Genomic DNA, 418,409 nt, shown 5'->3' with positions numbered 1-418,409 from the left:
TATTCGTGGGCCAGCGGGTGTGTGACGAATGGGAAAGCGTGTCGGGCCTTATCGGATTGGCCCGGCTGGGGACCCGTTCCAGGAAACAGCCCCCGCATCAGACCGTACCCCAAACCGACACAGGTGGACTGGTAGAGTATACCCAGGCGCTTGAGAGAATGGTGTTGAAGGAACTCGGCAAATTGCCCTCGTAACTTCGGAAGAAGAGGGCCCCGTCGCGGCGCAAGCCGGGGCGGGGGGCACAGACCAGGGGGTGGCGACTGTTTACTAAAAACACAGGGCTCTGCGAAGCCGTACAAGGCGACGTATAGGGTCTGACGCCTGCCCGGTGCCGGAAGGTTAAGAGGAGGGGTTCACGCTCCGAATTGAAGCCCCGGTAAACGGCGGCCGTAACTATAACGGTCCTAAGGTAGCGAAATTCCTTGTCGGGTAAGTTCCGACCTGCACGAATGGCGTAACGACTTCCCCGCTGTCTCCAACACCAACTCAGCGAAATTGAACTCTCCGTGAAGATGCGGAGTACCCGCGGTCAGACGGAAAGACCCCGTGCACCTTTACTACAGCTTTGCAGTGGTGCTAGGGATCTCATGTGTAGGATAGGTGGGAGGCTAGGAAGCCCGGGCGCCAGCTCGGGTGGAGCCATCCTTGAAATACCACCCTTGAGGTCTCTGGCATCTAACCGCGCTCCGTTGATCCGGAGCCGGGACCCTGCATGGCGGGTAGTTTGACTGGGGCGGTCGCCTCCCAAAGTGTAACGGAGGCGCGCGATGGTGGGCTCAGAGCGGTCGGAAATCGCTCGACGAGTGCAATGGCATAAGCCCGCCTGACTGCAAGACAGACAAGTCGAGCAGAGACGAAAGTCGGCCATAGTGATCCGGTGGTCCCACGTGGACGGGCCATCGCTCAACGGATAAAAGGTACGCCGGGGATAACAGGCTGATGACTCCCAAGAGTCCATATCGACGGAGTCGTTTGGCACCTCGATGTCGGCTCATCACATCCTGGGGCTGGAGCAGGTCCCAAGGGTTCGGCTGTTCGCCGATTAAAGTGGTACGTGAGCTGGGTTTAGAACGTCGTGAGACAGTTCGGTCCCTATCTGCCGTGGGTGTCGGAGTTTTGCGAGGATCTGTCCCTAGTACGAGAGGACCGGGATGGACATACCTCTGGTGCACCGGTTGTCACGCCAGTGGCATGGCCGGGTAGCTAAGTATGGACGGGATAACCGCTGAAAGCATCTAAGCGGGAAACCCACCTCAAAACCAGAACTCCCTTGAGAGCCGTGACAGACCATCACGTCGATAGGAGGCATGTGGACGGGCGGCAACGCCTGAAGCTGAGCCTTACTAATCGCTCGAAAGGCTTGATCCTTCCCAGCAGGCGGCCCGCGCGCAGCGGCAAGCCCTGGGCGCACGAGCCAACACCGCAAAGAACAAGAGCAAACGTCCTCAAACTTAACGAAACCCGCCCGTCCGGTCCGGATGGTTCGCGTGTGCCTTGGTGACCTGGTGGTCATGGCGAGGCTCCCAACACCCGATCCCATTCCGAACTCGGCCGTGAAACGCCTCAGCGCCGATGGTACTGCGTCTTAAGACGTGGGAGAGTAGGTCGCCGCCAGGTCACCACGGCACACGCCAAGCCATCAAGGACTTGGATGGATGGGTTTCAAACACGCTTGACAATCGTCGTCGCACTGCCGGTTCCCAGCAGCCCAACACCCGCGGGGTGGAGCAGCCCGGTAGCTCGTCAGGCTCATAACCTGAAGGTCGCAGGTTCAAATCCTGCCCCCGCAACCAAATTTCCGGCAAAAAAGCTCGTCAAGTCAATTGCTTGGCGGGTTTTTTCGTGTTTGCGGAAGATTTAATCCCAATTGAACACCTCGATAAAGCAGCGTTCTGTGGGGGCTGAGCTCTGGATTTTGGCTGAAAAGGCGGATTGTCGCCGAAGGCCGGGGGCGGCGGCCCCCGACCCGCCCTCGTTTCACCGCTCAGCGCGCCTGCGTATCCTTTTGGCGAGCCTTGGCCAGGGGCCAGGGCGGATCTTCGCCGTCACGGATCTGGCGCTTCCCCTCCCGGGTCAGCCGCTGCCGGGGCGCCTCCACGATGGAGGCGTCAATGATCTGGCCGCCCAGCGCGAAGTAGCCACGTTCCTTCAGAGCCGCGTCGAAGCGGGCGAACAGCCCCTCCATCGCTCCCGCCCTCACCAGCGCCTCGCGGAACAGCCAGATCGTCGTGTGCTCCGGAACCCGATCGCCCAACCCCAGCCCGAGGAACCGCATGAACGATAGCCGGTCGCGCACCTGATACTCGGTCTTTACAGTGCGAACGGACGCGGGAACCGGCCCAGCGGCGGCGGCTCTGCCACAGCCGGGCATTATTGCGGGTTCGGTGGTTGTCAGCGGGCCGTTACCCACCAATGTGAACGGCAGCCGGGCGGTTCCATGATCGCCCGCTTCCCACCCGGCATGCCCGCCGTTCGACACTCCATCAAGGAGGCGGCCCTAGAGGCCGAAATTATATGCGTCGTCACCGCCGCGCGAAGATCGTTGCCACGGTCGGTCCCGCCAGCAACACCCCCGAGATGCTGAAGCGGCTGTTCCTGGCCGGCGTCGATACCTTCCGCCTGAATTTCAGCCACGGGACGCACGAGGACCACGCCAAGGTCCACGCCGCCATCCGTGCCCTGGAGGCCGAGATGGGCCGTCCCATCGGCATTCTTCAGGACCTGCAAGGGCCGAAGATCCGCGTCGGCACCATCCGTGACGGCAAGATCACCGTCGCCGCCGGCGAATCGATCCGCTTCGTCCTGTCCGGCGCCGATGGCGACAAGGCCGCAATCCCACTGCCCCATCCGGAAATCTTCGCCGCGGTGATGCCGGGCCATAATCTGCTGATCGACGATGGGCGCGTGCGCGTCGCCGTGACCGGGCTGGGCGACGACTACATCGACGCCAAAGTGGTCATTGGAGGGACCATCTCCAACCGCAAGGGTGTCAACCTGCCCGACACCGTGCTGGAACTGTCGCCCCTGACCGCCAAGGACCGCGTCGACCTCGCCTTCGGGCTGGAGCTGGGCGTCGACTGGGTGGCGATGTCCTTCGTGCAGAAGCCCGCCGACCTGCTGGAGGCCCGCGGGCTGATCGGCGACCGCGCCGGGCTGATGTCGAAGATCGAGAAGCCGGCGGCGCTGGACCGCATCGACGACATCATCCGCCTGTCGGACTCGGTCATGGTCGCCCGCGGCGACCTGGGCGTCGAGATCCCGCACGAGGAGGTGCCGGGCCGCCAGAAGGAGCTGGTGCGTGCCTGCCGCCTCGCCGTCAAGCCGGTGATCGTGGCGACGCAGATGCTCGATTCCATGGTCAACGCGCCGACCCCGACGCGGGCCGAGGCGTCCGACGTGGCGACCGCCATCTATGACGGCGCCGACGCGGTGATGCTGTCGGCGGAATCGGCCAGCGGCGCCTTCCCGGTGGAGGCCGTGGAGATGATGGACCGCATCATCCGCAGCACGGAGCAGCACAAGCTCTACCGCTCGATCATCGACGCGTCCGACCCCGGCGAGGAGCAGACCGCGCCCCACGCGGTGGCCGCCGCCGCCGCCGATCTGGCCGAGGTGATCCACGCATCGACTATCGTCGCCTACACCTCCAGCGGCACCACAGCGGCGCGCATCGCCCGGCGCCGCCCGGCGGTGCCGATCCTGGCGATCACGCCGCACGCCGCGGTGTCGCGCCGCCTGTCCCTGCTCTGGGGCGCGCACAGCGTCCTGTCCGCCGACATCCACACCTACGAGGAGATGGTCGAGCGGGCGCTGGGCTTCGCCAAGGAGGAGGGCTTCGCCAAGCCCAACGACCAGATGGTCGTGGTGGCCGGCATTCCGTTCGCCAAGGCGGGGACCACCAACAACCTGCGCGTGGTGCAGGTCGAGGGGTAAGGGGCCGGCGGCAGCGGTGCCCCCTCCCTAACCCTCCCCTGCGAAGCGGGGAGGGCCGGGTGGGGGCGGGTCAGCGCTGTCTGTACGTCTCGCTGTCCATATGGACGAGCTGCGCCGCCGGGTAGCGCTCGCCCGCCGCGGCGCCGGGCGGCAGGGCTTCGGCCAGTTGCGCCAGATCCTCCGCCGACAGGGTGAGGTCCAGGGCGCCCAGCGCCTCGGCCAGACGGTCGCGGCGGCGGGCCCCGACCAGCGGGACGATGTCGCGGCCCTGAGCCGCCACCCAGGCGATGGCGACCTGGGCGACGGAACCGCCGATGCGTTGGGCGATCTCCCGCAGATGCTCCACCAGCGCCAGGTTCCGCTCCAGATTCTCGCCCTGGAAGCGCGGACTGCGGCTGCGGAAATCCTGGCCCGTCCGGTCCTTGCTCCAGTGGCCGCTGATCAGGCCGCGCGACAGCACGCCGTAGGCGGTGACGCCGATGCCAAGCTCCCGACAGGTGGGCAGAATGGCCTCCTCGATCCCGCGGGAGATCAGTGAATATTCAATCTGCAGGTCGCTGATCGGGTGCATCGCGGCGGCGCGGCGGATGGTTTCCGGGCCGACCTCCGACAGGCCAATGTGGCGGATGTAGCCGGCCTTCACCATGTCGGCCATGGCGCCCACCGTGTCCTCGATGGGGACGCTCGGGTCGAGCCGCGCCGGGCGGTAGATGTCGATGTGGTCCACGCCCAGTCGGCGCAGCGAGTAGGTCAGGAAGTTCTTCACCGCCGCCGGGCGGGAGTCGTAGCCGTTCCAGCCCATCTGCGGGTCACGCAGGGCGCCGAACTTCACGCTGATGAGCAGCTTGTCGCGGTCGCGACCGCGCAGGGCGTCGCGGATGAGCAGTTCGTTGTGCCCCATGCCGTAGAAGTCGCCGGTGTCGAGCAGCGTGATCCCGGCGTCGAGCGCCGCGTGGATCGTGGCGATGCTCTCCTCCTGGTCGGCCGGACCGTAGAAGTCCGACATGCCCATGCAGCCGAGGCCGATGACCGAGCTGACGGGGCCCGCGGCCCCGAGTGTGCGCTGTTCCATGTTCCTGATCCTCTCCGTCCGTCGCGGCGCCGTTTCAGCGCCGCCTTGCCCTGGATGATGATCCGGCGCCATTGATCCGATAAGATGGACAATCCCGAACGGGCTGTTCACTGCATCGAACAATCGGAACCTGGGAATGGACGACACCGACCTGCGCGACCTGCAAGCTTTCGCCGCCGTCGCCCGCCACCGCAGCTTCCGCCGCGCGGCGCTGGAGCAGCGCGTGTCCGTCTCCAGCCTCAGCCAGCGGATGCGGGAGTTGGAAGAGCATCTCGGCGTCCGCCTGCTGAACCGCACGACCCGCAGCGTCGCCCCGACCGAGGCCGGGGAGCAGCTTCTTCGCCGGCTGGAACCCGCGCTGGGCGAGGTGGCCGGCGCCCTGTCCGACCTGAGGGAGCGCCAGGGGCGTCCGGCGGGGCGGCTGCGCATCAACGCGCCGGCCCCGGCGGTGGATCTTGTGCTGGCCCCGATGGTCACGCCCTTCCTGACCCGCTTTCCAGATGTGGAACTGGAAATCACCGTGGACATCGCCCTGATCGACATCGTAGCGCAGGGCTACGATGCGGGCGTGCGGTACGAGGAACATCTGGCGCAGGACATGATCGCGGTGCCGCTCGGCCCGCCGCAGCGCTTCGTGCTGTGCGCGGCGCCGTCCGTGCTCGACCGTTTCGGGATGCCGGAACGGCCCGAGGACCTGCTGGGCAAGCCGAGCGTCTCCACCGTCTACGCCAGCGGCGCCCACCCGCCCTGGGAGTTCGAGAAGGACGGCCGCATCGTGCGCATCCAGCCCGGCGGCCCGTTCCACGCCGGGCACACCGGCATCCAGTTGCGGGCGGCGCTCGATGGGCTAGGGTTCCTGATGACCTTCGACGATTATTTGCGCGAACACATCGCCGCCGGTCGTCTCGTCGCCGTGCTTGAGGACTGGAGCCAGAGCTTTCCCGGCCCCTTCCTCTATTACCCCTCGCGCCGCCAGCCCCCGGCGTCGCTGCGCGCCTTTCTCGACTTCCTCAAGGACTGGCGCCGTCAGGCCGCCGCGCCGTGAGGCGTCAGATGGTGCAAAGGAAGCGGCGCTCCCCACCCTCCAGGACCAGCGCGGTCAGCCGGTTGGAAGCGTAGGCCCCGGTGTCGATGCCGATGCGGTTGGAGCGGATGTCCGGCTGCTCGACGATGGTGTGGCCGTGCACGACGAGCTTGCCGTGGTCGAGGTGGGAGGTCAGGAACTCCCGCCGGATCCACAGCAGGTCCTCATCCCGCTGGCGGTGCAGCGGCAGGCCGGGGCGGATGCCGGCATGGACGAACAGATAGTCGCCGATGGCGACGCTGGAGCGGAGCCCGGCCAGGAAGGCCCGGTGATGGGGCGGCAGGGCGGCGGCGAAGCGCTGGCGGGCTTCGTCCACATGCTCCGGCGGGGCGTCCTCGACGGGGGCCGGAACGCCGTAGCTGGCCAGCGTCGCCCGCCCGCCATACTCCAGCCAGTCCGGCCCGGCCTCCGGCTTCTCGATGAAGTCCATCATCGCGGCCTCGTGGTTGCCGCGCAGGTGGATGGCGCCGAAGCCGGGCAGCGGTTCCCGGCACAGCCGTTCGATGACCATCGCGGAATCCGGACCGCGGTCCACATAATCGCCGAGGAAGACCAGATACTTGACGAGGTCGGCACCGCTCGCCGCGTCGCGGTCGATCTGCGCCAGCAACTGGTCCAGCAGATCCAGGCGTCCGTGGATGTCGCCCACCGCGTAGACGCGCACGCCCCGCGGCACATGGCTCGCGACGGGCTCCGGGTCCGACCACAGTTTGCGCGCAAAGCCGAACACGCTCCGCTCTCCTCCGTCTTCGATGGGTGGGTCCTGCCTTGACAGGATGGGGATGACGGCGCGCGCTCTCAAGTCGGACAGCCGCTTGCCCGGGCCGCCTTCACCGAATTCATCCTCATGGGGCGAGTCGGACGGCAAAGAGTGGGTGCGGTCAAGCGGCCGGAATGGGTACCCCGGACGGCGTTCCTTGGCAGCGCCGTCAGGAGCCGGGCATCGCCCGGTCCAGGGCTTCCAGCAGGCCGCCCAACCGGAACTCCACGGTCCGCCGGTCGAGCCGCGGCCAGTGATAGACCTGTGTCGCGCTGCCGGCCTGCTTTTGGAACTCCAGCCGCAGGGGGCGGTCCGAGCGGATCAGCGGCATCAGACGCTCCATCGGGCCACAGGTCAGGCCGATGCGCCGCGGCTCCTTGATGGCGGCGAAGCGCCTCAACATTTCCGCCCCGGCGTCCTCGTCGGCGATGGCGCCCTCGGCCACCTGACTTAGGAAGCGGGTGAATTCGGGCGGCCCCGCCTCCGAAGCCGTGTTGGGCTGGCCTGCTTCATCGAGCGCATCGGCGAGCTCGGAAAGCTGCTGCGGTGTGTAGAAACGCTGCGGCGGGGCGCCGTCCACCGCCAGGGTGACCGGGCGGGCGAGCGCGATGGGCTCGTCGAACACGATGTAGAGGGAGGTGCAGGCCGCGTCGCGCACCGCGCTGATGCTCAGCTCGCCGAGGCCGCCGCGGTTGTCGGGGAAGGGCTGGACGGCGGACACGGTGCAGCGCCGCCCGGCACCCTCGCCAGCGCAGACGGTGTCGGAGACAATGTTGGAGACAGGGGCCTCCACGGCCAGGGCGGACGTGGCCGTTCCCAGCCCGGCCATCAACAGGAACAGCCCGATCCGGCGCGTCATCGGCAAATGAATCCTCCTCCGGCGCATGATCTGAACGGGGGAGGCTACCAGGGCCGGGCTTTCGTCCTGGTTAATGGGCCGGTTCGATGGGATGGTGCCGATGCCCGGCAACCCCACCTTGGTGCGGCGTTTTCGCCGGTCCGGACTCTGCTAGGATGTGGGAAAAGAGGGACAAGGGGGAGGGGCGCCATGGACGAGAGCCCGATCCGCGTGCGCCGGTTTCGCGAAATCCTGCTGTGGCCGGTGCAGTTGATGCCGCTGAAGGCGGGCGCGCAGGTCCAGAACCATTGGGAGTGGCTCGGTGGGCCGGGCTGTCCCTGGCAGGAGGTGGCGGACGAGTTCACTCAGGACCCCGGCGAATTCAGTGAGCGTCATTACAGCGAGTTCGTGTCCTTCCTGCCCTATGTGCAGCGCTTCCTCTATGGCGAGGGGGAATCGCGCGACCATCGGCCCGGCTATGGCGGTTCTCCGATCCGCGCCTTCCGGCGGCGCGACGTGGCGGCGCTGATGGTCACACTGCGGCGGGGGCAGGCGCCGCTGCGCTTCGCCATCGCCCATGTCGATCTGCATTTCTTCCACGACGTCGATGTGGCGATCCTCGTCGTCGAGCTGTTCGGCGAGGACATTCCGCTGGACCGCGTGCAGGACACGCTGTTCCGGCTGGGCCGCACCTATCCGCCCGCCTGGGAGCCGGACGGCAGCGCGGCGCAGTGCCCGCACCGCGTCGAATGGATCGGCGCCGACGGCGCCGTGCTGGCCGTCTCGGACTATGAGCGGAGGGCCGATTACCTGTCCTTCGTGTGCCGCCACCGGGCGCCGCGCATCGCCGCCCACTGGTTGTTCCTTCTGCGTCCCCTGGTCCACCACCATTCGGAGGAGACCGGGCTGCTCCGCTACCGCCAGCTCGAATATCAGCGGATGCCGGCCATGGCCTATCTGTCGCTGGACGAGCCGGAACGGCTGGAACGGGCGGATTGGGTGCGGCTGGGCTTCGCCACCTCGCCAGGGCTGGGACCCAGCGAGGTGATGCCCTTTGCCACCGCCTTCCTGGACGGGTTCGAGCAGCGCTACTGCTACGACCGCTACTGGGACCCGCGGGCGCCCGGCGCCTGGACGCGCAGCCGCATCCTGTGCTGCGGCCACTCGCTGGTCATGGTAGGGCCGGAGGGCGACGCCTTCTTCACCGACGCGGAAACCGGGCTGCTCGGCCAGTTCCGGCACCAGTATTTCCTGCTGGGGCTGGTCGTGCATTTCCACCGGGCGGCGCTGGTGATGCTGTCCGACCGGCTGGTGCTGGCGGTCAGCCAGCTCGACATCGGCACCGTGGATTCGGTGAAGCGGTTCAAGCGCGACATCCGGCAGGTGTTCGAGATCTTCCTGCGCTTCACCCACCGCTACTGGTTCCACGAGCTGTCGATCCAGGGGCCGCTGCGCGACCTGTTCCGCCTGTGGGCTGGGCATCTCGGCACCGACCGCCTCTACGCCGAGGTGCGGGACGAGGTTCAGGACATGTCGGACTATTTGGACAGCGATGGGCTGCGGCGGCAGGCCAACACGGTGCTGCGGCTGACCGTGGTCACGGTGGTCAGCACCATCGGCACGCTGGTCACCGGCTTCCTCGGCATGAATCTGCTCGCCATGGCCGACGACCCACTGCCGACGCGTGTTCTATTCTTTCTGTTCGTCCTGCTGGCGACGGTCGGTCTGATCGCCTTCAGTGTGATGCGCTCCAAGCGTCTGGCCGACTTCCTGGAAGCGCTGTCGGACGAACGGTTGCCGGGGCGGAGCAAGCTGGCGCTGCTGGCGAAGGTGTGGGAACGCCCGAGTCGCCGCGCCGGACCGCCTTTGTGAGCCGGGGAAAGTCAGTGGACGTGAACTTCGTAGAAAAGCCGGAAGGGTAGGGCGTTGCTTCCCCGAATGGAGATGACGGGCGCCAAAGAACAGGAGAGGGGCAGGAACCAGCCGGCCAAGCTCGCGTTCTTCTCAGCGAAAGCTCCACATTTGGGAGGACGTCATGAGCATCGGCACCATTCTGCTCATCATTTTGATTCTCGTTCTAATCGGCGCGGTTCCGGCCTGGCCGCACAGCCGCGGTTGGGGCTATGGCCCGAGCGGTATCCTCGGCGTGCTGCTGCTGGTCCTGATCGTGCTGCTGCTGATGGGCCGCATCTGACGGGCAAACCGTCCGGGCAACCCAACGCGCGGGCGCCGTTCCCGTTCCGCCACCGGCTTCCGGGCGTCACGCTCCGGGGCTGCGGCCGGGACGGGAACGGCGCCCGTTGCGCATGACGAACATCAGCCAGCCGATCGGCCCCAAAATCAGAACCATCACCACCCAGCCGGCCCGCGGGCCGAAGGGGCAGCGCGTGCCGGGCGGGGGACGCCACGGGCCGCCGCGCCGTGACAGCATCACGTGGAGGAGGGGCGCGCCGTAAAGGGCGAACAGGATCAACCAGGGTGCGAAGTCTTGTGCCATGGCGGCATGCTACCCCAGAACGGGTGGCCGCTCCCACCACGGAGCGTCGGTAACCGCGTCGTGGGCGCTTGTTCGATGATGTGTCCAAATGGTAATACCGCAACGCAGGAATGGACTTCATGCGTATGAGGCATGGTTGCGCCGCAACGTCGCGGGCGATTATCCTCAGCGGCGTCCGATATGCCGAAAGGCGGATATCATGGCGGTTGAGATCGAACGGCGCTTTCTGGTGCGGAGGGATATCCGTCCCCTGTGCCGAAATGGCCTGTCCATCGTCCAGGGCTATCTGCCCTCTGACGATGGCCGCACGGTGCGGGTCCGGGTGGCCGGGCCGGACGCCACGCTGACCGTCAAAGGCCCCCGTCGCGGCCTGTGCCGCGAGGAGGTCGAACACCGACTCCCCCTCGACCTCGCCCTGGGTCTGCTGCGTCACAGTTGTCGTGGCGGCCTGATCGAGAAGACCCGCCATCTCATCCATCACCATGGTCTCCGCTGGGAAGTCGACGTGTTCGGCGGCGAGAACGCCGGTCTGGTGATCGCCGAGGTCGAACTGTCCCATCCCGACCAAGTCGTTCCGCTTCCCGATTGGGTGGGCGCGGAGATCACGCACCGGGCGGCCTACAGCAACTCCGCCCTGTCGCGCAGCCCGATCCGCCACTGGGTCAGCGCGGCTTAACTTCCCTCCCGGAAAAAAAAGAAGCCCCGGTCCGAAGGGGGACCGAGGCCAAGGCTGCGTGGATGACTGTGTGCAGCGCAGCAATCCGCGTGCCAGATTGTGCAGACACTCCGGCGATGCGCCGAAAGGGGAACGCAGCCCGGCTCCGTCCTGTTGCAAAAGGGCCGTCCGGATGGGCGGCGGGCAACGGCGAACGGGAGTCTGGCACGATGGCTCAGTACGAGAACCGGTGGAAGGACGAGGCCCGCAACGTGGACGAGGACGACCGCCGCGCCGTCCGCGACCGCAACGAATTTGGGCGCAGCGCCTACGGCGCAGGCGGTTATCCCCGGAGTGATTACGAAAGCGGCGGTTCCGGCGGACGCGATCCCAGCCGCCGCTGGGGCAGCGACTGGGGTCACGCCGAGCGCGGATGGCATCGCGACGACCGCGGGTGGGATGACCGGGTGCGGGGTGAGCGCTATCGCGACGAGCCCATCGGCATGGCGCGGGAGCGCAACTTCTGGGAGCAGGCCGGTGACGAAGTCGCCTCCTGGTTCGGCAATGACGATGCCGAGCGCCGCCGCGAGGAGGACGAGCGGCGCGCCCAGTTCCGCGGCCGCGGCCCACGAGGCTACACCCGGTCGGACGAGCGAATCCGCGACGACTTGAACGACCGCCTGACCGAGGACCCCTACCTCGACGCCACCGACATCGCGGTGACCGTGTCGGGTGGCGAGGTCACGTTGGACGGCACGGTGGACGACCGCATGGCGAAGCGCCGCGCCGAGGATCTGGCCGACGCCATCTCCGGCGTCCGTCACGTCCAGAACAATCTGCGCCTTCGCGAGGCGGGCGGCACCATGGCCTTCTGATATGGCCTTCTGATCGGGTGCCGGCCTCCGAGGCGCTGACGAGACGCCCCCGCTCCACCCGGTGCGGGGGCTTTCGCGCGTGCGCTCAATGGGCGGCGGTGCTGCCGGCGTCTTCGGCCATGAAGGGGCTGTACTGCTTGTCCACCGACTGGATGTGCTCGATGAACCATTCCTTCAGGAGGAGGATCAGGTCGATGCGTAGCATCATCTCGTTGCTGTCGTCATCGTCCAGGGTCAGCTTGTGCACCTCGTCGATGAAATAGCGGTGCGCGGCCCGGTGGGCGTCGAGGCCGGGATAGCCCTGCTGCTCCATCAGCGCCTCCTCCCGCTCGAAATGCACGGTCGTGTATTCCTGCAAACCCCCCAGCAGCCCGGACAGGCTGTCACGGTCCTTCTCCGCGATCCCGGCCTTCAGCAGCCGGTTGAACATGTCGAGCAATTTTCGGTGGTCGTCGTCGAGATTTTCGACGCCGACGCTCATCGATTTATCCCAGGCAACATGTTGCATCGGATCAATCCTTTCAGAGGGCCGGGTCAGGCGAGTATAGGGGGGCGGAAATCTTGTATTGCGATGTTAAAACCGGCAACCGCGGCGGCACAAGCGGCAAAAAACCGCAGGCCGGAGGTTGCGCCGCACCCTGTTGATCTTGTGGGCCGGCAAAGGATGTGCTTCCCCGCGCGCCGTCCAGGCATTATGAAAATGCCAGGGATCTGCGGAGTTCGGGACGATGGCGCTGCTGGACGATATTCTGGAGAAGAAGCGGGTTCTGGACGACGCCCGGCCGATGCCGCTGACGGTGGTCCGCGATCTGGCCGACCGATTCGAGCGCGGCCTGACCACCGCCTGCCTCCTTGTCGAGGGGGGGGAACTGTCCTCCGAGGACATCCGCATGGTGTTGGACCGTGGCGCGGTGCTGCGCAGCCGACCGGCCGAGCCGCAGCGCCTCGCGCTCAACCATCGGGCCGCGCTGGAACTGATGGCCCGCCTGTCCTTCCAGGGCGGCGGGGTGGTGACGGAGCGCACCATCGCGGCCTTCCACGGCGTGCTCTATCAGGGGATCGACACGAACGCCGGGCGCTACCGGGACGGCGCGCTGAAGGACGACGCCGGGGCTTCGCCCGATCCGGCGAAGGTGCGGGTGTCGATGTCGGCGCTGTCCGGCTGGCTGCGCCGGACGGAAGCGGGGCCGGAGGCCGCCTTCGAGGCGCATCACCGGCTGATGAGCGTCCGCCCCTTCTTCCAGGGCAACGCGGCGACCGCGCTTCTGCTGTGCAATCTGATCCTCAACCGCGCCGGTTTCCCGCCGGTGGTGATCACGGACGAGGATCGCGAGATGTACGCCGCGATGGTCGAGCGCGCCTGGTCGCTCGGCGACAAGACGCCGTTCCGCGACCTGATGATGCGCCTGCTCGACCGCAGCCTGAATCTGTGCCTGCGCAGCGCCGCCCGCGCCCTTCGCGACTTCGAGCCGGCCGACGAGGATGAGCACGGCTTCGACGGCGACCATGACGAGGGCTATGGCCGGCGCCTCTGACGGGGTTTGACGGTCAGCCTCGGGCCGGCAGCAGCAGGCGCGACGGGCGGGCGCCGCCGCCGTGGATGAGCAGGGTGATCGGCTGCGCGTCCACCAGCCGGGTTTCGCCCGGCTCGGCTCCCGTTCCCGGATTGATGGGATAGGCCGGGAAGCAGGACCCGGCGAGGCTGAGGCGCAGCGCGCTTCCGGTGGGTAGGGTCGCGCAGAGCGCGCGCAGGACCACCGGCATGGGACGCTGCTCGCCGCCCGGTTCGACCCGCGCGTGACCCTGGCTGAGCGGCAGGACGCGGCCGTCGGGCAGCACGGCGGACAGGACGGCGCTGACGTCGAAGGACGGGGCGTCCGCCTCCACCCAGATTTCCAAAGCTGCGAGGCCGGACAGCGTCAGCGGCGCGGTGAGCGGCGCGGTGTCGTAGACCGCCACGTCGGGGCGGGCGTCTGCGGCGGCGCGGTCGCGTGGGCCGGCGTCGGGCACCGCGTGACCGCCCACGGTGGGCACTGGATCACGCGGATCGTGGACCAGCACGTCGAGGAACGCTTCGTCCGGAGCATCGTCGCGCAGAGCACCGCCGCGCCGCGTGGCGAGTCCGTCGCTCGACAGATGCAGCGGCTGTGCGGCGGGCGGCAGGGCCGGCAGGTCGCGCCAGCGGCGTTCCAGAACGTCGAACAGACGGATCGGCCCGCCGCGCTCCGCGCCGTTCATCTCCCCTTTCAGGAAGCGCTCGAACCAGCCGAGTTGCAGGGCGTCGAAGGACGGCACGTCGGACGGCTTCAGGCTGTCGAGCCCGGCATGGACCGCCACCCCGTGGCGATCCCAGGGGCCGACCAGCAGGCGGACGGTGCCGTCGCTGCCGGTGGACAGGGCCTCGTGCGCCGCCAGCGTGCCGGTCAGGCGCGGGTCGTACCAGCCGCCGATCTGCAGGATGGACACCTCTCCGAACCCGCCGTCGGACAGGGCGTGGCGGGGGGACAGTTCGTCCCAGCTTCCGCCAGGGCCGGGTGTGGTCAGCCAGTCGTCGTAATGGCAATGCCGTGCGTAATCTCGCAGCACCCGCGGGCGGGAGGGGATCTCGTCGTCCAGCGGCAGGCTGCGGATCGCCTCCAGGAGCGCGCGGTAGGCCGCGCCATCCTCCAGCCGGCGGGCGGACTCCGCCGCGCAGTGCAGCGCCCAACCCATCGCGTCGGCCAGCCGGAAGGCCCCGCCCTCCGTCGCCCAGTCGGTGAACACGTCCCAGCCGGCCAGCGCCGGGACCACCGCGCGCAACGCGGCGGGCCGCTCGGCCAGAGCCAGGAGCTGCGCCATGCCGGCGTAGCCGCTGCCGTACATGCCCACCGTCCCATTGGAACCGGGCAAGGAAGCCGCCCAGGCCACCGCGTCGGCGCCGTCCTCGCGCTCCGCCTCGAAGGGGCGGAATCGGCCCTCCGACGTGCCGCGACCGCGCACGTCCTGCACCACGACGACATAACCGCGGGCGGCGTACCAGCGCGGGTGCGCATAATGGCTGGTCATCGCCGTGCGCCGCCCGCAGGCCAGACGCAGCAGCAGGACCGGCCAGGGGCCGACCCCGTCGGGGCGGTAGAGGTCGGCGTCCAGCCGCACACTGTCGCGCGTCCGCATGGAAACGGTTTCGGGAGGCCGGACGGCCAGGAGGGGCGGCTGTTCGAGAATCACCGGGGCCATATGGGTCATGGGGCGCCCTGCCGAGCAACTGTGACCGGCAACTCTCGCAAGCGCTGTGCCATGACCGGTCCAAACCCTCTCCTTCCTGGGGAGAGGGCCGGGTGAGGGGGATTTACGCCCGGCAGGGCGGAGAAAAGCTCCTGTCCTGCGGCGGTGGCCGCCTTCGGCGCCCCCTCATCCTGACCTTCTCCCCAGGGGGGACAAGGACCTGTGTCGCGCTGCCTTCGCACAAACGATGGGCAGACGCCTTTCCGGAAGGCGCTTTTACGAATCGTAGCTCATCAGCGAGACGCTGGGCACGTCCAGCTTGTCGCGGCCGTTGAGGAAGGTCAGCTCGACCAGGAAGGCGGCGGCGCGGACGTCGGCGCCGACGCGGCGCAGCAGGCTGATCGCTGCGGCCATGGTGCCGCCGGTCGCCAGCAGATCGTCGAGGACGACCACGCGCTGGCCGGGCTTCACGGCGTCGGCCTGAACCTCGATGGTGTCGGTGCCGTATTCCAGGTCATAGGAATGGGCGACCTTGTCGCCGGGCAGCTTGCCGTGCTTGCGCACCATGATGAAGCCGGTGCCGAGCGCCAGGGCCAGCGGGGCGGCGATCAGGAAGCCGCGGGATTCGATGCCCACCAGCAGTTCCGGCTTGTGCGGGCGCAGCGCCTCGGCGAGCTGGTCCACCGCTTCCTTCCACGCCTCGGCGTGAGCCAGCAGCGGGGAGATGTCGTAGAAGAGGATGCCGGGCTTGGGGAAGTCGGCGATGCCGCGGATGTGGTTCTTCAAATCGATGGGGTTCGGCATGGTGAAAAGGTTCCTGTGCAACGGCGGCGCCATACTATCGGGGCGGCCGTCCGCGTGCAAACCACCGCTGTGCGGCTGTTTTTCCCCGGCTTGAGGTTGACCATCGGGGGGGCTTGCGGCCAAGTTCCTCTCCACAAGCATGAGCATTGCCGCATGGCGGCACCGGAAGGGAAGGGCAGGACGGGGCATGGCGCGCGAAAGGGCGTGGTTGGAATCGTCGCGCGCCGGCGACGGTGAGTGGCGGCTGACGGCTCTCGGCCATTGGGATTTGAAGGCCGCTGGCCCCCTGTCGGGCACGCTCGACCGCTTCGCGCTGGACGGCGGCGGGGCGGTCAGCCTCGACCTGTCGCGGCTGGACGCCATGGACACGGTGGGGGCCTATCTGCTGTCCGCCCTGTCCGACCGGCTGAAGGCGGCGGGCCACGGCGTCGATCTGGCCGCCATCCGCCCGGAGCACGCCGCCCTGTTCGACGCCGTGCGCGAGGTCGGTCCCCCGCCGGTCGAGCGGGCGGCGACGCACCACCCGATCCTCGACATGCTGGAGCGCACCGGTCGCACCGCCGTGGATGGGCTGCGCGAGGGGCGGGACCTGCTGTCCTTCCTCGGCCTCATCGCGATCACCTTCGGGCGGCTGATCGTCAATCCGCGGCGGCTGCGCTTCCGCTCGGTGATGTTCCACATCGAGCAGACCGGGCTGAACGCCCTGCCGATCCTCGGGCTGCTGTCCTTCCTGATCGGCGTGGTGCTGGCCTTCCAGGGGGCGGACCAGCTTCGCCGCTTCGGGGCGGAGCTGTTCGTGGTCAACCTGTTGGGTGTGTCCATCCTGCGCGAGATCGGCATCCTGATGACCGCCATCATCGTGGCGGGACGCTCCGGCTCCGCCTTCACCGCGCAGATCGGCACCATGAAGGTGAACCAGGAGGTGGACGCCATCAGCACGCTGGGGCTGGACGTGGTGGAGCTTCTGGTGGTGCCGCGCGCGCTGGCCCTGATGATCACCCTGCCGCTGCTGGCCTTCTACGCCGACATCATGGGGCTGTTCGGCGGTGCGGTGATGAGCTACGCGACGCTGGACATCACCTTTGGGCAGTTCATCCGCCAGCTTCACGGCGCCGTCACGCTGCCGCATTTCGTGGTTGGACTGGTGAAGGCGCCGGTCTTCGCGCTGGTGATCGCCATGGTCGGCTGTTACGAGGGGCTGAAGGTCTCCGGCAGCGCCGAGAGCGTCGGCACGCTGACCACCAAGTCGGTGGTGGAGTCCATCTTCCTGGTGATCGTCCTGGACGCGGTGTTCTCCGTCCTGTTCTCCTTTCTCAGGCTGTGAGGGACAGTGGCGCCGTTTGACGACAGACAACCGGATGCGCAGGACGCGGTGATCCGCGTGCGCGGGCTGGTCACGCGCTTCGGCCCGCAGGTGGTCCATGACGGGCTCGACCTCGACGTGCGGCGGGGGGAGGTGCTGGGCGTGGTCGGCGGGTCGGGCACCGGCAAGTCGGTCCTGCTCAAGGAAATCCTCGGGCTGATCCGCCCGGCGGACGGCCGGATCGAGCTTCTCGGCCGCGACACCGCCGACCTGCCGGAGGCGGAGCGGGTGGCGCTCCAGGCGCGCACCGGCGTGCTGTTCCAGAACGGCGCTCTGTTCAGCTCGATGACCGTGGCGCAGAACGTCATGGTTCCCTTGCGCGAGCACACCGACCTGTCGGCGGCGCTGGCGGCGGAGATCGCGCGGGTGAAGATCGCCATGTCCGGCCTGCCGGCCAACGCCGGGGCGAAGTTCCCGTCGGAGCTGTCGGGCGGCATGATCAAGCGCGCCGGGCTGGCCCGCGCGCTGGCCCTTGATCCCGACATCCTGTTCCTCGACGAGCCGACGGCCGGTCTGGACCCCATCGGCGCCGCCGCCTTCGACCAGCTGATCCGCAACCTCCAGCGCAGCCTGGGGCTGACCGTCTTCATGGTCACCCATGACCTGGACAGCCTGACCTCGATCTGCGACCGCATCGCCGTGCTGGTGGACAAGAAGATTCGCGTGGGCACGCTGGAGGAGCATCTCCGCGACCCGCATCCCTGGATTCACGACTATTTCCACGGACCGCGCGGCCGCGCCGCGCGCCATGCAGAAAGCTGACCGGACGCCATGGAAACCCGCACCAGCTACATCCTCGTGGGCAGCTTCGTGTTGGCCTTGCTCGCCGGCCTCTTCGTCTTCACGGTATGGGTCGCCAAGATCCAGCTGGAGGAGACGCGCCAGCCCTATTACATCTACTTCACCGGCTCGGTGACGGGTTTGCAGGAGGGCAGCCCGGTGCGCTACCGCGGCATTCCCGTGGGCACGGCGACCGACATCCGCCTGGACCCCAACGACGTCAGCCGCGTGCGCGTGCGGATCGAGGTGCAGGAAGGCACGCCGATCAAGACCGACTCCATCGCCTCGCTGGAGGTCCAGGGCATCACCGGCGGCGCCTATGTCCAGATTTCCGGCGGCACGGAGATGAGCGAGCTTCTGCGCACGGCGCATGACGGCGGCATCCCGGTGATCCCGTCGCGCCCGTCGTCGCTCACGGTCTTCGTCGACGCCGCCCCGCAGCTTTTGAACCGCGCATTGGACCTGACCAACCGGGTGGCGGACCTGCTGACACCGCAGAACCAGGCGGCCATCGCCGAGATCCTGGCCAACACCCGCGACCTGACCGGCGAGCTGGCCCGCGCCAGCCAGGGGCTGGACACGACGCTCGCCCAGGCCAACCGGACACTACAGGGCTTCGAGACGGTCGGGCCGCAGATCGGTGAAGCCATGGACCAGGCGCAGCGCACACTGGCCGCGGTGGAGAGCGGCACCAAGACCCTGACGGGCGACTTGCACACGCTGGCCGGATCGCTGAACAAGACCGCCACCCAGCTCAACGCCATGATCGGGGAGAACCGCGGGGCGATCCGCGACTTCACCGGCGGCGGGCTGTATGAGCTGACCTTGCTGATCTCGCAGTTGCGCGACCTGTCGGGGCAATTGTCCCGCGTCGTGACGCGGATCGAGAACGACCCGTCGAACTTCCTGTTCGGCGGAACCCGCCAGGGCGTGGAGGTGCGTGGACGATGATGAGCCGTTTAATGAAGGGGGTGGGGGCGGCGCTGCTGGCGGTCGGCCTGATGACCGGCTGCGCGGCGCTGAACCCCACCGCGCCCAGCCTCTACACGCTGACGCCGGGGACCGTGGCGGAGTCCGGGCTTCCGCCGGTGCGCTGGCAGTTGCTGGTGGAGCCTCCGGCGGCCAGCGCCGGGATTGACACGCCGCGTATTGCGGTCACCCGCTCCGCCACCGCGCTCGACTACTTCGCCGGGGTGTCCTGGGCCGACCGGGCGCCGAATATGGTGCAGGGGCTGATCGTCCAGTCCTTCGAGGACAGCCAGCGGATCGTCTCGGTCGGGCGCGATTCGGCGGGCTTGCGCTCCGACTTCCTGTTGAAGACCGAACTGCGCGACTTCCAGGCGGAATTCAGCGATGCCAGCGCCGCGGCGCCGGACCGGGTGCGGGTGCGGCTGTCGGCCAAGCTGGTCGCCATGCCCAACCGGACCATCGAGGCGGGCGAGACCTTCGATGCCGTGGTCCCGGTGCGCGGGTCGGATTTCACCGACGTGATCGCCGCCTTCAACACGGCGCTGGGCCAGGTGGAAGGCGCGCTGGTGGATTGGACCCTGCGGCGGGGCGAGGCGGTGTTCCGTGCGGATGCCGGCCATGGCCGTTCGGCGGGCGTCCGTTAAGGAAAGCGCTTGCTATGCGTACAAAGCCTCATACGTAATAGGGATCTGGGAAGGGCAGGGGCTGACGTGGCAGAGCATCCGATGATGGAGCTTTCGGAGCTTTCGCGCGACGAGTTGCAGGCGATGTTGGAGGCCGCGCGGGAGGTCCGGCTGTGCCAGCGCGTCCTCGCCAAGACCGGCGACACCGTGGTGGGGGAATTGCTGCGCGGGCACGGCACGCTCTACGAATGGCGCCACTACCCGCCGGGCGACGTCTATGACGCTGAGTATCACGCCCAGTACTATTATCATTGCCACCCCGAGGACGAGCGGCCCGACGGCGAGCACGGGCACTTCCACACCTTCCTGCGCCCGCTGGGCATGCCGCCGGGTATGGAGCCGCTGCCGCTGCGGGATTACGAGGAGCCGGACAACCCCAACGACGCGCTGTCCCATCTGGTGGGGATCGCCATGGACGTGGCGGGGCAGCCGGTGCGCCTGTTCACGACGAACCGCTGGGTAACGGGGGAGACGTGGTACGCGGCCGACGACGTGATCCGCATGCTCGACAGCTTCACCGTCGACCACGCGCGTCCGTCCTGGCCGGCGAACCGCTGGATCACCGCGATGATTCGGCTGTTCCGGCCGCAAATCATAAGCCTGCTGCACGAACGCGACCGGACGGTCGTCGCCTGGAGCGACCGCCATCCGGACGGCTGGGTCTACGAGGATCGGACGCTGGAGGTCACGTCGCAGATTCTGATCTCTGTGGAGGAGCAGATCGCGACGGTGGAGCACGCGCTGCGCGGCGTGCGGCGGCGGTCCTCCGTGCTGCCGGAGCCGCCGCGTTTCGTCACGCCGTAACGCACCGTGGGGAGGCTGCCGCCGGTCACACCGGCAGCAGCGCCTTGCCGGTGATGCCCGGAATTTGCCGGGCCTGGGCCATCACCGCCTTCTGAACCTTCTCGAAGGCGCGCACCTCCAACTGGCGCACGCGCTCGCGCGAGACGTGGAAGTGCTGGCTCAGCTCCTCCAGGGTCAGCGGCTCCTCGCGCAGGCGGCGGGCCACCAGGATCTGCCGCTCGCGGTCGTCCAGAACGCCCAGCCCCAGCTTGAGGAACTGCTGCCGGCGCTTGCGCTCCTGCGCGCCAGCCAGGATCGCCTCCTGGTCGGGCCCCTCGTCGGCCAGAAGGTCCAGCCATTCGCTGTCGCCGTCCTCGGCCAAGGTGGCGTTGAGCGAGCGGTCGGTGCCCAGCCGGCGGTTCATCTCGATCACGTCGGCCTTGGAAACGTCCAGCTCCGTCGCGATGCTCTCCACCGCTTCCGGAGACAGGTCGCCGCCGAATGTGCCGTTCTCGGCGTCCTGCAGCTGCGCCTTCAGCCGGCGCAGGCTGAAGAACAGCTTCTTCTGGGCCGCCGTGGTGCCGATCTTCACCAGCGACCAGTTGTGCAGCACATACTCCTGGATCGCCGCGCGGATCCACCAGGAGGCGTAGGTGGCGAAGCGGAAACCCTTGTCGGGGTCGAACTTCTGCGCCGCCTGCATGACGCCGACGTTGCCCTCGGCGATCAGGTCGGACAGCGGCAGGCCGTAGCCCTGATAGCCGCGGGCCATTTTGAAGACGAGCCGGAGGTGGCTGCCGATCAGCTTGTCGAGGGCGCGGCGGTCCTGCCGCTCCCGCCAGCGGATGGCGAGGTCGCGTTCCTGCTCGGGGGTGAGGTAGTCGTACTTGCGGGTTTCTTTTAGAAAGAGGGTGAGGGGTTCGCCAGAAACTGCCAGTTCCGTCAAAGAGCTTCTCCTGATTCCGGCATCCTCGGGAAACACCCTGCAATGGACCGATGCCCCCCGGCCCGGCTGGCCGGCGGGGCCATCGGAGCGGGGTGGGATCGGCTGTGGCCCAGGGCCGGCCGTGAATGTGTGGATGTCGGCAAGAGCTTAGAAATAAGAGGTCGCGGCGGCGGTTCAAGGGGTGGGGGGAAAGAAAGTATCCGCAGCCGGAAAATGGGAACTCCCCGGGACAGACCGCGTTGGGGGTCGGTTGGGCCGGCTGGAATCGGCCCTGTGAGCGCCAACGGAGGACCGCGGCCATGGACCTCGATCCGCTGCTTCTGTCACGAATCCAGTTCGCTTTCGTGATTTCTTTTCACATTCTTTTCCCATCTTTTACGGTGGGGCTCGCCTGCTGGATCGCGGTTCTGGAAGCGCGGTGGCTGATCACCGGCAAGGCGCTGTACCGCAGCCTGTCGGAATTCTGGACGCGGATCTTCGCCATCTCCTTCGGCATGGGCGTCGTCTCGGGAATCGTGATGACCTACCAGTTCGGCACGAACTGGAGCCGCTGGTCGGACATCGTCGGCAACGTGCTGGGGCCGCTGATCCAGTACGAGGTGGTGACCGCCTTCTTTCTGGAGGCCGCCTTCCTCGGCATCCTCCTGTTCGGACGGGACCGCGTGCCGCGGGGCATTCATTTCCTGGCGGCGGTGCTGGTGGCCACGGGGACGGTGCTGTCCTCATTCTGGATTTTGTCGGCTAACAGCTGGATGCACACCCCGGCAGGGGCGGAACTGCGCGACGGGCGGTTCTTCGTCACCGACTGGTGGGCGGTGGTTTTCAACCCCTCCTTCCCCTACCGGCTCGCCCACATGCTGACCGCGATGTTCCTGACCACCGGATTCGTGGTGGCGGGCATCAGCGCCTTCTACCTGCTGCGCAATCGTTTCCTGGAGCACGCGCGGGTCGGCCTCAGCATGTCGCTGGCGCTCATCACCATCCTGGCTCCCTTGCAAATCTTCCTCGGCGACCTGCACGGGCTGAACACGCTGGAGCATCAGCCGGCCAAGATCGCCGCGATGGAGGGCCATTGGGAGGGCGGGGCGCGGGCACCGCTGATCCTGTTCGCCATCCCCGACAACGAGGCGGAGACCAACCACGCCGAAATCGCCATTCCCGCCCTGTCGAGCCTGATCCTGACCCACGAGTGGGACGGGGTGGTCCCGGGCCTGAAGAATTTCCCGGTGGAGGACCGGCCCAACCCGGAGATCCTGTTCTGGACCTTCCGCATCATGGTGGCCATCGGCATGGTCATGCTGACGGTGGCGCTGATCCATCTGGTGCAGCGGGTGCGCGGGAGACTCTACAGTCCGAACTGGTTTCACAAGATTCTGGTCGGCTGCATGCCGCTGGGCTTCATCGCCATCCTGGCCGGTTGGTTCACCACCGAGATCGGGCGCCAGCCATGGGTGGTCTACGGTATGATCCGCACGGCGGATGCGGTGACTCCGGCGCTGACCGGCGGGGCGGTGCTGACCTCGCTGATCGTGTTCATGGTGGTCTACACGATCATCTACGGGGCCGGGACCTACTACCTGTTCCGCTTGCTGACCATCGGTCCGGCGCGGTTGATCGACGAGGATCTGGAGATTCCCGCGGTGGCGCAGGGCCACCAACCGAAGCGGCCCCTGTCGGTGCCCGGCGAATCCATCGAACCCGCGGAGTGACGTCCATGGAAGGCAGCCTGCTGACCCTCGCCTGGGTCGCCATCGTCGGTTTCGCCGTCTTCATGTATGTGCTGATGGACGGCTTCGACCTCGGCATCGGCATCCTCTACCCCTTCGCCCCCAGCGAGGAGGCGCGGGATGTGATGATGAACTCCGTGGCGCCGGTCTGGGACTTCAACGAGACGTGGCTGATCCTCGGCGGGGCGGGGCTGTTCGCGGCCTTTCCCATCGCCTACGCCGTCGTTCTGCCGGCCATGTATCTGCCGCTGCTGCTGATGCTGATCGCGCTGATCTTCCGCGGCGTCGCCTTCGAGTTCCGCTTCAAGGCGCGGAGCAGCCGCCATCTGTGGAACAAGGCCTTCTTCCTGGGCTCGCTGCTCGCCACCTTCGCGCAGGGGGTGGTTCTCGGCTCCTTCATCCAGGGGATCGAGGTGGAGGGGCGCAACTTCGCCGGGACCATGCTGGACTGGCTGACCCCCTTCAGCCTGTTCTGCGGCGTGGCGCTGATCGCCGGCTACGCGCTGCTGGGGAGCACATGGCTGATCTGGCGGACGATCGGCATCCTGCAGGACTGGTGCTTCCGCGTGGCGCGGCGGCTGCTCATCGTGGTGCTGGTTCTGGTCGCGGCGGTCAGCCTGTGGACGCCCTTCCTGGACGCCTCCATCGCCGCGCGCTGGTTCTCGGTGCCCAACATCCTGCTGCTGTCGCCGGTGCCGTTGATGGTCGGCTTCCTCGCCTTCGGCCTGTGGCGGGCGCTGGACGACGGGCGGGAGGTGCTTCCCTTCGCCTTCGCCATGGGGCTGTTCGCCCTGTCCTATCTGGGGCTGGCGATCAGCCTGTGGCCGGTGCTGATCCCGCCGGGGATCACCGTGTGGCAGGCGGCGGCCCCGCCGGAAACCCAGGTCTTCCTGCTGATCGGCATGGCCTTCCTGATTCCGACGATCCTGATCTACACCGCCTACAGCTACTGGGTTTTCCGCGGCAAGGTAACGGGCGCCATTGGTTATCATTGATGGCGGCGAACATTGAGAAACCGCCCAACGCTGGCGTACAACAGCCGACCATCTTCGACGGAGACCGCACCATGACCCCAGACACCGCCCCGGACATCAGCTTCGCCGAGGTGATGCTGCGCAAGGGCGCGGAGCTGCTGCAGGACACGCTTCCGCAGGACGCGGCGGAGGCGGCGGTCAACGTCATGGCGCGCCGTCTCGCCATCGCCGCGACGATGGACGCTCCGCTGGTCGTCCACGCCGAGGGCGGTGGGCGGCCCGAGATGTTCGAGGAGGCGATGCGGCTGGCTGGAGTCTCCGCCGGGGAGCGCGCCGCCGCCCTGGCCGAGGCCCGGCAGGCCGAGCGCGCCGTGGTGTTCGAGTTCGACGGCACCGGCCCGCTGACCGGCAACCGCGTGGTCGCCGCGGTGATTCGTCCGGAGGACCGGCCGGACCTTCTGGAGGCCTACATCGCCATCGGGCGCCTGCGCGATGGAACCGCTCAGGTGACCGTCGCCCCGGCGACCCTGCGCCTCGACGCCCGCGCGCTGGCGGAGACGCTGGCGCGGATCGGTCCGGCGGCGCAACACAGCCTCAACGCCGCCAACGCCGCCATGGCCCACGCGGCGAACATCACCGCTTTGCCGGGGCATGAGCTGGACAGCATGCCGGGCGCCCTGGTCGCGCTCTACTGGCATGCCTTCTGCCTGTCCTCGGCCCGCACGCGGCTGCGCCCCACCGGGCTGAACGCGCCGACCCTGCATTGAAGGCCGGGAGACGGCCCGTGAGGGTGCTGTTCCGCGCCGACGCCGGGGCCTCCATCGGGGCCGGGCACGTCATGCGCTGCCTCGCCGTGGCGGAGGCCGTGCAGGAGCTGGGCGGCGATGCGCTGTTCACGGTGGCGAGCCTGCCACCGGCTTTGGAGGAACGTCTGCGCGCTGCCGGTATGGCCGTTCACCGGATCGACGCGGCCCCCGGCAGCGTCGCCGACCTTGCCGCGACGCGCGCCATCGCGGCGCAAGCCGGCGCCGCCGCCGTCGTGCTGGACGGTTATGGATTCTCCGAAGGCTGGCGGGCCGGGCTGGACGAGACGGAGCTGCCCATCCTGGCCTTCGACGACGCCGGGACGGGGGAGCCGATTCACGCCGGGCTGATCGTCAACGCCGCGCCGGACGCCGCGTCGCTGCCCTACCGTAAGGGCAACCCCGACGCCCGGCTGCTGCTCGGCCCCGCTCACGCGCCGTTGCGGCGGGAGGTGCGGGAGGCCGCGGCAGCGGCCAAGCCACCGCTTGAGGAACGCTGCGGCCTACTGGTCACCTTCGGCGGCTCCGACCCGCTGGGGCTGACGGCTCCGGTGATCGAACGTCTCGCGCCGCGCCTGCCGCCCGGCGTCCGGCTGGATGTGGCGGTCGGCGGGGCGGTGCGTGACGCGGCGGCGGTAGAGGCCGCGGGGGGGCGTTTCAAAGACAGCGTGCGGCTGCACCGCGACACGCCGCGCATGGGGCTCCTGATGGCGCAGGCCGGGCTGGCCGTCTCGGCGGCGGGCACCACGACTGGGGAACTGGCGGCCGTCGGCACGCCCGCCGTCCTCGTCACCATTGCCGACAACCAGTTAGAGGCCGCCCGCCAGTCGGAGGCTCTGGGCTGGTGCGCCCTGGTGGCTGGGCAGACCGAAGGTGCTCCGGAGCGGATCGCTGACGTGGCTCTGGAGCTTTGGGCCGACCCGGCGCGGCGGAGGAGCATGGCGGGCAAGCTGGCGGGGATCGTCGATGGCCAGGGTGCCTTGCGCATCGCGCGGGCGCTGGCGGAGGCGATCAACCCGCGGTGAAGCCACCGTCCACGGGCAGCACCGTCCCGGTCACCCAGCGCCCGCTGTCGGCCAGCAGGTAGGCCACCGCGTCGGCCACGTCCTGCGGCGCGCCGTAGCCCAGCGGGTGGGCGGCAGCGAGCGCGGCGCTCTGCTCCGCCGGCAGCATGGCGAACTGCTTCTCCGCCTTGGTGCCCAGCACCACCGCCGGGGCGACCACATTGACGCGGATGCGCTTATCGGCCAATTCCAGCGCCAACGACTGCGCCACCGAGACCAGCGCCGCCTTGCTCGCGGCGTAGAGCGAGCGGCCCTTCTGGCCCTTCAGCCCGGCGACCGACCCGACATAGACGATCGCCCCGCCGCCCGGTGCGAAGACGCCCTTCTGGTGGAAGCCGCGCGCCAGCATCAGCGACGCCCCGACGTTCAGCGTGAAATAGCGGTCGAACTGCGCCCGGTTGACCTGCCGCAGCACGGAGTAGCCCTGCTCCGACGCGGAATGGACCAGACCGGCGAAGGGACCGCCCACTTCCGCCAACCCCTTCATCCAGCCGGGGATGGCGTCGAGGTCGGTCAGGTCGAAGGGGGCGACGCCGTGCCGCTCCGGCCCGTCCAGAAGGGCGCGGGTGGCCTCCAGCGCGTCGGCGCGTCGGCCGACCAGGGTGAGGGCCGCGCCCAGCCCGGCCAGCGTCCGACAAATCTCCCGACCGATGTCGCTGTCGGCGGAGGCTCCGGTCACCAGCAGGCGCCGTCCCGTGAGGTCGAGCGGGTTGCGCATGGTCCGGCGGCTCAGGGGGTCAGCAAGGGGAAGTCGTCGGGGATCTCCTGCACCGCCGGGGCGGGGATCGGCCCGACGTCGGCGACCACGGCGCCCCAGGACCAGCCGACGCCGAAACCGGCCAGCAGCATCTTGCGCGTGCCGGTGGACAGCGCCTCGCCCAGCCGGTGGCTGACCGCCAGCGGGATGGAGGCGGAACTGGTGTTGCCGAAGTCGTGCATGTCGACGAGGAATTTTTCCGGCGGGAACTTGGTCTTCTTGCGCAGATGCTCCAGCATGAAGGCGTTGGCCTGGTGCATCACGCAGAGGTCGATGTCCTCCACCCCGACGCCGGCGAACTCCAGCGTCTCGCGGATCAGCGGCGGCACGGCGCGCAGCGTGAAGGCGAACACCTCCGCCCCGTTCAGCGACAGGCGCGAGTCGGTGAACATCTGTTCCTGCTTGTCCGCCGGCCAGGGCTCGCGTCCCGGCACCAGCGAATTGCGGCGCCCGCCGGCCTTGACCCAGATGTTCTTGGCCCCGCCGCCATCGGTGCCGACGACGACGTGGATCGGCGGCGCCCCTTGGGTGACTTCCAAAGCCACGGCCCCGCCCGCGTCGCCGAACAGCGGCAGGGTGGAGCGGTCGCCCGGCACGAGGTGGCGCGAGCTGGTGTCGCCGCACAGAACGATGGCCCGTCGGCCCGTCGATCCGCCGAGCAGCCGCCCGGCCATCCACAACCCATAGACGAAGCCGGAACAGCCCAGATTCACGTCGAAGCAGGCCGCCCCCGTCGCCAGCCCCAGCCGCTTCTGCATGACGCAGGAGGTCGCCGGGACGTTGTAGTCGGGGTCCTGCGACACGAAGACCAGAACGTCGACGCTGGCCGGGTCCCAGCCGAGCTGGGCGAGCAGCCCTTCCGCCGCCGCCACGCACATGTCCGACGCGCAGATGTGCGGCGGGGCGATGCGCCGCTCGTACACGCCGGTGGTGGCGAACAGCTTTTCCGCTTCCTCCGCCGTGAAGAGGGAATGGTCCTCCAGGAAGGAATGGCGGTGCGGCGGCACGGCGGCCCGGAATCCCGCGATGCGCACGCCCTCGATGATGGCCTTCACCGGATGCTCCCTCCCTCCGCCGCCGCTGCGTCCGTCCTGGACTTGGGCGAATTCGGAGACTATTAACCGAAAGAACGCTAGGGTCGAATGATTAACGAACCGATAAATGGAATCAGCCATGGATGACCGGGGTCAGCAAAGCCGGCTTTCGTTCCCGCCCGACATGGTGATCCCGCCCCAGCGTTACTCCGGCGAGGCCAATCACGCCGAAGAGGCGGCACGAGTCTTCCGCCGCTGCTGGATGTTCGTTGGATTTACGGACGACCTGCGCAACGACAACGACTTCATCACCGCGGACATCGCCGGCACCTCGGTTTTGGTCCAGAACTTCGACGGCGAGCTGCGGGCCTACCACAATGTCTGCACGCACCGCTATTCGCTGATCCACCTGCGACCCTGCGGCAACGGCAAGCCGGTCTGTCCCTATCACGGCTGGGTCTTCAACCGCGACGGCGTTCCGGTCGGCATCCCCGGAAACCGCGAGCATTTCGGCCTGGACGACGCCGCGAAGAAGCGCCTCGCCCTGCGGCGTTTCGAGGTGGCGGTGCGGGGCCGCTTCGTCTTCGTCCGGCTGGAGCCGGCCGGGCCGGGGCTTGACGAGCAGTTGGGAGCGTACGGCGCCGTCCTCGACCATCTGTCGGCGCTGTTCACCGACCGCATCGACGAGGGCGTGCTGCCCTGGAACGCCAACTGGAAGGCGGCGCTGGAAACCGCCCTGGAGGTCTACCACGTCGACGCCACCCACCCGGAAACCTTCAAGAATTATGTCAAGAAGGTCTGGATCTGCTCCTACGAGGGCGAGCATTCGCGGGGCATCAGCCAGCTGTCCGACGGCTCGGCGCGCTGGTGGGACGGGGTGAGCCAGAAGATGGGGCTGCCGCGCAGCGACCGGCTGGAGAGCTACGACCACTATCTGATCTTCCCCAACCTCGCCATCGGCGTCTCCCACGGCGCGCTGATGAGTGTCCAGACCTACGACCCTGTCGGGCCGGACCGCTGCGACTTGCATTTCCGCCTGTTTGTGGGCGAGACCTCCAAGCCGCAGACCAAGGGCGGGGCTGCGCGCAAGGCGGTGGAGGCCAATGTCGCCGGCTTCAACCGCACCATCCTGGGTGAGGACCAGCGCGTCGCCGAAGCCACCCACAAGGGGCTGAAGCAGGTCCAGACCCCGGCCGTCCTCGGCGTCTGCGAGGAGCGCATCGCCGCCTTCCACCGGGCGTGGCTCGCCCGCATGGCGGCCGAATGAGCCGGGACATGACCGGGGACATGAGCCCGCTCGTCGATCTCGCCGGACGGCATGTCCTGGTCACCGGCGCCTCCGCCGGGATCGGGCGGGCGACCGCTTTGCTGGCCGCCAGGCTCGGCGCGAAGGTCACGCTCAATGGGCGCGACGCCGGGCGGCTCGATGAGACGCTGGCGCTTCTGCCGGGGGAGGGGCACCGGTCGGTGGCGTTCGACCTGTCGGACAGCGACGCCATCCCCGGCTGGGTCAAGGCGCAGGCGGAGGCCGGCGGCCCCATCGCCGGGCTGGCCCATTGCGCCGGGGTGCAGGTCGGCAAGCCGGTGCGCGGCGTCGACCGCGCCTTCTTCGACGGCATCCTCCACGCCAACCTGCTGAGCGCTCTGGCGCTGGCCCGCGGCCTGCGGCAGAAGGGCTGCCACGCCGAACCGGCGGCGCTGGTCCTGGTGTCCTCCGTCGCCGCGGAGATCGGGCAGCCGGGCAACGTGGTCTATTCGGCGGCCAAGGGCGGGCTGGTCTCGGCCACCCGCGGGCTGGCCATGGAGTTCCTGCGCGACGGCATCCGCGTCAACTGCGTCGCCCCGGCGATGGTCGAGACGGAGATGATGGAGCGCTTCCGCCGCACCACCACGGCGGAGCAGTTCGAGGCGATCCGAGCGGCCCATCCCATGGGCTTCGGTAAGCCGGAGGACGTGGCCTCGGCCATCGCCTTCCTGCTGTCGCCGGCCAGCGGTTGGATCAACGGGGTGATGCTGCCGGTGGACGGCGGCTATCTGGCGACGTGACGCCGCAGGCGTTTGAGGGTGAGGGTTCATGTTCCGCTTCCGCCGACCGACGACCGACGATGCCGAGATGCTGCTGCGCTGGCGAACCGAGCCGTCGATCACCCGCTTCATGTTCACCGATCTGGAGAACCCGGACGTCGACCGGCAGCGCGCGTGGCTGGCCGCAATGGACGCCCGCGCGGACTTCCGCCATTTCATCATCGAGCATGAGGGCCGCCCGGTCGGCTATCTTTCCTACTATGACATCGACCGGGTGCATCTGCGCTGCTCCTCCGGCTCGTATATCGTGGATGAGAAGGACAGGCGGCGGCTCGCAGGCTTCCTGCACTGCTTCATCATGGACTATTGCTTCTACGGTTTGGGGATGAACAAGCTCTTCAACTATTTCATGGAGGGCAACGACACGGTCATCCGCATCCAGAGGGTTGTAAAGGCGCGCGAGGTCGGGGTGCTGCGTCAACATGTCCAGAAATATGGCCGTTTCCATGACGTCCATGTGTTCGAAACGCTGCGCAGCGATTGGGAGGGGCACCCCCATATCTTCCCGCGCGAAACCACGCTGGCCGCCTTCGCGGAATAGGCCAGGCGGTTGGGGGCTTACGTTGGGCGGTCGGCCGGGAAAGTTCGCCGTCACCCCCACCGAATGTTTGACCAATCCACCGCCGACGCGGTATGCGGCGGGTGTGGGGGCGGCGCCGCGGCGCCGGGAGCATGAGGGGAAGCACGGTGCGGCCTGAGGAAGCCTTGACGGACATCGACGTCACGCTGCTTGCCGGTGGTCTCGGCTCGCGCATGCGGGGCGTCTCGGGCGACACGCCCAAGGTGCTTGCGCCCATCGCGGGCCGCGCCTTTCTCGGACATCTGCTGGATCATCTGGCGGCCTATGGCGCGCGCCGGGTGGTGCTGTGCCTGGGCCATCTGGCCGACCGGGTGACGGCGTGGCTGGCCCAGGGCGACACCAACCGCTCGCTGGACGTCGTCTGCCAGATCGAGCCGAGCCAGATGGGCTCCGCCGCGGCGCTCGCCTACATCCGCAAGGACCTGAAGGCCGGCACCGTCCTGGTGATGAGCGGCGACACCTTCCTGGACGCCGACCTGCGCGCCTTCGTCGCCTCGCACCGCCTGTCGGGGGCGGAAGCGTCGGTGCTGTGCGTGGAGGTGGAGGACGCCGCCCGCTTCGGCCGGGTGGAAGTCGGGCCGGACAGCCGCGTCCGCCAGTTCCTCGACAAGGCCCCGGGGCGCGGCGTCATCAACGCCGGAGTCTATCTCTTCTCTGCGGCCTTCCTTGACCGCATCGCGGCCTCCGGGGCCAGTTCGCTGACCCGCGACGTGCTGCACAAGATGCCGCCGGGAACCCTGCACGGCCACGTTGCCAAGGCGCGCTTCATCGACATGGGCACGCCGGAAAGTCTGGCGGTCGCCGCCAGCGTGATCGGCGGCCGCGAGACCTGAGCGGAGTGGGCGCTGTGGCGACGCTGGACGAGGCGCTGGCCATCGCGCTCGATCTTCACACCGCCGGGCGGACGGAAGAGGCGGAAACCCTCTACGGGCGCATCCTCGACGCGATTCCGGACGAGCCCAACGCCCTTCACCTCTACGGCCTTCTCTGCGCCCAGGGCGGGCGTCTGGAGCAGGCCGCCGAACTGCTGGGCCGGGCGGTGGCGCTGCGCCCCGGCCTTCCCGAATACCGCGCCAACCTCGCCATGCTGCATCAGGCCCGCGGCAACCCCGCCGCAGCGGCCGAGGAGTACCGCGCCGCCTTGTGCCTTTGTCCCGATTCGGCTGCGCTCGCTTTTCCGTTGGCCGGAGCGGCGCGGCAAGCGGGGCAGGGCGGGCTCGCCATGGCGGCCTATCGCCGCACGACCCTCCTCCAGCCCGACCTCGCCGAGCCGCTGGTCCAGGCCGGAATCCTGCTGCGCTACGAGGGACGGACGGGTGAGGCGATGACGGCCCTGCGCCGCGCCGTCCGGCTGCGTCCCGACCATGGGGAAGCGTGGCACCATCTCGGGGTGGCGCTTCAGCGCGTCCAGGACCCGGCGGCGCCGGCGGCGCTGACGCACGCAGCGGCGTTGTTGCCGGAGGACACGACGGTCCGGCTCAATCTTGGCCGCGCCCATTACGAGGCGGGACGTTGGGACGCCGCCGCCACGGCTCTGCGCGGTGCGCTGGCGCTCGACCCGGCGAGCGACGGCGCGCTGGAGCTTCTCGCCGCCGCCCGGCTCAGAACGGGCGGGGAGGCGGAGAGCATGGCGGCGCTGCGCCGCCTGCTGCGGCTGCGTCCGGACGCGGCGAACGGCTGGCACGCGCTGTCCTTGTCCGAACCCGGCTCTCTGGCGTCGCTTCACCGGGCGTTGGCCCTTCAGCCGGATCACCGCAGTGCGCTGAGCGGTCTGGCGAACCGGCTGCGCGACCGGCGGGAGATCGCCGCCTCGCTGCGCCTGCACGATCAGGCCGTCCGCCTCCAGCCGGCCAGCGCCGAGGCGCGCTGGAACCGCGCGCTGGCGCGGCTCCTCGCCGGCGACCTGACCGGCGGCTGGGAGGATTACGAGGCACGCTGGGGCGTGGCTGATTTCCCGACCAGGCCGCGCGGGCTGCCGCAGCCGCTGTGGAGCGGCGAAGCCATCGCCGGACAAACCATCCTGCTGCACGAGGAACAGGGCCGAGGCGACGCCATCCAGTTCGTCCGCTACGCCCCCCTGGTCGCCGCCCGCGGTGCCCGCGTGCTGCTGGAGGTCGGGGCCGATCTGGTTCCCCTGTTCCGCGGCCTGCCGGAGGTGGAGCGGGTGTTTGCGCGCGGCGAGGCTTTGCCCGCCTTCGACTGGCAGTGCCCGCTGCTCAGCCTGCCGCGGGCCTTTGCCACACGGCTGGAGACCGTTCCCGCCGCCGTCCCCTACCTGACCGCCGATCCGGCGCGCCACGCGGCGTGGCGGGAACGGCTGGCCGGCGACGGTCTCACGGTCGGGCTGGTCTGGGCCGGCAACCCGCAGTTCGCCGGTGACCGGGAGCGGTCGCCGGGCTTGGCGGCGATCTCCCCTCTGCTGGCGGTGCGGGGCTGCCGCTTCTTCGGCCTGCAACTCGGCCCCGGCCATGACGAGCTGGCGCGGCGGGCGATGCCGCCCTCCTTCACCGATCTGGCGCCGGAGATTCGCGACTTCGCCGACACCGCGGCGATCATGGCGTCGCTGGACCTCGTGGTGTCCTCCTGCACCGCGCCCGCTCATCTGGCCGGGGCGCTGGGCGTCCCCCTGTGGGTGCTGCTGTCCCACGCGCCGGACTGGCGCTGGCTGCTCGACCGCGCCGACAGCCCGTGGTACCCGACCGCCCGCCTGTTCCGCCAGCCCCGTCCCGGCGATTGGGCCACGGTGGCGGACGAAGTTGCGGCGGCTCTGGCCGAGCGCGCGGCGCGTTCTTGAAACCTTAACCACGCCGGGGCTATCAGGAGGCGGGGCGCAACACAGGCGCCGGTTGGGGGATCCGCATGTCCGACATCGCCGGGGAACAGGCTGCCACGCTGAAGGCCCTGCTGGCCGAGCGTCAGTTCAACGCCGACCGCCTCAACGCCCTGACGACCCACTGCGAGCGGATGCGCCGCGAACTGGATCGGGATGTCCGCCTGTCCATCGCCGAGGCGCTTCGCCGCGACCCGCCGACCGGGGAGACGGTGCTGCTCCACTCCGTGCTGTTCCAGTTGACCGGCGACCTCTACCACTACGAGCGAATTCTTCATTATTTGCTGCTGGGTGGGGAGCGGGTCGGGCCGCAGTTGATGCACTACACCTACTGGTGCATGGCGCGGCAGCTGTTCCTGGCGGCGTCGGCACCGGAGAAGCTGGGCGCCTTCGGACCCTGCGACCTGTTCCGCTTCTACGAGGATCTGGTTTGGGCGGTGGCGCGGCGCTGGGGCGTCGTTCCGCCGCGCCATGTGCCGCGCGCCGGGCCGATCCGACGGGTGGCCGTGCTGACCAACCAGTTCACCAACGACCAGCACCAGCCCTCGCGCGACTGCTTCGACTACGCCAGCCGGCTCCAGGACGATTTCGGACTCGATGTCGCCATCATCAATTGCAACACCATGCCGTTGCGGGCCGAGAGCCTGTTCGTGCCACCGATGGTCGCGGAGTTGGTCGCCGACTACGAGGGCGTCTTCGCCCTGAAGATGTTCGGCAAACAGGTGAAGATGGCGTCCTTCACCGACCGCACCTTTTCCAAGGACAAGCTGTCCACCATCGTCGGCGCCATCGACGGTTACGACCCCGACCTGCTGGTGACCTTCGGCGGGGCCAACGTGGTGGGCGACCTGTTCGCGGTGACCGATGCGCGGCCGGTGGTCTGCCTGCCCACCACCTCGGGCATGACCATCTCGCTGGCCCATCTGGTGCTGGGCTACGAGGAGGGGAACCACACCGACGCCATGCCGGCGCTGTACCGCGGCCCCTTCGCGCGGCGCTTCCGGCCTTTCACGCTGGGCTTTTCCCCGCCCCCCACGGCGGGTGTCGAGGGCGCTCCCGATCTGGGCGATGTAGCCTTCGTCTTCGCCGTGGTCGGCACCCGCCTGGACATCGAGGTGACCGCGGAATTCCTCGCGCTGGCCGATGCCATCCTCGACCGTTGCCCCGGCGCGGTGATCGTCTTCGCGGGAGAGGTTGAGCAGTTGCCGGCCCGGCTGAAGGCGACGCGCAATGGCGCGCGGATGCGCAGCCTGGGTCATCTCAAGGACATCCGCGCCTTCTACCGGCGCTGCCACGCCTACCTCAACCCGTCGCGCCAGGGCGGCGGCGGCAGCGCCGCCTACGCCATCGCGGAGGGGTTGCCGGTGGTCACGCTGGCCTGGGGCGACGTGGCGAGCGTGGCGGGAGCCGGCATTCCCGTTCCGGACGCCGCCGCCTACGTGGAGCGGGCCGCCGCCCTCGTCGCCGACCCGGCGCTGCGGGAGCGGCAGTCGGAGCTGTCGCGCATCCGTTTTCAGACCGTCGGCGACCGTCACCGCTGCGCCGAACGGCTGCTGGCCTATGGCGAGGAGGCGCGGGACCTTCTGCGGGCTGCGGCCAAGGCGGGCGCACAAAAGGAAGACCCGTCGTTCGCTTCCGTGGCAGAGTGAAACCCGACCATCACAGCGAGACCGCCCTCCGTGCCGCGCGACGTCATTATCAACAGCCGTCCCATTGGCCCCGGCCATCCGCCCTATCTGATCGCCGAGATGTCGGGCAACCACAAGGGCGACCTGAACCGGGCGCTCGCCCTGGTAGACGCCGCCAAGGAGGCCGGCGCCGACGCGGTGAAGCTGCAGACCTACACCGCCGACACCCTGACCATCGACCATGACGGGCCGGGCTTCCTGCTGGAGGGCGGGTTGTGGAAGGGCCGCACCCTGCACGACCTTTACCGCGAAGCCCATACCCCTTGGGAGTGGCACGGGCCACTGTTCGAGCGCGCCCGCGCCATCGGCCTGACCATTTTCAGCTCCCCCTTCGACGACACGGCAGTGGAGCTGCTGGAGCGGCTGGACGCCCCGGCCTTCAAGATCGCCTCCTTCGAGTTGAACGACCTGCCGCTGATCCGCCGGGCCGCCCGCTCGGGCAAGCCGCTGATCCTGTCCACCGGCCTCGCCACTCTGGGCGAGATCGCGGAGGCGGTGGAGGCGGCGGGCGACGCGCCGCTCGTGCTGCTCCATTGCGTCAGCGGCTACCCGACACCGCCCGAGGACTGCAACCTGCGCACCATCCCGCATCTGGCGCAGGCCTTCGGCGTCGACGCCGGCCTGTCCGACCACACCCACGGTGCAGCGGTGCCGGTCGCCGCGGCGGCGCTGGGCGCGGTGGTGATCGAGAAGCATTTCACCCTGTCCCGCGCCGACGGCGGGGTGGACAGCGCCTTCTCCCTGGAACCGGCGGAGTTCAAGGCGATGGCCGATTCCGTGCGCACCGCCTGGGCGGCGCTGGGCCGCGTCCATTACGGGGTGAAGCCGAGCGAGGCGGGCGGGCGGGACTACCGTCGCTCCCTCTACGTCACCGCCGACGTGGCGGCGGGCGAGGCGCTGAGCGCCGCCAGCGTCCGCTCCATCCGTCCCGGCTTCGGCCTGGAGCCGAAACATCTTCCCGCTGTGCTCGGCCGCCGCGCCGCCCGCGCGCTGACGCGCGGCGAGCCGCTGCGCTGGGAGATGCTGGCCTCGGAGGATGAATGAGCGCCGCCACGGCCAAGCCGCGCGTGGTCTGCATCTCGCAGGCCCGCATGACCTCGACCCGCCTGCCCGGCAAGGTGCTGATGGCGGCGGCGGGGCAGCCGCTGCTGGCGCATCATCTGGGCCGTTTGGCGCGCTGCCGGACGCTCGACGCGCTGGTGCTGGCGACCACGGTGAACGGCACCGACGACCCGGTGGCGGAACTGGCGGGATCGCTCGGCGTTCCGGTGTTCCGCGGCGACGAGCAGGACGTGCTCGGACGCTTCGCCGGGGCCGCCGCCATGGCCGGCGCCGACGTGGTGGTGCGGGTCACCGCCGATTGCCCGCTGATCGACCCGGCGCTGGTGGACCGCATGGTGACCGCCTTCCTGGAGTCGGCGCCGCCGCTGGACTATCTCAGCCTGGACGTCACCCGCTTCCCGCGCGGCCTGGACAGCGAGGTCCTCACCCGTGCCGCTCTGGACGAGGCCTCCGCCTCCGCCACCGACCCGGCGGAGCGCGAGCACGTCACCGCCCATATCTACCGCCGTCCGGAGCGTTTCCGCATCGGCATCCCCCTGGCGCCGGAAGACGGCAGCGTGCTGGACCAGCGCTGGTGCGTGGACGAGGCCGCCGACCTGGAACTGGTCCGCTGCCTGCTGGGCGCCTTGCTCCCCGAAAATCCCGGCTTCGGCTGGCAGGATTGTTGCAATCTGCTGCGCCAGAACCCTGAATGGGCCGACCTGAACGGCAGCGTGCGTCAGAACACGCTCCACTGAAACGGAGACACCACCATGGACCGCAAGGAATTCCTGCTCGCGCTCGACGAGATGCTGGAGCTGGACGCCGGCACCCTGACGGGCGCGGAAGAACTCGAATCGATCGACGCTTGGGACTCGCTGGCCGTCATCAGCTTCATCGCTTTGGTCGATGAGAGGCTCGGCCACGTCGTGGAAGGCGAGAAGCTCGTCAAGGCGAAGACGGTGGACGACCTGCTGGGTCTGGCCGGCATCGCCGTAACGGCCTGAATTTCCGGTGACCGGAAGGATTGAGCGCTCCCCAAGGCGCGGACGGGCGGACATCGAAGGCGGTCCGGCCTCCTATCTGTCGATGGGGCAGGGCGGCGTTCCGGCTCTGCTGCTGCACGGCTTCGCCGGGGATTCGCTGACTTGGCAGTTCAACGCCGCGGCGCTGGCCGCCGACCGCCGGGTCCTGGCGGTGGATCTGCCGGGGCACGGCGCCTCGACCCTGGAGGTCGGGGAGGGGCGGGTCGGCGCCTTCGCGCCCTGGTTGCTGCGCCTGCTGAATGCGCTGGAGATTCCGCGCGTTCACGCCGTCGGCCACTCCATGGGCGGATACGTCGCCCTGGAACTGGCGCGTCTGGCCCCGGATCGGGTGGCCAGCCTCTCGCTGGTCGCCAGCGCCGGCCTCGGCCCCGATTTCGATCTGGAGTTCCTGCGGCGTGTCGCCGCGCTGGAAACGGTGGAGGAGGGGCGGGACTGCGCCGCGCGCCTGTTCGCCCGTCCCTGGCTGCTGGCGGGCCGCGTCGGCGAAGTGATGCACGCCCAGGCCACCGATTCCCGCCGCCGCACCGCTCTGGAGCGGATCATCGCCGCCTCCTTCGCGGAGGCGCACCGGTCGCCCGACCCGGTGGACTGGACGGTCTTCCCCATGCCGATCCAGCTCCTGTGGGGGCGGGAGGACCGCATCATCCCGGTGCCGGCCGCCGACCGCCTGCCCCCCGACGCGCCGCTTCATCTCTTCGACAAGGCCGGGCACTTGCCGCATAGTGAGGCGGCGACCCCCGTCACGGCCACCCTCCGCGACTTCCTTTCCGCATGCGACCCCCGATGACCGACTCCATGTTCGCGCTGATCGCCGAAGAGCTTGCCCGCATCGCCGCCGAAAAGGGGGAGACCCTGCCGGCGCTCGGTCCGGGCACGCGTTTCCTCGGCGGGGAGCTGCCGATCGACTCCCTCGACCTCGCCACGCTGCTGGTGGTGCTGGAGCAGCGCACGGGTCAGGACCCCTTCCGCGCCGGCTTCGTCCAGTTCAACACGGTCGGGGAACTGGCGGCCCTCTACCGTCCGGCCCTCCACCGTCCGGACATGCCCGCCGGGTCCGCATGAGCCGGCCGCCACCCTCCTGGCTGCATCCCGGCGTCCGCCTGATCGAGGCGGGGCGAAGCGTCGGCTGGGTGGAGATCGCCGCGCAGGCCGATGCTTTCGAAGCGGCGTTCCGGGACTCGGGCGGGCGGGCGGTCCTGCCGCCGCAGGGCGTGCCGGCCCTCATTGCCGCCCTTGTCGCCGCCGAACGGGCCGGGGTGGAACTGCATCTGTCGCGCCGCACCTCCGCGGAGACGGACGGCAAGCCCCACGAGCCGGGCTTCGCGCTGTTGCTGGAGACCTCCGGCACCACCGGCACGCCGAAGCTGATACGCCACGACTTCCAGCGCCTGCGCGGACGCCTGCGCGGTGCCGCCGATCCGGACGCGTGTTGGCTGCTGGCCTATGAGCCGGCGGCCTTCGCCGGGCTTCAGGTCATCCTGACGGCACTGGCGGCGGGGGCGACGCTGGTGTCGGCGCCCGGCGCCGGTGCGGGGGAACTGGCGCGTCTCGCCGTGAGGCACGCGGTGACCCACATCAGCGCGACGCCCAGTTTCTGGCGCGCCTTCCTGCTGGCGCTCGACGGCGAGGCGCCGCCCCTGGCGGCCGTCACGCTGGGCGGGGAGGTGGCCGACCAGCCGCTGCTCGACCGTCTGGCGGAGTGTTTTCCGAACGCGAAGCTTCGTCATATCTACGCCTCGACGGAGGCCGGAGCGCTGTTCGCGGTGGGCGATGGACAGGCCGGGTTTCCCGCCGCTTGGCTGGATGGCGGCATCGACGGGGTGGGCCTGCGCCTGAGCGGCGGTGTGCTGGAGGTGAACAGCCCCCGCGCGATGCTCGGCTATGGGGATGGCTGGCTGTCCACCGGCGACGTCGTGGAGGTGCGCGGTGACCGCGCGCTGTTCGCCGGGCGGCTGGACGGTCGGATCAATGTCGGCGGGGTCAAGGTTTCGCCGGAGGTGGTGGAGCAGGTGCTGCTGGACGTGCCGGGCGTGAGGGACGCCTTGGTTCAGGCCGCGGCCAACCCGGTGACCGGCCACATCCTGACCGCCCTGGTGGTCCCGGCGCCAGGGGTGGAGGAGGCCGTGCTCCGCGCCGCGATCCGCACCGCCGTGGCCGACCTGCCGCCGGCGGCGCGTCCCCGTCTGGTGACCATGACCGGGAGCATCGCCCTGGGGGCGGCGGGCAAGAAGACGCGGAAGGGAACGGCATGAACGGCAAAAGGCACGTCATCGTCACCGGCGGCAGCCGCGGGCTGGGGCTGGGCATCGTCGAGGCGCTGCTGGCCGAGGGCTACCGCGTCTCCACCTGCAGCCGCGCGCCGAGCGAGGCGCTGGAGCGGCTGGCCGGGACGGATCTGTTCTGGCAACCCTGCCGCATCGGCGATGGGGAGGCGGTGCGCGCCTTCATGGACGCCGCCCTGGACTGGGGCGGCGCGTCGCCGCTCTGGGGGCTGGTCAACAACGCCGGCATCGCGCGCGAAGGCGTGCTGGCGACCTTCCCGGAGATCGACGTCGAGGAGGTCATCCAGGTCAACCTGACCGGCGCCATCCAGGTCGCCCGCGCTTTTCTTCGCGCCAAGCTGATGAAGCGGGGGCCGGGGCGGATCGTCAACATCTCGTCGATCATCGGACAGCGGGGCTACAATGGGCTGTCCGTCTATTCGGCGTCGAAGGCAGGGCTGGACGGGCTGACCCGCGCGCTGGCGCGCGAGGTCGGGCGGCTCCAGGTCACCGTCAACTCGGTCGCGCCCGGTTATCTCGCCACCGAGATGTCCGGCACGCTGGCCGACGGGCAGCGCGACCAGATCGTCCGGCGCACGCCGCTGGGCCGGCTGGGCGACGTGGCCGACGTGGTGCCGGTGGTCCGTTTCCTGCTGGGCGACGGGGCGGGTTTCGTGACCGGCCAGACCATCGTCGTGGACGGCGGCATCACCGGCTGACGGAAGGAGACCCCCATGGTGGCCAGCGTGATCGAGGGCGTCGCCCTGGCGGGAATCGTCGCCTGCGTTCCGGAACGGCGCGAGACGGTGGAGGATCTGGCCGCCCGCTTCGGTGAGGACGCCGCCCGCCGGATCGCCAAGGCCACCGGAATCGAGGCGCGCCACTTGGTGCCCCCCCACCAATGCACCTCCGACCTGGGGGAAGCGGCGGCGCGGCGCCTGCTGGACCGGCTGGGCTGGGCGGCGGACAGCGTCGATCTGCTGGTCATGGTCACCCAGACCCACGACCACATCCTGCCGGCCTCGGGCTATCTGCTCCACCATCGGCTGGGGCTGGGCAAGGGAGCGGCGGTGCTCGACCTGACGCTCGGCTGCTCGGGCTACGTGCATGGCCTGTGGACGGCTTCGGCGATGCTGAAGGCGGCGGGCGGGCGGCGCGCCCTGCTGGTCGCGGGCGACACAACATCGCGCGTGCTCGACCCCGACGACCGCGCCGTGGCGCCCTTGTTCGGCGACGCCGCCACGGCCACGGCGCTGGTCATGGAAGAGGGGGACGCGCCCATGGCCTTCGTACTGGGCAGCGACGGCGCCGGCGCCCCTTACCTTGCCGTTCTCGGCGGCGGCCTGCGGCGGCCCGGCGAGCCCGCCCACCTGTTCATGGACGGCACCCAGGTCTTCGCCTTCACGCTGCGCGAGGTGCCGGGCAACATCCGTTCCGTTTTGGAACGCGCCGGCTGGACGATGGGAACGGTGGACCGACTGGTCCTGCATCAGGCCAACGCCCAGATGATCCGCCACCTTGCGCAGAAGCTCGGCGCCACGCCCGATCAGACGGTGGTCGGGCTCGCCGGATTCGGCAACACCAGCTCCGCCTCCATTCCCCTGGCGCTGGCCTCCGAATTGGGGTCGGCGTTGTGCAACGGACCGTTGCGCCTCGTCCTGTCGGGGTTCGGCGTCGGCTGGTCCTGGGGGAGCGTGGCGCTGACCGTCGGTCCGCTCGCGGTTTGCGAGGTGATGCTGCTGCCTGCAAGCCCGGCAGAATCTGCCGGGTCGGAAGCGCAACCGGCAAAGGGTGCCGGTCGGGAGGCAATTCTTGCCGAGCCCTCGGTAAAAATTGCCGAGCCCTGATTTGCCCGGAGGCAGGAATTTCCTCGCCTGGGCGGCAAATTCGATCTGGCCCATTTATTGCCTACCGGTAGCCCGAGGGAATTAGTCCCTCTCCGTGCGCGCAGCGTCGTACGGATTGAAATCCTCCAAAAGGAGTGACTCCATGGCTACCAGCGACATCTCCCTCTCGTCGTCGATGCGCACGAACCTGCTGCAGCTGCAGGGCGTCCAGGACTCGATCGCGAAGAAGCAGAATATCCTCTCCACCGGCAACAAGATCAACTCGGCGCTCGACGGCCCGACGTCGTTCTTCGCCGCGAAGAACCTGACCCAGCGCGCCGGCGATCTGACCGCGCTGAAGGACACGATGGGTCAGGCCATCAGCACCATCAAGGCTGCCGACAAGGGCTTGTCCTCGATCGACGACATGATCGAGCAGGCGCGCGGCCTGACCACCGCCGCCTACTCCGCGCTCGGCACCGACGCCGGCTCCGTCGCCACCCGCAAGTCGCTCTCCAACCAGTTCAACGCGCTGAAGGAGCAGATCGACAAGCTGGCCGGTGACTCCGCCTACGGTGGCAAGAACCTGCTGGCGGGCAACGGCCTGCGGCTGGACTCCACCAGCGACTCGCGCCGCGCCGTCAACACCATCCAGGGCATCGAGAACGCCCGCATCACCAACGTGGTGGCGACCGACACCTACACGGTGCGCGTCAAGGGCGACGGCTCCATCGAGGGCGCGGCCGGCGAGATCAACAGCGCCGAAATGGCCCACGGCCTGGTCGGCCTGAAGCTGTCCGGCACGATGACCACGTCGGCGGGCAGCTTCTCCGACGTGCAGATCGAGGTCCGTGGCGCCTCGGGCCGCGAGCGGTCGTTCATCGTTTCGGACGGTAACGAGTCGCGCACGATCACTTACTTCGACAACAGCCAGACCATCGCCGCCAACACGACGAGGACGGCCTCGACGGGTACCGCGCAGGTCACCAATGTGACGCTGGGCGGCACGATCGAAGCCGGCGACAGCTTCACCATCACCGTCGAAGACCAGACCTTCACCTACACCGCCACCGCCGGCGACGTGGCGACGGGTCAGACCGCGCGCAACAACATCGCCAACCAGCTCAAGGCGTCGATCAACAGCGCGCTGGGCGCCAACGGCCGCCTCAGCGGCAAAGACGTCCAGACCGTCACGGTCGGCTCGACGGGCACGATCACGCTGTCCGGCGCGACGACGACCAACGCCGCCCGCGAGATGACGGTCAAGGCCACCGCCGAGAACGCCCTGACCAAGCGCATCTCCGAGAGCTTCGCGTCGGGCACCATCGTGTCCTTCACGGTCGACCGCAAGCTGCTGGAGCAGGCTGCCAACGGCGGCAACGGCATCTCGACGATCGAGAAGAAGGTCGACATCCAGATCTCGGTCAGCAACCTGAGCGGCGCCACGGTGACCCGCGACGGCATGTCCAAGCGCGGCGAGGGCAAGCTGTCGGACGGCGAGAACGCCTACGCGTTCGACACCGGCACGGTGCGCTTCAACGTCGATCAGAAGAGCATCAAGCAGGCGGCGGCGGCCAACTCCGCGGCCAACCTGGTCTCGGTGCAGGTGACCGACGCCAACACCTCCAACGATCTGACGGTGCAGCTCAACGAGCGCAACACCAACGCGATCACGGTGAAGGCCCAGAACCTGACCACCAGCGGCCAGGGCCTGCGTCTGGACTACGCGCAGAACGACTGGACCGACCGCGCCGACATCGACAAGGCGGTCGCCAGCATCGACTACGCGAAGCAGAACCTGCGGTCGTCTTCGCAGACGCTGTCGACCAACCTGAACGTCATCACGACCCGTGAGAACTTCACCAAGGAGTTCAGCGATGTGCTGACGGAAGGCGCGAGCAAGCTGACGCTGGCCGACCAGAACGAGGAAGGTGCGAACCTGCTGATGCTGCAGACCCGTCAGCAGCTCGGCACCATCGCCCTCTCGCTGGCCAACCAGTCGCAGCAGTCGATCCTGCGTCTGTTCTAAGCCTGAGAGTTCGGGTAGGATTACGCCCGGCGGGCGGCGGCGCAAGCCGCCGCCCGTTTCATTTGGTGCGGCGCTTTCCGGCAATCGCTTTCCGCTTCCGCGCGCCGCCGAGACAAGGACCGGGTCCGTTTCATGCCTCTGAAGTTCGTTCTCCGCCCCAATGAAAAGGTCATCATCAACGGTGCGGTCATCGGGGCCGGCGATCGTCCCGGCTCTTTCTTCCTCTACAACACCGCCAATTTCCTTCGTGGGCGAGAGGTGTTGAAGGAAGAGCAGATCGATTGCATCGAGAAGAAGCTCTATTTCGTCATTCAGCTCATCTATATCTTCCCGGAAGATGCGGTGCTCAATCTGCAACGCTTCGCCTCCATTCTGGCGGAGACGCGCGAAGCCCGGCCGGATTGCCGGGACGACCTCGATGAGATCGAACGGTTGGTCGAGGCGCGCAACCATTACCGCGCCCTGAAAATCTGCCGGAAGATGTTCAAGGGCGGGTCCGAGGCGTCACCCAACGCCGAAGGTGCGGCGGACAGCCCGGCGGTCGATCCGGCACCGTGATCGAAGCGGACCTGCAGGGTTGGGACGGCCGATCGGCGGACGACGTTCTGACCGACGCCATTGCACAGCATCGCGCGGGGAATCTGGACGAGGCACGGGCACTCTACGGCCGCATCCTGTCCGCCGACCCATCCCACACCGATGCCCGCCACTTGTCCGGCATCGCCGCCTATCAGGCCGGTCAGGCTGTGCAAGCCTCGGTGTGCTTCCGTGCGACCCTGGCCATCGATCCGTCCTTCGCCGCCGCCTACAACAGCCTGGGCAACGTCCTGGCCGACCGGAGCCGTCCGGACGATGCGGTCCGCGCCTATCGTCGCGCCATCGCGCTTCAGGGCGGCTATGCGGAGGCGTTCGGCAATCTCGGTCTGCTTCTGCAGGCGCAGGAACGGATCGACGACGCCATCGCCGCTTACGAGGCGGCGCTGCGCGCCGATCCCGGGCGCACCGCGACCCGCTTCGATCTGGCGGTGCTCCTTCGCCGCCGCGGTCGCCTGAACGAGGCCGCCTTGGCTTTCTACCGGGTGGTCCAGGCACAGCCGGACCATGCCGAGGCTTGGCGCAGCCTTGCGCTCGTGCTGCGCGTCCTGAACCATTCGGACGCGGAACTGTGCCTGCGCCGTGCCCTGTCCGATGATCCGACGGACCGCGAGGTGGCGCGGGATCTGGGGACACTTCTGAACGAGCGCGGAGACTTCGCCGAGGCGGCGGCGGTTCTGGCTCCGGCGGTGGATGCCGACACGGGCCGGGACGCGCGGCTGCTCTTCCATCTGGGCAGTGCGCTTCAGGGGGATGGACGGCTGGCGGAAGCGGTCGCCCGCTACCGAGAGGCGCTGCTCCAGGACCCGTTGCTGGCGGGGGCGTGGAACAATCTCGGCGTGGCGTTGCTCGATCTGGGGGACCACGCCGCCGCGGTGACGGTGCTGCGGACGTGCATCGCTTTGCGTCCCACCGATGCGGTGGCCTTCAACAACCTGGGCACCGGCCTTGACGGCGTGGAGCGGCCAGGGGAGGCCGCCGGTGTCTTCCGGCGGGCGCTGGTCATTCAGCCGGACTATGGCAAGGCGCTGAACAATCTCGGCAACTCCCACCGGGTCGCGCGCCGGGCGGAGGCGGCCGAGGCGCTGTACCGGCGGGCGCTGATCGTTCAGCCGGACTATCCCGACAGCTACACCAACCTCGGCAACGTCCTCAAGGACTGGGACGACTGGCAGGGCGCGCTGCGCCTGCACCGGCGTTCGGTGCGCCTGGCCCCGCGGAGCGCCATCGCATGGACCACAATGGGTCTTGCCCTGAACGTGCTGGGACGGAACGGAGAGGCGGAGGCCGCGCATCGGCGCGCCCTGTCCATCGACCCAGGGCATGCGGAAGCCTATGCCAACCTCGGCATGCTGCAATGGCAGTCGACGCGCGTTGCGGAGGCGGAGCGAACCCTACGCCGTGCCCTGCGCATCGACCCGACCCTTGCGGCGGCGCGGCTGAACTTCGCCCTGGTCAGCCTCGCGAGCGGCAATCTGTCGGAGGGCTGGGAGGCCTATCAGGACCGGTTCAAGGCCAAGGGGCATCCGGAGCGCACCATCGCGGCGCCGCTCTGGCGGGATGACGCGGCGACCGTCCGCCGCCTTCTGATCTGGCGCGAGCAGGGGGTGGGGGACGAGTTGATGTTCGCCTCCTGCTATCCCGTCCTGGCGGATCGGGTGGCGGCGGGCCGGATCGGTCAGGTTGTCCTGGAATGCGACCCTCGGCTGGTCAGCCTGTTCAGCCGCTCCTTTCCCTGGGCCACCGTCCGGGGGGAAGCCGCGGCTCCGGATGGAACGGAGACTTTGGTCTCTCCGGATGGCGACGCCCACATCGCCGCGGGCGCTCTCCCGCGTCTTCTGCGTCCGGACCTGGCGAGCTTCCCGCCCCGTCCTTGGCTGGTCCCCGACCCGGAACGCCTCGCCGTCTGGCGGGAGCGGTTGGCCACCCTGGGGCCGGGGTTGAAGATCGGCGTCGCCTGGCGCAGCCAGTTGATGACCACCGAACGAAAGGCCGCCTACATCACTCTGGAAGCGTTCGAGCCCCTGTTCGCGGTTCCCGGAGTGGTGCTCGTCAATCTTCAATATGGCGACTGCGAGGCGGAGGTCGCGGCGGCGGAGGCGCGTTTCGGCGTGACCGTCCACCGCTGGAACGACCTGAATCTCAAGGACGACTTCGAAGCGGCGGCGGCCCTGACCGCTTCGCTCGATCTGGTCATCGCGCCCGCCGTGTCCACCGGTGAACTGGCGGGGGCCCTGGGCGTACCGGCCTGGCGCATCGGCGCCCGCGACTGGACGCAGCTCGGCACCGGCGTCCGCCCCTGGTACCCGACGATGCGCCTGTTCCAGCCGCGTCCCGGCGAGACGCTGGACGCTGTCATGGCGCGGATCGCCGACACCCTGCGCGGTCTGGCGCGGCCGGTCGAGGGCGTGATAAGCCGCCCGCCCGCGGCGCCCGTGGATGTCGCTCCACTGGTCGCCAAGGCCGTCGCCGGCTACCGCGCCGGGGCGCTGAAGGAAGCGGAAGACCAGTGCCGGGCGGCGCTGGACTCCGTTCCGGACCATCCCGTGGCCCTCCATCTCCTGGGAATTCTGCGGCTTCGCCAAGGCGATGCCGGGGAGGCGGCGGTGGTGCTGGCTCATGCGGTGAAGGCCGATCCCGACAACGCCGCCGCCCATGCCGCGCTGGCCGATGCCTGCAAGGCGGCCGGCCGGCACGACTCCGCTCTGGCGGCGCAACGCAACGCCGTCCTGCTCCGTCCGGACGCGGCGGAGCATTGGCTCAACCGAACCGCCCTCCTGCGGGAGCGCGGCGCGGGTGACGAAGCGGAGGCCTGCGCGCGGCGCGCCCTGCGGATCCGCCCGTCGCTCGGTGTGGCGCACACCCATTTGGGGCATTTGCTCGCCGAGCGCGAGGACCGGGCCGCGGCGGAGTGGAGCCATCGGCGGGCGCTTGCCCTGACGCCGTCGGAGGTGGACGCGCTGGTGGGTCTCGGCGCGCTCCGCCTGAGGGCCGATCAGCCCGCCGAGGCGGAGCGGCTGCTGCGTCGCGCCACCGTGACCGCACCGGACGCCGCCATCGCCTGGAGCCACCGGGGCAGCGCGCTCGACCGGCTGGGGCGCGTCGAGAAGGCGTTCGCCTGCCACAGCCGGGCGGTCGACCGCGCGCCGGAGATGGCGGAGGCCCAGGCGAATCTCGCCATGCACTGGGCGCGGCGGCAGCGCCCGGCCGAGGCCATCGCCGCCTACCGCCAAGCCATCCGGATCAATCCGGCGCTGCCGACCGCTCATTACAACCTGTCGCTCCTGCTTCTGGAGCAGGGAGAGCTTCGCCCCGGATGGGCGGAGCATGACTGGCGCTTCGACACTCCCCAGTTCCGCGACCAGAAGCGACGCTTCGCCGCGCGGCCCTGGCGCGGCGAGAACATCGCCTCCGCCCGCCTGCTGGTCTGGCGGGAGCAGGGGGTGGGCGACGAGATTCTCTTCGCCTCCTGCTATCCCGATCTGCTGCGCCGCGCCGGGCATCTGGTGGTCGAATGCGACCACCGTCTGGTGTCGCTCTTCGCGCGCTCCCTCCCCGGAGCGACGGTCCGTCCGCCGACCGTGGAGCCGCGCGACGTGGACGTGCAGGTTGCCGCCGCGTCGCTGCCGCGGTTGCTGCGGTCCGACTGGAAGCGGTTTCCGGCCCAGCCCTGGCTGGTGCCTGAGCCCGGACGCCTGGACCGCTGGCGGGATCGGCTGGCCGCTCTGGGGCCGGGACTGAAGGTCGGTATCGCGTGGCGCAGCCAGATCATGGACGGGGAGCGGCGGGCCGCCTACGTCACGCTCGACGCCTTGGCGCCGCTGTTCGCCCTGCCGGGCGTGGTCTTCGTCAATCTGCAGTACGGGGATTGCGCGGCGGAGATCGCGGCGGCGGAGGCGCGCTTCGGCGTGACCATCCACCGCTGGGACGATCTGAATCTCAAGGACGATTTCGAGGGTGCCGCGGCCCTGACCGCCAATCTGGATCTCGTCCTCACGCCCGCCGTCTCCTCCGGCGAGCTGGCCGGCGCCCTGGGTGTGCCGGTGTGGCGGTTCGGGCACCGCGACTGGACGCAGCTCGGCACCGGCGTCCGTCCCTGGTTCCCGTCGATGCGACTCTTCCAGCCGCGCCCCGGCGAAGGGCTGGACGCCGTGATGGGCCGGATGGCGATCACGCTGCGCCGGCTCATGCCGGCGGACGACGAACCGCCACCCGGGGATGTCGCGATTGACCCGGACCTCCTGCTGGAAGCCGCCGCCGCCCATCATCGGGACGGGCGGCTGGCCGAGGCGGCTCCGCTGTACGAGCGTGTGCTGACGGCGCGCGCGGACCACCCGGTCGCGCTCCACCTGTCGGGATTGCTGGCGCACCAGTCCGGCGACTCCGCTGCGGGGGCGGGGCGCATCGCCCGTGCCCTGGACGCGCTGCCGGCCTACGGGGCCGCCCAGTCGAGCCTGGGGACCGTGCTGATGGCGCTTGGCCGTGCGCCGGAGGCGGTGCGCCGGTTCCGGCTGGCGCTCGCCCTGCAACCGGGCGCCGCGGCGGCACTGACCAACCTCGGCAACGCGCTGGAGGCGGTGCATGATTTGCGCGCCGCGGCGCAGGCCCACCGGCGGGCGACCTTGGCCGACCCCGCGCTGGCGGAGGCGCACGACAACTGGGGTGCGGTGCTGACCCGGCTTGGCGCCTTGGAGGCGGCCGAGGAGTGCCATCGCCATGCCCTGCGCCTAGCCCCGGAACGCGAGGACGGCTGGCTGAACCTTGGGGTGGCGCTCCGCCGGGCGGGACGGCCGGACGAGGCCCGGCGGACCCTGGTCCGCGCGCTCGCCCTGGCGCCGGCGCAAGGAGATGCGTTGGCCAATCTGGGGCGGCTGTTGCGCGACCGGGGCGAGACCGCAGCGGCGGAGCGCTGGTGCCGCCGCGCCCTGAGGGTGGAACCGGGGCACCCGGCGGCAGCCTTCAATCTCGGCCTGTTGGATCTTGCCCGCGGCAGACTGGAAGCGGGCTGGGCCGGCTATGACGCGCGCTTCCGTGCCCGTGAACTGTCCGGTGCCGCCCGTGCCGTCGCCGTCCCGGCCTGGGAGGGGGAGGACCCCGCCGGCCTGCGCCTTCTGGTCTGGGCGGAGCAGGGGATCGGTGACGAGATCCTGTTCGCCGGCTGCCTGGACGACTTGATCGCGCGGGCCGCCGCCGTGGTGGTGGAGTGTGACCGGCGGCTGGTGCCGCTGTTCGCGCGGTCCTTTCCCCGCGCGGAGTGGCGACCGGCCCCCGCGGATCCCGAGGCGCCCTGCGCCGGAATCGACCGCCATGTCGCCATGGGATCGTTGCCGCGCTGGCTGCGGCCCCGCTTCGACCGCTTTCCATCACGTCCGTCCTTCCTGACCGCCGACCCCGAGCGGGCCGCCCAATGGCGGGAGCGGGTGGACGCGCTCGGCCCCGGCCTGAAGGTGGGAATCGCGTGGCGCAGCGGGCTGATGACGGCGGAGCGCCGCGGAGCCTATGCCCCGCTGGACGCGTGGGGGCCGGTGTTCGCGCTGCCGGGGGCGGTCTTCGTCACTCTGCAATACGGCGACTGCGCCGCCGAGATCGCCGAGGCGGAGCACCGGTTCGGGGTGACCATCCACCGCTGGGGCGATCTCGACCTGAAGGACGACCTGGACGGCGTGGCGGCTTTGATGACGGCGCTCGACTTGGTCATCACGCCGGCAAGTTCGGTGGGGGAACTGGCGGGAGGGCTGGGCGTACCGGTCTGGCGGTTCGGGCCGCAGGGGGATTGGACAGCGCTCGGCACCGGGGCGCGGCCCTGGTTCCCGACCATGGCGCTGATCACCGCACCGCCGGGACAGCCGGCGTCCGGCGCATTGCCAATGATCGCACGCCGTTTGGCAGGGCTTCGCACTGCGCCCAGGCGCGACAGCGCGGACATTTGATAAAGAAAGCCGGGAGCGAACCGTCCGCCGCTCCCGACTTTTCGAATCGGATCGATCCGGAAGGGTGTTAATTCACCCTGTGACTGGTTCTGGCCAAGCGATCAATTTCTTCCTTGAGGTGGAGCTTCTCGAGCTTCATCCGCTTGATGGCACTATCGTCAGGCCACGAACGCTTCTCCTCGTCGAGGATGGCGCGGTCGAGACGCAGGTGCTTTTCCTGCAAGGAAGATAGGCGAGCATCAGTGTGCATGGGCTGCTCTCCGTCAGATCGAACCGGCTCCTGCCAAGTCCGGCAGGCCGGAAACCATAGTGTTCACCCATCCGTGCCGCCAAACAACCCCAAACTTTTGTCCTAGTACTCCAAAGACGGGGAGTGACCGCCCCTTACGATGGGGAGTAGGACAATCCGCCGCATAGGACTGCCTCTTGCCATTCGTTGCGGGATTATACCGAAAGATTGAGTTTTCTTGCCAGGTCATAACCTATTAGGGATAAGGCTCGGCGCCATCCGGGTCAGCATCCGGGCAATTCGGCGGATCATATCGGCGGAGGTCTCGCCAGGGAGCGGGGCGATCAGCCTTTGGGTGGGAAACCAGGGCCGCGCGCCGCTGCCCATCCAGGTCCAGTCCCGGCCACCCAGCCGCCAGACCGGTACCCCCAGGGCACCCGCCAGTTCTCCGGCGGCGGTGGCGGGCAGGATGACGAGGTCGAGCGCCGCCATCAGGGCCGCCACCCCCTCCAGGTCGTTCTTGAGGTCCAGGTCGTCCCAGCGATGGACACGCCGCGCACCGTCGGGCTCGATGGAGGCCAGTTCGGCGGCGCAGTCGCCGTACTGCAGGTTGACGACGCGGACACCCGGCACCTCCAGCAGCGGCAGCCAGTCGGTGATGCGGGTGTAGGCACCTTCGCGATGCGCCGTGATGATTTGGCTGCGCCAACTGATGCCCACCTTCAGGCCGGGGCCGAGCGCCTCCACCCGCTCCCGCCAGAGGGCAGCCCGCTCCGGATCGGGGGACAGGAAGGACGGGCGGGCCGGAAAGCGTTCCAGCCGGTCCCGCCGGATGGCGGGCAGGGAACCGGCGGCGATCTGAAGGTCGCAGTCCGGCGGGTCGAACCGCTCCCGCCCATCGGTGGTGAGGGACTCCGCCCGCACGACCGCCCAGGGGAAGGCGCGGGCGTAGAGGGACACCAGACGCGCATCGCATTCCAGGACCACGGTTCCGCCACTGTCTTTCAGGTCGCCGAAGACGGAGGCGAAGAGGATCTCGTCGCCCAGCCCCTGTTCCGGCCAGACCAGCAGGCGGCGCCCATGCAGAGACTCCCCATTCCAGACGGGCAGCGCGATGCGGCGCGCCCGTTGAAGCTGGCGGGCGGAGAAACGCCGCCCGTAGCCGGCCCAGCCGGTGACGAGGTCGCCGTCCGCCAGGGCCAGCAGCCCGACGTTCCAGGCGGCCAGTGCCAGCCCGGGGGCCACCCGCAGGGCACGGTCGAGGAAATGCCGGCAGAGGGCTGGCCGGTCCGCCATCTTGGCGAGGGTGCCCAGGTTGTTCAGGGTGTCGGCGGAGTCCGGCCGCAGGGTCAGCGCGCGCCGGTAATGGGCTGCTGCGTCGTCGAAGCGTCCTTCCACCTCGCAGGCGAAGCCCAGGTTGGTGTGGGCCGCCGGATTGGCCGGTGCGAGATGGATGGACCGGCGGTGCCAGCGCTTGGCCTCGGCCAGCCGCTCCGGCCCGTTCATGCTCAACCCCATATGGGTCATCGCCTCGGGGAAGTCCGGGCGCAGCGCGATCGCCCGGCGGAAACAGGCGAGGGCTTGGTCCGGGAGGTCCAGCGACTGCCGGACGAGGCCCAGATGGTTCCAGGCCGTGGGGAAATCCGGATCGGTCCGGAGCGCCGCCGCGATGTTGCGCTCCGCCTCCGCGTGCCGGCCGGCCTGATGCTGGGTCAGGCCGAGAAGATGGAGGGCGTCGCCGTGCTGTGGCGCCAGATCGAGGACCGCGCGATAGGCCGCCATGGCGTCGTCCAGCCGCCCCGCCCGGTGCAGGGCGATGGCGTGGTTCAGCAAGGCTTCCGGATCGGCGACGGGCGGCGGCGGCGAGCGGAGAATGTCTGCGCGGTCGGGAACAGGGGCCGGAGCGGGCCGCATCGCGGCAAGGACGCGCGCCATGCCTGCCAGCACCTCGTCGAAGGTTTCGCCCGGACGTGGCTGGAACAGGCGCATCGTCGGGAACCAGGGGCGGACGCCGGTGCCAAGCTGCGTCCAGTCGCGGTGCCCGAAGCGCCACACCGGCACGCCCAAGGCGCCGGCCAGCTCGCCCGCCGCCATCGCCGGGGTGATGACGAGATCGAGATTGGCGGTCAGGGCCGCCGCCGCTTCGAAATCGTCCTTCAGGTCCAGATCATCCCAACGGTGGATGGTCACGTCGAAGCGCGCCTCCGCCGCCGCGATCTCCGCCGCGCAGTCGTCATACTGCAGATTGACGAACACCACGCCCGGCAGGGCGAACAGCGGCGCCCACTGGTCCAGCGTGGTGTAGGCGCCCTTGTGCTCGGGCGTCGCCAGCTGGCTGCGCCATCCGATTCCGATCTTCAGACCCGGCCCCAGGGCATCCAGCCGGCCCCGCCACAGGGCGGTGCAGGCCGGATCGGGCTTCAGCCAGGGTGTGAACTGGTCGAAGGAGGCGAGCGTTCCCCGCAACAGGCCGGGCAGGCTGGCCGCCGGAATCTGAAGGTCGACATCGGGGGGAACCATGGTTTCCCGCCCTTTGGCGTCCAGCGTCTCCGCCCGCACCGTCGCGCGTGGGAAGGACCGGGCGAACAGGCCGACCAGCCGCGGATCGGTCTCGATGGTCACCGGCCCGCCGCCCCAGGCGATCACATCGCCATAGCAGGAGGCGAACAGGATCTCGTCCCCGATCCCCTGTTCCCGCCAGATCAGCAGTCGGCGCCGGCGCAGCCCTTCGCCGCGCCACCGCGGCGCGTCGATCCGCCGGTCGGGCAGAACCCGGCCGGCGGCGAAGCGCCGTTCGTAGCCTTCCCAGCCGCGCTCCAGCCGTCCGTGCAGAAGGGCGATGACGGCGAGGTTGTCACTGGCGCTGGCAAGGTTCGGATCGTGGGCCAGCGCCTCCTCGTAGCAGGCTTCCGCCTTGGTGAACTGCCCCTGCGCCCGAAGCGCGTTGCCGAGGTTGTGGATGGCTTCGACTGCGTGGGGGTTCCGGCTGAGCACCTTGCGGAAGCACCGCTCGGCCTGGGCGGGGCGCCCCAGCTTCAGAAGAACGCTGCCCAGATCGTTCAGCGTCACCGGGTTGCCGGGCGCGCGCTTCAGCGCCTCGCAGTAGGCGATCTCCGCGCCCTCGTAGGCGCCCTTGCGTTGCAGGGCTGTGCCGAGATTGTGGTGGGCCTTCGGGTCGTCGGGCCGCAGCCGCAGCGCGGCGCGGGCTTGGGCCAGCGCCTCGTCCAGCCGCCCGGCGGCGCTCAAGGCGTCGCTGAGGTTGGTATGGGCCTCGACCATCGCAGGGGCCAGCACCGCCGCGCGGGCGAAGGCCCGCAGGGCGTCGGCAAGGCGGTTTTGGGCGCGCAGCGCGTTGCCGAGGTTGTACCAGGCCTTGGCGTAGCCCGGCTCAAGCTCCACCGCCGCGGTGAAGGCCAGCGCCGCCAATCCCGGCAGCGCTTGCGCCTGGAAGGCGTTGCCCAGATTGTGGCGCGGCTGCGCCGACAGGGGATTCAGCGCGGCGGCCGTGCGATGCGCCTCCGCCGCGTCGGCGTGGCGGTTCAGCGCGGCGAGCGCGCTTCCCAGATTGTCGTGGTAGTCGGCGACGCCGCCGGTTTGCCGGATCGCCTCCTCGATCAGCCCGACGGCGGGGCCGGGATGCCCGGCCTGGAGCGCCAGCACGCCCAGCAGGTGCAGCGCGTCGGGGTGGCGCGGGTTGGTGGCCAGGACGGCGCGGTAGTCGCGCTCCGCGTCGGCCAGCCGTCCCGCCCGATGGTGGGCGACGGCGCGGCCGAGCCGGGCGGCGACGTCTTCGGGCGTCGTCGGCGAAGCCTGGTCTGGGGGCTGGTTCATGAGGTTCGCCTTTTCCGTCTGCCCGATCCGGCCCCGGGTTGCGGGGCCTTCCGCCGGTCTGTTGCCGCCGGTCTGTTGCCGGAAGGGAGTGCCATGTTCACCGGTTCCCGGTAAAGATGCTGTTAGTCCATGCCCCACCTAGGAGCCGTTCCGTGTCCGAGCCGAGCGATCCACCCCGTTCCCCATCGCCGCGTCCGGGCCTGCTCGCCCGTGGCGTGGGGAGGCTGGGTGGTTTGGCCGCTCAGGCGATGCGCCTCTATGCGGAGGCCAACGCCCTGGCCTCGGACGGGCTGGCCGCGGAGGCGGAAGCGGCCTACCGCCGCACGTTGGCGCTGAACCCGCGCTTCGCGGAGGCGCACAACAACCTGGGCAATGTCCTGCGCGCCCTGGACCGCGCGGAGGAGGCAGTGGCCGCCTACCGCGAGGCGTTGGCCTGCGGTCTCGACCATCCGCTGGTCCATTACAATCTGGCCTCCGCCCTGAAGGCGGCGGGCGACGCGGCGCCGGCGGAGCGGCATTTCCGCCGGGCGCTGGTCGAGGAGCCGGCCTATGCCGAGGCGTTCAACAACCTCGCAAACCTGTTGCGCGACGGCGACCGGCTGACCGAGTCCGCCACCGCCTACCGCCGCGCCCTGGCCTTGCGCCCCGCGTGGGACGAGGCGCACGACAACCTGTCCGGCGCCCTCTACCTGCTTCACGAGGAGGGGCGCCACGAGGAGGCGGCGCGGTTCGCCCGGCTGTGGCTGCGCGACCATCCCGACCATCCGGTAGCCCGCCACATCGGCGCCGCCGTCGCCGGGCTGGATGCCGGCGAACGGGCGTCCGACGCCTATGTCCGGCAGGTGTTCGACCTGTTCGCCGGGGAGTTCGACGACAAGCTTCTGGGTGAACTGGGCTACCGTGCGCCGATGTTGCTCGCGGAGGCGTTGACCGACGTGGGAACTGTGCAGGACTCAAGCCTGGACGTGCTGGACGCCGGCTGCGGCACCGGCCTGTGCGGCCCTTTCCTGCGCGGCCCCGCCCGGCGGCTGGTCGGGGTGGACCTCTCGCCCGGCATGCTGGAGCGCGCCGCCGCCCGCGGCCTGTACGACGCATTGGAAGAGGCGGAACTGGGCGCCTTCCTGTCGGAGCGCCCGGCGGCTTTCGACCTGATCGTGGCCGCCGACGTGCTGTGCTACTTCGGCGCGTTGAAAGGGGTGCTTGCACAGGCCGCCGCGGCGCTGCGGCCGGCGGGGCGGCTGGCCTTCACGGTGGAGCGGCTGGAGGAGGGCGGGGCGCCATGGCGGGTCAGCCCGCACGGCCGCTACGCCCATACGGAGGGCCATGTGCGGGACGGGCTGTGCGCGGCGGGGCTGACCATCCTGCGCCTTGCTCCGGACACCCTGCGCCATGAGAGCGGCGCGCCGGTGGCCGGGCTGGTGGTGCTGGCGGCGCGGCCCTGACGAGGCCGCTAGCCAGGCTCAGTCGAGCATCGGCAGGCCGGTCTCGATCCGCACCAGGGCGGCGAGCAGCGGGGCGCCGATGTCGCGGCGGACGAAGTTGCTCGCCCGGTCCGCGGCGTTGAGCGAGCCCTGGAAGCTCTTGCGCCAGCGGTCGTCGCCGTACATCACCTTCTCCGCCTTGGCCTTCTGGGCGAGCAGGCCGGGCCGGCGGCCGGCGGAATCGTCCACCAGACGGGTCAGCCGCTTCATCAGCTCGTTGGCGCTGGTCGGGTCGCCGCGCTTCAGCGCCGCCTCGATCAGCTCGGCCAGAGCCTCGCCGCGGATGTCGAGGTCCTGCACCTGCTCGGCGTAGGACAGCGCCACCGAGGCGTCGGAACGGCGGGCGATGCGGCCCAGCACCGCCGGGATCGTCCAGGGATTCTCGTCCTGCACGGTGCGCAGCAGGCCCAGCGCCAGATTGGTGTCGCCCAGCTCCGACGCGGCGACCGCCAGCTCCGGCGGGCAGCAGTCGGTCTTTGTCTCGCGGAACTTGGAGAACTGCGTCTCCACCGTGTTCAGGAACAGGGTGCGAGCCGCGCCCTCCTTGCCGGCGCGCAGCAGAGTCTGGGCGACCAGACCCAGCTCCCAGCTGCAGTTGCGGGCGGTGGCGTAGGCCTTGGCCTCCTCGGCGAGCTGCCCGGCCAGCGCCATGTCGCCGCGCCACGCCGCCGCCTTGGCGATGTCGGCGAGGTTGTAGATGCGGGTCGAGCATTCCGGGATCTGCCGGGTGATGTCGAGCGCGAGCTGGTTCTGCCCCATCAGGGCGAGCGCGCGGGCGACGAACAGGTCCTGGCCGGCCCCGTCGGACGCAGCACCACGGCGCACCGCACTGACGAAGGGCGCGATGATCTCCTTGGCCCGCGCGGTGTCGCCGATGGTGTTGTAGGCAACGGCCAGCGACAGCCAGTCCCAACGGGCGGCGGTGATCGGCGTCTCCACCGGGGGCAGCATTTCCGCCACCCGGTGCAGGAAGCACAGCGAGGTCATCGGCTCGTTGCAGACCAGCGAGCGGATGCGCGAACGGAACTCGAAGAAGTCGAAGTCGCCGACGAACTGGTTGGTGACGAGCTGGACGGCCAGCGCGCTGTCCGGATACTTGACGACGATTTCGTTCAGCAGCCGATCCGCCTCCTTCAGGAAGCGGCTCTCCTCGGCAATGTCGTAGGTGTTGTCCGCCTGCCGGATCATCTGCATCGCCTGGACGAACAGGCGGTTGGCTGGCGCTTGGTCGGGCAGCGGCTGCTGCGCCGCCGCCGGGGTGCCGGTTCCCCCCACCGCCACGGTGAACGCCGCCAGCGCCATGAACAGGCTCATGGCAGCGGAGGCGGCAAGACGGCGGGCGGGGGCGGGCAGGATGGCCATGGCGGTGCGGAGACCCTGGTGCGCTAGAGGACGCGGGCGTAGTTGACGACACGCTGGACGTTCGGCAGCGTGCGGGCGTGCTCGATCACGCGGTCGAGCTCGCCCTGGTGGGTGGCCAGACCCATGAGATAGACGACGCCGTTGACGGTATCGATGCTGAAATTCTGGCTATGAATTTGCGAATCGAAGGTAAGCTTCGTGCGCAGCTGCGTCGTGATCCAAGTGTCGCGGGCGCTGTCCATGATGCCCGAGTCGGTGTCCACCTGGATCTCGTTGATGACCTCCTTGACGCCCTCCACCTGCCAGCACAGGCGTACGGCGTCGAGGCGCATCTGGGCGTCGGCGGCGCGACCGGTCAGCAGCACGCGGCCTTGATCGACCGTCAGGCCGATGCGGCTGTGCATCTCCAGCGAGTGCTGGAACCACAGATGGTTGATGCGGGCCTTGATCTCGGTGTCCGAGGCGAAGCCGGACAGGCCCCGGTGTTCACTGGCCGCGACGACGGCGGTGCCCCCGGCGGCGCCCAGCACGACGGGTGCGCAGCCAGACGCAAGACCCGCGACAGCGGCCATCCCGACCAGCGCCCAAAGGCGGCCAAACCCCGACACGCTCTGCCTCCGATCCCCGGCCCGCCGAAAGAACGGGCGGGCGGAAAAAGTCATGCCGCAGGTGCGTTGGCAATGGGGAATCTTGGGGGTGTCAGGCTTCATCGTGGTTTTGTCCCAGGGTGATGCACGAATGTTTCACTCGCGGCGAGCGCGAAGGAATCCGGGCTAGGCGAAGGGGGCGCGCGTCACCAGCCCGGCGATTTCGCGCGCGAGAATGCGGGCGATCTTCTGCCGCGCCTTGGGGTCGCGCAGGATCGCCTCGTCCTTCGGATTCGACAGGAAGCCGGTCTCCAGCAGGACGGACGGAACGTCCGGCGCTTTGAGCACCGCGAAGTTGGCGGAGCGCATCGGGTTGTCGAGCAGCAGCATGTCCTTCCCCGCCCCCTTCACGATGGCATGCCGGGCCACCAGCGCCGCGTGTTTGGTGTGGCGCGCCGTCAGGTCGAGCAGGATCTCCTTCACGGCCTTTTTGGCGTCCTTCACGTCGACGCCGCCCAAGCGGTCCACGGCGTTCTCTTTGTGCGCCAGCGCCGCGGCGAAGGAGTCGGAGCTTTTTTCGGACAGGGTGTAGGCGGATAGGCCGCGCGCCTCACGGTTGGGTGCGCTGTCGGCGTGGATGGAGACGAACAGGTCGGCCCGCGCTGCGCGGGCGGCGTCCACCCGCTCGCCCAGCGCCAGGAAGCGGTCACCGTCGCGGGTCAGCGTCACCCCCAGCTTGTGCTGCCGTGATAGCAGGCGCCCGACCTCCTGCGCGATGTGCAAAGTGATCTCTTTTTCTTGGGTGCCACGGGCGCCGATGGCCCCCGGGTCGATGCCGCCATGGCCGGGGTCGAGCACCACCATGCGCGGGCGCGCCGCCGGGCGGGGCTTGGTCTGGGCACCCGCGGCATGCGGGAACAGCAAGGCGCCGGCCCCAGCGAGGGGGACGGTCAGCGCCAGCTGAAGAAGACGTCTGCGTTCCATTCGCCCCTGATTCCGCAAGGAGTTGGGGCCGCCGAAACCAAAAGTCCTGAGCGCGATCGGAAAGGCGGCGTCCGGCCCGAACAGGCCTGAGGTTGAGCCCAAGGTGTGAGCGTTAACCAATGGGGACGCGCAAAAGGGTTGTCAAGGCCGGGCGGGTTAGCTCCGCCAATTGTCGCGGCCAAGCCATCATGGAGGGCGTCGGCACCCTATGAAGATTCGACTCTTTCCAAGAATTCCTTGATGATGATGGCCGAAAGCGCTAAAATTTTAGAAATAAGCTCGGGAGGTGGCGATGTTGAGGAAAGCCTTGTTCAACATCATCCGGCAGGAGCAGCGCGAGGTCGAAGACGAACTCGAAAAGGAAGAGCGCCGCATGGCTCCCGACGTCGGTCGGGTGGTTGCGTTGCAGCGCGAAGTTACCGACCTGAGGCGCGAACTGGAACATTACCGCGACGTCTGATCGCACGAATACGAACGAATCCGTCCGCAAACCCCTTTCCTGCAGTGGCAGGAAAGGGGTTTTTTGTATTCGCACGTACTTCTCTGGGTCTATCGCGACGCAGAGTTTAATGTTGCAGCGCAACATAATTTTGCTTATTTCGTGAGCAGCGCAAAGATCGACTTTGAGATTTTGAACATAATTTAATCACGGCGCCGGTGAAATCGTGGAATCCGTTGATCCAAAGCAATGGACAACGTGGGGACGGAAGGCAGACTTCCGGAGTAGCCTGTTTGTCACAGGGGCGATTCATCCCATCCGGCCAAGCACATGAACGGACCGGAGCGGCGGGCGGCGGGATTGGGCGAGACCGACGATGAACCGCTGGCACGCCGGTTGCGGAGTGCCAGTCCGAACGCTCCCTGCTCCCTTGATGGAGGGCTGCCCGATGTCGGACGCTGTTTCGGACGCCATGGCCGAAGACGCCCAGAACGTCCCCGTTCATTCCCTCGTGCCCACCGTGCGCCGCCGCCGTGGCGGCCAACTGACCGCCGGCCTGTCGCTGGTGTCGCAACGCTACCTGCTGCTTCTGCGCTTCGCGGTCGTCAACGCCGCGGGCTTCACGCTTCTCGCCGCCGCCTTGGCGGAGGGGCTGATCGACCCCATCATCGCCACCGACAGCACGCATCTCTGCCTGCTGATCTTCCTGGTCTTCCTGGCCGGGCTGGGCCTGTCGGCACAGCGCATCCTGCGCACCAGCCGCGAACTGAACCGCGCCAAGGAATTCGACCCCTCCGTCCCGTCGCGCGCCGCGCGCTATCTGGCGGAGGTCCGCGGTCGGGATTCCGGGGCGCGGTCGATCGTCGCATCCTCCCTGAAGTTCAAGTTGTCGGCGCGCATCGGCACGGTGCGGCAGATTTCCTCGACACTGGTGATCCTCGGTCTGATCGGCACGGTCATCGGCTTCATCATGGCCCTGTCGGGCGTCGACCCGGAAAAGGCCGGCGACGTCGCCGCCATTGGCCCGATGGTGTCGAAGCTGATCGAGGGCATGGCGGTCGCGCTTTACACCACGCTGGTCGGCGGCGTCCTGAACATCTGGCTGAACATCAACATCGGCCTGCTGTCCGGCGCAACGGTGAACCTGATCACCGAGATCGTCGCCGTGGGGGAACGCCATGCAGGCCCTTGACCAGTTCGAGGACGACGCCGCCGGCACCGTCTTCCGCGACGTCATCACGTTGGCGCTCTGCGGTTTCGTGGCGGTGGTCATCCTGCTGCTTCCCCACATCCGGCCGGAGGCCAAGCAGGCCGACACGGCGGGCGTCGCGGCGCCCGGCAACGTGATGGTCGAGGCCCGCTGGCCCGACGAACTGGACGCCGACGTCGACCTGTGGGTGGAGGCGCCGGGCGACGTGCCGGTCGGCTACTCCAACAAGTCCGGCGTGATCTTCAACCTGCTGCGCGACGACCTCGGCCGCAACGCCGACCCGACGAAGCTGAACTACGAGGCCAGCTACAGCCGCGGCATCCCGCCCGGCGAGTACGCGGTGAACCTGCATCTCTACCGGAACAAGGCGACGGTCTTCCCGGTGCCGGTCACCGTGGTGGTCAGCGCCAAGCGGCCGGACGGCGACAACGCGCGCCAGCTTCTCGCCACCACCATCCAGCTGGACCGGGAGGGTCAGGAACTGACCGTCTTCCGCTTCAGGCTGACCGAGTCCGGCGAGCTGGTCGGCGACAGCGTGCACAGCCTCTACAAGCCCCTGCGCAGCGGGAGGAAATCATGACCCAACTGCTCGACTTCCAGGCCGCTGCGGTCGCGTTGGCCGCCACGCTCGCCACCATCGCCATCTGGGCGCCGCGCCGGCTGTGGGTGAAGGTGTCGGCGGTCGCCGTCTCCATCGGCTTCATGCCCGTCGCCTATGCCGGCATGGCCGATCTGCTGAGCAAGCCGAAGCCGGTCCGCATGGAATGGGCGCAGAGCGCCGCCGCCCAGGCCACCATTCTGGGAGCCCAGATCAAGGAGGGGCAGGGGATCTACCTGTGGCTCCAGCTGGAGGGCGGGGCCGAGCCGCGCTACTACAAGCTGGGCTGGGACCAGAAGCTCGCCGAACAGCTCCAGCAGGCGATGCGCGAGGCGGAGAGGAACCGATCCGGCATGGCCATGACACGGCCCTTCGAAAACACGCTGGATCCCGACAAGCCGAAATTCTACGCCCTGCCGCAGCCCCAGCTTCCCGAGAAGAACGGCGAGGAGGGCGGGCCGGGGCCGATGGTCTACCGCCACCCCGGCATGGACGCCTGACGCGCTGGACGCGACCGGATCGTGACGCTGGGGACGGGGCTTCTCATCCCAGCTTCACGTACCCCCGCTCGATCACCCGTTCCGCCGCTTCGAAGACCGCCTGCATCTCCTCGTAGGCGCGGCGGACGCGGGCCAGCTCCTCGATGGCGGCGGCGTCGGGGTGACGGTGGTCCGCCACCTTCAGCCCGGCGCGCAGATAGTCGGCCCGCAGCTCCGCCACCCGGACGGCCATCCGCAGGAAGGACGTCTGGTTGAGGTTGGGAAGCTCGCGTCCCATCACTTCGCAATTCGCCTCCAGCACCGCCGCTTCCATATTCTCCAGGAAGTGCATGATCCGGTGCCGCGACGTGTTTTCCGCCGCTTCCGGCGTCAGCAGCTTGTCAACCTTGCCCTTGGCGTACTCGCCGATGATCTTCCCGCCCATGCCCATGGCTCGCCTCCCGGTTCGGCCCAATGCCGGAACGACGCATTGTCGCATGGGAATCCTTACCAAATGCTGCCGGAAAGGCGTTCCGGTATTCCCACATTGCACGATGCATCCCGCGGACGATCGTGCTACGGAATCCGCCCTCGATTCCAGGTCGCAACGGTAGGCGCGCATGTCCGGCACCGCTTCTGAATACATCCTCACCGTCTCGTGCCCCGATGCCGTGGGCATCGTCTACGCCGTGTCGGGCTTCCTGGCCGAGCGGTCGTGCAACATCATCGACAGCGCGCAGTTCGGCGACCGCGGGACCAATCTGTTCTTCCTGCGCATTCATTTCTCGGCCGCCGCCGCGGGGCCGTCGCAGGCGGAGCTTCAGGCGGACTTCGCCGAGCAGGTGGCCGAACGCTTCGGCATGACCTGGAAGCTGCATGACGCCGGGCGCCGCCAGCGGGTGCTGATCATGGTCTCGAAGTTCGGGCATTGCCTGAACGACCTGCTGTACCGCTACCGCACCGGCTATCTGCCGATCGAGATCCCGGCCATCGTGTCCAATCACCGCGACTTCTACCAGCTCGCGGCGTGGCACAACATTCCCTTCCATCACCTTCCGGTGACCAACGACAGCAAAGCCCAGCAGGAGGCCCGTCTGCTGGAGATCGCGGAGCAGGAAAAGATCGATCTGGTCGTGCTCGCCCGCTACATGCAGGTGCTGTCCCCGGCCCTGTGCGAGCGGATGGCCGGGCGGGTCATCAACATCCACCATTCCTTCCTGCCCAGCTTCAAGGGCGCCAAGCCGTACCATCAGGCGCACGCCCGCGGCGTGAAGCTGATCGGCGCCACCGCCCACTACGTCACCTCAAACCTCGACGAGGGGCCGATCATCGAGCAGGAGGCGGAGCGCGTCGACCACACGATGACGCCCGACGACTTGGTGGCCATCGGGCGTGACATCGAGAACATCGTGCTGGCTCGGGCGGTCCGCTACCACGTCGAGCACCGCGTCCTGTTGAACGGCGGACGCACCGTCGTCTTCAAGTAAGACGGCTGGCCTTCTCCGACTCTCCGGGAACCTCAGTGCTTCATGGCGAGCGAGGCTTCCTCGGGGTGGGGGGTGAAGACGGCGCGGGTGATCGCCTGCTCGATCTGCTCGCGGGTGAAGGGCTTGGGGATCACCGGGCCCAGATGCTCCAGCCCCTGCTTGGCCAGTTCGTTGGGAAAGGCGGTGACGAAGATCACCGGCAGGAAGCGCTTGCGGCGAAGCTCCCGCGCCACCTCGATTCCGTTGTCTCCTTCGGCCAGACGGATGTCCATCAGCGCCAGCGTCGGCGCATGGCGGGAAGCCAGCGTCAGCGCCTCGTCCATGGTGGCGGCGTTGCCGCAGACGGTGTGGCCCATGCCGCGCACGGTCTCCGCCAGATCGAAGGCGATGATGGCGTCGTCCTCGACGATCAGGATCGTCGCCGTCAGCTTCGAGCGCACCCGCTCTCGGGCGAAGTTGAGCCGCTCCACCGCGTCTTCCGGGGCAATGCCCAGCACGGTGGCGGCGTCGGCGACCGGCAGATCCTCCAGGTTGACCAGCAGGTAGAGCCGACGATCCATCTCGTCCAGGCTGTGCAGCGCCGCCTCGACCGGATGGGCGCCGGGTGCACCAGCCCGGGCGCCGGAGCTGTCCTGCAACTGGTTCAGGTAGCGGTAGAGCGAACCGCGCGACGGGTCCACCACTGCCGACCCGCCCGGCCCGTCCAGGTACCATTCAAGCGTGCGCGTCACCAGGGCATCCCCCTGCGTCGATGTGCCGGTCAAGGCCCGCGCATAGCGTCGCAGATAAGGCAGATGTTCCATCAGGTGGCGGGTGTTTTGATCCATGACTTTTTCCCCGTACCTCCAGCCAGTGCGGACCGCCGAGGGGCGCTGGCTTGCCTGCCGCGTTTCCCGGACTTTGCCGAATGTTCCCGTCCGATCGCTTACAAAGTTAAGTTCATATGGCGCAGTTCGCGCCGTATCGGGAGTGACGACGAAAGGGTTATTCGGGATAGCTTGATCGGATTAAGTCCCGTCGCCGGACGGGCGGCGTCATACCTCGTTCGCTCGGGCGCAGGGGCTTTTCGGGCGGCCCGCCCCCGTTCCGTTCGCTGCACATGCGAGGGAAGCGGAACAATTGGCGATGACCGGTTGTTGGAACTGCCAATGGTGTGATTCCTCCCTGAACCGCCAGTCACTGCCGCCGCAGCGCCTGTCCCAGCGGGGACGCGCCGGCGGCGTTTTTTTGCACGGCATCGAAAAAAAGCGCGCTGGTGGGCTTGCGCCGGGATGAGTGCGATATTACTGACTGTCCCCGGCGTCGCGCACCGGTGGTGGAACGGCTTGGAAACCGTCCGGCACCGCCCGCCAGACCCGAGCCTGTCGAACCGCGTATGCCAGGGCCGCGCATGCCAGAGTCGCGTATGACCGAACCAGATTTCGACCCGGCAGGCTCTGATCGGCCCGATTCCGATCCGCCGGTGACCGATGGCATGGCGCCGGACGAACTGGCGGATTTCCATGTCTGGCGGCAGCGCGTGGTCGGCACCAACATTTCCGACAAGACCCTGCTGGCGACCGATTATCTCAATCACTTCAACGAAATCGTGATGCTGATCGAGATGATTCCGGACATGCCGGACATGCTGGAGGAATGCCTGATCTGGCAGCCCAAGAGCTACCAGGAGCATTTCCGCGACAGCGGCTTCTCGGACAAGGATCTGGCCATCGAGGCGTACGGCCACGTCCCGGCCAAGTTCAAGCGGCCGTTCGAGGACACCATCGCCCAGGCGCATCAGGTGGTCCGCCACACGCTGGAGCGCGTGTCCATCGACATCCAGGATGGGGCGACCGACAAGCTGCGGCTGGACTGCCAGACCTCCGTCGCGATGATCCACCGAATCATCCAGATCGCCAATGGCATCATCCACGGCACCGCCCACGTCATGGAGCAGGGCGAAATCGACCTGTATCTGAGCGCCGACTGAGCGGTCGAGCGCTTGAGGGTGAACGCGCCCGATCTCTGCGCAGATGATTATTGCTTGTGCACCAAGCATTCCTTCCTTGCATGGCTCAAAGGCCGAGCGTCCAACTACAGTAAGCCTTCGAACGAAGAGGAGGCGGCGCTGCGGCGAATGCCTCCCACCGGGAGTGGAGACAGACCGTGAAGGGACCCGCCATCGCAGCGGCCGAGGCATCGGCCGGGGCGCAGGGGGACGTGTCGGTCGATGTGGAGGCTGCGGCTGACCTTGCCGCCTCCCCGGAGATGCGCCTCTGGTTGCGTCTTTCGGCGTGCGCCGTTCTCATCGGCGCCCGATTGCGCAGCCGTTTGCGCGACGAGTTCAGCACCACCCAGCCGCGTTTCGATCTGTTGTGCCTGCTCGAACGTCAGCCGGAAGGGCTGACCATGGGCGAGTTGTCGAAGCGCATGATGGTCACCAACGGCAACGTCACCGGCATTGTAGAACGCCTGGCCACGGATGGGCTGGTCACGCGGGCCGCGGCGTCGAACGACCGGCGCATGCAGTTCGTCCGGATCACCCCCGAGGGCAGCGCCCTGGCGCAGGCCATCGCGGCGGCGCAACGCCGCTGGCTGGCCGAGCTGACGGCGGGAATGCCCCACGGCGACATGGTGCAGTTGATGGGGTTGTTGGGAAAGCTCAAGAACACGGTGCGTGGCGGAGGCGTCAGAGGATGATTCGGTCCGGTCATATCGACAGTTTCACGCGTGACCGGCTGCCACCGCCGGAGCAGATGCCCGACTTTTCCTACGACCGGCCCGAACTCACCTATCCCGAGCGTCTGAACGCCGCCGCGGCCCTGCTGGACGTCTGGCGGGAGCGCGGCTGGGACGAGCGCCCCTGCGTCATCGGAAACGGCGACGTGTGGAGCTATGGCCGCTTCCGCGACACGGTGGACCGCATCGCGCGCCTGCTGGCCGAGCGGTTCGGGATCGTTCCCGGCAACCGGGTTCTGGTGCGCGGGACCAACACCCCGATGCTGGCCGCCTGCTGGCTGGCGGTGCTGAAAGCCGGCGCGGTGGTGGTGCCGACCATGCCGCTGCTGCGCGCGACGGAGCTGGAAAGCATCATCGAGCGTGCCGCCGTCTCGCTGGCGTTGTGCGACGCGCGCTTCGCCAAGGATCTCAACGGGGCGGCGGAATCGATGGGCGGGGGAATGCCTGTCGTGACCTTCAACGGCGGCGACCTCGAAGGATGGCTGGAAGAGACCGAAGCCGGCTTCGCTGTGGTGGACACCGCCGCCGACGATGTGGCGCTGATCGCCTTCACCTCGGGCACCACCGGCAAGCCCAAGGCGACCGCGCATTTCCACCGCGACCTTCTGGCGGTGGCCGACCTGTCGCCGCAATCGCTGCTGAAGACCGGTGGCGACGACGTGTTCTGCGGCACGCCGTCGCTCGCCTTCGCCTATGGGCAGGGGGGAATGCTGCTGTTCCCGCTGCGGGTGGGGGCGTCGGTGGTGCTGCTGGACCGGGCCACGCCGGAACGGCTGCTGGAGGTGACCGCGAAGCACAAGGCGACGGTGATGTTCACCGTGCCCACCGTCTACCGCGCCATGACCGCGCGGATCGAGGAGGACCCGGCTCTGGCCGAGGGGCTGCGCACGCTGCGCGCCTGCGTCTCGGCGGGGGAGCCGCTGCCCGCCACCACGCTGGAGGGCTGGCAGGCGGTGACGGGGATGGAGATTCTCGACAGCTTCGGCACCACGGAGATGCTGAACGCCGTCCTGCATTCGCCCCCCGGTGCCGTGCGGCCCGGCGCCACCGGCATGGTTGTTCCGGGCTACGAGGCCCGCGTGGTCGACGACAGCCTGACCCCGTTGCCCCCCGGCCAGATCGGGCGGCTGGCCGTGCGCGGCCCGACAGGCTGCATCTACCTGGACGACCCGCGCCAGGAGAACTACGTGCAGGGCGGCTGGAACCTGACCGGTGACGCCTTCCGCATGGATGAGGACGGCTATTTCTGGTATCACGCGCGGACCGACGACCTGATCGTCTCCGCCGGCTATAAGATTTCCGGCCTGGAGGTGGAGGACGTTCTGCTCGGCCACGACGCGGTGGAGGAATGCGCGGTCATCGCGGCGCCCGATCCGCTGCGCGGCTCCATCCCCAAGGCCTTCATCGTCACCCGCGACGGCGTGCGGCCCAGCGACGATCTTGCGGAGCGGCTGCAATGCTACGTCAAGGACCGGATCGCCCCGTACAAGTACCCCCGCGCGGTGGAGTTTCTGGAGCAGTTGCCGCGGACGGAAACGGGCAAGATCCAGCGCTACAAGCTGCGGCAGAGGGAATGGGTCGAGAACGAGGATTGACCGGGGGAAGATTCACCAGGGACCGGGCGGCGCACGCGCCGCTGGTGCAGTTCCTGCTCTTCGCGGTGGTCGGCTGTGCCGCGGCGGTTGGCCACTACGGCGTTCTGATCGCCCTGTCGGAACTGGCGGCGGCTCCGCCGGTCCTGGCCTCGGCGGCGGGATTCCTCGTCGGCGGCGTCATCAGCTACCTGCTGAATTATGGCCATGTCTTTCGCAGCGAGCAGGAGCACCTGCCCACCGCCACGAAGTTCGTAGCCGTCGCGGCGGTGGGGCTGTGCGTGAACAGCGCCATCATGTGGGCCTTGGCGCAGCGGCTGGGCCTGCACTACCTGCTGGCCCAGCTCACCGCCACGGCGCTGGTGATGCTGTGGAGCTTCGGCGCGAACCGCTACTGGACCTTCAAGGCCGGATCGCCTGCCGCCTGAGCGCCTGTCGGCTCACCGTGAGAGCGAGCGACGAAGGAATGGCGGTGCGGCGTCGGGCCGATATTCTTCGCCAGACGATCGCCTTTCAGTCCGGCGGCGGACAGCCGGGCCTGCAACTCCGCCGGCGTATAGGTTGAAAAGCCGGCCTCGCGCCGGATGCGGCGGTAGTCGGACAGGGCCATGCGCCCCAGCCCCATCAGCGCCGCCATCAGGAAGCCGTGCCGGCGCGCCATGCTGAGCTGGCTGGCGATGTCGCGCAGCATCGGCGTGTCGGGCTCCACCACGTCGGCGATCAGGATGCGCCCACGGGTGCCGATCAGGTGGCGCCAGCGGTGAAGAACGCCCTCCAACTCCTCCCGCGGGATGTATTGCAGCACGGAGACGGCCAGCACCAGATCGACGCTGCCCGTCGGAAGGGTGGCGAGATCGTCGTCGTCGAGGACCCGGATACCCGGATGGCCGGACAGCCGCTCGCGCAGGCGTTGCCGCACCGCGGGGGCGGCGTCGTACAGCCAGACGTTCCGGCAGCGCTTGGCCATGGCCTCCGCCGCCAGCGCGTCGCCGCAGCCGAAATCCAGGACGGTCCCCCCCTCCGGAAGATGGGCGTCGAGGTCGTTCTGCAGGCAGGCGAAATGCGCTTCGAGGTTGCGCTGATTCGCGTAAATGGCGTTGGGGCGGTTCCAGAAATCGACCCAGCCGCTGGAGCCCTGGCCGCCCGGTGGTCCGGACGACGTCCCATTGTCGTGCATATCCCGCATCCCCTTTTGTGGGCCGCTTCTTACCGAGGGGATTTTGTTGTTCGTCTCTTCTCCAGGAAGAGCCCCCTCGATCCGGCCATGTCGTAATGATGGTAGGGGCGAACAATCGCGACGGTCAAGAATGACCGGCGGAACTATACCGCCGGGGGGCGGAGAAGCGGGAGGTTGTATCAGGGCGCCGGGAACTCGGCGAAGCGGGCGAGTCGGATGCTTCGCTCGCCAAGCAGGGCGGCGAAGGCCGGGCTTCTCAGATAGTCGTGCTCCACCTTGCGTTGGTCCACCAGCGGGTCGGCGCGGCGCAGGGCTTCGTCCGGGATGCCGGGATGGACCATCACCAGCAGCCTCCCGGCGGGACGGTCGAGAAAGCGCGCCATCAGATCGGGGAAAGGCTGGCGTCCGGAGAAGTCGTAGACACCGGCGAAGCGGTCGTTGGCGGGGATGCCGCGCGCCCGCGCCAGCCGCGCCAGCCCACCGCCGAGCCCGCGGATCAGCAAGGTCTTCGGCACCGCCACGCCGCGGCGCAGGACGGCACCCACCGGCTCCCCGCACAGGCGGACATAGGCGCCGGGCAGGGTGGCCAGGGCGTCGGCCACCGCCTCGCGCACGGTGGGAAGCTGGTGGACGTGCTGGTGGCCGTCGATGTAGGCGGGCGGTCCGCCCCAGGCCGCGGCGTAGGCGTCGAGCTGGCGGGCCAGCTCCTCCCGGATTTCCTTGGGATCGAGGCCGCCGCTGTAGGCCAGTTTCATCAACCGCCCCAGCGGCGGCAGCTTTCCGTCCGGGGCCAGCTTAGGCAGGGAACCCAGCGGCGGCTGGTCGGTCAGGGTGAAATGCAGCCCGACGTCGGCTTTGCCGGCCAGTTCCTTCAAGGGCGCCGCGCCCTCCGCCCAATAGGGGCACAGCGTCATGGCCGAGGTCGCCGTCAGGCGTCCGGCGGCGATGAGGTCGCGGATGGCCTCGTTGACGCCCGGCGACAAGCCGTAGTCATCGGCGCAGAGCAGGACCGGATGCGCGGAACGCGGGGCTGGTGTGGTGTCGGTGTCGGGCATGGCGATGTAAGGTGGGATGGAAAGCGGCGGGAAGCCGGGGAGGGGATGATGGAGTGGGACAGCCTGTGGTTCAACGGTCATGCGGCCACGATGGCTCCGGGAGGAGTCGTGCGGGACGTGGTGATCGCCGTGAAGGACGGGCGGATCGCCTGGATCGGCGCCGCCAAGGACCGCCCCGCCGGTCGCGCCGCCGAGGAGCATGACCTGGGCGGGCGCTGGGTCACGCCGGGGCTGATCGACTGCCACACCCATCTGGTCTTCGGCGGCAACCGCGCCCGCGAGTTCGAGATGCGGCTGGAGGGCGCGACCTACGAGGAGATATCGCGCGCCGGGGGGGGCATCGCCTCGACCGTCGCCGCCACCCGCGCCGCCGACGAGGACAGCCTGTTCGCCAGCGCCGCCGTGCGCCTGCAGCCGCTGCTGGCCGAGGGCGTGACGGTGGTGGAGGTGAAGTCCGGCTACGGCCTCGACCTCGCCACGGAGCGGCGGATGCTGCGCGCGGCGCGAGCGCTGGGTGAGCGCTTCCCCGTCACGGTGCGGACGACCGGGCTGGCCGCCCACGCGCTGCCTCCAGAGTTCGCCGGGCGGGCGGATGACTACATCGCGTTGGTCTGCGACGAGATCCTGCCCACCCTGGCCGCGGAGGGGCTGCTCGACGCGGTCGACGCCTTCTGCGAACGGATCGCCTTCTCGCCGGAGCAGACGGCGCGCGTGTTCGACACCGCGCGGCGGCTCGGCCTACCGGTGAAGCTGCACGCCGACCAGCTCTCGGACGGCGGCGGGGCCGCGCTGTCCGCGCGCTACAAGGCGCTGTCCGCCGACCATGTGGAGCACACCGGCGAGGAGGGCGCGCGGGCGATGGCCGCGGCGGGCACGGTGGCGGTGCTGCTGCCCGGCGCCTTCTACACGCTGCGCGAGACCAAGCTGCCGCCCATCGAGCTGTTCCGGCGCCATGGCGTGCCGATGGCGGTGTCCACCGACTGCAACCCCGGCACCTCGCCCGCCGTGTCGCTGCTGCTGATGCTGAACATGGCCTGCACCCTGTTCCGCCTGACCCCGCAGGAGGCGCTGGCCGGAGTCACCCGCAACGCCGCCCGGGCGCTGGGCATGGCCGCCACCCATGGCACGCTGGAGCCCGGCAAGGCCGCCGATCTGGCGGTGTGGGACGTCGGCGACCCAGCGGAGCTGTGCTACTGGCTGGGCGCCAACCCCTGCGCCGCGGTGGTGCGGGGCGGGCGGCTGGTGCGGGGCGGTCTGGAGTGACGTTGCCGACGTGATGGCGTACTCTGAACCCGTCTGGAGGGCGCGATGGGGAAGATCGTTCTTGAGGATGTTGAGGAAGGCACGCTGGACCGCCTGAAGGCGCTTGCGAGCAGCGCCGGGCGGACGCCGGAGGAGGAGGCGAAACTGCTGTTGGCAGGCGCCTTGGCGCGCGAAGCCGGCGAGCAGGCGCGCCGTCACGACCTGCTGGAGCGGATGCGGCGGACCGCGGCCATGACGCCGCCGGGATTTCACGTCGATATGACCGATCTCATTCGCGAGGACCGCGACCGGTGAAAGTCGTCGATGCCAACGTCGCCATGAGGTGGTCGATCCAGGACGGTTACACGTCCTTGGCTCAAGCTCTCGTCAGCGGTGGGGGAATGCTCGTCGCCCCCGATCTGGTGGTGCCGGAAGTGACGAACGCTTTGTGGAAGATGCGCCGGTCCGGCCTCATCAGCGAGGAGCAGGCGGACCGGGCGTTGGCGGAAATCCCGCAAGCTTACACGATGCTTGTGCCGATGTCGGGGTTGATCCGACGGGCCTTCTCCATTGCCGTGGCCCTCGATCATCCGGCCTACGACTGCTTTTATCTGGCGCTGGCCGAGGAACTCGGCGCGCCGCTCGTCACGCTGGACAAGCGCCTGCACTCCCGCACCCGCTCCACCCCTTGGGAAGCGTTGACCGTTGTGCTCGGCGGCGGCACTGTTCCCGTCTGAAAACAACAAACGCATCAAGCAAAATTCGAGAGGGACGAGTCACATGTCCGACACCAAGCCGCCGGCCGCGCAGCCGGCCAACCGCCGCGTCATCCGGGCGCCGCACGGCACGGAACTGTCCGCCAAGTCCTGGCTGACCGAGGCGCCGCTGCGCATGCTGATGAACAACCTCGACCCCGACGTCGCGGAGAACCCGGACGAGTTGGTGGTCTATGGCGGCATCGGACGGGCGGCGCGGAACTGGGATTGTTTCGACGCCATCGTGGCGTCGCTGAAGACCCTGAACGAGGACGAGACGCTGCTGGTCCAGTCGGGCAAGCCGGTCGGCGTCTTCCGCACTCACGCGGACGCGCCGCGTGTGCTGATCGCCAACTCCAACCTCGTGCCGCACTGGGCGACCTGGGACCATTTCCGGGAGCTGGATGCCAAGGGCCTGATGATGTACGGCCAGATGACCGCCGGGTCCTGGATCTACATCGGCAGCCAGGGCATCGTCCAGGGCACCTACGAAACTTTCGTGGAGGTCGGGCGGCGGCATTACGGCGGCGACCTGAAGGGCCGCTGGATTCTGACCGGCGGGCTGGGCGGCATGGGCGGCGCGCAGCCGCTGGCCGCGACCATGGCCGGGGCGTCCATGCTGGCCGTTGAATGCTCCGCCCGCAGCATCGAGCGGCGGCTTGAGACCAAGTATCTCGACCGCTCGGCCACCAGCCTCGACGAGGCGATGGCGATCCTGTGGGAGGCCCAGGCCGCCGGCAAGGCGGTGTCGGTCGGTCTGCTCGGCAACGCCGCGGAGGTGTTCCCGGAACTGGTGCGGCGTGCCAAGGCCGACCCGCGCTTCCGGCCCGACGCGGTGACCGACCAGACCAGCGCCCACGACCCGCTGAACGGCTATTTGCCCGCCGGCTGGACGATGGAGGAGGCCGAGACGAAGCGCCGCACCGACCCGGCGGCGGTGGTCGCGGCGGCCAAGGCGTCGATGGCGACCCATGTCCGCGCCATGCTGGACTTCCACGCCATGGGCGTGCCGACGCTGGACTACGGCAACAACATCCGTCAGGTCGCCAAGGACGAGGGGGTGGCCGACGCCTTCGCCTTCCCCGGCTTCGTGCCGGCCTACATCCGGCCGCTGTTCTGCCGCGGCATCGGTCCCTTCCGCTGGGCCGCCCTGTCCGGCGATCCGGAGGACATCTACCGCACCGACGCCAAGGTGAAGGAGTTGATCCCCGACAACCCGCACCTGCACAACTGGCTGGACATGGCGCGCGAGCGCATCCGCTTCCAAGGCCTGCCGGCGCGCATCTGCTGGGTGGGTCTGGGCGACCGGGCGCGGCTCGGCCTCGCCTTCAACGAGATGGTGGCCAAGGGCGAGCTGAAGGCCCCCATCGTCATCGGGCGCGACCATCTGGACAGCGGCTCCGTCGCCAGCCCGAACCGCGAGACGGAAGGAATGATCGACGGGTCGGACGCGGTGTCCGACTGGCCGCTGCTGAACGCGCTGCTGAACTGCGCCTCGGGGGCAACCTGGGTGTCGCTGCACCATGGCGGCGGCGTCGGCATGGGCTTCAGCCAGCATTCCGGCATGGTCATCGTCGCCGACGGGACGGACGCCGCGGCCAAGCGGCTGGAGCGTGTGCTGACCAACGATCCGGGCACCGGCGTGATGCGCCACGCCGACGCCGGCTACGACATCGCCAAGGACTGCGCGAAGGAGCAGGGGCTCACGCTTCCGATGATCCGCTGACGGGTTTGGCGGGGGCGGGCTTGCCGGGGGTGGCGCGCGGCGGCAGGGTCGCCAGCGCCACCCCCGGCAGCACCAGCAGGACGCCCAGCAGGTGGAACATTTGGAACTGCTCGCCCAGCAGCGCCCAGGCCGCCACCGCCGCCCACAGCGGCATGACGTAGAGCGAGGTGCCGGCCCGCGCCGGACCCATCAGGTTGATCGTCTTCTGGTAGGTCAGGAAGGCCAGGACGGAGGCGAACAGCGCCACGCCGGCGATGCGGATGGCGGCGTCCAGGCTCAGCGGGACGGGGCGCAGGGCCAGCGTCTCCCACGCGTAGAAGGGGGCGAGCACGACGACACCGGCCAGCGCGTTCGCCGCGAACACCGTCACCACCGGCAGCGAACTGCGGGTCTGGCGCAGCAGCACCGTGTAGACCGCCCAGGTCGCCGACCCCACCAGAATCAGCAGGTCGCCGGCGTTGAAGGACAGATGCAGCAGCGCCTGCGCGTCGCCGCGGGTCAGGATGACCAGCACGCCGGCCATGGCGACGGCGATTCCCGCGGCCTGCCGCGGCGTCACCTTCTCGCGCAGCCACAGTGCGGCGATCATCAGGATGATGACCGGGCTGGTCGCGTAGATGAGGGCGGCGTTGGTCGCGCTGGTGCGCTCCAGCCCCATGTAGACGACGGCGCCGCACACGCCCTGGGCCAGGGCCCCCAGCAGAAGGAAGCGCTTCCACGAGGCGCGCAGGACGTGGCGGTGCTGGATCAGGCCGGGCAGGGCCAGCGGCAGGATCATCAGGAAGGCCAGCACCCAGCGCCAGAAGGCCAGCCCGACCGGCGGCACGATGGCGGCCGCGGCCCGTCCGATCACCACGTTGGAGGCGAAGAAGGCCGAGGAGAGCAGATACAGGGCATAGGCTGTGAAGACGGCGTTGCGCGGCTGGCGGTCCATGGGGCGTCCGGAGCGTATCAGTGGGCGTCTTACGGAGCCTGCGGCCCCAGCAGCATCACCAGCTTGTAGTCGGATCGTCCGGCGGGGCACAACGTCACTTGTTCGTAGACCAGCGTCCCGTCCTGGGGATGGGTGAAGCCGCGGGTGCCGCCCTCCCGCTCCAGCACGCCCTGGTCTTCCCACAGGCGGGCGAAACGGGGGGAATCGGCGCGCAGGCCGTCGACAAGGGCGGCCACCTCCGTGTCCCCGGCGCGGCGGGCGGTGTCGGCGCGGAACTCGGCGAGCAGCCGGCGGGCGCGGTCCTCCCAGTCGGCGATGAAGCCCCGCGCGGTCGGGTCGAGGAAGACGTAGCGCAGCAGGTTCCGCTCCGCCCCGCCCAGCCAGCCGGAAAAGAGATGCGCCGCAGGGGCGTTCCAGCCGCGGGCGTTCCAGACGCGGTCGAGCAGATAGGCCGGCGCCGCCATCGACTCCAGAGCCGCGAGCAGCGGAGCCGGCGGCTGGTCCGATCCGTCCGTCGCGTCGGCGTTGGGATCGCGCTTGCGCGACAGTTCGAACAGATAGGCGCGCTCTGCCGCGGTCAGCCGCAGCGCGCCGGCGATGCGCCCCAGCGCCTGCGGGGAGACGGAGACCTCGCGCCCCTGTTCCAGCCAGGTGTACCAGGTCGGGCTGAGGCCGCAGAGCTGGGCGGCCTCCTCCCGCCGCAGGCCGGGCGTGCGGCGGCGGGCGGAGCCGGTCTGTGGGATGCCGGCCTCCACCGGGGTCAGCCGCTCCCGGTGGGCGCGCAGGAAGGCGCCCAGCCGGTGCCGGGCATCGTCGTCGGAACTCATGGTGGCAGCGCTTATACCAGGATAAGCGCTTGCCTTGTACCCGTTTGCCGGACGGCCGATGCTGGGCCATCGCAACGAACACGCCCCAACAAACACCAACGGGAACCGCCACCATGACCAACAGCCACCATGGCGTCGTCGCCGCACAATACGGCCAGCGCGCCGACGCCTATGTGACCAGCGCCGTCCACGCGTCGGGAGCCGACCTGGACCAGATCGAGGATGCGCTGCGCGGGAGGAACGCCGGCCGCGTGCTGGATCTCGGCTGCGGCGGCGGCCATGTCGCCTACCGCGCCGCCCCCCACGCCGGCGAGGTGGTGGCGGTGGACGTCACCGCCCCGATGCTGGAGGCGGTGGCCCACAACGCGGCGGAGCGCGGCCTGACCAACATCACCACCACCCAGGCCCCCGCCGAGCGTCTGCCCTTCCCGGACGGCCATTTCGACGTGGTGCTGAGCCGCTTCAGCGCCCATCACTGGCTGAACGCCGAGGCCGGGCTGCGCGAGGCGCGGCGGGTGCTGGCCCCCGGCGGGCGGGCGGTCTTCGTCGACATCGTGTCGCCGGGGCACCCGCTGCTGGACACCCATCTCCAGGCGGTGGAGCTGCTGCGCGACACCTCGCACGTCCGCAACTACAGTGCCGCGGAATGGATGGCCGCGCTGTCGCGCGCCGGCTTCGCGGTGACCGGCCTGACGCCGCGCCGCCTGCGCATGGAGTTCGCCGTCTGGACCGCCCGCACCTCCACCCCGGAGTTGCGCGCCCAGGCCATCCGCGCCCTCCAGGACCTCGCCTCCGACGAGGTGCGCCGCCACTTCGACATCCTGGAGGACGGCAGCTTTCTCCTGGACAGCCTGACCATCGAAGCGGAGGCTTGCTGACTATTGACGCAATGGCAGAGGGATAATGGCGATAGGGAGTGATTCCCTCTGCAAGATCACTGCTTGTTTCTGGAAAAATCCATTTCAGCCTGCATGTCGAAACGTTGCAACGCTTCTTTGGTTTTCTGTCCACCGCATGTTTCTTGAGCAAGAAATTCCGATACGGCTTTGTCAATCGCGGCGTAGTGCTCTGCCATCGTCTTATCAACGCGATCGCGGCCCCATTCCGGATTCATTTGTTTGAGGCGAAGGGCCGCATGAGTGGAGACGATCTGGTAGTTCTCTAAAAATTTTGTGAGTTTCGCTTTGTCGGGCTTCACACATTTGCTGGCAAGTGAATTGGAAACTGAGAACTGTTGCCATATTGTGAGGATGTCGGGGCCTTGAGCTTGAGCCATTGCCGGAGCGACCGACAGCAACATCCCGCAAGCCAGGGCGATCATGGGGCGCATGCTGTATCCACTGATGTGCATCATTGAACTTTTATAACCGGAAATTGATAGGGTTTATAGGCCTTCTCGGTTTCGGCTTCATCTGAATTCATATCCCTCACGATTGTAGGGAGTGCGGTGAAAGGGGCAGTCGGGTCTACGGATCGAAGCAAGGTGTTTCGGATCACAAACTTCCCAAGTACGATTGCCTCGCGAAACGTGAGCGGAGGTGTCGGGACATGACCGACATTCGTGTGCGTAAGGCTGGGCTTGCCGACGCGGGTGTGGTCACCGGGTTCGTGGCGGCGCTGCTGTCGGAACTGTCCGCCGGGCAGAACGACACGCCGCGCGCCGTGATGCTGGCCGTCGCCGAATCCCTGCTGGACGGCGCCGGCGATTCGTACACGGTTTTCCTGGCGGAGGACGCGGCGGGCCGCCCGCTCGGCGTCGCGACGCTGTCGGAGGGCGTCTGCATCTCCACGTTGGGCCGGTTCGGGACGATCCGTGAATTGTACGTGAAATCGGAGTCGCGCTCCGCCGGGGTGGGGCGGGTGCTGATCCGGGCCGTTCTGGACCACGGCCGCCGCCATCGCTGGTCGCGGGTGGAGGTGGGGGCGCCCTCCGCCACGGACTGGCCGGATTCCCTGCGATTCTATAAGCGCGAAGGCTTCACGGAGATCGGGCCGCGCCTGAAGTTCCGCTTGGCCTGACGCCTCCCGTGGAGCTTGCGTGATGCGGCTTGGTTGCGTGTTGACAGACGATTCGGCCACGCGCCAAATGAACCCGCATCACCGGCCGCCGAAAAGAACGGGCGGCCATTCGACCGAACACGGGAGGTTGTTAGGAATGAAGCGCATCCTGCTGGGTGCCGGGCTCGGCGTTGCCGCCACCTTGGCGCTTGCTGCGCCGGCCCAGGCCGCCAAGACCCTCGTCTATTGCTCCGAGGGCAGCCCTGAAAACTTCAACCCGATGGTCAACACGACCGGAACGAGCTTCGACGTCTCGCTGCCCGTGTACAACAACCTCGTGCAGTTCGAGTACGGCGGCACCAAGGTGGTCCCCGGCCTCGCCGAGAAGTGGGAGGTGTCGGAGGACGGGCTGACCTACACGTTCCACCTGCGCAAGGGCGTGAAGTGGCACAGCAACAACGACTTCAAGCCGACCCGCGACGCCAACGCGGACGACGTTCTGTGGTCGTTCAACCGTCAGTGGAAGAAGGATCACCCCTTCCACAAGGTGTCCGGCGGCGCCTATGACTACTTCAACGACATGGCGATGCCGGACCTGCTGAAGTCGATCGAGAAGGTCGACGATTACACGGTCAAGTTCACGCTGAACAAGGTCGAGGCGCCCTTCATCGCCAATCTGGCGATGCCCTTCGCGCCCATCCAGTCCGCCGAATACGCCGAGGCCTTGCAGAAGAAGAACCAGATCGACAAGATCGATCAGGCGCCGATCGGCACCGGTCCGTTCCAGTTCGTTGCCTACCAGAAGGACGCGGTCATCCGCTACAAGGCGTTCGAGCCCTATTGGGGCGGCAAGGCGCAGCTCGACAACCTCGTCTTCGCCATCACGCCCGACGCCGCCGTCCGCTACGCCAAGCTGAAGGCCGGCGAGTGCCACATCGTGCCGTACCCGAACCCGGCCGATCTGGACGCGATGAAGAAGGACACCGCCATCACCCTGATGGAGCAGGAAGGCCTGAACGTCGGCTATCTCGCCTTCAACGTCACCAAGAAGCCCTTCGACGACGTGCGCGTCCGCCGCGCGCTGAACATGGCCATCGACAAGAAGGCCGTGGTCGACGCGGTGTACCAGGGCGCCGGCGTCCCGGCGAAGAACCCGATCCCGCCGACCATGTGGTCGTACAACAAGGAGATCGAGGACTACCCGTACGATCCGGAGCGCGCCAAGAAGCTGCTGGCCGAGGCCGGCTTCCCGGACGGTTTCGAGACCGACCTGTGGGCCATGCCGGTGCAGCGCCCGTACAACCCCAACGCCAAGCGCATGGCCGAGATGATGCAGGCGGACCTCGCCAAGGTCGGCATCAAGGCCAAGGTCGTGCAGTACGAGTGGGGCGAGTACCGCAAGCGTCTCCAGGCCGGCGAGCACCAGATGGGCATGCTGGGCTGGACCGGCGACAACGGCGATCCCGACAACTTCCTGCATGTCCTGCTCGGCTGCGAGGCCGCGCGTGCCGGCGGGTCGAACATCGCCAAGTGGTGCTACAAGGAGTTCGACGACCTCGTCGTGCAGGCCAAGCGCACCACCGACATCGCCGCCCGCACCAAGCTGTACGAGCAGGCGCAGGTGATCTTCAAGGAAGAGGCCCCGTGGCTGACCGTCGCGCATTCGGTCGTGCACATGGCGCTGAGCAAGAATGTGGTCGATTACAAGATGGACCCGTTCGGCATCCATCGCTTCTACGGCGTCGATTTGAAACAATAAACTCAGCGTAGCAAGCGGCTTTACAAAGCGGTGGCCGGGGCATTAAACCCCCGGCTTCCCTTTGCGGATGCAGAGGTAAAAAGGGGGCCGCGGCCCCCTTGCTTTCGTTTCGAGCCCCCGGTGACGATCCGATGCTACGCTTCATCCTGACGCGGGTGAGCCTGGTGATTCCGACCTTTCTCGGCGTCACCTTCCTGACCTTCCTTCTGATCCGCCTTGTCCCCGGCGACCCCATCGAGGTGCGCGTCGGCGAGCGCGGGATCCCCCCCGAACGGCTTCTCGAACTGCGACACGAACTGGGGCTCGACCGGCCCCTGTGGCACCAGTTCCTCGACTACATCGGCGGCGTCCTCCAGGGCGACCTCGGCGTGTCGCTGGTGACGCGCAATTCGGTGTTCAGCGAATTCGTGACGCTGTTCCCGGCGACGCTGGAACTGGCAGCGCTGGCCATGCTGTTCGCCACGGTGGTCGGCCTGCCCGCGGGAATCATCGCGGCGGTGCGGCGCGGTTCGATCTTCGACCATGGCGTGATGGGCATCAGCCTGACCGGCTATTCCATGCCGATCTTCTGGTGGGGCCTGCTGCTGATCCTGTTCTTCTCGGTGGGGCTGGGCTGGACCCCGGTGTCCGGGCGGCTCGACCTGCTCTATTACGTGGAGCCGGTGACCGGCTTCATGCTGATCGACACGCTGATGGCCGGCGAATACGGCGCCTTCTGGTCGGCGCTGCATCACCTCATCCTGCCGATGATCGTTCTCGGCACCGTTCCGCTGGCCGTCGTGGCGCGCATGACGCGCTCCGCCATGCTGGAGGTGCTGGGCGAGGACTACATCCGCACCGCCAAGGCCAAGGGGTTGGCGGGCAAGCGGGTGATCGGCATGCACGCCCTGCGCAACGCGCTGATCCCCGTGGTCACCGTGATCGGCCTCCAGGTGGGCACGCTGCTGGGCGGCGCGATCCTGACCGAAACCATCTTCTCCTGGCCCGGCGTGGGCAAGTGGCTGATCGAGAGCATCAACCGCCGCGACTATCCGGCGCTCCAGGGCGGGGTGCTGCTGATCGCGACGACGGTGATGACCGTGAACCTGCTGGTGGACGTTCTCTATGGCGTCCTGAACCCGCGCATCCGCCATTCGCGGTGAGGTGAGCCATGACGACTCCTACGACGACGGGCGTTCCGGAGACTCTTCCGGCCGCTTCTCCGCCGGTTTCCCAGCCGCCGCACCCGCTGGTCGAGTTCTGGTACCATTTCCGGCAGAACAAGGGGGCCATGGCCGGCCTCGCCGTGATCCTGCTGATCGCCGTGGTCGCGCTGTTAGCCGAGCTGGTGGCGCCGCACGATCCCAACATCCAGTACCGCGACGCCATCCTGGTGCCGCCGGTCTGGCAGGAGGGCGGGCGCTGGGCCTTCCTCCTCGGCACCGACGACATCGGGCGCGACATGCTGTCGCGCCTGATCTTCGGCGCGCGGCTGTCGATGATGATCGGCCTGATCGTCGTCACGCTGTCGCTGGCGGTCGGGCTGGCGCTGGGCATGGTCGCCGGCTTCTTCGGCGGCGTCACCGACGCGCTGGTCATGCGCTTCATGGACATCCTGCTGTCGCTGCCCAGCCTTCTGCTGGCCGTGGTGGTGGCGGCGATCCTCGGGCCGGGGCTGGTCAACGCCATGCTGGCCGTGTCCATCGTGGTCATCCCGCACTACGCCCGCCTGACCCGCGCTGCCGTGATGGCGGAGACGAACAAGGATTACGTCGTCGCCTCCCGCGTGGCGGGGGCCGGGCCGCTGCGGCTGATGCTGGTGGTGATCCTGCCGAACTGCGTGGCGCCGCTGATCGTCCAGGCGACGCTCGGCTTCTCCACGGCGATCCTGGACGCCGCGGCGCTGGGCTTCCTCGGCCTCGGCGCGCAGCCGCCGACGCCGGAGTGGGGCACCATGCTGGCCTCCTCCCTCCAGTTCCTCCAGCGCGCCCCCTGGGTCGTCACCTGGCCCGGCGTGGCCATCCTGGTGACGGTGCTGGCCTTCAACCTGCTGGGCGACGGGCTGCGTGACGCGCTCGACCCCAAGCTGAAACGCTGATACCCATCATGCCTCTTCTCGACATCAAGAACCTGTCCGTCGAGTTCACCACGCGCGCCGGCACCTTCCGCGCCGTGGACGGGATCGACCTTACCGTGGACGAGGGCGAGGTGGTGGGCATCGTCGGCGAGTCCGGGTCCGGCAAGTCCGTGACCTCGCTCGCCGTGATGGGCCTGCTCGGCTCCAACGGCACGGTGGTCGCCGACCGCATGCAGTTCGGCGGCAAGGACCTGCTGGCGATGAGCCCGTCGCAGCGCCGGAAGATCACCGGCAAGGACGTGGCCATGGTCTTCCAGGAGCCGATGACCAGCCTGAACCCCTGCTTCACCGTCGGTTTCCAGATCATGGAGACGCTGAAGGTGCATGAGGGGCTGTCCGGCAAGGCGCTGCGCAACCGCGCCATCGAATTGCTGGAGCAGGTCGGCATCCCGGCCCCGGAAAGCCGCCTGTCGGCCTTCCCGCACCAGCTCTCCGGCGGCATGAACCAGCGCGTGATGATCGCCATCGCCATCGCCTGCAACCCGCGCCTGCTGGTCGCGGACGAGCCGACGACGGCGCTGGACGTGACCATCCAGAAGCAGATCCTCGACCTGCTCGTCCGCCTCCAGAAGGAGCGGGGCATGGCACTGATCCTCATCACCCACGACATGGGCGTGGTGGCGGAGACGGCGCAGCGGGTGGTCGTCATGTACGCCGGGCAGGTCGCCGAGACGCGTCCGGTGGACGCCCTGTTCAAGGCGCCGCGCCACCCCTACACCGGCGCGCTGCTCGACGCGCTGCCGGAGCGGGCGCTGGGCAAGCGCCGGCTGCCGACCATCCCCGGCGTGGTGCCGGGCATCGGCGACCGGCCGCAGGGTTGTCTGTTCAACCCGCGCTGCCGCTTCGCCACCGACCGCTGCCGCATCGAGCGGCCGGCCCTGTTCGACGTGGACGCCGGCAAGGCGCGCTGCTTCTATCCGCTGGCCGACGCTCCGGTCGGCGCCGGGGAGGTTCTGTGATGACCGACATCCTCACCGACGTCATGCCGGCCACCGGCCCGGTGGTCTTGGAAGCCATCCACCTGCGCAAGCACTATGCGGTGAAGCGCGGTGCCTTCAAGCCGGCGGCCACCGTCAAGGCGCTGGACGGCGTGTCCTTCCAGCTCGAAGCCGGGAAGACGCTGGCGGTGGTCGGCGAGTCCGGCTGCGGCAAGTCCACGCTGGCGCGCTCCGTCACGATGATCGAGCCGCCGTCCTCGGGCCAGCTTCTCTATGATGGGCGCGACGTGGTCGGGCGCACCGCGTCGGAGATGAAGGAGCTTCGGCGCACCGTCCAGATGGTGTTCCAGAACCCCTACGGATCGCTGAACCCGCGCAAGACCGTGGGGTCCATCCTGTCGGAGCCGCTGGTCATCAACACCCCGATGGGCAAGCAGGAGCGGCGGGAGCGGGCCGTCGCCATGATGGCGAAGGTCGGGCTGCGCCCCGATCAGGTCGACCGTTACCCGCATATGTTCTCCGGCGGCCAGCGCCAGCGCATCGCCATCGCGCGCGCGCTGATGCTGAACCCGCGGGTGGTGGTGGCGGACGAGCCGGTGTCGGCGCTCGACGTGTCGATCCAGGCGCAGGTGCTCAACCTGATGATGGACCTGCAGGAGGAGTTGAACCTCGCCTACCTGTTCATCTCCCACGATCTCAGCGTGGTGCGGCACATCGCCGACGCGGTCATGGTGATGTATCTGGGCCGTCCGGTGGAGCACGGGCCGAAGGACGTGGTCTACTCCCGCCCGCGTCACCCCTACACCCGCATCCTGATGGCCGCCACGCCGCGGGTGAACCCGGCGCTGCGGGCGGAGCGGGTGATCCCGAAGGGCGAGCTGCCCTCGCCGCTGAACCCGCCGCCGGGCTGCCCCTTCCACAAGCGCTGCCCTTACGCGACGGAGCGCTGCGCGACCGAGGTGCCGGCGCTGCGCCCCGTGGACGAGCGGCTGGTCGCCTGCCACTTCGCGGAAGAGATGGCCTGAGGTCCGGGAGCCGCGGCGTCTGCCGTCAGGCGCCGCGGCCCGTCTTTTCCTGAAGAGCGTCGATGCGTTTGGAGGCTTCGGCCTTCGTCAGATCCCCGTCGAAGCCTTCGCCGGCCTCCTCGCTGAGCGTCTTCAGGTAGGAGGCCTGCGCGCCGGTCATCGGCTCGTCCCCCGTTGTCCAGTCGTCCGGGTCCTTCTCGCGGTTCGAATGGTCGGCGCCCCCGGCGTCCACGGTTTTCGGATTGCGACCCGGATTCGGCGCGTCTCCGCTATGGGACTGCGGGCGATGATCACGGTCGTTGTCACGCTTCTCGTTCATGAAATGTTCCTTTCTGCTGGAAACGTCTGTCGAACAGCCGCATGCGGGATTGGTTCCCAACGTTGACTTCCGGGGGTTCGCCGACCGTTGAAGCGCCATACGGAAGACGTTACCCTTTCGCACGCTGGGGTTATCTTCGGCCGGTGAGGTGTGGTCCAGCGCGAAGGGACGGAACGAAATGCCGCTGATGATGTGGAACGAGAAGCTGAGTGTCGGGATCGCGCAGTTCGACGAGGAGCACAAGCAACTGGTCGCCCTGGTCAACGAGCTGTTCGACGCTGTCCAGGCGGGGCGCAGCAAGGAGGCGCTGGGCGGCATTCTCGACAGCCTCGTCGCCTACACCAAGTCCCACTTCACCCATGAGGAGGAGCATTTCGCCCGCCTCGGCTATCCGGACCGCGACGCCCACAAGGCGGAACACGACGCGCTGGCCAGTCAGGTGCTCGAGGTGCAGCGCAAGTACCACGCCGGCGTCACCGCCACGCTGAGCATGGAGGTGATGAACTTCCTGAAGAGCTGGCTCATCAAGCACATCCAGGGTACCGACAAGAAGTACGGCCCCTTCCTGAAGGAAAAGGGCGTGGCGTAAAGGGCCATTTCCGTAAGGACGATTGCCGGGACCGAACGCCCCGGGGCGCTCCCTTTTTCTCTCCCGCCACAGGGCTTTCGCCGTCCGTGACGCGCGTCAACCCGGCAGGTCCGTCGCCGGGGGTCGGGAACTCTTGGCCGGGGCCGGGGTTCATGAGGTGACGGATGACTCCAGTATGGCTCCGTCGTCGCGCAATTCCGGCGAAGGTGCGCCGATGAACCGATGGCCGACACGGAGCCGTCCCGCCACCAGCGCCCAAGCCAACGGTGCCGGCGCCCCTAGCGCATGCCGCCGCACATTCGTCTTCCGCTCTCCCGATCCCGCCATCACCGCCCGGCTTCCCGCGGCGCCGCCGTTACGCGCCATCGCCGTCTGAACATGACGATCCGGAGACACACGCAACCGTCACAGGGTCAAAACCATGGAAGAACAGTGGCTGCTCAAGGCGAAATTCGTCGCTTTCAATTTGACGATTTCGGCGTTCGTCTTCGTCCTCTATGCGCAGGGGTGGCTGGACCGGGTCCTGACCGGGCACATCGCCGTGGCGACCGCGATCATCGGGATCGTCTTCCTGGTCGGCTTGGTGATGTCGGCCTATCGGGTGTGGAAGATCGGCGGTGAGCTGGATCGGGCCAAGCTCGGCGGCGGGCGGCTGATGAAGGTCGAAAGCGAGCGAGCCCTGGAAATCCGCCTGTTCTCGCGGATCTCGCATCTTCAACACATCGCCAACGCGCTGGGCATGCTCGGCCTGATCGGCACCGCCTGGGGCTTCAGCCTGTTCGCCGCGAACATCACCCCGGACATGGTGGGCAACGCCGCGTCGGCCGGCGCCATGGTGACCACGCTGGCGAGCGGTCTGGGCGTGGCGATCTACGCCACGATGCTCGGCGGCGCCCTGTGCCTGTGGACCACCTGCAACCTCCAGCTCCTGCGCGGGGCGACGGCCTCGCTGTGCGCGCTGATCATGGACGAGGCCCACGCCCGCTCGCGGCTTGCTCCGCGGACGGGGACGCCGGACTTCGCCGCGCCGCAAGCGGCCCCCTACGGCGCCCTGGGCGGCGAGGCCACACCATGAACGATTTCCTGGGCGAGGACCAAACCGGTGTGCTCGTCGCGCGGGACCTGCTGACGCTGCTGCTGTGCGGTTTCGTGGCCTGCGCGGTCCTGGCGGTCCCCTTCATCAACGAGGCCAAGAAGACCGAGGCCAACCAGCAGAACGAGTCCTCCTCGTCCGCCGCCGCGGGCATGGAGCCGCCGGGAAACGTCATCATCGAGGCGCGCTGGGACGACAAGCTGCGCAGCGACGTCGATCTGTGGGTGCAGGCGCCGGGGGACGTGCCGGTCGGTTACTCGAACAAGTCGGGGCTGATCTTCAACCTGCTGCGCGACGATCTGGGAGCCTACGCCGATCCCACCGAGATCAATTTCGAAACCTCCTATTCGCGCGGCATTCCTCCGGGGGAATACACCGTCAACGTGCATATGTTCCGCAACCTGGAGAATGTGTTTCCCATCTGGGTCCGGGTGGTCGCCCGCGTCAAGGCGGAGCATGAATCGGGGGCCGCCACTGTAGCCGCAACGCGCGTCCGGCTGGACCACGAAGGGCAGGAGATCACCGCCTTCCGCTTCAACCTGAGCGAGCGAGGCGAGCTGGTGCCGGGGTCCTTGAACGCCGTGTTCAAGCCGCTGCGCTCGGCGAAAAATTGACCCGTCGGATCGAGAGTGCGCCATGGAAAGCCTGACCGTCATCTTCGGCTTCGTCGCCGTCGTCACCCTGCTGCTGGTCCTGTCGGCCCTGCGCTGGACGCGCAACCGGATGGCGCGCGTGGTGATCCTGCTGCTGTTCGCCCTGCTGCTGCCGGCGGCCTACGCCGCACCGGCGGCGCTGCTGGGCCGCGCGAAGCCGGTCACGCTGGAATGGATGGGGTCCAACGTCCGAGAGGCGAAGGTGCTGAGCGCCACGCTGGTGGAGAACGAAGCGATCTATCTCACCCTCCTCTGGGAGCAGGCGCCCAACCTCTACCGCCTGCCCTGGGACCGCCGCATGGCCGAGCAGTTGCAGGAGGCCCAGCGCGAGGCCCAGCGCAACGGCACCAACCCGATGATGCGGCTTCCCTTCGAACGGTCCTGGGATGACCGGGAACCGCGCTTCTACGCGCAGCCCCAGCCGAAGATGCCGGATAAGCCCTACGAGAACGCTCCGGGCAACGGCGGGCCGGGCGGCAATCCGGGAATCGAGTTCCAACATCCCGGCCAACCGACATGACGTCCAACCGACATGACATCCAACGGGCCGATTTCCATCATGTCCTCCGTGCAGGCCCCTTGAAGGCGGGGGGCGGGCTCGTCTACGGTTCCGCGATTCCGTCCGTCCGAGCAAAGAGAGTCCCATGCCGTCCTTCGACATCGTGTCCAAGACCGATATCCACGAAATCGACAACGCGCTGAACGGCATGCGCCGCGAGATCGAGACCCGCTTCGACTTCAAGGGCTCGCGCTGCACCGTGGAGCGCACCGAGAACGACATCACCCTGCTGGCCGACGACGCCCCCAAGCTCGACCAGATGCAGGAATTGCTGCGGGTCTACGTAACCCGGCGGAAGCTGGACGCCGGAGCCTTGGACTATTCCAAACCGCCGGAGCGGGCGGCGGGCGACGCGCTGCGCCAGGTCGTTACCGTCAAGCAGGGGATCGCCCAGGACCTTGGCAAGACCATCGTCAAGGCGATCAAGGACGCCAAGATGAAGGTCCAGGTCTCTATCCAGGGCGACGAACTGCGCGTCACCGGCAAGAAGCGCGACGACCTCCAGGACGCCATCGCCCTGGTGCGCGGGCTGAAGATCGAGCAGCCCCTGCAGTATGTGAACTTCCGGGACTGACGGACGGGAAGAGCACCGCAGGGCCATTCTTGCCGGATGGCCGGTCATTCTTGCCGGGCGGGGCGGAAATTTTTGCCGGGTGCGCAGGCGGCGAGAGGGTCTCGCCAGCCGGCCTTCCGCCTCTTCCGATGATGGCCCGTCCCTTGCTTGCCCTGCTCCGGTAGCCGAACGCCGCAGGGTCCACGCGCCATGTCGATACCGGCCAACGCCGACGCTTCCCAGTTGATGCGCATCCGGGCTGAAGAGCTTCTGGAGCGCAAAGGCACGGGTGCGCCCCGGCAGGCGGGGGAACTCGCCGGCCAGTTCGCCGCGATGCTGGAGCAGTTGAACGGCGTCGGCGGTGAGGATGGCGGGGCCGGCCTGATGGCGTCCTCCGCGGCGGGTCCGGTGACGGGAAGTTCCGCGATTGCCCACCGGCTGGGTGTTGGCGCCGTCAGCGTCTTCGCGCAGAGCGGAGCGGACGAGGCATCGGGTGGCCAGACCGCCGAGGGCCATACGCCCGACATGCGGGCGCCCAATGCCGAGGAGGCCATGCAGGTGGTGCAGAGCGCGCTCCAGGCCGAAAGCGCGCCGAACTTCCGCTGGTTGACCACGTTGCTGACTCAAGGCGTCCCCGACCGCATGACGTCGGGATCGGCCCGGTGATTGGCCCGGCGATGGAACGGCGGGGCGTTATCGAACGTCCAGCCGGCGCTCCAGCGTGACCACCGTCTTGCCCTCGCGGGCCAGCGTCACGATGCCCTTGTAGGGTCCCTTGGGCCATCCAGCCGCCGGGCGCTTCAGTCCCTGATAGGCGAACCAGACGGCCTTGTCCCCGGTGATGCCCTTGCTGTTGTCGAACAGGGTGCGGCCATCGCCGTCGAGGATGCGGATTCGCTGGGTGTCGCCGTCGCGGACGCCCATGATGTCCGACCACAGCACCAGCAGGGGCGCGTCCGGTGTCAGCACCTCCCCGGCGAATTCGCCGTGGCGGGCCGGCTCGGCCTCCGGAACGCGGCGGGTGGCGAAGCCGGCGCTGAGGCCGGCGGTCGGGCGGTAGGCCAGCGCCTTGGCCGTGGCGGCGTTCCACAGCGGCGTCATGGGCTGGCCGCAGGCGGTGAAGGGCTGCTGGCCGACGAAGGGGTCGACGACGGCGCCGTTGTGGCGCACGCCGAAATGCAGATGGGGAAACTCGGTCAGTCCCGACAGCCCGACGTCGCCGAGCCGTTGCCCGGCCTCCACCCGTTGGCCGGGGGTGACCGCGACGCTGCCGCGCTTCATGTGCAGGTAGGCGGTCTGCCAGCCGTCGCCATGGTCGATGACGACGGCGTTGCCGCCCCCGACCTTCATGACCGTGTCGCGCCCGATGACGTTCACGTTCACGTCCTCCATGCCGTCGCGCACGCGCAGGACGGTGCCTGCTGCGGCGGCCAGCACGGCGACGCCCTTGTCCATCGCGGTGTAGTCGGGAAGGCGGAAATCCGTGCCGTCATGGCCGTCGTAGCTCAGCCGGCCGCAGGCATGGTCGCGCCAGCCGGGACCGGCGTCCTCATCGACGTAGTTCTGGATGAAGCAGGTTTCCCCGATGCGGCACGCGAGCGGCAAACCGAAGGCCGGCGCTTCCGCCGCCGCAGCGCCGGCGAAACCCAGCGCGCTCGCGAAGAGGCTTGCGGACAGGATGGTGGCGAGCGCGGCGCGGATCATGCGGGCTTCCCAAGGAGGAGAGGCGGGTCTGCCGGGGCAGGGTGAGGCAAGCTCCGCCCCGATGCAACCGCAAGGAAGCCATACGCCGGCCGGACGAGATTTCCGGCCAAGCCCCTTCGGCAGGACTTCTCAGCCGCCGATCAGCACCGCCAGCACTTCGGAGGCCAGGACCGCGGGCTTGATCGGCTTGCGGACCATCCGGGCGACACCCAGTTTGCTCAGGGCCTGCATGGTCAGCTCTGGCGGCACCCGCTCGTCGATTCCGGACAGGACGATGATCCGCAGGTCCGGACGAAGGCTCTTGGCTGCCTGGATGACCTCAAATCCGTCATGGTCCGGCATGATGAGATCGGTGACCAGCAGGTCGAACTCATGGAAGGTCAATGACTCGATGGCCGCCCGCGCGTCGGTGCAGCCGGCCACGGTGTTGCCTTCCTTCTCCAGAATCTTGCTGATGATGCTGAGGGATACCGGATCGTCATCGACGACGAGGATATCGGCCATCGGAGTCTGCTGTCTCATGATTCGGTGTTTGGGGTTTTGCCGACCTGAGTAAGGCCCGGCTGGTTTACGCCCCGTTTATGAGCGGGGACGGCCATGCATCCCGGTCAAGGCACCCGGCACGCGCCCCCGTGCGGCGTTGACTTGGCGTTCCGCCTGCGTAAACTGTGGGTGCCTTCGCAGAGAGGGCGCCGGCCGCCCAGCACGGGGACCGGCGGATTGGGTCATATCGCTTTCAAGAGGATGTGACATGAGCACCGCATTGGCATTGACCACGCCGTTTCCCGGCGAGTCGCTGTCCCGTTACATCGAGCAGGTCCACCGCTTCCCCGTTCTGGGCGCGGAGGAGGAGTATGTGTTGGCCACCGCGTGGCGCCAGCATGGCGACATGGAGGCGGCCCGCAAGCTGGTGACCAGCCATCTCCGTCTGGTCATCAAGATCGCCACCGGCTTCCGCGGCTACGGCCTGCCGATGACCGACTTGGTCGGCGAGGGCAACATCGGCCTGATGACCGCTGTCCGCAAGTTCGAGCCGGACCGCGGCTTCCGCCTGTCCACCTACGCGATGTGGTGGATCAAGGCGTCCATCCAGGAATACATTCTGCGCTCCTGGAGCCTCGTGAAACTGGGCACCACCGGCGCCCAGAAGAAGCTCTTCTTCGGCCTGTCCCGCCTGAAGCGCAAGCTCGGCGAGTTTGGCAACGGCGACCTGAAGCCGGAAAGCGTGTCCCGGATCGCCCGGGAACTCGACGTGCCGGAGAGCGACGTGGTCGCGGTGAACCGCCGCTTCGTCCAGCCGGTCGCCTCGCTCAACGCGCCGCTCTCCGCCGGAGAGGGGACCGCGGAGATGCAGGACTTCCTGCCCGACGAGCGCCCGAACGCCGAAGACAGCCTGCTGGAGCGCGATGAGGCGATGCACCGCAGCGCCATGCTCCACGAAGCGATGACGGTGCTGAAGGACCGCGAGCGCGACATCCTGACCGCCCGCCGCCTCAACCCGTCGCCGAAGACGCTGGAGGATCTTGCCGCCGTTTACGGCGTCAGCCGCGAGCGCATCCGCCAGATCGAGGAGCGCGCTTTCCAGAAGCTGTCCCAGAGGGTGCGGGAACTCGCCGCAGCGGCATAAGGGGGAGGCTGTTGCCTCCCTCTCCTCCATGGTGTATGTCGAAAGGCGTATATCCCGGAAGGTTGGCTTTGGCTGCCGACGCCGTTTCTCCGGGTGAGGTAGGGCGGTGTTCTCCTTCCCAGGGTTGTGGTAGGGGGAGCGGTGGATGCAACAGATGTTGTGATTTCGCCGCAATTTGTTGGAAAATGCTCCGCGAGCCGTCATAATGACAACTCGGTTTCTGTGCACCCCTGGGTATCGGGCCTCGTGTCGAGCCTCCGGGGCGCCTTGGTGAGCGGGTACGGTTTTGTCCAACGTGTCTCCGGCAGAGCATCAGGGGCCTGACAGCCCGTCCGCACCGGCAATGCCGACGACATCGGCGTTCCTTGCGTCGCTGACCGAAAGCCTCATGCACCAGGCGTCCTTCGCGCTTGTCTACGCCGACGCCGGGCATCGTTGCCTGTTGGCGAACCCGCTCTTCGCCGCCGTGTTGGCAACGTCGCCCGAAGCCCTGGTGGAGCAATCCCTGGCCGAAATCGACCATCCACTGGCGCGCGCCGTCGTGCAGGCGCTGGACCGCTCCGGACAAACCGGGGAAGCCGCTCCGGTCGATTGCGAGGTCGAGCACGCGGACGGCGGGCGCGGCGTGCTGACCGGCTGCGTCCTGCCCCACCGCACCGGCGACGGCGGGCAAGGCTATCTTGGACTTTTCCAGGACGTGACCGACCCGGCCCGCATCGCCGATTTCGTCCTGCGCCGCGACCCCTTCGTGACCACCCTGCTCGACGCGGCGGTGGATGGCGTCGTGGTGGCGGACCGCAACGGCATCATCCGCACGGTCAACCGGTCTTGCCGCGACCTGTTCGGCTATGACGAGGAGGAACTGATCGGGCGGAACGTCTCCGTCCTGATGCCGCCGCCCTTCTCCCGCGATCACGACAAGTACATCGGCAGCTATCTGGAGACGGAACGCGCCAAGATCATCGGCATCGGGCGCGACGCGCTGGGCCGGCGCAAGGACGGCGCGGTGTTCCCGATCCATCTCAGCGTCGGCCAAGCCCGCTTGGCGCGCGATGTCGTGTTCGTCGGCATCATCCGCGACATCTCCGAACGGCTGGCGGCGGAGCAGAAAGCGACCTATCTCGCCCGGCACGACCCGCTGACCGGCGTCCTGACCCGCACCGCCTTCCTGGAGGAGTGCGAGGCGGTGCTCGCCGCGCCCTTTCCCGGCCAGGAAGGGGGCCTGTTCGCGCTCTACGCGCTCGACGTCGACCAGTTCAGCGACATCAACGAGGCGTTCGGCTTCCATGTCGGCGACGCCGCGCTGAAGGCGATGGTCAGCCGCGTGACGGAGGTGCTGCCTCAGCAGACCTACGTCTGCCGCATCGCCGCCGACGAGTTCGCCGCCCTGTCCCGCGTGGAGAGCGCGGAGCAGGCGGAGACCCTGGCCGATCTCCTGCATGACCGGCTGACCGCCTCCATCTACGCCGACCGCCATTGGGTGCGGCTGCGGCTGTCCATCGGCGCCGCCGTGCAGGACGCCGACATCCGCACGCTGGAGGAGCTGAACGCCAAGGCCAAGCTGGCGCTTCAGGCCGCCCAGCACAACGGCGGCAACACCGTCTGCTTCTACACGCCGGAGATGGCCGCGGCGGCGACCCGGCGCATGTTCCTGACCATGCATCTCGCCCACGCCATCGAGCGGAACGAGCTGCACATGGCCTACCAGCCCATCGTCGAGGCCCGCTCCGGCCGGATCGTGGGGGCGGAGGCGCTGCTGCGCTGGAACCAGCACACGCTGGGGCCGGTCTCCCCCGGCGAGTTCATCCCGGTCGCCGAGGAAAGCGGCCTGATCGTTCCCATCACCGACTGGGTGCTGAACGCCGTCGTCGAGCAGATGGCGGTGTGGGAACCGGCGGGCACCCTGCCCAACCAGATCTTCATCAACATCTCCGGCCCGCAATTCCTGCGCGGCAATCTCAGCGCCCGCCTCGAGGAGCTTCTGGGACTCCATCCGGAGCTGCGCGGGCGGTTGGGGCTGGAGATCACCGAACAGGCGGCGGTGCGCGATCTGAAGACCGCCGTGCAGACCCTGACGGAGTTGGAGGCCATCGACGTCCAGGTGGCCATCGACGATTTCGGGTCGGGATACTCGTCGCTCAGCTACGTGCAGCAGCTTCCGGTGTCGAAGCTGAAAATCGACCGCGCCTTCATGGAAGACATCCCGGACAACCTGAAAAACGGGGCGCTGGTCCGCGCCGCGGTCGGCATGGCGCACGGCCTCGGCCTCGTCACCGTCGCCGAAGGGGTCGAGACCGAGGAGCAGCGCGACTTCCTGGTGTCGGTGGGCTGCGACCTGCTCCAGGGCTACCTGTTCGGCCGCCCCGTCGCCCCCGACGCCTTCGCGGCGATGATCCGCGCCCAACAGCCCGCGATGGCCTGACCATCCGGAGGAAGAGGCTGGATGGGGATCACCCCTCCAGCCGTTCCGGTTCCTTTCCGGCCAAGGTGGGTGTCTCGATGGCGCGGGCGGGCAGGCGCTCGCGGCGGGTTTCCCGGCGCTGCCAGCGGCGGAAGGAGCGTTTCGACCACCAGGACAGGATCGTCTGCCAGAGCCGTTCCGGCCCCTGGAACAGCGGCACGCGGGGCTTGTCCATTGCCGACGGCTCCAGTGCCAGGCCGACCGACGTGATCTGCCCGTCCTGCATGTCGCGGACGATCAGTTCCACGCCGCCCATCCGCATCCGGTCGCCCAGCTCACAGGCGCCGCCGAACTCGTTGCGCAGCAGGTCGCGCAGGGAGCGCTGGGCGTTGGCGAGCGACAGGGGAAGGCCATACATCTCGGCGATCTGTTCCACCGTCGCGTCGGGATTCAGCGCCAGATCGCCGTAGAACGCACGGTCGTCCTGATCCAGTGGCCGGCTCTCGGCGAACAGCTTGTCGATCAGCGGCAGTTGGCTGGGCGGGGTGAACAGATAGACCATATCCCCGGCCTGGAGCGTCCGCGCCTTGTGCAGCGGCACTACGCGCCCATCGCGGATGACCAGGGACGGGCGGGCGAAGCGCGGCGTGCGCTGGCCGCGGGCGGCGGGGCTCTTGGGGTGGACGGTGTAGACGACCATCTCCTGGTCGGCCCCGCCGGGCAGTTCCAGTTCGAACCGTTCGACCGGGCCGCGCCGCGGCGGGACGATCAGCTTCAGCCAGCGTGCCATCGGGCCGATGGTCCAGCCCTGCACGGCCAGCGACACGATCACCACCAGAAAGGCCGTGTTGAAGATCACCTGACCGCCCGGCAGCTGACCCAGGATCGGCACCAGCGCCAACAGCATCGACACCGCGCCGCGCAGCCCGACCCACGCCATGAAGGTCTTCTCGTTGGCCGAGAAGCGGAACGGCAGCAAGCACAGCCACACCGCCAGTGGGCGCGCCAGCAGGATCAGCAGGACGGCCAGGGCCAGGGCGGGCAGGGCGATCACCCCGAAGTCGTGCGGGGTGGCGAACAGGCCCAGCATGACGAACATGACGATCTGGCTGAGCCAGGTCAGGCCCGAATGGAACTGGCGTAGGCCCAGCGCTCCGCGCAGCTTCACGTTGCCGGCGACGAGGCCGGCGGCATAGACGGCGAGGAAGCCGCTGCCTCCCAACTCGTTCGTGCCGGCGAACAGGAACAGGGCGAAGGCCAGGGTGACCACCGGGTTGAGGCCGGGGTCGAGGCGGGCCTTGTTGATGAAGGCGGCCAGTCCCGCTCCGCCCAGGACGCCCAGAACCGCCCCGCCGGCGATCTGCTTGACCAGGAAGCCAGCCAGTTCCAGCGGCGTCCCCCAGCCGTGCAGCGCCGCCTCCACCAGCATGGCGGTCAGCAGGATGGCCGTCGGGTCGTTGCTGCCGGACTCGATCTCCAGCGTCGAGCGCACGCGGTCGCGGATGGTGATGCCGCCGACCCGCAGCAGGAAGAACACCGCCGCCGCGTCGGTGGAACTGACCGCCGCGCCGACCAGGAAGGATTCGATCCAGGGCAGGCCCAGCAAAAAATGCGCGGCGACGCCGATGACCCCGGAGGTGATGGCGACCCCGAAGGTGGCGAGGCTGAGCGCCGGCCACGCGGCGGCGCGGTAGCTGGACAGCTTGGTGTCCAGGCCGCTTTCGAAGAGGATCACGGCGAGCGCGATGGAGCCGATCAGGAAAGCGCTGTCCGCGTCGTTGAAGCTGATCCCCCCGATGCCGTCGACCCCGGCGAACAGACCGACGCCCAGGAAGATCAGCAGCAGCGGGGTACCGATCCGCAGCGCCAGATAGCTGGTCAGGATGCTGACGATCAGCAGCGACGACCCGATCAGGATGATGGTGCTCGCTGTCTCCATAGTCCTCGCGCCGGGAAGGGAGTGGTGCCGCCTTTGCGGTCATCCAATTTTGGCAATTCTTGGGCGCGAGTGCAACGCAGCGGCCAAAATTTCCCAATGTTCCTAAAATAATACAGAAATGTCTCCCGCAATGCAGCATTGCGGCAGGCTACAATCCTTCCGGGTTAATGCAACGGGCGAGGGGCATTTCATGTTTCGTACACGGCGTATTCCGACATCACCCCTCGCAGCCCTGATCCTTGTCCTGTCCTCCGCCGCGGCGACGGCAGGGGCCTTGCCCGACCTGGACCGCACGGCGGCGGGCGGCGGTACCACGCCGATCCGGTTCGACAAGAAGGCCATCGATCTCGGCGGTTGGGGCGCTCTGGAGGTCGGCCAGACGGAAAGCGCGTCGCGCCGGATGGTGGCGACCACGCCGGTGCGCGACCAATGGTTCTCCGACCCGGTCTTCATGAACGACGGCGCGTTCGGCGGGCCGGACGCGCGGGCGACCTACTATTCGCCGCGCCTGCACGGCTTCAACATCGGTCTCGGCTACACGCCCGTCCGCACGGAGCTGGGAGCGGCCGATCCGCTCGCCCGGCATGTGGTGGAGGGTGTGGTGCGGCACGACGGCCGGCTGGGCAAGGCCCGCCTGCGCATTACCGCGGGGGCGGGCAAGGCCGCTGTCGCCAAGGACCGCGGCACGCCCCGCCGGTCCTGGGTGGTCGGCGGGCAGGTGACGCTGCCCGGCGTGACGGTCGGCGCCGGTTATCGCGAGCAGCTGCCCGACGACGGCGCGGCGCGCCGGACGCTCAACGCCGGCCTCTATCTGGAGCAGGGCACGCCGTTGCGGGGTTGGACGGTCATGGGGCGGCTGGCCCACAGCCAGGTCGGCGCCGAGGCCCCGCAGGAGGCCTGGTCCACGGGCCTGCGGTTCCGCATGTCGCCGAAGGTCAGCGTCACCGCCGATCTGGGCACCATGACCTACAGCGGAGACCCCTCCGACAGCACGATGCTGCGCGTCGGAACCCGCGTACTGTTCTGAAACGGTGCCCGAACGGGCCTGATATCCCTCTTTCGTCCTTATCCAAGGGTGGATTCCCGACGGAATCGCGGTGTCGTGGAAGCAAATCGCCATCTCGCCTGTTTATAGGGTCGAGAAGCACCACAAGGAGGGTTTGGACATGTCTCGTTTGCGCCTGATCGGAACCGCCATTGCGCTGTTGACGCTCGCGGCCTGTTCGACCGGCGGCGTGGTGGGCGGCACGGCTGGCGCCGCTGGCGGCTACGCGGTGGACGGCAAGCGTGGCGCCATCATCGGTGGCCTGGGCGGCGCCGCGCTGGGCACGGCGCTGGATCGCTGACCGGACGCGACGGACACGATCCGTTGCCGAGGACGACAAGCGCGTCGCGCCGACCGGGCGCGGCGCGCTTTCGCTTTTTCAGGACCGCCATTCCTTCCGTAGGATGGCGTATTGCATCGTGTTCTCGAAGATGGGGTTCCCGTCGCCGTCCATTTCGAAGGATATGAACTCCACGAACAGCCCTTCCTTCCTCATGCCGAGCCTTTCACACAGGCGCTGCGACGCGACGTTGGTTTCCTCGACATAGGCGTAGAGGCGGCGGGCCTGCTTCACCGTGAACAGATGCTCGAAGAGGGCGCGCGCGGCCTCCGCGGCGTATCCCGCCCCGGCAAAATCCGCGTTGAAGTTCCAGCCGACGGTGTAGGTGTCCGGCGGCTCGGACACCTGGAACAGGTCGCCGATCACCCGGCCGGTGCTTTGCAGGCACACGGCGATGTGCTCGTCGCTTTGGCTGCGCGTTTCCACCTCGGCGGCGGCCGCATCGAGGTCGTCCAACTTGAGCGAGAGGAAGCAGCTTGCCCGGGGATGACGCAGATAGGCGAGCAGGTCGGGCGCGTCCCCCTTCCGGAAGGGTCTCAGGATCAGGCGGTCGGTGGTGATGGGGTCCATGCGTCGTCTCGGCGGAAAGGGCCTGAACCGGAAGCCGGCAGATCATGAGCCGGTCATTTTTGCCGCCCGGCACATCCACGCCATCAGAAATCCCACTTATGCGATTGATTGCCAAGCATATTTAAGGTTGCACAAAACTTGCTTGTCGGTTCTCCAGCCCATCGGTCACGAGAAACCGTTATGCAAATCTCCAACTACATCAGCAACGTCTCGCGCGTTGTCGCCAAGTTCACGGCGCAGAACGAGAAGACCGAACCGGAGAAGGAGGCGAGCGGAGTCAGCGCCGCCGACGCCTTCCTCAAGGAGGCGCGGAAGACGCCGGCCCAACGCATCCGGGACCAGATTCTCGCCCGCATGAAGCTGGACGAGGAGTCCCTCGCGTCCATGCCGGCGGAGAAGCGCGCCGCGGTCGAGAAGCAGATCGCCGAGGAGCTGAAGCGCCAGTTGTCCGGCGAGAAGGATCGGCGCGGCGCGGCGGTCGACCTGACCGCCTGACTTCGCTCAGACCTGGGAGGAGAAGACCGGGGGCGCTCAGACCGGGGGCGCGTAACCGAACACCCTCAACGCGTCCTGAAGGTCGGGGAGGACGCGCTCGACCGCCGCCTCCCCCTCGCGGATGCAGTCGTCAGCCCGATCAAACTCAGACAGGCCGATGTGCCCCAGCCGTGGCGTGATGTGGACGTCCGGCGGCTCTCCCGCCAGCCGGGACCGCGCGATGCGGTCGGTGACGATGCCGAGCGAGGAGACCATGACGCCGAACAGGCTCGGCCCCTCGTAATCGCGCCGGAAGATGCGGCGGCTCAGCGCGCCGATGGGCACGCGGAAGCCGGCGCGGGATTTGGGCTCGTCATCCGGCCCTTGCTCCTCGTCGATCAGCTTGAGGAGGTCGAACCCCGCCGCGGTCGGCACGGCGGCGCCGGGACGCCGCGACTTTCCGATGATGTCGGCGGCCAAGTTGACGGCGATCACCATCTGGGCGCCCAGAGCCCGGCAGGCCGACACCGGCACCGGGTTGACCAGGGCGCCGTCGACCATCCAGCGCCCCTCGAACCGCACCGGGGGGAAGACTCCCGGCAGCGAGAAGGAGGCGCGCAGCGCGTCCACCAGCGGGCCGTTGCGCATCCACACCTCGTGCCCGGTGACCAGATCAGTGGCGATGGCGGCGAAAGGGCTGGGAAGCTCCTCGATTTGGATGTCGCCCAGATGGTGGCGCATCTCGGCGACCAGCCGGTCCCCGCCGATCAGGCCTCCCCCCTGGCGCAGCCGCAGGTCCAGATAGCCGACGATTTTCATCCGGGTCAGGCCGCGCGTCCACTCCTCCAGCGCGTCGAGCTTGCCGGCGAGATGGAGGCCACCGACCAGCGCTCCTACCGAACTGCCGCAGACGATGTCTGCTTCGATCCCGTAGCGCGCCAGCGCCCGCAGGACCCCGATGTGCGCCCAGCCGCGGGCCACCCCGGCGCCCAGCGCCAGACCGATACGCGGCCGGTGATGGTGCTGGCCGTAGCGATTGCCGGGACCCTGTCCATTTCCGCCGTCCGCCGCCATGGCGCCTCCTTTGCACAGAGTGGAGCGCGTTCCGGTCGGTATCGTGCCATCCGCCCGGTTAAGGAAGCTTGATCGGTTCCGCCCCGGTGGACAAGGCCCGCCGGACAAGGCCCCGTGAAGTAAGGCCCCGTGAAGTAAGGCCCGGTGGACAAGCACCGGGGCCATCGGCTAAGCCAACGCGATTGCGCTACAGGAAGACGTGCACGTGAGCAAGAAGAGCGGAGACCGGCTGCGCCTCGACGCGGCGACGGAGCGGCTGATGGGCCGCATGCTGCGGGAATGGGTGCGCCCCTACAGCGGCAAGCTGATGCTGTCCTTCCTGCTGATGGCCGTGGTGGCGGCGGCGACCGGCGCCTATCCGCTGCTGATCGACCAGGCTTATTCGATGTTCTCCGAGCAGGACCGGGGCATGCTGCTGGTCATCCCGCTGCTGATCATCGTGGTCACGGCGGTCAAGGCGCTGTCCATGTATTCCCAGACGGTGGTGACCACAGACATCGTGCAGCGGATCATCACCGACGTGCGCCTGTCGATGTTCGACCATCTGCTGCGGTCCGACACCGCCCAGCTTCACGCGGCCCCCACCGGAACGCTGACCTCCCGCTTCATCAGCGACGTCGACCTGATCCGCAACGCCCTGTCGCGGACCCTGACCGGGCTGGTGCGCGACATCCTGACGGTGATCGCGCTGGTCGGGTCGATGTTCTATCTCGACTGGGTCCTGTCGCTGATCGTCTTCCTGATCTACCCGATCGCCGCCATTCCCATCGTGAACATCGGCAAGCGGCTGCGCCGCGTGTCACGCGACACCCAGGCCCAGATGGGCGACATGACCGCTCTGCTGACGGAAAGCCTGGCCGGCGCCCGCATGGTCAAGACCTATTCGCTGGAGGATTACGAGCGCGCCCGAGCGGCCCGCGCCTTCGAGGACAATTTCGCCCTGACCATGAAGGCGACCCGCGCCCGCTCGCGCATCGATCCCATGATGGAGGTGCTGGGCGGTGCCGCGGTGGCCGGGGTGATCGCCTTCGCCGGCTACCGCATGGCGATGGGCGAGGGCTCGGTCGGCGCCTTCTCCGGCTTCGTCGGCGCGCTCCTGATGGCGGCGCAGCCGGTGCGCGCCATCGGCACGCTGAACGCCGTGCTTCAGGAAGGTCTGGCCGCCGCCCAGCGCATCTTCGAGCTGGTGGACGAGAAGCCGACCATCACCGAGCAGCCCGGCGCCAAGCCCCTTGCGGTGGAGCGCGCCGCCGTGTCCTTGCGCAACGTCCGCTTCGCCTACGAGGAGGGGACCGAGACGCTGAAGGGTATCGACCTGGAGGTTCCGGCGGGGGCGACGGTGGCTCTGGTCGGGCGCAGCGGGGCCGGCAAGTCCACCGTCTTCAACCTGATCCCGCGCCTCTACGACGCGACCGGCGGGCAGGTGCTGATCGACGGGCAGGACGTGCGGGCGGTGACGCTGAAGAGCCTGCGCGGCGTCATCTCGCTGGTCAGCCAGGACACGGTCTTGTTCAACGACACGGTGCGCGCCAACATCGCCTTCGGGCGGCTGGACGCCCCCTTCGACGACATCGTGGCCGCCGCGAAGGCGGCGGCCGCGCACGACTTCGTCGCCCGGCTGCCGGAGGGCTACGACACGGTGATCGGCGACCGCGGCGTGAAGCTGTCGGGCGGCGAGCGGCAGCGCCTCGCGCTCGCCCGCGCCTTCCTGAAGGACGCGCCGATCCTGCTGCTGGACGAGGCGACGAGCGCGCTGGACAGCGAGTCCGAGCGGCTGGTGCAGGGGGCGCTGGAACGGCTGACCCAGGGGCGAACGACGCTGGTCATCGCCCACCGGCTGGCCACTGTGCGCAACGCCGACCGGATCGTCGTGATGGAAGGTGGGCGCATTCTGGAGCAGGGCACCCACGACGCCCTGATCGCGCAGAACGGCACCTACGCCCGCCTGTGCAAGCTCCAGTTCGGCGAGGACGGCGAGGCGGCCCTGCTGGCCCCCTGATCCGGCAAACCGGAACCGGGCTCAGTCCGCCGCGGGCACCATCTCCACCACGGCGTTGCGCAGCTCGTGGGCGGCGATGGGTTTGTGCAGCAGAGTGTGGCCGCCCGCGCGGGCTTCCGCCAGCCGCTCCGGGGCGGTGTCGCCGGTGATGATCGTCGCCGGAACCGGCGTCCTGAGCCGTTCGCACACTGCCCGGATGGCGTCCAAGCCGGTCTTCCCATCGCGCAGGCGGTAATCGGCCAGAATCGCGCTTGGCCATTCCCCGCTTTCGACGTGCTGAACCGCGTCCTCGATGGAGCCCGCCGTCAGCACCCGATAGCCCCAGCCCTCCAGCATCGCCTGCAGACCGAGGCGGATCAGCGGTTCGTCGTCGATCACCAGGATCATGCCCCGCCCGTCGCTCGTCACCGGCCGGGCCTCCGCCGGCTTGGAGCGGGTGGCATGGCGGGCGATCAGCGGCACGTCGACGCAGAAGGCGGAGCCAGCTCCCGGCCGGGAGCGCAAATGAACCTTGTGGCCGAGCAGGCGGGCGAGGCGGCGCACCACCGCCAGACCGAGCCCCAGCCCCTTGCTCCGGTCCCGCTCCTGATTGCCGACCTGGAAGAACTCCTCGAAGATTTCCTCGTGCTTGTCGGACGGGATGCCGATGCCGGAGTCCATCACCTCGATGCGCAGGCGGTCCCCCCGGCGGCGGCAACCGATCAGCAAACCGCCGCGTTCGGTGTAGCGCAGCGCGTTTTCCACAAGGTTGCGCAGGATGCGCATCAGCAGCGCCGGATCGCTGCGGACCGTCAGGGCGCAGGGAACCACGCGCAGCCGAAGCCCCTTGGCCTCCGCCTGGGGGTGATACTCGGCGCCCAATTGCTCGATGATCGGGCCGATCGCCAGATCCTGCAATTGCGGAACGATCAGCCCGGCATCCAGCTTGGACACGTCGAGCAGGCTGTCGAGCAGCATGCGCAGTCCGTCCATGGCCTGCCCCATGGAGTCGAGCAGCTGGGACGCGGGGTGCCCGTCCAGACGTTCCTCCAGGGCGGATTGGAACAGCATCATCGCCTGGACAGGCTGCCGCAGGTCGTGGCTCGCGGCGGCGAGGAACTTGGATTTCGCGACGTTGGCGCGGTCGGCCTCGGCCTTGGAGGCACGCAGGGCGTTCTCGGTGCGGCGGCGTTCGGTGATGTTGCGGACGATGCCCGTGAAGTAGCGGCGCTCGCCGGCGGTCCATTCGGTGACCGCCAACTCGATCGGGAAGATCGAGCCGTCCTTGTGCCGTCCTTCGACCTCGCGCCCGACACCGATGATCCTCTTCTCGCCGGTCTGCCGATAGGCTTGCAGATAGCCGTCGTGGGCGGAGTGGTAGGGCTCCGGCATGAGGATGCGGATGTTCCGGCCGACCGCCTCGCCGGCCTCGTAACCGAAGATGCGCTCCGCCGCCGGGTTGAAGCTCTGGATCGTGCCGGTCTCGTCGATGACCAGCATGGCATCCACCGCGGTCTGCACGATGGCCCGGTGACGGGCCTCGCTTTCCGCGAGCGCCGCCTCGCGCCGCCGGATGAGGTCCGCGGCGTTGCTGATGGCGCGGCCCACCGCCTCGATCTCGGACACGCCACCGCCGGGCGGTGGAACGGGGTGGCCGGCGCCCAAGGCTTCCGCCGCTCCGGCCAGTTGGGAGACGGAGCGCGTGAGGCGCCGTCCGAGCAGAAGCGCCGCCGCGATCCCGATCAGCAAAAGGACAAGGCCGCCACCGGTGAACAGAAGGAGGGCATGACGCGCCGGGGACGCCACCAGGGTCGTTGGGACGCTCGTCGCAACCACCCAGCCGAAGTTCCGGGACCGGCTGTAGGCCTGGATCGCCTCTACATCTTCCAGGTTGACGGCGCGGTGGATTCCATCCGGCACCGCCTGCATGCCGGTCCACAGCGCGGCGGGAAGCCGTTTGCCGACGAACTGCTCGCTCAAGTGCGAGCGTGCGATGACGAAACCGTCCTGGTCGATCACCCCGGCCCGCCATCCCGCCGGAATGCGCTCCGGCGATACGATGGCCTGAAGCCGTTCCTGGGGAATGTTGAGGCTCAGCAGGTACCGGATCTGCCCATCGCGGATCACCGGAGCGGTCACCGCCAGAATTGGCGCCTGGCTCACGTCGCCTATGAAGAGGCCGGTGACCTGCGGCCTTGCCGTGTCGATCACCCTCTGGTCGGATTCGAGCACGGTGTTGTTCGGCAGATCGGTGCCCCAGGGCATCCGGGTGTTGACGTGCTGCTGGCCCTGCGGATCGCGGAGAACCACGTTGGTGCCCAGCCGGTCGCGCACGCCGGCGGCTTGCCGGTAGAAAGCGGCCAGATCGTCCGTCGTCAGGCTTTCCGATGTGGTCAGCACCTCGGCGGCGGCGATCTGGCGGCTCACCTCGCGTTCCACGTCCTCGGCCAGCAGGCGTGTCCGGTCGAGCACGAGCTGTTCCGTTTGCTGGGCTTGCGCATCGACGTTGCGGATCAGGAGGGACACCGAGAAGAGGACCAGCGGAACCGCAACCGCCATAACCAGAAGAATGAGCCAGCCCCGCACCCGTTGCGGTCGCATGTGCCAGGTCAGGCGCCGTGTCGGAAGCCGCGGCGTTTCCAGGTTGGGGGTCATCGAACCGGCCGGAGTTCAAACGCAACCTTGCGCCGGATCGCCTGAGGACGACAGACGATTCGATTGGTGGCCCGAACACGCCCGGACCGCGCCGGAGCCTGTGGCTGCTCTCCTGGGACCGGCAGAAGGGACGTCGCTTCGGCGGGGCGGTCGATCGAGGGAGTGTATCCGGTCCGAACGTACCGAGGCATTTCGCAGACCATTCCTGAGGCAACCGGTTGCGGGCATCTCTAAACCGGACTGTATCATACCGCGCAATAATTGGTTGATAATCCATCCATTCGCTCATGAAAGAGCATTTGGGGGCGGGCCGATCACAAGGGGTGCTTTCCCGGATTCGCCTTGACGCGCGTCCACGGAGGGCGATTGGCGCCAGGGACGATCCGGTCTATGGTGCGGCCTCATGGAACCTGCCCTCGACGACGCGATTCGCCTGCACAAATCCGGCAACCATGCGGGGGCGGAGCCTCTCTACCGCGACGTGCTGGAGCGTGAACCGGCAAATCGCGGTGCGCTGCAAATGCTGGCGATGCTACTGGTGCAGACCGGGCGCCCGGCAGAGGCCGTCGGTCACTTCCGGGCCATCCTGCGGCTGGAGTCCGGCAGCGTCGCCGGATACAGCAATCTCGCCGCCGCCCTGCGCCTGGCCGGTCAGGGGACGGACGCCATCGCCTGCCTGCATCGGGCGCTGTCTCTCGACCCCGCGCATGCGGGTTCCTGGTTCAATCTCGGCAACGGGTTGAAGCAGCAGGAGAAGGCGGCGGGTGCGGCGCGGAGTTACCGGCGGACCCTGGCGCTCGAACCCGGCCACGCCGGAGCGGCGGGCAATCTGAAGGCGTTGCGCGGTCAGTGGGGGACGCGTCTGGACGAGGCGGAGCGACTGGTCGTCGCGGGACGTCTCCCGGAGGCGGACGCCGACACCCGAACGACGGCGGCCGAGGCCCTGGTGGCGGTGGGGGATGCGGTAGCGGCGGAGGCGATGGCGCGCACGGTCCTGGAGCGGGATGAGCATCACCACCGCGCCAACCGGCTGCTGGGGCGCCTGCTGCTTGAGCGCAGCGGGGCGATGGGCGTTCAGGACGGCAAGCCCTTCGCGGTCGACCGGGTGTTGGTCGATGAGGCCATCGGTGCGCTGCGTCGGGCCGTTGCCGTCCGCCCGGACGACGACGAGGCCGATTGGCTGCACGTTGCCGCGGTGGCGACACTGGTGCAGGTGGGCATGGTGTCCGACACGGTGTTGCGCGACGGGGCAAGGGCTGCCTGGGTTCGCCTGCGGCACCACCCCAAGGACACGGTCGCGGCCTCGGTCGTCGGTTTCCACGCCTACCGCCGGGACCGGCTCGTCCTCGCCTCCTGGCTGAGCCGACGCTTCCGGCGGCGCTTCACCGCGGCGGAGGTCGCGCGGGAGCATGAGCTGGGCCTGTGGACCATGCTGCGCGCCGACGATGCCTTCCTCCGCAACCTGCCGCCGGTCGAGGCGGTGCTGGAGCGCATGGCGCCCCTGGAGTGCAGCAGCGAGCCGGCGGTCGGGCCGGCCGGCGAACCGTTGGTCTTCTTCTGCTGCGACGACGTCTATTTCCACCGCTTCGCCCCGACGCTGCTGGAGTCGTTGGCGGAGCGGATGCCGGGCGCCATGGTCGCCGTGCATGTGGTGTCGCCGTCACCGGAGACGGAACGGGCCATGGCCCGCTGGCGGACGGACGGACGGCTGAGGGTGGGATTCTCGCTGGACCGGCCGGACATGGCGGGGTGGACCGACATCAAGCGCGTCACCTACTACGCCTCCGCCCGTTTCCTCCGCGCCTTGCAGTGGCTGCGCCGGTTGGATCGCCCGCTGATGGTGGTCGACACCGACGCCTGGATCACCGGAGATTTGCGGGCTCTCCGGGCGGAGATGGCCGGATACGACGTCGGCCTCATGCTCGACGGCCGCCGCCGTGGTCCGTCACGGGAAATTCCGGTCGGGTTCGCCGTCTACGAGAACAGCCCCGGCGGCGACCGCTTCCTGTCGCTGCTCGGCTCCTACATCGGGCATTTCCTGTCGGGGGCGGAGGTCTACTGGATGCTGGACCAGATGGCCCACTACGCGGTGCTCGACTGGTTGAACCGGCATGAACCGGTCCGCGTGCGCCGCTTCGACTTCCTGAGCTTCCCCTATTGCCACTTCGTCGGGGCGAAGTGACGCGCCCCGCTCATTCCCGCGCTCATTCCCGCGCTCATTCCCGCCCGAGAACCCGGTCGACCACCGTGTCGGCCCATTCGCGGGAGCGGAAGCTGGCCTTGGCCTCCACCGGGTCGTAGACGCGCTCCACCCAGTCCCAGAAAGCGATCGGGCGCTTCTCGTTGTAGGCGGCGTACAGCTCGAAGAAATAGTCGAGGATGCCGGTCTTCGCCTGCTTGAAGTGGCCGTACTTCCAGTGGAGCTGCTTGGTCGCCCGCTCCAGCGGCACGCCTTCGTGGATGAAGAGGTAGAGCACCGACATGAAGCCGGCGCGGTCCGCCCCCGACTTGCAGTGCAGAAGCGCCGGATACTGCATGGTCGCGAACAGGTCGCGGGCTTTCAGCAGCGTCTCCTTCTTCGGCATGTCGCGGGAGTTGACCGGAAAGTCCACCAGCGTCAGCCCGGCCGCACGGCAGGCCTCGGCCTCCAGGATGTAGGAGGCGCAGTCGCGGCTGCCGCGCAGGTTCAGGATGGTCTTCACGCCGCGCCGTGCCGCTTCCCGGATGTGCGAGGGAGAAGGCTGGCTCGCCCGGTACATGTTGGGGGAGATGCGGTAGGTGTTCGAATAGACCAGCCGGAAACACGCATGGTCGATGAACACGCTTTCGACATGTCCGAGCGCCCGTTGCAGCGGGGAGATCATGCGCCCGCGCGCCCGCTTGATCCCGTCGGCCAGAGCGGTGGTCGTGTAACGGCGCAACATCTTCCTGGTGGTGGCCACGCAAGCAGTCTCCAAATCGACAAGGCCGCCAAGATAGGCACACTTTGCGTGGCGTCAAGGCTGCCGCGCCGCTGGGCAGGGCGGCGGTTTGGTCATCCGGCCCGCAGGACCCGCCCGTAGATATCGTATCGCGCGGCCAGCGACAGCACGATCTCCATGTAGAGGTTGATCAGGCCGTTGGCGTAGAAGGCCGGACAGCCGGTGTAATGGCGCTCGCCCGCCTGGGCGGTCGGCTCGATCAGGTCGGCGTTCAGGACGATCATGCCGCCCGGCGCCTCCGCGTCATAGACGAAGGCGGTCTGGTGGCGGGGCAGGGGGTGGATGGCCTGATGGTCGTCGGCCTCGATGTGGCCGGCTCCCATGAACTGGCACAGCATGCCGAGGCTGCCCATGGCGAGCGGCAGCACCTGCTTGAGGCTCCGGCGCGACAGGTCGTCGTACTCGGCCAGGGTCAGGCCGGGCTTCAGCATCGGCGCCGACTCGCACAGGTTCCAGCAGACGTGGAGCGCCGTGTGGCTGCCGGTCTTGGTGATCGACAGCATGTCGTAGCCGGATGGCGCGTGAAGCACCGACGCCTCCAGCGTGTTGGCGAGGACGAAGCCGGCCGCGGCGAGCGGGGTGATGGCGCCCTCCGCCCGGCAGCGCTCCTCCTCCAGCGTCACCTTGATCGCCCAATCCTTGATGATGGCGTCCAGCAGGTGGCACACGCTGTCGCGCAGGAAGCCGATCAGCGTCTCCGCCGGGGCGGCGTCCAGCCCGGCGGTGTCGGCGACGTCCAGCCCGTGCGGCGAGTCCGGCGGGTTGCACAGCAGCAGATGGCCGTCAGCGTCCAGCGGCATCCGGTTGGTGATGTGGTCGCGCAGGTCGTTGTAGAGGAAGGCCAGCAGCGTGTTGATCGCGACCTTCTCGTAATCCTCCTTGCGGGTGTCCGCATGGGCCGGGCAATGGCCGGCGAGGCGCTGAAGCTCCTCGGTAAAGAGGTAGTTCGGGTCCTCGGCGATGCGGTGCAGGATCGGCACGAGGCTGATCCGGGTCATCCCGGCCTCCTCATGCGCGGCGAAATAGGTCAGGGCGAAATCGTTGGAGCGGGCCATGATGGGGCGTCAATCTCGTGAATGAGGACGGTCAGCGGTCGCGAAGCCGGTCGTAGACGCCGTAGTCCATGGCGATGCTGGCCACGATGTCGAGATACAGTTTGATGAAGCCGGGCGTGTAGAAGGCCGGGCAACCGGTGTAGTGCCGCTCCTCGGGCTTGGCGAAGCGGGTGATCGGTTCCGGGTTCAGGCAGATCAGCCCGGCCTCGTCGAGGACGAAGGCCGTCTGGTCCTTGGGCAGCAGATGAATGGCGAGGCCGTCGTGGGGTTCGATCCCCGACGCCTCCATGTAATGGACCAGCATGCCCAGGCTGGCCATCGACAGCGGAACCACCTGCTTCAGGCTGCGCCGGACGAGGTCGTCGTAGGCCGCCGCCTCCTGCTTCGGTACCAACAGGGGGGCGGCCTCCACCATGGCCCAGCAGATGTGGATGGCGGTGTGGCTGCCGGTCTTGGTGATCGACAGCATGTCGTAGCCGGCCCGCTGGTAAAGCGGCGAATCCTCCAGCGTCGTGCGCAGGATGAAGGTGGCGGCGGCGGCGGCGGAGATCTCGCCCGTTCCCTGGGCGCGGTAGTGCTCCTCCTCCGTCAGCAGATCGGCCGCCCAGCCGGTGATGAGGCCGTCGAGCAGATGGCAGGTGGCGTCACGCAGGACCGAGGCCATCACGTCGAGCGGGGCCGCCGCCATCGCCGCGCGATCGGCCGGATCGATGCCGTGTGGGGAGCGCGGCGGAATCGGCAGCATCACCTGCCCGCGCTCGTCCAGCGGCAGCTTGGACGCCACATGGTCGCGCAGCCGTTCGAACAGGTAGGCGAGCAGCGTGTTGACCGTCACCTTGTCCGCGTCGTCGGCGTTTGGGGCGGCGTGCATGGGGCACTGGCCGCCGCCGCGGCGCAACTCCTCGCTGAACAGGAAGGCCGGGTCCTTTTGGATGGTCTGGAGGATGTGGGCGATCGAAACGCGCTCCAGCCCGGCATCGGCGTGAGCCTTGATGAAGCTGCTGGCGAAATCGTTGGAACGGGACATCGTGGCCTTGCCGGAACGGAGTAATCCCGTTCAGCCTAGGGCGAGTGGTGGGGCCGTTGCAACGGCAACCTCTGTGACCGGTTGCCGCTTCTCCGTTGAAATTTGCGGTTTTAGCCCTCGGGAACCAGCCAGTCGACCGTGCAGCCGCCGCCGGTGGAGGGCAGGGCGGCGTGCAGCGCCGGCAGCATAGCGCGCAGCGTGTCGTCCAGCGTCCAGGGCGGGTTGACGATCAGCAGCCCGGACCCGTTCAGCCGCAGATGCGTGTCCTCCGGGTGCCAGGTCAGCTCGACGGTCAGGATCTTGCGGATGCCGGTGTTCTCCACCGCCTCCTGGAAGCGCCAAACGGCAGCACGTTCCTTGATCGGGTACCACAGGGCGTAGACGCCGGTGGACCAGCGCTTGTGCGCCGCCTTCAGCCCTTCGGCCATGCGGGCGAACTCGTCCGGCTGCTCGAAGGGCGGGTCGATCAGGGTGAGTCCGCGCTTCTCCCGCGGCGGCAGATGGGCCTTCAGCGCCTGATAGGCGTCCGTCTTGAAGGCCGAGACCTGACGGTCCCCGGCGAATTCCGCCTTCAGGGTCTGCCAGTCGTCGGGGTGAAGCTCGTTGAGGAGCAGCCGGTCCTGCTCGCGCAGCAGCGCCCGGGCCAGCCGCGGCGATCCGGGGTACCAGCGCAGCCGCCCGTCCGGGTTCAGCGCGTTCACCGCGTCCAGATAGGGCCGCAGCGCCGGGTGCGGCGCCGGCTGGCCGAACAGCCGTCCGATTCCCTCCTGGAACTCCAGCGTCTTACGCGCCGGTTCGGAGTCCAGATCGTAGCGCCCGATGCCGGCGTGGGCGTCGAGCACGCAGAAGGGCGCCGGCTTGGCGCGCAGATGATCGATGATCAGCGCCAGAACGGCGTGCTTCATCACATCGGCGGGGTTGCCAGCGTGGAAAATGTGACGGTAGTTCATGGGGCAGGGATTTAGCCCATCGGGGCGTTCCGCGCCATCCCTTGCGAACGGGCTTCCGCGAAGCCGGGATCAGTCCAGCGAGGCGACCTGCTGGGCGTTGCGGAAGGTGCGGCGGGTGCTCGGTGCAATGCTGGTGGGCTCGGAGTCGCCACAGCGGGCGGATTCCAGCAGCTTGGCGCTCTTCGGGTCCAACTCGTTCAGGTGTTGCCAGATCTTGCAGACGTAGTTCTGGGCCTGACGGGTGGAGCCGCCGTTGTAACGGGCGACGGCGGTCTTCCAGCTTCCCTGCTCGCCATGAAGGCGAAGGAGCAGGCGGCCGGCGTAGTTGACGTTCTCGCGGGGATCGACGATCCGCTCCACCGGCTGGAACTCGCCGCGGTGGGTGCCCAGCGAGATCTGCATGCAGCCGACATAGACGTTCTGGCGAAGCTGGCCGCGCTTGTCGCGGAGGTGGCGGGCGGCGTCGTTGGCGTTGCGGGCGTAGACCGGACGGCCCTCCACGCTCATCGCGAAGGGGGTCGGGGCGCCGTCCTGGCCGCTTTCCACCAGGGCGATGGCGACGAGAAGGCCGGAGGGGATGTTGAACTTGCGCTCGGCCTCCACGGCGTGGGAGACGCAGCTGCTGTCCTGGGCGGCGGCGGGCTTGGCGAGGAGGACCGGAGAGGCGGCTAAGCCCAGTGCAAGAGCGATCCAGCCGCCATACGTGCGTCGCACGCGCTGAGTTCGATCCTGCATATCCTCGGTCCCCTCTTCGTTGCCGGGTTCATCCGGCTTCGTTTTGGCCCCCCGCGCGGGGCCGCCATTACCGGTCACCGAGTCGCTTACGGTGACCGCCTCCTACCCGAAAGTTCAGCGCCCACCATCGGGCGCCGAAGCCACACTTCCAAAAATTTTATACAGCGTCAATCTATTTGCTGCCCGGTAATACCACGCCTTTCGATCGAACGATGTCACAAGGCGGCAGGAAAAACCCACTCCGGGCCTTGGTCTTAGCCATCAAGGCACTGATTCCGAAGCGCTTTGAAAAACCGAAAGAGGTGGATTGTGCGAAAGGCGTACAAAACCATCCAATCGGCCTAATGCGACGGTTTGAAGCTCGATTCGCCGCCGAACGACCTCCTTCGGATGCCTCTTGCGCGCGCGCGCAAGCTGGTGCAGGAGTTCGTGTCTTCTTCCGCTTTCCGGAGTCTCCCGGAGCGGGGACGGCGACAGCGCATCTCCCATAGCGAAGTGATCGTGGATCGCGATTCGACGGCTCAAGCCGACCGGGAGGGGGCAAGCCCCCTCGTCCAGCCCGGAGACGTTCCGGGCATTTTGTTCCAGACTGGCTATGACCGACTCTACGCCGCCGACGCGGCGGGGGCGGCGCGTGCCTTCCGGCTCGCCTGCGCTGCCGATCCGGGGTCGGGCGAGGCCTGGGGCGCCTTGGCCGACAGCACGCGGGACGCGGGCGAGGCCGCCGGAGCGCTGGCCGCCTGCGGGCGGGCGGTGGCGCTCGACCCCGGCGTGTGGCCCTGGCGGATCGCCCTGGCCGACGCGCTGCGCGCCGCGGGCCGGTTCGAGGAGGCCGTGACCACCGGACAGGTGTTGACGGCGGAACGGCCGGATTCCGCCGCGGCCCGGCTCGGTCTCGCCCGCGCCCTGGCGGCGGCGGGCCGGCGGGACGCCGCGCTGGAGGAGTACCGCGAGGCCGTGGCCCTGCGCCCCGGCGACCGCGAGGCGGCGCTGGAACTGGCGGCCCTGCTGGTCGAGTCCGGCGACGCGCTGGGCGCGCTCGAACTGCTGCAGCCCTTGTCCCGCCGGGACCCGGAGGACGCGGACCTCCACGCCGCCATCGGGCGGGCCTGGATCGCCCTGCAGGAGCCGACGAAGGCCCTGACCGCGCTGCGCCGTGCCGAAGGACTCGACTCGGACGGCCGACTCGGCTGCGCGGCGCTGATCGCCACGCTGGAAGGCGGCGCGGGGGAGGACCTGTCGGCGGCCTATGTGCGCGCTCTGTTCGATCGTTACGCCGACCGCTTCGACCAGGATCTGGTGGACAAGCTGGGCTACTCCGCGCCGGCCCTGCTGCGCGAGGCGGTGGACCGGCTGGGGCCGGCATCCGAACATGGGGCGTCTGGGGTGCGCGTTCTGGACCTCGGCTGCGGCACCGGGCTGGCGGGCGTGGCGTTCCGTCCGCTGGCCGGGCATCTCGCCGGGGTCGATCTCGCTCCGCGCATGGTCGAGAAGGCCCGCGCTCGCGCATTGTATGATGAGTTGTCGGTCGGCGACGTGGTCGCGGCGGTGGAGGCGGCATCCGGCGCCTGGGACCTGCTGGTCGCCGCCGACGTGCTGGTCTATCTCGGCAACCTGACCGCGCTGTTCGAGGGGGCCGCCAAGGCTCTGCGCCCGGCGGGCCGCTTCGCCGCGACGGTGGAGCGTCTGGATGGCGAGGCGGCGACCTCCGGCTACGCGCTCGGCCCGTCGCGGCGCTACGCCCACAGCGAAGCCTATCTGCGGGCGATGGCGGCGGCGGCGGGCCTGACGGTGCTCCTGATGGAGCCTTGCTCCCCCCGCCGGGAAAAGGGCGTGGGCGTGCCGGGTCTTCTCTTTATAGTGGAGAAGCCGGCGGCCTGACGAAAACGGCTTTTCGGGATGGGGGCGTCCGTCACGCCTCCGCCCGGAAGGGCTGCAGGCTGAGCAGGGCGCAGTCCCAATAGGGACGCGGACCGAAACGCTCGGCCAGGAAATCGACGAAGACGCGGACTTTCGGCGACAGGTGGCGGTTCTGCGGGTAGACCGCGAAGACGTTCGATTCCGCCATGTAATAGTCCAGCAGCAGGCACTGGAGCTGCCCCTTGGACAACGCCTCGCCGCACAGGAAGGTGGGCAGAACGATGATACCGACGCCGGCGATGGCGGACTCGCGCAGCAGGTCGCCGTTGTTGGTGCGCAGCGACCCCGACACGCGGACCGACCGCATGGCGTCACCGACGCGGAACTGCCACTGCTCGGCGGTCGGGATGTTGGTGTAGATCAGGCAGTTGTGGTTGGACAGCTCATCCGGCGTCTGAGGTATCCCGTGCTTCTCCAGATAGGCCGGGCTGGCGCAGACCACTTGGCGGTTGGGGGCCAGGCGCTTGGCGATCAGCGAGCTGTCGCGCAGCCGCCCGATGCGCACCGCCAGATCGTAGCCCTCGTCGATCAGGTCGACGTAGCGGTCGTTCAGGTCCATCTCGATCTCGATGGACGGGTAGCGTTCGAGGAACTCGGCGACCGCCTTGGCCAGATGCAGCAGCCCGAAGGACACCGGCGCGTTGACCTTCAACCGCCCGCGCGGGGCGGCGTGGAGGTCGGCGACGGCCTGCTCCGCCTCCTCCAGATCGGCGATGATGCGGGTGCAGCGCTCATAATAGGCCTGCCCGACCTCGGTCAGGCTGAGCTTGCGCGTGGTGCGGTTCAGCAGCCGCGCCCCCAGCCGGTTCTCCAGCTCCGCGATTCGCCGGGAAACCACGGACTTGGACAGGTTCAGGCGCTCCGCCGCGGTGGTGAAGCTCTTGGTGTCCACGACCTTGATAAAGGCCATCATGTCGTCGAGGCGATCCATCCCATTGTTCTACACTCGGGAACAATGAAGTTCCAGCGCCCTGGATTTGCTGGAGCGCGGCAACGCGCTATCTCTTTGGGACGCCGCAGCCTCCAGCGCGGCCGCAACGACAGAGGGGAGACGAGACATGGCGAAGGTTCTGGTGCTCTACTACAGCAGCTACGGCCACATCTCCACCATGGCGCAGGCGATGGCCGAAGGCGCCCGCTCGGTTCCGGGAACCGAGGTGACGGTGAAGCGCGTGCCGGAGCTGGTCCCCGAGGAGGTGCGGCAGAAGGCGCACTTCAAGGAAGAGCCGAACATTCCCATCGCCGACCCGAACGAACTGGCCAACTACGACGCCATCATCCTGGGCGTGCCGACGCGCTACGGCAACATGCCGGGCCAGATGAAGAATTTCCTCGACCAGACGGGCGGCCTGTGGGCGAAGGGCGCGCTGGTCGGCAAGGTGGGCGCCGCCTTCTCCTCCTCCGCCACCCAGCACGGTGGGCAGGAGAGCACGATCCTCACCACCCACACCGTGCTTCTGCATCTCGGCATGGTGATCGTCGGTCTGCCCTACAGCTTCCAGGGCCAGATGGGCGTGGACGAGGTGATGGGCAACAGCCCCTACGGCGCCAGCACCATCGCGGGCGGCGACGGCTCCCGCCAGCCGAGCGCGGTCGAGTTGGACGGCGCCCGCTACCAGGGACGTCACGTCGCGGAGATCACCAAGAAGCTGCACGGTTGAGGGTGGAGTGCGCCTCTTCCGCCGTCCGAGCGGGAGAGGCGGCACCGGACAGAGGGGAGTTCAGGGCATGGGCCTGTTGATCGACGGCCGCTGGCACGACCAGTGGTACGACACCAAGAACAGCGGCGGCGCCTTCGTCCGTCCGGAAACCCAGTTCCGCAACTGGGTGCGGGCCGACGGCTCGACCCCGTTCCAGGCGGAGGCCGGGCGCTATCACCTGTTCGTGTCGCTGGCCTGCCCCTGGGCGCACCGCACGCTGATCCTGCGCAAGCTGAAGGGGCTGGAGGACGCCATCGGAGTCACCGTGGTAGATCCCCTGATGCGGGAAGAGGGCTGGACCTTCCCCGATCCCGATCCGATCACCGGCTCCACCCGCCTGCACGAGGTCTACACCACGGCCGATCCCACCTACTCGGGGCGCGTCACCGTCCCGGTGCTGTGGGACAAGAAGACCGGAACCATCGTCAGCAACGAGTCTGCGGAGATCGTCCGCATGCTGAACCGGGAATTCGATGCCTTCGGCGACGCCTCGCTGGACTTCTACCCGGCGGAGTTGGCGGAGGAGATCGACCGGCTCAACGCCTTCGTCTACGACCGCGTCAACAACGGCGTCTACAAGGCCGGCTTCGCGACCAGCCAGGAGAAGTACGAGCAGGCGTTCGACGCCCTCTTCGCGGCGCTCGACGAGTTGGACGTGCGGCTGGCCGGACAGCGTTATCTGCTGGGGAACCGGCAGACCGAGGCCGACTGGCGCCTGTTCACCACGCTGGTGCGCTTCGACGCCGTCTATGTCGGCCACTTCAAGTGCAACCTGCGCCGCATCGCCGATTATCCGAACCTGTCCGGCTATCTGCGCGACCTTTATCAGGTGCCCGGCGTGGCGGAGACGGTCGACTTCCACCACATCAAGCGGCACTATTACGCCAGCCACACCATGATCAACCCGACCGGCATCGTGCCGAAGGGGCCGGCGCTGGATCTCGACGCGCCGCACGGCCGTGACTCGGTCGGATGACGGGGTGGGGTGACTGGGCCTCAGGGCTTGTAGCAGCGCGCCATGTCCTGGTTCTGGCCGATCATCTCGCACTGGAAGCTGTTGGAGAATTTGAAGCGGAACGGCCCAGTTTTGCGCACGCTGACCAGGGTCTGTCCGCCGGGGTTCTTGAAGGCCACCCAGGCCGAGGAATCGAAATGGGTGGTGATCCCGTTGCTCAGCCGCACGCGGCCCTGGTTGTCCTTGATGACCTGCACGCCGGTGTTGAAGGCCATGACGCCCTTCGGTGATTCGGACGCAACGGCGAGGCCGTTCGTGCAGTTCACCCCCTCCGGCTGCACCGCGACACACTCATAAGGGCGCGGCTGCGACGCGGTGAGCACCATGGCGTAGATCGCCACTTCCAGAACGTTCATGGGCATGCGGAATCTCCCGGCAATCCGCACAAGGGTGCAGCAATGCACCGTGTACAGAATAATTCCGCCGTGGTTACGAAAAGTATAATGTCGCGGTCAAGGTTCTACCCTTTCGCGGACAGCGCTTTTTCCAGCTTCTCACGCAGGCCGAACGTGGTCAGCGGCTTCACCAGATAGCCGGTGGCGCCGGAGCGCAGGGCCGACAGGACGACGTCGGAGCGGTCGTGCTTGGTCAACATGATGACCGGCGCCCGCCCGTCCAAGGCCTCCAGAAAGGCCAGACCGCCCATCGGCGCCATGTCCACGTCGCAGAAGATCGCGTCGAAATCGACCCGGTTGCAGCGGGCCAGCGCCTCCGCCCCGTCGGCCGCCTCGATCACCGTGCCGACGCCCAACTGCTTCAGCAGCCGCACCGAGACGCTGCGGGTCACCACCTCGTCCTCGACGACCAGCACCGCGCAGGAATTGAACGACACGGCCACCCTCGCGCTTCGCCCCATGGGTACCCCTAAGGGTTACGCCCGCATGATATATCAGCGCGAAAGAAACTCAAATGCGTGCGATCAAGATTTTCACGTCGGCCAGGGCGCGGTCGAGGGCCGCCGCGTCCCGCCGCACCACCGCCGCGTCGCCGCGCTGGGCCGCCTCCTCCACCGAGCCGAAGAGGTCGGCGACCCGCCCGGCCCCGGCGGTGCGGGCGGCGCCGGCGGCCGAATGGGCGGCCAGCCGGACACCATCCAGGTCGCCGAGCGCCAATCGCTCTTTCAGGACGCGCGACAACTCGTCCGCGTTATCCAGGAACAGGGCGTAAAGCATGGTGACGGTGGGGCCGGGGCCGCCGAAGTTGCGCAGCATCGGCTCCACGTCGAGGATGTTCCGGTCGCATGGGGCGATATTGAACGTCGGCGGTTCGGACGGGACAGACGGGGGCTGGGGCACGGCTGCGGCTCCCGGCAGGACACGGTATGGCCGTACAGTGCGTGTGGCAATTCAACCCGGTCAAGCCGCGGGTGGCGCGGCGAATGGACGCTTCGGCGCCGCAGCATCCGGTCGCGGAACCGGGGGACGCGCCGCCTGTTCCCCAACGTCGTCAATGATCGCCGGAATGTCCAAGCGATGGCCGCCGCACCCGAGGAACAGCGTCTGGATACCCTGATCGTCGGCGGCGGACCCGCCGGGCTGACCGCGGCGATCTATCTGGCGCGCTACCGCCGCCGCTTTCTGGTCGTGGATTCCGGGGCCAGCCGGGCCTCCTGGATTCCGCTGTCCCACAACCATGCGGGCTTTCCGGACGGGGTGACCGGCGACGAGCTGTTGGCCCGCATGCGCGCCCAGGCGGAGCGCTACGGCGCCCGGATCGTGCCGGGAACGGTGACGGCGGTGGAGCGGGGCGACGATGGTTACCGCGTGCGGACGGAGGACGGGCGGCTGTTCCGGGCCCGCACCGTGCTGGCCGCGACCGGCGTGATCGACCGCGAGCCGCAATTGCCCAACCTGTATCAAGCGGTGCAGCGGGGGCTGGTCCGCCATTGCCCGATCTGCGACGGGTTCGAGGTGACCGGCCACCGCATCGGCGTCATCGGGCACGGCACCGGGGCTCTGGGAGAAGCGCTGTTCCTGCGCACCTATTCCCGCGACATCACCGTGCTGACGCTGGGCGAACCGATGAATCTGGAGGAGGCGGAGGAGCGCCGCATGGCCGAGGCCGGGCTGCGCGCCGTCGAGGACCCGGTGGTGGAAATCCACACCGAAGGCGGGCGGATTGCCGCCCTGACCACGGCAGCCGGCGAGCGGCTGACCTTCGACACGCTGTACTCCGCCCTGGGCTGCCATCCGCGGATTGAGCCGGTGAAGGGGCTGGGCGTGCGCATCGGCCCGGACGGCCGGCTGGTCACCGACGACCACCAGCAGACGGGTATCGAAGGGCTCTACGCCGCGGGTGACATCGTGGAGGGCCTGAACCAGATTTCGGTCGCCATGGGGCAGGCCGCGATCGCCGCCACCGCCGTCCATCGCCGACTCCTGGCGGAAGACGGAGACCTCTGAGGACCGATGCTTCCCCGGCGGGTGGCCAGCGGTGCCGGGCAAAATGTCGCATTTGACATTAATAAGTGGTAATACCAAACCAATGGCTTGAGCTATGCTCTTGCTTTGATGGAGCTTCCAGGAAAGGCATAAAGGGTTATGCCTTTTGGGCTCGGCCGGACGTTTACACCTGATTAACAATTTGAGCCGTAGGACTTTCGCTATTGCGAAAGGCGGTCCGTGCGGCTGGGTGTGGCCCGGTGCACAGCGGGACGAGCGAGACGGCGGCATGATGACGCCATCAACCAACCCGCCGATCAACCCGGGCAGCCTGCCAGAACGAACGGAACCTGCTCCATGGCCCAATCCGTGACCCGCGCGCTTCAAGCCATCAAACGCCACAACGCCAAGCCGGACCAGATCGACCACGCAATCCTCAGCGCCATCAACGTGACGCTGTGCATGCAGTCCGGCGGCAACGACCGGGTCGCGGAAGGCTTCAACCAGGACATCGCGCTGAGCGGACGGGCCTTCGGCGTCCGGAGCTGACCTACCCCTCCTTTTCCTCCCGCTTCCGCAGCTCGTCCTGCAGGAGATAGCGGGCCTCCGGCGGCAGATCGCCGATGGCTTCGGCCAACACACGCAGGCGACGCCGCAGCCCATAGACGGTGTCCAGCAGCGACAGCACGACCGGCATCGCCTCGTCGTCGAGCGCCAGATCCTCCCGCAGATCGCAGATCATCTCCAGCCGGGCCACGTCGGCCGCGCTGAAAACGAAACCGGTCCCCTCGTGACGCGGCCGCAGCCAGTGCCGCTCCACCCACACCGTCAGCTGGGCGGAGGAGACGCGCCGGCAGGTGGCCAGCACCTCCTCGGTCCGCCACCCCACGCCGTCCGGTTTCCTGTCATCCTGGCCCATTTTATGCGGCCTCCATGTCCCGTCTCGGATTGTGGTCGGACTTCCAATCCCGGACGAACGCCTCGAGCGCCGGGTCGGGTGCGTCGGGCAGGGCAATGCGCAGTGTCACATACTGGTCGCCCCGCACCCCGGTCGCTCCGGGAAGACCCTTGCCCTTCAACCGCAGCCGCGTGCCGTTGTTCGCCCCCTTCGGAACGGTCAGCATCACCGGCCCGTCGATGGTCGGCACGCGCACCTTGCCGCCAAGCACCGCCTCGGCCAGCGTCACCGGCAGGTCGAGTTGGATGTCGTCGCCGTCGCGCCGGAACCACGGGTGGGGCGTGACCTTGACGGTCACCAGCGCGTCGCCGGGCGGACCGCCGTTGCTGCCGGGCAGGCCCTGGCCCTTCAGGCGGATGGTGCCGCCATCCTCCAGTCCGGCGGGCAGGTCGATGTCCAGCGTCTTCCCATCCGGCATGGTGACGCGGCGCTTGCCGCCCTTGGCCGCCGCCAGGAAATCGACCGTCAGCGCCATGCTCAGGTTACCGCCCTTCATCGGCATGGCGCCGCCGCGGGCAAAGCCGCGCCCGCCGAACAGATCGGAGAAGATGTGTTCCAGATCGTCCGACGCGAATCCTTCCGCATGGGCGTAGCGGGCGCCCGCCGGGCCTTCCGCGAAGTCGCGGTAATACTGGCGCTGCGGCCGTTCCTGGCCGGAGGCGTCGATCTCCCCGCGGTCGAAGCGGGCGCGCTTGTCGGCATCCGACAGCAGACTGTAGGCGGCGCTGATGTCCTTGAAGCGCTGCTCGGCCTCCGCCTTGCCGGGGTTTAGGTCGGGATGGTGCTTCTTGGCCAGCTTCCGGTAGGCCTTGCGGATTTCGTCGTCCGAAGCGGTGGGGGATACGCCCAGAATCTCGTAAGGATTGCTCATGGCGATGACCGTGATTGGAAAGCGGGGGTCAGCGGCTAAGGGGTGAGCACGTTCGACGTGTATGTGTTCGACGCTCCCCCGCAAATCAAGAGGGGTGCCCTTCCGTCCGGCGCAGAGCGCCTGTGCTTGCGGCCGGGATGACGACGGGGCGGCGCGCGCCAATATGAGGCGGGCCGGACTTGGTTCCGGTTGAACGGTTCCAAAAGGAGATGGTCAGGGAGGAAGCCCCCGTCATGCCGCACACGCACCGGTCCTTCATGCCCACGGATCAGGCGGCCGCCGACCTGCGGCGGCGCCACAAGATCGCGAATGTGCTCCAGTCCCTCCTCCTGCTCGGCGGCATGGTGCTGCTGCTGGCTCTGTGCGGGATGATCCTGGCCGGGGTGGAAGGGGTGCTGTGGGCGCTTCTCGGTGGCGCGATCAGCCTGCTGTTCAGCCCGCGCCTGTCGCCGCGCATGGTGCTCGGCATGTTCGGCGCCCGCCGCCTGACCTATGTGGAGGCTCCGGTCCTGTTCGATGCGCTGGCCGCCATCGCCCGGCGGGCGGAGCTGCCTGCGGTGCCGGAGCTGTGGTACGTCGCCAGCCCGGCGCTGAACGCCTTCGCCGTGGGCAGCCGCCGCCGGTCGGCCATCGCGGTCACCGACGGGCTGCTGCGCGCGCTCAGCCTGCGCGAACTGGCCGGCGTGCTGGCCCACGAGGTCAGCCACGTGCGCAACAACGACCTGACCGTGATGGGGCTGGCCGACACGGTGACCAGCCTGACCCGGCTGATGTCGGTCTTCGGCATGGCCCTGCTGATTCTCAACCTGCCCCTGCTGATGATGCGGCAGGAGGCGGTTCCCTGGCTGCTGGTGCTGCTGCTTATCGCCGCACCCTGGATCGGCGTGCTTCTGCAACTCGCCCTGTCGCGCACCCGGGAGTTCGACGCCGACCTCGACGCCGCCCACCTGACCGGTGACCCGGAGGGCGTCGCCTCGGCGCTCGCCCGGATCGAACGGCTTCAGCACAGCCCGTGGGAGGGGCTGCGCTTTCCCGGCCGCCGTCGGGCGCAGAACATCCCATCCCTGCTGCGCACCCACCCGGACACCGAGGAGCGGGTGCGCCGCCTGATGGCGCTGCGCACCCCGCCGCCGGTCCTGCCGGGGCTCGACGCCCACCCCCTTCATGCCCGGCCGCACCTCGCCATGCCGGCGGCGGTGCGGCGCCCGCGCTACCGGATCGGCGGCTACTGGTACTGAAGGTTACAAGGCCGGCGTCCGCCTCTCCTGGACTCACGCTGCCCGGCTGGGTAGAACCGACGGGCGCGGTCGGGCAATTTTCCCAAATCCCAGGCTTGTCCAGGGATAGCGGAGCGCCCGTGGCGGTCGGTTGGCTACAAAAGGCGGGTCCCCTCCATGACCTTTCAAGGGCGTTTGGTCCTCCTGATCTCCGGGCTGGTGACGCTGGCGGTGGCGCTGGTCACGATTTTGCTGGCCTGGACGACCCATTCGGCGATCCAGACGCGGGTGGAAGCGGACGGCCGTGGCGCGGCGACCCTGCTGGCCCGCAGCGCCACGCTGGCGCGCGAGGTCCCGCGCGACATGGAAGCGCTTCTGGGCGACCGGCTGCTGTCGGAGGCGACGCTCGCCGCCCATCTCGTCGCGGTGATGGAGGCGGGCAAGGCGCCGATCAAGGCGGTGACCGACCGGCTGAAGACCGTGGCGGACGGCGGCGGCCCGGACGAGATCTGGGTGACCGACAACCGGGGCCGCGCCTACCTGCACAACATTCCCGGCCCCGACATCACCTTCGGCCCCGACGCGCGGGCGCAGCCGCGCCAGGCGCCCTACTACGGCCTGCTGAACCGCGCGCCGGAGAAGGTGGTGACCGACGCCGTCACCGAAGGCGGCAAGCTGATGAAGTTCGCCGGTGTGGCCGGCGTCGACAAGCCGCGCATCGTCCAGGTCGGCGCCGATGTGCGCCGGCTGGGCGACATCGCCCGCAAGGCCGGAGTGGACGGGGTGATGGCCTCCCTGCTGGCCGGCGGCACGGTGGAGGGCGCGTGGCTGCTGGAGCGCGACGGGCGTCTCGCCGTGCACGCCACCGGTCCCAGCGCCGGGCCGCTGTCGGAGCGGGCGGTGGAGGCGGCGAAGGCCGCAGCGGCGACCGGCGAGACCGGCCTTCTGCGCGAGGGCGACCGGCTGACCGCCTTTGCCCCGGTGCCGGCGGTTGCCGGGCAGGGGGCGGGCATCGCGGTGGTCCGCCTGCCGGCGGAGGACTTGGCCTCGGTGGTCGGGCGCCATGTGAAGATCGGCGTTCTGGTCGGGCTGCTCGTCCTGGCGGCGGGCGTCTACGGCGCCGTCCGCTTCGCGCGCAGCCAGATGGCCCCGATCGAGCGGCTGGGCGAGGCCGTCGCCGCGGTGGAGGCCGGGCGATTCAACCCCTTCACCCTGAATGAGGCGATGGAGCGCAACGACGAGATGGGCCGTCTCGCCCGCGTCTTCCGCAGCATGGCGCTGGAGGCGTCCTACCGCGAGGAGACGCTGGACGCCCAACTCCTGATGCGCACGGCCGAGTTGGAGACCCGCACCGAGAAGCTGGCCGCCGCCGAACACCTGATCGAGGAGGAGCAGCGCGCCGCCCGCGACGTGCAGGCGAATCTGCTGCCGCAGCAGCTTCCCGCCGGGCGCGACAGCCAGTTCTTCGGCCTTCTGGTCCCCGGCCCGGCGGTCAGCGGCGACTTCTACGACGTGATCGAGCTGGACGAGCGCCATTGCCTGCTGGTGGTGGCCGGGGTGTCCGGCTGGGGTGTGCCGGCGGCCTTCCTGATGCTGCTGGTGCGCGGCGCGATCCGCGAGGCGGCGGCCCGGCCCGGCATGACCCCGGCCGCTATCCTGGCGGCGGCCAACGACCGGCTGTGCGGGCAGAGCCCGTTCGACGGCTTCGCCACTGCCTTCGTCGCCCTCTACGACCGCGAGACCGGGATGCTCAGCCATTCCAGCGCCGGCAACCGCGCGCCCTGCCGCATCCGCGCGGACGGCAGCGTTCTGACCCTGGCCGACGCGGGCGGCCCGGCGCTGGGCGTGCGCAAGGGCATCCCCTACGGCGAGGCGGTGACCCGGCTGGAGCAGGAGGACACGCTGTTCCTGTGCACCGAGGGCGTACTGCGGGCGGTGAACGCCCAGCGCGAGCCGTTCGGGGAGGAGCGTCTGGCCGCCGTCCTGCACCAGGGCCGCGGCCTGTCGGCGCGCGACCGCTCCGAACTGCTGCTGCGCGCAGTGGAGGCCCATGTCAGCCCGGGCGGGCAAACCGGCGACATCGTCTGTCTGACGGTGCGCCGCCTGCTGCCCGCGCCCGAACTGGCGCCGGAGTCCGAAGCGGCTGTGTGACGCCCTTCGGCGATGTCCGTCGCCGATGGCCGGCAGCAAAAACGTTCCCTCTGATCGGGGTGATCCGGCTGGCCCGCCGGGTCATCCGTGCGACCACGGCGCGGAGCCGCGCGGCACCCCCATCTCCAGTCCTGGGTTCCGCCGTTCAGCTTCGGTTCAGTCGCCCCCGGACAGGATCGGCAGGACTTGCCTGTTTCTGCCGATGAGGGGACTTCCGATGTCCAACGCTTACTCCGAGGCCGCCGCCCGGCCGCCCGTCAAGACCCGCCCCGTCAAGACCCGCTACGACGGTGTGATGCTGTTCCTGCACTGGAGCGTCGCCCTGCTGATCCTGGTGGCCTTCGCCATCGCCCAGGGGCGCGGGCTGGTGCCCCGCGGGCCGGAGCGGACCGCCCTGATGGATGTCCATCGCTCGCTCGGCGTACTGGTGCTGGCGCTGGTGGCGCTGCGCATGGTCTGGCGCGCCGTCAGCCCGCCGCCGCCGATGCCCGCCGACACCGCGCCGCTGCTCCTGCTGGCGGCCAAGGCGGGGCATCTGGCGCTCTACGCCCTGATGATCGCCGTGCCGCTGGCCGGCGTGACGATGACCCAGGCCCATGGCCATCCCGTCACCTTTTTCGGCCTGTTCACCCTGCCGACGCTGGTGGGGGAAAACCATGCCTTTGGCGACATCCTGGAGAAGCTGCATGAGCTTCTCGGCACCGCCATCATCGTGCTGGCCGGTCTGCACGCGGTGGCGGCCCTGGTCCACCAGTATGTGCTGAAGGACGGAACGCTGAGCCGCATGCTTCCCTGGGGAAACCGCTGAGCTGAGAAAAGGGCGGGCGGCGCCGGCACCGGAGTGCCGATGGGCGCCGCCCGCCGAGTGGCGAGGTCCTGCCTCCTCCATGGATGGACCCAAGCTCGGGTCCCCCATGGTCTGATGAACCCGCCCAAGCGGCATCTCTTCCCGACGCAATGGCGGTACCGCCCCCCGCTTTGACGCACCACCCCTGTTTTCCGGCTGTCCAGCGGGGGAGGTGAGGCGGTGAAGGGTAAGGCAATTCGTATGGCAGCGGGGGCTGCGTTGCTGGCGTCGGCGCCCGCCGGGGCGGTACCGTTCGACCGGGTGTTCGTCTTCGGCGACAGCTTGTCCGACACCGGCCGCGTCTATGAGCTGACGCGCGGCGGCATTCCGCAGAGCCCGCCCTATTACGACGGGCGTTTCTCCAATGGCCCCGTCTGGGTCGAGCGGCTGGCCCCACTGATCGGCAGCCAGCCCGACCAGAAGACCAACTTCGCCTATGGCGGCGCGGAGACCGGCACCCTGTCGCAGACCGGCGTTCCCGGCATCCAGGGGCAGGTCGGGCAGTTCCTGTTCAGCCGCCCGAGCGGCACCGGCGGCGGGCTGTTCGCGGTGTGGGCAGGCGGCAACGACTACTTCAACCGCGTCTCGGCCGGGGCGGACCCGTCGGGCCTCGTCACCCAGACGGTCGGCAACATCGTCACCACGGTGGAGCGTCTGGCGGCGCTCGGGGGGAAGACCTTCCTGGTCCCGAACCTGCCGGACCTCGGCACCGTCCCGGACACCCGCAACTCCGACCGCGCCGCCCTGCTGAACACCGTCACCGCCTCCCACAACACATTGCTGTCGCAGGCGATGGCCGATGTGGAGAAGCGGCTGGGCGTCACCGTCGTGGTGGCCGACGTCAACGCGCTGTACCGCGCGGTGGCGGCCAACCCAACGGCCTACGGCTTCACCAACACCGTCACGCCCTGCGTGTCGGACAACGCGCCGACCGGCGCCTGCGGGACCGAGGCGCAGGCCGACCAGACCGTCTATTGGGACGAGATCCACCCGACCCGCGCCGCCCATCTGTTGATCGCGCAATACATGCAGGGCGCCCTGCTCGCCCTGAACGACGCGGCGGAGACAGTGGCGATGCAGCCGGAGCTGGCCTTCGAAGCGACGCGAAGCTGGCACCGCGCGCTGCTCGGCTCCATCGCCGGACCCGCCGCGACGCGGGTGGAGGCGCCGCTCGGCTCCGGCGAACTGAGGGCGTTCCTGATCGGCGACGCCGCCTGGGGCCGTCTCGGCGGTACGGCGGAGCGCCAGGGCTTCCGCTTCAACACCCAGTCGGGCGGCGTCGGCGCCGAACTTCCGGTCGGGCCGGCCTCGCGCGTCGGGCTGTCGGTCGGCGGGTCGCGCGGCCGCGCCAGGCTGGACGAGGGGGCGGGCACGCTGGACATGACCAGCACCATCATCGGCCTGCACGCGGTGACCGAGGCGCGGGGCTTCCTGCTGGCCGTGGCGGGCAGCGTCTCCTTCGACCGCTACGGCGACATCGACCGGAACACCGGCTTCGCGCCGTTCCCCAACGCCTCGGCGGAGACGGATGGGCGGACCTACGCCCTGTCGGTCGCCGGGGGCTACACGGCGCAGCTCGGGCCGGCGGCGCTGGGACCGCGGCTGGGCCTGCGTTACATCCACACGCGCATCGACGGCTATCAGGAGAGCGGCGCCGGCCTGCTGTCGCTCGGCGTCGAGCGGCAGAGCGCCGAATCGCTGGAGAGCAGCGTCGGGGCCGAAGCCTCCACCGTCGTGGAGATCGGGCGGACGGTGCTTCAGCCCAGCCTGGGCATCGCCTGGGAGCACCAGTTTGCCGAGGACGCGCGCACCGTCACCATCCGCCTGCCCGGCGGTGCCGCCAACAGCGTGAGCCCGAGCGGCGACGGCCGCGACTCCCTGGTGATCGGCGCCGGCCTGTCGGCCCAGCTCTGGCAGGCGGTCAGCGCCTCGGTGGGTTACCGCGGCGAACTGTCCGGGGCAGACGGCCACAACCACGCCTTCACCGCCCGCTTGCGCATGAGCTTCTGAGGAAACGCCTATTCCATCCTTCCGGAAGGCTTTTTCCTGCTGGCGTTGCGGCGCCGCAAGAGGAACAATCGGTGCCGGCGCGTCGCCTCCGGGCACGCCCGCCCGAACAAGAACAACGGGAGGGAGTTTTATGGCCTACAAGCACATCCTCGTGCATCTCGATTCCGGCCCGCAGGTGGAAACCCGTCTCGACGCGGCCATCGCGCTGGCGAAGACCAGCGGCGCCTTCCTGCGCGGCCTGTTCGCCCAGCCGGACCGCAGCGCCACCAGCGTCATCGCCCGCCGCTCCAGCGACCATCTGGAGCAGGCAGCCGCCCGCAGCGAGGCGATGTTCCGCGACAAGCTCCAGGCGTCGGGCCTGCAGGGCCAGTGGCACGGCCTGACCCATGGCGAGCACAACCACGTCATCCGCGAGGTCATCATCTGGTCGCGCTTCGCCGACCTGACGGTGCTCGGCCAGTTCGACCGCAGCGCCCCCGCCGACGGCGTGGCGCCGGAGGAACTGAACGAGCAGGTAGTGCTGAATTCGGGCCGCCCGGTGCTGGTGCTGCCCTTTGCCGGAACCTTCCCGGTGATCGGCAAGCGCGTCGCCGTCGCCTGGAACGCCGAGCGCGAGGCCGCCCGTGCCCTGTCCGACGCCATGCCCTTCCTCCAGGCGGCCGACGAGGTCACTGTCATCACCGTTCTGACCCAGGCCGCCCCGCCGGCCGGGACGGAGCCGCAGCGCATCGGCCTGCTCGACCATCTGGCGCTGCACGGCGTGACGGCCGACCAGACGCATTTTACGGTGACCGACATCGGCGCCATGGACGCGCTTCTGGCCCGCAGCATCGACTCCGGGGCCGATCTGCTGGTGATGGGCGCGCACGGCCATTACGGCTTCCCCTTCCTGCACCGCGGCGGCGGGACGCGCCATGTCCTGCGCACCTGCCCGGTGCCGCTGCTGCTCTCCCACTGACGCCGTCCGGTTGACGCAAACAGGCGGCGGGCTTTCCTCCGCCGTGCCGGGCGGCCATGTAGAGGCTTCCCGGCACCGGCTGGAGAGCGTGCATGTCCTGGCTCCGCGTCTTCCTGATCGCCTGTCCCATCATCGTCCTGGCGGCGCTGTTCGCCGCCTGGGCGGCGACGGGCTTCGACCTATTCGGCCTCAGCCTGCCGGGCCTGCTCGCCCTGGTCGGCGGCGCCGTGCTGACCAGCGCCGTCGCCATCGGGCTGATGGCCCTGGTTTTTCTCAGCAACCGCAGCGGCCACGACGAGGCGGCGGGCCGCCCCGATCCCACGGACGAGCCGGACCGGTTCTAAAGCCCCGAACCCGAAAGGGGCCATCGGCCCTTTCTTCCGTCTGATGTCCGCATGGTCGGCGGAACGCCTGCGACTCCCCACCGTTGCTGAAGGGACGAAGGAGCCCCGGTTCTTGCGGCCGGACGGGCCATGCCTGCGGCCGGGGCGGGAAGGAGGGGAACGCCGCGATGGACGAACACCGCATCCGCCACCGTGCCTACGAGATCTGGGAGCAGGAGGGGCGCCCCGAAGGCCGCCGCGCCGAACACTGGGAACGGGCCTGCCGTGAACTCCAGGAGGAGGACGAGCGGGCGAAGGAGAAGGATTCCGAACCGCGGGACCTTGCCCAAGCCTCCGCGGATACCGGCGCCGGCATCTGACGTCCATCACAGCCATTCCTCCAAGGAGACGCCATGCCGCCCCGCCGTGACCCCGCTTCCTTCATGTGGTCGGAGGCTGTCGAACTGCTGGACCGTGCCGAGCGGCTGCACCGCCAGTTCTTCCGCCCGGCCCCGCCCGGCCCGCGCCGCGCCTGCTGGACCCCGCCCATCGACGTCTACGAGACGGAGGACGCGGTGACCATCGTCGTCGCCCTTCCCGGCGTCGGTGCGGAACAGCTTCACGTCGCCGTCGAGGACGGCGTTCTGGTGGTTGCCGGGGAGCGGACCCTGCCGCTGGGCTGCGACGGGATCATCCACCGCCTCGAGATTCCCCACGGCCGCTTCGAGCGGCGGATCGAGCTGCCCGCCGGGGCCTTCCGCATGGGACGGCGCGAGCTGTCGGCGGGCTGCCTCGTGCTGACGCTCGACAAGATGGGATGAAGGACGTTCGAATGACTGATGAGCACGCTGCCGAAGCGACGCCGGCTCCCCAGACGCCATCCGCCTCGTCGCCGGCCTCCGGGTTGCCGGAGGATGTGATCCCGGTCATCCCCGTCCGGAACCTCGTGCAGTTTCCGGGGGTGGTGCTGCCGGTGACGGTGGGGCGGGCGCGCTCGGTCGCCGCGGCGCAGGAGGCGGCCCGCACCGAGCGGCCGGTCGGCATCCTGCTCCAGCGCGACGAGGCGGTGGAGGACCCGACCGGCGCCGACATGCACCGCGTCGGCACGACCGCCAGCATCCTGCGCTACGTCACCACGCCCGACGGCTCGCACCATCTGGTGTGCCAGGGGCAGCAGCGCTTCCGCATCGTCGAATGGGTGCCGGGCCATCCCTTCATGGCCGCCCGCGTCGAGATGGTCGAGGAAAGCGACACCGCCACGCCGGAGGTCATGGCCCGCTTCCTGAACCTGCGCAACGAGGCGGTGGAGGCGCTGCAACTGCTGCCCCAGGCCCCGCAGGAGCTTCTGGCCGCCGTGCAGGCCATCGAAAGCCCCGGCGAACTCGCCGACATGACCGCCAGCTACATGGACCTGAAGCCCGCCGAGAAGCAGGAGGTGCTGGAGACCGTCGACCTGCCGGAGCGGCTCGACAAGGTCGGCGGCCTGCTGGCCCGGCGGATCGAGGTGCTGCGGCTGTCCCGCGACCTCCGCGAGCGCACCCGCGAGGCGATGGACGAGCGGCAGCGTGAATACCTGCTGCGCGAGCAACTCCGCGCCATCCAGAAGGAGCTGGGCGAGGCCGACGAGGGGCGTCAGGCCGAGATCGGCGAGCTTCAGGACGCCATCGCCAAGGCCGGCATGCCGCCTGACGTGCGGGAGCACGCCGAGAAGGAACTGCGCCGCCTGGAGCGCATGCCGGAGGCGGCGGCGGAATACTCGATGGTCCGCAGCTACCTGGACTGGCTGATCGAGATGCCGTGGGACCGCCGGTCGGAATCCCGCATCGACATCGCCGAGGCCCGCCGCATCCTCGACGAGGACCATTACGGGCTGGAGAAGGTCAAACGCCGCATTCTGGAATTCCTGGCGGTGCGCAAGCTGAACCCGGAGGGGCGCAGCCCCATCCTGTGCTTCGTCGGCCCGCCGGGGGTGGGCAAGACCTCGCTCGGCCAGAGCATCGCGCGGGCGACCGGGCGGGCCTTCGCCCGCGTCTCGCTGGGCGGCGTCCATGACGAGAGCGAGATCCGCGGCCACCGCCGCACCTATGTCGGCGCGCTTCCCGGCAACATCGTCCAGGCCATCCGCAAGGCCGGGACGCGCGATTGCGTGCTGATGCTGGACGAGATGGACAAGCTGGGGCAGGGCTTCCACGGCGACCCGTCGGCCGCCCTGCTGGAGGTGCTGGACCCGGAGCAGAACGCGACCTTCCGCGACCATTACCTGGGCGTGCCCTTCGACCTGTCGAAGGTGATGTTCATCGCCACCGCCAACATGCTGGACACCATTCCCGGGCCGCTCCGCGACCGCATGGAGGTGATCGAGCTGTCCGGCTATACCGAGGACGAGAAGCTGGAGATCGCCAAGCGCTACCTGCTGGCCCGCCAGCTCACCGCCAACGGGCTGACGGCGGACCAGCTGGTGATCCCCGACGACACGCTGCGGGCGATCATCCGGGACCACACGCGGGAGGCCGGTAACCGCCAACTGGAACGGCTGATCGGTGCGGTCGGGCGCTACGCCGCCGTCCGCATCGCCGAGGGGGAGGTCGAGCGGATGCGGGTCGAGCCGGCGGACCTCACGGCGATCCTCGGACCACCGCGATTCGAGAACGACGTGGCGATGCGCACCAGCGTGCCCGGCGTGGCGACCGGACTCGCCTGGACCCCGGTTGGCGGCGACATCCTGTTCATCGAGGCCAGCCGCTTTTCCGGCTCGGGCCGCCTGATCCTGACCGGGCAACTCGGCGAGGTGATGAAGGAGAGCGCGCAGGCCGCTCTCAGCCTCGTCAAGTCGCGAGTGAGGGATCTCGGCCTCGACCCGGAGGGGCTGGACCGCTTCGACATCCACATCCACGTCCCGGCCGGCGCCATCCCGAAGGACGGGCCGTCCGCCGGGGTGGCGATCTTCACGGCCCTGGTGTCGCTGCTGTCCGGTCGCTGCATCCGTTCCGACACGGCGATGACCGGGGAAATCAGCCTGCGCGGTCTGGTGCTGCCGGTCGGCGGCATCCGTGAGAAGGTGGTGGCCGCCGAGCGCGCGGGGCTGAAGACGGTGATGCTGCCCGCCCGCAACCGCAAGGATTTCGACGACATTCCGGCGGCGGTGCGCGAGCGGCTGAGCTTCGTCTGGCTGGAGCGGGTGGACGACGCCGTCCGCGCGGCCCTGGTGTCGGAGCCCTCCGCGGAGGCGGCGGAGCGCAAGGCCGGGTAGCGTTCTCCGCAGGGGCCGGGACCCTTGCGCACCGGGGGTGCGGTGCGCCACATCAATGGCGCGCCCGCACGGAGCGCGCACAGGAGACGATCATGACGCCCGAGGAACGCACCCTCCTTTCCGATCTGTTCACGCATCTGCGCGAGGTGGAGAACCAGCCCCGCGATCCGGAGGCGGAACGCTTCATCCAGCAGATGCTCCAGGGCCAGCCCGCCGCCGCCTATTACATGGCACAATCGGTCCTGGTGCAGCAGCAGGCGCTGACCGCCGCCCAGCAGCGCATCGAGGATCTGGAGCGGCAGGTGAGGGAGGCGCAGGCCCGCGCCCAGCAGACCCAACCGCAGCCGTCAGGCGGCAGCTTCCTGTCCAACGCACTCGGGCTGGGGCGCAGCCCATGGGCTGGCGGGGGCAACCGCCCGGCGGAGCAGCGGCCCGCTCAAGTTCCTCCGTCTCCACAGGGGCCGGCTTACAACCCGATGCAGCCGCCCGGGGCGCCGTCGCGCAGCCCGTGGGGGGCCGCTCCGCAGGCGGGCGGGCAACCCGGTTACGGGCAGCCCGGCTATCCGCCTCAGCCCGGTTACGCACCGCAGCCCGGCTTCGGCCCGCAGGGATACGCGCCGCGCGGCGGCGGGTTCCTGAGCGGTGCCGCCCAGACCGCGGCGGGCGTGGCCGGCGGCATGCTGGCGGCCAGCGCCATCTCCTCGATGCTCAGCCATTCGCCGGGTCCGTTCGGCGAGGCCGCAGCGGCGGCGGGCCAGACGGCCAGCCATGGCGAGACGATCATCAACAATTACTACGGCGACTCCGCCGACCCGGGCGCGGACCAGGGCTTCCCGCCGGAGGACAACAACCTCCAGAACGTCGACTATCAGACCGACGATCCCTCGTTCGATGACGGCGGCGGCGATGGCGGTGGAGACGACAGCTGGATCTGACCTTATCCAGTCCTTGCCTTATCCAATCTTTGGCGAAGGCGTGCCAACCTTTGGAAAAGGTCCGGTGCGCCTTCGTGCCGCCATCACAGTTAATATAAATTAAACAGTTAGGTCCCTACGGTGCGTCGGGCAAGGAAGGCCGTGCTCCCCCGATCCCCACGCAGACCCGAGGCCCATGACGACGCTCGTTCAGCCCCAGCCGACCGAAGACGCCGAGCGCAACGACGCGGAGCGCAAAGCCTCCGCCACCCAGATGTACCATGAGGTGGCGCGGATCATCGAACGGATGCACCGCCGGTTCCTCGACGTTCTGCGAATCGAGCTGTCCCGCATCGGCATCGACGACATCAGCCCGGTGCAGGTCATGATGCTGCTGAACATCTCCAATGGAGAGATCAGCGTGCGCGACCTGATCGAGCGCGGCTACTATCTCGGCTCCAACGCCTCCTACAATCTGAAGCAGTTGGTGGATAGCGGTTATGTGGACCGCTCCGCCTCGCCGCGCGACAAGCGCGCCGCCCGGCTGAAGCTGTCGGCCCGAGGGCTGGAGCTGTGCGAGCGGCTGCGCCACATGGCGTCCGTCCACTCGGACGGCCTGATCCGCAGCGACGGTGACAGCCAGGACTTCGAGGTCACCTACCGCACGCTGCGCCGTCTGGAGCGCAAATGGACGGACGTTATCCGCTCTGACGAAACGGAAATCCTCTAACGCGCATTGACCTCCCTCAGTGTGCGCGGCGGTACGCCGTGCCACGGTAAGGCTGCTGGGCTTTATGGGGAAAGTGGGATGAGGTTCGCCGTCGGCACGCAGGATTACCGCAGCATCGCCACCCATGGCGGCCGCACCCGCCGTTTCCTGGTCTTCGAGGCCGAGGCGGGCGGCACACCCGTCGAGGTCGAGCGGATCGAACTGGCCGAGGACGAGGTGCTCCACCTCGCCGGCGACGGGCGCCCGCACCCCATCGACGCGGTGCGGGTGGTGATCACTGGCTCCTCCGGCGAGGGCTTCATCAAGCACATGAAGCGCCGCGGGATCGAGCCGGTGACCACGCTGGAGACCGATCCGGTGCAGGCAATCAGCGACTGGTTCGCAGGGACCATCAAGACGGCTCCGCCGCCCGAGCATCCCCACGAGCATCACGACCACGGTCCCGAGGACGCCCCGCAGGACCGCCACGGGGAGCCAGCCTGAGTCGTCACACTGGGAAGGACACGCTGGCAGTGGTGCCGGCGGCGTCGCTTTCCGTGTTCAGAGTGTCGCCGAGCTGGGCAGCCAGCGCCTCGGCCAGCATAAGCCCGTCCTCCGCCGTCGTGTCGAATCCGGCGGGCAGGGCGCGCCCATTGTCCTCGACGATCAGGCGGGCGCGCCCGTTGTTCTCCTGCGTCACCGACACGCGGATCCAGCCTTGCTCCGGAAAAGCGTGGTGCAGGCTGTTGGTGATCAGCTCCGCCGTGATCAGGCCCAGCGGCATGGCCTCGTACAGGCCGATCTGGATGGGGTCGCTCTTCACCTCGATGGGCACGTTGGCGAGGCCGCCGGGCGTCCCGTGCTTCACCGCGTCGGCGAGGGATTCGATGTAGCGGCCCAGATTCACATGGGTGCCGGTGCCCGACTCGTGGAGCTGGCGGTAGAGAATGGCCAGCGCTTCGATGCGCACCAGCGTCTGCTCGTAGGCGGCTCGGGCGTCCGGGTCGCGGATGCGGCCCGTCTGCAGTTTGAGCAGGCTGATGACGAGCTGAAGGCTGTTCTTGGCCCGGTGCTGAAGCTCGCGCAGTTCGGCCTCCAACTCGCGGATGCGCTCCGCGATTGGGTCCTCCGGCGCTCCCGAACCGGTGGCGGGGCGATCAGCAGGCAGGGCGACCGGCTGGGACCGGAGGGGATTGGGCATCACGCGATTCTCGGCTGAAGCTTGGCAATGTTTTCCTTAGGTACAGAACAATTTATGCGCTTGAACCCACTCCCGAGTTGGTTCTGAGGAAGTAACCCTCTGCGCATATCCAATTCGTTCGTCCACGTTCGGACGGAGAGGCAGGGCTTATGATCCCGGCGGACAAAGGGTCGGAGTCGCGGGCAGGCGGGGCAAGCCGGAAAATGCGTTTCCCCGGCCGCCCCGTCGTGGCATGAGTGCCGCCATGCGTTTGAGAACCCTTGCGATTCCCTTTTGCGCCCTGTTGGCCGTGGCCGGCGGTTGCGCCGCGGTGGCCGGAAACGGCCGACCGGCCGAGTCCTCCGTTCCGATTGCGCTCGACCCGGACCGCCCGGCTCTTGCGGAGGTTGGCGCTCTGCGATTTCGTGGCGCCCTCCGTCTCCCCGATGGGGCGGGGGTGGGGGGCTTGTCGGGCCTCTGGGTCAGCGACTCGGGCGACCGTTTCGCCGCCGTCTCCGACAATGGCAAGAGCGTCACGGGGCGGCTGTCCTACGACGCCCAGGGGCGTCTGGCGGGCGCCGGACACTACGATGTCCGTCCCCTGATCTTCGATAAGAGCCCGGACTACCGCGGCCGGCTCAATGATTCGGAAGACCTCGTCCGTCTGCCGGGCGGCGGCTGGCTGGTGCCGTTCGAGCGCAATCACCGCATCCTCCGTTACGATGGCGCCAACCGGCCGGAGGGAACCCCGCGGAAGCTTCCGGTGCCGCCCGGTCTGGAAAACGCCCCCGCGAACGGCGGGGTCGAGGCGCTGGCCGCGCTGCCGGACGGCCGCATCCTGGCCATCGAGGAGGGCGACGACGACGGCGTCCGCGAACGCCACGCCTGGATCGCTTCCGCCGCATTGAAAACGCGGGGAGACTGGCAGCCGCTGACCTACCGCGCCGCGCCGCGCTTCCGCCCCACTGCTGCGGCACCGCTGCCGGACGGTGGGGTGCTGGTGCTGGAGCGGCGGGTGTCCCTGCTGGGCGGCTGGGCGGCGCGCATCGTCCATGTGCCGGCGGACTCTCTGCGCGGTGGCGCGACGATGGATGGGGTGGAACTGGCGCGCCTGGAGCCGCCGCTGCTGACCGACAATTTCGAAGGATTGGCGGTGCGGCCCGGTGAGGAGGGCGACCTGCTTGTCTACATCGTTTCCGACGACAACCGCAGCCCGCTCCAGCGGACCTATCTGATGATGTTCCAGCTTCCGGCCGGCGCTCTGAAAGTCACCGTCGCGGGGCGCTGACCGGAAAGCGCCCCCGCGGTGAGCGGCGTCGCTCAGAAGTTGGCGTAGGGGCCGCCCTGGCCGGGCATGTCCGGCACACCCGGAGCGCCCGGACTCCCCATCGACTCGCGGTGATGGTGGACTCGGGCGATGCTGGGGGCGAGGTCCTGAAGCTCGATGAAGTTGTCGGCCTGACGGCGCAACTCGTCGGCGACCATCGGCGGCTGGGAGCGCACGGTGCTGATGACGCTGACCCGCACACCCTTGCGCTGCACCGCCTCGACCAGCCGGCGGAAATCGCCGTCGCCGGAAAACAGCAGGATGTGGTCGACGCGCTCGGCCATCTCCATCACGTCGATGGCCAACTCTATGTCCATGTTGCCCTTGATCTTGCGCCGGCCTGAGGCGTCCGTGAACTCTTTGGTCGGCTTGGTCACCATGGTGTAGCCATTGTAGTCCAGCCAATCGACCAGCGGCCGGATCGGCGAATATTCCTGATCCTCCACCAACGCGGTGTAGTAGAAGGCGCGCACCAGTCGCCCTTCGGAGGCGAAGCCGTCGCGAAGACGCTTATAGTCGATATCGAAGCCCAGGGACCGGGCAGCCGCGTACAAATTGGCGCCGTCGATGAACATCGCCAGACGCTCTTCCTTATAAAAGAGCTTCGTAACATCTTTCGGCAAAGTCGTATTCCGATCCAATTCCGTAATCCTTCCACGATGGATTGAATTATATGTCAGGCATACGCGAAATTGCGATTCACCAGATAAGTAAAGTAGGAGGTCGTCTACGCGCGAGCAAGGGGGAGCGCGGGCAGGGTCGCGCCGCGGGCGGGGTACGGCGGCCGCACCCGACAGGGCTCGAAGCGCTTGCGCAGGCGCGAACGCATCAATATATTCGGATGCCTTCGCAGATCCCGGAGTTGGTTTGGTATGGCTCGCGTTACCGTCGAAGATTGCGTCCTCAAGGTTCCGAACCGGTTTGAACTGGTCATGATGGCGGCCCAGCGCGCGCGAGAGGTCGCGTCCGGTGCCCCGCTGTCGATCGATCGCGACAACGACAAGAATCCGGTCGTTGCCCTGCGCGAGATCGCCGATGAGACGGTGATGCTGGATCATCTGAAGAACGCCCTGATCAAGGGCCACCAGAAGCATGTCGAGCCGGACGAGCCCGAGGAGGAGATCGTCGAGCTGATGGCCGGCGAGCACGACTGGGCCGCCCGCGGCGACACGTCGCTGGAGGATGAGGACGGGATGAGCGAGGCGGAGGAGGTCGGCGAAGGCGACGACCTGCTGTCCGACATGGAGAGCGACCCGGCGGCGGCCTTCGGCGAGACCGAGGACGACGTCGTCGGCCGCGATGCCGACGGGGATCTCTGACGCTGACCGACAGCGACCGGCTGTGGGGGCCGACGGCCCCCCTTTCCGTCGACCAACCAATCGTTTGCGAAACTTCATGGCGCACGCTGCGCCGGGTCGGGTGCCATGATCCGGCAATATGAGCTTGTCGAACGCGTCAAGGCGTACGACCCCTCGGCGGACGAGGAGTTGCTCAACCGCGCCTACGTCTTCTCCATGAAGGCGCACGGCTCGCAGACCCGCGCCTCGGGCGATCCCTATTTCCTCCACCCGCTGGAAGTCGCAGGCATCCTGACCCAGCTCAAGCTGGACGCCGGGACCATCGCGACGGCGCTGCTGCACGACACGGTCGAAGACACGGTCGCCACGCTGGAGGACATCGAGAAGCATTTCGGCAAGGAGATCGCCCGTCTGGTCGACGGCGTGACCAAGCTGTCGCGCCTGGAACTGCACAGCGAGCAGGCCAAGCAGGCCGAGAATTTCCGCAAGCTGGTGCTGGCGATGTCGGAGGACATCCGCGTCCTCCTGGTCAAGCTGGCCGACCGGCTGCACAACATGCGCACGCTGTTCCATCTGAAGAACCCGGACAAGCGCAAGCGCATCGCCCGCGAAACGATCGAGATCTACGCTCCCCTAGCCGAGCGGATCGGCATGCATCAGGTCAAGGACGAGCTGGAGGATCTCTCCTTCGCGGAATTGAATCCGGACGCCCGCGACAGCATCCTGGCCCAGCTTTCCCGCCTGCGGACCGAGGGCGAGAACCGCGTCCAGCGGATCATCCAGGAACTCCGTGGCACGCTGGCCGAGGAGGGGCTGCCCAACGCCGGGGTCACCGGGCGCGAGAAGACCGCCTATTCGATCTGGCGCAAGCTGCAGCGCAAGAATGTCAGCTTCGAGCAGCTGTCGGACATCATGGCCTTCCGGATCATGGTGGACACGGTGCCGGAATGCTATCAGGCGCTGGGCGTCATCCACGCCCACTACCCGGTCGTTCCGGGGCGCTTCAAGGATTACATCTCGACGCCCAAGCCCAACGGCTACCGCTCGCTCCACACCGGGGTGATCGGCCCGGAGCGCAACCGGATCGAGGTGCAGATCCGCACCAGCGACATGCACGAGATCTGCGAACTCGGCGTCGCCGCCCACTGGGCCTACAAGCAGGGCGAGCCGCGCACCCAGCAGGGGCGTGAGTACCGCTGGCTGCGCGAGCTTCTGGACATCTTGGAGCACGCCCAGAAGCCCGAGGAGTTCCTGGAACACACCAAGCTGGAGCTGTTCCAGGACCAAGTCTTCTGCTTCACGCCCAAGGGCGACCTGATCGCGCTGCCGCGCGGCGCCACCCCGGTGGACTTCGCCTACGCCGTCCACTCGGAGGTCGGCGACCATTGCGTCGGCGCCAAGATCAACGCGCGGATGCTGCCGCTGCGCACGCAGCTGCAGAACGGCGATCAGGTCGACATCATCACGTCCAAGGCCCAGACCCCGGTTCCGGGCTGGGAACGTTTCGTCGTCACCGGCAAGGCGCGGGCGCGCATCCGCAAGTTCCTGCGCACCCAACAGCGCACCCAGTACATCGAACTGGGCCGCGCCATCCTGCAGCGCCAGTTCAAGTCGGAAGGTTACGAGTTCTCGGAAAAGGCGTTGGAAGGCGTCATCAAGATCTTCCAGCAGCCAAGCGCCGACGATCTGATGGCCAGCGTCGGGTCGGGTCTGCATTCGGGCCGCGAGGTCTTCCACGCCGTCTTCCCCGGCCACAAGCCGCATGTGGCGACACCCAAGGAAGGCGACGACAAGAACGCCATCACGGTGCCGAAGCCCAAGCCGAAGGCGAAGGGCAACAACGCGCCGCTGCCGATCCGCGGCCTGATCCCCGGCATGGCGGTCCATTACGCCCGCTGCTGCCACCCGCTGCCGGGCGACCGCATCGTCGGCATCGTGACCACCGGCAAGGGCGTGACCATCCACACCATCGACTGCGAGACGCTGGAGAGCTTCCACGAGTCGCCGGAACGCTGGATCGACGTCGCCTGGGACATTGGGCCGGACAGCCCGGAGGAGCATGTCGGGCGCATCTCGCTGGTGGTCAACAACGAGCCGGGCTCACTTGGCACGCTGTCCACGGTCATCGGCAAGAACGGCGGCAACATCACGAACCTGAAGATCACCAGCCGCAACACCGACTTCTTCGAGCTGCTGATCGACATCGACGTGAAGGATGCCAAGCATCTGACCAACATCATGGCGGCCCTGCGCGCCACCCCCGCCATCAACGCGGTGGAGCGCGCCCGCGGGCGGTGAGCGAGCCCGCGCGGCTGTGCCCGCCCAGAGCGCCCATCAGGAGCGAGGGAAGCATGTCCAGCCCGACCATCTTCAGCCGCCTGATCGCTGGGGAGCTGCCCTGCGCCGTGGTGTACGAGGATGCGGAGACCTTCGCCTTCATGGACGCCGGGCAGGTCAATCCCGGCCATGTGCTGGTGGCGCTGAAGCGCCCGGCCCCGACCATCCTGGACGTGACGGAGGACGAGGCGGCCGCCCTGTTCCGCACCGTCCACAAGGTCGCCCACGCCGTCCAGGCGGCCTTTTCGCCGGAGGGGATCACGCTTCTCCAGACGAACAGGCCGGCGGGCTGGCAGACGGTGCCGCACATCCATGTGCATGTGGTGCCGCGCTATGAAAACGACGGCGCCGATCTGGTCTGGCCGCGCCACGACCCGCCCATCGAGGAGCTGAAGGCGCTCGCCGCGCGGATCGCCGCGCATCACGTCGTCGAATGACGGCGTGACGCGACGCGACGCCACCGCTATATAGCAGGGAGAACCGGTACCCGCCGGATGCAGGATGCGGGACCGGCGCGACACCGGAGTTTCGAGCCTATGCCCCGCCCTCTGCGCCTCGGCGTGAACATCGACCATGTGGCGACCGTCCGCAACGCGCGGGGCGGGCGTTACCCCGATCCCGTGCGTGCGGCAAAGCTCGCCGCCGAGGCCGGGGCCGACGGCATCACCGCCCACCTGCGCGAGGATCGCCGCCACATCGTCGATTCCGACATCGAGCGGCTGATGGCGGAGATCCGGCTGCCGCTGAACCTGGAGATGGCGGCGACGGACGAGATGCTCGGCATCGCGCTGCGCCACAAGCCGCACGCCTGCTGCCTCGTCCCGGAGAAGCGCACCGAGGTCACCACCGAAGGCGGGCTGGACGTCGCCGGGCAGATGGACAACCTGAAGCGCTACGTCGGTGATCTCGGCGCTGCGGGCATCCGCGTCTCGCTGTTCATCGACCCGGAGCCGGCGCAGCTCGACGCCGCGAAGGCGCTGGGCGCGCCCGTGGTGGAACTGCACACCGGCGCCTATTGCGACGCGCCCGCCGGGGCGGAACGCACGGCGGAGCTGGAGCGCATCGTCCGGGCGGCGGCCCACGCCGAAGCCATCGGCCTGGAATGCCATGCCGGCCACGGACTGAATTACGAGACGGTCGGGGCGGTCGCCGCCATCCAGACCATCGTTGAGTTGAACATCGGCCATTTCCTGATCGGCGAAGCGATCTTCGTCGGGTTGGGCAACACGCTCCAGCGCATGCGCGCCGTGATGAAGGACGCCCGTGCGGCTGTCGGTACCGGTGGGGCTGGGGGCGTCTCATGATCCTCGGCATCGGGAACGACCTGATCGACATCCGCCGGATCGAGCAGTCGCTGGACCGTTTCGGCGACCGTTTCATCGCCCGCATCTTCACCGACGTGGAGCGCGCCAAGTCGGAGCGCCGCGCTGGGGCCGCCGGCAAGCACAGCGCGCGGGCCGCCACCTACGCCAAGCGCTTCGCCGCCAAGGAGGCCTGCTCCAAGGCGCTGGGCACCGGCTTCCGCGACGGCGTGTTCTGGCGCGACATGGGGGTGGTGAACCTGCCCTCCGGCCAGCCGACCATGCGCCTGACCGGCGGCGCACTGGAACGGCTGCAGGCGATCACCCCGCCGGGTATGCAGGCGCGCATCCACGTGACGCTGACCGACGAGTACCCCATGGCGGAGGCCTTCGTCATCATCAGCGCCGAACCGGCCGACACCTCCACCGACACGTCCATCACCACCTCCACGGCACCCCCCGCATGACCATGAACAGAGAGACCGCCTTGACCGGCAAATCCAAAGAGACAGGCGGCTTTGCCGAGACGGTGAAGACGGTCTTCTACGCGGTCATCATTGCCTTCGGCGTGCGGACCTTCGCCTTCGAGCCCTTCAACATCCCGTCCGGGTCGATGATCCCGACGCTGCTGATCGGCGACTACCTGTTCGTGTCCAAGTTCTCCTACGGATACAGCAAGTACACGGTCGGCTTCGGGTTGCCGCTGTTCGAGGGCCGCATCATGGGCCACGCGCCGGAGCGCGGCGACGTCGCCGTGTTCAAGCTGCCGCGCGACAACAAGACCGACTACATCAAGCGCGTCATCGGCCTGCCGGGCGACACCGTCCAGGTGACCGGCGGCGTTCTGCACATCAACGGCCAGCCGGTGAAGCGCGAGCGCATCGAGGACTATGTGTCCCGCGACGCGCTGGGGCGCGAGGTCCGCATTGCCCAGTATGTGGAGACCCTGCCGGGCGGGCGCAGCCACCGCATCATCGAGGAGTCGGACAACGGTCCGCTCGACAACACCCCGGCCTTCAAGGTGCCGGCGAACCATCTGTTCATGATGGGCGACAACCGCGACAACTCGCTGGACAGCCGCGTCCCGTCGCAGGTGGGGTATGTCCCGATGGAAAATCTGGTCGGGCGCGCCGAATTCCTGTTCTTCTCTCTGGAGGACGGAACCCGCTTCTTCGAGGTGTGGCGCTGGCCGGCGGACCTGCGGTTCAGCCGCCTGTTCAACGCCGTGAAGTGAGCCCCGCACAGCACCGGGGCGCGGAGACCGATTATTGTGAGCCCTGAAGAACGGGGGACCCCCATGGCGTCCGACGCGGACGTGAGCGCCGATTCCGCCGACCTTGCGGAACTGGCCGCGGCCATCGGCCACCGCTTTGCCGACCCGCAACGGCTGGCCGACGCGGTCACCCATCCCAGCCTGATGGGGCTGGAGCGCAACGTCCGCGGCGGACGGCCCGAGCAGGGGCCGGGCCTCGCCTACGAGCGCCTGGAGTTCCTGGGTGACCGGGTGCTCGGCCTCGTCATCGCGGAATGGCTGCTGGAACGTTTCCCCAACGAACGCGAGGGCGCGCTCGCCAAGCGGCACGTCTCGCTGGTCCGTCGGGAGGCGCTGAGCCGCGTCGCCGACGCGCTCCGGCTGGGGCGCTACCTGCGCCTGTCACCGTCGGAAGCTCAGGGCGGCGGCCGCAGCAACCGCACCATCCTGGCCGACGCCTGCGAGGCGGTGATCGGGGCGCTCTATCTGGACGGCGGCATGGACAAGGCGCGGGACTTCATCCGCTCCGCCTGGGCCGGGCAGATCGACCGCGCGGAGCCGCCGCCGCTGGACTCCAAGACGGCGTTGCAGGAATGGGCGCAAGGCAATGGGCGGCCCCTTCCCACCTATGAACTGATCGAGCAGAGCGGCCCGGCGCACGAGCCGGTGTTCCGCATCGCGGTCCGGCTGAAGGGCATGGAGCCGGTGACGGCCACAGGCCCGTCCAAGCGGGTCGCCGAACGGAAAGCGGCCAGCGCCTTGCTGCGCCAATTGGGAGTGCAGGTCGATGACTGACGGCCGCGACAAGTTTGAAAACGACGATTTCGACGATAAGGACGAGGGCGTGAGCGAGAGCGTGGACGCTGATCTTGAAGAGGGCGGCCCGGAAGAGGGCGCCGAAGAGGCTGCCTATGTGCCCGAAAACCCCCGCTGCGGCTTTGTCGCCCTGGTCGGCGCGCCGAACGCCGGCAAGTCGACCCTGCTGAACGCCATGGTCGGCTCCAAGGTGTCGATCGTCAGCTCCAAGGTGCAGACCACCCGCACGCGCGTGCTCGGCATCACCATCGCCGGCGACAGCCAGATCATCTTCGTGGACACGCCGGGCATCTTCAAGCCGAAGCGCCGTCTGGACCGCGCCATGGTGGCGGCGGCCTGGCAGGGGGCGGAGGACGCCGATCTGGTCGGCCTGCTGTTCGACGTGTCGCGCCGTGGGATCGACCAGGACACCCAGGGCATCATCACCCGCTTGAAGGAGCAGGGCCGCAAGGCGATCCTGATCCTGAACAAGATCGACCTCGTCCCGCGCGAGAAGCTGCTCGGCCTCGCCGACAGCTTCAACCAGGAAGGCATCTTTACCGATATCTTCATGCTGTCCGCCTCGACGGGCGACGGCGTCGAGCATCTGCGCGGCTTCCTGGCCGCCCGCATGCCGGAAGGCCCCTGGCACTACCCGGAGGACCAGATCTCGGACATGCCGATGCGCCTTCTGGCGGCGGAGATCACCCGCGAGAAGCTGTTCCAGCAGCTTCACCAGGAACTCCCCTACGCGGCGACGGTCGAGACCGAGCAGTGGGAGGAGTTCGAGAACGGGTCGGTCAAGATCTCCCAGGTCGTGTATGTCCAGCGCGACAGCCAGAAGGCCATCGTGCTCGGCAAGCAGGGCACCCGGATCAAGGCGCTGGGGCAGGCCGCCCGCACCGAGCTTGAGGAGATGCTGGAACAGCGCGTCCACCTGATGCTGTTCGTCAAGGTGCGCGAGGACTGGGAGAACGATCCGGAGCGCTACGAGGCCTGGAACCTCGACTTCGGCGCGTCCTAAAGCACCGGTCTGGGTATAGGCGTGGGCGGACGGTCCCCCATATAGAGGGGCAATCGTCCCCTATACGGACCGGCTGACCGTGCGCCTGCCCATCTTCAACGACTTGTACGACGCCGGCTCGCGCCTGTTGGGGCGAGCCGGCGATCTCGTTTCCGGCGGCATTCTGGAGCAGGACGTCCGTCTCGGCGTCACCGGGCTGCGGCGAGCCGGCAAGACCGTCTTCGTCACATCGCTGGTCGACAACCTGCTGAAGGCCGGGCGGCTTCCCTTCCTCGACGTGGTGTCCTCCGGCCGCTTCCAGGCCTCGCGCCTGCGCCCGCAGCCCGACGCCCAGGTTCCTCGTTTCGAGGTTGAGCAGCGGCTGGCCGAGCTTACCGGGCCGGCGCCCCACTGGCCGACCGAGACGCGGGGCATCAGCCAACTCCGCCTGTCCATGCGCTACCGCCCGAACGCGATGCTGAAGCGTACGGTGCAGCCGGTCGCCACGCTGAATCTCGACATCGTGGACTATCCCGGCGAATGGCTGCTCGACCTGCCGCTGCTCCACCAGTCCTTCGCGGAATGGAGCGCGCTCACCCTGGAGTTGGCCGGGCGTGCGCCGCGCGACGAGCTGTCGGTGTCCTGGCGCGGCTGGCTCGCCACCATCGACACGGCGGCCCCGGCGGAGGAGGAGCAGGCGCGGCGCGGCGCGGCGCTGTTCACCGACTACCTGCACGCCTGCCGCCGCTCCGACAATCTGCTGAGCCTGATCCAGCCGGGGCGCTTCGTCGAGCCGGGCGACATGGCGAACGCGCCGCTGCTGACCTTCTGCCCGTTGCCGGGTGACCGCCCTCGCACCCGCGGCAGCCTGTGGGCGCTGATGGAGGATCGCTACGAGGCGTACAAATCCAAGGTGGTCCGCCGCTTCTTCGCCGAGCATTTCGCACGGCTCGACCGCCAGATCGTCCTCATCGACGTGCTGGGCGCGCTGAATTCCGGTCCTGCGGGCATGGCGGACATGAAGCGCGCCCTGGAACTGAGTCTGGAGCCCTTCCGCCACGGGTCCAGCAGTTGGCTGGACTGGCTGTTGGGCCGGAAGATCGACCGCGTGCTGTTTGCCGCGACCAAGGCCGACCATGTCGCCTCGCACCAGCACAACAGCCTGCGCCATCTGCTGGACCGGCTGGTGTCCGACGCCCGCGCCGGCATCCGCTTCGAAGGGGCGCAGGTGGAGACCATGGCCATCGCCGCCCTGAAATCCACCGAGACGGTGGTGACCGAGCATGAGGGACGGCAGTTGCGCTGCGTGCGCGGTGTGCCGCTCGGCCGCGACCGCCCGACCGTGCTGTTCCCCGGCGAGATCCCCGAGGACGCCGACTTCCCGCCGGGGCAGGAGCGGCCCTACAACTTCATGGCCTTCCAGCCGCCCGCTGACCTCTCCCGCGAGGCGCGCGGCCTGCCGCACATCCGGCTGGATCAGGCCATGCAGTTCCTGCTGGGGGATTATCTGGAATGAGCGAGCGCACCAGCGACCGCCACTGGGTCCCGCCGATGGAACTGGACCCCACCCGCGCCGCCGCCGTCCCCGCGGCGGAGGAGGAGGCGATCATCGCCGGCCCCCTGGCCGGTTCGGCGGCGGAGCGCCTTCCCGCGCTGCTGGCGGAGGACCGGCCGCGCAGCCGGCTCGGCCGCTGGTTGGCCGGCTCGGTCGCCGCGCTGGTGCTGATCGCGCTGGGCTTCGACACCTGGGACCTGTTCAACCGCGCCTTCGCCACCAGCGCCGCGCTGGGCGTCCTGGTGGCCGCCGCCGTGACGGTGGCCGGCGGGGCGGCGCTGGCGATGCTGCTGCGCGAACTGCGCGCGCTGCGCCGCCTGCGCAAGATCGAGGAGTTGCGCGGCGAGGCCGGGCGCCTGTCCACCGAGATCGTGACGAAGGCCGGGGAGCCGGGCCACGCCGAGCGCTTTGCCGGGTCGCTGACCCGCCTCTATGACGGTCGTGCCGATCTGGCGTCCTCGCTGGAGCGGGTGCGCGACCATGTGACGGACGCCCACGACGACGCGGAGATCCTGCGCCTGCTCGACCGCGAGGTGATGGGGCCGCTGGACCGCCGCGCCTATCAGACCGTCCTGCGCGCCTCCCGTGACACGGCGGTGGCGACGGCGCTCAGCCCGGCGGCGGTCGTCGACCTTGCCGTGGTGCTGTGGCGGAACCTGAAGCTGGTGCGGGAGATCGCGGCGCTCTACGGCGCGCGGCCCGGCTATGTCGGGTCGCTGCGACTGTTGCGGCGGATGCTCGCCAACCTCGCGGTGGCCGGGGTGGCGGAAAGCGCCCACCACGTTGCCGTCGAGGCGCTGGGCGGCTCCATCGCCGCGGCCATCTCCACCCGCATGGGGCAGGGGGTGATCAACGGTCTGCTGACCGCGCGGGTCGGGCTGACCGCGATGCATCTGTGCCGCCCCATCGCCTTCGGGCCGGACAACCGCCCCAGCATGGGCCAGATCCGCAAGGAACTGCTGTCCCTGCCGAAGCAGGTTCTGTAGCCGCTCACACCGTAGGGAAGGGCAGGCCGTGCCGGGGATGGGCGCGGTCGTGGATCAGGGCGCGGTCGCGGATCATCGGCCAGACGATGCGGCGCAGGAAGCGATGGTCCTGCGCCCGGTCGGCCTCTGCGGCGGCGTGGCGCTCGGCCAGCGGCAACAGGTCGGGCAGCAGTCCGGCGACGCCGCCCCAGTGACCACCTGACATCACCTCCGTGTGCAGAACCCCGTCGCGCAGGACGTGGAAGGGCCGGTCGGAGGCGACCCAGGCATCGACGGCGGCCCTTCCGTCGGTGGATGGCAGCGTGTCCCAATCGCGGCAGAGGAAGCGCGCCACGGTGGGGTCGTCGGCGGCGGTCAGGCGCCAATAGGGTCCGGCGGTCGGCGCGTCTGAGGCCAATGCCACGAGGTCCGCCCCCGCCGCGGCCAGCGCGGCCATCCGGTCGGCGGCAAGGGTACCGTCGTGATGAACCCGGCAGATCCAACCCGGATAGAGCGCCACGGTCTGCCGCAAAATCTCCGCCGGGTCGTGGATATTGGCGGGTTGGCCGCTCCACAGGCTGAAGGCGATGACGTTGTGCCGCCGCGCTTCGGCCCCGCGTGGCCGAGCGGGCAACGGGGGCAGGGCAGGTGCCGTGTCGATGGCCGTCCGGTCCTTCAGTTCCAGCGCTTGGTCGCCCCAGGCGGCGGCCTCGTCCTCCCGACCGAGGAATGCGAGGGCGACGACCAACCGGTCGATGGCGTCGAGATGACGTGGATCCAGGCGCGCGGCCCGTTCCAGCGCACGGGCGGAGTCCTCAAGCCGGTGCACGACACCCAGCGCAATCCCCAGATTGAAGGCGGCGGACGGAAAATCCGGCGTGATGGCCAGGGCGTTGCGGTAGGCGAAGGTGGAGTCCTCCCGCAGCCCCATCGCGAACAGCGCGTTGCCGTAGAGAAAGGCGACGTCGGCGTCCAGCGGCAGCAGTTCCGCGGCCCGGGCCAGCGGGCGGAGGGACTCGGTGCCGCGCCCCTGCTCCACCAGCAGGCGCCCCTCCTCGTGCCGCAGCGCGCCCAAGCGTTCCACCGCGATGGCCAGGGTGGGGACGGAGGCGACGGCGCGCTCCAGGGCGGTGATGGCCCCGGCGGAGCGGCCCAGGCTGCGCAGGGCGTTCGCCATGTCGGTCCAGGCTTCCGCGAAATCGGGCTGGAGGGCGACGGCACGCCGGTAATCCTCCACCGCCGCCTCTGGTTGTCCCGAGGAGCGGCGGATGTTGCCGCTGTTGGCGTGCATGTCCGCCGCTTCGGGTCGCTGGGCGATGGCGCGGGCGATGAGTTGCAGGCCAAGCGCCTGCTCCCCCACCTGACCAGCCAGAACGCCAAGGAAATGCAAGGCGTCCGGCTGATCCGGGTCCACATCCAGGATGCGGTTGTAGAGCTGCTGGGCCTCGGCCAGCCGGCCGGCCAGATGGTGGTCCAGGGCGAGCGTCAGCGCTTCCGCGATCATAGCCATGCATACAGGCTTAAGCACCCTGGCGCCCCTCCGCAAGCGTCATGGCTGTGAGAAGGGTGGGCGACGGTTCCTATGGTCCTGGAATGCGAAGCTTTCGTACCGGAAACAGCCTATGGGACTTCGTCCTTTGGCATAGCCGGAAAAAAGGTGAACGAACCCTTTACAATGCACGAGTGCGGCTGCAGTATATGATCTGGATTGTCCAATCATCGGTGTAATGTCATGAACGTGGCCATCGCCACCGCAACGGCTGCAAGGCCGTTGGCCTTCATGACGGCCCGCAACAGCGACGCTGTTGAAACCGGGGCCGACACCGGGACTCCGCCCGCAAAGGACCCCGTGACCGGGCAGTCCGAACCCCTCTCCGCCCGCTACACGAAGACCGCCTACCGTTACGATGCCGACGCGTCGCGGCTGGTTCTGCTGTTCCGCAGCCCGGAAGACGGCGCGACCCTCGACCAGATACCGACCGAGGCGGCTCTGCGGCAGTACCGTGAAGCGCAGAAGGACCGGAAAAGCGGCAAGGCGTCGCTTGAGCTTCTGGTTGGCGGCTCGGAAGGGCAGGACCAGCCGAACGGCGCCGGACAGAGCGGGACCTCCGCCAACGGTTCCCCTGTGCACCGATGGGCCTCGGGTCAGTCCGGGGCCGGCGGGGGGCGTTCCGGCCCGTCACAGGGGACTTCCGCGCACATGTCGCCGGTGGTAGCCTCGACACCGATGGTGGCCCACGCGGCGGCCGCTCCCCCGGCGGGGACCGGTTCCGTCAACGTGGTCATCTGACCGACGCCGCGCGGACCGTACGGCGTCGGGCCGCCTGTTTCCTTTGAAGGCATCCTCCGATGGCTCTCGACATTTCCTCCTCCACCCTGGGTGCCGCGGTCGGCTTGCGGCAGGCGCAGGGACAGATGGACTTCGGCGTGAAGACGCTGAACCAGACCGCGCAACAGCAGGATCAGGCGATCGCCACATTGCTTCAGGGCGGTTCGGATGGGTCCTCGTCTGGCGGAAACGTCACGGCCACGCGCGGGCAGAATCTGAACATCGTCGTGTAAGCGGCTGATTTGACGGGCTTGATCGCTCAAGCCAAGCCGCGGCCATAAAAAAAGCCCCTCTCGCTGGAGAGGGGCTTCGTGCGTTCCGCAGGACCGCTTACTTCAGCTCGTCGAAGGTCTCGATGATGTGGCTGACGATGCCGTATTCGCGGGCCTCGTCGGCCAGCATCCAATAGTTCCGGTCGGTGTCCTTGGAAACCTTCTCCACCGGCTGGCCGGTTTCGCGCGCGATGATGCGGTTCAGACGCTCACGCATGCGGATGATTTCCTTCGCCTCGATGGCGATGTCCGTCGCCCGGCCACCGGTGCCGCCCAGCGGCTGGTGGATCAGGAAGCGGGTGTTCGGCAGGCAGTAGCGGTCTTCCTTATTCGCGGCCAGGAAGATGTGGCAGCCGGCGCTGGCGACCCAGCCGGTGCCCAGCATCTTCACGCGCGGCTTCACGAAGCGGATCATGTCGTGAATGGTGTCGCCCGCCTCGACGTGGCCGCCGGGGGAGTTTACCACGACCGTGATGTCGTCGTTGCTCTCGTGGGCCAGAGCCAGCAGCTGGGCCGAGACGGCCTGCGCCAGCTTCATGTCGATCTGCCCGAAGATCAGCACCGTGCGCGCCTTGAACAGGTTCGACTGCACGGCAGCGAACGGCGGCGGGGCGCTTTCCTTCGACTTCTCGTCCGGCTCCTGCTCGGGTTCGTCGTCGAAGCGGGTGTATCCGTCTTGCGCCATCGTTTTTGAACTCCCTGAGGTCGGCGTGTCTACCGGGGGGCTTTGGCTTGCGGGGGCCTGGGATGTCGGATGGGGACCGAACCACGCCACTCGTTTCTCCACATAGCCCGTATCGGTTCCTTGTTCAACGGGCCGCGACGCCAAATCCCACCCCAGCGCCGTCATAGTCGCGCTCAGGCTAGCCGCATCGGTGCGGATCGCCGCTTGCCGACCATCGCGAAGGAGAGGCACACTGCCCCTTGCACAATCGGAGGGCGGTGCATGGAAGGGGGCATTGGGGGCGGCGTCTCGGTCATCATTCCGGCCTACCGGGCGCAGGGCACCATCGCCCGCGCCGTGTCCAGCCTGTTGGCGCAGAGCTTTCCCCACTGGGAAGCGGTGGTGGTCAGCGACGACGGCGCCGACTACCGCGCCCTTCTGGCGGCCGCCGGCATCGCCGACTCGCGCCTGACCTTCGCGGGAACCGGCCGCGTCGGATCCGGCGCCCCGGCGGCGCGCAACGCCGGGCTGCGGTGTGCGCACCTGCCACTGATCGCCCCGCTGGACGCCGACGACCGGTTCGAGCCGGACCGGCTGGCGCGGCTGGCCCCGCTGGCGGCGGCGCAGGGGGCGGCGGCGGACAATGTGGCGGTGGTGCGCGACGGCGACGGCTCGCCGCTCTCCACCCTGTTCCCATCCGCTACCGGGACCACCACGCTGGACGCGGCGGTCTTTCTGAGAACCTCCGTCCCAATGTTCTTCGTGGTCCGTCGCGACCTCGTCCCCGGCTGGGAGGAGGGCGTCGATTTCTGCGACGACGTGGTCTTCAACATCCAGGTCCTCGACCGGCTGGGTCGCCTGCCGCTGGTGCTGGAGCCGCTCTATGAGTACCGGCAGCGGGAGGGGTCAATCACCTGCTCCGCCGACAGCGGCACGCGGGCTGACCTCTGCTACCGCCATGTTCTCGACCGATTGGACGGCGACGGGCTGCGGATCGCCGACGCTACGCTGCGCCACCGCTTCGCCGCCGCCCTGGGCGCCAAGCGCGCCCTGAACGCCGCCTACATGGCCGCGCAGGCTGCCGGACGCTGCGCCAATTTTCAGGAGTTCCTGGCTTTGCGGGAAAACTCCCTGCCGGGATAGTCGCCGATCACGCTCAGATGAGTCACCACCGTGCCATCCGGCCAGAATTGATGAAGAGCGAGCGCGGACGGCTCCTCCGTCCAGCGGTAGGGCGGCTCCGGTGCCAGATCCAGCGCGATCTGGTAGGCCACGGACGGGGCGACGTAGCCATGCGCCCCGTTCCACGCGACCGCGGTCTGGCGGTGGGTGTGGCCGCACAGGACGGCCCGGACGTTGGGGCGGCTCCTCACCAGCCGCCCCAACTCCTCCGCACCCTCCAGGCAGCGCAGCGTGTCCAGGAAGGCCAACCCGGTATCGAAGGGCGGGTGGTGCAGCGCCAGCGCCGTCGGCCGCTCCGGCTGCTCGGATAGACGCTGCGCCAGCCAGGACAGCCGGTCGGCGCACAGGCCCCCCACCGCCGAACCGGGGACGACCGAATCGAGCATCAGGATGCGGACCGGAAATTCTTCCACCGCGTGGTGAAGGAAGGGACCGGCCATGGGCATCCAGCCCGTGCCGGCGAAAGTCCGGCGCAGTTCCTCGCGGTCGTCGTGATTGCCTGGCAGCACGCGCAAAGGAATGGAGAGCGGTTCCAGCAGGGCGAACAGCGCCTCGTACTCGCCGGGCTTCGGCCCGTTGACGAGGTCGCCGGTGATGAGGACGAGGTCCGGGCGCGGCACCAGAGCGTTCAAGTGGGCCACCGCGGCGGCGAGGCGGGCGTTCGTGTCGTAGGCGGTGGTCGGGATGGTGCCGGGGGCTGTCACATGCAGGTCGGACATCTGGGCGATCAGCATCGGGCACCCCTTGGAACGCGAGGGTCGGAGGACCAAGGATTGTCACATCGCCGATTTCCCCGACGTGTTCAAGAGTCCAACCGGAGCAAAACTTCCTTTACGCTTCCATGACAGGCTGAGTCATCGGCCGAACGACAGTCCTGCCGCCACTGCATCGGATCGGGGAATGAGCGCGTCCACCTCCGCCTGTCTGCTCGCACGATTGCTGGCGTCCGGGAAGTTCTGGTTGAAGCGCGCCCGCATCGAATCCCCGGACCTCGGCGAGGGAGCCCCGCCACCCGGCGCGGATGGCGCCCTGCTGGCCGATCTTCGCATCGAAGGCGATCGGATTCGTGCGGTTCTACCGGCGGGCGAGGCACCCTGCTGCGCGCCCGGCCTTTGCCTCGATGGCGGACCGGTGCGTCCGCGCGGCGGCTGCACGGCGGTCGGGCCCGGTCAACCCGCTGATTTGACGGTGATTCTTCCCGATGGCGCGCGGTTGGAGATGGAGAAGGGCCGGGTTGTGGAACCCGAGCCGCCGCCCTTGCGCGCCTGAACCCTTGCAACCGTCTCGACTCCGGAACTGAACTGAACGATATAGTTCAGTTTACCGCCCGCCCCTCACAGCGGCCCGGTTGACACGAAACGCCCCGCGCGCCCGCCCGGCGGGCCAGCGGGCCTGTGCGGGTTCCGTATCCATGCGCCACACGCTTCGCATCGTCGCCCTTCTGGTTCTGGTCGCTCTCGGCGGCGGCGCCTACTGGTACTTCGTCAAGCAGGGCGGAACCATTAACACGCTGCTCGCCGGCAAGGTTCCGTCCCCCGGCGGCGCGTCGTCCGGCGCTCCTGCGCCGGGCGGGGCACCGCCGATGCCGGTGGAGGCTTCGCCGGTCAAGGTCGGCACCGTGTCGCGTCAGGTCACCGCGGTCGGCTCCTTGCTGTCCAGCGAATCGGTGGTCATCCGGCCCGAGGTGGCGGGCAAGGTCTCCGAGATCGCCTTCCTGGAAGGGCAGGCGGTGAAGAAGGGGGCGGTGCTGATCCGGCTCGACGACTCCATCGCTCGCGCCACGCTGGCGCAGGCGCAGGCGAGCATCGCCTTCTCCCGCGCCGAGCTGGCCCGCGCCGACGAGCTGTACCGCCAGCGCACAGGCCCCGCCCGCAACCGCGAGCAGGCGCTCGCCAAGCTCCAGTCCGACGAGGCGGCGGTTCAGCTCGCCAAGGCGCAGCTGGAGAAGCTGACCCTGACCGCGCCCTTCGACGGCGTGCTGGGCCTGCGCAAGGTCTCGGTGGGCGACGTGGTGGCGGCGGGCAAGGACATCGTGAACCTGGAGGCCATCGAGATCCTGAAGCTCGATTTCCGGGTGCCGGAGCTGTATCTGCCGACCGTCCGCACCGGCCAGACCCTGAAGGTCGCCGTGGACTCCTTCGGCGGGCGAACCTTCGACGGCACGGTCTACGCCATCGATCCGCTGGTCGACGTGAACGGCCGCGCCGTGGTGATCCGCGCCCGCGTTCCCAACAGCGACGGCGCGCTGCGCCCCGGCCTGTTCGCTCGGGTGGCCCTGACTCTGGACCAGACTCCCAACGCCGTGCTGGTGCCGGAGCAGGCGGTGAGCGCCTTCGGCAACAAGCAGTTCGTCTTCAAGGTGGTAGAGGGCAAGGCGGTGCAGACCACGGTTACGCTGGGCGAGCGCCGCAACGCCGAGGTGGAGATCACCGCCGGCCTGCAGCCCGGCGACGTGGTGGTGACCGCCGGCCAACTGAAGATCCGCGACGGTGCCCCGGTGATGGTCGTGAACAACAAGCCGGCGGGGAGCTGAGCCGATGGTCCTCTCCGACATCTCCATCCGCCGGCCCGTCCTGGCGACGGTCATGAGCCTCGCGCTCATGCTGATCGGCATCGTGTCGTACCAGCGCCTGTCGGTGCGCGAGTACCCGAAGATCGACGAGCCCGTCGTCACGGTCGAGACCACCTACAAGGGCGCGTCGGCCGAGATCATCGAAAGCCAGGTCACCCAGATCCTGGAGGACTCGCTGTCGGGCATCGAGGGCATCGATGTGATGTCTTCGATCAGCCGCGCGGAGAAGAGCCAGATCACCCTGCGCTTCCGGCTGGACCGCAATGTGGACACGGCGGCCAGCGACGTGCGCGACCGCGTGGGCCGCGTGCGCGCCCAGCTTCCCAACGAGATCGACGAGCCGGTCATCGCGAAGGTGGAGGCCGACGCGCAGCCGATCATCTATCTGGCCTTCTCCTCCGACCGCCATTCGCCGCTGGACGTGACGGACTTCGCCGATCGCTACGTCAAGGACCGCTTGCAGAACCTGCCCGGCGTCGCCCAGGTGCGAATCTTCGGTGAGCGGCGCTTCGCCATGCGGCTGTGGCTCGACCCGCAGCGCATGGCCGCCTATCGCGTCACCCCGCAGGACGTCGAGAACGCGCTGCGCAAGCAGAACGTCGAGATTCCGGCGGGCCGTGTCGAGAGCAAGGCGCGGGAGTTCACCGTCGTCTCCGAAACCGACCTGCGCACGCCGGAGGAGTTCGACCGCATCATCCTGCGCGACGACGGCGGCTATCTGGTCCGGCTGAAGGATGTCGGCCGGGCCGAGCTGGGGGCGCGGGACGAGCGGGTCAGCGCCCGCTTCAACGGGCGTGGCGCCGTCGCCATCGGCGTGGTGAAGCAGTCCACCGCCAACCCGCTGGACGTGTCCAAGGCGGTGAACGAAGCGCTGCCGAAGATCCGCGCCGCCCTGCCCGACGGCATGGGGGTGGATGTCGGCTATGACAGCTCCGTCTTCATCGCGAAGTCCATCGATGCGGTGTTCAGCACGATCTTCGAGGCCATCGTCCTGGTCGTTCTGGTCATCTTCGTGTTCCTGCGCAGCTTCCGCGCCACGCTGGTGCCGCTGGTCACCATCCCGGTGTCGCTGATCGGCGGCTTCGCACTGATGTACGCCTTCGGCTTCTCGGTCAACACGCTGACTCTGCTGTCCATGGTGCTGGCCATCGGCCTCGTCGTGGACGACGCCATCGTGATGCTGGAGAACATCTACCGCCACATCGAGGAAGGCGTGCCGCCCTTCCAGGCGGCCTTGCAGGGATCGAAGGAGATCGGCTTCGCGGTCATCGCGATGACCATCACGCTGGCCGCGGTCTACGCGCCAATCGGCTTCATGACCGGCCGCACCGGCCGCCTCTTCTCGGAGTTCGCGCTGACGCTGGCGGGGGCTGTGATTGTCTCGGGCTTCGTCGCCCTGACGCTGTCGCCGATGATGTGCTCCAAGCTGCTGAAGCACCAGACCAAGCACAACGCGCTCTACAACGCCATCGAGCGGCTGCTGAACGGGCTGACCAACGGCTACCGGGCGCTGCTCCGCCTGTCGCTGAAGGCGCGCCCGCTGGTGCTGCTGGTCGGCGCGGTGGTGGCGGGGCTCAGCTACACGCTGTTCACCGGGCTGAAGTCGGAGCTGGCGCCGGTCGAGGACCGCGGCACCATCGTCGGCATCGCCATCGCACCGGAGGGCTCGACGCTCGACTATACGGAAAGCTACGCCAAGCGGATGGAGGACCTGTTCCGCCAGATCCCCATCGTCGAGAAGTTCTTCGTCGTGGTCGGCTTCCCGGTGGTCAACCAGGGCATCTCCTTCGTCCGCCTGATCGACTGGGACGAGCGCGATGTGAAGCAGCAGGCGATCACCGCCCAGCTCTTCCCGAAGATGTTCGGCATCCCCGGCATCCTGGCCTTCGTCACCAACCCGCCGTCGCTGGGCCAGAGCCCGGTGGACAAGCCGGTCAACTTCGTCATCCAAAGCTCGCTGCCCTACGACGAGCTTCAGAAAATGGTGGACGGGCTGATGGCGGAGGCGCGGAAGTTCCCCGGCCTGACCAATCTCGACACCGACCTGAAGCTGAACAAGCCGGAACTGCGCATCACCATCGACCGCGACAAGGCCGCCGACCTCGGCGTGGACGTGGAGACCGTGGGCCGCACGCTGGAAACCCTGCTCGGCGGGCGGCAGGTCACCCGCTTCAAGAAGGAGGGCAAGCAGTACGACGTGGTGGTCCAGGTCGGCGACGTCGACCGCCGCAACCCGGACGACATCGCCTCCATTTACGTCCGCGGCACGCCGACCATGGCGGCGGAAGCCGGCGTCGCCACCAACACCGGGGCGATGATCTCGCTCGCCAACCTCGTCCACATCGAGGAGCGGGTGGCGCCCAAGGAGCTGAACCACTTCAACAAGCTGCGCTCCGTCACCATCACCGCCACCCTGGCGCCGGGCACCTCGCTGGGCGAGGCGCTGGGCTATCTCCAGGATGCTGCGAACCGGGTGCTGCCGGCCACCGCCCAGACCGACTATGCGGGGCAGAGCCGCGAGTTCCGGGAATCGGCGACGGGCCTCTACTTCGTCTTCATCCTGGCGCTGGCCTTCATCTATCTGGTGCTGGCGGCGCAGTTCGAGAGCTTCATCGACCCCTTCGTGATCATGCTGACGGTTCCGCTGTCGATGACCGGCGCGCTGGCCGCGCTGCACTTCGCGGGCGGGACGATGAACGTCTACAGCCAGATCGGGTTGGTGACGCTCGTCGGCCTGATCACCAAGCACGGCATCCTGATCGTGGAATTCGCCAACCAGCTCCAGCGCGAGGGGGTGGACATCCGCAAGGCGGTCGAGGAAGCCGCCGTGCTGCGTCTGCGCCCGATCCTGATGACCACGGGTGCCATGGTGCTGGGCGCCGTGCCGCTCGCCAACGCCCATGGGGCCGGCGCGGAGAGCCGGCAGGCCATCGGCGCGGTGATCGTCGGCGGCATGCTGCTGGGCACCTTCCTGACGCTGTTCGTGGTGCCGACCGTCTACAGCTACATCGCGAAGAAGAAGCCCTTCCCGGCGGTGGACGGCTCCGCCAGCCACCCCACGGGCGCGCAGCCGCAGCCGGCGGAGTGATCGTCGGTCATTGATTTGGGACGGACGGTGAAAAAGAATGCGGGGCGCCCGGATCAGGGCGCCCCGTTGTCCTCCAGCGGCTCGACATCGACGCTGACGGACAGCGTGTGGCCGGCGGCGCCCATCAGGACGCCGCGGGCGGGGCTGACGTCGTCGTAATCGCGGCCCCAGGCGATGGTGATGAAGTCCTGGTCGGCGCGGCGCGCGTTGGTCGGGCAGACGTCGATCCAGCCGGCCTCGGCGCCGCACCAGACGGACGCCCAGGCGTGGCTGACGTCGGCGCCCACCAGGCGCGGCCGGCCCGGCGGGGGCAGCGTACGCAGATAGCCGGAGACGTAGCGGGCCGGCAGACCCATGGCGCGCACGCAGCCGACCACGATGTGGGCGAAATCCTGGCAGACGCCACGCCGGTGCCGCATCACCTCGGCCATCGGGGTGGCGATCGTCGTCGCGGCGGGGTCGAAGGTGAAGTCGTCGTGGATGCGCCGCATCAGGTCCAACGCGGCTTCCGCCGCCGGGCGGCCGGGCGTGAAGGACTGCGCGGCGTAGTCGTGCAGCGTCGGGCTGGCCGCCACCAGCGTGCTGTCGAAACGGTACTGGACGACCTCCGCACCGTCCTCCGGGCCGGTCAGGCCGCCCAACGAATCGCGCACATGTTCCCAGGATGGGGTAAACGCGGCGTCCAGCGTCGGGGGCGGGCCGACCTCCACCTCGCTCTCCGCGGTGACGACCAGTTGCCGGTGCGGTTCCTGCATCGCGACGTAAGTGACGGTGTTGCCGAAATAGTCGGTGTGGGACGACTGCACCGCCGGCGCCGGCAGGATGGTCAGCGCGCTCTGGTGGACGCGCTGGCGCGGGTGCGGGCGGGCCGTCAGGTGCAGCAGATGGTGCGACACCGACACGTCCTCGCCATAGTCGTAGCGGGTCGTGTGGCGCACGCGGAAGCGAACGCCGAAACGGTCACCGGAGTGCTCGTCAGCGGGGGCCGCGCCGGCCATGGTCGGGGAGAGGTCAGGCCGGTCGGGCAAAGGCATGGCTGAAATAGGCGTGGGTCAGGAGGTTGGATATCTCAGGCAAAGACAGGGCGAGCGAGTCCAGCAGCGTGTGCAGGGCCGTGCCCGAGTCCAGAGCCTCCGGCGCGCGCAGCGAGGCGCGGGCGGCGCCGAGGATCGAGCGGGCCGAGGCGGCCGTGTCGCCCGGCACGGCCTGCGAACCGCTGGGCAGGGCCGCCACATGGCGCTCCAGCGCCGCCAATTGGAAATCCAGGGCGCGCGGGTTCGAATCGTCGGCCAGCAGCAACTCAAGCACCGGGCGGCGGCGCACGCTGGTCAGATAGCGGGACCGGTAGGTCATCACGCTCTCCCCCAGTTCCAGCAGCACGCTCAGCGTCGCCACCTGCACCGGCTCGTCCTGGCGGTCGAGCGTGTGGACCGGGATGCCGCGCATCACCGAGATGATGTGGAGCGCCCGCTCCATGCGGCGCCCGATGTCGAGGAAGCGCCAACCCTGGCCGCGCGTCATGCTTTCCTGCTCCAGCCCGGCGATGGCGGCGAGGCTGGTCATCAGGTCGTCCAGCCGCAACAGCATGGCGGCGGCGTCGAGCTTGTGCGCCGGCGGCTGGCTCTGCCGCTCCAGCATCGTCACCACCCGCCACATGTCGAGCGACAGGCGGTCGCGCACCGAATAGGCGGTGCGGTGCACCCGCTGCACCTGGGCGCGCAGGCTGTTGGGATGGTCCGGATCGACGACCGAGCTGTAAAGCGCCGCCCGCAACGCCCGCCCGCCGCCGAGCGCCGTGACGCGCGTCAGGTCCCAGGGGATCATGCCCTCCCAGGCCATCAGATGGAGCAGCGGGCGGAGTTGGAGCGACGCGCCCGGCACGTTGCCGTCGGTCAGGCGGGAATGGGTGGAACGGAGCAGGCGCACCGTGCCCTCCGACCGCTCCGCGTAGCGGCCCAGCCAGTAGAGACTGTCGGCCACCCGGCTGGGCAGGTCGGCAGAGGCCGCCTTGGGCACCGGCTGCGGCTCCTGGGCAGGCTGCGGGCGCGGCGTCGCCGGTGTGGTCTCGGCCCGGCGCCCGGACAGGATCCAGGTGTCCTTGCTGCCGCCGCCCCGCTGCATGGAGACGACCAGCTTCCCGGATTCGGTGGACACGCGGGTCAGGCCGCCGGGCATGACGGTGTAGCTGCCGTCCGGGCGGGCGCAGAGGAAGACACGCAGCACCAGCGGGCGCGGCTGCAGCCGCCCGCCCTGCCAGACCGGTGCCGTGGACAGGGCCAGCCGTTCCTGCGCGACGTAGCACCAGGGGCGGGCCTTGATGCGCTCCACCAGGGCGGCGCGCTCCCCCGCCGACAGGTCGGCGCCAAAGATCGGCTCGAAGGACAGGGACGGGAAAGCCGGCTTCACCACCAGCCCGTCCAGATGCTCGATGACGTAGGCGCGCTCGTCGTCGTTGCCGCACCACCAGACGGCGACGCCGGGCATCTTCAGCTCCTCGCCCAGCAGATGGCGGCAGAGCATGGGCAGCGACGACTTGACCGCCATGGATTCCATGAAGCCGGAGCCGAGCGCGTTCGCCACCACGACGTTGCCGGCACGCACCGCCTCGATCAGACCCGCCACACCCAGCGAACTGTCGGCGCGCAGCTCCAGCGGGTCGGCGAAGTCGGCGTCCAGGCGGCGCAGGATGACGTCCACCGGCTCCAGCCCCGACAGGGTCTTCAGATAGACCTGACGGTCGCGCACGGTCAGGTCGGCCCCCTCCACCAGCGTGATGCCGAGGTAGCGGGCGAGATAGACGTGCTCGAAATAGGTTTCGTTGTAGGGGCCGGGCGTCAGAAGGACGATCCGCGGCTGGTCGCGGCGCGGGCTCAGCGACAGCAGCGTTTCCTTGTACGCCTCGAAGAAGGGCGACAAATGCTCCACCTGGCAGTGGCGGAAGCTGTCCGGCAGGACCTTCGCCAGCACAGCCCGGTTCTCCAGCGCGTAGCCGCTGCCGCTCGGCGCCTGGGTGCGGTCGGACAGCACCCACCAGCGCCCGTCCGGCGCGCGGGCAAGGTCCGCCGCGTAGAAATGCAGGTGGATGTCGTTCGGCACTGGAATGCCGTGCACGGCGCGGCGGAATCCGGGGTCGGCGTGGATGACCGCCGGGGACAGCCGCCCGCTGCGCGTCAGGGTCTGCGGCCCGTAGATGTCGGCCAGCACCGCGTTCAGCAGCGTGGCGCGCTGGATCAGTCCCGATTCGACCGCCTTCCATTCGTGGGAGGGGATCAGCAGCGGCACCATGTCGAGCGGCCAGGGCCGCTCCATCCCCTTGGGGTCGCCGTAGATGTTGTAGGTGACACCGTTCTGGTGCAGCAGGCGCCGCGCCTCTTCCCACCGCTCGGCCATCAGTTCCGGGTCGAGGGGGCCCAGCGTGCCCATGAAGGTCTGCCAGTGCGGGCGCAGACGGCCCTGGCCGGTGACCATCTCGTCATAGACCTCGCCGCGGCCATAGCCCATGGCGTCGGCCTCGCCGAACAGCGACCCCTGGAGGAACGGCACCGGACGCAGCCCCGGTGGAGGGGGCGCGCTGGGGTCAAGAAAGGGCGAATCACGGTCGGCCAAGGTTCGGATCGTACGTTCACGGCGGTGCAATGCGCAGCAAGTGTGAACGCCCGCTCCCGCCGATGCAAGCGGCGCATCGGCGCCCCCCGGCCGAAAGGCGTATTCCGGCCGGGGGGCTGAGGACCGATCAGCCTCGCCGCAGGTCCAGAGTCATCGGGAACTGAGGGTTGCGCTCCTCCGCCGGTGTCTCCATCGGGCCGGGGGTGTGGCCGAAGGGGAAGAAGCGGGCGAGGCGCCGCCCCTCCGCCTCGTTGGCGTTGACCGGGAAGGTGTCGTAGTTGCGCCCGCCCGGATGCATGACGTGGTAGGTGCAGCCGCCGATGGAGCGGCCCGCCCACAGGTCCAGGATGTCGAAGACCAGCGGCGTGTGCACCGGGATGGTCGGGTGCAGGCAGGAGGGCGGCTGCCACGCCCGGTACCGCACGCCGGCCACGAACTCGCCTTCCGTCCCGGTGGGGATCAGCGGCACGCGGCGGCCGTTGCAGGTGATGGCGTAGCGCGCGTCGGTCAGGCCGGTGACCCGCACCTGCACCCGCTCGACCGAGCTGTCGACGTAGCGCACGGTGCCGCCGCCGCCCGGCTCCTCACCCAGGACGTTCCAGGGCTCCAGTGCCATGCGCAGTTCCAGCGAGATGCCGCGCTGGTTGACGTGGCCGTAGACCGGGAAGCGGAAGTTCATGTGCGGATCGAACCAGCGCTCCTCGATGGGATAGCCGTGGTCGCGCAGGTCGGCGATGACGTCCGCCAGATCCTGCTGCACGAAGTGGGGCAGCATGAAGCGGTCGTGCAGTTCCGTCCCCCAGCGCACCAGCTTGCCCTTGTAGGGCGCCTTCCAGAAGCGCGCGACCAGGGCGCGCAGCAGAAGCTGCTGGGTCAGGCTCATCTCCGCGTGGGGCGGCATCTCGAAGGCGCGGAACTCGACCAGCCCGAGCCGCCCGGTGGAGCTGTCCGGGGAATAGAGCTTGTCGATGCAGAACTCCGCCCGGTGGGTGTTGCCCTGTACGTCGGTCAGCAGGTTGCGCAGCACGCGGTCGACCATCCAGGGCGGGCAATCGCCCGTCGCGGCGGCCTTGTCGATCTGGTTGAAGGCGATCTCCAGCTCGTAGAGTGCGTCGTCGCGGGCCTCGTCCACGCGCGGCGCCTGGCTGGTCGGGCCAATGAACAGGCCGGAGAAGGCATAGGAGAGCGACGGGTGGTTCTGCCAGAAGGTGATCAGGCTGCGCAGCATGTCGGGCCGCCGCAGGAAGGGGCTGTCCGCCGCGGTGGCGCCGCCCATCACCACATGGTTGCCGCCGCCGGTGCCGCAGTGGCGCCCGTCGATCATGAACTTCTCCGCACCCAGCCGCGACTGGCGGGCGTCCTCGTAAAGTTCCAGCGTGTTGCGGACCAGCTCGTCCCAACTGTGGGAGGGGTGGATGTTCACCTCGATCACGCCGGGGTCGGGCGTGACGGCCAGCGAGTTCAGGCGCGGGTCCTTCGGCGGCTGGTAACCCTCGATCACCACCGGCATGTCCAGTTCGAGCGCCGTCGCCTCGATCTCCGCCAGCATCGCCAGATAGTCCTCCAGCGTGTTCATCGGCGGCAGAAAGAGGTGAATGCGCCCGTTGCGCGCCTCGCAGGTCAGGGCGGTGCGGACCACCCACCAGGCGGACTTGCCGTGCTCCGGCATCTCGCTGCGCACTTCGGCCATGGCGCGCTGGACGCGCTCGTTCCGTCGGGAGGCGTCCTGTCGTTCGGCCTCCTCGCGAAGGGCGTGCTGGCGCAGCGGCACCCGGTTCGGCGGCAGCGGCGCCCGCTCCTCGAAGGGATCGGTCTCCCAGGAGTAGGGATAGTCCTGCGGCGACACCCAGGGCAGCGAGCCGAGCGGCAGGCGGAAGCCGACCGGGCTGTCGCCCGGCATCAGCAGCAGCCGCTCCTGGCGCAGCGGCCACGCGCTGGACAGCCACACCGGCCCCTGCTGGGTCACCTTGCGGTTGATCGGCAGGGCGAAGCCGACCGGCTCGTTCAGGCCGCGGGTGAAGACGTGGGCGAGGCGAGCGCGCTCCTCCTTGTCCTCCAGCTTGCTGTCCAGCGGATCGACGTTGACCGGCAGCAGCGATTCGCGGCGCAGGTAGTGCCAGGGGTCCTCATAGGCCGCCAGCACCAGCGCCGGGTCGAGCCCCAGCTTCTTCGCCAGCGTGACCAGGAAGGCGCCGGCATCCTCCGCCGTGTGCCCGTAGTCGGTGTCCTCGCGGGCCAGCAGGTCGCTGTTCGCCCACAGCGCCTCGCCGTCGCGGCGCCAGTAGACGGTCATCGCCCAGCGCGGCAGCGATTCGCCGGGATACCATTTGCCCTGGCCAAAATGCAGCAGCCCACCCGGCGCGAAGCGGTTGGCCAGCCGGTGCACGAGGTCGGCGGCCATCTTGCGCTTGTTGGGGCCGAGCGCCGTGGTATTCCACTCCGCCCCGTCCATGTCGTCGATGGAGACGAAGGTCGGCTCGCCGCCCATGGTCAGGCGCACGTCGCCGGCGGTCAGCTCCTCGTCGATGCGGTGGCCCAGCGCCTCGATCCCCGCCCACTGCCGGGGGGTGTAGGGCTTGGTGACGCGCGGCGCCTCATAGATGCGGGTGACCGACATCTCGTGCCCGAACTCCACCTCGCACTCGTCGATGAGGCCGGAGATGGGGGCGGCGGACGAGGCGTCCGGCGTGCAGGCCAGCGGAATGTGTCCCTCGCCCGCCAGCAGGCCGGAGGTGGGGTCGAGGCCGACCCATCCGGCGCCGGGCAGGAAGACCTCGGTCCAGGCGTGCAGGTCGGTGAAGTCCTCTTCGGGGCCGGACGGGCCGTCGAGCGCCTTCTGGTCGGCGGTGAGCTGGATCAGGTAGCCGGAGACGAAACGCGCGGCCAGACCGAGGTTGCGCAGGATCTGCACCAGCAGCCACGCCGAATCGCGGCAGGACCCGGTGCGCTTGCCCAGCGTCTCCTCGCAGGTCTGGATGCCGGGCTCCAGGCGGATGACGTAGCCGATGTCCGTCTGAAGGCGCTGGTTGATGCCCACCAGGAAGTTGATGGACGCCGCCGGTTCCCGCGAAATGCCGGTCAGGTAATCGGCCAGCAGCGGCCCCGGCTCCTCCACCTCCAGATAGGGGCGCAGCTCGCGCTCCAGCCAGGGTTCGTAGGCGAAGGGGATGGTCTGGGCCTTCTCCTCCAGGAAGAAGTCGAAGGGGTTGATCGCCGCGATCTCCGCGACGAGATCGACCTCGATCACGAATTCGCGGGTCTTCTCCGGGAAGACGAAGCGGGCCTGATAGTTGGACTGGGGGTCCTGCTGCCAGTTCAGGAAATGATGCTTCGGGGTGACGCGCAGCGAATAGCTGAGGATCGGGGTGCGGCAGTGGGGAGCCGGGCGGAGCCGGACGATCTGTGGCCCCAGATTGACCAAACGGTCGTAACGGTAGACGGTCTTGTGGTTGAGAGCGACGTGGATCGCCATGTAGTTCCACCCGTTGTCTGCGCTGGCCGGTCCCCTGCGGCTCTCCGCCGCGCGGGCGAGGGCATAGTACCATTGAAGAGTTCGTGCAGACCAGAGCGCCTTCGCAATCGCGGCACGAACTGGTTGCACAAAAAACAAGCAGATGCATATTGGACCGGTTGCGCCTTTCTTCACCGCTCCACCCGCTTTATAAAGACCCAATTCCTGTCCGCCGGCCCCGTTCGCCGGACGGGAGCGACCCAGGCAGAGTGTGAATCGGAAATGGCGACGCTGGCTGGCCTGTCCTTGGGTGGCGGTGCATCTGCGGGCGATGGAGCGCCCGGCGGTGCCACGCGCGGAGTCGTCACCGGCAAATACTTCAACTTCAACCCGTTGCCGCCTCCGGCGGATATGCTCGGCAATCCATTGGTCGTCGCCAATTTGCCGACCCATAAGGCGCCGAAGGAGACGTGGCGCAGTCGGTGGCAGCGCCGGCTGGCGCGTTTCCACATCGGCAAGCAATCCGCGCAGGCGAAGCGGCGCTGGAAGATCCAGGACACCATTTCCTCTGTGATCGCCTCGGTGTCGCCGTCGGCGACCATGCTTGGGGAGCGGCGGGGACCGGAGAAGCGCCCGGCGTCGAGCGTTCCGGTCATCGTGGTCCGGCACCCCTATCATCTCCGCCATGTCTTCGAGATGATCCTGCAGTCTCCCGACGACCTCGCGGCGGAGCGGCGCTTCCTCGAACTGCTGATGGGACGCGTTCTGCGCAAGTATGGGGAGCAACTCACCCAGATCCGCGGCTCCGCCTTCTCCTTCGAAAACGAGGCGCGGGAGTATTTCTTCGCGGGATTTAAGCTGGAACGGCAGATCAAGAAATACACGAGCCCTGAAGAACGCTTTGCGGCGCTGCAGTCGATCTACGTCAATTATTTTCATGGGCGAAACTATTATCTCTACGCCCTGCTGCGTCGGGAAAAAATGGCGCCCGACAACAAGCTGTTCATGCTGAATTCCCGTGCCGTCTATTTCATGGCGCGGATCGGTTGGAACGGGGACCTGCTGGACAAGCCCAATCCGCGCTCCCTGCCCAGCCGCGAGGACATCTTTTTCCTCGTTCAGCGTGACAAGACGGTCCTGACGCGCTATCGCAGCGACCAGGATTTCCAGCGGCAGGTCAAAGCCGTCCTGGAAGCGTTTCCGGCGTAAGGGATGTGTGCGATGCGGGCAGCGATTCTTCTGGCGGGCATGCTGATGGCCGGCACGGCCGTGGCGGCGGACACCAGCGGAGAGGCCGCCAAGCCTGCGGACTGCGCCGGGGAGACTCCGGTCGCGCTCCTGCTGTGCCGTGATCCATCGCTGGCGGGGGCCGCCGACAAGCTCGATTCGGCGCTGCGTGCGCTGGCCGACGAGGCCGGGAAGGCTGGCGAGGAGGCGGTCGCCGCCGGCCAGCGCGCCTGGGTCCAGCGGCGGGACGCTGCCTGCCCGGTCGCGGAGGCCGATCTCGCCGACCCGAAGAAGAACAAGGACCGCGCCGCCTGTCTGACACGCCAGATGGCCGACCGCACCAAAGCGCTCGAATCGGAACTGGCCGCCCGCCGTGCCCCGCTGGCCGACGAGCCGCTGACCGTCACCGCCGCCGCCCCGCAACGCCCGGCTCAGCCTATCGGCCAAGGCCAGGCCAAGCCGGTCTCGGCGAAGCGCACGGTGGATGTGCCGGCCCTGACCGGCCGCTGGGCCAAGGCCGATCCGGCCACCCGGACACCGATCGACGATTGCCGGACCTCCTACCTGGAGATCACCAGCGACGGGGCCTTCAGCCTGCACGATCCGCGCATTGCCGCTTTTCCGCTGGAAGGCCCGCTGGCGCCCGGCGAGGGCGATCTGACGGAAGGTTTGTCCTTCGGCGGGGAAGAGGGTCTGCCGGAAGGTGTTCTGCGCCTGGACGCCGCCGAGGCGCCGCGGCTGGACCGATTGTTCCTGACGCTGGACCAACCGGCCTTCGGCGCCACCTTCGTCCGCTGCCGCTGACGCCGCGGACCGGCTCTCAACGGGCGAGCGTTTAACGGGCCAGCGTTTCCAGGCGCAAGCGCATGGTGCCGCTCAGTTCCTCACCCGGTTCGAGACGGTGCAGGCCGGTGTCCGGTTGCTCCGGATGGTTGACCGCGTCGGTCATGTGGGACACCGGCTCGACGCAGAGATAATCCTCGCCCGGCGGGGCATAGACGATGAGATGGCCGAACGGTCCTTCGGTCTCGATCGACAATCGACGGTTGAGCGTCGGCCAATCCAGCGCCGCCGCCCCGTCCCAGCCGGTGAAGCCGTTGTCGAGAACGGTCCGGTCCATGACGATCCCGTCCGTGAAGGCCCAGCGGGGCGGCACCGCGGCGCGCTCCACCGGAAGGATGGTCGGCCCGTTCAGCCAGACGCCGTCGACCCGAGCGGTCAGGCGGGTGCCCGGTGGCTTCGGGAAATAGGGGTGCAGCCCGATCCCGGCGGGCATCGGCGTGTCGTCCTCGTTGACGAGGGAGAGGGTCAGGCTGGCCCCGTCCTCCTCCAGCACCACGGTCTGCGTCGCGCGGTAGCGCCAGGGCCAGGCGTCGGCAGGGTGCCGGAAAACCATGCGCACGGCGGATTCGGCGGCCTCCTCGACCGTCCAGGCGGCGCGCCAGCCATGGCCGTGGATGACATGCGGGTTGCCGTCTCCGTCGAGCGGAAGCCGCACCTGTCGCCCGTCGAAGCTGAATTGCCCCCCGCCGATCCGGTTGGAAAAGGGCACAAGCGGGAAGCAACCCATGTCGTTGGCCGAGCCGTGGCGCAACGCCCAATCGGTGGCCGGGCGCAGGAGGTCGATCGTTCCGTCCGCGCCGTGCCAGGCGAGGCGGGCAACGACGCCGCCGTGCCGTGGGCACAGCGTGCATTCCAGGGAGCCGTTCGCAGCGCTGCGATGCAGCGTGAGGGTGTGGGCGCCGATTCCCTGGTCCAACTCGACCTGCTCCATCCGGATCTCCTGCCGGCGGTGGTTGGGCGCCGGTATCGGTTCGGGTATCGCACAGCCCGCAGGGGAAGGGAAGGGCGGGGCTGCGCGCAAAAGTGTGCCACGGTCCAAGCCCGATGGCCCCTTGCAACACCTCTGCGCAAACATCCTCTGCCGCGGTGCAACCACACCGTTCGGTCATTTCGGCCGACGTATACCGGCTGTTTACCGGACCGCGCAGATTATGACCGACTGTCCAGGCCATTCGCCGCCACGCCGATCCTGCCCATAGGCTGCCCGTGTCAATGCCCGCCTCAAGGACGCCCGCCTCCGCAGGGGCACCCGGCCCCGCCGGCACGCTCGACGAGGCGGTGCTGTGCCAGACGCTTGCCGATCACCATGGCGGGCCGGCGCGGATGGTCATCGGCATCGCGCTGCGTCCGCATCTCGACAGCCTCGTGCTGACCCCGACGGAGCTGATCCACAGCAGCCGGCATCTGAAGGCGCTGCAGGCCAAGGCCACGCTGATGGAGTCCGCCCTGGGCCGGGTCGCCACGGTGCAGGCCCGCCTTCCCGGCCAGGATGCCAAGGCGCGCCGCCGTGCGCTGGACAACGCGCTATCCGAAACCGTGGCGAAGGCCCGCGCCACCCAACTCGCCTTCACCGGGGCGGGGCAGGGGCGTGCCCTCATCGATTCCATCCTGCGCAGCGCACCGGGAAAATCGCTGACCGGCGATGCGGGATTCGATCTGCGCGCAGCGATTTGCCTGGAGCTTGAGGAACGTCGGACCTGGGCGTCGAAGCTCGACGCTCTGATCCAGCTGTTTCCGGCGGAGCGGCAGGACGCCCTGTCCACCGCGCTGGACGAGGTGATCGGCGACGTGCTGGCCTCGCCCGCCGCGACGCAGGAACTGTTCGGAAACACGCCGGCCGGTGGCTCACCGCTGGTGAGGCTGTGCGACCTTCTGTTCGGACGCGTGCCGATGGAGGCGTTCGGACCGAACCGGCTGGGCGTTCTCAACGGCCTGTTCCGCCAGGGGCGCTTGCCCGCCGCCCGCGACATGGTTCTGGAGCGCATCCGGCGCCAGCTTCGCGCGCCGCAAACGCTCGGGCGCGGCACGGCGGAACAGGAAGCCGACCTGCTGCGCGCGCTGATGGGGCATCTGCTGACCCCGTCAGGGCTGACCGGCGGCTCGGCCATGGCCGACGCGCTGACCGTCCGCTACTCCCGCCGGTTGGAGCAGGGTGGTGCGAGCGCCTATCGGCGGTCCATCGTGGGGCTCAGCGAAACGCAGCCGGACCTGATCTGCCGAATCCATTATCTGGCCGCCGTCTCCACGGTGCCGGCCGCGGAGCGGCACATGGGTGAGATCGTGGACGCGCTGGACGCCGCGCTGAAGAACGAGCTGCTGGTGGAGAACATGGTGCTCCAGACGCCCGACACGGCGCTGGTGCGGCAGGCCCTGACCGGCGCGGTGGAGGCCATTCGCGGTTCGGCGCTGCCGGAGCACGATCGGGAACGGATCGCCGCCCGCGCGGATTCGGTGGTCGATGACTTCGCCCGGCGGGGCCGGCTCGTCCAGCGGCTGCGCCAGATCGAACCGCTGCCGCGCCGCCGGATCATTCGCCTCGCGGAACTTGCCTGTTCCGGTCTGATCGGCGACGGCGGGGCGCTTTCCGTCCTGCGCCAGCACATTCTGGAGACGGCCCGCCAGCCGCAGTTCCAGGCCGAACTGGCCGGCGCCCAGAGCGACGACATCGCCCAGGCGGAGGTCCGCCGCCTGTACGAACTGCTCGACCGTCTGAGTCAGATGCAACTGCCGCCGGCCAAGCCGTCGTCCCTGCGCGACCAGCCGGCGGCGCGGTCGGCCTTCGAGCCTTGCGGGGCGACGGCGCTGCCCACCGTCGTGGCTCCGCCGGTCCGCAGCATCGCCCTTCCGGTGAGCGTCGCTGCGGTAACAATGGAGGCACCGTTGGTCGGCGCCACCGCGTCGAGCCTGTGCCCGGCCTGCTTCGTGCCGAAGGCCCCGCGCGAGGTGTGCCGGGATTGCGGCTATCCGGTCCGCGTGCCGAACCGAAACGGGGTCCATCTGCTTCCGGGAACGCGGCTGCTGGGGCGCTATCTGGTGGGCCGCGTCCTGGGGCAGGGGGGCTTCGGCGCCACCTATCTCGGCTGGGACGAACGGCTTCAGATCAAGGTCGCGGTGAAGGAATTCTACCCCGCCAATCTGGTGTCCCGCGTCGCCGGATCGCCGGGGATCGCCCCCTTCTCGGACGAGCACGCGGCGAGCTTCTCCACCGGGCTGGCGAAGTTCCTGGAGGAGGCGCGGATGCTCGCCCGCCTGCGGGAGGTCAAGGAGATCGTCAGCGTCCAGGACTTCTTCGAGGAGAACGAGACCGCCTATCTCGTCATGGAGCTTCTCGATGGGCGGACCCTGAAGCGGCATGTCTCCGAGAATGGCGGACGGATCGCGGCGCGCCCGACGCTGACCCTGCTGTCGCCGATCATCAAGGCGCTGCACGCCGTGCACGAGCAGGGCCTGATCCACCGCGACATCAGCCCCGACAATATTTTCCTGACGAGCGGAGGGGAGCGCAAACTGCTGGATTTCGGCGCCGCACGCCACGCCGCGGGCAAGAGCGCCGATCTGACGGTGATCCTGAAGCCGGGTTACGCGCCGCCCGAACAGTACGCCCCGGACGGAAAGCAGGGGCCTTGGACGGATGTCTACGCGCTGTGCGCCACCGTCTACTATGCGCTGACCGGAAAGACACCGCCCGATGCCACCAGCCGCTTCATGAATGACCGGGTGCCCCGTCTGGCCGAAGGCGGCGCCACGGTGCCGTCCGGGTTCGAGAAGGTGTTGCTGAGCGGCCTCTCGATGCGCTGGCAGGACCGGCCCCGCAGCATGCGGGATCTCCTGGTGGCGCTGACCGGGGCGATCAACGGGCCGTGACGACCCGGAGGATTGGGGCGGGAAACGGGGCGGCGCGCGGTTTCACCGCCCCAATCACCTGAACAGGACCGCCGCAATCGGCGATCCCTTCCCCGGCGCCGTTACTTGGCGTCGGCGGCAACCTGCATCTTGACGATCTTGTCCGGGTCGCTGACCTGACCGTTGCGGGACTGGCTGCCCTTCTTGATCTTGTCGACGAACTCCATGCCTTCGACGACCTTGCCCCAGACGGTGTACTGCTTGTCCAGGAACGAGGCCGGGGCGAAGCAGATGAAGAACTGGCTGTCGGCGCTGTCCGGGTCCGGCGTGCGGGCCATCGACAGCGTGCCGCGGACGTGCGGCTCGTTGCTGAACTCAGCCTTCAGCTTCTTGCCGGAGCCGCCGGTGCCGGTGCCGGTCGGATCGCCGGTCTGGGCCATGAAGCCGTCGATCACGCGGTGGAAGACGACGCCGTTGTAGAAGCCCTGACGGGTCAGCTCCTTGATGCGGGCGACGTGGTTCGGTGCCAGGTCGGGGCGCAGTTCGATGACCACGCGGCCGTCCTTGAGGTCGAGGTAGAGGGTGTTTTCCGGATCCAAGGCCTTGGCCTCCCCCTGAGCGAAGATGAATGTGGCGAACAGTGCCGCCATGAGAATGCGCGTCCACCGCAACATGCGAAACACTCCGATGTGCCGATTCCGCGGACGCGACCATAGGGGAAACCGGCGCCGATGCAAAGACGCCCTGCGGGGCTGCCTTCATCGGTGCCTTTCCGATCCGTTTCCGCCGCCGGCTCATGATTGTCCCAACGCTGCACGGTCGCGCCCCGGCCGTGATGGACGATAGACTGTCTTTCGGGTGTTCATACCCGAAAGAGACCGATGGCAATCTGGACGGCAGGGGTGGGGCGTGCGGCAGCAAAGCGTGCGGCGGTTGAGACGATGGCTGGTGCTGGTGAAGCTGGTGCTGATCGGTGGCGCGGTCGCCCTCGCCGTCCAGCACCGGACCGATCTGGCCGCCACCGCCGCCACGCAGGCGCTGCGCCGCGCCGGCTTCCCGGACGCCGCCGTGACGGTGACCGACCTGTCGGTGGAGCAGACCAGCGCCGTGGTCCGCCTGGACCGGCAGGGCACGGTCGCTGGAACGCTCACCATCCGCCATCCGACGGACGTCCTTCTGGAGGGGCGAATCGAACGGCTGGATCTTGCGGATGTCCGCCTGAGGCTGGAGGTGGCCAAGGACGGTGTCCTGCGCATCGCCGGCTATCCATTGACCGGCACCAGCGGGGCGGGAGGCAACGGCGGCGCGGCGGGCGGCGGAAACGTCGTGATTCCCATCGACACCATCCAGCTCGCCGACTCCGCGGTGACGCTGGCGACACCGCGGGGTACAGCCGGCGGGACGCTGCGCCTGACCATGACACGCGACGGCGCGACCCACCGCGGGCAGGCGACGCTGACCGCCCCGGCCAAAGGGCTACCGGTCCTCACCCATTGGACAGGCGCCGGCACGATCGCCGAAACGGTGGGCACCCTGACCGCCAAGGCCCGACTCACCTGGGACGGCGCGGCGCTGAAAGCCCAGGGCGACCTGCTGCTCGCCGACCTCGCCGGGCAGTTCGGGCCGGTCGCCGCCAGCGGGATCAACGGGGTTCTGTCCTTTCCCAGCCTGCTTCCCCCGGTGGTCGCGCCCGGTCAGACGCTGGCGGTGAAGCTGCTCGACGTCGGGTTGCCGCTGACCGATGGCACCCTCCGCTTCGGCTATGGGGCTAAGGGCCGGCTGAGCGTGGAGCGGGCCGAGTGGAATTGGGCCGGCGGCGTGCTGCGGGCGGACCCGTTCGCCATCGACCCGGCAGCGCCGCGCGGAACGGTGACGCTGCGGGCGGAGCGAGTCCATCTCGGCCCCATGCTGGCGATGGTCGCGGTGGACGGGCTGGAGGCCAGCGGAACGGTCAGCGGGCGCCTGCCGGTGCGCATCGGAGCGGACTCCGTCCATCTGGACGGTGGGCTGCTGGAGGCCGACGGTCCCGGCACGCTGCGCTACGATCCCGAGAATCCGCCCGGCTTCCTGATGGGGGAGGAGGGCAGCCCGACCGCCCTGCTGATGGGGGCGCTGACCGATTTCCGCTATGACACGCTGAGCGCCACCGTAGAGGGGCAGGCTGGCGGAGAGCTGGCGGTCGGCATCGCCATCCGTGGGTCCAATCCGGCATTCTACGATGGCTATCCGGTCGCGCTTAACCTTAAGGTGAGCGGCGCGCTCGACCGGATCCTGCGGCAGAGCCTGGACACCTACCGCATTCCCGAGACGGTGCGTGATCGCATGACGGAGTTCCAACGAAAGAATCCATGAGACACACCGTTCGAAGCCGGCGCGTCCTGACCGCCGCACTGATCGCCGGGTTGGGGGCCGGAATGGGCGCCTGCACCCCGACCGTCAAGGTCGAGGCGCCCGACAAGCCCATCGAGATCAACCTGAACATCCGGATCGAACAGGAAGTCCGGGTGAAGGTCGAACGCGACCTGGAAAAGGCCATCGCGGACGATCCGGCCCTGTTCGGACTGCCTTCGGACAGCGGCGCGAAGGGAGGGAGAAAGCCATGAAGCGCATGTTTGCCGCCGCCGGGCTGGTCCTGGCGCTTGCCCTGTCGGTTCCTGCGATGGCGCCGGCCCAGGACGCCCTGGGCGCCGCCAAGGCCGCCGGGCAGATCGGCGAGCGGCCGGACGGGTTGGTCGGGGCAGTCCCCGGCGCGCCGGCTGCCGCGGCTCAACTCGCCGAGCAGGTCAACGCCCAGCGCATCGCCCGCTACCGCGAGATCGCGGGAAGCAACGGCACCTCGGTGGATCAGGTCCAGGCCCTGGCCGGAAAGCAGCTGATCGAGCGGACTCCTGCCGGCCAGTATGTGCTGTCGGGCGGACGCTGGGTCCGCAAGTAAGCCACCGGCGCCCATGACCGCCGACCTCAGCGCCCGGATCGGGGCCTGCCGCTCGGCTCTGGCCGCCGCACCGGGCGATTCCGCGGCGCTGGCCGGGCTGTTCGGTGCGCTCGACGCGCTGGGCGAGCCGGGCACGCCGGAGGAGGCGGTGGCCCGCTCCGCATACGGCGAGGCGCTGCGGCGGCAGGGGCGGGCGGCGGAGGCCGAGGCGCACCACCGCGCCGCCCTGTCGTGGCTGCCGGATTTCGGCGGCAACCATTTCAACCTTGGCCTGACGCTCCAGGCGTTGGGCCGCACCGCGGAGGCGGCGGACGCCTATGGCGAGGCCGCGCGGCTGATGCCGTGCTTCGCCCCGGCCCCCTGCAACCAGGGTGCCCTGCTCCGTGCGTTGGGCCACCGCAAGGCGGCGGAGACGGCGTTGCGCCGGGCCGTGTCGCTCGACCCCGCTCTGGTTCCCGGTTGGCTCAACCTCGGCACGGTGGTGCAGGAGCGCGGTCAGCCGGAGGCCGCCGCCCATTGCTACCGCAACGCCTTGGCGCTTCGCCCCGATCTGGCTGAGGCCCATGCGAATCTTGGTTTGGTGGTGAAGGAGGCCGGGCACCTCGCGGACAGCCTGCCGTCTTTCGAACGTGCCTTGGCGCTCGGCCTGCCCGACGCGGGCGGCGTGCTCGCCCAACTCGTTCAGCAGATGCGGCATCTCTGCCGTTGGAACGGGCTGGCGGAGCGCTCCGCGCAACTGGCCGCTCTGGTGCGCGGCGGCGCGACGCGGCAGGTCCACCCCTGGATCTTCCTAGGCGAAGGCGCCGGCCCGGGGGCGGAGTTGGCCTGCGCCCGCCGCTACGCGGAGTGGCGGGCGCAGGGCATCGCCGCCATGCCGGTGCGCCGCGACGCCGGAGCACGCGGTCGCCTGCGCGTCGGCTATTTGTCCGCCGACTTTCACGAGCACGCCACCGCGGCCCTCATTGCTGAATTGATCGAGTGCCACGACCGGGAGCGGGTCGAGATCGTCGGCTGCAGCTATGGCCCGGACGACGGCGGACCGATGCGGCGTCGGCTGACCGCCGCCTTCGACCGCTTCGTCGACCTTGCCGCCTGTTCCCACGCCGACGCGGCGGCGCGCATCCGGGCGGACGGCGTGGACATCCTGGTTGACCTCAAGGGCTACACCCAGCACGCCCGGCCGGAGATCGCCGCCCATCGTCCCGCCCCCGTGCAGGCGCAATGGCTGGGCTATCCGGGAACGATGGGCGCCGGATTCATCGATTACGTGATCGGCGACCCTCTGGTCACGCCGTTCGATCACCAGCCCTTCTACGCGGAGCGGATCGTTCAGCTTCCGGCCTGCTACCAGCCCAACGACCGAAGGCGGCCGATCGGTCCGACTCCGTCGCGAGCGGCCTGCGGCCTGCCGGAGCGGGGCGTCGTCTTCTGCTGCCTCAACGCCGCCTACAAGATCACGCCGGCCCTGTTCGACCTGTGGTGCCGGCTGCTGCGCGCTGTGCCGGACAGCGTGCTGTGGCTGCTTGACAGCCATCCGGAGGCGAGCGCGAATCTGCGGCGGGAGGCGATGCGCCGCGGCGTGGCGGCGGACCGGCTGGTCTTCGCGCCCCGGCGTCCCCCGGCGGAGCATCTGGCGCGCTACCGTCTGGCCGACCTGTTCCTGGACACCACGCCGGTCGGAGCCCATACCACGGCCAGCGACGCGCTGTGGGCCGGCCTTCCGATGCTGACGGTGGCGGGGGAAGGATTCGCGTCCCGTGTCGGGACGAGCCTGCTGCGTGCCGTCGGCCTGCCCGAGCTGGTCACCCGTTCGCTTGCTGATTATGAAGCCGCAGCCGTGCGATTGGCCGGCGATCCGGACGGCATCGCCCGGCTGAAGGCGCGTCTCATGGCAGAGAGGGAGCGTGCGCCGCTGTTCGACACCGACCGCTTGGCCCGTGCCCTGGAGCGTGCCTACGCGACCATGTGGGACATCCACATGGCCGGCAAGGCGCCGCGACCGTTTGCCGTCCGGGACGAGGATTAAGGGAAGGGGCAGCGGTCGGCGGTCACCTCCACGAAGGAGCGGGCGCCGGGGGCGAAGGTGAAACGGTACTCGGTGTTGTCGATCACCACCGTCTGGTGCAAGGGCAGAACGCCCTTGGCAACCGTCTCCTTGCCGCCCATCCCGGCGATCTTGATGGTCACCGGCTGCGACGGATCAAACCAGCTTTCGGCGTTGCCCTGTGCGTTGCGCGACGACTGGCCCTCGCCGCTGACCGTCACAGCGCCGTTGTTGAAGCTGGTGCTGCGGTTGCCCGACTTGAGGAGGGGGGTGGCCAAGGCGAATCGCTTGGTTTCCGCCGGCTGGCAGTTGCGCACCGCCTGGACCTGGGCGATGACGAAGGCGAGGCGGTTGGGGTCCATGCCGCCCTTCAAGCGCTCCGACACCAGGCCGGCCAGCCGGGCGAGGTCACCCGAGGGCACCTCGCGCTGGAGCCGGGCCTCCAACTCCGCCGCGCGGGCCTCCGCCGTTCGGGCGGCGTGCTGCATCTGGCTGGCGAGCAGTTCCAGTTCCGCCTTCTGGCGCGACAGGGTGGAGATCTCCTCCCGCAACGTCACGTCGCGGCCCTTCAACTGCTCGATGCCCATCTGGTAGGCGAACAGACCGACACCGAGGAGAACGGCGGCGAACAGACCGAACTTCGCGAACCCCGCCCAGAAGCGGCGGCGATAACGGCGTTCGTAGTCGTAGCGTCCCAAGGCCATGTGCAGCAAACCCGAGCGGAAGAGGAGGGTGCTATGGCTACCCAGATCGGCCGTCCGATGCAACCCCTTGACCTTGGCAGGAAAAGCCCTTTCAGGTCAGTTGCTGGCTCCGGACGGGCCGAGGAACCCGGCGCTGATGCCCGGTGTGCGGAACTCGCCCACATTCTTGAACACGAAGCGGAAGAAGATGGTGTTTCCTTCCTCCTCGCCGTTCTGGATGGTGGTGTAGTCGCGCTGGGCGATGGTCTCGAAGATCAGGCATTCGTCCTGATAGCGGAGCACGGCGGCGCTGGAGCGCGGCCCCGCATCGGGGCGGAACGCCTGGGAATGGGACACGCTGGCCGACCAGTGTTGCGAGAACTGCGACGCCAGGGTGAGGCTGGCCTGTTCGACCTCGTTCCGTTCCACGACGTAGGGGTTTTCCGTCTGGTCGACGTAGGTGTAGGTGCTGTAGAGGCGCAGCAGGGGCACGCCGGCCGATGCGTTGACCGAATGGCGGCGCGGCTTCAGCGTGTCGTGGTCGATGCGGAAGCCGTAGTTCAGGTCCAGCCAGTCGGCCGGACGCAGGTCGAGGCGACCGACGTAGTCCGACGACTTCTTGTCGAGTCCCGAACCGCCGCGGAAGTTCTCGGTGTCGTCGGCACGGAAGCTCTGGCCGACGAACAGGCTCGCCGAGCCCGTCTTGTAGCCCTGGAACGTCGTGCGCAGGCCATAGGTGGCGCGGAGGCCGCCGTCCAGACGATCGATGCCCGTGAAGCGGTTGGGCATCAGCAGGTTGACCTCGTCGAACTCGACGTCGAGGCTGTCCTCGTTCGGGAAAGCAGGATCGTTGTCGACGTTCGGTGAGGCGCTGATCTGCCCGATGGGCTCGATGGTCTGGAAGTTGCTCTCGCCGTAGCGGACGAAGGGGTAACGGACCGTCGTCGTGGCCTGCGGGAAGAAGCGCAGGCGCTGCACGCTGTCGTTGCCGGTTCCGCCGGCCGGATCGTTCGGATCAAACCGCTGGGCGGTGTAGCCGGCCAGCAGGACGCTGCCTTCGACCGTGGTGATGAAACCCAGGTTGGAATAGATGTCGCGCTGCCAGCCGGGCTGTACGGCCAACCGCTGGGTGTCGGGACCGCCGCTGCCCGGCCGGGCGATCGCCAGAAGACTGCTGTCCAGCGACCAGCGCCCGCCCATCAGGCTGCCCGGTTCGCCCAGCGCGTTGTAGCGCGCCTCGGGAAGCACGTACGGTTCCTGCACCGGGTTGCCCCAACGCAGATCCTGGAAGCCGTAGGCGTTGACCGCGGCGTAGTTGCGGCCGTTGAAGCCTTCGACGAAGGCCCGGCTGGTCAGCACCTCGTCACGGATGTTGAAGTAGCGGCGCAGATACAGCTCGTCGCTGGCCCGCTTCAGGTTGAAGCCCCAGCGCCATGTCTCGTCGATGTCGAAGAGTCCGCTGGCGAAGGCATGGCCGCGCCACCGCCGGTCGTCGGCGCCCTTCAGCGTGCCGTTGGGAATCTCACCCTGGGTTCCCGACACGTCGAGCTGCAACCGTCCGTTCTCGAAGCGCTTGCGGTACTGGCCGCCCAGGAACAGGCCCTGTTCGGAATAGCCGCCGACGTCGAAGGTCGCATCCTGATCCGGCGCGATGTCCCAGTAGTAGTGGGCGATGGCGCCGAAGCCGAGATTGGAGTTGTTGCGAAAGCTCGGCGTCAGGAAGCCGGAGCGCCGGTCCACCGTCGGGTCTGGGTGGGAGAGATAAGGGGTGTAGAAGAACGGGACGCCGAACATCTCCATGAAGGCGTCGCGGTAGCGGACTTCGTGATCCTCGTTGTCCTGGACCACGCGGGCGGCACGGATCTGCCAGACCGGGGCGCGGGTCGGATCGGTCTTGCAGAGTTCGCAGGGGCTGTAGACCGCCCGGTTCAGGCGGATCAGCCGCCCGCCGCGCCGCTCGCCCTCGTTGCCGGCCATGCGGCTGTTGTCGGTCATCAGCACGCGGACGTTCTCGACGAACGCGTCGCGCATGTCGTCGGTCAGTTCCGCGTAATTGGAGAACAGGATGTCGCCCGACGGCTCGACCAGGCGCACGTTGCCGGAAGCGATGACCACCTTGGTCTTCTGGTTGTAGGTGATCGTGTCGGCATGGACGGTCCGCGGGCCCTGCGACAGCTCGACGTTTCCCGACGCCGTCACGAGGCTGTTCGCCTCGTCGAAGGTGACCGTGTCCGCACCCAGAAGGACCGGTGGGTCCTGCGGCTTGCCGTTGGACGCTTCCGCAGCCGGACCTGACGCCGGAACGACGACCTCGAGCCGTCCTCCCTGGTCCGCCCCGACCGGCGGGGCGCCGTTCGCCTGCGGCGCCGGAGCGGGAGGCTGCTGGGCGTCGGCCAGATCGGCCAGGACGATGCCGCAGGCGGCCATCAGGGCGACGATGCCGGATCGCAGGACCAGCGACCGGCGGTCCAACGGGCGATGCATCTTCGGGCTGGTGGCGCGGGCGCGCCGGGCATGTCGGGACGGGAGCTGGGACATGCCGAACGTTTGAGGTAACCAACCGGCCAAGTCAACGGTTTCGCGGCGCGTCTCGCGAATTGTCCAACGTCTGTTGCCGTAAGGCGGAGTCATGAAAAAGGGGACCGTCCGCGACAGGCGGATGTCCCCTTTTTTTCTGCCCGTTCCGCGCCTCTGAGAGGCGGTTTCCGCACCCGTCGAACGCCTAGGCGAAGGCCTTGTAGGCGATGAGGGTGAAGGTGTCGCGCACCCCGGTCAGGGTCTGGATGTTTTCGGTCACGAATCGGCCGATGTCCAGATCCTGGGGCAGGTAGCACTTCATCAGCAGATCGTACTGGCCGGAGATGGAGTGCACCTCCGACACCTGCTCGATGTCCTGAACGGCCTGGTCGGCCACCTGATAGGCTTTGCCCAGCTCGCACTTGACCATGACGAAGATGGTCTGCATGGCGCTCAGCCCTCCTGCGAGGATTGCTCGGTGGACTCGACCGGGGCCGGGCGCCGTGCGGAGCGCAGCATGAAGGCCGGCATGTGGTCGCCGAAGCCGATCACCGGAGTGTCGTCCTCATCCTCGTCGCGGCGGCGGCGGCGGTCGCGGTCACGATCGCGGCGCGGCTCCTGGCGGCGGCTCTCGGCTGCGGCCAGCGATTCGCGCGGCTGGCGGTCCTCGCGCACCCGTTCCTCACGCACCGGGCGCTCGTCGCGGATGGGCCGCTCCTCACGCGGTTGCCGCTCCTCGCGGGGCGCCCGCTCTTGGGGCGCCCGTTCCTCGCGGTCGGGGCGTTCGGCGCGCGGCGCGCGGTCGCCGCGCTCCTTGTCCTTGCCTCGGCCACGGCTGCGGCCACGGCGCGCCTCGTCCTCGCTGAGGAACTCGGCCGAGTCGAGGCCGTCAATGGCGATCAACGGAATCTCCCGCTTGATGAGACGGCCGATGGCCGAAACCTGCTTGCCGTCCAGCGGGCTGGCCAGCGTGAAGGCGCGGCCCGAGCGGCCCGCCCGGCCGGTGCGTCCGATGCGGTGGACATAGTCTTCCGCGCTGATCGGCACGTCGAAGTTGAAGACGTGGCTGAGGCCCTGCACGTCCAGGCCGCGCGCCGCCACGTCGGAACAGACGAGCAGCGTGATCTCGCCCTTCTTGAAGGCGTCCAGCGTCTCCATCCGCTTCGACTGCACCATGTCGCCGTGGAGCGCGCCGGCATTGAAGCCGTGGCTCTCCAGCGACTTCTGCAGGATGGCGACGTCGCGCTTGCGGTTGCAGAAGATGAAGGCGTTCTTGACGTCCTCGGTGCGCAGCAGGTGACGCAGCGCCTTGCGCTTGTCCTCCTCGTGCACCAGGACCATGGCCTGGGTCACCGTCTCCGACGGCGAGGCCGGCGGGGCGACGGTCACTTCCTTCGGGTTCGACAGGAAGGCGTCGGCAAGGCGGCGGATTTCCGGCGGCATGGTGGCGGAGAAGAACAGCGTCTGGCGCAGCTTGGGCAGCTTGCTGACGATCCGCTCGATGTCCGGGATGAAGCCCATGTCAAGCATCCGGTCCGCTTCGTCGATGACGAAGACCTTGATGTCGTTGAGCATGATGTTGCCGCGCTCGAACAGGTCGATCAGACGGCCCGGCGTCGCGATCAGCACGTCCACACCGCGGTCCAGCCGCTTCACCTGTTCGGTGAAGGTCTCGCCGCCAATCAGGAGCGCCATGCTGAGCTTGTGGTGCTTGCCGTAGGTCTCGAAGCTTTCGGCGACCTGCGCCGCCAGCTCCCGGGTCGGCTCGAGGATGAGCGACCGCGGCATGCGAGCACGCGCCCGGCCCGACGCCAGGATGCTGATCATCGGCAAGGTGAAGCTGGCCGTCTTCCCGGTGCCGGTTTGCGCGCAGCCGAGCACGTCGCGGCCTTGCAGGACCCAGGGAATGGCCTGTTCCTGAATTGGCGTCGGCTGGGTGTAACCCTTGTCCTCGATTGCCCGCAGGACGTCAGGTCCAAGCCCAAGTTCCGAAAAGAGCATCCAACCTGTTTCTGTCTGGAGTGCGAAAATCGTGCCGATACGGCCCGACGAGTAGATGGTGCGGCAGAATATGAAGTCAAAGGGCGCTGTCAATAGACCTTGTGATGAAATCGCGCATCGCGCGGGTCCGGAAGGGCCGCTTGGCGTCCCGCGTCCGCTCGGCTAGGCTGTGAAAAAAAACGCGGAAACCGCGGAAATCCGGGGTCCAGATTGGTCGAAGGGCGGGTTTCAGCCGGTTCTTCCGCCCTGACCGGACAAAGAAAAAAGGCAGCCATCCGATGCTACTGTCCTCCGAACGTTCCGTCCTGGTGGTGGTCGATATCCAGGAAAAACTGATGCCGGCCATCGCCGAGTCCGAGCGGGTCGAGCGCAACGCCGCCACGTTGCTGAAGGGTGCGGCGCTGCTCGGCGTGCCGGCCTTCGCCACCGAACAGTACCCCAGGGGCCTCGGCCCGACCGCCGCCTCCCTGCGTGCCCTGCTGCCGCCGGACGGGGTGGTGGAGAAAATCGCCTTCTCCGCCGCGCGGGAGCCGGCCTTTCTGGAGCGGCTGGAGCGGATCGGCCGCCGGCAGATCGTGCTGGCAGGGTCCGAGGCCCACGTCTGTGTCATGCAGACGGCGCTGTCGCTGGTCGAATTGGGGTTCGAGGTGGTGCTGGTGGCCGACGCCGTGTCGTCGCGCACACCAGCCAACGCGGAGCTTGGCATCGCCCGCATGCGCGCCGCCGGGGCGACCATTGTCAGCACGGAAATGGTTCTGTTCGAGTGGATGGAGCGGTCGGACATCCCGGCCTTCAAGGCGGTGCTCGACCTGATCCGCTGATCGGATGAAACAAAGTCAGAGCGAGAAAGGAAGAGGGATGAGCAACCGGATTCCCCTGATTCTGCTGCCCGGCATGCCGCTGGACGCCGCGCTGTGGGAGCACCAGACCGGCCATCTGGCCGATGTGGCGGAGACGGCCGTCGGCGACCTGACCGGCCAGGACTCCATGGCCGCCCTTGCCGCCGCGGTGCTGGCGCAGGCGCCGACGCGATTCGCGCTCGCCGGCTTGTCGATGGGCGGTTACGTCGCCTTCGAGATTCTGCGGCAGGCGCCGGAGCGGGTGGTGAAACTCGCCCTGCTCGACACCAGCGCTCGCCCGGACACGCCGGAACAGACGGCCACGCGCCAGGATGCCGTTCGTCTGGTGGGGCAGGGGCGGCTGCGGCAGGTGGTGGCTGCCGGCATGCCACGCCTGGTTCATCCCGACCGCAGCGCGGACCCCGCCCTGGTCGACTCGGTGCAGGCCCAGGCCCAGCGGGTCGGGGCGGACGGCTACGTCCGCCAGCAGACCGCCATCATGAACCGCCCGGACAGCCGGCCCGGCCTGGGCGCCATCGCCTGTCCGACACTGGTGCTGTGCGGGCGGCAGGATGCCATCACGCCCCCAACGCTGCATGAGGAAATCGCCGAGGGCATCCCCGGCGCCCACCTCGCCCTGATCGAGGATTGCGGTCATCTGTCGGCCATGGAACAGCCGCAGGCGGTCACCGCCCTGCTGCGCCAGTGGCTTCTCTACGCCTGAGCGGCTCCCCGCCTCAGCAGTCAGGACCCCCGCTGCAACCGTCCAGGTCGGCGCGGCGGGCGGGAAAAAGGGCGAAGGTCATGTCGCTGATCAGCGACCGGAAGTCCGGGTCGTTCGGCCCTTGGGGCCGGTCAAGCCAGCCGGTGGCCGAGGACAGGGCTCCGCCGCCCCGGCAGAAGGCGCCCTGGACGACGATGGGGCCGCCGGGCGGGCTGGTGCGCAGGGGCTGGCCGCTGCACAGGTACGAATTCAGCGTCGTCTCGGCGGGGTTGAAGGCCAGGACGACGCGGTAGTCAGGCCGTGCCGTCTGGTTCGGCGCGGTGGTGAAGTTGGTGCGCACGCCGGAGATGCGGTTCTGCATGTTGGCGGTCACCAGCGGCCCGAAGGTCTGTGGGTCCATGCCGAAGGGATTGCCGTGGATCACCACGCGCAGGTCGCGGTTGGAGGCGGCGTAGGACACTTCGCTCAGCGTGTAGGCGGGGACGGGCAGGTCGGCCACCACGCGTTCGTTGGTGCAGGCCGCCGCCATCGCGCAGAGGGCAAGAAGGCTGGCACGGGAGAGGAGGGTCATGGCTCGCCTGGGCTGCTGAATGGACATGGGCGATCAATCATGGGATGCCGCCCCGCCACCGGCAAGCCCGCGCTTCCGGAAGAGCCGCCGCTCAGCCGACCGCGCATCCCGGCGGCGTTCAACATCACACGTCGATGTCGTCGACCCGGACGAACTTCGCGTTCTCCTGGATGAACTGGAAGCGCAGCTCCGGACGGCGTCCCATCAACTCCTCAACGCGGGTCTTGGTGGCCTTCACGTCCTCCGCCTGCTCGGGGTCGGCGCTGTTCGGCACGACGACACGCAGCAGAGTCCGCTTGGCCGGGTCCATGGTCGTCTCGCGGAGCTGGGCCGGCATCATCTCACCCAAGCCCTTGAACCGGCTGATCTCCACCTTCTTGCCCTTGAAGGTCTTGTTCATGAGTTGGTCCTTGTGCGCGTCGTCGCGGGCGTAGACCGACTTGGCGCCGTGGCTGATGCGGTAGAGCGGCGGCAGGGCGAGGTACAGGTGCCCGTTCTGGATCAGGCCGCCCATCTCCCGGTAGAAGAAGGTCATCAGCAGCGAGGCGATGTGCGCGCCGTCCACGTCGGCATCGGTCATGATGATGACCCGCTCGTAGCGCAGCTTGTCGCTGGAGAAATCCTTGCCCACCCCGCAGCCGAGCGCCTGGGTGAGGTCGTTCAGCTCCTGGTTCGCCTTCATCTTGTCGGAGGAGGCCGAGGCGACGTTCAGGATCTTGCCGCGCAGCGGCAGGATGGCCTGGGTCTCGCGGTTGCGCGCCTGCTTGGCGGAGCCGCCCGCCGAATCGCCCTCGACCAGGAAGATCTCCGTCCCCTCCGGCGAGTTGCGGGAGCAGTCGGCCAGTTTGCCGGGCAGACGCAGGCGCCGGGTCGCGGACTTCCGTCCCAACTCCTTGGACTGCTTGCGCTTGGCGCGCTCCTCCGCCTTCTCGATCAGCCGTTCCAGAAGGGCCTTGGAGGAGGACGGGTCGCCCGATAGCCAGTGGTCGAAGTGATCCTTGATCGCCGCCTCGACCAGCCGGTGGGCTTCCGCCGTCACCAGCTTCTCCTTGGTCTGGCCCTGGAAATGCGGTTCGCGGATGAAGACCGACAGCAGGATGCAGGCGTCGCCCATCACGTCGTCCGCGGTGACCTGGGCGGCGCGCTTGTTGTTGGTCAGCTCGCCGTAGCCCTTCAGGCCGCGGGTCAGTGCGGCGCGCAGGCCGGCCTCGTGCGTGCCGCCCTGCGGGGTGGGCACCGTGTTGCAGTAGGTGTGCGAGAAGCCCTCGTCATCCTCCGGCCAGGCGATGGCCCATTCCACGCGCCCCTGCTGGTTCGGGAAGTCCAGCGCGCCCGAGAAGGGCAGGCGGGTCAGCGTCCGGCGTTCCTTCAGGGCGGCGTTCAGGTAGTCGAGCAGGCCGCCGGGGAAATGCAGCGTCTCCTGCGCCGGAGTGGTGCTGTCGGGCGACAGCAGCGACGGGTCACAGCTCCAGCGGATCTCCACGCCCCGGTACAGGTAGGCCTTGGAGCGCGCCAGCCGGTAAAGCCGGTGCGGCTCGAAATGGGCGGCCTCGCCGAAGATCTCGGGGTCGGCGTGGAAGCGGATGGTCGTGCCGCGGCGATTGGCCGCGCCCTGGCGGGCCAACGGCCCCTGGGGCAGGCCGCGGCTGTAATGCTGCACGTAGAGCTGGCGGTCGCGCGCCACCTCGACCGCCAGCCGGTCAGACAGGGCGTTGACCACCGACAGGCCGACGCCGTGCAGGCCGCCTGAGGTCTGGTAGACCTTGTTGGAGAATTTACCGCCCGAGTGCAGGGTGGTGAGGATGACCTCCAGCGCCGACTTGCCGGGGTATTTGGGGTGGTCGTCGATCGGGATGCCGCGCCCGTTGTCGCGCACCACCACTGTGCCGTCGACGGTCAGCTCCAGGTCGATGCGGCTGGCGTGGCCGGCCACCGCCTCGTCCATGGCGTTGTCCAGAACCTCGGCCACCAGATGGTGCAGCGCCCGGTCGTCGGTGCCGCCGATGTACATGCCGGGGCGCCGGCGGACGGGCTCAAGCCCCTCCAGAACCTCGATATCCTGGGCGGAATAGGTCTCGGCCTTGCGCGCCGTGTTCTCGAAAAGATCGCTCATGGCCCCAGTTATAGGAATTTCGTCAGGGCTGCGCAAGCGCATGCGGTGGCTCCTATATACTCCTCGCACCATATTTTGTGATGCGCTTTTTCGACCCCAGAACGAACCAGGGCGGAGTCACGATGAGCGACGGCACTCCCACCGATCAAATCCAAGCCCAACCTGACATGGAGGGCGGACCGGCACTGCGCACCATCGCCATGCCGGCGGACACCAACCCCAACGGCGACATCTTCGGCGGCTGGCTGCTGTCCCAGATGGATCTGGCCGGCGGCGTCGCCGCACTGCGCCGGGCGGGCGGTCGCGTGGCGACGGTGGGGATCGAGGCGATGACCTTCCACAAGCCGGTCTATGTCGGCGACGAGGTGAGCTGCTTCGCCCATGTGATCAAGGTGGGCCGCACCTCCATCCGCGTGCGCGTCGAGACCTGGGTGCGCCGCCAGCGCAGCGCCGGGGAGGCGATCAAGGTGACGGAGGGCGTCTTCACCTACGTCGCCATCGGCGAGGACCGCCGCCCGCGCGAGGTTCCTCCGGAATGACGCGGAATCCGCCTTCTTTCGAAGGTTGCGCACTGTGCCTCTCTCTTTTGAGGGTGTAGGGCGCCTATTACTCGGCGGCGCAAAGAGCATGGCGCGGTGAATTCTTTCGGATTGCTTCTTTTCCGTTTGACCGAAGGAATCGCGTATGATTCCATCATACCGCCATGACCATGCTCCAGAACCTCACCGACTCGCTGAAACGCGCCGCGAAAAGCGCCCTTCGCCAGGCCATCGGGCCGGCCATCGGCTCCTGCGTCGTCGCCTACTTCGTCTACTACGCCGTCCAGGGGGACCGCGGGCTGCTCGCCATGAACCACCTGAAGGCGGAGATCGCCACGGCGGAATCCGTCCTGGATCAGGTGAAGGCCGAGCGCGAGCGAATGGACCGCCGCGCGCAACTGATGCGCAGCGACCACCTGGACCGCGACATGCTGGACGAGCGTGCGCGCACGATGTTGAACCTTTCAGGCCCCCGCGACGTCATAATCGCACTCCCTCCGGCGCAGGTCGAAGGTGATGCTAGCGCTGAGAAGTAGGTCATATCAGTGAATTAACCGAAAGCCGGTTAACGCCGAATTTCGCGTTTAAAAACAGATATTTGCGTCTCGTGCGCTTGTCGTGTACTGTGCGCCCCGCATCCGCTTCCGGTGCGAGGGGGATGCACCCTCATAAGTGGGATGTACCCTCGCAACGTGCTGCAGCCCTGGCTGTTCGCTTGCCGTCGCTGCATAAACCCTGGGGAGGAAACATGGCCGCGTCACGACGCCGTCCGAAGGCGCAGACTGACTCCGCTTCGAAGCAGGCCGCTTCGACCGAGGACCTGATCAAGTACTATCGCGAGATGCTTCTGATCCGCCGCTTCGAGGAGAAGGCGGGCCAGCTCTACGGCATGGGCCTCATCGGCGGTTTCTGCCACCTCTACATCGGCCAGGAAGCCGTTGTGGTCGGCATCCAGGCCGCGCTTAAGGACAACGACGACGTCATCACCAGCTACCGTGACCATGGCCACATGCTGGCCTGCGGCATGGACCCCAAGGGCGTGATGGCCGAGCTGACCGGCCGCCGTGGAGGCTACTCCAAGGGCAAGGGCGGCTCGATGCACATGTTCAGCCGCGAGAAGAACTTCTACGGCGGCCACGGCATCGTCGGCGCGCAGGTCCCGCTGGGCACCGGTCTCGCCTTCTCGCACAAGTACAACAAGGATGACGGCCTGTCCGCGGTCTATTGCGGCGACGGCGCCATCAACCAGGGTCAGGTTTACGAGAGCTTCAACATGGCGGCGCTGTGGAAGCTGCCGGTGCTCTACGTGATCGAGAACAACAAGTACGCCATGGGCACCTCGCAGGAGCGCGCCTCGGCGGGCGAACTGCACCAGCGCGGCGCGGCCTACGGCATTCCCGGCCATCAGGTCAACGGCATGGACGTCCTCGAGGTCCGCGAGGCCGCCGACAAGTGGGTGGAGTACATCCGCGCCGGCAACGGCCCGGTCATCCTCGAGATGAAGACCTACCGCTACCGCGGCCACTCGATGTCCGACCCGGCCAAGTACCGGACCAAGGAGGAGGTCGAGAAGATGCGGAGCGAGTCCGATCCGATCGACAACCTGAAGCGCGTCCTGCTGGAAGGCGCTTACGTGACCGAGGACCAGCTCAAAGAAATCGACCGCGAGGTCAAGGCCGTGGTGACCGAGGCTGCCGAATTCGCGCAGCAGAGCCCCGAGCCCGATCCGGCGGAGCTGTGGACGGACGTCCTGGTCGAAGCCTGACGACAACGATAAGCAGGAGCGGCGCCGAGGGCCGGAGGCTTCGCCTCCCGGTGAACCCGCGCCGCCGGAGGTTGAGGAATGCCGATCGAAGTGCTGATGCCGGCGCTGTCGCCCACCATGACCGAGGGCAAGCTGGCGAAATGGGTCAAAAAAGAAGGTGACGAGGTCAAGTCCGGCGACGTGCTCGCCGAGATCGAGACCGACAAGGCGACCATGGAGGTCGAGGCGGTCGACGAAGGCCGCATCGGCAAAATCCTGGTCGCCGAGGGCACCGAGAACGTCGCCGTGAACACCCCCATCGCCGTGATCCTCGGCGAGGGCGAGAGCGTCACCGACGCCGTGTCCGGCTCCCCGACGCCGGCCCCGAAGGTCGCTGCCGAGCCGGTGGTGAAGGACACGGGCGCGCACGCCCCGGCCACCCTGCCGGTCGGTCCGGCCAGCGGCCCGGCCGCCGCGCCGCCCGCGTCGGACGAGGACAAGTTCTTCGACAAGACGGTGAAGAAGACCGTCCGCGAAGCGCTGCGCGACGCCATGGCCGAAGAGATGCGCCGCGACCCGACCGTCTTCCTGATGGGCGAGGAAGTCGCGCAGTACCAGGGCGCCTACAAGGTGTCGCAGGGCCTGCTCCAGGAGTTCGGCGCCGACCGCGTCATCGACACGCCGATCACCGAGATCGGCTTCGCCGGCCTGGGCGTCGGTGCGGCCTTCCGCGGCCTGCGCCCGATCGTCGAGTTCATGACCTTCAACTTCGCGATGCAGGCCATCGACCACATCGTGAACTCGGCGGCCAAGACGCTGTACATGTCCGGCGGCCAGATGGGCTGCCCGATCGTGTTCCGCGGCCCGAACGGCGCCGCCGCCCGTGTCGCCGCGCAGCACAGCCAGGACTTCACCCCCTGGTACGCCAGCGTGCCCGGCCTGAAGGTCGTCGCCCCCTACAGCGCGTCGGACTTCAAGGGCCTGATGAAGTCGGCGATCCGCGATCCGAACCCGGTCATCTTCCTCGAGAACGAGATCCTCTACGGCCAGTCCTTCGAGGTGCCGGAGAGCGAGGACTTCATCGTTCCGATCGGCCGCGCCAAGATCCGCCGCGCCGGCACGGACGTGACGATCACCGCCCACTCGCTGATGGTCAGCTACGCGCTCGCCGCCGCCGACCTCCTGGAGAAGGACGGGATCAGCGCCGAGGTCATCGACCTGCGCACGATTCGTCCGCTCGACACCGAGACCATCGTCAACTCGGTCAAGAAGACCAACCGCCTCATCACCGTCGAGGAGGCTTGGCCGACCTGCGGCATCGGCGCCGAGCTGTCGGCCCTGATGATGGAGCAGGCCTTCGACTATCTGGACGCCCCGGTGATCCGCGTGACCGGCCTCGACGTGCCGATGCCCTACGCGGCGAACCTGGAAAAGCTCGTCCTTCCTTCGCCCGACCGCATCGCGGAAGCGGCGAAGAAGGCCTGCTACCGCAAGTAAGGAGGGCGAGCGAATGACCATCCAGATTCTCATGCCCGCCCTCTCTCCGACCATGACCGAGGGCAACCTCGCCAAGTGGCTGAAGAAGGAAGGCGACGCGGTGAAGTCCGGCGACGTGATCGCCGAGATCGAAACCGACAAGGCCACCATGGAAGTCGAGGCGGCGGACGAAGGCCGTCTCGGCAAGATCCTCGTGCAGGCCGGCACGCAGGGCGTCGCGGTGAACACCCCGATCGCCGTGCTGCTGGAAGAGGGCGAGGACGACAGCGCGCTCGCCAAGGCCGCTGCCCCGGCTCCGCAGGCCGCGGCCGCTCCGGCTCCCGCCGCCCATGGCGGTGGCCGCGTGTTCGCCAGCCCGCTGGCCCGCCGTCTGGCCGAGCAGGCCGGTCTCGACCTGAAGGCCGTCAAGGGCTCCGGCCCGAACGGCCGCATCGTCAAGGCTGACATCGAGGCCGCCAAGGCCGGCGGCACCGCCAAGGCTGCCGCTCCGCAGGCCGCCGCCCAGGCTCCCGCCGCCGCCCCGGCGGCTGCTCCGGCCGCCGCCGCTCCGGCCCCGAAGGCCGCGGGCATCGACGCCAAGGACCTCTCGGACAAGCTGGGCATGCGCTACAAGGCGCAGCCGAACAGCTCCATGCGCAAGACGATCTCCCGTCGTCTGACCGAGGTGCAGCAGACGGTGCCGGATTACTTCCTGGCCATCGACTGCGAGCTGGACGCGCTGCTGAAGGTCCGCGCCGACCTGAACGCCCGCTCCAAGGACTACAAGCTGTCGGTCAACGACTTCATCATCCGCGCCGCCGCGCTGACGCTGAAGAAGTTCCCGAACATCAACGCCGCCTGGTCGGAGGAGGCCATCCTCCGTTACGACCACGTCGACATCTCGGTCGCCGTGGCCACCCCGACCGGCCTGATCACGCCCATCGTCAAGAAGGCGGAGACCAAGGGGCTGGCCGAGATCTCCAACGAGATGAAGGGTCTGGCGGAGCGCGCCCGCGACGGCAAGCTGAAGCCGGAAGAGTACCAGGGCGGCACCTTCTCGATCTCCAACCTCGGCATGTACGGCATCCGGGAGTTCGCGGCGATCATCAACCCGCCGCAGGCCTGCATCATGGCGGTCGGCGCCGGTGAGCAGCGTCCGGTCGTGAAGAACGGCGCTCTCGCCATTGCCACCGTGATGACCGTCTCGGTCACTGTGGATCACCGCGTCGCCGACGGCGCGCAGGGTGCGGAATTCCTCGCGGCTTTCAAGAAGCTGATCGAGGACCCGCTGAGCATGCTGCTGTAAGGGGGCGCCGACCATGGCTGACATGAACTACGACCTCATCGTCATCGGCGGCGGTCCGGGCGGCTATGTGGCGGCGATCCGCGCCGCCCAGCTCGGCCTCTCCACCGCGGTGGTGGAGCGTGAGAACCTCGGCGGCATCTGCCTCAACTGGGGCTGCATCCCGACCAAGGCGCTCCTGCGCTCGGCCGAGGTGCTGCGCAACGCCAAGCACGCCGCGGAGTACGGGCTGGTCATTCAGAACCCGTCCTTCGACCTGGACAAGGTCGTTCAGCGGTCCCGCAAGGTGGCGGGGCAGCTCAACGGCGGCGTCAAGCACCTGCTGAAGAAGAATAAGGTCGCCGTCATCGAGGGCGAGGCCAAGCTGCTCGGCAAGGGGCAGGTGGCCGTGTCCAAGGGCGGTGCGGCGGTCGGCACCTTCGGGGCGAAGAACATCATCATCGCCACGGGCGCCCGCGCCCGCACCCTTCCGGGTCTGGAGGACGATGGCAACCTCGTCTGGACCTACCGCAAGGCGATGACCCCGAACACGACGCCGAAGTCGCTGCTGGTCATCGGCTCCGGCGCCATCGGCATCGAGTTCGCCAGCTTCTACAACGAGCTGGGCGCCAAGGTGACGGTGGTCGAGGTGATGGACCGCATCCTGCCGGTCGAGGACGAGGAAATCTCGGCCTTCGCCCGCAAGCAGTTCGAAAAGCAGGGCATGCGCATCATCACCAACGGCAAGGCCGGCAACCTGCGCAAGGGCGCCGACAGCGTGACGGTGGCGGTGGAAGCCAACGGCAAGACCGAGGACATCACGGTCGACCGCGTGATCCTCGCCGTCGGCATCTCGCCGAACACGGAGAATCTGGGCCTGGAGAACACCAAGGTCCAGACCGACCGCGGCCACATCAAGACCAACGCCAACTGCCAGACCGACGAGCCGGGCGTCTACGCCATCGGCGACGTGACGGGGGCTCCCTGGCTCGCCCACAAGGCCAGCCACGAGGGCGTCATCGCCGTCGAGCACATCGCCGGCAAGCACCCGCACGCGCTGGACGTCCGCAACATCCCGGGCTGCACCTACTCGCACCCGCAGATCGCGTCGGTCGGTCTGACCGAGAAGAAGGCGAAGGAGGCGGGCTACGAGGTCCGCGTCGGCCGCTTCCCCTTCATCGGCAACGGCAAGGCCATCGCTCTAGGCGAGGCGGACGGCATGGTGAAGACCGTGTTCGATGCCAAGACCGGCGAGCTGCTGGGTGCCCACATGGTCGGCGCCGAGGTGACGGAGCTGATCCAGGGCTACACGGTCGCCAAGACCATGGAGACCACCGAGCAGGAGCTGATGCAGACGGTGTTCCCGCATCCGACCCTGTCGGAGATGATGCACGAGTCGGTTCTTGATGCCTACGGCCGGGCCATCCACTTCTAAGTGGCCTGTCTGATCGACTGAGTGGGGTCTGATCGACGGTCGTTTCCTCCCTCGCCCCCCGGGGCGGGGGAGGGACGATTCGGGCGCCGTCATCCTTTTGGCGGTGTTGTTTCGTTGCGGCTGATAATCAGACTTGACCGGTCGGTCATTCCGGCCTATCCGGCGGGACCGTGTCCGCCGGCCTTGCGCCGTTCCCTTGCGCCGTGGCGGCGCGTTACCGTTCAGCATCGGCGCTGCCGCCGGGCAGCCCGTGGGAGCACTTCAGACCATGACCGTGGCCGATCACCCCGAGAAGCTTCGCCATCCCGAAAAGGCCCACAAGCCCGACAACCCGATCCAGCGCAAACCGGGCTGGATTCGCGTCAAGGCGCCGACCAGCCAGGAATACAACGAGACGCGCAACCTGATGCGCGGGCTCAAGCTCAACACCGTGTGCGAAGAGGCGGCCTGCCCGAACATCGGGGAGTGCTGGAAGCACAAGCACGCGACCTTCATGATCCTCGGGTCCGTCTGCACCCGCGGCTGCGCTTTCTGCAACGTCGGCACCGGCCGCCCCGACCAGCTCGACCCGCACGAGCCGGACAACGTGGGTGAGGCGGTGGCCCAGCTGAAGCTGAGCCACGTCGTCGTCACCTCGGTGGACCGCGACGACCTGGAGGACGGCGGGGCGGAGCATTTCGCCCGGACCATCCGCGCCATCCGCGCCGCGTCGCCCGACACGACCATCGAGATCCTGACCCCCGACTTCCAGAAGAAGAAGGGGGCCGTGGAGGTGGTGGTCGAGGCGAAGCCCGACGTCTTCAACCACAATCTGGAAACGGCGCCGCGCCTCTACCCGACGATTCGTCCGGGCGCGCGCTATTTCACCTCGCTGCAGCTGCTGGCGCGGGTGAAGGAGCTGGACCCGTCGATGTTCACCAAGTCCGGCGTGATGGTCGGGTTGGGCGAGACGCGCGAGGAGGTCGGGCAGGTGATGGACGATCTGCGCGCCGCCGATGTTGACTTCATGACGATCGGCCAGTACCTCCAGCCGACGCCCAAGCACGCGGCGGTGGACCGGTTCGTGACTCCGGAAGAATTCCAGAGCTATGCAACACTTGGCCGCGGCAAGGGTTTCCTGATGGTGGCCTCGACGCCGCTGACCCGCTCCAGCTATCACGCCGGGGCGGACTTCGCGAAGCTGCGGGAGGCTCGCCTCCGCAAGCTCGCGGCAACGGCGGGCTGAAGGGCGGCGGGCTGAGAGGCGGCCGAAAGAGAAACGGAGCGGGTATGCCGACGCACGCGGAAAAGAAGGTTCTTCCCTACACGCCGGAGCAGATGTACCGGCTGGTCGCCGATGTGGAGAAGTACCCGGAATTCCTGCCCTGGTGCCTCGCCGCCCGCATCCGCCGCCGCGAAGGCGACGTGATGTTCGCGGACCTCGTCATCGGCTTCAAGATGGTCCGCGAACGCTTCACCTCGCGGGTGGAACTGGACGAGGCGAACCGCCGCATCAACGTCCAGTACACCGAGGGGCCATTCCAGTATCTGAACAATCACTGGATCTTCACCCCGCACGAGGGCGGAGTCTGCGTGGATTTCTACGTGGATTTCGAGTTCCGCTCGAAGATGCTGCAGAAGATCATGGGCGTGCTGTTCAACGAGGCGGTGCGCCGGATGGTGCAGGCCTTCGAAACCCGCGCCAACCAGCTCTATGGCAACGGCGCCACCCGGCCCGCGGCGGCGCGAACCGCCTGAGGCCGCTCCTCCGTCAGCGAATCGCGGTTTCCGGGCGGGCCGTGCGCAGCCGCTCCAGCGCGGTCTGCACGGTCGCGAGGCGCACCGCCTCGCGGTCGCCGGGAAAGGTGTATTCCTTGTGCTTGGCGGCGCCGCGCCGGACCGCCGTGGCGATGTAGACGCGCCCGACCGGCTTTTCCGGTGTCCCGCCGCCGGGTCCGGCAACTCCGGTAACCGCCACCGTCACGTCGGCCTTCGATTTCGCCAGGGCGCCCACTGCCATGGCCACCGCCACCTCCGCGCTGACCGCGCCGTGGGCGTAGATCAGGCTGGGCGGCACGCCGAGCATCTCCGACTTGGCGACGTTGGAGTAGGTGACGAAGCCGCGATCCACCACCTTGGACGACCCCGCGATGTCGGTCAGCGCGCCCGCGATCAGACCGCCCGTGCAGGATTCGGCGGTCGCCAGGCTGTAGCCGGCCAATTCGTATTCCGCGAGCAGCTTGGCCGCGAGTTCGCGGATGTGATCGGGAAACATGCGGGTCCCTTTCGTCGTCGTGCCAAAACCAGCCCCTCTCTCCTTCTGGGGGAGGGCTACGGAAAGCTCATGCTATCCCGGCAGACGGACCGTCGCCATCGCCTGCGCCGCGATGCCTTCGCCGCGCCCGGTGAAGCCGAGCCGCTCGGTCGTCGTCGCCTTCACGCTGACCCGGTCCACCGGCATGCCCAGAATTTCGGCAACGCGCGCGGTCATCGCCTCGCGGTGCGGGCCGACCTTCGGGCGCTCGCAGATGATCGTCACGTCGACATGGGCGATCCGCCCGCCGCGCGCCGTCACCAACTCCGCCGCGTGTTTCAGGAACAGCGCGCTGTCGGCACCGCGCCATTGCGGGTCGCTGGGCGGGAAATGGCTGCCGATGTCCCCGGCGCACAGCGCGCCCAGGATGGCGTCGGTCAGCGCGTGCAGCCCGACGTCGGCGTCGGAATGGCCGTCCAGCCGGTGCGTGTGCGGAACCCGCACGCCGCAAAGCGTGACGTGATCGCCCTCGGCGAAGCGGTGCACGTCGAAGCCCGATCCGGTGCGAATGTCGGACAGGGCGGAGTCGAGCGCGCGGGTGGCGCGGGTCAGGTCGTCGGGGGTGGTCACCTTGAAATTCTCCTGCCTGGCGGGCACCAGCGCGACCGGGAGCCCGGCGCGTTCGGCGACCGCCGCATCGTCGGTCAACTCCAGCCCGGCGGCGTCGCGATGCGCGGCCAGGATCTCGGGAAAGCGGAAGCCCTGCGGGGTCTGGGCGCGCCACAGGCCGCTGCGGTCCACCGTGCCGGCCACAAGCTCCCCGTCCGGACCGCCATTGCCGCGCTTCAGCGTGTCGGCGACCGGAACGGCGGCCAGCGCCGCGGGGTGGGTGTCGAGCGCCGCGATCACCGCGTCGATGGTGCCGGCGTCGATCAGCGGGCGGGCCGCGTCGTGGATCAGCACGAGGCCCGGCGCCGAGTCGGCCAACGCCTCCAGCCCGTTGCGCACCGAATCCTGGCGGGATGCCCCGCCGGCCACCGGTTCGGGCAGGTCCAGCCCCGCGACGGCCGCATCGTAGAGGTCGCGAAAGGCGGGATTGATGACGACGCGCACCGCGCTCACCTTGGGGTGGCGCCGGAAGGCCTCGACTGTGCGGCGCAGAACCGGCTGGCCGGCCAGATCGAGATATTGCTTGGGCCGCTCGGCGCCGAACCGCTGTCCAGTCCCGGCGGCGACGATCAGCGCGACGCAGGAAGACGCGTTAATGGAAGACATGGGGCGTTTCCCTGCCGTTTGGGCTATGGTATCCGCGCTTGACGGGCCGTCCGCGTGACGCTTACGTCATGGCGGCCGGACGCAGCGGAGCCTAGCCGCTCACCGGCGTTCCGCCAAGAGCTTCAGAGACTTGTCCAACAGCCACTTTGGGTCCAACAGCGACTTTGGGTTTCCGCAGAGGGAAGGGCACGGGTCCGCCGCATGTCGCAGAACATCGTCTACAGCCTGACCGCGCTGATGGCTCTGCTGCCGGCGTCCATCTACCCGTACCACCGGATCGCGGGGCAGGGGGCGGATGGCCGCTCCGCCTATTTCTGGGGCGCCCTGGCGCTGGGGTTCGCCGGACCGGCGGCCTGGGCGCTGACCCAGGTGGCGGGACGCTGGCACACCGGCCTGTCCACCGCGCTGTGGATCACCATCGCCGCCTGCATGCTGCTGTTCATGGCGATGAGCGCACTGACCCGGTCGGCGTGGCGGCTCTCGCCGCTGCTGCTGCCCTATCTGCTGACCGTCGGCGCCTTCGCGACGCTGGCCCAGCAGGCGCCGGCGCCGGTGCTGCGCGGCGGGGCGCCGGGCATCTGGATCGACCTGCACATCGCTGTATCGGTCATCACCTACGCGCTGCTGACCATGGCCGCCGTGGCGTCGCTCGCCGCCTTCCTTCAGGAGCGGGCGCTGAAGTCGAAACGCCCGACGCCGCTGACCCGGTTCCTGCCCCCGGTGACGGAAAGCGAGCGGATGCAGCTCCACCTCCTCGGCGCCTCGGAGGCGGTTCTGGGGGCCGGTCTCGCCACGGGAATGGCGGTGCTCTATTACGAAACCGGCGCGCTGCTGCGCGCCGACCACAAGACGCTTCTGTCCGTCGCCAGCTTCGTCGTCATCGGTGGGTTGCTGCTCGCCCACGCCCGCACCGGCGTGCGCGGGCGGATGGCCGCGCGTCTCGTGCTGATCGCCTATCTGCTGCTGACTCTCGCCTATCCGGGCGTCAAGTTCGTCACCGACGTCCTGCTCGGCTAACCCCCACGCATGACAGCCAGCGCGGCGTTCGTGGGATGTGCACTTGCAACATGCCGAAACGCTGTGCTACCGTGCACAAATTCTCATCATATCGCTAATGTGCCCATGATGTGGGCAGGTGAACATGGCCATTCAAATCGGCACCATCTCGCTTGAGGGTCCGGTGATCCTCGCTCCTATGTCCGGCGTCACCGACCTGCCGTTCCGGCGGCTGGTGAAGCAGTCGGGCTGCGGACTGGTCGTTTCAGAGATGGTCGCAAGTCAGGCGATGATCCGCGAGAACCGCCAAACGCTGCGCATGGTCGAGTGCGAGCCGGAGCAGTTCCCCATGGCGGTCCAACTCGCCGGCTGCGAGCCCGACGTGATGGCCGAGGCGGCGAAGCTGAACGAAGACCGCGGGGCGGCCATCATCGACATCAACTTCGGCTGCCCGGTGAAGAAGGTGGTCAACGGCCACGCCGGCTCCTCCCTGATGCGCGACGAGGCGCTCGCCGCCCGCATCCTGGAGGCCACGGCGAAGGCGGTCTCGATCCCGGTGACGCTGAAGATGCGCAAGGGCTGGGACGACAACAGCCTGAACGCGCCTCGTCTCGCCCGCATCGCGGAGGAGTGCGGGATCAAGCTGGTCACCGTTCACGGTCGCACCCGCGAGCAGTTCTACAACGGCACCGCCGACTGGTCCTTCATCCGCTCCGTGAAGGAGGCGGTGTCGATTCCGGTTGTGGTCAACGGCGACATCACCTCCTTCGACGCCGTGGACCGCGCGCTCGCCGAGTCCGGCGCCGACGGGGTGATGATCGGGCGCGGCGCCTACGGGCGCCCCTGGTTCCCCGCCCAGGTGATGCATTACATCCGCACCGGCGAGCGGTTGCCCGACCCGCCGCTCCACGAGCAGCTCGACGCGCTGCTGGAGCATTACGACGCCATGCTGACCCATTACGGCGTTGAAGGCGGGCTGCGCGTCGCCCGCAAGCACATCTCCTGGTACTCAACGGGCCTGCGCGACTCCGCCGAATTCCGCTCGGAGGTCAACCGCATGTCCGATCCCGAACGAGTGCGAGGCTTCATCCGCGACTTCTACGCCCCGGCGATCGAAAGGATGGCTGCCTGATGGCCCGTGCATCTGCCGCTGCTCCATTGCCCCGCCGCCCGGCGCGGCCCCGTGCGCCCTCCGGTTCCTACCGACCCGTCCGCTCCTGCATCGATCCGTCCATCATGCTGAACGCGCTCCCCGACCCGGTTCTGGTCGTCGACGGTTCCGGCGACATCCGCTACGTCAATCTGGAGGCGCAGGAGTTCTTCGGCCTGTCCGCCGCCATGATGGAAGGCATGCCCCTGGCGGAGCTGCTGCCGCCCAACAGCCCGGTCAGCCAATTGATCGAGCAGGTCCAGCAGGGCCGCCACCGCGCCTCGCAGGAGGGCGTCGTCATCGACACGCCGCGCATCGGTCCGCACCATGTCACCGTGCGGGTCACCGCGCTGGGCGAGCCCGCCGACCATGTGCTGCTGACGGTCAACGAACGCACGCTGGCCCGCAAGATCGACAATTCCCTGACCCACCGCAACGCCGCCCGCTCGGTCACCGCCATGGCGTCGATGCTCGGGCATGAGGTCAAGAATCCGCTGTCGGGCATCCGCGGGGCGGCGCAGCTCTTGGAAGAGAACTGCAGCGAGTCCGACCGGGTGCTCACCCGGCTGATCTGCGACGAGGCCGACCGCATCGTCGCCCTGGTCAACCGGATGGAGGTCTTCTCGGACCAGCGCCCGCTGGAGCGCGATGCAGTGAACATCCACACCGTTCTGGAGCATGTCCGCAAGGTGGCCCAGAGCGGCTTCGCGCGGAACATCCGTTTCATCGAGCGCTACGACCCATCCCTGCCGCCAGTTTATGGCAACCGCGACCAGCTCATCCAGATTTTCCTCAACCTGATTAAAAATGCAGCAGAAGCTGCACCGGAATCGGGCGGCGAGATCATGCTCAGCACATCTTATCAGCACGGCGTCCGCATGGCCCTGCCCGGCGGCGACACCCGCCTGCACCTGCCGTTGCTGGTGTCCGTTCAGGATAATGGGGACGGCATACCCGACGATCTGCGCTCCAACCTCTTCGATGCGTTCATTACGACCAAGGTCAATGGGACTGGCCTGGGGCTTGCATTGGTAGCCAAAATCGTCGGCGACCACGGCGGCGTCATCGAATTTGACAGCCAGCCGCGCCGCACCGTCTTCAAGGTCTCGCTACCCATGTTCGATGAAGCGCAGATGAGCGGCGATCCTGCACCGGCCAGAGGCATCCGAGGGGCCATCGGATGAGTGCAGCCACGATCCTGGTTGCGGACGACGACCGCGCCATCCGCACCGTTCTGACCCAGGCCCTCGCCCGTCTCGGGCACGAGGTGCGCACCACCGGCAATGCCTCCACGCTCTGGCGCTGGGTGGCGGACGGGCAGGGCGACCTCATCATCACTGACGTGGTGATGCCCGACGAGAACGGGCTGGACCTGATCCCGCGGATCAAGAAGATCCGACCCGATTTGCGCATCATCGTGATGAGCGCGCAGAACACGCTTATTACCGCCGTGAAGGCGGCGGAGCGCGGCGCCTTCGAGTACCTGCCCAAGCCCTTCGACCTGAAGGAGCTGGTCTCGGTCGTCGAGCGGGCGCTGAACTCCAACACGCCGCCGGCGGCGCTGCCCGCCGACGCCGGCGAGGCGGACGAGCAGCTTCCCCTGATCGGCCGCTCGCCGGCCATGCAGGAGATCTACCGCGTCCTTGCCCGTTTGATGGGCACCGACCTGACGGTGACCATCACCGGCGAGTCGGGCACCGGCAAGGAACTGGTGGCCCGCGCGCTGCACGATTACGGCAAGCGGCGCAACGGCCCCTTCGTCGCCATCAACATGGCGGCCATCCCGCGCGAACTGATCGAGTCCGAGCTGTTCGGTCACGAGAAGGGCGCCTTCACCGGAGCCACCAACCGGTCGACCGGCCGCTTCGAGCAGGCGCAGGGCGGCACCCTGTTTCTCGATGAGATCGGCGACATGCCGCTGGAGGCGCAGACCCGCCTGCTGCGCGTGCTGCAGGAAGGCGAGTACACCACCGTCGGCGGACGTACACCAATCAAGACGGACGTACGCATCGTCGCCGCGACCCACCGTGACCTGCGCACCCTGATCCGCCAGGGCCTGTTCCGCGAGGATCTGTTCTATCGTCTGTGCGTCGTTCCCATCCGTCTGCCGCCGCTGCGCGAGCGTACGGAGGACGTGCCGCTCCTGGTTCGCCACTTCCTGAACCAATGCTCGGCCCAAGGGCTGCCGGTGAAGAGCATCGACCAGCCCGCCATGGACCGGTTGAAGCGCTACCGCTGGCCCGGCAACGTCCGCGAGCTGGAGAACCTCGTCCGCCGCCTCGCCGCGCTCTATTCGCAGGAGGTCATTGGGCTCGACGTGGTGGAGGCGGAGCTTGCCGACACCACGCCCGCCGCCCAGCCGGTGGAGGAACCGCAAGGCGAGGGACTGTCCGCCGCCGTGGAGCGCCACCTCAAGGATTATTTCGCCGCGCACAAGGACGGGATGCCGTCAAACGGCCTCTATGACCGGGTGCTGCGCGAGGTCGAACGTCCCCTGATCTCGCTCAGCCTCTCGGCGACGCGGGGCAACCAGATCAAGGCGGCGCAACTGCTCGGACTCAATCGCAACACGCTGCGCAAGAAGATCCGCGATCTCGACATCCAGGTGGTGCGCGGGTTGAAGTGATCCGGCGCCCGGCGGATTGGCCGGGCGTCGCCGCAATCCCACAGCGTGGTGTTTTTGCGACAGACTTCCGGCACCTCTGCCGTTCGCAATGCTCCTTAGGGACTGTGCGAAAGGCAGAGGGGTTGCCGCTTGGCAGGACGGCAACAGCTCGTGTATCATTCTGGCAACAGACTGGTTGCCGGAATTCATGTCGTCCACACCCCCTGAAACCGCCACGCCGCTTTGGCAGCAGTTCCTTCGCTGGGCAATCCGGGTCGGGTTGGCGAAGCGGCTTGCCTTCGCGCTGTCCCTGGCGGCCCTGGTGGCGGGCTTCGCGACCTATACGGCGCTGACGGAGAGCGCGCCCTTCGGGGAAACCAACCCGCGGACCGTCACGTGGCTGCTGACCCTCGATCTGGCGCTTCTGCTGCTGCTCGGCGTGCTGATCGCACGGCGCATTGTCTATCTGTGGATCGGGCGGCGGCGCGGCCTCGCCGGGTCGCAGATGCATGTGCGTCTGGTCGCGGTGTTCAGCCTTCTCGCCGTCGCGCCAGCCATCATCATGGCCATCTTCTCCACGGTCTTCTTCTATGTCGGCGTGCAGTCCTGGTTCAGCGAGCGGGTGCGCACGGCGGTGAACGAATCGCTGGCGGTCGCCAGCGCCTATCTCCACGAGCACCAGCAGAACATCCGCGCCGATGCGCTCGCCATGGCGAACGACCTGAACCAGGAGGCGGCGCGCCTCGCCAGCGATCCCGAGCGGTTCGAGCAGGTGGTCGCCACCCAGGCGATGCTGCGCGCCCTGTCGGAGGCCATCGTCTTCAACGGCACGACCGGCGCCATCGTCGCGCGCTCCGGCTACACCTTCGCGCTGGAGTTCGACCCGATCCCCGACGACAAGCTCGCCACCGCCCGCCGCGGCGAGGTGGCGATGATCGTCAGCGAGAACGATGACCGCGTGCGCGCGCTGGTCCGGCTCGACCGCTTCGCCGACACCTATCTCTATGTCGGCCGCATGGTCGAGCCGCGCGTGCTCTCGCACATGGCCTCGGCGGAAGGGGCGGTGCGGGAGTTCGGGGCGCTGGAAAGCCAGCGTGGCAGCCTGCAGATCACCTTCACCTTGATCTTCCTGGTCGTGGCCATGCTGCTTCTGCTGGCGGCGGTCTGGGCGGGGCTGATCTTCGCGACGCGGCTGGCGCGGCCGATCAGCGCCCTGATCGGTGCCGCGGAGCGGGTGCGCGCCGGCGACCTGACCGTCCGGGTGACCGAGCCGCCCGCCGAGGACGAGCTTGGCCTGCTGTCGCGCGCCTTCAACCGCATGACGACGGAGATCGAAAGCCAGCGGCACGAACTTCTCTCCGCCAACCGCCTGATCGACGAGCGCCGCCGCTTCACCGAGACCGTGCTGGGCGGCGTGTCGGCGGGCGTGATCGGGTTGGATGCGGAGGGTCGCATCACCCTTCCCAACTTCTCGGCTGCGCGCCTTCTCGGCGTCGAGGACGCGGAAAGCCTGATTGGGATGAAGCTGGCCGAGCTGTCGCCGGAGATGGGAGAGCTTCTGGACCATGCGCCGGGCCGCCCCGGCCGGGTGGTGCAGGACCAGATCCAGATCCGCCGTCCCGGCACGACGCCGCTGACGCTGCTCGTCCGCATCTCCACCGAAGGGCGGGGCAGTGGGGAGATCCGCGGCTATGTGGTGACGTTCGACGACATCACCGAACTGGTCTCCGCCCAGCGCAAGGCGGCCTGGGCCGACGTCGCCCGCCGCATCGCCCACGAGATCAAGAATCCGCTGACGCCGATCCAGCTCTCCGCCGAGCGGCTGCGTCGCAAGTACTTGAAGGAGATCACCACCGACACCGAGGTCTTCACCATGTGCACGGACACCATCGTCCGTCAGGTGGACGACATCCGGCGGATGGTGGACGAATTTTCAGCCTTCGCACGCATGCCGCAGCCGGTGATGAAGCCCTGCAACCTCAACGACCTCGTCCGGCAGGCGGTGTTCCTGCAATCCAGCGCGCACGCCGGCAAGATCAAGTTCGACATGGCGCTTCCCCAGGGGCCGCTCACCGTGCCCTGCGACAGCCGCCAGATCAGCCAGGCGCTGACCAACCTGCTGCAGAACGCCGCGGACGCCATCGAAGGGCGCCCACCGCCGGCCGAAGGCGCGGAGCTGCCGCCCGGCCATGTCGCCATCCGGGTCGAGGCCGATGCCGAGCGCATCGCCATGATCATCGAGGACAACGGCAAGGGCCTGCCGACCGAGGAACGCGACCGGCTGACCGAGCCCTACGTGACGACGCGCGCGAAAGGCACGGGACTGGGGCTGGCAATCGTCAAGAAGATCATGGAGGACCACGGCGGCGTGCTGACCCTGGAGGACCGCGAAGGCGGCGGGGCGCGCGTCGGGCTGGTCATCCCCAACACGTCCAACAGCTCCGGCACGGCCGCGGGCGATGCCCCCGGCGGCGTTGGCACGCCGGCGGAGACCGGTGAAGAGAAGAGGCACGCAGCCCATGGCGCATGACATTCTGATCGTCGACGACGAAGCGGACATCCGGATGCTGATCGCCGGCATCCTGAACGACGAAGGCATGAAGACGCGTGAAGCCGCCGACGCCGATCAGGCGTTCGCCCAGGTCTCCGCCCGCCGGCCGAGCCTCGTGGTGTTGGACATCTGGCTCCAGGGCAGCCGGCTGGACGGGCTTCAAATCCTCGAACAGCTGATGCGCGACCACCGGAACCTGCCGGTCATCATGATCTCCGGCCATGGCAACATCGAGACCGCCGTCTCGGCGATCAAGATCGGCGCCTACGACTTTATCGAGAAGCCCTTCAAGGCCGACCGGCTGCTGCTGATGGTGGACCGCGCCATCGAAGCGGCCCGGCTGAAGCGCGAGAACGAGGAGCTGAAGCTGCGCGCCGGCGGCGAGGTGGAACTGATCGGCCGGTCCACCGCCGTCAACCACGTCCGCCAGAGCATCGAGAAGGTGTCGCCCACCGGCAGCCGCGTTCTCGTCACCGGCCCCGCCGGCTCCGGCAAGGAGGTGGTGGCCCGGTTGATCCACGCGCGGTCGCGCCGGGCCGGCGGCCCCTTCGTCGGGCTGAACTGCGCCACCATGCGTCCCGACCGGCTGGAGATGGAGCTGTTCGGCACGGAAGCCGGTGTGGACGGCGGCGGGCGCAAGATCGGCACCTTCGAACAGGCGCACGGCGGCACGCTGCTGCTCGACGAGGTGGCCGACATGCCGCTGGAAACCCAGGGCAAGATCGTCCGCGCCCTGCAGGAGCAGGTGTTCGAGCGGGTCGGTGGCGGCCAGCGGGTCGAGGTGGACGTGCGCGTCATTGCGACCTCCAACCGCGACCTCCAGGCGGAAATCGACCAGGGCCGCTTCCGCCAGGACCTGTTCTATCGTCTTGCCGTCGTGCCGATCCGCGTGCCCTCGCTTGCCGAGCGGCGCGAGGACATCCCGCTGCTGGCCCGCCACTTCATGCAGCGCTCGGCGGAGGCCGCCGGCCTGCCGGCCCGCGACTTCGGCGAGGACGCTATGGCCGCGCTGCAGGCCTACGACTGGCCGGGCAACGTGCGGCAGTTGCGCAACGTGGTGGATTGGCTGCTCATCATGGCACAGGGCGATCCCAAGGAGCCGATCCGCGCCGACCAGCTGCCGCCGGAAATCGGTGCCATCACCCCCACCGTCCTGAAATGGGACAAGGGTGGCGAGATCATGGGCCTGCCGCTCCGCGAGGCGCGCGAGGTATTCGAGCGCGAGTATCTGTTGGCCCAGGTGACGCGCTTCGGCGGCAACATCTCCCGCACCGCGTCCTTCGTGGGGATGGAGCGTTCCGCCTTGCACCGGAAGCTGAAATCGCTCGGCGTGCACGGCAGCGAGAAGGGCAAGCTGTTCGTCGAGTAGGCTTGCCCAGCATCGTCAAGCACAAGGAACCGCCCTTTCTCCTAAAGCAGGTATTCCGAGCATGTCCCGAACGCGGGCGGCTTGGGAACCTGCTTTTATTTTGTCTGAGGGCGGTGCTTGCCGACTTGTGTCGTTGGTGTGCGTCCTCTGAAATTGCGTTGCGGTAATTCCATTATTTTGATTGGCCTTGATTAATTATTTTCTTGTTTTAAGTGAATCATTAAATACAATCGTATTTATATTTTCTGTGAAATTTCGAATAACATTTTTGGTGTTGATCGAAGTTCATTGCCTAAATATTCATTGATTTGTGAGTGCGCTTAACAACAAACAGTATTTTTTTATGAGGAGGAATCGCAATATGGCGACCACTGCTGTCTTGACGGTCAATTATACCGACAACCAACTTGTCGCTTATTTGAACGGCGCTCAAGTTTACAACCGCATTGGTGGCGGCGAATCGATCAATGAACAGGTCGTGCTGACCGGCAACCTGCAGGCCGGCGTGAATCAGCTTCTGCTGATCGGTGTGAATTTCAACGGGCCGGCCCATTTCCAGGGATCGGTCAACATCGATGGCCGGTCGCAGGACTTCAACTTCGACACCCGCAAGGACGGTGCTCCGGAAGGAGTCGTCACGCAGTTCTATTACACGATCGACAACAGCTGACGCCAAAGCCGGGAAAACGGGTCTCCGTTTCGCGATGATTGCCGGGGGAGGGGTGATGGGGCAGGGCGCATCCGTCGCATCCGTCACCCCTCTTCCTGTCCACGCTCGCATGTTGGCCCGTATTTCCCTTCGCAAACATAGAGTTGGTGCGCTCTGCCGCAAAATGATAAGGTCCCTGTCCTAAGTGCCTGGAAAATGGGCGGGGAAGGGTGCAAAGGCCGTGAAGGTCATCGTTTGCGGAGCCGGGCAGGTCGGCTCGAACATCGCGCGCTATCTGGCGTCCGAGGGCAACAACGTCACGGTGATCGACCATTCGCCGGAACTCATCCAGCGAATCAGCGATACGCTCGACGTGCAGGCCATGGTCGGCCACGCTTCACACCCCGACGTTCTGGAGGCGGCGGGGGCGGGCGAGACTGACATGATCATCGCGGTCACCCAGATTGATGAGATCAACATGGTCGCCTGCGAGGTCGCGCACGCCCTGTTCAAGGTGCCGACCAAGATCGCCCGCGTCCGCAACCAGAGCTATCTGAAGCCGATCTGGGCGGACCTGTTCAGCCGCGACCACATGCCGATCGACGTCATCATCTCCCCGGAGATCGCGGTGGCGCGCGCCATCGCCCGCCGGCTCCAGGTGCCGGGCGCCTTCGACATGATCCCGCTGGCGGACGGCAAGGTCCGCGTCGTCGGCGTGCTGTGCACGGAAACCTGCCCGGTGCTGCACACGCCGCTGCGCCAGTTGACCGGCCTGTTCCCCGACCTTGGGCTGGAGGTGGTGGCGATCATCCGCAACGACCGGTCCTTCATCCCCGGCGGCGACGACCAGATGCTGCCCGGCGACGAGGTCTATTTCGCCTGCGACAACCGCCACCTGAACCGCGCCATGGCCGCCTTCGGTCATGAAGAGGTGGAGGCCCGCCGCATCATCATCCTGGGTGGCGGCAACATTGGGCTGTGCCTGGCGGAGGAGTTGGAGGCCAAGTACCCCCACGTCACCGCCCGCATCATCGAGATGAACCGCAGCCGCGCCCAGTTCGTGGCGCAGCGCCTGTCGCGCACCATGGTGCTGCACGGCGACGGGTTGGACCCGGAAATCCTGGAGGAGGCCAACGTCCGCGCCACCGAGACGGTGGTCGCCGTGACCAACGACGACGAGGGCAACATCCTCTCCTCGCTGCTCGCCAAGCGGCATGGGGCGAAGCGCGCCATCACGCTGATCAACAAGGCGTCCTACACCTCGCTGGTGTCGCCGCTGGGGATCGACGCGGTGGTCAGCCCGCGCGCCATCACCGTGTCGAACATCCTCCAGCACGTCCGTCGCGGCCGCATCCGCGCGGTGCACAGCCTGCGCGACGGCTTTGCCGAGGTCATCGAGGCGGAGGCGCTGGAAACCTCAGCGGTGGTGAACACGCCGCTGCGGGAGGTGAAGCTGCCCTCCGGGGTCATCGTCGGAGCGATCGTGCGCGGCGACGAGGTCATCATCCCGCGCCCGGCCACGGTGATCCGCCCGAAGGACCGCGTCATCATCCTCGCCACCGCCGGTCAGGTGAAGAAGGTGGAGAAGATGTTCGCCGTCCGGCTTGAATTCTTCTGATCGTCTCCCGTATCGTTTTTGGCACCAACAAAAAGAACCTCCATGGCTCGATGGGCATACGTCAACGGCCGTTACCTGCCGCACCGGCAGGCGGCGGTTCATGTGGAAGATCGCGGTTTCCAGTTCGCCGACGGCGTCTATGAGGTGGTGACCCTCCTCGATGGGCGCTTCGCGGACCTGGACGGCCATATGGAGCGTCTGGGCCGCAGCCTGTCGGAACTGCGCATGGACTGGCCGGCGGCGCCGCGCGTCGTGACGATGATCGCCCGCGAGCTGGTGCGGCGGAACGGTGTCCGCAACGGTTCGCTCTACATCCAGGTCACCCGCGGTGTCGCCCCGCGCGACTTCAAGTTCCCGGTGGACATCCCCGCGACGCTGGTGATGACCGTCAAGCGGGTCACCGCCTTCGCCAAGCCGGAGCAGCTCGAGAAGGGCGTGTCCGTTGTCACGGTGCCCGACATCCGCTGGGGCCGGCGGGACATCAAGACGGTCGGCCTCCTCGCGCCGGTGCTGGCCAAGCAGCAGGCCGCCCAATCGGGCGCTTACGAGGCGTGGCTGATCGACCCGGACGGCACGGTGACGGAGGGGTCCTCTTCCAACGCCTGGATCGTCACGCAGGACGGCGTGCTGGTGACCCGCGCCCCGTCGCAGAAGATCCTCAACGGCATCACCCGCCTGTCGCTTCTGCGGCTGGCCGGCGAGCGCGGCATTCCGGTGGAGGAGCGCAGCTTCACGGTGGAGGAGGCGCTCGCCGCCCGCGAAGCCTTCGTGTCCTCCGCCGGCACCTTCGCGCTTCCGGTGACCCGCATCGACGGGAAGCCGGTGGGCGAGGGCCGGCCGGGGCCGGTCACGCGCACGCTGCGTCAGGCTTATCTCGATTACGTGGCCGCCGGGGTGCCGTCATGAGTGACGCCGCCGCCGTCATCGACCGCCTGCCTGTGCTGCCGCGCGCCGTCCTCTACGACTGGGACAACACGCTGGTCGACAATTGGGGCACGGTGCGCGCCGCGCTGAACCACGCGCTGGTCACCTTCGGCCATCCGGCCTGGACCGAGGATGAGGCGCGGGAGCGCATCAAGCAGTCGCTGCGCGACAGCTTCCCCCGCATCTTCGGGGAGCGCTGGACCGACGCGCGCGACCTTTTCTACGCCTATTTCGAGGCGCATCACCTGGAGCATCTCCGGCCCCTGCCGGGTGCGGAATCCCTGCTGCGCGGCTTCGCCGAGCGCGGAATCTATCAGGCGGTGGTCTCGAACAAGACCGGCCGCTTCCTGCGGGCGGAAGCCGACGCGCTGGGCTGGACCGGCTATTTCGGCCGTCTGGTCGGCGCCCAGGACGCCGAATTCGACAAGCCGCACGGCGCACCGGTGATGATGGCGCTGGAACCGGCGAACATTCCGCCGGGTCCGGACGTCTGGTTCGTAGGGGACGCCGACATCGACATGGAATGTGCCCATGGCGCGGGAATGGTCCCGGTGCTAATAGGGGCAGGCGAGGGCAGCGGCTTCACCCGCTTCCCTCCGGCCCACCGGTACGACACCTGCCATGCATTGTGCGGCTTGGTGGGCAACGGTGGTGACACCATATCGGATGACCAGTAGTCGAGACGGTTGCGACCAGCCATACCTTATCGCTGCAGGGGGCGGGCTTCTAACAAGGGGCCCCAAAAAACACTGAAGAAGGGGGCGACATAAAATGTCTGAAAAAAGCCAAAATGTGCAGGACGTGTTCCTCAACCACGTCCGCAAGAACAAGACTCCCGTAACCGTGTTCCTTGTGAACGGTGTTAAACTTCAGGGAATCATCACCTGGTTCGACAACTTCTCGGTTCTGCTGCGGCGCGATGCGCATTCGCAGCTCGTCTACAAGCACGCCATCTCCACCGTGATGCCCGCGCATCCGATCCAACTCTTCGAGCCGCCCAAGGAAGGTGAAAACGTCTGATTTTTCGACCAATGGCAATGGCCGGACGCCTGATGCCTCCGGCCGCGCCATCGTGGTCCACCCCGTCCTCCGTAATGAGGCGGACGGGGTCCTGCGCCATCCCGAATCCTGCCTGGACGAGGCGGTGGGCCTTGCCCGCGCCATCGATCTGGAGGTCGTGCACGCCGAATGCGCGCGGGTGAACCGCCCGCAGCCTTCGATCCTTCTCGGGTCGGGGACGGTGGAGCATTTTGCCCAGATCGTGGAGGAGACGGAGGCATCCCTCGTCATCCTCGACCACGCGCTGTCGCCGGTGCAGCAGCGCAATCTGGAGAAGGCCCTCAAGGTCAAGGTCATCGACCGCACCGGCCTGATCCTGGAGATCTTCGGCGCCCGCGCCCGCACGCGCGAAGGCATGCTCCAGGTCGAACTGGCGGCCCTGACCTACCAGAAGTCGCGCCTCGTCCGCTCCTGGACCCACCTGGAACGCCAGCGCGGCGGCTTCGGCTTCCTCGGCGGCCCCGGTGAATCCCAGCTTGAGATGGACCGCCGGTTGATCGGCGACCGAATCGTCAAGATCAAGAAGGAGTTGGAGGAGGTCCGCCGCACCCGCGGTCTGCACCGCAAGGCCCGCGCCAAGGTGCCGTACCCCGTGGTGGCTCTGGTCGGCTACACCAACGCCGGCAAGTCGACGCTGTTCAACCGGCTGGCCAACGCCGACGTCTTCGCCAAGGACCTGCTGTTCGCCACGCTGGACCCGACGATGCGTCAGGTGACCCTGCCGTCCGGGCGCAAGGTGATCCTGTCGGACACGGTGGGCTTCATCTCCGACCTGCCGCACGGCCTCGTCGCCGCCTTCCGCGCCACGCTGGAGGAGGTCGACGCCGCCGACATCATCCTGCATGTCCGCGACGTCTCCCACCAGGACAGCGAGGCCCAGAAGGCCGACGTGCACGAGGTCATGAGCGATATGGGCATCGACCCGGACGCCGACGACCGCGTGATCGAAGTGCTGAACAAGATCGATGCGCTGGACAAGGAGTCCCGCGAGGCGATCCTGGCCCAGACGGCCCGCAACCCGCGCGCCGTCGCGGTGTCCGCCCTGTCGGGGGCGGGGATCGCCGATCTCGACCGGCTGCTCGACCAGCGGATGAATGCCCACCGCCATGTGGTGGACCTGTCCGTCGCGTTGGGGGACGGGGCGGCGCTCGCGTGGCTCTATGAAAAAGGTGAGGTGCTGGAGCGGCGGGACGATGAGGTCCAGGCCCACATCCAGGTGGCCATCGACCCGGCGGATCTGGCCCGTTTCGAGAAGCGGTTCGTGCACGGCTGATCTTTCGCCATAAAGGAATCGGGCGCGTCATAATTCGTTCGTGCACGTGCGACGACATGACGCGCCCGATTTCAGCCCCGTCCTACGACGTCCGAGGTGTAGCCTTTTCCCAACGCGCCCCCGATATTTGAGCCGGGGAGCCGATGGGTTATCCCCGGGAGGAGGCCCGCCTATGCGTTTGCAGACCGATCCAACACACTTTTCGATCACCGCCTTCCTGGCCGATCAGGTGACCCTGGTCGCCCGGCAGGAGCAATTGTCGCCCGGTGCCGCGGTGCTGCGCATCCAGGAACTGTCGCGCGACAACGCCGGTCGCGCCCGTCTTCTGGAAATCATCAGTGACGCTTGGCGCAAGGAAACCAACCCGGCGGAAAGCAGCAAGATCGCCGCCCTGCGGTCCGAACTGGCCGCCTGGGCGCTGCACGCCACCCCGAGCGACAGCCTGCCGCGCTCCTGAGGGAGGCGGGGGGTGCCGGGACAAGGATTTGTCCGTGGCTATGCAGCGGGCAGGGCGCCATAATGGACGCTCGGCCCGCCTTCTTTTTCCGGATTCCCTTGCGCGTCCCGATCGCACTCCTGTCCTTGGCGTTTCTGGCCTTCGCGGGCACCGCCGCAGCCGTCGAACGGGTGTTGCCACCGGGATTCGTGGAGGAGCCGCCGGTCGCTCCGGAAGATCCCCTGCCGCCGGAGCCTGCGGAGTTTCCTCCCGCCCCCTTCAGCCCGCTGGTCGTGGCTCCGGACCCGAAGGAACTGCTGAAGGCCTGCAAGGAAGCCACCTTCACCGACGGTTTCCGCCTGTGGCGTCCGCCCCCGCCGACGCCCAAGGAGGAGGCGCGGGAAGCGCGCGACGTGCCGCAGGCCCCGCCCGATCCGAACGCGCCGCGCAAGCCGCCGGAACCCGGCCCCTTGACCGGCACGCCGCCCGCCCCGAACCCCGCGGCCGATCAGGCCACCTATGACGCGCTGGTCAAAGCGTTGAAAGACAGTGGCCTGGACGGCAAAGTCATGCTGCCGGAACCGCCGAAGGATGGCGGAACGGTTCTGAGACTCGATCCCCGATCCAACAAAGCGGTACCGAAACCGTGACGAATTTTCCGATTCCTGACGTCGACCGCGTCTCCGCGATCATCCGCGAGGTCGCGGAGAGCGAGATACTTCCCTATTTCCGCGATCTGGCGAGCGCCGGCATCCGCGAGAAGACCGGGCCGGCCGATCTCGTGACCCTGGCCGACGAGGCGGGCGAACGCGCCCTGACGCCGCGCCTGCTGGACCTGCTTCCCGGCAGCACGGTGGTGGGGGAGGAAGCCGTCTCCGAGGACAAGTCCCTGCTCGACCGCATCCATGGCGACGCGCCGGTCTGGATCATCGACCCGATCGACGGCACGCTGAACTTCGCGAACGGGCGCCCGCTCTTCGCCGTGATCATCGCCTTGGCCTGCCGCGGCGAGACGCTGGCCGGCTGGATCTACGACCCGTGCGACGGGCGCATCGCCACGGCGGTGAAAGGGCAGGGCGCCTACCTGAACGGCAAGCGCGTCACGGTCGCCCCGGCGGTCCCCCTGACCGAGATGACCGGAGCGCTGTCGACGCGATTCTGCGCCGAGGATCTCGGGCGCCAGTTGGATGAGCGCGGCCGCTCCCTGGGTCCCCGCGTCTGCCTGTCCAGCGCCGCGCAGGAGTATCTGCGCTTGCTCGACGGCCGGGCGCATTTCTCGATGTACCATCGCCTGATGCCGTGGGATCACGCGGCGGGCGTTCTGCTCCACGCGGAGGCCGGCGGCTACAGCGCGCTGTTCAACGGATCGCCCTATCGTCCGACCGTCCTCAACGGTGGGGTGATGCTGACCCCCGACCGTGCGAGTTGGGAGGCGATGCACCGGCATCTGTTCGGCTAAGGCGGGGGCGCACCGGACTACCGCACACGTCCTGCGGTGGGGACCGGATTCGGCGGGAACTCCGCGGGCACGGCGGCCTTATAGTGCCAGGATGCCGGAAACGGCTGCCGTGAGCCTTGCGGAGCGCCCGAACATGAAGGCCATTGCCTTGAAGCGCGTGCTGTTGGTGGCGTCATTGCTGGCGCCCGCGGCTTGCGCGGAGCGGATCGCCGATTGTCAGCGCGCTGGCGGGACGGCGCTGGACGCCGGTGCGGTGCGATGTTCCATAGACGCCGATACCGCGGATGTCGCTTTGGAGCATGAAGAAGTTCGCGCAATCGACGCCGAGCCGGTGCTCAGCGTGGCGCCGCCGCAGCGCCGGAAGGCGCGGCCCGTCACGCATGCGCATTCCATGGAGTGAAATGGCCCGCGGTCTCGCGGAACCCGCCATCGCCAGCATGTGTTGGACCAACGCAACAACGGCGGGTGATCCATGCAAACGGCCAACATCCACGATCCCTTGAGCATCGAGAGCGTCTATCCACGAAGCGCCTTCGACAACGATGCGCGGCAGAACGCGCGGGACAAGGAGGCGGTGGAGCATGGCGTGATGATCCTGTCGATGCCGGACGCCGACGGGAATTTCTCGCTGAAGCCCTCCCAACGTCATGTCGGAGAGCCGGACACGACAACCCATTCGATTTTTCTGTCGCCGACGCTGGAAAGCTCTGAGTATGGAGCGCTCATTCCAAGCGACAGCGGCTATGACGGGGCGATTGAACCGTCGGAGGCTCCTAAGACCTCCGGCGATCCTTACCGGTCCTTCGTAGAATCGCTGATTCAGGCCGCCCGTGACGCGGATTTCCCACCGCCGCCGCCCGCCGAAAGCCTGAAGGGATTTCGCGGAGGCTGAAGCATCGAAAAATGGAGGGCGGCCAAACGCCCCCTCCTCACCTCTCCGACCATATTTTCCATAACCCCACTTATGTGATTTTAGTGGCTGACGGAGCCTGCCTTCTTTTCTCACGGCAATGGGTCGGATAAGGTCGCTGTCCCGTCCCCCCATCCCGCTGCCGAAGAAGACCTTCCCATGGCCCGCAACATCGACCGCCTGATCGACGTCATGGCCCGCCTGCGCGACCCCAACGGCGGATGCCCGTGGGATCTGGAGCAGACCTACGCCACCATTGCGCCGCACACGATCGAGGAAGCCTACGAGGTGGCCGACGCCATCGAGAAAGGCGACATGCCGGCGCTGCGCGAGGAGTTGGGCGACCTGCTCTTCCAGGTGGTCTATTACAGCCAGATGGCCCGCGAGGAGAATCTGTTCGACTTCGACGAGGTCGCCGGCATCATCGCCGACAAGATGATCCGCCGCCACCCGCACGTCTTCGGCGCCGAAGAGGTCAAGGGCGCCGACATGCAGACCTCGCGCTGGGAGGATCACAAGGCCGCTGAACGCGCCGCCAAAGCCGCTGAGGAAGGCCGCGCCCCGTCCGCCCTGGAAGGCGTCATCGCCGGCCTGCCCGCCCTCACCCGCGCCCTGAAGCTGCAGAATCGCGCCGCGCGCGTCGGCTTCGACTGGACCGACGCGCGGGACATCCTCGACAAGATCGAGGAGGAGGTCCGCGAACTGCGGCATGAGATGGACAGCGGCTCCGCTCCGGACCGGGTGGCCGACGAACTGGGCGATCTGCTCTTCGCGCTGGTCAACCTCGCCCGCCGCCTGAAGGTCGAGCCGGAATCGGCGCTGCGCGGCACCAACGCCAAGTTCGAACGCCGTTTCCACCGCATCGAGGCGCTGCTATCCGAGCAGGGCCGCACGCCCAAGGAGGCGACTCTGGACGAGATGGAGGTTTTCTGGCAGCAGGCCAAGCGCGAGGAACGCGGGGAGTCCTGAGAACCGCCGTCACTTCGCCGCGCTGGTCTCCAGCAAGGCCAGCAGGCCGGCCAACAGATCGGTCGGCCGCGGCGGGCAGCCGGGAATGCGCAGGTCCACCGGCAGCACCTCCTCCACCGGGCCGACGCAGGCGTAGCCACCGGCGAACAGCCCGCCGCTGACGGCGCAGTCGCCGCAGGCCACCAGCCATTTCGGGCTGGGCGTGGCGTCCCAGGTGCGGATCAGCGCATCGCGCATGTTGCGGGCGACCGGGCCGGTGACCAGCAGGACGTCGGCGTGCCGCGGCGAGGCGACGAAGCGGATGCCGAACCGCTCCAGATCGTAGATCGGGTTGTTCAGCGCGTGGATCTCCAGCTCGCAGCCGTTGCAGGACCCCGCATCGACCTCGCGGATCGACAGGCTGCGGCCCAGCCGGGCCTTGGCGGCCTTGTCCAGCTTTCCGGCAAGCTCGGCCAGGGCCGGATCGGCGGGGGCCGGAGCGGCCTCGGTGATTGGGCCGCCGGTCAGGGAGGTCAGGATGTGCTTCAGCATCGGCGGCCTCCTTACAGGTCGTGTCCCGCGTAGGAACAGTTGAACGACTTGTTGCACAGCGGGAAGTCGGCGACGATGTTGCCGCCGATGGCCGCCTCCAGCAACGGCCACTGGAACCAGGACGGGTCGCGCGGGTGGCAGCGGGTGACGACGCCCTCCCCGTCCAGCCGCACCCAGGTCAGGATCTCGCCGCGGAAGGACTCCACCAGGGCCATGCCTTCCCCGCCCCGGCCAGCCTCCAGAGGGACCGACGGGTGGTCGAGGCCGCGCGAGATCGCCGGCAGGCGGGCGACGATCTGCTCGATCAGCGACAGGGACTGCTCCACCTCGCGGATGCGGACCCAGACGCGGGCGTTCACGTCGCCCTCGGTCAGCACCGGCACCTCGAAAGCGAGTTCGTCGTAGGGCGCATAACCGGGGCTCCGGCGGGCATCTTGGTCGCGGCCGGAAGCCCGCCCGACATGACCGCCGGCGCCGAAGCGGGTGACCAGCTCCGCGGACACGAACCCGGTGGTGACCGTGCGGTCCTGCAAGGACGCCTTACCGTCATAGACGGCGACCAGCGGCGGGAAGCGTTTGCGCAGCTCCGCCACCAATTCCAGCAGCAGGCCCGCGCCGCGCTCCGGCAGGTCGGTGGCGACGCCTCCGGGGATCACCCGGTCCATCATCAGCCGGTGCCCGAAGCAGGCGTCCGCCGTGCGCAGCACCCGCTCCCGCAACTGGCTGGTCTGGGCCAGCATGAAGGCGAAGGCGGCGTCGTTGCAGATGGCCCCGATGTCGCCCAAATGGTTGGCGATCCGCTCCAATTCGGCCATCAGGGCGCGCAGCCACACCGCCCGCGCCGGCACCTCGACGCCGAGCGCCGCCTCCACCGCGCGGGCGAAGGCGAGGCTGTGCGCCACCGTCGCGTCGCCGGAGATGCGGGCGGCCAGCCTCGCCGCCTCCGCCACCGGCCTGCCCTGCATCAGCCCTTCCACCCCACGGTGGACGTAGCCGAGCCGCTCCTCCAGCCGGACGACGGTCTCGCCGTTGGCGGTGAAGCGGAAATGGCCGGGCTCGATGATGCCGGCGTGGACGGGACCGACCGGAATCTGGTGCAGCCCGTCGCCCTCCACCGGCAGGAAGGTGTAGGGGCCGGGATTGGGAACCGGGGCCGCTGGCTGCTCCGACAGGGGCCGTCGCACCCCCCAGGCATCGTGGTCCAGCCAGGGGCGCGGGTCGGTCGTGCGCTCCGCCACCAGACCGTAGAGGTCGTGGGCGGCGCGCTCCAGCCGGTTGGCGGCGGGGCGCACGGCGCTCAGGCTCGGGAAACGGCCTTGCGGGCAGTCGAGGCTGACCACCGCGACGTCGCCGGAGAAATCCTCGCGGAAGGCGGCGTGGACCGCCTTGGACTCCCCCCACAGGCCGAGCAGGCTCCAGCCGTTGCCCGCCAGTTCCTCGATCAGGCGCAGCCAGCCGTCGCGACCCAGGCGATAGCGCGGCCAGGGCCGGTGTCCCTCGACCGGCGTGCCGATGCGGTTCAACAGGCCGAACAGCGGTTCTTCCCCGTACATGCCGCCTCCCCTACCCCAGCAGAGCCGCGACGGTCTGGAACCACGCGACCAGCGGCCCCGGCAACCAGACACCCGCCACCAGAACCAGCGCCAGATGCGCGTAGAGCGGAACCAGCGTTCCCTTCAGCGGCACCGTCGCCACCGGAACGCCGCTGCCCTCCACCGTACCGGGCACGCCGAAGCACAGTTGCTGGACCCGCAGCACCAGCGCCCCGAAGGCGACCAGGATGCCCAGAACCAGCGGCAGGGCCAGCAGCGGTTCCCGCGCGAAGGTGCTGGTGACCAGCAGGAATTCGCTCATGAACACGCCGAAGGGCGGCAGACCGGCGATGGCCACCACCCCGGCCAGCAGGCCCCAGCCGAGCGCCGGATGGCTGACCGTCAGGCCGGTAATCCGCTCGATCCGCTGCGTGCCCGTCACCTGAACGGCGTGGCCGACCGCGTAGAAGATGGCCGATTTGGTCAGGCTGTGCATCGCCATGTGCAGCAGCCCCGCGAAGTTGGCGAGCGGCCCGCCCATGCCGAAGGCGAAGGTGATGATGCCCATATGCTCGATGGAGCTGTAGGCGAAAAAGCGCTTCACGTCACGCCGCCGGTAGAGCATCAGCCCGGCCAGCAGCAGCGAGGCCAGCCCCATGGCGATCATCAGCGGCCCCGGCGCGATGGCCTGCCCGTTCGCCGCCAGCAGCATCTTGAAGCGCAGCACGGCGTAGAGCGCCACGTTGAGCAGCAGGCCCGACAGCACCGCGGAAATCGGCGTCGGCCCCTCCGCATGGGCGTCGGGCAGCCAGGCGTGCAGCGGCGCCAGCCCGACCTTGGTGCCGTAGCCGATCAGAAGGAAGACGAAGGCGAGATTGAGGATCGCCGGGCTGATCTTGGCGACGTGACCCATCAGTTCTGTCCAGGTCATCGCCGCCATGCCCGGCCCCATCACCGGCTGGGCGGCCATGTACATCAGGATGGTGCCGAACAGGGCGAGCGCGATGCCGACGCCGCACAGGATGAAGTACTTCCACGCCGCCTCGATGCTGGCGGCGGTGCGGTACAGGCTGACCATCAGGACGGTGGTCAGCGTCGCCCCCTCCACCGCCACCCACATGACGCCCAGGTTGTTGGCCGACAGGGCCAGCAGCATGGTGAACATGAAGGCTTGATACATGGCGTGGTAGAAGCGCAGCTTGCGCTCGTCCAGCTTTCCCACCGCGATCTCGTGGGCGATGTAGCCAGCGGAAAAGACGCTGGTGGTCAGGCCGACGAAGGCGGTGAGCGCGATCAGGTAGATGTTGAAGGCGTCGACCACGAACAGCGCCCCGCTCGACGGCTCCAGCCCGAACAAGACCAGAGACGCCAGCAGCGTGACGGCGGAGAAGCCGATGTTCAGCCGTGCGCCCAGCCGGTGGCCAGGAACCAGGGCGAGGACGGCGGCGCCGATCAGCGGGGTGGCGACGATGACGGCGACGGCGCTCAATCGCTTTCCCCCCGGAAGCTCTCGATCTTCTGCATGTCGAGCGTGTCGAAGCGCTCGCGGATGTGGAACAGGAAGATGCCGAAGATGATGAAGGCCACCATGACGGAGAAGGCCACCGACATCTCGACCACCAGCGGCATGCCGGCGACCCCGACCGCCGCCAGGATCAGCCCGTTCTCGATCGACATGAAGCCGACCACTTGGCTGACCGCGTTGCGCCGGGAGATCATCATCAGCAGGCCGAGCAGGACGACCGACAGCGACAGCGCCAGATTCTCGCGGGTCAGGGCGGTGGCGTCGGCGGTCACCGGCAGAACCAGCAGGATCGACAGCGTGACCAGGGACACGCCCGCCACCATGGTCAGCCCGATCCCCAGCGCCGGCTCGATGGTGCGGTGGATCTTCATCTTCACGACGATGCGGTGCAGCGCCACCGGGATCAGGATGGCCTTGAGGACCAGCGTCAGGAGGGCGGTGATGTAGAGGTGCGGCTCCCCGTGGGAATAGGCCTGCCACGCCGCCGTCGCGGTCAGGGCGAGCGCCTGCATGGTGAAGACGTTGAGCAGGGAGAACAGCCGCCGCTGATAGAGCAGAGCGAAGCTCATCAGCAGGACGACAGCCCCCAGCATGTGCGCGGCGTCATAAGCCAGGTCGCTCACCTCACACCCCCCGCGACACGTAGAGGAAAATCGCGCCGAGCAGGCTCAGCAGCAGAGCGCCGCCGAGGAATTCGCCGACCCGGAAGACGCGCATCTTGGCGATGGAGGTCTCGAACAGCGCCAGCAGCGTTCCACCAACAGCCAACTTCGCCACGAAGACCAGCATCCCCCCCAGTGCCGCGGCCATGCCGGACCCGGCGGTCGCCATGCCCCAGGGCGCGAAGACGCAGGCAATCAGCGCCATGTAGAGCAGCAGCTTGAGCATGCTCGCCGCCTCGACCAAGGCGAGATGGCGGCCGGAATATTCCAGCACCATGGCCTCGTGCACCATGGTCAGTTCCAGATGCGTGGCCGGGTTGTCGATGGGGATGCGCGCGTTCTCGGCGATCGCCACCATGACCAGCGCGATCAGCGCAAGCGCCAGCGAGATTCGCAGCCCGACCGCGCCGGACAACATGAAATCGGCGATCTCGGCGAGCGAGGTGCTGCGGACCAGGATCGCCACCGAGAAGACGATCATCAGCATCGCCGGCTCCGCAAGCGCCGCGATCATCATCTCGCGCGACGAGCCGATGCCGCCGAAGCTCGTCCCCGTGTCCATCCCGGCGAGCGCCAGGAAGAAGCGGGCGGAGCCGAGCAAGGCGATCAGCGCAATCAGGTCCGCGGTCGGGGCGAGCGCCAGTTGCGTGGTGAAGACCGGCACCAGCCCCGCCGCCAGCCAGATCGCCGTGAACATCATGTAGGGCACGGAGCGGAACAGCCAGGACGCGTTGCGGGCCAGCACCACCTCCTTGCGCAGAAGCCGCAGCAGGTCGCGGTAGGGCTGGAGCACGGACGGCCCCCGTCGCCCGACCAGCCGCGCCTTCACCAGCCGCACCCAGCCGGTCAGCAGCGGCGCCAGGGCCAGCACCAGCAGCATCTGCAGGATTTGATAGAGGGTGGCAAGCAGCAGCGTCATCGTTGCGTCACCGCCACCATCACCAGCAGCACGACCAGCGCCAGGAACATCAGGGTCAGGTAGCGGCGGATGGTCAGGAACTGCAACCGGTTGGCCTTCTCGGCCAGCCAGCCCACCACGCGGGACAGCGGCTCGACCACCACGACCCAGGCCGGATCGGTCCAGGTCACCGACAGGCGGGCGGGGCGCGTGTCGCCCGGTGCCGGCATGTCCACATGATCGCGGGCGCGGAACACCGTGCTGCCGAAGGCGCGGCGGATCGGCTGGCCGAAGCTGGAGGCCGTGTATTGGGTGACCGCCGCCGGGTCCGGCCCGTCGAAGCCGCAGCCCCAGGGAATCGACCAGCGCACCCGGTCGCTCGCCTTGCGGTGGATGCCCAGCACCAGCACGACCGACAGCAGCGCGATCACCACCAGCATGATCAGGCCGTTGTACGAGTTGCCGATGGCCGAGGTCGGGGCCAGCCAGAACCAGGGCTGGTAGGCGCGCCCGTCGAACGGCCCGGCCTCCACCAGCAGGCGCAGCGCCGGCTCGAACAGGCGGAGCAGCGGGGTCGGCAGGACGCCGAGAACCACGCACAACACCGCCGGCACCGCCATGCCCAGCCGCATCGCCCGCCCGACCTCCACCGCCTCGCCCGCGGCGCGCGACCGCGGCCGTCCCAGGAAGGCGATGCCGTAGAGCCGCACGAAGCAGGCGCCGGCGAGCGCGGTGGCAAGCGCCAGGGCGGCGCCGACCACGGCGATCTCGATCTTCAGCGACCATTCCGACAAAGCCGGGGCGTTCAGGATGGCCTGGAACAGCAGCCATTCCCCGACGAAGCCGTTCAGCGGCGGCAGCGCCGAGATCGCCGCGGCGCCGATCAGGGCGAGGACGGCGGTGGTCGGCATCCGATGGATCAGCCCGCCCAGCCGGTTGAGGTCGCGCGACCCCGTGGCGGTCAGCATGGCGCCCGCCGCGAAGAACAGCAGGCTCTTGAACAGGGAATGGTTGACCACATGGAGCAGCGCTGCCGCCAGGGCCAGCGCCGCGATCACCGGCGTGTGGGCGGCCTTGAAGACCAGCGCCAGCCCCAGCGCGATGACGATGGCCCCGATGTTCTCCACCGTCGAATAAGCGAGCAACCGCTTCACGTCGTCCTGCATCAGCGCGTAGAGCACACCCATCACGGCGGTCAGCGCGCCGAATCCCATGGTCACGCCGCCCCACCACCACTCCGGCTCGCCCAGCAGGTCGAACAGCACGCGGATCATCGCGTAGACGGCAACCTTGGTCATCACGCCGGACATCAGGGCCGACACGTGGCTGGGTGCCGCCGGATGGGCCAGCGGCAGCCAGACATGCAGCGGCACCAGCCCGGCCTTCGACCCTGCCCCCAGCAGGATCAGCACCACGACCAGCGCCGCAGCCCCCGCCGCCGGCGCGTGGGCGCGCATGGCGGCGAAGCTGTAGTCGCCGTGCGCCGTCGCCAGGACCCCGAAGGCCAGCAGCAGGCAGGTCGTCCCGAAGCTCGCCATGACGATGTAGAGGCGCGCGGCCTTGGGCGTGTCCGGCTCCCGATGGGTGGACAGCACGAGCAGCCAGGAGGCCAGCGACATGAACTCCCAGGACAGCAGGAAGGTGAAGGCGTCGGCTGCGATCAGCACCATGTTCATGCCCGCCAGGAACAGCGGGTAGAGCGGCAAGACCGGGCCATCCTGAGAGCCGCCCTGGGAAGAGCCGTGGGAGTCGTGGTGCGCCCGCTCGTACCCCCAGCCGAACAGGCTGGCGGTGATGCCGCCCAGATTGACGACGATCAGGAAGACCGCGGACAGCGCGTCGGTGCGCAGATGGGCCTGGATCCAGGGCAGCCCGACCGGCAGCACCAGCGCCGCGTCTGGCCCGCCCCCGGCCAGCCGGAGCGCCGCCCACAGCGCGATCAGCGCGCAGGCCGCCGCCGTTCCGCCATAGACCACCGTGGACGCCTGCGGCAGCCGCTTCGCCGCGGCGCCGACGACAGCCACCGCGAACAGGAAGGCGATTGCCGAAACGACCAGTCCCAAGGCAGCGAATCCGTTTGGATTAGACCCACAATCAGTAAGGATGTTTCTCCCGATGAACGCAAGGGGAAAAACTCTGTCGCATTCATCTCGCGGATGCGCGTGCTTTGGGCGCCACGCGCACAGAAAAAAGGCGGCTCCCCAATTCGGGAGCCGCCGGAGTCTGTTCGGGAGGAAACGCAACCAAGTTGCAGGGGAAGATATGCGCCCGTTAAGGTTAACGACGCGTGAATCGTGCGAGGTTTTTCTTTAACTATACTTTTTCGCAAGAATCGGACTCCGGATTCGCGCGTCCACTCCGAACCGGTCTCCCCGGCCTCTCCCAGATCGGCACTGGCCGGGAAGGCCCCCTTCGCGTTATAGGAGGCACCCTTCCCTTTCACCAGTCACCGGTCCTCCATGCCGTCCACGTCCATCAGCCAACGCATCGCCGACGAGCTTTCGGTTCGTGAATCCCAGGTCGCCTCGGCCGTCAAGCTGCTCGACGAGGGATCGACCGTCCCCTTCATCGCCCGTTACCGCAAGGAGGCCACGGGCGGGCTCGACGACACGCAGTTGCGCACGCTGGAGGAACGGCTGTCCTACCTGCGCGAGCTTGAAGACCGGCGCGCGGCGATCCTGTCCTCCGTCCGCGAGCAGGACAAGCTGACGCCGGAGCTGGAGCTGCAGATCCGTCAGGCCGACACCAAGACGCGCCTGGAAGACCTCTACCTGCCCTACAAGCCAAAGCGCCGCACCAAGGCGCAGATCGCCCGCGAGGCGGGGCTGGAGCCGCTGGCCGATCGGCTTCTCGCCGATCCGTCGCTCCAGCCGGACGCCGAAGCCGCCAGCTTCGTCAGCGCCGAAAAGGGGGTGGCCGACGTCAAGGCGGCGCTGGACGGCGCCCGCCATATCCTGGTCGAGCGTTTCGGCGAGGACGCCGAACTGGTCGGCCGGTTGCGCGCCACCATGGCCGACAAGGGCGTGGTGACCTCCAAGGTGATCGAGGAGAAGCGGGCCGAAGGCGCCAAGTTCTCCGATTACTTCGAGTTCGACGAGCCATGGGCGAGGGTGCCTTCGCACCGCGCGCTGGCGCTGTTCCGCGGCCGGACCCAGGGCGTGCTGGACATCCGTCTGGACCTGCCGGTCGAAGAGGGACAGCCCCACCCGGCGGAGCGCACCATCGCCGCCCATACCGGCATCCGCGACCAGGGCCGGCCGGCCGACAAGTGGCTGTCCGACGTGGTGCGCTGGACCTGGAAGCTGAAGATCGGCCCGCATGTCGAGACCGACCTGATGGGCGACCTGCGCGAGCGCGCCGAGGACGAGGCTATCCGCGTCTTTGCCCGCAACCTGCACGACCTGCTGCTGGCCGCCCCGGCCGGCCCGCGCACGACCATCGGCCTTGACCCCGGCATCCGCACCGGCGTGAAGGTCGCCGTGGTCGACGCCACGGGCAAGCTGGTCGACACCGCCACCGTCTACCCGCACCAGCCGAGGAACGACTGGGACGGCGCCATCGCCGCCATCGCGGCCCTGGCGGTGCGTCACAAGGCGGAGCTGATCTCCATCGGCAACGGCACGGCCAGCCGCGAGACCGACAAGCTGGTCGCCGACCTGTTCAAGCGCCACCCGGAGCTGAAGCTCACCAAGCTGGTGGTCAGCGAAGCCGGCGCGTCGGTCTATTCCGCGTCCGAGACCGCGGCGGCGGAGTTCCCGAAGCTGGACGTCAGCCTGCGCGGCGCCGTCTCCATCGCCCGCCGCCTCCAGGACCCGCTGGCCGAACTGGTGAAGATCGAGCCGAAGTCCATCGGCGTCGGCCAGTACCAGCACGACGTGTCCGGCGGCAAGCTCGCCCGCTCGCTCGACGCGGTGGTGGAGGATTGCGTGAACGCGGTCGGCGTCGACCTGAACACGGCGTCCGTTCCGCTGCTGACCCGCGTGTCCGGCCTGAACGAGACCATCGCCCGCAACATCGTGGAGCACCGCGACCGCAACGGCGCCTTCCGCTCGCGCAAGCAACTGCTCGACGTGGCGCGCCTCGGCCCGAAGACCTTCGAGCAGGCCGCCGGCTTCCTGCGCATCCGCGAGGGTGACAACCCGCTGGACACCTCCGCCGTCCACCCCGAAGCCTACCCGCTGGTCGAGCGCATTCTGAAGAAGACCGGCAAGGATCTCGGCAGCGTCATCGGCGACGCCCGCTTCCTGCGCGGGCTGAACGCCGAGGATTTCACCGACGAGCGGTTCGGCGTGCCGACCATTGAGGACATCCTGAAGGAACTTGAGAAGCCGGGCCGCGACCCGCGCCCAGAATTCAAGACCGCCACCTTCCAGGAGGGCGTCGAGGAGCTGAAGGACCTTCAGACCGGCATGGTTCTGGAAGGTGTGGTGACCAACGTCACCGCCTTCGGCGCCTTCGTGGACATCGGCGTGCACCAGGATGGGCTGGTCCACATCTCGCAGCTGTCCACCAGCTTCGTGAAGGACCCGCACACCGTCGTGAAGGCCGGCGACATTGTGAAGGTCAAGGTGATGGAGGTCGACATCCCGCGCAAGCGCATCGGCCTGACCATGCGCCTGACCGACGCTGCCCCGCGCCCGGAGCGGGGCCAGGGCCGGGAAGACCGTCCGCGGGGCGACGACAAGCGCCGGGACGACCGCCGCGGCCCGCCGCCCGGCAAGGGCGGCTCCGCTCCGAAGCCGGCCCCCAAACCGGCGAAAGCGCCCGAGCCCATCAACAATGCCTTCGCCGAAGCCTTCGCGCGGGCACAGGCCGGAAAGAAGCGGTAAGGCTCAGCAAGCGTGTGGGCGGGTGCCGGACACAGTCCGGTACTCTCCCCATGGACGGTTCGTGCACCAAAGGCTAGTGTGCACCGACGCCAACCGCAAAGGCGCCCATGTTCTCTTCGGCAACCCGAATCGTCGGACTGTACGCGGTCCTCGCCACCGCCTGGGTGGTGGGGTCCGACCGCCTTTTGGACGCTGCCGGTCTGGGCGAGGTGGTGCTGATCCAGAACGTCAAGGGCACCGCCTTCGTCCTGTTCACCGCCCTGGCGCTGTGGGGTTTCCTGCGCCAGGAGTTCCAGCGCCGCACCCGGTCGGAGGACGCCTTACGCTCCACGCTGGAGCGGCTGGCCCAGTCGGAGGCCGATCTCCGCTCGGTCATCGAAAAGCTGCCGGACGCCTTTTTCCGCACGGATCTCGACGGTCGGGTCAGCATGGCCTCCCCCCAGTTCGCGCGGGAGTTCGGCCTGACTCCGGAGACGGTGATCGGCACCCGCATCGCCGACCATTACGTGGAAGAGGACGGGCGCGCCAAGTTCCTGGCGGCGTTGGAGGAGGCGGGCGGCGAGGTCCGCGACCACCGCATGCCGATGCGGCGGCAGGACGGCACCACCTTCTGGATTTCCGCCAACGCCTACATCCGCCGCGATCCGGCCGGGCGTCCCATCGGGGTGGAAGGGATTGCCCGCAACACCACCGCCCAGCACCATCTGGAGGAGCGGCTGCGCTACCTGGCCGGGCACGACGCGCTGACGGGCTTGTGCAACCGCATCCGCTTCGAGGACCGGCTGGAGCACGCCATCGCCCGTGCCAAGCGCGAGGACAAGAGCTTCGCCCTGCTCTTCCTCGACCTTGACGGGTTCAAGAAGGTCAACGACACCCACGGTCACCAGAAGGGCGACGAGGTGTTGGTAACCACCGCCCAGCGCCTGTCCGGCGCACTGCGCAACAGCGACACCACCGCCCGCATCGGCGGCGACGAATTCGCCGTGCTGCTGGAAGGGGACATCTCCGTCGAGAACGCCCGGGCCGTGGCGGAAAAAGTCATCGACTCCATCGACCGGCCCCTGCCCGGCCTTGACCTGTCGGTGTCGGCCAGCGTGGGCATGGCCTTCTATCCGTCGGACGGCGCCGACGCCGGTGTTCTCCTGCGCTGCGCCGATCAGGCCATGTACCGGGCCAAGCGCCTGGGCAAGAACCGGCTGGAACTGGGCACCGCCTGAGCGACGGCGAGCGTCAGGGCGGCTTTGCCGCCTCCATCACCAACCGAATGCCCAGTGCACCGATAACAGAGGCCGCCAGCCGGTCGATCCATGCCTTGGACCGCAGATAGGCGGCGCGGGGGCGGCCGGAGGAGAAAGCCACGGCGACGATGGCGTACCAACCCGTCTCGACCAAAAACACCGCGGGCGGCAGGGCCAGCAGAACCCAGGCCGGCGGCGAAGCCGGCAGAAGGGCCGCGAAGATGCTGGCGTAGACGATGGCGGTCTTCGGGTTGCTGATCTGCGTCGCCAGACCGATCCCGAAGGAGCGCAAGGTGCCGTGGGAATTGGCGGCCCCATCCGGAACGCGGATGGGCTCCGCCGCCCCCCGCCAGATCCGCACCGCCAGATGGACGAGGTAAAGGCCGCCTGCGACCTTCAGCACCAGATAGAGCCATCCGACCTGGATCAGCAGGGCGTGCAGACCGAGGAGGGCCAAGGTGGCGAAGACCACGCCGCCGATGCCCATACCAAAGGCGGCGGCAAGCCCGGCGCGACGCGACACGGCGATGGAGGTGCGGGCCACCAGGACGAAGCTGGGGCCGGGGCTGATGGCGCCGATGACCAGAGTGCCGAGAACACTCAACAGGGAAAGAACGGCCCCATCCATGGCTGCGGCTCCGCTGTTCGGGAAAGCCGCAGTTTATGGATGGCGACCGGGCTCGTCAGCCGACAAAATGATCGCAGGCGCCCTGCCCGCTCACTCCGCGGCCATCAGAAAGCTCGTACCGTGGTGGGCGCGCGGGGGCATGTCGGGGAGGCCGATCGTCCGCCCGACCTCCTCGGTCGTCGGCTGGCGCCGGTAGGTCTCCACATAGCGGTCGAGCGCGGCGAGGCACTCGGCGATCGAACCGGAACCGACCGCCCGGCAATCCTCGAAGGCGTGCGGGTCGGGGCGGAACCAGTGGGTGATGTAGCCGTCCTCGGTCCCGTTCAGGGTCAGGGTCAGGGCGAAGCGTCCTTCATGCCCGATGCGGGCGTGGGCCGCGCGCAGCCGGGACTGGACCTCTTCGATGGTCATGGCGCGTGCATCCTTCTTAAACATCAGGCGGCCTTTCGATCACGCGGCGTTGCGGAGCAGCCGGTCTTCCAGGCTGCGCGCCCATTCGGCGTCGCGGGCCAGCGATTCGACCAGCAGGCGGGCCGGGCCGGCGGAGTCCGCCGGGGTGTCGGGGCGGAGCAGCCCGGCCAGCCGCAGAGCCAGCGATTCCGCCTCCGCCTCGACCCAGCGGGCATACTGCTTGCGGCGTTCCGCCTCGTTCCAGTACCAGCGCGGAAGCTGGGGGTAGCTGCGCTCCATCTCGCCTTCCCAGGCGCTCATGCGGAACAAACCGCTTGGGGAACGTTCAGTGGTGCTGCTTGCGGGTGTCATACAGGGCTTCTCCCTTCCACGCCGCAGGAGTGGCGTGGCTCAGGCGGCCTCCAGATCGCCGCCCTCGTCGTCGTCTTGCTTCAGGATTTCCGCCTTCTTCTGGGCGAACAGGCTGGTGATGCGGTGCTGGGCCGTGCGGTCCACCGTGCCAATCTCGCGCAGGCGGGTGCCGGCGCCTGTGCGCCACAGCTCCTCCAGGTCGTCCAGGTCCAGACAGGCGCCGAGCCGCTTGCGGATCTCCTCCTCGAAGGCGGCGATGGCGGCCGGCTGCAGGTCCGGGTTGGACTTGGCGGCGTAGAAGGCCTCGGCCTCCTCCCGGTACTTGCTGTCGTCGAACTGGCCCATATGGACGTCGGCGGCGAGGCCGAGCTGGACCAGGCATTTGCCCACCGCGTCGGTCATCGACATCTTGAAGCACTCGTCGTCGGGCGCCTCAATGCCGTTGCGGCGGCGGACCATCTCCGTGCCGCCCCACTGCGGCCCGGTCCAGCATTTCTCCCCCGTCTCCGGGTCGAGGTACCAGACGCGGGCGCAGATGAAGATCATGCGCTCGGCGATGGTCCAATCCATCTGCTCATAGCCCCAGCCTTTGCCGACCGGGCCGAACACCTCGGTCATCATCATCAGGCGCCAGGTCGGGTCGATCTGTGTGCCGCGGAAGCCGCCGGAGCGTGTGAATGGCTTGGTCGCCTTCGGGTCGGTCCGCTTCAGCCGGTTCCACAAATGCATGGGGTCCGGGGCGGCGGAGCCCACGGTGGCGGTCTGGGAACCCGCGATCTTCGGAGCGGCCGTGCTGACGGTCTTCTCGGTTTCGGCAACGGTGTCGGTCTTGCTCATGCGTCCCATGGTCGTCGGGTTCCCCTTTTGGTCAGTAGCGTTCGTCTCTCCCCTCACCCCAGCCGCCGCTGAGCACAGCGTCCAAGCTCGGGTCAGGGGACGGATCGGCCGTGGCGGGCTGCCACGCTTCGGCGGTGTCGAGCGCCCGCCGGGGCGGCGCCCCGTAGCGCAGCGACAGGCGTCCCTCGCGGTCGCGGGCGAGGTACAGGCCGCGGCCCGGTTCCTCCCCCGCCACAAAGGCGATGCGCGCGTCGGCGGGCATCAGCGCCTTCAGAGCGGTCTCCGCCTCGCGGACGGCGAGGGCGGCGGCACGGTGGTCGACCAGTTCCGCGGCCAGGGCGGCGAAGCGGTTGTGCCGGGCCATGTCCACCACCCGGCGGGTCTCGTAGGCCGGGGCGTCAGCGGGCAACGGGTCGCCGGGTTCCACGTCGTTGGCGACGTGCCACCAGAAGGCGTCCAGCGTCTCCATCAGCCGCCCGCAATCCGCATCCCGTCGCGGCACGCGGACGACCGCGTGGCCGGTGGGGCGCAGAATGGACAGCATCGCCCGGTCCAGCCCGGTGACCATCAGTTGGTGCTGGACCTGCCAGTGGTAGCGCTGGGCCAATTCCGCATCCGTCTGGAAACCTCCGGTGAATTTCGCCTCCACCAGCGTGTCCGGCGCACCGGCATCCGTGTCGCCCTCCCAGGTCAGGAAATCCGGGTGGGCGACCATCCAGTCATGCTCCGGATGGACCCAGGTCCGTTCCGCCGGCACGCAGGGAAGGCCGGTGGCCTTCTCCACGAAGCGCGGATGAAGATGTTCGGTCGCGATGCCGATCTGCACCGCGGCGACGAGGTCCAGGTCGGCCGGTGCCGAACGCCCGGTCTTCTCGCGCCACAGGCTCAGCCAGTCCCCCGCCATGATGCGGGTGGCGTCGGAAGACCCGATACGCCCTGCCCGGGCGGCGCGCTGCGCGTCCGTAATCGCCATTCCCCTGCCGGCCCCCAGCCGTTTCTCTGCGTCTCTGGCTTCGAGTCGATGCGTCTTCGCAGCGCCATCGCCGTTAACCATAAAGCGTATCGTGAATATGGGCTGCGAACACGCAGGATTCAAGAACAAAAAGAGAACCTGCGGCTTGGCCGTAGGATCGAATCTTCGAACCTTTTCAAAAAACTAAGTAGAATGCGGCGCAGCCGCGGTCTCGCTGTGACCGAATCGGGCGACTCGGCACAGATGGTTATGGATTCGTGGCATCAAAGGGGGTTGTGGAAAAGAATCTCACCGCCGGAATCGGAGGCTTTTCTTCCAGATTCCCGCCAAATACGCGCGATCAGGCGCGCAGGCAACGCGTGATGTGAACCGCGACGCCCGCGACGTTTGCGCGCTCAATGGGCGTCGGTTGGCAACCGGGGTCGGTGCTGACCGGCAGCAGATGGGGTGGAAAAAAGCGGTAGCCGCACACCGTTCCGTCGCCCACCGTAACCACCACGTCGCCGGCCTGCGGGGCCAGCACATCCAGCGGTTCCAGCACCACGCAGTCGTCCGGCAGGACGCCGGCGGCGTTCAGGCTGGAAGAGGCGATGGTCAGCGCGAAGGCGCGGCGCGACGCCGGACGGTCTACGGCAATGCCCCGCGCCCCGCCCGTCAAGGCCGCGGCGATGAAGGCTTCCCCGGCCCTCCGCCCCAATTCCAGAAAGTCCCGCACCTGCTCGACCGACAGCAACGGCACCCGTGCCACGGCCTGGTAGGCGGCATCATCGAGGAAGCGTGGCTCGGAGCCGGCGACGCGAGCCAAGCGGCCCAGGGTTTCAGCGCTGGGAACGCTGCCCCGCGCCGGGTCGCGCAGGAAGCGGGTGATGTTGGTCGGCGTGACCTCGGCCAGCCGCGCCCAGGCCCCGGCGCTCCAGCCCTGGGCCTCCATCACGCCGGTCATCCAGCGCAGGATCGCCCGCCGTGTGTCGTCCATGCCGCCGTCCTCCCCGCCGAAAGAGCGCCCTTATAAGAGAGAACGTTGGAGGAACGCGCAAGGTTTCTTCGCTTATGTCGCAATTTCGCCGAGGATGCGCTGCGATTTCGCAGTATCGCATCGGACTCCCCTCTCCTCCGGCTGCGCCCTTTCCCCACCCATTGCGCCGTGCCGTGCGCGCCGCCATCTGGAGGGCGCGAAACCACATCCGGAGGAACCGATGATCGTCACCAGCACGGACACCGTCGAAGGCCGTCCCGTCACCCAATATCTCGGCATGGTCGCGGGCGAGGCGATCCTGGGCGTGAACATGTTCCGCGACCTGTTCTCCGGCATCCGCGACATCGTCGGCGGCCGGGCCGGCGGTTACCAGAACGCGCTGCGCGACGCCCGCGAGGCCGCCTTCGCCGATCTCCAGGACGCCGCGCGGGCGCTGGGCGCCGACGCCATCGTCGGCGTGGACATCGATTACGAGGTGCTGGGCAAGGAGAACGGCATGCTGATGGTCTCCATCAACGGAACCGCCGTCCGGCTGGGCTGAGTTCCCCCAACCGTTTAGGCCGATTGCCCGCCTGGACGGGCGGGTGCACCCCCTTACACTCCCTCCCCGCATCGATAGGGACCTGAGAAACGGGAGGGACGACATGCGTTCTCTGGCGAAACGGCTCGGCGGCCTGGTTCTGGCCGCCGGCTTCTTCTGCGCGACGCCGGTCCTGGCCTTCGAGGGCCTCGTGGAGAAGAAGGTGTTCGAGATGCCGTCCTACACCACGGTGGGAGGCGGCACGATCAAGAACGTCCGGATCGGCTGGGAAAGCTACGGCAAGTTGAACGACGCCAAGGACAACGTCATCCTCGTCACCCATTTCTTCAGCGGCAACAGCCACGCCGCCGGGAAGTACAAAATGGAGGACCCGGCCCCTGGCTATTGGGACTCCATCATCGGGCCGGGCAAGCCGCTGGACACCGACAAATACTTCATCATCAGTTCCGACACGCTGGTGAACCTGTCGCCGAAGGATCCGAGTGTCATCACCACCGGCCCGGCCAGCGTCAATCCCGACACCGGCAAGCCCTACGGCATGAGTTTCCCGGTCGTCACCATCCGCGATTTTGTCAATGTACAGAAAGCGTTGCTGGACAGTCTTAATGTAAAATCCCTGCACGCGGTGATGGGCGGATCCATGGGGTCGCTCCAGGCGCTGGAATGGGGGGCTTCCCATCCGGAGATGGTCAAGCGCGTGGTCGCGGTGATCGGCGGGGCCGAGGCCGATCCCTTCCTGATCGGCTGGCTGAACCTGTGGGCCGCCCCCATCCGCGTCGATCCGAACTGGCAGGGCGGCGATTACTACGGCAAGGCGGAGCCCAAGGCAGGGCTGACCGAAGCGCTGAAACTGGTGACCCTGCACGCCCGCCATTGGAAATGGGCCGATGCCACCTTCGGCCGCGGCTGGGCGGAGGAAGGCAAGGACCCCGCCGCCAGCATGAACAACCAGTACGCCATCGAAGCGTGGCTGGACAAGGCGGCGGCGGCCCGCGCCGCGGTCAGCGACGCCAACCACTTCCTGTATCTGGTGAAGGCCAACCAGACCTTCCTGGTGGGCGGCGGCGGGGCGCTGGACGAAGGGCTGGCGAAGATCAAGGCGCCGGTGTTGCTGATCCCCTCCGCCGACGATCTCGTCTTCCCGCCGGAGCGCGCCATGCGTCCTCTGAAGGAGCGGCTCGAAAAGCAGGGCGTCGCAGTCACCTACACTGACGCGATCACCACCAGCCTCGGCCACCTCGACGGCATCGCCAACATCGCGAAGGCCGGCGACACCATATCGGCGTTCATGGCGAAGTAGCGGACTCCGTGGCTCCGCTTGGCGAGAATCGCCGGGCGGGGCCTTCTTCAGCCTTTCCTCAGGGGCCGACGTAATGCGGCATCAGCTTGGCCTGATCGCCGACATAGACGTTGCACCGGCTGTCCTGGCCGTCGAAAAAATACACCTGACCGGTCTTCCGCTTGTTCTGCGGGTCCGACAGGTTCGCTCCACCGGAGAAGGCGACGCCGTAACGCTTGTCCGGCGTCCGCGCCCAGTAGAAGCCGTCCATCTCCTGGCCGAAGGCACCGCGCTGGCACAGGCCCGACAAGGCGGCGTCGTAGCGTGTGAGTCCGTCCAGCCCCTTCGGCAGGTTGTAGACCGCCTGGCTGCGCACAGAGCGCGTGCGGGGCGGAATGACCTCCGGGGGAAGGAATGAACGATTCAAGGCGCGCAGATGGCCGGGATCGCTCCGCTCGACCCGCATCGGGTCCGCCGCCGCGGACCCAGCCAGCAGCACGACCAACAGCGAAACGGCAGCGATGACCTTCATGGGCTGGGTGGTGGAAGGGCCAAGGACGGTAGGACTATAGCACGGACTGCGCGCCGGTGAGGAGCGGTCGCCGACCGAAGAGCCGATTCAAGCTGATAAAACCGTTTTTTCTCATATGATTGAGAGCGATTCCTCGTCCTTTCTACCAATAAGAGGGGACACTCCTGCTCTTAAAATTATACCTTATAAAATTCCCTTAGAAGTTTGTTTTGAAACGGATTTTATATCCGTTCTCCCTTGCCGTCCAAATAACGGGTGATCGTCGCCAGGAAGTCCTTCGGTTGGATCGGCTTGGGTACATGCCCGTCGAACCCGGCACTGGAAAAGCGCAGCATGTCCGTGGGTGTGGACAGATTGGTGACGGCAACGACCAGCGTGCGCGCCAACGCCCGGTCGGCGCGGATCATCCGCACCAGCTCGACGCCGGACAGGCCGGGCATCACCACGTCCATGATCACCAGATCGGGTTTCAACGCGCGCATCAAGTCGAGCACGGCCCGCGGATCGTCCGTCTCCGCCACACGGTGACCGCCCTCCTCCAGGCAACGGACCAACAGCTTGCGCATCAGCGCGTTGTCATCAACGACGAGGATGGTCCGCGCCCGCTCCAACGAATGGACACCCATGGAAACCGTCCCGCTCGTCAGGGCGTCTTGCCAGTGCCGGCGGACGAGGCGTCCGACAGCCACCAGGCGTCGAAGGAGATCGAATAGGGCGGCACGGTGTCAGGGCGCTTCAGCCGGTTCCAATAGGCGACGCGGTAGACGCCGGAGTACCAGTGCGGCACCACGTAATGGCTCCACAGCAGCACCCGGTCCAGGGCCGACACCGCAGCCTTCAGATCCTCCTGGCTGTTGGCGCGGACGATCTCGCCGATCAGATGATCGACCGCCTCGCTCCGCACCCCGGCCATGTTCTGGCTTCCCGGACGGTCGGCGAAGGCCGATCCCCAATAGCCGGTCTGCTCGTTCCCCGGCGACAGGGACTGCGGCCAGACATGGACCACCATGTCGAAATCGAAGTCGCGCGTGCGGTTCTCGTACTGGGTGGTGTCCACGGTGCGGATGCCGGCCCGGATGCCAAGTCGCTTCAGATTTTCGATGAAGGGCAGCGTGACCCGCTCGAAGGTCGGGCTGTCCAGAAGGATTTCGAAGTCCAGCGGCTTGCCGGTCGCCACGTCGACCCGCACCCCGTTGCGCACGTCGGTCCCCGCTTCATCGAGCAGCCGCTTGGCCTCCAGCAGATTGCGGCGCAGGCCGTTCTGGCCCTCCGTGCTGGGCGGGTGGTAGGTCTTCTCGAAGACCTCGGCGGGGATTTTCCCGCGCAGCGGCTCCAGAATCGCCAGTTCGCGGCCTTGGGGCAGGTCCCTGGACTGGAGCGGCGAGTTCTCGAAATAGCTCTCCGTCCGCTTGTAGGCGCCGTAGAACAGGGTCTGGTTCGTCCATTCGAAGTCGAAGGCGTAGGCGATGGCCTGGCGCACCTTGGGGTTCGCAAAGACCGGGCGACGCGTGTTGAAGACGAAGCCCTGCATGCCCGCCGGCACCTCGTTGGCGATCTCCTCCTTCACCACCTTGCCGTCGCGCACCGCGTCGAAGTCGTAGCCGGTGGCCCAGGTCTTGGCGACGTTCTCCTGGCGGAAGTCGTACAGCCCGCCGCGGAAGGCCTGCAGGGCGACGCTGGCGTCCCGGTAATACTCGTAGGCCATGCTGCCGAAATTGTTCCGACCGACATTCACCGGCAGGTCCCGGCCCCAATAGTCGGCAACCCGCTCATAGGTGATGCCGCGGCCCGGATCGAAGGACGCGATGCGGTAGGGACCGCTGCCCAGCGGCGGGTCCAGCGTGGTCGACTGGAAGTCCTTGCCCTCCCAATAATGCTTCGGCAGCACCGGCAACTGCCCGACGATCATCGGCAGCTCGCGGTTGTCGCCCGGCTTGAAGGTGAAGCGGACTCGGCGCTCCCCCTCCGACTCGACCTTGTCCACGGCGCCGTAATAGCTGCGGTAGAAGGGATGGCTTTCCGTCAGGATGGTGAAGGAGAACACCACGTCGTCGGCGGTGACCGGCTTCCCATCGTGCCACCGCGCGCCGGAGCGCAGGTTGAAGGTGATGGAGGAGCGGTCCTCCGGCATCTCCACGCTTTCGGCGAGCAGGCCGTATTCGGTGAAGGGCTCGTCCGCTGAGCCGGTCATCAGCGTGTCGTAGATCAGCGCCGCGCCCGCCGCCGGCACCCCGCGCAGCGTGAAGGGATTCAGCGTGTCGAAGGAGCCGATGGCCTGGAGGGTCACCTTGCCGCCCTTCGGGGCGTCCGGGTTGACGTAATCGAAATGCCGGAAATCCGGCCCGTATTTCGGCTCGCCATACAGCGCCATGCCGTGCCGCGCCATGCCGTGCTGCGGCTGCGCGCCCGCCGGTCCGGCCACAGCGGTGGCGATCAGCCCGATCAACAGTCCAGCGGCCACACGGCGCATACCCGATCCTCCCATCCTTCGCTCCGGCGCGCTCGGCCCCGGTTCCGCTCTGATAACATGTGGGAGGGATGAGGCGGTGCGAAACCCCCTTCCCCACACCGCGGCATCGCGCCCCGTGATTTGCTCTGGTGTCCCGGCGGGCTTGCGGTCATGGTTTTCGGCAACCCGCGCGGCCAAGCGCGACCAGCATGGAGGGTTCTTCGACCGTGTCCGCCGAATTCACCGTCTACGGCAATCTCAACTCGCAGCCTGCCACCCGCGTCGTCCTGTTCCTGTCGATGGCCGGCGTGCCCTACGCCTACCGCCATGTCGACCTGCGCGGCGGCCAACAGAAGTCCGCGGACTATCTCGCCATCAACCGCTTCGGCCGGGTTCCGACCCTGGTCCACGGCGACCTCAGCATTTCCGAATCGGGCGTCATCCTCACCTATCTGGCGGAGAAGACCGGCCGGTTCGGTGGACGGGACGAGGCGGAGCGGATCAGGCTGGCGGAGTGGCTGTCCTGGCTGGCCGACGTGCTGCTGCCGGTCCAGCGCGCCCGCGCGGTGCGCAAGTTCAACGGCGACGCCAACGCCCTGCCCTGGATCGACGCCGCGGCGGCTGGCGGGCTCGCCCAGTTCGACCGCCATCTGGCGGGGCGGACCTTCATCGAGGGCGAGCGGCTCAGCATCGCCGACATCTTCGCCTTTCCGTGGATCGACCTCGTGGAAGAGTCGAGCATCGACATCGCCACCTACCCCAACGTCCAGGCGTGGCACGCCCGCATGCTCGCCCAGCCCGGCGCCAAGCGCCAGATGGCGCTGATGCCGCAGCAGGACGTCGGCTGATTCCAAAAAGAAAAGCCCCCACCCGCGGCGCGGATGGGGGCCTTCTCAGACGAAATGTCTTACTTCTTGGTGCCGGCGGACGCGACGAAGCTGTCGTAGGGCAGTTCGGCGACGCGGAACCAGAGCTGGGTCTCGTCGAGGAACGGCTTCCAGCTCTCGTAGATCGTCTTGAAGTTCGGGTTGGTCTTCGCCAGCTCGTCGTAATACTCGAAGGCGATTTTGTGCGCCTGCTCCATCAGGTCGCGCGGATAGGCGCGCAGGATGGTGCCCTTGGCGACCAAACGCTTCAGAGCCTTGGCGTTCTCCGAATCGTAACGGGCGATCATGTAGGTGTTCGCCTCGGCGCAGGCGGCCGTCAGGATCGACTGGTAGGACTTGGGGAGCTTTTCCCACTCCTGCAGGTTGACGTAGAGCGAGACGTTCGGCCCGCCTTCCCACCAGCCCGGATAGTAGTAGTACTTGGCGACCTGATGGAAGCCCAGCCGCTCGTCGTCGTAGGGGCCGACGAACTCGGTCGCGTCGATGGTGCCCTTTTCCAGCGCCGGATAGACGTCCGCGCCGGCGATCTGGGTCGGGGTGGCGCCCATCTTCGACATGATCTGGCCGGTGATGCCGGCGATGCGGATCTTCAGGCCCTGGAAGTCCGCGGCGGTCTTGATCTCCTTGCGGTACCAGCCGCCCATCTGGGCGCCGGTGTTGCCCGCCGGGAACTGGATGACGTTGTGGTTCTTCATGAAGGCGCGCATCAGGTCGAGACCGCCGGCCTGGAACCAGGCGGTGGTCTGGCGCGCGTTCGGGCCGAACGGAATGGCCGTGTCGAAGGCGAAGGTCGGGTCCTTGCCGACGTAGTAGTAGCCGCAGGTGTGGCCGCACTGGACCGAGCCGTTCTGCACGGCGTCGAGCACCTGGAGGCCGGGCACCAGCTCACCACCCGGGAACGCGCGGATCTGGAACTTGCCGTCCGTGCTCTCGGCGACGCGGCGGGCGATCAGTTCCGAAGCGCCGAACAGGATGTCGGTGCTCTTCGGGAAGCTCGACGCCAGGCGCCACTGGATTTCCGGCTGCGACTGCGCAATGGCCGGCGCGGCCACGCCGGCCACCGCCAGCCCCGCACCCGCGGCCGCAGCACCCGCACCCGCCGACTTCAGAAACGCACGTCTTTTCACGATTCTTCTCCCGTGGACTCCGCCTTCCCTTTTCGTTTCAAGCGGCCCGTCGGACCACTTGTTGCGAGGGAATTTTCACAACTGTAACAAAGCAGCGTTTTCGTTCCGATTCATCGCACAAATGCGCATGACAGGTCTACCCTGGTCCTACGGATTAGGCGACCGCCTCAGCCGCGCCGTCCCAGGAAGGCCGAGAGCGGCGGCAGGACCAGCGTCCGCCCGTCCGCGGTGACCTCGGGAACCGGCGCACCCGGCGGACGCGGCAGGTCCAGGGCGACCATCGGCGGCTTGCGTTTCAGCGCGTATTCGGCCGGGTGATCGGACAGGTTGAAGACGCCTAGCAACTCCTCGCCCTCCGCCGCGCGTTCGAAAGCCAGGACGCTGCCGGCCTCCTCCACCGCCGCCACGCCCCCCCGCATCAGCGCCGGATGGAGGCGGCGCAGGCGCAGGGCGTCCCGCCAGACGTCGAGCGGACTGCCGGGGCGCCGCTCCTGCGCGTCGACCGCCAGGGCATGGTGGGATTCCGCCACCGGCAACCACGTCTCGACCGCGCTGGAGAAACCGGCGTTGGCGGCGCCGGACCGCCAGGGCATCGGCGTGCGGCTGCCGTCGCGCCCCTGGAAGTCGGGCCAATAGGCGATGCCGAAGGGGTCGCGCAGGTCTTCCGCCTCCAGCACCGCGTTGGGCAGCGCCAGCTCCTCCCCCTGGTAGAGGCAGACGGTGCCGGGCAGCGTGGCGAACAAGGTGGCGAGCAGGGCGTTGAAGCGCTCCGGATCGGCGCCGGGCGGCAGCCAGCGGCTGGCGGCGCGCTCGACGTCGTGGTTGGAGAAACTCCAGCAAATGGCTTCCGGCTGCGGCGTACCGGTCAGCGCCCCGGCGAAGTTCTGTGCGGTGAATGGCTGCTTGGCCAGCGACAGGGTGTAGGCGGCGTGCAGCCCCTGCGGCCCGCAATAGGCGGCGATGCGCCGCGCCGCGCCCGGCTGGCTCGACAGCTCACCCAGCAGCACCCGGTTGGGATAGCGGTCCACGACGGCGCGCAGCCGGGCCAGCACGGTGTGAATGGCCGGGTGCATCATGTCGTAGAGATGCTGTTGCAGGGCGAACAGCTTGGCCGGCGGCTCCGCCCCGTTCCAGGCCGCCGCGGGGTTGGAGCGGAGCTGCGGATCGTGGGCGAAGAAGTCCACCGCGTCGATGCGGAATCCGTCCACCCCGCGCTCCAGCCAGAAGGCCGCGGTGTCGCCGATCGCCTGGAGCACCGCCTCGTCGTGCAGGTTCAGGGCGGGCTGGCTGGACAGGAAATGGTGCAGGTAATACTGGCGCCGCCGCGGCTCCCACGTCCAGGCGGGGCCGCCGAACACCGACAGCCAGTTGTTGGGCGGCGTGCCGTCGGGGCGCGGGTCGGCCCAGACGTACCAATCCGCGAAGTCCCCACCACGCGACCGGCGGCTGTCGCTGAACCAGGGGTGCGCGTCCGAGGTGTGGCCGCAGACCAGATCCAGGATGACCTTCAGCCCGTGGGCATGCGCCGCCTCGATGATGCGGTCCACCGTCTCCAGCCGGCCCATGCGCGGATCGACCGCCCGGTGGTCGGTGATGTCGTAGCCGAAGTCCTTCTGCGGCGACGGGTAGAAGGGGCTGATCCACACCCCCTGCACGCCGAGCGACGCCACATGGCCGATGCCCTCCAGCACGCCGTCCAGATCGCCCCAGCCGTCACCGTTCCGGTCGAGGAAGCTGAGGGGATAGATCTGGTACAGCGCGGCACCGCGCAGCCACGAAGACGCCTGGGACATGAGGACCCTCCACACGAGACTCGCGCAAAGGGTCAGCCCATAGCCCTAACGATCGGTTACCGAGCCGGTTTTGGTCACGGCTTCCGACCGTCCGGCGATGGCGTCAGGCGCAGCCAGGGCGCCCAGGCCTGCCGCATGGCGTCGCTCCACATCCGCATCGGCATCATCCACAGGGCCAGCATCGGATTGGCGTTGGCGAGGGACGGGTTGAGCAGCGGGTTGGCCGAGGCCAGGAGCGCCGGCCCCATCATCCCGCGCAGCGCGTCGAAGGACGGCGTGGCGGTGATCTGGATGGCGATCGTCTCGGCCCCGCGCTCCGGATCGTCCCGGTGCAGGATCTGGATGTCCAGGTTCGGCAGGGCCGCGGTCAGCTTGGTCTCTTCCATCGTCATCTTCCCTTCGGTGCCGGCGGGCATCACGGCCGAAGCCATGGTCGCCGAACGGCGGGACCGCCGCAACCATGCAACCAAAACGCGGCGCCGATGTTTCCCGCAGGCAGCCGATGGGCTGGCAAGCGATGGGGATTGCAGCATGGACGGACTGACGGTCACCGATCCCCGCACCGACGCGGAAGAGGCCGCGGCCTGCGCCGGGCTGAGCTATGTCTGCGACGACGAGCCGGGCATTCGGCGGCGGCGCGCCGGCAAGGGCTTCTCCTACCGCTGGCCTGACGGCATGCGGGTGACCGAGGAGGACACGCTGGAGCGCATCCGGAAGCTGGCGATTCCCCCGGCCTACCGCGGCGTCTGGATCTGCCCGGACCCCGACGGCCACCTCCAGGCCACGGGCCGCGACACGCGCGGGCGCAAGCAGTACCGCTACCACCCGCGCTGGACCGAGATGCGCGAGGGCACGAAGTTCGGGCGGATGCTCGACTTCTGCCGCGCCCTGCCGGCCATCCGCCGTCAGGTGGACGGCGACCTCGCCCGCCGCGGCCTGCCGCGGGAAAAGGTGCTGGCAGCCGTGGTCCGGCTGCTGGAAACCACGCTGATCCGCGTCGGCAACGAAAGCTACGCACGCGAGAACAGCAGCTACGGCCTGACCACCCTTCGCGACGACCACGCCGACATCGAGGGGTCGGAAATCCGCTTCACCTTCAAGGGCAAATCCGGGAAGGAATGGAACGTCGCGCTGAAGGACCGCCGCCTCGCCCGCGTCGTCAGCGCCTGCCGCGACGTGCCGGGAGACGAGCTGTTCCAGTATGTCGACCGCGACGGGCAGCGCCACGCGGTGAGTTCCGGCGACGTGAACGAGTATCTGCGCGCCGCCACGGGCCAGGACTTCACCGCCAAGGACTTCCGCACTTGGGCCGGCACCGTTCTGGCCGCCATGGCGTTGCGCGAGTTCGAGACGTTCGACAACGCCGCCAAGGCCAAGCGCAACGTCACCCACGCCATCGAGCAGGTGGCCGCCCGCCTCGGCAACACCGCCAGCGTCTGCCGCAAGAGCTACGTCCATCCCGAGATTCTGGACGCTTATCTGGAGGGCAACCTGCTGGACTCCCTGACCCGCGAGGTGGAGACCGAGCTGCGCGAGGAGCTTCCCGAGTTGGAGGCCGAGGAGGCCGCCGTGCTGGCCTTCCTGCGCGGCCGGCTGGAGCGCGAACGCCGTTCCCGCGCCAGTGAGAGCCGGCGGCGGCGCGCCGCGTAGGGCCTATGCCTCCGGCTGGTCCTGGGAAGACAGGCCGTCGCCCCAGTCCAGCCGGCGCGCGGCCTTGAAGGCGGCGCCGTCGCGCTTGCCGAGAATCCGTTCGGTCCGGGTGCCGTCCCGGCCGCACAGCTTGAAGCCGATGCGTCCGTTCCCCGCGCTCCAGGGCGGCGCGATGATGCGGGCGTCGGGGCGGCGGATGCCGGGCTGGCGGGAGGCGGTGATGTAGACGAACTTCTCGTCCTCCCACGGCACCTCCGCCCCCTTGGCCATGCGGTGCAGGCGGGACCGGGCGACCCGGCGGGAGAAATGGCACCAGTCCGGTGCCGCCAACGGGCAGGCAGCGCTGTGCACGCAGGGCGCCACCAGATGAGCGCCGGCAGCGACCAGCCGCTCCCGCGCCCGGAGGATCCGCGCCCAGCCGGCGGGCGTGCCGGGCTCGACGATCAGCAGCGTTCCGGCGGTGAGCGACCACAGCCGGTCGACCAGCCGGTCGCGTGCCGGCTCCGCCAACTCGTCCAGAACGTAGGCCAGAGTCACCAGATCGCGCGGCTCCAGGTTCGGCAGGTCACCCGTGGCGTCGCCGGCCCGCCATGCGATGCGGGTGGGTGCCGCCGTCCGCGACAGCGTTTCGCCAACCGCGCGGATGGCCGGGCTGCCCTCGATCAGCAGGGCGTCGTCCAGGCTGGCCCAGCAATCGGACGCCGCCCACAGCGCCGTCCCCGGCCCGGCTCCGACGTCCAGTGCAGTCACCGGCGCGAAGTCGGGAAGCGCCTCGGCCACCGCCGCCATGCTGGAGCGGACGGCGGCGAAGGTGGCCGGCAGGCGGGTGGCGAGATAGGCCCGCGCCGCCAGCTCGTCCGATAGGTGAAAATGCCCGTCCCGCACCTCCGCCCGGTAGCGTTGGGAAAGGCGGTCCGCCGCGCGCTTCAGATCGGACAGGGCGATGCCGTCGAGCGCGCGGTCCACCGCGTGGCGGAGCGAGGGGGGGAGTTCCATGGGTCCGGAAGGGGCAGGCGTGGTTTCGTTCCGCCTGTTAGCACGCCGCGCGGGCGTTCGGAAACGGACAATGCGCGGACAAGCATCACGCGCGTTGCGCTCATAAGGAGAATAAGATAATCAATATTCTTCCATAGGTTAGATGCGCGCGAAGGGGGCTTTGTGAAAAGAAATGCCATGGTGCTCGTGACCTGTGTCACGATGCTTGCCGCTTGCCAGACCACCTACGCACAAAAGCCCATCCGCATGGCTCCCGCGGCCATGCAGTATTTTGCCGACTGGGCCGCCATCCCCCACGCCAAGGCCTTTGCGGTCAGTGAGAATGGCCGCGCCGTCGGAATCGTCTATTGCCCGGAATTCGGCGGCTGCGCGGAGCCTTCGGAATCCACCGCCATCAGCATCTGCGAGGCCAATTCGAAGGGCGTTCCCTGCCTGATCTACGGCGTCGATGGAAAGCCCGTTCTCGACGATCCCAAGCTGCAAGCGTATCTGGAAACTCACAAGGGCGACCGCTCGAAGATCCGATGACCGGAGCGCCGGAAAGCGCTCCGGTCTGAAGAACCAGCGTCAGGCCCGCACCTGCCGCAGGAAGTCGTCGACTGCGCCGTTCAGCGTGCCGGCCAGCTCCGACAGGCGGTCGGCCGCTCCCATCATGGCGTCGGCGGAGCGCCCGGTGTCCACCGCCACGCGGCTGACGTCGCCGATGTTGGACGACACGTCGGTGTTCATGCACTCGACGATGCGCACGTTGTGGGTGATTTCCGAGGTGGCTTGGCGCTGCTGCTCGACCGCCGCGGCGATGCCGGACACGCTCTCTCCGATCACGCCAATGGTGGAGCCGATGCGGGCGATGGCGTCCACCACCCCCGTGGTCGATTGCTGGATGCCATGGACCAACGTGGCGATCTCCTCCGTCGAGGAGGCGGTCTGGGAGGCGAGCGCCTTCACCTCGGTCGCGACGACGGCGAAGCCCTTGCCGGCGTCGCCGGCCCGCGCCGCCTCGATGCTGGCGTTGAGCGCCAGGAGGTTGGTCTGCTGGGCGATGGCGGTGATGATGGCGACCACCTCGCCGATCTTCTGGGCGGAATCCGTCAGGCCCTTGGTCAGGCCGTCGGCGCGCTGGGATTCGGCGACGGCGTCCTCCGCCACGCTGCGCGACTGGGCGATCTGCCGCCCGATCCCGTCGATGGAGGCGGAGAGCTGCTCGCTGGCCGAGGCCACGGCGCCGACGTTGCTGGTCGCCGTGCCGGCGGCGTCCGCGGCGGCGCGGGTGCGTTGCGCGGTGTCCGACGCCATCCCGGCCACGGCGCGGGCGGAGCCGGTGACCTCCGCCGCTGCCACGGACAGCGAGCCGGCCACCGCCTGCACGGTGCGCTCCAGCCCGTCCGCCAGTTCCGTCATCAGGGCGCGGCGCTCCTCCTCGGCGCGCCGCTCCTGGTCGCGCCGGGTCTCCTCCGCCCGCTGGCGGGCGTCCAGGGCCTCGCGGAAGGCCTCGACCGCGCCGTGGATGTCGGCGATCTCGCGCAGCGGCGAGGGGCGCAGGGGCACCGCACCCTCCCCGCGGGTCAGCGCCTGGAGCGCCCGGCTGGCGTCGCGCACCGGCTGCATGATGAAGCGGTAGCCCAGCAGCATGTTCACGCCGCCGACCAGCCCAATCAGCACGAAGGCCCCCAGCGCGATCAGCGTCAGCCGGTCGAGCACCGCGGTCAGCGCCGCAGCGCCCTCCTGGCTGCGCGTGGTCACCGCGTCGGAGGCGGCGTTCATCCCCTGCACCAGCCCATCGACCAGCGTCCGGACCTCCTGGTTGTGGGCGTGGGCGTCGGTGGTCAGGCGCAGCGTTTCGGTGCGCTGCGCGAAGGCCTCGTCGAGTGCGGCGAAGGACGCGATGTCATCGGCGACGCTCTCGAACTCATCGGCGGACGGCAGATGTCGCCGCAGCTCCATGGCCTTGACCATGTGTTCGCGGAACTGGCGCAGGTCGTTGCCGACGGCCGGCGGGTAGAGTTGGGACGGCAGGCGGGTCAGCAGGAACTTGGCGTCGCGGATCGTCGAAAAGAGCGTGGCGAGCGCCTGCTCGTCCGTTGGTTGCGTCGTCGCCCGCATCGCCGCGGACAGTCCGCGGGCGATGTCGCCCGACAGGCTTTCGGCGCGGCTGATGTTGAAGCCGAACTTCCTGTCCAGCGCCTCGACCTTGGCACCGATGGCCGCAGCCTCACGGCTGGCCGCGACCGCCTTGGCGACCGTCTGCGCGATTTCCGGCGCGGCGTTGGCCGACATCTGCGCGGCGTGGGCGTCCAGACCGGACAGCGCGTCGCTACGCGTCGCCTCGTCCCCGCTGGCGATCACCGCCTCGCCCAGCTTGGCGAGCCGCTCCGCCTCCAGCGCGATCCTCTGGTTTTCGGCCACCCGCTGCGCCAGCTCGGCGTTGCCGTCGGCGATGCGCGTCGCCTCCATGGCGGTCATGCCGCCGAACACAGCCAATACGGCCACCACGACGCCCGCAATCAGGCAATCCACCAAAACGACTTGAAAGGTCGAGCGTTTTGCCCGTTCACCTGCACCGGATACCATCTCCACACCTCATCCGCAGCGTTCCCCCGAACTCTTCGTTCTTCCGGATGGGCTGCGCAGGGCAGCTCCTCCGGGGCTTTATTGTTTGAGTACCTATATGCTCGGGGATGTGGGTGTGAGGCTATTGTGGAAAACCGAAGACGGCGCCCGACCGTCCGGTGGGCGCCGCCTCTGGTTGTTGCCGATTCTGTGAAACGGGAGCGGACGAGGCCATTACAGGCCGGCGCCTTCCCCTCCGGCCAGGGCGACGCAGACGCGGTCCCGGCCCTCCAGGCTGCCGCAACCGCCGCTGCGCTGGGACACGAAGCGGATGACCACCCGTTCCCCCTTGCCGACCGCGTGGGGCGGCAGCATCGCCTCGGCGACCAGGGTTTCCACCGTCCGGGACGGCGTCCGTCCGGAGCGGCCAGTGGTCGGCGCATCCCGGTCGGTCGCGGCGACGAATTCCGCAGGCGGGCGGGCCTCGCCGCGACCCATGGGCTCCACCACGAGCGGAGCCGGGCGGGGTTCCAGAGCGGCCACGGCGACCGGCGCCGGGGTGACCGGGGTTTGCGGCACCGGCGCCACCGGTTCCGGGACCACCGCGGCGACGGCGACCGGGGTCGCTGGCTTGACGGACGGCTTGGCGGCCAAAGCCGCAGGCTGCGTCGCGGGGGCGCTCGCCGGAACGATGGCGACCTCGATCGCGCTGGCGCCCGCCGCCTGCGACGGCTCGCGCGGCGCCACGCCGCGCAGGTTCGGCGTCAAGGCCGCGATGTACATCCGGGTTTCCCGCGGCAGCCGCTGCTTGCCGGCGAGGTGCGAGGCGTAGCAGGCCGGGCCGCAATTGTAGGCCGCGAGGAAGCCCGGCGCGCCGAACAGGTCGTACATCTCGCGCAGATAGGCGGTGCCGGCCAGGATGTTGTCGCGCGGGTCCGACGGATCGGGGCCCAACCCGTATTGCGTGCGCATCATGTCGTAGGTGCCGGGCATCACCTGCATCAACCCGATGGCGCCGGCATGGCTGGTGATGGTGCGCCCGTTCACGATGGAGCGCCCGCCGCTCTCGCGCATCATCACGGCCCTGATCCACTTCTCCGGAACGTCGAACCGTTCCGACGCCTCGCGCATGTGGGGGACCCAGCGGCCGAGCGGGTCCTTCGGATCAATCGGGACTTCGGCCACCTCCGGGGCCTTGACGGCAAGCTCCGCCGTTTCCGGAGCGTTCGAGGCGCAACCCGCCAAGCCGAGGGCGAGAATCAGGGCGGCACCGGCGGTGCGAGCCGCGGTGAAGTCACGATAAGCCACGAGGAGGGGTCCGTGCTGATTGCACAAAGATCGAAAGCGTTACCCTCTCTTTGCGATGTAATGGTGTCGGCTGTCAAGCAACAAGGCGGGTGTAATGTCCTGATTCCACGGCCTTTCCCTTTTTCATAGCCCATTGGAATGGTTTTCAGGCAAATGCTGTTCATCCGTATTGGCCCTTTTTCTGCCCCATTTGGCACTGCTGCCGTCTTTGCGAATGCAGGCGAGAGACCCATTCCTGTCACGCCCAAAACTTGCGGTCCGATCGCCGCAGCCCTCTCAACCGCTTGACTTTTCAGAGGCCATTCCATATTGAATGAACGTTCATTTATAGCCGCTCACCGATGCCCGACAGCTCTCCCCTTCCCCCTCCCGCCGGTCCCGGCGCAAGGAGGCCCGCCCCGCCGAGGTGATCGAGGCGGCGCGCGACCTGTTCATCTCGCGCGGATTTGCCGCAACCAAGCTGGAGCATGTCGCCCGCCGGGCCGGTGTCAGCGTCGGGCTGCCTTACCTCTATTTCGAGAACAAGGAAGGGCTGTTCAAAGCGGTCGTCCGGCAGTCCATCCTGCCGCAGTTCCAGATGGGCGAAGACCTTTTGGACAGCTTCACCGGCAGCAGTGAGGAGTTCCTGCGCATCCTGACCCGCGGTTTCTGGGAGATGGAGCAGAGTCCCAACGCCGGACTGTCGAAGCTGGTCATCGCCGAAGCGCAGAACTTCCCCGACCTCGCCCGCTTCTACATGGAGGAGGTCGTCTTGCGCGGCCGCCGCTTCTTCGCGCGCATCCTGCGCCGCGGCATTGAGCGCGGGGAGTTCCGACCGGTGGATGTGGAGCAAATGGCCCGCGTCATCGCCGCCCCGCTCAGCATGCTGTCGCTGTGGAACCACTCGCTGCGCCCCTTCGAGCCGGACCCCGCCGCGGCCTCCGCCGAATCCTACCTCGACGCCTACCTCGACCTCGTCCTCAACGGGCTGAGGGCCGAACCCAAGGACCGCATCCCATGATCGACGCCGCCCGTTCCGATGGTCCCGCCGCCAAGCCGCGGCGCCGGCTGCTGCTGCCCCTGCTGGTCGCCGGGGCGCTGGCCGCGGGCGGCGTCGCCTGGAAGGTGACGAGCAGCCGCGACGCGGTGTCGCCTGCCGCGGCCAGCCTGCCCCCGGCGGAGCGGGCGGTGGAGCTGTCGCCCGTCGAGCTGACCCGCATGGCCCCGCGCCGTCTGACCGAGTTGGTGCGGCTCAGCGGCTCCGTGAAGCCGATGGAGCAATCCATGGTGAAGTCGGAGGTCGCCGCCCGGCTGGTCGAGGTGCCGGTGCGCGAGGGGCAGGCCGTCCGGAAGGGCGAGGTGCTGGCCCGCTTCGACACGGTGGAGCTTCAGGCCAAGCTGGATGAGAAGCTGAGCAATCTGGAGGGCGCCAAGGCGCAGCTCGTCCTGGCGGACAAGACTCGCGCGAAGAATCTGGCGCTGCGTCAGAAGGACATCGTCTCGGAAACCAACATGGATCAGGCGCAGAGCACCTTCCGCTTCCAGCAGGCCACCGTCGCAGCGCTGGAGGCCCAGGTGGACCTCGCCCGCAAGGCGCTGCGCGACGCGGTGGTGGTGAGCCCGATTGACGGCACGGTGGCCGAGCGGGCGGTCAATCCCGGCGAGACGCTGGCGGTCAACGCCAAGATGTTCTCCGTCGTCGATCTCAGCCGCGTCGAGGTCGAGGCGGCGGTGCCCGCCGACGACGTGGCCCGGCTGAAGCCCGGCCAGACCGTGCGGCTGCGCGTGGAGGGCTTCGGCGAGCGCGACTTCGTCGGCCGGATCGCCCGCATCAACCCGATGGCCCGCGCCGGCACCCGCGCCATCCCCGTATACATCGTCCTCGACAACGCCGACGGAGCCTTGCGCGGCGGCATGTTCGCCGCGGGCGACGCGGTGGTCGACGAGGTGGAGGGCGCCTTCGCCCTGCCCCCGGCGGCCGTCCGCCATGACCAGGACGGTGACTTCGTGCTGGTCGTCTCCGGGGACCGGGTGGAGCGCCGCAAGGTCGAGGTGCTGGGCGCCTGGGCGCGCGGCGATCTCGTGCAGGTGCGCGGGCTGGCCGACGGCGATCTGGCGGTGACCGCCCCCCTGCCCGGCCTGACCGCCGGGCGGGCCGTCAAGGTCATGGGTTCGTAAAGGAACGCGCCGCGCCATGCCGATCACCCGCATCAGCGTCGACAACCCCGTCTTCGCCACCATGATGATGGTGGCGCTGATGGTGCTGGGCCTGTTCTCCTACAACCGGCTGGGCGTCGACCAGTTTCCCGACGTGGACTTCCCTCTGGTCGTCATCTCCACCGAGTACCCCGGCGCCAGCCCGGAATCGGTCGAGACCGACGTCACCCGTCCCGTCGAGGACGCGGTCAACACCATCGCCGGCATCAAGACCCTGACCTCCCGCTCCTACGAGAGTCAGTCGGTGGTGATCGCCGAGTTCGACCTGAAGACCGCCTCCACCCAGGCGTTGCAGGAAGTGCGCGAGAAGGTGTCGGCCCTGCGCCCCAAGTTCCGCGACGAGGTGAAGGACCCGCAGATCACCCGCTTCAACCCGGACGACCAGCCCATCCTCTCCCTCGCGGTGAAGTCGGATATCCGCAGCTTGCGCGACCTGACCACCATGGCCGACCAGATCGTGCTGAAGCGCCTTCAGAACGTGCGCGGCGTTGGACGGGCGACCATCGCCGGCGGGGTCAAGCGGCAGGTCCAGGTGCGGCTGCGCCCCGAACGGCTGGAGGCGCTGGGCGTCGGCGTCGACCAGGTCCTCAAGGCGATCCGCGACGAGAACCAGGACATTCCCGCCGGCACCGTCTCCGGCAACGGGGCGGAGCGCGTCGTCCAGGTCGATGGTCGCGTCATCAACCCGCGGGAGCTGCTCGACATCATCGTCGCGCGTCGCGGCGGCGAGCCGGTGCGGCTGCGCCAGGTCGCCGAGGTGCTGGACGGCCAGGAGGAGCAGGACTCCGTCGCACTGTTCAATGGGCAGCCGGCGTTGGCCGTCGACGTGGTGAAGATCCAGGGCTCCAACACGGTGGAGGTGGCGCGCGGACTCTACAAGGCGCTGGACGAGCTGCGCCGCGACGGCTCCCTGCCCTCCGACGTCGCCCTGGAGGTGGTGCGCGACACCTCGCGCGGGATCACCAACTCGCTGAGCAACGTCCAGCGCACGCTGGTCGAGGGTGGCGTGCTGACCATCGCCATCGTGATGATCTTCCTGGGGTCCTGGCGCAGCACGGTGATCACCGCGCTGACCCTGCCGGTGGCGGTGATGGGCACCTTCGGCGTGTTGGCGGCCTTCGGCTTCACCCTGAACACGATGACGCTGATGGCGCTGTCGCTGGCCATCGGCATCCTGATCGACGACGCCATCGTGGTGCGCGAGAACATCATGCGCCACCTCGGCAAGGGCCAGGGGCACCGGCAGGCGGCGCTGGACGGCACCAAGGAGATCGGGCTGGCCGTCCTGGCGACCACGCTGACCATCGTGGCGGTGTTCCTGCCCGTCGCCTTCATGGGCGGCATCATCGGGCGCTTCTTCCTGCAATTCGGCATCACCGTGTCGGCGGCGGTGCTGATCTCGCTGTTCGTGTCCTTCACGCTGGACCCCATGCTGTCCAGTCTGTGGTACGACCCGGCAGCCCACGGGCGGCACGGGCGCGGCGTCTTCGGGCGCTTCGCGGCGGGCTTCCAGGGCGCCTTCGACGCGCTGGCGCGGGTCTATGGCCGGGCGCTGCGCTGGGCGCTGCGCTGGCGCTGGCTGGTGCTGCTGATGGCGCTGGCGATCTTCGTCGGCAGCTTCTTCCTGGTGCCGCGCATCGGCGTGGAGTTCGTGCCCGCTGCCGACCTCGGGGAATCCATCGTCGATGTGGAGACGCCGGTCGGGTCGTCGCTCGACTACACGGCGGCCAAGCTGCGACAGGTCGAGGCGGCGATCCGCGAGTTTCCGGAGGTCGCCTACACCTACTCCACGGTGAACACGGGCGCGTCGGTCGGCAAGAACCGGGGCAGCGTCTATGTCCGGCTGAAGCCGATCGACCAGCGCACGCGCACCCCGAACACCCTGGCCCCGCCGCTGCGCGAACGGCTGTCGGCGATTCCCGGCGTCCAGATCGGCATCGGCATTCCCGGCGTCGGCGGCGTGCAGAAGCAGATCCAGGTGTCCGTCCAGGGCCGCGACATCGCGGAGCTGGACCGCATCGGCAAGCAGGTGACCGCCGCCATGGCCGGCATCCGCGGCTTCGTGGACGTGGATGTCAGCCTGAAGGCCGCCAAGCCGACCCTGTCGGTGCGGCTGGAGCGCGATCTGGCGAGCGACCTCGGCGTCGGCACGGCGCAGGTGGCGAACACGTTGCGTCCGCTCTTCGCCGGCGACAAGGTGTCCACCTGGAAGGCGCCGGACGGCGAGACCTACGACGTGCTGGTGCGTCTGCCGGAAAGCGACCGGGTGGGCCGCGCCGACCTCGACCGTATCTACCTGACCGGCTCCAACGACGCCGAGGGGGCGCCGCGCATGGTGCCGCTGTCGCAGGTCAGCCGGGTCGAGACAACGCTCGGCGCCTCGCAGATCAACCGCCGCGACCTGTCGCGCGAGGTGAACGTCCAGGCCAACGTCCAGGGCCGCCCGGCGGGCGACGCCGGCAAGGAGCTCCAGGCGGCCATCGCGGAGATCAAGCTGCCCCCCGGCTACCGCATCGTCTTCGGCGGCTCGACCAAGGACATCGCCGAGACGTCGGCCTACGCCACGCAGGCGCTGCTGCTGGCGGTGATCCTGATCTACCTGATCCTGGCCTCGCAGTTCGGCAGCTTCCTGCAGCCCATCGCCATCATGATGTCGCTGCCGCTGTCGCTGGTCGGGGTGTTCCTGGGGCTTCTCGTCGCCGGGTCCACCCTGAACATCTTCAGCGCCATCGGCTTCATCATGCTGATGGGGCTGGTGACCAAGAACGCCATCCTGCTGGTCGACTTCGCCAACCAGGCCCGCGCCCGCGGGGTGGACCTGCGCGACGCGGTGGTGGAGGCCGGCATCATCCGCCTGCGCCCCATCGTCATGACCACCATGGCGATGATCTTCGGCATGATCCCGCTGGCGCTCGGCATCGGCGAGGGCGCTCAGCAGCGCGCCCCCATGGCCCACGCGGTGATCGGCGGCCTCATCAGCTCCACCCTGCTCACCCTGCTGGTGGTTCCGGTGATCCTCACGTACCTCGACGCGCTGTCCCGGCGCTTCAAGCGCTGGTTCGCCCACAAGGACCCGGACGCTGTGGCGCACGGCACGGCTGCGGAGTAAGTCACCTCAGGTGCTCCAGCATCAGGAACAGCCCGAGCGCCAGCAGGCCGAGGAAGAAGCAGCGCCGGAACACCTCCGCTCGCACCCGCCGGCGGAGGCTCTGGCCGAGCGCCATCCCGGCCAGGGCCGGCAGCAGGGACGCCAGTGATCCCCAGGCCAGCGTGCCGTCGAACAGCCCGTGCTGCGCCAGCCCGGCGGCCAAAGCCAGCGTGGACACCGTGAAGGACAGGCCGAGCGCCTGGATCAGCCGGTCGCGCTCCAGCTCCAGCGCCTGGAGGTAGGGCACGGCGGGGATGACGAAGACGCCGGTTGCCGCCGTCACCACACCGGTCGCCACGCCGACCAGCGGCGACAGCCAGGATTCCGCCGCGGGCGGAACCCGCAGCGGCAGCTTCACCAGCCCGGCCACCGCGTAGAGCGCCAAGGCCCCGCCCAGCGCCGCCGCGGCCTGCCCCGACGAGGCGCCGGCCAGCAGCCCCGCCCCGGCCCAGGTGCCCAGCGTGATCCCCAGCATCATCGGCCAGAATCGCTCGACGGTGGCGCCGAGGCCGGGGCCGAAGGCCAGTTGCCAAAGATTCGTCACCAGCGAAGGCACGATGAGGATCACCGCCGCCTCGGCGGGCGGCATCACGAGGCCGAGCAGACCCATGGCGACGGTGGGCAGGCCCAGGCCGATCATGCCCTTGACGAACCCGGCCAGCAGGAAGGTCAGGGCCATGGCGGCAACGATGAGGAGGGGAAGGTCGGTCATGCCCACCACTTGAGGCCGGGCCATAGTTTCCGGCAATGTGGATCTCCCGCAATCAGCCTTCGGATCAGACGAAGGCTAAGGCCCCGCCGGAGACCCCGCCCATGCGCTTCGACCTGACCGACCTGCGCCTGTTCCTGAACGTGGCGGAGGCGGAAAGCATCACCCACGGCGCGGAGCGCACGCACCTCGCCCTCGCCTCGGCGAGCGCGCGAATCCGCGGCATGGAGGAGACGCTCGGTGTGCCGCTGCTGGAGCGTGAGCGGCGCGGCGTCAGCCCGACTCCAGCCGGACAGGCGCTCGTCCACCACGCCCGCCTTCTTCTCCAGCAAGTTGAGCGGATGAGGGGCGAGTTGGGCGACTACGCCAAGGGGTTGAAGGGGCATGTACGGCTGCTGTCCAACACCGCCGCCCTGGCCGAATTCCTGCCCGAGGCTCTGGCGCCTTTCCTCGCCGCCCACCCCAACATCGACATCGACTTGGAGGAAAGGCCCAGCCACGAGATCGTGCGGGCGGTGGCGGAGGGTCTGGCCGACGGCGGGGTGGTATCCGATCATGCCGACCTGTCGGGGCTGGAGGTCTTTCCCTTCCGCACCGACCGCATGGTGCTGGTCACGCCGCATGGCCACCCGCTGGCCAACCGCCGCAGAGTCGCCTTGCGCGAGGTTCTGGAGGAGGATTTCGTCGGGCTGGCGGCGCGCAACGCCCTTCAGCAGCACATCAACGAGCACGCCATCCGCGCCGGGCACCCGTTGAAGTTGCGTGTGCGCGTGCGCGGCTTTGACGGGATCTGCCGGATGGTCGAGCAGGGGGTGGGGCTCGGCATCGTCCCGGAAGCCTCGGCGAAGCGCTGCCGCCGCTTCACGAAGATCCGCGCGGTGCGCCTCACCGATCCATGGGCGGTGCGCTCGCTGGTCGTCTGCGTGCGCAGCCTCGACGCGCTCCCCAGCCACAGCCGCGAGTTGGTGACGCGGCTGGCCGGCGGCGGCACCTAGCCATTGCCCCTCATTCCGCGCCCGGGACCGGGTGCGGCGCCTCCGGGGCGGCGCCGTGACGGCGCTTCCACAGACGGGAGACCGCGTTTCCGGCGTCCTCCATGTAGAGGAACAGCACCGGCGTGATGTAGAGCGTCAGGATCTGCGACACGCACAGGCCGCCGACCACCGCGAGCCCCAGGGGCTGGCGAAGCTCCGCGGCGGCGCCGTGGGCGACGGCGATGGGCAGGGTGCCCATGATCGCCGCCATCGTCGTCATCATGATCGGGCGGAAGCGCAGCAGGCAGGCCTGCTCGATCGCCGCGCGCGCGGTCATGCCCTGGTTGCGCTGCGCGTCGATGGCGAAGTCGATCATCATGATCGCGTTCTTCTTCACGATTCCGATCAGCATCAGGATGCCGATGATCGCGATGACGCTCAGCTCCTGCCCGAACACCATCAGCGTCGCCAGCGCCCCGATGGCCGCGGACGGCAGGCCGGACAGGATGGTCAGCGGGTGGATGAAGCTCTCGTACAGCACGCCGAGCACGATGTAGATCACCAGCACCGCGGCGAGCAGAAGCAGCCCCTGGCTCTTCTGCGCGTCCTCGAAGACCTGGGCGGTGCCGGCGAAGCCGGTGGTGATGCCCGGCGGCAGGGCCATCTCCATCTCCGCCTGCCGGACGGCGTTCACCGCCTCGCCCAGCGAATGGCCGGGCGCCACGTTGAAGGACAGGGTGACGGCGGGCAACTGGCCCTGATGGTTGACCGTCAGCGGCCCGGCGGTGCGCTGCACGCTGGCGAAGGCGTCCAGCGGCACCAGCTTGCCGGAGCCCGACCGCACATAGATGCGCGACAGCGCGTTGTCGTCCTGCTGGTACTTCGGCGCCAGCTCGATCAGCACCTGATAGTCGTTGGTCGGCGTGTAGATGGTCGAGACCTGCCGCTGGCCAAAGGCGCTGTAGAGGGTGGAGCGCACCTGATCGACCCCGATTCCCAACGTTGCCGCCTTCTCGCGGTCCACATGCACATAGGCCTGCGGGCTGTTGAGCTGGAGGTCGCTGGTCACGTCCTGCAGGATCGGGATGTCGTGCATCGCCCGCTCCAGCCGTCCCGACCAGGCGTACAGCTCCTCCGTGTTCAGGCCCTGGATGGTGTACTGGAACTCGTTCTTGGACGAACGGCCGCCGATGCGCAGATTCTGCACCGGCTGCATGTAGACCGCCATGCCGGGGATGCCGGCGAGCTGGCGGCGGAGCTGCTGGATGACCTCGCCCGCCGGCGGCCGATCGGCGCGCGGCTTCAGGACGACGAACATGCGTCCGGTGTTGACCGAATTGCCGCCGATGGCGACGGACGAGGTCATGTTGGCAACCGCCGGATGGGACTGGATGATCCGCGCCACCTCCTGCTGCCGCTCGGCCATGGCCGGGAAGGAGATGTCGGGGGCGGCCTCGGTCGAGACGGTGATCTGGCCGATGTCCTCGGTCGGGAAGAAGCCCTTGGGGATCGCCTGGAACAGCAGGGCGGAGCCGACCACCGTCGCGATCATGACGAGTCCCATGACCGGGCGGTGCCTCAACGCCATTCGCAGGGTCACGGCGTAGCCGCGGTGCAGCGCGCTGAACCCGCCCTCCAGGACGCGGCCGAACCAGCCCTCTTTGGCGCCGTGCGGCTCGTGGGTCAGCATGCGCGCGCACATCATCGGCGTCAGCGTCAGCGCGACGAAGGCCGAGGCGCTGATCGCCATGGTCACCACCAGCGCGAACTCGTGGAAGACGCGCCCGACCACCCCACCCATCAGCAGGATCGGGATGAAGACGGCCACCAGCGACACGGTGATGGAGATGATGGTGAAGCCGATCTCCCGCGAGCCCTTGAGCGCCGCCTCGAAGGGCTGCATCCCCTCTTCGACGTAACGGACAATGTTCTCCATCATCACGATGGCGTCGTCGACGACGAGACCGACCGCCAGCGTCAGCGCCATCAGCGAGATGTTGTCGATGGAGAAGCCCATCAGATGCATCCCGCCCGCCGTCGCGATCAGCGAGATCGGAACCGTCAGCGCCGGGATCATCGTCGCCGTCAGGCGGCGCAGGAACAGGAAGATGACCAGCACGACCAGCGCGATGGTCAGGCCCAGCGTGAACTGCACGTCCTCCACCGCCTCGCGGATCGAGGTGGAGCGGTCGTTCACCACCTCGACCTTTGCGCTGGGCGGAAGCTGCGCGCGGAAGCTGGGCAGCAGGTTGCGCACCCGGTCCACCACGTCCACCGTGTTGGCGTCGGGCTGGCGCTGCACGGCCATGACGATGGCGCGGGTGCCGTTGTGCCAGCTCGCCGTGCGGGCGTTCTCGACGCTGTCCAGAACGTTCGCCACGTCGCCCAGCCGGACCGGGGCGCCGTTGCGGTAGGCGACGATCAGGCCGCGGAAGGCGTCGGCGTCGGGAAGCTGCGGGTTGGCGGCGAGGACGAGCTGCTGCCGGGCGCCGGACAGCGTGCCGACCGGGGTGTTGGCGTTGGCGGCGGCCAGCGCCTTCTGAAGCTCGTCGATGCCGATGCCGCGCACGGCCAGCGCGTTGGGGTCCACCTGGACGCGCACGGCGTATTTCTGGGCGCCGTAGATCTGCACCTGGGCGACGCCCGGCAGGGTGGCGACCTTGGGCTGGACCGCGGTTTCGGCGAAGTCGTTCAGCGCCGACAGCGTCAGCGTCGGCGACGAGAGGGCCAGCATCAGCACCGGCTGGTCGGCCGGGTTCACCTTGCGGTAGCTGGGTGCGGTGGTCATCTCCGCTGGCAGGCGGCGCTGGGTGCGGGCGATGGCCGCCTGCACGTCCTGCGCGGCGGCGTCGATGTCGCGTTCCAGAACGAACTGGATGGTGATCGAGGTGTTGCCGAGGCTCGACGTCGAAGTGATCGTGTCGATGCCGGCGATGGTCGAGAATTCGCGCTCCAGCGGGCTGGCGACCGAGGCCGCCATGGTTTCCGGGCTGGCGCCGGGCAGCGTGGCGGAGACGTTGATGACCGGGAAATCCACCCGCGGCAGCGCCGCGACGGGCAGTTGCCGGTAGGCGGCTAGGCCCCCCAGAACCAGCGCCGCCGTCAGCAGGATGGTCATCACCGGACGGCGGATGCACAGCTCCGAGAGGGTCATGACGCGCCTCCGGTGAGCGGAGCCTTGCCGTTGGCGCCCTCCTTGCCGCCGTTCCTGGCGGCGGCGACCTTGGCGCCGGGATACAGGCGGGACTGGCCGTCGATCACCACGCGCTCACCGGCCTGCACCCCGTCGGAGATGACCGCGATGCCCTCCTGGCTGCGCGCCACGGTGACGTTGCGGATCTCCACCGTGTCGTCGGGCTTGACCACATAGACGAAACGGCCCTGCTGGCCGGTCTGCACGGCTTCCTGTGGAAGCGTAAGGGCCTGAGGCTCGACGCGCAGGGTTAGGACCACATCCACGAACTGGCCGGGCCACAGCCGGGTGTCGGCGTTGGTGAACTGGCCCTTTACCAGGATCGTGCCGGTCTGCTGGTCGACCTGACTGTCCACGAAATTCAGGGCGCCCTCGGCGGGCGGGACGGCGGCGCCGGGGATGCCGGCGGTGACCGCCAGCGTGCTTGTCTCCATCGCCGCGCGGATGGTCGGCAGGTGGCGTTCCGGCACGTTGAAGGCGACGGTGATCGGGCGGAGCTGGGTCAGCGTGACCAGCGGCGTGGCGTCCGCCGCCCGCACCATCGTGCCGGGCTTGGCGTTCACCGCGCCGGTGCGCCCGTCCATGGGAGCGGCGATGCGGGTGAAGCTGAGCGAGACCTTGGCCGCCTCGATGGCCGCCTGCCCGGCCTTCACCGTGGCCTCCAGCGCATCGGCGGCGGCGACCGCGGCGTCGTACTGCTGGCGGGCGACGGTGTTGGAGCGGACGAGCTGCTCGTAACGCTTCACGTCGCCACGCGCCTTGTCGAGATTGGCACGGTCGCGTTCCAGATTGGCCTGCGCCTGACGGAGCTGCGCCTCCAGCGCGCGGGAGTCGAGGGTGAACAGCAGGTCGCCCGCCTTCACCTCCTGCCCCTCGGTGAAATGGACCGTCTCGACCACCGAATCGACACGCGCCTTGATCGCGATGGCGGCCACCGGCTGGACCGAACCGATGGTGCCCAGCCGCTCCGGCACCGCGCGCTTCTCGACCGTCTGGATGACCACCGGAAGGGCGCGCGGTCCCGCCGGAGCGGCGGCCTTCGCCGTCTGCGCGTCGGCCCCGCCCGCCCGGTGCGTGTACCAGTAGCCACCGCCAATCAGCGCGGCCAGCAGGAGCGCAAACAGCGCTATGCGTTTCGTCACATCGAACTCCCGGTGGGGCTGCCCGGTCCAGCCGGAGCGCGCCATCCCGCCATAAGGCAATGCGGCCCATTATCGCAGGAGAGGCTTTGCAGGTTAATGTCCATCCTACAGCCATTTGGTAACAGACTGTAACAACGGCTATGGGATGCGGGGCGATTCGGCGATGCTGGACCTGAAGAACCTGGAAGCCTTCGTGTGGATCGCCCGTTTGGGCGGCTTCCGCGCGGCGGCGGGGCGGCTGAACACCACCCAGCCGGCCATCTCCGCCCGCATCGCCCAACTGGAAAAGGAGCTGGGCGTCCAGCTGTTCAACCGCGGCACGCGGCGGGTCACGCTGACGCTGAAGGGCATGGAACTGCTCGACCACGCCGAGCGGATGCTGACGCTCCAAGCCGAGCTGGTCCACGCGGTCGCCGAATCGACGACCCTGCGTGGCCTGATCCGGCTCGGCGTGGCGGAGACCATCGTGCACACGTGGCTGAGCCGCCTGATCGAGCGACTGCACAACCGCTTCCCCTTGGTCAGCCTGGAGATCGAGGTCGACACCTCCATCCACCTGCGCAACGGGCTGCTGGCCCACGACCTCGACATCGCCTTCATGCTGGGGCCGGTGGCCGAACCGGACATGCGCAACGAGGCGCTGAGCAGCTACCCCATGGCCTGGGTGGCCAGCCCCTCGCTCGACCTCCCCGCCGGGCGGCTGGGTCTGGCCGATCTGGCGCGCTACCCGGTCATCACCTTTTCCCGGCAGACCAAGCCGTCGGTGGCCATCCAGCAGATGTTCAAGCGGCCCGGTCTGCCGCCGCTGCGCTTCTACGGCAACAGCTCGCTGGCCAGCATCGTGCGGATGACCCTGGACGGCATCGGCATCAGCGCCATTCCGCCCGCGGTGATCGAGCGCGAACTGGCGGAAGGGCTGCTGCGGCTGATTCCGGCGGAGGACCCGCTGCCCGACCTCGACTTCACCATCTGCCACCCGGTGGACAGCGACAACCCGCTGGTGCCCATCGTGGCGGACATGGCGCTGGAAATCGTGCGGGCGCAACGGCACGGGGCGCCGACTGATAAACGCCGTTTATCGCAAACGATCCAAAATGAAAATTTGACGGATCGGACGGATGCGTGAACCTTTAGGACACAACAGTTCGGTCACCGAGGTTTTGCCCGCCATGCAGTCCGTGACCCCAAGCACCCCGTTTCCGCCCGGCACCGCATCCGCCGCCCTGCTGGCGCGTCTGGCGATCCGCCGGGGAGAGCATCGCGGGCCGACCGCCGGACTGGCGCCGGGCCATGTGCAAGCGAACCTCGCCATCGTTCCCGCCGAGGTGGCCCCCGCCTTCGAACGGTTCTGCCGCGCCAACCCGGTGCCCTGCCCGCTGCTCGCCGTGTCGAAGCCGGGCGACCACTGCTTCACGGAGCTTGGAACGGACCTCGACCTGCGCACCGACTTTCCGCGCTATCGCATCTATCGCCACGGCCTGCTGGCGGAGGAGCCGGAGGATCTGCTGTCCGTCTGGCGCGACGATCTGGTCGCCTTCGCCATCGGCTGCTCCTTCTCCTTCGAGGAGGCGCTGCTCGCCGCCGGCCTGCCCGTCCGCCACATCGAGCGCGGCTGCAACGTGCCGATGTACGTGACCGACCGGGACTGCGTGGCGGTCCCGCCCTTCGCCGGGCGCATGGTGGTGTCGATGCGCCCGATGACGCCCGCGCAGGCCGAACGCGCCGCCGCGGTGACCGGGCGCTACGCCGCCGTCCACGGCGCGCCGGTCCACATCGGCGATCCGGAGGCGCTGGGCATCCGCGATTTGTCGCAGCCGGAGTTCGGCGACGCCGTCCCGCTCGCCCCCGGCGAGGTCCCCGTCTTCTGGGCCTGCGGGGTCACCCCCCAGGTGGCGCTCGCCGCCGCCCGCCTGCCCTTCGCCATCGCCCACAGCCCCGGCCACATGCTGGTCACCGACCGGCTGAACGCCGAACTGGAGGGCGTGTCCCCTTCGGTCGCGCAACTCTTCAGACAAGAACAGGGAGCTTCATGACATGACCGCGATCAGCCTGCGTACCCGCCTCGCCGCCGCCGCCTTCGGCATCGGCCTCTGCGCCACCCCGGTCGCGGCCTTCGCCGAGACCTGGGACATGCCGACCCCCTATCCCGACACGAACCTGCACACCATCACGGTGCGCCAGTTCGCCGAGGATGTGAAGGCGGCGACCAACGGCAAGATCCAGATCACCGTCCATTCCAACGGCTCGCTGGTGAAGCATCCGGAGATCAAGCGCGCCGTTCAGTCCGGGCAGGCCCAGATCGGCGAGGTTCTCATCAGCTCCTGGGCGAACGAGGACCCGCTCTACGGTCTCGATTCCGTGCCCTTCCTGGCGACCGACTTCGCCGCCTCCAAGAAGCTCTACGAGGCGTCGAAGCCCTATCTGGAGAAGAAGCTGGAGCGTCAGCGCCTGAAGCTCCTCTACTCGATTCCGTGGCCGCCGCAGGGCCTCTATGTGAAGCAGGAGATCGCCTCCGTCGCCGACCTGAAGGGGCAGAAGTTCCGCGCCTACAACCCGGCGACCACCCGCATCGCCGAGCTGGCCGGCGCCGTGCCGACCAAGATCGAGGCCGCCGAAGTGTCCCAGGCCTTCGGCACCGGCATCGTCACCGCCATGATGACCTCCGCCGCCACCGGCGTTGACACCAAGGCGTGGGACTTCGTGAACGTCTACTACGATGTGCAGGCCTGGCTGCCGCGCAACATGGTGTTCGTCAGCACCGAGGTCTGGAAGGGCCTGGACGACGCCGCGAGGAAGGCCGTCGAGCAGGCGGCCGCCAAGGCCGAGGCCACCGGCTGGACCGAGTGGGAGAAGAAGACGGCGGAGCTGAACCAGACCCTGTCCGGCAACGGCATGAAGGTGCTGACTCCGTCCCCGGCGATCAAGGACGGCTTCGCCGCCATCGGCAAGACGATGACCGACGAGTGGACCAAGGCCGCCGGCGCCGACGGCGAGGCGATCATTTCGGCGTTCCGGAAGTAAGCGGCAGCGCTTGCCCCCCACCCTAACCCTCCCCGCTGGGCGGGGGGGGATTCAAACTCCCTCCCCTGCGAAGCGGGGAGGGTTGGGGAGGGGGCAACACGCCCACAATAAAACACCCCCGCCCGCTCTACCCGGAGGTGGTCGCGCCATGCGCACCGCATTGACCTTCCTTTACCGCGCCGCCGAGATCCTGGGTGCGGTGTTCCTGGTGCTGATCGCCGTGCTGATCGTGTCCCAGGTCTTCGCCCGGCTGGCCAGCCGCATGGTGCCGGGAGCCGACGAGCTGGCCGGCTACTGCATGGCCGCCTCCTTCTTCCTGATGCTGGGACCGGCGCTGCGCCGCGGCGCGCACATCCGCGTCGGCGTGCTGGTCGACCGGCTGCGCGGCGGCCCCCGCCGTGTCGTGGAACTGGTCTGCCTCGGCTTCGGCACGGCGCTGAGCGGCTATTTCGCGTGGTACTGGCTGCGCATGACCTACGATTCCTACGATTTCGGCGATCTGGGACAGGGCGTTCTGCCCATCCCGCTGTGGATTCCGCAGGCCGCCATGGGCGTCGGGCTGGTGATCCTGGTGATTGCCTTCCTCGATGACCTGCTGGCGGTGATCCGGGGGCGCGAGGCGTCCTACCAAAGCGCCGGCATGCAGAGCGAGGGCTGACCCATGGACCAGACGACCGCTTCCATTGTCGTCGTGGTGACGATGCTCCTGATGCTGGGGACCGGCATCTGGGTGGCCCTGGCGCTGGCCGGCGTCGGCTTCGTCGCCATGGCGCTGTTCACCACCCGCCCCGTCGGCATGGTCATGGCGACCAACATCTGGGGCGCCAGCACGAGCTGGACCCTGACCGCCCTGCCGCTGTTCATCTGGATGGGCGAGATCCTGTTCCGAACGCGCATTTCGTCGGACATGTTCAAGGGGTTGGCGCCATGGACGGGCTGGCTGCCGGGACGGCTGATGCACGTCAACATCGTCGGCTGCACGATCTTCGCCGCCGTCTCGGGCTCCTCGGCCGCGACCGCCGCGACCATCGGGCGGATGACCATCCCGGAGCTGACCCGGCGCGGCTACGACCCGATGATGATCGTCGGCTCGCTGGCCGGCGCAGGAACGTTGGGCCTGCTGATCCCGCCCTCGATCATCATGATCGTCTATGGCGTGGCGGCGGACGTGTCGATCGCCCGGCTGTTCATCGCCGGCGTCATTCCTGGGATCGTGCTGACCGGCCTGTTCATGCTCTATGTGGGCGGCTGGTCGCTGCTGAATCCCGACCGCGTGCCGCCGCGGGAGGCGCGCCAGAGCTTCGCGGAGAAGATCCGCGATACCGGGTCGCTGATCCCGGTCATGCTGCTGATCGTCGGGGTGCTCGGCTCCATCTACGCGGGCATCGCCACGCCGACGGAGGCCGCGGGCATCGGCGTCCTGGGATCGCTGCTGCTGGCGCTGGTCACCGGCACGATGAGCTGGGCGACCTTCCGCGACAGCGTGATGGGGGCGGCGCACACCTCCTGCATGATCGGCTTCATCCTGGCGGGCGCGGCCTTCCTGACCGTCGCCATGGGCTACACCGGCATTCCGCGCCTGCTGGCGGAGTGGATCACCTCCATGCAGCTCTCCACCGCGGCGCTGCTGGTCGTGCTGACACTGTTCTTCATCGTCATGGGCTGCTTCCTCGACGGCATTTCGATGGTCGTGCTGACCACCTCGGTCATCCTGCCGATGGTGCAGAACGCCGGGATCGACCTGCTGTGGTTCGGCATCTACATCATCATCGTGGTGGAAATGGCGCAGATCACCCCGCCGGTGGGCTTCAACCTGTTCGTCCTGCAATCCATGACGGGCAAGAGCATCTTCACCATCGGCAAGGCCAGCCTGCCCTTCTTCGTGATGATGATCCTGATGGTGGCGCTGCTCTGGATCTTCCCGGGCATGGTGACGTGGCTGCCCTCGCTGATGATCGGGTGAGGAGCGGCATCATGGACGTCCGTTTCACCACGGCGGGCGACACCGCCTTCAACGTGGAGTTCGGCGAGGGCATCGACCGCCCGACCAACGCCCGCGTCATGGCTCTGCACGCCCGCCTGAAGGCCGCCGCACCGCCGGGTCTGGTGGAGACGGTACCGACCTTCCGCTCGCTCCAGGTCGTCTATGACCCGGCGGTCACCAGCCGTCGGGAGGTCCAGGCCGCCGTCGAGGCAGAACTGACCCACGCCGGTGGAGCGCCGGTCGAAGGCACCCTGTGGCGCCTGCCCGTCTGCTACGATCCCGATTTGGGGCCGGATCTTTTGGAACTGTCCTCTTCGCTCGGCCTGTCTGCGGATCGGCTGATCGACCTCCACGGGTCGACGGAGTATTTCGTCTACATGCTGGGCTTCATGCCAGGCTTCGCCTACATGGGCGACCTGCCGGCGGAGATAGAGAGGCCGCGGCGCAGCGAGCCGCGGGTCCGCGTGCCGGCGGGCTCCGTCGCCACCGCCGGGCGGCTGACCACCGTCTATCCGTGGGAGAGCCCCGGCGGCTGGCACCTGATCGGGCGCTGCCCGGTGCCGCTCTACGACGGCGCCCGTCCCTCTCCGGTCCTGCTCGCCGCCGGCGACCGTGTGCGGTTCGAGGCGGTGGACCGCGCCCGCTTCGACACCCTGTCCGCCGCCGCCGCCGCTGGGCACTTCGATCCCGACACACTGAGGGCCGCATCATGAGCGCCCCCTGTCTTACGGTTGTCCGACCAGGGCTGTTCGCCACCATCCAGGACCTCGGCCGCTTCGGCCATCAGGAACTCGGCATGCCGGTGGCTGGCGCGCTCGACCCCATCGCCCTGCGTCTCGCCAACGCGCTGGTCGGCAATCCGCTGGGCACGGCGGGGGTGGAGATCGCCCTGCTCGGCCCCGCCCTGAAAGTAGAAGCCGATGGCGTGCGCGTCGCCGTCGTCGGCCCCATGGCGCTGAGCCTGGAGCGCGAGGGGCAATCGCCCCAGCCGCTGGAACCCCACCGCAGCCACACGCTGGTACGCGGTGACGTGCTGAAGCTGGGTGTGGTCACCGGGGCGGCCGTCGCCTATCTGGCGGTGGCCGGCGGCTTCGCGCTGGAACCGTTCCTGGGCAGCCTGTCCACTTACGTGCGCGCCGGCATCGGGCCGCTCGGCGGCAAGCCGCTGGGCGACGGGACGCGCCTGCCGCTCAACCGCAACGACGCCCCACCGGGCGCCGACGTGGAGCTGCCGGAGCCGCCGGACTATGGCGGCGGGCCGGTGCGGGTGGTGCTCGGCCCGCAGGAGGACCGTTTCACGGCGGAGGCGGTGGAGACCTTCCTGTCGGCCACTTACAGCGTCGGCAAGGACGCCGACCGCATGGGCCTGCGGCTCGACGGCCCGACGCTTGCCCACACCGGTTCCGCGGACATCCCGTCGGACGGGCTGGTCACCGGCTCCATCCAGGTGCCCGGCAACGGCCAGCCGATCCTTCTGCTGAACGACCACCAGACGGCGGGCGGCTACGCCAAGATCGCCACGGTGATCTCCGCCGACCTGCCCCGCGTCGGCCGGCTGAGCCCCGGCGGCGCCCTGAGCTTCCGGGCCGTCACGGTGGAGGAGGCAGAGGCCATCCGGCGGCGCCAGGAACAGACCCTCGGCGGCTGGGTCCGCGCCATCCGCCCGGTGCGCCCGGCGGGCGGTGTTGATCTGGAGGCGCTCTACGCGGAAAACCTCGTGTCCGGGGTCGTCGACATCGTCAACGGCAACGGTGACATCCTGAACCAAGAACAGATGTGCGGGAGGGCACCATGACCATCACCGTGAACCTGAACGCCGACCTGGGCGAGGGCTTCGGCGCCTACGACATCGGCGACGACGACTCCATGCTCGGCATCGTCGCCTCCGCCAACATCGCCTGCGGCTTCCACGCCGGCGACCCGCTGGTGATGGCGCGGACCGTCCGGAACGCGGTGGCGAAGGGTGTCAGCCTGGGCGCCCACCCCTCCTACCCCGACCTCCAGGGCTTCGGACGCCGTCCCCTGAGGATGTCGGCGGCGGAGGTCGAGGCTATGGTCGCCTATCAGATCGGGGCGCTGATGGGCATCGCCGCCACTGCCGGCGGGACGGTCACCCATGTGAAGGCGCACGGCGCGCTGAACAACATGGCGGCGGTGGACGAGGGGCTGGCCCTGGCGATCGGGCGGGCGATCAAGGGTGTCGATCCCTCACTGATCTACCTCGCCACCGCCGGTTCGGAGATGGCGCGGGCCGGGCGGACGCTGGGCCTGCCCACGGCGGAGGAGGTCTTCGCCGACCGCGCCTACGACGACAACGGCAACCTCGTGCCGCGCGGCCAGCCCGGCGCGATGATCCACGACCCGGACGTGGCGGCCGCCAACGTCCTGCGCATGCTGGAGGAGGGGGTGATCCTATCGGTCACCGGCACGCGCATTCCCTGCACCGTCCATTCCGTCTGCGTCCACGGCGACGAGCCGAGCGCCGTCGCCATGGCGGGCAACCTGCGCCGCACCCTGGAGGCCAAGGGGGTCCGCATCGTCCCCCTGCCGGAACTGCGCGACCGTTTCTAACGGTCGGCGATCATGCGGGCCGCAGCTTCGCTGCCTGTGCAAGGCTGGCGAGCGTGTCCAGGATGACCTGCGGGCTGACCGGCTTGCGCAGCACCACCAACGGCTGCCAGCGGTCGGACGTCAGGTCGTCCTCCCCCGCCTCCATCGACAGGAAGCCGGTCATCACCAGGATCGGCAGGCCGGCGGCCTTGATCCGCAGCTCGCGGATCAGGGCGCGGCCGTCCATCCGCGGCATGCGCAGATCGGTGATGACAAGGTCGGCGGGGTCGGCGCTGTAGCGCTCCAGCCCCTCCTGCCCGTCCTGGGCCAGGGTCACGCGGTACCCCTTGCGGGACAGGAAATCCTCCAGCGCCATGGCGGCCAAGGCTTCATCCTCGGCCACCAGAACATGCAACGGAGCGGTGACGGGGTCAGGCATGAGCGCGCTCCACGTCCTGAACGGAGGGATGGGACACCGGCACGGTGATGGTGAAGCGGACGCCGCGGCTTCCGTTCTCGTGGGTCACGTTCGCCGCGTCGATCCGTCCGCCCATGGAATCGATGATGCCATAGCCGATGGACAGGCCGAGGCCCGACCCCTTTCCAACCTCCTTGGTCGTGAAGAAGGGGTCGAATATCCGCGGCAGGACGTCCGGATCGATGCCGCCGCCGTCATCGGTGATGGTGATGACGGCCCGCCCGGCGGTCATGTCGCAACGCATGTTCACCGCGATCCGCCCGGCGGCGGGTGACCCGTCGGGGTCGGCGCGCCATTCCAGGATGGCGTCGCGCGCGTTGGACAGCAGATTGACCAGCACCTGCTCCAGTTGCAGGGGACGGCCGCGCGTGACGCAGTCGATGGCCGGGACGTCGCTCACGACCTCGATGTTCTCCAAGGCGAACTGGTTGGACACCAGTTCGACGGCGGAGCGGACGCTGGCCGCGGGGTCGAAGCGCTGGGTGGCGCCGTCGCGGCGGCTGAAGGTGCGCATATGGTCGATGATGCGGCCCATGCGCTCCGCCTGTTCCGACATGATGGTCAGCACCTTGTCCAGGCGCGCGGTGTCGGTGTCGCCGTCGCGCAGGCGGGACAGGGCGTTCTCGGCCCAGATCCGGATGATGTTCAGGGGCTGGCTCATCTCATGGGCCATGCCGGCAGCGAGCGTGCCCAGCGTCGCCAGCTTGGAGGTCTGGACCAGTTCCTCCTGAAGCCTCTTGCGGTCGGTGATGTCGCGGGAGCTGCCCAGAATCTGGACCACCTGCCCTCCCTCGCCGCGCACCGGCACCAGGACGGTGTGCCACGTGCGCCGCCCGACTGGAAGGTCCAGCGTCTCCTCATAATCGATCGGGCCGCCCGCGGCGACGCAGGCGCTGTAGCGTTCGATCACCGCCGCGGCGGTCTCCGGCGGTACGGCCTCGCGGACCAGCCGGCCGCGGATGGTCTCCGGGTCGATTCCCGTCCCCCGCGCATGGGCGGGGTTCAGCGTGTCGAAGGCGAAGTCACCGTCCGGCAGCACCGTGACGACGAACAGCCCCTCCGCCAGATTGTTGAAGAAGCTGGCGTAGCGCAACTCGGCCTGACGCCGGATCTCGATCTCGCGCTGAAGGGCTCCGTTGGCGTCGGCAAGCTGGGTGGCGCTGGGCAAAGCGAGAGCCTTGGGCATCTGCACCCACAAGGCGACGGCGGTCAGCACCGACACCATTGCGGTCAGCGCCTTGACGATGCCTTCCACGGCATAGTCGGGATACCACAAGGTCCACAGGCTGAAGAAATGCGTCGTGCCACAGGCCAGGATGAAGGCGGCGAACAGCCAGACGATCCAGGTGAAGGCCACGTCGCGGCGCCTCACGACGAAGTAAAGCAGCGCCACCGGAATCGAATAATAGGAAAGGCCGGTCAACACATCGGACACGATGTGCAGGGTCAGGATTTCCGGACGCCAGAACAGGCACACGCCGTGAGGCAAGTACGCGCTGGTGTCGAAGAAGGCTTCCACGCCACCGAACATGCCGCCCCTCTTTTATTCGGTCACCGTCCGCGGTCCAGCCGGGTCCGGAAACGCCACCGTTTCTCTGATCTTGCCCCGAAACCTTGAAGCACAACGCTTTGCGGCACCATGCCGCGGAGGCTGCGTCAGCAAACGCTACTCGAATCAGACAGGAGGAGCAACACGCGGAACGCGATCCCGGCGAATGGCCAGCGCGTTCCGCATGGCTCTGGATGAACGTTACGCGGCGGTGTGCACCTTGCGGTTTTGCTCGCGTGTCTTCAGGAAGCGCAGGGCCGGAAAATCCTCCTGCGTGCGGTTCAGGTGCCAAGCGTTGCGGGCCAGGAAGACCAGCGCCCCGTCATGGTCCTCCGCCGCCGCCGAGCGGTTGAGGTCGAGGAACTTCTTGAGCTGGTCCTCGTCGTCCGTCTCGATCCAGCGGGCGGCGTCCACCCCCGCCCCCTCGAAGCGGGCGGCGAGGCCGTATTCCGCCTCGATGCGGGCCGCCAGCACCTCGAACTGGAGCTGGCCGACCACGCCGACCACCCAATCCGCCCCGGTCAGCGGCTTGAACACCTGGGAGGCACCCTCCTCCGCGAAATGCTCCAGCGCTTTGCGCAGATGCTTCACGCGCATCGGGTCTTCCAGGCGGACACGCTGCAGCAGTTCCGGCGCGAAGCTCGGCACGCCGGTGAAGCGCAGATCCTCGCCCTCGGTCAGCGTGTCGCCAATGCGCAAGGACCCGTGGTTGGGGATGCCCATGATGTCGCCGGGCCACGCCTCTTCCGCCAGCTCGCGGTCGCGGGCCAGGAACAGCACGGCGTTGTTCACCGCCATCAGCTTGCCCGACCGGACATGCTTCAGCTTCGCCCCGCGCTTGAACTTGCCGGAGCAGATGCGCACGAAAGCGATGCGGTCGCGGTGGTTGGGGTCCATGTTGGCCTGGACCTTGAACACGAAGCCGCTGAACTTGCCCTCGTCCGGCTGAACCGAGCGCTGCTCCGCCGGCTGCGGGCGCGGCGGCGGGGCGTTCTCGGCCAAGCCCTGGAGAAGCTCGCGCACGCCGAAGTTGTTGATCGCCGAGCCGAAATAAATCGGCGTCAGATGGCCGGCGCGATAGGCTTCCAGGTCGAAGGGCGGCATCAGCCCGCGGGCCATCTCCACCTCCTCGCGCAGCTTTGCCACTGCGTGGTCCGGCAGAAGCTCATCGAGGCGCGGATCGTCGAGGCCGTTGCACTCGATGCCGTCGTCGATCTCGTCGCCCTTGGTGCGGTCCATCAGGATCAGACGGTCGCGGATCAGGTCGTAGCAGCCCAGGAAGTCGCGGCCCATGCCGATGGGCCAGCTCGCCGGGGTGACCTCCAGCGCCAGCGAGCTTTCGATCTCGGAAATGAGGTCGAAGGGGTCGCGGGCCTCGCGGTCCATCTTGTTGCAGAAGGTGATGATCGGCACGTCGCGCAGGCGGCAGACCTCGAACAGCTTCAAGGTCTGGCTTTCGATGCCCTTCGCGCCGTCGATCACCATGACGGCGCTGTCCACCGCGGTCAGCGTCCGGTAGGTGTCCTCCGAGAAGTCCTCGTGGCCCGGCGTGTCCAGCAGGTTGAAGGTGCGCCCTTCGTAATCGAAGGTCATGACGGAGGCGGTCACGGAGATGCCGCGCTCGCGCTCCACCTTCATCCAGTCCGACTTGGCGCGGCGCTGCTCGCCGCGGGCCTTCACGGCGCCGGCCATCTGGATGGCGCCGCCGAACAGCAGCAGCTTTTCGGTGAGGGTGGTCTTGCCGGCGTCGGGATGCGCGATGATCGCGAAGGTTCGACGCCGGGAAACAGCGTCCAGAAGCTCGGACATGCGCGTTCCCGTAACTCAGCGGTGCAGACAACGGCGAAGAGGGCCGGGAGGCGGAACGCCCCACGGCCCTCTTCGTTCGGACGTATAGATAGCAGCGAAGACCGGCCCGTTCCAGCCTTCATCCCTGCCGCCAGACGGACGGAGGCCAGACGGACGCAGGGATGAAGGGTTCCGAGGCCTTACAGGCTCAGCTCGGCGATCTGCACGGCGTTCAACGCCGCACCCTTCAGGAGCTGGTCGCCGCAGACGAACAGGTCGAGGCCGTGGTCGCCGAAGATCAGGCTGGTGCGGATGCGGCCGACCTCGACGTCGAACTGGCCGGTGGCGTTCAGCGGCATCGGGTAGACGCCGTCCGCCGGCACGTCCTTCACCACCACGCCCGGCGCGTCGGCCAGAACGGCGCGGGCGGCGTCCGGGGTGACCGGGGACAGCGTCTCGACCGTGATCGCCTCGGAGTGGGCGCGGTAGGTCGGGATGCGCACCGCGGTGCAGCTGACCGGCAGGTCCGGGATTTCCAGGATCTTCCGGGTCTCCCAGGTCACCTTCATCTCCTCCTTCGTGTAGCCGTTCTCCTGGAAGGCGTCGATCTGGGGGATCAGGTTGAAGGGGATCGGGTGGCGGAACACGCTGTTGACGACCGGCTTGCCGTCGAGCTGGTTGCGGGTCTGCTCCTCAAGCTCGGCCATGCCCTCCGCACCGGCGCCGCTGGTCGCCTGATAGGTGGAGACGATGACGCGCTTCAGGCCGAAGGCCTTGTGCAGCGGACCGAGCGCCACGACGGCGATGGCGGTCGTGCAGTTGGGATTCGCGATCAGCTTGGCATCGCCCATGGCGTGGGCGTTGATCTCGGGCACGATCAGCGGGACGTTGTCGTCGTAACGGAAGGCCGAAGAGTTGTCGATCACCAGCGCGCCGCCCGCGGCGATGGCCGGCGCGTGCTCCTTGGCGAAATCACCGGACACGGCGAGCAGGACGATGTCGTAACCCTTCACCTTCTCGACGTCGAACGCCACGAGGGTCTTCTCGCCGAACGGGGTCTCGACCGTGCGGCCGGCGCTGCGCTCCGACGCGAACAGGCCAAGTTCCGCGACCGGGAACGAACGGCGGTGAAGAACATCGACCATCTCGCGGCCGACGGCGCCCGTGGCACCAACGATGGCGACGCGGCGGGGAGAAGGAGAAGAGGTGCTCATGGGTGTGGTCCGTCCTTTGGTCTTGCCCGGATCGAGCGTGGACGGCGGCCCCAGATGCACCAAGGCCCCGTCCGTGTCCGGCGGGGCCTTCGTGGTGGGTGAAGCGTCTTACTCGATCAACGCACGCCACCGTCCGACGGCCCGCCGGAGCGGGTCGTTTTGGTAGTGGTGATGGTGATGGCGAGCGAGCGATTCATAACTCGCTAGATAAACGAAAGGCGCGGGGCTTGTAAAGCGCCCGCGCCTTCGCAGCACAATTTTTGTCCGGCTCCGGACAGGGCCGCGTCAGGTCTCGCTTTCGGCGGGATGCTCCGGCTTCACGGGATGCACGTCCCAGATCTCCGTCGCGTACTCCATGATGGTGCGGTCGGAGGAGAACCAGCCCATGTTGGCCGTGTTCAGGATGGCCTTGCGCGTCCATTCCTCCTGGTCGCGGTAGAGGTCCATGGCCGCCTGCTGCGCCTGGCAGTAGTCGGAGAAGTCCGCCGTCACCAGGAAATGGTCGCCGCCGTCGGTCAGCGCCTGGAGGATCGGGTGGTAGCGGTGGGGATCGTCCGGCGAGAAGACGCCGGTGGAGATCATGTCCAGCGCCCGCTTCAGGCTGGGGTTCGACGCGATGACGTCGCGCGGGTTGAAGCCGCCGCTGGCCCGCAGGTCGTTCACCTCCTCCGCGGTCAGACCGAAGATGAAGATGTTGTCGTCGCCCACATGCTCGCGGATCTCGACGTTGGCGCCGTCCAGCGTGCCGATGGTAAGCGCGCCGTTCAGGGCCAGCTTCATGTTGCCGGTGCCCGACGCCTCCATGCCCGCGGTGGAGATCTGCTCCGACAGGTCGGCCGCCGGCATGATGATTTCCGCCGCCGTCACGTTATAGTTCGGCAGCAGGACGATCTTCAGGTTGTCGTGGACCGACGGGTCATGGTTCACCACCTTCGCCACATCGTTGATGAGCTTGATGATGAGCTTGGCCATGTGATAGCTCGGCGCCGCCTTGCCGGCGAAGATCTTGGTCACCGGCACCCAGGAGACGGTCGGGTTGTCGCGCATCTCGTTGTACAGCGCGATCGCCTGGAGGATGTTCAGGAGCTGGCGCTTGTACTCGTGCATGCGCTTGACCTGCACGTCGAACAGGCTGTCGACCTGCACGTCCACCCCGGTCTGGCGCGCGATGTAGGCGGCCAGCCGCTTCTTGTTCTTGCGCTTGGCGCGGCGGAACTCCTCGCGGAAGACCAGATCGTCGGCCTTCTCGGCCAGCGCCTTGATCTGGCTGAGGTCCTTGATCCAGCCGTTGCCGATGCGGCTGGTGATCAGCGCGGCCAGCGGCTGGTTCGCCTGATGCAGCCAGCGGCGGGGCGTGATGCCGTTGGTCTTGTTGTTGATGCGCTCCGGGAACTCCGCGTGGAAGTCGGCGAAGACGGTCTGCTTCATCAGCTCGGTGTGCAGGGCCGAGACGCCGTTGACCTTGTGCGAGCCGAGGAAGGCCAGATTGCCCATGCGCACCCGGCGGTCGCCGCGCTCGTCGATCAGCGACAGGCGGGACAGCCGGCCGTTGTCGCCCGCCGCCCGCGCCTTGGAGCGGTTGAGGAACTTGGCGTTGATTTCGTAGATGATCTGCATGTGGCGCGGCAGCACGCGCTCCATCATGCGCACCGGCCACGCCTCCAGCGCCTCGGGCAGCAGCGTGTGGTTGGTGTAGGAGAAGGTCGCGCGGGTGATGTCCCACGCCTTGTCCCAGGTCACGCCGTGCTGGTCCACCAGCAGCCGCATCAGCTCGGCGATGCCGATGGCCGGGTGCGTGTCGTTGAGCTGGATCGCCGCCTTGTCGGGGAGGCTGTCGAAATTGGAATGGTGCTGCAGATAGCGGCGCAGGATGTCCTGCAGCGAGGCGGAGGTGAAGAAGTACTCCTGCTTCAGCCGCAGTTCCTTGCCGCCCTCCGTCGCGTCGTTCGGGTAGAGGACGCGGCTCAGATTCTCGGTCAGCACCTTCTGCTCGACCGCCTTCATGTAGGCGCCGTCGTTGAAGTGGCCGAAGTTGAAGTCGCGGGTGGCGCGGGCCGACCACAGGCGCAGCGTGTTGATCGTGTCGCCGCCGTAGCCGACCACCGGCGTGTCGTAGGCCATGGCCAGCACGCGCTCGGCGTCGACCCAGCGGTAGGCGCGCTCGCCCACCGAATCCCGGAACTCCTCGACGCGGCCATAGAACTGGACGGGGTACAGCACCTCCGGGCGCGGGAACTCCCACGGGTTGCCGAACTGCAGCCACTGCTCCGGATACTCGACCTGCCAGCCATGCTCAAAACGCTGCTCGAACAGGCCGAACTCGTAGCGGATGCCGTAGCCGTAGCCGGGCAGCGCTTCCGACGCCATGCTGTCGAGGAAACAGGCGGCCAGACGGCCGAGGCCGCCGTTGCCGAGCGCGGCGTCCGGCTCAGCCTCCACCACGTCGTCAAGGTTCAGACCGATGCGGTCGAGCGCCTGACGGCACTGGTCGGTGATGCCGAGGTTGGCGAGGCTGTTGGTCAGCAGGCGGCCGATCAGGAATTCCAGCGAGAGGTAGTAAACGCGCTTGGCGTCCTGCTGGTAATAGGTCCGCGTCGTGTCCATCCAGCGGTCCACGAGGCGGTCGCGCACGGCCAGCGCCACGGTGTGGAACCAGTCGCGCCGGGTCGCCGCCCGCGCGTCCTTGCCGACGGAATAAACCAGCCACTCCAGAAACGAGCGCTTCAGCCCGTCGACATCCAGACTGCGGCGTTCGATCTCGCGGGACTTATACCGAGCGTCCATGTCTTGACTTTCTTCTTTCCAGGGCCAACTGGAGCGGCGGTTATTTAGCCGGTCTTCCATCGGCGGCAGTTTCCGGGGTCCATGGTTAAGCAACGTTTAAGTCGCTGCGGCCAACCAGTCGAAACGGCTAGGCCGTTCGTCCAGAGCAACAGCCGGGGCTTGCCCTTGTGCCAGACGCGCTGTGTCAAAACGAAGGCCACCTCCGCAGCGCGCCCATACCGGTAATCGCTGCGAAGCCCCGCTGGAGGGAGTAAGATGGCGTCCGTGTCAGCCTCTTTGAACCTCCCGATGCTCGACAATACCGAATCTGCGGACTCCCGCCAGGAGCTGCCCGGCGACGCCACCATCCTGCTCCGTCAGGCCCAGCCGGCGGACATCCCCGCGCTGCTGGCCATCGAAGAGCGGTGCTTCGCCACCGACCGCCTGACCCGACGTAGTTTTCAATATTTGCTCACGAAAGCCAAGGCCACTGGCCTTGTGGAAGTCCACAGCGGCACGGTTGTCGGCTACGCCCTGGTGTCCTTCCATTCCGGCACCTCGCTCGCCCGGCTCTACTCCTTCGCCGTCGACCCCGGCCACCGCGGCCAGGGCGTCGCCAAGCGGCTGCTCGCCGCGGCGGAGCAGGCGGCCCGCTCGCGGGACTGCATCTACCTGCGGCTGGAGGTGCGCCGCGACAACGCCGCGGCCATCGATCTCTACAAGAAGGCCGGCTACCGCGAGTTCGGCGTCTACACCGACTATTATGAAGACCATATGGAGGCGCTGCGGCTTGAGAAGCGCCTCGGCCACAGCGGCCCCAGCGCGCCGCTGGGCGGGCCTCTGGTCCCCTACTACCAGCAGACCCTGGACTTCACCTGCGGCCCGTCGGCCCTGATGATGGCGATGAAGGCGCTGAAGCCCGCGGAGATCGAACTGGGGCGGAAACTCGAAATCCGCTTGTGGCGGGAATCGACCACGGTCTTCATGACCTCCGGCCATGGCGGCTGCGGCCCGTTCGGGCTGGCGCTGGCGGCGGCGCGGCGCGGCTTCGCGGTGGACATCCACATCAAGGACAACGCCACCCCCTTCCTGGACAGCGTGCGCAGCGACGAAAAGAAGGAGGTCATGCGCATCGTGCACGAGGACTTCCTCGACGAGTTGGAAGGCAGCGGCGCCACCGTCCGCCACAACACCCTGACCGCCCAGGACATGGCCGACGCGGTGGCGGGCGGGGCCATCCCCATCGTGCTCATCAGCTCCTACCGGATCTATCACGAAAAATTTCCGCATTGGGTCGTCGTGACCGGTGCCGACGACCGCTTTCTCTATGTTCATGATCCGCTTGTGTACGATCGTCACCACGCTCACATCGACCGGATGAACATGCCGATCCCGAAAGCCGATTTCGAGCGCATGGCCCGCTACGGAAAGGCCCAGCTGAAGGCCGCCCTTCTCCTTCGCCCCCAGCCCTCTGATCGGGCCTCCGATGGGGTCGCCGACTGATGCCCGCGCATCTCCTGGTCGTCGACCGCCGGGCGGACGTGAAATGGGCGAAGGACGGGCTGCCGGTGATCAGCGCCCGCGACTACATCGCCCACCCGGAGCAGGCGCCGCGCGGCGCGCGGGTGCTAAACCTTTCGCGCAGCTACCGCTATCTGGGCACCGGCTACTATGTCTCGCTGCTGGCGGAGGCGCGCGGCGAGCGGGTGATCCCCTCCGTCCGGACCATCCTGGACCTGTCGCAGAAGACCTTCTACCGCGCCCAACTGGCCGAGGTGGAGGAGGCGCTGCGCAAGGCGATCAAGCGGATGGACCACCCTCCGGAAGCGTCCTTCAACCTCACCCTCTTCTTCGGCCACGCCGACGACGCCCGGTTCCAGGACATCGCCCGGACGATCTTCGACCTGTTCCGCTGTCCCCTGCTGAAGGTTCAGGTGCGGCTGAAGGAGGGCTGGACCGTCCATGCCCTGGAGCCGCTGTCTCTGGCCGACCTTCGGCCCGACCAGGAGCCGCTGTTCCAGGCGGCGCTCGACGCCTACACCCGCACCTCCTGGCGGGAGCCGGCGGCGAAGGCGCCACCGCGCTACACGCTGGCCATCCTGCACAACCCGAAGGAGGAGCTTCCCCCCTCCAGCCCGCGCGCGCTCCAGAAATTCGTCAAGGCCGGGGAAAGCCTGGGCATCGCGGTCGAGCTGATCGAGAAGAAGGACTACGCCCGCCTCGCCGAGTTCGACGCGCTGTTCATCCGCGAGACGACGAATCTCGACCACCATACCTACCGCTTCGCCAAGAAGGCGGCGACGGAAGGCATGCCGGTGATCGACGATCCGAACTCGATCCTGAAATGCACCAACAAGGTCTATCTGGCCGAGTTGTTGCGCGCCAACCGCATCCCGGCGCCGAAGACGGTGATCTTCGACAAGCGCGGGCTGGCGACGCTGGATCAGGAGATCCCCTACCCCATCGTCCTGAAGATTCCGGACGGCTCCTTCTCCCGCGGCGTCTTCAAGGTGCAGACCCGCAGCGAGTTGGATGCGACTGCCGAAGGCCTGTTCGAGCAGTCTGACGTGATCCTGGCCCAGGAGTTCATGTACACGGAGTTCGACTGGCGCGTTGGCGTGCTGAACCGGCAGCCGATCTATGTCTGCCAGTATCTGATGGCGAAGAAGCACTGGCAGATCGTCAAGCACGGCGGCAACGGCCGCGCCGAACAGGGCTCCGCACGCACGCTGGCCGTCGAGGAGGCGCCGCGCGAGGTCATCGAGACCGCCGTGAAGGCGGCGGGACTGATCGGCGACGGGCTCTACGGCGTAGACGTGAAGCAGAACGAGCGCGGCGTCTTCGTCATCGAGATCAACGACAACCCCAGCATCGACCTCGGCGTCGAGGACGCCAAGCTGAAGGACGGTCTGTACCGCCTCATCATGGGCGAATTCCTGCGCCGCCTGGAATCGCGGCCGCGCAAGCCCGGCTCCGGAGTCTGAGATCCCCCTTTGGGCAGTTCCGCCATCCGTTTGGATGCCCCCCACATTCCGATCAGTTCTCCTCCTAAGATGTTTTCGGCTGTGGCCGCCGGGGAACAAGCCTCTTCCCACCGCGTTATGAAATCAACGTCACCACGAACGGGAGCAACACCGAAGCGCATCAACGCTTTGGAGTTGCCCAGGCTGGAGAGCGGGAGACCGTTGATGACGACGAACTGCTCATTGTGCTGCGCCGGACCGACACCCGGACACTGCTAGGCAGCACCACCGCATTCTAAACCACCGACACGAATCGCAACAACCGGCGCGGCCACAGGACCGGCGCCGGAAGGGACCACGCGTCGAAAATGGGCGCGTCGAAAAAGGGATCGTCTCCCACCGAAGCCTCGGGAGTCTGAATCCCGCGAACTGAAATCTCGGGACGGGGGCGCCGTCACCACGGACCGGCAGCCCCGCCGAATGAAGAGAAGCTGGAGGAAGAGCAACAATGGCGTATTGTTTCGAATCCGAACTGATCCGTTGCATGCCGAACCTGCAGCGTTATGCCTGCAAGTTGACGCGCGACGTCAGCGCCGCCGAGGATCTCACCCAGGACTGTCTTGCCCGCGCTCTGTCCCGCCAGCATCGCTTCGAGCCCGGCACCAACATGCAGGCTTGGCTGACCACGATGCTGAAGAACCTGCATTTCAACAACCTCCAACGTGAAAAGCACGTCACCAAGGTCGAACTGTGGGACGGCGCCATGTCGGTCGAGGCCTCGCAGATCGCACGGCTGGTCTTCCGCGACGTGGACCGCGCCTTCGGCGCCCTGACCCCCAGCCAGCGCAAGGTCGTGAAGCTGGTCGCCATCGAAGGCCGCCCCTATCAGGAGGCCGCGGAGAAGCTGAACGTCTCCATCGGCACCATCCGGTCCCGCCTGTGCCGGGCTCGCGAGCGGCTGAACAACCTGATGGCCGCCTAGGACGCGGCAGGGAATGCGCCGCGGGGTATGGCAACCGTACAACAGGTTGATTCTTCCATCGCATCGGACAGTCCGGCGCCGGAACAACCAACGGGAGCGGCTGTTACATCCCGCGTGCGAAACGAGTATGGCTGCAGCGGAGTGGCCGAACATCCACGGGGAACGATCGGATACGCTGCGCCAACCATTTGGCGGTATCGGCATCCTCTCCATAAGAAGAGGTAAGTCACCACTCCCGACGCCGTGCCCGCCGCACTATATTGAACTCTGCGTCGCGGATCGTTTCCGTCTCGGGGGGATGGCCTCCGGAGACGTTCCGGGATCAAAAGATATGAAGCGTGTGACGATGAACCATATCAACGCATATCTTGACGGTGCCTTGGACGATAAGGAGCGTCAGGAGTTCGAGCAGTCCGTAGAGGACGACGCCGACGCGAAGGCCGTGGTGACCTTCCACAGGAGCCATGTGGATGAGCTTCACCGCCTTTACGATCCCGTGCTGGAAGAACCGGTACCGGCGCGCATGCTCGAACTGCTGAGGCAGCGCCGCAAGGACTAGCCCCCCGATTCCCGTGTTCCATCGTCACATGAGGGGCGACCGGACGACCCGGCCGCCCGCTTTTTTTGCCCGCACCCTGGCCTTCCACCACCGCGGCGCGTTCTCCCGCATTTCCACGCGGCTTCCCCCTTCGGATCAACGCTTGCCCCTTTTACAGACCTGCGGCTTTTCCCATAAACAGGAGCCGCGGAAACGGAAGCTGGGCCATGGGCGCCCGGACCGGCGGGAACGAAGAGGATAGACAGCGTCCATGGCGCGCGGCAGGCCGGCACCGAACATCATTCTGGGTCCCGTCCTTTATTTCCGGGGAGAGCAAGGCGACCGCTGGTGGCTGTCCGCCCTCTTCGTGCTGGACGGCGACGCCGAACCCTATGATTTACGGGTGGACGGCGTAACCCTGCCCGTGCCGCCCCGCCACCTCGCTCAGTGGGGCAACCGGCATGTCTGGCGTTTCGATTTCGCCATACCGCGCGGCACCCGCGATGTCGAGGCCGCCTATGGTTTCACCGATGGGGCGTCGCCGGGGGACATCTGGGCGGTGACCGTGCCGGGACGCGCCTCGTCGCCGCGGATCGCCTATGTCTCCTGCAACGGGGCGGAGGACGAGGAGAAGATCACCGGGCTGGACGCACCGCGCAACGCCCTGTGGGGTGATCTGCGCCGCCGTCACGAGGGCGAGCGCTTTCACCTGCTGCTGCAAGGTGGCGATCAGCTCTACGCCGACGCGGTGTGGCGCAAGCCGCCGCTGCTCAGCGCCTGGAAGAAGCGGACCGACGCCGCCCGCTTGGACGAGCCCTTTACCCCCGCCATGGCGGAGGAGGCGACGGACTTCTACTTCGACCTTTATCTGCGGGTCTGGGGCCAGCCGGAAACCGCGGCGGTGACCGCCCGAATTCCCTCGGTGATGATGTGGGATGACCACGACATCTTCGACGGCTGGGGCTCCCACCCGGATGAGGAGATGATGTCCCCGGCTTGGCGCGGCGTCTACGCGGCCGCCCGCCGCCACTTCTCGCTGTTCCAACTGGCCGCCATGGAGGGCGCCCAGCCGGAATGCGTGTGGGGGGCACCTTTGGACTCCTTCAGCCAGGGGTTCCGGCTCGGCGATGTCGGCGTTCTGGCACTGGACATGCGCAGCGACCGCACCCCCCGCCGCGTTCTGTCGGACCGGGTGTGGGACGCCCTGCCGGAGTGGCTGGAACGCTTCAAGGGATGCCGGCACCTGATCCTGATGTCCAGCGTGCCGCTGCTCTACCTCGACACCGGCGTGATGGAGCGGGCGGTCGGCCTGTCGCCCGTCCGCGTCGGAATCGAGGACGATTTGCGCGACCAGTGGCGCAGCCCGGCCCACGCCGAGGAATGGCTGCGCCTGATCGGCCTTCTGGCGGAATTCTCGCGGCGCACCGGGTGCCGGGTGACCTCCGTGTCGGGCGAAATCCACGCGGGCGCGCGGGCCGTGCTGCGCGGCGGCGGCGTGGAAATCTGGCAGCTCATCGCGTCGGGGGTCGTCCACCCGCCGCCCGCCAAAGCCACCGCCTTCGCCCTGGAATGGCTGGCCGGCCGCAAGGAAACCCTGCCCAACGGCTATGTTTTCGAAATGCCGGCTTTTCCCGAATCGGGCAAACGCATCATCCGACAGCGCAATTGGCTGTCGCTAATCTTCGACGGCAAGGGCCAGATCCACGCCCGCTGGTCGGCCGAAGGCCAGCCGAACCGCTACACCCAGGTGATCTGAATCCAGGCGATCGGACCGGAGGAGCCCGCCGGCTCACTCCGACTGCGGCGACCGGCGGCGGTTGCGCAGATTGAGCGCGTTGAGGAAGCTGGTGGCCTGCGCCGGCGTGGCCGGGCCGCCGGCCCCCGGCGCCTTGGCCGAGGTCGCCAGGAAACCACCGACGCGCGCGCGCAGCTCGACCGAATCGTGGGCCGCCTGATCGGCGGTCTCCGCCACCTGACGGCGCACGTCGGCGTCGAGCGTGTTGAAGGCGCGGGTGGCGAATTCGAAGGCCGGCTGGGACTTGGTGGCGATCACCTGCCGCAGCGCCTTGGAAACCAGAACCGTGTCCAGCCCGCCGGGGCCGTCCACCCCGTCCAGGACATCGGCCAGGATGCCGATGGCCTGCAGGGTCTGGTTGTCATCGAGCGAGATGGGCTCCAGGCCGTCCATGACACTCACTTCCGATGTGGTTTGCCGAAGCGTGATTGAACCAGCGGACGCCGCCGGATCTTTTGCCGGTGCGGGAAAGCATAGTCGGAGCGCTCCGCCGAGGCAATGCGCACGGCGTCAGGCCGCGCGCTTGGCGCTGCGGTTGACCAGGGCGACCCCGGCGACCGCCAGCGCCATGCCGGAAAGGGCCAGCAGCCCCAGGCGCTCCCCGAACATCGCCCAGGCGATCACCGCCGTCACCGGCGGGACCAGATAGAACAGGCTCGCCACGCGCGCCGCCGCACCGTGCCGGATCAACAGGAACAGCAGGAAAATCGCTCCCACCGACAGCACGAAGCTGAGCCACAGCAGGGCGAAGACGAATTCGCCGGTCCAGTCGATGTGCATGGTCTCGAACAGCGGGGCCAGCACCGCCAGCACCGCCGCGGTCGCGGCGTACTGGATGGCGGCACCGCTGCGCAGGTCCATCGCCGTGCCGTGGCGCTTCTGATAGAGCGTGCCGAAGGTGATGCCCAGCAGGGCGGCCAGCGCCAGCCCGATGCCCAGCGCGTCGGTCGAGTCGAAGTGGAGCTTCTCGCCCACCACCAGCCCGACTCCGGCCAGCCCCATCAGGAACCCCACCCATTGCCGTCCGCTCACCCGCTCGCCCAGCAGCGGGCCGGAGAGTGCGGCGGTCAGCAACGGCTGGATGCCGACGATCAGCGCGGTCACACCCGCCGGCATGCCCTTCGCGATGGCGCAGAACACCCCGGTCAGATAGACGCCGTGCACCAGAAGCCCGGCCAGCGCGATGCGTCCGGCCTCGGCCCAGCTCTTCGGCCAGGGCGCTCCGGTGACCAGGGCGACGACGCCGAGGACTACGGCCACCAAGCCTAGCCGCACCAGCAGGAAGGTCAGCGGTTCCGCGTAGGGAAGGCCGTATTTGGCGCCGATGAACCCGGTGCTCCACAGCAGGACGAAGACGCCCGGCATCAGGCGCACCCAATCGGGCCGCCCGCCCGCGGCGGCGGTGGTCGCTTGCACGGTCATCGCTTTTCCTCGACTCCTATCCCCGCGCCTGCGCGCCTTCCGCGGTTGGAACCTCGGCCGCCAAGGACGGGGCGTCCGGGGCGGGCGCGACGCCGGACAGGTCCGGCTTGGGCGCTTCCACCGCACGCGCTTCCGCCACGGGCGTCACGGCCTCCTCCAAAGGCTTGGGCGGCGGGTTGCGCCGCGCCTCGGCCACCGACTGGAGATGGGCGCGCAGGCTTGCGTCCTTCTTCACCAGCCGATGGAAGTCTCTCACATCCAGGACCAGCAGTTGGCAATAGCCCATCGCACGCACATCGGCGTTGCGCCGCTGGCGGGTCAGCAGGGCCATCTCGCCGAACACCTCCCCGGTGCCGAGCTGGACCGGCTCGTCCAGACCCGGAACCAGCACCTCGACGGCGCCGGACGCGATGAAGAACATGGCGTCGCCGCGCTCGCCCCGCCGGACGATGGTCTCACCGGGCAGGACCAGCCGTGGCTTCAGCAGGGTGGCAATGCCCCGCAGACGGTCGCCCTCCAGCCCCTCAAACAGCGGCACCCGCCCGACGAGGTCCATCAGATCGAGCCGCAGATCAAGCTTCGGCAGGGCGTCGAGCGCGCGGCGGCGGTCGTCCAGATCGCGTTGCAGATCGCTTAGGATTTCCTGGCTGATGATCGATTCGGCGAAGAGCGCCCGGTAATCCGCCTCCTCCAGCCTCAGGGCGGCGCGGCTGACGTAGCGGCTCTGCAGGATCAGCGCGTAGTCGGGATACTGCAGCTTCAGCGCCGCCAGGGCCTGCTCGACCATGGCGAGGCGGACGGTCAGGATCCCTTCCAATTCGCAGGCGACGTCGGTGCCCAGCACTTGGCCGACCTTGTCGTTGATGAACTCGAGAAGTTCGCGCTGCACGGTGCGCACGCCGAGAAGAATCTCGAACCGGAAGGCGAGCCGGCGGGCCAGCGGCGCGTGGATGCCCAGCCGCCGGTGCAGCAGGCTGGCGACCCGCATCCAGGGCGTGAAGGAGATGAAGGGCTCCTCGAAGGCACGGTAACCGGCGCGCCCCTGGGTCTTCACTGCGTCGAGCAGGCGTCCGGTGCGGCGGTTCAGCAGCTCCGCCACCCCGCGCGACAGGATGCCTTCGCGGAAATGCTCGTAATACAGCTCCTCCTCGCGGTTCACCAGGATGACGAGGCCGATGGTCACGCGGTCCTCGTTGTTCAGCGGCGCTTCGGTCGACCGCTCCCGGACGATGGCATCGAGCCGGTCGCTGTATTGCGACACAATGGACCCGACAGCCTGCTCGTCAACCTCGTAGCGGTGGGCAAGCCCCTCCACCCGCTCACGCACGCCGGTCAGCGACAAAGCCAGCGCGCGGTTGCGCATGGCGTGCTCGACCGGCGACAGCTTGTTCAGGCCCAGCAGGTTGATGACGGCGCGCAGCGTCGTGCCGTTGATGAACAGCGTGTAGAAGACGAAGCCGGTGACCAGCACCGCGACGAAACCTTGGACCCGGTCGGGCACACGCCCGTTTTCGGTGACGGCCAGGGCCAGCGTCAGCGACACCGCGCCGCGCAGGCCGCCCCACAGCATCACCGCTTTGTAGGCGTGACTGACGCGCTGGGCCAGACCGGCGCCGGACAGCAGCGGCAGCAGACCGAACAGCACCAGCGCGCGGGACACCGTGGCCGCACCGACGACGACCAGCACCAGCCCGACATCGCTCCAGCCGATGCCGCCGAGCAGGCGCGGCACCAGCAGCGCCGTCATCAGGAAGATCAGCGAGTTCGCCCAGAAGCCGAGCTGCTTCCAAACATGCTCCAGCGCCCCCCATGTGGCCGGGGAGATGCGCGTGCGCCCGACCGAGCCGACGACCAGCGCCGCCGTGACCACCGCCACGACCCCCGACGCGCCGACATAATGCTCCGCCAGCACATAGCTGAGATAGGCGAGCGCCACGGTCAGCGTGATCTCGGCCATCGGCTGGTCACGCACCGGCTCGACGATCATGCAGACCACGCGCCCGCACACATAACCGGTCAGCACGCCGCCGGCGAAGTCGCGCAGGAACTCCATCACCGCTTCGGTCGCCCCGCCATGGGCGTTGCGGGTCAGCATGCCGAGCAGCAGCGTGAACAGCGCGATGGCCGCGGCGTCGTTCAGCAGGCTTTCGCCCTCGACCAGCATGGTCAGGCGGCGTGGCGCGCCGAGGTCGCGGAAGATGCTGACGACCGCTGCCGGGTCGGTGGTGGCGACGATCGCCCCCAGCAGCAGGCAGGCCACCAGCCCCATCGAGGTGAAGAGGGTCAGCGCATAGCCGACGGCGAAGGTGCAGACGAACACCGCCACAACGGCCATCAGCAGGATCGGCCACACGTCGTCGAGCAGCCGCCGCACGTCCACCGCCAAGGCCGTTTCGAACAGCAGCACCGGCAGGAAGACGTAAATCAGCACCTCGGACGAGATGTCCATCTCGGCCAGGGAATTCAGGAAGTCATGAAAGGGACCCGTGCCGCCCTGGCCGGCAAAAGTCTGGATCACCAGTCCCAGTGCCACGCCCACGGCGGCCAGCAGCACCGTGTAGGGCACCCGCAGCCGGGCCGCCAGTGGCGGGAGCAGGCTGACCAGCGCCAGAAGGCCGGATACCGCGAGGACATAGATGACGATGACGTGCATGGGGCTGCCTTGCCCTTTGGGGGGCCTTGGGGAGTCGCGGCGCACGGTATCGCCCGATTGGGGCGGGAGCAAGGTCAGGATAAGGGACAAAGCTGTTCCGTACGTGTGACCGGACGTACGGTCCGGCCACACCCGTACGGATGGGAACGTACAGGGCTTGCACCCCGTCAGGCCACCGCCCCCGTCAGGCCACCGCCCCCGTCAGGCCACCGACAGCGTCACCGTCATGCGGAAGCCGCCGGTGGAGCGGTTTTCGGCGCGGACCTTGCCGCCGAAGGCCTCGATGTTCCGCCGCACGATCCACAAGCCGATGCCGAAATGGGTCGCCTCGGCCTGGTTCTGGGCCGCAGCGTCCTCCGGCATACCCCGTCCCGGCTCGCGCTGGGAGAAGTAGCGTTCGAAGATGCGCGGCAGGTTCGCGGGATCGACGCCCGGCCCCTCGTCCTCGACCACCAGCTCCGCCCAGGCGCCGTTGCGCGACAGGCGCACGCTGACGGTGCCGTCCGGTGGGGAGAAGCTGACGGCGTTCTCCACCAGATTCTCGATGACGGTCTCCAGGATGTCCTCGCTGGCCCGCACGACCACCCCGGACTCGATCCGCGAGCGCATGTGGAGCTGCCGTTCGGCGAGCAGGCTGGTGTAACCGCCGGCCATGCGCTCCACCAGATCGGACAGGTCCACCCGGCGGCGCGGCGGGACCAGCAGATCGGCGGCGGCCTCGTCCATACGCCGCCCGAAGGAGACCAGCCCGTCGAGCTTGTCGACCGACTTCTCGATCATGGTCAGGGCGCGCTGGCTGCGGTTGTCCTCGGCGGACAGCGAGCGGCGCAGCGGCTCCACCGACTGGCGGATGACCGCGATGGGCGTCTTGTAGGCGTGGGCGTTGTCCTCCGCCGCGCGGCGCAGCGACCGCGCGCTTTCGCGCAGGGTGTCGACCAGCCGGTCGAAGTCCTCGGCCACCCCGGACAATTCCGGCACGGTGTTGCGGTTGGTGAAGGACCCCTGCCCGCTCTCGCCGATGCCGCCCGACACGATGTCGCGCGCCAAGTCGCCGAAGCGGTGCAGGTTGCGCCAGACCCCCAACAGCACCGCCATCACCAGCGCCGCCATGACGATGTAGATCATCGCCGCGGCCTGGACGACCGGCGTGCTCCAGTAGGGGCGTCCCAGGGAGGATTCCAGATAGCCGCCGGCGGTGTGGCTGGTCACCAGCGCCCAGCAGCCGAAGGCCGTGTTGATCGGCGTGACAGAGGTCAGAATCTCGTAGCCGCCGGAGGCGCGCGGCAGGCGCAGCGCCAACGGTTCGTTTCCGGCGCAGGAAGCGCCCAGCCGGTCCAGCACCCCCTGTTCGAGGAGCTGGTGCCGCTCGGCGTCCAGATCGTCGGTGGGCACCGACGGGGCGGCGGCGACGTAATAGAAGCCGTCGCTGCCCATCAGGTTGTTGCCGGCCAGGGCGCGCGGCCGGACCAGCAGCTTCAGCCGCGTGTTCCCGTCGGCGAAGCGGCGCAGGATGGGGCCGAGCTGCGGCAGGGCCGCGCGGTTGGCGCGGGACAGGTCCGGCTCCAGCGCGCGGGCGATCAGCTCGCCCTGCCGTTGCGCGCTTTGCAGCAGCAGGGTCTGCGTCGTGGTGTCGGCCCGCTGGAACTGATCGTAGATCAGCACCGGCACCGCCAGGAAGACGATGGTCAGCAGCGCCAGCCGGCTGGCCAGCGAGTGCCACAGCCACCGCAACCGGCCGCCGGGGAAACCCGCCATGGAGAAGCCTCCCTTGGTGAGTTCCGCCCCGTCCCGCGCGCCGTCCGGCCCGTGGGCCTCAATCGGCAGCAGCGCCATCGACCATCACATCCGCGTCGTCATCCCGCGTGCGGCCCGTGCCGCCGGTGCCGTTGCCCCAGCGGTAGCCGAAGCCCGGATAGTTCTCGATGCAATCGAACTCGGCGTCCACCACGCGGAACTTCTGGCGGATGCGCTTGATGAAGGCGCGGACGTTGGCGCGGTAGCCCGACGGGCCGTAGCCGGCCAGGAAGCCCTTGCCATGCACAAGGTCGTAGATCTCGCGGTAGGACACGTCCTCTTCCGGGCGGGTCGCCATCAGCTTGACGATGTTGAACTCGGTCAGCGTCAGGTCGATGCGCTTGCCGTTCCACAGGGCGCGGCTGTTGTCCAGGCGCAGGTCGAGGTTGCCCAGCGCGTAGACGGATTCCTTCGGCCCCTCGGCCTCCTCGGGCGTGCCCTTGGAGCCATCCACGATGAGGCGCATGCGCTTCAACAGGATGGACAGGCTACGCGACTTCTCCACGAAGTCGAGTGCGCCGCCGGCCAGGGCGGCCTCTTCGTAAATCTGATCCGACAGCACGGTGAGGAAGATCACCGGCAGGTCGATGCCGCGGGAGCGCATCTGGCGGAGGACGTCGATGCCGTCCATCTTCGGCATGCGCCAGTCCAGCAGGACGATGTCCACCGAACCGCCCTCGGCGAAGAAGTCGAGCGCGGGTTCGCCACGGTCGAACGTGATGACCTCATACCCCTCGTCGGCGAGGTTGAGGCTGAGGGATTCGCGGAACAGGTCGTCGTCGTCGACCAGCGCCACGCGGGCGACGGCGGCCTCAGTCATTGCGGACATCCCAGCCTTGGGCAAGGAGTTGAGCGAAGCATCGTTTATCGACATCTGGGACATTTTCGCTGCTCTTCATATCGTAGGAAAGGGCACGGAAGTCCTGGGAGGACGTCATGTCCATGAAGAAGAAGACTTTGAGCGAGCAATCGCCCTTAGCGTAATGCCACACCTTTGCAGGTGGCGCCTCTTCCGTTGCGGCAGGGGTGCCCAGGAGACGCCGGGTCTGGACTTGGTCCAGGCCGACGAGCGTTTCGGGGGACAGGGTGGCGGGCGGGCTGGCGCCGCCGAACGGTACGGGGGGCAGCCCCGCCACCTCTGTCCCAGCCATGGCGATGACCTCGGCGGCGGGACCGGTCCCCGGACCGCTCACCGCCGGCGTGGCCGCCTGATCCTTCCCCGCAGTCTTGACGCGCGGAGGAGCAGGCTTCGTCTTCGGCACCGGAACGGCCATGGCGGTCGGTCCGGCGGTCTGCGTTTCGGGAGGAACCGTGGTGCCGGGGCACCCGGCCAGCAGAAGAACCGCCAGCACAAGGCCCGCCTTCCGCCGCCGGCACCCCACTCCGGCTTTGGTTCCAGCCACTTCGCATATGGTACCCGTCATCGTCATCGTCGGGCCTTTCAAGCAACGTGGTTGAATTCGCGGGCGGTGTTGCTGGCCCCATGCCTGCACTTGCCGCCTCCGTGAGATCAAGGTCAGTCCAGTCTGGTTAATGTGGCGTTAAACCCCTGTTTGATACCCCCTTTTTGCGCACATTTGCGGCCAATTTTTGTTCCTACTCCTATCGATAGGTCGGATTTCGAACTAATTTGCCTATTTGTGGGCTAGGTGGCTGGGCGTCAATCGCCTCAAATACCCATACTTCCCTTTGGCTTATCCTGTGACGGGAAAAGCGCGAGGAGGCCTTGCGCACGGCGCGTGGCACCATGCGCCCATGGGCGCGAAAACCGGCGGTTGGGAAGGGAGAAGGAAAGGGCGAAAAAGAGCCCCAAAAACAATCGGCGGCGGAGCCACCCGGGTATGGCCCCACCGCCGGTCAGCCGGACGGGCAACAATATCGGTAAGATGAGAACGCCGCGATGGCGTCTCACAGGATGTTGCCGCTTGAACTCCAGCCTTCTATCCGACCGTCGTTACCGCCGGTCGGCACTGTGCGTACAATGCTTTTCGAGCATCAACCTTCACGCCGACCATCCTGCGCCGGACCGAGGCCGTCGTCAAGACCGCGTGGACTGCGAAATGGGCTGGATTACCCAGATGGCGATACTGCCGAAGGTGATCGCCCAACGCGCACGAAGGGGGTGCCCTGAGCTTTCGGTGCACCGATGCTCTTACGCGAGCAGATTGACCGAACCAGACAGGGCGGGCATTCCCAGATCCGTCCCACCGAGCGCCGCGAGGCTGTCCGCCGAAGGCATGGTTGCGGCCTCTCCAGCGGCACCGTCCGGCTCGCCGGAATCGCCGTCCGTGCCGTCCGGGTTGGTCATGGCCTCCACAAAATCCTTCAGTGTCGTGCCGGACCCGAAGGCCGCTTGACGCAGTTCGTTGACGTTGTCCTGCGCCTCCTCCACGACCTTGTCGTAATCCTTGAAGGACTCCCGCCGCGCCTTGCGCCGCTCTTCGGCCTGATCCAACTCGTTGGCGGCCTTTGCTTCGGCGATGATCGACTTCGCCTCGGCGAGGACGGACTCCACCCGACGCCCGAATTCGTCGGCCTCACGGTAGCGCGACATCTTCAGATCGTTGTCGGCCATCATCCGCTGGATGTAGTTGCGGATCCGCTCGCCCGACGGGGTGTTGGGGGTGGCGTTCAGGCTGGGCGCCACGTCCTTCATCAGCTGCTCGAGGTCGGTCCCCTGCCCGTCCTCGGCATCCTCGTCGGTTTTCCCTTCGGCCCGGTCCTTTTTCTTTTCTTCTTCCGTTTTCTCGGCCGCCGTTTTCTCGGTGCCCGCCGTTCCAGTGGAGGATTTGCCGTCCGATGGCGGCTTGCCATCCGGAGCAACGCCCTGGGCCGTGGCCTGCCCGGCCAGACCGGCGGCTTCCGCGGCGACGGTCTCGGCGGCACGCGCCTCTCCGTCTTCCGCCGCCTCTTCGCCGGCCGCCATATCCTCAGCCGTGCTTGTGCCGTCGGCGGCCGCAGCGTCCGTCGGCAGCGCCGGGGCTGGCGGCGTGTCCTGCGGCGCCCCTTCGGTCAAGGCGCCTTCAGCCGTCGCGCCGTCGCCGCGGATGGTCACCGAGACATCGACGGCGATTTCCGTCTGAACCATGGTGATGGAGGTGCGGGTGGTCGTCCGCTCGATGGTGATGCCACCGATGGACGGCGCCCCCGCCCCGCCGGGAAGTCCCATCTCCGCAGCGGCGGCCACGCCGGCGCCATACTCCTTCGCCGCCCGTCCGGCCTGCTTGGCAAGGATCGCAGCCTCCCGCGCCAGCTGCACCAGCTTTTCCCGGTCGCCCCGGCTGTGGCGCATCATCATCTTCAGTTCTTCGATCTTGCGCTCGACCTCTTCCAGCCGTTGCGCGGCGACGGCCTTCGGCCCGCCGACGCGCTTGGCTTCCTCCAGCGCGTTGACCACGGCGGTGAAATTCTTCTGCTGCTCCGGAGTCATGGTGAAGGGCAGCTTTGCTTGGTCGGCCTTCTCGGTCAGGACCTGCTTGGCGTCCTTTCCCTCCATGGCCTCCAGCGCGCGCTCCCAGTCCTTTTTGGCCTTCTGGAGCTGGAAAAGGCTGTTCTGGCCGTTGCTCAGAGCGGAAAAAATGCCGTTCACGGCCGCCTCCTCCGGTTCATTGGAACCTTCGCGAATTCGCGGAGAAGTTTAGCACACTTTCGCAGGCCGTCCAATTCCGACAGCGCCAATGGAATCGGCGCCGGCAACCCCGCGTTGCCGCGCAGGAACGCAATACACACCCCGGAACTCCAATGCCCATGAGTGTGTTTGATTCCCGACATCGGACGCCGCAAAGCGCGGCGAATTGCCGCAGGCTGCGGACCGGAACACATCCGCAGCCGACCCCGAGGAGGAAAACAGATGGCAGACCGCGATACGTTGGGCACCGGCGAACCGAACCGCAAGACGCCGGACCCGATGGCGAACAGTGGATTCGGCAACGATCGTTCGCAGAACCGGAGTCCCTCGGACGACGTGAACCGGATGGCCGGCGAAGCAGCCGATGCCGGCCGCGACACCATCGGCGCCGCGCAGGGTCGCATCCGCTCGCTTCTGGAGACGCAGACGGACCGCGCCGCCGACCAGTTGGGCAGCGTCGCCAACGCGCTGCACAAGGCTGCGGAACAGCTGAACGAGGAGAACAACGGAACCGCCGCCCATTACGCCGGACAGGCCGCCGACCGGGTGGAGCGGGTTGCCGACATGCTGCGCAACTCAACCGTGGACGACATGGTCGGCCAGGTGGAGCGTTTCGCGCGCCGTCAGCCGGAGGTCTTCGTCGGTGCCGCCTTCGCCGTCGGCTTCCTGTTCGCCCGCTTCGTCAAAAGCTCCGGAGAACGGCGATTTCGCGGCGCGTCGTCGTCGCGTCTGACCGGTGGGTACGCCCGGCACGACCGTGGATACGGCGGTCGTGACCAGGACCATCACGACTACCGTGACTTCGGGCTGCGCGGCGCCGACCGCGCTGGACAGGAGGCTCTGCGCACCGACCATGACCTCGCCGGCCATCGCCGCGCCGGACCCGGCGGCATCGGCGGCTCGGCCTCTGCGGAAGGCCCCGGCGCGGCACGGCCGAGGTCCGGTCTGTCGTCCGGCTTCGCCTCCTCCGGCATGGCGTCGACCGGCATGACGTCGGCGACAGCCATAAACTCGGCCGGCGGCGGGATCGGCCGTAACCAGGAGAGTCCGCGTCCGCTGAACACCGCCACCGCGGCGACCACCGCCGCCCGCACCCGCGACGCCGCCGAAATGGTCGCCGGCTCCGCGCCCGGCACCACATCCAATGCCACTCAGGGCAGCACCAGCGAGTCCAAGCCGGTGTCCGGCAACAACCCGATCCAGGGGATCAAACCATGAGCGCTGCGGAGGACCGTTCCTACGATCCGCGGCAAGACCGACCCATCGCCGGCCTGTTCGCCGATCTGGCGCGGGAGACCACCAACCTCGCCCGCACCGAGATCGAGTTGGCCAAGGCCGAGCTGACCGAGAAGGCCGGACAGGCGGCGGGCGGCGCAGCCTATGTCGTCGCCGGCGGCCTGATCGCCTTCGCCGGCGTCCTGGTCCTGCTGGCCGCGGCGGTGCTGGCTCTGTCGAAGGTGGTCGAGCCCTGGCTGGCCGCCGTCATTGTCGGGGTCGTCGTGTTGGTCATCGGCGGCGTGCTGGCGATGATCGGCAAGAAGCGGCTCAGTCCGGAGAATCTCCAGCCGCAACGCACCATTGAGACGCTGCGTGACGACAAACGCTGGGCCCGCTCCCAGCTCGCCCGATGAGCGGCCCATGAGCGACGGACCGAAGAACGGCGGTGAGAAGGGGCGCGGAACGCCCCGCGACTACGACGCGATGCAACGGGAGATCCGCGAACGCCAGGCCCGGATCGGCGACACGATCCAGGTCCTGAAGCGAAAGACCGCGCGGCTCGCTCCCCGTCACCTGATGGAGCAGACCATGAACCGGATGCACACCACCACCGGCGGCTACGGCGAACGCGCCCAGGACCGCTATTACGAACCGATCCGCAACCAGTCCCACCAACGGTCCCATTCGGTCGGCGAGACCATGCGCAGCAACCCGATCCCGCTCGCCATGATCGGCATCGGGCTGGGCTGGCTGGCCCTCACCGCCTCCGGCTACGACCGGCGCATCGCACGCAGCGGAGCGATGCACAACGTCCGCGACCGCGCCGGAAGCGCCGCGCAATACGCTCGCGACACCTTCTACAGCGCCGGCGGCAGCGTGCGCGATGCGGCCAGCCACGCCTACGAGCGGGCCAGCGACGCGGCAAGCCATGTCTACGAACGGGCGAGCGGCGTCGTGGACGAGGCAGGCGACCGTGTGCGCGGCCTGACCGATCAAGCCCGTGACCGGGCGCAAGACATGCGCCGGGACATGAGCAGCCGCGTGGACAGTCACATCGGCAACCATGGCAACCATGGCGGCGCCAGCCATTTCCGGGCTTCGGACCGGCTGCACAGCGCGACCGGACGTTTCTGGGAGATGGTGGACGACCATCCGGTGGTGGCCGGCATGATGGGCGTCGCGCTCGGCGCCGCGCTCGGCGCCAGCATCCCGTCCTCCCGCTATGAGGACCGCTGGGTCGGGGACTACGCCGACGAGGCGACGAGCCGCGCCAAGGAGATGGCCCTCGACGCCATGGACCGCGGCACCCGCGCCGCCCGCGCGGCGGTCGAAGCCGCCAAGGAAGAGGTCGGCGACGCGGTGAGCGCGGCCAGCGACGCGGCCCGGGAGGAGGCGCGCAAGCCGGGCTGATCCGGTTTCGCTCATGGCTCCCCCGTCGGCTCCCTTCGGGTTCCACGCTGACTGCACCGGCCCCGCGGCCTCCACCGCGGGGCCGGTCTTTCTTTGTCCGACCGCAGTGCATGGGTTTCCCGTGGGTGGAGAGCATCCGCGACAGTTCGCCGCAGCGTGCGCCGGGCGCAGGCCTGCCATCCTTATACCCGAGTGTTTTTCCCGGTTATCCCGCTCCGGTTCCGCTTGACAAAGGTCCTATGATGGCCACTTAATCAGGATCAATTTAGTCCTGTATCGGGGTGGTCATGATCCGGCTGAGCAAGCTGACCGACTACGCCATCGTCGTGATGAGCGAAATGGCGCGCCATGTGGGCACGGTTCACACCGTCTCCCATCTGGCGGAGCGCACGGGCGTGCCCTCCCCCACGGTCGCCAAGCTCATGAAGACGCTGACCCCGGCGGGCCTTACGACCTCGCACCGCGGCGCCGCCGGTGGTTATGCGCTCAGCCGCACCGCTGACGCAATCTCTATCGCCGAGATCATCACGGCGCTCGACGGCCCGATCGCGCTCACCGCCTGCGTGGAGGGCGGCGACAGCCAGTGCGGCGTGCAGCGCCTGTGCCCGATGCGCGGCGGCTGGGAAAAGGTCAACAGCGCCATTCGCAGCGCGCTCGAACAGGTGACCCTGGCCGACATGATGGGACCGCCCGCCTGGGCGGAGGGTCCACCCGGCCCGCTCGACAGCATTGGAGCCGGCCCCAGCCCGGCACGGCGCGCCGCCGTCTGACGTTTCGGCGCCTTCATCGGACAACGCTTTCAGGGAACGAGAGACAAGCATGGCCGCCACGACCGAAACCGTCGAACAGGTCCGCGCCGTCACGGAGCAGAAGTACAAGTACGGCTTCACGACGGACATCGAATCGGATGTCGCGCCCAAGGGCCTGAACGAGGACATCGTCCGCTTCATCTCCGCCAAGAAAGAGGAGCCGGAATGGCTTCTCGAATGGCGCCTGAAGGCGTTCCGCGTCTGGCAGGAGATGGAGGAGCCGCGCCACTGGGCGAAGCTGTCCTTCCCGCCGATCGACTATCAGGACGCGCACTACTACGCCGCGCCCAAGATGAAGGACCGCCCGAAGTCGCTGGACGAGGTCGATCCCGAACTGCTGAAGACCTACGAGAAGCTGGGCATCCCGCTACGCGAGCAGGAGATCCTGGCCGGCGTCGAGGGGGCCGAGGGCAAGAGCCCGGCCATCGCCGTGGACGCCGTGTTCGACAGCGTGTCGGTCGCCACCACCTTCAAGGCCAAGCTTGAGGAGATGGGGATCATCTTCTGCGCGATCTCCGAGGCCGTGCACAAGTGTCCGGAGCTGGTCCAGAAGTACCTCGGCTCGGTCGTGCCCTACACCGACAACTTCTACGCGACGCTGAACTGCGCGGTCTTCACCGACGGCAGCTTCGTCTACATCCCGAAGGGCGTGCGCTGCCCGATGGAGCTGTCCACCTACTTCCGCATCAACCAAGCCAACACCGGCCAGTTCGAGCGGACGCTGATCATCGCCGACGAGGGCAGCTACGTCAGCTATCTGGAAGGCTGCACGGCGCCCCAGCGCGACGAGAACCAGCTTCACGCCGCGGTGGTCGAGCTGGTCGCGCTGGATGACGCGCAGATCAAGTACTCGACGGTCCAGAACTGGTATCCGGGCAACGCGGAAGGCGTCGGCGGCATCTACAACTTCGTGACGAAGCGCGGCGCCTGCCGCGGCCGCAACTCCAAGATCTCCTGGACCCAGGTGGAAACCGGTTCCGCCATCACCTGGAAGTACCCGAGCTGCATCCTGCAGGGCGACAATTCGGTGGGCGAGTTCTATTCGGTCGCCATCACCAACAACTTCCAGCAGGCCGACACCGGCACCAAGATGATCCACATCGGCAAGAACACCCGCTCGACCATCGTGTCGAAGGGCATCTCCGCCGGGCGGGCGCAGCAGACCTACCGCGGGCTGGTCAAGATCCTGCCGAAGGCGGAGGGTGCGCGCAACCACACCCAGTGCGACAGCCTGCTGATCGGCGACCAGTGCGGCGCCCACACGGTGCCCTACATCGAGAACCGCAACCGCACCGCCCGCGTCGAGCACGAGGCGACGACCGCCAAGATCAGCGAGGACCAGCTCTTCTACTGCCGCCAGCGTGGCTTGTCGGAAGAGGACGCCGTGTCGCTGATCGTCAACGGCTTCTGCAAGGAAGTGCTGAAGGAGCTGCCCATGGAGTTCGCCGTGGAAGCCCAGAAGCTCGTCGGCATCAGCCTCGAAGGCAGCGTCGGTTGACCGCCCACCGCATCGCGAAGGAAGAAGAAACGATGATCGAGATCAAGAACCTGCACGCCACGGTGGACGGCAAGGAAATCCTCAAGGGCATCGACCTGACGATCAACCCAGGCGAGGTGCACGCCATCATGGGGCCGAACGGCTCGGGCAAGAGCACGCTCAGCTACGTGCTGGCCGGCCGCGACGGCTATGAGATCACCGAGGGCTCGGTGAGCTTCTTCGGCAAGGACCTTCTGGAGATGGAGCCGGAGGAGCGCGCCGCCGCCGGCCTGTTCCTGGCCTTCCAGTACCCGGTCGAAATCCCCGGCGTCGCCAACACCACCTTCCTGAAGTCCGCCCTGAACGCCATCCGCAAGCAGCGCGGCGAGCCGGAGCTGGACGCCATGCAGTTCCTGAAGCTGGTGCGCGAGAAGACCAAGGCGCTGAGCATGACCGACGAGATGCTGAAGCGCGCGGTCAACGTCGGCTTCTCGGGCGGCGAGAAGAAGCGCAACGAGACGCTCCAGATGGCCGTCCTCCAGCCGAAGTTCGCCATCCTCGACGAGACGGACAGCGGCCTGGACATCGACGCGCTGAAGATCGTGGCCGAGGGCGTGAACGCGCTCCGCTCGCCGGAGCGGTCGATGCTGGTCATCACCCACTACCAGCGCCTGCTCGACTACATCGTGCCGGACCATGTGCATGTGCTGGCCTTCGGCAAGATCCAGCGCTCCGGCGGCAAGGAGCTGGCGCTGGAGCTGGAGAAGAACGGCTACGCCGAGTTCGGCGTGAACGAGGCGGCCTGACCATGGCGACGACAACCCTCACGAAGGCGCCGCGGGGCTACGACCCGGCGGCGGCCAAGCCCTTCCTGGAACAGCTCGATCGGGTCAAGGACGGCCTGCCCGGCGCCGGCCTGTCCTGGCTGAACGACCTGCGCAGCCAGGGCCATGACCGCTTCGCCGCGCTCGGCCTGCCGACCGTCAAGAACGAGTCCTGGCGCTACACCAACCTGCGCGCGCTCGACAAGCTGGCCTTCCAGCCGGCGGCCGTGACCAGCGAGGCTGCCCGCTTCGACGTGCTGCCGACCGTGCGCACGGACGGCGCAACCGGCCCGCGGCTGGTCTTCGTGGACGGGCGCTTCCGGGCGGAGCTGTCCTCGACCGCTGGTCTGCCGGCGGGGGTCGAGCTGCTGAACCTCGCCGACGCCCTGACTCGCAAGCCGGATCTGGTCGCCGAGCATCTGGGCCGCATCGCCGCCCCCGACGATCAGCCGCTGGTCGCGCTGAACACCGCCTTCCTGGCGGACGGCCCGGTCCTGCATGTGCCGCGCGGCGTCACGGTGGAGGAGACCATCGAGCTGGTCTTCGTGTCGGTCGGTTCCGAGGCGCAGCCGACCGCCTTCCACCCGCGCGGCCTGATCGTCGCGGAGGCGGAGTCCCGCGCCGTGATCGTCGAGCATCACGTGGGCCTGGGTTCCTGCACCACCCTGTCGAACGGCGTGACCGAGGTCTTCGTCGGCGCGGGTGCGTCGGTCCACCACTACAAGGTCCAGCGCGAGCATACGGAGTCCTTCCACCTGTCGCACACCGCGGCGAAGGTGGCGGGCAAGGGCGTCTACGACAACTTCATCCTGACCATCGGCGCCAAGCTGTCGCGCAACGAGGTGAACAGCGTCCTGGATGGCGAGGAAGGCGACACGCATGTCAGCGGCGCCTACATGGTGCGCGGCGGCCAGCATGTCGACACCACGACCTTCATCGACCACGCCAAGCCCTGCTGCACCAGCCGCGAGGTCTACAAGGGCGTGATCGACGACCAGGCCCGCGCCGTCTTCCAGGGCAAGATCATCGTGCGCCCCAACGCCCAGAAGACCGACGGCTACCAGCAGAACCGCGCGCTCCTGCTCTCCGACACCGCCGAGATCGACGCCAAGCCGGAGCTGGAGATCTACGCCGACGACGTGAAGTGCAGCCACGGCGCCACGGTGGGCGAACTGGACGACGACCAGCTCTTCTACCTGCGCGCCCGCGGCATCGACAAGGCGGCCGCCCGCGGCCTGCTGATCGGCGCCTTCCTGTCCGAAGCGCTGGAGGAGATCGCCGAGGAGAGCGTCCGCGACGCCTTCCAAAGCTACGTCGCCGACTGGCAGAACGCGCGCTGAGGAGGGACCCGGATATGGACACCCAGATCACCCTCCCCACTTTCGACGTGGAGCGCGTCCGCGCCGACTTCCCCATCCTGTCGCGCACCGTGCACGAGCGGAAGGGCAAGCCCGGCAAGCCGCTCGTCTATCTGGACAGCGCCGCCTCCGCGCAGAAGCCGCGGCAGGTCATCGATGCCATGACCCGTTTCCTGGAGGAGGATTATTCCAACATCCACCGGGGCGTCCATTTCCTGTCGCAGACCGCGACCGACCAGTTCGAGGAGGCCCGCCGCAAGGTTGCCCGCTTCCTGAACGCCCCGTCGGAGCGCAACATCGTCTTCACCCGCAGCGCGACCGAGGCCGTCAACCTCGTCGCCCACAGCTATGGCCGGACCTTCCTGTCGGAAGGCGACGAGATCATCGTCTCGGTCATGGAGCACCACGCCAACATCGTGCCGTGGCAGCTCCTCCAGATGGACAAGGGCATCCGCATCCGCGTCGTCCCGGTGGACGAGCACGGCGTGCTGGACCTGAACGCCTACGAGGACCTGCTGTCCGACCGCACGAAGCTGGTGGCGATGACCCACTGCTCCAACGTGCTGGGCACGGTGACGCCGGCCAAGATCATTGCCCGCATGGCGCATGAGCGCGGCGTGCCGGTGCTGTTCGACGGCAGCCAGGCCGCCGTGCACGGCGTGGTGGATGTCCAGGACATCGATGCCGACTTCTACATCATGACCGGCCACAAGCTCTACGGCCCGACCGGGACCGGCGTGCTGTACGGCAAGTACGACCTGCTGAAGAAGATGCCCCCCTACCAGGGCGGCGGCGACATGATCGAGAGCGTCAGCTTCGAAGGCACCACCTTCAAGGCCCCGCCGGCCCGCTTCGAGGCCGGCACCCCGGCGATCACCGAGGTCATCGGGCTGGGTGTGGCGCTGGACTACATGGAAAAGCTGGGCCGCGAGGCCATCGCGGCGCATGAGCACGACCTGCTCCAGTACGCCACGCAGCAGCTTTCCCAGGTCGACGGCCTGCGCGTCTACGGCACCGCGCCGGGCAAGGGCCCGATCATCTCCTTCACGCTGGAGGGCGTGCACCCGCACGACCTCGGCACCATCGTGGACCAGTACGGCGTCGCCGTGCGGGTCGGCCGCCACTGCGCGGAGCCGTTGATGGAGCGTTTCGGCGTCGGCGCCACGGCGCGGGCCAGCTTCGCCCTTTACAACACGCGGGCGGAAGCCGACGCTCTGGTCGAATCGGTGATCGCGGTGAAGGAGTTCTTCGGAGCATGATGGACGAACTGCGCGAGCTGTACCAGGAAGTGATTCTGGACCACGGCAAGAACCCCAGGAATTTCCGGCATCCCGACGATGCCAACCGGGAGGCCAAGGGCGAGAACCCCATGTGCGGTGATCGCTTCATGGTCTACCTGAAGCTGAAGGATGGGGTGGTGGAGGATGTGGCCTTCCAGGGCCGCGGCTGCGCCATCTCCACCGCCAGCGCGTCCATGATGACCGAGGTGGTCAAGGGCAAGACCGAGGCGGAAGCCAAGGCCCTGTTCGAGACCTTCCACGACCTGTGCACCAAGGACGACCACGACCACGGCGACCACGGTCCGGTGGACGAGGACGCCATGGAACGGCTGATGGTGCTGTCCGGCGTCCGTCAGTTCCCGGTGCGCGTGAAATGCGCCACCCTCGCCTGGCACGCGATGAACGCGGCCATCGAAGGCGAGGACAAGGCGAGCAGCGAGTAAGTTGCAGGAAACGGTGAAACGCGATGCCCGATGACGCGATCTCCAAGGAAGCCGACGCCGCGGAGGCCAAGCCGATGAACCAGACCGAAGCGGACATGGCTGCGGCCAAGGCCGCCTACGACCCGCGCGCCGCGCTGAGCGAGGCGGTGATCTCGGCGCTGAAGAGCTGCTACGACCCGGAAATCCCCGTGGACATCTGGGAGCTGGGGTTGATCTACCGCGTCGACATCGGCCCGAACAACGAGGTCGAGATCGACATGACCCTGACCAGCCCCATGTGCCCGGTGGCCGGCGAACTGCCGATGCAGGTGCAGCAGGCGGTTGCGTCCGTCGAGGACGTCACCACATGCAAGGTTGAGCTGGTTTGGGAACCACCCTGGCGCCAGGACATGATGTCCGAGGTCGCGCGGGTCCAACTGGATATGTTCTAAGGAGGCGAAGATCCCCCATGGCTACGGCTTCTACGGCTTCTCTTCCCAAGGCCCTTTCCATCACCGACGCCGCCGCCGAGCGTGTGCGGCTGTTGATGGCGAAGGCGACCGACGATTACATCGGCCTGCGCATCGGCGTGAAGGCCAAGGGCTGCTCCGGCCTCAGCTATGACGTGCAGTACGCCAAGGAAAAGATGAAGTTCGACGAGGTGGTGGAGGACAAGGGGGTCACCGTCCTGATCGACCCCGCCGCCGTCATGTTCCTGATCGGCAGCGAGATGGACTACGTCGACGACAAGTTCCAGACCGGCTTCGTCTTCAAGAACCCGAACGAGAAGGGCCGCTGCGGCTGCGGCGAGAGCTTCCACGTTTGACGGGCACCCGCCTCTCCCGTTTCCGACGGGAGAGGCGTTGAACGCTGGGCATCCGGAACGGGATGCGTCGGTTAGGCTTTGTCGATGATGCGCATCGACGCGATGATGCGGTCCACCTCCGGAGCGTATTTCGGACGGTAGTGCAACCGTGCCCCTTGATGGGCGACCATGTACAGCCTGCCGTTCTTCTGAACCAAGACCGCCACACCATCACGATCCAGCTCATCCTCTCCTGAGAAGGAGAAATCGAGGCGAATCCCCTCACCTCCGGCGACCGTCTGCGGCTTCAGCGAGCGGACTGTGAAGACCTTCGCCTTGAAGGTCTTGGTGAAGGCCGATTCGAACAGGCTGCTCAGGTCTTCGGTCGGCATCCCCGCCCGGTAGGCCGGCGGCTTTTCATTGCTTCCGGTGATGTTGAACAGGGGCTTTCCATCCTCGATCCCTGCGGCGAGGATCAGCAGGTCCAACTGTTCGCCATCGACCGTCCAGAAATCCAGGTTTCCCGTATCCGCCGATCCCAAGGCCGTGATCCGGTTCCACTCGATGCCCGGTTCGACGGTCATGCCGCTGCGGACGGTCACCTTTTCCGTCGATGGGACAAGCGCGTAGTGCACGCAGCCGGACAGCGCCACCAAGGCGCACAGCACGGCCATGGTGTGGGCCAGGGTGCGGATTGCAAACTGCGGCATAGGATCAACTCTCCAGGGCGATGTAGCTTTGAATGAGGTCGCGGTCCGTCGCCCTCGGTGCGAGCGACAAGTAACGCTGGAAGGCTTCCGCCGACGGTCCCCGTTCCCCCTGCTGGCGCAGGACGAGGCCGAAACCGCGCCAGGCTTCGGGCGGGGCGTCCGGGGCGGCAAGAGACCGTTCGTACCAGCCCCGCGCACGGCCCAAGTCCCCGTTCTCGGCGCGGAGACGGTGGACCTCGCCGTAGAAATGCATGATGTCCGCATCGGGCGGAATGTCGGAACAGAGCTGATCGAGCAGAACCAGCGTCCGCGCAAACTGACGCATCCGCAATTCATCCTCGAACAACGTCCGGCGCAGGCCCCGCAAGGTTTTGCGGTAAGGTTCGGCCCCCTCGGTCTGCCCCGGCTGAGCCAAGCCGGACGCCTTCGCCTTCAGGATCGCCTGCCGCTCCTCCGGCTCCGGATGCGACGCGAAGAAGACGTTGCGCTCGGCCTCCTCCGCCATCGCCTTCTTCTCGGCGACCAGCTGTTCCCAGACGCGGGCGGCTTCTCCCGGCGCGTAACCGGCCTTCGCCATGAGCTGGATGCCGATGTCGTCGGCCTCCCGCTCCTGGTCGCGGGAGTAGGAGAATATGCTGGCGAGCAAAGCCATCTGGGTCAGGCTTCCCACCGCGGGGATGCCGGCCAGGGCCAGACCGAGGCTCAGGAATGCCCCGAAATCCGCCTTGGCCCGCGCGTCGCGCCATTTCTGCAACGAATGCTTCCGCAGGTAATGCCCGATTTCGTGACCCAGAATGGCGGCCAGCTGCGCCTCGTTGCGGGTGCGCAGAAGAAGGCCGGAATAGACCTGCATCATCCCGTTCGGCGCCATCGATGCGTTGAACACCGGCGTGCGCACGACATAGACCCGGATGTCGGCGCAATGGTCCGCGGTCATGCGGCACACGATGTCGCGCAGATAGGCGTTCACGGCCTCGTCGCGCACCAGAGCGCGGGACCGCTTCAGCTCGCTCTCCGTCCGGTCCATCACCTGCCAGAGCCCGCCCTCGTCCGTCGCCGCGGACGGCCGGTAACCGGGTGTGGCGTTGCTCTCCCCCGTCCCGGTGGTCGTGCAGCCGGTCAGCGCCAAGGCCGAGCAGCAGCCACAGCCCGCAAGAAAGCTCCGGCGGTGCATTGTCTGGCGATGCATGGCGGTCACTTCGGGAAGTCCGCCAGCAGCACCTTGGCGGTTTCGCGCGCCGGTTCCACCGTGCGCAGGTCGCCGGCGCCCCGCATCAGCCGGTTGAACCAGACGATGTCCCCGGTTTCGAGATCCACCAGCGACGCGAAGCCGACCTGTGTGCCCCCCTGCACACCGACGCCCAGCACCGCCGCCGCGACCATCAAGGCGACCCGTCCGCCGCTCGCGTAACTGTCGCGCACCCAGACGAACAGCGCATAATCGGCACCGGTTGCCTCTTTCAGAGTCCTCGCGGTGGTTCCCAGGGTCCAGTCGAACTTGCCGCGCTTGGTCGGCAGTTTCTTGATGTCGAAAAAGTGGTGGATCATGGCCGACGTGCCGACCTTCTCATGCAGCCGTTGCAACTGATGCAGAGTGTCCACGACCTCAGGATTGGCCTTGCTGTCGTCGAAAGCGGCGATGCTCAGCCCCAAATCGGCCTGTTGCTCATCGAAAGCCACGGCCAGATGACGGCGCGCCGCCTCGGTCCATTCAGCTTTCGGTTCTTTCATTCCGGCGGCCGACAGCTCGCTGAGCTCAACATCCAGAGGCATCAGCACAATCCGAGTGCTGTTGCCTGGGCGCTTGATCGTCTCGACATGCTTTACGCTGGATTGGCAGGCGGACAGCAGAACCACCGACAGAAGAACAGCGAGAACTCTACCGAACACGGAAAGCGCGGGAAACGATCGACCGTACACGCCAAAGCTCCATCATACTGGGATAATCAAACCGTTCGGGATAACCCTTTCAGTTCTATGTATCATTAAGGGCAAAATCAACAGATACCGCCACCTGCAGTCACTGCCTGCATGTCGGGATGGGCAGGGCACGATGGATGCGCCTTGCCCCTGTCCAACAGCGTCCCGCGTCCCCACTCTCCATGCTAGAGTCCGTCCCCGCGACGCCGACACGGCCAAAACAAGGTTAGAGAAAAGCCCCATGGACAAAGGCACGCCCAAGGCCATCCGCCTGCAGGACTACCGCCCGCCCGCGCACCTGATCGACACGGTCGATCTGTTCTTCGACCTCGGCGAGGAGGTGACTACGGTCCGCGCGCAGCTCGGGCTGCGGCGCAACCCGGCGCGCGACGATGCGTCGGCGCTGCCGCTGACGCTGGACGGGCAGCGGCTGGAACTGGTGTCCGTGGCACTGAATGGACAGCCGCTGGGCGATGCCGACTACACCGTCACGCCGGACCATCTGACCGTCCACAGCGTGCCGGAAACCTTCACGCTGGAAACCGTCGTCCGCATCAAGCCACAGGAGAACACGGCGCTGGAAGGGCTCTACAAATCCTCCGGCAACTTCTGCAGCCAGTGCGAGGCGGAGGGCTTCCGCAAGATTACCTATTTCGCCGACCGGCCCGACGTGATGGCCCGCTACACCACCACGATCACCGCGGACAAGGCGCGCTACCCGGTGCTGCTGTCCAACGGCAATCTCATGGAATCCGGCGACCTGCCCGATGGGCGCCACCGCGCGGTGTGGGAGGACCCCTACCCCAAGCCCTGCTACCTGTTCGCCCTGGTCGCCGGCACGCTGGTGCATCAGGAGGACCGCTTCCGCACCGCGTCCGGCCGCGACGTCACCCTGCGCATCTATGTCGAGCCGGGGAACGAGGACAAGGTCGAGCACGCCATGCGCTCGCTCATCAAGTCGATGCGCTGGGACGAGGAAGTGTTCGGTCTGGAGTACGACCTCGACATCTTCAACATCGTCGCGGTCGGCGACTTCAACATGGGGGCGATGGAGAACAAGTCGCTCAACGTCTTCAACACCAAATACATCCTGGCGAAGCCGGAAACCGCCACCGATCAGGATTTCCTGGGCATTGAGGCCGTGGTGGCGCACGAGTATTTCCACAACTGGACCGGCAACCGCGTCACCTGCCGCGACTGGTTCCAACTCTCGCTGAAGGAAGGGCTGACCGTTTTCCGCGACCAGGAGTTCTCCAGCGACATGAATTCGCGGGCGGTCAAGCGCATCGCCGACGTGCAGCGCCTGCGCACCGTGCAGTTCCCGGAGGATTCCGGCGCCATGGCGCACCCTGTGCGCCCGGACAGCTATGTGGAGATCAACAACTTCTACACCCCCACCGTCTACGACAAGGGGTCGGAAGTCATCCGCATGTACCACACGCTGCTGGGGCCGCAGGGCTTCCGCAAGGGCATGGACCTGTATTTCCAGCGCCATGACGGGCAGGCGGTCACCTGCGACGATTTCGCGGCGGCGATGTCCGACGCAACCGGCGTGGACCTGACCCAGTTCAAGCGCTGGTACCGGCAGGCCGGCACGCCGGAGCTGGACGTCGCCGGCGCCTATGACGGCGCATCGAAGACCTACCGGCTGACCGTCAAGCAGACCGTGCCGCCCACCCCCGGCCAGCCGGTGAAGGAGCCGATGCACATCCCGCTGGTCATGGGGTTGCTCGGTCCGGACGGGGCGGACCTGCCGCTGCGCCTGACCGGCGAGGCCGAGGCCGCCGGCACCAGCCGCACCCTGCACATCACCGAGGCCGAGCAGACTTTCACGTTCGTCGACGTGCCAGCCCGCCCGGTGCCGTCGCTGCTGCGCGGCTTCTCCGCCCCGGTGAAGCTGCGGGCCGACCTGACGGACGGCGACCTGACCTTCCTGATGGCCAACGACAGCGACGCCTTCAACCGCTGGGAGGCCGGGCAGACGCTGGCGACCCGGCTGCTGCTCTCCCTCGTCGCCGACCGTCAGGCCGGGCGGGAGCTGGCGCTGCCGCAGAGCTTCATCGACGCGGTGGGCGCCGTCCTGAAGGACGCCGACCGGGACCCGGCCTTCGCCGCTCAGGCCCTGGTGCTGCCGACCGAGAGCTACCTCGGCACCCAGATGGAGGTGATCGACCCCGACGCCATCCACGCCGTGCGCGAGTTCGCCCGCCGCCGGCTGGCCGAAGCGCTGCGACCGGGCTGGCTCGACACGCACCGCCGCAACGCGGGCAACGAGCCCTTCTCGGTGGACGCGGCGGCGATCGGGCGGCGCGCGCTGAAGAATCTGTGCCTCGCCTACCTGATGGCGCTGGAGGATGAGGAGGCGCTGGGCCTCTGCCTCGGCCAGTATCGCGGCGCCCAGGCGATGACCGACGTGATGGCGGCGCTGCAGTTCCTCAGCAATTCCAACGCGCCGGAGCGGGACGAGGCCATCGCCGCTTTCTACGAGCGCTGGAAGGGGGAGGCGCTGGTGGTCGACAAGTGGTTCGGTGTGCAGGCGACCTCGCACCGGCCCGATGCCCTGGAGCGGGTGACGGAACTGCTCGCCCATCCTGCCTTCGAGATCCGCAACCCGAACAAGGTCTACGCCCTGATCGGCGGCTTCGCGGGCGGCAACCCAGTGCGCTTCCATGACACCAGCGGGGCGGGCTACCGCTTCCTGGCCGATCAGGTCCTGCGGCTCGACCCGATGAACCCGCAGGTGGCGGCGCGCATGGTCGGTCCCTTCTCGCGCCTGCGCCGCTACGATGCGCCGCGCCGCGCCCTGATGAAAGCCGAGTTGGAGCGCATCGTCGCCACGCCGAGCCTGTCGCCCGACGTCTTCGAGGTGGCGAGCAAGAGCCTGGAGGCGGCCGGCTGATCGGAAGAGGCCTAAAAAGGAAAGGGCCGGAGGGTTTCCCCTCCGGCCCGTCCGTACCCCCGCGCCGAAACGCGGGCGTTTTTACTTCTGCTCGGCCAGGAAGGCGACTAGGTCGTCCACCTTGCCGGCGTCCTTGATGCCGGCGAAGGCCATCGTGCCACCCGGAACGACTTCCTTCGGGGCGGTGATGTAGGCCTTCAGGTTGTCCGGGGTCCAGGTCAGACCGCCGGCGGCCTTCTCCTGCATCGGCTTGGAGTACTTGAAGCCGTCGATGGCGGCGGCCGGGCGGCCAACGACGCCGAACAGCGACGGGCCGACCTTGTTCTTGCCCTGCTCGGCCGTGTGGCAGGCCATGCACTGCTTGAAGACGTCCTTACCGGCGGCGGCGTCAGCGGCCTGCGCGGCGCCCGCGCCCATGGCAATGCCGGCGATCAGGGCGGCGCCCAGGATATGCTTGTTCATTGGTCAGATTCCCCCTTCCGGATGAGGCCGGCGTTCTGGTGCCGGCAGGTTCGGGCGCAGCATACACATTCTGTGGTTAAGGCCAACCCCCCAACGTGTCGCGCCCACAGCACAAACACCAAATACGGGTTATTTCATCCATGCCAGAAGAAGGACAAGAACGGCCACCACGACCAGCGCCGCCCAAGGCACATAAAAGCCGCCACGCCCCGGGCGGCGGGAAGGGGAATGGGGATTTCCGGGGCGGGGCGGCCACGGCTGGCGTTATCGGTCGTGGGGCGGCCGCACTCGTCGCCGCGGGCTGCGCGACCGTCTGAGCGACCGGATCGGCGACCGGTTCGGGCTGCGGTCCGCCGACCACAGCTGTGAAGCGGTTGAAGAAATCATCCGCCATCTTGCGCGCCGTGGCGTCCACCAGACGTGAACCGATCTGCGCGAGCTTGCCGCCGACCGTGGCGTGAGCCGCGTAGGACAGAACCGTCGCCGCCTCGCCATCCGGTTCCAAGGAAACCTTGGCGCCGCCCTTGCCGAAACCGGCGGCCCCGCCCGAGCCTTCGCCGGTGATGGTGTAGCCGTTGGGCGGGTCGAGATCCGACAGCGTCACCTTGCCGGAGAACTTGGCGCTGACCGGCCCCACCTTGGCGACCACTTTCGCGGTGAATTCCGTGTCGGACGTCTTCTGCACCTCCTCGCAGCCGGGAATGCATTGGCGCAGGATGTCCGGATCGTTCAGCGCCGCCCAAACCTTGGCGCGCGGGGCCGCGATGCGCTGGCTGCCGCTCATGTCCATGACGTGGTCCTCCCCTGCTTTTTTTACAGCCAAGCCATAGCCGGACGATACGGCAAGGCCGTAACCGGCGACAGTCCCCCTTTCAGCCAGGAAGGGACGTCTCAGCGCGGGGCGGGCGGCACGCAATTCTGGACGATCGGCGTGCAGGCGGACAGCGAGGCGTTGCCCGGGTAGGACACCTGCTCCACGACCCCGTCCGGCCCCAGGACGAAAGTGGCCTCGCACATGCCGGGAGAGGAAGAACCGATCGGGAGCCCGAATCCCAGCCCGACGCCGACACCGCTGGAACCGCCGCCTCCGAAGCCTCCGACGCCGATGCTGCTGCCGCCGAGCGGGCTGATCGCCACTCCGGGGTCGGAGACGTAGGTGTAGTATTCCCGCCCACCGGCCTGGGCCTGCCGCGCCGGAACCCCGGCGCAGGCGAGCAGCCGTTCCTTCGGCATGCCGACCAGTTCGGTCTGGGCGCGCCGGGCGATCTGCGGGTCCGGCCCCGTGGCGCAGGAGGCCAGGAGCGCCCCGGCCAATCCCAGAAGCGTTGCCGTCCCGACATGCCGAACCGCCATGACCGTTCCCCTCCGATGCAGCATCGCACGACTGGCACAACCCCGCCCGCTGCTTGCGGTTCCCGGAGAAAGCCGGCTACCTAAACCGGAGCGTGCTCCACGCCGGCCCTTTTCACCAGACGAAAGGTCGGTTCTGGATGTGACAGCGGTGCCGTCCGACGCTTTGACGGTTGATGGAACGGAGGATCATGGTATGACTGACGAGGGTTTGGTTTCGACTAGCGACGGTTCTGCGATGACCACGGTCTTCCTTGCGCTCGGCAGCAATCTGGGCGACCGCGCCGCCAATCTGGCGACCGCGCAACGCCGGCTCTCTCCGCAGCTCCAGGTCACACTGGCCTCGCCCGTCTATGAAACCGCCCCCATGTACGTGACCGACCAGCCGTCCTTCCTGAATATGGTGCTGCGCACGCAGACGGCGCTCGGCCCGTGGGAACTTCTCCGCCACGTCAAGGACATCGAGGCGGAGATGGGCCGCGACCTGAAAGGCGGCCTTCGCTTCGGGCCGCGCCCCATCGACATCGACATTCTGCTCTATGGCGAGTTGGTGATGTACGCGCCGGAACTGGAGATTCCCCATCCCCGCATCGCCGAGCGCGCCTTCGTCCTGGCCCCGCTGGCCGACATTGCGGGCGACCTTCAACACCCGGCCATCGCACGCAGCTTCAATGATCTTCTGGCCGCCGTACCGGGGCGCGACACGGTGGTCCGCACCGGCACGGAGCTTCCGGTGGCAGTCTGACCTTTTTGACGGTCTGACCTTGTTGACGGTCTGACCTTGCCGAATGGGCGGGCGCCTGCGCTATAGTGGGCGTGGCGCAGCGACGAGGCGGCCGCCCCGGACGGGGCATCGACCAGGGCCGCCGCCCGCCAGGAGATGTCTTTTTTGGCCAACGATTCCGTTTCCCGACACACCGGCTCCGGCTCTCCCGGCGCAGGGGCGACCTACACCATCCTGCTGCGCGATTTCACCGCCACCGTGTCGCTCGCCGGGCGCTCCGGACGCCACACCGTTCACATCAGTCTGGAGTTGAAGGTCAGTCATCCCGGTCTCGACTTTCCCGACGACATAACCGCGGTCATGTCCTACGAGGACATTGTGGAGGACCTGCGCCGTCTGTGCGCCGAGGACATGGTGCCCGGGCCCGACTATCTGGCCGACCGCACCGCCGCACTGTGCATGGCCCAGCCGAAGGTCCGCCATGTGCGCGTCGACGTGGAACTGCCGTCCTTGCTACCCGACACGGCCGGGGCCGGCGTCACGATCATGCGGAACCGCGACGCGGAACACTGAGCTCATTCACCTCCACCAATGCGGTAACCCTTTTACCGATATAGGCATCGGTTCGGTGTTCAGGCATGAACACTCAGCGGCTTTCTACCCTTGCGCAAACCGCGATAGAATATTTCGCGATGCAGCATTGTTGCGAAATACCGTATCTTAAGTACAATAGAACCACGCCGCCTCAAGGCCGGCCGGAATGCACAGGGAGGGTAACATGGACCATTTGACGGCTCCGACCCTGTCGGAAATCCTGGACGAGCCCATCATCGTCGCCCTGATGAATCGGGACGGCATGACCGCCGAGACGCTGCGGCAGCTTCTCGAACAGGTCGGGCGCAATTTGCGCGACCGCGAGGACCGGTTGGCCGCCTGAGCGGACGGCGTCCGGCGGCGGGTCCGGACCAGACGGACCGCCGCCGGAAACAGCTGGTATTCCGCGGGCTGGTGTTCAGCAGGTTGATTTTCAGCGGACAGACACGACGCGGAAGGGGCGCTGCTCTCCATCATGCTCGGTGATGGAGATGTACTCCCCCTCGACCAGAGTGTGGCGGTCGAAGCGGAAGATCGGTTCGTCGTCGTCGCTGTCTTCGGCGTCGTAGTCGAACAGCCATCCCTTGCCCCGATGAATAAGGTGGCCGGTCTGCTCGTCCTCCCCGCGCCAGAAGCGGCGGACCGTGCAGGAAGCCCTCTGGCTGCGCCATTCCTCGAGATCCAGATGGCCGTCCGCGGTCAGTGGGGCGATGAACTCATAGCCATGCTCCGCGCTGCCTTCCGGATGGTCGGCGGTGCGGGCCAGCTCAAGGCGGATTGTCTTCAAGGGCACGGTCGTTCGTCCTTCGCAGGCGGCCTTTGCAGGCGATGGAACAAGGCGCACGTCGCGGAAGCCCGACGGTTGGGGGAGCGCGCCAAGCGCACTCCCCGCCGTCCCCCCGACGCGATCCCGCCAATGCCAACCAAACAGGGGGCCGGTTGTTCCGCGCCTCCCCACGACCACCCGCACCGTCACGGTACGGGTGGGGCGTTTCCTTCCTGACGTCCTCCCGTCCTGCCGCCCTCTTGAGATGTGGCGTCGCCTTACAGGGCCGGGTGCTGGTGCACGAAGCCGTCCAGAACGACCGTCAACTGGCGGGCGTGGACGGTCTGCCCATGGCTGCGGGCCCGGTCGATGTCTTCGCGGATGATGCGGGCGATCCGGCGGATGCCTTCGGCGTCGTGGGCAAGACAGCAGCCCAGTTCCACCGCCAGGATTTCCGGCAGATGCTCATGCTCCGCAATGGCGTCGATTTCCTCTTCGGTCAGATCGCTGAGCGCGATGCAATCGTCGATCGTCAACATGGCGCGTTCCTTCCCGATTGCCGGGCCTTGCCCGGACCGGAGTCCGGGTGGCCCTTGTGGTTGAAAACCATCGGCGTGGAGGGCGCCCGTCGTTGCTTGCGGCGCCGCGCGTCGGATCGGAGAAGCCCGGCCTTTTAAAAGAGAGGCCCCGTCGTCAGTGGGCCATCAGCACGGGCAGGCCGGCGTGATTCAGCACATAGCGGGTCACGCCACCCAGGATCATTTCCCGCATCCGGCTGTGTCCGTATCCCCCCATCACGAGGAGGTCGGACCCAAGTTCCGCGGCCTTGTTGATGATGGCTTGGCCGACGGGTTCCGATCCCGGCTTCAATATGGTTACCTGAACGTTAACGCCGTGCCAAGCGAGATATTGGGCGATGCGACGCCCTGCCGCAGCCTGGGTGTGGGACGTCTCGGCGGTCAGCACATGGACGGTGTCGGCACCGGTCAGGAAGGGCATCGCCCCGGTCAGGGCGCGCACCGATTCGGGGCTGCCGTTCCAGGCGAGCGCCACCGTGCGCCCGATCTCGTCCGGCAGGGTGGCTGGCGCCAGCAGCAGCGGACGGGCCGCCCCCAGCAGGGCGCTTTCCACCGTGGCATAAGCCTGGGTGTTGCTGTCCAGCGTGGTGTGGGCGAAGACCAGCAGGTCGGCCAGCCGCCCCTCGCGCGGCACCACCTCCTCGACGCGGCCCGTTTCCTCCCGCCACTGGGCGGTCGGCGCCTCGACGCCGGTCGGGATGTCGCGCAGTTCGATGTCCGCGGCGCGAATCACATCGTCGAAGGTGCGGCGGGCGGTGTGGAGGTGGGTCTTCGACTCCCCTTCGGCGGCGCGCATGATCTCCTCGACCATCGCGCCGGACATGCCCTCGCCCAGCATGGGCACGGCGTCGCGCGGGTCCAGCGACACGAACAGGGCATCGACATGGGCGTCGAATTCGCGCGCGATCTTCAGAGCGGCGTTCAAAGCCACCGTGTCGCCGTCGAGTCCGGCCAACGGCACAAGGATCGTCTTGAGTGACATGATCTCCCCCCGGGCCGTTTCCGCCGGCCCATCTTCTGGACGGTGCCTGTCGGAACGACGGCTGGATGCACCGTTTCCAGCGCCGCGCCGCCCATATATTAGACCATGGGGAACCGGCGGCGCCCGTTCCACCTGGAATTACACCAGTCGCTCCAGCACGGCCGCAAGCGTTTCCCCCGCATCCCTGCCAGCATTCGTACGCAGCCACTCAAGCGGGTCCAGATCATAGACGTCCTGCCGCTTGGCGACTTCCGCCGTCGCGTCCGAGGCGTCGCTAAGGCGGGCGGCGATGCGGGCGACCCGCGTGTCCAAGGGCGCGTCCAGCCAAATCCCGTCGAATCGCACGCCGGTTTCGGCGGCAAGACGGGCCGCAGCGGAACGCTCCTCCGGTCGGGCGTGGACGGCGTCCAGCACCACGGCGTGGCCAGCGGCGAGCACGGCCCGCGCCCGTTCCAGAAGCCCGGCATAGACCCGCCCGGTTACTGCCGGCGTGTAGGCGTCGGCGGGGAGCCGCTCCGTCTCCCCGACCCCGAAGAGACGCTTGCGCAGCGCGTCGGAGCGCAGGACCACCGCGCCCGGCGACGCCCCCAGCGACGGCGCAAGGGCGCGGGCCAGCCGGGTTTTGCCGCTGCCGGACAGGCCGCCGATGGCGACCAGCCGCGGCGGCGGCGGCTCCAGCGCCGCGACGGCCTGCTCCAGATAGGCCAACGCCTCCCCTTCCGAGCTGCGCTCCGCATCTTCGCCGGGGTGGAGCGCCGCCGTGGTGGCGGCGATCTTGGCGCGGATGGCCGCCCGTGCCGACAGGAACAGGGGCAGCAGCGCCAAACCGCCATAATCCTCCGTCGCGTCCAGGCTGCGGTTGAGGAAGGCGTTGCCGAGCGGGCGCAGCCCCCGCCGCTCCAGATCCATCAGCAGAAAGGCGAGATCGTAGGCGACGTCGATGACCGCCAAGCGCTCGTCGAACTCGATGCCGTCGAACAGGACCGGCCTTCCCTCCAGCAGCACGATGTTCCGCAAATGCAGGTCGCCATGGCAGTGCCGGACGAAGCCACGCCGACGCCGCTCCTCCAACTGCGGGGTCAGGCGCTCCAGCGCGTCCCTGGACCTGCGGGCCAGCGTCTCGACGCCATCCGGGGGAAACAGCGACGGGCTGGCGCGCAGTTCTGCGATGTTGCCGTCCACCACCTCCCGCATCGCCACGGCGCCGCCGCCCTCCGGGCGCGGTTCGGCGGCCTCGTGAAAAGCGGTCACGGCGTCGGCCAGCCCGCGAATCAATCCGTCGTCGAGACCGCCCCGCTCCGCCACGCGGTCCAGCAGGGCGTCCTGCGGAAAGCGGCGCATCGCGACCAGCCAGTCCAGCGCCGTCCCCCCCGCCGCGTCCTCGCCGCCGAAGGCGAGCGTGCCGTCCGCCCGCCGCACCACCGACTCCAGGCCAAGGTAAAGGGATGGCGCGGTTCGCCGGTTCAGCCGCAACTCCTCCAGGCAAGCCGCGCGGCGGCGTTCGGCCGTCGAATAGTCGAGATAGGGGTAGCGGACCGCACGCTTGAGCTTGTAGGCCCGGTCCCCGGCCAGGAAGACGATGGCGGCGTGGGTTTCGACGCGTTCCACCGCCGCCCCGCCATGACTCGCCGGATCGGCGAGGAAGGCGGCCGCCGATGGCGTCGGGTCCTGTGCCGGATCGGAAGCGGCGTGCTGCATGACGGCAGTCTAGCACGCTCCCGTGCCAGCCGATGAGCCCCGCCAACCGCCTAGGCCCTCACAAACAGGGCAGCCCTCCCACCATTGACGCGGGAGGCGGCGCGCACGACATCTGGGAGTAGCACCGTTACGCGCTTGCGCGGGGGTGCGGTGCAACGCGTAATGCCACAACCGCGCCGGGATCGGACGCGGTAGGCTGGAGCAGCCGGAGTAGGACGGTCAACGATCGATCGGGAGCAGGCCGCCGTGCGTCATGGGACCTCGTGCCTCTGTCTGTTGGTTGCCGTGGCGGGCCTTGCGCTCTCCGCTCCCGCAGGCGCGCAGACCCTGTCCATGCCCGACGACCGGATCGGCAACTGGAAGATCGGCGGCCTCGCCTACAGTGTCGGTGAAACGCCGGACACCAAGGTGTCCGACCTGCACAACAAGATCCGCATCGGCTCCTCCCTCCTGCCCAAGCTCGACGGTTACGCGGAAGTGCGTCCCTGGGTGTCGCTCGGTCCCAGCACGCCGGACGGCAGCCTCCATGGAATGGGGGGCATCCTGATCGACGTTCCGTTGGGGGGGTCCTCCTTCGTCTTCACGCCCAGCGTCGGCGCGGGAACCCTGCCGGTCACGCCACGCGATCCGGCGGCCTCGGGCAGCGTGGTCGAGTTCCGGTCCCAGCTCGAACTCGGCTATCAGTTCGAGAACAAGGCCCGTTTCAGCCTGGGCTACAGCCGCATCGACACCAGCGGTCCCACCGCGGATTCCGCCACGCCGACCAACAACGTGTTCGGCCTCTATTACCGCATGCCGTTCGGAGCCTTCACCGGACGCTGAGAATCCGCCGGTTCTTTTGCGGCGCAGCATGACCATCCGCGAATCACTTCGATTTTCTGCTGACGCGGAGGCTGCGCAAAGGGTTTGGCAATACTCGCCTTAACCACTTGTTAATGACGGCTGGTTCTATTGACCTCGGGGACCAACGCCGGGGATTCGATCATGGCCAAGCGCAAGACCGCCACCGCAAAGACCGCCGACGCCGCTCCGTCGCTCGAAGCCGCCGAAGCGCTCGCCACCGACACCGGGGCGGAAATCGTCCTGAAAACCAATTTCGCGGCCATCGAGCAGGACGCGGTCGCGCTGTTGCACGCCGCCAGCCTTCTCGTCGAAGCCGACACGCCGGAAAAGGCGAATCACGCCCTCGACCACAATCTCCGCCTCTGGGTCGCCATCAAGACGGTGCTCCAGAACGAAGAGAACACCCTGGATTCCGAGGTCAAGGCGAACCTGCGCAACCTCGCGCAGTACGTCACCGTCACCACCATGGAAGCCACACAGGGCTCCATCGAGGCGCGCAAGCTGGTGTCGCTGTCGCGGATCAACATGCACATCGCCGAGGGGCTGCTGCACGGCCAGAAGAGCCGCATGGTGCAGGAGCGTGCCTATGAGATCTGGGAGCGCGAAGGCCGCCCGGACGGGCGCGAGATGGACCATTGGCTGCGGGCCGAGGGCGAAATCGCCGAGCTGCTGAGCAACCGCTGACGGCACGCGCATCGATCGGACCGGCGTCGCGCCGCAATCCGGCCATTCCGTCAGGACATGACCACCCGTGTCGCGGCAACGTGACGCGGGTGGTTGCAGTTGATAGCATCCGGGCGTGACCGCGCCCCCTCTCCCCGCCCCCGCCCGTCCCGCGACGCCCCGCCACATCCGCGTGGAGAACATCCCGCTCGGCATCGTCATGATGCTCGGGTCGGTGCTCCTGTTCTCCGTGATGAATGTGCTGGTGAAGCTGCTCTCGGAGACGTATCCCGTCATCGAGGTGACCTTCTTCCGCAACGCCATGGCGTTGATCCCGGTTGCGGTGGTCATCTCGTTGCAGGGCGGGTGGATCAGCAATCTGCGCACCGAACGGCCGATGGGTCATGTCTGGCGCTCGGTCGTCGGACTGACGGCGATGTCGCTGACCTTCTGGTCCTTCAACCTGTTGCCGCTGGGCGACGCGGTGGCTCTGAACTTCTCGGCCCCGCTGTTCCTCACCGCCCTGTCGGTGCCGCTGCTCGGCGAAAAGGTCGGCATCCACCGGTGGAGCGCGGTGCTGGTCGGCTTCGTCGGTGTTCTCATCATGGTCCAGCCGTCGGGCGAGATGCTGACGCACCTGGGCGCGCTGGTCGCCCTTGGCGCCGCCTTCTGCCAGTCCTTCGCGATGGTGGCGATTCGCCAGCTCAGCAAGACCGAGCGCGCCAACACCATCGTCTTCTACTTCACGGCTATCACCACCCTGATCCTGGCGCTGGTCATGCCCTTCGTGTGGGTCACCCCGCGCAGCCTGACCGATTTCGCCCTGCTGTCGGCCACCGGCGTCCTGGGCGGCGGCGCCCAGCTTTTCCTGACTCGGGCCTATTCGCTGGCCCCGGCGGCCGTGGTGGCGCCCTTCAACTACGCCGCGCTGCTGTGGGCCGTGCTGTTCGGCTGGCTGCTGTGGAACGAGATGCCGACCCTGCACATGGTGTCGGGGGCCGCCGTGGTGGCGGTCAGCGGACTCTACATCCTGCACCGCGAGACCCGACGCCGCCTTCCCCCAAGCCCGCCCGCGATGGGCGGCGGCGGCGACTGACCGCCGCAGCCTATTCAGCTCACTCCGCCGGCCTCACTCCGCCGGTTGCAGGGAACGCTCCATGGCCCCGGCGAGCTGGCGCGGGGTCACCGGCTTGTGCATCAGGCCGAAGCCGTGGCGCACCGCGTCGCGCTGGCACTCCGGACCGGTTTCCCCGGTCACGATGATCGCCGGGATCTCGGCGTCGAACAGCCGACGGATGTCGAGGATGGCGTCGGTGCCGACCTTGCCTTCGCGCAGGCGGTAGTCGGCGATGATGATGTCGGGCTTGCGACTGACCGAGCGCAGCTTGTCCACCGCCTGCTCCCCCGACCCGGCGATCAGCACCTCGTACCCCCATTCACGCAGGATGGCCTGAAGGCCCAGCAGCACGATGGCATCGTCGTCAACGACCATGGCCAGCCGCTCATCGCCGCTCGCCGACGCGGCAAGCGCGGCCCCCATCGGCTCCACGGGCTTCGAGGTCTCGCCCAGCGGCACCTCGATGGTGAAGACCGACCCCGCGCCGGGCGTGGAGCGAACGGTCACCGGATGGTCCAGAAGCTGCCCGATGCGCTGAACGATGGCGAGGCCCAGCCCAAGCCCCTGGCTGCGGTCGCGCTCCGGGTTGCCGACCTGATGGAACTCCTCGAAGATTCGGGGCAGATGCTCGCCCGATATGCCGATGCCGGTGTCGGCGACCATTATCCGCATCCGTCCACCGGCGACCGTGCAGGTGATGGCGATGCTGCCCTGCTCCGTGTAGCGGATGGCGTTTTCCACGAGGTTGCGGATCATCCGGCCCAACAGCACGCGGTCGGAACGGATGTTGAGCGGACATCCCTCCATCGTCCAGTCGAGCCCCTTGCCGCGTGCCACCGGGGCGTAGCCCGCCGCGATGTGGTCGAGCAGGAGCGCCACCGGAAAATCCTCCAGCGTCGGCTTGACCACCCCGGCGTCCAGGCGCGACACGTCGAGCAGGCTGTCCAGCAACCCCTTCAGCGCGTCCAGCCCACTTTCCAGATGGCGCAACGCCTTCATCCCCTTCTCGCCCTGGACATGGCCGTGCAGCGCGCCGGAGAAGAGGAACAGCGACTGCATCGGCTGGCGGAGGTCGTGGCTGGCGGAGGCGAGGAACTTGGACTTCGACAGGGCGGCCCGCTCCGCCTCCTCCTTGGCGCGGCGCAGGGCGTCCTCGGTCTCCAGACGGTCGGTCACGTCGGTGTTCGTGCCGAACCACAGCACGATGGCGCCGTCGGAATCGCGCACCGGCAACGCCCGCGACAGGAACCAGCGGAAGGCGCCGTCCCGTCCGGCCATGGGAAAGGTGTCTTCCCAGGCTTCCCCCGTCCGGAAGGACCGCTGAAGACTGGCCGTCACGCGTTCGGCGTGGTCGGCGGGAAGGATTCCATCCCACAGCGGACCCGAGGCGGCATCCGCATTCTCGACGCCCGTGTAATCACACCAGCGCTGGTTGTACCAGAAGATGCGCCCGTCCGGGCGGGCCATCCAGGCGAGTTGCGGGATGGAGTCGGCCAGCGTGCGGAACCGAAGTCCGACCTGCTCCGCCTCCTCCTTAGCGGCCTGCATGGCGTCGCGTGCCTCGAAGATGTCGGTGATGTCGGTGGAGGTGCCGAACCAGCGCTCCTCCCCGGTTTCCGGGTCGGTGATCGGCAGGGCACGCTTCTTGAACCAGCGGTAGGTGCCGGCGGCGCTGCGGATGCGCGCCTCGGTGTCGAAAATCGTCCGCTGTTCGACCGCCTGCATCCAGACCATGAGAAGGCGCTTTCCGTCGTCGGGATGAACGGCCTCCGACCAGCCGAAACCCTGTGCCTCCTCCTGTCGCTGACCGGTGTAGGACAGCCATTGCTGGCTGAGGAAGTCGCAGCTGCCATCCGCCCGGCAGGTCCAGACCATCTGCGGCAGCGCTTCCAGGAGCGTGCGGTAGCGGTGCTCGCTGGCGCGCAGAGCCGCCTCGGCGGCACGGTGAGCCGACACGTCGCGGAAGTAGATGGACAGGCCGCCGCCAACCTGCGGGTAGACGTTGAACATGGTCCAGCGCTGGAAGATGCCGGACAGCGCCTCGAACTCGCGCGGCTGCTGGTCGGCCATGGCGGCCTCGAAACTGCGGATGATGGTGTTGCCCGCGACTTCGGGAAACAGGTCCAGCAGGCATCGGCCGACGAGGTCGTCGCGCGGACGCTCGAACATTTCCTGGGCGCGCTTGTTCACGTAGGTGATCCGCCAATCGCGGTCGATGGCGTAGAAGGCGTCGCCGATGCTCTCCAGGATCTGGTTCGCCTGCTCCACCGCGCGTTCCAGCGCCCGCTCGGCGAGAAGGCGCTTGCTGATGTCCTGGAAATAGATAGCCAACCCGGCGGACGATGGGAAAACCCGCAGGAAGAGCCAGACGCCGAGCGGCGCGAAGTAAGCCTCGAACTCGTCGGGATGGCGATCCCTCATGGCGACGTGCAGGCGGTCCCACAGCACCGTTCCCATGGCGTCGGGAAAGGCCTCCCACAGCCGCTGTCCGGTCAGGTCGCTGCTGCCGCCCATCAGGCCACGCGCGCGCCCGTTCATGTAGACGATGCGCCAGGATCGGTCGACCTCGTAGACGCCGTCCGTCGTGCTTTCCAAAATGGCGTGGGATCGCCGGTCGGCTTCCGCCGCGGCTTCCGCCACCCGCGCGCGCCGCTCCGCCTCCTCCTGCCGGTCATGGGAGCGGGCAAGGGCCCAGGCGACCAGCGCCGCCACCGCCAGCGCGCCCAGCCCGCCGCCGGCGACCGCGTAGACCGTGCGCCGCGCCGCCGCCTGGATCGGCTCGGCCGGCGTGCCGAGGGCCAGGAGCCAGCCGGGCGCCGCCACGGAGCCGGCCTTCGCCGACAGGACCTCCTGCCCCTGCTGGGTACGGGACAGGAAAAACTCGTCGCCGGTCTTCAGCGCCTGGGCAAGAGACTCGTGCGCCGGCTTTCCGACCGCCGGGTCGAAGGCCGTTTCGGACCTCGTCCGGGCGATGAAGCGCCCATCGCGGTCGAGAAGCGCGACGATCCAATCCGGCGTCGCCACCTGATCGACCAGGACCTGACGCAGGGACCACGCCCGCACATAGGCGGTCAGGACCAGCCGCACCTCGCCCACGCCCCAAACCGGCACACTGACCGCGAAGACCGGCTCCACCTTGCCGGCGGGGTCGGTTATGATGCCGCTGATCCAGACCTCTCCCGACCGGAACACACGGTCCGTCTGGGCCGATCGGGCCGCATGATCGATGGCGTCGGCTTCCGGCTCCTGTGGCCGGTGGAGCAGGTTGACCTCACCCTGGCGGTCGCGCACCTCCAGGGCGACCCAATCCGGACGCTGGCGCAACGCACGTTCCGACCGCTCTCTCCAAACGGCGCGGTCGCCGATGTCCAGCGAACGGGCCGAGGACATGATTTCGAGCGCGCTGCGCGTCATGAGGACGCGCCCGTCCACCGTCCGCACCGCCGCGTCGGTGGCATGGCGGATCAGTTCCTCGACCGACCGCTCCTGCTGGCGGTCGACCAGCATGATCGCGGCCACCGCAAAGGCGACGAGCGGAAGAAGCGCCAGCAGCGCCACAAAAGGGAGACGAAGGCGCATACCCGGTTTTCACAAACTGTTGAGGGCACCCACTATAGACAGACACTCAGGCGACTCCCACAGAATCCGCCCGTCTATCACTATTTTCAGCATGAACCGCTTGAAATTCTTGAAACCATCAAATGAAGTTTGGGTACACTACAAAAGGTGGTAATGTGCAGCGCACAGGACGGCAAGCTGGCACAGCCTTGAATTGTCGATGACCAAATATCGATGGCCGGCCTGCGGGAATTCGATTTGCCGCGCAGACAGGCGCGCGGCACAGTGGCGCAATGCCTGAATCCATGCCCCATTCCGCTTCCGCCGGCCGGAGCGGCGACATTCGCTTCGGTGAATTCGTCGCGCTCATGGCCCTTTTGATGGCGCTGACGGCGCTGTCCATCGACATCATGCTGGTCGCCTTGCCGGACATCGCCAGCTCCTTCGGGGTGGTGCGGGAGAACGACCGGCAGTTCGTCATCACCGCCTACATGCTGGGCTTCGCGGTCGGGCAACCCTTCCATGGGCCGCTGTCCGACCGGTTCGGGCGCAAGCCGGTGCTGGCGGCCGGTCTGGTGATCTTCGCCATCGGGTCGTTGGGCGCGGTCTTCGCTCCCAGCTTCACGGCGCTGCTGGCCGCCCGCGCGTTGCAGGGCTTCGGCGCCGCCGCCCCGCGCGTCGTCGCCATCGCCATCGTGCGCGACCGCTTTGTCGGGCGCGACATGGCGCGGGTGATGTCCTTTGTCATGATGATCTTCATCATCGTGCCGATCATCGCCCCGGCGCTGGGCGAGGGAATCCTGCATCTCGGCACGTGGCCGTGGGTGTTCGGCGCGCTGTTCCTGGCGGCCGTGGCCGCCTTCGCCTGGTCGATGCTGCGGCTGGCGGAAACCCGCGCGGCGGAGGACCGGATGCCGCTGTCCCCCGCGGCGCTCGGCCACGCCTTCCACAAGGTGATGACGACGCGCGCGACGGTCGGCTACACCGCGGCCATGGGTCTGCTGTTCGGCGGACTGCTGAGTTACGTCGGCAGCGCCCAGCAGATTTTCGTGGATGTCTATGGGCTGGGGGCCATGTTCCCGGTGGCCTTCGGCGCCATCGCCGGCGTGATGGCCCTGGCCTCGTTGGTCAACGCGCGGCTGGTCGGGCGGGTCGGCATGCACCGGGTGTCGCACGTCGCCCTGATCGGCTACACGCTGACCGGCGTCGCCATGGCGCTGCTCGGCTTTCCCGAGCATCCGCCGCTGCTCGGCCTCGGCCTGTTCATGGCGGCGATCTTCTTCTGCTTCGGTCTGATCGCCCCGAACTTCAACGCGATGGCGATGGAGCCGCTGGGCCATGTGGCGGGCATGGGGTCGTCCTTCGTCGGCTTCTTCAGCACCGGCATGGCGGCGGTGGTCGGCTGGATCGTCGGCCAGTCCTTCGACGGCACCGTGCGCCCGCTGACCATCGGCTTCACCGTGCTGGGCGTGCTGGCGTTGCTGACGGTTTTGCTGACCGAGCGTGGAACGCTGATGCGCTCCACCCACGCCGCCGCGCCGCAACCGGGGGACTGAAAGCGCAGAAGCGCATAGGAGGGGAAGTGTCTCCGCCCTTGCCGGCGGTGTGCCCGATTCGGCATAACGTGCGCGACGCCTGGAAGCGGGCGCCGAGCGGGCACCGGCCCATCACGTGCGGGAGGGGACTGTGTTCCGCAAATTCGTCTATCTGCTGGCCCTGGCGCGCGAGCAGCATTTCGGCCGGGCGGCGGAGGCCTGCCACGTCTCCCAGCCGACGCTGTCCAACGCCATCCGCCAGCTCGAGGACGAGCTGCGCGTGCCCATCGTCGAGCGCGGGCAGAAATTTTCCGGCTTCACGCCGGAGGGGCTGAAGGTGCTCGAATACGCCCGCCGCATCGTCGCGGAGCGGGACGGGCTCTATCAGGAGCTGACGGCGCTGGGCCAGGGCCTGTCCGGCCATCTGCGCATCGGCGCCATCCCGACCGCCCTGCCCGCCGTCCCCCATGTGCTGGCCCGCTTCGCCGAACGTTACCCGCAGATCCGCTCCAGCGTGCGCTCGCTCAGCTCGCGGGACATCCAGCGCGACCTCGACGGGTTCGAGCTGGACGCCGCCGTCACCTATCTCGACAACGAGCCGCTGAGCAACGTCCGCACCGTTCCGCTGTTCTCGGAGCGCTACTTCCTGCTGGCGCAGCGCCGTCAGGTCCGGGAGGGCACCACCAGCATCCGCTGGGCGGACGCGGCGAAGCTGCCGTTGTGCCTGCTCACCCCGGACATGCAGAACCGGCGCATCGCCGACACCGCTTTCCGCATGGCCGACCGGACGGTGGTTCCGCTGATGGAGACGAACTCCATCGTCACCATCTACACCATCGTGCGCAGCGGTCTGGCCGCCAGCGTGGTGCCGAGCCAGCTCCTCACCCTGGTCGCGCTCCACCCCGATCTGGTGGCTCTGCCGCTGACCGAGCCGGACCTCACCTACGCTGTCGGACTCGTCTACGCCGACCGCGAACCGCCCGCCCCGCTCGCCAAGGCGCTGGCCGCCGTTGCCGCGGAACCGGGCCTCGCCGAGCGCGTGCGCGCCTTGACCGACGAGGCGCTATCCCCCTGGGGTCTCTAAAAAGGGCTATGATCTCAATAGCATAACCGTTCTGCTCGTGTGGTGATAGCCAAACCCTATCACCGCATCAGAAAATCAAATTTGCGCGCCTCCCCCAATGTCCGTAACGCTGACGGACAAGACACCAACGAAGCGCCGCCGATCCAGGCGGGCGCGGGGGAGGAGACCATGAACGCCCGATCTCCATGGAGCGAGGACCGCGCCACGGCGGTGATCGCCGCCAACCGTCACCTGCGCGGGGCCTTGCTGCCGATGCTGCACGCTCTGCAGGAAGAATTCGGCTGCATCGACGAGGAGGCCATCCCGCTGCTGGCGCGTGAGCTGAACCTGTCGCGCGCTGACGTGCACGGGGTGGTGTCCTTCTACCACGAATTCCGCCGCAGCCGTCCGGGCCGCCACACGATCAAGGTCTGCCGGGCCGAGGCCTGCCAGTCGATGAACGCCGACGGGCTGATCGACCACATCCGCCGCCGCCTGAAGGTGGACTTCCACGAGACCACCGCCGACGACGCCTTCTCGCTGGAGCCGGTCTTCTGCCTGGGCAACTGCGCCCTGGCCCCCGCCGTGATGGTGGACGAGACGCTGCACGGCCGGGTCAGCCCGGCCCGCTTCGACGCCATCACCGCCTCCACCCTGGCCACGGAGGCCGCGCGATGAGCGAGCCCCTGCACACGGTGTACGTGCCACGCGACGCCGCCGCTCTGTCGGTGGGCGCCGACGAGACCGCCGCCGCCATCCGCGCCGAGGCCACCAAGCGTGGCATCCCGCTGCGCATCGTCCGCAACGGCTCCCGCGGCATGCTGTGGCTGGAGACTCTGGTCGAGGTGGAGACGCCCGAGGGCCGCGTCGCCTACGGCCCGGTGATAGCCGAGGACGTGGCCGGCCTGTTCGACGCCGGCTTCCTCGAAGGCGCCGACCACGCGCTGGCCCACGGCCTGACCGAAAAGATCCCCTACTTCGCCAAGCAGGAGCGGCTGACCTTCGCCCGCTGCGGCATCATCGACCCGCTGTCGGTCGAGGATTACCGGCTGCACGGCGGCTTCCGCGGGCTGGAGCGGGCGCTCGCCATGACTCCCGCGGAGATCGTCACCGAGGTCACCGAATCCGGCCTGCGCGGCCGCGGCGGCGCCGGCTTCCCCACCGGCATCAAGTGGAACACGGTGCTGAACGCCAAGGCGGACCAGAAGTACATCTGCTGCAACGCCGACGAGGGCGACAGCGGCACCTTCGCCGACCGCATGATCATGGAGGGCGACCCCTTCTGCCTGATCGAGGGCATGACCATCGCCGCCATCGCGGTGGGCGCCACCGAGGGCTATATCTACATCCGCTCCGAGTACCCGCACGCCGTCGCGACCATGCGCGAGGCGATCCGGCTGGCCTATGACGAGAAGTGGCTGGGCGACGAGATCCACGGCACCGCCCACCGCTTCCACCTCGACGTCCGCGTCGGGGCCGGCGCCTACATCTGCGGCGAGGAGACCTCCATGCTGGAAAGCCTGGAGGGCAAGCGCGGCACGGTCCGGGCCAAGCCGCCGCTGCCGGCGCTGGAGGGCCTCTTCGGCAAGCCGACCGTCGTCAACAACGTGCTGTCGCTGACCTCGGTCCCGATCATCCTGGACAAGGGCGCCAACCACTACCGCGACTTCGGCGTCGGCCGGTCGCGCGGCACGCTGGCCTTCCAGCTCGCCGGCAACATCAAGCACGGCGGCATCGTCGAGAAGGCCTTCGGCGTCACCCTGCACGAACTGCTCTACGAGTTCGGCGGCGGCACCATCACCGGCCGTCCGATCCGCGCGGTGCAGGCCGGCGGCCCGCTCGGCGCCTATCTGCCGCCCTCACTGTTCGAGCTGCCGAAGGATTACGAGGCCTTCGCGGCGGTAGAGGCAATGGTCGGCCACGGCGGCATCGTCGTCTTCGACGACAGCGTGGACATGGCCAAACAGGCCCGCTTCGCCATGGAGTTCTGCGCCGCCGAATCCTGCGGCAAGTGTACCCCCTGCCGCATCGGCGCGGTGCGCGGCGTCGAGGTGATGGACCACATCATCGCCGGCGAGAAGGTTGCGGCGAACATCACGCTGCTCAACGACCTGTGCGAGGTCATGACCGACGGCTCGCTCTGCGCCATGGGCGGCATGACGCCGATCCCGGTGCGCAGCGCCCTGAAGCACTTCCCCGAGGATTTCACCCGCAGCCCCGCGGCTGTCGCGGCCGAGTGAGCGGAAAGGACCAGACCCCATGTCCATCCAAGACATCGATTACGGCACCCCGGCCCGCGAGTCCGCCACCATGGTGACGCTGGACATCGACGGCCGCACGGTGACCGTGCCGGAAGGCACCTCGGTGATGCGCGCGGCGATGGAAGCCGGCATCACCGTGCCGAAGCTGTGCGCCACCGACATGCTGGACGCCTATGGCTCCTGCCGCCTGTGCATGGTGGAGATCGAGGGACGGCGCGGCACGCCGGCCTCCTGCACCACGCCGGTCGCCCCGGGCATGAAGGTGCACACCCAGAACGAGCGTCTGGGCCGGCTGCGCCGCGGCGTGATGGAGCTGTACATCTCCGACCACCCGCTGGACTGCCTGACCTGCCCGACCAACGGCAATTGCGAGCTTCAGGACATGGCCGGCGCGGTCGGCCTGCGCAACGTCCGCTACGGCTACGAGGGTGAGAACCACCGCGCCGCCGTGAAGGACGAGAGCAACCCCTACTTCACCTTCGACCCGTCCAAGTGCATCGTCTGCTCGCGCTGCGTGCGGGCCTGCGGCGAGGTCCAGGGCACCTTCGCCCTGACCATCGACGGGCGCGGCTTCGACAGCAAGGTGTCGCCGGGCGCGCTCGAACAGTTCATGGACAGCGAGTGCGTGTCCTGCGGCGCCTGCGTCCAGGCCTGCCCGACCGCCACCCTGACCGAGAAGTCGCTGATCGAGTTGGGCCAGCCGGAGCACAGCGTCATCACCACCTGCGCCTATTGCGGCGTCGGCTGCTCCTTCAAGGCGGAGATGAAGGGCACCACCGTGGTCCGCATGGTCCCCCACAAGGACGGCGGCGCCAACGAGGGCCATTCCTGCGTCAAGGGCCGCTTCGCCTGGGGCTACGCCACCCACGCCGACCGCCAGACGCAGCCGATGATCCGCGAGAGCATCGACGATCCGTGGCGCGTCGTGTCCTGGGAGGAGGCGATCACCTACGCCGCCACCCGTCTGCGCGCGGTCCAACAGAAGTATGGCCGCGGCTCCATCGGCGGCATCACCTCGTCCCGTTGCACGAACGAGGAGGTGTATGTCGTCCAGAAGATGATCCGCGCCGCCTTCGGCAACAACAACGTCGACACCTGCGCCCGTGTCTGCCACTCCCCGACCGGCTACGGCCTGAAGCAGACCTTCGGCACCTCCGCCGGCACGCAGGACTTCAAGAGCGTCGACAAGTCCGACGTGATCCTGGTCATCGGCGCCAACCCGACGGACGGCCACCCGGTCTTCGGCTCGCGCATGAAGAAGCGGCTGCGCCAGGGCGCCAAGCTGATCGTCATCGACCCGCGCCGCATCGACCTCGTGCGCAGCCCGCACGTCTCGGCCACGCACCACCTCCAGCTCCGTCCCGGCACCAACGTCGCCGCGATGAACGCGCTGGCCCATGTGATCGTGACCGAGGAGCTGGTCGACCGCAATTTCGTGGCCGAGCGGTGCGACCCGATGGAGTTCGCCCGTTGGGAAGCCTTCGTCCGCGATCCGCGCCACTCCCCGGAGAACACCGAGCAGTACACCGGCATCCCGGCGGCGGAGATGCGCGCGGCGGCCCGGCTCTACGCCACCGGCGGCAACGCGGCCATCTATTACGGCCTGGGCGTGACCGAGCACAGCCAGGGCTCGACCGCCGTGATGGGCATGGCGAATCTCGCCATGGCGACCGGCAACATCGGGCGTGACGGCGTCGGCGTGAACCCGCTGCGCGGCCAGAACAACGTCCAGGGCTCCTGCGACATGGGCTCCTTCCCGCACGAGCTGACCGGCTACCGCCACGTCTCCGACGACGTGGTCCGCCAGCAGTTCGAGGAGGTGTGGAACGCCGCGCTCGACCCCGAGCCGGGCCTGCGCATCCCCAACATGTTCGACTCCGCGGTGGACGGCACCTTCATGGGCCTGTTCGTCCAGGGCGAGGACATCGCCCAGTCCGACCCGAACACCCAGCATGTGTTCGCCGCCCTGCGGGCCATGGAGATCGTCGTGGTGCAGGACCTGTTCCTGAACGAGACCGCGGCCTTCGCCCACGTCTTCCTGCCCGGCACCTCCTTCCTGGAGAAGGACGGCACCTTCACCAACGCCGAGCGCCGCATCAACCGCGTCCGCCCGGTGATGCCATCCAAGACCGGCAAACAGGAATGGGAGGTCGTCTGCGATCTGGCCACCGCCATGGGCTATCCCATGTACTACCGGACCAGCGCGCAGATCATGGACGAGATCGCCCGCCTGACCCCGAGCTTCTCTGGCGTCAGCTTCGCGAAGCTGGACCGGGTGGGCAGCGTGCAATGGCCGTGCACCGACGAGGACTCGGTCGGCACGCCGATCATGCACGCCGACGGCTTCGTCCGCGAGGGCAAGGCGTCCCGGGGCCGCTTCATGATCACCGAGTATGTGCCGACGGAAGAGCGGGCCTCCCGCTTCTACCCGCTGATCCTGACGACGGGCCGCATCCTCAGCCATTACAACGTCGGCGCCCAGACCCGCCGCACCGCCAACGTGGCGTGGCATCCGGAAGACATCCTTGAGGTCCACGCCCACGACGCCGAGGAGCGGGGCATCCGCGACGGCGATCTGGTCTCCATCGCCAGTCGCGTCGGCGCCACCACGCTGCGGGCGCGCATCTCCGACCGGATGCCGCAGGGGGTGGTCTACACCACCTTCCACCACCCGGTGACGGGCGCCAACGTGGTCACCACCGAGAATTCGGATTGGGCCACCAACTGCCCCGAATACAAGGTAACCGCGGTGCAGGTGACGCTGAGCAACCACCCGTCCGACTGGCAGATCCGCCGCGGCGATCTGGTGGAAGTGGCGGCGGAGTAAAGCGGCAACGCGCAGCGGAGGACCGGCCATGCTCACCCACGCCCATTCCCTGCCGGCCAGCGGCACCGGCTTTCCGGAAACCGCCGATCAGGCGGCGAATCAGGCAAACGTGACGTGGCTGGTCGCCGAGGAGACTCCGGTGGCGTTCGAATACAACGGACGCTCCCACGCCGTGATGATGGCGACGCCCGCCGATCTGGAGGACTTCGCGCTGGGCTTCAGCCTGTGCGAGGAAATCGTCGGCAGCGCCGCCGACATCGACCGCATTGCCGTCCGCCCGGTGGAGGACGGCATCGTCCTGTCCATCGAGGCCGACCCGTTGCGTCTTCTGCGCGGCTCGCTCCGCCGCCGTTCCATGGAGGGGCGGAGCGGCTGCGGCCTGTGCGGGATTGACAGCCTCGCCAACGCGGTCCGCGAGCCGCCGCGGGTGACGGCGGGCTTCACCCCGTCGGTGGAGGCGGTGGCCGCCGCGTTCACCGCCCTGCCCGACCATCAGCCGATGAACCGCGCCAACAAGTCCCTGCACGCCGCGGCCTGGGCCGGGCCGGAGGGGCGCATCGTGATGGCGCGGGAAGACGTCGGGCGGCACAACGCCCTCGACAAGCTGGCCGGCGCGCTGGCCCGTGCGGGGATCGACCCGTCCGACGGCTTCGCGGTGATGAGCAGCCGTTGCAGCTTCGAGCTGGTCCAGAAGGCCGCGACCATCGGCATCCCCATGCTCGCCACCATTTCCGCCCCCACGGCACTGGCGCTGAAGCTCGCCCGCGCCGCCGGCATGACGCTGGCCGCCCGTGCGCGCGGCAACGGCGTCATGCTGTTCCGTTGACGAAGAAAGCCAAATTTCCGGGAGCCGACCCATGGACACCACACGCGAACTCGTCCGTATGGCGAATCAGATCGCCAGCTATTTTCAGTCCTACCCGCAGGACGAGGCGGTGGCCGAGACCGCCGGCCACATCCGCGCCTTCTGGGAGCCGCGCATGCGCCAGCGCCTGCTGGAGCACAGCAGCGCGGGCGGCGAAGGCCTGCACGAGATCGTCACCCAGGCGGTCGAGCGGTTGAAGGGGCCGACCGTGGGGAGCGCGTAGTTCGGTGACGTTCTTGCCACCTTCCCGGCGCTCCTCCGCTCTCGGCGGACCGAAGGTCCGCCTGCCGCGTCAGCACAAACCTCTGGTTTGTGCGAGAGCTTCGGGGGAGAGGGGGGGTAGTTCCCTCTCCTGCGAAGCGGGGGAGGGAGGGGCCCGCGGCGCGAGCCGCGGGAAGGGTGGGGGCAACCGCTCCCTTTTCTTACTTCTTGACCATGTAGACGCTGTCGTAGCTCTCGTTCACGCCGATGGCGGTCGTGACGGCGTTCTTGAAGCGCTTGTCCACGAAGGTCGGGAACTCCATCTCCAGCAGCCAAGCGACGGGCACGTCCTCGACCAGGATCTTCTGGGCGGCGGAGTAGAGCTGCTGGCGCTCATCGTCCTTGTTGGTCTGGGCGGCCTTGGCGAACAGCTGGTCCACCTCGGGGTTGGAGTAGCCCATGGTGTTGGAGAACATCACGCCCTTGCGGATGTTTTCCGAGACGTAGGTGCGCGTCACGCCGAGCGCCGGGTCGCCATACTGGTAAACGAAGTTGAAGCTCAGGTCGTAGTCCCAGTTGGACACCCGGTTGACCCAGCCGGCGGCGTCGGTGGTCTCCAGCGTCACGTCGACGCCAACGCGCTTCATCGCCTGCTTCACATACTCGCCGAGGCGGGTCCAGGTCTCGCCGTAGGGCATGACGAGCAGGCGGACCTTGGCGCGCGTGCCGTCGGCGCCCTTCTTGTAGCCGGCCTCCTCAAGCAGCGCCTCGGCCTTCTTCGGGTCGAAGTCGTACTTCTTGACGTTGGCTTCGTGGAAGCGGGTGACCGAGTTCACCGGGCCGGTCGCCGGACGGCCGAGGCCGAACCAGATCTTGTCGCGGATGAACTTGCGGTCGATGGCGTGCATCATCGCCTGCCGGAAGCGCTTGTCGTCCAGCGGCTTGTTGCGCGTGTTGATCTCGATCCAGGACAGCGGGGCGAAGAACTCGTAGCCCTTGGTCGTCATCTCGACGTTGGGCAGGCCCTTCAGGCGCGGGACGTCGAAGGTCTCGATGTCGTTGAACTGGGTCTGCTGGACGGTGCCCTGCTCCACGGCGACGGCGCGCGAGGCGGCGTCGGGGATCACGCGGAAATAGATGTCGTCCAAGTAGGGCTTGCCGGCCTTCCAATACTCGTCGTTGCGGACGAGATGGATGTAGGAGCCCTTGTTCCACTCCTTGAACTTGAAGGGGCCGGTGCCGATCGGGGTGGCGTTGGCCGGGTTGGCCTTGAAGTCGGTGCCTTCATAGATGTGCTTCGGCATCATCGGGGCGGACGACACCTCGAAGGCCTGGAGGAACGGGCCGAACGGCTCCTTCAGCGTGAACTGGACGGTGTAATCGTCCAACGCCTCGATCTTCTCGCACTTGGAGAAGGTGGCGCGGGCGCGCGGGTGGGTCTCCATCAGGAACTTGGAGGTGGAGAACACCACGTCGTGGGCGGTGAAGGGCTTGCCGTCGTGCCACTTGGCGTTCTTCACCAGCTTGAAGGTGTAGACCTTGCCGTCGGGCGAGACTTCCCAGCTTTCCGCCAGTTCCGGCTGCGGCTTCAGGTCGAAGCCGAAGGTCAGCAGGCCCTGGTAGATCTTGCCGGCGACCGTCTGCGTCGGACCCTGCTGGTTCAGGCCCAGCACCAGGATCGGCGGTTCCGGCTGGACGATGATGTTCATCGTGCCGCCGCGCTCCTGCGCCACGGCGACGCCGGGTACGGTCAGCGCCAGCGGCGCCGCCAGGGCTGCGGCCAGCGCCGCGGCGGTCAGGGTTTGGCGAAAGTGACGCAAACGATTGCTCATGTCTGAAGCCCCCTTATTGTTGATTCTCGTCACACGACCGTTATGGATCAATGGATTCCAGGCCGCACCAGTCGGCCATGAACAGGGCCAGCACGGCGGTCACCTTCGCCATGCTGTCGAGCGAGACGGACTCGTCGATGCCGTGGATGCGCTCCGCCTCCGGGCCGTAGCAGGTGGCCGGCGTGTCGCCGTACAGGACGAAGTTGCGGACGTCGGTGGTGCAGGTCTGGGCCAGCTTCGGTGCCGGGGTGCCGAAGATCGACCGGTGCGCGGCGTCCAGGGCCTCCAGCATCGGGTGATCGGGGTCCAGCGTGCAGCCCTCCGCCTGGAAGCCGCGGAAGACGACGCGGGCGTCGATCCCCTTGAGGCCGGAGTCGCCGCGGCAGGCCTCGGCCACCGCGCTCTCGATCTCGGCGCTGACCTCGGCGGCGGCGCGGCCCGGCGGGAAGCCGAAGCGCAGCTCCATCCGGCAGCGGGTGGGGACGGAGGACGCCCATTCGCCGCCGTCGATGTGCCCGACATTCAGGTTGTAGGGATGGTGATGGTGCGCATAGGCGGGATGCCGTCCGTCCGGGTGGTTCCAGGCCGACTCCAGCGCCTTCAGATGCTTCAGCACCCGGAAGGCCGCCTCGATGGCGTTCAGCCCGGCGCCGGTGTCCAGCACATGGGCGGGGCGGCCCGTCACCTCCAGCTCGCAGCGGATGACGCCGACCTGGGCGATCTGGAGCGTGTGGTTGAAGGGCTCCGGGATCACCGCGGCGTCGGCCTTGTAGCCGCGGGCGACGCAGGCGAGCGCGCCGTTGCCGGTGCATTCCTCCTCGACCACCGACTGGAGATAGACCGGTGCGGCGGGCTGGACGCCCAGGCTTTGCAGCGCCTTGAAGGCCATCACATAGGCGGCGATGCCGGCCTTCATGTCGCCGGCGCCGCGGCCGTAGAGGCGGCCGTCGCGGACCACCGGCTCGAAGGGCGGGGCGGACCACATCTCCTCCGGCCCGGTCGGCACCACGTCGATGTGGCCGTTCAGGATCAGCGACTTGCCGGTCGCCCGCCGGGGCTTGTGGACGCCGACGACGTTCTCGCGGCCTTCATAGGAGATCAGGGAGGGGGACCAGCCGGGCTGGGCCTTCAGCGCCTCCTCGTCGATGGCGAAGCGGTCCACCTCCAGGCCCATGTCCCGGAATATCCGTTCCATCAGATCCTGCGCCGGGCCTTCCTGCCCCAGCAGGCTGGGGCTCCGGACCAGATCGGACAGCAGGCTCACTCCGTCCTCGCGCAGCTTCGCCACCGCGCCCAGGATCGCATCCCGGTCCACGGCTGCAATGCTCCGCCCACCCTCGCGGGATGCGGGCATGACGACTCCGTTCTTACCACTCCGCCGCGCAGTCGTCCTTATCAGTCGGCAAATCTCCGGAAAGAAACTGTGGCGATTTCGACTTTTGGACTAGGACCACCGGATTTGCCCGATTGGGCCAAGCCGGGGATCGACCGCTGACGACCGGCGTATTACAATTCAGCTTCTCATCCTCCGCCAAATCGATAATCCTCATTGCCGACATAAGCAGGATTTATGGCGATGGGTTTTCCCCCGATGACGGCGCGCGACCTGGAGCGGCTCGGCCACCAGCTGGACTGGAACCTGCTGCGCACCTTCATGGTGATCGTGCAGGAGCAGGGGCTGACCCGCGCGGCGCAGCGCCTGGGGCTGACCCAACCGGCGGTGTCCCAGGCCCTGAAGCGGCTGGAGGACCAGATCGGCCGCTCGCTGATCGAGCGCGGGCAGGGCCGTTTCCGGGTGACCGAGGCGGGCGAGATCATCTACGCCGAGGTGCTGGAGATCTACGGCAACATCTCCCGCTTCGCCGTCCTGATGCGCGACATCCGCGAGGAGATTTCCGGCCACATCCGTATCCTGCTGGCCAGCCGAATCCAGTCGCTGCTGTTCGACGCCTTGCTGGAGCGCTTCCACGCCACCCATCCCCAGGTGACCTTCCGGCTGGACGTGATGGCGAGCGCCGACGTCCACATGGCGATCCAGCAGAAGACGGGCTCGCTCGGCCTCTGCCTGATGCGGGAGCCGCCGCCGCTGGTCGAGCACGCGTTGTTCGCCCGCCAGATCTACCGCCTCTATTGCGGGCCGCGGCACCATCTGTTCGGCCGCACCGGCCTGACGCTGAGCGATCTGCGCAGCGAGGGCTTCGTCTCCTTCACCTCCGACCAGATCGGCGGGGTGCTGTCGCCGCTGGCCGTCTTCCGCGCGCAGGAGGGGATCGAGAGCCGGATCGTCGGCGCCTCGGTCAATCTGGACGAGGTACGTCGCATGATCTCCGTCGGGCTGGGGATCGGGCCGCTGCCGCGCCATGTGGCGGAGCGTGACGTGCGCGACGGGCTGCTCTGGCCCCTGCCGCCGGAGGAGGGGGTGGCGCCGGTGGACATCCATCTGCTGTGGAACCCCGCCTCCAAGATGAACCGGGCGGAGCGCGCCTTCATCGAGCATTGCCGCGCCGCCATCGCCGGCATCCCGCTCGACCTGCGTTTCGATCCGGTGGCGGTGAGCGAGTGGATCGACCGCCAGTTCGGCGGCGACTGATCCTTCCGCGTTTTTGCTGTCCCGTTTCCGATGCCCTAAGGGGTGTGCGCCGTCATCCAGCGGATGACGCGGCGCTGCGTTTGCGCGCCGGCAAGAGGCCGCAAGCAAAAATTCCCATTCTCTTCTCAGCTCTTTGATAAGCGGAAGATTCCTTTTTGCAAAACAGAGACTTCTTGGAGTCTTCACAAAGGATCCCGGGAATCTCACAAAAATGCCCCGCCAGGAACATTCCTCGAATTGGTAGTAGACGCATATGCCAAAGGGCGAAACCGCCAAAAAACTCATACCAGTAGATAACACCTCAAGAGAGCATTGACATATGGCTAACCTGTACGGACCGAAGACGCTGACGGCCCCCGCTGGTGCGATCGTCATAGCACCCGGCGCCAACATCCAATCCATCGTCAATGGCGCTCCCGCTGGCGCGACCTTCTGGTTGCAGCCGGGCGAGTACCGTCTCCAGTCGATCACGCCCAAGGACAACCAGACCTTCATCGGCGCCGAAGGCGCCGTGCTGAACGGGTCGAAGCTGCTGACCGGCTTCACCCAGGACAGCGCCGGGCGCTGGGTGGTCGGCGGGCAGACCCAGCAGGGCGAGCGCCGCGCGACGGATGAGGCGACGCCCGGCGCGATGCGCGCCGGCTATCCGGAAACCGTCTATGTCGACGACAAGCCGCTGACGCCGGTGGACGCGCTGTCGAAGCTGAAGGCGGGAACCTTCTACTTCGATTACAACGCCGACAAGATCTATCTGGGCGACAACCCGGCGGGGCACAAGGTGGAGGCCGGGACCACCGCCCGCGCCTTCGGCGGCACCGCGGACGGCGTGACGGTCAAGAACCTGGTCATCGAGAAATACACCCCGCCGGCGCAGGAAGGCGCCATCCAGGGCGACGTCAACTGGACCATCCAGGACAACGAACTGCGGCTGAACTACGCGGTCGGCGCCACGGCGCAGGACGGCAGCAAGTTCATCGGCAACTACGTCCACGACAACGGCGAGATGGGGCTGGGCGGCGCCGGGGCCAAGATCCTGGTCGAAGGCAACGAGATCGCCCGCAACGGCGCCTGGTCGGGCATCGACGTGTTCTGGGAGGGCGGCGGCACCAAGTTCGCCTACACCACCGATCTGGTGGTCCGCGGCAACTACTCCCACGACAACACCGGCTTCGGCCTGTGGACCGACATCGACAATGTCGGGACGCTGTACGAGAACAACGTCCTCGTGAACAACAGCGGCGGCGGCATCACCCACGAGATCAGCTACGACGCGATCATCCGCAACAACGTGATGGTCGGCAACGGCGCCAAGCCGCAGGCCGAGGGCTGGCTGTGGGGCGGGTCGATCCAGATCCAGAACTCGCAGAACGTCGAGGCCTACGGCAACAAGATCGACATCACCGGGGTCAAGGGCGCCAACGGCATCGTGATGATCCAGCAGGACCGCGGCGCCGGGGAACTCGGGACCTGGACCACGACCAACAACAAGGTCCACGACAACATCATCGTCTCCAAGGACGGCAACGGCCAGTCGGGCGGCGTCGCCGATTACAACGAAGCCGGCATGCTCAACGGCGGCAACGTGTGGGACAACAACACCTACTACATGCCGGACGGCGACCGCTGGCGCTGGGGCGACTTCCCGGAAGGCGACAGCTGGTCCGCCTACATGAACGCGACCACGCAGGACGAGCATTCGACCCTGTCCCAGGCCTACCCCTCGACCGCCGGCTGGACGACGGTCACGCCCACCACCCCGACCAACCCGCCGGCCCCCACCCCGCCCCCGGCCCCAACCGACACCACGCCCCCACGGTCAAGGTGACCATCGCCGACAGCAGCGTGACCAAGGGTGAGAAGCCGCTCGTCACCTTCGACTTCAGCGAAGATGTGAAGGGCTTCGCGCTGGCCGACACCACGGTGAAGGGCGGCACGTTGAGCGGCTTCAAGACGGTGGACGCCTCCACCTACACCGCCGTCTTCACGCCCTCGACCAACACGAAGATCACCGACGCCAACGTGGCGGTGAAGGTGGGCAGCTACACCGATCTCGCCGGCAACGCGGGCAAGGCGGGCGCCTCCACCGGCTTCGCGGTGGACACCACGACGACCACACCGACCGTCCCGACGACGCCGACGGCCAGCGTCACGACGATCAAGGTCAACGCCTCCGGCGCCGCCGCGGGCGGGGTGAACGCGCATTTCAAAGTGCTGGTGGACGGCAAGGCCATCGGCGACGCCACGGTCGGCACGGCGGCGAAGGACTACAGCTTCACCACCGCGTTGACCGCCGGGCAGCCGCACAAGGTGCAGATCCAGTACGACAACGACGGCTTCGTCAACGGGCAGGACCGCAACCTGTTCGTCAACAAGATCACCATCAACGGCGCCGCCCACAACCCGACCGACGGCATCGTCACCTATGACAAGGGCGCGCTGGACGGCAAGGACGTGGTCAAGGGCCAATCGTCGATGTGGTGGGGCGGCACGCTGGTGGTCGACGCCCCGGCCAAGGAGTTCCCCGCAGGCGGCACGCTGCCGCAGAGCGGTCCCAGCACCACGACGATCACCGTCAACGCCTCCGGCGCGGCGGCCGGCGGGGTGAACGCCCATTTCAACCTGCTGGTGGACGGCCAGAAGGTCGGGGAGGGTGTGGCCGGCACCTCGGCCAAGGACTACAGCTTCACCACCAGCCTGAGCGCCGATCAGGCGCACAAGGTGCAGATCCAGTACGACAACGACGCCGTGGTGAACGGACAGGACCGCTCGCTGATCGTCAACAAGGTCACGATCAACGGCAAGTCCGTCTCCGCCACCGACAGCATCGTCACCTACGACAAGGGCGCGCTGGACGGCAAGGATGTGGTCAAGGGCCAGTCCGGCCTGTGGTGGAACGGCACGCTGGTGGTTGACGCCGACAAGAGCTTCTTCCCCTCGGCCACCCCGGTCGGCGAGGCCACGGCGCTGGCGCTCGACGCCGGAACGGACAGCGTGTGGAGCCACGTCGCGGCCCAGCAGGCGGCGGCCGCTCCGGTTGCCGTGGCCGACGCGGTGGCGGTGGCGAACAGCGTGTACGGGGCCATGCCGGTCGATGCCGGCTATGATCCGCTGTTCGACCACATCGACCCGTCGCTGCTGAGCCACGCGGCGTAACGCGGCTTCGGCCGTCTGGTAAAAGGGGGGGGGCGGTCCATCGACGCTGGACCGCTCCCTTTTTTGTCGTGGCCGCGAGGCCTGGCCCGCCATATGGCCATGTGCGTGCTGGACGGCGATTCCGGCCGGTATCCGTCTCCGAGACCATCTCTGGAGGCATGGCATGAGCGACCGTCCAATGACGTCGCTGATCCAACGCTGTGAATAGCCCGTCTCCTCGGAGACAAACTTTGCTGAGCGCTCCGGGGGCAGCAGCCAGATCATCTGCAGATGCGAACGCTGCGCCCCATCCTTCTCGTCCCGATAGAGCCGATACAGTTCCGCCTCATCGAGATGACGGACCAAATGAACCTTGCTTCCCATGCCTTCCAACATGTGATCGGCCTCGCCTCATTGGGGTCATTCACTTGCCGTTGGTATTACACATTGCCCCGACGAGTCTCTGATGGGTAAGCGCATCACCATCATTCAATCTAGCTACGTGTCCTAGAAAGGTCGCTTTGATATCATCTGCTCGATAGACGGATTTTCCCTGTTCGACGGCGTGTCGTTTGTCCAGTGCGGCTGGCGCAACCGTATCAAGACGGCGCGGGGTGTCCCTTTCGCCGCGCTCGCTTCCCGACTCAGGGTGTTCTACGGCGAGTTCGAGCGCGAGGTGATGCTGATGAGCGACATGAAGATTGCCTTCAACCGCCCCAAGTTAGCCGGCAACGAGTTGGAATACATCCGCCAGTCCCTGGAGCAGGCGCACCTTTCCGGAGACGGAGCGTTCACCAAACGCTGTCGTGCGTGGCTGGAACGGCGGCTTGGGGCACCGCAGGCCTTGCTGACCCATTCCTGCACGGCAGCGCTGGAGATGGCCGCCCTTCTGACCAACGTCGGTCCGGGGGATGAGGTCATCATGCCCTCCTACACCTTCGTGTCGACCGCGAACGCCTTCGTGCTGCGCGGAGCGGTGCCTGTCTTCGTGGACATTCGGCCGGATACGCTGAACATCGACGAGCGCCTGATCGAGGCGGCGATCACGCCCCGCACCCGCGCCATCTGCGTGGTGCATTACGCCGGCGTCGCCTGCGAAATGGACGCGATCTGCGCCATCGCCGCCCGGCATGGTCTGGCGGTGATCGAGGATGCCGCGCAGGCGCTGATGTCCGCGTACCGCGGCCGTCCGCTCGGCACCTTCGGCGCCTTGTCGGCCTTTTCCTTCCACGAAACCAAGAACCTGATCTCCGGCGAGGGCGGCGCCCTGGTCGTCAACGATCCGGATTTGATCACCCGCGCCGAAATCATCCGCGAGAAGGGCACGGACCGCGCGCGCTTCATCCGTGGCGAGGTCAACAAGTACAGCTGGGTGGACGTCGGTTCGTCCTATCTTCCCTCCGACATTCTGGCGGCGTTTCTTCTCGCTCAATTCGAGAATGCCGAGCGGCTGGACGAGGAGCGGCATGCCTTGTGGAACGCCTACCACGAGGCTCTGGCACCGCTGGAGGAGCGCGGCCTGTTGCGCCGTCCACTGATCCCGGCCGAGTGTCGGCACAATGCACATCTGTATTATGTCCTGGCGCGCACAGCCCGTGAGCGCAATGCGTTGGTCGCCCACCTCCGAACGAACGGCATTCAGGCGCCGTTTCATTATGTGCCGCTGCACACCGCGCCGGCAGGACGGCGTTTCTCCCGCGCCGCAGGGGAATTGCCCGTTACGACCGATCTCTCCGAAAGGCTGCTGCGTCTTCCGATGTGGTACGGGTTGGGTGCCGGGGCCGAGCAAGTCATCGAAGCCGTGCAGGACTTTTTCCGCACGGCCTGCTCGAGGGCGGCGACGACGACAGGCTATGCCGCCTCAAGGGCGTTGGCGCGTAATCTGGCTTGGATGCGAAGCACATCCGGCGAGGTTCCACCACCGCCACCGGAGGGCGCCACCGGCATGACCCTCTCGATCAATGCGAACGCATTGAATCGAGAGGGTTCCACGGTTGGAAAATGATGGAACCGATCATTTTCCAACCCTATCAATCGTCCCGGCCTTGACCTTTTCCCATACTTGCTCTTATGCCGGCGCCGGCGTGTAGAGGTCCGGCGTGATTCGGCAGCTCGCAAAATCCTGGGCGCGTACGTGGGCGGCGCGGCTCATGGCGCGCAGGCGGGCGCGGTCGTGGTCCAGGGTCACGATGGCGTCGGCCAGACCGTCGATCACCTCCGCCGCGGCGCGCCCGTGGCAGGGAACGGCGAAGCCGCAGGAGGAATCGATCATGATCCCGGACCCGCCGAGATCGAGGCAGATCACCGGCTGCGCGTTGGCCAATGCCTCCATGATGACGTTGGCGGCGGAGTCGTGCAGGCTGGGGAACAGAAGCGCGTCGGAGCTTCGCAGCACTTCCATATAGTCGGGATGGGACAGCCACTCGATGAAATCGACATGGTCGGCGATGCCCAGCCGGTCGGCGAGAGTCTTCCACTCCTCCGACTGCGGACCGCTGCCGATCATCTGAAGGCGTGCCCGCGCCCCCTTCTCCAGTGCCCTGGCCAGCGCCGCCAGCGCGTAGTAGCCACCCTTCCAGTAGAGGAAGCGGCCCGAGAAGCGCAGCTTCAGAGGCGCTCCGGTATCGCCGCCGGTTTGGGCTTTCATCGGCACGAAGCGGTCGGGCGGGAGGGAGCAGCCGAAATGCTGGCGCGCCTTGTGGCGGTCCCCGGCGGGCAGGACGTGGCGGCTCTCATGGGTCTTCACATAAATCAGGTTGTAGCGCCGGTAAGTCAGGCGGAGGAAGGGGTCGATGCGCGTCATGGCGATGGTGACGTCGCGGACCAGCTCCGTCGCGATGGCCTTCCAGCCCAGCGGGCGGATCAGCGGCCAGGGCGCCCGCTCCCCGCCGCCGACCGGGCCGATCACCGACAGGGGCGCCAGTCCACCGCAGAAGGCGGGAAAACGGATTCCGCCGATGGTTACGTTATGGATAATGTCGAAGGGCTGCCGGCGCACCAGCTCCTTCACCACCGCCCGGCAGCGCCATTGCCACGCGATGTAGGACAGCTGGAACCGCGTCTTGCTGTCGTGGTGCGCCATGGTGTCGGGGCGGTCGATGAACACGAAGTCGTCCGGTTCGAAGGCGGTTTCGCCGCGCGCGATCTTGCCCAGGATCTTCGGGCGCAGGCGCCCCTGTGTGACCACCGTCACCCGGCAGCCCGACCGCTTCAGCCCCTCGCCCCAATTCCAGCCGTTGGCGGATTCCGACCCGCTGTCCGGCTCGAAGGCGAAGGCCACCAGCAGAATCGACTTTCCGGAATTGGCGGATTCGCCGGTGAACGGCACGCTCATCGTTCATCCTCCCTCATGAATGCGGCAGCGGGGACCGGTTTTCGAGTTCGTTGCGGTAAATCAGGCCGGCGGCGATGCCGACGCCGAACAGGACCCAGAACCAAATGCCCAGCATCGGCCCCTCCAGGGTCACGTCGAAGGAGGCGTTGATGACGATGGACAGCCAGTAGCAGAAGAGAAAGACGAACAGCCGTGCCCAGGCGCGGTCGCCGTTGCGGCGGGCCAGCAGGAAGGCGCGCATCATGAAGACCGACCAGCTTCCCAGCAGCGCCGCCCACAGGACGAAGCCGGGCACCCCGGCGCGGGCGAGGATCGTCATGTGGGCGTTGTGCGGGCTGCGCAGCACCTGCCCGTCCTCGGCATCGACCACCTGGAACCCGTCGTCGTCGGCCAGATTGATGCCGAAGCCCTTGCCGTCCCAGAAATGGTCGCCCTGCACGGTGTAGCCGATGATCTTGTCCCACCACATGATGCGCCATTGCTTGGTGCCGTCGAGCGTGGCGGTGTCGGTAGTCCCCAGGATGCTCATCGCGTTGGTGACGAGTTGGTCGACCGACAGCTTCCGCGACGAGACCTCGATCTCCAGGTTCAGCACCAGCGCTACGATGACGGTGACCGCGGCGATGCCCAGCAGCGGGGCGAGCTGCCGGCTGCGCGGCACCAGGGCCAGCGCGATGGCCAGCGGCACAACGATGGCGAGCATCCCGCCGCGGCTGTGGGCGGCGACCAGGGCCATGCCGAACACCAGCATCGCCAGTTGCAGCGGGTTCAGGCGGCGGAAGCCCAGCAGCACGAACAGGGCGACGCCCGCGAAATGCACGCCGACCTCGCCGGGGCGCAGGCTGATGAAGGGGACTCCGTAGCGCGGCCAGGTGGGGATCTGCGCGTGCAGAAGCTGGAACAGCGGGTAGACGACCGGCATGACCGTGACGAAGAACACCGCGAAGCCGCCATAGGCCAGCACGAGGCGGCGCAGCCGTTCCGGCTCGTCGTACAGCAGGGCGATGACGACGAAGGCGAGCAGCCCGTACATCACGATCACGCTGTCGCGCAGCGCGTCGAAGCTGTAGGTGCCGAAATAGGGCAGCGTGCGCGCCAGCACCCAGACGATCAGGATCGCCAGCAGCGTTCCCGGCAGGCTGGACACCGTGGCGAAGACTCCGCCGGTGCGCAGCATGACCAGCAGGCCGGAGAGCAGCAGCACCTCCCCGATGAACAGCGGCGGCGCCCCGATGTAGGCGAAGCCGCGCCCGGCCAGGGAATAGCCCAGCAGGACGACCATCAGGAAGGTGAGGTAATGGTCCGCGGCGCGGGTCCCGCTGCGCTTCGGCGTGGCGAGGACGGCGCTCATGACGGGCGACCGTAGGCGGCGGCGCGCAGCCGGGCGGCGATCCGACCCCAATCGCCGATCGCCACCACCATGCGGTGGGCGTTGGCCGCCATGCTCTGCCAGGCGCCGGGTCCGGTCCGCTCGGCCCGCGCCAGCGCGTCGGCCACCGCCTCCGCCGTCAGGGCCGACACGCCGAAGCCGGCGCCGTGGCCCTCCACATAGGGGACGAGGCCGGTCTCCCGCGTCACGATCAGCGGCAGGCCGGACAGGGCGGCCTCCAGGCAACCGGTCGGCATCACGTCGTAGCGCGAGGTCAGCGTGAAATAGTGCCAGCCCGCCATCATCGCCGCCTTCTCCGCCCCGAAGACCGGGCCGTGGATGCGGATGAGGGTGCCGAGGCCGTGGGCGTTCGCCCGCCGTTCCAACTCGGCGCGGGCGGGGCCGGACCCGGCCAGTTCCAGCACCCCGCGCCCGCCGGCGCGGCGGTAGGCGGCGAAGCCGTCGATCAGCAGGTCCACGCCCTTGTGGTCGATCTCGTAGCGCGCGCAATAGCCGAAGGTCAGCCGGTCGCCGTCCGGTGCTGCGCGCGGAACGGCGGCGGGAAGGCCGCCGCGCCGCGCCGACCAGGCGGTGTTGGGCAGCAGGCGGACGGCGGCGGCGGGGGCCACCCGGCGGACGATGGCGGCCTCCTCCTCCGTGATGGCGTGGACGAAGCGGGCGCGGGCGAAGGCCGGGCCGTCGAAGACGCGCAGCCACGCGGCGGGCAGACGGCGGCGCACCCGGCCCGCGATGTCGTAGACGTGGGAGCACTGGCCGTGCAGCGTCACGCCATAGGCGACGCCGCGCCGGTGCAGCCCGCGGGCGAGCGCCGCGAACAGCGGCTTCACCGCACCATGGATGTGCACCACCGTGTCCGGCCCGGCGCCGTCGAGCAGGCGGTCAAGCGTCGCGTCCGCGATGGTCAGCGACCGCCCGGACAGCCGTGGCCCGCCGAGGGGGAAGCGCTGTGCCGGGCAGTCCGCCGGGATGCCGGTCAGGGCGTCCGGATCGTCGGAGAACAGACACAGCCGCGCGTCGTCGCCCATGGCGCGCTGCTCGGCGATCAGACTCCGCACCACATTGTGCAGTCCGTTCGCCGAAGAGGGGTGGGCGATGGCCGGCTGGATCACGACATGCCGGAGGTCGAGCGGGCGCAGCGGGGCCTCTTCCACCGCGAACGCGGCGCTGCCGTCAGCGGGCGACATGGGCGGTCCTCGTCTTGGAGAGGTAGTAGTGTGCGGCGCCGACGCGCAGCAGGCTGGAGAACAGCAGGGCCATGCACACCCCGGCGACGCCGTACATCGCCGCCAGCGGGCCGACCACCGCGAACACCGCCAGCGTCCCGGTGACGTTCACCACCAGAGCGAACTGGCTGCGCTGCACGCCGTAGAAGTAGGAGCAGACCATCTCCGCCAGATAGCCGGCCAGCGCCCCGATGGAGAGCAGGCGCAGCGGCCAGTCCTGGTCGGCGTAGGGCGACATGGCGCCGTAGACGACGTTCAGCATCTGGTGCGGAATCAGCAGGCCGAGGCTGTAATAGACCAGCAGCGGCGCCGCCCCGATGACGACGTAGCCGCGGATCGCCAGCCACGCCTGCTCATCCGGATGGAGCCCGCCGGTGCTTGTGGACAGGGTGCTGCGGCCGCGCGCGGCGATCTGCGGGACGAGGTTGCCCATTCCGATGATGATCGGGTTGGCGATGTTCACCAGATTGACCACGGCCTGGAACGCCGCGGTCGACGCCATGCCGTCCATTGCCGCCATCAGCCAGACGAGGCTCTGCACCCGCAGCATCAGGAACAGATTGTTGGCGAGCGCCCAGTGCCCGATCGACCAGAAGCGGCGGACGACCGCCGGCAGGTCCGACAGGCCGCCGAAGCGCGGGCGCAGGATCGCGAAATGGACGACCGCCCCGGCCAGCGCCGGACCGGTCATGGCGACGAACACCCGTTCCAGCGTCAGGTGGCCGCCCAGCGCCATCAGGTTCAGCACGGCGATCTGGCCCAGATAGGTGACGCTGTCGCCCCACAAAGCCTTGTCATGCTTCAGCCCGGACATCAGCCCGCGCCGCCCGATCTCCTGCACCTGCCAGACGATGAAGTAGAGCACGGCGGGGCCGACCAGTTCCGGCATGCCAAGCCCGTACCCGACCAGCGCCAGGATGCCGGACAGCGGCAGGATCGATCCGGCGGTCATCAGGACGGCGCGGCCCGCCAGGGTCCGGCGTTCGGCGGGCTCCAGCACTGCGCCCTCCACCGACAGCGGATACTGGATCAGGCTGACGTTGACGACCTGGAGCGCCAGCAGCACCGAGAGGAAGAAGACGAAGGTCCCGTATTCCTCCGACGAGAAGTTGCGGGCGAGCTGGATGTTGATGGCGAACATGCCCAGGCTGACCACGCCCTGGTCGGCGAGGGTCCAGAAACTGCGGACGAGCGACGCCGGGATCATTGTCATGCGCTGCCGACCCGCGTTGTCTCGGTGGAGGCGGGCAGGGGATGCCGGTCCTCATTGGCGGGCCGTGGGGCAGCGGGGGCGGTGCGCGGCACGTCGCGGAAGGCCCAGCGCAGATAGTCCGCGGTCAGCGCCATGCCGTCCTCGAAGGTGAAGCGCGGCGCGTAGCCGAGCAGGCGGCGCGCCTTGGTCAGGTCGATGAGCGCCTTGGCCTGATAGAGCGCCAGCTTCTGCGCGTCGGGCAGCCAGAGCTGGTTGCGGCTGGCCTTCTTCTTCAGGAAATAATGCACCATCACGAGATGGCGCAGCCGCGGCGGCAGGCTGTCGAACCCGCCCTGGAGGACCCGGCGGGCTGGGCGCCAGCGCACGATGATCTGGATGATCTTTTTGGGGTCCTGAAGCACCATGGCAATGTCGCGCCGCAGGCTCTTCATCTCCTTGCGGATGGCCTCGGCGGGCTGGAAGCGCAGGCTGTCCACGCCCAGAGCCTCCTGGAAGCACCCGAAGACGGCGGCCCAGGGCGGGGCGTCGGGGCCGGAGATCACGAAGCGCTCCCCAATGGCCTGCGGGCTGCGGGTCGCCGCGATCATCGCGTCCACCAGATCGTCGATGTAGACGGCGTTGCACAAACCGCTCTCCTGCGGCAGCACCACCGTGCCGCTCAGCAGCATCTCGGCGGGTGCGTTCGTCCAGGGCTTGCAGAAGGGGCCGTAGACGATGGAGGGCTGGAGCACCACACCCGGCAGGCCGCGCTTGCGCGCCGCGTCGAGCACCATCGCCTCCAGGTCGAGCTTGTTCTGGACGTAGCTCCAGGCCCGGTCGCCGTCGCGCGTCTCCTCCGACAGCGGACCGTCGGGCAGCGGTTCGTAGACGGAGAAGGTGCTGAGATGGACGAAGCTTTCCACCCCGTTGGCGAGGCTGGCGTCGATCAGCGCGGTCATCCCGTCGATGTTCTGGCGGCGCGACCGCACGTCGTAGGCGCAGTGGAAGACCCAGTCGGCCCCCGCCACCGCCTTGCCGATCGCCTCGCGGTCCAGCAGGTCGGCGCGGATGATCTCCACCGGGAAGCGGGCCAGACGCACCGCCTGCGCGATGTCGCGCACGATGCAGCGAACCTTGGCGCCATGCTCCAGGCACAGCCGCTCGACCAGCCGCCCGCCGATGAATCCGGCGGCGCCCGTCACCACCACGGTCGGGCCGTCCGTGCGGGGAGCGGCGGCGGGTGCCGGACCGTCGACCCAGGGCAGGGCCAGCGGCTGACGGCTGGCGTAGCAGCGTTCGATCAAGGCGGTGGAGGGCAGGGCGTCGCGCCCGCCGACGGCGGCAGGGCGTCCGTTGCGGATGGCGTCGGCGAAGTCCTTCAGCTCCGCCTGGAACAGGTCGCCGAAGATCTGCGGCGGGATGTGGTTGGCCGAGAAGCCGTCATGGACGAAATCGAGGATCTGCGGCACGTCCGACGCGATCTGGTTCTCATAGAGATGGACCTCGACGCTGCCCTTGCTGCCGTAGACACGGATGGTGTTGCGCAGGGCGCGGGTGCGGCTCAGCTCCAGCGATCCGGTGGCGCCGGACGCCATGGTCAGGGACAGCCGGCAGTCGGATTCCAGCCCACCGTGGCTGTCGTCGCTGTAGTCGACCTCCGCCGCCTCGCCGAACCACCACAGCAGCAGGTCCAGCGTGTGCGACCCGGTGTCGAGCAGAACGCCACCGCCCGCCCCGTCGCGGCGCAGCATCGATGGGGAACTGATGCCCCAGTTGTAGACGAAGCCCTCCCGCGCCTCGAAGCGCAGGATGCGGCCGAGCTGGCCGGAGTCCACCAGCGCCTTCAGCCAGCGGACGCCGTTGACGTAGCGGCGCATCAGCCCGACCGCGAGCACGCGCCGGCGCTCCTCCGCGGTTTGCACCATGCGCTCGGCGTCGGCCAGCGTGACCGCCAGCGGCTTTTCCATGAAGACGTGCTTCCCGGCCTCCAGCAGGCTCTGGCCGACCGGCGCGTGGAGCATCGGCGGGGCGGCCACCAGCGCCGCGTCGAACCGGTCCGCCGCCTCCCGCCAGTCGGCCACGGCGACGGGCGCGCGGTTGCGGCCCAGCAGGGCCTGCACCGCCTCCAGCCGCTCCGGCGAGGGATCGACGAGCACGCTCGGCCGCCAGCCCAGGCGGAGCAGCGCCGGCAACAGGTGATGGCTCACGATGCTGCCGCAGCCGATGATGGCGAGCCGCGGAAACTCGGCGTTGGTCATGGAATCCTCGCTTTTGGGATTGCCTTCGCGGGGGCGCCGATCGTCGGCGCGTCAATGCCGCGCGGGCGCGTGCAGAGCGTAGTAGTAGGCGTCGTCTTTATGGCCGTACTTGACGTGCTTGGACGCGACGACCCGTGACAGCACGACGCCGCCGACCGCGCTGTCGACCGATTTCAGCTTGTTGAAGCCGGCCATCACGGTGTCCAGCGGTGTGTGCTGCCAGCGGACGACGTAGATCACGCTGTCGGCCAGGAAGGACAGGGCCAGCGCGTCGGAGAACAGCATCACCGGGGCTGAGTCGATCACCACGACATCGTAATTGTGGCGCGCCCATGCGATCAGGTCGCTCATCGCCTGGGAGCTGATGCGGTCATGCGCGTCGGGGGTGCCGACGGTGTTGCCCAGGACGCCGAGGTTGGTGGTTTCCTGATGGATCAGGTCGTCGATGCCGACGCGGCCGTCCAGCAGGTCGGCGACGCTGCCCTGCGGCTGGTAGCCCAGCAGCTTCGCGATGGAGGGGCGGCGGAAATCCGCGTCGATCAGCAGCGTGTTCAGCCCCAGCCCGGCCAGCGACCGCGCCAGATTGGCCGCCAGCACCGACTTACCCTCCTTGGGGATGGAGGAGGTGACGAGCAGCACCTTGGGCGGCGTCCCCCGCTTGCGCGGCATGCAGGCCATGGTGCGCACCGTCTGGATCGCCTCGCGGAAGGCCCCGATCTCGCGAGCGCGGCGGCTATCGGGGTGGAGAGGCAGGTTCCAGGCCGCCTCGTTGCGGGGAAGCGACGGGACCATGCCGAGGCAGGGCACGCCGGTCGCCCGCTCCACTTGGCTCGGTGTGCGCAGGCCGGAGCTGAGCCGCTCCAGCAGCAGCACCAGCGCGACCGCCAGCGCCGTTGACCCGACCAGCCCGACGCCCAGCGACATGCGCAGCTGCGGGAAGGCCGGGCGGATCGGCGGCAGGGCCGGGGCGCTGAGATGCGCATCCAGCGCGCCGGTGTTCTTCAGCGCCATCGTCTGTTCGTAGCGTTCGGCGAGGCTGCGGTAGAGCGTGCGGTGCGCGTCGGCGGCGCGTTCCAGATCGCGGAGCTGGATGCCGGTCGCCTCGATGCCCTTCTGCTGCTCCTGCAGGTCGGCGATGCTCTTCAGCAGTGTGGCCTCGCGGATGCGCGCGACCTCCAGATCGGCGTCCAGGCCCTTCTGGATCTTGCCCACCTCGTCGCGGATGCGGGCCTTCAACTCGCCGATGCCGCGGCGGAGATTCACGATGTCCTGATGCTTGTCGCCGTAGACCTGCTGAAGCTCGGCCAGCCGGCGCTCCAGCATCGCTTCCGCCTCGCGCAGCTTTTGGATCAGCGGGGAGGCCAGCACCTCCGGGATCGCCGCGGCGTTGTTGGTGGCGGTCTGGTCGCGAGCCTGGCGCACGCGGGCCTCAGCCGCCGCCTTCTGCGCCTGCGCGGCGGTCAGCTGGGTGGCGATTTCGTTCATCTGCTGCTGGACCATGTTGCGCCCGTCCGGCGGCAACTCCAGCAGGCTGTTCTCCTTGCGGAAGCTGCGGATGGCCTCCTCGGCGCCTCGCACCGCCTCGCGCGCCTCGATGAGCCGCCCGCCGAGCCACTGGTTGACCCGCTCGGTCATGCTGCGGTTCATTTCCGTCCGGTAGTCCAGATAGGCTTGGCCGAAGGCATTGGCGATGGCGGCGGCCTTGGCGGGATCGACCGATGACGCCTCGATGATGATGGTGAAGGAACGGTCGTCGTTGCGCGCCTCGATCCGGCGCAGCAGCGTGTCGATGGTCAGCAGGCGGGCCTGATCCGGGTCGCGGGCGATGGGGCTTTCATCGGCGCGGAACAGCGCGGTCGCCTCTTGCACGATCCGGCGCAGCACGTCGTTGCCTTCCGGCGGCAGCGCACCGACACCGGCCTTGGTGACTCGCTTCAGCCAATGATCGTCCGCGCCGTCCGGCGCCTTGAGCGTCGGGTTGAATTCGGGATCGTTGATCAGGCCCAGCTTTTCCACCACCCGTTCCGCCAGGGCGCGCGAGCCGACGATGGACACCTCGCTGCGCACCGCCGGCGCCTCGGGTGTCAGGTTGGACACCACCGACTTGAATTCCGCCAGCTCGACCCGCCGGGAATCGAGTTGCACCATTGCGGTGGCCCGGTACATCGGCTTCAGCGACTGCATGACGTAGGTGATGGTCGCCGTTCCCAGCAGGATGACGGTGAGCAGCAGCAGCTTGCGCCGCCACAGCACGGCCAGCGTGGCGAAGACGGTCGCCTCCTGCCGGCTGCGGACGTCGGAGGATTCCCCGGCGCCTGATTGCAGGAGACTGTCCGGAAGGACGCTGGTGTGCGCTTCGTGGCCTGGAAGCGTTCCGCCTTTGCCGATCGAAGAAGTCACGTCGTCGCCCCTTTCGTCTTGCTGGCTGGCGGTCCGGCCCGGGATGGGCATGGCGGGTGGTTGCAAAAGGCCGCACTGCGGCCTTTTGTTTTCCTTGAAGATAACCAAAAATTCGGACGCCTTTTAAAGACCAGGTCCGAATGGATGGGCCAAATAGACAGTGATGTTCCGCTGCTGCAACCGTTACCGGACAGACTCCGATTATCGTGAATAGGGCCACGCAACAATTGAAAAAAAGAAGGGCCATCCGTCGCTGTGCTTACGACGACGACCGTCATAAATAATCATATCCGATACCCCGTCCGCGCGTTTGACGGTCAACTCCGCGCCGGTCACAGTTTGCCGGGTGAAGCGGAGCCGGTTCAGGCTTCAAAACGTCGCTCAATTCCAGACATGGCCGTGCATTCCCACGTAAGGGGTTGAGTATTGCTCCGTATCGTGTGGCGAAATGCTGCGACTCGTCGTCGGATTTTAAAATAATCGTGGAAGCGGTTTGACGCGATATCTCCGCGTGCGGCCGTTGCCTGGTCGAATTCCCCCGGTTAACTCCATGGAGAGGCTCAATGACGTCCACGACTGAGCGCGTTCTTGTGACAGGTGGCGCCGGGTTCATCGGATCGCACCTGTGTGAGCGTCTTCTGGCCGCCGGGAAAGAGGTCCTGTGCGTCGACAATTATTTCACGGGATCGCGTTCGAATATTGCGCATCTGCTGGACAACCCGAAGTTCGAGGCGGTGCGCCACGACATCACCTTTCCCCTCTATGTCGAGGTCGACAAGATCTACAACCTCGCCTGCCCGGCCTCGCCGGTGCATTACCAGTTCGATCCGGTGCAGACGACCAAGACGTCGGTGCACGGCGCCATCAACATGCTGGGGCTGGCCAAGCGAGTGAAGGCGACGATCCTACAGGCCTCGACCAGCGAGGTCTACGGCGACCCCTTCGTCCACCCGCAGCGCGAGGACTATTGGGGCAACGTCAATCCCATCGGGCCGCGCGCCTGCTACGACGAGGGCAAGCGCTGCGCCGAGACGCTGTTCTTCGACTACAACCGGCAGCACAAGGTTCCGATCAAGGTCGCGCGCATCTTCAACACCTACGGGCCGCGCATGAATCCGAACGACGGGCGCGTGGTGTCGAACTTCATCGTCCAGGCGCTCAAGGGCGATCCGATCACGATCTATGGCGACGGGTCGCAGACGCGGTCCTTCTGCTACGTTGACGATCTGGTCGAGGGGCTGCACCGGCTGATGGAGACGGACGGGACAGTGACCGGCCCGATCAACCTCGGCAACCCCGGCGAGTTCACCATTCTGGAGCTGGCGGAGACCGTCATCCGGATGACTGGATCGCGCTCCCGGGTCGAGCGGCACCCGCTGCCCCAGGACGATCCGCGGCAGCGCAAGCCGGACATCACCAAGGCCCACGCCTACCTGAAATGGATGCCGCACGTGCCGCTCGAAGAGGGGCTGGAGCGCACCATCGCCTATTTCGCCAAGACCTATTTCTGAGCGCGGCGACGCAGCCGGCAGCGCCGCCGCATCGCTGGGGTGCGGCGGCAGGGAATGGGCCAACAGGGAACGGCGGATGTTCGAACTCCCTTCACGAGACAGCTCGGCGAAGCCGGACTACGGCGCACGCGTGGGGATGGCCATTCAGGGCCCGCGCCCGAACTCCGTCTCGCCGGTCGCCGCGGCGGCCTCCGCCCCCGCACTGCTGTGTGGGCTGGTGGCCGCGGACGCGCTGGTGGTCGTTGGGACGGGGCTGGCGGCGGAGGGCATCGCCGCCCGTGTGCTGCGGGCCGCTCCCGCCGATCCGGCCATGTTCACAGACGCCGTTCATGCTTTCGCGGGCGTTTTCAACGCCGCGGTCGGCCCGCTGGCCGTGCTGTCGCTGATGTGCTTCTACAGCGCGGGCTGCTACCGCAACCTACGTCCCAAGGCGGTGCGGCGGACCATCGGTTCGCACGCAGGGCCGCTGTTCGGGGCCTGGACGGCGGCCTTCCTGGTGCTCGTCCTCATGCTCGGCGTGACGGGGGATCTGCGGCGGCTGGACACGGCGGCGGCGGGGACGTTGTGGCTGTGGTACGGGCTCGGCCTGTTCGGGCTGACCGCGCTGCGCAGCCTGTTCCTCCGGCTGGCGCGCGACTGGAATCTGGCCGGCGGTTTGCGGCAGCGGACCCTGCTGGTCGGAACCAACGATCTGGCTCTCGAATGGTTGGACCGGCTCCAGCGCACGGAGGGCGCGGGCTATCAGGTGGTCGGCGCGGTGTCCACCGCGGCGGACCGGCCGTCATCCGTGAACGCTCCACCCCTGGCCACCGCCCGGTTGGCCGGGGTGCCGGTGCTGGGAGGCGTGACCGGGCTGGTCGAACAGGTGCGCAAGAACCGCATCGACCTCGTGGTGGTGGCCCTGCCCTGGAGCGCCGAGGCCGAGATCACCGACATCCTGGAACGGCTGCGCGTCCTCGCGGTGGATGTCCGCCTGCTGCCGCACCGGCTGATCGCCTGCACCGCGGGCCTGTCGGTCGATGCGACGGCGGGCGTTCCGCTGCTCGGCGTCATCCATCACCCGCTGGCCGGCTGGCGCGGGGTTCTGAAGCGGTCGGAGGACCTGCTGATCGGCGGTGCGGCGCTGGCGGTGCTGGCGCCCGTTCTGCTGCTGGCCGCGGTAGCGATCAAGCTGGAAAGCCCAGGCCCGGTTCTGTTCCGCCAGAAGCGTTTCGGCTTCAACAACGAGGAATTCGAGATCTGGAAGTTCCGCACGATGCACACCGACCGCGGCGACCAGTCGGGCGCGCAGCGGACCGTGCGCAACGATCCGCGGGTGACGCGCGTCGGGCGCTTCCTGCGCCGCACCAGCATCGACGAGCTTCCGCAGCTCTTCAACGTGCTGCGCGGCGACATGTCCATCGTCGGGCCGCGGCCCCATCCCGTCGCGATGAAGGCCGGGGACGTGCTGTACCACGAGGCGGTGGAGAACTACGCCTGCCGCCACCGCGTCCGTCCCGGAATCACCGGATGGGCGCAGGTGAACGGGCTGCGCGGCGAGATCGACAACCTCCACACCGCCGCCCGCCGCGTCGAACACGACCTCTACTACGTCGACAACTGGTCCCTGGGGCTGGACGCCGAGATCATGGTGCGCACCGCCCTCCTCCTTTTCTGGGACCGCAACGCCTACTGACCAAAAAACCAATGAATGGCCGCAAAGGAGTTTGACGCCATGTCCGTCGCCCTTGTCACCGGTTCCTGCGGATTGATCGGGTCGGAGAGTTGCCTGCATTTCGGTGCGCTGGGAATGGACGTCGTCGGCATCGACAACGACATGCGGCGCACCTTCTTCGGCGACGAGGCCTCGACCGCGTGGCAACGCCAGACTCTGGAACAGACGCTGCGCCAGCGCTACCGCCACCACGCCATCGACATCCGCGACGCCGCGGCCATCGACGCGCTGTTCGAGCGGCATGGGTCCGCCATCTCGCTGATCATCCACACGGCGGCCCAGCCCTCGCACGACTGGGCGGCGCGCGACCCGCAGATGGATTTCTCGGTGAACGCCAACGGCACGCTGAACCTGCTGGAGGCGGCGCGGCGGCATTGCCCGGACGCCGTGTTCATCTTCACCTCGACCAACAAGGTCTACGGCGACACGCCGAACCGCCTGCCGCTGATCGAGACGGAGACCCGCTATGAGATCGACCCGTCCCACCGCTACGCCGGCGGCATCGCCGAGGACATGTCGATCGACGCCACCCTGCACAGCCTGTTCGGCGCCTCCAAGGTCGCCGCCGATGTTCTGGTCCAGGAGTACGGCCGCTATTTCGGGATGAAGACGGTGTGCTTCCGCGGCGGCTGCCTGACCGGGCCGAACCATTCGCCGACGCAGCTTCACGGCTTCCTGGCCTATCTGATGCGCTGCGCCGTCACCGGCGCCCGCTACGACGTGATCGGCTACAAGGGCAAGCAGGTCCGCGACAACATCCACAGCAACGACCTGATCGCCGCCTTCCAGGCGTTCTACGACGCGCCGCGCGGCGCCGAGGTCTACAACATCGGCGGCGGACGGGCGAGCAACTGCTCCATCCTGGAGGCGGTGGCGCTGTGCGAGGAGATCACCGGGCGCCCGATGGATCTGGCCTTCAAGGAGGCCAACCGCATCGGCGACCACATCTGGTGGGTCAGCTCGCTCGACCGGTTCCGCTCCCACTACCCGTCCTGGGACATCCGGCACGATGTGCGCAACATCCTCACCGACATTCACGACAGCAATCGGCGCCGCTGGCGCGTGGAGGCCGTGGCATGATCGACCATGGGAAAAAGGAAGTGCTCGGCGTCTACGTCAACGCCGTCGATTACGAGGCCGGCGTGGGCGCCATCATCGACGCGGCGGAGCAGCAGAAGCCCTTCGCGGTCAGCGCGCTGGCCGTTCACGGGGTGATGACCGGGGCGCTCGACCCCGAGCACCGCTACCGCCTGAACGCCATCGACCTCGTGACGCCGGACGGCCAGCCGGTGCGCTGGGCGCTGAACCGCCTGCACGGCGCCGCCCTGCCGGACCGCGTCTACGGCCCGAACCTGATGCTGCGCACCTGCGCGGCGGCGGCGGCGAAGGGACTTCCCATCTATCTCTACGGCGCCACGGCGGGTCTGCTCGACACGCTGACCACCGCGCTGATGGAGCGCTTCCCCGGTCTGATCATCGCCGGCGCCCGCCCATCCGCCTTCCGCACCCTCAGCGCAGAGGAGCGCGCGGCGGTCGACCGCGAGATCATCGAGTCCGGTGCCCGCATCGTCTTCGTCGGGCTGGGCTGCCCGCGCCAGGAAACCTGGGTCTACGAGCACAAGGCCGCGCTGTCGATGCCGCTGATCGCGGTGGGCGCGGCCTTCGACTTTATCGCCGGGAAACAGCCTCAGGCGCCGATGTGGATGCAGAATTCCGGCCTGGAATGGCTGTTCCGGCTGTCCACCGAACCGCGGCGGCTGTGGCGGCGCTACGTCATGCTGAATCCGGCCTTCCTGTTCCTGCTGGCCTGCCAAGCGGTGCAGATGCCTCTGGTCCGCAGCGGCCAGGCACGCCGTCCGAAAGGAGAGCTTCGATTTGGTTAGACGGTGATGGTTGTTTGGTAGTTGCCAAATAAAAGAGCCGTTATTAAAAATGAAAATCCTTCCGATGCTGTGATTGTGCGGTGCCGTTTTTAAAATGAAACGGCCTTGCATCGGCGGATTTTCCTGAACGACCTGGGGACAGCGCCGTGAACCGCGACCGATGCGGTCCGCGCCTCCATGACAGTCGAGGATTCCTGCGATGAGCCTGAAGATCCTGTCGGCGATCGTCGTGCCGCCTCATCTGGCGGTCAGCGGCGCCAGCAAGGCGGCGGAGAAGCTGAGCGTCGCGCTGCAGGCGCATGACCGCATCGACATCGCGAACATGGGCATGGCGAGCCGGGTCCCGATGGACCTGAGCAAGCCGGGCGAACGGATTGAGGTACGGACCTCCAGCCCCTTGGTCGGGCTCGACTCTCTCCTGCCCAACCGGGCGAAGACCCTGTTCTACCAGTCGAGCATCCCGGCGCTGATCCGTCACGGCTCCTACGATCTGGTGCACATCCACAACCCGATCCCGGCGCTGGAGATGATGCGGGTGGCCCGCGCCTGCGTGGCGAAGGGCGTGCCCTACGTGGTGTCCACCCACGGCTTCGTGGAGATCGGCAACCCGGCGGCTTTTCGGCGCATGGACGCGGCGCGGCGGCTGGCCTGGGACCTGCTGATCGACCGCCCCGTCCGCTACGTCGTCCGCAACGCCGCGGCGATCTGCGCGATCTCGCCGGTCGACCTGCCGATCGTCCGCGGCTTCGGCTTCCCGGGGGACGACATCGCCGTCATTCCCTATGGCGTCGATCGCCCGAGCGACTGGGGCGCCCCGACCCCGGCGGACCAGGACATCCACCGGAGGTTCGGCATCCCGGAGCGGGAGGAGGACGGCGGCCCCGTCACCGCCTTCTTCCTGGCCAACCACACGGCCAACAAGGGGCTGGGCGTGCTGCTCGACGCCTTCATGGGGCTGTCGATGCCGTTCCGCCTGATCGTCGGCGGCGAGAAGCGGGACTTCGTCGATTATGAGGCGTACCAGCGCCGCTGCGGGCCGGGCCAGACCATCCACCTCACCGGAAATCTGGCCGAGGCGGAGGTCGCCGCCATGTTCCGCCGCTCCGACCTGTTCGTCTTCCCGACCCTGGCCGACACCTTCCCCAACGTGATCCTGGAGGCGATGGCTTTCGGTGTTCCGGTTGTGACGACCCGGGTCGGCGGCATCCCCCATCAGGTCGACGACGGCTGCGCTGTGATCGTCGAGCCGGGCGACCCGCAGGCCCTGCGCGCCGCCGTCGAGCAATTGGCCGCGGACCCCGAACGGCGGGCGCGGATGGGCCGCCACGGCCGCCTGCGCGCCACCCAGCGCTTCGACTGGGCCGCCGCCGCCGCCGACACCCATCGGCTCTACGAGGCGGTGGTCCGCCGCCCGGCGGGCGCCGCCATCCTCAAGGCCGCCTGAACCCCTGCCCAACACCCCCTGCCCAACCGGTAAAAGCCGCAGCAATGGAGAAGACACCTATGGAAGGCAAGACGCTCGTGACCGGCGGGGCCGGCTTCGTCGGCTGCAATCTGGTCAAGAACCTGCTGGATGACGGGCGCGACGTCGTCGTCCTGGACGCCCTGCTGCGGCCGGGCAGCGAGCGGAACGCGGCGTGGCTGCAAACCCTCAACGCCGGCTCCCGCCTGACCTTCATGAAGGCCGACGTGCGCGACTTCGCCGCCGTCAAATCCTGCATGGCCGGGGCGGAGGAGGTCTACCACCTCGCCGGGCAGGTCGCGGTGACCTCGTCGCTGGACGACCCGCGCACCGACTTCGACATCAACGCGCTCGGCACCTTCAACGTGCTGGAGGCGGCGCGCCGCATGAAGACTCCGCCGAAGGTGGTCTTCACCTCGACCAACAAGGTCTATGGCGGGCTGGAGCATGTGGCGGTGGAGCAGACCGGCAGCCGCTACCGCTTCGTCGACCGCCCGCTCGGCGTCTCGGAGGCGGAGCCGCTGGACTTCCATTCACCCTACGGCTGCTCCAAGGGGGCGGCGGACCAGTATGTGCGCGACTACGCCCGCATCTACGACCTGCCGACCGTCGTCTTCCGGATGAGCTGCATCTACGGCCCGCGCCAGTTCGGCAACGAGGACCAGGGCTGGGTCGCCCATTTCATCATCTCGGCGCTGAGCGGGCGGCCCATCCACATCTACGGCGACGGCATGCAGGTGCGCGACGTGCTGTTCGTCGAGGATCTCGTGCGCGCCTTCCGCCTCGCCACCGAGAAGATCGAGGTCAGCCGCGGCCAGGTCTTCAACATCGGCGGTGGGCCGGAGAACACCATCTCGGTCTGGCGCGAGTTCGGGGAGATGCTGTCCACCCTGCGCGGCGCGCCGGTGGAGGCCGACTTCTCCGATTGGCGGCCCGGCGACCAGCCCTGCTACGTCAGCGACATCCGCAAGGCCGAGCAGGTCCTCGGCTGGCGCCCGCAGGTGGACCGCGACACCGGCATCCGCCGCCTGTGGGACTGGGCGGAACGTTATCTCGCTCAGAACGGCCTGCCGACGGACCAGACCCAGTTGGAACCGGGCCGCATCGCCCTCAGCGCGTAATCCCATTCCTGTGCGGTGGAGGAACCAATGGACGTTCTTGTAACGGGCGGGGCCGGATTCATCGGCTCCCACATCACGCACCGCCTCGTGTCGCTCGGCCACCGGGTGACGGTGATCGACAACGAGTCCACCGGGCTGCGCTCCAACGTGCCGGCGGAGGTCCGCTACATCCGCGGCGACGTCACCAACCCCGCCGATCTCGACAAGGCGTTCGAGGAGGTGCCCGACGCGGTGATCCACATCGCCGGGCAGGTGTCGATCATCCGCGCCTTCAGCAACCCGGTCGGCGACCTGCGCACCAACGTGGAGGGGACGGTGAACGTCCTTCAGCAGTGCGTGGAGCGCGGGGTGAAGCGCCTTCTCTACGCCAGTTCGATGAGCGCCTACGGCAACGCCGAGGTGGTGCCGACGCCGGAGGACACGCCCTGCTCCCCGGTGTCCTACTACGGGGTGACGAAATACGCGGGGGAGCGCTACGTGCATCTGACCGCGGCGCGGCCCGACCTGCCGGGCGGTCTGGCCGTCACCTCCTTCCGCATGTACAACGTCTACGGACCGCGGCAGGCGGTGGACAACCCCTATCAGGGGGTGCTGGGCATCTTCCTGGGCAACATCATCCGCGGCGAGCCGATCCGCATCTACGGCGACGGCGAGCAGACCCGCGATTTCGTCTTCATCGACGACGTGGTGGACGCCTGGGTCGGCGCGCTCGACAACCCGGCCAGCCACGGGAAGATCTTCAACCTCGGCAGCGGGCGGCAGACCAGCATCAGCGAACTGGCCGACCTTGCGCTGGGAGCGCTCGGCCGGACGCGGGCGGACCATCCCGTGCTCTACCACCCCGAACGTCCGGGTGAGCAGCGCAGCGTGCAGGCGGACGTGACCTACGCCGGGTCGGTGCTCGGCTGGACGCCGCGCACGCGGTTGGAGCAGGGGCTGGCGGAAACCGTGCGCTGGGCGCTGGGCGAGAGCGGGCAAGCGAACGGCATGGCGGAGCGCGCCGTGGCCTGACGGCCAACTTTCGAGCCGGCCAGGGATGGCTTCGGCAACGCCATCAAGCAACAGGAGTGGAATGATGCGGATCGCTGTTGTGGGGACCGGCTATGTCGGTCTCGTGTCCGGCGCCTGCTTTGCCGAATTCGGCATCGACGTGTGCTGTGTGGACAAGGACGAAACGAAAATCCGGCGCCTGAGGGGGGGCGAGATTCCCATCTACGAGCCCGGTCTCGACGTCCTCGTGGCGCGCAACATGGCGGCGGACCGTCTGTCCTTCACCTCCGACCTCGCGGTCGCCATGGAGGGGGCGGACGTGGTGCTGATCGCGGTCGGCACCCCCTCCCGTCCCGGCGACGGCGGGGCCGACCTGACCTACGTCCACGCCGCGGCGGCGGAGATCGCGCGGACCATGTCCCGCTACACGGTCATCGTGACCAAATCGACCGTTCCGGTCGGCACCGGGCGCCAGATCGCCGCGCTGGTGCGCGACATCAACCCGCGCGCCGAGTTCGACGTGGTGTCCAACCCGGAATTCCTGCGCGAAGGCTCGGCCATCGGGGATTTCATGCAGCCCGACCGCGTGGTGATCGGCGCCGACTCCGACCGTGCGCGGGCGGTGATGGACGCCCTCTACCAGCCGCTGATCCGCGCCGGGACGCCCTTCGTGCGCACCGGCATCGAGACGGCGGAGTTGACGAAATACTCGGCCAACGCCTTCCTGGCCTTCAAGATCACCTTCATCAACGAGGTGGCCGACCTGTGCGAGCGGGTGGGGGCCGATGTGCAGGACGTGGCAGCGGGCATGGGGCTGGACGGGCGCATCGGGCGTCCCTTCCTGAACGCCGGGCCGGGCTTCGGCGGCTCCTGCTTCCCCAAGGACACCGAGGCGCTGGTGCGCACCGGGCGGCAGCACGGTGCGCCGGTGCGGCTGATCGAAACGGTGGTGGACGTGAACCGGGCGCGCAAGCGGCTGATGGCCGGGCGGATCCTCCAGGCCTGTGGTCCGGACGCGGCGGGCAAGCGGATCGCCGTGCTGGGCATCACCTTCAAGCCCGACACCAACGACATGCGCGAGGCGGCGAGCCTGGAAATCATCCCGTTGCTTCAGGAGGCCGGCGTCACGGTCCATGCCTACGACCCCGCCGGCATGGAGGAGGGGCGCCACCTGCTGCCCGGCGTGGTCTGGCATGACGACGCCTACGCCCCGCTCGTCGAGGCCGACTGCGTCGCCATCCTGACGGAATGGAACGAGTTCCGCGCGCTCGACCTGGGCCGCGTCCGCAGCCTGATGCGTCGCCCGGTGATGGTCGATCTGCGCAACGTCTATGCCCCGGCGGCCATGGCGGCGGCGGGTTTCCACTATTGCTCCGTCGGGCGGCGCGATGTCTGGCCCGAGAGCCTGCGGCCCGACGCGGCGAAGCGGCGCAAGGCGGCGGAGGCCATGCTCCTCAGCAATGGTTTCGCGGCGGACTCCTGTGTCCTTCCCTTCTCCGGGCAGCTTGCTGCAGCCGCCTCCGACCTGGCTGATTGACGCGGGCGCGACGCCCGCCGACTCCGGTCACGCACCGGCGCCTTGAACGGGCCGTCCCCGCCCCGGCGGCGGCGGCCCCGCGCGGGGGCCGGCTGGGATCTCCCGATTCCGAAAGACACAGCCATGATTGGCTTGGACGCGCTGGCCGGCATCCGTCGAGAGTTCATGCCCCGTGCGCCCTCCGGCGCGCGGGGCGGCGCCGTTCCTCCGCAACCGGACGGGCGAACCGGCGGGCGGACACCGATCGCCGTGTTGCTGATCGACGACCGCTCCCTATTCGGCGAAAGCCTCGCCGCCGCCATCAACGCCTTCGCTCCGGACGTGGCGGTCAGCCACCGGCGCAGCGCCGCGGCGCTGGCCGACCTTCCCGCCGTCCTGCGCGGCGCCGACGTGGTTCTGGTGAGCATCGGGCGCGCCGATCCGGCCAAGGGCGGCGTCGGCCAGCTTCTGGATGCGCTGTCGGGAGGCGGGTCCCATCCCCCCGTGGCTGTTCTGGCCGACCGGCCCGGCGCGGCGGTGACCGCGGCGGCGGCGCGTCTCGGTCTGCGCGGGGTGCTGAGCGGACGGATGCCGCTGGCCGAGGTGATCGCCGCCCTGCGGCTGATCCACGGCGGCGGTACGGTCAGTCCCGATCCCGGCGCCGATCCTGGCTGAGCGCTTGCGGAACAGCAGGCTCGGCGGGTTGCCACGCCTTGCGCACGGCCTCGGCGCGGTTGGAGGCGCCTAGCGCCCGCAGGATTCCGCGCACATGAACCTTTGCCGTGTTCTCGCTGATCCCCAACTCCTGCGCGATGACGCGGTTCGATTTCCCCTCGCGCAGCCGTTGCAGAACGCCACGCTGACGCGCGGTCAGCGCCGCTCCGCCGGGCGGTGCGGGCGGTTCGTCCGCCGCCGCCTCGCAATGCTGCATCAGGCGGTGGAGGAAGGGGGAGGGGAAGAAGGTGCCGCCGCTCGCGACCAGACGAAGAGCCTCCTGTGCGACGGCGAGGCCGACGCTGGTCGGCAGACACCCCCGCACGCCCAGTCGGCTGGCTTCCAACGGCAGGTCCGCCTCTTCCCCGTCGGACAGGACGACCAGCGGCGTGCCGCCGAAGGCGCCGGCAACGTTGCGCAACGTCGCCAGGACGCTGCCGTTCGGCGGAGTCAGGCTGACGACGTTGCACAGCACGACGGCGGTTGGCGTTCCGGCGGCAAGCATCGCCTTCGCCTCGCCCAGCGATGCCGCGGTCCGCATTTGCAGGCTCGGGTCACGCAGGCTGAGGCCAGTGGACAGGCTTTCACGGGTCAACGGCGTTTCGTCCAGAAGAAGGGCCGCTATGGCCCGGCGCCCGTTCATCGGACCTGGGCCGCGCGCGGCGGCGCGGGGCGATGAAACCGCCTTCCCGCTCGATCCCATGAAGCCTATCTCCCGACCCCGTTTCCCTGGCCTTATGCTGCGCTGCACCCAAGCGCTCGTCAACGTCAATCCCGCGCAGAAATAACTACGTCGGACTTTGTCTTTACCTCCTATTTGAAGTATTTTCGTTTGAATCCTGTGTCTTCAGGAGAGGTTTCGATGATCGCCCTCCGGAAGCGCACCGTCTTGTCCTTGTGGCCTTTCCATTGGTCAGAGGGCGCTGTTCCCCGACTTGTGCCATTCGGGCCTGTTCTTTTGGTCGCAAAGCAGAAGGAGGCGGATGGCGGCTTCCCTCGTCCCGGCTGCGGGATAGGGTTGCATAAGCACGCCACGCCGCTCCCATCCTCACAAAGGCGTACGCGCCCTGCGAGGAGAAGCGTCATGGGCGCCGGAATAGGTACGGAATAAAACGTCGACCGGTCACAACCCTGCATCGAAGTGCGTATTTACCGGACCGGATGTTCTGGTAACGTTGAAAGCATCAAATGCAAACCGCGCAAGCATTCCTGATGATCTTCCAACACAAACAATCCATCTGGTCGGCAGGGAAAGGCGCTGAAAATGAAGAAAGTGAAATCTTTCCGAGTATCCGCGAGCGGACGCGCTCACCCGAAAATTGAAACCCTTTTGCCGATGAGGGCGGGCTGAGGCCTCCACACCGGTTTGAGGGGTGCGAAAAATGGCGTTTAACCAAAAGGGGGAGCGGATGACGACGGACATCAAGCAGCAATCGGGGATCGCTCCAGGGATCGCCCCAGGGATTTCGGTGGTCCTGGCGGACCCGAACAGCCTCACTCGGGATTGCTTTTCGCTTGGCCTCGGCACGCTGTGCCAGGACATGACCGTGCGATCGGTGGCCTCGCTGAAGGACGCCGCGGGAGTCCTGGCGCGGGACGGACGGACAGAGGTCGTGTTGTGCAACATCGGTGCGCAGATGGGCCTGAACGACGGTCTGTGCGCGGCCATCCGCGACGCGGTGTCGGCCTGCCTGCCGGTGCCGCTGGTGCTCATTTCGGACCGCGACGACGGCGGGATGATCCTGGAAAGCCTGCGCCTCGGCGTACGCGGCTACATCGTGCCCAACCTCGGGCTGGGAGTCATGCTGGAGGCGATCCGGCTGGTCGCCGCGGGGGGAACCTTCGTGCCGGCCACCTCCCTGCAATCGCTGATCGCGCCGGTGCCGGGCGGCATCGCCGTTCCGCAGACCCCGCCGCCGGGCGCTTCCCTGCCGGCGACGGACCGGATCGGCGGGCTGACGCCGCGGGAAATGGCCGTGCTGACCTGCATGCGGGAGGGCAAGTCGAACAAGCTGATCGCCTACATGCTGGGCATGTGCGAGAACACCGCCAAGGCCCATGTGCGCAACGTGCTGAAGAAGCTGGGCGCCACCAACCGGACGGAGGCCGCCTTCATGGCGCACGCCCATCTGTCCCGCGGCACGGTCCTGGAATCGAACCAGCCCTGATCGGTCGGTCCCGTGATGGAACGGTGCGGGATCCCGCCGCGCCGTTCTTTTGTGTTGCGCTCAGTTGTCTTCGCGCATGACGCGGCAGACCGCTTCCGTCCGGTTGGTGGCGCCGAGCCGCCGCAGGATGTTCCGGACATGCACTTTCACGGTGCTTTCCCGCATTCCCAACTCATGGGCGATGACCTTGTTCGGCTTGCCTTCCTGAAGGCATTCCAGGACGGCGAGTTGACGCGGGGTCAGTTGCGTCAGATGGGGCTTGCCGTTGGCCGCGGGCTCCGGGACGGATAAGGCGGCGTGAAGCATCGGGTCCGTCAACCCGGCTTGGTCGATGATCAACCGGTGCAGGATGGGTGCCGGAACGAAGATGCCACCCGCCGCGACCAGACGGATCGCCTCCAGCGCCATGGTCAAGCCGACGGTGGTGGAAATGTAGCCGTGCGCACCCTGGCGGATGGCCTCCAGCGCCGTCGAGGTCTCGTCGGAATCCGATAGCATGATGAGCGGGATGCCGTCCAGGACGGCGAGCAGTTCGGCCAGCCTCGGCCGGAAATCCGGATCGGAAGCGAGCCGCCCGCTGAAATTGGCCAGAGCCACATCCGGCGCTCCGTCCCGCCGCACCACGCTTTCCAGGTCGGCCAGCGACGCCGCCGTCAGCACCCGCACTCCCCGTCCGCACAGGTTGAGGCTGGTGGACAGGCTTTCCCGCGTCAGCGGCGTTTCGTCGTGCAGGATGGCGGTGACGCTCTGGTCCTCCCCCAGCGGCCGCGCTCCTCCGGACATCCGGTAATAGGACCCGAACGAGCCGGAGTCGTTCATCGGGGCGGCGGTCAGGCGCGTGGCGGCCAGGATGTGGTTGGATGCGAAGGATGTGACCGATGGGGCGCGGCGGAAGGCGTTGGGCAGGCGCGTTCCGTCTTTGCACGGCAACATACAAAATCTCCCTCAGCCACACGCCATGGACACGCCGCCGCAGGGAACCGCCCAGGATCGTCGCCAACGTCGCCGCCGACATCACCGGCGCGAAGACTTTGGCCCTATTCGATCAATGGAAACGGATCAAGCGCGGAGGCGTTGCTGCAAGAGGCCTGGACGACCGCTTCGATCCAATAACATCGCAGCCGCGTTTGACCGTCAATCGCAAACAAGATCATAATACTGTGCGCGGATATCCGCAAAGTACCTCCAAATTAGTAACTTTTTCAAAACTGTAACAGTGGCAGGGAAACCTACGCGTGATGACTTGATTAGATCTTTCTCTTTATGGAAGAGTTGGGGGAAGGAAAGATCATCGAACATTGTCCGTAGGGGCCGTGGAAGGGCAGCTCAGCGGCGTTTTCTGTGGAATGCCGGCGTTGACGATACCGCCCACTTCCTGACCTTGGGCACGGATGGCGTTCCAGTCGGCCTCCGCGTCGTTCCAGAACCAGATTCGCTCCTTCAGGTCTGCCAGATGGTAGCGGTTGGCGTAAAGCCGGTTCCCGGCGGCGACCACGGCGTTGTCGGCGTCCACGTCGGTGACGGCGCCGACCCGCGCGTCGGCGTTGCGGATGACGATGCGGTTGTCGAAGATCTCGTTGCCGACGGCGGGGGTGTAGGGGGCGCGGTCCTGGGACACCACCGTCACCGCGTTGCCGTAGCCGTTCGGCACGTCGATGTCGTTGCCGTAGACCCTCACGCCCCGCGCGCTGGAGATCAGGATCTGGGCGCCCCAGAACCAGCCCTGGCCGCGCTGCCCGTTGTCGGCGACCCGGTTGTTGCGGATCACCCCGTCGTAGCTGATCTCGTAGGTGATGCCGTTGTCGGCGTTGCCGAAGACCAGATTGTCCTCGATCACCAACCGGTGCACATCGATGTCGGCCCAGATTCCGGCGCCCACATTGTCGTGGACGCAATTGCCACGGATGAGTCCGCCGCCGCCGGATTCGGTGATCTTGCCGCCGCCGCCCTCCCAATGGAAATCGACGCCGGCATAGCCGTTGCGGGCGATCTCGTTGCCGGCGATCAGAAAGTCTGTTCCCGATCCGGAAAAGCCGGCGTGGCCATTGTCGAGGATGCGGTTGTCGAGGATGCGGCTGCCGTTGCCGGCGTTGACTCCGACGCCGTGGTTCAGGCGCAGGACGCTGTTGCGGACGGTCCAGCCTGGGCCGAATTCCGCGTCCACGGCGGCGGCCTGGATGGGGGCGGCGTATTTCTCGATGGTCAGATTCTGGATGACGACGCCCGACGCGGTTCCGCCGAAGGCGCGGGCGGTGACGCTGGTTTCCACCCGCCGCCCGGTGGGATCGTCGCCGATCACGATCTCGTCGGCGTCGTAGTCGAAGAACCAGCGCCCCGGCCCGACGGCGGACCGGCTGTCGACATGCAGCATCGGCGCGTCGTCGATGAACAGGTCCTCCGGGCGGGCGCAGCGGGGAAAGCCGGAGCGACAGAACTCCGCCGCGTTGACCCGGCCCTCCTGCGTCTGCCCGCGAGCGATCCAGATGGAGCCGCGGTGGACGAAGGCGGTGAGCCGGCGCGCTCCGCTCAGCACCGCGCCAGGGGCGCCCTCAAACCGGTTGCCGTTCTTGGGAACGATCGACTGCAAACGATGGATGCCCGCCTCCAGCCGGAAGCGCGTGCCGGGGGGATGGCGGTCCACCGCCGTCTGGATGTCGGCGCCGGGCCGCAGCGAGACGGTGGGGGGCTCCGCTCCCGTCGCCATCATCGGAAGACCGGCGAGCAGGAATGCCGCCGCAAGGCGGGCAGGGTGGCAGGCATGCCGCCGGGGCGGGGCGCGTCCGGTATCCATGGTGGCCTCGATGCGTCGTCCTGCAACGATGGGCGAAAACGCTAACACGCGGGTCCGGCAGCCAGAATCGTCAAACCGGACGATCGACCTTCGTCGCTTCCGGTTCTCGTTCGGAGGGAACCGGAGCGGTTACAGGCCGTTGCCCAAAGGCACCCCCAATCGTTCGAGAGCGTGCCATGGCCTCCCGCATCGAGGATTACGCCCTTCTGGGAGACTGCGAGACCGCAGCCCTGTTGTCCGCCGAAGGTTCCATCGATTGGCTGTGCTGGCCGCGCTTCGATTCCGACGCCTGCTTCGCAGCACTGCTGGGCACGCCGGAGAACGGCCGCTGGCTGCTGCGCCCGAGCGATCCAGATGCTCACACCACCCGGCGCTACCGCGGCGACAGCCTGATCCTGGAGACGGAGTTCGAGACGGCGGAGGGGGCCGTCACCATGATCGACTTCATGCCGCCGCGTGGCGAGGCGTCCGACATCGTACGCATCCTGCGCGGGCGGCGCGGGCGTGTCGCCATGCGGATGGACCTGACCCTGCGCTTCGGTTACGGGCACGTCGTGCCGTGGGTGACGCGGATCGGCCCGCACACCCTGCGCGCCATCGCCGGGCCGGACATGGTCGTCCTGCACACCAGCGCCCCGATCCACGGCGAGGACATGAGCACCGTCGCCGACTTCACCGTGACGGAGGGCGAAAGCATCAGCTTCGTGATGATCTATTCCCCCTCGCACTTGCCGTTGCCGCAGCCGGTCGATGCCGAGCAAGCGCTGACGGAGACCGAGCGCTTCTGGGCGGAGTGGAGCGGGCGTTGCACCTACAGCGGCCTCTGGCGGGACGCGGTGGTGCGCTCGCTGGTCACCCTTAAGGCGCTCACCTACCGTCCGACCGGCGGCATCGTCGCGGCGCCGACCACCTCCCTTCCCGAGCAACTCGGCGGGGTGCGGAACTGGGACTACCGCTACTGCTGGCTGCGCGACGCCACCCTCACCCTGCTGGCGCTGATGAACGCCGGCTACCTTCAGGAGGCGCGGGACTGGCGCGACTGGGGCCTGCGCACCATCGCCGGCAGCCCGCAGCAGATCCAGATCATGTACGGCATCGCCGGGGAGCGGCGCCTGCTGGAATGGGAGGTGCCCTGGCTGCCGGGCTACGAGGGGGCAAGCCCGGTCCGCATCGGCAACGCCGCGGCTCCCCAGCTCCAGCTCGATGTCTATGGCGAGATGATGGACGCGGCGCATCAGGCGCGGATGCGCGGCATCGAGATCAGGTCGGAAGGTTGGCAGGTCCAGTGCGCCTTGCTCGACCACATGGAATCGGTGTGGGACCAGCCCGACGAAGGCATCTGGGAGGTGCGCGGCGGCGCAAAGCACTTCACCCATTCCAAGGTGATGGCCTGGGTCGCCGTGGACCGCATGGTGAAGAGCGCGGAGAGGTTCGGCCTGAACGCGCCTTTGGACCGCTGGAAAGCGTTGCGCCGAGCCATTTTCGACGATGTCTGTGCCAAAGGCTATTCGAAGGAGCGGAACAGCTTCGTCCAGCATTACGGCGCCAGCCATGTCGACGCGGCGCTGCTGATGTTGCCGATGCTAGGCTTCCTGCCGGTGGACGATCCCCGCATCCAGGGCACCGTCGCCGCCATCGAGCGCGAACTGCTTCAGGACGGCCTTGTCATGCGCTACCGGACGGAGAGGACCGACGACGGGCTTCCCGACGGGGAGGGGGTGTTTCTCGCCTGCTCCTTCTGGCTGGCTGACGTCTATGTGCTCCAGGGGCGTCAGGCAGAGGCCGAGGCGCTGTTCAACAGGTTGCTCGCCCTGCGCAACGATCTGGGTCTGCTGTCGGAGGAGTACGACACGACGGCGAAGCGGCTGGTCGGCAACTTCCCGCAGGCCTTCTCGCACATCGCGCTGATCAACACCGCCTTCAACCTGACCCGCGCGGAGAAGCCGGCGGAGCAGCGGAAGGATGGAGACTGACGGCGGACAGGAAAAGCCCCTCCCACCGGTAAGGGCGGGAGGGGCGCGTTGGGTACGGTCAGCGGTTGGTGCTGCCGGAGGTGCTGGAGCGGCTGGTGCTGTCCGTGGTTCCGGAAGTCCCGCTCATACCGGTACCGCTCATGCCGGTCCCGGAGGTGCTGGAGGTTCCGGACGTGCCCGTTGTGGACCCGCTCATGCCGGTGCTTCCCATCCCCGAGCCACTCATGCCGGTGCCGGAAGACCCGGTGCCGCCAAGCCCGGCCATCGCCGACGCCCCGGCGGTGGTGCCGGTGCCGCCGAAGGTCCGCTCGCGGACGCGCAGATTGTTCTGCACATGGCGGACGCCGGAAATGGTCTCGGCCATGTCCTCGGCGCGGCGCTTGGTCCGGCGGTCGCCCACCGTGCCGCTCAGCGTGACCTCGCAATTGCTGACGGTCACGTCGATTTCCGACGCGTCGATGTAGGGGTCATCGGTCAGGCGATCGTTCACATCCTCGCGGATGCGATCGTCGGAGCGGGTGTAGCCGCGCGGCCCGCGGCCCCGGTGGTGCTGGGCGCCGGGATCGTCGTTGCGGGCATCCATGCGGCGGCGGCGTTCCGCGTCCTCGTCGCCGAACCAGGAGGCCATCTCGTCGCCCGCCCGTTCGAAGAAACCGCGCTCCTCGTTGCGGCCGTAGCCGCTGCCGCCACTGTAGCCCATCCGGCCATAGTCGCGGTTCCCGTAGTCACGGCTGCTGTAGTCGCGGTTTCCGGTGCCGCGCGACCCGTAATCCATGCCGCCATAGTCGCGGCTGCCGTAATCACGGCCGCCATAGGCTCCGCTGCCGTAATCGGAACGTCCGAAGCCGCCACGGTAGCCGAAGTCCTGGCCGTAGTCGCCACGGTCCTCGTAGCTCTGACGATCCTCGCGGGAGCGCCAGTCGCGCTGGCCCTGGCCGAAGGAACCCCGGGACCCATAATCGCGGCCGTAGTCGCGATTGCCGGAGCCTTGACCATAGGTGCCCTGGCCGTAGCTTTGACCATAGGAGCCTTGACCGTAATCGCCCCGACCTTCCTGCTGGCGCCAATAGTCGCGGCCGTAGTCGAAGCCTTCGCGACCCTGGCCCTCGTAGCCGTAGCCGGGCTGGCGGCCACCGCCACCCATCATGCCGGAACGGCCGGACTGGCCCGATCCGGACTGGCCCCAATTCGATTGACCGAACTCGTCACGGCCACGGTTCTGATACGAACCGGCGCTCCACTCGCGGCTTTCGCCGCGTTGGCGGTCGCGCTCCCACCGATCGTCGTCGCGGCGGGTGCCCGGGTCGTTCCTCCACCTGGATTCATAGTCGGACATGGGATGCTCCCCATTTGGACAGTGCCCGTTCGCCGGGCGTCCGCAAACAACAGGGGAGGCGGCGAAGGATCGCGGACCGGCGGTGGCTTTGCCATGTCTTTGGTGGTGTCTTTGCCATGCGCTCCACACAGGCCAGCCAACCGAGGCGCCCTCGGGAGCCCGCAAACGCCCGCAATTCCACCATCCGCGCCCCCCCGCCGGCGCGACGCGCGAAGGCCGCAAAAAATCAGGCGATGGCGCCCCCTTGAACGCCGCGGCGAAGGAAACATATGTGCAACATCGCCGGCGGATGGCCGTAACCTTCGGGTGACCGACCGGCGAACCCTTTTCCGGGTCGTGATTCAGCGGTTGACCGGCGTCGTCATCTGGATTACTGGCTCGAACACCGCTCTCCCTGGCCGGTGCGGCCGGCTGCCTCGACCCATCCCCACGGTCCTGGCGCCGCCGATGGCCGGGGAGACCCCCGAGATCCGCATCGACACGCGATGCACGCCCGTCCGGCAGCGTTGAATGCCGGCTGAGATGTCGTGAAGCAAGAAGGACGTATGACGTTTGATAACAAGCGCCGCCGCGCGGCGCCCAAGGGCGGCAACCGCCCGAACTCGAATTTTGGCGGCAACCGCCCGAACACGATTGTTGGCGATGTGCGCAGCGGCAAGTCCGGCGGCCCGCGTTTCCAGAAGAACCAGAACCCCAAGCCCTACGAGCGCCCGAAGGCGACCCGCCCGCCGGGCGCGCCGGTTCCCGGCCCGGTGCCGGGCAATGACGAGATCCTGTTCATCCCGCTCGGCGGCTGCTCGCGCATCGGCATGAACATGGCGCTCTACGGCCATGCCGGGAAATGGCTGATCGTGGACGCCGGCGTCGCCTTCATGGGCGACGAGGCGCCGGGCGTCGACAGCCTGATGGCCGATCCCTCCTTTATCGAGGAGCGGATGGACGAGGTGGTCGGGCTGGTCGTCACCCACGCCCACGAAGATCACATCGGTGCCATCCACCATCTGTGGCCGGGGCTGGAATGCCCGATCTACGCGACCCCCTTCGCCGCCCACGTCATCCGTGAACGGCTGAAGGAGTCCGGCGGCCTGCGCCACGCCCGCATCCGGGTTTTCGAGCCGGGCGCGGCCTTCGAGATCGGCCCCTTCGGCATCGAGACCATCACCGTCACCCACTCGATCCCGGAGCCGGTGTCGGTGGCGATTCACACCAAGGCCGGCACGGTCCTGCACACCGGCGACTGGAAGTTCGACCCGCACCCGCTGGTCGGCCCGACCATGGACCTGGACGCGCTGAAGCGTCTGGGCGACCGCGGCGTGCTGGCGATGATGTGCGACAGCACCAACGCCAACGTCGACGGCACCACCGGTTCGGAGGCGGACGCCCGCGCCGGCCTGATCGAGGCCTTCGCCGGGCGCAAGGGCGCCATCGCGGTGACCGGCTTCGCGTCCAACGTCGCGCGCATGCAGGCGGTGGCCGAGGCAGCGGCGGCCCACGACCGCAAGGTGGTGCTGGTCGGCCGGTCGATGCTGCGCATGGAGAAGGCGGCCCGCGCCAGCGGCTATCTGGAGAAGGCTCCGGAGTTCATCTCCATCATGGAAGCCTCCTGGACTCCGCGCCGGAACCTCGTGTTCCTGTGCACCGGCAGCCAGGGCGAGGAGCGGGCGGCGCTCAGCCGGCTGGCCCGCGATGGCCACCGTGAGCTGTGGCTGGAGAGCGGCGACACGGTGATCTTCTCCGCCCGCGCCATTCCCGGCAACGAGGTGGTGCTGGCCGACGTGCAGGACCATCTGAAGGCTAAGGGCGTGACGGTGGTGACCCCCGCCGATGCGCCGGTGCATGTGTCGGGCCACCCGAAGCGGGACGACCTGATCCGCATGTACGACCTGATCCGCCCGCGCTTCTCCGTGCCGGTGCACGGCACCATCGAGCATCTGGAGGCCCACGCCCGCCTTGCCCGCGCCTGCGGCGTGGAACGGGCGCTGGTTCCGGAGGACGGCGACATCCTGCGGATCGCACGGGAAGGCACCGCGGTGATCGGCCATATGGAGGCCAAGCGCCTCGCCAACACCGGGCGCGAGCTGATCCCCTGGACGGGTCTGCCCGTCGCGGAGGACGCGGACGCCCTGGCCGAAGCCATGGAATCGATGGCCGCCTGACGCGGCCATCCTCCTTCACCGTCACGTTTCATAGGGCCACGAATCACCAGAAGGGGGACACCCGCCCTCCGTTCGCGCGCACCAGGGGCCGGTTCACGGCCCTGTTTTTTCTTGGAGAGTTGCCAATGGCTGGCTATCCCGCCGACCGGCTTTCCTTTCCCGACATCCTCGACCCGGTGCTGGAAGCGCCGGAAGGGGACGACACCGCCCTCGATCGCGCCATCAACGAGGTGGCCGAGGCGCTGGCCGACAGCGGGACCCTGATCGTCGATGCCCTGGGCCAGGCGGCCTACGGCGTGACCGACGAGGAGGCCGTTCTCGGCCTGATCGACACCTACATCCGCGTCCTCCTGCATCTCGGCGAGGTGGAGGAGGCGGCGGACATGGGCGAGGTGATCGAGCGCATCCAGAATTTCCAGCGCCGGCGCAAGCACCGCGGTTCGCGCGCCTCCTGACCCGGCCCTTTCCTCAGGCCGGCCCCCTCAGACTGGCGGGACGGTTCCGCCGCTCAGCCAGCGGGTCGCCAGGGCGCGCAGCCGCGCAGTCTGCTGCCGCTGGCGGTAGACGGACACGGCGTAGCCGATCCCGATGAAGCCGACGATCACCACCCAGAAGCCGAACAGATAGCGCCAGTCCGCCCCCGCGGTCAGCAGCACCAGCAGGACCAGCGTCACCACCCCCGCCACCACCCCGCCGATGATGCGCATCCGCAGGAAAGCGGCCTCGTCGCTCTGTTCGAAATCCTCGGCCAGCGCCTGGATTTCCAGTCCGGCCTGACGGCGGGCCTCCGCCGCCGGGTTCAGCGCATCCATGCCATCTCCATTCCGTTTGTCGGGCCGTTTGTCGGGCTTCGAACCCCAGGCGCGATGATCCGTCACATTCGCCTGCTATGAAAGGAAGAACAGGCAAAACGCGCTTCCGGCCCTTGGCGCTCACGGTGTGAACGGGCCGCTTCGGGGAGTCTCGAACCATGCAGACCGGTTATGTGCGCACCTACGAACGCATCGCCCCGCTCTACGACGCGCTGGACCTCGGTTACGAGGTGATGTGGAAGCGGCGCCTGCGCCGGGGCACGTTCCGCGGCCTGTCCGGGCGCATCCTGGACGCTGGGGCTGGCACCGGCTGCAACATCCCCTTCTATCCCGAGGGCGCCCGGATAACCGCGGTGGACGCCAGCCCGGCCATGCTGGCCCGCGCCGCCAAGCGGGCGGACAGGCTGAGGCGGGCGGTGGAGTTCCGGGTGATGGATCTGGCCGCCACCGGATTCCCCGACGGCCATTTCGACCATGTGGTGGCGACCTTCGTCTTCTGCGTCCTGCCGGAGGATCTTCAGGTGCCGGTGCTGCGCGAGATGCGACGCATCCTGAAGCCGGAGGGGACGCTGCGCATCCTCGACTACACCCAGTCGGAGCGCTCGGCGGCCCGGTTGTGGATGCGCGTGGTATCGCCCTGGCTGAGCTTCGCCTTCGGTGCCCGCTACACCGCTGGCTACGAGGGTCATCTGCCGCAGGCCGGCATGGGAGCGGTGGACAGCCGCTTCGTAATGGGCGATTGCGTGAAGCTGGTGGAGGCCCGCCCGGCCTGAGCCGCCGGGCCCTCCGTGTCAGCCGGTCAGCCGGCGCGCCGCTGCTCGTGGGCCGGGCCGCCGCCGAAATGGCCGAGCGCCTGGGCGAGCGCGTCGTCGAACACCTCCGCCTTCTCCGTGAAATAGTCGAAGTAGCCGTAATGGCGGCGCAGCGGCAGCTCGGTCAGCGAGCGGATGCGGTAGGCCGGGTCGTTGAGCGTGCCGCGCTCCATCAACTCGATCACCCGGCGCAGCCGCGCGACCTCCGCCTTGTAGGAGTTGGCGAACCACTGGCGGATCTTCCAGTTCTCCACCTCCAACTGGTTGCGCGGCACCGGCCCGATCCAGGAGACGGGGAAGGGCGCAGCCACCGTCACCTCGTCGAAGCCGTGCAGTTCCGACAGGATGATGCTGCGGTGATAGGCGCCGTCGATCAGCCCGCCGGGGGCCTCCTCGAAGCCGTAGAGATAGAGCCAGAGGGCGCTTTCCACCGCGTCCGCGGTGATGTCCTCAAGCCCGACCTCCCCGGCCATCAGGCGGCGGGCGGCGGCGTTGCCGTGCAGCAACCCGTTGCCGGAGCGGAAGTCGTAGGTGTTGAAGACGACGCCGACCTCGGCTTCGTTCAGGGTGCGGGCGATCTCGGCCACGGTGTCGCGGTCGCGCACCGGGGCGTATTGGCGGGCCGGCATCAGCCGCTCCAGCACCGCCGAGGGCGACAGCGGGACATCCAGCCAGCGCCGCGCGTTCTCGCCCAGCACCGGGCGGAACACGCCCTTGTGCCCGAACAGGGCGGTCTGCCAAGCCTGGAGCAGCCCGCCGGACGCCCCCCTGTGTTCAAGAAGCAGGCGGCGCACGTCCTCGCCGCGCAGCCAAGCGGCCAGCACGACGATCTGCCCGGAGGTCACCGTGAACAGGTCGGGCATCCGCTCCAGGCGGTCGAGCGCCGTCAGCACGCCCGCGCCGTGCAGGTTGAACCCACCGAAGCCGCCCAGGGCGACCGCTCGTTTCTGCATGTGAAAAACTCCAACCAAAGACCAACCGTCCCGCGAGGCGCCGCTGTCGCGGACCGCCTGCGGGGCGCTACTGTCGCTGTATCAGGGAAAAATGAGGGCTGTCCGTGGTCAACCGGCGGCCCGGCCGCCATCCAGGCGGTGGGGGTTCAGGTCGGCCGGCCGTCCTTTCAGAAACGCGGCCAGCCGGCCCAGCAGGGACCGGAGATGGTCGGCGCGCATCCGGGCGGCCTTGCGGCGGATGTGCTGCAGGTCGCGTTCGGAGGGAAGGGCGGAGGCGAAAGTCGAAGGCGTGTTCATAAGGGACCTCCTCAAAGGATTGAGAAGGCGTCTCCCCCTCGGGAAAGGGCTTATCGTTATGTTGCAGTGCACAATATGGGGCAGTGGCGCTGCCCCGTCAAGGCTGGTCCGCTTTTTGTCCACCGCTCTCCGGTCGGGGAAGACGATCAATCGCCGGTCTGTCTCACCGGATTGTGGTTCAGAAGATCCTGGATGGCGCTTTGAAGCTGCCGCGGGGTGACCGGCTTGCGCACCACGGCCAGCCCGAGCGCCGCCGCGTCGCGGTCGCACTCGGTGCCGATCTCGCCGGTCAGGATGATCGCCGGAACCGATGACCCGACCAGCCCGCGGATTTGCACGATGGCTTCCGTTCCGATCCGGCCGTTGCGCAGCCGGTAGTCGGCGATGATCAGGTCCGGGCGGCGGTTCAGTCCGCGCAGCCGCTCCAGCGCCTGCTCGGCGGAACCGGCGACGGCCACCTCGTACCCCCATTCCTGGAAGATGGTCCGCAGCCCCATCAGGACGATGACGTCGTCCTCGACCAGAACGGCCAACCGGCCGTCGCCGGACGGGGTGGCCTCCGCTTCGGGGGCGGGGAGGGGAGAGCCGGGGCGGCGCGCGGCGCTTCGATGGAGAAGACCGACCCATGGGCCGGTTCGGAGCGCACCGACACCGGATGGTTCAGCAGCCGGGACAGCCGCTTCACGATGGCGAGCCCCAGGCCGAGCCCCTGGCTGCGGTCGCGTTCCGGATTGGCGACCTGATGGAACTCCTCGAAGACCTTGGTCTGCTGCTCCGCCGAGATGCCGATGCCACTGTCCTGCACCATGATGCGGACGGTGCCGTTCGCCGCCTCGCAGGACACGCGGACATAGCCCGCCTCGGTGTAGCGGATGGCGTTCTCCACCAGATTGCGGAGCATCCGGCCGAGCAGCAGCCGGTCGCTGCGCACCGCCAGATCTGGCGCGGGCTGGACGACGGTGAACTCCAGCCCCTTGCTGGAGGCGATCGGGACATAGGCCGCCTCGATCTCGTCCAGCATCGGGCGCAGGGACACCGTGTCGATTTGCGGGTTGATGACACCGGCGTCCAGGCGCGACACGTCCAGCAGGCTGTCGAGAAGATTCTTCAGCGTTTCCAGCGCACGCTCCAGCGAGGCCAGCGAGCCGCGCCCCTTGACGGGATCGACGTGGTGGTGCAGGACCCCGGCGAACAGCAGGGCGGATTGCAGCGGCTGGCGCAGGTCGTGGCTGGCCGCGGCCAGGAACTTCGACTTGGAGACGTTGGCCTCGTCGGCCTTGGCCTTGGCGTCGCGCAGGGCCTGCTCCATCATCTTGCGCCCGGTGATGTCGATGTTCAATCCGCTGAGCCGGACTAGGCGCCCGTTGTCATAGACGGGGCGCCCGATCGCCATGATCCAGCGCACCCCATCGCGCGGATGAAGGATGCGGAACTCCCCGCGGTAATCGGAACGCCGGGCTTCCAGCACGTCCTTTGTGAACTGGCGCACCGAGTCCCGGTCCGCCGGGTGGACCAGTTCGAAAAAGCTGTTCTCGCCGGGCGTGAAGTTGTCCGGAGTGACGCCGTACAGCCGGTACATGCCATCCGACCAGGCCAGTGTCCGGTCGCGCTGGTCGAAATCCCAGATGCCGGCTTCCGACGCGGCCAGCGCGATGGTCAACCGCTCCTCGCTGCGGCGCAGCGCCTCCTCCAGGGCCTTGCGTTCGGTGATGTCCAGATTCAGGCCGCTGAAGTGCAGCGGCGTGCCGTCGGGGCCGTAGCTGACCCGCCCGATCGACGAGACCCAGCGGATGGCGCCGCCGGGCTGGACGATTCGGTACTCCAGCCGGACGTAGGAACGCCGCTCGGCGAGCATTTCCGTCTGGGCCTTCAGCGTCGCGATGTCGAAATCGTCGGGATGGACCACCGACCGCCACATGGCGCTGGTCGCCTCATGCACGGCGGGATCGAGGCCGAAGATGCGGTGGGTTTCTTCCGACCAGTGCCCCTGGCCGGAGGTGAGATCCCAGTCGAAGGTGCCGGCCAGGGCGGATTCAAGGGCGAAGCTTAGCCGGTCCTTGCTCTTGCGCAGATCGTCCTCGGCCTGGCGCCGCCGGGTGATGTCGAGGAGATAGACCGACATCCCGTTCGCGTTGGGAAAGGCCCGCATCCAGAACCAGCGTCCGGTGCGCATCCCTTGGAATTCATCGTCGATCGGCGTCTGCCCGGCCATCGCCTGATGGGCCTTGCGCCACAGCGGCGTGTCGACCAGTTCCGGAAAGGCGTCCCACAGCGACCGCCCGCGCAGGTCGCGGCCCTGGGCGACCAGAGCGACCGCCTTGTCGTTCAGGTAGGTGAAGCGCCAATCGCGATCCAACTCGATCACGCCGTCCACCGTGCTGCCGAGCACCGCCGCCATGCGGAGCGCGTTGCTGCGTGCCAGATCGTGCGCGCGCAGGAAGCGCCACAGGCTCCAGCCCGCGGTGATCCCGGCGAACAGGAAAAGCCCGATGAAAATGATGAGCGTGCGCCGGGCGGCCGCGTTGACCGGCCGCATGGATTCGTCCTTGTCCAGGCTGACATGGACGTAGAGGTTGGGAACCCCGGCGGCCAGCGGCGACACTGCGGTGATCCTCATCCGGCCATCCGGACCGGGCGCTTCGACCACACGCCGCTCGCCCTGGTCCAGCAGAACTTGGTAAGGCGTGTGGAGCGGTTTGCCGACGGTGTCCGGCATCTCCGGCTGGTGCGCCAGGACGATGCCGGAGCGGTCGGCGATCACCACCTCAGCGTCGTCCGGCAGACTCTTCTCGCGAAGGAACAGGTTCAGCCACGTTGTGTCGAGGAGTACCGTCACCACGCCTGCCGGAACGCCGTTCCCGTCCTTGTAGGCCAGGGCGAAGGGGATGGAGGGGCGGCCCGTGGTGCGGGAGGTCAGGGTGGCCCCGTTGGTTTGCTCCCCGCTGGTCAACGCCTCCTGCCAATAGCTGCGATCAGCGACCGAAAGACCGCGTGCCTGCGGTTGGGTGGAACACCAGATGGTCCCAGACCGGTTGCTGATGCTCACCGCCAGATACGGTGGAAACTTCGCCTTGATCCGAAGAAGTGTGTCCTGACAGGCCGCTGGAGACAATTGCCCTATGCCCATCTCCGTAAGGGCAACCAAAACGTGTTCGATATCGTCGGCGATGCGCTGCTGTTCGGATTCGACCTGATCCAGAAGCTGCATCGACTCCAGGCGGATTTCCGTTTCCCGGGACTTGCGCAATTCCAGGATGTTGTACACTTCAAAGGCGATCAGCGGTAATGCAACCATAAGGAAAAGAATCGACAACCGACGCGCCGACCATCCAGGCCGCTGGTCCGGCTCGCTGGTCTTCACACGTATCTCCCTACTCCACCCCTCTCCAAGTGAAGATTGCCAGAATACGATGGTAATTGATACAGGCTGTCCGTTCTATCCCCATCGCCGTTTCTCTTTTTCTTCAAAAGGCTGTCACGCTACAAGGCCAGTGTAACCGCAGGTGGCTTCCACCACGGCGGCCAGCCGCAGCACCGCCGCGTCGGACAGGCGCGGGCCGGCGATCTGCAGCCCAACCGGAAGCCCGCCGCTCTCCGTCAGCCCACAGGGGACCGAGCAGGCCGGCGCGTAGCAGTGATTGAACAGAGGTGTGAAGACCGCGTGGCCGCGTGGCGTCACCGGTCGCCCGTCGATGGTGGCGGGGCCAAGCCGGTCGAACGGCCATGCGGTGACCGGAGTCGTCGGGCAGACCAGCAGGTCGTACCGTGTGAAGAGGGCGGCCAGCGCGCGGTAGGCCTCCTCCCGCAGATGCAGGGCGTGGGCGACCTCCGCGCCGCTGGTGCGCAGCCCGGCGCCGATCTGCTGTCCGATGTCAGGGTCGAACAGGTCCGGCGTGGCGCGGTAGCGCTCGCCGTAGAGCGCGGCGAGGCCGGCGAACTGGAGGGGCATCAGGCCGCTTTCCCCGGCACCGTCGGGCCAGACCGGGTCGGCCTCCTCGACGATGGCCCCGGCGTCGGCGAGACGGTGAACGGCGCGCTCCACGCAGGCCGCGACCTCCGGGTCCACGGGGGCGTCCAGCCCCAGCCGTCGGCTGTAGGCGATGCGCAGGCCCGCCGGGTCAGGGTTGGCGGCGGCATGGACGAAGGAGCCGGACACCGCCACCGATTGCGGGTCGCGCGGGTCCGGCCCGGCCAGCGCGTCGAGCATCAGCGCCACGTCGGCGACGGAGCGGGCCATCTGGCCGATCACCGAATTGCCGAACACCGGCTCGGCGAAGCCGACGGGGTGGGGGACGACGCCGGCCGAGGGCTTCATGCCGACCACTCCGACATGGGCGGCGGGCCGGCGGGTGGAGCCGCCGCCGTCAGTGCACAGCGCCAGCGGCGCCAAGCCCGCCGCCACCGCGCTGGCCGCCCCGCCGGAGGAACCGCCGGGCGTCAGCGCCACGTCCCAGGGATTCCGGGTCGGGCCGTGCAGGCGATTGGTCGTCACCCCCTTGCAGGCGAATTCCGAGCAGTTGGTGATTCCCGCGAAGACGGCGCCCGCGGCGCGCAGCCGGGCCACCGCCACCGCGTCCTCCGGCGCCACGAAGTCCTCGAACAGCCGCGATCCCTGGCGGACCGGCTGTCCGCGCACCCAGATGTTGTCCTTCACCGTGAAGGGCACGCCGAGCAGGGGCAGCGCCTCGCCTCGCGTGGCACGCTCGTCGGCGGCCCGCGCCTCCGCCCGCCCGGCCTCCGGGTCGAGATGGACGATGGCGTTCAGCCGCGGATTCTCGGTCGCGATCCGCTCCAGCAGATCGTCGTAGAGGGCGACGGCGCTGACCGCGCGGGCGGCGACCTGTTCGGCGATCCGGCGGGCGCTCATCATGCGCATGGGGTGTCCTCGGCAGCGGTGGAAAGGTCCGGGGTGGGGGCCGGCGGCAGGGGAATGACCAGCGCCGCGGCGCCGACCAGCGCGGCGGCGGCGGCCGCCAGATAGCCGGCGGAATAGCCGAAGCCCCCGGCGACCAGCAGGCTGAACAGCGCCGGCCCGATGACCAGCCCGGCGTAGGCGATGGCGAGCATGCCGCCCGTCGCCTCGCCCGCCCGGCCCGTCGGGGCGAGACGGGCGACCTCCGAAACGAACAGGCCGTTCCAACCGCTCGCCGACAGGCCGAAGGCGGCGCAGACGGCCAGGAAGGCGGGCACCGGCCAGCCGGGGGAGGCGATGGCGACCAGGGCGGCGGCCACGCTCATGGCGACGCCCAGCCCGGCGAGGATGACGCGGGGCGGCGCCCAGCGCGTCGCCACGAGGCCCCAGCCGACGCGTCCCACCAGCCCGGCGCCCTGCGCCACCGCCAACGCCGTGCCCGCCAGCGGCAGGCTCCAGCCCAGGCCGGTCACCGCGAAGCTGACCAGGAAGCCGTTCAGACAAAGCTGCATGGCCGAGAAGGCGCAGACAGCCATGGCCAGCCGGCGCAGCGCCGGTTCCCCGACGACCAGATCGAGCGCGCGCTTCAACGTGCCGCGCCCGGCGGGGCGGGGGGCGGCGCGGTCGTCGCCGTCGTGGCGGCGGGCCAGTGGCTCCAGGACGAGCGCCAGGACGGCGGTGGCGCCCGCCACGACCAGCAGGCTGGCCTGCCAGCCGACGGACAGGACCAGCAGCGGCACGGCAAATCCCGCGGCCATGCCGCCGAACTGGTTGCCGGTCTGGCGCAGCGAGAAGACCAGCGGGCGCTTCTCCGGCGGGGTCAGCCGGGACAGCAGCTGCGTGCTGGCCGGCGTTTCCGGCCCGAAGGCGAAGCCCAGCGCCAGCGCCCCCAGCAGGAAGGCGATGGGAAGGGCGCTGGCCGACAGCAGCGCGGCTCCTGCTGCGGCGAGCAGGCAGGCCTGGCAGGTGCGGATCGCCCCCCAACGGGCGATCAGCCCGCCCGCCCCCAGCGACGCGGGGATGGCGGCGGTGAAGACGACCGCGGTATAAAGGCCGAGAAGCCCCGGATCGACCCCCAGGTCGGGCGCCGCCTGCGGCGCGATCACCGGAATGGCGAAGAGACACAGCCCGACGAACGCCTGAACCGCCGCCATGGCGATCAGAGGCAGCAACCAGACGTTCATGGGGACTCCACAAGGAAAGGGACGGGCCGATGGCCGGCGGGATTTCGTTGCATGCGGTGGATGTGGCGCGCGGGGTGCCCGCCGAGGGGATGCGGGTGGAACTCTATGCTTTGCGGGACGGACAACGGGACAGGCTAGCGGAAAGCCGTTTGTGTGCCAATGGCGCGCTCGACCATCCGGTGGTCGGCGGCGCGGGCGTGACGGCGGGCGTCTACGAGGCGGTGTTCCACATCGGCCCTTGGCTGCGCGCGCAAGGGGCGGGAGGGGCGGAACCGGCCTTCCTGGAGGAGGCGCCGTTCCGCTTCACCGTCACCGACGTGGCGCAGCACTACCATCTGCCGCTGAAGTTCACCCCCTGGGGCTATTCCCTGTTCCGCGGGGCATAAGTTAGCGGAGCTGGCGCGACAGGCCGGCGACCCGCTCCATCACCACCATCGCCAGGACGGTGACGGCGATCAGCACGCCGGACACCGCCGCGGCGCGGACGTCCAGGCTGTTCTCCAGGATCTGCCACATGCGGATGGGCAGCACCTCGTTGCGGGCGTCGGCCATGAACAGCGACACCGGAATGTTGTCGAAGCTCGACATGAAGGCGATGAAGGCCCCGGCGCCGATGCCGTTGCGGATGGTCGGCAGCGTCACCCGGCGGAAGGTGTAGAGACGCCCGGCCCCGAGGCTCTCGGAGCTTTCCAGGAGCGCGGGGTCGAGCTGGGCGAGGCTCGCCAGCGTGGTGCGCAGGACGTAGGGCACGCTGACCACGATGTGGCCGATGGCCAGCGTCAGGAAGGACAGTTCCACCCCCGCCGTGCTGAAGAACACCAGCGAGGCGAGGCCGAAGGCCAGCGCCGGCAGGACCAGCGGCGACATGAACAGCGCGTCCAGCCCGCGCGCCCAGGCGCGGCGGCTGCGCCCGATGGCCAGCGCCGCGGCGGTGCCCAGCACCACCGACACGGCGGTGACCACGGCGCCCAGCTTCAGGCTGACCAGCGCGGCGTCCTGGAGCTGCCACGCGTCGATCAGCGAGGCGTACCAGCGCAGGCTGTAGGACGGCGGCGGGAACTTCAGCGAATAGCCGTCGGTGAAGGAGGTGACGAGCACCACCAGCGTCGGCGCCGCCAGCAGCAGCAGCGCCGCGCCGGCGAGCGTGCCCATGACGAGGCCGAAGGAGGCGCTTCCCAGGGTCGGGCGCTGCATGTCAGGCATGGACGTACCCCTTGCTGGCGCGGCCCAGCAGGTTGAACAGCATCACCACGCCCAGCACCGACACCATGAAGACGATGGAGATGGCGGCGGCGAAGGGCCAGTTGTGGAGCGTGATGGTCTGTTGATAGATGTATTGCGGCATGAACAGCATCTGCCCGCCGCCGACGAGCGACTGGGTGATGAAGGCGGTGACGGCGGCGGCGTAGGTCAGCAGGCACCCCGCGACGATCCCCGGCAGGCTCAGCGGCAGCGTCACCTTGAGGAAGCCCCGCCACGGCCCGGCGCCCAACGCCGCCGAGGCGTCGAGCAGGTTGGGGTCGAGCCGCGACAGGGTGGTGATGAGCGGCAGCACCATCAGCGGCATCTGCACCTGCACCAGGGCGGCGACCAAACCGCCTTCGGTGTAGAGCAGGCGCAGCGGCGTTTCCGCCAGACCCAGCGACAGCAGCAGATTGTTGACGATGCCGTCCCGCCCCAGGATGACGATCCACGCAAAGGTGCGGACCACGACCGAGGTCAGCAGCGGCAGGATGATGACGAGGATCAGCGCCGACTGCATCCGCGGCCCGCTGCGGGTGTAGAGCCAGGCCAGCGGATAGCCGAACAGCAGCGTCAGCGCTGTGACCTTCACCCCCAGCAGCAGCGTGCTGCCGAGCACGGCCAGATTGAAGGTGTCGCCGAAGAAGCGGATGTACTGGTCCAGCCTGAACCGCGTCATCTCCGCGTCGGCGTAGAGGCTGACGGCGACCAGCAGGAGCAGCGGCGTCACGAAGAACACCGCGAAGAAGGCGGCCAGCGGCAGCGCCAGCGTCCATTCCCGCCCGATGCGGGGCCGTGCGGCGGTCGCGGGTCCGGCGAGGCCGGGGGCGGTGATGGCGGTCATGGGGTGGAGTCCTGTGGCAATCGCATTCTTGGTCCCCTCTCCCCTCCGGGGAGAGGGTTAGGGTGAGGGGGTTGCGCATGGCGGTGCGTCCGGCAAAGGCGCGACCCCCTCACCGGCCCTGCGGGCCACCCTCTCCCCAGAGGGGAGAGGGCTAAGATTGGCCATTAGGGTAAGGGGGGCCCGTCTCCCGCACTTACACCTTGATCTCCTTGTTGAACCGCTCGATCCAGCCGGCGCGGTTCTGGTTGATCACCGACCAGTCGTGGAACACGAAGGACGCCTTCAGCTCCTCCTGGTCCTTGGCGATCATGCGGGCGATGTCGCCGTCCATCTGCACCTTGGCATTCGTCGGGATGACGTAGAAGGGCGCCTGCATCAGCTTGGTCTGGACCTCCGGAGCCATGGCGGATTCGATCAGCGCCGCCGCCAGCTTGGCGTTGGGCGAGTTCTTGGTGATGTGGGCGGTGGTCAGGAAGGCGATGGTGCCGGTCTTCGGCTTGGCGAACTCCACCGGCACGCCGCGGGCGCGCAGGATCTGAATGGCGTTGAAGTTGCCCGGGGAGATGTCGATCTGGCCCTGCTGGAACAGGGTGGCGAGCGCGCCGGGGTTGGGGGCCACGGCGCCGAGGTTCGGCTGAAGCTCCTTCAGAGCGGCGAAGGCCGGCTCGATGTCGTTCTCGCTGCCGCCGCGGGTCTTCGCCAGTTCGACCATGAAGGCGGTGCCGAGCGTCGAGTTCATGTTGGTGATGCCGACGCGGCCCTTGTATTCGGGCTTCCACAGGTCGTCCCAGCTCGTCGGCGGGGTCTTGACCTTCTCCGGGTTGTAAGTGATGCCGACCGCCTGGAAGAAGATGCCCGGCCCTTCGGGCAACTGGGCCACCGGCAGCAGATCCTGGTAGTTCTTGCTGTCCGCGACGGGGAAGGGGGCGGCCAGGTCCTGGCCGATCACCGACAGGCGCGGGCCCGGGTCCATCAGCATCACGTCGATCGGCGGGTTGGCCTTGGCGGCGGACACCTTGGCGATCATGTCCACCGACAGCATCGGGTCCAGCGCGATGTCGGCGTTGCCCGTGGCCTTGCGGAAATGCGGGACGATGACGTCGCGGTGGGCTTCCTCCCAGCTTCCGGTGAAGGTGGCGAACACCAGCTTGCGCGCCTGCGCCCAGCTCATGCCGGGGAACAGGGACATGGCGCCGAGCGTGAGGCCGGCGGCGAGGATCTGGCGGCGGTCGAGGGTCATCGGCAGGCACTCCAGGGGGAGGAGGAGAGAAGGGGGAGGGGCGGACTCAGGCGCCCGCGGGAACCGCGAAGGCGCGGCAGGTCTGGTGGGAGACGGGTTGCAGCCGGACCGGCGTGCCGGGCGCGCGCAGAGCGGCGCCGGCCACGCGCGGGTCGGTCACCTTCACCTGCCCGCCGTCGGCGGTGCGCACCTCGTAGACGACCACGGGGCCGAGCGGCAGGGCGAGGTCAACGGTGCCGGCGATCTGCTGGGGCGCCGCCTCGGCGGCGAGCCGCAGATTCTCCGGTCGCACGCAGAGGATGGCGGGGTCGCCGGCGCCCAGCGCGGCGTCGGGCGTGACGGCGGTCAGAACGGTGCCGGCCTCCAGCGCCACCTCGGCGACGCTGCCGGAGGCGCGGACGACACGGCCCCGCAACTGGTTGGCGCTGCCGACGAAGCCGTTGACGAACAGGGTTCCGGGGCGGTCGTAGACGTCTTCCGGCGTGCCGAACTGCTCCAGCTTGCCCCGGCTCAGCACGGCGATGCGGTCGGCCATGCTCAGCGCCTCCTCCTGGTCGTGGGTGACCATGATGGTGGTGATGCCGAAACGGCGCTGGAGCTGCTTGATCTCGATCTGCATGTCCAGCCGCAGATTCTTGTCGAGCGCCGCGAAGGGCTCGTCGAGCAGCAGGATGCTCGGCTGGATCGCCAGGGCGCGGGCCAGCGCCACGCGCTGTTGCTGTCCGCCGGACAACTGCTTGGGGAAGCGGTCGCGCATGGCGTCCAGCTTCACCAGACCCAGCATCGCCTCCACCCGCGCCCGCACGGCGTCGCGGGCGGCACCCCGCGCCTCCAGCCCGTAGGCGACGTTCTGCGCCACGGTCATGTGCGGGAACAGCGCGTAGTTCTGGAACACGATGCCGACGCCACGCCCGGCGGGCGGCAGGCTGTCGACCACCCGGTCGCCGATGACGACGCGGCCCAACGTCTGCGCCTGGAAACCGGCGAGGATGCGCAGCAGCGTGGTCTTGCCGCAGCCGGACGGCCCCAGCAGGGCCACCAGCTCGCCCGCCTTGATCTCCAGCGTCACGTTGTCCACGGCGGTGGAGGCGCCGAAGCGGTGGGTAATGCCGTCCAGTGTCACCGCGACGCCCGCCGGCGTGGCGGGGTCCTCCGCGGCGGGCGGCGGAGACGGGTGGTGGTGCGAACGGGCGGATTGGAGTGCGGCCATGGGGCGTGTCCTGGTAGGGCGCACCGGTGGAAACCCCCGGTGGCGCGTCGCAGGACAGAGGGAGAGCAACCCGCGTGCCACTCCCATGGGTTCAAGGGCGCTCCGGCCCCGAACCCTCGCATACTCTGGTGTTCACCCCATGGTCATCGTTCGGTCGCGGCGCGAAGCTGGGCAGATTGCCCGTTGAATATGCCTAAAAATTAATCGCCGCTTTGGGCCGCTTCCGTCAGTCGGCCCAGCGCGGCGGCGGCAGGGAGCGGAACGCCTCGCGGAGCGCCTGGGACCAGCCGTCGCTGATCTCCTTAAAGCAGGGATCATCCTCGCCGATCCGCCGCTTCGTCTCCAACTTCAGGGAATCGCGGCGGTAGGCGATCAGGTCGAGCGGAAGTCCGACCGTCAGGTTGGAGCGCAGCGTGCTGTCCATGGAAATCAGCACCAGCTTCATCCCTTCCTCGATCGGCGTGTTGTGATTCAGCGCCCGGTCAAGGATCGGTTTGCCGTACTTGTGCTCGCCGATCTGGAAGAAGGCGTTGTCGGCGGTCGCCTCGATGAAATTGCCGGCGGCGTAGACATGGAACAGCCGCACCCGGTCCCCGCGGATCTGGCCGCCCAGGATGATGGACAGGTCGAAATCCACCCGCTGCTCCTTCAGCGCGTGGCCGTCCCGCTTCCACACCTGACGGACGGCGGCGCCGACGAGCTGGGCGGCCTGGAACATGCCGTTCACGCTGCCGATGGTGCGGATCTCGCCGTCCAGTTCCACCCCTTCCTGGATCAGCGCGATCACCGACTGGGTGAGCGACAGGTTGCCGGCGGTCATCAGGGCGATCATGCGGTCGCCGGGCTCTTCGAAGACATGCATCTTGCTGAAGATGGAGATGTGGTCGACCCCCGCGTTGGTGCGCGTGTCCGACAGCATCACCAAGCCGTCCTCCAGATACAGGGCGACGCAGTAGGTCATGGTCCGTCCTCTCTCCTCCCAGCGGAATCCGGACCGCCCACATGAAAAGGGACGGCCGGCCGGCCGTCCCAGTGTATGCCGAAAAAACCAGCACGCCGCAAACCCATCGCGGGAGGCGGGACATCATGTCCCGCCTCCCGCGATGCGCGGTCAGCGCTGCTGCCCGCCCTTCTCGTCCTGGTCGCGGTCCATGTCCTGCTGCTGCTGCCGGTTCGCCTGGTCCTGCCCCTGCTGCCGGTTTTTCGGATTGTCCTGGGTCTGCTGCCCCTGCTTCCGCTCGTTCTGGCTGCCCATCTGGCTCGGGTTCCGTTCGTCGGCCATAGTGTTTCCTCCGCTATGTCGGTTCCGATGCCCGGCGGGCATGACGTGAACCAAGACGGCGATGGTACGCGCGGCGATCGGCCGGTCCCTACGATGGCAGGCGGTCATGTTCCGATTCGCTTGGAACTTACGGGGGCCGGCGCAAGGTCATAGGCGAAAAAACATACTCCTCCGGCCGCCGTGCCCATTGACATCGTGCGGGTACGTATGGTCTATCTTTCGTAGCGCTGCGAACAGCGTCAGGCCGGAGTCTAGGGAGGACTCGGTAGTCCGTGAAAGCAAGGGCGCGCCGCACAAAAACAAAGGCGCGCACACAATGCGACACGCTGCATGCCTCAAGCCCTCGCACCCCCGCAGGGCTTTGACGGCAGCAGCGTGTTTCACTTTCAGGGGTTCGCTTTCCACCAGACATTGCAGAATTTTCTTGTTGCGACGCACAAAACTATAAGTGCTGGGCGCAAAGAAAAAGGCCGCCAGGATTGCTCCGGCGGCCTGAGTCTAGGGAGGAAACGCCCAAAAAGGCGTCAGTGAAACTAATATATTCCGCACCGCAGCATAATTCAAGCCTTAATCGAACGAATCATCCCGCGTCCATCGGCTCGGCTCCGGCCACCGCCTTTTTCCCCTGAACCGCCGCAGGGCGCAGAGCCTGGATGACCGCCACCGCGGTGCGGCGGCTGTGATCGGCCAGCAGGGCGCCGGCCTCTTCGGCGTCGCGGCGGCGGAACGCCTTCATGAACCCCTCATGCTCGTCCACCGACTCCTGCCAGCGGCCCGTGTCGTAGTTGGCGAGCGAGCGGGCGCGCAGGATCTTGGCGGCGAAGCCGGCGTAGGTCGCCTCCAGCGCCGGGTTGCGGGCCATGGCGACGATCTGGGTGTGGATCTGGCGGTTGGTCAGGAAGTAGGCCGCACGTTCCCCCGCGTCGTGCTGGGTGACGAGCTGGTCGTGCATCCGGTCGAGCTTCGCGAACTCCGCGTCGGAGCCGTTGCGGCAGGCGAGCGTCCCGGCCAGCCGTTCCAGCGCGTCCATCACCTCGAAGATCGCCCCGATCTCGCCGGGGTCCACCGGGGCGACAATGGCGCCGCGGTGCGGGCGAAGCTCCACCAGCCCTTCCGACGACAGGACCCGCAAGGCCTCGCGCAGCGGCGTGCGGGAGATTCCCAACTGCTCGCACAGTTGCACCTCCGGCACGCGGACGCCCGGCGGCAGCTCTCCGTCCAGGATCATCGCCCGCAGTTCCTCCACCGCGGAATGGTGCAGCGTCGCGCGGCGGATCGGCCGGGCCGGCGCCTTCATGGTCTTGATCCTATCCATCCTGACCCACCACCCCCGAAAGTGCTGCATACTTGGGCATGTATGCCGAAATGATGCGCTTTGCCCAAAATTCAGGCAAGCGCGCTTGCGCGTGGCCAGCCTCGGCCACTATGCTCTAAACAGCTGAAAACAGCCAATAAATTGGCGAATATAATATTGTATACAATTTGGCATGGGCCTTGCGAAAGGATGAGGGACGCAACCGCATCGGGAGCACTCCTTTCATGACGTTCCGGTCCCTCACCCTGACGACCGTCACCGCCGCCTTCCTCGCCCTCTCCGCCGCTGCCACCGCCCAGGCCGCCGACGCGGAGACGCTGAAGCTGGGCTTCGCCAAATGCGCCCATTGCCTGCCGATGGCGCTGACCCCGGAACTCGCCAAAGGTGTGGAGATCGAGGCGATCAACTTCAACTCCGGCAACGACGTGCTGACCGCGCTGGTGTCGAAGAGCATCGACATGGCCCAGGTCACCTACCTGCACTACATCACGGCGCTCGATAAGGGCTTCGACGTGGTGGCCGTGTCCGGTCAGGTGAACGGTGGGTCGGAGATCGTCGTCGGCAAGGGCATCGCCCTGAAGGCCGATGATTGGGACGGGCTGAAAAAGCTGATCGCCGAGCGCAAGGAGAAGGGCGAGCCGCTGCGCGTCGCGGCGTCGCGCGGCAACGCGCAGGACATCCACATGCGCGGCGCCCTCCAGAAGCACGGCATCAACGTCAACAAGGACGTGCAGTTCATCAACATCCCGAACCCGTCCGACCACGCCGCCGCCCTCCAGCGCGGCGAGGTGGACGTGATCTGCACGGTGGAACCCTTCGCCTCCCAGATCCGCCAGACCGGCGTCGGCACGCATTTCGCGCTGCCCTATGATCAGGCTGCCGGCAACCTGACCAACCTGATCGTCACCCGCTCCGACGTCATCAAGGATCACCCGAAGGCGGTCGAGGCCACCGTCGGCTCGGTCGTCGCCCTGGTCGACAAGCTGAAGTCCGACCAGACCGTGTGGGTCGACGTCATCAACAAATACACCGGCATGGACAAGGCCGTCGCCACCGAGGCGCTCAAGAACGCCTCCCCGGATTACGCCATCCACAAGGACAGCACGCTGGCCATCGCCACGATGATGCGCGAGCTGAAGTACATCTCCAACGACGTCACCGCCGCCGCGGAGAAGAACCTGGATTACACGTTCCTCGAAGCCGTTACCAAGAAGCCGAAGAGCGAGCTGGGCTTCTAAAGCGAACTTGCGTTCGCTTTAGATTTTTATCGCCTCATTCGCCGGCGGGCTCCGGTCGCATGTGCGACCGGGACCGCAGTCGCGGTCCAAGGAGGATGGCAATCCGCCTTGGGAGCGCCTTCCAATTCACGACTGCCTTTCGACGGGATAGGGAAAACCGGGCCATGACGGCATTGTCGAAATCCTGGGAGCGCGCCGTCGTTCCCCTCTTCATCCTTGCCGCCTGGGAGGTGTTCTCCCGGTCCGGATTCCTGCCGGCGGCCCTGCTGCCGGCCCCGTCGGTGGTTCTGCACACCTGGGGCGACTGGATCTTCGGCTTCGACGAGACCTCGCAGGGCAACACCGGCCGCTGGTTCGCCGATGCCCTGTCCAGCGCCACACGCGTCGCCGCCGGCTACGGCATCGCGGTGGTCAGCGGCGTGTTGCTGGGCATCGCCATCGGCTGGTGGCGCTGGGTCGAGCGGACGGTGGAGCCGACCATCCAGATGCTCCGCCCGGTGCCGCCGGTGTCGTGGATCCCGCTGGCGATCATCTGGTTCGGCATCGCCAACAAGCCGGCCATCTTCCTGGTCTTCCTCGGCGCCTTCTTCCCGATCCTGATGAACACCATCCACGGGGTGAAGACCGCCGACCGCAACCTGATCCGCGCCGCCTCGATGATGGGCGCCACGGAACAGCAGCTTCTGCGCCACGTCGTGTTCCCGGCGGCCCTCCCCAGCATCTTCGCCGGCCTGCGCATCGGCATCGGCGCCGCCTGGATGCTGACGGTGACGGCGGAGATGGTCGCGGTGAAGAGCGGCCTCGGCTACGTGCTGTGGGACAGCTACTACTTCCTGCGCTACGACCTCGTGCTCGCCGCCATGGCCAGCATCGGCCTGCTTGGCTACGCGACCGACGCGCTCATCAAAGTCCTGATGTCCGCCGCGCTGCACTGGCAGCACGGCTCCACGCTCCAGAGCCGGGAGGGCTGAGCGATGGCTTCCATCGAGCTTCAGAACATCACCAAGATCTTCCGCGACGCCAAGCGCAAGCGCGACCTGCTGGCCATCGACGACGTCAGCCTGTCGGTGGAGAAGAACGAGTTCCTCTGCCTGCTCGGCTCGTCGGGCTGCGGCAAGTCCACCTTGCTGAACATGATCGCCGGCTTCGAGAAGCCGACCGAGGGCACCGTGACGGTGGGCGGCAAGCTGGTGGACGGCCCCGGCGCCGACCGCGGCATGGTCTTCCAGCAGGCCAACCTGATGCCCTGGCTGCCCGTGTGGGAGAACGTCGCCTTCCATCTGCGTCTGAAGGGCTGGCGCAAGGCCGACCGGCGCGACGCCGCCCAGGAATACATCGACATGGTCGGCCTGCGCGGCTTCGAGAACCATTTCCCGGCCGAGCTGTCGGGCGGCATGAGCCAGCGCGTCGGCATCGCCCGCGCCCTGCTGCTGAACCCGCAGGTCATCCTGATGGACGAGCCCTTCGCGGCGCTCGACGCCCAGACCAAGATGGACATGCAGGAGGAGCTGGTCGCCATCTGGCAGAAGCAGCGCTGCACCGTCGTCTTCGTCACCCACAGCGTGGACGAGGCGCTGGTGCTCGGCACCCGCGTCGCCGTGATGACCAGCCGTCCGGGCCGCATCCGCGAGCTGATCGCGCTCGACCTGCCGCGCCCGCGCGACACCACCGGCCCGCGCTTCAACGACCACAAGCGCCACATCCTCAACCTGATCCGCGAGGAGGGCCTGCAGCAACGGCAGGCCGCCGTAGCGTGACCGGCCGGCTCGACCTGCTGCTGACCGGCGTCACCGCCCTGACCGGAGAGGCGGTCGGCAGCGTCGTGGACGCTGCCGCCATCGGCATCCGCGACGGGCGCATTGTCCATCTCGCCCCGGAAGCGGAGGGACTGCCCGCCGCCGCCGAGGTCCGGCGCCTGCCGGGGCGGGTGGTCACGCCGGGCTTCGTCAACGCGCATCTGCATGCCGTCCTGGTGATGGTGCGCGGCGTGGCCGCCGATCTCGGCTTCGCCCCCTCCTACACGCCGGGCGTGCCCAAGGGCACCGACGCCACGCCGGAGGAGGCCCGCGCGCTGGCCCGGCTGGGCGCGGTGGAGGCCCTGCTGTCCGGCTCCACGCTGATCTGCGACCACTTCGTCCACGCCGACGCGACGCTGGACGCCATCGCCGAGCTTGGCCTGCGCGTCCATGCGAGCTGGCGCGTCCACGACGTGGACTTCGCCCGCGTGGCCCAGGGCCAATGGCGCTTCGACCCGGCCATCGGCAGCGACCTGCTGCTGCGCACGCTGGACCTGCACGACCGCTGGAACGGTGCCAACGACGGGCGCATCCGCGTGCAGATGGCCGCCCATGCGCCGGACACCTGCTCCCCCGCCTTCCTGCGCACCCTCGCCGACGAGGCCGCGAAGCGCTCCATGCATGTGAACACCCATCTGGCGCAGAGCCGGGTGGAGGTGGAGCGGGTGAAGGCGTCCACCGGCCTGACCCCGGCGGAACTGCTGGACGAGTGCGGGCTGCTGAACGACCGGCTGCTCGCCACCCACTGCCTGTATGTGGAGGACGCCGACATCGCCCGCCTCGCCCGCGCCGGGGCGCACGCGGTCCATGTGCCGAAATGCAACGCCGCATCGGGCCGGCTGGCGCCGACGCCGAAGCTGAAGGAGGCGGGCGTCAATCTGGCGCTGTGCACCGACACCCAGCACGGCGACATGGTGGAGGCGATGCGCTGGGCGCTCGCTACCGCGCGCATCCAGCAGGGCGGGGTCACCGCCGCCTGGCAGCCCGCCGACGTCTTCCGCATGGCGACCTCGGGGGGCGCGCAGGCGGTCGGCATGGCCGACGAGATCGGCACTCTGGCCCTGGGCAAGAAGGCCGACCTCGTCGTCTTCGACACCCGCCGCCCGCATCTGCGCCCACTGATGAACCCGCTCGGCACGCTCGTCCACACCGCGCAGGGGCGCGACGTGGAGATGGTGCTGGTCGACGGTGAAACCCTGGTCGAGGACGGGCGCCCCGTCCGCGCCGACCTGAACGAGATCTGCACCGAGGCCGACAAGGCCGCCCGCGCGCTGTGGGCGCGCGCCTGACCGAAAGAACCAAGACGATGAGCAACCGCGTCCTTCTGGGCATGCTGACCCCTTCCTCCAACACGGTGCTGGAGCCCATCACCTCCGCGATGCTGAGCGGCCTGCCGGAGGTGACCGCCCATTTCGGGCGCTTCACGGTGAAGGAGATTTCCCTTCGCGCCGCCGCGCTGGACCAGTTCACCGACGCGCCCTTCCTGGACGCCGCCCGGCTGCTGGCCGACGCCCGGCTGAACGTGATCGGCTGGAACGGCACCTCGGCCGGCTGGCTGGGCTTCGCGGCCGACGAGAAGCTCTGCGCCTCCATCGAGGCGGAAACGGGCATTCCCGCCTGCACCTCCATGCTCGCCCTGAACGAGATTTTGGAGACGACCGGGCGCAAACGCTTCGCCATCGTCAGTCCCTATCTGGACGAGATCCAGGAGAAGATGGTCGCCAACTACAACGCCGCCGGCTTCGAGGTGGTGGCGGAGCGGCACCTGAACGACCGCGGCAACTTTTCCTTCTCCGAAGTGACCGAGGAAACCATCGAGCGGATGTGCATGGAGGTTGCGGAGTCCAAGCCGGAGGCCATCGCCATCATCTGCACCAACATGCGCGGCGCCCCGGTGGCGGAGCGCATGGAGAAGGCGCTGGGCATCCCCGTCTACGACACGGTGTCCACGGTGGTGTGGAAGGCGCTGCGCATGACCGGCGTGGACACCCGCCGCGTCGAGGGCTGGGGCAGCCTGTTCCGCGAGCTGCACGGCTGAGGGCAGGGGTGGGGGCAAATGCGTCACGATGGGAGAAACGACGATGAACTTCGATCTGGTCATCCGCAACGGCACGGTCGCCACCGCGTCGGACGTGTTCAAGGCCGACGTCGGCGTGCGCGGCGGGCGGATCGCCGCGCTCGGCGAGGGGCTGGCCGCCGGGAGGGAGGAGATCGACGCCGCCGGTCTGCTTGTCCTGCCGGGCGGGGTGGACGGGCACGTCCATTTCGACCAGCCGACCGGCGATGACTCCGTCATGGCCGACGATTTCCTGACCGGCACCCGCTCCGCGGCCTTCGGCGGCACCACGACGGTGCTGCCCTTCGCCTGCCAGGAGAAGGGCAAGACGCTGCGCGCCGCGGTGGACGACTATCACCGCCGCGCCGCCGGGAAGCCGCTGATCGACTACGCCTTCCATCTCATCGTCACCGACCCTACCGAGCAGGTGCTGGGGCAGGAGCTGCCGGCGCTGATCCGCGAGGGTTACACGTCCTTCAAGATCTACATGACCTACGACGCGCTGAAGCTGAACGACCGCCAGATCCTGGAGGTGCTGGACATCGCCCGCGCCGAGGGCGCCATGGTCATGATGCACGCGGAGAACGCCGACTGCATCGCCTGGCTGACCGAGAAGCTGGAGCGCGCCGGCCAGACCGCTCCTTACTTCCACGGCGTCTCCCGCCCCCGCGTGGCGGAGCGCGAGGCTACCCACCGCGCGATTTCCTTGGCGGAGTTGGTGGACGTGCCGATCCTGATCGTCCACGTCTCCGGCGCCGACGCGGTGGAGCAGATCCGCTGGGCGCAGGGCCGCGGCCTGCGCATCTACGCCGAGACCTGCCCGCAGTACCTGTTCCTGACCGCCGACGACCTCGGTGGTGAGGGGTTCGAGGGCGCCAAGTGCATCTGCTCGCCGCCGCCGCGCGACGCCGCGAACCAGAAAGTGATCTGGGACGGGCTGACCGGCGGCGCCTTCCAGGTCTTCTCCTCCGACCACGCGCCCTTCCGCTTCGACGGGCCGGGCGGCAAGAAGGTGCATGGCGAACAGGCGCCCTTCCGCTGCGTCCCCAACGGCATCCCCGGCGTCGAGACGCGCCTGCCGCTGCTCTTCTCCGAGGGCGTGATGAAGGGCCGGATGGAGCTGACCAAGTTCGTCGAGCTGACCGCTGCCAACCCGGCCCGCATGTACGGCCTGCACCCGCGCAAGGGCACCATCGCCGTGGGGGCGGACGCCGACATCGCCCTGTGGGACCCGTCCCGCAAAGTCACCATCACCAACGGAATCCTGCACCACAACGTGGACTACACGCCCTACGAGGGGATCGAGGTCACCGGCTGGCCGGTCGTCACGCTGTCCCGCGGGGAGGTGATCTGCCGCGACGGTGAATTGCTGGCAAAGCCGGGGCGCGGCGAATTCCTGCCCTGCGGCCTGCCCGCCCCGGCGCGGCCCAAGGGCTCGCCCGCACCGGTCCTGCCGTTCTAAACTCGGCCCGCCGCAACCGGAGACCCTGCCCGTGAGCACACCCGACCTGTTCCGCCTCAGCGCCGCCGAGATGGCGGAGGGCGTGCGCAACCGCCGCTTCCGGGCGCGCGACCTCGTGGCGGCGAGCCTGGAGCGCATCGCGGCGCTGGACGACGGGCTGAAGTCCTTCATCACCGTGGCCCCCGACGCCGCGCTCGCCGCCGCGGGGGAGGCCGACCAGCGGGTCGAGGCCGGGGCGCCGCTCGGCCCGCTGCACGGCGTGCCGGTGGGTGTCAAGGACCTGACGCTGACGGCGGGGTTGCGCACAACCTACGGCTCCACCCTCTACGCCGACCTGATCCCCGACACCGACGACCTCAGCGTCGCCCGGCTGAAGGCGGCGGGCGCCATCATCGTGGGCAAGACCAACACGCCGGAGTTCGGCTTCGGCGCCATCACCGGCAACGAGTTGTGCGGGCCGACCGCCAACCCCTACGACCTGGACAAGACCAGCGGCGGGTCGAGCGGCGGCAGCGCCGCCGCGGTGGCCGCCGGGCTGGTGCCGCTGGCCCAGGGAACCGACTTCGGCGGCTCGGTGCGCACGCCGGCCAGCTTCTGCGGGGTGGTGGGGCTGCGCCCGACGCCGGGACGCATCCCCAGCCCGGGCCGCGCGCTGGCCTGGGACGGGCTGGCGACGCAGGGCTTCCTCGCCCGCGACGTGGCCGATGTGGCGCTGGCCTTGGCCGCGGTCAGCGGCCCGGACCCGCGCGACCCGACCTCGCTGCCCGTGCCGGAATGGACAGTGCCGGACCTCGACGCCCTCGACCCGATGTCGCTGCGGGTGGCCTGGAGCACGGACCTCGGCTCTGCCCTGATCGATCTTGGGCTTGCCGAGCGGTTCGAGGCGGTGATGCGCGGGCTGGAGGGCCGCTTCGGACAGTTCGTGGAGGCCACCCCCGATAGCCGGGAGGCTGGCGCCGCCTTCGGCACGCTGCGCGCCGCGCACATCTTCCATACCTACGGCCGGACGCTGGAGCAGGACGGCGACCGGCTGAGCCCGTCGGTCGCCTGGAACATCGCGCGGGGCAAGGGGCTGAGCGCCGCCGACTATCTGCGGGCGGAGGCCCAGCGCAGCGCGCTCTACCGCCGCTTCGCCGCCTTCTTCCGCGACCACGACATCCTGATGACGCTGAGCGCCAGCGTGCCGCCTTTCCCCAACGCCCAGGGCGATGTGACGGAGATCAACGGTTTCCGCCTGTCCACCATCATCGACTATCTGGCGATCACCTATACGGTGTCGCTGATCGGTTTCCCCTGCCTGTCGATCCCCTGCGGCTGGACCGCGGACGGGCTGCCCATCGGCCTGCAACTGATCGCCCGCCCCTATGAGGAGGACCGGCTGATGCGCTGCGCCCGCTTCCTGGAGCGGGAGTTGGAATTCCGCCACCGCTGGCCCTCTCCCTAAAACCCTCCCCTGCGTTCGCGGGGGAGGGCCGGGGAGGGGACCGGCGTTGCCGGTCAGTGGACCGCGGCGCTGCGTCCGCCGCCGCCCGTCAGGGCGAAGCCCAGCGGCGGACGTTCCGGAGCCTTGAAGCCGGTGGCGCGGTCCTCCTCGACGGGAACGCCGTCCAGGGTCAGGCGGCCGTCCCGCGCCGACAGGTGCAGGGTCGAGCGCTCGTCCACCTCGCCGTCGAGCAGCCGCTCGGCGATGGGATCCTCCACCAGATTCTGCACCGCCCGCTTCAGCGGACGGGCGCCGAAGGCCGGGTCCCAGCCGAGGTCGGCCAGCCGGGCGCGGGCCGCGTCGTCGGCGGTCAGGGACAGGCCGCGCTCCGCCAGACGGTCGGCGACGCGGGCAAGCTGGATGTCCACGATGTGGGCCATCTGCTCGCGCCCCAGCCGGCGGAAGATCAGCACGTCGTCCAGCCGGTTCAGGAACTCCGGCCGGAAGGCGCGGCGCACCGCGTCCATCACCTCGACCCGAGCGCCCTCCAGGCTGTCGTCCTCGCCGAGAGCCGTCAGGGCGTCCGCCCCCAGGTTCGACGTCATGATCAGGATCGCGTGGCGGAAGTCCGCCGTGCGGCCCTGCCCGTCGGTCAACCGCCCGTCGTCGAGCGCCTGGAGCAACACGTTCAGCACGTCCGGGTGGGCCTTCTCCACCTCGTCCAGCAGGACGACCTGATAGGGCCGGCGCCGGATCTTCTCGGCCAGCGTGCCGCCGTCGTCATAGCCGACATAGCCCGGGGGCGAACCGATCATGCGGGCGACGGAGTGCTTCTCCATATACTCCGACATGTCGACGCGGGTGACCGCGGTCTCGTCGTCGAACAGGAAAGCGGCCAGCGCCTTGGCCAGCTCCGTCTTGCCGACGCCGGTCGGGCCGAGGAACAGGAAGGAGCCGGTGGGACGGTTCGGGTCCTTCAACCCGGCCCGCGCCCGCCGCACCGCCTTGGACACAGCGCGCACCGCCTCGGCCTGACCGACGACGCGCTCGGCCAGCCGGTCCTCCATGCCCTTCAGCCGCTGCCGCTCGCTGTCCAGCATGCGGTCCACCGGGATGCCGGTCCAGCGGGTGACCACGGCGGCGATGTCCTTCGCCGTCACCTCCTCCCGCTCCGCGTTGGCGCGGGATTCGGCCTCGGCCAGACGCTTCTCCAGATCGGGAACGACGCCGTAGGCCAGCTCGCCGGCCTTTGCCCAGTCGCCGTCGCGCTGCGCGTGCTCCAGCTTGGTGCGGGCCTGGTCCAGCTCCTCCTTCAGGCGGCGCCCCTCGGTGCGCCGGGACTGGCCGACGCGCCACTCCTCCTCCATGGCGGTCAGCTTCGCCTCGTCCACTGCGAGTTCGGACTCCAGCTTGTGCAGCCGCTCCTGCGACGCGGCGTCCGGCTCCGACTTCAGGGCCTCGCGCTCGATCTTCAACTGGGCGACGCGGCGTCCGACGGCGTCCAGCGCCTCCGGCTTGCTGTCGATGGCCATGCGCAGGCGGCTGGCCGCCTCGTCGACGAGGTCGATGGCCTTGTCGGGCAGGCGACGGTCGGCGATGTAGCGGGCCGAGAGCTGCACCGCCGCGACCACCGCCGCGTCGGCGATGCGCACGCCGTGGTGCACCTCGTACTTGCCCTTGATGCCGCGCAGGATCGACACGGCGTCCTCGTCGGACGGCTCGTCGACGTTCACCGGCTGGAAGCGGCGGGCGAGCGCCGCGTCCTTCTCGATGTATTTGCGGTACTCGTCCGGCGTGGTGGCACCGACGCAGCGCAGCTCGCCGCGCGCCAGCGCGGGCTTCAGCATGTTGGCGGCGTCCATCGCGCCGTCCGTGCGGCCGGCGCCGATCAGCGAGTGCAATTCGTCGATGAACAGGATGATGCGGCCCGCCGCCTGCTGCACCTCGGAGAGGACGGCCTTCAGCCGCTCCTCGAAGTCGCCGCGGAACTTGGCGCCGGCCAGCAGGGCGGTGAGGTCGAGCGCGAGCACACGCCGGTCCTTCAACCCCTCCGGCACGTCGCCGGAGGCCAGCCGCTGGGCCAGCCCTTCCACCACGGCGGTCTTGCCCACGCCGGGCTCGCCGATCAGGACGGGGTTGTTCTTGGTGCGCCGGGCCAGGACCTGGATGGTCCGCCGGATCTCGTCGTCGCGGCCGATCACCGGGTCGAGACGGCCCTGCCGGGCTTCTTCCGTCAGATCGCGGGCGTACTTGGCGAGCGCCTCGCCCATCTGGGCATCCTCCTGCCGGTCGGCGGGGCGGTTCCTGCTCAGCGACTCGACGCCCTCGACCAGCACCGCAGGATCGACACCGGCGCGGTGGAACAGCGCGCGGGTGGCGCCGCCCTGGGCGGCCAGCGATTCGAGCAGCCGTTCGGGGGAGACGAACTTGTCGCCGGCGCCCCGCGCCGTCTCGACCGCGTTCTGAAGAACGCCGGCGAGCGCCGGGGACATGAAGATCGGGTGCGGCCCTTCGCCCTCGACGCGGGTCTGGCGGTTGAGGGTTTCCTCGGCGGCGGTCTTCAAAAGCTCGGGGTCGCCACCGGCATCACGGATCAGCTTGGCGGGCACGCCGTCGGCGTCCTCGACCAGGGCCTTCACGAGATGTTCGGGGACGAGCTGTTGGTGGCGTCCGGCGAGAGCCGCCAGTTGCGCGGCCTGGATGACGCCGCGCGCACGGTCGGTGAACAGACCGAAGTCCATCAGGCACTCCGTTCGTTATGGTTCCCGCCCTTTGCGAAGGCGCGGGAAGACGGCCTGTGTGGCCCGCACCATGCGCGGCCCCGGTCGCCTCAAGGGAACAGATGGGCAGGGGCGCCGCCCCGGTCAAGACGGCCGCCCGGACGGTGGGGCAAGGCTGTCTTGCGCTGACAGAGTCTCACTATATGGACGATGATTTATTTATTTGACACACTCCATACGTCTTCATAAAGTGGTGGAAACTGATATGCCAGATATCGGACAACAACGTGGGAGGGAGGATATGGCCGGCATCGGAGCAAATCCGCTCGATGCACAAGCGTCGCCGGAGAAGCCGCAGGCTTCCGGAACCCAGACGCTGATGCGCGGCCTCGCCCTCCTGGAATGCGTGGCGGCGGGCATCGGTGACGTGAAGGGCATCGCCGCCCGGCTGGGCACGCCGCGCAGCACCACGCACCGGATGCTCAACAGCCTGACCCAGGACGGCTATCTGCACCACGTGCCCTACAAGGGCTATCTGCTGGGGCCGAAGCTGATCGCGCTCGGCATGCGCGCGCTGGAGCAGCGCCCGCTGGTCGCCATCGCCCGCCCGCACATCGAGGAGCTGGCGCGCCAGACCGGCGACACCGTCCATCTCGGCGTCGTCGAGGGGGCGGAGGTCTTCTACCTCGACAAGATTCCGAACACGCGCGGGCTGGAGATGCGGTCGCGCATCGGCCTGCGCATGCCGCTGGCCTCCACGGGGCTGGGCAAGGCGCTTCTCCTCGGCCTGCCGCGCGAACGCTGGTCCGAGCTGTACGAACACGCGCTCCGCCTGACCGCGGCGGCGCCGGAACGGCCCCCGCTGGCGCCCTGGCCGGAGTTCGAATCCCGGCTGGCCGCCTATGTGGATCGCGGCTGGTCCTTCGACCTTGAAGAAAACGAAATCGGCATCCGCTGCGTCGGCGCGCCGATCCGTGACGTCCGCAACCAGGTCGTCGCCGCCATCAGCGTGGCGAGCGCCGTGCCGTACATGCCGGACGAACGGATGGAGGAGCTTGGACCCGTGGTCCGGGCGGTCGCCGACGCGATTTCAAAGGATTTGGGATGGAAACGGGACGAACGGGCGTCGGGGCATCGCTGATCGCCCTCGACTGGGGAACGTCGAGCCTGCGCGGCTTCCTGATGGACCGCGACGGGCGGGTGCTGGACCAGCGCGCCAACGCGCACGGCATCCAGAACCTGCCGATGCCGGGCATCACCGGTTTCGAGCAGGCCTTCACCGACCTGTGCGGCGATTGGCTGGCGGCATATCCGGGCTTGCCGGTCGTGGCCGGCGGCATGGTCGGCAGCGCCCAGGGCTGGCGCGAGGCCCCCTATGTCCGCTGCCCCGCCGACACGACGACGCTGGCCTCGCAGGCCATCCCGGTGGAGAGCGCGTCGGGTTCCCGCATCCTGATCGCGCCGGGCGTCCTCTACGACCCGCCGAGCGGCCCGCCGGACATTCTGCGCGGCGAGGAGATCCAGATCGCCGGCGTGCTGGCCGACCGCCCCGACTGGGGCCGCGACGCCTGCATGGTCCTGCCGGGCACCCATTCCAAATGGGTGGAGATCGTCGGCGGGCGCATGATCCGCTTCTCCACCTACATGACCGGCGAGACCTTCGCCGTGCTGTGCAAGCATTCGATCCTCGGCCGGCTGATGCCGGCGGACGCCGCCCCGACCGAGGCCGAGTCCGACACCGCCTTCGCCGAGGGCGTACGGGCGGCGCAGGCCAGCGGGCCGGGCGACTTCACGCACCAGATCTTCGCCGCGCGCACGCTCGGCATCACCCGCCGCATGTCGGCGGAACTGCTCAAGGACTACCTGTCCGGCCTGCTGATCGGGCACGAGCTGATCTCCGGCCTCGGCCACATGCGCAACGAGCTGCACGAGGGCCGTCCGCTGCTGCTGATCGGCGAGGGCGCGCTCTGCCGCCGCTACGTGCGCGGCCTGGAGCTGCTGGGCGTCGAGCCCACCGACCGGCTTGAGAACACCGCCCCGCGTGGGCTTTTCCAGTTTGCCGTTGCCGCCGGCCTGATCGCGCCGGCGGGGGAGTGACGACCATGTCCGATGAGTCCCTGAAGGCCCGCTTCGACGCCGCCTTTTCCGCCCTGCCGCTGGTCGCCATCCTGCGCGGCCTGACCCCCGCGGAGGCGGAGGGCGTCGCGCAGACGCTCTACGACAGCGGCTTCCGCATGATCGAGGTGCCGCTGAACTCGCCCGATCCGTTCGACAGCATCGCCGCCGTCCGCCGGCTGCTGCCGCGCGACGCGCTGGTCGGCGCCGGCACGGTCCTGGCGGTGGAGCAGGTGGCCCGGCTGAAGGAGATCGGGGCCGATCTGGTCGTCATGCCGCACGCCGACACGGCGGTGATCCGCGCCGCCAAGGCCGCGGGGTTGGTCAGCCTGCCCGGAATCGCCACGCCGACGGAAGCTTTCGCAGCGCTGTCAGCCGGGGCCGACGCCCTGAAGATCTTCCCGGCGGAGCTGGTCGGTCCGCGCATCGTCAAGGCGATGCGCGCCATCCTGCCCGCCGGCACCCGCCTGCTGCCCGTGGGCGGCATCGCCCCGGACACCATGGCGCCGTTCCTGGAGGCCGGCGTGGCCGGCTTCGGGCTGGGTTCCGCACTCTACGCGCCGGGCCTGTCCGCCGCCGAGGTCGGGGAGCGGGCGGACGCCTTCGTCGCCGCGTGGCGGCGCCTCAACCCGCGCTGACCGAATCAGGACAACAGCACACCACCCGCGGCCGGTCGCAGAACGCGCCGCGGGCTTTCCTCCCCCTCACCATCACAAGCAATTTTCCAGGGAGAACGTTCATGAAGGGCTATCGTTTCGTCACCGGCGCCGTCGTCGGCGCGCTGACCTCCGCCACGATGATGGTCGCCGTACAGGCCGCCGAGTACCCGACCAAGGCAATCGAGCTGATCGTTCCGTACGCGGCCGGCGGCGGCACCGATCTGGTCGCCCGCGCCTACGCGGACGCCGTGAACCGCCATCTGCCGCAGTCGGTCGGCGTGGTGAACAAGACCGGCGGCGGCGGCGCCGTCGGCCTGTCGGAGATCATGGCCGCCCGTCCGGACGGCTACCGCATCGGCATGGGCACTGTGGAGATCACCACCCTGCCGAACCTCGGCGTCGCCCGCTTCACGGCCGATGATTTCACCCCGATCGCCCGCCTGAACGCCGAGCCGAGCGCCATCACGGTCAACGCCAACGCGCCGTGGAAGACCATCGAGGAGTTCCTGGCCTACGCCAAGGAGAATCCGGGCAAGGTCCGCATCGGCAACTCCGGCACCGGCGCCATCTGGCACCTCGCCGCCGAGGCCCTGGCGACCAAGTCCGGCCTGAAGTTCAGCCACATCCCGTACGACGGCGCCAACCCGGCGGTCACGGCGCTCCTCGGCAACCACATCGAGGCGGTCAGCGTCAGCCCGGCCGAGGTGTCCAGCCACATCGCCGCCGGCACGCTGCGCATCCTGGCCGTGATGGACGACCAGCGCTCCAAGGCCTTCCCGGACGCCCCGACGCTGAAGGAGAAGGGCATCGACGTGACGGTTGCCACCTGGCGCGGCATCGTCGTTCCGAAGAAGACCCCGGCGAACATCGTCGAGACGCTGCGCGCCGCCTCCAAGAAGGCGGTCGAGGAGCAGGGCTTCCGCGACCAGCTGGCCAAGATGAACCTCAGCTACGCCTATCTCGACGGCCCGGAGTACAAGGTGGCCATGGACAAGGACGCCGAGATGTTCAAGGTGCTGATGAAGCAGATCGGCCTGTCCAAGTAAGCCGATTCACATAAGCCGCATCCCCGGCGTGTCCCCGGCGGCCTTCGGGCCGCCGGGCGTCCGAAGGAGATTCACTCATGAGCAACGCTCCCGCTCCGGGCGGCAAGGTTGGCCTGCGCCCGCAGGACCGTCTTGCCACGCTGGTCATCGCCGTCCTCGTCATGGCGGTCGCGGTCGCCGCCATCATCGTCGCGGGTGATTTCCCGCCGACCATGCTGGACACCGACGTCGGCCCCGCCCGCTTCCCGATCATCTTCGCCGTGGCCCTGCTGGTGCTCTGCGCGATCCTGGTCTTCAACACGCTGCGCGCACCGGCCGCCCCGCCGGACGATCCGGCGCAGGCGGAACCCAAGGCCAGCTACGGCACCGTCGCCATCGGCATCGTCGCGACCGCCGCCTGCCTCTACGCCATGGAGTTCGTCGGCTACGCCATCGCGACGCCGATCTACCTGTTCGGCCTGATGTGGCTGATGGGACGGCGCAACGTGATCGCCAACGCCGCCATCGCCGCCGTGCTGACCGCGCTCATCTACGCCGCCTTCGCTGTCGCGCTCAGCGTGCCGCTTCCGGTCGGGAGTCTCTTCGAATGACCCGAACCGATCCGACCGGCCGCAACGCTCCGCTGACGGAGGGGTGAGATGTACGAACTCGACATGCTTCTTCACGGCGCGCAGGCGCTGATCAACCAGCCGATGGCGCTGCTCCTCGCCCTGTTCGGCGTAACGCTGGGCATCATCATCGGCGCTCTGCCCGGCCTGACGGCAACGATGGGCGTGGCCATCCTGCTGCCCTTCACCTTCGGCATGGACCCGCTGTCGGGCCTGCTGATGATCTCCGGCGTCTTCTTCGGCGGCATCTACGGCGGGTCGGTCACGGCCATCCTGCTCAAGATCCCCGGCACTCCGGCGGCCGCCGCCACCGCGATCGACGGCTTCGAGCTGACCAAGAAGGGGCAGGCCGGCATCGCGCTCGGCACCGCCACCTTCTCGTCCTTCCTGGGCGGCACGGCCAGCGTCTTCGTGCTGATCTTCCTGGCCCCGGTGCTGGCCCGCTTCGCCCTGGAATTCAGCGCGTCGGAATCCTTCGCGCTCGCCGTCTTCGGCCTGTCGATCATCGCCAGCATCTCCGGCGTGTCGGTCATCAAGGGCCTGATCTCCGGCTTCCTCGGCCTGCTGCTGGCGACCGTCGGGCTCGACCCGATGGGCGGCTTCCCGCGCTACACCGGCGGCTACACCGAGCTGTTCAACGTGCCCTTCATCCCGGTGATGATCGGCCTGTTCGCCGCCGCCGAGGCCTTCAAGTCGCTGGAGGACCCGCAGGTCCGCGCCGGCATGGCCGCGGCGCTGGACCGCATCATCCCGCCCTGGCACATGTTCCGCCGCCAGTTGGCCAACATCGCGCGCTCCTCGGGCCTCGGCATCATCATCGGCATGATCCCGGGCGCCGGCGCCGACATCGCCGCCTTCGTCGCCTACAACGAGGCCAAGCGCTTCAGCAAGACGCCGGAGAACTACGGCAAGGGCGAGCTGGGCGCCGTCGCCGCCTGCGAGTCCGGCGCCAACGGCTGCACGGGTGGCGCGCTGCTGACCATGCTGACGCTGGGCATCCCCGGCGACGCGGTGACCGCCGTGATGCTGGGCGCCCTGACGCTCCAGGGCCTGCAACCCGGCCCGCTGCTGTTCAAGGACCACGCCGATCTGGTCTTCACGCTGTTCGCCGGCATGCTGGTCTGCTACGTGATGATGCTGGTGGTCGGCCTCGGCTCGCTGCGCTTCATGGGGCGCATCCTGCAGATGCCGAAGTCGGTGCTGACACCGTGCATCCTGGCGCTGTGCATCGTCGGCACCTACGCCATCAACAACAGCATGTTCGACATCTGGATCATGCTGGCCGCCGGCGTCGTCGGCTACTTCATGCAGAAGTGGGACTTCCCGGCCTCGCCCGTCGTGCTCGCCCTGATCATGGGGCCGATGGCGGAGGCGAACTTCCGCCGCGCGCTGTCGCTGTCCGGCGGCAGCTACGACTTCCTCTACACCCGGCCGATCACCGCGACCCTGCTGACGATCGCGATCCTGACGCTGATGCTTCCGCTGCTGCGCCGCCTGTGGGCGCAACGCTCGCCCGGTGGACCGACGACGATCAACCCGGCCGCCGGGAGCAGCCGCATGGGGACCCCGGAATGACCGCCCAAGGAGTTGCCGTCACGAGTGTTGGCCTTGAGGCCGTCTTCGATCCCGATCTGCGCAACGGCACCGGCGAGAACCCGGTCTGGGACGCCGAGCGGGGCTCGTGGACCTGGATCGACATTCCGGCGCGGACCATTCACCGGCTCGACCCCTCCAGCGGCGCCCACCGCCGCTGGACCCTGCCGGAGATGATCGGCAGCCTCGTCCTGCGTCCGGACGGCGGCGTGGTCTGCGCATGCGAAACCGGTGTCTTCGACGTCGATCTGCCGGGAGAGGGCGGGGAGGCGGTGGTCACCACCCTCGCCACCCACCGCTTCCCGAAGGAGGGCATGCGCTTCAACGACGGGCGCTGCGACCGGCAGGGGCGGTTCTGGCTGTCCAGCATGGTCATGGACATCAGCAAGGGCGACGCCTCCGGCCTGTGGCACCGCTTCACGCGGGCCGACGGTCTGACGGAAACCGGAACCGGCGGCTACATCATCCCCAACGGTTCGGCCTTCAGCCCGGACGGGCGCACCCTCTACGCGTCCGACAGCCACCGCGACGTGCGGATGGTCTGGGCCTGGGACTACGACACGGACACCGGCACCGCCGCCAACCGCCGCCCCTTCGTCGACATGCGGGCGATGATCGGGCGTCCCGACGGCGCCGCGGTGGACGTCGACGGCTGCTACTGGATCTGCTGCCTGGACGAGGGCTGCATCAAGCGCTTCACCCCGAATGGTGAACTCGACCGCCGCATCGAGGTGCCGATGCGCAAGCCGACCATGTGCGCCTTCGGCGGGCCGGACCTGCGGACGATGCTGGTCACCTCGCTCAGCCGCGGGCCGGCGGACCTCGCCGAGGACCCGCATGGCGGGCGCGTCCTGATGTTCGATCCCGGCGCCCAGGGTCTGCCGGAACCCCGCTTGGCCGATTGAGCCAAGCCAAAACGACACCATGACACGAGAGGCAAGGAATGTTTGACGATCTGAAGGGCAAGCGCGTTCTGATCACCGGCTCCACCCAGGGCATCGGCCTGGCGGCGGTGGAGGCGTTCGCCCGCGCCGGCGCCAAGGTCGCCATGAACGGCCGCCGCACCCCGGCGGACCTGGAGGCCACGCTGGCCCGTCTGAACGGCTTGGGCGGCGAGGTCGTCTTCCTCCCGGCCGACGTGTCGGACAGCGCGGCGTGCGGGACGCTCGTCGAGGCCTTCGTCGAGCGCTTCGGCGGCATCGACGTGCTCATCAACAACGCGGGTGGTCTGGTCGCGCGCAAGCCTCTGCCGGAGATCGACGACGCCTTCTTCGACGCGGTGACCGACCTGAACTCCCGCTCCGCCCTGATGGTGACCAAACACGCCCTGCCGCACCTGAAGGCTGCGGCGGCGCAGAGCGGCACCACCTCTTCGGTGATCTCGGTCGGCTCGGTCGCCGGCTACACCGGCGGCGGTCCGGGCGCCGGCCTGTACGGTGCGGCCAAGGCGTGGCTGCACAACATCCAGAAGAACTGGGTGGCCTTCCACACCAAGGACGGCATCCGTTTCAACATGGTGTCGCCGGGCACCTTCGACACGGCCTTCCACGCCGACAAGGACGAGGACACCAAGGCCCGCATCGGCTCCGGTTTCCCGATGGGCCGCTTCGGCCGTCCGGAAGAGTGTGCCCCGACCTTCCTGTTCTTCGCGTCGCACGCCTGCAGCGGCTACATCACCGGGCAGGTTCTCGACGTCAACGGCGGCCAGTACATGCCGTAACGGGTACATGCCATAACGATTGGTGCTTCCGTCCGCGTCCGCTTGATCAGAGCGGGCGCGGTGGGATCGCGGAGTTGAATGCCGCCGTCGTGAAAGCCGCCGTTTTGGCGGCCATGGCCGGCAGGGTGGGGAAGGGCACGCCGTCCTCGCACCGCAATTGCCGGGCCACCGCGTGCAGGGTGCCATGATGGCGGCGGCAGAGGATGCCGTCGGCGTCGCGGTCGTAAAGCCGGACGAACTGGACGGGCGCCGCCCCGTCCTCGGCGTGGACCTCCACCTCCACCAGATCGGTGCAGAAGGAGCAGGCGGTCAGCGGGTCCGTTGAATCGAAGGCCACGCCGGCCTCCAGACAGCGCCGGGCGAAAGCTTCCAGAAGCACCGATGCGCTGTCCACCGTCTCCAGCCCGCGTAGGGCGCGCACGACGTCGCGCATATGGCCGACCTCCGGCAGGATCAGCCCGGCGGCGGAATGGCGGTCGTGGATCACCAGCTTCATCATGATGCGCAGGCCGTCTCGAACCGGGTGTCCCGGTGGTTGGCCGTGCCGCTCCCGACGTAGCCGGGCCGGCTCGACCACACCCGCTGGCGGATGCGGATCTGCGTCCGGCAGTCGGCCGAGCAGTAGAGGGGGGCGGGGCCGCGGCCAGATGCGCGGGTGAACGGACGCCCGCAGCAGGCGCAATGCAGGTTGGGCACAGGAAGAGGTGGTGTCGTACGGGTGTGTGTCGGCGTCGGCATGGCTGGATTCACGAAGCATTTCCAAAGTTGGACGGACTATACGGGTGGTCTGTGACAGTTTGACGGGTGGGGGCGGGCTACCACTTTTTCGCGCTCCGGCCGCCGCTCGCGGACACGGAAACGCCATTGAGCATCGGCCGGTTCCCATGACAGGGCGTGGCGTTTGGTAATTTCGGGCGATGCTTAAAATGCAGTTGTTTTTCCGGCAGAACATAATTTGAAACGGTTGTTGTCTGAGGGAATGGCACCGATGAATTGTCTTTGACGATAAAAAATCGCGTTGTAATGTCCCTTTGGCGGACGAGGGTGTTTCAGCGAACCGGTGATGCACTGGTTGTGGCCGGCGCCCTGATCAGGGGCAGTGCCGGATCGTCCCTTTCCGCCGCAAGAGGAAGGGGCGGATATGGGAGCACCGACGAAGGCGACGATCCTCATCGTGGATGACACCGCCGACAACCTTTCGCTGCTGAGCAGCCATTTGAAATCCATTTATACGGTCAAGACCGTGAACAACGGCGATGCCGCGCTGCGCATCGCCTTTTCCGACCAGCCGCCGGATCTGATCCTGCTCGACGTCATGATGCCGAGCATGGACGGATACGAGGTGTGCCGCCGCCTGAAGGCCGATCCGCGGACCCGCGACGTTCCGGTGATCTTCCTCACCGCCCGCACGTCGGTCGAGGACGAGAAGTTCGGGCTGGACCTGGGCGCCGTCGATTACATCAGCAAGCCCATCAGCCCCCCCATCGTGCTGGCGCGGGTGAAGAACCACCTGTCCTTGAAGGCCACCGCCGACTCGCTGCGGGCCACCGTCGAGGAGGTGCGCGCCGCCCACAGCCGGCTGGAGGAGACGCAGCAGCACCTGATCCAGACGGAGAAGATGGCGGCCCTGGGCCTGCTGGTGTCCGGCGTCGCACACGAGATCAACACGCCGATCGGCGTGGCCCTGACCGCGGTCTCCCATCTTTCCGGGCTGGTCGAATCGCTGGCCTCGCAATTCCAGAATGGGGCGATCCGCAAGTCCGACCTTGCCCGCTTCCTGGAAAACGCACGGGAAGGGACGCTGCTGGTCACCACCAACATCGTCCGCACCGCCAATCTGATCCAGAGCTTCAAGCAGGTGGTGGTGGACCGCGCCGGATCGGAACGGCGGGTGTTCGATCTCAAGGACTATCTCTCCGACGCCCTGTTCGGGCTGGACCCGCATTTGCGCGAGGCCGGGCACAGCCTTACCGTGTCCTGCCCCGCCGGATTGACCATCGACAGCCATCCCGGCCCGCTGTCGGAGGTGCTGTCCATCCTGATCCGCAACGCCGTGGCCCACGCCTTCCGGCCGGGGCAGAGCGGGCGCGTGATCCTGTCGGTCATGCTGCGGGAGGAGGATTGGGTGGAACTCCGCCTGTCCGACGATGGCAGGGGGATCGATCCGGAGCATCTGCCCAAACTGTTCGATCCCTTCTTCACCACCCGCCGGGGCATCGAGTTTCCGGGGCTGGGGCTCTACATCGCCTTCAACCTCGTCCATCAGGTTCTTCAGGGGACCATCGAGGTGGAAAGCCTGTCCGGCGGCGGCGCCAGCTTCGTCGTCCGCATGCCGCGGCGCGTCTCCGCCCTGGCCGAAGCGCCGGCATGAGGCCAGCTCGCCAGGGTGTGGCTCGCACGGATGACCGTGGTCAGGACACCGGAATGAGTGCGGCAACCCGTTGCAGCACCGCCGGAGGATCGACCGGCTTGGTGATGTAATCCACCGCCCCCACGGCGAGGCCGCGCTCCCGGTCGGCCTCGTCGCCCCGGCCCGTCAGGAAGATTACCGGGATGTTCCGGGTCCCCGGTGATTCCTTCAAGGTGGCGCAGACCTCGTAGCCATCCATTTCCGGCATCACCACGTCCAGCAGGATCAGGTCGGGCGTCGGGATCGCTGCGGCGATCTCCAACGCCTTGCGACCATTGTTGGCGACCTTCACCTTGTAGCTTTCCTTCAGCAGACCGCTCAGCAGCTTCAGGTTGTCCGGCGTGTCGTCCACGATGAGGATCGTGGGCTTCGGCGCAGCGGGAGCCGGTGCGGGCGATGCGATGTCCATGAAATCAGTCCGATTTGGGGGGCGGCAGGGCCGGCGTCGGTTCAGGCTTGGGCGGTCATGCCGCGGTCGGTCAGGGCCGCGTCCAGGGCCGCGGCGGCCTCGTCGAAGTCGAAATTGCGGATCTGGCCAGCGATGGCCTCGAACCGGTCGGGGAAGGCGGCGCGCAGAAAGTCGGCGTTCGCGGCCAGCACCTCCTCGGCGTCGGGGTCGCTGTCGTGCAGAAGCTGGCGGAGTTGCCCACACACGGCGAGAAGCGCGTCCGCATCCACCACGCTAGGCGGGACGGCGGACGGCGCGGCGGCGCCCGTCGGTGTCAGCGCCGCCTCAAGATGGGCGAGCAAGGCGCCCAGCGGCGGTTCCAACGCGGCCAGCCGCGCTTCGATCTCCGGGCGTGGCCGGGCGTCGCGGATGACCGCCTCCAGATCGGTGGCGGCATCCTGGACGGGGTGGGCGCCGATGTTGCCGGCGGTTCCCTTCAGCGTGTGGGCGTAACGCTCCGCCGTGGCGAGGTCGCCGGAGTCCAGCGCGTCGCGGATGGCGGTCACCACCGCGCGCTGACCGGCGGCGAACTTGCGCAGCAGGTCGAGGTAAAGACGTTTCTTGCCCAGCACCCGCGACAGCCCGGTGACGGTGTCCAACCCTGGAACACCGGCGGGCAGGTCGCCCATATCCTCCACGGCCGAAGCCGGCGGAGAAGCAGGCGCCTCGGCGCCGAGGCCCGGGCGGGGCGCGATCCAGGTCAGCAGGGTGGCCCACAGCGCATCCGGGTCGATGGGCTTGGCCAGATAATCGTTCATGCCGGCGTCGAGGCAACGTTCGCGGTCGGCCTGCATGGCGTTTGCGGTCATCGCGACGATGGGCAAATCGGCGAATCCCAGCCGGCGGATTTCCAAGGTTGCGGCGACGCCGTCCATGACCGGCATCTGCATGTCCATCAGCACGAGGTCATAGCGGGCCGCCTGCACCATGTCGACGGCGATGGCGCCGTTCTCCGCAACCTCCACCGCCAGCCCGGCATCGCCCAGCAGTTCGCAGGCCACCTGCTGGTTCAGATCGTTGTCTTCAGCCAGCAGGATGCGGGCGCCACGCAGGCGCGACAGGTCGGCGGCGGCGGTCGTCGCCGGAGGGGCGTCCGTGGTCTGCTCGTCGGCGCCCAGAACCCGCATGATGCCGTCGAACAGCGCCGACGGGTTGACGGGCTTGAACAGCACCTCTTCGATGGCCGTGTTCTCGGCGCCTTTCAGCACCTCTTCCCGGCCGTAGGAGGTGACCATGATGTGGTGGGGCGCCTGATCCAGCTCCAGCGCGGCGAGTCCGGCGGAAGTCTCCAGCCCGTCCATTCCCGGCATCTGCCAATCCAGCAGAACGACGCGGAATGGCCGCCCCTCGCGTGCCGCGAACCGCGCCGCCTGGATGGCCGCGGGGCCGGACTCCACCGCTTCGGCGGTGAAGGACATGGCCGACAGCATGTCGGTCAGCACCACGCGGGCGTTCTCGTTGTCGTCCACCACCAGACAGCGCAGGCCGCGCAGGTCGGGCCGCGGCAGCAGAACGCGGCGTGGCCTGTCGCGGCCCAGCCGGGCGGTGAACCAGAAGCTGGAGCCGCGGCCCGGTGCGCTGTCCACCCCGACCGCGCCGCCCATCAGCTCGGCCAGCCGTTTGGAGATCGCCAGACCAAGGCCGGTTCCGCCGTACTTGCGTGTGGTCGACGCGTCGGCCTGCTGGAAGCTCTGGAAAAGCAGATTTTTCTGGTCATCGTTCAAGCCGATGCCGGTGTCGCGCACCTCGAAGCGGATCAGCAGGTCGCTCCCGGCCTCTTCTTCCAGCCGGACGATGATGGCGATCTCGCCACGCTCGGTGAATTTGACCGCGTTGTTGGCGTAGTTGACCAGGATCTGCCCAATGCGCAGCGGATCGCCGATCAGGTCGCTCGGCACGTTCTGTGCGACGTCGAAGATCAGCTCCAGCCCCTTGGCGGCGGCCTTCTCGGCGATCAGGTCGGCGAGCGTGCCCAGCACCTTGTCGAGGTGGAAGCCGGTGCGCTCGACGCTCAGCTTCCCAGCCTCGATCTTGGAGAAGTCCAGGATATCGTTGATGATGCCCAGCAGATGCTGGCCGGACTGGCTGATCTTGAGGACGTAGTCCCGCTGGCGCGGCGTCAGGTCGGTCTTCAGCGCCAGATGCGACAGGCCGATCACCGCGTTCATCGGGGTGCGGATCTCGTGGCTCATGTTGGCGAGGAAGCTGGCCTTCGCCTGGGATGCCGCCTCCGCCCGGTCACGGGTCAGGCGCAGTTCCTCGGCCTGGGTGCCCAGCCGGACGACGGCGTCCAGGATGCTGTCCAGCTCCTCCGTGCGGGCACCGGGAAGCCGGATGTCGCGCTCGCCCTCGCCGATGCGGCGCAGGCCGTCGGCAGCGAAGAGCAGCGGCCGCACCACATGGCGGCGGATCAGCAGCCCGGCGGCGATGAAGATGGCCAGCACCGCGACGAAAGCGAACTGGATGACCTGCGACACCAGGCGGGTGCGCTCCTGGATCTGGCCGAGACGACCGGCCGTCAGTTCGGTCACGTCGACCAGAAGCCGGTCGCCGACCGTGTTCAGTTCAACGAGCGTCTGCGCCCATTTCTCGGCGAGGTGCTCCTCCTCGGCGGGCGCGGCCGCGTCGCCGGCCGGGGCGCTCTCCAACCGCCGCGCCTTAGCCGAAGAGACCTGCCGGATGACCGAATAGGCGTCGGTCACCTGCCGTTTCAGCGCGGGATCGAACTGGAAGGTCGGGTGGAAGGCCAGAGCCTGGGCGGCCAGCAGGGCCTCGCGGCGGCGGCGGGGGTCGTCGGCGGAGAGGACGATCGCCCCCGACTGCTTCAGCCGCTCCAGATTCACAACGGCGCGCTGGCGCTCCAGGATCAGCGGCACCATGCGGTCCTGGCTGTCGGCGGCCAGCCGTTCCATCTTGCCCTGCTCCGCGACGATGCCGAGGAAGAGCAGGCCGATCAGCGCCAGCAGGATCGCGCCGCCGGTGAGAATCGCCGGCTGCAGCCGTACGCGGGGATTCCTGCGGTCACGGGCGGACGCCATGGCTGGTTCCGGTTCAGTAGATGTCGAAGGGGAAGTACTGACGGTTGATCCGCTGGTAGGTGCCGTCGTTGCGCAACGCCGTCAGCGCCCGGTCCAACGCCGCCTTCAACGCATGCTGGCCGGGCGGGAAGACGATGTGCACGGTCCCGCCCAACCCGTCGTCGGACATCGGGGTGCCGATGGTCTCGAATCCGTCCCCGTCGTCGGACAGCAGGAAATGCACCACGTTCAGCGTCGGTCCGATGGCCATGTCGCTTTGGCCGCTGCGCATGGCGTCCCATAGGTCGTCGAGCGTGGAGACGGGCACCAGGTTGGCGTGCAGCGTCGGGGCGGCGTCGGCCAGACGGACCAGGGCCGCGTGCTGCCGCGAGCCGCGGATAGCGGCGATGCGCCGGCTGCGGATGGCCTCCTCCAGACCCAGTTCCGGCGTCCCCCGGCGCCCGACCAGACTGGTGCTGGACCGCCAATAGGGAATCGAGAACAGGAGCCGCTGCTCCCGGTCCGGCGTGCGCAGCACGTTGCCGAAGCCGATGTCGTAGCGGCCTGCGGCGACGTCGTCGATGATCTGCTTGAAGGGGGCGGCATCGAAGCTGCACACCGCACCCAGCGAACGGCACAGCTCGCGGCCGAAATCGATGTTGAAGCCGAACAGGACGCCGGCGGCGTCGCGATCGCTGAAAGGCGGGGAGTGGTCGATGACCACGATGCGCAGGAACGGCCGGTCGGTCGGGGGCGGCGCGTCCGCCCGGACCGGCTGCGGCAGGGCAAGACCGGCCAGCAGGACCATGACGGCCAACAGGGCGTGTGCGGTGACGGAGCGCATCTGGAAACCCATCGCGGCCTCAGTACATCCGGAAGGGCAGGAAGCGGGAACTGATGGCGTCGTACCGCCCATCCGCGAGGATCGCTCGCAGGGCCATGTTGACGCGGTCGCGCAATTCCTCGCGCCCCAACGGCAGGGCGATGGCAGACTCGCCGCCCAGCCCGCTTTCGGTCAGCGGGTCGCCCACGACCTCCAGTGCCTCCCCCTCCGCGCTGGTCAGCAGATGGACGGTGACGGCGGTCGGGGCCAGCGCCAGATCGACCCGCCCGTCCAGAACGGCGCGCAACGCCTCAGCCTGATCGTCGTAGATCACGACCGTCCCGCCGATGTTCTTCGCGGTCAGATAGTCGTACTGCTTCGACCCGCGGGTGACGGAGATGCGCTTCCCCGTCAGATCGGGCGCCACGCCCGGGGACCAATCGCCGGCCCGCCCGATGTAGCTGGAGCTGGACCGCTTGTGGCGGTCGGTGAAGAGGTATTTCCTCATCCGCTCCGGCGTCTTCAGGATGCTGGCGACCGCGAAGTCGGCGGCGTTGCGGTCGAGCAGGTCGAGGACTTCCGGAAACTGCAGGGCGGTGATTTCGCAGCGGATGCCCATGGTGTCGCAAAGCGCGCGGGCGATCTCCACCTCGAAGCCGGTCAGCCTGCCCTGTTCGTCGACCATCGCGTAAGGAGCCATCTTCCAGGTCAGCACGCGGTAGACCTCGTCCGCACGGGCGGGCAGGGCCGAGACGCTGAGCAAAAGGGCAAGCCACACGGTCGCGAAAGGACGAAACGGCGTCAGGCGGATCACGGGCGGCCTCGGCAAAGCGAAAGAATTGAGCGCAACGTCCATCCGGCGCTGTGGAGCCCTGGGTAACGACGCATTGCGGTTGTTCCTCAGCGCTCACGACGGATCGATTTCCGGATAAGCCGAGACAATACCATTATATTCAGAACGGTCAACTCAACTAATAAATCTCAAGGTTGTCACGCGGTGGGAAGATGGGCGTGGATCTGTGGAGTATGGTTCAAATTCCTCCACTTCTCCGGGCTGTCCGGCGTTGCCGATTTGACGACCTTGACCAAGCGGCCTTAGGCGTCGAAGACGGGGTTGTAGCTGGCCTGACTCCAAACGTCGCCGCGATCCTTGCGCAGGCGCCGGAACTCCGTCGTCCGGTGCTCGCCGCGACGGAGCGCGTCCCAAAAGCGACGGTAACAGTCGCCGTTGCGTTCCTCCGGCGCCACGAATATGGCGTGGTGCCGGCCGGCGATCTCATCCAACCGGCAGCCCATGGTGGTGAGGAAGTTGGCGTTCGCCGTCAGGACGTTCCCGTTGATGTCGACTTCGATGACCGCCTGTATTTGTTGACCGCTGCGATCTGTCCCTCCTGGTCAGCGGACCGGCGCTTGCCCACCGCGATGTCCATGACATAGGTGACGATCGTCGCGATCCGCCCGCGATGGTCCCGAATCGGGGAGAAGACCGCCTGGACTCACGAACCCCGCCCCGTCTTGCCAAAAAGCAGGCATTCCCCGGGCTTCGATTCACCGCGCCGCGGCGCATCCCACAGACCCTGCGGGTTGCTGCTCTCCCCGTCTTGAAAGGAGAGGAGTGACGACCAGTGCCGGCTTTTGATCTCGTCAGGGCTGCATTCAAGCGCCGTAAGGAAGTTATCGTTTGCGGAAAGAACCATTCCATCTGGAGAAAGCTCGATGATGGCTTGCACAGCACCCAATGCCGCGAGCTTGGTCGTTGATTTTGCACGTTTGGATGACAGGAAGTTGGACATGGCATCCTCGGGAGAAGGCGGCCGTCGTCGCCGTTGAAAGGTCCCGGCTCCGGATCGTTTCATTTCTGTTCCGATCACAAAACCAAATGGTTGACAAGGAAACCGTTTTCCATCAGTTTCCTTGGAAACTCAAGGGGGCGTGTTGGCCAAATCGAACATCAGCCCGCTCGACGCGCATCTCGGCTACTGGCTGCGCTTCGTGTCGAATCATGTGTCCCATGCCTTCGCCGCAAAGCTGGCGGGGCGGGGGGTGACCGTCGCCGAGTGGGTCGTGCTGCGCGATCTTCATGGCCGCGACGGCGTGGCCCCCAGCCTGCTGGCCGACCGGCTCGGCATGACGCGGGGAGCGATCTCGAAACTGGCCGACCGGCTCGCCGCCAAAGGGATGCTCACCCAGACCGCCGACCCGGACGATCGGCGTTACCAAGCGCTGGCGCTCACTCCGGAAGGCCGGGCGCTGGTGCCGGAACTGTCCGCCTTGGCGGACCGCAACGATCTCGAATTCTTCGGGCACCTGGATCCCGCCGAGCGGGAGCGGATCGAAGAGGCGCTGAAGGGCATCGTCCGCCGGATGGGGCTGCGCTCCATTCCCATCGACTGACCGCGAAGCGCGCACCGCACGGAGAATTGCTCATGGACGCCAAAATCACAGCCATCCTGCGGGAGTGCAGCCGGGCTTCGCAGGAGGAGCGGATCACCTTCCCCGAGGTCGTCGCGGCGCTGGCCGTCGCGGGGGTGGAACGCTACCACACCGATCTCGTGCGCGCGGAGACGACCTATTACTTCCCGGACGGGACGACGGAGCGGGTGGAGGCCCGGCCTTCTCCTCTGCCGCCGTCCGTGGACTTTTCGGCGGAGGGCGTGGAGTCCGCCGTCCGCGCCATCCAGGCCGGAACGATCCGCTACGGCGGTTTCTGCGAGCGGGTGCTGCGGGCGGGCTGCGCCGGCTGGACGGTCAGCATCCTGGGCCGGCGGGTCGTCTATTACGGCCGCAGCGGCGACAGCCACACTGAGTGGTTCCCCGGCGTCCGCTGACGCCTTCCCGCCGTCACCAGCCCAAGCGTCGGGACAGCACGGGGCCGAGGTCGCCGCGCCATTCCTTCAATTCGGCCTCCGTCCGCTCGACCGCGCGCTGGTCGCGGTAGCGCTTGAGCGCGCGGTTGGCATCGCCGCGCGCTTCCATGGCGGCCAGCCGCTTGGCCACTTCCGGCTCCGACGCCACGGCTTGGCGCCAGCGTTCCAGCCGCACCTCCGCGACCGCGTCAACGATGGATTGGAGCGCCGGCATGCGGCCCAGCTTCTTCACGCCGGGCGCCAGCCGGGCGGCGGCGGCGGCGGCGGCCTCCTTGGGCATTCGGGGAAAGGCCCGCTGCACCGCTTTGGTCAGCGCGTCTTTCATATCGTCACCACGCTGCTTCGCTTCGGCGCCCCGGCTCAGCCGCGCGACGGTGCGGGCCTGCTTCTTGGCATGCCAGGACAGAATGCCGTCCGCGATCTCGCGCGCATCGGTGTCGAGCCAGACAACGCTCTCCGCCCCCTCCGCGAGCACCGCCTTCGCCTCGTCGGGAAGCTCCGGGTCGTCCGCGGTCGCCATTCCGGCGAGGCCCAGCGCCTTCAACGACCGCAGCGACCGCGCCCGCCCCTCGTCACCGGCCAGCAGAACGGATTCCGCCAGCGTCCCGCCGTCGAGCAGGCTCTGCAGAAGCTCCAGGTCGCCGTGCGTCCAACGGCGGGCGGCGGTCAGCCGCTCCACCCGCAGGCGCAGAAGGTCGCGCACCGCCGGGCGGGCGGCGGCCGGAACGCAGCGTTCCACACGCCACACCCCGCCCTCGAACCGCGCGACAGCCCATTGCGCGCCGTTCTCGATGGGTTGGTCGGTGGGGAAGGCGCCGTCCAGATTCCAACGGTCGCTGGCCCGCAGGCAACCTTCCGGCGGCGACTGCCACGGCGTTCCGGGTTTGGAGTAGAAGCTGGGAGCCACCGGGCTGCGCAGAACGAAGCGCCAGCCGGCGACCTCAGCGGCGAGACCATCGGGCATGGCGGCCGGGCGTGGCGTATCCCCCAGTTTCAACAGGGGTGCGGGGCTCTCCTGGCTGACCGGCGAGGCTTCGGGTGACGGGTGTTCAGACGGCATGACGGCTCCTTCCAGCGATGTTGTATCACATGGCGGAGCGGTGCTTCGCAACTTTAGCCGCCTGCCCACCGTTCATTCTGAAAAGCCGATTGGAAATTTTCTGAAAGAAAACGTGTAATAGATAGAGCAGAACGCTGAATTTTCATCAGATCATGTCCCCCAGCCGGTCCTCGGAGGTCCTTTGACCAAAATCAAGGAAAGGCATCGGGCAGCGGGTTTGAGTCGATGAATGCTGTCCGCTTTCGAGGATAATTCCATGCGATTATTGTCCATCAAAGTCATTCTACCGGTGATTGTCGGTGGGCTTGCCCTTCTGGGAATCTTCATGGCGGGTGACGCCGCGTTCGTGGCGCTTCGCGGCGTCGAAACGGCTTCGGCCTATCGGAAAGTCAATCAGGTGGCGGGCGGCCTGGTCGCCGCCGCCGGCGAGTTCGCCCTTGAGCGAGGCGCCACCAACGGTGCTCTGAACGGCGCGGACCCGCTTTCCGGCGAAAGGCTCGTCCGGTTGCAGAAGCGCCGCGGTGCCGCCGACGCTGCGCTGCGCGCTGCGCTGGAGGATTTGCGCGCCATCCCCACAATGGTTCCGCACGCTCCACGGCTCGGTGAGGTCGAGGCATCGTCGACCGCCTTCCAGGACGTCCGGCGCGGGGTGGACGAGGCTCTGGCCCGCAGCGCCGGCGAAAGGTCGCCAAGCGTGGTGTCGGGCTTCGCCGGCACGATCACGGCGCACATCGAGCGAATCGGTTCTCTGCGCCGGCTGTTGGAAGCGGTGGCTCCACCGCCGAGCACGGCGACGTTCCAACTCGTCCAGTTGCGCGGCTACGCGGCGGATATGGCCGAACACGCCGGCCGCGAGCGCGCGCTGTTCAGCGCTCTCGTCGCCGGCCGCCGGCCGCTCGCTCCCGGACAGGCCGACGCCCTGGCGAAATCCCGCGGACGGCTGGAGCAGGCGTGGGAGGGCATCGGCGCGCTGCGCAACCGGCCGGACATCACGCCTGATCTGGCGCGAGCCATCGATGGGGTCGAGACCGCGTACTTCCAAGGCTTCGCCGAGACCCGGCAGGCGGTGCTGAAGGGTGGTGCGGATGGACGGTACCCCTTGACCTCCGACGAATGGATGGGCCGGGCGACCGCGGGCATCGATTCCATCCTCGCTTTGGCCGGCACGACGGGCACCGCCATCGACGCAGCGGTTGCAGAGGCCGCGGAGGAGGCTCGCTTCGATCTGCTCGTCGGCCTCGCCGTCTTCTCGCTCAGCCTGATTCTGGGGGTCGGGGGATCGCTGCTCGTGATGCGCCGGATCGTCCGCCCGCTCACGGCGATGACCGGGGCCATGCGGCAACTGGCCGATGGCGATCTGGCGGTCGCCATTCCCGGCACCGGACGTCGCGACGAGATCGGCGCCATGGCGCAAGCCGTGGAGGTTTTCCAGGAGCACGCCGTTGCGCGTGAGCGGCTGGAGGCGGAACGGGCGCGTGAGCAGGATTTGCGCGAGCGGCGGGCGGCTACGCTGGACCGGTTGACCCGCGGCTTCGAAGCCAAGGTGAGCGGGCTGGTCGGCACCCTGTCGTCCGCCGCGACGGAGATGGAAGCGACCGCCGGCTCCATGTCCACGGCGGCCCAGCAGACCAACCAGCAATCCTTCGCCGTGGCCGCCGCGTCGGAACAGGCCTCCACGAACGTGCAGACCGTGGCGGCGGCGACCGAACAGCTCACCGCGTCCATTCGGGAGATCGGCAACCGCGCTGCCCAGTCGCAGGCGATCACCACGCGCGCCGTCGCGGACGCCCGGCGGACGGACGAGACGGTGCGGTTGATGGCCGGCTGCGCCCAGCGCATCGGCGAAGTGGTCGGGCTGATCCAGGCGATCTCCAGCCAGACCAACCTGCTGGCGCTCAACGCCACCATCGAGGCCGCCCGCGCCGGCGACGCCGGCAAGGGATTCGCCGTCGTGGCGCACGAGGTGAAGATGCTGGCGAGCCAGACGGCCCAGGCGACCGACGACATCGCTGTCCAGATCGCCCGGGTGCAGACCGTCACGCGCGACGCCGTCTCGGCGATCGAGGCCATCGGCACCGTGATCGGCGAGGTGAACGAGATCGCCACGGCCATCGCTGCCGCTGTGGAGGAGCAGGGCGCGGCCACCCAGGAAATCACGCGCAACGTCCAACAGGCGGCCATCGGCACGCAGGAGGTCGCGTCCAACATCGCCGGTGTGCGGCAGGCGGCCACCGACACCGGGGCGGCGGCGACCCATGTGCTGAGCGCGGCGCAGGAGTTGTCGCAGCAGGCGGAACGGCTGACCGGCGAGGTCGACGACTTCCTCGACGGCATCCGCAGCGCCTGACCGCGCCGGGGAGGAGCATCGGACCATCACCGGAAGCCGTCGGACAACCGTTCACACTTCGCGGCCTGCAGCGTCTGGATCTCAGAAGCGACTTGCCGCGGTGGACAGCACCGGGGTCGGCGCCCCCGCCCGGCAACGATGGAGAAGCGACATGGCAGGTATTCAGGGGATCGAACTCACGCAATTTCACCCCGTCGGGCAGAACTATCCGGCCGGAGTGTACCGGCTCACCAACGTCGACGAAGGGCGTACGTTCGAGATCACCGTTCGGAACACGCCGGCGAACATGGTCACCATTGACGTGCGCAACCCCGCGGGCACTCCCTACCCGGGCGTCGCCACCGGTCAGCTGGTGCAGGACAATCAGCAGAACCTCATTCGTGCGTCGCTGCAACATTTGCAGACGGACAACATCGATGGCCGCGTTCCCGGGCTGGGCGCTCTGGTGGTGTACATCTTCGCTGCGAACGTCCTGCTCACCGCGGCCACCATCCAGGTGAGCACGATGGCGCCGACGGCAGCGGGCTTCTACGATGCCGTCGGGTTTCCCGTGCTGGCGACGGCGAACGCGTACTTCCAGCAGCGGCTGCAGAACGCGGGGAACGACCAGGACCTGATCAATGAACTGAATCAGCGGCGGAACACCTTTCTCCAGGCGTTCGCCAATCCCAACGCCGTCCAGGGCACGCTGCCCTACGCCGGGGCTCCTGAGGCCCTACCCCAGCAGATCATCGCCGCCAACGCCGCCCGCATGGCCCGTTGGCGTTTGGTGCCGTGACGCGCGGGCGGCGAGCCGCTGGGGTGCAACGGTGCAGTCCAACGGCCCGGGCGCATTCGCTCTCCACCGCCATGCGGCAATTCGCAATTCCGACGCGGGCTTTCAATGATGGGCTGCGTCCTCCCCGGAGCCGTCCTGGCCGAAGCTGTGCAGGATGCGGGCGAAGCTGGTCGCGCCTGCACTGCGCATGGGAACGAAGGGCTTGCCCATGCGGCGGCACAGGCCCTTCACCCGCAGGCAGGCGTCGTGGCTGACGCAATCGACCGGACAGACCACCACGTCGGCGCGCTCCACCAGCCCTTCCAGGCAGCGGGTCGTCTGCTCGAACCCGCCGTCATGGTGCAGCAGGCAGCCGTTGCGCGTCTCCACCGCCGCCCGCAGATGGGGCAGGCTCTTGGTTCGTCCGCCCACATAGAGGATGGCCCGCCCGCCGAGGTCGGTCGGGGCGTTCGTTTCGGCGGCGGCGGTGCGGCGGAGCTGCGCGGCCGGCGGGTCGAGAAGGCGGCGCAGCCGCTCCACCTCGGCCTCGGCGTGGCGGGCGCGCATGCGCTCGCTGGCGACGCGGCGGTGCAGGGCGTCCATGGTGCGCAGCAGACGCGCTTGACCCGGCGCCCGGGCCGACGGGGCTTTCGGGACGTTGGGCGTCTCTGAAGCCGCGGGTGCGGCCCGCTGGGTGGCGAGCTGCGCCTCCAACTCCCGGATGCGGGCGTCCTTCTCGGCAACGCGTTCGGCGGCGGCGCGTTCCTGCTTCGCCAGCCGGGCGGTCAGCTCGTCGCAGCGCCGGGCCAGATCACGGTTCTCCCGCAACTGGCGCCGGTTCTCGCCACCCATGATGTGGGAAAGCATGTGCACGTCGGCGAAGGCGCGCACCCGCACCGCGTCGGGCATGGCGCCGTGGCTCAGCACGCCCCAGTAGGCGGCGGCGACGTCGCCCGAGGCCACCGCGGCGGTCCACAGCGCCATCCAGCCCTCTTCGGTCGTCTCGCGGGCGAAGCGCTTCACCGCGACGGCGAAGGTCTCGTCCAGCCGCTTGTGCATCAGCCGGGCTTCCGGCCCGTCCTCCGCGGCCTTCTCCACGAAATAGCGGTGGATGTCGTAGGGGCGCGCGTCCGCCGTGGGAACCAGCTTCAGCCGCCGGCACAGCCACGCCACGTCTTCCGACGACAGGCAGGTGCCCACGATCGAGCAATGATACTCCGTGGGAATCGTCCACAGCTTCCGGCGCTTGGCCTGTCCCAGCACGCAGGATGGCACGGTCTTCCGACAACGCTCACACATCGTCTCCGCCCCCGATTGGATTCGGCTGTTGGGTCTCCGGTTCCGTCCGGAGCCAAGCGGGGCCGTGGAGCGGAACATGCTCCACTAATAATGCGATTCATTCGCATTTGCAAATGAAGAGCGAAGAAGGCTCTTTCCCGAGGAGGCGGCTCAGGCCGGGAGAATGCGCTCGATCATCAATCGGCGTGTGATTCCGTCCGCATCGCTGTATGGCATGTGAGCCCCTTCCCGGAGGCCGAGCAGGGCCACCCCCAGCGGCGAGGCGACGGTGATCTGGTCGTCCTTGGGCGATTGGTCCGGGTAGACCAACTCACCCCATTCGGGCGGCATGCCGTCGTCGCGGCGGAACAGCACCCGGCTGCCCATGCGCACGATCGTCCGGGGGAGGTCGCCTTCCGGGCGGACGATCGCCCGCTCCAACTCCCGCGACAGGAACGCCGAGACCTCCGGGGCCTGCACGGCCAGCCGGTCCATGGCCCGCAGCAGGCGGCCGTAATCCATGCGTCCGATCCAGATCAGCGGCCGATCGGTTTCCTCGGTCATCGATGCGTCCTCGACTGCGTGGCGGCGGTGATTCAAGCCCGGATGAACTCTCGCCCACGGGCATTGTCCGCGGCCATCCGTATGATTACGGAGCGCAAGGCGCAGATCGGTCTGTAAAAAATTTATCGTTGTTTCTTAGTATGTTACGCGATTTCCGTAGTAATACGGATATTTTGATCCGGGTTATTCCCCAGTAGAAAAGCCGTCATATGCCTTAGGGGAAGTGAGCAGAACCTTCCAGGAAGGAGATGCGGCCAACCTTCGGTGCTCCTGACCGAAACCATGGGGAAAAGGAATGGACGATCTGCTTTCGGGGGCGCTGAGCCGCCTGGATGAAGCCGCCAAGCACGTCGAGGTGGATTCCGAGGTTCTCGAGAAACTGAAATACGCCAAGGAGACTCTGAGCGTCCGCCTGTCCGTGCGCATGGACGACGGTTCGCGGCGCTCCTTCCCGGCGTGGCGGTGCCGCTACGACGACACGCGCGGCCCGACCAAGGGCGGCATCCGCTTCCACCCGAGTTCCAACGTGGAGGAAGTGACCACGTTGGCCTTCTGGATGACCTTCAAGTGCGCGGTGATGAACCTGCCCTACGGCGGGGGCAAGGGCGCGGTGAAGGTCGATCCGCACAGCCTGTCCAAGTCGGAGCTGGAGCGTCTGTCGCGGGCCTATGTCCAAGCCTTCGCCGGCATGATCGGGCCCGACCGCGACATCCCGGCGCCGGACGTCTACACCAACTCCATGATCATGGGGTGGATGGCCGACGAATACAGCTCCATCGTCCGCCAGCCGAGCCCGGCCGTCATCACCGGCAAGCCGCTGCCGCTTGGCGGTTCGCTCGGGCGCGACGACGCGACCGCGCGCGGCGGCTATTACCTGATCAAGCATCTGGAAGAGGATCTTCGACTGTCCGGATCGGCCCGCCGGGTGGTGATCCAGGGTTACGGCAACGCCGGCTTCCACATCGCCCGCCTGCTGCACGCGGACGGTTATCGCATCGTCGGCCTGTCCGACTCCCGCGGCGCCATCGTCTGCGAGGAGGGGCTGGACCCGCAGGCCGTGCAGACGGCCAAGGAGCGGGGCGGCTCGGTGACCGCCTACACCGGGAACGGCGCCCGTGCGGTGACCGGCGACGAACTGCTGGGCACCGCGTGCGAGATCCTGGTCCCCGCGGCACTGGAGGATCAGATCCACAAGGGCAACGCCGGGCTCATCAAGGCGCGTGTCGTCCTGGAACTCGCCAACGGCCCGGTCACGCCGGACGCCGACCGCATCCTGAACGAGGCCGGCGTCATCGTCCTGCCCGACATCCTGGCGAACGCCGGCGGCGTGACGGTCTCCTACTTCGAGTGGGTGCAGAACCGCCAGGGCTACTATTGGGGCCTCGACGAGATTCACGAGCGCCTTCGCGTGATCATGGAGACCGAGGGCCGCCGGGTCTGGAACATGGGCACGACCAAGGACATTCCGATGCGCACGGCGGCCTACGCCCACGCGCTGGAACGGCTGTCAAAGGCCATCGCCGCGCATGGAACGCAGCCGTTCTTCGTCGGCTGATCCGTGCGTCGCGGGGACGGGAGCCCGCCGGGCTCCCGCCCATCGCATAGGCGAACACGCCCGGTTGGACGTATAGTCCGTGCCTCGTCCACCCGTGCCGTTGCGCCCGTGCAGCCAGAAAGACTGTTCTGAGATGCCATTTCCGCCCGCCAGCCGTGCGACGGGAGCGTCGACCATCCTGACCGGCCGGGACATGGTCGTGCTGTCGCTCGCCTTCCTGGCGGCCTATCTGCCCATCGACTGGCTGACCTTCATCCACCCCCGCCCGAGCCTCAACATCACGCCGTGGAACCCGCCGGCCGGGCTCTACATGGCCCTTCTGCTGTGGACCGGCGCGCGCGGCCTGCCGATGGTCTACGCCACGCTGATCCTGGCCGATCTGGTGGTGCGGGGGCATCCGGCCTCGGTCTCCTCGCTGCTGCTCTCGAATCTCGCCATCGTCGCCGGGTACGGGGCGGCCGCCCATGTGCTGCGCCACCGGGTGGCGATCGGTCTGGCGTTGAACCGGGTGCGCGACGTCGGCTGGCTGGTCGGCGTCACCTTCCTGAGCGCCGCCGTCGTGGCGCCCGTCTTCGTCGGCGTGTTCGTCCTCGACGGGGCCTTGCCCGCGGCCGACCTGCCGACGCTGGCCTTCCAATACTGGCTGGGCGATGCCATCGGCATCGCCGTGGTCACGCCCTTCGTCCTCCTCCTGCACCGACCGGACCAGACGCCCGCCTGGAGCGTGCCGAGGACGCCCACCGCCGCGCAGACGGCGGCCATCGCCGCGGCCCTGCTGCTGGTCTTCCTGCCCATCGGCGACGGCCAGTTCAACCTGTTCTACCTTCTGTTCCTGCCCCTCGTCTGGGTGGCGGTGTCGCACGGCCTGCCGGGCGCGGTGCTGGCGGCCTTGGCCATCCAAAGCGGCTTGATCGCCGGGCTGCAGGCGATCGGCCTTCCCCTGGGGGCGGTGGTTTATCACCAGACGCTGATGCTGGCCCTTGCCATCACGGCCCTGTTCCTCGGCGCCCTGGTCAGCGAGCGGCGCGAGGTCGAGGTCCGGCTGCGCGAACACCAGACCGAGTTGGCCCATCTCTCCCGCCTCACGGTGACCGGGGAGATGGCTTCCGCCCTGGCCCACGAGCTGAATCAGCCGCTGCTGGCCGCCATCAGCTACGCGCGCGCCGCCCAGCGCCTGCTGGAAGGCGACGACACGCCGCCGCGCGCCCACGAACTCATCGACAAGGCGGTGATTCAGGCGGAGCGCGCGGGCGAGGTCATTCGCGGGCTGCGCACGTTCCTGAGCAAGGGATCGCTTCAACTGGCGCCGGAATCGGCCAGCGAGATCCTGCGCGAAACGCTGACGCTGGTGCGGGGGGACGCGGCCTACAACCGGGTCCAGTTGCGGGTGGACATGGCGGAGCCGCTGCCCCTCGTGCTGTGCGACCGCATCCAGATCGAGCAGGTCCTCCTCAACCTCGTGCACAACAGCATAGAGGCCATCGCCGCGGCTGACAGCGCGGTGCGCGAGGTCGTCCTGCGTGTCCGGGCCACGCCGCCGGACGGCCTGACCTTCGAGGTCGAGGACAGCGGCCCCGGCGTGTCGGCGGGCATGGTCGACCATCTGTACTCGCCGTTCGCCACCACGAAGCCGGCGGGCATGGGGCTCGGCTTGCCCATCTGCCGCTCGATCGTCGAGAGCCACGGCGGCAGGCTGTGGCTCGGCCGCACCGGTTCGACCGGTTCCGTTTTCCAGGTCTTTCTGCCCGCAGCCCGTTCAGACACCCGGCCATCCCATGACCCAGACCGATAAAACCTCCACCGGCGAACCGACCGTCTTTATCATCGACGACGACGAGGCGGTCCGCGACGCGCTCTCCGTCCTTGTCGAGGTGGCCGGCCTGTCCGTGCGCACCTTCGTCAACGCGCTGGAATTCCTGCACCGCTACAGCCCGGAGCAGCCGGGCTGCGTGGTGGCCGACCTCCGCATGCCCTTCATGGACGGGCTGGAGCTTCAGGAGGAACTGTCCCGGCGCGGCTGCGGCCTGCCGGTCATCATCATCACCGCCCATGGCGAGGTGAGTTCCGCCGTCACCGCCTTCCGGTCCGGAGCCGTCGATTTCCTGGAAAAGCCGTTCGACGACGGCGTCTTCCTGCGCCGCATCCACGAGGCCTTGCAGCGCGACGCCCACCAGCGCCGGGACCGCTCCGCCGCGGAGTCCGCCCTGGCGAAGCTGGCCCTTCTCAGCCCCCGCGAACGGGATGTCGCGGCGCTGATGGTCGAGGGCTGCGCCAACAAGGCCATCGCGATCCGCCTCGGGATCGGCGTCCGCACGGTGGAAACCCACCGGGCGAACATTCTCAGCAAACTCGACATCCGCACGGTTCCGGAACTCATGCGCCTGTGGATGCACATACCGTGATGCGCATCCCTCTCTCCGACGCTTGAGCGGTCGAAGCGTGTACCGGCTCAGCGCAGGAAATACTGCACCGGCACCACCAGTTCCATGCGGTCCTGCGCCACGTCCGGCGGTGGAGCCGGGAGCGGGGAGGCGCGTTCGACCAGAGCGATCGTCTCCTCGTCCAGCGCCTCGAAGCCGGAGCCCTTGTGCAGCCGCACCGCAAGCACCCGGCCTTGCCGGTCGAGCGTGATGTGGACCTGCGGAACGCCCTGCTGGCGCCGCATCTGGGCGATGCGGGGGTAGCGCTTGTAACGCTCCAGATGGCCAAGGACGGCACCGTGCCACGTGGGCAGCGCGTTGCTGTTGCGCACCACCGGCGCCGCCTGGGCCGGCGCGCTCGCGGGTGGTGCTGCGGCGGGGGCGGCGTTGGCCGGGGCTTCCGTCACCGGCTTCGGGGAGTCTGCGGGCGCGGCTTCGGCGCTTCGGCCTTGGGCTTCGGCTTGGGCTCTTCCTTGGGCTTGGGCTTCGGCTTGGGCGGCGGTTCCGGCAGGGCGACCTCCGCCGGCACGGGCGGGGGCGGCTCCGGGGCGATCTCGGGGACGGGTTCGGGCTCCGGTTCCGGCTCGATCACCGGCTCGGGCGGCAGCTCCGGTTCGGGGAGCATCGATTCCAGCGTCGGCGGCGGCTCCGCGGCCGGCGTTTCCGGCATCGGCGGCAGGTCAAGCATCACCGCGGGCGGCGCAGCCGGCGCCTCTTCCATCGCGACGTGCCAGGACAGAGCGGCGAGCGCCAGAAGGGCGTGGGCGCCCAGCACGACCACCAGACTGCCGCCCCAGCGCGCCAGGGCGGGTGCCGTGCGCTCCTCGCCGTCCGGCAGGTCGTTGGGATCGAACGTCGCCACGCTCATTTCGCGGCCGCGCCTTCCAGCCCGACCAGGGCGATCTTCAGATAGCCGGCGGCGCGCAGCGCGTTCATCACCTCGGTCAGCGCGCCGTAATCCACGCTGCGGTCGGCGCGCAGGAAGACGCGGGCGCCCTTGTCGCCGTTCGTCACCCCGTCCAGCGCCGCCGCCAGGGACTCCCGCGCCACCGGCGTGTCGCCCACCGACAGGCTTTTGTCGGCCTGGATGGTCAGGAACAGAGGCTTGTCAGGCCGTGGCTGCGGCTGGGCGGTCGAGGCCGGCAGGTCCACCGGCACGTCCACCGTCGCCAGCGGGGCCGCCACCATGAAGATGATGAGCAGCACGAGCATCACGTCGATGAAGGGCGTGACGTTGATGTCGTGCGACTCGGTGAGATCGTCGCCGTCGTCCAGACGCGCCGCCATGGTCTTACTCCGCCGCCTTGGACACGGTGCGCGGCAGGGCGCGGCGGTCCATGTCGCGGCTCAGCAGCCGCAGCACCGCTGCCGACGAGTCGCCGAGCTGGGCGCGGTAGCCGCCGATGGAGCGGGCGAAGCCGTTGTAGATCACCACCGCCGGGATGGCCGCGACGAGGCCGATGGCCGTCGCCAGCAGCGCTTCGGCGATGCCCGGCGCCACCACGGCGAGGTTGGTCGTCTGCGACTTGGCGATGCCGATGAAGCTGACCATGATGCCCCACACCGTGCCGAACAGCCCGACGAAGGGGGCCGTGGAGCCGATGCTGGCGAGGATGCCGGTGCCGCGCATCATGCGCCGCCCTCCGCCGCCTCGATCCGCTCCAGGCGCGAGGCCGCGCGTTCCTTCAGACCCTCCTGCGAAGGGGCGTCGGCGGACTGGTGCGCCTCGGCGATCACGGCGCGCAGGAAGGCGGTGGCCGGAGTCTTCTCGAAGCCGATGCTCTCGGCCGCCTGGGTCAGCGAACGCGCCTGCTCCAGCGCCGCCAGGGAGGCCCGCGCCTTGCGCTTGGCCTTCGACAGCTCCACCGACTTGGCGAGGAAGATGGTCCAGGTCGCCACCCCCCCGCCCCCCCCCGCCTGCCCCGCGGGGCGCGCCGCCAAGAACGTGCCCAGGGGGGACGGGCGGGGGGGCCGCGTCGCCGCCGCGGGGGTCAGAGGCTCCGGCCGGGGGGGGGCTCCCGCCGCAGCGTCCGGCGCCGCCAGCGGGGCGGCCAGCGCGTCGGCGGCGGGCGCCGTCACAGGCGCCGTCATGGGCGCTGCCGTGGAAGCCGGTGCCGCGGGAGTGCCGCCGTTGGTTGCGGGGGTGCCCTGCGCCCAGCCAACTCCGCTCGACAGGAAGGTGCCGGCGGCGGCCATCGCAGCGATGGAACGGGTGTGAAGCGCTGTGAACATTGGCGGTTCGAACTTCTTTGCGGCTGACTTCCTTCCTGTATAGTGCGAACGACTCTCATTTGCACCCATAAAGTGCTATATTGCTGCTATGCGACAAATGGGCGGCACGCCGGTTGTTCACGGCGTGACATGTGAACCGCAAGGGAAGATTGCGATGCCCAAGGTCCGGACCGTATCGGAACATGGCAGCTTCCGGCTCGTCGAGCGGGACGGCCGCTACGCCGTGATCGAGGCGCGCGACGGCCAGATCTACGGTCTCCACGGGGAGGCGGGGGACCGTCCCAGCGCGCCGGACCGTCCGGATGCCGCCGAAGCCGTCGTCGCCCCCGGCGACTGGCATGCCGAGGATGAGGCCCGCCGCCGCTTCGAGGATCTCACCGCCCGCGGCGAGGAGCTGGCCCGCAAAATCTGGTGATCCGCATCGGGTGACCAGTGCGCGTCACCAGCGCGGTTCAGAACGCCTGGATCGCCTTCGAGGAGACCGTCCGCCACCGCGCGTCGGCGTCCTTCAGCATGGTCTGGATGTGGCCGATGTGGACCTGACCGTAGAGGATCAGGATGTTGCGGTCCGGTTCGGCCTTGATCGCCGCCACCACCTTGTCCTCGCGAAGGGTGGTCAGCGCGGGCGGCAGCGCCTCGCGCACCATGGCGCCCGACGCGGTGGTGGCCAGCATGATGCGGATGGCGGCCTGGACCCGCCGCTGCACCCAGCCCGGCAGTTGGTCGTACTCGTCCCGGAGCTGCGCCAGATCGATGGTTTCCGGATCGGCCTCGTCCGGATCGTCGGGGGGCAGGGCAGCCAGCAGTTGCGACAGGGTGACGTCGACGTTGCGGGCGTCCGGTCCCGGCGGGCCGATCAGGGCGCGGTTGTCCTGAAGCACCAGCCCGTCGCCGAGCAGGCTCGCCATCATCTCGTAGGGATGCTGCTTGCTGTCCGGGTTCCAGTCCGCCCCCAGCCGGCGCAGCACGTCGGCCACCCCGGCGGGGTTGGAGGAATCGTCGGGACGGACCTCCTCGTAGAAGACCAGCCAGCCTTCCTGGCGCCGCTGCGCGATGTGGCGGGCGATCGCGCTGTAGAAGTCCGGCTTGGCGACATGGACCATGCCCTGCATCTCCACCTGCCGCCGCCCGTCGCTCATCACGACTCGCGACAGTTCCAGCGGGATGTGGTCGGCGATCACCGGCAGGGCGGCCACCACCCCCACGGTCAGGGTGACGAGGCCGCCGGCGAGGATGCCGACGGCGATCAGGACGGTTCGGAGCGCGCGCTTCATGCCCCGACGCTGACACGAAACGGGGGACGGGGGCAACCGCTCCGGACTCGAGCGCCAAAGCTCAGACGCCGACCTCCACCGCGGCGTTGACGATGTAGATCATCTCGTTGCGGTCGTTCTTGTCGGCCAGGAAGATGCCGCTGGGCGCCAGCATGCCGCCCGACACCACGTTGAAGGACACTTGGCCATAGGGGAAGACGGCCCGCACGGCCTCCAGGTCCAGTCGGTTGGCGTCCGCAGGAACGGCGAGATGGACGCGGACCTGCATCCGGCTGGTGTCGCCATCGACCAGCGCGCGCATGCCGGGCATGGAGTTGCGCTCGATGGCGTTGCGCACGGCGCGCACCGCGGCCTTGGTCACGTCCTGACCGTGCAGATCGGCGCCCATGCCGAGTTCGACGAACATCACCTGCTTCATGGTCGTGGGGCCCTCCTCGTTCCGTGCTCGGCGATTGCGCTGAGGATGCGCCAGGATCGGCGCGGCGCTGCAGTCGATCCGGCCGTTTTTTCGAACTGCGGAATGCGGTCAGCCGATCCGGAAGGCAAGATAGCTGTCGGTCCCCACCTGTCCGGGCATGGCGAGCAACCCGCCGGGGGGCTGTCCGCTGAAGGTCAGGCTGAGGTCGGTGCCGCCGTTGCCGTCCAGGTCGATTCGCGCGGTGGCCCCTTGATAGCCGGTGGCGCCCGCCAGATCCTCCCAGGTCAGTTTGGAGAGGGTGTCCGTCCAGCCCCAGGCGACAACCCATTCCGCCGGTTGCAGGTCTGTGATGGTGGACCACGTGACGCCTTCGCCCCGGCCATCGACGTTGAAGGTGTCCGTGCCGGCTCCGCCGGTCAGGAAGTTGGAGCCAGAGCCGCCGTCCAGCACGTCGTCTCCGCCTCCGCCCTGCGCGGCGTCGTTCCCGCCGAGCAGATTCATGAAATCGCCCTGGTCGCTGCCGACGACCGCTTCCGCGGCGGCCGTTCCCAGGAACTGGTTCTTCAGACCGGCGACCGGGCCGGAATAGGCAGCCATCCGCACCTCGTAGCTCATGGTGCCATCCTGAACGATGGCGCGCAGGTCCGACGCGGCGCGGGGCAGGGCGGCTGCGGCCTCCTGCCGGGTGACCGTGCGGTCGGCGAAGACCAGCCGTTCGATGCCGCGCAACCGGTCGGTGCCGCCGGCGCCGGTGACGGTCAGGTCCGCTCCGCTCCCCAACGGATCGCTGGTCACGAACGCGTTGGCGGAGGGGAAGTTGTAGAAGGCCGTGTCGGTGCCGGTTCCGCCGTCGAGAAGATCGTCGCCGCCTCCACCGGCCAGCGTGTCGTCCCCCGCGGCACCCATCAGCGTGTCGGCAAAGGGCGAGCCGGTCAAGCGGTCGCCGGCCGATCCTCCGATGACGGTCTCGATGCGGGTTCCGTAGCCGACGAAAAACTGGTTCTGGGCGAGAATCGAAGGGGCCTGCGCCGAGAACCATCCCCAGCCGCCCGTCAGGTCGACAGTGACAGGAACGTCCGCCCCCGCAGCGGACAGGGTGTCGTTGCCCCCGCCGTCCCAGAGGTAGCGTCCCGGCGCCCCCGGTGTCAGGAGATACAGGTCGTCGCCCGAGCGCACGGCGGGGTTGGGGCCGTAGAGGCGCTGGATCGCGGCGACATCATAGACGCCCAGCCCGCCGGGCCAGACGCCGTAATAGGACATAATCGTGTTGGTCCGGTTGTCCTCGGACGGAGGCAGGAAGGGCGGGGTGCCGCTGCCCGTGCCGTTGTAGTCGCCGGGATGCTTCAGGCCCAGCGCGTGGCCGATCTCGTGCACATAGGTCCGGTAACCAGCCGATTCGGGGTCGAGGTAGATGTAGGAGCCCGCCGGGT

The 418,409-nt window shown here is 68.2% G+C and carries 380 protein-coding genes, 1 tRNA gene, 2 rRNA genes and 1 pseudogene (2 of these 384 cut by a window edge); 232 read left to right on the top strand and 152 right to left on the bottom strand.

Features of this window, described 5'->3' with window-relative positions:
• The 3 genes from ACWPXE_RS04405 to ACWPXE_RS04395 form a co-directional block, all read left to right on the top strand.
• Positions 1–1,368: ribosomal RNA gene (locus tag ACWPXE_RS04405) — 23S ribosomal RNA — on the top strand; it begins 1,379 nt to the left of the window's first position.
• Between the two features lie 133 nt (positions 1,369–1,501).
• Positions 1,502–1,617, top strand: a 5S ribosomal RNA gene (gene rrf / locus ACWPXE_RS04400).
• Positions 1,618–1,716: 99 nt separating this feature from the next.
• Positions 1,717–1,793, top strand: a tRNA-Met gene (locus tag ACWPXE_RS04395).
• Between the two features lie 194 nt (positions 1,794–1,987).
• Here the strand turns inward: ACWPXE_RS04395 and ACWPXE_RS04390 are convergent.
• A pseudogene (locus ACWPXE_RS04390) lies at positions 1,988–2,305 on the bottom strand (transposase); the annotation flags it as partial.
• A gap of 209 nt (positions 2,306–2,514) precedes the next feature.
• Here ACWPXE_RS04390 and pyk point away from each other — a divergent pair.
• Positions 2,515–3,933 carry a pyruvate kinase gene (pyk, locus tag ACWPXE_RS04385; protein ID WP_454016840.1) on the top strand — a complete coding sequence of 473 codons (1,419 nt, stop codon included), beginning with the start codon at positions 2,515–2,517 and terminating at the stop codon, positions 3,931–3,933.
• A gap of 70 nt (positions 3,934–4,003) precedes the next feature.
• Here pyk and ACWPXE_RS04380 read toward each other — a convergent pair whose 3' ends face one another.
• Positions 4,004–5,005: an aldo/keto reductase gene (locus tag ACWPXE_RS04380; protein ID WP_454016839.1), complete on the bottom strand. Its 1,002-nt coding sequence runs from the start codon at positions 5,003–5,005 to the stop codon at positions 4,004–4,006.
• 136 nt (positions 5,006–5,141) lie between these two features.
• On the opposite strand from ACWPXE_RS04380, the gene ACWPXE_RS04375 reads away from it, so the two are divergent.
• Complete coding sequence (locus tag ACWPXE_RS04375) at positions 5,142–6,050, top strand: LysR family transcriptional regulator (RefSeq protein ID WP_454016838.1); 909 nt, start codon at positions 5,142–5,144, stop codon at positions 6,048–6,050.
• Between the two features lie 4 nt (positions 6,051–6,054).
• On the opposite strand, the gene ACWPXE_RS04370 is transcribed toward ACWPXE_RS04375, so the two are convergent.
• Positions 6,055–6,819, bottom strand: coding sequence for a metallophosphoesterase family protein (locus tag ACWPXE_RS04370; RefSeq protein WP_454016837.1), 765 nt, complete (start codon positions 6,817–6,819; stop codon positions 6,055–6,057).
• 199 nt (positions 6,820–7,018) lie between these two features.
• The gene (locus ACWPXE_RS04365; RefSeq protein ID WP_454016836.1) at positions 7,019–7,708 is read right to left on the bottom strand and encodes a hypothetical protein; all 690 of its coding nucleotides are present in this window, start codon (positions 7,706–7,708) and stop codon (positions 7,019–7,021) included.
• Between the two features lie 189 nt (positions 7,709–7,897).
• Here ACWPXE_RS04365 and ACWPXE_RS04360 point away from each other — a divergent pair, with 189 nt between their 5' ends.
• Together ACWPXE_RS04360 and ACWPXE_RS04355 are read left to right on the top strand one after the other, a co-directional pair.
• The gene (locus ACWPXE_RS04360) at positions 7,898–9,559 is read left to right on the top strand and encodes a CorA family divalent cation transporter (RefSeq protein ID WP_454016835.1); all 1,662 of its coding nucleotides are present in this window, start codon (positions 7,898–7,900) and stop codon (positions 9,557–9,559) included.
• Between the two features lie 163 nt (positions 9,560–9,722).
• Positions 9,723–9,881: a DUF3309 family protein gene (locus ACWPXE_RS04355; protein WP_014198602.1), complete on the top strand. Its 159-nt coding sequence runs from the start codon at positions 9,723–9,725 to the stop codon at positions 9,879–9,881.
• A gap of 66 nt (positions 9,882–9,947) precedes the next feature.
• On the opposite strand, the gene ACWPXE_RS04350 is transcribed toward ACWPXE_RS04355, so the two are convergent.
• Positions 9,948–10,184: a hypothetical protein gene (locus ACWPXE_RS04350; protein ID WP_014198603.1), complete on the bottom strand. Its 237-nt coding sequence runs from the start codon at positions 10,182–10,184 to the stop codon at positions 9,948–9,950.
• Between the two features lie 199 nt (positions 10,185–10,383).
• On the opposite strand from ACWPXE_RS04350, the gene ACWPXE_RS04345 reads away from it, so the two are divergent.
• Complete coding sequence (locus ACWPXE_RS04345; protein ID WP_454016834.1) at positions 10,384–10,860, top strand: CYTH domain-containing protein; 477 nt, start codon at positions 10,384–10,386, stop codon at positions 10,858–10,860.
• Between the two features lie 209 nt (positions 10,861–11,069).
• The gene (locus tag ACWPXE_RS04340; RefSeq protein ID WP_454016833.1) at positions 11,070–11,714 is read left to right on the top strand and encodes a BON domain-containing protein; all 645 of its coding nucleotides are present in this window, start codon (positions 11,070–11,072) and stop codon (positions 11,712–11,714) included.
• An 85-nt stretch (positions 11,715–11,799) separates the two neighbouring features.
• On the opposite strand, the gene ACWPXE_RS04335 is transcribed toward ACWPXE_RS04340, so the two are convergent.
• Positions 11,800–12,222, bottom strand: coding sequence for a bacteriohemerythrin (locus ACWPXE_RS04335; protein ID WP_454016832.1), 423 nt, complete (start codon positions 12,220–12,222; stop codon positions 11,800–11,802).
• Positions 12,223–12,442: 220 nt separating this feature from the next.
• On the opposite strand from ACWPXE_RS04335, the gene ACWPXE_RS04330 reads away from it, so the two are divergent.
• Positions 12,443–13,249 (top strand): Fic family protein, encoded by an 807-nt coding sequence (locus tag ACWPXE_RS04330; protein ID WP_454016831.1) that lies wholly within the window; start codon positions 12,443–12,445, stop codon positions 13,247–13,249.
• Positions 13,250–13,262: 13 nt separating this feature from the next.
• On the opposite strand, the gene ACWPXE_RS04325 is transcribed toward ACWPXE_RS04330, so the two are convergent.
• A complete protein-coding gene (locus tag ACWPXE_RS04325) occupies positions 13,263–14,939 on the bottom strand; it encodes a CocE/NonD family hydrolase (protein WP_454016830.1) in 1,677 nt (558 codons plus the stop codon).
• Between the two features lie 255 nt (positions 14,940–15,194).
• A complete protein-coding gene (locus ACWPXE_RS04320; protein WP_035678983.1) occupies positions 15,195–15,710 on the bottom strand; it encodes an adenine phosphoribosyltransferase in 516 nt (171 codons plus the stop codon).
• Between the two features lie 199 nt (positions 15,711–15,909).
• Between ACWPXE_RS04320 and ACWPXE_RS04315 the strand changes: the two genes are divergently transcribed.
• The 5 genes from ACWPXE_RS04315 (at position 15,910) to ACWPXE_RS04295 (ending at position 20,321) form a co-directional block, all read left to right on the top strand.
• On the top strand, positions 15,910–17,046 hold the full coding sequence (locus ACWPXE_RS04315) for an MlaE family lipid ABC transporter permease subunit (protein WP_454016829.1): 1,137 nt from the start codon (positions 15,910–15,912) through the stop codon (positions 17,044–17,046).
• Between the two features lie 48 nt (positions 17,047–17,094).
• Positions 17,095–17,847: an ABC transporter ATP-binding protein gene (locus ACWPXE_RS04310; protein WP_454016828.1), complete on the top strand. Its 753-nt coding sequence runs from the start codon at positions 17,095–17,097 to the stop codon at positions 17,845–17,847.
• Positions 17,848–17,856: 9 nt separating this feature from the next.
• Positions 17,857–18,816, top strand: a complete 960-nt coding sequence (locus ACWPXE_RS04305) for an MlaD family protein (RefSeq protein WP_454016827.1) — start codon at positions 17,857–17,859, stop codon at positions 18,814–18,816.
• Positions 18,813–19,478, top strand: a complete 666-nt coding sequence (locus tag ACWPXE_RS04300; RefSeq protein ID WP_454016826.1) for an ABC-type transport auxiliary lipoprotein family protein — start codon at positions 18,813–18,815, stop codon at positions 19,476–19,478. Before ACWPXE_RS04305 ends, ACWPXE_RS04300 begins: the two co-directional genes overlap by 4 nt.
• A gap of 81 nt (positions 19,479–19,559) precedes the next feature.
• Positions 19,560–20,321, top strand: a complete 762-nt coding sequence (locus tag ACWPXE_RS04295; RefSeq protein WP_454016825.1) for a DUF6969 family protein — start codon at positions 19,560–19,562, stop codon at positions 20,319–20,321.
• 25 nt (positions 20,322–20,346) lie between these two features.
• On the opposite strand, the gene rpoH (ACWPXE_RS04290) is transcribed toward ACWPXE_RS04295, so the two are convergent.
• The gene (gene rpoH, locus ACWPXE_RS04290; protein ID WP_454016824.1) at positions 20,347–21,246 is read right to left on the bottom strand and encodes an RNA polymerase sigma factor RpoH; all 900 of its coding nucleotides are present in this window, start codon (positions 21,244–21,246) and stop codon (positions 20,347–20,349) included.
• Between the two features lie 299 nt (positions 21,247–21,545).
• Here rpoH (ACWPXE_RS04290) and ACWPXE_RS04285 point away from each other — a divergent pair, with 299 nt between their 5' ends.
• The 4 genes from ACWPXE_RS04285 (at position 21,546) to pseG (ending at position 25,775) form a co-directional block, all read left to right on the top strand.
• Positions 21,546–22,955 (top strand): cytochrome ubiquinol oxidase subunit I, encoded by a 1,410-nt coding sequence (locus ACWPXE_RS04285; protein WP_454016823.1) that lies wholly within the window; start codon positions 21,546–21,548, stop codon positions 22,953–22,955.
• Positions 22,956–22,960: 5 nt separating this feature from the next.
• Positions 22,961–23,968 (top strand): cytochrome d ubiquinol oxidase subunit II, encoded by a 1,008-nt coding sequence (gene cydB / locus ACWPXE_RS04280; RefSeq protein WP_454016822.1) that lies wholly within the window; start codon positions 22,961–22,963, stop codon positions 23,966–23,968.
• Positions 23,969–24,039: 71 nt separating this feature from the next.
• Complete coding sequence (locus tag ACWPXE_RS04275) at positions 24,040–24,714, top strand: hypothetical protein (protein ID WP_454016821.1); 675 nt, start codon at positions 24,040–24,042, stop codon at positions 24,712–24,714.
• A 17-nt stretch (positions 24,715–24,731) separates the two neighbouring features.
• The gene (pseG, locus tag ACWPXE_RS04270) at positions 24,732–25,775 is read left to right on the top strand and encodes a UDP-2,4-diacetamido-2,4,6-trideoxy-beta-L-altropyranose hydrolase (RefSeq protein WP_454016820.1); all 1,044 of its coding nucleotides are present in this window, start codon (positions 24,732–24,734) and stop codon (positions 25,773–25,775) included.
• Here pseG and ACWPXE_RS04265 read toward each other — a convergent pair.
• A complete protein-coding gene (locus ACWPXE_RS04265; protein WP_454016819.1) occupies positions 25,762–26,532 on the bottom strand; it encodes an SDR family NAD(P)-dependent oxidoreductase in 771 nt (256 codons plus the stop codon). The genes pseG and ACWPXE_RS04265 overlap by 14 nt on opposite strands.
• 11 nt (positions 26,533–26,543) lie before the next feature.
• Positions 26,544–27,626 carry a 3-oxoacyl-ACP synthase III family protein gene (locus ACWPXE_RS04260; protein WP_454016818.1) on the bottom strand — a complete coding sequence of 361 codons (1,083 nt, stop codon included), beginning with the start codon at positions 27,624–27,626 and terminating at the stop codon, positions 26,544–26,546.
• 118 nt (positions 27,627–27,744) lie between these two features.
• Here ACWPXE_RS04260 and ACWPXE_RS04255 point away from each other — a divergent pair, with 118 nt between their 5' ends.
• From ACWPXE_RS04255 to ACWPXE_RS04175, 17 genes are all read left to right on the top strand, one after another.
• The gene (locus ACWPXE_RS04255; RefSeq protein WP_454016817.1) at positions 27,745–28,872 is read left to right on the top strand and encodes an aromatic ring-hydroxylating oxygenase subunit alpha; all 1,128 of its coding nucleotides are present in this window, start codon (positions 27,745–27,747) and stop codon (positions 28,870–28,872) included.
• A gap of 8 nt (positions 28,873–28,880) precedes the next feature.
• Positions 28,881–29,651, top strand: coding sequence for an SDR family NAD(P)-dependent oxidoreductase (locus tag ACWPXE_RS04250; protein WP_454016816.1), 771 nt, complete (start codon positions 28,881–28,883; stop codon positions 29,649–29,651).
• A gap of 28 nt (positions 29,652–29,679) precedes the next feature.
• On the top strand, positions 29,680–30,231 hold the full coding sequence (locus ACWPXE_RS04245) for a GNAT family N-acetyltransferase (RefSeq protein ID WP_237906300.1): 552 nt from the start codon (positions 29,680–29,682) through the stop codon (positions 30,229–30,231).
• Between the two features lie 164 nt (positions 30,232–30,395).
• Positions 30,396–31,103, top strand: coding sequence for a sugar phosphate nucleotidyltransferase (locus tag ACWPXE_RS04240; RefSeq protein ID WP_236778230.1), 708 nt, complete (start codon positions 30,396–30,398; stop codon positions 31,101–31,103).
• Positions 31,104–31,117: 14 nt separating this feature from the next.
• Positions 31,118–33,064 (top strand): tetratricopeptide repeat protein, encoded by a 1,947-nt coding sequence (locus ACWPXE_RS04235; RefSeq protein WP_454016815.1) that lies wholly within the window; start codon positions 31,118–31,120, stop codon positions 33,062–33,064.
• Positions 33,065–33,129: 65 nt separating this feature from the next.
• Entirely contained in the window at positions 33,130–34,749 is a 1,620-nt protein-coding gene (locus tag ACWPXE_RS04230) for a glycosyltransferase (protein ID WP_454016814.1), read from the top strand.
• A gap of 30 nt (positions 34,750–34,779) precedes the next feature.
• Positions 34,780–35,832, top strand: a complete 1,053-nt coding sequence (gene pseI, locus ACWPXE_RS04225) for a pseudaminic acid synthase (protein ID WP_454016813.1) — start codon at positions 34,780–34,782, stop codon at positions 35,830–35,832.
• Entirely contained in the window at positions 35,829–36,587 is a 759-nt protein-coding gene (locus tag ACWPXE_RS04220; protein WP_454016812.1) for a cytidylyltransferase domain-containing protein, read from the top strand. Before pseI ends, ACWPXE_RS04220 begins: the two co-directional genes overlap by 4 nt.
• Positions 36,588–36,602: 15 nt before the next feature.
• Entirely contained in the window at positions 36,603–36,836 is a 234-nt protein-coding gene (locus ACWPXE_RS04215; protein ID WP_237906294.1) for an acyl carrier protein, read from the top strand.
• Positions 36,837–36,843: 7 nt separating this feature from the next.
• The gene (locus tag ACWPXE_RS04210; RefSeq protein WP_454016811.1) at positions 36,844–37,662 is read left to right on the top strand and encodes an alpha/beta fold hydrolase; all 819 of its coding nucleotides are present in this window, start codon (positions 36,844–36,846) and stop codon (positions 37,660–37,662) included.
• Positions 37,659–37,937 (top strand): phosphopantetheine-binding protein, encoded by a 279-nt coding sequence (locus tag ACWPXE_RS04205; RefSeq protein WP_237906292.1) that lies wholly within the window; start codon positions 37,659–37,661, stop codon positions 37,935–37,937. Before ACWPXE_RS04210 ends, ACWPXE_RS04205 begins: the two co-directional genes overlap by 4 nt.
• On the top strand, positions 37,934–39,127 hold the full coding sequence (locus ACWPXE_RS04200) for an ANL family adenylate-forming protein (protein ID WP_454016810.1): 1,194 nt from the start codon (positions 37,934–37,936) through the stop codon (positions 39,125–39,127). The genes ACWPXE_RS04205 and ACWPXE_RS04200 overlap by 4 nt, the downstream gene beginning before the upstream one ends.
• Entirely contained in the window at positions 39,124–39,855 is a 732-nt protein-coding gene (locus ACWPXE_RS04195; RefSeq protein ID WP_454016809.1) for an SDR family NAD(P)-dependent oxidoreductase, read from the top strand. Before ACWPXE_RS04200 ends, ACWPXE_RS04195 begins: the two co-directional genes overlap by 4 nt.
• A gap of 15 nt (positions 39,856–39,870) precedes the next feature.
• Positions 39,871–40,983, top strand: coding sequence for a ketoacyl-ACP synthase III (locus ACWPXE_RS04190; protein ID WP_454016808.1), 1,113 nt, complete (start codon positions 39,871–39,873; stop codon positions 40,981–40,983).
• Between the two features lie 142 nt (positions 40,984–41,125).
• Positions 41,126–42,991 carry a flagellin N-terminal helical domain-containing protein gene (locus tag ACWPXE_RS04185; protein ID WP_454016807.1) on the top strand — a complete coding sequence of 622 codons (1,866 nt, stop codon included), beginning with the start codon at positions 41,126–41,128 and terminating at the stop codon, positions 42,989–42,991.
• A gap of 132 nt (positions 42,992–43,123) precedes the next feature.
• A complete protein-coding gene (locus ACWPXE_RS04180; RefSeq protein WP_454016806.1) occupies positions 43,124–43,549 on the top strand; it encodes a flagellar biosynthesis repressor FlbT in 426 nt (141 codons plus the stop codon).
• A complete protein-coding gene (locus ACWPXE_RS04175; RefSeq protein ID WP_454016805.1) occupies positions 43,546–49,515 on the top strand; it encodes a tetratricopeptide repeat protein in 5,970 nt (1,989 codons plus the stop codon). The genes ACWPXE_RS04180 and ACWPXE_RS04175 overlap by 4 nt, the downstream gene beginning before the upstream one ends.
• A gap of 67 nt (positions 49,516–49,582) precedes the next feature.
• Here the strand turns inward: ACWPXE_RS04175 and ACWPXE_RS04170 are convergent, their stop codons facing one another.
• Both ACWPXE_RS04170 and ACWPXE_RS04165 read right to left on the bottom strand, forming a co-directional pair.
• Positions 49,583–49,765: a YdcH family protein gene (locus ACWPXE_RS04170; protein WP_040134215.1), complete on the bottom strand. Its 183-nt coding sequence runs from the start codon at positions 49,763–49,765 to the stop codon at positions 49,583–49,585.
• Positions 49,766–49,990: 225 nt separating this feature from the next.
• A complete protein-coding gene (locus tag ACWPXE_RS04165; protein ID WP_454016804.1) occupies positions 49,991–53,575 on the bottom strand; it encodes a tetratricopeptide repeat protein in 3,585 nt (1,194 codons plus the stop codon).
• A 152-nt stretch (positions 53,576–53,727) separates the two neighbouring features.
• Here ACWPXE_RS04165 and ACWPXE_RS04160 point away from each other — a divergent pair, with 152 nt between their 5' ends.
• Complete coding sequence (locus ACWPXE_RS04160) at positions 53,728–55,017, top strand: methyltransferase (protein ID WP_454016803.1); 1,290 nt, start codon at positions 53,728–53,730, stop codon at positions 55,015–55,017.
• An 18-nt stretch (positions 55,018–55,035) separates the two neighbouring features.
• Here ACWPXE_RS04160 and ACWPXE_RS04155 read toward each other — a convergent pair whose 3' ends face one another.
• The 3 genes from ACWPXE_RS04155 to ACWPXE_RS04145 all read right to left on the bottom strand — a co-directional run bounded on the left by ACWPXE_RS04155 (position 55,036) and on the right by ACWPXE_RS04145 (position 57,989).
• The gene (locus ACWPXE_RS04155; protein WP_454016802.1) at positions 55,036–56,418 is read right to left on the bottom strand and encodes a hypothetical protein; all 1,383 of its coding nucleotides are present in this window, start codon (positions 56,416–56,418) and stop codon (positions 55,036–55,038) included.
• 23 nt (positions 56,419–56,441) lie between these two features.
• A complete protein-coding gene (locus tag ACWPXE_RS04150; protein ID WP_094306948.1) occupies positions 56,442–57,026 on the bottom strand; it encodes a BON domain-containing protein in 585 nt (194 codons plus the stop codon).
• A gap of 165 nt (positions 57,027–57,191) precedes the next feature.
• Entirely contained in the window at positions 57,192–57,989 is a 798-nt protein-coding gene (locus ACWPXE_RS04145; protein ID WP_454016801.1) for an N-acetylmuramoyl-L-alanine amidase family protein, read from the bottom strand.
• Between the two features lie 307 nt (positions 57,990–58,296).
• Here ACWPXE_RS04145 and ACWPXE_RS04140 point away from each other — a divergent pair, with 307 nt between their 5' ends.
• The 4 genes from ACWPXE_RS04140 to ACWPXE_RS04125 all read left to right on the top strand — a co-directional run bounded on the left by ACWPXE_RS04140 (position 58,297) and on the right by ACWPXE_RS04125 (position 60,736).
• Positions 58,297–58,449 carry a hypothetical protein gene (locus ACWPXE_RS04140; RefSeq protein WP_237906280.1) on the top strand — a complete coding sequence of 51 codons (153 nt, stop codon included), beginning with the start codon at positions 58,297–58,299 and terminating at the stop codon, positions 58,447–58,449.
• A gap of 427 nt (positions 58,450–58,876) precedes the next feature.
• On the top strand, positions 58,877–59,620 hold the full coding sequence (locus ACWPXE_RS04135) for a MotA/TolQ/ExbB proton channel family protein (RefSeq protein ID WP_454016800.1): 744 nt from the start codon (positions 58,877–58,879) through the stop codon (positions 59,618–59,620).
• On the top strand, positions 59,607–60,218 hold the full coding sequence (locus ACWPXE_RS04130) for a hypothetical protein (RefSeq protein WP_454016799.1): 612 nt from the start codon (positions 59,607–59,609) through the stop codon (positions 60,216–60,218). The genes ACWPXE_RS04135 and ACWPXE_RS04130 overlap by 14 nt, the downstream gene beginning before the upstream one ends.
• On the top strand, positions 60,215–60,736 hold the full coding sequence (locus ACWPXE_RS04125; RefSeq protein WP_454016798.1) for a hypothetical protein: 522 nt from the start codon (positions 60,215–60,217) through the stop codon (positions 60,734–60,736). The genes ACWPXE_RS04130 and ACWPXE_RS04125 overlap by 4 nt, the downstream gene beginning before the upstream one ends.
• A 43-nt stretch (positions 60,737–60,779) precedes the next feature.
• Here the strand turns inward: ACWPXE_RS04125 and ACWPXE_RS04120 are convergent, their stop codons facing one another.
• On the bottom strand, positions 60,780–61,166 hold the full coding sequence (locus ACWPXE_RS04120; protein WP_014198654.1) for a hypothetical protein: 387 nt from the start codon (positions 61,164–61,166) through the stop codon (positions 60,780–60,782).
• A gap of 169 nt (positions 61,167–61,335) precedes the next feature.
• Between ACWPXE_RS04120 and purU the strand changes: the two genes are divergently transcribed.
• Positions 61,336–62,202 (top strand): formyltetrahydrofolate deformylase, encoded by an 867-nt coding sequence (gene purU, locus ACWPXE_RS04115; RefSeq protein WP_237906276.1) that lies wholly within the window; start codon positions 61,336–61,338, stop codon positions 62,200–62,202.
• Between the two features lie 32 nt (positions 62,203–62,234).
• On the opposite strand, the gene ACWPXE_RS04110 is transcribed toward purU, so the two are convergent.
• Positions 62,235–63,029, bottom strand: a complete 795-nt coding sequence (locus tag ACWPXE_RS04110) for a response regulator (protein ID WP_237906275.1) — start codon at positions 63,027–63,029, stop codon at positions 62,235–62,237.
• Between the two features lie 578 nt (positions 63,030–63,607).
• Between ACWPXE_RS04110 and ACWPXE_RS04105 the strand changes: the two genes are divergently transcribed.
• The 4 genes from ACWPXE_RS04105 (at position 63,608) to ACWPXE_RS04090 (ending at position 66,940) form a co-directional block, all read left to right on the top strand.
• On the top strand, positions 63,608–64,171 hold the full coding sequence (locus ACWPXE_RS04105; RefSeq protein WP_454016797.1) for a hypothetical protein: 564 nt from the start codon (positions 63,608–63,610) through the stop codon (positions 64,169–64,171).
• Between the two features lie 176 nt (positions 64,172–64,347).
• Positions 64,348–64,881 carry a MarR family winged helix-turn-helix transcriptional regulator gene (locus tag ACWPXE_RS04100; protein WP_237906273.1) on the top strand — a complete coding sequence of 178 codons (534 nt, stop codon included), beginning with the start codon at positions 64,348–64,350 and terminating at the stop codon, positions 64,879–64,881.
• 56 nt (positions 64,882–64,937) lie between these two features.
• Positions 64,938–66,515 (top strand): AMP-binding protein, encoded by a 1,578-nt coding sequence (locus ACWPXE_RS04095; RefSeq protein WP_454016796.1) that lies wholly within the window; start codon positions 64,938–64,940, stop codon positions 66,513–66,515.
• Positions 66,512–66,940: a GtrA family protein gene (locus ACWPXE_RS04090; protein WP_454016795.1), complete on the top strand. Its 429-nt coding sequence runs from the start codon at positions 66,512–66,514 to the stop codon at positions 66,938–66,940. Before ACWPXE_RS04095 ends, ACWPXE_RS04090 begins: the two co-directional genes overlap by 4 nt.
• Here the strand turns inward: ACWPXE_RS04090 and ACWPXE_RS04085 are convergent.
• Together ACWPXE_RS04085 and ACWPXE_RS04080 are read right to left on the bottom strand one after the other, a co-directional pair.
• Positions 66,904–67,689, bottom strand: a complete 786-nt coding sequence (locus ACWPXE_RS04085) for a class I SAM-dependent methyltransferase (protein ID WP_454016794.1) — start codon at positions 67,687–67,689, stop codon at positions 66,904–66,906. The genes ACWPXE_RS04090 and ACWPXE_RS04085 overlap by 37 nt on opposite strands.
• Before the next feature lie 179 nt (positions 67,690–67,868).
• Complete coding sequence (locus ACWPXE_RS04080) at positions 67,869–68,744, bottom strand: ChbG/HpnK family deacetylase (RefSeq protein WP_454016793.1); 876 nt, start codon at positions 68,742–68,744, stop codon at positions 67,869–67,871.
• Positions 68,745–68,792: 48 nt separating this feature from the next.
• On the opposite strand from ACWPXE_RS04080, the gene hutI reads away from it, so the two are divergent.
• From hutI to hutU, 4 genes are read left to right on the top strand one after another with little or no spacing between them, the layout of a single operon-like run.
• Positions 68,793–70,007 carry an imidazolonepropionase gene (gene hutI / locus ACWPXE_RS04075; protein ID WP_454016792.1) on the top strand — a complete coding sequence of 405 codons (1,215 nt, stop codon included), beginning with the start codon at positions 68,793–68,795 and terminating at the stop codon, positions 70,005–70,007.
• Positions 70,008–70,052: 45 nt separating this feature from the next.
• Positions 70,053–70,301, top strand: coding sequence for a hypothetical protein (locus ACWPXE_RS04070; protein WP_237906267.1), 249 nt, complete (start codon positions 70,053–70,055; stop codon positions 70,299–70,301).
• Positions 70,298–70,723, top strand: coding sequence for a type II toxin-antitoxin system VapC family toxin (locus ACWPXE_RS04065; protein ID WP_454016791.1), 426 nt, complete (start codon positions 70,298–70,300; stop codon positions 70,721–70,723). Before ACWPXE_RS04070 ends, ACWPXE_RS04065 begins: the two co-directional genes overlap by 4 nt.
• Positions 70,724–70,766: 43 nt before the next feature.
• Positions 70,767–72,467 carry a urocanate hydratase gene (gene hutU, locus ACWPXE_RS04060; protein ID WP_454016790.1) on the top strand — a complete coding sequence of 567 codons (1,701 nt, stop codon included), beginning with the start codon at positions 70,767–70,769 and terminating at the stop codon, positions 72,465–72,467.
• Here the strand turns inward: hutU and ACWPXE_RS04055 are convergent.
• Complete coding sequence (locus ACWPXE_RS04055) at positions 72,445–73,401, bottom strand: DMT family transporter (RefSeq protein ID WP_454016789.1); 957 nt, start codon at positions 73,399–73,401, stop codon at positions 72,445–72,447. The genes hutU and ACWPXE_RS04055 overlap by 23 nt on opposite strands.
• Before the next feature lie 29 nt (positions 73,402–73,430).
• Positions 73,431–74,228, bottom strand: coding sequence for a helix-turn-helix transcriptional regulator (locus ACWPXE_RS04050; protein ID WP_454016788.1), 798 nt, complete (start codon positions 74,226–74,228; stop codon positions 73,431–73,433).
• Between the two features lie 113 nt (positions 74,229–74,341).
• Between ACWPXE_RS04050 and ACWPXE_RS04045 the strand changes: the two genes are divergently transcribed.
• Entirely contained in the window at positions 74,342–75,106 is a 765-nt protein-coding gene (locus ACWPXE_RS04045) for a class I SAM-dependent methyltransferase (RefSeq protein WP_149168110.1), read from the top strand.
• A gap of 56 nt (positions 75,107–75,162) precedes the next feature.
• Here ACWPXE_RS04045 and ACWPXE_RS04040 read toward each other — a convergent pair whose 3' ends face one another.
• A complete protein-coding gene (locus ACWPXE_RS04040) occupies positions 75,163–75,558 on the bottom strand; it encodes a hypothetical protein (protein ID WP_454016787.1) in 396 nt (131 codons plus the stop codon).
• 218 nt (positions 75,559–75,776) lie between these two features.
• Between ACWPXE_RS04040 and ACWPXE_RS04035 the strand changes: the two genes are divergently transcribed.
• From ACWPXE_RS04035 to ACWPXE_RS04010, 6 genes are all read left to right on the top strand, one after another.
• On the top strand, positions 75,777–76,247 hold the full coding sequence (locus ACWPXE_RS04035; protein ID WP_454016786.1) for an N-acetyltransferase family protein: 471 nt from the start codon (positions 75,777–75,779) through the stop codon (positions 76,245–76,247).
• A 136-nt stretch (positions 76,248–76,383) separates the two neighbouring features.
• Positions 76,384–77,985, top strand: coding sequence for an ABC transporter substrate-binding protein (locus tag ACWPXE_RS04030; protein ID WP_454016785.1), 1,602 nt, complete (start codon positions 76,384–76,386; stop codon positions 77,983–77,985).
• A 131-nt stretch (positions 77,986–78,116) separates the two neighbouring features.
• A complete protein-coding gene (locus tag ACWPXE_RS04025; RefSeq protein ID WP_035679052.1) occupies positions 78,117–79,127 on the top strand; it encodes an ABC transporter permease subunit in 1,011 nt (336 codons plus the stop codon).
• An 8-nt stretch (positions 79,128–79,135) separates the two neighbouring features.
• Positions 79,136–80,062, top strand: a complete 927-nt coding sequence (locus tag ACWPXE_RS04020) for an ABC transporter permease subunit (protein WP_454016784.1) — start codon at positions 79,136–79,138, stop codon at positions 80,060–80,062.
• An 8-nt stretch (positions 80,063–80,070) separates the two neighbouring features.
• Complete coding sequence (locus tag ACWPXE_RS04015; RefSeq protein WP_114860939.1) at positions 80,071–81,060, top strand: ABC transporter ATP-binding protein; 990 nt, start codon at positions 80,071–80,073, stop codon at positions 81,058–81,060.
• Positions 81,060–82,064 carry a peptide ABC transporter ATP-binding protein gene (locus ACWPXE_RS04010; RefSeq protein ID WP_454016783.1) on the top strand — a complete coding sequence of 335 codons (1,005 nt, stop codon included), beginning with the start codon at positions 81,060–81,062 and terminating at the stop codon, positions 82,062–82,064. Before ACWPXE_RS04015 ends, ACWPXE_RS04010 begins: the two co-directional genes overlap by 1 nt.
• Positions 82,065–82,089: 25 nt before the next feature.
• Here the strand turns inward: ACWPXE_RS04010 and ACWPXE_RS04005 are convergent, their stop codons facing one another.
• Complete coding sequence (locus ACWPXE_RS04005) at positions 82,090–82,383, bottom strand: DUF3072 domain-containing protein (protein ID WP_454016782.1); 294 nt, start codon at positions 82,381–82,383, stop codon at positions 82,090–82,092.
• 178 nt (positions 82,384–82,561) lie between these two features.
• On the opposite strand from ACWPXE_RS04005, the gene ACWPXE_RS04000 reads away from it, so the two are divergent.
• The 6 genes from ACWPXE_RS04000 (at position 82,562) to ACWPXE_RS03975 (ending at position 86,496) form a co-directional block, all read left to right on the top strand.
• Complete coding sequence (locus ACWPXE_RS04000) at positions 82,562–82,972, top strand: bacteriohemerythrin (protein WP_454016781.1); 411 nt, start codon at positions 82,562–82,564, stop codon at positions 82,970–82,972.
• 421 nt (positions 82,973–83,393) lie between these two features.
• Positions 83,394–84,047, top strand: a complete 654-nt coding sequence (locus ACWPXE_RS03995; RefSeq protein ID WP_454016780.1) for a hypothetical protein — start codon at positions 83,394–83,396, stop codon at positions 84,045–84,047.
• Positions 84,044–84,679, top strand: coding sequence for a hypothetical protein (locus ACWPXE_RS03990; protein ID WP_237906256.1), 636 nt, complete (start codon positions 84,044–84,046; stop codon positions 84,677–84,679). Before ACWPXE_RS03995 ends, ACWPXE_RS03990 begins: the two co-directional genes overlap by 4 nt.
• A gap of 22 nt (positions 84,680–84,701) precedes the next feature.
• A complete protein-coding gene (locus ACWPXE_RS03985; protein WP_035679071.1) occupies positions 84,702–85,238 on the top strand; it encodes a hypothetical protein in 537 nt (178 codons plus the stop codon).
• Positions 85,239–85,362: 124 nt separating this feature from the next.
• The gene (locus ACWPXE_RS03980; RefSeq protein ID WP_014198684.1) at positions 85,363–85,851 is read left to right on the top strand and encodes a YajQ family cyclic di-GMP-binding protein; all 489 of its coding nucleotides are present in this window, start codon (positions 85,363–85,365) and stop codon (positions 85,849–85,851) included.
• A gap of 189 nt (positions 85,852–86,040) precedes the next feature.
• Positions 86,041–86,496, top strand: a complete 456-nt coding sequence (locus ACWPXE_RS03975; RefSeq protein WP_454016779.1) for a hypothetical protein — start codon at positions 86,041–86,043, stop codon at positions 86,494–86,496.
• 27 nt (positions 86,497–86,523) lie between these two features.
• Here ACWPXE_RS03975 and ACWPXE_RS03970 read toward each other — a convergent pair whose 3' ends face one another.
• Both ACWPXE_RS03970 and ACWPXE_RS03965 read right to left on the bottom strand, forming a co-directional pair.
• The gene (locus ACWPXE_RS03970; RefSeq protein ID WP_454016778.1) at positions 86,524–87,534 is read right to left on the bottom strand and encodes a M23 family metallopeptidase; all 1,011 of its coding nucleotides are present in this window, start codon (positions 87,532–87,534) and stop codon (positions 86,524–86,526) included.
• A 129-nt stretch (positions 87,535–87,663) separates the two neighbouring features.
• The gene (locus ACWPXE_RS03965) at positions 87,664–88,038 is read right to left on the bottom strand and encodes a response regulator (RefSeq protein ID WP_454016777.1); all 375 of its coding nucleotides are present in this window, start codon (positions 88,036–88,038) and stop codon (positions 87,664–87,666) included.
• Between the two features lie 247 nt (positions 88,039–88,285).
• On the opposite strand from ACWPXE_RS03965, the gene rpoH (ACWPXE_RS03960) reads away from it, so the two are divergent.
• Positions 88,286–89,161, top strand: coding sequence for an RNA polymerase sigma factor RpoH (gene rpoH / locus ACWPXE_RS03960; RefSeq protein ID WP_454016776.1), 876 nt, complete (start codon positions 88,286–88,288; stop codon positions 89,159–89,161).
• Between the two features lie 388 nt (positions 89,162–89,549).
• The gene (locus ACWPXE_RS03955) at positions 89,550–91,583 is read left to right on the top strand and encodes a putative bifunctional diguanylate cyclase/phosphodiesterase (RefSeq protein WP_454016775.1); all 2,034 of its coding nucleotides are present in this window, start codon (positions 89,550–89,552) and stop codon (positions 91,581–91,583) included.
• Between the two features lie 28 nt (positions 91,584–91,611).
• Here the strand turns inward: ACWPXE_RS03955 and ACWPXE_RS03950 are convergent, their stop codons facing one another.
• Positions 91,612–93,501, bottom strand: coding sequence for a potassium/proton antiporter (locus tag ACWPXE_RS03950; protein WP_454016774.1), 1,890 nt, complete (start codon positions 93,499–93,501; stop codon positions 91,612–91,614).
• Positions 93,502–93,775: 274 nt separating this feature from the next.
• Here ACWPXE_RS03950 and ACWPXE_RS03945 point away from each other — a divergent pair, with 274 nt between their 5' ends.
• Complete coding sequence (locus ACWPXE_RS03945) at positions 93,776–94,528, top strand: porin (RefSeq protein WP_237906249.1); 753 nt, start codon at positions 93,776–93,778, stop codon at positions 94,526–94,528.
• A 139-nt stretch (positions 94,529–94,667) separates the two neighbouring features.
• Positions 94,668–94,847: a hypothetical protein gene (locus ACWPXE_RS03940; protein ID WP_014198692.1), complete on the top strand. Its 180-nt coding sequence runs from the start codon at positions 94,668–94,670 to the stop codon at positions 94,845–94,847.
• A 78-nt stretch (positions 94,848–94,925) separates the two neighbouring features.
• On the opposite strand, the gene ACWPXE_RS03935 is transcribed toward ACWPXE_RS03940, so the two are convergent.
• On the bottom strand, positions 94,926–95,456 hold the full coding sequence (locus ACWPXE_RS03935) for a GNAT family N-acetyltransferase (protein ID WP_454016773.1): 531 nt from the start codon (positions 95,454–95,456) through the stop codon (positions 94,926–94,928).
• Positions 95,457–95,636: 180 nt separating this feature from the next.
• On the opposite strand from ACWPXE_RS03935, the gene ACWPXE_RS03930 reads away from it, so the two are divergent.
• A complete protein-coding gene (locus tag ACWPXE_RS03930) occupies positions 95,637–95,951 on the top strand; it encodes a hypothetical protein (protein ID WP_454016772.1) in 315 nt (104 codons plus the stop codon).
• Between the two features lie 36 nt (positions 95,952–95,987).
• Here ACWPXE_RS03930 and ACWPXE_RS03925 read toward each other — a convergent pair whose 3' ends face one another.
• Positions 95,988–97,004, bottom strand: a complete 1,017-nt coding sequence (locus tag ACWPXE_RS03925) for a patatin-like phospholipase family protein (protein WP_454016771.1) — start codon at positions 97,002–97,004, stop codon at positions 95,988–95,990.
• Between the two features lie 205 nt (positions 97,005–97,209).
• On the opposite strand from ACWPXE_RS03925, the gene ACWPXE_RS03920 reads away from it, so the two are divergent.
• A complete protein-coding gene (locus ACWPXE_RS03920; RefSeq protein ID WP_454016770.1) occupies positions 97,210–99,003 on the top strand; it encodes an ABC transporter ATP-binding protein in 1,794 nt (597 codons plus the stop codon).
• 21 nt (positions 99,004–99,024) lie between these two features.
• Here ACWPXE_RS03920 and ACWPXE_RS03915 read toward each other — a convergent pair whose 3' ends face one another.
• Positions 99,025–101,583 carry a hybrid sensor histidine kinase/response regulator gene (locus tag ACWPXE_RS03915; RefSeq protein WP_454016769.1) on the bottom strand — a complete coding sequence of 853 codons (2,559 nt, stop codon included), beginning with the start codon at positions 101,581–101,583 and terminating at the stop codon, positions 99,025–99,027.
• Positions 101,584–102,040: 457 nt separating this feature from the next.
• Here ACWPXE_RS03915 and ACWPXE_RS03910 point away from each other — a divergent pair, with 457 nt between their 5' ends.
• On the top strand, positions 102,041–103,819 hold the full coding sequence (locus ACWPXE_RS03910; protein WP_454016768.1) for a tetratricopeptide repeat protein: 1,779 nt from the start codon (positions 102,041–102,043) through the stop codon (positions 103,817–103,819).
• Between the two features lie 34 nt (positions 103,820–103,853).
• On the opposite strand, the gene ACWPXE_RS03905 is transcribed toward ACWPXE_RS03910, so the two are convergent.
• From ACWPXE_RS03905 to ACWPXE_RS03885, 5 genes are all read right to left on the bottom strand, one after another.
• Entirely contained in the window at positions 103,854–104,579 is a 726-nt protein-coding gene (locus ACWPXE_RS03905) for a fused DSP-PTPase phosphatase/NAD kinase-like protein (protein ID WP_454016767.1), read from the bottom strand.
• A gap of 92 nt (positions 104,580–104,671) precedes the next feature.
• Complete coding sequence (locus ACWPXE_RS03900) at positions 104,672–105,673, bottom strand: hypothetical protein (protein WP_454016766.1); 1,002 nt, start codon at positions 105,671–105,673, stop codon at positions 104,672–104,674.
• 31 nt (positions 105,674–105,704) lie between these two features.
• Complete coding sequence (locus ACWPXE_RS03895) at positions 105,705–106,700, bottom strand: hypothetical protein (RefSeq protein WP_454016765.1); 996 nt, start codon at positions 106,698–106,700, stop codon at positions 105,705–105,707.
• Between the two features lie 110 nt (positions 106,701–106,810).
• A complete protein-coding gene (locus ACWPXE_RS03890) occupies positions 106,811–107,650 on the bottom strand; it encodes a 23S rRNA (adenine(2030)-N(6))-methyltransferase RlmJ (protein WP_454016764.1) in 840 nt (279 codons plus the stop codon).
• Between the two features lie 69 nt (positions 107,651–107,719).
• Positions 107,720–108,364, bottom strand: a complete 645-nt coding sequence (locus tag ACWPXE_RS03885) for a transglycosylase SLT domain-containing protein (RefSeq protein ID WP_237906238.1) — start codon at positions 108,362–108,364, stop codon at positions 107,720–107,722.
• Positions 108,365–108,886: 522 nt separating this feature from the next.
• On the opposite strand from ACWPXE_RS03885, the gene ACWPXE_RS03880 reads away from it, so the two are divergent.
• Positions 108,887–110,266 carry a tetratricopeptide repeat protein gene (locus ACWPXE_RS03880; protein ID WP_454016763.1) on the top strand — a complete coding sequence of 460 codons (1,380 nt, stop codon included), beginning with the start codon at positions 108,887–108,889 and terminating at the stop codon, positions 110,264–110,266.
• A gap of 31 nt (positions 110,267–110,297) precedes the next feature.
• On the opposite strand, the gene ACWPXE_RS03875 is transcribed toward ACWPXE_RS03880, so the two are convergent.
• Complete coding sequence (locus tag ACWPXE_RS03875; RefSeq protein ID WP_035679155.1) at positions 110,298–111,236, bottom strand: LysR family transcriptional regulator; 939 nt, start codon at positions 111,234–111,236, stop codon at positions 110,298–110,300.
• A 127-nt stretch (positions 111,237–111,363) separates the two neighbouring features.
• Between ACWPXE_RS03875 and wrbA the strand changes: the two genes are divergently transcribed.
• Positions 111,364–111,966, top strand: coding sequence for an NAD(P)H:quinone oxidoreductase (gene wrbA, locus ACWPXE_RS03870; RefSeq protein ID WP_094302591.1), 603 nt, complete (start codon positions 111,364–111,366; stop codon positions 111,964–111,966).
• Positions 111,967–112,033: 67 nt separating this feature from the next.
• Positions 112,034–112,981 (top strand): glutathione S-transferase family protein, encoded by a 948-nt coding sequence (locus ACWPXE_RS03865; protein ID WP_454016762.1) that lies wholly within the window; start codon positions 112,034–112,036, stop codon positions 112,979–112,981.
• A gap of 20 nt (positions 112,982–113,001) precedes the next feature.
• On the opposite strand, the gene ACWPXE_RS03860 is transcribed toward ACWPXE_RS03865, so the two are convergent.
• The 3 genes from ACWPXE_RS03860 to ACWPXE_RS03850 all read right to left on the bottom strand — a co-directional run bounded on the left by ACWPXE_RS03860 (position 113,002) and on the right by ACWPXE_RS03850 (position 114,315).
• On the bottom strand, positions 113,002–113,382 hold the full coding sequence (locus tag ACWPXE_RS03860; RefSeq protein ID WP_237906235.1) for a hypothetical protein: 381 nt from the start codon (positions 113,380–113,382) through the stop codon (positions 113,002–113,004).
• 98 nt (positions 113,383–113,480) lie between these two features.
• The gene (locus tag ACWPXE_RS03855) at positions 113,481–113,852 is read right to left on the bottom strand and encodes a response regulator (RefSeq protein WP_454016761.1); all 372 of its coding nucleotides are present in this window, start codon (positions 113,850–113,852) and stop codon (positions 113,481–113,483) included.
• A gap of 73 nt (positions 113,853–113,925) precedes the next feature.
• A complete protein-coding gene (locus ACWPXE_RS03850; protein ID WP_454016760.1) occupies positions 113,926–114,315 on the bottom strand; it encodes an Hpt domain-containing protein in 390 nt (129 codons plus the stop codon).
• Positions 114,316–114,492: 177 nt separating this feature from the next.
• Here ACWPXE_RS03850 and ACWPXE_RS03845 point away from each other — a divergent pair, with 177 nt between their 5' ends.
• The gene (locus ACWPXE_RS03845; RefSeq protein WP_454016759.1) at positions 114,493–115,422 is read left to right on the top strand and encodes an NAD(P)/FAD-dependent oxidoreductase; all 930 of its coding nucleotides are present in this window, start codon (positions 114,493–114,495) and stop codon (positions 115,420–115,422) included.
• 336 nt (positions 115,423–115,758) lie between these two features.
• Positions 115,759–115,950, top strand: a complete 192-nt coding sequence (locus ACWPXE_RS03840) for a hypothetical protein (RefSeq protein WP_454016758.1) — start codon at positions 115,759–115,761, stop codon at positions 115,948–115,950.
• 1 nt (position 115,951) lies between these two features.
• Here the strand turns inward: ACWPXE_RS03840 and ACWPXE_RS03835 are convergent, their stop codons facing one another.
• Both ACWPXE_RS03835 and ACWPXE_RS03830 read right to left on the bottom strand, forming a co-directional pair.
• Positions 115,952–116,320, bottom strand: coding sequence for a chaperone modulator CbpM (locus tag ACWPXE_RS03835; protein ID WP_454016757.1), 369 nt, complete (start codon positions 116,318–116,320; stop codon positions 115,952–115,954).
• Between the two features lies 1 nt (position 116,321).
• A complete protein-coding gene (locus ACWPXE_RS03830) occupies positions 116,322–117,230 on the bottom strand; it encodes a DnaJ C-terminal domain-containing protein (protein ID WP_454016756.1) in 909 nt (302 codons plus the stop codon).
• Between the two features lie 233 nt (positions 117,231–117,463).
• Here ACWPXE_RS03830 and ACWPXE_RS03825 point away from each other — a divergent pair, with 233 nt between their 5' ends.
• The 12 genes from ACWPXE_RS03825 (at position 117,464) to ACWPXE_RS03770 (ending at position 130,113) form a co-directional block, all read left to right on the top strand.
• Positions 117,464–118,468 carry a zinc metalloprotease HtpX gene (locus ACWPXE_RS03825; RefSeq protein WP_454016755.1) on the top strand — a complete coding sequence of 335 codons (1,005 nt, stop codon included), beginning with the start codon at positions 117,464–117,466 and terminating at the stop codon, positions 118,466–118,468.
• A 156-nt stretch (positions 118,469–118,624) separates the two neighbouring features.
• Positions 118,625–120,598, top strand: coding sequence for a PP2C family protein-serine/threonine phosphatase (locus tag ACWPXE_RS03820; RefSeq protein ID WP_454016754.1), 1,974 nt, complete (start codon positions 118,625–118,627; stop codon positions 120,596–120,598).
• Between the two features lie 217 nt (positions 120,599–120,815).
• Entirely contained in the window at positions 120,816–121,406 is a 591-nt protein-coding gene (locus tag ACWPXE_RS03815) for a cytochrome b (RefSeq protein WP_454016753.1), read from the top strand.
• Positions 121,407–121,646: 240 nt separating this feature from the next.
• Entirely contained in the window at positions 121,647–123,455 is a 1,809-nt protein-coding gene (locus tag ACWPXE_RS03810) for an autotransporter domain-containing protein (RefSeq protein WP_454016752.1), read from the top strand.
• 130 nt (positions 123,456–123,585) lie between these two features.
• Positions 123,586–124,413, top strand: a complete 828-nt coding sequence (locus ACWPXE_RS03805) for a universal stress protein (RefSeq protein ID WP_014198723.1) — start codon at positions 123,586–123,588, stop codon at positions 124,411–124,413.
• Between the two features lie 92 nt (positions 124,414–124,505).
• Positions 124,506–124,757 carry a hypothetical protein gene (locus tag ACWPXE_RS03800; RefSeq protein WP_454016751.1) on the top strand — a complete coding sequence of 84 codons (252 nt, stop codon included), beginning with the start codon at positions 124,506–124,508 and terminating at the stop codon, positions 124,755–124,757.
• A gap of 167 nt (positions 124,758–124,924) precedes the next feature.
• A complete protein-coding gene (locus ACWPXE_RS03795; RefSeq protein WP_454016750.1) occupies positions 124,925–125,116 on the top strand; it encodes a DUF2934 domain-containing protein in 192 nt (63 codons plus the stop codon).
• A gap of 33 nt (positions 125,117–125,149) precedes the next feature.
• Positions 125,150–125,557, top strand: coding sequence for an Hsp20/alpha crystallin family protein (locus ACWPXE_RS03790; protein WP_014198726.1), 408 nt, complete (start codon positions 125,150–125,152; stop codon positions 125,555–125,557).
• Between the two features lie 11 nt (positions 125,558–125,568).
• Positions 125,569–127,986 carry an endopeptidase La gene (gene lon / locus ACWPXE_RS03785; protein ID WP_454016749.1) on the top strand — a complete coding sequence of 806 codons (2,418 nt, stop codon included), beginning with the start codon at positions 125,569–125,571 and terminating at the stop codon, positions 127,984–127,986.
• A gap of 92 nt (positions 127,987–128,078) precedes the next feature.
• Positions 128,079–128,921, top strand: coding sequence for a DUF2076 domain-containing protein (locus ACWPXE_RS03780; RefSeq protein ID WP_454016748.1), 843 nt, complete (start codon positions 128,079–128,081; stop codon positions 128,919–128,921).
• A gap of 175 nt (positions 128,922–129,096) precedes the next feature.
• Positions 129,097–129,630, top strand: coding sequence for a MarR family transcriptional regulator (locus ACWPXE_RS03775; RefSeq protein WP_454016747.1), 534 nt, complete (start codon positions 129,097–129,099; stop codon positions 129,628–129,630).
• Between the two features lie 78 nt (positions 129,631–129,708).
• Positions 129,709–130,113, top strand: coding sequence for a NifB/NifX family molybdenum-iron cluster-binding protein (locus tag ACWPXE_RS03770; RefSeq protein WP_454016746.1), 405 nt, complete (start codon positions 129,709–129,711; stop codon positions 130,111–130,113).
• Positions 130,114–130,117: 4 nt separating this feature from the next.
• Here the strand turns inward: ACWPXE_RS03770 and ACWPXE_RS03765 are convergent, their stop codons facing one another.
• Positions 130,118–130,810: a sensor histidine kinase gene (locus tag ACWPXE_RS03765; protein ID WP_014198731.1), complete on the bottom strand. Its 693-nt coding sequence runs from the start codon at positions 130,808–130,810 to the stop codon at positions 130,118–130,120.
• Between the two features lie 436 nt (positions 130,811–131,246).
• On the opposite strand from ACWPXE_RS03765, the gene ACWPXE_RS03760 reads away from it, so the two are divergent.
• Positions 131,247–132,077, top strand: coding sequence for an esterase-like activity of phytase family protein (locus ACWPXE_RS03760; RefSeq protein WP_454016745.1), 831 nt, complete (start codon positions 131,247–131,249; stop codon positions 132,075–132,077).
• A 32-nt stretch (positions 132,078–132,109) separates the two neighbouring features.
• On the opposite strand, the gene ACWPXE_RS03755 is transcribed toward ACWPXE_RS03760, so the two are convergent.
• Positions 132,110–132,691 (bottom strand): LabA-like NYN domain-containing protein, encoded by a 582-nt coding sequence (locus tag ACWPXE_RS03755; RefSeq protein WP_454016744.1) that lies wholly within the window; start codon positions 132,689–132,691, stop codon positions 132,110–132,112.
• 297 nt (positions 132,692–132,988) lie between these two features.
• Here ACWPXE_RS03755 and rpoZ point away from each other — a divergent pair, with 297 nt between their 5' ends.
• The 10 genes from rpoZ (at position 132,989) to ACWPXE_RS03705 (ending at position 142,643) form a co-directional block, all read left to right on the top strand.
• A complete protein-coding gene (rpoZ, locus tag ACWPXE_RS03750) occupies positions 132,989–133,435 on the top strand; it encodes a DNA-directed RNA polymerase subunit omega (protein ID WP_237906219.1) in 447 nt (148 codons plus the stop codon).
• Positions 133,436–133,540: 105 nt separating this feature from the next.
• Positions 133,541–135,712 (top strand): RelA/SpoT family protein, encoded by a 2,172-nt coding sequence (locus tag ACWPXE_RS03745; RefSeq protein ID WP_454016743.1) that lies wholly within the window; start codon positions 133,541–133,543, stop codon positions 135,710–135,712.
• 53 nt (positions 135,713–135,765) lie between these two features.
• The gene (locus ACWPXE_RS03740) at positions 135,766–136,188 is read left to right on the top strand and encodes an HIT family protein (protein ID WP_454016742.1); all 423 of its coding nucleotides are present in this window, start codon (positions 135,766–135,768) and stop codon (positions 136,186–136,188) included.
• Between the two features lie 99 nt (positions 136,189–136,287).
• Entirely contained in the window at positions 136,288–137,055 is a 768-nt protein-coding gene (locus tag ACWPXE_RS03735) for a pyridoxine 5'-phosphate synthase (RefSeq protein WP_454016741.1), read from the top strand.
• Positions 137,052–137,519 carry a holo-ACP synthase gene (gene acpS / locus ACWPXE_RS03730; RefSeq protein ID WP_454016740.1) on the top strand — a complete coding sequence of 156 codons (468 nt, stop codon included), beginning with the start codon at positions 137,052–137,054 and terminating at the stop codon, positions 137,517–137,519. Before ACWPXE_RS03735 ends, acpS begins: the two co-directional genes overlap by 4 nt.
• On the top strand, positions 137,516–138,286 hold the full coding sequence (gene lepB, locus ACWPXE_RS03725) for a signal peptidase I (protein WP_035679215.1): 771 nt from the start codon (positions 137,516–137,518) through the stop codon (positions 138,284–138,286). The genes acpS and lepB overlap by 4 nt, the downstream gene beginning before the upstream one ends.
• A gap of 63 nt (positions 138,287–138,349) precedes the next feature.
• A complete protein-coding gene (gene rnc / locus ACWPXE_RS03720) occupies positions 138,350–139,099 on the top strand; it encodes a ribonuclease III (protein ID WP_237906214.1) in 750 nt (249 codons plus the stop codon).
• Positions 139,092–140,123 (top strand): GTPase Era, encoded by a 1,032-nt coding sequence (gene era / locus ACWPXE_RS03715; RefSeq protein ID WP_454016739.1) that lies wholly within the window; start codon positions 139,092–139,094, stop codon positions 140,121–140,123. The genes rnc and era overlap by 8 nt, the downstream gene beginning before the upstream one ends.
• Positions 140,124–140,202: 79 nt before the next feature.
• Entirely contained in the window at positions 140,203–141,618 is a 1,416-nt protein-coding gene (locus ACWPXE_RS03710) for a YcjX family protein (RefSeq protein ID WP_454016738.1), read from the top strand.
• Positions 141,615–142,643: a YcjF family protein gene (locus ACWPXE_RS03705; protein ID WP_454016737.1), complete on the top strand. Its 1,029-nt coding sequence runs from the start codon at positions 141,615–141,617 to the stop codon at positions 142,641–142,643. The genes ACWPXE_RS03710 and ACWPXE_RS03705 overlap by 4 nt, the downstream gene beginning before the upstream one ends.
• A gap of 4 nt (positions 142,644–142,647) precedes the next feature.
• Here the strand turns inward: ACWPXE_RS03705 and ACWPXE_RS03700 are convergent, their stop codons facing one another.
• Positions 142,648–144,132 (bottom strand): tetratricopeptide repeat protein, encoded by a 1,485-nt coding sequence (locus ACWPXE_RS03700; RefSeq protein WP_454016736.1) that lies wholly within the window; start codon positions 144,130–144,132, stop codon positions 142,648–142,650.
• Between the two features lie 222 nt (positions 144,133–144,354).
• Here ACWPXE_RS03700 and ACWPXE_RS03695 point away from each other — a divergent pair, with 222 nt between their 5' ends.
• The gene (locus ACWPXE_RS03695) at positions 144,355–144,912 is read left to right on the top strand and encodes a hypothetical protein (protein ID WP_454016735.1); all 558 of its coding nucleotides are present in this window, start codon (positions 144,355–144,357) and stop codon (positions 144,910–144,912) included.
• A gap of 59 nt (positions 144,913–144,971) precedes the next feature.
• Complete coding sequence (locus tag ACWPXE_RS03690) at positions 144,972–145,184, top strand: hypothetical protein (RefSeq protein WP_040134149.1); 213 nt, start codon at positions 144,972–144,974, stop codon at positions 145,182–145,184.
• A gap of 97 nt (positions 145,185–145,281) precedes the next feature.
• Here the strand turns inward: ACWPXE_RS03690 and ACWPXE_RS03685 are convergent, their stop codons facing one another.
• Positions 145,282–145,908: an ATP-dependent Clp protease proteolytic subunit gene (locus ACWPXE_RS03685; protein ID WP_237906208.1), complete on the bottom strand. Its 627-nt coding sequence runs from the start codon at positions 145,906–145,908 to the stop codon at positions 145,282–145,284.
• Positions 145,909–146,169: 261 nt separating this feature from the next.
• On the opposite strand from ACWPXE_RS03685, the gene ACWPXE_RS03680 reads away from it, so the two are divergent.
• On the top strand, positions 146,170–147,030 hold the full coding sequence (locus tag ACWPXE_RS03680; RefSeq protein WP_454016734.1) for a glycosyltransferase family 2 protein: 861 nt from the start codon (positions 146,170–146,172) through the stop codon (positions 147,028–147,030).
• On the opposite strand, the gene ACWPXE_RS03675 is transcribed toward ACWPXE_RS03680, so the two are convergent.
• Entirely contained in the window at positions 146,988–147,803 is an 816-nt protein-coding gene (locus ACWPXE_RS03675; RefSeq protein WP_454016733.1) for a phosphodiesterase, read from the bottom strand. The two genes, ACWPXE_RS03680 and ACWPXE_RS03675, sit on opposite strands and share 43 nt — an antisense overlap.
• A gap of 166 nt (positions 147,804–147,969) precedes the next feature.
• Between ACWPXE_RS03675 and ACWPXE_RS03670 the strand changes: the two genes are divergently transcribed.
• The 3 genes from ACWPXE_RS03670 to ACWPXE_RS03660 all read left to right on the top strand — a co-directional run bounded on the left by ACWPXE_RS03670 (position 147,970) and on the right by ACWPXE_RS03660 (position 152,729).
• Positions 147,970–148,338 (top strand): hypothetical protein, encoded by a 369-nt coding sequence (locus ACWPXE_RS03670; RefSeq protein ID WP_454016732.1) that lies wholly within the window; start codon positions 147,970–147,972, stop codon positions 148,336–148,338.
• 142 nt (positions 148,339–148,480) lie between these two features.
• Positions 148,481–149,602, top strand: coding sequence for an efflux RND transporter periplasmic adaptor subunit (locus tag ACWPXE_RS03665; RefSeq protein WP_454016731.1), 1,122 nt, complete (start codon positions 148,481–148,483; stop codon positions 149,600–149,602).
• A 4-nt stretch (positions 149,603–149,606) separates the two neighbouring features.
• Positions 149,607–152,729, top strand: coding sequence for an efflux RND transporter permease subunit (locus tag ACWPXE_RS03660; protein WP_454016730.1), 3,123 nt, complete (start codon positions 149,607–149,609; stop codon positions 152,727–152,729).
• Positions 152,730–152,782: 53 nt separating this feature from the next.
• Here ACWPXE_RS03660 and ACWPXE_RS03655 read toward each other — a convergent pair whose 3' ends face one another.
• The 3 genes from ACWPXE_RS03655 to ACWPXE_RS03645 all read right to left on the bottom strand — a co-directional run bounded on the left by ACWPXE_RS03655 (position 152,783) and on the right by ACWPXE_RS03645 (position 159,807).
• Positions 152,783–153,763: a transglutaminase family protein gene (locus tag ACWPXE_RS03655; RefSeq protein WP_454016729.1), complete on the bottom strand. Its 981-nt coding sequence runs from the start codon at positions 153,761–153,763 to the stop codon at positions 152,783–152,785.
• A complete protein-coding gene (locus ACWPXE_RS03650) occupies positions 153,741–156,335 on the bottom strand; it encodes a circularly permuted type 2 ATP-grasp protein (RefSeq protein WP_454016728.1) in 2,595 nt (864 codons plus the stop codon). Before ACWPXE_RS03650 ends, ACWPXE_RS03655 begins: the two co-directional genes overlap by 23 nt.
• Before the next feature lie 127 nt (positions 156,336–156,462).
• Positions 156,463–159,807, bottom strand: coding sequence for a transglutaminase family protein (locus tag ACWPXE_RS03645; protein WP_454016727.1), 3,345 nt, complete (start codon positions 159,805–159,807; stop codon positions 156,463–156,465).
• Positions 159,808–159,879: 72 nt separating this feature from the next.
• Between ACWPXE_RS03645 and ACWPXE_RS03640 the strand changes: the two genes are divergently transcribed.
• Both ACWPXE_RS03640 and ACWPXE_RS03635 read left to right on the top strand, forming a co-directional pair.
• A complete protein-coding gene (locus ACWPXE_RS03640) occupies positions 159,880–160,995 on the top strand; it encodes a hypothetical protein (protein WP_454016726.1) in 1,116 nt (371 codons plus the stop codon).
• A 12-nt stretch (positions 160,996–161,007) separates the two neighbouring features.
• Positions 161,008–161,817 (top strand): lysozyme inhibitor LprI family protein, encoded by an 810-nt coding sequence (locus tag ACWPXE_RS03635; RefSeq protein ID WP_454016725.1) that lies wholly within the window; start codon positions 161,008–161,010, stop codon positions 161,815–161,817.
• 31 nt (positions 161,818–161,848) lie between these two features.
• Here the strand turns inward: ACWPXE_RS03635 and ACWPXE_RS03630 are convergent, their stop codons facing one another.
• Entirely contained in the window at positions 161,849–162,787 is a 939-nt protein-coding gene (locus tag ACWPXE_RS03630) for an aldose 1-epimerase (RefSeq protein ID WP_454016724.1), read from the bottom strand.
• Positions 162,788–163,068: 281 nt separating this feature from the next.
• On the opposite strand from ACWPXE_RS03630, the gene ACWPXE_RS03625 reads away from it, so the two are divergent.
• On the top strand, positions 163,069–165,720 hold the full coding sequence (locus tag ACWPXE_RS03625; protein ID WP_454016723.1) for a protein kinase domain-containing protein: 2,652 nt from the start codon (positions 163,069–163,071) through the stop codon (positions 165,718–165,720).
• A 101-nt stretch (positions 165,721–165,821) separates the two neighbouring features.
• Here ACWPXE_RS03625 and ACWPXE_RS03620 read toward each other — a convergent pair whose 3' ends face one another.
• Positions 165,822–166,349: a peptidylprolyl isomerase gene (locus ACWPXE_RS03620; protein ID WP_051140648.1), complete on the bottom strand. Its 528-nt coding sequence runs from the start codon at positions 166,347–166,349 to the stop codon at positions 165,822–165,824.
• A 259-nt stretch (positions 166,350–166,608) separates the two neighbouring features.
• Between ACWPXE_RS03620 and ACWPXE_RS03615 the strand changes: the two genes are divergently transcribed.
• The 4 genes from ACWPXE_RS03615 to ACWPXE_RS03600 are packed head-to-tail and all read left to right on the top strand — an operon-like array spanning position 166,609 to position 170,660.
• Positions 166,609–168,051 (top strand): intermembrane phospholipid transport protein YdbH family protein, encoded by a 1,443-nt coding sequence (locus ACWPXE_RS03615; RefSeq protein WP_454016722.1) that lies wholly within the window; start codon positions 166,609–166,611, stop codon positions 168,049–168,051.
• Positions 168,048–168,302 (top strand): YnbE family lipoprotein, encoded by a 255-nt coding sequence (locus tag ACWPXE_RS03610; protein WP_454016721.1) that lies wholly within the window; start codon positions 168,048–168,050, stop codon positions 168,300–168,302. Before ACWPXE_RS03615 ends, ACWPXE_RS03610 begins: the two co-directional genes overlap by 4 nt.
• Complete coding sequence (locus ACWPXE_RS03605; protein WP_237906194.1) at positions 168,299–168,634, top strand: YdbL family protein; 336 nt, start codon at positions 168,299–168,301, stop codon at positions 168,632–168,634. Before ACWPXE_RS03610 ends, ACWPXE_RS03605 begins: the two co-directional genes overlap by 4 nt.
• A gap of 13 nt (positions 168,635–168,647) precedes the next feature.
• Positions 168,648–170,660 (top strand): O-linked N-acetylglucosamine transferase, SPINDLY family protein, encoded by a 2,013-nt coding sequence (locus tag ACWPXE_RS03600; RefSeq protein ID WP_454016720.1) that lies wholly within the window; start codon positions 168,648–168,650, stop codon positions 170,658–170,660.
• Here the strand turns inward: ACWPXE_RS03600 and ACWPXE_RS03595 are convergent.
• The 4 genes from ACWPXE_RS03595 to ACWPXE_RS03580 all read right to left on the bottom strand — a co-directional run bounded on the left by ACWPXE_RS03595 (position 170,657) and on the right by ACWPXE_RS03580 (position 175,879).
• The gene (locus tag ACWPXE_RS03595; protein WP_454016719.1) at positions 170,657–171,382 is read right to left on the bottom strand and encodes a hypothetical protein; all 726 of its coding nucleotides are present in this window, start codon (positions 171,380–171,382) and stop codon (positions 170,657–170,659) included. The two genes, ACWPXE_RS03600 and ACWPXE_RS03595, sit on opposite strands and share 4 nt — an antisense overlap.
• Positions 171,383–171,478: 96 nt before the next feature.
• Positions 171,479–173,899 carry an LPS-assembly protein LptD gene (locus ACWPXE_RS03590; protein WP_454016718.1) on the bottom strand — a complete coding sequence of 807 codons (2,421 nt, stop codon included), beginning with the start codon at positions 173,897–173,899 and terminating at the stop codon, positions 171,479–171,481.
• Positions 173,900–174,083: 184 nt separating this feature from the next.
• Entirely contained in the window at positions 174,084–174,326 is a 243-nt protein-coding gene (locus ACWPXE_RS03585) for an Lrp/AsnC ligand binding domain-containing protein (protein WP_014198771.1), read from the bottom strand.
• A 5-nt stretch (positions 174,327–174,331) separates the two neighbouring features.
• Positions 174,332–175,879: a DEAD/DEAH box helicase gene (locus tag ACWPXE_RS03580; protein ID WP_454016717.1), complete on the bottom strand. Its 1,548-nt coding sequence runs from the start codon at positions 175,877–175,879 to the stop codon at positions 174,332–174,334.
• A 278-nt stretch (positions 175,880–176,157) separates the two neighbouring features.
• Between ACWPXE_RS03580 and ACWPXE_RS03575 the strand changes: the two genes are divergently transcribed.
• The gene (locus ACWPXE_RS03575) at positions 176,158–176,700 is read left to right on the top strand and encodes a hydrolase (protein ID WP_237906188.1); all 543 of its coding nucleotides are present in this window, start codon (positions 176,158–176,160) and stop codon (positions 176,698–176,700) included.
• Between the two features lie 37 nt (positions 176,701–176,737).
• Entirely contained in the window at positions 176,738–177,442 is a 705-nt protein-coding gene (locus tag ACWPXE_RS03570) for an alpha/beta fold hydrolase (RefSeq protein ID WP_454016716.1), read from the top strand.
• A 13-nt stretch (positions 177,443–177,455) separates the two neighbouring features.
• On the opposite strand, the gene ACWPXE_RS03565 is transcribed toward ACWPXE_RS03570, so the two are convergent.
• Both ACWPXE_RS03565 and parE read right to left on the bottom strand, forming a co-directional pair.
• Entirely contained in the window at positions 177,456–178,013 is a 558-nt protein-coding gene (locus ACWPXE_RS03565; protein ID WP_454016715.1) for a hypothetical protein, read from the bottom strand.
• Positions 178,014–178,137: 124 nt separating this feature from the next.
• On the bottom strand, positions 178,138–180,126 hold the full coding sequence (parE, locus tag ACWPXE_RS03560; RefSeq protein ID WP_454016714.1) for a DNA topoisomerase IV subunit B: 1,989 nt from the start codon (positions 180,124–180,126) through the stop codon (positions 178,138–178,140).
• Positions 180,127–180,248: 122 nt separating this feature from the next.
• On the opposite strand from parE, the gene ACWPXE_RS03555 reads away from it, so the two are divergent.
• The 8 genes from ACWPXE_RS03555 to ACWPXE_RS03520 all read left to right on the top strand — a co-directional run bounded on the left by ACWPXE_RS03555 (position 180,249) and on the right by ACWPXE_RS03520 (position 188,339).
• Positions 180,249–180,665, top strand: a complete 417-nt coding sequence (locus ACWPXE_RS03555) for an acyl-CoA thioesterase (RefSeq protein ID WP_454016713.1) — start codon at positions 180,249–180,251, stop codon at positions 180,663–180,665.
• A 164-nt stretch (positions 180,666–180,829) separates the two neighbouring features.
• Positions 180,830–181,201 carry an FtsB family cell division protein gene (locus tag ACWPXE_RS03550; RefSeq protein ID WP_014198780.1) on the top strand — a complete coding sequence of 124 codons (372 nt, stop codon included), beginning with the start codon at positions 180,830–180,832 and terminating at the stop codon, positions 181,199–181,201.
• 212 nt (positions 181,202–181,413) lie between these two features.
• Complete coding sequence (gene pdhA, locus ACWPXE_RS03545; RefSeq protein WP_014198781.1) at positions 181,414–182,430, top strand: pyruvate dehydrogenase (acetyl-transferring) E1 component subunit alpha; 1,017 nt, start codon at positions 181,414–181,416, stop codon at positions 182,428–182,430.
• A gap of 78 nt (positions 182,431–182,508) precedes the next feature.
• The gene (locus ACWPXE_RS03540) at positions 182,509–183,906 is read left to right on the top strand and encodes a pyruvate dehydrogenase complex E1 component subunit beta (RefSeq protein ID WP_454016712.1); all 1,398 of its coding nucleotides are present in this window, start codon (positions 182,509–182,511) and stop codon (positions 183,904–183,906) included.
• Between the two features lie 13 nt (positions 183,907–183,919).
• Positions 183,920–185,191 (top strand): 2-oxo acid dehydrogenase subunit E2, encoded by a 1,272-nt coding sequence (locus ACWPXE_RS03535; protein WP_454016711.1) that lies wholly within the window; start codon positions 183,920–183,922, stop codon positions 185,189–185,191.
• Between the two features lie 13 nt (positions 185,192–185,204).
• On the top strand, positions 185,205–186,602 hold the full coding sequence (lpdA, locus tag ACWPXE_RS03530) for a dihydrolipoyl dehydrogenase (protein ID WP_454016710.1): 1,398 nt from the start codon (positions 185,205–185,207) through the stop codon (positions 186,600–186,602).
• Between the two features lie 268 nt (positions 186,603–186,870).
• Complete coding sequence (lipA, locus tag ACWPXE_RS03525) at positions 186,871–187,827, top strand: lipoyl synthase (RefSeq protein ID WP_454016709.1); 957 nt, start codon at positions 186,871–186,873, stop codon at positions 187,825–187,827.
• A 44-nt stretch (positions 187,828–187,871) separates the two neighbouring features.
• Entirely contained in the window at positions 187,872–188,339 is a 468-nt protein-coding gene (locus ACWPXE_RS03520; RefSeq protein WP_040134124.1) for a type II toxin-antitoxin system RatA family toxin, read from the top strand.
• Between the two features lie 13 nt (positions 188,340–188,352).
• Here the strand turns inward: ACWPXE_RS03520 and ACWPXE_RS03515 are convergent, their stop codons facing one another.
• Together ACWPXE_RS03515 and ACWPXE_RS03510 are read right to left on the bottom strand one after the other, a co-directional pair.
• Entirely contained in the window at positions 188,353–188,856 is a 504-nt protein-coding gene (locus ACWPXE_RS03515; RefSeq protein WP_454016708.1) for a CinA family protein, read from the bottom strand.
• 72 nt (positions 188,857–188,928) lie between these two features.
• Positions 188,929–190,110 (bottom strand): bifunctional 2-C-methyl-D-erythritol 4-phosphate cytidylyltransferase/2-C-methyl-D-erythritol 2,4-cyclodiphosphate synthase, encoded by a 1,182-nt coding sequence (locus tag ACWPXE_RS03510; RefSeq protein ID WP_454016707.1) that lies wholly within the window; start codon positions 190,108–190,110, stop codon positions 188,929–188,931.
• Between the two features lie 201 nt (positions 190,111–190,311).
• Here ACWPXE_RS03510 and ACWPXE_RS03505 point away from each other — a divergent pair, with 201 nt between their 5' ends.
• The 18 genes from ACWPXE_RS03505 to mazG all read left to right on the top strand — a co-directional run bounded on the left by ACWPXE_RS03505 (position 190,312) and on the right by mazG (position 208,078).
• Positions 190,312–191,127, top strand: a complete 816-nt coding sequence (locus tag ACWPXE_RS03505; protein WP_040134121.1) for a cytochrome C assembly family protein — start codon at positions 190,312–190,314, stop codon at positions 191,125–191,127.
• Positions 191,128–191,251: 124 nt separating this feature from the next.
• Complete coding sequence (gene dusB, locus ACWPXE_RS03500; protein ID WP_454016706.1) at positions 191,252–192,238, top strand: tRNA dihydrouridine synthase DusB; 987 nt, start codon at positions 191,252–191,254, stop codon at positions 192,236–192,238.
• Positions 192,238–193,440: a two-component system sensor histidine kinase NtrB gene (locus ACWPXE_RS03495; protein WP_454016705.1), complete on the top strand. Its 1,203-nt coding sequence runs from the start codon at positions 192,238–192,240 to the stop codon at positions 193,438–193,440. Before dusB ends, ACWPXE_RS03495 begins: the two co-directional genes overlap by 1 nt.
• Positions 193,437–194,882, top strand: a complete 1,446-nt coding sequence (gene ntrC, locus ACWPXE_RS03490) for a nitrogen regulation protein NR(I) (protein ID WP_014197046.1) — start codon at positions 193,437–193,439, stop codon at positions 194,880–194,882. Before ACWPXE_RS03495 ends, ntrC begins: the two co-directional genes overlap by 4 nt.
• Before the next feature lie 187 nt (positions 194,883–195,069).
• Positions 195,070–197,391, top strand: a complete 2,322-nt coding sequence (locus ACWPXE_RS03485; RefSeq protein WP_454016704.1) for an ATP-binding protein — start codon at positions 195,070–195,072, stop codon at positions 197,389–197,391.
• Positions 197,381–198,781 (top strand): nitrogen assimilation response regulator NtrX, encoded by a 1,401-nt coding sequence (ntrX, locus tag ACWPXE_RS03480; protein WP_454016703.1) that lies wholly within the window; start codon positions 197,381–197,383, stop codon positions 198,779–198,781. The genes ACWPXE_RS03485 and ntrX overlap by 11 nt, the downstream gene beginning before the upstream one ends.
• A 361-nt stretch (positions 198,782–199,142) precedes the next feature.
• Complete coding sequence (locus tag ACWPXE_RS03475) at positions 199,143–199,451, top strand: hypothetical protein (RefSeq protein WP_145672014.1); 309 nt, start codon at positions 199,143–199,145, stop codon at positions 199,449–199,451.
• Between the two features lie 220 nt (positions 199,452–199,671).
• Entirely contained in the window at positions 199,672–201,048 is a 1,377-nt protein-coding gene (gene trkA / locus ACWPXE_RS03470; RefSeq protein WP_014197050.1) for a Trk system potassium transporter TrkA, read from the top strand.
• 42 nt (positions 201,049–201,090) lie between these two features.
• Positions 201,091–201,954: a D-amino-acid transaminase gene (locus ACWPXE_RS03465; protein WP_454016702.1), complete on the top strand. Its 864-nt coding sequence runs from the start codon at positions 201,091–201,093 to the stop codon at positions 201,952–201,954.
• Positions 201,951–202,649, top strand: a complete 699-nt coding sequence (locus ACWPXE_RS03460; protein WP_237906170.1) for an HAD family hydrolase — start codon at positions 201,951–201,953, stop codon at positions 202,647–202,649. Before ACWPXE_RS03465 ends, ACWPXE_RS03460 begins: the two co-directional genes overlap by 4 nt.
• A 94-nt stretch (positions 202,650–202,743) precedes the next feature.
• A complete protein-coding gene (gene hfq, locus ACWPXE_RS03455; protein WP_035675971.1) occupies positions 202,744–202,992 on the top strand; it encodes an RNA chaperone Hfq in 249 nt (82 codons plus the stop codon).
• Positions 202,993–203,044: 52 nt separating this feature from the next.
• Positions 203,045–204,304 carry a GTPase HflX gene (hflX, locus tag ACWPXE_RS03450; RefSeq protein WP_454016701.1) on the top strand — a complete coding sequence of 420 codons (1,260 nt, stop codon included), beginning with the start codon at positions 203,045–203,047 and terminating at the stop codon, positions 204,302–204,304.
• A 172-nt stretch (positions 204,305–204,476) separates the two neighbouring features.
• Positions 204,477–204,761, top strand: coding sequence for a hypothetical protein (locus ACWPXE_RS03445; RefSeq protein WP_454016700.1), 285 nt, complete (start codon positions 204,477–204,479; stop codon positions 204,759–204,761).
• A 98-nt stretch (positions 204,762–204,859) separates the two neighbouring features.
• Complete coding sequence (locus ACWPXE_RS03440; protein ID WP_454016699.1) at positions 204,860–205,390, top strand: hypothetical protein; 531 nt, start codon at positions 204,860–204,862, stop codon at positions 205,388–205,390.
• Entirely contained in the window at positions 205,387–206,199 is an 813-nt protein-coding gene (locus tag ACWPXE_RS03435; protein WP_454016698.1) for an inositol monophosphatase family protein, read from the top strand. Before ACWPXE_RS03440 ends, ACWPXE_RS03435 begins: the two co-directional genes overlap by 4 nt.
• Positions 206,200–206,332: 133 nt before the next feature.
• A complete protein-coding gene (locus ACWPXE_RS03430; protein WP_454016697.1) occupies positions 206,333–206,599 on the top strand; it encodes a hypothetical protein in 267 nt (88 codons plus the stop codon).
• A 72-nt stretch (positions 206,600–206,671) separates the two neighbouring features.
• Positions 206,672–207,091, top strand: a complete 420-nt coding sequence (locus tag ACWPXE_RS03425; RefSeq protein ID WP_454016696.1) for a hypothetical protein — start codon at positions 206,672–206,674, stop codon at positions 207,089–207,091.
• A gap of 177 nt (positions 207,092–207,268) precedes the next feature.
• Positions 207,269–208,078, top strand: a complete 810-nt coding sequence (mazG, locus tag ACWPXE_RS03420) for a nucleoside triphosphate pyrophosphohydrolase (protein WP_454016695.1) — start codon at positions 207,269–207,271, stop codon at positions 208,076–208,078.
• A 9-nt stretch (positions 208,079–208,087) separates the two neighbouring features.
• Here the strand turns inward: mazG and ACWPXE_RS03415 are convergent, their stop codons facing one another.
• The 6 genes from ACWPXE_RS03415 to hyfB are packed head-to-tail and all read right to left on the bottom strand — an operon-like array spanning position 208,088 to position 215,289.
• Complete coding sequence (locus ACWPXE_RS03415) at positions 208,088–208,609, bottom strand: NADH-quinone oxidoreductase subunit B family protein (RefSeq protein WP_454016694.1); 522 nt, start codon at positions 208,607–208,609, stop codon at positions 208,088–208,090.
• Between the two features lie 11 nt (positions 208,610–208,620).
• A complete protein-coding gene (locus ACWPXE_RS03410; RefSeq protein WP_454016693.1) occupies positions 208,621–210,162 on the bottom strand; it encodes a hydrogenase large subunit in 1,542 nt (513 codons plus the stop codon).
• A 10-nt stretch (positions 210,163–210,172) separates the two neighbouring features.
• Positions 210,173–211,630: a hydrogenase 4 subunit F gene (locus ACWPXE_RS03405; protein WP_454016692.1), complete on the bottom strand. Its 1,458-nt coding sequence runs from the start codon at positions 211,628–211,630 to the stop codon at positions 210,173–210,175.
• Complete coding sequence (locus tag ACWPXE_RS03400; RefSeq protein WP_454016691.1) at positions 211,627–212,289, bottom strand: hydrogenase-4 component E; 663 nt, start codon at positions 212,287–212,289, stop codon at positions 211,627–211,629. Before ACWPXE_RS03400 ends, ACWPXE_RS03405 begins: the two co-directional genes overlap by 4 nt.
• A gap of 1 nt (position 212,290) precedes the next feature.
• Positions 212,291–213,247 carry a respiratory chain complex I subunit 1 family protein gene (locus ACWPXE_RS03395; protein ID WP_454016690.1) on the bottom strand — a complete coding sequence of 319 codons (957 nt, stop codon included), beginning with the start codon at positions 213,245–213,247 and terminating at the stop codon, positions 212,291–212,293.
• On the bottom strand, positions 213,244–215,289 hold the full coding sequence (gene hyfB / locus ACWPXE_RS03390) for a hydrogenase 4 subunit B (protein ID WP_454016689.1): 2,046 nt from the start codon (positions 215,287–215,289) through the stop codon (positions 213,244–213,246). The genes ACWPXE_RS03395 and hyfB overlap by 4 nt, the downstream gene beginning before the upstream one ends.
• 396 nt (positions 215,290–215,685) lie before the next feature.
• On the opposite strand from hyfB, the gene ACWPXE_RS03385 reads away from it, so the two are divergent.
• The gene (locus tag ACWPXE_RS03385; RefSeq protein ID WP_454016688.1) at positions 215,686–218,055 is read left to right on the top strand and encodes a Tex family protein; all 2,370 of its coding nucleotides are present in this window, start codon (positions 215,686–215,688) and stop codon (positions 218,053–218,055) included.
• A 107-nt stretch (positions 218,056–218,162) separates the two neighbouring features.
• A complete protein-coding gene (locus ACWPXE_RS03380) occupies positions 218,163–219,272 on the top strand; it encodes a diguanylate cyclase domain-containing protein (protein ID WP_454016687.1) in 1,110 nt (369 codons plus the stop codon).
• Positions 219,273–219,285: 13 nt separating this feature from the next.
• Here the strand turns inward: ACWPXE_RS03380 and ACWPXE_RS03375 are convergent, their stop codons facing one another.
• The 6 genes from ACWPXE_RS03375 to ACWPXE_RS03350 all read right to left on the bottom strand — a co-directional run bounded on the left by ACWPXE_RS03375 (position 219,286) and on the right by ACWPXE_RS03350 (position 223,469).
• Positions 219,286–219,921 (bottom strand): LysE family translocator, encoded by a 636-nt coding sequence (locus ACWPXE_RS03375; RefSeq protein WP_454016686.1) that lies wholly within the window; start codon positions 219,919–219,921, stop codon positions 219,286–219,288.
• 90 nt (positions 219,922–220,011) lie between these two features.
• Entirely contained in the window at positions 220,012–220,332 is a 321-nt protein-coding gene (locus tag ACWPXE_RS03370) for a hypothetical protein (RefSeq protein ID WP_137105182.1), read from the bottom strand.
• Positions 220,333–220,371: 39 nt separating this feature from the next.
• Entirely contained in the window at positions 220,372–220,632 is a 261-nt protein-coding gene (locus ACWPXE_RS03365; RefSeq protein ID WP_014197074.1) for a hypothetical protein, read from the bottom strand.
• A gap of 90 nt (positions 220,633–220,722) precedes the next feature.
• Entirely contained in the window at positions 220,723–221,520 is a 798-nt protein-coding gene (locus ACWPXE_RS03360; protein ID WP_454016685.1) for a hypothetical protein, read from the bottom strand.
• Between the two features lie 31 nt (positions 221,521–221,551).
• Positions 221,552–222,493 (bottom strand): YqaJ viral recombinase family protein, encoded by a 942-nt coding sequence (locus ACWPXE_RS03355; protein WP_454016684.1) that lies wholly within the window; start codon positions 222,491–222,493, stop codon positions 221,552–221,554.
• A gap of 340 nt (positions 222,494–222,833) precedes the next feature.
• Entirely contained in the window at positions 222,834–223,469 is a 636-nt protein-coding gene (locus ACWPXE_RS03350) for an XRE family transcriptional regulator (RefSeq protein ID WP_454016683.1), read from the bottom strand.
• A gap of 220 nt (positions 223,470–223,689) precedes the next feature.
• On the opposite strand from ACWPXE_RS03350, the gene ACWPXE_RS03345 reads away from it, so the two are divergent.
• Complete coding sequence (locus ACWPXE_RS03345; RefSeq protein WP_014197078.1) at positions 223,690–224,010, top strand: heavy metal-binding domain-containing protein; 321 nt, start codon at positions 223,690–223,692, stop codon at positions 224,008–224,010.
• A 103-nt stretch (positions 224,011–224,113) separates the two neighbouring features.
• Positions 224,114–225,310, top strand: coding sequence for an E22 family MetX-like putative esterase (locus ACWPXE_RS03340; RefSeq protein WP_454016682.1), 1,197 nt, complete (start codon positions 224,114–224,116; stop codon positions 225,308–225,310).
• 58 nt (positions 225,311–225,368) lie between these two features.
• Here ACWPXE_RS03340 and ACWPXE_RS03335 read toward each other — a convergent pair whose 3' ends face one another.
• The 3 genes from ACWPXE_RS03335 to ACWPXE_RS03325 all read right to left on the bottom strand — a co-directional run bounded on the left by ACWPXE_RS03335 (position 225,369) and on the right by ACWPXE_RS03325 (position 228,291).
• Entirely contained in the window at positions 225,369–225,821 is a 453-nt protein-coding gene (locus tag ACWPXE_RS03335; protein WP_454016681.1) for a hypothetical protein, read from the bottom strand.
• Between the two features lie 221 nt (positions 225,822–226,042).
• Positions 226,043–226,447 carry a response regulator gene (locus ACWPXE_RS03330; RefSeq protein WP_454016680.1) on the bottom strand — a complete coding sequence of 135 codons (405 nt, stop codon included), beginning with the start codon at positions 226,445–226,447 and terminating at the stop codon, positions 226,043–226,045.
• 17 nt (positions 226,448–226,464) lie between these two features.
• Entirely contained in the window at positions 226,465–228,291 is a 1,827-nt protein-coding gene (locus tag ACWPXE_RS03325) for an extracellular solute-binding protein (protein ID WP_454016679.1), read from the bottom strand.
• Between the two features lie 206 nt (positions 228,292–228,497).
• On the opposite strand from ACWPXE_RS03325, the gene ACWPXE_RS03320 reads away from it, so the two are divergent.
• Positions 228,498–229,118 carry a glutathione S-transferase family protein gene (locus ACWPXE_RS03320; protein WP_454016678.1) on the top strand — a complete coding sequence of 207 codons (621 nt, stop codon included), beginning with the start codon at positions 228,498–228,500 and terminating at the stop codon, positions 229,116–229,118.
• 59 nt (positions 229,119–229,177) lie between these two features.
• Here ACWPXE_RS03320 and ACWPXE_RS03315 read toward each other — a convergent pair whose 3' ends face one another.
• The 3 genes from ACWPXE_RS03315 to ACWPXE_RS03305 form a co-directional block, all read right to left on the bottom strand.
• Positions 229,178–230,284, bottom strand: coding sequence for a TRAP transporter substrate-binding protein (locus tag ACWPXE_RS03315; protein WP_145623558.1), 1,107 nt, complete (start codon positions 230,282–230,284; stop codon positions 229,178–229,180).
• A gap of 167 nt (positions 230,285–230,451) precedes the next feature.
• A complete protein-coding gene (locus tag ACWPXE_RS03310; protein WP_454016677.1) occupies positions 230,452–232,077 on the bottom strand; it encodes an alpha-glucosidase in 1,626 nt (541 codons plus the stop codon).
• Between the two features lie 74 nt (positions 232,078–232,151).
• Positions 232,152–232,463 (bottom strand): hypothetical protein, encoded by a 312-nt coding sequence (locus ACWPXE_RS03305; RefSeq protein WP_454016676.1) that lies wholly within the window; start codon positions 232,461–232,463, stop codon positions 232,152–232,154.
• Between the two features lie 145 nt (positions 232,464–232,608).
• Between ACWPXE_RS03305 and ACWPXE_RS03300 the strand changes: the two genes are divergently transcribed.
• Positions 232,609–233,727: a DNA topoisomerase IB gene (locus ACWPXE_RS03300; RefSeq protein ID WP_454016675.1), complete on the top strand. Its 1,119-nt coding sequence runs from the start codon at positions 232,609–232,611 to the stop codon at positions 233,725–233,727.
• Positions 233,728–233,730: 3 nt separating this feature from the next.
• Here the strand turns inward: ACWPXE_RS03300 and ACWPXE_RS03295 are convergent, their stop codons facing one another.
• A complete protein-coding gene (locus tag ACWPXE_RS03295; RefSeq protein WP_454016674.1) occupies positions 233,731–234,723 on the bottom strand; it encodes a small ribosomal subunit Rsm22 family protein in 993 nt (330 codons plus the stop codon).
• Positions 234,724–234,900: 177 nt separating this feature from the next.
• On the opposite strand from ACWPXE_RS03295, the gene ACWPXE_RS03290 reads away from it, so the two are divergent.
• Positions 234,901–235,251, top strand: a complete 351-nt coding sequence (locus ACWPXE_RS03290; protein ID WP_454016673.1) for a hypothetical protein — start codon at positions 234,901–234,903, stop codon at positions 235,249–235,251.
• A gap of 39 nt (positions 235,252–235,290) precedes the next feature.
• On the opposite strand, the gene ACWPXE_RS03285 is transcribed toward ACWPXE_RS03290, so the two are convergent.
• Together ACWPXE_RS03285 and ACWPXE_RS03280 are read right to left on the bottom strand one after the other, a co-directional pair.
• Complete coding sequence (locus ACWPXE_RS03285) at positions 235,291–237,240, bottom strand: methyl-accepting chemotaxis protein (protein WP_454016672.1); 1,950 nt, start codon at positions 237,238–237,240, stop codon at positions 235,291–235,293.
• A 267-nt stretch (positions 237,241–237,507) separates the two neighbouring features.
• Positions 237,508–238,581, bottom strand: coding sequence for a transglycosylase SLT domain-containing protein (locus tag ACWPXE_RS03280; RefSeq protein WP_454016671.1), 1,074 nt, complete (start codon positions 238,579–238,581; stop codon positions 237,508–237,510).
• Between the two features lie 406 nt (positions 238,582–238,987).
• Here ACWPXE_RS03280 and ACWPXE_RS03275 point away from each other — a divergent pair, with 406 nt between their 5' ends.
• The 3 genes from ACWPXE_RS03275 to ACWPXE_RS03265 are packed head-to-tail and all read left to right on the top strand — an operon-like array spanning position 238,988 to position 243,886.
• Positions 238,988–239,581, top strand: coding sequence for a TetR family transcriptional regulator (locus ACWPXE_RS03275; protein WP_454016670.1), 594 nt, complete (start codon positions 238,988–238,990; stop codon positions 239,579–239,581).
• Positions 239,578–240,738: an efflux RND transporter periplasmic adaptor subunit gene (locus ACWPXE_RS03270; protein ID WP_454016669.1), complete on the top strand. Its 1,161-nt coding sequence runs from the start codon at positions 239,578–239,580 to the stop codon at positions 240,736–240,738. Before ACWPXE_RS03275 ends, ACWPXE_RS03270 begins: the two co-directional genes overlap by 4 nt.
• A 16-nt stretch (positions 240,739–240,754) precedes the next feature.
• Positions 240,755–243,886: an efflux RND transporter permease subunit gene (locus ACWPXE_RS03265; protein WP_454016668.1), complete on the top strand. Its 3,132-nt coding sequence runs from the start codon at positions 240,755–240,757 to the stop codon at positions 243,884–243,886.
• Position 243,887: 1 nt separating this feature from the next.
• Here ACWPXE_RS03265 and ACWPXE_RS03260 read toward each other — a convergent pair whose 3' ends face one another.
• The gene (locus ACWPXE_RS03260; protein WP_454016667.1) at positions 243,888–244,637 is read right to left on the bottom strand and encodes a sulfite exporter TauE/SafE family protein; all 750 of its coding nucleotides are present in this window, start codon (positions 244,635–244,637) and stop codon (positions 243,888–243,890) included.
• Between the two features lie 101 nt (positions 244,638–244,738).
• Here ACWPXE_RS03260 and ACWPXE_RS03255 point away from each other — a divergent pair, with 101 nt between their 5' ends.
• Complete coding sequence (locus ACWPXE_RS03255) at positions 244,739–245,629, top strand: LysR substrate-binding domain-containing protein (protein ID WP_454016666.1); 891 nt, start codon at positions 244,739–244,741, stop codon at positions 245,627–245,629.
• Positions 245,630–245,639: 10 nt separating this feature from the next.
• Here the strand turns inward: ACWPXE_RS03255 and ACWPXE_RS03250 are convergent, their stop codons facing one another.
• Together ACWPXE_RS03250 and ACWPXE_RS03245 are read right to left on the bottom strand one after the other, a co-directional pair.
• Complete coding sequence (locus tag ACWPXE_RS03250) at positions 245,640–248,762, bottom strand: efflux RND transporter permease subunit (RefSeq protein ID WP_454016665.1); 3,123 nt, start codon at positions 248,760–248,762, stop codon at positions 245,640–245,642.
• Complete coding sequence (locus ACWPXE_RS03245) at positions 248,759–249,943, bottom strand: efflux RND transporter periplasmic adaptor subunit (protein ID WP_454016664.1); 1,185 nt, start codon at positions 249,941–249,943, stop codon at positions 248,759–248,761. The genes ACWPXE_RS03250 and ACWPXE_RS03245 overlap by 4 nt, the downstream gene beginning before the upstream one ends.
• A gap of 163 nt (positions 249,944–250,106) precedes the next feature.
• Between ACWPXE_RS03245 and ACWPXE_RS03240 the strand changes: the two genes are divergently transcribed.
• The 8 genes from ACWPXE_RS03240 to ACWPXE_RS03205 all read left to right on the top strand — a co-directional run bounded on the left by ACWPXE_RS03240 (position 250,107) and on the right by ACWPXE_RS03205 (position 257,519).
• The gene (locus ACWPXE_RS03240; RefSeq protein ID WP_035676106.1) at positions 250,107–251,069 is read left to right on the top strand and encodes a LysR family transcriptional regulator; all 963 of its coding nucleotides are present in this window, start codon (positions 250,107–250,109) and stop codon (positions 251,067–251,069) included.
• 43 nt (positions 251,070–251,112) lie between these two features.
• The gene (locus ACWPXE_RS03235) at positions 251,113–251,976 is read left to right on the top strand and encodes a putative hydro-lyase (protein ID WP_454016663.1); all 864 of its coding nucleotides are present in this window, start codon (positions 251,113–251,115) and stop codon (positions 251,974–251,976) included.
• Position 251,977: 1 nt separating this feature from the next.
• Positions 251,978–252,964, top strand: coding sequence for a TRAP transporter substrate-binding protein (locus tag ACWPXE_RS03230; protein ID WP_454016662.1), 987 nt, complete (start codon positions 251,978–251,980; stop codon positions 252,962–252,964).
• A 148-nt stretch (positions 252,965–253,112) separates the two neighbouring features.
• Complete coding sequence (locus ACWPXE_RS03225) at positions 253,113–253,622, top strand: TRAP transporter small permease (RefSeq protein ID WP_454016661.1); 510 nt, start codon at positions 253,113–253,115, stop codon at positions 253,620–253,622.
• A gap of 3 nt (positions 253,623–253,625) precedes the next feature.
• Entirely contained in the window at positions 253,626–254,927 is a 1,302-nt protein-coding gene (locus ACWPXE_RS03220) for a TRAP transporter large permease (RefSeq protein ID WP_454016660.1), read from the top strand.
• 11 nt (positions 254,928–254,938) lie between these two features.
• Entirely contained in the window at positions 254,939–255,661 is a 723-nt protein-coding gene (pxpB, locus tag ACWPXE_RS03215; protein ID WP_454016659.1) for a 5-oxoprolinase subunit PxpB, read from the top strand.
• Positions 255,658–256,743: a 5-oxoprolinase subunit C family protein gene (locus ACWPXE_RS03210; RefSeq protein WP_454016658.1), complete on the top strand. Its 1,086-nt coding sequence runs from the start codon at positions 255,658–255,660 to the stop codon at positions 256,741–256,743. The genes pxpB and ACWPXE_RS03210 overlap by 4 nt, the downstream gene beginning before the upstream one ends.
• Positions 256,740–257,519 (top strand): LamB/YcsF family protein, encoded by a 780-nt coding sequence (locus tag ACWPXE_RS03205; protein ID WP_454016657.1) that lies wholly within the window; start codon positions 256,740–256,742, stop codon positions 257,517–257,519. Before ACWPXE_RS03210 ends, ACWPXE_RS03205 begins: the two co-directional genes overlap by 4 nt.
• Before the next feature lie 10 nt (positions 257,520–257,529).
• On the opposite strand, the gene ACWPXE_RS03200 is transcribed toward ACWPXE_RS03205, so the two are convergent.
• The 5 genes from ACWPXE_RS03200 to ACWPXE_RS03180 form a co-directional block, all read right to left on the bottom strand.
• Positions 257,530–257,937: a response regulator gene (locus ACWPXE_RS03200; protein WP_237906127.1), complete on the bottom strand. Its 408-nt coding sequence runs from the start codon at positions 257,935–257,937 to the stop codon at positions 257,530–257,532.
• Positions 257,930–259,507 carry a PAS domain-containing sensor histidine kinase gene (locus ACWPXE_RS03195; RefSeq protein WP_454016656.1) on the bottom strand — a complete coding sequence of 526 codons (1,578 nt, stop codon included), beginning with the start codon at positions 259,505–259,507 and terminating at the stop codon, positions 257,930–257,932. Before ACWPXE_RS03195 ends, ACWPXE_RS03200 begins: the two co-directional genes overlap by 8 nt.
• A 219-nt stretch (positions 259,508–259,726) precedes the next feature.
• Positions 259,727–261,334, bottom strand: a complete 1,608-nt coding sequence (locus ACWPXE_RS03190; RefSeq protein ID WP_103039104.1) for a peptide chain release factor 3 — start codon at positions 261,332–261,334, stop codon at positions 259,727–259,729.
• Between the two features lie 179 nt (positions 261,335–261,513).
• Positions 261,514–262,527 (bottom strand): aspartate-semialdehyde dehydrogenase, encoded by a 1,014-nt coding sequence (locus tag ACWPXE_RS03185; RefSeq protein WP_014197111.1) that lies wholly within the window; start codon positions 262,525–262,527, stop codon positions 261,514–261,516.
• Positions 262,528–262,812: 285 nt separating this feature from the next.
• Positions 262,813–265,311: a glycogen/starch/alpha-glucan phosphorylase gene (locus ACWPXE_RS03180; RefSeq protein WP_454016655.1), complete on the bottom strand. Its 2,499-nt coding sequence runs from the start codon at positions 265,309–265,311 to the stop codon at positions 262,813–262,815.
• A gap of 288 nt (positions 265,312–265,599) precedes the next feature.
• Between ACWPXE_RS03180 and rimI the strand changes: the two genes are divergently transcribed.
• From rimI to ACWPXE_RS03155, 5 genes are all read left to right on the top strand, one after another.
• Positions 265,600–266,793, top strand: coding sequence for a ribosomal protein S18-alanine N-acetyltransferase (gene rimI / locus ACWPXE_RS03175; RefSeq protein WP_454016654.1), 1,194 nt, complete (start codon positions 265,600–265,602; stop codon positions 266,791–266,793).
• Complete coding sequence (locus ACWPXE_RS03170) at positions 266,793–268,274, top strand: RimK family protein (protein ID WP_454016653.1); 1,482 nt, start codon at positions 266,793–266,795, stop codon at positions 268,272–268,274. The genes rimI and ACWPXE_RS03170 overlap by 1 nt, the downstream gene beginning before the upstream one ends.
• Before the next feature lie 487 nt (positions 268,275–268,761).
• Complete coding sequence (locus ACWPXE_RS03165; protein ID WP_035676146.1) at positions 268,762–269,235, top strand: sigma-70 family RNA polymerase sigma factor; 474 nt, start codon at positions 268,762–268,764, stop codon at positions 269,233–269,235.
• A gap of 331 nt (positions 269,236–269,566) precedes the next feature.
• On the top strand, positions 269,567–269,794 hold the full coding sequence (locus ACWPXE_RS03160) for an anti-sigma factor family protein (protein WP_103039101.1): 228 nt from the start codon (positions 269,567–269,569) through the stop codon (positions 269,792–269,794).
• 250 nt (positions 269,795–270,044) lie between these two features.
• Positions 270,045–271,529: an alkaline phosphatase D family protein gene (locus ACWPXE_RS03155; RefSeq protein ID WP_454016652.1), complete on the top strand. Its 1,485-nt coding sequence runs from the start codon at positions 270,045–270,047 to the stop codon at positions 271,527–271,529.
• Between the two features lie 33 nt (positions 271,530–271,562).
• Here the strand turns inward: ACWPXE_RS03155 and ACWPXE_RS03150 are convergent, their stop codons facing one another.
• The 7 genes from ACWPXE_RS03150 to ACWPXE_RS03120 all read right to left on the bottom strand — a co-directional run bounded on the left by ACWPXE_RS03150 (position 271,563) and on the right by ACWPXE_RS03120 (position 281,026).
• Complete coding sequence (locus ACWPXE_RS03150; protein ID WP_014197122.1) at positions 271,563–271,961, bottom strand: hypothetical protein; 399 nt, start codon at positions 271,959–271,961, stop codon at positions 271,563–271,565.
• 117 nt (positions 271,962–272,078) lie between these two features.
• The gene (locus tag ACWPXE_RS03145; protein WP_454016651.1) at positions 272,079–272,990 is read right to left on the bottom strand and encodes a DMT family transporter; all 912 of its coding nucleotides are present in this window, start codon (positions 272,988–272,990) and stop codon (positions 272,079–272,081) included.
• Positions 272,991–273,006: 16 nt separating this feature from the next.
• Complete coding sequence (locus ACWPXE_RS03140) at positions 273,007–275,643, bottom strand: cation:proton antiporter (RefSeq protein WP_454016650.1); 2,637 nt, start codon at positions 275,641–275,643, stop codon at positions 273,007–273,009.
• A 201-nt stretch (positions 275,644–275,844) separates the two neighbouring features.
• Positions 275,845–277,476 (bottom strand): sensor histidine kinase, encoded by a 1,632-nt coding sequence (locus ACWPXE_RS03135; RefSeq protein ID WP_454016649.1) that lies wholly within the window; start codon positions 277,474–277,476, stop codon positions 275,845–275,847.
• On the bottom strand, positions 277,457–278,257 hold the full coding sequence (locus ACWPXE_RS03130; protein ID WP_237906117.1) for a response regulator transcription factor: 801 nt from the start codon (positions 278,255–278,257) through the stop codon (positions 277,457–277,459). Before ACWPXE_RS03130 ends, ACWPXE_RS03135 begins: the two co-directional genes overlap by 20 nt.
• Positions 278,250–278,789 (bottom strand): hypothetical protein, encoded by a 540-nt coding sequence (locus ACWPXE_RS03125; protein WP_237906116.1) that lies wholly within the window; start codon positions 278,787–278,789, stop codon positions 278,250–278,252. The genes ACWPXE_RS03130 and ACWPXE_RS03125 overlap by 8 nt, the downstream gene beginning before the upstream one ends.
• Before the next feature lie 800 nt (positions 278,790–279,589).
• Positions 279,590–281,026, bottom strand: a complete 1,437-nt coding sequence (locus ACWPXE_RS03120; protein ID WP_454016648.1) for a hypothetical protein — start codon at positions 281,024–281,026, stop codon at positions 279,590–279,592.
• Positions 281,027–281,287: 261 nt separating this feature from the next.
• On the opposite strand from ACWPXE_RS03120, the gene ACWPXE_RS03115 reads away from it, so the two are divergent.
• The 11 genes from ACWPXE_RS03115 to ACWPXE_RS03065 all read left to right on the top strand — a co-directional run bounded on the left by ACWPXE_RS03115 (position 281,288) and on the right by ACWPXE_RS03065 (position 290,689).
• Positions 281,288–282,283 (top strand): hypothetical protein, encoded by a 996-nt coding sequence (locus ACWPXE_RS03115; RefSeq protein WP_454016647.1) that lies wholly within the window; start codon positions 281,288–281,290, stop codon positions 282,281–282,283.
• Positions 282,280–282,696, top strand: coding sequence for a phage holin family protein (locus ACWPXE_RS03110; RefSeq protein WP_237906113.1), 417 nt, complete (start codon positions 282,280–282,282; stop codon positions 282,694–282,696). The genes ACWPXE_RS03115 and ACWPXE_RS03110 overlap by 4 nt, the downstream gene beginning before the upstream one ends.
• A 7-nt stretch (positions 282,697–282,703) precedes the next feature.
• A complete protein-coding gene (locus ACWPXE_RS03105; protein ID WP_454016646.1) occupies positions 282,704–283,693 on the top strand; it encodes a hypothetical protein in 990 nt (329 codons plus the stop codon).
• A 287-nt stretch (positions 283,694–283,980) separates the two neighbouring features.
• On the top strand, positions 283,981–284,463 hold the full coding sequence (locus tag ACWPXE_RS03100) for an SUF system Fe-S cluster assembly regulator (RefSeq protein ID WP_454016645.1): 483 nt from the start codon (positions 283,981–283,983) through the stop codon (positions 284,461–284,463).
• A 49-nt stretch (positions 284,464–284,512) separates the two neighbouring features.
• Positions 284,513–286,000 carry a Fe-S cluster assembly protein SufB gene (gene sufB, locus ACWPXE_RS03095; protein ID WP_014197137.1) on the top strand — a complete coding sequence of 496 codons (1,488 nt, stop codon included), beginning with the start codon at positions 284,513–284,515 and terminating at the stop codon, positions 285,998–286,000.
• Between the two features lie 32 nt (positions 286,001–286,032).
• The gene (gene sufC / locus ACWPXE_RS03090) at positions 286,033–286,785 is read left to right on the top strand and encodes a Fe-S cluster assembly ATPase SufC (RefSeq protein ID WP_137116359.1); all 753 of its coding nucleotides are present in this window, start codon (positions 286,033–286,035) and stop codon (positions 286,783–286,785) included.
• A 2-nt stretch (positions 286,786–286,787) separates the two neighbouring features.
• Positions 286,788–288,143 (top strand): Fe-S cluster assembly protein SufD, encoded by a 1,356-nt coding sequence (sufD, locus tag ACWPXE_RS03085; RefSeq protein ID WP_454016644.1) that lies wholly within the window; start codon positions 286,788–286,790, stop codon positions 288,141–288,143.
• A gap of 14 nt (positions 288,144–288,157) precedes the next feature.
• Positions 288,158–289,420 (top strand): cysteine desulfurase, encoded by a 1,263-nt coding sequence (locus tag ACWPXE_RS03080; protein ID WP_454016643.1) that lies wholly within the window; start codon positions 288,158–288,160, stop codon positions 289,418–289,420.
• Positions 289,417–289,884 (top strand): Fe-S cluster assembly sulfur transfer protein SufU, encoded by a 468-nt coding sequence (gene sufU / locus ACWPXE_RS03075; protein ID WP_014197141.1) that lies wholly within the window; start codon positions 289,417–289,419, stop codon positions 289,882–289,884. Before ACWPXE_RS03080 ends, sufU begins: the two co-directional genes overlap by 4 nt.
• A 23-nt stretch (positions 289,885–289,907) precedes the next feature.
• On the top strand, positions 289,908–290,315 hold the full coding sequence (locus tag ACWPXE_RS03070; protein ID WP_149165072.1) for an iron-sulfur cluster assembly protein: 408 nt from the start codon (positions 289,908–289,910) through the stop codon (positions 290,313–290,315).
• A 17-nt stretch (positions 290,316–290,332) separates the two neighbouring features.
• The gene (locus ACWPXE_RS03065) at positions 290,333–290,689 is read left to right on the top strand and encodes a HesB/IscA family protein (protein WP_454016642.1); all 357 of its coding nucleotides are present in this window, start codon (positions 290,333–290,335) and stop codon (positions 290,687–290,689) included.
• Between the two features lie 71 nt (positions 290,690–290,760).
• On the opposite strand, the gene ACWPXE_RS03060 is transcribed toward ACWPXE_RS03065, so the two are convergent.
• Genes ACWPXE_RS03060 through ACWPXE_RS03050 form a run of 3 tightly spaced genes read right to left on the bottom strand, consistent with a single transcriptional unit; the run spans position 290,761 to position 293,298 of the window.
• Entirely contained in the window at positions 290,761–291,378 is a 618-nt protein-coding gene (locus ACWPXE_RS03060; RefSeq protein WP_454016641.1) for a hypothetical protein, read from the bottom strand.
• A 4-nt stretch (positions 291,379–291,382) separates the two neighbouring features.
• On the bottom strand, positions 291,383–292,567 hold the full coding sequence (locus ACWPXE_RS03055; protein ID WP_454016640.1) for a M48 family metalloprotease: 1,185 nt from the start codon (positions 292,565–292,567) through the stop codon (positions 291,383–291,385).
• A gap of 5 nt (positions 292,568–292,572) precedes the next feature.
• Complete coding sequence (locus ACWPXE_RS03050; RefSeq protein ID WP_454016639.1) at positions 292,573–293,298, bottom strand: hypothetical protein; 726 nt, start codon at positions 293,296–293,298, stop codon at positions 292,573–292,575.
• A gap of 241 nt (positions 293,299–293,539) precedes the next feature.
• On the opposite strand from ACWPXE_RS03050, the gene pepN reads away from it, so the two are divergent.
• Positions 293,540–296,197 (top strand): aminopeptidase N, encoded by a 2,658-nt coding sequence (gene pepN, locus ACWPXE_RS03045; RefSeq protein ID WP_454016638.1) that lies wholly within the window; start codon positions 293,540–293,542, stop codon positions 296,195–296,197.
• An 81-nt stretch (positions 296,198–296,278) separates the two neighbouring features.
• Here pepN and ACWPXE_RS03040 read toward each other — a convergent pair whose 3' ends face one another.
• From ACWPXE_RS03040 to ACWPXE_RS03030, 3 genes are all read right to left on the bottom strand, one after another.
• A complete protein-coding gene (locus tag ACWPXE_RS03040; RefSeq protein ID WP_237906104.1) occupies positions 296,279–296,659 on the bottom strand; it encodes a c-type cytochrome in 381 nt (126 codons plus the stop codon).
• 76 nt (positions 296,660–296,735) lie between these two features.
• Positions 296,736–297,449 (bottom strand): SRPBCC family protein, encoded by a 714-nt coding sequence (locus ACWPXE_RS03035; protein WP_454016637.1) that lies wholly within the window; start codon positions 297,447–297,449, stop codon positions 296,736–296,738.
• 101 nt (positions 297,450–297,550) lie between these two features.
• Positions 297,551–298,012: a hypothetical protein gene (locus tag ACWPXE_RS03030; RefSeq protein WP_014197152.1), complete on the bottom strand. Its 462-nt coding sequence runs from the start codon at positions 298,010–298,012 to the stop codon at positions 297,551–297,553.
• Between the two features lie 235 nt (positions 298,013–298,247).
• On the opposite strand from ACWPXE_RS03030, the gene folK reads away from it, so the two are divergent.
• The 3 genes from folK to ACWPXE_RS03015 all read left to right on the top strand — a co-directional run bounded on the left by folK (position 298,248) and on the right by ACWPXE_RS03015 (position 299,670).
• A complete protein-coding gene (gene folK / locus ACWPXE_RS03025) occupies positions 298,248–298,754 on the top strand; it encodes a 2-amino-4-hydroxy-6-hydroxymethyldihydropteridine diphosphokinase (protein WP_454016636.1) in 507 nt (168 codons plus the stop codon).
• A gap of 144 nt (positions 298,755–298,898) precedes the next feature.
• Positions 298,899–299,306 (top strand): dihydroneopterin aldolase, encoded by a 408-nt coding sequence (locus ACWPXE_RS03020; protein WP_237906101.1) that lies wholly within the window; start codon positions 298,899–298,901, stop codon positions 299,304–299,306.
• Positions 299,307–299,511: 205 nt separating this feature from the next.
• The gene (locus tag ACWPXE_RS03015) at positions 299,512–299,670 is read left to right on the top strand and encodes a hypothetical protein (RefSeq protein WP_014197156.1); all 159 of its coding nucleotides are present in this window, start codon (positions 299,512–299,514) and stop codon (positions 299,668–299,670) included.
• 90 nt (positions 299,671–299,760) lie between these two features.
• Here ACWPXE_RS03015 and ACWPXE_RS03010 read toward each other — a convergent pair whose 3' ends face one another.
• The 4 genes from ACWPXE_RS03010 to ACWPXE_RS02995 all read right to left on the bottom strand — a co-directional run bounded on the left by ACWPXE_RS03010 (position 299,761) and on the right by ACWPXE_RS02995 (position 303,351).
• Positions 299,761–300,120 (bottom strand): hypothetical protein, encoded by a 360-nt coding sequence (locus ACWPXE_RS03010; RefSeq protein WP_454016635.1) that lies wholly within the window; start codon positions 300,118–300,120, stop codon positions 299,761–299,763.
• A 251-nt stretch (positions 300,121–300,371) separates the two neighbouring features.
• A complete protein-coding gene (locus ACWPXE_RS03005) occupies positions 300,372–300,632 on the bottom strand; it encodes a hypothetical protein (protein ID WP_014197158.1) in 261 nt (86 codons plus the stop codon).
• A gap of 154 nt (positions 300,633–300,786) precedes the next feature.
• Positions 300,787–301,653 (bottom strand): universal stress protein, encoded by an 867-nt coding sequence (locus ACWPXE_RS03000; RefSeq protein WP_014197159.1) that lies wholly within the window; start codon positions 301,651–301,653, stop codon positions 300,787–300,789.
• Positions 301,654–301,791: 138 nt separating this feature from the next.
• Entirely contained in the window at positions 301,792–303,351 is a 1,560-nt protein-coding gene (locus ACWPXE_RS02995; RefSeq protein WP_454016634.1) for a bifunctional aminoglycoside phosphotransferase/ATP-binding protein, read from the bottom strand.
• A 333-nt stretch (positions 303,352–303,684) separates the two neighbouring features.
• Here ACWPXE_RS02995 and ACWPXE_RS02990 point away from each other — a divergent pair, with 333 nt between their 5' ends.
• The 3 genes from ACWPXE_RS02990 to ACWPXE_RS02980 all read left to right on the top strand — a co-directional run bounded on the left by ACWPXE_RS02990 (position 303,685) and on the right by ACWPXE_RS02980 (position 305,953).
• On the top strand, positions 303,685–304,173 hold the full coding sequence (locus tag ACWPXE_RS02990) for an acyloxyacyl hydrolase (RefSeq protein WP_454016633.1): 489 nt from the start codon (positions 303,685–303,687) through the stop codon (positions 304,171–304,173).
• 162 nt (positions 304,174–304,335) lie between these two features.
• Positions 304,336–304,878 carry a DUF2934 domain-containing protein gene (locus ACWPXE_RS02985; protein WP_237906096.1) on the top strand — a complete coding sequence of 181 codons (543 nt, stop codon included), beginning with the start codon at positions 304,336–304,338 and terminating at the stop codon, positions 304,876–304,878.
• A gap of 115 nt (positions 304,879–304,993) precedes the next feature.
• Complete coding sequence (locus ACWPXE_RS02980) at positions 304,994–305,953, top strand: DMT family transporter (RefSeq protein ID WP_454016632.1); 960 nt, start codon at positions 304,994–304,996, stop codon at positions 305,951–305,953.
• Positions 305,954–305,986: 33 nt separating this feature from the next.
• Here the strand turns inward: ACWPXE_RS02980 and ACWPXE_RS02975 are convergent, their stop codons facing one another.
• Positions 305,987–309,553: a PAS domain-containing protein gene (locus tag ACWPXE_RS02975; protein WP_454016631.1), complete on the bottom strand. Its 3,567-nt coding sequence runs from the start codon at positions 309,551–309,553 to the stop codon at positions 305,987–305,989.
• 284 nt (positions 309,554–309,837) lie between these two features.
• On the opposite strand from ACWPXE_RS02975, the gene ACWPXE_RS02970 reads away from it, so the two are divergent.
• The 7 genes from ACWPXE_RS02970 to ACWPXE_RS02940 all read left to right on the top strand — a co-directional run bounded on the left by ACWPXE_RS02970 (position 309,838) and on the right by ACWPXE_RS02940 (position 318,306).
• Entirely contained in the window at positions 309,838–311,088 is a 1,251-nt protein-coding gene (locus tag ACWPXE_RS02970) for a multidrug effflux MFS transporter (RefSeq protein ID WP_454016630.1), read from the top strand.
• A gap of 130 nt (positions 311,089–311,218) precedes the next feature.
• Positions 311,219–312,151 carry a LysR family transcriptional regulator gene (locus ACWPXE_RS02965; protein ID WP_454016629.1) on the top strand — a complete coding sequence of 311 codons (933 nt, stop codon included), beginning with the start codon at positions 311,219–311,221 and terminating at the stop codon, positions 312,149–312,151.
• 168 nt (positions 312,152–312,319) lie between these two features.
• Positions 312,320–312,808: a formate dehydrogenase subunit gamma gene (locus ACWPXE_RS02960; protein WP_109069533.1), complete on the top strand. Its 489-nt coding sequence runs from the start codon at positions 312,320–312,322 to the stop codon at positions 312,806–312,808.
• A complete protein-coding gene (locus ACWPXE_RS02955; protein WP_454016628.1) occupies positions 312,805–314,370 on the top strand; it encodes a formate dehydrogenase beta subunit in 1,566 nt (521 codons plus the stop codon). The genes ACWPXE_RS02960 and ACWPXE_RS02955 overlap by 4 nt, the downstream gene beginning before the upstream one ends.
• A 19-nt stretch (positions 314,371–314,389) precedes the next feature.
• A complete protein-coding gene (gene fdhF / locus ACWPXE_RS02950; protein WP_454016627.1) occupies positions 314,390–317,218 on the top strand; it encodes a formate dehydrogenase subunit alpha in 2,829 nt (942 codons plus the stop codon).
• A 28-nt stretch (positions 317,219–317,246) separates the two neighbouring features.
• Positions 317,247–318,044 carry a formate dehydrogenase accessory sulfurtransferase FdhD gene (gene fdhD, locus ACWPXE_RS02945; RefSeq protein ID WP_454016626.1) on the top strand — a complete coding sequence of 266 codons (798 nt, stop codon included), beginning with the start codon at positions 317,247–317,249 and terminating at the stop codon, positions 318,042–318,044.
• A 31-nt stretch (positions 318,045–318,075) separates the two neighbouring features.
• Positions 318,076–318,306 carry a formate dehydrogenase subunit delta gene (locus ACWPXE_RS02940; protein WP_454016625.1) on the top strand — a complete coding sequence of 77 codons (231 nt, stop codon included), beginning with the start codon at positions 318,076–318,078 and terminating at the stop codon, positions 318,304–318,306.
• A gap of 199 nt (positions 318,307–318,505) precedes the next feature.
• Here ACWPXE_RS02940 and ACWPXE_RS02935 read toward each other — a convergent pair whose 3' ends face one another.
• Together ACWPXE_RS02935 and ACWPXE_RS02930 are read right to left on the bottom strand one after the other, a co-directional pair.
• Positions 318,506–320,116: an ABC transporter substrate-binding protein gene (locus ACWPXE_RS02935; RefSeq protein ID WP_454016624.1), complete on the bottom strand. Its 1,611-nt coding sequence runs from the start codon at positions 320,114–320,116 to the stop codon at positions 318,506–318,508.
• Between the two features lie 40 nt (positions 320,117–320,156).
• The gene (locus tag ACWPXE_RS02930; RefSeq protein ID WP_454016623.1) at positions 320,157–321,470 is read right to left on the bottom strand and encodes a M20 family metallopeptidase; all 1,314 of its coding nucleotides are present in this window, start codon (positions 321,468–321,470) and stop codon (positions 320,157–320,159) included.
• Positions 321,471–321,692: 222 nt separating this feature from the next.
• Here ACWPXE_RS02930 and ACWPXE_RS02925 point away from each other — a divergent pair, with 222 nt between their 5' ends.
• The 4 genes from ACWPXE_RS02925 (at position 321,693) to rffA (ending at position 327,843) form a co-directional block, all read left to right on the top strand.
• Positions 321,693–322,706 (top strand): LysR family transcriptional regulator, encoded by a 1,014-nt coding sequence (locus ACWPXE_RS02925; RefSeq protein ID WP_454016622.1) that lies wholly within the window; start codon positions 321,693–321,695, stop codon positions 322,704–322,706.
• A 319-nt stretch (positions 322,707–323,025) separates the two neighbouring features.
• Positions 323,026–324,531 (top strand): right-handed parallel beta-helix repeat-containing protein, encoded by a 1,506-nt coding sequence (locus tag ACWPXE_RS02920; protein ID WP_454016621.1) that lies wholly within the window; start codon positions 323,026–323,028, stop codon positions 324,529–324,531.
• Positions 324,528–325,859: a carbohydrate-binding domain-containing protein gene (locus ACWPXE_RS02915; protein WP_454016620.1), complete on the top strand. Its 1,332-nt coding sequence runs from the start codon at positions 324,528–324,530 to the stop codon at positions 325,857–325,859. Before ACWPXE_RS02920 ends, ACWPXE_RS02915 begins: the two co-directional genes overlap by 4 nt.
• 544 nt (positions 325,860–326,403) lie before the next feature.
• Complete coding sequence (gene rffA / locus ACWPXE_RS02910) at positions 326,404–327,843, top strand: dTDP-4-amino-4,6-dideoxygalactose transaminase (RefSeq protein ID WP_454016619.1); 1,440 nt, start codon at positions 326,404–326,406, stop codon at positions 327,841–327,843.
• Between the two features lie 63 nt (positions 327,844–327,906).
• On the opposite strand, the gene ACWPXE_RS02905 is transcribed toward rffA, so the two are convergent.
• The 6 genes from ACWPXE_RS02905 to ACWPXE_RS02880 are packed head-to-tail and all read right to left on the bottom strand — an operon-like array spanning position 327,907 to position 337,635.
• A complete protein-coding gene (locus ACWPXE_RS02905; protein WP_454016618.1) occupies positions 327,907–329,172 on the bottom strand; it encodes a glycosyltransferase family 4 protein in 1,266 nt (421 codons plus the stop codon).
• Between the two features lie 13 nt (positions 329,173–329,185).
• Complete coding sequence (locus tag ACWPXE_RS02900; RefSeq protein ID WP_454016617.1) at positions 329,186–330,523, bottom strand: O-antigen ligase family protein; 1,338 nt, start codon at positions 330,521–330,523, stop codon at positions 329,186–329,188.
• Positions 330,520–331,746: a glycosyltransferase family 4 protein gene (locus ACWPXE_RS02895; RefSeq protein ID WP_454016616.1), complete on the bottom strand. Its 1,227-nt coding sequence runs from the start codon at positions 331,744–331,746 to the stop codon at positions 330,520–330,522. The genes ACWPXE_RS02900 and ACWPXE_RS02895 overlap by 4 nt, the downstream gene beginning before the upstream one ends.
• The gene (locus ACWPXE_RS02890; RefSeq protein ID WP_454016615.1) at positions 331,733–332,998 is read right to left on the bottom strand and encodes a lipopolysaccharide biosynthesis protein; all 1,266 of its coding nucleotides are present in this window, start codon (positions 332,996–332,998) and stop codon (positions 331,733–331,735) included. The genes ACWPXE_RS02895 and ACWPXE_RS02890 overlap by 14 nt, the downstream gene beginning before the upstream one ends.
• The gene (locus ACWPXE_RS02885) at positions 332,995–335,235 is read right to left on the bottom strand and encodes an NAD-dependent epimerase/dehydratase family protein (protein ID WP_454016614.1); all 2,241 of its coding nucleotides are present in this window, start codon (positions 335,233–335,235) and stop codon (positions 332,995–332,997) included. The genes ACWPXE_RS02890 and ACWPXE_RS02885 overlap by 4 nt, the downstream gene beginning before the upstream one ends.
• A 51-nt stretch (positions 335,236–335,286) precedes the next feature.
• Complete coding sequence (locus ACWPXE_RS02880; protein ID WP_454016613.1) at positions 335,287–337,635, bottom strand: GumC family protein; 2,349 nt, start codon at positions 337,633–337,635, stop codon at positions 335,287–335,289.
• 563 nt (positions 337,636–338,198) lie between these two features.
• Between ACWPXE_RS02880 and ACWPXE_RS02875 the strand changes: the two genes are divergently transcribed.
• The 9 genes from ACWPXE_RS02875 to ACWPXE_RS02835 all read left to right on the top strand — a co-directional run bounded on the left by ACWPXE_RS02875 (position 338,199) and on the right by ACWPXE_RS02835 (position 348,507).
• A complete protein-coding gene (locus tag ACWPXE_RS02875) occupies positions 338,199–339,146 on the top strand; it encodes a UDP-glucuronic acid decarboxylase family protein (RefSeq protein WP_237907334.1) in 948 nt (315 codons plus the stop codon).
• Between the two features lie 136 nt (positions 339,147–339,282).
• Positions 339,283–340,821: an undecaprenyl-phosphate glucose phosphotransferase gene (locus tag ACWPXE_RS02870; protein WP_454016612.1), complete on the top strand. Its 1,539-nt coding sequence runs from the start codon at positions 339,283–339,285 to the stop codon at positions 340,819–340,821.
• Between the two features lie 39 nt (positions 340,822–340,860).
• Complete coding sequence (locus tag ACWPXE_RS02865) at positions 340,861–341,940, top strand: NAD-dependent epimerase/dehydratase family protein (protein WP_454016611.1); 1,080 nt, start codon at positions 340,861–340,863, stop codon at positions 341,938–341,940.
• The gene (locus ACWPXE_RS02860) at positions 341,937–342,743 is read left to right on the top strand and encodes a WecB/TagA/CpsF family glycosyltransferase (RefSeq protein ID WP_454016610.1); all 807 of its coding nucleotides are present in this window, start codon (positions 341,937–341,939) and stop codon (positions 342,741–342,743) included. The genes ACWPXE_RS02865 and ACWPXE_RS02860 overlap by 4 nt, the downstream gene beginning before the upstream one ends.
• A 199-nt stretch (positions 342,744–342,942) precedes the next feature.
• The gene (locus ACWPXE_RS02855; protein ID WP_454016609.1) at positions 342,943–344,187 is read left to right on the top strand and encodes a glycosyltransferase family 4 protein; all 1,245 of its coding nucleotides are present in this window, start codon (positions 342,943–342,945) and stop codon (positions 344,185–344,187) included.
• A 59-nt stretch (positions 344,188–344,246) separates the two neighbouring features.
• Entirely contained in the window at positions 344,247–345,326 is a 1,080-nt protein-coding gene (locus ACWPXE_RS02850; protein WP_237907329.1) for a GDP-mannose 4,6-dehydratase, read from the top strand.
• Between the two features lie 27 nt (positions 345,327–345,353).
• Positions 345,354–346,337: an SDR family NAD(P)-dependent oxidoreductase gene (locus ACWPXE_RS02845; protein ID WP_454016608.1), complete on the top strand. Its 984-nt coding sequence runs from the start codon at positions 345,354–345,356 to the stop codon at positions 346,335–346,337.
• A 64-nt stretch (positions 346,338–346,401) separates the two neighbouring features.
• The gene (locus tag ACWPXE_RS02840; protein WP_454016607.1) at positions 346,402–347,853 is read left to right on the top strand and encodes a UDP-glucose dehydrogenase family protein; all 1,452 of its coding nucleotides are present in this window, start codon (positions 346,402–346,404) and stop codon (positions 347,851–347,853) included.
• A 123-nt stretch (positions 347,854–347,976) separates the two neighbouring features.
• Positions 347,977–348,507, top strand: a complete 531-nt coding sequence (locus tag ACWPXE_RS02835) for a DNA-binding response regulator (RefSeq protein ID WP_454016606.1) — start codon at positions 347,977–347,979, stop codon at positions 348,505–348,507.
• On the opposite strand, the gene ACWPXE_RS02830 is transcribed toward ACWPXE_RS02835, so the two are convergent.
• Positions 348,476–349,249, bottom strand: coding sequence for a response regulator transcription factor (locus ACWPXE_RS02830; RefSeq protein WP_454016605.1), 774 nt, complete (start codon positions 349,247–349,249; stop codon positions 348,476–348,478). The genes ACWPXE_RS02835 and ACWPXE_RS02830 overlap by 32 nt on opposite strands.
• Positions 349,250–349,955: 706 nt before the next feature.
• Here ACWPXE_RS02830 and ACWPXE_RS02825 point away from each other — a divergent pair.
• Positions 349,956–350,714: a LuxR C-terminal-related transcriptional regulator gene (locus tag ACWPXE_RS02825; protein ID WP_454016604.1), complete on the top strand. Its 759-nt coding sequence runs from the start codon at positions 349,956–349,958 to the stop codon at positions 350,712–350,714.
• 60 nt (positions 350,715–350,774) lie between these two features.
• On the opposite strand, the gene ACWPXE_RS02820 is transcribed toward ACWPXE_RS02825, so the two are convergent.
• Both ACWPXE_RS02820 and ACWPXE_RS02815 read right to left on the bottom strand, forming a co-directional pair.
• The gene (locus ACWPXE_RS02820) at positions 350,775–351,647 is read right to left on the bottom strand and encodes a LuxR C-terminal-related transcriptional regulator (RefSeq protein WP_454016603.1); all 873 of its coding nucleotides are present in this window, start codon (positions 351,645–351,647) and stop codon (positions 350,775–350,777) included.
• A 355-nt stretch (positions 351,648–352,002) separates the two neighbouring features.
• Positions 352,003–353,505 (bottom strand): right-handed parallel beta-helix repeat-containing protein, encoded by a 1,503-nt coding sequence (locus ACWPXE_RS02815; RefSeq protein ID WP_454016602.1) that lies wholly within the window; start codon positions 353,503–353,505, stop codon positions 352,003–352,005.
• Positions 353,506–353,681: 176 nt separating this feature from the next.
• On the opposite strand from ACWPXE_RS02815, the gene ACWPXE_RS02810 reads away from it, so the two are divergent.
• Positions 353,682–355,478 carry a glycoside hydrolase family 15 protein gene (locus tag ACWPXE_RS02810; RefSeq protein ID WP_454016601.1) on the top strand — a complete coding sequence of 599 codons (1,797 nt, stop codon included), beginning with the start codon at positions 353,682–353,684 and terminating at the stop codon, positions 355,476–355,478.
• Positions 355,479–355,536: 58 nt separating this feature from the next.
• On the opposite strand, the gene ACWPXE_RS02805 is transcribed toward ACWPXE_RS02810, so the two are convergent.
• Complete coding sequence (locus ACWPXE_RS02805) at positions 355,537–356,814, bottom strand: BON domain-containing protein (RefSeq protein ID WP_454016600.1); 1,278 nt, start codon at positions 356,812–356,814, stop codon at positions 355,537–355,539.
• 545 nt (positions 356,815–357,359) lie between these two features.
• On the opposite strand from ACWPXE_RS02805, the gene ACWPXE_RS02800 reads away from it, so the two are divergent.
• Together ACWPXE_RS02800 and ACWPXE_RS02795 are read left to right on the top strand one after the other, a co-directional pair.
• Positions 357,360–358,970, top strand: a complete 1,611-nt coding sequence (locus ACWPXE_RS02800) for a ribonuclease J (protein WP_237907319.1) — start codon at positions 357,360–357,362, stop codon at positions 358,968–358,970.
• Between the two features lie 125 nt (positions 358,971–359,095).
• Entirely contained in the window at positions 359,096–359,425 is a 330-nt protein-coding gene (locus ACWPXE_RS02795) for a hypothetical protein (protein WP_454016599.1), read from the top strand.
• 27 nt (positions 359,426–359,452) lie between these two features.
• On the opposite strand, the gene ACWPXE_RS02790 is transcribed toward ACWPXE_RS02795, so the two are convergent.
• Positions 359,453–359,782 (bottom strand): hypothetical protein, encoded by a 330-nt coding sequence (locus tag ACWPXE_RS02790; protein WP_149167250.1) that lies wholly within the window; start codon positions 359,780–359,782, stop codon positions 359,453–359,455.
• A 158-nt stretch (positions 359,783–359,940) separates the two neighbouring features.
• On the opposite strand from ACWPXE_RS02790, the gene ACWPXE_RS02785 reads away from it, so the two are divergent.
• A complete protein-coding gene (locus ACWPXE_RS02785; protein WP_454016598.1) occupies positions 359,941–360,555 on the top strand; it encodes a class I SAM-dependent methyltransferase in 615 nt (204 codons plus the stop codon).
• 26 nt (positions 360,556–360,581) lie between these two features.
• On the opposite strand, the gene ACWPXE_RS02780 is transcribed toward ACWPXE_RS02785, so the two are convergent.
• From ACWPXE_RS02780 to ACWPXE_RS02765, 4 genes are all read right to left on the bottom strand, one after another.
• Entirely contained in the window at positions 360,582–361,547 is a 966-nt protein-coding gene (locus ACWPXE_RS02780) for a hypothetical protein (protein WP_237907316.1), read from the bottom strand.
• Positions 361,548–361,655: 108 nt separating this feature from the next.
• A complete protein-coding gene (locus tag ACWPXE_RS02775) occupies positions 361,656–361,844 on the bottom strand; it encodes a hypothetical protein (protein WP_454016597.1) in 189 nt (62 codons plus the stop codon).
• A gap of 146 nt (positions 361,845–361,990) precedes the next feature.
• Positions 361,991–362,377: a response regulator gene (locus ACWPXE_RS02770; RefSeq protein ID WP_454016596.1), complete on the bottom strand. Its 387-nt coding sequence runs from the start codon at positions 362,375–362,377 to the stop codon at positions 361,991–361,993.
• Positions 362,341–364,971 carry a PAS domain-containing protein gene (locus tag ACWPXE_RS02765; RefSeq protein ID WP_454017895.1) on the bottom strand — a complete coding sequence of 877 codons (2,631 nt, stop codon included), beginning with the start codon at positions 364,969–364,971 and terminating at the stop codon, positions 362,341–362,343. The genes ACWPXE_RS02770 and ACWPXE_RS02765 overlap by 37 nt, the downstream gene beginning before the upstream one ends.
• A 21-nt stretch (positions 364,972–364,992) precedes the next feature.
• Here ACWPXE_RS02765 and ACWPXE_RS02760 point away from each other — a divergent pair, with 21 nt between their 5' ends.
• Positions 364,993–365,130, top strand: a complete 138-nt coding sequence (locus ACWPXE_RS02760; RefSeq protein ID WP_454017927.1) for a hypothetical protein — start codon at positions 364,993–364,995, stop codon at positions 365,128–365,130.
• A gap of 189 nt (positions 365,131–365,319) precedes the next feature.
• Here the strand turns inward: ACWPXE_RS02760 and ACWPXE_RS02755 are convergent, their stop codons facing one another.
• Both ACWPXE_RS02755 and ACWPXE_RS02750 read right to left on the bottom strand, forming a co-directional pair.
• Entirely contained in the window at positions 365,320–366,720 is a 1,401-nt protein-coding gene (locus ACWPXE_RS02755) for an amidase (RefSeq protein WP_454016595.1), read from the bottom strand.
• Entirely contained in the window at positions 366,711–367,940 is a 1,230-nt protein-coding gene (locus ACWPXE_RS02750) for an MFS transporter (protein WP_454016594.1), read from the bottom strand. Before ACWPXE_RS02750 ends, ACWPXE_RS02755 begins: the two co-directional genes overlap by 10 nt.
• A gap of 29 nt (positions 367,941–367,969) precedes the next feature.
• Here ACWPXE_RS02750 and ACWPXE_RS02745 point away from each other — a divergent pair, with 29 nt between their 5' ends.
• Positions 367,970–368,326, top strand: a complete 357-nt coding sequence (locus ACWPXE_RS02745) for a hydroxyisourate hydrolase (protein WP_145624522.1) — start codon at positions 367,970–367,972, stop codon at positions 368,324–368,326.
• A gap of 1 nt (position 368,327) precedes the next feature.
• Here the strand turns inward: ACWPXE_RS02745 and ACWPXE_RS02740 are convergent, their stop codons facing one another.
• The 7 genes from ACWPXE_RS02740 to ACWPXE_RS02710 form a co-directional block, all read right to left on the bottom strand.
• The gene (locus ACWPXE_RS02740) at positions 368,328–369,143 is read right to left on the bottom strand and encodes an ABC transporter permease (RefSeq protein ID WP_040136197.1); all 816 of its coding nucleotides are present in this window, start codon (positions 369,141–369,143) and stop codon (positions 368,328–368,330) included.
• Positions 369,136–370,026 (bottom strand): ABC transporter permease, encoded by an 891-nt coding sequence (locus ACWPXE_RS02735; RefSeq protein ID WP_454016593.1) that lies wholly within the window; start codon positions 370,024–370,026, stop codon positions 369,136–369,138. The genes ACWPXE_RS02740 and ACWPXE_RS02735 overlap by 8 nt, the downstream gene beginning before the upstream one ends.
• 193 nt (positions 370,027–370,219) lie before the next feature.
• Positions 370,220–371,266: an ABC transporter substrate-binding protein gene (locus tag ACWPXE_RS02730; RefSeq protein WP_454016592.1), complete on the bottom strand. Its 1,047-nt coding sequence runs from the start codon at positions 371,264–371,266 to the stop codon at positions 370,220–370,222.
• Positions 371,267–371,312: 46 nt separating this feature from the next.
• Positions 371,313–372,476 (bottom strand): ABC transporter ATP-binding protein, encoded by a 1,164-nt coding sequence (locus tag ACWPXE_RS02725; protein ID WP_454016591.1) that lies wholly within the window; start codon positions 372,474–372,476, stop codon positions 371,313–371,315.
• 226 nt (positions 372,477–372,702) lie between these two features.
• A complete protein-coding gene (locus tag ACWPXE_RS02720; protein WP_035679665.1) occupies positions 372,703–373,437 on the bottom strand; it encodes a proteasome-type protease in 735 nt (244 codons plus the stop codon).
• Positions 373,438–373,587: 150 nt separating this feature from the next.
• Positions 373,588–373,758: a hypothetical protein gene (locus tag ACWPXE_RS02715; protein ID WP_454016590.1), complete on the bottom strand. Its 171-nt coding sequence runs from the start codon at positions 373,756–373,758 to the stop codon at positions 373,588–373,590.
• 580 nt (positions 373,759–374,338) lie between these two features.
• The gene (locus ACWPXE_RS02710) at positions 374,339–375,055 is read right to left on the bottom strand and encodes a GntR family transcriptional regulator (RefSeq protein WP_454016589.1); all 717 of its coding nucleotides are present in this window, start codon (positions 375,053–375,055) and stop codon (positions 374,339–374,341) included.
• A 242-nt stretch (positions 375,056–375,297) separates the two neighbouring features.
• Here ACWPXE_RS02710 and ACWPXE_RS02705 point away from each other — a divergent pair, with 242 nt between their 5' ends.
• The 7 genes from ACWPXE_RS02705 (at position 375,298) to ACWPXE_RS02675 (ending at position 383,069) form a co-directional block, all read left to right on the top strand.
• Positions 375,298–376,311 carry an ABC transporter substrate-binding protein gene (locus tag ACWPXE_RS02705; protein WP_454016588.1) on the top strand — a complete coding sequence of 338 codons (1,014 nt, stop codon included), beginning with the start codon at positions 375,298–375,300 and terminating at the stop codon, positions 376,309–376,311.
• Positions 376,312–376,475: 164 nt separating this feature from the next.
• The gene (locus tag ACWPXE_RS02700; protein ID WP_040136228.1) at positions 376,476–377,282 is read left to right on the top strand and encodes an ABC transporter permease; all 807 of its coding nucleotides are present in this window, start codon (positions 376,476–376,478) and stop codon (positions 377,280–377,282) included.
• Between the two features lie 3 nt (positions 377,283–377,285).
• A complete protein-coding gene (locus ACWPXE_RS02695; RefSeq protein ID WP_454016587.1) occupies positions 377,286–378,068 on the top strand; it encodes an ABC transporter ATP-binding protein in 783 nt (260 codons plus the stop codon).
• Positions 378,065–379,396: an amidohydrolase family protein gene (locus ACWPXE_RS02690; protein ID WP_454016586.1), complete on the top strand. Its 1,332-nt coding sequence runs from the start codon at positions 378,065–378,067 to the stop codon at positions 379,394–379,396. Before ACWPXE_RS02695 ends, ACWPXE_RS02690 begins: the two co-directional genes overlap by 4 nt.
• Positions 379,397–379,413: 17 nt before the next feature.
• A complete protein-coding gene (locus tag ACWPXE_RS02685; RefSeq protein WP_454016585.1) occupies positions 379,414–380,145 on the top strand; it encodes a maleate cis-trans isomerase family protein in 732 nt (243 codons plus the stop codon).
• Between the two features lie 43 nt (positions 380,146–380,188).
• Positions 380,189–381,625 carry a dihydropyrimidinase gene (hydA, locus tag ACWPXE_RS02680; RefSeq protein WP_454016584.1) on the top strand — a complete coding sequence of 479 codons (1,437 nt, stop codon included), beginning with the start codon at positions 380,189–380,191 and terminating at the stop codon, positions 381,623–381,625.
• Positions 381,626–381,656: 31 nt separating this feature from the next.
• Positions 381,657–383,069 (top strand): amidase, encoded by a 1,413-nt coding sequence (locus ACWPXE_RS02675; RefSeq protein ID WP_454016583.1) that lies wholly within the window; start codon positions 381,657–381,659, stop codon positions 383,067–383,069.
• Positions 383,070–383,122: 53 nt separating this feature from the next.
• On the opposite strand, the gene clpB is transcribed toward ACWPXE_RS02675, so the two are convergent.
• Positions 383,123–385,789 carry an ATP-dependent chaperone ClpB gene (gene clpB, locus ACWPXE_RS02670; RefSeq protein ID WP_454016582.1) on the bottom strand — a complete coding sequence of 889 codons (2,667 nt, stop codon included), beginning with the start codon at positions 385,787–385,789 and terminating at the stop codon, positions 383,123–383,125.
• 280 nt (positions 385,790–386,069) lie between these two features.
• On the opposite strand from clpB, the gene ACWPXE_RS02665 reads away from it, so the two are divergent.
• The 8 genes from ACWPXE_RS02665 to ACWPXE_RS02630 all read left to right on the top strand — a co-directional run bounded on the left by ACWPXE_RS02665 (position 386,070) and on the right by ACWPXE_RS02630 (position 393,509).
• Positions 386,070–386,909, top strand: coding sequence for an IclR family transcriptional regulator (locus tag ACWPXE_RS02665; RefSeq protein WP_040136541.1), 840 nt, complete (start codon positions 386,070–386,072; stop codon positions 386,907–386,909).
• Positions 386,873–387,865, top strand: coding sequence for a 2-dehydro-3-deoxygalactonokinase (locus ACWPXE_RS02660; RefSeq protein ID WP_454016581.1), 993 nt, complete (start codon positions 386,873–386,875; stop codon positions 387,863–387,865). The genes ACWPXE_RS02665 and ACWPXE_RS02660 overlap by 37 nt, the downstream gene beginning before the upstream one ends.
• Before the next feature lie 5 nt (positions 387,866–387,870).
• The gene (locus ACWPXE_RS02655; protein WP_454016580.1) at positions 387,871–388,521 is read left to right on the top strand and encodes a 2-dehydro-3-deoxy-6-phosphogalactonate aldolase; all 651 of its coding nucleotides are present in this window, start codon (positions 387,871–387,873) and stop codon (positions 388,519–388,521) included.
• Positions 388,522–388,622: 101 nt separating this feature from the next.
• Positions 388,623–389,588, top strand: coding sequence for a Bug family tripartite tricarboxylate transporter substrate binding protein (locus ACWPXE_RS02650; protein ID WP_449228387.1), 966 nt, complete (start codon positions 388,623–388,625; stop codon positions 389,586–389,588).
• Between the two features lie 77 nt (positions 389,589–389,665).
• A complete protein-coding gene (locus tag ACWPXE_RS02645) occupies positions 389,666–390,178 on the top strand; it encodes a tripartite tricarboxylate transporter TctB family protein (RefSeq protein WP_449228388.1) in 513 nt (170 codons plus the stop codon).
• Positions 390,179–390,226: 48 nt separating this feature from the next.
• Entirely contained in the window at positions 390,227–391,771 is a 1,545-nt protein-coding gene (locus ACWPXE_RS02640; protein ID WP_454016579.1) for a tripartite tricarboxylate transporter permease, read from the top strand.
• Complete coding sequence (locus tag ACWPXE_RS02635) at positions 391,768–392,694, top strand: SMP-30/gluconolactonase/LRE family protein (protein WP_454016578.1); 927 nt, start codon at positions 391,768–391,770, stop codon at positions 392,692–392,694. The genes ACWPXE_RS02640 and ACWPXE_RS02635 overlap by 4 nt, the downstream gene beginning before the upstream one ends.
• A 38-nt stretch (positions 392,695–392,732) precedes the next feature.
• Positions 392,733–393,509, top strand: a complete 777-nt coding sequence (locus ACWPXE_RS02630; protein ID WP_454016577.1) for an SDR family NAD(P)-dependent oxidoreductase — start codon at positions 392,733–392,735, stop codon at positions 393,507–393,509.
• A 46-nt stretch (positions 393,510–393,555) separates the two neighbouring features.
• Here the strand turns inward: ACWPXE_RS02630 and ACWPXE_RS02625 are convergent, their stop codons facing one another.
• Together ACWPXE_RS02625 and ACWPXE_RS02620 are read right to left on the bottom strand one after the other, a co-directional pair.
• Positions 393,556–394,008 carry a hypothetical protein gene (locus tag ACWPXE_RS02625; protein ID WP_454016576.1) on the bottom strand — a complete coding sequence of 151 codons (453 nt, stop codon included), beginning with the start codon at positions 394,006–394,008 and terminating at the stop codon, positions 393,556–393,558.
• On the bottom strand, positions 394,005–394,247 hold the full coding sequence (locus ACWPXE_RS02620) for a hypothetical protein (protein WP_454016575.1): 243 nt from the start codon (positions 394,245–394,247) through the stop codon (positions 394,005–394,007). Before ACWPXE_RS02620 ends, ACWPXE_RS02625 begins: the two co-directional genes overlap by 4 nt.
• A gap of 403 nt (positions 394,248–394,650) precedes the next feature.
• On the opposite strand from ACWPXE_RS02620, the gene ACWPXE_RS02615 reads away from it, so the two are divergent.
• Positions 394,651–395,880 (top strand): sensor histidine kinase, encoded by a 1,230-nt coding sequence (locus ACWPXE_RS02615; RefSeq protein ID WP_454016574.1) that lies wholly within the window; start codon positions 394,651–394,653, stop codon positions 395,878–395,880.
• Between the two features lie 40 nt (positions 395,881–395,920).
• Here the strand turns inward: ACWPXE_RS02615 and ACWPXE_RS02610 are convergent, their stop codons facing one another.
• The 6 genes from ACWPXE_RS02610 to ACWPXE_RS02585 all read right to left on the bottom strand — a co-directional run bounded on the left by ACWPXE_RS02610 (position 395,921) and on the right by ACWPXE_RS02585 (position 402,000).
• Entirely contained in the window at positions 395,921–396,328 is a 408-nt protein-coding gene (locus tag ACWPXE_RS02610; protein WP_454016573.1) for a response regulator, read from the bottom strand.
• A gap of 41 nt (positions 396,329–396,369) precedes the next feature.
• Positions 396,370–399,405: a response regulator gene (locus ACWPXE_RS02605; RefSeq protein WP_454016572.1), complete on the bottom strand. Its 3,036-nt coding sequence runs from the start codon at positions 399,403–399,405 to the stop codon at positions 396,370–396,372.
• 13 nt (positions 399,406–399,418) lie between these two features.
• Positions 399,419–400,240, bottom strand: coding sequence for a substrate-binding periplasmic protein (locus ACWPXE_RS02600; protein ID WP_454016571.1), 822 nt, complete (start codon positions 400,238–400,240; stop codon positions 399,419–399,421).
• 7 nt (positions 400,241–400,247) lie between these two features.
• On the bottom strand, positions 400,248–401,021 hold the full coding sequence (locus ACWPXE_RS02595) for a substrate-binding periplasmic protein (protein WP_454016570.1): 774 nt from the start codon (positions 401,019–401,021) through the stop codon (positions 400,248–400,250).
• A gap of 281 nt (positions 401,022–401,302) precedes the next feature.
• Positions 401,303–401,533: a PAS domain-containing protein gene (locus ACWPXE_RS02590; RefSeq protein WP_454017894.1), complete on the bottom strand. Its 231-nt coding sequence runs from the start codon at positions 401,531–401,533 to the stop codon at positions 401,303–401,305.
• Positions 401,534–401,703: 170 nt separating this feature from the next.
• Positions 401,704–402,000 (bottom strand): hypothetical protein, encoded by a 297-nt coding sequence (locus tag ACWPXE_RS02585; RefSeq protein WP_454016569.1) that lies wholly within the window; start codon positions 401,998–402,000, stop codon positions 401,704–401,706.
• Positions 402,001–402,142: 142 nt separating this feature from the next.
• Here ACWPXE_RS02585 and ACWPXE_RS02580 point away from each other — a divergent pair, with 142 nt between their 5' ends.
• Both ACWPXE_RS02580 and ACWPXE_RS02575 read left to right on the top strand, forming a co-directional pair.
• Positions 402,143–402,601, top strand: coding sequence for a MarR family winged helix-turn-helix transcriptional regulator (locus ACWPXE_RS02580; RefSeq protein ID WP_454016568.1), 459 nt, complete (start codon positions 402,143–402,145; stop codon positions 402,599–402,601).
• A gap of 32 nt (positions 402,602–402,633) precedes the next feature.
• Positions 402,634–403,035: a DUF1398 family protein gene (locus tag ACWPXE_RS02575; protein ID WP_454016567.1), complete on the top strand. Its 402-nt coding sequence runs from the start codon at positions 402,634–402,636 to the stop codon at positions 403,033–403,035.
• Positions 403,036–403,048: 13 nt separating this feature from the next.
• Here the strand turns inward: ACWPXE_RS02575 and ACWPXE_RS02570 are convergent, their stop codons facing one another.
• Positions 403,049–404,134: a hypothetical protein gene (locus tag ACWPXE_RS02570; RefSeq protein WP_454016566.1), complete on the bottom strand. Its 1,086-nt coding sequence runs from the start codon at positions 404,132–404,134 to the stop codon at positions 403,049–403,051.
• Positions 404,135–404,459: 325 nt separating this feature from the next.
• Here ACWPXE_RS02570 and ACWPXE_RS02565 point away from each other — a divergent pair, with 325 nt between their 5' ends.
• Together ACWPXE_RS02565 and ACWPXE_RS02560 are read left to right on the top strand one after the other, a co-directional pair.
• Complete coding sequence (locus tag ACWPXE_RS02565; RefSeq protein ID WP_454016565.1) at positions 404,460–406,481, top strand: methyl-accepting chemotaxis protein; 2,022 nt, start codon at positions 404,460–404,462, stop codon at positions 406,479–406,481.
• Positions 406,482–406,632: 151 nt separating this feature from the next.
• Positions 406,633–407,259, top strand: a complete 627-nt coding sequence (locus ACWPXE_RS02560) for a hypothetical protein (protein WP_454016564.1) — start codon at positions 406,633–406,635, stop codon at positions 407,257–407,259.
• Positions 407,260–407,361: 102 nt separating this feature from the next.
• On the opposite strand, the gene ACWPXE_RS02555 is transcribed toward ACWPXE_RS02560, so the two are convergent.
• Positions 407,362–408,537, bottom strand: coding sequence for a DUF2325 domain-containing protein (locus ACWPXE_RS02555; protein ID WP_454016563.1), 1,176 nt, complete (start codon positions 408,535–408,537; stop codon positions 407,362–407,364).
• Between the two features lie 150 nt (positions 408,538–408,687).
• The gene (locus ACWPXE_RS02550) at positions 408,688–409,080 is read right to left on the bottom strand and encodes a GreA/GreB family elongation factor (RefSeq protein WP_454016562.1); all 393 of its coding nucleotides are present in this window, start codon (positions 409,078–409,080) and stop codon (positions 408,688–408,690) included.
• Positions 409,081–409,375: 295 nt separating this feature from the next.
• On the opposite strand from ACWPXE_RS02550, the gene ACWPXE_RS02545 reads away from it, so the two are divergent.
• From ACWPXE_RS02545 to ACWPXE_RS02535, 3 genes are all read left to right on the top strand, one after another.
• Positions 409,376–410,635 (top strand): Glu/Leu/Phe/Val family dehydrogenase, encoded by a 1,260-nt coding sequence (locus tag ACWPXE_RS02545; RefSeq protein ID WP_454016561.1) that lies wholly within the window; start codon positions 409,376–409,378, stop codon positions 410,633–410,635.
• Between the two features lie 133 nt (positions 410,636–410,768).
• Entirely contained in the window at positions 410,769–412,427 is a 1,659-nt protein-coding gene (locus ACWPXE_RS02540; RefSeq protein WP_454016560.1) for an ATP-binding protein, read from the top strand.
• Positions 412,411–413,037: a response regulator transcription factor gene (locus ACWPXE_RS02535; RefSeq protein WP_014241772.1), complete on the top strand. Its 627-nt coding sequence runs from the start codon at positions 412,411–412,413 to the stop codon at positions 413,035–413,037. The genes ACWPXE_RS02540 and ACWPXE_RS02535 overlap by 17 nt, the downstream gene beginning before the upstream one ends.
• Positions 413,038–413,084: 47 nt before the next feature.
• Here the strand turns inward: ACWPXE_RS02535 and ACWPXE_RS02530 are convergent, their stop codons facing one another.
• From ACWPXE_RS02530 to ACWPXE_RS02510, 5 genes are read right to left on the bottom strand one after another with little or no spacing between them, the layout of a single operon-like run.
• On the bottom strand, positions 413,085–413,462 hold the full coding sequence (locus tag ACWPXE_RS02530; RefSeq protein ID WP_454016559.1) for an energy transducer TonB: 378 nt from the start codon (positions 413,460–413,462) through the stop codon (positions 413,085–413,087).
• Complete coding sequence (locus ACWPXE_RS02525; RefSeq protein WP_454016558.1) at positions 413,459–413,917, bottom strand: hypothetical protein; 459 nt, start codon at positions 413,915–413,917, stop codon at positions 413,459–413,461. The genes ACWPXE_RS02530 and ACWPXE_RS02525 overlap by 4 nt, the downstream gene beginning before the upstream one ends.
• 2 nt (positions 413,918–413,919) lie before the next feature.
• Entirely contained in the window at positions 413,920–414,342 is a 423-nt protein-coding gene (gene exbD / locus ACWPXE_RS02520; RefSeq protein ID WP_014241770.1) for a TonB system transport protein ExbD, read from the bottom strand.
• Positions 414,343–414,346: 4 nt separating this feature from the next.
• Positions 414,347–414,688 (bottom strand): MotA/TolQ/ExbB proton channel family protein, encoded by a 342-nt coding sequence (locus ACWPXE_RS02515; protein WP_454016557.1) that lies wholly within the window; start codon positions 414,686–414,688, stop codon positions 414,347–414,349.
• The gene (locus tag ACWPXE_RS02510; protein ID WP_454016556.1) at positions 414,685–415,287 is read right to left on the bottom strand and encodes a hypothetical protein; all 603 of its coding nucleotides are present in this window, start codon (positions 415,285–415,287) and stop codon (positions 414,685–414,687) included. Before ACWPXE_RS02510 ends, ACWPXE_RS02515 begins: the two co-directional genes overlap by 4 nt.
• A gap of 154 nt (positions 415,288–415,441) precedes the next feature.
• On the opposite strand from ACWPXE_RS02510, the gene ACWPXE_RS02505 reads away from it, so the two are divergent.
• Positions 415,442–415,702 carry a hypothetical protein gene (locus tag ACWPXE_RS02505; protein WP_454016555.1) on the top strand — a complete coding sequence of 87 codons (261 nt, stop codon included), beginning with the start codon at positions 415,442–415,444 and terminating at the stop codon, positions 415,700–415,702.
• A gap of 37 nt (positions 415,703–415,739) precedes the next feature.
• On the opposite strand, the gene ACWPXE_RS02500 is transcribed toward ACWPXE_RS02505, so the two are convergent.
• The 3 genes from ACWPXE_RS02500 to ACWPXE_RS02490 all read right to left on the bottom strand — a co-directional run.
• Positions 415,740–416,561 carry a hypothetical protein gene (locus tag ACWPXE_RS02500; protein ID WP_454016554.1) on the bottom strand — a complete coding sequence of 274 codons (822 nt, stop codon included), beginning with the start codon at positions 416,559–416,561 and terminating at the stop codon, positions 415,740–415,742.
• A 61-nt stretch (positions 416,562–416,622) separates the two neighbouring features.
• A complete protein-coding gene (locus tag ACWPXE_RS02495) occupies positions 416,623–416,979 on the bottom strand; it encodes a Lin0512 family protein (protein WP_454016553.1) in 357 nt (118 codons plus the stop codon).
• Between the two features lie 108 nt (positions 416,980–417,087).
• Positions 417,088–418,409 carry the 3' portion of a reprolysin-like metallopeptidase gene (locus ACWPXE_RS02490; RefSeq protein ID WP_454016552.1) on the bottom strand. Its footprint extends 445 nt past the window's final position, so only the last 1,322 of its 1,767 coding nucleotides appear in the window; its start codon lies off the right edge, out of view; it ends in the stop codon at positions 417,088–417,090.

Source organism: Azospirillum sp. Marseille-Q6669, assembly GCF_965111635.1.
This window is presented reverse-complemented; position numbering and strand designations above follow the sequence as displayed.

What these genes read in the sequence shown, in the direction of transcription:
- pyk (WP_454016840.1), top strand. Translation starts at nt 2,515, where the DNA reads ATGCGTCGTCACCGCCGCGCGAAGATCGTTGCCACGGTCGGTCCCGCC.
- ACWPXE_RS04380 (WP_454016839.1), bottom strand. Translation starts at nt 5,005, where the DNA reads ATGGAACAGCGCACACTCGGGGCCGCGGGCCCCGTCAGCTCGGTCATC.
- ACWPXE_RS04375 (WP_454016838.1), top strand. Translation starts at nt 5,142, where the DNA reads ATGGACGACACCGACCTGCGCGACCTGCAAGCTTTCGCCGCCGTCGCC.
- ACWPXE_RS04365 (WP_454016836.1), bottom strand. Translation starts at nt 7,708, where the DNA reads ATGACGCGCCGGATCGGGCTGTTCCTGTTGATGGCCGGGCTGGGAACG.
- ACWPXE_RS04360 (WP_454016835.1), top strand. Translation starts at nt 7,898, where the DNA reads ATGGACGAGAGCCCGATCCGCGTGCGCCGGTTTCGCGAAATCCTGCTG.
- ACWPXE_RS04355 (WP_014198602.1), top strand. Translation starts at nt 9,723, where the DNA reads ATGAGCATCGGCACCATTCTGCTCATCATTTTGATTCTCGTTCTAATC.
- ACWPXE_RS04350 (WP_014198603.1), bottom strand. Translation starts at nt 10,184, where the DNA reads ATGGCACAAGACTTCGCACCCTGGTTGATCCTGTTCGCCCTTTACGGC.
- ACWPXE_RS04345 (WP_454016834.1), top strand. Translation starts at nt 10,384, where the DNA reads ATGGCGGTTGAGATCGAACGGCGCTTTCTGGTGCGGAGGGATATCCGT.
- ACWPXE_RS04340 (WP_454016833.1), top strand. Translation starts at nt 11,070, where the DNA reads ATGGCTCAGTACGAGAACCGGTGGAAGGACGAGGCCCGCAACGTGGAC.
- ACWPXE_RS04335 (WP_454016832.1), bottom strand. Translation starts at nt 12,222, where the DNA reads ATGCAACATGTTGCCTGGGATAAATCGATGAGCGTCGGCGTCGAAAAT.
- ACWPXE_RS04330 (WP_454016831.1), top strand. Translation starts at nt 12,443, where the DNA reads ATGGCGCTGCTGGACGATATTCTGGAGAAGAAGCGGGTTCTGGACGAC.
- ACWPXE_RS04325 (WP_454016830.1), bottom strand. Translation starts at nt 14,939, where the DNA reads ATGACCCATATGGCCCCGGTGATTCTCGAACAGCCGCCCCTCCTGGCC.
- ACWPXE_RS04315 (WP_454016829.1), top strand. Translation starts at nt 15,910, where the DNA reads ATGGCGCGCGAAAGGGCGTGGTTGGAATCGTCGCGCGCCGGCGACGGT.
- ACWPXE_RS04305 (WP_454016827.1), top strand. Translation starts at nt 17,857, where the DNA reads ATGGAAACCCGCACCAGCTACATCCTCGTGGGCAGCTTCGTGTTGGCC.
- ACWPXE_RS04300 (WP_454016826.1), top strand. Translation starts at nt 18,813, where the DNA reads ATGATGAGCCGTTTAATGAAGGGGGTGGGGGCGGCGCTGCTGGCGGTC.
- ACWPXE_RS04295 (WP_454016825.1), top strand. Translation starts at nt 19,560, where the DNA reads ATGATGGAGCTTTCGGAGCTTTCGCGCGACGAGTTGCAGGCGATGTTG.
- ACWPXE_RS04285 (WP_454016823.1), top strand. Translation starts at nt 21,546, where the DNA reads ATGGACCTCGATCCGCTGCTTCTGTCACGAATCCAGTTCGCTTTCGTG.
- cydB (WP_454016822.1), top strand. Translation starts at nt 22,961, where the DNA reads ATGGAAGGCAGCCTGCTGACCCTCGCCTGGGTCGCCATCGTCGGTTTC.
- ACWPXE_RS04275 (WP_454016821.1), top strand. Translation starts at nt 24,040, where the DNA reads ATGACCCCAGACACCGCCCCGGACATCAGCTTCGCCGAGGTGATGCTG.
- ACWPXE_RS04265 (WP_454016819.1), bottom strand. Translation starts at nt 26,532, where the DNA reads ATGCGCAACCCGCTCGACCTCACGGGACGGCGCCTGCTGGTGACCGGA.
- ACWPXE_RS04255 (WP_454016817.1), top strand. Translation starts at nt 27,745, where the DNA reads ATGGATGACCGGGGTCAGCAAAGCCGGCTTTCGTTCCCGCCCGACATG.
- ACWPXE_RS04250 (WP_454016816.1), top strand. Translation starts at nt 28,881, where the DNA reads ATGACCGGGGACATGAGCCCGCTCGTCGATCTCGCCGGACGGCATGTC.
- ACWPXE_RS04245 (WP_237906300.1), top strand. Translation starts at nt 29,680, where the DNA reads ATGTTCCGCTTCCGCCGACCGACGACCGACGATGCCGAGATGCTGCTG.
- ACWPXE_RS04230 (WP_454016814.1), top strand. Translation starts at nt 33,130, where the DNA reads ATGTCCGACATCGCCGGGGAACAGGCTGCCACGCTGAAGGCCCTGCTG.
- ACWPXE_RS04220 (WP_454016812.1), top strand. Translation starts at nt 35,829, where the DNA reads ATGAGCGCCGCCACGGCCAAGCCGCGCGTGGTCTGCATCTCGCAGGCC.
- ACWPXE_RS04215 (WP_237906294.1), top strand. Translation starts at nt 36,603, where the DNA reads ATGGACCGCAAGGAATTCCTGCTCGCGCTCGACGAGATGCTGGAGCTG.
- ACWPXE_RS04205 (WP_237906292.1), top strand. Translation starts at nt 37,659, where the DNA reads ATGACCGACTCCATGTTCGCGCTGATCGCCGAAGAGCTTGCCCGCATC.
- ACWPXE_RS04200 (WP_454016810.1), top strand. Translation starts at nt 37,934, where the DNA reads ATGAGCCGGCCGCCACCCTCCTGGCTGCATCCCGGCGTCCGCCTGATC.
- ACWPXE_RS04195 (WP_454016809.1), top strand. Translation starts at nt 39,124, where the DNA reads ATGAACGGCAAAAGGCACGTCATCGTCACCGGCGGCAGCCGCGGGCTG.
- ACWPXE_RS04190 (WP_454016808.1), top strand. Translation starts at nt 39,871, where the DNA reads ATGGTGGCCAGCGTGATCGAGGGCGTCGCCCTGGCGGGAATCGTCGCC.
- ACWPXE_RS04185 (WP_454016807.1), top strand. Translation starts at nt 41,126, where the DNA reads ATGGCTACCAGCGACATCTCCCTCTCGTCGTCGATGCGCACGAACCTG.
- ACWPXE_RS04180 (WP_454016806.1), top strand. Translation starts at nt 43,124, where the DNA reads ATGCCTCTGAAGTTCGTTCTCCGCCCCAATGAAAAGGTCATCATCAAC.
- ACWPXE_RS04170 (WP_040134215.1), bottom strand. Translation starts at nt 49,765, where the DNA reads ATGCACACTGATGCTCGCCTATCTTCCTTGCAGGAAAAGCACCTGCGT.
- ACWPXE_RS04165 (WP_454016804.1), bottom strand. Translation starts at nt 53,575, where the DNA reads ATGAACCAGCCCCCAGACCAGGCTTCGCCGACGACGCCCGAAGACGTC.
- ACWPXE_RS04155 (WP_454016802.1), bottom strand. Translation starts at nt 56,418, where the DNA reads ATGGCCATCCTGCCCGCCCCCGCCCGCCGTCTTGCCGCCTCCGCTGCC.
- ACWPXE_RS04145 (WP_454016801.1), bottom strand. Translation starts at nt 57,989, where the DNA reads ATGGAACGCAGACGTCTTCTTCAGCTGGCGCTGACCGTCCCCCTCGCT.
- ACWPXE_RS04135 (WP_454016800.1), top strand. Translation starts at nt 58,877, where the DNA reads ATGTCGGACGCTGTTTCGGACGCCATGGCCGAAGACGCCCAGAACGTC.
- ACWPXE_RS04130 (WP_454016799.1), top strand. Translation starts at nt 59,607, where the DNA reads ATGCAGGCCCTTGACCAGTTCGAGGACGACGCCGCCGGCACCGTCTTC.
- ACWPXE_RS04125 (WP_454016798.1), top strand. Translation starts at nt 60,215, where the DNA reads ATGACCCAACTGCTCGACTTCCAGGCCGCTGCGGTCGCGTTGGCCGCC.
- ACWPXE_RS04120 (WP_014198654.1), bottom strand. Translation starts at nt 61,166, where the DNA reads ATGGGCATGGGCGGGAAGATCATCGGCGAGTACGCCAAGGGCAAGGTT.
- purU (WP_237906276.1), top strand. Translation starts at nt 61,336, where the DNA reads ATGTCCGGCACCGCTTCTGAATACATCCTCACCGTCTCGTGCCCCGAT.
- ACWPXE_RS04110 (WP_237906275.1), bottom strand. Translation starts at nt 63,029, where the DNA reads ATGGATCAAAACACCCGCCACCTGATGGAACATCTGCCTTATCTGCGA.
- ACWPXE_RS04105 (WP_454016797.1), top strand. Translation starts at nt 63,608, where the DNA reads ATGACCGAACCAGATTTCGACCCGGCAGGCTCTGATCGGCCCGATTCC.
- ACWPXE_RS04095 (WP_454016796.1), top strand. Translation starts at nt 64,938, where the DNA reads ATGCCCGACTTTTCCTACGACCGGCCCGAACTCACCTATCCCGAGCGT.
- ACWPXE_RS04085 (WP_454016794.1), bottom strand. Translation starts at nt 67,689, where the DNA reads ATGCACGACAATGGGACGTCGTCCGGACCACCGGGCGGCCAGGGCTCC.
- ACWPXE_RS04080 (WP_454016793.1), bottom strand. Translation starts at nt 68,744, where the DNA reads ATGCCCGACACCGACACCACACCAGCCCCGCGTTCCGCGCATCCGGTC.
- hutI (WP_454016792.1), top strand. Translation starts at nt 68,793, where the DNA reads ATGGAGTGGGACAGCCTGTGGTTCAACGGTCATGCGGCCACGATGGCT.
- ACWPXE_RS04070 (WP_237906267.1), top strand. Translation starts at nt 70,053, where the DNA reads ATGGGGAAGATCGTTCTTGAGGATGTTGAGGAAGGCACGCTGGACCGC.
- hutU (WP_454016790.1), top strand. Translation starts at nt 70,767, where the DNA reads ATGTCCGACACCAAGCCGCCGGCCGCGCAGCCGGCCAACCGCCGCGTC.
- ACWPXE_RS04055 (WP_454016789.1), bottom strand. Translation starts at nt 73,401, where the DNA reads ATGGACCGCCAGCCGCGCAACGCCGTCTTCACAGCCTATGCCCTGTAT.
- ACWPXE_RS04050 (WP_454016788.1), bottom strand. Translation starts at nt 74,228, where the DNA reads ATGAGTTCCGACGACGATGCCCGGCACCGGCTGGGCGCCTTCCTGCGC.
- ACWPXE_RS04045 (WP_149168110.1), top strand. Translation starts at nt 74,342, where the DNA reads ATGACCAACAGCCACCATGGCGTCGTCGCCGCACAATACGGCCAGCGC.
- ACWPXE_RS04040 (WP_454016787.1), bottom strand. Translation starts at nt 75,558, where the DNA reads ATGCGCCCCATGATCGCCCTGGCTTGCGGGATGTTGCTGTCGGTCGCT.
- ACWPXE_RS04035 (WP_454016786.1), top strand. Translation starts at nt 75,777, where the DNA reads ATGACCGACATTCGTGTGCGTAAGGCTGGGCTTGCCGACGCGGGTGTG.
- ACWPXE_RS04030 (WP_454016785.1), top strand. Translation starts at nt 76,384, where the DNA reads ATGAAGCGCATCCTGCTGGGTGCCGGGCTCGGCGTTGCCGCCACCTTG.
- ACWPXE_RS04025 (WP_035679052.1), top strand. Translation starts at nt 78,117, where the DNA reads ATGCTACGCTTCATCCTGACGCGGGTGAGCCTGGTGATTCCGACCTTT.
- ACWPXE_RS04020 (WP_454016784.1), top strand. Translation starts at nt 79,136, where the DNA reads ATGACGACTCCTACGACGACGGGCGTTCCGGAGACTCTTCCGGCCGCT.
- ACWPXE_RS04015 (WP_114860939.1), top strand. Translation starts at nt 80,071, where the DNA reads ATGCCTCTTCTCGACATCAAGAACCTGTCCGTCGAGTTCACCACGCGC.
- ACWPXE_RS04010 (WP_454016783.1), top strand. Translation starts at nt 81,060, where the DNA reads ATGACCGACATCCTCACCGACGTCATGCCGGCCACCGGCCCGGTGGTC.
- ACWPXE_RS04005 (WP_454016782.1), bottom strand. Translation starts at nt 82,383, where the DNA reads ATGAACGAGAAGCGTGACAACGACCGTGATCATCGCCCGCAGTCCCAT.
- ACWPXE_RS04000 (WP_454016781.1), top strand. Translation starts at nt 82,562, where the DNA reads ATGCCGCTGATGATGTGGAACGAGAAGCTGAGTGTCGGGATCGCGCAG.
- ACWPXE_RS03995 (WP_454016780.1), top strand. Translation starts at nt 83,394, where the DNA reads ATGGAAGAACAGTGGCTGCTCAAGGCGAAATTCGTCGCTTTCAATTTG.
- ACWPXE_RS03990 (WP_237906256.1), top strand. Translation starts at nt 84,044, where the DNA reads ATGAACGATTTCCTGGGCGAGGACCAAACCGGTGTGCTCGTCGCGCGG.
- ACWPXE_RS03985 (WP_035679071.1), top strand. Translation starts at nt 84,702, where the DNA reads ATGGAAAGCCTGACCGTCATCTTCGGCTTCGTCGCCGTCGTCACCCTG.
- ACWPXE_RS03980 (WP_014198684.1), top strand. Translation starts at nt 85,363, where the DNA reads ATGCCGTCCTTCGACATCGTGTCCAAGACCGATATCCACGAAATCGAC.
- ACWPXE_RS03975 (WP_454016779.1), top strand. Translation starts at nt 86,041, where the DNA reads ATGTCGATACCGGCCAACGCCGACGCTTCCCAGTTGATGCGCATCCGG.
- ACWPXE_RS03970 (WP_454016778.1), bottom strand. Translation starts at nt 87,534, where the DNA reads ATGATCCGCGCCGCGCTCGCCACCATCCTGTCCGCAAGCCTCTTCGCG.
- ACWPXE_RS03965 (WP_454016777.1), bottom strand. Translation starts at nt 88,038, where the DNA reads ATGGCCGATATCCTCGTCGTCGATGACGATCCGGTATCCCTCAGCATC.
- rpoH (WP_454016776.1), top strand. Translation starts at nt 88,286, where the DNA reads ATGAGCACCGCATTGGCATTGACCACGCCGTTTCCCGGCGAGTCGCTG.
- ACWPXE_RS03955 (WP_454016775.1), top strand. Translation starts at nt 89,550, where the DNA reads ATGCACCAGGCGTCCTTCGCGCTTGTCTACGCCGACGCCGGGCATCGT.
- ACWPXE_RS03950 (WP_454016774.1), bottom strand. Translation starts at nt 93,501, where the DNA reads ATGGAGACAGCGAGCACCATCATCCTGATCGGGTCGTCGCTGCTGATC.
- ACWPXE_RS03940 (WP_014198692.1), top strand. Translation starts at nt 94,668, where the DNA reads ATGTCTCGTTTGCGCCTGATCGGAACCGCCATTGCGCTGTTGACGCTC.
- ACWPXE_RS03935 (WP_454016773.1), bottom strand. Translation starts at nt 95,456, where the DNA reads ATGGACCCCATCACCACCGACCGCCTGATCCTGAGACCCTTCCGGAAG.
- ACWPXE_RS03930 (WP_454016772.1), top strand. Translation starts at nt 95,637, where the DNA reads ATGCAAATCTCCAACTACATCAGCAACGTCTCGCGCGTTGTCGCCAAG.
- ACWPXE_RS03925 (WP_454016771.1), bottom strand. Translation starts at nt 97,004, where the DNA reads ATGGCGGCGGACGGCGGAAATGGACAGGGTCCCGGCAATCGCTACGGC.
- ACWPXE_RS03915 (WP_454016769.1), bottom strand. Translation starts at nt 101,583, where the DNA reads ATGCGACCGCAACGGGTGCGGGGCTGGCTCATTCTTCTGGTTATGGCG.
- ACWPXE_RS03910 (WP_454016768.1), top strand. Translation starts at nt 102,041, where the DNA reads ATGGAACCTGCCCTCGACGACGCGATTCGCCTGCACAAATCCGGCAAC.
- ACWPXE_RS03900 (WP_454016766.1), bottom strand. Translation starts at nt 105,673, where the DNA reads ATGGCCCGCTCCAACGATTTCGCCCTGACCTATTTCGCCGCGCATGAG.
- ACWPXE_RS03895 (WP_454016765.1), bottom strand. Translation starts at nt 106,700, where the DNA reads ATGTCCCGTTCCAACGATTTCGCCAGCAGCTTCATCAAGGCTCACGCC.
- ACWPXE_RS03890 (WP_454016764.1), bottom strand. Translation starts at nt 107,650, where the DNA reads ATGAACTACCGTCACATTTTCCACGCTGGCAACCCCGCCGATGTGATG.
- ACWPXE_RS03875 (WP_035679155.1), bottom strand. Translation starts at nt 111,236, where the DNA reads ATGGATCGCCTCGACGACATGATGGCCTTTATCAAGGTCGTGGACACC.
- wrbA (WP_094302591.1), top strand. Translation starts at nt 111,364, where the DNA reads ATGGCGAAGGTTCTGGTGCTCTACTACAGCAGCTACGGCCACATCTCC.
- ACWPXE_RS03865 (WP_454016762.1), top strand. Translation starts at nt 112,034, where the DNA reads ATGGGCCTGTTGATCGACGGCCGCTGGCACGACCAGTGGTACGACACC.
- ACWPXE_RS03860 (WP_237906235.1), bottom strand. Translation starts at nt 113,382, where the DNA reads ATGCCCATGAACGTTCTGGAAGTGGCGATCTACGCCATGGTGCTCACC.
- ACWPXE_RS03845 (WP_454016759.1), top strand. Translation starts at nt 114,493, where the DNA reads ATGGCCGCCGCACCCGAGGAACAGCGTCTGGATACCCTGATCGTCGGC.
- ACWPXE_RS03840 (WP_454016758.1), top strand. Translation starts at nt 115,759, where the DNA reads ATGGCCCAATCCGTGACCCGCGCGCTTCAAGCCATCAAACGCCACAAC.
- ACWPXE_RS03835 (WP_454016757.1), bottom strand. Translation starts at nt 116,320, where the DNA reads ATGGGCCAGGATGACAGGAAACCGGACGGCGTGGGGTGGCGGACCGAG.
- ACWPXE_RS03830 (WP_454016756.1), bottom strand. Translation starts at nt 117,230, where the DNA reads ATGAGCAATCCTTACGAGATTCTGGGCGTATCCCCCACCGCTTCGGAC.
- ACWPXE_RS03825 (WP_454016755.1), top strand. Translation starts at nt 117,464, where the DNA reads ATGCCGCACACGCACCGGTCCTTCATGCCCACGGATCAGGCGGCCGCC.
- ACWPXE_RS03820 (WP_454016754.1), top strand. Translation starts at nt 118,625, where the DNA reads ATGACCTTTCAAGGGCGTTTGGTCCTCCTGATCTCCGGGCTGGTGACG.
- ACWPXE_RS03815 (WP_454016753.1), top strand. Translation starts at nt 120,816, where the DNA reads ATGTCCAACGCTTACTCCGAGGCCGCCGCCCGGCCGCCCGTCAAGACC.
- ACWPXE_RS03810 (WP_454016752.1), top strand. Translation starts at nt 121,647, where the DNA reads ATGGCAGCGGGGGCTGCGTTGCTGGCGTCGGCGCCCGCCGGGGCGGTA.
- ACWPXE_RS03805 (WP_014198723.1), top strand. Translation starts at nt 123,586, where the DNA reads ATGGCCTACAAGCACATCCTCGTGCATCTCGATTCCGGCCCGCAGGTG.
- ACWPXE_RS03800 (WP_454016751.1), top strand. Translation starts at nt 124,506, where the DNA reads ATGTCCTGGCTCCGCGTCTTCCTGATCGCCTGTCCCATCATCGTCCTG.
- ACWPXE_RS03795 (WP_454016750.1), top strand. Translation starts at nt 124,925, where the DNA reads ATGGACGAACACCGCATCCGCCACCGTGCCTACGAGATCTGGGAGCAG.
- ACWPXE_RS03790 (WP_014198726.1), top strand. Translation starts at nt 125,150, where the DNA reads ATGCCGCCCCGCCGTGACCCCGCTTCCTTCATGTGGTCGGAGGCTGTC.
- lon (WP_454016749.1), top strand. Translation starts at nt 125,569, where the DNA reads ATGACTGATGAGCACGCTGCCGAAGCGACGCCGGCTCCCCAGACGCCA.
- ACWPXE_RS03780 (WP_454016748.1), top strand. Translation starts at nt 128,079, where the DNA reads ATGACGCCCGAGGAACGCACCCTCCTTTCCGATCTGTTCACGCATCTG.
- ACWPXE_RS03775 (WP_454016747.1), top strand. Translation starts at nt 129,097, where the DNA reads ATGACGACGCTCGTTCAGCCCCAGCCGACCGAAGACGCCGAGCGCAAC.
- ACWPXE_RS03770 (WP_454016746.1), top strand. Translation starts at nt 129,709, where the DNA reads ATGAGGTTCGCCGTCGGCACGCAGGATTACCGCAGCATCGCCACCCAT.
- ACWPXE_RS03765 (WP_014198731.1), bottom strand. Translation starts at nt 130,810, where the DNA reads ATGCCCAATCCCCTCCGGTCCCAGCCGGTCGCCCTGCCTGCTGATCGC.
- ACWPXE_RS03755 (WP_454016744.1), bottom strand. Translation starts at nt 132,691, where the DNA reads ATGTTCATCGACGGCGCCAATTTGTACGCGGCTGCCCGGTCCCTGGGC.
- rpoZ (WP_237906219.1), top strand. Translation starts at nt 132,989, where the DNA reads ATGGCTCGCGTTACCGTCGAAGATTGCGTCCTCAAGGTTCCGAACCGG.
- ACWPXE_RS03745 (WP_454016743.1), top strand. Translation starts at nt 133,541, where the DNA reads ATGATCCGGCAATATGAGCTTGTCGAACGCGTCAAGGCGTACGACCCC.
- ACWPXE_RS03740 (WP_454016742.1), top strand. Translation starts at nt 135,766, where the DNA reads ATGTCCAGCCCGACCATCTTCAGCCGCCTGATCGCTGGGGAGCTGCCC.
- ACWPXE_RS03735 (WP_454016741.1), top strand. Translation starts at nt 136,288, where the DNA reads ATGCCCCGCCCTCTGCGCCTCGGCGTGAACATCGACCATGTGGCGACC.
- acpS (WP_454016740.1), top strand. Translation starts at nt 137,052, where the DNA reads ATGATCCTCGGCATCGGGAACGACCTGATCGACATCCGCCGGATCGAG.
- lepB (WP_035679215.1), top strand. Translation starts at nt 137,516, where the DNA reads ATGACCATGAACAGAGAGACCGCCTTGACCGGCAAATCCAAAGAGACA.
- rnc (WP_237906214.1), top strand. Translation starts at nt 138,350, where the DNA reads ATGGCGTCCGACGCGGACGTGAGCGCCGATTCCGCCGACCTTGCGGAA.
- era (WP_454016739.1), top strand. Translation starts at nt 139,092, where the DNA reads ATGACTGACGGCCGCGACAAGTTTGAAAACGACGATTTCGACGATAAG.
- ACWPXE_RS03705 (WP_454016737.1), top strand. Translation starts at nt 141,615, where the DNA reads ATGAGCGAGCGCACCAGCGACCGCCACTGGGTCCCGCCGATGGAACTG.
- ACWPXE_RS03700 (WP_454016736.1), bottom strand. Translation starts at nt 144,132, where the DNA reads ATGGCTATGATCGCGGAAGCGCTGACGCTCGCCCTGGACCACCATCTG.
- ACWPXE_RS03695 (WP_454016735.1), top strand. Translation starts at nt 144,355, where the DNA reads ATGAACGTGGCCATCGCCACCGCAACGGCTGCAAGGCCGTTGGCCTTC.
- ACWPXE_RS03690 (WP_040134149.1), top strand. Translation starts at nt 144,972, where the DNA reads ATGGCTCTCGACATTTCCTCCTCCACCCTGGGTGCCGCGGTCGGCTTG.
- ACWPXE_RS03685 (WP_237906208.1), bottom strand. Translation starts at nt 145,908, where the DNA reads ATGGCGCAAGACGGATACACCCGCTTCGACGACGAACCCGAGCAGGAG.
- ACWPXE_RS03680 (WP_454016734.1), top strand. Translation starts at nt 146,170, where the DNA reads ATGGAAGGGGGCATTGGGGGCGGCGTCTCGGTCATCATTCCGGCCTAC.
- ACWPXE_RS03675 (WP_454016733.1), bottom strand. Translation starts at nt 147,803, where the DNA reads ATGCTGATCGCCCAGATGTCCGACCTGCATGTGACAGCCCCCGGCACC.
- ACWPXE_RS03670 (WP_454016732.1), top strand. Translation starts at nt 147,970, where the DNA reads ATGAGCGCGTCCACCTCCGCCTGTCTGCTCGCACGATTGCTGGCGTCC.
- ACWPXE_RS03665 (WP_454016731.1), top strand. Translation starts at nt 148,481, where the DNA reads ATGCGCCACACGCTTCGCATCGTCGCCCTTCTGGTTCTGGTCGCTCTC.
- ACWPXE_RS03660 (WP_454016730.1), top strand. Translation starts at nt 149,607, where the DNA reads ATGGTCCTCTCCGACATCTCCATCCGCCGGCCCGTCCTGGCGACGGTC.
- ACWPXE_RS03655 (WP_454016729.1), bottom strand. Translation starts at nt 153,763, where the DNA reads ATGCCTTTGCCCGACCGGCCTGACCTCTCCCCGACCATGGCCGGCGCG.
- ACWPXE_RS03645 (WP_454016727.1), bottom strand. Translation starts at nt 159,807, where the DNA reads ATGGCGATCCACGTCGCTCTCAACCACAAGACCGTCTACCGTTACGAC.
- ACWPXE_RS03635 (WP_454016725.1), top strand. Translation starts at nt 161,008, where the DNA reads ATGCGGGCAGCGATTCTTCTGGCGGGCATGCTGATGGCCGGCACGGCC.
- ACWPXE_RS03630 (WP_454016724.1), bottom strand. Translation starts at nt 162,787, where the DNA reads ATGGAGCAGGTCGAGTTGGACCAGGGAATCGGCGCCCACACCCTCACG.
- ACWPXE_RS03625 (WP_454016723.1), top strand. Translation starts at nt 163,069, where the DNA reads ATGCCCGCCTCAAGGACGCCCGCCTCCGCAGGGGCACCCGGCCCCGCC.
- ACWPXE_RS03620 (WP_051140648.1), bottom strand. Translation starts at nt 166,349, where the DNA reads ATGGCGGCACTGTTCGCCACATTCATCTTCGCTCAGGGGGAGGCCAAG.
- ACWPXE_RS03610 (WP_454016721.1), top strand. Translation starts at nt 168,048, where the DNA reads ATGAGACACACCGTTCGAAGCCGGCGCGTCCTGACCGCCGCACTGATC.
- ACWPXE_RS03605 (WP_237906194.1), top strand. Translation starts at nt 168,299, where the DNA reads ATGAAGCGCATGTTTGCCGCCGCCGGGCTGGTCCTGGCGCTTGCCCTG.
- ACWPXE_RS03600 (WP_454016720.1), top strand. Translation starts at nt 168,648, where the DNA reads ATGACCGCCGACCTCAGCGCCCGGATCGGGGCCTGCCGCTCGGCTCTG.
- ACWPXE_RS03595 (WP_454016719.1), bottom strand. Translation starts at nt 171,382, where the DNA reads ATGGCCTTGGGACGCTACGACTACGAACGCCGTTATCGCCGCCGCTTC.
- ACWPXE_RS03590 (WP_454016718.1), bottom strand. Translation starts at nt 173,899, where the DNA reads ATGTCCCAGCTCCCGTCCCGACATGCCCGGCGCGCCCGCGCCACCAGC.
- ACWPXE_RS03585 (WP_014198771.1), bottom strand. Translation starts at nt 174,326, where the DNA reads ATGCAGACCATCTTCGTCATGGTCAAGTGCGAGCTGGGCAAAGCCTAT.
- ACWPXE_RS03580 (WP_454016717.1), bottom strand. Translation starts at nt 175,879, where the DNA reads ATGCTCTTTTCGGAACTTGGGCTTGGACCTGACGTCCTGCGGGCAATC.
- ACWPXE_RS03575 (WP_237906188.1), top strand. Translation starts at nt 176,158, where the DNA reads ATGCTACTGTCCTCCGAACGTTCCGTCCTGGTGGTGGTCGATATCCAG.
- ACWPXE_RS03570 (WP_454016716.1), top strand. Translation starts at nt 176,738, where the DNA reads ATGAGCAACCGGATTCCCCTGATTCTGCTGCCCGGCATGCCGCTGGAC.
- ACWPXE_RS03565 (WP_454016715.1), bottom strand. Translation starts at nt 178,013, where the DNA reads ATGACCCTCCTCTCCCGTGCCAGCCTTCTTGCCCTCTGCGCGATGGCG.
- parE (WP_454016714.1), bottom strand. Translation starts at nt 180,126, where the DNA reads ATGAGCGATCTTTTCGAGAACACGGCGCGCAAGGCCGAGACCTATTCC.
- ACWPXE_RS03555 (WP_454016713.1), top strand. Translation starts at nt 180,249, where the DNA reads ATGAGCGACGGCACTCCCACCGATCAAATCCAAGCCCAACCTGACATG.
- ACWPXE_RS03550 (WP_014198780.1), top strand. Translation starts at nt 180,830, where the DNA reads ATGACCATGCTCCAGAACCTCACCGACTCGCTGAAACGCGCCGCGAAA.
- pdhA (WP_014198781.1), top strand. Translation starts at nt 181,414, where the DNA reads ATGGCCGCGTCACGACGCCGTCCGAAGGCGCAGACTGACTCCGCTTCG.
- ACWPXE_RS03540 (WP_454016712.1), top strand. Translation starts at nt 182,509, where the DNA reads ATGCCGATCGAAGTGCTGATGCCGGCGCTGTCGCCCACCATGACCGAG.
- ACWPXE_RS03535 (WP_454016711.1), top strand. Translation starts at nt 183,920, where the DNA reads ATGACCATCCAGATTCTCATGCCCGCCCTCTCTCCGACCATGACCGAG.
- lpdA (WP_454016710.1), top strand. Translation starts at nt 185,205, where the DNA reads ATGGCTGACATGAACTACGACCTCATCGTCATCGGCGGCGGTCCGGGC.
- lipA (WP_454016709.1), top strand. Translation starts at nt 186,871, where the DNA reads ATGACCGTGGCCGATCACCCCGAGAAGCTTCGCCATCCCGAAAAGGCC.
- ACWPXE_RS03520 (WP_040134124.1), top strand. Translation starts at nt 187,872, where the DNA reads ATGCCGACGCACGCGGAAAAGAAGGTTCTTCCCTACACGCCGGAGCAG.
- ACWPXE_RS03515 (WP_454016708.1), bottom strand. Translation starts at nt 188,856, where the DNA reads ATGTTTCCCGATCACATCCGCGAACTCGCGGCCAAGCTGCTCGCGGAA.
- ACWPXE_RS03510 (WP_454016707.1), bottom strand. Translation starts at nt 190,110, where the DNA reads ATGTCTTCCATTAACGCGTCTTCCTGCGTCGCGCTGATCGTCGCCGCC.
- ACWPXE_RS03505 (WP_040134121.1), top strand. Translation starts at nt 190,312, where the DNA reads ATGTCGCAGAACATCGTCTACAGCCTGACCGCGCTGATGGCTCTGCTG.
- dusB (WP_454016706.1), top strand. Translation starts at nt 191,252, where the DNA reads ATGGCCATTCAAATCGGCACCATCTCGCTTGAGGGTCCGGTGATCCTC.
- ACWPXE_RS03495 (WP_454016705.1), top strand. Translation starts at nt 192,238, where the DNA reads ATGGCCCGTGCATCTGCCGCTGCTCCATTGCCCCGCCGCCCGGCGCGG.
- ntrC (WP_014197046.1), top strand. Translation starts at nt 193,437, where the DNA reads ATGAGTGCAGCCACGATCCTGGTTGCGGACGACGACCGCGCCATCCGC.
- ACWPXE_RS03485 (WP_454016704.1), top strand. Translation starts at nt 195,070, where the DNA reads ATGTCGTCCACACCCCCTGAAACCGCCACGCCGCTTTGGCAGCAGTTC.
- ntrX (WP_454016703.1), top strand. Translation starts at nt 197,381, where the DNA reads ATGGCGCATGACATTCTGATCGTCGACGACGAAGCGGACATCCGGATG.
- ACWPXE_RS03475 (WP_145672014.1), top strand. Translation starts at nt 199,143, where the DNA reads ATGGCGACCACTGCTGTCTTGACGGTCAATTATACCGACAACCAACTT.
- ACWPXE_RS03465 (WP_454016702.1), top strand. Translation starts at nt 201,091, where the DNA reads ATGGCTCGATGGGCATACGTCAACGGCCGTTACCTGCCGCACCGGCAG.
- ACWPXE_RS03460 (WP_237906170.1), top strand. Translation starts at nt 201,951, where the DNA reads ATGAGTGACGCCGCCGCCGTCATCGACCGCCTGCCTGTGCTGCCGCGC.
- hfq (WP_035675971.1), top strand. Translation starts at nt 202,744, where the DNA reads ATGTCTGAAAAAAGCCAAAATGTGCAGGACGTGTTCCTCAACCACGTC.
- ACWPXE_RS03445 (WP_454016700.1), top strand. Translation starts at nt 204,477, where the DNA reads ATGCGTTTGCAGACCGATCCAACACACTTTTCGATCACCGCCTTCCTG.
- ACWPXE_RS03430 (WP_454016697.1), top strand. Translation starts at nt 206,333, where the DNA reads ATGAAGGCCATTGCCTTGAAGCGCGTGCTGTTGGTGGCGTCATTGCTG.
- ACWPXE_RS03425 (WP_454016696.1), top strand. Translation starts at nt 206,672, where the DNA reads ATGCAAACGGCCAACATCCACGATCCCTTGAGCATCGAGAGCGTCTAT.
- mazG (WP_454016695.1), top strand. Translation starts at nt 207,269, where the DNA reads ATGGCCCGCAACATCGACCGCCTGATCGACGTCATGGCCCGCCTGCGC.
- ACWPXE_RS03415 (WP_454016694.1), bottom strand. Translation starts at nt 208,609, where the DNA reads ATGCTGAAGCACATCCTGACCTCCCTGACCGGCGGCCCAATCACCGAG.
- ACWPXE_RS03410 (WP_454016693.1), bottom strand. Translation starts at nt 210,162, where the DNA reads ATGTACGGGGAAGAACCGCTGTTCGGCCTGTTGAACCGCATCGGCACG.
- ACWPXE_RS03395 (WP_454016690.1), bottom strand. Translation starts at nt 213,247, where the DNA reads ATGACGCTGCTGCTTGCCACCCTCTATCAAATCCTGCAGATGCTGCTG.
- ACWPXE_RS03385 (WP_454016688.1), top strand. Translation starts at nt 215,686, where the DNA reads ATGCCGTCCACGTCCATCAGCCAACGCATCGCCGACGAGCTTTCGGTT.
- ACWPXE_RS03380 (WP_454016687.1), top strand. Translation starts at nt 218,163, where the DNA reads ATGTTCTCTTCGGCAACCCGAATCGTCGGACTGTACGCGGTCCTCGCC.
- ACWPXE_RS03375 (WP_454016686.1), bottom strand. Translation starts at nt 219,921, where the DNA reads ATGGATGGGGCCGTTCTTTCCCTGTTGAGTGTTCTCGGCACTCTGGTC.
- ACWPXE_RS03370 (WP_137105182.1), bottom strand. Translation starts at nt 220,332, where the DNA reads ATGACCATCGAAGAGGTCCAGTCCCGGCTGCGCGCGGCCCACGCCCGC.
- ACWPXE_RS03365 (WP_014197074.1), bottom strand. Translation starts at nt 220,632, where the DNA reads ATGAGCGCCTGGGAAGGCGAGATGGAGCGCAGCTACCCCCAGCTTCCG.
- ACWPXE_RS03360 (WP_454016685.1), bottom strand. Translation starts at nt 221,520, where the DNA reads ATGAGCAAGACCGACACCGTTGCCGAAACCGAGAAGACCGTCAGCACG.
- ACWPXE_RS03355 (WP_454016684.1), bottom strand. Translation starts at nt 222,493, where the DNA reads ATGGCGATTACGGACGCGCAGCGCGCCGCCCGGGCAGGGCGTATCGGG.
- ACWPXE_RS03350 (WP_454016683.1), bottom strand. Translation starts at nt 223,469, where the DNA reads ATGGACGACACACGGCGGGCGATCCTGCGCTGGATGACCGGCGTGATG.
- ACWPXE_RS03345 (WP_014197078.1), top strand. Translation starts at nt 223,690, where the DNA reads ATGATCGTCACCAGCACGGACACCGTCGAAGGCCGTCCCGTCACCCAA.
- ACWPXE_RS03340 (WP_454016682.1), top strand. Translation starts at nt 224,114, where the DNA reads ATGCGTTCTCTGGCGAAACGGCTCGGCGGCCTGGTTCTGGCCGCCGGC.
- ACWPXE_RS03335 (WP_454016681.1), bottom strand. Translation starts at nt 225,821, where the DNA reads ATGAAGGTCATCGCTGCCGTTTCGCTGTTGGTCGTGCTGCTGGCTGGG.
- ACWPXE_RS03330 (WP_454016680.1), bottom strand. Translation starts at nt 226,447, where the DNA reads ATGGGTGTCCATTCGTTGGAGCGGGCGCGGACCATCCTCGTCGTTGAT.
- ACWPXE_RS03325 (WP_454016679.1), bottom strand. Translation starts at nt 228,291, where the DNA reads ATGCGCCGTGTGGCCGCTGGACTGTTGATCGGGCTGATCGCCACCGCT.
- ACWPXE_RS03310 (WP_454016677.1), bottom strand. Translation starts at nt 232,077, where the DNA reads ATGTCCCAGGCGTCTTCGTGGCTGCGCGGTGCCGCGCTGTACCAGATC.
- ACWPXE_RS03305 (WP_454016676.1), bottom strand. Translation starts at nt 232,463, where the DNA reads ATGGAAGAGACCAAGCTGACCGCGGCCCTGCCGAACCTGGACATCCAG.
- ACWPXE_RS03300 (WP_454016675.1), top strand. Translation starts at nt 232,609, where the DNA reads ATGGACGGACTGACGGTCACCGATCCCCGCACCGACGCGGAAGAGGCC.
- ACWPXE_RS03295 (WP_454016674.1), bottom strand. Translation starts at nt 234,723, where the DNA reads ATGGAACTCCCCCCCTCGCTCCGCCACGCGGTGGACCGCGCGCTCGAC.
- ACWPXE_RS03290 (WP_454016673.1), top strand. Translation starts at nt 234,901, where the DNA reads ATGGTGCTCGTGACCTGTGTCACGATGCTTGCCGCTTGCCAGACCACC.
- ACWPXE_RS03270 (WP_454016669.1), top strand. Translation starts at nt 239,578, where the DNA reads ATGATCGACGCCGCCCGTTCCGATGGTCCCGCCGCCAAGCCGCGGCGC.
- ACWPXE_RS03265 (WP_454016668.1), top strand. Translation starts at nt 240,755, where the DNA reads ATGCCGATCACCCGCATCAGCGTCGACAACCCCGTCTTCGCCACCATG.
- ACWPXE_RS03260 (WP_454016667.1), bottom strand. Translation starts at nt 244,637, where the DNA reads ATGACCGACCTTCCCCTCCTCATCGTTGCCGCCATGGCCCTGACCTTC.
- ACWPXE_RS03255 (WP_454016666.1), top strand. Translation starts at nt 244,739, where the DNA reads ATGCGCTTCGACCTGACCGACCTGCGCCTGTTCCTGAACGTGGCGGAG.
- ACWPXE_RS03250 (WP_454016665.1), bottom strand. Translation starts at nt 248,762, where the DNA reads ATGACCCTCTCGGAGCTGTGCATCCGCCGTCCGGTGATGACCATCCTG.
- ACWPXE_RS03240 (WP_035676106.1), top strand. Translation starts at nt 250,107, where the DNA reads ATGCTGGACCTGAAGAACCTGGAAGCCTTCGTGTGGATCGCCCGTTTG.
- ACWPXE_RS03235 (WP_454016663.1), top strand. Translation starts at nt 251,113, where the DNA reads ATGCAGTCCGTGACCCCAAGCACCCCGTTTCCGCCCGGCACCGCATCC.
- ACWPXE_RS03230 (WP_454016662.1), top strand. Translation starts at nt 251,978, where the DNA reads ATGACCGCGATCAGCCTGCGTACCCGCCTCGCCGCCGCCGCCTTCGGC.
- ACWPXE_RS03225 (WP_454016661.1), top strand. Translation starts at nt 253,113, where the DNA reads ATGCGCACCGCATTGACCTTCCTTTACCGCGCCGCCGAGATCCTGGGT.
- ACWPXE_RS03220 (WP_454016660.1), top strand. Translation starts at nt 253,626, where the DNA reads ATGGACCAGACGACCGCTTCCATTGTCGTCGTGGTGACGATGCTCCTG.
- pxpB (WP_454016659.1), top strand. Translation starts at nt 254,939, where the DNA reads ATGGACGTCCGTTTCACCACGGCGGGCGACACCGCCTTCAACGTGGAG.
- ACWPXE_RS03210 (WP_454016658.1), top strand. Translation starts at nt 255,658, where the DNA reads ATGAGCGCCCCCTGTCTTACGGTTGTCCGACCAGGGCTGTTCGCCACC.
- ACWPXE_RS03205 (WP_454016657.1), top strand. Translation starts at nt 256,740, where the DNA reads ATGACCATCACCGTGAACCTGAACGCCGACCTGGGCGAGGGCTTCGGC.
- ACWPXE_RS03200 (WP_237906127.1), bottom strand. Translation starts at nt 257,937, where the DNA reads ATGCCTGACCCCGTCACCGCTCCGTTGCATGTTCTGGTGGCCGAGGAT.
- ACWPXE_RS03195 (WP_454016656.1), bottom strand. Translation starts at nt 259,507, where the DNA reads ATGTTCGGTGGCGTGGAAGCCTTCTTCGACACCAGCGCGTACTTGCCT.
- ACWPXE_RS03190 (WP_103039104.1), bottom strand. Translation starts at nt 261,334, where the DNA reads ATGTCCGAGCTTCTGGACGCTGTTTCCCGGCGTCGAACCTTCGCGATC.
- ACWPXE_RS03185 (WP_014197111.1), bottom strand. Translation starts at nt 262,527, where the DNA reads ATGAGCACCTCTTCTCCTTCTCCCCGCCGCGTCGCCATCGTTGGTGCC.
- ACWPXE_RS03180 (WP_454016655.1), bottom strand. Translation starts at nt 265,311, where the DNA reads ATGGACGCTCGGTATAAGTCCCGCGAGATCGAACGCCGCAGTCTGGAT.
- rimI (WP_454016654.1), top strand. Translation starts at nt 265,600, where the DNA reads ATGCTCGACAATACCGAATCTGCGGACTCCCGCCAGGAGCTGCCCGGC.
- ACWPXE_RS03170 (WP_454016653.1), top strand. Translation starts at nt 266,793, where the DNA reads ATGCCCGCGCATCTCCTGGTCGTCGACCGCCGGGCGGACGTGAAATGG.
- ACWPXE_RS03165 (WP_035676146.1), top strand. Translation starts at nt 268,762, where the DNA reads ATGGCGTATTGTTTCGAATCCGAACTGATCCGTTGCATGCCGAACCTG.
- ACWPXE_RS03160 (WP_103039101.1), top strand. Translation starts at nt 269,567, where the DNA reads ATGAAGCGTGTGACGATGAACCATATCAACGCATATCTTGACGGTGCC.
- ACWPXE_RS03155 (WP_454016652.1), top strand. Translation starts at nt 270,045, where the DNA reads ATGGCGCGCGGCAGGCCGGCACCGAACATCATTCTGGGTCCCGTCCTT.
- ACWPXE_RS03150 (WP_014197122.1), bottom strand. Translation starts at nt 271,961, where the DNA reads ATGGACGGCCTGGAGCCCATCTCGCTCGATGACAACCAGACCCTGCAG.
- ACWPXE_RS03145 (WP_454016651.1), bottom strand. Translation starts at nt 272,990, where the DNA reads ATGACCGTGCAAGCGACCACCGCCGCCGCGGGCGGGCGGCCCGATTGG.
- ACWPXE_RS03140 (WP_454016650.1), bottom strand. Translation starts at nt 275,643, where the DNA reads ATGCACGTCATCGTCATCTATGTCCTCGCGGTATCCGGCCTTCTGGCG.
- ACWPXE_RS03135 (WP_454016649.1), bottom strand. Translation starts at nt 277,476, where the DNA reads ATGGCGCTGCTGCCGATTGAGGCCCACGGGCCGGACGGCGCGCGGGAC.
- ACWPXE_RS03130 (WP_237906117.1), bottom strand. Translation starts at nt 278,257, where the DNA reads ATGACTGAGGCCGCCGTCGCCCGCGTGGCGCTGGTCGACGACGACGAC.
- ACWPXE_RS03115 (WP_454016647.1), top strand. Translation starts at nt 281,288, where the DNA reads ATGGCAGACCGCGATACGTTGGGCACCGGCGAACCGAACCGCAAGACG.
- ACWPXE_RS03110 (WP_237906113.1), top strand. Translation starts at nt 282,280, where the DNA reads ATGAGCGCTGCGGAGGACCGTTCCTACGATCCGCGGCAAGACCGACCC.
- ACWPXE_RS03105 (WP_454016646.1), top strand. Translation starts at nt 282,704, where the DNA reads ATGAGCGACGGACCGAAGAACGGCGGTGAGAAGGGGCGCGGAACGCCC.
- ACWPXE_RS03100 (WP_454016645.1), top strand. Translation starts at nt 283,981, where the DNA reads ATGATCCGGCTGAGCAAGCTGACCGACTACGCCATCGTCGTGATGAGC.
- sufB (WP_014197137.1), top strand. Translation starts at nt 284,513, where the DNA reads ATGGCCGCCACGACCGAAACCGTCGAACAGGTCCGCGCCGTCACGGAG.
- sufC (WP_137116359.1), top strand. Translation starts at nt 286,033, where the DNA reads ATGATCGAGATCAAGAACCTGCACGCCACGGTGGACGGCAAGGAAATC.
- sufD (WP_454016644.1), top strand. Translation starts at nt 286,788, where the DNA reads ATGGCGACGACAACCCTCACGAAGGCGCCGCGGGGCTACGACCCGGCG.
- ACWPXE_RS03080 (WP_454016643.1), top strand. Translation starts at nt 288,158, where the DNA reads ATGGACACCCAGATCACCCTCCCCACTTTCGACGTGGAGCGCGTCCGC.
- sufU (WP_014197141.1), top strand. Translation starts at nt 289,417, where the DNA reads ATGATGGACGAACTGCGCGAGCTGTACCAGGAAGTGATTCTGGACCAC.
- ACWPXE_RS03070 (WP_149165072.1), top strand. Translation starts at nt 289,908, where the DNA reads ATGCCCGATGACGCGATCTCCAAGGAAGCCGACGCCGCGGAGGCCAAG.
- ACWPXE_RS03065 (WP_454016642.1), top strand. Translation starts at nt 290,333, where the DNA reads ATGGCTACGGCTTCTACGGCTTCTCTTCCCAAGGCCCTTTCCATCACC.
- ACWPXE_RS03060 (WP_454016641.1), bottom strand. Translation starts at nt 291,378, where the DNA reads ATGCCGCAGTTTGCAATCCGCACCCTGGCCCACACCATGGCCGTGCTG.
- ACWPXE_RS03055 (WP_454016640.1), bottom strand. Translation starts at nt 292,567, where the DNA reads ATGCATCGCCAGACAATGCACCGCCGGAGCTTTCTTGCGGGCTGTGGC.
- pepN (WP_454016638.1), top strand. Translation starts at nt 293,540, where the DNA reads ATGGACAAAGGCACGCCCAAGGCCATCCGCCTGCAGGACTACCGCCCG.
- ACWPXE_RS03040 (WP_237906104.1), bottom strand. Translation starts at nt 296,659, where the DNA reads ATGAACAAGCATATCCTGGGCGCCGCCCTGATCGCCGGCATTGCCATG.
- ACWPXE_RS03035 (WP_454016637.1), bottom strand. Translation starts at nt 297,449, where the DNA reads ATGGACATGAGCGGCAGCCAGCGCATCGCGGCCCCGCGCGCCAAGGTT.
- ACWPXE_RS03030 (WP_014197152.1), bottom strand. Translation starts at nt 298,012, where the DNA reads ATGGCGGTTCGGCATGTCGGGACGGCAACGCTTCTGGGATTGGCCGGG.
- folK (WP_454016636.1), top strand. Translation starts at nt 298,248, where the DNA reads ATGACCACGGTCTTCCTTGCGCTCGGCAGCAATCTGGGCGACCGCGCC.
- ACWPXE_RS03015 (WP_014197156.1), top strand. Translation starts at nt 299,512, where the DNA reads ATGGACCATTTGACGGCTCCGACCCTGTCGGAAATCCTGGACGAGCCC.
- ACWPXE_RS03005 (WP_014197158.1), bottom strand. Translation starts at nt 300,632, where the DNA reads ATGTTGACGATCGACGATTGCATCGCGCTCAGCGATCTGACCGAAGAG.
- ACWPXE_RS03000 (WP_014197159.1), bottom strand. Translation starts at nt 301,653, where the DNA reads ATGTCACTCAAGACGATCCTTGTGCCGTTGGCCGGACTCGACGGCGAC.
- ACWPXE_RS02995 (WP_454016634.1), bottom strand. Translation starts at nt 303,351, where the DNA reads ATGCAGCACGCCGCTTCCGATCCGGCACAGGACCCGACGCCATCGGCG.
- ACWPXE_RS02990 (WP_454016633.1), top strand. Translation starts at nt 303,685, where the DNA reads ATGCCCGACGACCGGATCGGCAACTGGAAGATCGGCGGCCTCGCCTAC.
- ACWPXE_RS02985 (WP_237906096.1), top strand. Translation starts at nt 304,336, where the DNA reads ATGGCCAAGCGCAAGACCGCCACCGCAAAGACCGCCGACGCCGCTCCG.
- ACWPXE_RS02975 (WP_454016631.1), bottom strand. Translation starts at nt 309,553, where the DNA reads ATGCGCCTTCGTCTCCCTTTTGTGGCGCTGCTGGCGCTTCTTCCGCTC.
- ACWPXE_RS02970 (WP_454016630.1), top strand. Translation starts at nt 309,838, where the DNA reads ATGCCCCATTCCGCTTCCGCCGGCCGGAGCGGCGACATTCGCTTCGGT.
- ACWPXE_RS02960 (WP_109069533.1), top strand. Translation starts at nt 312,320, where the DNA reads ATGAACGCCCGATCTCCATGGAGCGAGGACCGCGCCACGGCGGTGATC.
- ACWPXE_RS02955 (WP_454016628.1), top strand. Translation starts at nt 312,805, where the DNA reads ATGAGCGAGCCCCTGCACACGGTGTACGTGCCACGCGACGCCGCCGCT.
- fdhF (WP_454016627.1), top strand. Translation starts at nt 314,390, where the DNA reads ATGTCCATCCAAGACATCGATTACGGCACCCCGGCCCGCGAGTCCGCC.
- fdhD (WP_454016626.1), top strand. Translation starts at nt 317,247, where the DNA reads ATGCTCACCCACGCCCATTCCCTGCCGGCCAGCGGCACCGGCTTTCCG.
- ACWPXE_RS02940 (WP_454016625.1), top strand. Translation starts at nt 318,076, where the DNA reads ATGGACACCACACGCGAACTCGTCCGTATGGCGAATCAGATCGCCAGC.
- ACWPXE_RS02935 (WP_454016624.1), bottom strand. Translation starts at nt 320,116, where the DNA reads ATGAGCAATCGTTTGCGTCACTTTCGCCAAACCCTGACCGCCGCGGCG.
- ACWPXE_RS02930 (WP_454016623.1), bottom strand. Translation starts at nt 321,470, where the DNA reads ATGCCCGCATCCCGCGAGGGTGGGCGGAGCATTGCAGCCGTGGACCGG.
- ACWPXE_RS02925 (WP_454016622.1), top strand. Translation starts at nt 321,693, where the DNA reads ATGGGTTTTCCCCCGATGACGGCGCGCGACCTGGAGCGGCTCGGCCAC.
- ACWPXE_RS02920 (WP_454016621.1), top strand. Translation starts at nt 323,026, where the DNA reads ATGGCTAACCTGTACGGACCGAAGACGCTGACGGCCCCCGCTGGTGCG.
- ACWPXE_RS02905 (WP_454016618.1), bottom strand. Translation starts at nt 329,172, where the DNA reads ATGAGCGTGCCGTTCACCGGCGAATCCGCCAATTCCGGAAAGTCGATT.
- ACWPXE_RS02900 (WP_454016617.1), bottom strand. Translation starts at nt 330,523, where the DNA reads ATGAGCGCCGTCCTCGCCACGCCGAAGCGCAGCGGGACCCGCGCCGCG.
- ACWPXE_RS02895 (WP_454016616.1), bottom strand. Translation starts at nt 331,746, where the DNA reads ATGTCGCCCGCTGACGGCAGCGCCGCGTTCGCGGTGGAAGAGGCCCCG.
- ACWPXE_RS02890 (WP_454016615.1), bottom strand. Translation starts at nt 332,998, where the DNA reads ATGACAATGATCCCGGCGTCGCTCGTCCGCAGTTTCTGGACCCTCGCC.
- ACWPXE_RS02885 (WP_454016614.1), bottom strand. Translation starts at nt 335,235, where the DNA reads ATGACCAACGCCGAGTTTCCGCGGCTCGCCATCATCGGCTGCGGCAGC.
- ACWPXE_RS02875 (WP_237907334.1), top strand. Translation starts at nt 338,199, where the DNA reads ATGACGTCCACGACTGAGCGCGTTCTTGTGACAGGTGGCGCCGGGTTC.
- ACWPXE_RS02870 (WP_454016612.1), top strand. Translation starts at nt 339,283, where the DNA reads ATGGCCATTCAGGGCCCGCGCCCGAACTCCGTCTCGCCGGTCGCCGCG.
- ACWPXE_RS02865 (WP_454016611.1), top strand. Translation starts at nt 340,861, where the DNA reads ATGTCCGTCGCCCTTGTCACCGGTTCCTGCGGATTGATCGGGTCGGAG.
- ACWPXE_RS02860 (WP_454016610.1), top strand. Translation starts at nt 341,937, where the DNA reads ATGATCGACCATGGGAAAAAGGAAGTGCTCGGCGTCTACGTCAACGCC.
- ACWPXE_RS02855 (WP_454016609.1), top strand. Translation starts at nt 342,943, where the DNA reads ATGAGCCTGAAGATCCTGTCGGCGATCGTCGTGCCGCCTCATCTGGCG.
- ACWPXE_RS02850 (WP_237907329.1), top strand. Translation starts at nt 344,247, where the DNA reads ATGGAAGGCAAGACGCTCGTGACCGGCGGGGCCGGCTTCGTCGGCTGC.
- ACWPXE_RS02845 (WP_454016608.1), top strand. Translation starts at nt 345,354, where the DNA reads ATGGACGTTCTTGTAACGGGCGGGGCCGGATTCATCGGCTCCCACATC.
- ACWPXE_RS02840 (WP_454016607.1), top strand. Translation starts at nt 346,402, where the DNA reads ATGCGGATCGCTGTTGTGGGGACCGGCTATGTCGGTCTCGTGTCCGGC.
- ACWPXE_RS02835 (WP_454016606.1), top strand. Translation starts at nt 347,977, where the DNA reads ATGATTGGCTTGGACGCGCTGGCCGGCATCCGTCGAGAGTTCATGCCC.
- ACWPXE_RS02830 (WP_454016605.1), bottom strand. Translation starts at nt 349,249, where the DNA reads ATGGGATCGAGCGGGAAGGCGGTTTCATCGCCCCGCGCCGCCGCGCGC.
- ACWPXE_RS02825 (WP_454016604.1), top strand. Translation starts at nt 349,956, where the DNA reads ATGACGACGGACATCAAGCAGCAATCGGGGATCGCTCCAGGGATCGCC.
- ACWPXE_RS02820 (WP_454016603.1), bottom strand. Translation starts at nt 351,647, where the DNA reads ATGTTGCCGTGCAAAGACGGAACGCGCCTGCCCAACGCCTTCCGCCGC.
- ACWPXE_RS02815 (WP_454016602.1), bottom strand. Translation starts at nt 353,505, where the DNA reads ATGGATACCGGACGCGCCCCGCCCCGGCGGCATGCCTGCCACCCTGCC.
- ACWPXE_RS02810 (WP_454016601.1), top strand. Translation starts at nt 353,682, where the DNA reads ATGGCCTCCCGCATCGAGGATTACGCCCTTCTGGGAGACTGCGAGACC.
- ACWPXE_RS02805 (WP_454016600.1), bottom strand. Translation starts at nt 356,814, where the DNA reads ATGTCCGACTATGAATCCAGGTGGAGGAACGACCCGGGCACCCGCCGC.
- ACWPXE_RS02800 (WP_237907319.1), top strand. Translation starts at nt 357,360, where the DNA reads ATGACGTTTGATAACAAGCGCCGCCGCGCGGCGCCCAAGGGCGGCAAC.
- ACWPXE_RS02795 (WP_454016599.1), top strand. Translation starts at nt 359,096, where the DNA reads ATGGCTGGCTATCCCGCCGACCGGCTTTCCTTTCCCGACATCCTCGAC.
- ACWPXE_RS02790 (WP_149167250.1), bottom strand. Translation starts at nt 359,782, where the DNA reads ATGGATGCGCTGAACCCGGCGGCGGAGGCCCGCCGTCAGGCCGGACTG.
- ACWPXE_RS02785 (WP_454016598.1), top strand. Translation starts at nt 359,941, where the DNA reads ATGCAGACCGGTTATGTGCGCACCTACGAACGCATCGCCCCGCTCTAC.
- ACWPXE_RS02780 (WP_237907316.1), bottom strand. Translation starts at nt 361,547, where the DNA reads ATGCAGAAACGAGCGGTCGCCCTGGGCGGCTTCGGTGGGTTCAACCTG.
- ACWPXE_RS02775 (WP_454016597.1), bottom strand. Translation starts at nt 361,844, where the DNA reads ATGAACACGCCTTCGACTTTCGCCTCCGCCCTTCCCTCCGAACGCGAC.
- ACWPXE_RS02765 (WP_454017895.1), bottom strand. Translation starts at nt 364,971, where the DNA reads ATGGGCATAGGGCAATTGTCTCCAGCGGCCTGTCAGGACACACTTCTT.
- ACWPXE_RS02755 (WP_454016595.1), bottom strand. Translation starts at nt 366,720, where the DNA reads ATGCGCATGATGAGCGCCCGCCGGATCGCCGAACAGGTCGCCGCCCGC.
- ACWPXE_RS02750 (WP_454016594.1), bottom strand. Translation starts at nt 367,940, where the DNA reads ATGAACGTCTGGTTGCTGCCTCTGATCGCCATGGCGGCGGTTCAGGCG.
- ACWPXE_RS02745 (WP_145624522.1), top strand. Translation starts at nt 367,970, where the DNA reads ATGGCCGGCGGGATTTCGTTGCATGCGGTGGATGTGGCGCGCGGGGTG.
- ACWPXE_RS02740 (WP_040136197.1), bottom strand. Translation starts at nt 369,143, where the DNA reads ATGCCTGACATGCAGCGCCCGACCCTGGGAAGCGCCTCCTTCGGCCTC.
- ACWPXE_RS02735 (WP_454016593.1), bottom strand. Translation starts at nt 370,026, where the DNA reads ATGACCGCCATCACCGCCCCCGGCCTCGCCGGACCCGCGACCGCCGCA.
- ACWPXE_RS02730 (WP_454016592.1), bottom strand. Translation starts at nt 371,266, where the DNA reads ATGACCCTCGACCGCCGCCAGATCCTCGCCGCCGGCCTCACGCTCGGC.
- ACWPXE_RS02725 (WP_454016591.1), bottom strand. Translation starts at nt 372,476, where the DNA reads ATGGCCGCACTCCAATCCGCCCGTTCGCACCACCACCCGTCTCCGCCG.
- ACWPXE_RS02720 (WP_035679665.1), bottom strand. Translation starts at nt 373,437, where the DNA reads ATGACCTACTGCGTCGCCCTGTATCTGGAGGACGGCTTGGTGATGCTG.
- ACWPXE_RS02715 (WP_454016590.1), bottom strand. Translation starts at nt 373,758, where the DNA reads ATGGCCGACGAACGGAACCCGAGCCAGATGGGCAGCCAGAACGAGCGG.
- ACWPXE_RS02710 (WP_454016589.1), bottom strand. Translation starts at nt 375,055, where the DNA reads ATGAAGGCGCCGGCCCGGCCGATCCGCCGCGCGACGCTGCACCATTCC.
- ACWPXE_RS02705 (WP_454016588.1), top strand. Translation starts at nt 375,298, where the DNA reads ATGACGTTCCGGTCCCTCACCCTGACGACCGTCACCGCCGCCTTCCTC.
- ACWPXE_RS02700 (WP_040136228.1), top strand. Translation starts at nt 376,476, where the DNA reads ATGACGGCATTGTCGAAATCCTGGGAGCGCGCCGTCGTTCCCCTCTTC.
- ACWPXE_RS02695 (WP_454016587.1), top strand. Translation starts at nt 377,286, where the DNA reads ATGGCTTCCATCGAGCTTCAGAACATCACCAAGATCTTCCGCGACGCC.
- ACWPXE_RS02685 (WP_454016585.1), top strand. Translation starts at nt 379,414, where the DNA reads ATGAGCAACCGCGTCCTTCTGGGCATGCTGACCCCTTCCTCCAACACG.
- hydA (WP_454016584.1), top strand. Translation starts at nt 380,189, where the DNA reads ATGAACTTCGATCTGGTCATCCGCAACGGCACGGTCGCCACCGCGTCG.
- clpB (WP_454016582.1), bottom strand. Translation starts at nt 385,789, where the DNA reads ATGGACTTCGGTCTGTTCACCGACCGTGCGCGCGGCGTCATCCAGGCC.
- ACWPXE_RS02665 (WP_040136541.1), top strand. Translation starts at nt 386,070, where the DNA reads ATGGCCGGCATCGGAGCAAATCCGCTCGATGCACAAGCGTCGCCGGAG.
- ACWPXE_RS02660 (WP_454016581.1), top strand. Translation starts at nt 386,873, where the DNA reads ATGGAAACGGGACGAACGGGCGTCGGGGCATCGCTGATCGCCCTCGAC.
- ACWPXE_RS02655 (WP_454016580.1), top strand. Translation starts at nt 387,871, where the DNA reads ATGTCCGATGAGTCCCTGAAGGCCCGCTTCGACGCCGCCTTTTCCGCC.
- ACWPXE_RS02650 (WP_449228387.1), top strand. Translation starts at nt 388,623, where the DNA reads ATGAAGGGCTATCGTTTCGTCACCGGCGCCGTCGTCGGCGCGCTGACC.
- ACWPXE_RS02645 (WP_449228388.1), top strand. Translation starts at nt 389,666, where the DNA reads ATGAGCAACGCTCCCGCTCCGGGCGGCAAGGTTGGCCTGCGCCCGCAG.
- ACWPXE_RS02640 (WP_454016579.1), top strand. Translation starts at nt 390,227, where the DNA reads ATGTACGAACTCGACATGCTTCTTCACGGCGCGCAGGCGCTGATCAAC.
- ACWPXE_RS02635 (WP_454016578.1), top strand. Translation starts at nt 391,768, where the DNA reads ATGACCGCCCAAGGAGTTGCCGTCACGAGTGTTGGCCTTGAGGCCGTC.
- ACWPXE_RS02630 (WP_454016577.1), top strand. Translation starts at nt 392,733, where the DNA reads ATGTTTGACGATCTGAAGGGCAAGCGCGTTCTGATCACCGGCTCCACC.
- ACWPXE_RS02625 (WP_454016576.1), bottom strand. Translation starts at nt 394,008, where the DNA reads ATGATGAAGCTGGTGATCCACGACCGCCATTCCGCCGCCGGGCTGATC.
- ACWPXE_RS02620 (WP_454016575.1), bottom strand. Translation starts at nt 394,247, where the DNA reads ATGCCGACGCCGACACACACCCGTACGACACCACCTCTTCCTGTGCCC.
- ACWPXE_RS02615 (WP_454016574.1), top strand. Translation starts at nt 394,651, where the DNA reads ATGGGAGCACCGACGAAGGCGACGATCCTCATCGTGGATGACACCGCC.
- ACWPXE_RS02610 (WP_454016573.1), bottom strand. Translation starts at nt 396,328, where the DNA reads ATGGACATCGCATCGCCCGCACCGGCTCCCGCTGCGCCGAAGCCCACG.
- ACWPXE_RS02605 (WP_454016572.1), bottom strand. Translation starts at nt 399,405, where the DNA reads ATGGCGTCCGCCCGTGACCGCAGGAATCCCCGCGTACGGCTGCAGCCG.
- ACWPXE_RS02600 (WP_454016571.1), bottom strand. Translation starts at nt 400,240, where the DNA reads ATGGGTTTCCAGATGCGCTCCGTCACCGCACACGCCCTGTTGGCCGTC.
- ACWPXE_RS02585 (WP_454016569.1), bottom strand. Translation starts at nt 402,000, where the DNA reads ATGTCCAACTTCCTGTCATCCAAACGTGCAAAATCAACGACCAAGCTC.
- ACWPXE_RS02575 (WP_454016567.1), top strand. Translation starts at nt 402,634, where the DNA reads ATGGACGCCAAAATCACAGCCATCCTGCGGGAGTGCAGCCGGGCTTCG.
- ACWPXE_RS02570 (WP_454016566.1), bottom strand. Translation starts at nt 404,134, where the DNA reads ATGCCGTCTGAACACCCGTCACCCGAAGCCTCGCCGGTCAGCCAGGAG.
- ACWPXE_RS02565 (WP_454016565.1), top strand. Translation starts at nt 404,460, where the DNA reads ATGGCGGGTGACGCCGCGTTCGTGGCGCTTCGCGGCGTCGAAACGGCT.
- ACWPXE_RS02560 (WP_454016564.1), top strand. Translation starts at nt 406,633, where the DNA reads ATGGCAGGTATTCAGGGGATCGAACTCACGCAATTTCACCCCGTCGGG.
- ACWPXE_RS02555 (WP_454016563.1), bottom strand. Translation starts at nt 408,537, where the DNA reads ATGTGTGAGCGTTGTCGGAAGACCGTGCCATCCTGCGTGCTGGGACAG.
- ACWPXE_RS02550 (WP_454016562.1), bottom strand. Translation starts at nt 409,080, where the DNA reads ATGACCGAGGAAACCGATCGGCCGCTGATCTGGATCGGACGCATGGAT.
- ACWPXE_RS02545 (WP_454016561.1), top strand. Translation starts at nt 409,376, where the DNA reads ATGGACGATCTGCTTTCGGGGGCGCTGAGCCGCCTGGATGAAGCCGCC.
- ACWPXE_RS02540 (WP_454016560.1), top strand. Translation starts at nt 410,769, where the DNA reads ATGCCATTTCCGCCCGCCAGCCGTGCGACGGGAGCGTCGACCATCCTG.
- ACWPXE_RS02535 (WP_014241772.1), top strand. Translation starts at nt 412,411, where the DNA reads ATGACCCAGACCGATAAAACCTCCACCGGCGAACCGACCGTCTTTATC.
- exbD (WP_014241770.1), bottom strand. Translation starts at nt 414,342, where the DNA reads ATGGCGGCGCGTCTGGACGACGGCGACGATCTCACCGAGTCGCACGAC.
- ACWPXE_RS02515 (WP_454016557.1), bottom strand. Translation starts at nt 414,688, where the DNA reads ATGATGCGCGGCACCGGCATCCTCGCCAGCATCGGCTCCACGGCCCCC.
- ACWPXE_RS02510 (WP_454016556.1), bottom strand. Translation starts at nt 415,287, where the DNA reads ATGTTCACAGCGCTTCACACCCGTTCCATCGCTGCGATGGCCGCCGCC.
- ACWPXE_RS02505 (WP_454016555.1), top strand. Translation starts at nt 415,442, where the DNA reads ATGCCCAAGGTCCGGACCGTATCGGAACATGGCAGCTTCCGGCTCGTC.
- ACWPXE_RS02500 (WP_454016554.1), bottom strand. Translation starts at nt 416,561, where the DNA reads ATGAAGCGCGCGCTCCGAACCGTCCTGATCGCCGTCGGCATCCTCGCC.
- ACWPXE_RS02495 (WP_454016553.1), bottom strand. Translation starts at nt 416,979, where the DNA reads ATGAAGCAGGTGATGTTCGTCGAACTCGGCATGGGCGCCGATCTGCAC.